General features: G+C 64.4%; 393 protein-coding genes, 3 tRNA genes, 45 pseudogenes and 3 riboswitches (1 of these 444 only partly in view). Of the genes and pseudogenes, 166 read left to right on the top strand and 275 right to left on the bottom strand.

Features of this window, described 5'->3' with window-relative positions; translation table 11 throughout:
* Positions 1 to 143 precede the first annotated feature (143 nt).
* Positions 144 to 1092 (top strand): IS630 family transposase gene (locus ABIF91_RS32735; protein WP_424579208.1). Its coding sequence is split into 2 segments (ribosomal slippage): positions 144 to 479 and positions 481 to 1092, totalling 948 coding nucleotides; the frame shifts between segments, so codons are not numbered across the junction.
* Positions 1093 to 1111: 19 nt separating this feature from the next.
* Here ABIF91_RS32735 and ABIF91_RS32730 read toward each other — a convergent pair.
* Positions 1112 to 2175 (bottom strand): annotated as a pseudogene (locus ABIF91_RS32730) (IS630-like element ISRj1 family transposase).
* 41 nt (positions 2176 to 2216) lie between these two features.
* Positions 2217 to 2636: pseudogene (locus ABIF91_RS32725) on the bottom strand (GMC oxidoreductase); the annotation flags it as partial.
* 90 nt (positions 2637 to 2726) lie between these two features.
* Here ABIF91_RS32725 and ABIF91_RS32720 point away from each other — a divergent pair.
* Positions 2727 to 3856, top strand: a protein-coding gene (locus ABIF91_RS32720) for an IS3-like element ISRj2 family transposase (protein ID WP_129557670.1) whose coding sequence is annotated in 2 segments (ribosomal slippage) — positions 2727 to 2979 and positions 2979 to 3856 — 1131 coding nt in all. Because the reading frame shifts where the segments join, the coding sequence is not laid out codon by codon here.
* A gap of 144 nt (positions 3857 to 4000) precedes the next feature.
* Here the strand turns inward: ABIF91_RS32720 and ABIF91_RS32715 are convergent.
* The 13 genes and pseudogenes from ABIF91_RS32715 to rpoZ form a co-directional block, all read right to left on the bottom strand.
* Positions 4001 to 4882 (bottom strand): annotated as a pseudogene (locus tag ABIF91_RS32715) (GMC family oxidoreductase); the annotation flags it as partial.
* Between the two features lie 4 nt (positions 4883 to 4886).
* Complete coding sequence (locus tag ABIF91_RS32710) at positions 4887 to 6437, bottom strand: ABC transporter substrate-binding protein (RefSeq protein WP_028179688.1); 1551 nt, start codon at positions 6435 to 6437, stop codon at positions 4887 to 4889.
* Between the two features lie 251 nt (positions 6438 to 6688).
* A complete protein-coding gene (gene parC, locus ABIF91_RS32705; protein WP_028179689.1) occupies positions 6689 to 8947 on the bottom strand; it encodes a DNA topoisomerase IV subunit A in 2259 nt (752 codons plus the stop codon).
* A gap of 60 nt (positions 8948 to 9007) precedes the next feature.
* The gene (locus ABIF91_RS32700) at positions 9008 to 9292 is read right to left on the bottom strand and encodes a hypothetical protein (protein ID WP_028179690.1); all 285 of its coding nucleotides are present in this window, start codon (positions 9290 to 9292) and stop codon (positions 9008 to 9010) included.
* A gap of 100 nt (positions 9293 to 9392) precedes the next feature.
* The gene (gene recO, locus ABIF91_RS32695) at positions 9393 to 10145 is read right to left on the bottom strand and encodes a DNA repair protein RecO (RefSeq protein ID WP_028179691.1); all 753 of its coding nucleotides are present in this window, start codon (positions 10143 to 10145) and stop codon (positions 9393 to 9395) included.
* Between the two features lie 138 nt (positions 10146 to 10283).
* The gene (locus ABIF91_RS32690) at positions 10284 to 10664 is read right to left on the bottom strand and encodes a hypothetical protein (protein ID WP_028179692.1); all 381 of its coding nucleotides are present in this window, start codon (positions 10662 to 10664) and stop codon (positions 10284 to 10286) included.
* A 21-nt stretch (positions 10665 to 10685) separates the two neighbouring features.
* Positions 10686 to 11612 carry a GTPase Era gene (gene era / locus ABIF91_RS32685; protein WP_028179693.1) on the bottom strand — a complete coding sequence of 309 codons (927 nt, stop codon included), beginning with the start codon at positions 11610 to 11612 and terminating at the stop codon, positions 10686 to 10688.
* Positions 11602 to 12444 (bottom strand): ribonuclease III, encoded by an 843-nt coding sequence (gene rnc / locus ABIF91_RS32680; RefSeq protein ID WP_028179694.1) that lies wholly within the window; start codon positions 12442 to 12444, stop codon positions 11602 to 11604. Before rnc ends, era begins: the two co-directional genes overlap by 11 nt.
* Positions 12441 to 13205, bottom strand: a complete 765-nt coding sequence (lepB, locus tag ABIF91_RS32675) for a signal peptidase I (protein ID WP_028179695.1) — start codon at positions 13203 to 13205, stop codon at positions 12441 to 12443. Before lepB ends, rnc begins: the two co-directional genes overlap by 4 nt.
* 249 nt (positions 13206 to 13454) lie before the next feature.
* Positions 13455 to 13874 (bottom strand): holo-ACP synthase, encoded by a 420-nt coding sequence (gene acpS, locus ABIF91_RS32670; protein ID WP_028179696.1) that lies wholly within the window; start codon positions 13872 to 13874, stop codon positions 13455 to 13457.
* On the bottom strand, positions 13871 to 14623 hold the full coding sequence (locus tag ABIF91_RS32665; RefSeq protein WP_028179697.1) for a pyridoxine 5'-phosphate synthase: 753 nt from the start codon (positions 14621 to 14623) through the stop codon (positions 13871 to 13873). The genes acpS and ABIF91_RS32665 overlap by 4 nt, the downstream gene beginning before the upstream one ends.
* Before the next feature lie 45 nt (positions 14624 to 14668).
* Positions 14669 to 16957, bottom strand: a complete 2289-nt coding sequence (locus ABIF91_RS32660; RefSeq protein ID WP_028179698.1) for a RelA/SpoT family protein — start codon at positions 16955 to 16957, stop codon at positions 14669 to 14671.
* A 205-nt stretch (positions 16958 to 17162) separates the two neighbouring features.
* Positions 17163 to 17555, bottom strand: a complete 393-nt coding sequence (rpoZ, locus tag ABIF91_RS32655) for a DNA-directed RNA polymerase subunit omega (protein WP_007603391.1) — start codon at positions 17553 to 17555, stop codon at positions 17163 to 17165.
* Positions 17556 to 17884: 329 nt separating this feature from the next.
* Here rpoZ and ABIF91_RS32650 point away from each other — a divergent pair, with 329 nt between their 5' ends.
* Positions 17885 to 18529, top strand: a complete 645-nt coding sequence (locus ABIF91_RS32650; protein ID WP_028179699.1) for an NYN domain-containing protein — start codon at positions 17885 to 17887, stop codon at positions 18527 to 18529.
* Entirely contained in the window at positions 18510 to 19184 is a 675-nt protein-coding gene (locus tag ABIF91_RS32645; protein ID WP_028179700.1) for a uracil-DNA glycosylase, read from the top strand. Before ABIF91_RS32650 ends, ABIF91_RS32645 begins: the two co-directional genes overlap by 20 nt.
* Before the next feature lie 82 nt (positions 19185 to 19266).
* Here ABIF91_RS32645 and ABIF91_RS32640 read toward each other — a convergent pair whose 3' ends face one another.
* The 4 genes from ABIF91_RS32640 to dapA are packed head-to-tail and all read right to left on the bottom strand — an operon-like array spanning position 19267 to position 21749.
* Positions 19267 to 19848 carry a peroxiredoxin gene (locus tag ABIF91_RS32640; RefSeq protein WP_424579605.1) on the bottom strand — a complete coding sequence of 194 codons (582 nt, stop codon included), beginning with the start codon at positions 19846 to 19848 and terminating at the stop codon, positions 19267 to 19269.
* Between the two features lie 4 nt (positions 19849 to 19852).
* A complete protein-coding gene (gene smpB, locus ABIF91_RS32635) occupies positions 19853 to 20326 on the bottom strand; it encodes an SsrA-binding protein SmpB (protein ID WP_024341117.1) in 474 nt (157 codons plus the stop codon).
* A gap of 60 nt (positions 20327 to 20386) precedes the next feature.
* Entirely contained in the window at positions 20387 to 20800 is a 414-nt protein-coding gene (gene mscL / locus ABIF91_RS32630) for a large conductance mechanosensitive channel protein MscL (RefSeq protein ID WP_028179702.1), read from the bottom strand.
* 58 nt (positions 20801 to 20858) lie between these two features.
* Positions 20859 to 21749, bottom strand: a complete 891-nt coding sequence (gene dapA / locus ABIF91_RS32625) for a 4-hydroxy-tetrahydrodipicolinate synthase (protein WP_028179703.1) — start codon at positions 21747 to 21749, stop codon at positions 20859 to 20861.
* A gap of 227 nt (positions 21750 to 21976) precedes the next feature.
* Here dapA and ABIF91_RS32620 point away from each other — a divergent pair, with 227 nt between their 5' ends.
* The gene (locus ABIF91_RS32620; RefSeq protein WP_028179704.1) at positions 21977 to 24451 is read left to right on the top strand and encodes a transglycosylase SLT domain-containing protein; all 2475 of its coding nucleotides are present in this window, start codon (positions 21977 to 21979) and stop codon (positions 24449 to 24451) included.
* A 480-nt stretch (positions 24452 to 24931) separates the two neighbouring features.
* On the opposite strand, the gene ABIF91_RS32615 is transcribed toward ABIF91_RS32620, so the two are convergent.
* Positions 24932 to 26512, bottom strand: a complete 1581-nt coding sequence (locus ABIF91_RS32615) for a porin (protein WP_035693746.1) — start codon at positions 26510 to 26512, stop codon at positions 24932 to 24934.
* Positions 26513 to 27343: 831 nt separating this feature from the next.
* Between ABIF91_RS32615 and ABIF91_RS32610 the strand changes: the two genes are divergently transcribed.
* A tRNA-Ser gene (locus tag ABIF91_RS32610) sits at positions 27344 to 27436 on the top strand.
* Positions 27437 to 27696: 260 nt separating this feature from the next.
* On the opposite strand, the gene ABIF91_RS32605 is transcribed toward ABIF91_RS32610, so the two are convergent.
* From ABIF91_RS32605 to istA (ABIF91_RS32595), 3 genes and pseudogenes are all read right to left on the bottom strand, one after another.
* The gene (locus ABIF91_RS32605) at positions 27697 to 29040 is read right to left on the bottom strand and encodes an IS1380-like element ISBdi2 family transposase (protein WP_424578699.1); all 1344 of its coding nucleotides are present in this window, start codon (positions 29038 to 29040) and stop codon (positions 27697 to 27699) included.
* Between the two features lie 120 nt (positions 29041 to 29160).
* Complete coding sequence (gene istB / locus ABIF91_RS32600) at positions 29161 to 29928, bottom strand: IS21-like element IS1631 family helper ATPase IstB (RefSeq protein WP_038952109.1); 768 nt, start codon at positions 29926 to 29928, stop codon at positions 29161 to 29163.
* Positions 29929 to 29932: 4 nt separating this feature from the next.
* A pseudogene (istA, locus tag ABIF91_RS32595) lies at positions 29933 to 30757 on the bottom strand (IS21-like element IS1631 family transposase); the annotation flags it as partial.
* Positions 30758 to 30816: 59 nt separating this feature from the next.
* On the opposite strand from istA (ABIF91_RS32595), the gene ABIF91_RS32590 reads away from it, so the two are divergent.
* Positions 30817 to 32043, top strand: coding sequence for an IS256 family transposase (locus ABIF91_RS32590; protein WP_038960272.1), 1227 nt, complete (start codon positions 30817 to 30819; stop codon positions 32041 to 32043).
* 343 nt (positions 32044 to 32386) lie between these two features.
* Here the strand turns inward: ABIF91_RS32590 and tnpB (ABIF91_RS32585) are convergent, their stop codons facing one another.
* The 10 genes from tnpB (ABIF91_RS32585) to ABIF91_RS32540 all read right to left on the bottom strand — a co-directional run bounded on the left by tnpB (ABIF91_RS32585) (position 32387) and on the right by ABIF91_RS32540 (position 41723).
* The gene (gene tnpB / locus ABIF91_RS32585) at positions 32387 to 32695 is read right to left on the bottom strand and encodes an IS66 family insertion sequence element accessory protein TnpB (RefSeq protein WP_060907863.1); all 309 of its coding nucleotides are present in this window, start codon (positions 32693 to 32695) and stop codon (positions 32387 to 32389) included.
* Positions 32692 to 33090 (bottom strand): transposase, encoded by a 399-nt coding sequence (locus ABIF91_RS32580; protein WP_026192391.1) that lies wholly within the window; start codon positions 33088 to 33090, stop codon positions 32692 to 32694. Before ABIF91_RS32580 ends, tnpB (ABIF91_RS32585) begins: the two co-directional genes overlap by 4 nt.
* Before the next feature lie 661 nt (positions 33091 to 33751).
* Complete coding sequence (locus ABIF91_RS32575; protein ID WP_028180834.1) at positions 33752 to 34018, bottom strand: hypothetical protein; 267 nt, start codon at positions 34016 to 34018, stop codon at positions 33752 to 33754.
* Between the two features lie 1508 nt (positions 34019 to 35526).
* Entirely contained in the window at positions 35527 to 37005 is a 1479-nt protein-coding gene (gene gatB, locus ABIF91_RS32570) for an Asp-tRNA(Asn)/Glu-tRNA(Gln) amidotransferase subunit GatB (RefSeq protein WP_028180837.1), read from the bottom strand.
* Positions 37002 to 37304: a hypothetical protein gene (locus ABIF91_RS32565; RefSeq protein WP_028180838.1), complete on the bottom strand. Its 303-nt coding sequence runs from the start codon at positions 37302 to 37304 to the stop codon at positions 37002 to 37004. Before ABIF91_RS32565 ends, gatB begins: the two co-directional genes overlap by 4 nt.
* Positions 37295 to 38770 (bottom strand): Asp-tRNA(Asn)/Glu-tRNA(Gln) amidotransferase subunit GatA, encoded by a 1476-nt coding sequence (gatA, locus tag ABIF91_RS32560; RefSeq protein ID WP_028180839.1) that lies wholly within the window; start codon positions 38768 to 38770, stop codon positions 37295 to 37297. The genes ABIF91_RS32565 and gatA overlap by 10 nt, the downstream gene beginning before the upstream one ends.
* Positions 38767 to 38979: a hypothetical protein gene (locus tag ABIF91_RS32555; RefSeq protein ID WP_027547180.1), complete on the bottom strand. Its 213-nt coding sequence runs from the start codon at positions 38977 to 38979 to the stop codon at positions 38767 to 38769. The genes gatA and ABIF91_RS32555 overlap by 4 nt, the downstream gene beginning before the upstream one ends.
* A gap of 78 nt (positions 38980 to 39057) precedes the next feature.
* Positions 39058 to 39345 carry an Asp-tRNA(Asn)/Glu-tRNA(Gln) amidotransferase subunit GatC gene (gene gatC, locus ABIF91_RS32550; RefSeq protein WP_008548395.1) on the bottom strand — a complete coding sequence of 96 codons (288 nt, stop codon included), beginning with the start codon at positions 39343 to 39345 and terminating at the stop codon, positions 39058 to 39060.
* Between the two features lie 139 nt (positions 39346 to 39484).
* Positions 39485 to 40561: an NAD(P)H-dependent flavin oxidoreductase gene (locus tag ABIF91_RS32545; RefSeq protein ID WP_424579604.1), complete on the bottom strand. Its 1077-nt coding sequence runs from the start codon at positions 40559 to 40561 to the stop codon at positions 39485 to 39487.
* Positions 40562 to 40706: 145 nt separating this feature from the next.
* A complete protein-coding gene (locus tag ABIF91_RS32540) occupies positions 40707 to 41723 on the bottom strand; it encodes an NAD(P)H-dependent flavin oxidoreductase (protein ID WP_028180841.1) in 1017 nt (338 codons plus the stop codon).
* 103 nt (positions 41724 to 41826) lie between these two features.
* Here ABIF91_RS32540 and ABIF91_RS32535 point away from each other — a divergent pair, with 103 nt between their 5' ends.
* On the top strand, positions 41827 to 42717 hold the full coding sequence (locus ABIF91_RS32535) for a LysR family transcriptional regulator (RefSeq protein ID WP_028180842.1): 891 nt from the start codon (positions 41827 to 41829) through the stop codon (positions 42715 to 42717).
* A 184-nt stretch (positions 42718 to 42901) separates the two neighbouring features.
* Positions 42902 to 43837 (top strand): cyclase family protein, encoded by a 936-nt coding sequence (locus tag ABIF91_RS32530; RefSeq protein ID WP_028180843.1) that lies wholly within the window; start codon positions 42902 to 42904, stop codon positions 43835 to 43837.
* Positions 43838 to 43948: 111 nt separating this feature from the next.
* Here the strand turns inward: ABIF91_RS32530 and ABIF91_RS32525 are convergent, their stop codons facing one another.
* Positions 43949 to 46195 (bottom strand): DNA/RNA non-specific endonuclease, encoded by a 2247-nt coding sequence (locus ABIF91_RS32525; RefSeq protein ID WP_050994904.1) that lies wholly within the window; start codon positions 46193 to 46195, stop codon positions 43949 to 43951.
* Between the two features lie 271 nt (positions 46196 to 46466).
* Positions 46467 to 46694: a hypothetical protein gene (locus ABIF91_RS32520; RefSeq protein ID WP_028180844.1), complete on the bottom strand. Its 228-nt coding sequence runs from the start codon at positions 46692 to 46694 to the stop codon at positions 46467 to 46469.
* Between the two features lie 45 nt (positions 46695 to 46739).
* Here ABIF91_RS32520 and ruvX point away from each other — a divergent pair, with 45 nt between their 5' ends.
* Together ruvX and ABIF91_RS32510 are read left to right on the top strand one after the other, a co-directional pair.
* Positions 46740 to 47231, top strand: coding sequence for a Holliday junction resolvase RuvX (gene ruvX, locus ABIF91_RS32515; protein ID WP_028180845.1), 492 nt, complete (start codon positions 46740 to 46742; stop codon positions 47229 to 47231).
* A gap of 3 nt (positions 47232 to 47234) precedes the next feature.
* Positions 47235 to 48155 carry an AEC family transporter gene (locus ABIF91_RS32510; RefSeq protein WP_028180846.1) on the top strand — a complete coding sequence of 307 codons (921 nt, stop codon included), beginning with the start codon at positions 47235 to 47237 and terminating at the stop codon, positions 48153 to 48155.
* 182 nt (positions 48156 to 48337) lie between these two features.
* Here ABIF91_RS32510 and ABIF91_RS32505 read toward each other — a convergent pair whose 3' ends face one another.
* The 3 genes from ABIF91_RS32505 to ABIF91_RS32495 form a co-directional block, all read right to left on the bottom strand.
* The gene (locus ABIF91_RS32505) at positions 48338 to 49102 is read right to left on the bottom strand and encodes a CPBP family intramembrane glutamic endopeptidase (RefSeq protein ID WP_028181356.1); all 765 of its coding nucleotides are present in this window, start codon (positions 49100 to 49102) and stop codon (positions 48338 to 48340) included.
* Positions 49103 to 49219: 117 nt separating this feature from the next.
* On the bottom strand, positions 49220 to 50863 hold the full coding sequence (locus tag ABIF91_RS32500) for an isovaleryl-CoA dehydrogenase (RefSeq protein WP_028181357.1): 1644 nt from the start codon (positions 50861 to 50863) through the stop codon (positions 49220 to 49222).
* Between the two features lie 20 nt (positions 50864 to 50883).
* Entirely contained in the window at positions 50884 to 51603 is a 720-nt protein-coding gene (locus tag ABIF91_RS32495; RefSeq protein WP_155252041.1) for a M15 family metallopeptidase, read from the bottom strand.
* 243 nt (positions 51604 to 51846) lie between these two features.
* On the opposite strand from ABIF91_RS32495, the gene ABIF91_RS32490 reads away from it, so the two are divergent.
* The 4 genes from ABIF91_RS32490 to ABIF91_RS32475 all read left to right on the top strand — a co-directional run bounded on the left by ABIF91_RS32490 (position 51847) and on the right by ABIF91_RS32475 (position 56163).
* Positions 51847 to 52794 (top strand): aspartate carbamoyltransferase catalytic subunit, encoded by a 948-nt coding sequence (locus tag ABIF91_RS32490; RefSeq protein ID WP_028181359.1) that lies wholly within the window; start codon positions 51847 to 51849, stop codon positions 52792 to 52794.
* A 5-nt stretch (positions 52795 to 52799) separates the two neighbouring features.
* Positions 52800 to 54101, top strand: coding sequence for a dihydroorotase (locus ABIF91_RS32485; RefSeq protein WP_028181360.1), 1302 nt, complete (start codon positions 52800 to 52802; stop codon positions 54099 to 54101).
* 47 nt (positions 54102 to 54148) lie between these two features.
* Positions 54149 to 54745 carry a glycerol-3-phosphate 1-O-acyltransferase PlsY gene (gene plsY / locus ABIF91_RS32480; protein ID WP_028181361.1) on the top strand — a complete coding sequence of 199 codons (597 nt, stop codon included), beginning with the start codon at positions 54149 to 54151 and terminating at the stop codon, positions 54743 to 54745.
* 212 nt (positions 54746 to 54957) lie between these two features.
* A complete protein-coding gene (locus ABIF91_RS32475) occupies positions 54958 to 56163 on the top strand; it encodes a patatin-like phospholipase family protein (protein ID WP_028181362.1) in 1206 nt (401 codons plus the stop codon).
* On the opposite strand, the gene ABIF91_RS32470 is transcribed toward ABIF91_RS32475, so the two are convergent.
* Positions 56155 to 57399 carry an amidase gene (locus tag ABIF91_RS32470; RefSeq protein ID WP_424579603.1) on the bottom strand — a complete coding sequence of 415 codons (1245 nt, stop codon included), beginning with the start codon at positions 57397 to 57399 and terminating at the stop codon, positions 56155 to 56157. The two genes, ABIF91_RS32475 and ABIF91_RS32470, sit on opposite strands and share 9 nt — an antisense overlap.
* 91 nt (positions 57400 to 57490) lie before the next feature.
* Here ABIF91_RS32470 and dprA point away from each other — a divergent pair, with 91 nt between their 5' ends.
* The 7 genes and pseudogenes from dprA to ABIF91_RS32435 all read left to right on the top strand — a co-directional run bounded on the left by dprA (position 57491) and on the right by ABIF91_RS32435 (position 63266).
* On the top strand, positions 57491 to 58486 hold the full coding sequence (dprA, locus tag ABIF91_RS32465; protein WP_424579839.1) for a DNA-processing protein DprA: 996 nt from the start codon (positions 57491 to 57493) through the stop codon (positions 58484 to 58486).
* Positions 58426 to 58848, top strand: coding sequence for an IS66-like element accessory protein TnpA (gene tnpA / locus ABIF91_RS32460; protein WP_424578819.1), 423 nt, complete (start codon positions 58426 to 58428; stop codon positions 58846 to 58848). The genes dprA and tnpA overlap by 61 nt, the downstream gene beginning before the upstream one ends.
* A complete protein-coding gene (tnpB, locus tag ABIF91_RS32455) occupies positions 58845 to 59201 on the top strand; it encodes an IS66 family insertion sequence element accessory protein TnpB (RefSeq protein ID WP_018273742.1) in 357 nt (118 codons plus the stop codon). The genes tnpA and tnpB (ABIF91_RS32455) overlap by 4 nt, the downstream gene beginning before the upstream one ends.
* A gap of 50 nt (positions 59202 to 59251) precedes the next feature.
* Entirely contained in the window at positions 59252 to 60802 is a 1551-nt protein-coding gene (tnpC, locus tag ABIF91_RS32450) for an IS66 family transposase (protein ID WP_035681142.1), read from the top strand.
* Positions 60799 to 61449: a UPF0149 family protein gene (locus tag ABIF91_RS32445; protein ID WP_063712394.1), complete on the top strand. Its 651-nt coding sequence runs from the start codon at positions 60799 to 60801 to the stop codon at positions 61447 to 61449. The genes tnpC (ABIF91_RS32450) and ABIF91_RS32445 overlap by 4 nt, the downstream gene beginning before the upstream one ends.
* 50 nt (positions 61450 to 61499) lie before the next feature.
* Positions 61500 to 61802, top strand: a pseudogene (locus tag ABIF91_RS32440) (DNA-processing protein DprA); the annotation flags it as partial.
* 120 nt (positions 61803 to 61922) lie between these two features.
* Positions 61923 to 63266: an IS1380-like element ISBdi2 family transposase gene (locus ABIF91_RS32435; protein ID WP_424578699.1), complete on the top strand. Its 1344-nt coding sequence runs from the start codon at positions 61923 to 61925 to the stop codon at positions 63264 to 63266.
* 394 nt (positions 63267 to 63660) lie between these two features.
* On the opposite strand, the gene ABIF91_RS32430 is transcribed toward ABIF91_RS32435, so the two are convergent.
* On the bottom strand, positions 63661 to 64107 hold the full coding sequence (locus tag ABIF91_RS32430; protein ID WP_028182431.1) for a winged helix-turn-helix transcriptional regulator: 447 nt from the start codon (positions 64105 to 64107) through the stop codon (positions 63661 to 63663).
* Positions 64108 to 64190: 83 nt separating this feature from the next.
* On the opposite strand from ABIF91_RS32430, the gene ABIF91_RS32425 reads away from it, so the two are divergent.
* On the top strand, positions 64191 to 64799 hold the full coding sequence (locus tag ABIF91_RS32425; protein WP_028182430.1) for an FMN-dependent NADH-azoreductase: 609 nt from the start codon (positions 64191 to 64193) through the stop codon (positions 64797 to 64799).
* Positions 64800 to 64877: 78 nt separating this feature from the next.
* Here the strand turns inward: ABIF91_RS32425 and ABIF91_RS32420 are convergent, their stop codons facing one another.
* Positions 64878 to 65045 (bottom strand): hypothetical protein, encoded by a 168-nt coding sequence (locus ABIF91_RS32420; protein ID WP_035719976.1) that lies wholly within the window; start codon positions 65043 to 65045, stop codon positions 64878 to 64880.
* Positions 65046 to 65247: 202 nt separating this feature from the next.
* On the opposite strand from ABIF91_RS32420, the gene ABIF91_RS32415 reads away from it, so the two are divergent.
* The 3 genes and pseudogenes from ABIF91_RS32415 to ABIF91_RS32405 all read left to right on the top strand — a co-directional run.
* Entirely contained in the window at positions 65248 to 66516 is a 1269-nt protein-coding gene (locus tag ABIF91_RS32415; RefSeq protein WP_424579602.1) for an IS256 family transposase, read from the top strand.
* Positions 66513 to 67565, top strand: coding sequence for an IS630-like element ISRj1 family transposase (locus tag ABIF91_RS32410; protein ID WP_424579838.1), 1053 nt, complete (start codon positions 66513 to 66515; stop codon positions 67563 to 67565). Before ABIF91_RS32415 ends, ABIF91_RS32410 begins: the two co-directional genes overlap by 4 nt.
* Positions 67566 to 67711: 146 nt before the next feature.
* Positions 67712 to 67951, top strand: a pseudogene (locus ABIF91_RS32405) (winged helix-turn-helix transcriptional regulator); the annotation flags it as partial.
* Between the two features lie 149 nt (positions 67952 to 68100).
* Here the strand turns inward: ABIF91_RS32405 and ABIF91_RS32400 are convergent.
* The gene (locus tag ABIF91_RS32400) at positions 68101 to 68490 is read right to left on the bottom strand and encodes a hypothetical protein (protein WP_028181328.1); all 390 of its coding nucleotides are present in this window, start codon (positions 68488 to 68490) and stop codon (positions 68101 to 68103) included.
* Positions 68491 to 68499: 9 nt separating this feature from the next.
* Positions 68500 to 68643, bottom strand: coding sequence for a hypothetical protein (locus tag ABIF91_RS32395; protein ID WP_225150133.1), 144 nt, complete (start codon positions 68641 to 68643; stop codon positions 68500 to 68502).
* 322 nt (positions 68644 to 68965) lie between these two features.
* On the opposite strand from ABIF91_RS32395, the gene topA reads away from it, so the two are divergent.
* The 7 genes and pseudogenes from topA to ABIF91_RS32360 form a co-directional block, all read left to right on the top strand.
* Positions 68966 to 71740, top strand: a complete 2775-nt coding sequence (gene topA, locus ABIF91_RS32390; protein WP_028181330.1) for a type I DNA topoisomerase — start codon at positions 68966 to 68968, stop codon at positions 71738 to 71740.
* A gap of 7 nt (positions 71741 to 71747) precedes the next feature.
* Positions 71748 to 74102, top strand: coding sequence for a ribonuclease R (gene rnr / locus ABIF91_RS32385; protein ID WP_028181331.1), 2355 nt, complete (start codon positions 71748 to 71750; stop codon positions 74100 to 74102).
* A complete protein-coding gene (locus tag ABIF91_RS32380; protein WP_028181332.1) occupies positions 74096 to 74536 on the top strand; it encodes a DUF983 domain-containing protein in 441 nt (146 codons plus the stop codon). Before rnr ends, ABIF91_RS32380 begins: the two co-directional genes overlap by 7 nt.
* Before the next feature lie 31 nt (positions 74537 to 74567).
* Positions 74568 to 75320, top strand: a complete 753-nt coding sequence (locus tag ABIF91_RS32375) for an NUDIX hydrolase (protein ID WP_028181333.1) — start codon at positions 74568 to 74570, stop codon at positions 75318 to 75320.
* A 243-nt stretch (positions 75321 to 75563) separates the two neighbouring features.
* Positions 75564 to 76889 carry an LLM class flavin-dependent oxidoreductase gene (locus ABIF91_RS32370; protein ID WP_028181334.1) on the top strand — a complete coding sequence of 442 codons (1326 nt, stop codon included), beginning with the start codon at positions 75564 to 75566 and terminating at the stop codon, positions 76887 to 76889.
* A gap of 207 nt (positions 76890 to 77096) precedes the next feature.
* A complete protein-coding gene (gene rpmG, locus ABIF91_RS32365; RefSeq protein WP_007603295.1) occupies positions 77097 to 77264 on the top strand; it encodes a 50S ribosomal protein L33 in 168 nt (55 codons plus the stop codon).
* A 1036-nt stretch (positions 77265 to 78300) separates the two neighbouring features.
* A pseudogene (locus ABIF91_RS32360) lies at positions 78301 to 79085 on the top strand (IS3 family transposase); the annotation flags it as partial.
* Positions 79086 to 79159: 74 nt separating this feature from the next.
* Here the strand turns inward: ABIF91_RS32360 and ABIF91_RS32355 are convergent.
* Positions 79160 to 80386, bottom strand: coding sequence for an IS256 family transposase (locus ABIF91_RS32355; RefSeq protein WP_424579601.1), 1227 nt, complete (start codon positions 80384 to 80386; stop codon positions 79160 to 79162).
* Positions 80387 to 80434: 48 nt separating this feature from the next.
* On the opposite strand from ABIF91_RS32355, the pseudogene ABIF91_RS32350 reads away from it, so the two are divergent.
* Positions 80435 to 80866, top strand: a pseudogene (locus ABIF91_RS32350) (integrase core domain-containing protein); the annotation flags it as partial.
* Between the two features lie 590 nt (positions 80867 to 81456).
* A protein-coding gene (locus tag ABIF91_RS32345) for an IS3-like element ISRj2 family transposase (protein WP_129557670.1) occupies positions 81457 to 82586 on the top strand; the annotation gives its coding sequence in 2 pieces (ribosomal slippage) (positions 81457 to 81709 and positions 81709 to 82586; 1131 coding nt in all).
* Between the two features lie 289 nt (positions 82587 to 82875).
* Here the strand turns inward: ABIF91_RS32345 and ABIF91_RS32340 are convergent.
* Positions 82876 to 84114 (bottom strand): MFS transporter, encoded by a 1239-nt coding sequence (locus ABIF91_RS32340; protein ID WP_028177870.1) that lies wholly within the window; start codon positions 84112 to 84114, stop codon positions 82876 to 82878.
* 129 nt (positions 84115 to 84243) lie between these two features.
* Between ABIF91_RS32340 and ABIF91_RS32335 the strand changes: the two genes are divergently transcribed.
* Positions 84244 to 84843 (top strand): TetR/AcrR family transcriptional regulator, encoded by a 600-nt coding sequence (locus tag ABIF91_RS32335; RefSeq protein WP_028177871.1) that lies wholly within the window; start codon positions 84244 to 84246, stop codon positions 84841 to 84843.
* A 354-nt stretch (positions 84844 to 85197) separates the two neighbouring features.
* On the opposite strand, the gene ABIF91_RS32330 is transcribed toward ABIF91_RS32335, so the two are convergent.
* Positions 85198 to 86571 (bottom strand): PleD family two-component system response regulator, encoded by a 1374-nt coding sequence (locus tag ABIF91_RS32330; protein WP_028177872.1) that lies wholly within the window; start codon positions 86569 to 86571, stop codon positions 85198 to 85200.
* A 14-nt stretch (positions 86572 to 86585) separates the two neighbouring features.
* Positions 86586 to 86951, bottom strand: a complete 366-nt coding sequence (locus ABIF91_RS32325) for a response regulator (protein WP_028177873.1) — start codon at positions 86949 to 86951, stop codon at positions 86586 to 86588.
* A 239-nt stretch (positions 86952 to 87190) separates the two neighbouring features.
* Between ABIF91_RS32325 and ABIF91_RS32320 the strand changes: the two genes are divergently transcribed.
* From ABIF91_RS32320 to ABIF91_RS32310, 3 genes are read left to right on the top strand one after another with little or no spacing between them, the layout of a single operon-like run.
* Entirely contained in the window at positions 87191 to 87502 is a 312-nt protein-coding gene (locus tag ABIF91_RS32320; RefSeq protein ID WP_028177874.1) for a DUF3572 domain-containing protein, read from the top strand.
* Positions 87499 to 88788 carry a DNA polymerase IV gene (locus ABIF91_RS32315; protein ID WP_028177875.1) on the top strand — a complete coding sequence of 430 codons (1290 nt, stop codon included), beginning with the start codon at positions 87499 to 87501 and terminating at the stop codon, positions 88786 to 88788. The genes ABIF91_RS32320 and ABIF91_RS32315 overlap by 4 nt, the downstream gene beginning before the upstream one ends.
* Positions 88788 to 89204: an ACT domain-containing protein gene (locus ABIF91_RS32310; protein WP_028177876.1), complete on the top strand. Its 417-nt coding sequence runs from the start codon at positions 88788 to 88790 to the stop codon at positions 89202 to 89204. The genes ABIF91_RS32315 and ABIF91_RS32310 overlap by 1 nt, the downstream gene beginning before the upstream one ends.
* A gap of 12 nt (positions 89205 to 89216) precedes the next feature.
* Here ABIF91_RS32310 and ABIF91_RS32305 read toward each other — a convergent pair whose 3' ends face one another.
* Both ABIF91_RS32305 and ABIF91_RS32300 read right to left on the bottom strand, forming a co-directional pair.
* Positions 89217 to 89618 (bottom strand): RidA family protein, encoded by a 402-nt coding sequence (locus tag ABIF91_RS32305; RefSeq protein ID WP_028177877.1) that lies wholly within the window; start codon positions 89616 to 89618, stop codon positions 89217 to 89219.
* A gap of 76 nt (positions 89619 to 89694) precedes the next feature.
* A complete protein-coding gene (locus ABIF91_RS32300) occupies positions 89695 to 90540 on the bottom strand; it encodes a cell envelope integrity EipB family protein (RefSeq protein WP_028177878.1) in 846 nt (281 codons plus the stop codon).
* A 222-nt stretch (positions 90541 to 90762) separates the two neighbouring features.
* On the opposite strand from ABIF91_RS32300, the gene ABIF91_RS32295 reads away from it, so the two are divergent.
* The 4 genes from ABIF91_RS32295 to ABIF91_RS32280 all read left to right on the top strand — a co-directional run bounded on the left by ABIF91_RS32295 (position 90763) and on the right by ABIF91_RS32280 (position 93941).
* On the top strand, positions 90763 to 91230 hold the full coding sequence (locus ABIF91_RS32295) for a RidA family protein (protein ID WP_008130072.1): 468 nt from the start codon (positions 90763 to 90765) through the stop codon (positions 91228 to 91230).
* A gap of 5 nt (positions 91231 to 91235) precedes the next feature.
* Entirely contained in the window at positions 91236 to 91982 is a 747-nt protein-coding gene (locus ABIF91_RS32290) for a glycerophosphodiester phosphodiesterase (protein WP_028177879.1), read from the top strand.
* A gap of 216 nt (positions 91983 to 92198) precedes the next feature.
* Positions 92199 to 93455 carry a GNAT family N-acetyltransferase gene (locus ABIF91_RS32285; RefSeq protein WP_028177880.1) on the top strand — a complete coding sequence of 419 codons (1257 nt, stop codon included), beginning with the start codon at positions 92199 to 92201 and terminating at the stop codon, positions 93453 to 93455.
* A 60-nt stretch (positions 93456 to 93515) separates the two neighbouring features.
* Positions 93516 to 93941: an HIT family protein gene (locus tag ABIF91_RS32280; RefSeq protein ID WP_028177881.1), complete on the top strand. Its 426-nt coding sequence runs from the start codon at positions 93516 to 93518 to the stop codon at positions 93939 to 93941.
* 71 nt (positions 93942 to 94012) lie between these two features.
* Here ABIF91_RS32280 and ABIF91_RS32275 read toward each other — a convergent pair whose 3' ends face one another.
* The 5 genes from ABIF91_RS32275 to ABIF91_RS32255 all read right to left on the bottom strand — a co-directional run bounded on the left by ABIF91_RS32275 (position 94013) and on the right by ABIF91_RS32255 (position 98169).
* Positions 94013 to 95281 carry an IS256 family transposase gene (locus tag ABIF91_RS32275; RefSeq protein ID WP_424579600.1) on the bottom strand — a complete coding sequence of 423 codons (1269 nt, stop codon included), beginning with the start codon at positions 95279 to 95281 and terminating at the stop codon, positions 94013 to 94015.
* 74 nt (positions 95282 to 95355) lie between these two features.
* The gene (gene tsaA, locus ABIF91_RS32270; RefSeq protein ID WP_424579599.1) at positions 95356 to 95844 is read right to left on the bottom strand and encodes a tRNA (N6-threonylcarbamoyladenosine(37)-N6)-methyltransferase TrmO; all 489 of its coding nucleotides are present in this window, start codon (positions 95842 to 95844) and stop codon (positions 95356 to 95358) included.
* 30 nt (positions 95845 to 95874) lie between these two features.
* On the bottom strand, positions 95875 to 96225 hold the full coding sequence (locus ABIF91_RS32265; protein ID WP_028177883.1) for an AzlD domain-containing protein: 351 nt from the start codon (positions 96223 to 96225) through the stop codon (positions 95875 to 95877).
* The gene (locus ABIF91_RS32260) at positions 96222 to 96962 is read right to left on the bottom strand and encodes an AzlC family ABC transporter permease (RefSeq protein WP_424579598.1); all 741 of its coding nucleotides are present in this window, start codon (positions 96960 to 96962) and stop codon (positions 96222 to 96224) included. The genes ABIF91_RS32265 and ABIF91_RS32260 overlap by 4 nt, the downstream gene beginning before the upstream one ends.
* A 253-nt stretch (positions 96963 to 97215) precedes the next feature.
* Positions 97216 to 98169, bottom strand: coding sequence for a transglycosylase SLT domain-containing protein (locus ABIF91_RS32255; RefSeq protein ID WP_028177885.1), 954 nt, complete (start codon positions 98167 to 98169; stop codon positions 97216 to 97218).
* 87 nt (positions 98170 to 98256) lie between these two features.
* Here ABIF91_RS32255 and ABIF91_RS32250 point away from each other — a divergent pair, with 87 nt between their 5' ends.
* Complete coding sequence (locus tag ABIF91_RS32250; RefSeq protein ID WP_028177886.1) at positions 98257 to 98895, top strand: HAD family hydrolase; 639 nt, start codon at positions 98257 to 98259, stop codon at positions 98893 to 98895.
* A 27-nt stretch (positions 98896 to 98922) separates the two neighbouring features.
* Here ABIF91_RS32250 and ABIF91_RS32245 read toward each other — a convergent pair whose 3' ends face one another.
* Positions 98923 to 99939: a carbon-nitrogen hydrolase family protein gene (locus tag ABIF91_RS32245; protein ID WP_028177887.1), complete on the bottom strand. Its 1017-nt coding sequence runs from the start codon at positions 99937 to 99939 to the stop codon at positions 98923 to 98925.
* A gap of 195 nt (positions 99940 to 100134) precedes the next feature.
* Between ABIF91_RS32245 and ABIF91_RS32240 the strand changes: the two genes are divergently transcribed.
* From ABIF91_RS32240 to ABIF91_RS32225, 4 genes are all read left to right on the top strand, one after another.
* On the top strand, positions 100135 to 101091 hold the full coding sequence (locus ABIF91_RS32240) for a helix-turn-helix domain-containing protein (RefSeq protein WP_028177888.1): 957 nt from the start codon (positions 100135 to 100137) through the stop codon (positions 101089 to 101091).
* 292 nt (positions 101092 to 101383) lie between these two features.
* On the top strand, positions 101384 to 102409 hold the full coding sequence (locus tag ABIF91_RS32235; protein ID WP_284282655.1) for an aldo/keto reductase: 1026 nt from the start codon (positions 101384 to 101386) through the stop codon (positions 102407 to 102409).
* Between the two features lie 115 nt (positions 102410 to 102524).
* Positions 102525 to 102863, top strand: a complete 339-nt coding sequence (locus ABIF91_RS32230) for a c-type cytochrome (RefSeq protein ID WP_028177890.1) — start codon at positions 102525 to 102527, stop codon at positions 102861 to 102863.
* A gap of 90 nt (positions 102864 to 102953) precedes the next feature.
* Entirely contained in the window at positions 102954 to 104375 is a 1422-nt protein-coding gene (locus ABIF91_RS32225) for an MFS transporter (RefSeq protein ID WP_051393891.1), read from the top strand.
* Between the two features lie 100 nt (positions 104376 to 104475).
* On the opposite strand, the gene clpA is transcribed toward ABIF91_RS32225, so the two are convergent.
* Positions 104476 to 106884, bottom strand: a complete 2409-nt coding sequence (gene clpA, locus ABIF91_RS32220; RefSeq protein WP_028177891.1) for an ATP-dependent Clp protease ATP-binding subunit ClpA — start codon at positions 106882 to 106884, stop codon at positions 104476 to 104478.
* A gap of 288 nt (positions 106885 to 107172) precedes the next feature.
* A complete protein-coding gene (gene clpS / locus ABIF91_RS32215) occupies positions 107173 to 107505 on the bottom strand; it encodes an ATP-dependent Clp protease adapter ClpS (RefSeq protein ID WP_028135886.1) in 333 nt (110 codons plus the stop codon).
* A gap of 579 nt (positions 107506 to 108084) precedes the next feature.
* On the opposite strand from clpS, the gene ABIF91_RS32210 reads away from it, so the two are divergent.
* Positions 108085 to 108405, top strand: a complete 321-nt coding sequence (locus ABIF91_RS32210) for a hypothetical protein (protein ID WP_028177892.1) — start codon at positions 108085 to 108087, stop codon at positions 108403 to 108405.
* A 22-nt stretch (positions 108406 to 108427) separates the two neighbouring features.
* Here the strand turns inward: ABIF91_RS32210 and ABIF91_RS32205 are convergent, their stop codons facing one another.
* Positions 108428 to 108766 (bottom strand): phasin family protein, encoded by a 339-nt coding sequence (locus ABIF91_RS32205; RefSeq protein WP_011087913.1) that lies wholly within the window; start codon positions 108764 to 108766, stop codon positions 108428 to 108430.
* 388 nt (positions 108767 to 109154) lie between these two features.
* Here ABIF91_RS32205 and ABIF91_RS32200 point away from each other — a divergent pair, with 388 nt between their 5' ends.
* A complete protein-coding gene (locus ABIF91_RS32200; RefSeq protein WP_028177893.1) occupies positions 109155 to 110999 on the top strand; it encodes a D-alanyl-D-alanine carboxypeptidase in 1845 nt (614 codons plus the stop codon).
* A gap of 229 nt (positions 111000 to 111228) precedes the next feature.
* Here the strand turns inward: ABIF91_RS32200 and ABIF91_RS32195 are convergent, their stop codons facing one another.
* The 5 genes from ABIF91_RS32195 to ABIF91_RS32175 form a co-directional block, all read right to left on the bottom strand.
* The gene (locus tag ABIF91_RS32195; RefSeq protein WP_028177894.1) at positions 111229 to 111954 is read right to left on the bottom strand and encodes a DnaJ domain-containing protein; all 726 of its coding nucleotides are present in this window, start codon (positions 111952 to 111954) and stop codon (positions 111229 to 111231) included.
* 73 nt (positions 111955 to 112027) lie between these two features.
* Entirely contained in the window at positions 112028 to 112777 is a 750-nt protein-coding gene (locus tag ABIF91_RS32190) for a VWA domain-containing protein (protein ID WP_424579597.1), read from the bottom strand.
* Positions 112778 to 112911: 134 nt separating this feature from the next.
* Entirely contained in the window at positions 112912 to 113772 is an 861-nt protein-coding gene (locus ABIF91_RS32185; protein WP_028177896.1) for an alpha/beta fold hydrolase, read from the bottom strand.
* 343 nt (positions 113773 to 114115) lie between these two features.
* Entirely contained in the window at positions 114116 to 115021 is a 906-nt protein-coding gene (locus tag ABIF91_RS32180; RefSeq protein ID WP_424579596.1) for a division plane positioning ATPase MipZ, read from the bottom strand.
* Positions 115022 to 115093: 72 nt separating this feature from the next.
* Positions 115094 to 115231, bottom strand: coding sequence for a hypothetical protein (locus ABIF91_RS32175; RefSeq protein WP_424579595.1), 138 nt, complete (start codon positions 115229 to 115231; stop codon positions 115094 to 115096).
* Positions 115232 to 115306: 75 nt separating this feature from the next.
* On the opposite strand from ABIF91_RS32175, the gene panC reads away from it, so the two are divergent.
* The gene (panC, locus tag ABIF91_RS32170; RefSeq protein WP_028177898.1) at positions 115307 to 116158 is read left to right on the top strand and encodes a pantoate--beta-alanine ligase; all 852 of its coding nucleotides are present in this window, start codon (positions 115307 to 115309) and stop codon (positions 116156 to 116158) included.
* Here panC and ABIF91_RS32165 read toward each other — a convergent pair.
* From ABIF91_RS32165 to ABIF91_RS32150, 4 genes are all read right to left on the bottom strand, one after another.
* The gene (locus ABIF91_RS32165) at positions 116155 to 116595 is read right to left on the bottom strand and encodes a DUF1489 family protein (RefSeq protein ID WP_028177899.1); all 441 of its coding nucleotides are present in this window, start codon (positions 116593 to 116595) and stop codon (positions 116155 to 116157) included. The genes panC and ABIF91_RS32165 overlap by 4 nt on opposite strands.
* A gap of 42 nt (positions 116596 to 116637) precedes the next feature.
* Entirely contained in the window at positions 116638 to 117621 is a 984-nt protein-coding gene (locus ABIF91_RS32160) for a hypothetical protein (RefSeq protein WP_028177900.1), read from the bottom strand.
* Positions 117622 to 117774: 153 nt separating this feature from the next.
* Positions 117775 to 117978 carry a hypothetical protein gene (locus tag ABIF91_RS32155; protein WP_085966667.1) on the bottom strand — a complete coding sequence of 68 codons (204 nt, stop codon included), beginning with the start codon at positions 117976 to 117978 and terminating at the stop codon, positions 117775 to 117777.
* Between the two features lie 303 nt (positions 117979 to 118281).
* Positions 118282 to 118944: a glutathione S-transferase family protein gene (locus ABIF91_RS32150; RefSeq protein WP_424579837.1), complete on the bottom strand. Its 663-nt coding sequence runs from the start codon at positions 118942 to 118944 to the stop codon at positions 118282 to 118284.
* 135 nt (positions 118945 to 119079) lie between these two features.
* Here ABIF91_RS32150 and ABIF91_RS32145 point away from each other — a divergent pair, with 135 nt between their 5' ends.
* Complete coding sequence (locus tag ABIF91_RS32145) at positions 119080 to 119796, top strand: DUF599 domain-containing protein (protein WP_028177903.1); 717 nt, start codon at positions 119080 to 119082, stop codon at positions 119794 to 119796.
* 287 nt (positions 119797 to 120083) lie between these two features.
* On the opposite strand, the gene ABIF91_RS32140 is transcribed toward ABIF91_RS32145, so the two are convergent.
* From ABIF91_RS32140 to mgtE, 4 genes are all read right to left on the bottom strand, one after another.
* Positions 120084 to 121001 (bottom strand): hypothetical protein, encoded by a 918-nt coding sequence (locus ABIF91_RS32140; RefSeq protein ID WP_028177904.1) that lies wholly within the window; start codon positions 120999 to 121001, stop codon positions 120084 to 120086.
* Between the two features lie 49 nt (positions 121002 to 121050).
* Positions 121051 to 121869, bottom strand: coding sequence for an aldo/keto reductase (locus ABIF91_RS32135; protein ID WP_028177905.1), 819 nt, complete (start codon positions 121867 to 121869; stop codon positions 121051 to 121053).
* Between the two features lie 121 nt (positions 121870 to 121990).
* Entirely contained in the window at positions 121991 to 122293 is a 303-nt protein-coding gene (locus ABIF91_RS32130) for a helix-turn-helix domain-containing protein (RefSeq protein WP_028177906.1), read from the bottom strand.
* A 250-nt stretch (positions 122294 to 122543) separates the two neighbouring features.
* Positions 122544 to 123965, bottom strand: a complete 1422-nt coding sequence (gene mgtE, locus ABIF91_RS32125) for a magnesium transporter (RefSeq protein ID WP_028177907.1) — start codon at positions 123963 to 123965, stop codon at positions 122544 to 122546.
* An 83-nt stretch (positions 123966 to 124048) separates the two neighbouring features.
* Here mgtE and ABIF91_RS32120 point away from each other — a divergent pair, with 83 nt between their 5' ends.
* Together ABIF91_RS32120 and ABIF91_RS32115 are read left to right on the top strand one after the other, a co-directional pair.
* Positions 124049 to 124855 (top strand): polysaccharide deacetylase family protein, encoded by an 807-nt coding sequence (locus tag ABIF91_RS32120; protein WP_155251819.1) that lies wholly within the window; start codon positions 124049 to 124051, stop codon positions 124853 to 124855.
* 160 nt (positions 124856 to 125015) lie between these two features.
* Positions 125016 to 126320 carry a polysaccharide deacetylase family protein gene (locus ABIF91_RS32115; protein ID WP_245285438.1) on the top strand — a complete coding sequence of 435 codons (1305 nt, stop codon included), beginning with the start codon at positions 125016 to 125018 and terminating at the stop codon, positions 126318 to 126320.
* A gap of 18 nt (positions 126321 to 126338) precedes the next feature.
* Here the strand turns inward: ABIF91_RS32115 and ABIF91_RS32110 are convergent, their stop codons facing one another.
* On the bottom strand, positions 126339 to 126713 hold the full coding sequence (locus ABIF91_RS32110; RefSeq protein ID WP_028177909.1) for a hypothetical protein: 375 nt from the start codon (positions 126711 to 126713) through the stop codon (positions 126339 to 126341).
* Positions 126714 to 126975: 262 nt separating this feature from the next.
* On the opposite strand from ABIF91_RS32110, the gene ABIF91_RS32105 reads away from it, so the two are divergent.
* Complete coding sequence (locus tag ABIF91_RS32105) at positions 126976 to 127248, top strand: hypothetical protein (RefSeq protein WP_028177910.1); 273 nt, start codon at positions 126976 to 126978, stop codon at positions 127246 to 127248.
* Between the two features lie 36 nt (positions 127249 to 127284).
* Here the strand turns inward: ABIF91_RS32105 and ABIF91_RS32100 are convergent.
* Both ABIF91_RS32100 and ABIF91_RS32095 read right to left on the bottom strand, forming a co-directional pair.
* Positions 127285 to 128549 (bottom strand): annotated as a pseudogene (locus ABIF91_RS32100) (ABC transporter substrate-binding protein).
* Between the two features lie 59 nt (positions 128550 to 128608).
* Complete coding sequence (locus tag ABIF91_RS32095; RefSeq protein ID WP_028177912.1) at positions 128609 to 129295, bottom strand: DJ-1/PfpI family protein; 687 nt, start codon at positions 129293 to 129295, stop codon at positions 128609 to 128611.
* 92 nt (positions 129296 to 129387) lie between these two features.
* Between ABIF91_RS32095 and ABIF91_RS32090 the strand changes: the two genes are divergently transcribed.
* Positions 129388 to 130326 carry a GlxA family transcriptional regulator gene (locus tag ABIF91_RS32090; RefSeq protein ID WP_028177913.1) on the top strand — a complete coding sequence of 313 codons (939 nt, stop codon included), beginning with the start codon at positions 129388 to 129390 and terminating at the stop codon, positions 130324 to 130326.
* A gap of 24 nt (positions 130327 to 130350) precedes the next feature.
* Here ABIF91_RS32090 and ABIF91_RS32085 read toward each other — a convergent pair whose 3' ends face one another.
* From ABIF91_RS32085 to ABIF91_RS32060, 6 genes and pseudogenes are all read right to left on the bottom strand, one after another.
* The gene (locus ABIF91_RS32085) at positions 130351 to 130539 is read right to left on the bottom strand and encodes a hypothetical protein (protein ID WP_028177396.1); all 189 of its coding nucleotides are present in this window, start codon (positions 130537 to 130539) and stop codon (positions 130351 to 130353) included.
* A gap of 10 nt (positions 130540 to 130549) precedes the next feature.
* A pseudogene (locus tag ABIF91_RS32080) lies at positions 130550 to 130657 on the bottom strand (four-helix bundle copper-binding protein); the annotation flags it as partial.
* 35 nt (positions 130658 to 130692) lie between these two features.
* Entirely contained in the window at positions 130693 to 131589 is an 897-nt protein-coding gene (locus ABIF91_RS32075; protein ID WP_028177395.1) for an NAD(P)/FAD-dependent oxidoreductase, read from the bottom strand.
* Entirely contained in the window at positions 131586 to 132662 is a 1077-nt protein-coding gene (locus tag ABIF91_RS32070; RefSeq protein WP_028177394.1) for a flavodoxin family protein, read from the bottom strand. Before ABIF91_RS32070 ends, ABIF91_RS32075 begins: the two co-directional genes overlap by 4 nt.
* Positions 132663 to 132724: 62 nt before the next feature.
* Positions 132725 to 132925, bottom strand: a complete 201-nt coding sequence (locus ABIF91_RS32065; protein WP_028177393.1) for a hypothetical protein — start codon at positions 132923 to 132925, stop codon at positions 132725 to 132727.
* On the bottom strand, positions 132925 to 133134 hold the full coding sequence (locus tag ABIF91_RS32060) for a hypothetical protein (protein WP_028177392.1): 210 nt from the start codon (positions 133132 to 133134) through the stop codon (positions 132925 to 132927). The genes ABIF91_RS32065 and ABIF91_RS32060 overlap by 1 nt, the downstream gene beginning before the upstream one ends.
* A gap of 290 nt (positions 133135 to 133424) precedes the next feature.
* Between ABIF91_RS32060 and ABIF91_RS32055 the strand changes: the two genes are divergently transcribed.
* A complete protein-coding gene (locus ABIF91_RS32055; protein WP_028177391.1) occupies positions 133425 to 133709 on the top strand; it encodes a hypothetical protein in 285 nt (94 codons plus the stop codon).
* 155 nt (positions 133710 to 133864) lie between these two features.
* Here ABIF91_RS32055 and ABIF91_RS32050 read toward each other — a convergent pair whose 3' ends face one another.
* Together ABIF91_RS32050 and ABIF91_RS32045 are read right to left on the bottom strand one after the other, a co-directional pair.
* Positions 133865 to 134062 (bottom strand): hypothetical protein, encoded by a 198-nt coding sequence (locus ABIF91_RS32050; protein WP_028177390.1) that lies wholly within the window; start codon positions 134060 to 134062, stop codon positions 133865 to 133867.
* Positions 134063 to 134339: 277 nt separating this feature from the next.
* Positions 134340 to 135122, bottom strand: coding sequence for an SDR family NAD(P)-dependent oxidoreductase (locus ABIF91_RS32045; RefSeq protein ID WP_028177389.1), 783 nt, complete (start codon positions 135120 to 135122; stop codon positions 134340 to 134342).
* A gap of 152 nt (positions 135123 to 135274) precedes the next feature.
* On the opposite strand from ABIF91_RS32045, the gene ABIF91_RS32040 reads away from it, so the two are divergent.
* Both ABIF91_RS32040 and ABIF91_RS32035 read left to right on the top strand, forming a co-directional pair.
* Positions 135275 to 136450: a zinc-dependent alcohol dehydrogenase gene (locus tag ABIF91_RS32040; RefSeq protein ID WP_028177388.1), complete on the top strand. Its 1176-nt coding sequence runs from the start codon at positions 135275 to 135277 to the stop codon at positions 136448 to 136450.
* A gap of 12 nt (positions 136451 to 136462) precedes the next feature.
* The gene (locus tag ABIF91_RS32035) at positions 136463 to 137017 is read left to right on the top strand and encodes a hypothetical protein (RefSeq protein ID WP_028177387.1); all 555 of its coding nucleotides are present in this window, start codon (positions 136463 to 136465) and stop codon (positions 137015 to 137017) included.
* 157 nt (positions 137018 to 137174) lie between these two features.
* Here the strand turns inward: ABIF91_RS32035 and ABIF91_RS32030 are convergent, their stop codons facing one another.
* Together ABIF91_RS32030 and ABIF91_RS32025 are read right to left on the bottom strand one after the other, a co-directional pair.
* Positions 137175 to 137783 carry a cysteine hydrolase family protein gene (locus ABIF91_RS32030; RefSeq protein ID WP_028177386.1) on the bottom strand — a complete coding sequence of 203 codons (609 nt, stop codon included), beginning with the start codon at positions 137781 to 137783 and terminating at the stop codon, positions 137175 to 137177.
* Between the two features lie 372 nt (positions 137784 to 138155).
* Entirely contained in the window at positions 138156 to 146477 is an 8322-nt protein-coding gene (locus ABIF91_RS32025; RefSeq protein WP_424579594.1) for an ExeM/NucH family extracellular endonuclease, read from the bottom strand.
* A gap of 495 nt (positions 146478 to 146972) precedes the next feature.
* Between ABIF91_RS32025 and ABIF91_RS32020 the strand changes: the two genes are divergently transcribed.
* Together ABIF91_RS32020 and ABIF91_RS32015 are read left to right on the top strand one after the other, a co-directional pair.
* The gene (locus tag ABIF91_RS32020; protein ID WP_035673351.1) at positions 146973 to 148751 is read left to right on the top strand and encodes a type I secretion system permease/ATPase; all 1779 of its coding nucleotides are present in this window, start codon (positions 146973 to 146975) and stop codon (positions 148749 to 148751) included.
* Positions 148752 to 148761: 10 nt separating this feature from the next.
* On the top strand, positions 148762 to 150084 hold the full coding sequence (locus ABIF91_RS32015) for an HlyD family type I secretion periplasmic adaptor subunit (RefSeq protein ID WP_028177384.1): 1323 nt from the start codon (positions 148762 to 148764) through the stop codon (positions 150082 to 150084).
* A 243-nt stretch (positions 150085 to 150327) separates the two neighbouring features.
* Here ABIF91_RS32015 and ABIF91_RS32010 read toward each other — a convergent pair whose 3' ends face one another.
* The 10 genes and pseudogenes from ABIF91_RS32010 to ABIF91_RS31965 all read right to left on the bottom strand — a co-directional run bounded on the left by ABIF91_RS32010 (position 150328) and on the right by ABIF91_RS31965 (position 159972).
* On the bottom strand, positions 150328 to 152370 hold the full coding sequence (locus ABIF91_RS32010) for a hydantoinase/oxoprolinase family protein (RefSeq protein WP_028177383.1): 2043 nt from the start codon (positions 152368 to 152370) through the stop codon (positions 150328 to 150330).
* 14 nt (positions 152371 to 152384) lie between these two features.
* The gene (locus tag ABIF91_RS32005; protein ID WP_424579593.1) at positions 152385 to 154043 is read right to left on the bottom strand and encodes a hydantoinase B/oxoprolinase family protein; all 1659 of its coding nucleotides are present in this window, start codon (positions 154041 to 154043) and stop codon (positions 152385 to 152387) included.
* Between the two features lie 85 nt (positions 154044 to 154128).
* Positions 154129 to 155355, bottom strand: a complete 1227-nt coding sequence (locus ABIF91_RS32000) for an aspartate aminotransferase family protein (RefSeq protein ID WP_424579592.1) — start codon at positions 155353 to 155355, stop codon at positions 154129 to 154131.
* Between the two features lie 111 nt (positions 155356 to 155466).
* Positions 155467 to 156174 (bottom strand): ABC transporter ATP-binding protein, encoded by a 708-nt coding sequence (locus tag ABIF91_RS31995; protein ID WP_028177380.1) that lies wholly within the window; start codon positions 156172 to 156174, stop codon positions 155467 to 155469.
* Positions 156161 to 156322 carry a hypothetical protein gene (locus tag ABIF91_RS31990; RefSeq protein ID WP_424579836.1) on the bottom strand — a complete coding sequence of 54 codons (162 nt, stop codon included), beginning with the start codon at positions 156320 to 156322 and terminating at the stop codon, positions 156161 to 156163. The genes ABIF91_RS31995 and ABIF91_RS31990 overlap by 14 nt, the downstream gene beginning before the upstream one ends.
* Positions 156323 to 156463: 141 nt before the next feature.
* Positions 156464 to 156520: pseudogene (locus ABIF91_RS31985) on the bottom strand (hypothetical protein); the annotation flags it as partial.
* A 110-nt stretch (positions 156521 to 156630) separates the two neighbouring features.
* Positions 156631 to 156897 (bottom strand): annotated as a pseudogene (locus tag ABIF91_RS31980) (ATP-binding cassette domain-containing protein); the annotation flags it as partial.
* Entirely contained in the window at positions 156894 to 157868 is a 975-nt protein-coding gene (locus ABIF91_RS31975; protein WP_424579591.1) for a branched-chain amino acid ABC transporter permease, read from the bottom strand. The pseudogene ABIF91_RS31980 and the gene ABIF91_RS31975, both read right to left, overlap by 4 nt.
* A 10-nt stretch (positions 157869 to 157878) precedes the next feature.
* On the bottom strand, positions 157879 to 158754 hold the full coding sequence (locus tag ABIF91_RS31970) for a branched-chain amino acid ABC transporter permease (RefSeq protein WP_028177379.1): 876 nt from the start codon (positions 158752 to 158754) through the stop codon (positions 157879 to 157881).
* A 66-nt stretch (positions 158755 to 158820) separates the two neighbouring features.
* Positions 158821 to 159972 (bottom strand): ABC transporter substrate-binding protein, encoded by a 1152-nt coding sequence (locus tag ABIF91_RS31965; RefSeq protein ID WP_028177378.1) that lies wholly within the window; start codon positions 159970 to 159972, stop codon positions 158821 to 158823.
* Between the two features lie 181 nt (positions 159973 to 160153).
* On the opposite strand from ABIF91_RS31965, the gene ABIF91_RS31960 reads away from it, so the two are divergent.
* From ABIF91_RS31960 to ABIF91_RS31945, 4 genes and pseudogenes are all read left to right on the top strand, one after another.
* Positions 160154 to 160933: an IclR family transcriptional regulator gene (locus ABIF91_RS31960; RefSeq protein WP_035673390.1), complete on the top strand. Its 780-nt coding sequence runs from the start codon at positions 160154 to 160156 to the stop codon at positions 160931 to 160933.
* A gap of 455 nt (positions 160934 to 161388) precedes the next feature.
* A pseudogene (locus tag ABIF91_RS31955) lies at positions 161389 to 162579 on the top strand (IS256 family transposase); the annotation flags it as partial.
* 89 nt (positions 162580 to 162668) lie between these two features.
* Positions 162669 to 163798, top strand: a protein-coding gene (locus ABIF91_RS31950; protein WP_086023025.1) for an IS3-like element ISRj2 family transposase whose coding sequence is annotated in 2 segments (ribosomal slippage) — positions 162669 to 162921 and positions 162921 to 163798 — 1131 coding nt in all. Because the reading frame shifts where the segments join, the coding sequence is not laid out codon by codon here.
* Between the two features lie 294 nt (positions 163799 to 164092).
* On the top strand, positions 164093 to 164293 hold the full coding sequence (locus ABIF91_RS31945) for a hypothetical protein (protein WP_424579590.1): 201 nt from the start codon (positions 164093 to 164095) through the stop codon (positions 164291 to 164293).
* Positions 164294 to 164320: 27 nt separating this feature from the next.
* Here the strand turns inward: ABIF91_RS31945 and ABIF91_RS31940 are convergent.
* Both ABIF91_RS31940 and ABIF91_RS31935 read right to left on the bottom strand, forming a co-directional pair.
* A tRNA-Leu gene (locus tag ABIF91_RS31940) sits at positions 164321 to 164405 on the bottom strand.
* 193 nt (positions 164406 to 164598) lie between these two features.
* On the bottom strand, positions 164599 to 164841 hold the full coding sequence (locus ABIF91_RS31935) for a FliM/FliN family flagellar motor switch protein (protein ID WP_028177375.1): 243 nt from the start codon (positions 164839 to 164841) through the stop codon (positions 164599 to 164601).
* Positions 164842 to 164909: 68 nt separating this feature from the next.
* Here ABIF91_RS31935 and lipB point away from each other — a divergent pair, with 68 nt between their 5' ends.
* Together lipB and ABIF91_RS31925 are read left to right on the top strand one after the other, a co-directional pair.
* Positions 164910 to 165659, top strand: coding sequence for a lipoyl(octanoyl) transferase LipB (lipB, locus tag ABIF91_RS31930; RefSeq protein ID WP_028177374.1), 750 nt, complete (start codon positions 164910 to 164912; stop codon positions 165657 to 165659).
* 186 nt (positions 165660 to 165845) lie between these two features.
* Complete coding sequence (locus ABIF91_RS31925) at positions 165846 to 166559, top strand: DNA helicase (RefSeq protein ID WP_028177373.1); 714 nt, start codon at positions 165846 to 165848, stop codon at positions 166557 to 166559.
* 43 nt (positions 166560 to 166602) lie between these two features.
* Here ABIF91_RS31925 and ABIF91_RS31920 read toward each other — a convergent pair whose 3' ends face one another.
* A complete protein-coding gene (locus ABIF91_RS31920; RefSeq protein WP_028177372.1) occupies positions 166603 to 167025 on the bottom strand; it encodes a tautomerase family protein in 423 nt (140 codons plus the stop codon).
* A gap of 114 nt (positions 167026 to 167139) precedes the next feature.
* Here ABIF91_RS31920 and ABIF91_RS31915 point away from each other — a divergent pair, with 114 nt between their 5' ends.
* Both ABIF91_RS31915 and ABIF91_RS31910 read left to right on the top strand, forming a co-directional pair.
* Entirely contained in the window at positions 167140 to 167994 is an 855-nt protein-coding gene (locus ABIF91_RS31915) for a LysR family transcriptional regulator (RefSeq protein ID WP_028177371.1), read from the top strand.
* Between the two features lie 225 nt (positions 167995 to 168219).
* Positions 168220 to 169737 carry an ATP-binding protein gene (locus ABIF91_RS31910; protein WP_424579589.1) on the top strand — a complete coding sequence of 506 codons (1518 nt, stop codon included), beginning with the start codon at positions 168220 to 168222 and terminating at the stop codon, positions 169735 to 169737.
* A 139-nt stretch (positions 169738 to 169876) separates the two neighbouring features.
* Here the strand turns inward: ABIF91_RS31910 and ABIF91_RS31905 are convergent, their stop codons facing one another.
* From ABIF91_RS31905 to ABIF91_RS31890, 4 genes are all read right to left on the bottom strand, one after another.
* Complete coding sequence (locus ABIF91_RS31905; RefSeq protein ID WP_035675193.1) at positions 169877 to 170176, bottom strand: acylphosphatase; 300 nt, start codon at positions 170174 to 170176, stop codon at positions 169877 to 169879.
* Positions 170173 to 171039, bottom strand: a complete 867-nt coding sequence (locus ABIF91_RS31900) for an isocitrate lyase/PEP mutase family protein (protein ID WP_028177368.1) — start codon at positions 171037 to 171039, stop codon at positions 170173 to 170175. The genes ABIF91_RS31905 and ABIF91_RS31900 overlap by 4 nt, the downstream gene beginning before the upstream one ends.
* Positions 171040 to 171197: 158 nt before the next feature.
* Complete coding sequence (locus ABIF91_RS31895) at positions 171198 to 173213, bottom strand: acetyl-CoA carboxylase biotin carboxylase subunit (RefSeq protein WP_028177367.1); 2016 nt, start codon at positions 173211 to 173213, stop codon at positions 171198 to 171200.
* Between the two features lie 165 nt (positions 173214 to 173378).
* Entirely contained in the window at positions 173379 to 174470 is a 1092-nt protein-coding gene (locus ABIF91_RS31890; protein WP_028177366.1) for a zinc-binding metallopeptidase family protein, read from the bottom strand.
* 212 nt (positions 174471 to 174682) lie between these two features.
* Here ABIF91_RS31890 and ABIF91_RS31885 point away from each other — a divergent pair, with 212 nt between their 5' ends.
* The 4 genes from ABIF91_RS31885 to ABIF91_RS31870 all read left to right on the top strand — a co-directional run bounded on the left by ABIF91_RS31885 (position 174683) and on the right by ABIF91_RS31870 (position 180155).
* The gene (locus tag ABIF91_RS31885; protein ID WP_028177365.1) at positions 174683 to 177160 is read left to right on the top strand and encodes a PAS domain-containing hybrid sensor histidine kinase/response regulator; all 2478 of its coding nucleotides are present in this window, start codon (positions 174683 to 174685) and stop codon (positions 177158 to 177160) included.
* A 77-nt stretch (positions 177161 to 177237) separates the two neighbouring features.
* A complete protein-coding gene (locus tag ABIF91_RS31880) occupies positions 177238 to 178521 on the top strand; it encodes an MFS transporter (protein WP_028177364.1) in 1284 nt (427 codons plus the stop codon).
* A 26-nt stretch (positions 178522 to 178547) separates the two neighbouring features.
* On the top strand, positions 178548 to 179798 hold the full coding sequence (locus ABIF91_RS31875) for an arsenic transporter (protein ID WP_028177363.1): 1251 nt from the start codon (positions 178548 to 178550) through the stop codon (positions 179796 to 179798).
* 120 nt (positions 179799 to 179918) lie between these two features.
* On the top strand, positions 179919 to 180155 hold the full coding sequence (locus ABIF91_RS31870) for a hypothetical protein (RefSeq protein ID WP_028177362.1): 237 nt from the start codon (positions 179919 to 179921) through the stop codon (positions 180153 to 180155).
* 48 nt (positions 180156 to 180203) lie between these two features.
* Here the strand turns inward: ABIF91_RS31870 and ABIF91_RS31865 are convergent, their stop codons facing one another.
* Together ABIF91_RS31865 and ABIF91_RS31860 are read right to left on the bottom strand one after the other, a co-directional pair.
* Entirely contained in the window at positions 180204 to 181568 is a 1365-nt protein-coding gene (locus ABIF91_RS31865) for an MFS transporter (protein WP_424579588.1), read from the bottom strand.
* Positions 181569 to 181594: 26 nt separating this feature from the next.
* Positions 181595 to 182362: a GntR family transcriptional regulator gene (locus tag ABIF91_RS31860; protein ID WP_028177360.1), complete on the bottom strand. Its 768-nt coding sequence runs from the start codon at positions 182360 to 182362 to the stop codon at positions 181595 to 181597.
* A 177-nt stretch (positions 182363 to 182539) separates the two neighbouring features.
* Here ABIF91_RS31860 and ABIF91_RS31855 point away from each other — a divergent pair, with 177 nt between their 5' ends.
* The 3 genes from ABIF91_RS31855 to ABIF91_RS31845 are packed head-to-tail and all read left to right on the top strand — an operon-like array spanning position 182540 to position 185574.
* Positions 182540 to 183739, top strand: coding sequence for a mandelate racemase/muconate lactonizing enzyme family protein (locus ABIF91_RS31855; RefSeq protein WP_424579587.1), 1200 nt, complete (start codon positions 182540 to 182542; stop codon positions 183737 to 183739).
* Positions 183740 to 183751: 12 nt separating this feature from the next.
* Complete coding sequence (locus tag ABIF91_RS31850; RefSeq protein WP_028177358.1) at positions 183752 to 184519, top strand: glucose 1-dehydrogenase; 768 nt, start codon at positions 183752 to 183754, stop codon at positions 184517 to 184519.
* 23 nt (positions 184520 to 184542) lie between these two features.
* The gene (locus ABIF91_RS31845) at positions 184543 to 185574 is read left to right on the top strand and encodes an L-idonate 5-dehydrogenase (protein WP_424579586.1); all 1032 of its coding nucleotides are present in this window, start codon (positions 184543 to 184545) and stop codon (positions 185572 to 185574) included.
* A 6-nt stretch (positions 185575 to 185580) separates the two neighbouring features.
* Here ABIF91_RS31845 and ABIF91_RS31840 read toward each other — a convergent pair whose 3' ends face one another.
* Positions 185581 to 186444: a DUF3280 domain-containing protein gene (locus ABIF91_RS31840; protein ID WP_028177356.1), complete on the bottom strand. Its 864-nt coding sequence runs from the start codon at positions 186442 to 186444 to the stop codon at positions 185581 to 185583.
* 192 nt (positions 186445 to 186636) lie between these two features.
* Here ABIF91_RS31840 and ABIF91_RS31835 point away from each other — a divergent pair, with 192 nt between their 5' ends.
* Together ABIF91_RS31835 and ABIF91_RS31830 are read left to right on the top strand one after the other, a co-directional pair.
* Positions 186637 to 188019 carry a sensor histidine kinase gene (locus ABIF91_RS31835; RefSeq protein ID WP_028177355.1) on the top strand — a complete coding sequence of 461 codons (1383 nt, stop codon included), beginning with the start codon at positions 186637 to 186639 and terminating at the stop codon, positions 188017 to 188019.
* Positions 188016 to 188678 carry a response regulator gene (locus tag ABIF91_RS31830; protein WP_028177354.1) on the top strand — a complete coding sequence of 221 codons (663 nt, stop codon included), beginning with the start codon at positions 188016 to 188018 and terminating at the stop codon, positions 188676 to 188678. The genes ABIF91_RS31835 and ABIF91_RS31830 overlap by 4 nt, the downstream gene beginning before the upstream one ends.
* A gap of 24 nt (positions 188679 to 188702) precedes the next feature.
* Here the strand turns inward: ABIF91_RS31830 and ABIF91_RS31825 are convergent, their stop codons facing one another.
* Positions 188703 to 189686: a VOC family protein gene (locus tag ABIF91_RS31825; RefSeq protein WP_424579585.1), complete on the bottom strand. Its 984-nt coding sequence runs from the start codon at positions 189684 to 189686 to the stop codon at positions 188703 to 188705.
* Between the two features lie 147 nt (positions 189687 to 189833).
* On the opposite strand from ABIF91_RS31825, the gene ABIF91_RS31820 reads away from it, so the two are divergent.
* Positions 189834 to 190625 (top strand): DNA-binding transcriptional regulator, encoded by a 792-nt coding sequence (locus tag ABIF91_RS31820; RefSeq protein WP_028180324.1) that lies wholly within the window; start codon positions 189834 to 189836, stop codon positions 190623 to 190625.
* Here ABIF91_RS31820 and ABIF91_RS31815 read toward each other — a convergent pair.
* Entirely contained in the window at positions 190622 to 191800 is a 1179-nt protein-coding gene (locus ABIF91_RS31815) for a cytochrome P450 (protein ID WP_028180323.1), read from the bottom strand. The two genes, ABIF91_RS31820 and ABIF91_RS31815, sit on opposite strands and share 4 nt — an antisense overlap.
* A 34-nt stretch (positions 191801 to 191834) precedes the next feature.
* On the bottom strand, positions 191835 to 193022 hold the full coding sequence (locus ABIF91_RS31810; protein WP_244430039.1) for an ABC transporter substrate-binding protein: 1188 nt from the start codon (positions 193020 to 193022) through the stop codon (positions 191835 to 191837).
* A gap of 174 nt (positions 193023 to 193196) precedes the next feature.
* Between ABIF91_RS31810 and ABIF91_RS31805 the strand changes: the two genes are divergently transcribed.
* From ABIF91_RS31805 to ABIF91_RS31795, 3 genes are read left to right on the top strand one after another with little or no spacing between them, the layout of a single operon-like run.
* Positions 193197 to 194705, top strand: a complete 1509-nt coding sequence (locus ABIF91_RS31805; protein WP_028180321.1) for a bifunctional 3-(3-hydroxy-phenyl)propionate/3-hydroxycinnamic acid hydroxylase — start codon at positions 193197 to 193199, stop codon at positions 194703 to 194705.
* Positions 194706 to 194727: 22 nt separating this feature from the next.
* Complete coding sequence (locus tag ABIF91_RS31800; RefSeq protein WP_028180320.1) at positions 194728 to 195579, top strand: fumarylacetoacetate hydrolase family protein; 852 nt, start codon at positions 194728 to 194730, stop codon at positions 195577 to 195579.
* A 41-nt stretch (positions 195580 to 195620) separates the two neighbouring features.
* Positions 195621 to 196832: an ABC transporter substrate-binding protein gene (locus ABIF91_RS31795; RefSeq protein WP_028180319.1), complete on the top strand. Its 1212-nt coding sequence runs from the start codon at positions 195621 to 195623 to the stop codon at positions 196830 to 196832.
* A gap of 3 nt (positions 196833 to 196835) precedes the next feature.
* Here ABIF91_RS31795 and ABIF91_RS31790 read toward each other — a convergent pair whose 3' ends face one another.
* Positions 196836 to 197678 carry a hypothetical protein gene (locus ABIF91_RS31790; protein WP_028180318.1) on the bottom strand — a complete coding sequence of 281 codons (843 nt, stop codon included), beginning with the start codon at positions 197676 to 197678 and terminating at the stop codon, positions 196836 to 196838.
* Positions 197679 to 197891: 213 nt separating this feature from the next.
* On the opposite strand from ABIF91_RS31790, the gene ABIF91_RS31785 reads away from it, so the two are divergent.
* From ABIF91_RS31785 to ABIF91_RS31770, 4 genes are read left to right on the top strand one after another with little or no spacing between them, the layout of a single operon-like run.
* Positions 197892 to 198779 carry an IclR family transcriptional regulator gene (locus tag ABIF91_RS31785; protein ID WP_028180317.1) on the top strand — a complete coding sequence of 296 codons (888 nt, stop codon included), beginning with the start codon at positions 197892 to 197894 and terminating at the stop codon, positions 198777 to 198779.
* Position 198780: 1 nt separating this feature from the next.
* Entirely contained in the window at positions 198781 to 199977 is a 1197-nt protein-coding gene (locus ABIF91_RS31780; RefSeq protein WP_028180316.1) for a CaiB/BaiF CoA transferase family protein, read from the top strand.
* A gap of 54 nt (positions 199978 to 200031) precedes the next feature.
* Positions 200032 to 201018, top strand: a complete 987-nt coding sequence (locus ABIF91_RS31775) for a Bug family tripartite tricarboxylate transporter substrate binding protein (RefSeq protein WP_028180315.1) — start codon at positions 200032 to 200034, stop codon at positions 201016 to 201018.
* A gap of 20 nt (positions 201019 to 201038) precedes the next feature.
* The gene (locus ABIF91_RS31770; RefSeq protein WP_028180314.1) at positions 201039 to 202259 is read left to right on the top strand and encodes an ABC transporter substrate-binding protein; all 1221 of its coding nucleotides are present in this window, start codon (positions 201039 to 201041) and stop codon (positions 202257 to 202259) included.
* Positions 202260 to 202381: 122 nt separating this feature from the next.
* On the opposite strand, the gene ABIF91_RS31765 is transcribed toward ABIF91_RS31770, so the two are convergent.
* The gene (locus tag ABIF91_RS31765) at positions 202382 to 202879 is read right to left on the bottom strand and encodes a ferritin-like domain-containing protein (RefSeq protein ID WP_028180313.1); all 498 of its coding nucleotides are present in this window, start codon (positions 202877 to 202879) and stop codon (positions 202382 to 202384) included.
* 335 nt (positions 202880 to 203214) lie between these two features.
* Here ABIF91_RS31765 and ABIF91_RS31760 point away from each other — a divergent pair, with 335 nt between their 5' ends.
* Positions 203215 to 203532: a hypothetical protein gene (locus ABIF91_RS31760; RefSeq protein WP_424579584.1), complete on the top strand. Its 318-nt coding sequence runs from the start codon at positions 203215 to 203217 to the stop codon at positions 203530 to 203532.
* Positions 203533 to 203689: 157 nt separating this feature from the next.
* Here ABIF91_RS31760 and ABIF91_RS31755 read toward each other — a convergent pair whose 3' ends face one another.
* Positions 203690 to 204181 carry an SRPBCC family protein gene (locus ABIF91_RS31755; protein ID WP_035676811.1) on the bottom strand — a complete coding sequence of 164 codons (492 nt, stop codon included), beginning with the start codon at positions 204179 to 204181 and terminating at the stop codon, positions 203690 to 203692.
* Positions 204181 to 204570: an ArsR/SmtB family transcription factor gene (locus ABIF91_RS31750; RefSeq protein WP_028180311.1), complete on the bottom strand. Its 390-nt coding sequence runs from the start codon at positions 204568 to 204570 to the stop codon at positions 204181 to 204183. Before ABIF91_RS31750 ends, ABIF91_RS31755 begins: the two co-directional genes overlap by 1 nt.
* Positions 204571 to 204848: 278 nt before the next feature.
* Here ABIF91_RS31750 and ABIF91_RS31745 point away from each other — a divergent pair, with 278 nt between their 5' ends.
* Positions 204849 to 205904 carry a serine hydrolase gene (locus tag ABIF91_RS31745; RefSeq protein WP_424579835.1) on the top strand — a complete coding sequence of 352 codons (1056 nt, stop codon included), beginning with the start codon at positions 204849 to 204851 and terminating at the stop codon, positions 205902 to 205904.
* A 10-nt stretch (positions 205905 to 205914) separates the two neighbouring features.
* On the opposite strand, the gene ABIF91_RS31740 is transcribed toward ABIF91_RS31745, so the two are convergent.
* Positions 205915 to 206619 (bottom strand): SDR family oxidoreductase, encoded by a 705-nt coding sequence (locus ABIF91_RS31740; RefSeq protein WP_028180309.1) that lies wholly within the window; start codon positions 206617 to 206619, stop codon positions 205915 to 205917.
* A gap of 114 nt (positions 206620 to 206733) precedes the next feature.
* Between ABIF91_RS31740 and ABIF91_RS31735 the strand changes: the two are divergent.
* Positions 206734 to 207577 (top strand): annotated as a pseudogene (locus ABIF91_RS31735) (GNAT family N-acetyltransferase).
* 196 nt (positions 207578 to 207773) lie between these two features.
* On the opposite strand, the pseudogene ABIF91_RS31730 reads toward ABIF91_RS31735, so the two are convergent.
* The 3 genes and pseudogenes from ABIF91_RS31730 to ABIF91_RS31720 form a co-directional block, all read right to left on the bottom strand.
* Positions 207774 to 208055 (bottom strand): annotated as a pseudogene (locus ABIF91_RS31730) (transposase); the annotation flags it as partial.
* A 141-nt stretch (positions 208056 to 208196) separates the two neighbouring features.
* Positions 208197 to 209326, bottom strand: a protein-coding gene (locus ABIF91_RS31725; RefSeq protein WP_424579834.1) for an IS3-like element ISRj2 family transposase whose coding sequence is annotated in 2 segments (ribosomal slippage) — positions 208197 to 209074 and positions 209074 to 209326 — 1131 coding nt in all. Because the reading frame shifts where the segments join, the coding sequence is not laid out codon by codon here.
* Positions 209327 to 209413: 87 nt separating this feature from the next.
* Positions 209414 to 209740: pseudogene (locus ABIF91_RS31720) on the bottom strand (transposase); the annotation flags it as partial.
* A 63-nt stretch (positions 209741 to 209803) separates the two neighbouring features.
* Here ABIF91_RS31720 and ABIF91_RS31715 point away from each other — a divergent pair.
* From ABIF91_RS31715 to ABIF91_RS31705, 3 genes and pseudogenes are all read left to right on the top strand, one after another.
* Positions 209804 to 210103 carry a transposase gene (locus tag ABIF91_RS31715; RefSeq protein WP_424579583.1) on the top strand — a complete coding sequence of 100 codons (300 nt, stop codon included), beginning with the start codon at positions 209804 to 209806 and terminating at the stop codon, positions 210101 to 210103.
* A gap of 37 nt (positions 210104 to 210140) precedes the next feature.
* Positions 210141 to 211409: an IS256 family transposase gene (locus tag ABIF91_RS31710; RefSeq protein WP_038952271.1), complete on the top strand. Its 1269-nt coding sequence runs from the start codon at positions 210141 to 210143 to the stop codon at positions 211407 to 211409.
* Positions 211410 to 211445: 36 nt separating this feature from the next.
* Positions 211446 to 212438 (top strand): annotated as a pseudogene (locus ABIF91_RS31705) (IS256 family transposase); the annotation flags it as partial.
* 74 nt (positions 212439 to 212512) lie between these two features.
* Here the strand turns inward: ABIF91_RS31705 and ABIF91_RS31700 are convergent.
* Both ABIF91_RS31700 and ABIF91_RS31695 read right to left on the bottom strand, forming a co-directional pair.
* Positions 212513 to 213187: pseudogene (locus ABIF91_RS31700) on the bottom strand (transposase); the annotation flags it as partial.
* Between the two features lie 241 nt (positions 213188 to 213428).
* A pseudogene (locus ABIF91_RS31695) lies at positions 213429 to 213873 on the bottom strand (hypothetical protein).
* Positions 213874 to 214179: 306 nt separating this feature from the next.
* On the opposite strand from ABIF91_RS31695, the gene ABIF91_RS31690 reads away from it, so the two are divergent.
* From ABIF91_RS31690 to ABIF91_RS31680, 3 genes and pseudogenes are all read left to right on the top strand, one after another.
* A complete protein-coding gene (locus ABIF91_RS31690; RefSeq protein ID WP_028182383.1) occupies positions 214180 to 214458 on the top strand; it encodes a hypothetical protein in 279 nt (92 codons plus the stop codon).
* Positions 214459 to 215435: 977 nt separating this feature from the next.
* Positions 215436 to 216376, top strand: a pseudogene (locus ABIF91_RS31685) (IS110 family transposase).
* A gap of 181 nt (positions 216377 to 216557) precedes the next feature.
* On the top strand, positions 216558 to 218372 hold the full coding sequence (locus ABIF91_RS31680; protein ID WP_424579582.1) for an alkaline phosphatase family protein: 1815 nt from the start codon (positions 216558 to 216560) through the stop codon (positions 218370 to 218372).
* 55 nt (positions 218373 to 218427) lie between these two features.
* Here ABIF91_RS31680 and ABIF91_RS31675 read toward each other — a convergent pair whose 3' ends face one another.
* Positions 218428 to 219012, bottom strand: a complete 585-nt coding sequence (locus ABIF91_RS31675) for a hypothetical protein (protein WP_028178626.1) — start codon at positions 219010 to 219012, stop codon at positions 218428 to 218430.
* Between the two features lie 393 nt (positions 219013 to 219405).
* On the opposite strand from ABIF91_RS31675, the gene ABIF91_RS31670 reads away from it, so the two are divergent.
* Positions 219406 to 220065, top strand: a complete 660-nt coding sequence (locus ABIF91_RS31670; protein ID WP_028178625.1) for a peroxiredoxin — start codon at positions 219406 to 219408, stop codon at positions 220063 to 220065.
* 154 nt (positions 220066 to 220219) lie between these two features.
* On the opposite strand, the gene ABIF91_RS31665 is transcribed toward ABIF91_RS31670, so the two are convergent.
* On the bottom strand, positions 220220 to 221944 hold the full coding sequence (locus tag ABIF91_RS31665) for a methyl-accepting chemotaxis protein (RefSeq protein WP_028178624.1): 1725 nt from the start codon (positions 221942 to 221944) through the stop codon (positions 220220 to 220222).
* Positions 221945 to 222132: 188 nt separating this feature from the next.
* Here ABIF91_RS31665 and ABIF91_RS31660 point away from each other — a divergent pair, with 188 nt between their 5' ends.
* Complete coding sequence (locus ABIF91_RS31660; RefSeq protein WP_424579833.1) at positions 222133 to 223506, top strand: cryptochrome/photolyase family protein; 1374 nt, start codon at positions 222133 to 222135, stop codon at positions 223504 to 223506.
* Positions 223507 to 223572: 66 nt separating this feature from the next.
* Positions 223573 to 223887, top strand: a complete 315-nt coding sequence (locus ABIF91_RS31655) for a hypothetical protein (RefSeq protein WP_035674482.1) — start codon at positions 223573 to 223575, stop codon at positions 223885 to 223887.
* A gap of 247 nt (positions 223888 to 224134) precedes the next feature.
* Here the strand turns inward: ABIF91_RS31655 and ABIF91_RS31650 are convergent.
* Positions 224135 to 224875 (bottom strand): annotated as a pseudogene (locus ABIF91_RS31650) (DMT family transporter); the annotation flags it as partial.
* Positions 224876 to 224971: 96 nt separating this feature from the next.
* Between ABIF91_RS31650 and ABIF91_RS31645 the strand changes: the two are divergent.
* Positions 224972 to 226240: an IS256 family transposase gene (locus ABIF91_RS31645; protein WP_014497957.1), complete on the top strand. Its 1269-nt coding sequence runs from the start codon at positions 224972 to 224974 to the stop codon at positions 226238 to 226240.
* Between the two features lie 33 nt (positions 226241 to 226273).
* Here the strand turns inward: ABIF91_RS31645 and ABIF91_RS31640 are convergent.
* Both ABIF91_RS31640 and ABIF91_RS31635 read right to left on the bottom strand, forming a co-directional pair.
* Positions 226274 to 226411, bottom strand: a pseudogene (locus ABIF91_RS31640) (EamA/RhaT family transporter); the annotation flags it as partial.
* 97 nt (positions 226412 to 226508) lie between these two features.
* Entirely contained in the window at positions 226509 to 226955 is a 447-nt protein-coding gene (locus ABIF91_RS31635; RefSeq protein ID WP_028178621.1) for a hypothetical protein, read from the bottom strand.
* A gap of 301 nt (positions 226956 to 227256) precedes the next feature.
* Between ABIF91_RS31635 and ABIF91_RS31630 the strand changes: the two genes are divergently transcribed.
* Complete coding sequence (locus tag ABIF91_RS31630) at positions 227257 to 227520, top strand: hypothetical protein (protein WP_028178620.1); 264 nt, start codon at positions 227257 to 227259, stop codon at positions 227518 to 227520.
* 25 nt (positions 227521 to 227545) lie between these two features.
* Here ABIF91_RS31630 and ABIF91_RS31625 read toward each other — a convergent pair whose 3' ends face one another.
* Complete coding sequence (locus ABIF91_RS31625) at positions 227546 to 228007, bottom strand: host attachment protein (protein WP_028178619.1); 462 nt, start codon at positions 228005 to 228007, stop codon at positions 227546 to 227548.
* Between the two features lie 39 nt (positions 228008 to 228046).
* Positions 228047 to 228457, bottom strand: coding sequence for a DUF3775 domain-containing protein (locus ABIF91_RS31620; protein ID WP_424579832.1), 411 nt, complete (start codon positions 228455 to 228457; stop codon positions 228047 to 228049).
* 247 nt (positions 228458 to 228704) lie between these two features.
* Between ABIF91_RS31620 and ABIF91_RS31615 the strand changes: the two genes are divergently transcribed.
* Positions 228705 to 228983 carry a hypothetical protein gene (locus ABIF91_RS31615; protein ID WP_028178617.1) on the top strand — a complete coding sequence of 93 codons (279 nt, stop codon included), beginning with the start codon at positions 228705 to 228707 and terminating at the stop codon, positions 228981 to 228983.
* Between the two features lie 361 nt (positions 228984 to 229344).
* On the top strand, positions 229345 to 230307 hold the full coding sequence (locus ABIF91_RS31610) for an AraC family transcriptional regulator (RefSeq protein ID WP_028178616.1): 963 nt from the start codon (positions 229345 to 229347) through the stop codon (positions 230305 to 230307).
* A gap of 66 nt (positions 230308 to 230373) precedes the next feature.
* Here the strand turns inward: ABIF91_RS31610 and ABIF91_RS31605 are convergent.
* The 3 genes from ABIF91_RS31605 to ABIF91_RS31595 all read right to left on the bottom strand — a co-directional run bounded on the left by ABIF91_RS31605 (position 230374) and on the right by ABIF91_RS31595 (position 231862).
* A tRNA-Arg gene (locus ABIF91_RS31605) sits at positions 230374 to 230450 on the bottom strand.
* A 150-nt stretch (positions 230451 to 230600) separates the two neighbouring features.
* Positions 230601 to 231122, bottom strand: coding sequence for a hypothetical protein (locus ABIF91_RS31600; RefSeq protein ID WP_028178615.1), 522 nt, complete (start codon positions 231120 to 231122; stop codon positions 230601 to 230603).
* Positions 231123 to 231289: 167 nt separating this feature from the next.
* Positions 231290 to 231862 (bottom strand): hypothetical protein, encoded by a 573-nt coding sequence (locus ABIF91_RS31595; RefSeq protein ID WP_028178614.1) that lies wholly within the window; start codon positions 231860 to 231862, stop codon positions 231290 to 231292.
* Positions 231863 to 232038: 176 nt separating this feature from the next.
* On the opposite strand from ABIF91_RS31595, the gene ABIF91_RS31590 reads away from it, so the two are divergent.
* A complete protein-coding gene (locus ABIF91_RS31590) occupies positions 232039 to 232425 on the top strand; it encodes a VOC family protein (RefSeq protein ID WP_028178613.1) in 387 nt (128 codons plus the stop codon).
* A gap of 50 nt (positions 232426 to 232475) precedes the next feature.
* Here ABIF91_RS31590 and ABIF91_RS31585 read toward each other — a convergent pair whose 3' ends face one another.
* Positions 232476 to 232973: a hypothetical protein gene (locus ABIF91_RS31585; RefSeq protein WP_028178612.1), complete on the bottom strand. Its 498-nt coding sequence runs from the start codon at positions 232971 to 232973 to the stop codon at positions 232476 to 232478.
* Between the two features lie 261 nt (positions 232974 to 233234).
* Between ABIF91_RS31585 and ABIF91_RS31580 the strand changes: the two genes are divergently transcribed.
* On the top strand, positions 233235 to 233588 hold the full coding sequence (locus tag ABIF91_RS31580) for a GrlR family regulatory protein (protein WP_028178611.1): 354 nt from the start codon (positions 233235 to 233237) through the stop codon (positions 233586 to 233588).
* On the opposite strand, the gene ABIF91_RS31575 is transcribed toward ABIF91_RS31580, so the two are convergent.
* The 8 genes from ABIF91_RS31575 to ABIF91_RS31540 all read right to left on the bottom strand — a co-directional run bounded on the left by ABIF91_RS31575 (position 233589) and on the right by ABIF91_RS31540 (position 246344).
* Positions 233589 to 236276 carry a PAS domain S-box protein gene (locus ABIF91_RS31575; RefSeq protein WP_028178610.1) on the bottom strand — a complete coding sequence of 896 codons (2688 nt, stop codon included), beginning with the start codon at positions 236274 to 236276 and terminating at the stop codon, positions 233589 to 233591.
* Between the two features lie 212 nt (positions 236277 to 236488).
* A complete protein-coding gene (locus ABIF91_RS31570; protein ID WP_028178609.1) occupies positions 236489 to 237286 on the bottom strand; it encodes an NUDIX hydrolase in 798 nt (265 codons plus the stop codon).
* A gap of 4 nt (positions 237287 to 237290) precedes the next feature.
* Entirely contained in the window at positions 237291 to 238244 is a 954-nt protein-coding gene (locus ABIF91_RS31565; protein WP_028178608.1) for a dihydrodipicolinate synthase family protein, read from the bottom strand.
* A gap of 131 nt (positions 238245 to 238375) precedes the next feature.
* Positions 238376 to 239254, bottom strand: coding sequence for an SDR family oxidoreductase (locus ABIF91_RS31560; protein ID WP_028178607.1), 879 nt, complete (start codon positions 239252 to 239254; stop codon positions 238376 to 238378).
* Between the two features lie 152 nt (positions 239255 to 239406).
* Positions 239407 to 240267 carry a MaoC family dehydratase gene (locus ABIF91_RS31555; RefSeq protein WP_028178606.1) on the bottom strand — a complete coding sequence of 287 codons (861 nt, stop codon included), beginning with the start codon at positions 240265 to 240267 and terminating at the stop codon, positions 239407 to 239409.
* A gap of 199 nt (positions 240268 to 240466) precedes the next feature.
* On the bottom strand, positions 240467 to 240856 hold the full coding sequence (locus ABIF91_RS31550) for a Zn-ribbon domain-containing OB-fold protein (protein ID WP_028178605.1): 390 nt from the start codon (positions 240854 to 240856) through the stop codon (positions 240467 to 240469).
* The gene (locus ABIF91_RS31545) at positions 240856 to 242013 is read right to left on the bottom strand and encodes a thiolase domain-containing protein (RefSeq protein WP_028178604.1); all 1158 of its coding nucleotides are present in this window, start codon (positions 242011 to 242013) and stop codon (positions 240856 to 240858) included. Before ABIF91_RS31545 ends, ABIF91_RS31550 begins: the two co-directional genes overlap by 1 nt.
* A gap of 839 nt (positions 242014 to 242852) precedes the next feature.
* Positions 242853 to 246344 (bottom strand): indolepyruvate ferredoxin oxidoreductase family protein, encoded by a 3492-nt coding sequence (locus ABIF91_RS31540; RefSeq protein ID WP_424579581.1) that lies wholly within the window; start codon positions 246342 to 246344, stop codon positions 242853 to 242855.
* Positions 246345 to 246635: 291 nt separating this feature from the next.
* On the opposite strand from ABIF91_RS31540, the pseudogene ABIF91_RS31535 reads away from it, so the two are divergent.
* Positions 246636 to 247844 (top strand): annotated as a pseudogene (locus ABIF91_RS31535) (cytochrome c).
* Between the two features lie 40 nt (positions 247845 to 247884).
* Here ABIF91_RS31535 and ABIF91_RS31530 read toward each other — a convergent pair.
* Positions 247885 to 248529 carry a trimeric intracellular cation channel family protein gene (locus ABIF91_RS31530; RefSeq protein ID WP_424579580.1) on the bottom strand — a complete coding sequence of 215 codons (645 nt, stop codon included), beginning with the start codon at positions 248527 to 248529 and terminating at the stop codon, positions 247885 to 247887.
* A gap of 167 nt (positions 248530 to 248696) precedes the next feature.
* Between ABIF91_RS31530 and ABIF91_RS31525 the strand changes: the two genes are divergently transcribed.
* Complete coding sequence (locus ABIF91_RS31525) at positions 248697 to 249122, top strand: hypothetical protein (protein ID WP_028178600.1); 426 nt, start codon at positions 248697 to 248699, stop codon at positions 249120 to 249122.
* Positions 249123 to 249180: 58 nt separating this feature from the next.
* Here the strand turns inward: ABIF91_RS31525 and ABIF91_RS31520 are convergent, their stop codons facing one another.
* The 3 genes from ABIF91_RS31520 to ABIF91_RS31510 are packed head-to-tail and all read right to left on the bottom strand — an operon-like array spanning position 249181 to position 250725.
* Positions 249181 to 249990 carry an isocitrate lyase/PEP mutase family protein gene (locus tag ABIF91_RS31520; protein ID WP_028178599.1) on the bottom strand — a complete coding sequence of 270 codons (810 nt, stop codon included), beginning with the start codon at positions 249988 to 249990 and terminating at the stop codon, positions 249181 to 249183.
* Between the two features lie 51 nt (positions 249991 to 250041).
* The gene (locus tag ABIF91_RS31515; protein WP_028178598.1) at positions 250042 to 250392 is read right to left on the bottom strand and encodes an antibiotic biosynthesis monooxygenase family protein; all 351 of its coding nucleotides are present in this window, start codon (positions 250390 to 250392) and stop codon (positions 250042 to 250044) included.
* Positions 250393 to 250416: 24 nt separating this feature from the next.
* A complete protein-coding gene (locus tag ABIF91_RS31510; RefSeq protein WP_028178597.1) occupies positions 250417 to 250725 on the bottom strand; it encodes an NIPSNAP family protein in 309 nt (102 codons plus the stop codon).
* Between the two features lie 71 nt (positions 250726 to 250796).
* On the opposite strand from ABIF91_RS31510, the gene ABIF91_RS31505 reads away from it, so the two are divergent.
* The 4 genes from ABIF91_RS31505 (at position 250797) to ABIF91_RS31490 (ending at position 254186) form a co-directional block, all read left to right on the top strand.
* On the top strand, positions 250797 to 251495 hold the full coding sequence (locus ABIF91_RS31505) for a winged helix-turn-helix domain-containing protein (protein WP_028178596.1): 699 nt from the start codon (positions 250797 to 250799) through the stop codon (positions 251493 to 251495).
* 194 nt (positions 251496 to 251689) lie between these two features.
* Positions 251690 to 252700, top strand: a complete 1011-nt coding sequence (locus ABIF91_RS31500; protein ID WP_424579579.1) for an alpha/beta fold hydrolase — start codon at positions 251690 to 251692, stop codon at positions 252698 to 252700.
* A 247-nt stretch (positions 252701 to 252947) separates the two neighbouring features.
* Positions 252948 to 253890 (top strand): IS630 family transposase gene (locus ABIF91_RS31495; RefSeq protein WP_424579183.1). Its coding sequence is split into 2 segments (ribosomal slippage): positions 252948 to 253283 and positions 253285 to 253890, totalling 942 coding nucleotides; the frame shifts between segments, so codons are not numbered across the junction.
* A 44-nt stretch (positions 253891 to 253934) separates the two neighbouring features.
* Complete coding sequence (locus ABIF91_RS31490) at positions 253935 to 254186, top strand: GCG_CRPN prefix-to-repeats domain-containing protein (protein WP_028182358.1); 252 nt, start codon at positions 253935 to 253937, stop codon at positions 254184 to 254186.
* A gap of 164 nt (positions 254187 to 254350) precedes the next feature.
* Here ABIF91_RS31490 and ABIF91_RS31485 read toward each other — a convergent pair whose 3' ends face one another.
* A complete protein-coding gene (locus ABIF91_RS31485; RefSeq protein WP_028182359.1) occupies positions 254351 to 254635 on the bottom strand; it encodes a twin-arginine translocation signal domain-containing protein in 285 nt (94 codons plus the stop codon).
* Between the two features lie 112 nt (positions 254636 to 254747).
* Entirely contained in the window at positions 254748 to 255062 is a 315-nt protein-coding gene (locus ABIF91_RS31480) for a hypothetical protein (protein ID WP_028182360.1), read from the bottom strand.
* A gap of 129 nt (positions 255063 to 255191) precedes the next feature.
* On the opposite strand from ABIF91_RS31480, the gene ABIF91_RS31475 reads away from it, so the two are divergent.
* Together ABIF91_RS31475 and ABIF91_RS31470 are read left to right on the top strand one after the other, a co-directional pair.
* Positions 255192 to 255845 carry a glutathione S-transferase family protein gene (locus ABIF91_RS31475; protein WP_028182361.1) on the top strand — a complete coding sequence of 218 codons (654 nt, stop codon included), beginning with the start codon at positions 255192 to 255194 and terminating at the stop codon, positions 255843 to 255845.
* A gap of 95 nt (positions 255846 to 255940) precedes the next feature.
* Positions 255941 to 256093 carry a hypothetical protein gene (locus ABIF91_RS31470; protein ID WP_162832042.1) on the top strand — a complete coding sequence of 51 codons (153 nt, stop codon included), beginning with the start codon at positions 255941 to 255943 and terminating at the stop codon, positions 256091 to 256093.
* 83 nt (positions 256094 to 256176) lie between these two features.
* Here the strand turns inward: ABIF91_RS31470 and istB (ABIF91_RS31465) are convergent, their stop codons facing one another.
* Positions 256177 to 256944, bottom strand: a complete 768-nt coding sequence (gene istB / locus ABIF91_RS31465; RefSeq protein ID WP_424578711.1) for an IS21-like element IS1631 family helper ATPase IstB — start codon at positions 256942 to 256944, stop codon at positions 256177 to 256179.
* 4 nt (positions 256945 to 256948) lie between these two features.
* A pseudogene (gene istA, locus ABIF91_RS31460) lies at positions 256949 to 257722 on the bottom strand (IS21-like element IS1631 family transposase); the annotation flags it as partial.
* A gap of 61 nt (positions 257723 to 257783) precedes the next feature.
* Between istA (ABIF91_RS31460) and ABIF91_RS31455 the strand changes: the two are divergent.
* The gene (locus ABIF91_RS31455) at positions 257784 to 259010 is read left to right on the top strand and encodes an IS256 family transposase (RefSeq protein WP_038960272.1); all 1227 of its coding nucleotides are present in this window, start codon (positions 257784 to 257786) and stop codon (positions 259008 to 259010) included.
* 73 nt (positions 259011 to 259083) lie between these two features.
* On the opposite strand, the pseudogene istA (ABIF91_RS31450) reads toward ABIF91_RS31455, so the two are convergent.
* From istA (ABIF91_RS31450) to ABIF91_RS31430, 5 genes and pseudogenes are all read right to left on the bottom strand, one after another.
* Positions 259084 to 260075: pseudogene (gene istA, locus ABIF91_RS31450) on the bottom strand (IS21-like element IS1631 family transposase); the annotation flags it as partial.
* Positions 260076 to 260202: 127 nt separating this feature from the next.
* Complete coding sequence (locus tag ABIF91_RS31445; protein WP_284277787.1) at positions 260203 to 260553, bottom strand: hypothetical protein; 351 nt, start codon at positions 260551 to 260553, stop codon at positions 260203 to 260205.
* Positions 260554 to 260608: 55 nt separating this feature from the next.
* Positions 260609 to 261070 (bottom strand): Fic family protein, encoded by a 462-nt coding sequence (locus ABIF91_RS31440; protein WP_424579831.1) that lies wholly within the window; start codon positions 261068 to 261070, stop codon positions 260609 to 260611.
* A gap of 90 nt (positions 261071 to 261160) precedes the next feature.
* The gene (locus ABIF91_RS31435; RefSeq protein ID WP_424579578.1) at positions 261161 to 261337 is read right to left on the bottom strand and encodes a hypothetical protein; all 177 of its coding nucleotides are present in this window, start codon (positions 261335 to 261337) and stop codon (positions 261161 to 261163) included.
* Between the two features lie 64 nt (positions 261338 to 261401).
* Positions 261402 to 262934 carry an acyl-CoA carboxylase subunit beta gene (locus ABIF91_RS31430; protein WP_028182322.1) on the bottom strand — a complete coding sequence of 511 codons (1533 nt, stop codon included), beginning with the start codon at positions 262932 to 262934 and terminating at the stop codon, positions 261402 to 261404.
* Positions 262935 to 263082: 148 nt separating this feature from the next.
* Between ABIF91_RS31430 and ABIF91_RS31425 the strand changes: the two are divergent.
* Positions 263083 to 263346 (top strand): annotated as a pseudogene (locus ABIF91_RS31425) (DUF4260 family protein); the annotation flags it as partial.
* Here the strand turns inward: ABIF91_RS31425 and ABIF91_RS31420 are convergent.
* The gene (locus tag ABIF91_RS31420; protein ID WP_026192128.1) at positions 263345 to 264409 is read right to left on the bottom strand and encodes an IS630-like element ISRj1 family transposase; all 1065 of its coding nucleotides are present in this window, start codon (positions 264407 to 264409) and stop codon (positions 263345 to 263347) included. The pseudogene ABIF91_RS31425 and the gene ABIF91_RS31420 sit on opposite strands and share 2 nt — an antisense overlap.
* Positions 264410 to 264451: 42 nt before the next feature.
* Between ABIF91_RS31420 and ABIF91_RS31415 the strand changes: the two are divergent.
* A pseudogene (locus tag ABIF91_RS31415) lies at positions 264452 to 264607 on the top strand (DUF4260 family protein); the annotation flags it as partial.
* Between the two features lie 74 nt (positions 264608 to 264681).
* Here ABIF91_RS31415 and ABIF91_RS31410 read toward each other — a convergent pair.
* The 4 genes and pseudogenes from ABIF91_RS31410 to ABIF91_RS31395 form a co-directional block, all read right to left on the bottom strand.
* Positions 264682 to 265092 (bottom strand): annotated as a pseudogene (locus ABIF91_RS31410) (penicillin-binding transpeptidase domain-containing protein); the annotation flags it as partial.
* A gap of 74 nt (positions 265093 to 265166) precedes the next feature.
* Positions 265167 to 265430 (bottom strand): EscU/YscU/HrcU family type III secretion system export apparatus switch protein, encoded by a 264-nt coding sequence (locus ABIF91_RS31405; protein WP_028182260.1) that lies wholly within the window; start codon positions 265428 to 265430, stop codon positions 265167 to 265169.
* Positions 265427 to 266998 (bottom strand): flagellar hook-length control protein FliK, encoded by a 1572-nt coding sequence (locus ABIF91_RS31400; RefSeq protein ID WP_028182261.1) that lies wholly within the window; start codon positions 266996 to 266998, stop codon positions 265427 to 265429. The genes ABIF91_RS31405 and ABIF91_RS31400 overlap by 4 nt, the downstream gene beginning before the upstream one ends.
* A 54-nt stretch (positions 266999 to 267052) precedes the next feature.
* Positions 267053 to 267847: an ATP12 family chaperone protein gene (locus ABIF91_RS31395; RefSeq protein ID WP_028182262.1), complete on the bottom strand. Its 795-nt coding sequence runs from the start codon at positions 267845 to 267847 to the stop codon at positions 267053 to 267055.
* Between the two features lie 197 nt (positions 267848 to 268044).
* On the opposite strand from ABIF91_RS31395, the gene ABIF91_RS31390 reads away from it, so the two are divergent.
* On the top strand, positions 268045 to 269109 hold the full coding sequence (locus ABIF91_RS31390) for an IS630-like element ISRj1 family transposase (protein ID WP_026192128.1): 1065 nt from the start codon (positions 268045 to 268047) through the stop codon (positions 269107 to 269109).
* 9 nt (positions 269110 to 269118) lie between these two features.
* Here the strand turns inward: ABIF91_RS31390 and ABIF91_RS31385 are convergent, their stop codons facing one another.
* From ABIF91_RS31385 to ABIF91_RS31370, 4 genes are read right to left on the bottom strand one after another with little or no spacing between them, the layout of a single operon-like run.
* Positions 269119 to 269415: a hypothetical protein gene (locus ABIF91_RS31385; RefSeq protein ID WP_035676189.1), complete on the bottom strand. Its 297-nt coding sequence runs from the start codon at positions 269413 to 269415 to the stop codon at positions 269119 to 269121.
* Positions 269416 to 269460: 45 nt separating this feature from the next.
* Complete coding sequence (locus ABIF91_RS31380; protein WP_028180722.1) at positions 269461 to 270663, bottom strand: RluA family pseudouridine synthase; 1203 nt, start codon at positions 270661 to 270663, stop codon at positions 269461 to 269463.
* A gap of 52 nt (positions 270664 to 270715) precedes the next feature.
* The gene (locus ABIF91_RS31375; protein ID WP_028180721.1) at positions 270716 to 272053 is read right to left on the bottom strand and encodes a replication-associated recombination protein A; all 1338 of its coding nucleotides are present in this window, start codon (positions 272051 to 272053) and stop codon (positions 270716 to 270718) included.
* Entirely contained in the window at positions 272050 to 273456 is a 1407-nt protein-coding gene (locus tag ABIF91_RS31370) for a DegQ family serine endoprotease (protein ID WP_028180720.1), read from the bottom strand. Before ABIF91_RS31370 ends, ABIF91_RS31375 begins: the two co-directional genes overlap by 4 nt.
* A gap of 315 nt (positions 273457 to 273771) precedes the next feature.
* On the opposite strand from ABIF91_RS31370, the gene ABIF91_RS31365 reads away from it, so the two are divergent.
* Positions 273772 to 275385, top strand: coding sequence for an OprO/OprP family phosphate-selective porin (locus ABIF91_RS31365; RefSeq protein ID WP_035676178.1), 1614 nt, complete (start codon positions 273772 to 273774; stop codon positions 275383 to 275385).
* 42 nt (positions 275386 to 275427) lie between these two features.
* Here the strand turns inward: ABIF91_RS31365 and ABIF91_RS31360 are convergent, their stop codons facing one another.
* Positions 275428 to 275808: a winged helix-turn-helix transcriptional regulator gene (locus ABIF91_RS31360; RefSeq protein WP_028180718.1), complete on the bottom strand. Its 381-nt coding sequence runs from the start codon at positions 275806 to 275808 to the stop codon at positions 275428 to 275430.
* Positions 275809 to 275929: 121 nt separating this feature from the next.
* Between ABIF91_RS31360 and ABIF91_RS31355 the strand changes: the two genes are divergently transcribed.
* Positions 275930 to 276943, top strand: a complete 1014-nt coding sequence (locus tag ABIF91_RS31355; RefSeq protein WP_028180717.1) for a zinc-binding alcohol dehydrogenase family protein — start codon at positions 275930 to 275932, stop codon at positions 276941 to 276943.
* A 58-nt stretch (positions 276944 to 277001) separates the two neighbouring features.
* Here the strand turns inward: ABIF91_RS31355 and hisC are convergent, their stop codons facing one another.
* The 10 genes from hisC to ABIF91_RS31305 form a co-directional block, all read right to left on the bottom strand.
* The gene (hisC, locus tag ABIF91_RS31350; protein ID WP_028180716.1) at positions 277002 to 278060 is read right to left on the bottom strand and encodes a histidinol-phosphate transaminase; all 1059 of its coding nucleotides are present in this window, start codon (positions 278058 to 278060) and stop codon (positions 277002 to 277004) included.
* Positions 278057 to 279382 (bottom strand): chloride channel protein, encoded by a 1326-nt coding sequence (locus ABIF91_RS31345; RefSeq protein WP_028180715.1) that lies wholly within the window; start codon positions 279380 to 279382, stop codon positions 278057 to 278059. Before ABIF91_RS31345 ends, hisC begins: the two co-directional genes overlap by 4 nt.
* Before the next feature lie 55 nt (positions 279383 to 279437).
* Positions 279438 to 279734: a DUF1330 domain-containing protein gene (locus ABIF91_RS31340; protein ID WP_028180714.1), complete on the bottom strand. Its 297-nt coding sequence runs from the start codon at positions 279732 to 279734 to the stop codon at positions 279438 to 279440.
* A gap of 10 nt (positions 279735 to 279744) precedes the next feature.
* Positions 279745 to 280533: an SDR family NAD(P)-dependent oxidoreductase gene (locus ABIF91_RS31335; protein ID WP_028180713.1), complete on the bottom strand. Its 789-nt coding sequence runs from the start codon at positions 280531 to 280533 to the stop codon at positions 279745 to 279747.
* 169 nt (positions 280534 to 280702) lie between these two features.
* A complete protein-coding gene (rplQ, locus tag ABIF91_RS31330) occupies positions 280703 to 281119 on the bottom strand; it encodes a 50S ribosomal protein L17 (RefSeq protein WP_028180712.1) in 417 nt (138 codons plus the stop codon).
* Positions 281120 to 281285: 166 nt separating this feature from the next.
* Entirely contained in the window at positions 281286 to 282317 is a 1032-nt protein-coding gene (locus tag ABIF91_RS31325) for a DNA-directed RNA polymerase subunit alpha (RefSeq protein WP_029674561.1), read from the bottom strand.
* Between the two features lie 112 nt (positions 282318 to 282429).
* Positions 282430 to 282819, bottom strand: coding sequence for a 30S ribosomal protein S11 (rpsK, locus tag ABIF91_RS31320; RefSeq protein ID WP_007603045.1), 390 nt, complete (start codon positions 282817 to 282819; stop codon positions 282430 to 282432).
* Positions 282820 to 282950: 131 nt separating this feature from the next.
* Complete coding sequence (gene rpsM / locus ABIF91_RS31315; RefSeq protein ID WP_028137012.1) at positions 282951 to 283319, bottom strand: 30S ribosomal protein S13; 369 nt, start codon at positions 283317 to 283319, stop codon at positions 282951 to 282953.
* Positions 283320 to 283504: 185 nt separating this feature from the next.
* Positions 283505 to 284383 carry an adenylate kinase gene (locus tag ABIF91_RS31310; protein ID WP_028180710.1) on the bottom strand — a complete coding sequence of 293 codons (879 nt, stop codon included), beginning with the start codon at positions 284381 to 284383 and terminating at the stop codon, positions 283505 to 283507.
* Positions 284380 to 284865 carry a hypothetical protein gene (locus ABIF91_RS31305; RefSeq protein WP_283805412.1) on the bottom strand — a complete coding sequence of 162 codons (486 nt, stop codon included), beginning with the start codon at positions 284863 to 284865 and terminating at the stop codon, positions 284380 to 284382. Before ABIF91_RS31305 ends, ABIF91_RS31310 begins: the two co-directional genes overlap by 4 nt.
* 110 nt (positions 284866 to 284975) lie before the next feature.
* Between ABIF91_RS31305 and istA (ABIF91_RS31300) the strand changes: the two are divergent.
* The 4 genes and pseudogenes from istA (ABIF91_RS31300) to istB (ABIF91_RS31285) form a co-directional block, all read left to right on the top strand.
* A pseudogene (gene istA, locus ABIF91_RS31300) lies at positions 284976 to 285797 on the top strand (IS21-like element IS1631 family transposase); the annotation flags it as partial.
* Between the two features lie 107 nt (positions 285798 to 285904).
* A pseudogene (istA, locus tag ABIF91_RS31295) lies at positions 285905 to 287017 on the top strand (IS21-like element IS1631 family transposase); the annotation flags it as partial.
* 169 nt (positions 287018 to 287186) lie between these two features.
* A complete protein-coding gene (istA, locus tag ABIF91_RS31290) occupies positions 287187 to 288728 on the top strand; it encodes an IS21-like element ISFK1 family transposase (protein ID WP_060907903.1) in 1542 nt (513 codons plus the stop codon).
* 18 nt (positions 288729 to 288746) lie between these two features.
* A pseudogene (gene istB / locus ABIF91_RS31285) lies at positions 288747 to 288968 on the top strand (IS21-like element ISFK1 family helper ATPase IstB); the annotation flags it as partial.
* Between the two features lie 74 nt (positions 288969 to 289042).
* Here the strand turns inward: istB (ABIF91_RS31285) and istB (ABIF91_RS31280) are convergent.
* The 18 genes and pseudogenes from istB (ABIF91_RS31280) to ABIF91_RS31195 form a co-directional block, all read right to left on the bottom strand.
* Positions 289043 to 289809: pseudogene (gene istB / locus ABIF91_RS31280) on the bottom strand (IS21-like element IS1631 family helper ATPase IstB).
* A 4-nt stretch (positions 289810 to 289813) separates the two neighbouring features.
* Positions 289814 to 291571: an IS21-like element IS1631 family transposase gene (gene istA / locus ABIF91_RS31275; protein WP_424578737.1), complete on the bottom strand. Its 1758-nt coding sequence runs from the start codon at positions 291569 to 291571 to the stop codon at positions 289814 to 289816.
* A gap of 189 nt (positions 291572 to 291760) precedes the next feature.
* Positions 291761 to 291976 carry a hypothetical protein gene (locus ABIF91_RS31270; RefSeq protein ID WP_028181859.1) on the bottom strand — a complete coding sequence of 72 codons (216 nt, stop codon included), beginning with the start codon at positions 291974 to 291976 and terminating at the stop codon, positions 291761 to 291763.
* Positions 291977 to 292242: 266 nt separating this feature from the next.
* Positions 292243 to 294297 carry an acetoacetate--CoA ligase gene (locus tag ABIF91_RS31265; RefSeq protein ID WP_028181858.1) on the bottom strand — a complete coding sequence of 685 codons (2055 nt, stop codon included), beginning with the start codon at positions 294295 to 294297 and terminating at the stop codon, positions 292243 to 292245.
* 94 nt (positions 294298 to 294391) lie between these two features.
* Positions 294392 to 295087, bottom strand: a complete 696-nt coding sequence (locus tag ABIF91_RS31260; RefSeq protein ID WP_028181857.1) for an ABC transporter ATP-binding protein — start codon at positions 295085 to 295087, stop codon at positions 294392 to 294394.
* The gene (locus ABIF91_RS31255) at positions 295087 to 295836 is read right to left on the bottom strand and encodes an ABC transporter ATP-binding protein (protein ID WP_028181856.1); all 750 of its coding nucleotides are present in this window, start codon (positions 295834 to 295836) and stop codon (positions 295087 to 295089) included. Before ABIF91_RS31255 ends, ABIF91_RS31260 begins: the two co-directional genes overlap by 1 nt.
* Positions 295833 to 297063: pseudogene (locus ABIF91_RS31250) on the bottom strand (branched-chain amino acid ABC transporter permease). The gene ABIF91_RS31255 and the pseudogene ABIF91_RS31250 overlap by 4 nt, the downstream one beginning before the upstream one ends.
* Before the next feature lie 22 nt (positions 297064 to 297085).
* Positions 297086 to 298024: pseudogene (locus ABIF91_RS31245) on the bottom strand (branched-chain amino acid ABC transporter permease); the annotation flags it as partial.
* Positions 298025 to 298133: 109 nt separating this feature from the next.
* Positions 298134 to 299093, bottom strand: a pseudogene (locus ABIF91_RS31240) (ABC transporter substrate-binding protein); the annotation flags it as partial.
* Positions 299094 to 299239: 146 nt separating this feature from the next.
* Positions 299240 to 300370 (bottom strand): annotated as a pseudogene (locus ABIF91_RS31235) (IS3-like element ISRj2 family transposase).
* A 37-nt stretch (positions 300371 to 300407) separates the two neighbouring features.
* Positions 300408 to 301073 carry an ABC transporter ATP-binding protein gene (locus ABIF91_RS31230; protein WP_424579577.1) on the bottom strand — a complete coding sequence of 222 codons (666 nt, stop codon included), beginning with the start codon at positions 301071 to 301073 and terminating at the stop codon, positions 300408 to 300410.
* Positions 301073 to 302119, bottom strand: coding sequence for a branched-chain amino acid ABC transporter permease (locus tag ABIF91_RS31225; protein WP_028176799.1), 1047 nt, complete (start codon positions 302117 to 302119; stop codon positions 301073 to 301075). Before ABIF91_RS31225 ends, ABIF91_RS31230 begins: the two co-directional genes overlap by 1 nt.
* Entirely contained in the window at positions 302116 to 302988 is an 873-nt protein-coding gene (locus tag ABIF91_RS31220) for a branched-chain amino acid ABC transporter permease (RefSeq protein WP_028176798.1), read from the bottom strand. The genes ABIF91_RS31225 and ABIF91_RS31220 overlap by 4 nt, the downstream gene beginning before the upstream one ends.
* 247 nt (positions 302989 to 303235) lie before the next feature.
* Positions 303236 to 304390 carry an ABC transporter substrate-binding protein gene (locus ABIF91_RS31215; protein WP_028176797.1) on the bottom strand — a complete coding sequence of 385 codons (1155 nt, stop codon included), beginning with the start codon at positions 304388 to 304390 and terminating at the stop codon, positions 303236 to 303238.
* A 77-nt stretch (positions 304391 to 304467) separates the two neighbouring features.
* On the bottom strand, positions 304468 to 305655 hold the full coding sequence (locus tag ABIF91_RS31210) for a xanthine dehydrogenase family Fe-S subunit (RefSeq protein ID WP_028176796.1): 1188 nt from the start codon (positions 305653 to 305655) through the stop codon (positions 304468 to 304470).
* The gene (locus ABIF91_RS31205; RefSeq protein ID WP_035676577.1) at positions 305652 to 306488 is read right to left on the bottom strand and encodes an FAD binding domain-containing protein; all 837 of its coding nucleotides are present in this window, start codon (positions 306486 to 306488) and stop codon (positions 305652 to 305654) included. The genes ABIF91_RS31210 and ABIF91_RS31205 overlap by 4 nt, the downstream gene beginning before the upstream one ends.
* Complete coding sequence (locus ABIF91_RS31200; RefSeq protein WP_035696903.1) at positions 306485 to 308878, bottom strand: xanthine dehydrogenase family protein molybdopterin-binding subunit; 2394 nt, start codon at positions 308876 to 308878, stop codon at positions 306485 to 306487. The genes ABIF91_RS31205 and ABIF91_RS31200 overlap by 4 nt, the downstream gene beginning before the upstream one ends.
* A gap of 9 nt (positions 308879 to 308887) precedes the next feature.
* Positions 308888 to 310165, bottom strand: a complete 1278-nt coding sequence (locus tag ABIF91_RS31195; protein ID WP_028176793.1) for an amidohydrolase/deacetylase family metallohydrolase — start codon at positions 310163 to 310165, stop codon at positions 308888 to 308890.
* A 187-nt stretch (positions 310166 to 310352) separates the two neighbouring features.
* Between ABIF91_RS31195 and ABIF91_RS31190 the strand changes: the two genes are divergently transcribed.
* Positions 310353 to 310847 carry a MarR family winged helix-turn-helix transcriptional regulator gene (locus ABIF91_RS31190; RefSeq protein ID WP_028176792.1) on the top strand — a complete coding sequence of 165 codons (495 nt, stop codon included), beginning with the start codon at positions 310353 to 310355 and terminating at the stop codon, positions 310845 to 310847.
* Positions 310848 to 311113: 266 nt separating this feature from the next.
* The gene (locus ABIF91_RS31185) at positions 311114 to 312532 is read left to right on the top strand and encodes a cytosine permease (RefSeq protein ID WP_424579576.1); all 1419 of its coding nucleotides are present in this window, start codon (positions 311114 to 311116) and stop codon (positions 312530 to 312532) included.
* A 27-nt stretch (positions 312533 to 312559) separates the two neighbouring features.
* Here ABIF91_RS31185 and treZ read toward each other — a convergent pair whose 3' ends face one another.
* A complete protein-coding gene (treZ, locus tag ABIF91_RS31180; protein WP_244430223.1) occupies positions 312560 to 314389 on the bottom strand; it encodes a malto-oligosyltrehalose trehalohydrolase in 1830 nt (609 codons plus the stop codon).
* Between the two features lie 186 nt (positions 314390 to 314575).
* Here treZ and ABIF91_RS31175 point away from each other — a divergent pair, with 186 nt between their 5' ends.
* The 3 genes from ABIF91_RS31175 to ABIF91_RS31165 all read left to right on the top strand — a co-directional run bounded on the left by ABIF91_RS31175 (position 314576) and on the right by ABIF91_RS31165 (position 317634).
* The gene (locus ABIF91_RS31175) at positions 314576 to 314857 is read left to right on the top strand and encodes a DUF3606 domain-containing protein (protein WP_028176789.1); all 282 of its coding nucleotides are present in this window, start codon (positions 314576 to 314578) and stop codon (positions 314855 to 314857) included.
* Positions 314858 to 314878: 21 nt separating this feature from the next.
* Positions 314879 to 317116, top strand: a complete 2238-nt coding sequence (gene glgX, locus ABIF91_RS31170; protein WP_028176788.1) for a glycogen debranching protein GlgX — start codon at positions 314879 to 314881, stop codon at positions 317114 to 317116.
* A gap of 284 nt (positions 317117 to 317400) precedes the next feature.
* Positions 317401 to 317634 (top strand): DUF3551 domain-containing protein, encoded by a 234-nt coding sequence (locus ABIF91_RS31165; RefSeq protein WP_028176787.1) that lies wholly within the window; start codon positions 317401 to 317403, stop codon positions 317632 to 317634.
* A gap of 12 nt (positions 317635 to 317646) precedes the next feature.
* Here the strand turns inward: ABIF91_RS31165 and ABIF91_RS31160 are convergent, their stop codons facing one another.
* Entirely contained in the window at positions 317647 to 319959 is a 2313-nt protein-coding gene (locus tag ABIF91_RS31160; RefSeq protein WP_028176786.1) for a TonB-dependent receptor, read from the bottom strand.
* Between the two features lie 497 nt (positions 319960 to 320456).
* On the opposite strand from ABIF91_RS31160, the gene ABIF91_RS31155 reads away from it, so the two are divergent.
* Positions 320457 to 320660 carry a hypothetical protein gene (locus ABIF91_RS31155; protein WP_244430136.1) on the top strand — a complete coding sequence of 68 codons (204 nt, stop codon included), beginning with the start codon at positions 320457 to 320459 and terminating at the stop codon, positions 320658 to 320660.
* A gap of 26 nt (positions 320661 to 320686) precedes the next feature.
* Here the strand turns inward: ABIF91_RS31155 and ABIF91_RS31150 are convergent, their stop codons facing one another.
* The 10 genes from ABIF91_RS31150 to ABIF91_RS31105 form a co-directional block, all read right to left on the bottom strand.
* On the bottom strand, positions 320687 to 321688 hold the full coding sequence (locus ABIF91_RS31150) for a formate dehydrogenase subunit gamma (RefSeq protein ID WP_035696231.1): 1002 nt from the start codon (positions 321686 to 321688) through the stop codon (positions 320687 to 320689).
* 40 nt (positions 321689 to 321728) lie between these two features.
* A complete protein-coding gene (gene fdh3B / locus ABIF91_RS31145; RefSeq protein ID WP_027571966.1) occupies positions 321729 to 322325 on the bottom strand; it encodes a formate dehydrogenase FDH3 subunit beta in 597 nt (198 codons plus the stop codon).
* 13 nt (positions 322326 to 322338) lie between these two features.
* Positions 322339 to 325281: a formate dehydrogenase subunit alpha gene (locus tag ABIF91_RS31140; protein ID WP_028176783.1), complete on the bottom strand. Its 2943-nt coding sequence runs from the start codon at positions 325279 to 325281 to the stop codon at positions 322339 to 322341.
* A 13-nt stretch (positions 325282 to 325294) separates the two neighbouring features.
* Positions 325295 to 325504, bottom strand: a complete 210-nt coding sequence (locus tag ABIF91_RS31135; protein ID WP_028176782.1) for a twin-arginine translocation signal domain-containing protein — start codon at positions 325502 to 325504, stop codon at positions 325295 to 325297.
* 29 nt (positions 325505 to 325533) lie between these two features.
* The gene (locus ABIF91_RS31130) at positions 325534 to 326304 is read right to left on the bottom strand and encodes a molecular chaperone TorD family protein (RefSeq protein ID WP_028176781.1); all 771 of its coding nucleotides are present in this window, start codon (positions 326302 to 326304) and stop codon (positions 325534 to 325536) included.
* A 132-nt stretch (positions 326305 to 326436) separates the two neighbouring features.
* Positions 326437 to 327045: a DUF3306 domain-containing protein gene (locus ABIF91_RS31125; RefSeq protein ID WP_028176780.1), complete on the bottom strand. Its 609-nt coding sequence runs from the start codon at positions 327043 to 327045 to the stop codon at positions 326437 to 326439.
* Positions 327042 to 327557 carry a DUF3305 domain-containing protein gene (locus ABIF91_RS31120; RefSeq protein ID WP_028176779.1) on the bottom strand — a complete coding sequence of 172 codons (516 nt, stop codon included), beginning with the start codon at positions 327555 to 327557 and terminating at the stop codon, positions 327042 to 327044. Before ABIF91_RS31120 ends, ABIF91_RS31125 begins: the two co-directional genes overlap by 4 nt.
* Positions 327554 to 328561: a DUF6352 family protein gene (locus tag ABIF91_RS31115; RefSeq protein ID WP_028176778.1), complete on the bottom strand. Its 1008-nt coding sequence runs from the start codon at positions 328559 to 328561 to the stop codon at positions 327554 to 327556. Before ABIF91_RS31115 ends, ABIF91_RS31120 begins: the two co-directional genes overlap by 4 nt.
* Positions 328558 to 329097, bottom strand: coding sequence for a DUF6505 family protein (locus ABIF91_RS31110; RefSeq protein ID WP_028176777.1), 540 nt, complete (start codon positions 329095 to 329097; stop codon positions 328558 to 328560). The genes ABIF91_RS31115 and ABIF91_RS31110 overlap by 4 nt, the downstream gene beginning before the upstream one ends.
* Positions 329094 to 329801, bottom strand: a complete 708-nt coding sequence (locus ABIF91_RS31105; protein ID WP_050995242.1) for a biotin/lipoate--protein ligase family protein — start codon at positions 329799 to 329801, stop codon at positions 329094 to 329096. The genes ABIF91_RS31110 and ABIF91_RS31105 overlap by 4 nt, the downstream gene beginning before the upstream one ends.
* A 197-nt stretch (positions 329802 to 329998) precedes the next feature.
* Here ABIF91_RS31105 and ABIF91_RS31100 point away from each other — a divergent pair, with 197 nt between their 5' ends.
* Positions 329999 to 331969 carry a 4Fe-4S binding protein gene (locus ABIF91_RS31100; protein WP_424579575.1) on the top strand — a complete coding sequence of 657 codons (1971 nt, stop codon included), beginning with the start codon at positions 329999 to 330001 and terminating at the stop codon, positions 331967 to 331969.
* Between the two features lie 50 nt (positions 331970 to 332019).
* Positions 332020 to 332319 carry a hypothetical protein gene (locus ABIF91_RS31095; RefSeq protein WP_244430135.1) on the top strand — a complete coding sequence of 100 codons (300 nt, stop codon included), beginning with the start codon at positions 332020 to 332022 and terminating at the stop codon, positions 332317 to 332319.
* A gap of 104 nt (positions 332320 to 332423) precedes the next feature.
* Here the strand turns inward: ABIF91_RS31095 and ABIF91_RS31090 are convergent, their stop codons facing one another.
* The 11 genes from ABIF91_RS31090 to ABIF91_RS31040 all read right to left on the bottom strand — a co-directional run bounded on the left by ABIF91_RS31090 (position 332424) and on the right by ABIF91_RS31040 (position 344152).
* On the bottom strand, positions 332424 to 333713 hold the full coding sequence (locus ABIF91_RS31090) for a c-type cytochrome (RefSeq protein ID WP_028176773.1): 1290 nt from the start codon (positions 333711 to 333713) through the stop codon (positions 332424 to 332426).
* A gap of 536 nt (positions 333714 to 334249) precedes the next feature.
* The gene (locus ABIF91_RS31085; RefSeq protein ID WP_035676700.1) at positions 334250 to 334576 is read right to left on the bottom strand and encodes a hypothetical protein; all 327 of its coding nucleotides are present in this window, start codon (positions 334574 to 334576) and stop codon (positions 334250 to 334252) included.
* Between the two features lie 89 nt (positions 334577 to 334665).
* Positions 334666 to 335661: a Bug family tripartite tricarboxylate transporter substrate binding protein gene (locus tag ABIF91_RS31080; protein ID WP_028176771.1), complete on the bottom strand. Its 996-nt coding sequence runs from the start codon at positions 335659 to 335661 to the stop codon at positions 334666 to 334668.
* Positions 335662 to 335841: 180 nt separating this feature from the next.
* Positions 335842 to 336603, bottom strand: a complete 762-nt coding sequence (locus ABIF91_RS31075; RefSeq protein WP_028176770.1) for an SDR family NAD(P)-dependent oxidoreductase — start codon at positions 336601 to 336603, stop codon at positions 335842 to 335844.
* 35 nt (positions 336604 to 336638) lie between these two features.
* Positions 336639 to 338378 (bottom strand): nitrilase-related carbon-nitrogen hydrolase, encoded by a 1740-nt coding sequence (locus tag ABIF91_RS31070; protein ID WP_035669427.1) that lies wholly within the window; start codon positions 338376 to 338378, stop codon positions 336639 to 336641.
* 13 nt (positions 338379 to 338391) lie between these two features.
* Complete coding sequence (locus ABIF91_RS31065; protein WP_028176768.1) at positions 338392 to 339381, bottom strand: acetamidase/formamidase family protein; 990 nt, start codon at positions 339379 to 339381, stop codon at positions 338392 to 338394.
* 33 nt (positions 339382 to 339414) lie between these two features.
* A complete protein-coding gene (locus ABIF91_RS31060; RefSeq protein ID WP_035669424.1) occupies positions 339415 to 340143 on the bottom strand; it encodes an ABC transporter ATP-binding protein in 729 nt (242 codons plus the stop codon).
* Entirely contained in the window at positions 340136 to 340852 is a 717-nt protein-coding gene (locus ABIF91_RS31055) for an ABC transporter ATP-binding protein (RefSeq protein ID WP_028176766.1), read from the bottom strand. The genes ABIF91_RS31060 and ABIF91_RS31055 overlap by 8 nt, the downstream gene beginning before the upstream one ends.
* Positions 340852 to 341898, bottom strand: a complete 1047-nt coding sequence (locus tag ABIF91_RS31050; RefSeq protein ID WP_407059913.1) for a branched-chain amino acid ABC transporter permease — start codon at positions 341896 to 341898, stop codon at positions 340852 to 340854. Before ABIF91_RS31050 ends, ABIF91_RS31055 begins: the two co-directional genes overlap by 1 nt.
* Positions 341899 to 341931: 33 nt before the next feature.
* Positions 341932 to 342804 carry an ABC transporter permease subunit gene (locus ABIF91_RS31045; RefSeq protein WP_025035503.1) on the bottom strand — a complete coding sequence of 291 codons (873 nt, stop codon included), beginning with the start codon at positions 342802 to 342804 and terminating at the stop codon, positions 341932 to 341934.
* Positions 342805 to 342898: 94 nt separating this feature from the next.
* The gene (locus ABIF91_RS31040; protein WP_028176763.1) at positions 342899 to 344152 is read right to left on the bottom strand and encodes an urea ABC transporter substrate-binding protein; all 1254 of its coding nucleotides are present in this window, start codon (positions 344150 to 344152) and stop codon (positions 342899 to 342901) included.
* A gap of 56 nt (positions 344153 to 344208) precedes the next feature.
* Between ABIF91_RS31040 and ABIF91_RS31035 the strand changes: the two genes are divergently transcribed.
* The gene (locus ABIF91_RS31035) at positions 344209 to 345273 is read left to right on the top strand and encodes an IS630-like element ISRj1 family transposase (protein WP_424579574.1); all 1065 of its coding nucleotides are present in this window, start codon (positions 344209 to 344211) and stop codon (positions 345271 to 345273) included.
* A 9-nt stretch (positions 345274 to 345282) separates the two neighbouring features.
* On the opposite strand, the gene ABIF91_RS31030 is transcribed toward ABIF91_RS31035, so the two are convergent.
* The gene (locus ABIF91_RS31030) at positions 345283 to 345948 is read right to left on the bottom strand and encodes an ANTAR domain-containing response regulator (RefSeq protein WP_028176762.1); all 666 of its coding nucleotides are present in this window, start codon (positions 345946 to 345948) and stop codon (positions 345283 to 345285) included.
* The gene (locus ABIF91_RS31025) at positions 345945 to 347105 is read right to left on the bottom strand and encodes a transporter substrate-binding domain-containing protein (RefSeq protein WP_035669415.1); all 1161 of its coding nucleotides are present in this window, start codon (positions 347103 to 347105) and stop codon (positions 345945 to 345947) included. The genes ABIF91_RS31030 and ABIF91_RS31025 overlap by 4 nt, the downstream gene beginning before the upstream one ends.
* Positions 347106 to 347757: 652 nt before the next feature.
* Between ABIF91_RS31025 and ABIF91_RS31020 the strand changes: the two genes are divergently transcribed.
* The gene (locus ABIF91_RS31020) at positions 347758 to 348894 is read left to right on the top strand and encodes a GNAT family N-acetyltransferase (RefSeq protein ID WP_028176760.1); all 1137 of its coding nucleotides are present in this window, start codon (positions 347758 to 347760) and stop codon (positions 348892 to 348894) included.
* Positions 348895 to 348922: 28 nt separating this feature from the next.
* On the opposite strand, the gene ABIF91_RS31015 is transcribed toward ABIF91_RS31020, so the two are convergent.
* Complete coding sequence (locus ABIF91_RS31015) at positions 348923 to 350146, bottom strand: FAD-dependent oxidoreductase (protein ID WP_028176759.1); 1224 nt, start codon at positions 350144 to 350146, stop codon at positions 348923 to 348925.
* A gap of 465 nt (positions 350147 to 350611) precedes the next feature.
* Between ABIF91_RS31015 and ABIF91_RS31010 the strand changes: the two genes are divergently transcribed.
* From ABIF91_RS31010 to ABIF91_RS31000, 3 genes are all read left to right on the top strand, one after another.
* Entirely contained in the window at positions 350612 to 351958 is a 1347-nt protein-coding gene (locus ABIF91_RS31010; RefSeq protein WP_028176758.1) for a lipopolysaccharide biosynthesis protein, read from the top strand.
* Between the two features lie 238 nt (positions 351959 to 352196).
* Positions 352197 to 353372, top strand: coding sequence for a glycosyltransferase family 4 protein (locus ABIF91_RS31005; protein ID WP_028176757.1), 1176 nt, complete (start codon positions 352197 to 352199; stop codon positions 353370 to 353372).
* A 29-nt stretch (positions 353373 to 353401) separates the two neighbouring features.
* Positions 353402 to 354934 carry a glucosamine inositolphosphorylceramide transferase family protein gene (locus ABIF91_RS31000; RefSeq protein ID WP_028176756.1) on the top strand — a complete coding sequence of 511 codons (1533 nt, stop codon included), beginning with the start codon at positions 353402 to 353404 and terminating at the stop codon, positions 354932 to 354934.
* Between the two features lie 55 nt (positions 354935 to 354989).
* Here the strand turns inward: ABIF91_RS31000 and ABIF91_RS30995 are convergent, their stop codons facing one another.
* Positions 354990 to 355913, bottom strand: a complete 924-nt coding sequence (locus ABIF91_RS30995; protein WP_028176755.1) for a LysR family transcriptional regulator — start codon at positions 355911 to 355913, stop codon at positions 354990 to 354992.
* 107 nt (positions 355914 to 356020) lie between these two features.
* Here ABIF91_RS30995 and ABIF91_RS30990 point away from each other — a divergent pair, with 107 nt between their 5' ends.
* The 11 genes from ABIF91_RS30990 to ABIF91_RS30940 all read left to right on the top strand — a co-directional run bounded on the left by ABIF91_RS30990 (position 356021) and on the right by ABIF91_RS30940 (position 366890).
* On the top strand, positions 356021 to 356344 hold the full coding sequence (locus ABIF91_RS30990; RefSeq protein WP_028176754.1) for a Dabb family protein: 324 nt from the start codon (positions 356021 to 356023) through the stop codon (positions 356342 to 356344).
* Positions 356341 to 357420 carry a maleylacetate reductase gene (locus tag ABIF91_RS30985; RefSeq protein WP_028176753.1) on the top strand — a complete coding sequence of 360 codons (1080 nt, stop codon included), beginning with the start codon at positions 356341 to 356343 and terminating at the stop codon, positions 357418 to 357420. The genes ABIF91_RS30990 and ABIF91_RS30985 overlap by 4 nt, the downstream gene beginning before the upstream one ends.
* A gap of 5 nt (positions 357421 to 357425) precedes the next feature.
* Positions 357426 to 358799, top strand: coding sequence for an amidohydrolase family protein (locus ABIF91_RS30980; protein WP_028176752.1), 1374 nt, complete (start codon positions 357426 to 357428; stop codon positions 358797 to 358799).
* 21 nt (positions 358800 to 358820) lie between these two features.
* The gene (locus ABIF91_RS30975) at positions 358821 to 359723 is read left to right on the top strand and encodes an NAD(P)-dependent oxidoreductase (protein WP_035669390.1); all 903 of its coding nucleotides are present in this window, start codon (positions 358821 to 358823) and stop codon (positions 359721 to 359723) included.
* Between the two features lie 15 nt (positions 359724 to 359738).
* Complete coding sequence (locus ABIF91_RS30970; protein ID WP_028176750.1) at positions 359739 to 360623, top strand: intradiol ring-cleavage dioxygenase; 885 nt, start codon at positions 359739 to 359741, stop codon at positions 360621 to 360623.
* Positions 360624 to 360678: 55 nt separating this feature from the next.
* A complete protein-coding gene (locus tag ABIF91_RS30965; RefSeq protein WP_284279153.1) occupies positions 360679 to 362073 on the top strand; it encodes an FAD-linked oxidase C-terminal domain-containing protein in 1395 nt (464 codons plus the stop codon).
* Positions 362070 to 363593, top strand: a complete 1524-nt coding sequence (locus ABIF91_RS30960) for a sugar ABC transporter ATP-binding protein (protein ID WP_028176748.1) — start codon at positions 362070 to 362072, stop codon at positions 363591 to 363593. The genes ABIF91_RS30965 and ABIF91_RS30960 overlap by 4 nt, the downstream gene beginning before the upstream one ends.
* Positions 363586 to 364536, top strand: coding sequence for an ABC transporter permease (locus ABIF91_RS30955; RefSeq protein WP_028176747.1), 951 nt, complete (start codon positions 363586 to 363588; stop codon positions 364534 to 364536). The genes ABIF91_RS30960 and ABIF91_RS30955 overlap by 8 nt, the downstream gene beginning before the upstream one ends.
* Positions 364533 to 365510, top strand: a complete 978-nt coding sequence (locus tag ABIF91_RS30950; protein ID WP_028176746.1) for an ABC transporter permease — start codon at positions 364533 to 364535, stop codon at positions 365508 to 365510. Before ABIF91_RS30955 ends, ABIF91_RS30950 begins: the two co-directional genes overlap by 4 nt.
* Positions 365511 to 365552: 42 nt before the next feature.
* Positions 365553 to 366527 carry a sugar ABC transporter substrate-binding protein gene (locus tag ABIF91_RS30945; protein ID WP_028176745.1) on the top strand — a complete coding sequence of 325 codons (975 nt, stop codon included), beginning with the start codon at positions 365553 to 365555 and terminating at the stop codon, positions 366525 to 366527.
* 75 nt (positions 366528 to 366602) lie between these two features.
* Complete coding sequence (locus tag ABIF91_RS30940; RefSeq protein WP_028176744.1) at positions 366603 to 366890, top strand: YciI family protein; 288 nt, start codon at positions 366603 to 366605, stop codon at positions 366888 to 366890.
* Between the two features lie 3 nt (positions 366891 to 366893).
* On the opposite strand, the gene ABIF91_RS30935 is transcribed toward ABIF91_RS30940, so the two are convergent.
* The 16 genes and pseudogenes from ABIF91_RS30935 to hydA all read right to left on the bottom strand — a co-directional run bounded on the left by ABIF91_RS30935 (position 366894) and on the right by hydA (position 385524).
* Positions 366894 to 367871, bottom strand: coding sequence for an ABC transporter ATP-binding protein (locus tag ABIF91_RS30935; RefSeq protein ID WP_028176743.1), 978 nt, complete (start codon positions 367869 to 367871; stop codon positions 366894 to 366896).
* Positions 367868 to 368857, bottom strand: a complete 990-nt coding sequence (locus tag ABIF91_RS30930; RefSeq protein WP_028176742.1) for an ABC transporter ATP-binding protein — start codon at positions 368855 to 368857, stop codon at positions 367868 to 367870. Before ABIF91_RS30930 ends, ABIF91_RS30935 begins: the two co-directional genes overlap by 4 nt.
* A gap of 19 nt (positions 368858 to 368876) precedes the next feature.
* The gene (locus ABIF91_RS30925) at positions 368877 to 369800 is read right to left on the bottom strand and encodes an ABC transporter permease (protein WP_028176741.1); all 924 of its coding nucleotides are present in this window, start codon (positions 369798 to 369800) and stop codon (positions 368877 to 368879) included.
* A complete protein-coding gene (locus ABIF91_RS30920) occupies positions 369797 to 370738 on the bottom strand; it encodes an ABC transporter permease (protein WP_028176740.1) in 942 nt (313 codons plus the stop codon). Before ABIF91_RS30920 ends, ABIF91_RS30925 begins: the two co-directional genes overlap by 4 nt.
* A 17-nt stretch (positions 370739 to 370755) precedes the next feature.
* Positions 370756 to 372357: an ABC transporter substrate-binding protein gene (locus tag ABIF91_RS30915; protein ID WP_028176739.1), complete on the bottom strand. Its 1602-nt coding sequence runs from the start codon at positions 372355 to 372357 to the stop codon at positions 370756 to 370758.
* 257 nt (positions 372358 to 372614) lie between these two features.
* Positions 372615 to 373957 (bottom strand): annotated as a pseudogene (locus tag ABIF91_RS30910) (IS1380 family transposase).
* A 510-nt stretch (positions 373958 to 374467) separates the two neighbouring features.
* On the bottom strand, positions 374468 to 376138 hold the full coding sequence (gene nikE / locus ABIF91_RS30905) for a nickel ABC transporter ATP-binding protein NikE (protein ID WP_424579573.1): 1671 nt from the start codon (positions 376136 to 376138) through the stop codon (positions 374468 to 374470).
* Positions 376135 to 376983 carry an ABC transporter permease gene (locus ABIF91_RS30900; protein ID WP_028177758.1) on the bottom strand — a complete coding sequence of 283 codons (849 nt, stop codon included), beginning with the start codon at positions 376981 to 376983 and terminating at the stop codon, positions 376135 to 376137. The genes nikE and ABIF91_RS30900 overlap by 4 nt, the downstream gene beginning before the upstream one ends.
* Positions 376980 to 378014: an ABC transporter permease gene (locus tag ABIF91_RS30895; RefSeq protein WP_028177759.1), complete on the bottom strand. Its 1035-nt coding sequence runs from the start codon at positions 378012 to 378014 to the stop codon at positions 376980 to 376982. Before ABIF91_RS30895 ends, ABIF91_RS30900 begins: the two co-directional genes overlap by 4 nt.
* Positions 378015 to 378042: 28 nt before the next feature.
* On the bottom strand, positions 378043 to 379662 hold the full coding sequence (locus tag ABIF91_RS30890; RefSeq protein WP_284283048.1) for an ABC transporter substrate-binding protein: 1620 nt from the start codon (positions 379660 to 379662) through the stop codon (positions 378043 to 378045).
* Between the two features lie 97 nt (positions 379663 to 379759).
* Positions 379760 to 381196 (bottom strand): NAD(P)-binding domain-containing protein, encoded by a 1437-nt coding sequence (locus ABIF91_RS30885; RefSeq protein ID WP_028177761.1) that lies wholly within the window; start codon positions 381194 to 381196, stop codon positions 379760 to 379762.
* A pseudogene (locus ABIF91_RS30880) lies at positions 381193 to 381447 on the bottom strand (SDR family oxidoreductase); the annotation flags it as partial. The gene ABIF91_RS30885 and the pseudogene ABIF91_RS30880, both read right to left, overlap by 4 nt.
* Before the next feature lie 9 nt (positions 381448 to 381456).
* Positions 381457 to 382521, bottom strand: a complete 1065-nt coding sequence (locus tag ABIF91_RS30875; RefSeq protein WP_026192128.1) for an IS630-like element ISRj1 family transposase — start codon at positions 382519 to 382521, stop codon at positions 381457 to 381459.
* Positions 382522 to 382564: 43 nt separating this feature from the next.
* A pseudogene (locus ABIF91_RS30870) lies at positions 382565 to 383062 on the bottom strand (SDR family NAD(P)-dependent oxidoreductase); the annotation flags it as partial.
* A gap of 1 nt (position 383063) precedes the next feature.
* Positions 383064 to 384038, bottom strand: a complete 975-nt coding sequence (locus ABIF91_RS30865; protein ID WP_028177763.1) for an NAD-dependent epimerase/dehydratase family protein — start codon at positions 384036 to 384038, stop codon at positions 383064 to 383066.
* A 16-nt stretch (positions 384039 to 384054) separates the two neighbouring features.
* Positions 384055 to 385524, bottom strand: a complete 1470-nt coding sequence (gene hydA / locus ABIF91_RS30860) for a dihydropyrimidinase (RefSeq protein WP_028177764.1) — start codon at positions 385522 to 385524, stop codon at positions 384055 to 384057.
* Between the two features lie 56 nt (positions 385525 to 385580).
* Between hydA and ABIF91_RS30855 the strand changes: the two genes are divergently transcribed.
* Entirely contained in the window at positions 385581 to 386243 is a 663-nt protein-coding gene (locus ABIF91_RS30855; RefSeq protein WP_028177765.1) for an aspartate/glutamate racemase family protein, read from the top strand.
* Here the strand turns inward: ABIF91_RS30855 and ABIF91_RS30850 are convergent.
* The 8 genes from ABIF91_RS30850 to ABIF91_RS30815 form a co-directional block, all read right to left on the bottom strand.
* Positions 386240 to 386899: a flavin reductase family protein gene (locus ABIF91_RS30850; RefSeq protein WP_193374330.1), complete on the bottom strand. Its 660-nt coding sequence runs from the start codon at positions 386897 to 386899 to the stop codon at positions 386240 to 386242. The two genes, ABIF91_RS30855 and ABIF91_RS30850, sit on opposite strands and share 4 nt — an antisense overlap.
* A 5-nt stretch (positions 386900 to 386904) precedes the next feature.
* A complete protein-coding gene (locus ABIF91_RS30845; protein WP_028177767.1) occupies positions 386905 to 387837 on the bottom strand; it encodes an N-carbamoyl-D-amino-acid hydrolase in 933 nt (310 codons plus the stop codon).
* A gap of 112 nt (positions 387838 to 387949) precedes the next feature.
* Entirely contained in the window at positions 387950 to 389632 is a 1683-nt protein-coding gene (locus ABIF91_RS30840; protein WP_028177768.1) for a long-chain-fatty-acid--CoA ligase, read from the bottom strand.
* Positions 389629 to 390924, bottom strand: a complete 1296-nt coding sequence (locus ABIF91_RS30835) for an aminotransferase class III-fold pyridoxal phosphate-dependent enzyme (protein WP_028177769.1) — start codon at positions 390922 to 390924, stop codon at positions 389629 to 389631. The genes ABIF91_RS30840 and ABIF91_RS30835 overlap by 4 nt, the downstream gene beginning before the upstream one ends.
* A gap of 10 nt (positions 390925 to 390934) precedes the next feature.
* Positions 390935 to 392515: a hydantoinase B/oxoprolinase family protein gene (locus ABIF91_RS30830; RefSeq protein WP_028177770.1), complete on the bottom strand. Its 1581-nt coding sequence runs from the start codon at positions 392513 to 392515 to the stop codon at positions 390935 to 390937.
* Positions 392512 to 394521: a hydantoinase/oxoprolinase family protein gene (locus tag ABIF91_RS30825; RefSeq protein WP_028177771.1), complete on the bottom strand. Its 2010-nt coding sequence runs from the start codon at positions 394519 to 394521 to the stop codon at positions 392512 to 392514. Before ABIF91_RS30825 ends, ABIF91_RS30830 begins: the two co-directional genes overlap by 4 nt.
* Positions 394522 to 394967: 446 nt before the next feature.
* Positions 394968 to 396488 (bottom strand): PLP-dependent aminotransferase family protein, encoded by a 1521-nt coding sequence (locus ABIF91_RS30820; RefSeq protein ID WP_244430132.1) that lies wholly within the window; start codon positions 396486 to 396488, stop codon positions 394968 to 394970.
* A 77-nt stretch (positions 396489 to 396565) separates the two neighbouring features.
* Positions 396566 to 398017, bottom strand: coding sequence for an NAD-dependent succinate-semialdehyde dehydrogenase (locus tag ABIF91_RS30815; RefSeq protein WP_424579572.1), 1452 nt, complete (start codon positions 398015 to 398017; stop codon positions 396566 to 396568).
* Positions 398018 to 398268: 251 nt separating this feature from the next.
* Here ABIF91_RS30815 and ABIF91_RS30810 point away from each other — a divergent pair, with 251 nt between their 5' ends.
* From ABIF91_RS30810 to ABIF91_RS30800, 3 genes are all read left to right on the top strand, one after another.
* The gene (locus tag ABIF91_RS30810) at positions 398269 to 399093 is read left to right on the top strand and encodes an AraC family transcriptional regulator (protein WP_028177773.1); all 825 of its coding nucleotides are present in this window, start codon (positions 398269 to 398271) and stop codon (positions 399091 to 399093) included.
* A gap of 107 nt (positions 399094 to 399200) precedes the next feature.
* The gene (locus ABIF91_RS30805; protein ID WP_028177774.1) at positions 399201 to 399890 is read left to right on the top strand and encodes an O-methyltransferase; all 690 of its coding nucleotides are present in this window, start codon (positions 399201 to 399203) and stop codon (positions 399888 to 399890) included.
* Between the two features lie 36 nt (positions 399891 to 399926).
* Positions 399927 to 400676 carry a siderophore-interacting protein gene (locus ABIF91_RS30800; protein WP_424579571.1) on the top strand — a complete coding sequence of 250 codons (750 nt, stop codon included), beginning with the start codon at positions 399927 to 399929 and terminating at the stop codon, positions 400674 to 400676.
* On the opposite strand, the gene ABIF91_RS30795 is transcribed toward ABIF91_RS30800, so the two are convergent.
* Both ABIF91_RS30795 and ABIF91_RS30790 read right to left on the bottom strand, forming a co-directional pair.
* Positions 400643 to 402088, bottom strand: coding sequence for a PepSY domain-containing protein (locus tag ABIF91_RS30795; RefSeq protein WP_424579570.1), 1446 nt, complete (start codon positions 402086 to 402088; stop codon positions 400643 to 400645). The two genes, ABIF91_RS30800 and ABIF91_RS30795, sit on opposite strands and share 34 nt — an antisense overlap.
* 12 nt (positions 402089 to 402100) lie before the next feature.
* Positions 402101 to 404458, bottom strand: coding sequence for a TonB-dependent receptor (locus tag ABIF91_RS30790; RefSeq protein WP_028177777.1), 2358 nt, complete (start codon positions 404456 to 404458; stop codon positions 402101 to 402103).
* 117 nt (positions 404459 to 404575) lie between these two features.
* A riboswitch (cobalamin riboswitch) is annotated at positions 404576 to 404776 on the bottom strand.
* Positions 404777 to 404850: 74 nt separating this feature from the next.
* Between ABIF91_RS30790 and ABIF91_RS30785 the strand changes: the two genes are divergently transcribed.
* A complete protein-coding gene (locus ABIF91_RS30785; RefSeq protein ID WP_028177778.1) occupies positions 404851 to 405423 on the top strand; it encodes a histidine phosphatase family protein in 573 nt (190 codons plus the stop codon).
* A 6-nt stretch (positions 405424 to 405429) separates the two neighbouring features.
* On the opposite strand, the gene cobT is transcribed toward ABIF91_RS30785, so the two are convergent.
* From cobT to ABIF91_RS30745, 8 genes are all read right to left on the bottom strand, one after another.
* Positions 405430 to 406482 carry a nicotinate-nucleotide--dimethylbenzimidazole phosphoribosyltransferase gene (gene cobT, locus ABIF91_RS30780; RefSeq protein ID WP_028177779.1) on the bottom strand — a complete coding sequence of 351 codons (1053 nt, stop codon included), beginning with the start codon at positions 406480 to 406482 and terminating at the stop codon, positions 405430 to 405432.
* A 10-nt stretch (positions 406483 to 406492) separates the two neighbouring features.
* On the bottom strand, positions 406493 to 407242 hold the full coding sequence (cobF, locus tag ABIF91_RS30775; protein ID WP_028177780.1) for a precorrin-6A synthase (deacetylating): 750 nt from the start codon (positions 407240 to 407242) through the stop codon (positions 406493 to 406495).
* Positions 407243 to 407288: 46 nt separating this feature from the next.
* Entirely contained in the window at positions 407289 to 407966 is a 678-nt protein-coding gene (locus ABIF91_RS30770) for an energy-coupling factor ABC transporter permease (protein ID WP_035669335.1), read from the bottom strand.
* A gap of 37 nt (positions 407967 to 408003) precedes the next feature.
* Positions 408004 to 408222, bottom strand: a riboswitch (cobalamin riboswitch).
* A 45-nt stretch (positions 408223 to 408267) separates the two neighbouring features.
* A complete protein-coding gene (gene cobA, locus ABIF91_RS30765; protein ID WP_028177782.1) occupies positions 408268 to 408999 on the bottom strand; it encodes a uroporphyrinogen-III C-methyltransferase in 732 nt (243 codons plus the stop codon).
* The gene (locus tag ABIF91_RS30760) at positions 408996 to 410306 is read right to left on the bottom strand and encodes a cobyrinate a,c-diamide synthase (protein WP_028177783.1); all 1311 of its coding nucleotides are present in this window, start codon (positions 410304 to 410306) and stop codon (positions 408996 to 408998) included. Before ABIF91_RS30760 ends, cobA begins: the two co-directional genes overlap by 4 nt.
* Positions 410306 to 411088 carry a precorrin-4 C(11)-methyltransferase gene (cobM, locus tag ABIF91_RS30755; RefSeq protein WP_028177784.1) on the bottom strand — a complete coding sequence of 261 codons (783 nt, stop codon included), beginning with the start codon at positions 411086 to 411088 and terminating at the stop codon, positions 410306 to 410308. The genes ABIF91_RS30760 and cobM overlap by 1 nt, the downstream gene beginning before the upstream one ends.
* Positions 411085 to 411453, bottom strand: a complete 369-nt coding sequence (locus ABIF91_RS30750) for a cobalamin biosynthesis protein (RefSeq protein ID WP_028177785.1) — start codon at positions 411451 to 411453, stop codon at positions 411085 to 411087. Before ABIF91_RS30750 ends, cobM begins: the two co-directional genes overlap by 4 nt.
* On the bottom strand, positions 411450 to 412631 hold the full coding sequence (locus ABIF91_RS30745; RefSeq protein WP_028177786.1) for a bifunctional cobalt-precorrin-7 (C(5))-methyltransferase/cobalt-precorrin-6B (C(15))-methyltransferase: 1182 nt from the start codon (positions 412629 to 412631) through the stop codon (positions 411450 to 411452). Before ABIF91_RS30745 ends, ABIF91_RS30750 begins: the two co-directional genes overlap by 4 nt.
* Here ABIF91_RS30745 and ABIF91_RS30740 point away from each other — a divergent pair.
* Positions 412630 to 413376 (top strand): cobalt-precorrin-6A reductase, encoded by a 747-nt coding sequence (locus ABIF91_RS30740; RefSeq protein ID WP_028177787.1) that lies wholly within the window; start codon positions 412630 to 412632, stop codon positions 413374 to 413376. The genes ABIF91_RS30745 and ABIF91_RS30740 overlap by 2 nt on opposite strands.
* Here the strand turns inward: ABIF91_RS30740 and cobJ are convergent.
* The 7 genes from cobJ to ABIF91_RS30705 are packed head-to-tail and all read right to left on the bottom strand — an operon-like array spanning position 413352 to position 421268.
* Positions 413352 to 414086: a precorrin-3B C(17)-methyltransferase gene (gene cobJ / locus ABIF91_RS30735; protein ID WP_028177788.1), complete on the bottom strand. Its 735-nt coding sequence runs from the start codon at positions 414084 to 414086 to the stop codon at positions 413352 to 413354. The genes ABIF91_RS30740 and cobJ overlap by 25 nt on opposite strands.
* The gene (locus tag ABIF91_RS30730) at positions 414083 to 414814 is read right to left on the bottom strand and encodes a precorrin-2 C(20)-methyltransferase (RefSeq protein ID WP_028177789.1); all 732 of its coding nucleotides are present in this window, start codon (positions 414812 to 414814) and stop codon (positions 414083 to 414085) included. Before ABIF91_RS30730 ends, cobJ begins: the two co-directional genes overlap by 4 nt.
* A gap of 2 nt (positions 414815 to 414816) precedes the next feature.
* Complete coding sequence (locus ABIF91_RS30725; RefSeq protein WP_028177790.1) at positions 414817 to 415446, bottom strand: precorrin-8X methylmutase; 630 nt, start codon at positions 415444 to 415446, stop codon at positions 414817 to 414819.
* On the bottom strand, positions 415446 to 416609 hold the full coding sequence (cobG, locus tag ABIF91_RS30720) for a precorrin-3B synthase (protein WP_028177791.1): 1164 nt from the start codon (positions 416607 to 416609) through the stop codon (positions 415446 to 415448). Before cobG ends, ABIF91_RS30725 begins: the two co-directional genes overlap by 1 nt.
* Positions 416606 to 419863 (bottom strand): cobaltochelatase subunit CobN, encoded by a 3258-nt coding sequence (cobN, locus tag ABIF91_RS30715; protein WP_424579569.1) that lies wholly within the window; start codon positions 419861 to 419863, stop codon positions 416606 to 416608. The genes cobG and cobN overlap by 4 nt, the downstream gene beginning before the upstream one ends.
* Entirely contained in the window at positions 419863 to 420897 is a 1035-nt protein-coding gene (gene cobW, locus ABIF91_RS30710) for a cobalamin biosynthesis protein CobW (RefSeq protein WP_028177793.1), read from the bottom strand. The genes cobN and cobW overlap by 1 nt, the downstream gene beginning before the upstream one ends.
* Entirely contained in the window at positions 420894 to 421268 is a 375-nt protein-coding gene (locus ABIF91_RS30705; protein WP_028177794.1) for a DUF1636 family protein, read from the bottom strand. The genes cobW and ABIF91_RS30705 overlap by 4 nt, the downstream gene beginning before the upstream one ends.
* A 93-nt stretch (positions 421269 to 421361) precedes the next feature.
* Positions 421362 to 421581, bottom strand: a riboswitch (cobalamin riboswitch).
* Between the two features lie 39 nt (positions 421582 to 421620).
* On the opposite strand from ABIF91_RS30705, the gene cobO reads away from it, so the two are divergent.
* Positions 421621 to 422256: a cob(I)yrinic acid a,c-diamide adenosyltransferase gene (gene cobO, locus ABIF91_RS30700; protein WP_028177795.1), complete on the top strand. Its 636-nt coding sequence runs from the start codon at positions 421621 to 421623 to the stop codon at positions 422254 to 422256.
* A 12-nt stretch (positions 422257 to 422268) separates the two neighbouring features.
* Entirely contained in the window at positions 422269 to 423717 is a 1449-nt protein-coding gene (locus ABIF91_RS30695; protein ID WP_028177796.1) for a cobyric acid synthase, read from the top strand.
* 194 nt (positions 423718 to 423911) lie between these two features.
* On the opposite strand, the pseudogene cobD reads toward ABIF91_RS30695, so the two are convergent.
* Positions 423912 to 424871: pseudogene (gene cobD, locus ABIF91_RS30690) on the bottom strand (threonine-phosphate decarboxylase CobD); the annotation flags it as partial.
* 11 nt (positions 424872 to 424882) lie between these two features.
* Positions 424883 to 425824 (bottom strand): adenosylcobinamide-phosphate synthase CbiB, encoded by a 942-nt coding sequence (gene cbiB, locus ABIF91_RS30685; RefSeq protein WP_284280622.1) that lies wholly within the window; start codon positions 425822 to 425824, stop codon positions 424883 to 424885.
* Positions 425825 to 425950: 126 nt separating this feature from the next.
* Between cbiB and cobU the strand changes: the two genes are divergently transcribed.
* The 5 genes and pseudogenes from cobU to ABIF91_RS30660 all read left to right on the top strand — a co-directional run bounded on the left by cobU (position 425951) and on the right by ABIF91_RS30660 (position 429645).
* Positions 425951 to 426454 carry a bifunctional adenosylcobinamide kinase/adenosylcobinamide-phosphate guanylyltransferase gene (gene cobU, locus ABIF91_RS30680; RefSeq protein ID WP_028181773.1) on the top strand — a complete coding sequence of 168 codons (504 nt, stop codon included), beginning with the start codon at positions 425951 to 425953 and terminating at the stop codon, positions 426452 to 426454.
* Positions 426451 to 427233 carry an adenosylcobinamide-GDP ribazoletransferase gene (cobS, locus tag ABIF91_RS30675; protein ID WP_028181774.1) on the top strand — a complete coding sequence of 261 codons (783 nt, stop codon included), beginning with the start codon at positions 426451 to 426453 and terminating at the stop codon, positions 427231 to 427233. Before cobU ends, cobS begins: the two co-directional genes overlap by 4 nt.
* 4 nt (positions 427234 to 427237) lie before the next feature.
* Positions 427238 to 427870 (top strand): 5,6-dimethylbenzimidazole synthase, encoded by a 633-nt coding sequence (bluB, locus tag ABIF91_RS30670; protein WP_028181775.1) that lies wholly within the window; start codon positions 427238 to 427240, stop codon positions 427868 to 427870.
* A 224-nt stretch (positions 427871 to 428094) separates the two neighbouring features.
* Positions 428095 to 428242: pseudogene (locus ABIF91_RS30665) on the top strand (Flp family type IVb pilin).
* Between the two features lie 365 nt (positions 428243 to 428607).
* Positions 428608 to 429645 (top strand): phosphatase PAP2 family protein, encoded by a 1038-nt coding sequence (locus ABIF91_RS30660; protein ID WP_424579568.1) that lies wholly within the window; start codon positions 428608 to 428610, stop codon positions 429643 to 429645.
* On the opposite strand, the gene ABIF91_RS30655 is transcribed toward ABIF91_RS30660, so the two are convergent.
* On the bottom strand, positions 429584 to 430495 hold the full coding sequence (locus ABIF91_RS30655; protein ID WP_284280627.1) for a LysR family transcriptional regulator: 912 nt from the start codon (positions 430493 to 430495) through the stop codon (positions 429584 to 429586). The genes ABIF91_RS30660 and ABIF91_RS30655 overlap by 62 nt on opposite strands.
* 129 nt (positions 430496 to 430624) lie before the next feature.
* On the opposite strand from ABIF91_RS30655, the pseudogene ABIF91_RS30650 reads away from it, so the two are divergent.
* Positions 430625 to 431515, top strand: a pseudogene (locus tag ABIF91_RS30650) (ring-cleaving dioxygenase); the annotation flags it as partial.
* A gap of 67 nt (positions 431516 to 431582) precedes the next feature.
* Here the strand turns inward: ABIF91_RS30650 and istB (ABIF91_RS30645) are convergent.
* Together istB (ABIF91_RS30645) and istA (ABIF91_RS30640) are read right to left on the bottom strand one after the other, a co-directional pair.
* On the bottom strand, positions 431583 to 432350 hold the full coding sequence (gene istB / locus ABIF91_RS30645; RefSeq protein ID WP_038952109.1) for an IS21-like element IS1631 family helper ATPase IstB: 768 nt from the start codon (positions 432348 to 432350) through the stop codon (positions 431583 to 431585).
* 4 nt (positions 432351 to 432354) lie between these two features.
* Positions 432355 to 434112: an IS21-like element IS1631 family transposase gene (istA, locus tag ABIF91_RS30640; RefSeq protein WP_100214066.1), complete on the bottom strand. Its 1758-nt coding sequence runs from the start codon at positions 434110 to 434112 to the stop codon at positions 432355 to 432357.
* Positions 434113 to 434278: 166 nt separating this feature from the next.
* Between istA (ABIF91_RS30640) and ABIF91_RS30635 the strand changes: the two genes are divergently transcribed.
* Positions 434279 to 434905 carry an alpha/beta hydrolase gene (locus tag ABIF91_RS30635; RefSeq protein ID WP_028181630.1) on the top strand — a complete coding sequence of 209 codons (627 nt, stop codon included), beginning with the start codon at positions 434279 to 434281 and terminating at the stop codon, positions 434903 to 434905.
* Positions 434906 to 434945: 40 nt separating this feature from the next.
* On the opposite strand, the gene ABIF91_RS30630 is transcribed toward ABIF91_RS30635, so the two are convergent.
* The 8 genes and pseudogenes from ABIF91_RS30630 to ABIF91_RS30595 all read right to left on the bottom strand — a co-directional run bounded on the left by ABIF91_RS30630 (position 434946) and on the right by ABIF91_RS30595 (position 443399).
* Positions 434946 to 435920, bottom strand: coding sequence for a magnesium transporter CorA family protein (locus ABIF91_RS30630; RefSeq protein ID WP_028181631.1), 975 nt, complete (start codon positions 435918 to 435920; stop codon positions 434946 to 434948).
* Between the two features lie 366 nt (positions 435921 to 436286).
* Positions 436287 to 437395, bottom strand: a pseudogene (locus tag ABIF91_RS30625) (IS3-like element ISRj2 family transposase); the annotation flags it as partial.
* Positions 437396 to 437580: 185 nt separating this feature from the next.
* Positions 437581 to 439233, bottom strand: coding sequence for a B12-binding domain-containing radical SAM protein (locus ABIF91_RS30620; protein WP_051394003.1), 1653 nt, complete (start codon positions 439231 to 439233; stop codon positions 437581 to 437583).
* A gap of 206 nt (positions 439234 to 439439) precedes the next feature.
* Positions 439440 to 439859, bottom strand: coding sequence for a Rap1a/Tai family immunity protein (locus ABIF91_RS30615; protein WP_424579567.1), 420 nt, complete (start codon positions 439857 to 439859; stop codon positions 439440 to 439442).
* Positions 439860 to 440384: 525 nt separating this feature from the next.
* Entirely contained in the window at positions 440385 to 441032 is a 648-nt protein-coding gene (locus tag ABIF91_RS30610; RefSeq protein WP_162832053.1) for a hypothetical protein, read from the bottom strand.
* 141 nt (positions 441033 to 441173) lie between these two features.
* Positions 441174 to 441374 carry a hypothetical protein gene (locus tag ABIF91_RS30605; protein ID WP_080660052.1) on the bottom strand — a complete coding sequence of 67 codons (201 nt, stop codon included), beginning with the start codon at positions 441372 to 441374 and terminating at the stop codon, positions 441174 to 441176.
* A 202-nt stretch (positions 441375 to 441576) separates the two neighbouring features.
* A complete protein-coding gene (locus ABIF91_RS30600; RefSeq protein ID WP_028181633.1) occupies positions 441577 to 442161 on the bottom strand; it encodes a protein-S-isoprenylcysteine O-methyltransferase in 585 nt (194 codons plus the stop codon).
* Between the two features lie 5 nt (positions 442162 to 442166).
* Positions 442167 to 443399, bottom strand: coding sequence for a hypothetical protein (locus ABIF91_RS30595; RefSeq protein ID WP_028181634.1), 1233 nt, complete (start codon positions 443397 to 443399; stop codon positions 442167 to 442169).
* 179 nt (positions 443400 to 443578) lie between these two features.
* Between ABIF91_RS30595 and ABIF91_RS30590 the strand changes: the two genes are divergently transcribed.
* Both ABIF91_RS30590 and ABIF91_RS30585 read left to right on the top strand, forming a co-directional pair.
* A complete protein-coding gene (locus tag ABIF91_RS30590) occupies positions 443579 to 444322 on the top strand; it encodes an SGNH/GDSL hydrolase family protein (protein WP_080660053.1) in 744 nt (247 codons plus the stop codon).
* A gap of 466 nt (positions 444323 to 444788) precedes the next feature.
* Positions 444789 to 446132 carry an IS1380-like element ISBdi2 family transposase gene (locus ABIF91_RS30585; protein WP_208086440.1) on the top strand — a complete coding sequence of 448 codons (1344 nt, stop codon included), beginning with the start codon at positions 444789 to 444791 and terminating at the stop codon, positions 446130 to 446132.
* A 179-nt stretch (positions 446133 to 446311) separates the two neighbouring features.
* Here the strand turns inward: ABIF91_RS30585 and ABIF91_RS30580 are convergent, their stop codons facing one another.
* Positions 446312 to 447376: an IS630-like element ISRj1 family transposase gene (locus ABIF91_RS30580; RefSeq protein WP_026192128.1), complete on the bottom strand. Its 1065-nt coding sequence runs from the start codon at positions 447374 to 447376 to the stop codon at positions 446312 to 446314.
* Between the two features lie 210 nt (positions 447377 to 447586).
* Here ABIF91_RS30580 and ABIF91_RS30575 point away from each other — a divergent pair, with 210 nt between their 5' ends.
* Complete coding sequence (locus ABIF91_RS30575; RefSeq protein ID WP_284278428.1) at positions 447587 to 447847, top strand: hypothetical protein; 261 nt, start codon at positions 447587 to 447589, stop codon at positions 447845 to 447847.
* A 170-nt stretch (positions 447848 to 448017) separates the two neighbouring features.
* Here ABIF91_RS30575 and ABIF91_RS30570 read toward each other — a convergent pair whose 3' ends face one another.
* The gene (locus ABIF91_RS30570; protein ID WP_424578699.1) at positions 448018 to 449361 is read right to left on the bottom strand and encodes an IS1380-like element ISBdi2 family transposase; all 1344 of its coding nucleotides are present in this window, start codon (positions 449359 to 449361) and stop codon (positions 448018 to 448020) included.
* An 897-nt stretch (positions 449362 to 450258) separates the two neighbouring features.
* Between ABIF91_RS30570 and ABIF91_RS30565 the strand changes: the two genes are divergently transcribed.
* Positions 450259 to 451388, top strand: a protein-coding gene (locus ABIF91_RS30565) for an IS3-like element ISRj2 family transposase (RefSeq protein ID WP_129557670.1) whose coding sequence is annotated in 2 segments (ribosomal slippage) — positions 450259 to 450511 and positions 450511 to 451388 — 1131 coding nt in all. Because the reading frame shifts where the segments join, the coding sequence is not laid out codon by codon here.
* A gap of 147 nt (positions 451389 to 451535) precedes the next feature.
* Here ABIF91_RS30565 and ABIF91_RS30560 read toward each other — a convergent pair.
* From ABIF91_RS30560 to tnpC (ABIF91_RS30540), 5 genes and pseudogenes are all read right to left on the bottom strand, one after another.
* Positions 451536 to 452528: pseudogene (locus ABIF91_RS30560) on the bottom strand (ABC transporter substrate-binding protein); the annotation flags it as partial.
* Positions 452529 to 452838: 310 nt separating this feature from the next.
* Positions 452839 to 453282 (bottom strand): annotated as a pseudogene (locus tag ABIF91_RS30555) (UPF0149 family protein); the annotation flags it as partial.
* Positions 453283 to 453361: 79 nt separating this feature from the next.
* Positions 453362 to 454588 (bottom strand): IS256 family transposase, encoded by a 1227-nt coding sequence (locus tag ABIF91_RS30550; protein ID WP_038960272.1) that lies wholly within the window; start codon positions 454586 to 454588, stop codon positions 453362 to 453364.
* A complete protein-coding gene (locus tag ABIF91_RS30545; RefSeq protein WP_424579566.1) occupies positions 454566 to 454859 on the bottom strand; it encodes a hypothetical protein in 294 nt (97 codons plus the stop codon). Before ABIF91_RS30545 ends, ABIF91_RS30550 begins: the two co-directional genes overlap by 23 nt.
* Positions 454856 to 456076 (bottom strand): IS66 family transposase, encoded by a 1221-nt coding sequence (tnpC, locus tag ABIF91_RS30540; protein WP_424579564.1) that lies wholly within the window; start codon positions 456074 to 456076, stop codon positions 454856 to 454858. Before tnpC (ABIF91_RS30540) ends, ABIF91_RS30545 begins: the two co-directional genes overlap by 4 nt.
* Here tnpC (ABIF91_RS30540) and ABIF91_RS30535 point away from each other — a divergent pair, their 5' ends adjacent.
* A protein-coding gene (locus ABIF91_RS30535; protein ID WP_038960272.1) for an IS256 family transposase crosses the window boundary here: on the top strand, positions 456077 to 456937 show its 5' portion. Its footprint extends 366 nt past the window's final position; only the first 861 of its 1227 coding nucleotides appear in the window; the start codon lies at positions 456077 to 456079; its stop codon lies off the right edge, out of view.

Below are 456937 nucleotides of genomic sequence, written 5' to 3'. Positions count from 1 at the left end.
CTTCGTTCAATCCGGCTTCAATGAGGTCGCGTTACAAGCGCTTGCCGCGCCCTCGCGTGAGCGCGACCTCACAGAACCCTCCAGATTCCCGATTTCGGACGAATATGATTCAAGATGCTGGCTGGGCTGGAGGCCAGCATCCGATGGTCCGACCGATATCCAATGATCTGCGTAAGCGGGCGGTTGCGGCGGTTGCAAAGGGCGAGAGCTGCCGTTCGGTGGCATCGCGGTTTGGCGTTGCGGTGTCGTCAGTTGTGAAGTGGTCGCAACGTTATCGAGCGACCGGCTCAGTGGCCCCTGGCAAGATGGGCGGCCATCGCAAGCCCGTTCTTGAGCCGCATCGCGCCTTCATCAAGGAGAGGATCAGTCAGACGCCGCATTTGACGCTGCACGCCCTCAAGGACGAACTGGCCGCGCGCGGGGTCAAGGTCTCCCACAATGCGGTTTGGACGTTCCTGCGCCGCGAAGGGCTGCGGTTCAAAAAAAACGCTGCTCGCGCTCGAGCGGGCTCGCTCCGACATCGCACGTAGACGCCAGCGCTGGCGCTCATGGCAGGCCAATCTCGACCCTCGACGCCTGGTCTTTATCGACGAGACCTGGATCAAGACCAACATGGCTCCATTACGCGGATGGGGGCCAAAAGGCGAGCGGGTGCGGAGCTTCACGCCACATGGTCATTGGCGGACGCTGACATTCCTTGGCGCCTTGCGCTGTGACCGTCTCACTGCCCCTTGCCTGTTCGACGGCCCAATCAACGGCGAATGCTTCCGCGCCTATGTTCAGCAGGTTCTCGTCCCGCAGCTTCAGCCGGGCGACATCGTCATCATGGACAATCTCGGCAGCCACAAGTCTGTTGCCCTGCGCAGCCTGATCAAAGCGGCCGGCGCCAGGCTCTGGTATCTGCCGCCATACTCCCCCGACCTCAATCCGATCGAACAGACCTTCGCCAAGATCAAGCACTGGATGCGTTCCGCCCAGAAACGCACGGTTGACGACATTTGCCGCCATATCGGCGACCTCATCACAACCATCCAACCCAACGAATGCAGCAACTACTTCGAAAACGCTGGATACGCTTCTATCAAAACATGAAATGCTCTAGTACCCGGAATCAGAGCTGAGTGATACGGCGGCCTTTGAAACGGCGTTGACGGACCTTTTTCTTGGTCCAGACGAAGGGCTCGGCTCTGTCGTTGTATGCGTTGACGTAGGCATCGATGTGTTCCTGAAGCTGCTTGAGGCTCGTGAAGGAGGTGCCGCTGAGCGACTGCCCCTGCAAGATGGAAAACCATACTTCGACCTGATTGAGCCACGACGCACTTGTCGGCGTGAAATGAAATTGCACGTTGGGGTGGGCCTTGAGCCAGTCCTCGTTCTTTTTATGGGTGTTGAGGTTGTCGAGGATGACGTGAAGCTTGCGGTTCGGAAAAGCCGCGGTGACGCTGTTCATGAAATCGAGAAACTCGACGCGGCGCCGGCGTTTTGAATGGGTCGCGATGATCTTTCCGGTGGCGACTTCGAGCGCCGCAAACAATGTTGTGGTGCCATGCCGCTTGTAATCGTGGCTTTGGCCGGTCAAGGCGCGGCCATTGGGCAACTTCAGATAACCCTGCGCTCGCTCCAAAGCCTGGATCGAGGGCTTCTCGTCCACGCACAGCACAATGGCCTTCGCCGGCGGCGCGACATAGAGGCCGACAACATCGGCGGCTTTGGCCGTAAAGTTCGGGTCGTTGCTCTCGCACCAGGACTTGCGAGCCACCAGGTCAATCTTGTGGCTGCGCAGGAACCGCCAGACATATTGGACATCGACATCGCCCAGCGCCTCGGCCAGCAGGGGGCCGGTCCAGCGCGCAAACCCTTGCGGTGGCGGCTTATCCAGCAGCTTCAGAATCCGCTTGTCGGTCGTCTTCGTATAGATCGGCTGCTTGCCAGGCCGCGGCTTGTCTTGCAGCCCTTCAAGGCCATGGTCGGCATAGCGATGCCGCCAAAGGCTGACAATCCGCGGCTGGACCCCAACTTCCTTGGCGATCGACCGGGTGCTGCGCCCATCCGCCGCCAACAGAACTATCCGCGCCGCTTCAAATCGCGCTGCAACGTCACCGGTGAGCGACAGCACGCCTCAAGCACCTTGCGATCTTTCCTCGAAAGGTGGACTTCTCTTGCTTCGGGTATCATCCCGACCTTGAATCACGACTCACGTTCCAAGAAAAGTGGGTACTAGCTGCCTGCGGCAGCGTCAGGTCGGTGTCGGCGAGCCTGATCCAGTCGGCGATGCCTGACAGCGCCGGCTGGGAGGTGATCACCGCCAAGCGCTTCACCGCATCCTTCATGCGCAGCATGTCGCGGGGATCGGCCAGCATGTTTTCCTCGACGACGGGATCGATCGCGGGATCGGTCGAGACCAGCTTGAGCGTTCCGCGAGAGTACGCGTTGAACAGCCCGGCGCCGATCGCCCCGGGCACGCCGATGCCACGGTGATTGAACGCGATCAGGATCATGTCGCGCTTGCCGCCGTCGGCGAGGCCGGAGGAGTAGGTCACGCAGCAATTGGTGTGGCGCGTATCGGGATCGGTGGGGCGCAGCTCCTCTCGCAGCTGGATCGTAGCGCGAAACAGCGGGTGGTCGAAGAAGTGCTTACAGAGCTGGCCCCGCAAATTCGGACAGTAGCTTGAGTGGATTTTCTGCCTGACAGCGGCGAGGATTCTTGCTGCGAATCAGGAGCGAAGATGACGAAGAAGAGCCGCCGGACGCATTCTCCGGCATTCAAGGCGAAGGTTGCTTTGGCTGCGGTCAAAGGCGACAAGACACTGGCGGAGCTGGCGCAACTGTTTGATGTTCATCCGAACCAGATCACGATCTGGAAAAACCAGCTCCTGGAAGGCGCCGCCGGCGTGTTTGGGCATGACAAGACATCGGCCGAGACGCCGGTCGATTTGAAGGCGTTACATGCCAAGATCGGCGAGCTGGCGTTGGAAAACGATTTTTTGTCCGGCGCGCTCACCAAGGCGGGCCTGCTGAGCGCAAAGCGATGATCGACCGCGATCATGATCTTTCTATCGTGCGCCAGGCGAAGGTCCTGAAGCTGGCTCGCAGCACGGTCTACTATGAACCTCGGCCAGTTTCGGCCGAGGACCTTGCCTTGATGCGTCGGCTCGATGAGCTGCATCTCGATTATCCCTTCGCGGGAGCGCGTATGCTGCGATCGTTGCTGCGGCGGGAGGGCGTATACGCCGGTCGCCGCCACATCGCGACGCTGATGAAGCGCATGGGGATCGAGGCGGTCTATCGTCGCCCGAACACGAGCAAGCCGGCTCCGGGTCACAAGATCTACCCGTACCTGTTGCGCGGATTGAAGATCGAGCGGCCCGACCATGCGTGGGCAATGGACATCACCTACATTCCGATGCGGCGTGGCTTCGTCTATCTCGCGGCGGTCGTCGATGTGTTCAGCCGACGGGTCCTGGCCCATCGCGTCTCGATCACAATGGAGGCGGCCTTCTGCGTCGAAGCGGTCCAGGAGGCGTTGGCGAAGCACGGCAGGCCCGAGATTTTCAACACGGATCAGGGCAGCCAGTTCACCAGCCTCGAGTTCACCGATGTGCTGCTGGACGCGAAGATCGCCATCAGCATGGACGGCAAGGGCGCCTGGCGCGACAACGTGTTTGTCGAGCGGCTCTGGCGCACGGTCAAATACGAAGAAGTATATCTCCGCGCCTACGACAGCGTGTCCGAGGCGCGAGCGTCAATTGCCAAGTATCTGGCCTTCTACAATCAGGGACGCCCTCACTCGAGCCTTGACGGGCGCACGCCCGACGAGGCTTACTTCGGCACGCAAGCTATGGTGATGGCCGCATGACCGTCGCCGACGGTTTTGTCGTCGCTCTGGTCGGGCTACGCCCTCCCGACGCAACGACAAAACCGTAAAGCCCCGCGTTCAGCATAACCCGGCAGGAATCCACTTAAATCCAGCGGGGCGCTGTCCAAACAACCGGGGCCAGCTCTTACCAACCGGCAGATCGCGCGCCACCGCGATCCCCATCGCCTTCAACTCCTCCGCCGGTCCGACGCCCGAGCGCAGCAGGATCGCCGGACTGTGAATCGCGCCGGCGCAGAGCACGATCTGGCGCGCGCTGATCTCGCTTGTGCCCTGCCCTTCGACATGAACGCGGACGCCGGTTGCGCGGCCGTCGCTGATCAGCACGCGATCGACCAGCGCATGCCCGCGGATCTCCAGATTGGCGCGGCCGCGCGCAGGCTCGAGATAGCCCTCATTGGTGGTGATGCGGCGGCTGTCGCGGCTGTTGATGGGATAGCAGGCGACGCCCTCGCCGTCCGGGCCGTTGACATCGGCACACCAGGGATACCCGGCCGCGAGCGCCGCGTCGCGCAGGCCCCGATCGACCGGGCCCCATGTCTCCGGCGGCGCGCGATAGACCGGCAACGGCCCGCCGCGTCCATGGCCCTCGGCATCGCCGAATTCCAGATCGTCCTCGATCACGGAGAACAGCGGCATCACCTCCTTCGCCGACCAGCCGGTGCAGCCATTGGCCGCCCATTCGTCGAAGGCATCCGCAACGCCGCGGATGGCGATCTGGCCGTTCATCATCGATGAGCCGCCGAGCCCCTTGCCGCGCCAGTAGAAGCGAGGCTCCTGCCCCGCCACCCGGCGCGTCAACAGGTCAGGCCATTGCCATTTCTCCTGGTATTCGCGCTTGTGGATGATCGGGATGGGATTGGGCGTCCGCACTTCCCAGGGCGCCTCGTCGGCGCGCCAGTCGCGCCCCGCTTCGAGCAGCAGGACGCGCCGTGCGGGATCCTCGGACAGCCGTGCCGCAACAGCGGCGCCGGCGGAGCCGCCGCCGACAACAATGACATCGTACATCGCGTTACTTCTCAACGTTCCAGAACACCGGGATGGCGGACGGTATCAGACCGCGCAGGGTCGCGCGATAGGCGGCCGGCTGCGCGAACTGGCCCCAGGGAATTGCGGGTGCCTGATCGTACATGATGGCCTGGATCTCGGCCGCGATCTTCTTGCGGTCCTCCTCGGCCGGCGCCTTGGCGAAGGCTTCCAGCAACGGCGTGATGCGCTGATCGCATTGCCAGCCGGTGAAGTCGGCGCAGTTGAAGGCAACCATGACATTGGTCAGCGGCGAACCAAGATCGAAGCCGCCGGCGTGAACGCCATAGACGCTCCAGCCTTCCTTCTTGGCGCGGCGCGCCAGCACGCTCGCCCAATCCATCACCTGCAGATCGACGTTGAAGCCGGCAGCCTTCAGCCGCTCGGCGAGCACCTGCGCCGAGACGCGCGGGGCTTCGAGATCGTTGGCCTCCATGACGACGACGGGCTCGCCGGCATATTTGGTCGCCTTCAGCGCGGCCTTCGCCGCTTCGATCGACGGCTTCGCCGCCGCTTCGGTGCCGGCCTTGCTTTCATAGGTGGTGCCGCAGGTGAAGAACGTCGCGCAAGGCGTGGCGTATTTGGCATCGAGCCCGAGCGCATCCAGCACCTCGCGCTGGTCGACCAGCTTCCACAGCACGCGCCGGATCGCGGGATCGTCGAACGGTTTCGACGCGGCGTTGAGGCGGTAGGCGCCTGCGAACATGTTGCCGCCGGTGAAGTTGACGAGCTTGACGCGGGAGTTCTTCTCCAACTGCGGCAACAGATCGAACGGGGCGTATTGCATGAAGTCGATCTCGCCGGCCTGGAGCGCGGAGGCTGCGGTCGCACCGTCGGGAATGACGCGGATCTCGAGCGTGTCGACATTGACGCGCTTGCCGCCGGCGAGGAAGTCGGCGGGCTCGGGGCGCGGCACATAGTCGGCGAACTTCTTCAGAACCATGCGGTCGCCGGTGCGGTGATCGGCCTTGCTGTAGACAAAGGGGCCGGAGCCGATGATCTCGGTGATGCGCTGGTCGCCGGGCGTCTTGGCGATGCGCTCGGGCATCATGAAGGCGACGGGGCTGACGGGATTGCCGAGCGCGTCGATGACGAGACCCGACGGCTCCTTCAGGGTCAGCACGAAGGTCTTAGCGTCGGTCGGCTCGAGCGATGCGGTGATCGCGAAGATGCGGCGGCCGAGCGCGCTGCGAGTGCCCCAGCGGCGAAGCGAGGCCACGCAATCGGCCGCGGTGATCGGCTGGCCATCATGCCACTTCAGGCCATCGCGCAGGGTGAAACTGTAGGTCAGGCCATCGGGCGAGACTTTCCAGTCCTGCACCATCTGCGGTTTGATGTCGCCCTTGGAGTCCTTCGCAAACAGCGTATCGAACACCATGTAACCAAACGTGCGCGAAATATAGGCTGTGGAGAAATGCGGATCGAGGGTGACGATTTCCGCCTCGAGCACCGCGACGAGATTCCCCGCCGCATGCGCAGGCGCCGCGGCCAGCGCAAGGCCGAACAGCGCGGGGATCAAAGACTTGAGTTTGAACATTGGTTTCTTCTTGCCTTGGCGAAACGGTTACGGTCGCCAGCAAAAAGCAATGTTCGTGCCCACACGGCAGAAGCACGTATGCGCACACGGCTATCAGCCGCGCGTTTGCGCACCACACCGTCGGTGTCATCGCCCGGCTTGACCGGGCGATCCAGTATTCCAGAGACCATGCGATGATAAGGGCCGCGGCGTACTGGATGCCCCGGTCAAGCCGGGGCATGACACCAATGGTGTGGCGACGGCCTGCGCCCCTACCCGATGCCCCGGCCGAACTTGTTCGACTTCGGAAAACCCTTCGGAGGCAGGCGGCCGGCGTCGGCGCGGGTACCTTGCCACTCGGCGAGCTCCTTCATGGTCGCGGAGAATTCGCGACCGGCGGAGTCCTTCCAGGTCAGGCCGGCCTTGGCGTCGAACACGGCAACATCCGAAAGGCCGCCATCCTTGTACTTCTGCAGGCGAACGCCGCGGCCGCGCGCCATCTCCGGCACCTGGTCGAGCGGGAAGACCAGCATCTTGCGGTTGTCGCCGATCACCGCGACGGTGTCGCCGAGCACTTCGGTGATCGCGCGCGCCTCGTTCGGCATGTCGACGTTGAGGACCTGCTTGCCCTTCTTGGTGGTGCCGACGCAATCGTCCTCGTTGACGACGAAGCCCTGGCCCTCGTGGCTCGCGACCAGGAATTTGCGTCCGCCCTTGTGGACGAACAGCGCGACGGGCGCGGCTTCCTGCTCGAGGTCGATGAACAGGCGGATCGGCTCGCCGTGACCTCGGCCGCCCGGCAGCTTCGCGACGTCGAGCGAGTAGAACTTGCCGTTGGTCGCGAACAGCAGCAGCTTCGAGGTCGTCTCCGCGAAGAAGGCGAAGCCGAGCTTGTCGTCCTGCTTGAAGGCCAGGCCCGAGAGATCCTCGACATGGCCCTTCATGGTGCGGATCCAGCCCTTGTCGGAGACGACGACCGTGACCGGCTCGCGCTCGACGAAGGCCTCCTCGATCGCGGCGAGATCGTGCTCGGGCGCGTCGGCAAAGGTGGTGCGGCGCTTGCCGAGCGGCGTCTTGGGCCCGAACATGTCGCGGACCTTGCCGACCTGCTCGCTGACCTTCTTCCACTGCTCAGGCTCGGAGGCCAGCAGGGCCTCGATGCCCTTCAGCTCCTTCCGCAGATCCTTGTCTTCGGTGCGGATCTCCATCTCCTCGAGCTTGCGCAGATTGCGCAGCCGCATGTTGAGGATGGAGTCGGCCTGCAAGTCGGTGAGCTTGAACGCCTTGATCAAGGCCGGCTTCGGCTCGTCCTCGGTGCGGATGATCCAGATCACCTCGTCGATGTTGAGATAGGCGATCAGCAGACCGCCGAGGATTTCGAGCCGGTGCTCGATCTCGCCCTTGCGGTGCTTGGTGCGGCGGATCAGCACGTCGCGGAGATGGTCGAGCCATTCGCGCAAGGCCTCCGCAAGGCCGACCACCTTGGGGACGCGCCCCTTGATCAGCACGTTCAGGTTCAGCGGAATCTTGTTCTCGAGCTCGGTCAGCCGGAACAGCGATTCCATCATCAGCGCGGGATCGACGTTCTTGGACTTCGGCTCGATCACGATGCGGACGTCTTCGGCCGATTCGTCCCTGATGTCGCCGACCAGCGGCAATTTCTTCTGGTCGAGCAGTTCGGCGATCTTCTCGATCAGGCGCGACTTCTGCACCAGGAAGGGGATCTCGGTGACGACGACCACCCAGGTGCCGCGCGCGCCCTCTTCCTGCTGCCATCTCGCGCGGACGCGGAACGAGCCGCGGCCCGTTGCATAGGCCTCCGCGATGGCCTGCTTGGAATCGACGCAGATGCCGCCGGTCGGGAAGTCCGGACCCTTCACCCACTTCAGCAACGCCCTGGATTTCGTGTCGGGCTTCTCGATCAGATGCAGCGCGGCGTCACAGAGCTCGGCGGCGTTGTGCGGCGGGATCGAGGTCGCCATGCCGACCGCGATGCCCTGCGCGCCATTGGCGAGCAGGTTCGGGAAGCCGCCGGGCAGCACGACCGGCTCTTTCGACTGGCCATCGTAATTGGCTCGGAATTCGACGCCGTCCTCGTCGATGCCATCGAGCAGAAGCCGCGCGACGTCGGTCATGCGCGCTTCGGTGTAGCGGTAGGCGGCGGGGTTATCGCCGTCGATATTGCCGAAATTGCCCTGGCCGTCGACCAGCGGATAGCGCGAGGAGAAATCCTGCGCGAGGCGCACCATGGCGTCGTAGATCGCCTGGTCGCCATGCGGATGGAACGAGCCCATCACGTCGCCGACGATCTTTGCGGATTTCTTGAAGGCCGTGCCGGGGTCGAGCCTGAGCAGCCGCATGCCGTAGAGGATGCGCCGGTGCACCGGCTTCAGGCCGTCGCGTGCGTCCGGCAGCGCGCGATGCATGATGGTGGAGAGCGCGTAGGCGAGATAGCGCTCTTCCAGCGCCTCGCGCAGCGGCACGTCGTGGATTTCGGCCGGTTCTTCCGGCGGAACGATTCGTTTTCCCATGCCGCCCGGTTAAACCGTGGAAGCGAATCGGGCAAGGATCGAATGGTTCCCTGAGTGCGCCTAGTGGCCGGCCCAACCCGCGGTCACCGGCTGAGTGGTTGGCGGTTTTGGGGCCTGCGCCGTGGTTGGCGCATTGGTCAGGCAACGCCGGGCCGTCTCGATCTCGGCCTCGGTCGCGCCCTTGGACCGCGCCCATGCCTCTGCGGCTGCTGCCGAATATTTCGCCACATAAAACCTGACGACGGTGCAGGAAGCACGGCGAAACACGCCAGACTGCTCGCCTGCGAGTGCGTCCGGTGCCAGCGCAACAAGCGCGGCCGATATCACAAGACCCTTGATCAGCATGAAGCTTTACCCGGCTTGGAACCCCAAGGGCCAATCCGGTAAACTTCGTTTGGTTCCGTAATAAATGCCCCGTTGTTGGGCAATCCAGTCTATGGAACCGTCATGGCGCTGAAATCGCCGCCCTCGCCTGCTGCCGTGTCAAGGCGTTGATGAAGCCTGCCCTTGCGTCGGAATGGACCTGCCCTCGCGGCTCGAGCACATGCCGCAGCAGGAACAGGCCGGTGAGCCGGAAGCCGTCCTGGAGATCCTGCTTCGTGAGGTCGGTGTGCACCTCGCCGTGCCGCAGGAACGGCGGCAGGCGCAGCAGGCGGTCGCGCCACGGCTCGCCCGCACCGCGCGACACGGCGCCGCCGGACTTCGGCGAAACATAGATCAGATCCGTGGTCTCGCCGGTCACCGCGCAATTCTCAAGCGCCAGGCCGAAACCCAGCTCGGCGAGCATCGCCAGCTCGAAGTGAATGACGTGTACGGCGGCGCTGCCGATATCGTCGAAATCGTCCAGCGAATGCTCGAGCAACGCAAAGATCTCTTCGTGCGGATCGCGCTCCGGCAAGAGCCGCGCAACCGAGGCGAGATGGGTGACGCCATAGACCCCATGGGACGATGTCAGCAGCGTCGCCGCACGCAGCTTCAATCCCTCGACCGCATAGGTACCGAGATGCTCGTCGAGCCGCGCCCGCCACACCGCGCTGACGCTGTTGCCGGGCTGCAAGAGGGGCCGCATCCGGGAGCCGGCACCGCCGCGGACGAGGCCGAGATGACGGCCATGGGCGCGCGTCAAGAGCTCGACGATGGCGCTGCTCTCGCCATGCCGCCGCACCCCCAGCACGATGCCCTCGTCGGTCCATTCCATGGGAGAAGCCTACAGGATTCCAGAGCCACTCGCACGCACTCGCGCCCCGGGCGCAACGCGGCGCGCAAGCGGCGCGTTGCCGAGCCGGGGGTCCATTTCTCCGCACACTCCTGGGTCCCTTGTCCGGGACACCGCGATTCACGCGTTGAACCAGCCCTGCGCATCGCCGGTGAAGGAGAAATAAAGGCCGATCGTGGTCAGCGCGCAGGAGACGATCTCGATGGCGCTGTCGAGCTCCAGGCCCCTCTCCCCGATGATCTGGCCGAGCGAGATCACCGACAATGCCAGGGCCGCCGCCAGCACCCAGCGCGGCCAGTTCTTGCGCCGATGCGCGGCCAGCCAGACGAAATAGACCAGCAGCAGGATCATGCCGCCGGCGAGCAAGCTCGCCGTCATGATCATCTGCTCGGTCATCTCGGCATTGGGCGTGCGGTCCTGCACCGCGACCGAGAGGGCATCCAGCATCAACGATGCATAGAGCAGCGCTTCGAAGCGCCGGACGTTGCTGGGCACGCTCATCGGATACCGATCTTTTCTTGGTTATTCCCTGGGGAAGTCCAGGCCCATCTCGCGATAGCGATCGGGATCGTCGCCCCAGTTCTCGCGTACCTTGACGAACAGGAACAGATGCACCGGCACGTCGAGGATCTGCATCAGTTCCTTCCGCGAATCCGCGCCGATCGACTTGATGGTTGCGCCGCCCTTGCCGAGCACGATCTTGCGCTGGCTTTCGCGCTCGACGAAGATCGTCTGCTCGATCCGCACCGAATGATCCTTGCGCTCCTCCCACTTGTCGGTCTCGACCGTAGACTGGTAGGGCAATTCCTGGTGCAGCTTCTGGTAGATCTTTTCCCGCGTGATCTCGGCCGCGAGTTGCCGCATCGGCGCGTCCGACATCTGGTCCTCGGGATAGAGGAACGGGCCCGGCGGCACCATTTCTGCGAGCGTCTTGCGGATGTCGTCGACGCCATCGCCCGAGATCGCCGAGATCATGAAGGTCCGCGCGAACTTCATGCGCTCGTTGGCGGCTTGCGCCAGCGCCAGCAACTTCTCGCGCTGGACCAGATCGACCTTGTTGATCACCAGGATCTTCTCGTGATTGACGCCGGCGGCCTTGGCGAGGATCGCCTCCGCTTCCTCGTCGATCCCGGTCTTGGCATCCAGCAGCACGCAGACGACGTCGGCGTCATGCGCCCCGCTCCAGGCGGTCGAGACCATGGCGCGGTCGAGCCGGCGCTTCGGCGAGAAGATGCCGGGCGTGTCGACCAGGATGATCTGCGCATTGTTCTCGATGACGATGCCGCGGATCAGCGCGCGCGTGGTCTGCACCTTGCGCGAGACGATTGTGACCTTGGCCCCGACCAGCGCGTTGACCAGCGTGGATTTGCCGACATTCGGCGCGCCGATCAGCGCAACGAAGCCGCAGCGCGTACCAGTGGGCGCCTCGCCGCTTGCTTCAGCCGTCATTGCCGCCGCCAACGCCTTCGCGTTCGATCATCACTGAAGCTGCCACCTTCTCTGCCGCGCGCTTGCTGCCGCCGATGCCTTCCGCCGGCGCCAGCCCCGGCAAATCGACTGCCACACGGAACTGCGGGTCGTGATGCGGGCCGGTGCGCTCGACCTCGCGGTAAACAGGCGTCGGCAGCCCCTTCCCTTGCGCCCATTCCTGCAGCACGGTCTTGGGGTCGCGCAAGGGACGGCGCGGCTTGTGCATGCGCTCGGTCCAGTTGCGCTTGACGAATTCGGCTGCCGCCGCGTGGCCGCCGTCGAGGAAGATGGCGCCGATCACGGCCTCGCAGATGTCCCCCAGCACGCTCTTGCGCAGGCGCGCGTCGGCGCTGGGGCCGACCGAGCCCAGCTTGATGTCGTCGACCAGACCGAGGGACTTGGCGACGTCGGCGCAGCTTTCCTTGCGCACGAGCTCGGCCAGACGCTTGGACAGCTCGCCTTCGTCGGCATTCGGGAAGGCGTGATAGAGCATGTCGGAGACGACGAGCCCGAGCACGTGGTCGCCAAGGAATTCCAGCCGCTGATAGCTGTCGCCGCGCTTGCGTCCGGACTTCAGCGCCGAGACATGCGTGATCGCCTGCATCAGGAGGTTCGGGTCAGCGAAGCTGTGGCCGATGCGCGCCTCGAGCGCCGCGTTCGCATCCGTGGCCTTGGCCTTGGCCTTGCTGCTCCGCACCCGCTTCTTCTTCGCAGGTGCCTTGTCTGCAGCTGTCTTGGTCGCAGCTTCCCCTTCGGGGCCCGCTTGCGCCTCGGTCGGTTGGGTCGCGATGTCCTTGGCTTCGTCTTTCATCGGACGATTTTGAAGAAACGATTCCAGCGTACCGCCCACGGCCAGCGCCAGAACATCCAGGCATGCTCGCCTTCGGCGATGGAGAAGAAGATCATCTGGGCGCGGCCGATCAGATTCTCCTGCGGCACGTAGCCCACCTGGCCGAGGAATCGGCTGTCGGTCGAGTTGTCGCGATTGTCGCCCATCATGAAGAAATGGCCGGGCGGCACCGTGTAGACGTTGGTGTTGTCCATGTAGCCGTTGTCGGCGCAGTCTAGCGTCTCATAGGACACGCCGTTCGGCAGCGTCTCCTTCCAGCGCTTCACCCGGGAGATGCCGCCGCCTTCCGAGCCACAGGGGTCTTCGCCGACATATTCGCTCATGCGCTGCCGCTCGACCGGCGCGTCGTTGATGTAGAGCAGCCCGTCCCGCATCTGGACGCGGTCGCCGGGAAGGCCGATCACGCGCTTGATGTAGTCCGTGGAATCGTCCTTCGGCAGGCGGAACACGACGATGTCGCCGCGGTTCGGATCCGAGCCCCAGATTCGCCCCGAGAACAGCGGCGGCGAGAACGGAATCGAATAGTGGCTATAGCCGTAGGAATATTTCGAGACGAACAGATAGTCGCCGACCAGCAGCGTCGCCTTCATCGAGCCCGACGGGATGTTGAAAGGCTGAAACAGGAAGGTGCGGATTACCAGCGCGATCAGGAGAGCATGAATGACGACCCGGATCGTTTCACCGACGCCGCTCTCAGTTTTCGTTCCTGAAGTCACGCTCATTGCTCTCTCAATTCCGGCCGGCGGTCACAGAGCGCCCTCCTGGCGCGAACAGCCCATTGCTTCGCGGCCCATGGAGATTGTCCTGATTCTGATAGTGAGGGCCAATTCCGGCGTAAAGCCGAATTCGCCCAAGCTGATTTGCGACGGCGGACTTTTAGACGGTTGTCGGAGGCCACGCAATCAAGGATCGCATCAAAACTGAGTAAGATATTGATTTTACACACGAATTATAAAATAGGACGGATATCCTCAGGGCTTCGCAGGCGGCACGGCGGAAATGATGACAAAGGCCTGCGCCAGCGGCCAGTCGTCGGTGATCGAAACGTCGATCCGCGCCTCGAATCCGGCCGGCGTCAGGGCCTGAAGCCGGGCCAGCGCACCGCCGGTCAGCTCCATGGTCGGCCGTCCCCCCGGCAGGTTGACCACGCCCATGTCGCGCCACCAGACGCCGCGCCTGATGCCGGTGCCGAGCGCCTTGGAGCAGGCCTCCTTGGCGGCGAAGCGCTTGGCGTAGGTCGCCACCACCATCTTCTCGTTCTTGGCGCGCCGCTCCGCCTTGGCCCGCTCGGCCGCGGTGAAGATGCGGTCGAGGAAGCGCTCGCCATGACGTTCGATCACCTTGGCGACGCGGGTAATGTCGATCAGGTCGGAGCCGATGCCGATGATCATGCCCGGCTCCGGCCACGGTCCATCGCCGCGCGCATGCTGCGCACGGTCTCGGACAGACCCACGAACAGCGCCTCGCCGATCATGTAGTAGCCGATATTGAGCTCCATGATCTCGGGCAGGGCCGCGATCGTCTCCGCCGTGGCATAGTCGAGCCCGTGACCGGCATGGACCTCGAGCCCCGCATCCTTGGCCAGCTTCGCCCCCGCCACGATCCGCCGCCATTCGGCCTCGGCCTTGTCGGCGTGGCCGTCGACAACGGCGTCGCACCATGCGCCGGTGTGGATCTCGATCACGGGCGCGCGCAGCCGTGCCGCCATTTCGATCTGAGCGGGATCGGCGGCGATGAACAGCGAGACCCGGATGCCGGCATCGTTCAGCCGCGCGATATAGGGCGCGAGCGCGTTGTGCTGGCCGACCACATCCAGCCCGCCTTCGGTCGTCACCTCCTGGCGCCGCTCCGGAACCAGGCAGACCGCATGCGGCTTGGTGGCGAGCGAGATGCGTAACATGTCGTCAGTCGCCGCCATCTCGAAATTGAGCGGCTTGGAGATCTCCGCCTTCAGGCGCGCCATGTCCTCGTCGCGGATGTGCCGGCGATCCTCGCGCAGATGCGCGGTGATGCCGTCGGCGCCGGCCTCGATCGCGAGCAGCGCCGCGCGCACCGGATCTGGATTGCGGCCACCGCGCGCGTTACGCAGGGTCGCGACATGGTCGACATTGACGCCGAGGCGGAGCGGAGTTGCGGGCATTTCAGGACTCACGAAATCGGGGCGACAGGCGCATGCGCAAGGCGCCTATCCATTAACACGTTCGACGCGGGCGACGACCGCCTTCGCGCGCAACTGAGCCAGGATCGCGCTCAGGTGCTTCAGATCGTAGACTTCGAGATCGATCGTCGTCTCCGTGAAGTCCGGCGAACGGCGCTGCATGCTGATGTTGTCGATGTTGCCGTCGTGCTCGGCGATCACGGTCGCGATCTGCGCCAGCGCGCCGGGCTCGTTGACGTTCTCGACCCTGATGCGGGCCGGGAAGCGCTGCGGCGCGGAGTCCTCGATGTCCCAGCGGACGTCGAGCCAGCGCTCCGGCTCCTCCTCGAAATCCTTCAGGGCGGGCGCCTGGATCGGATAGATCGTGATGCCCTCGCCCGGCGTGACGATGCCGACGATGCGGTCGCCGGGCACGGCGCCGCCATTGGGCGCGAACTTGATCGGCAAGTCGGAGTTGATGCCGCGGATCGGGATCGCGACCGGGCTGCGCGGCGGCTCCGAGGCGCCCTTTTCCTTGAGCTTGGCCGCAAGCCCCTTCTTGACGCCGTAGCGCGCGATCCGCTCCTCCTTGTAGTCCGGGTACATCGCACGCGCGACGTGCGACGCCTTGATCTCGCCGCGACCGACCGCCGCCATGACGTCCTCGATCGAGGTGCGCGCGAGCCGCGGCAGCGCGCCCTTGAGCTTGTCGTCGGCATATTCGATCTTGGCGCGCTCGAACAGGCGCTCGACGATGCGCCGGCCGAGGCCGACATATTGATCGCGCACGGCGGTGCGCGTGGCGCGGCGGATCGCGGCGCGTGCCTTGCCGGTGACCGCGAGCGTCTCCCAGGCCGACGGCGGCGCCGATTGCGCTTCCGATGTCAGCACCTCGACCTCGTCGCCGTTCTGGAGCTCCGAGGATAGCGGCGCGAACTTGCCGTTGATCTTGCAGCCCACCGCGCTGTTGCCGACGTCGGTGTGCACCGCATAGGCGAAGTCGATCACGTTGGCGTGGCGCGGCAGCGCGATCAGCTTGCCCTTCGGGGTGAAGCAGAACACCTGGTCGTGGAACAGCTCAAGCTTGGTGTGCTCGAGGAATTCCTCGGGATTGGCGCTCTCGGAGAGGATTCCGATGGTGTGGCGCAGCCAGGCGAACGCGTTGGACTCGCGCTTGAGGTATTCGGTCGGCGAGCCCACGCCTTCCTTGTAGAAGACATGCGCGGCGATGCCGCGCTCGGCGATCTGGTCCATCGCCTCGGTGCGGATCTGGAGCTCGACGCGCTGGTTGCCGGGGCCGATCACGGTGGTGTGGATCGAGCGGTAGTCGTTCTGTTTCGGCGTCGAGATGTAGTCCTTGAAGCGCCCCGGCACGACTGGCCAGGTGGTGTGGACGATCCCGAGCGCGCGATAGCAGGCCTCGATGTCGTTGACGACGAGGCGGAAGCCGAAGATGTCGGACAATTGCTCGAAGCCGACCGACTTGCGCTCCATCTTGGTCCAGATCGAGAACGGCTTCTTGCGGCGGCCATAGACCCGCGCGCCGAGGCCCCTGTGCCGCAGATTGTTGGAGAGCTGGTCTTCGATCTCGCCGATCAAATTGCGGTTGCGCTCGGCAAGCGCGTCGAGCCGCTGCATCACCACCGAATAGGCTTCGGGATCGAGGGTGCGGAAGGACAGATCCTCCAGCTCCTCGCGCATTTCCTGCATGCCCATGCGCCCCGCCAGCGGCGCGTAGATGTCGAGCGTCTCCTCGGCGATGCGCCGGCGCGATTCCGTCGGCACGAATTCCAGCGTGCGCATGTTGTGCAGGCGGTCGGCGAGCTTGACCAGAAGCACACGGACATCATCAGCAATGGCCAGCAACAATTTGCGCAGGTTCTCGGCCTGCTTGGCCTCGCGTGACACCAGCTCGAGCCGCTTCAGCTTGGTCAGGCCCTCGACCAGCGCGCCGATCTCCGGCCCGAAGATCTGGTCGATCTCGGCCCGCGTCGCCTCGGTGTCCTCGATCGTATCGTGCAGCAGTGCTGCCACGATCGTCGCGTCGTCGAGCTTCAGGTCGGTGAGAATGGCCGCCACTTCGAGCGGATGCGAGAAATACGGATCGCCCGAGGCGCGGGTCTGCGAACCATGCGCCTTCATGGCGTAGACATAGGCGCGGTTCAGCAGGTCTTCGTTGGTGTTGGGATTGTAGGATCTGACGCGCTCGACGAGGTCATATTGACGCATCATGCGCGCGCGGGGCCTGGCGGGCCGCGCGACCGGCGCAGTCGGGGCCACGGCAACCGATTCGGTTGCGGCCTGCATCTGCGTGGGTCTGCGGCGCCGATATACCATTCCGTCCTGCTTTCAAACGGGCCCGAGGCGGTCCGTTGTATACATCCTAGCTCCGATCGCGCGTGTGTCCGATCAATTCAGTGACAGGCGCAGCGCCAACCGGCAACACTATGGTAACCACGAAAACGTCAACAAAAGCAAAGGCCCGAACAAGGGTTCGGGCCTTTGATAAGATCACAAGCAGTCGACGATCACGATGGAGGAATTACTCGTCTTCCTCAGGCTGCTCCTCGGGAGGCGCGAGGCCTTCCAGACCCTTCAGGAGCTCCTCTTCGGTCATGCGCTCGACGGCGACTTCGGTATCGTCCGCATCAACGCTCGCCCCTGCGGAACCGATCAGCGGCACCGTATCCGGCTCGGGCTCGTCCACTTCGACGAACTTCTGGAGCGAGTGCACCAGCTCCTCGCGGAGATCCTCCGGCGAGATCGTCGTCTCGGCAATTTCACGCAAAGACACAACAGGGTTCTTGTCGTTATCGCGGTCAACCGTTAGTTGTGAACCGGACGAAATCATGCGGGCTCGGTGGGCGGCCAGCAGGACCAAGTCAAACCGGTTGTCGACCTTGTCGATACAATCTTCTACGGTGACGCGAGCCATGGACTGTCGCTCCGTTGTGGGTGGGACGAAATATGTGGATGATGGGGGCTAGTTATAGGGGCCGGGACGATTTCGCAAGGCTAATTTGTGATTTGGTCTCGCCAAACGGCTCTGCTAACGCCACATTGGGGCTGGGACGGGGTTTTCTGGGCTGCCATCGAGGGCAGCCCCGGGTGTATGCAAGTCCGCCATAACTATACCTTGATTGCCCCGGCTTCTCCGGACTTGCGGTTTCGACGGGTCTCAGCGGCACTTTAGAACTGCGCGGCTTGCTGTCGCCGCGCCAACAAAAAAAACGATCAATCACGAACACTACGCGAGCAAACTGAATGTCACCTTCTCCTACCAACAAGATCGCGCTCTTCATCGATGGGGCCAATCTCTACGCGACCGCGAAAACTCTGGGCTTCGACATCGATTACAAGCGTCTACTGAAGGAGTTTCAGGGCCGCGGGACGTTGTTGCGGGCGTTCTATTACACCGCCATCATCGAAGACCAGGAATACTCCTCGATCCGCCCGTTGATCGACTGGCTGGATTACAACGGCTACACCGTCGTCACCAAGGCGACCAAGGAATTCATCGACGCCTCCGGCCGCCGCAAGGTCAAGGGCAACATGGACATCGAGCTTGCCGTGGACGCCATGGAGCTCGCCGAGCATATCGACCAGATGGTGCTGTTCTCGGGTGACGGCGACTTTCGCTCCCTGGTCGAGGCCGTGCAGCGCCGCGGCGTGCGGGTCACGGTGATCTCCACCATCGCCAGCCAGCCGCCGATGATCGCCGACGAGCTGCGCCGCCAGGCCGACGTCTTCACCGACCTCGTCGAGCTGCAATCCAAGCTCGGCCGCGACCCGTCCGAGCGCCCCGCCCCGCGCGACCGCGGCGAGCGTGGCGAACGTCACCACGCCCCGCAATTCCTCCAGCGCGCAACCACGATGGCGCCGAGGGGCGATGAAGACTTCGAGGAGTGAGGCGGCCCGGTCAAGCCGCCAGCCTCTCGTCGTCGTTCCCGACCGTGACTGTCCGCTCTGTCCGCGTCTGGTCGCCTTTCGCGAGGCGAACCGCGCACGCGAGCCGTTGTGGCACAATGCGCCGGTTGCGCCCTTCGGCGAACTCGAGGCGCGCCTCCTGATCGTGGGCCTCGCGCCGGGAATGCAGGGCGCCAACCGCACGGGACGGCCCTTCACCGGCGATTATGCCGGCGACCTGCTCTACAGCACGCTGATCGAATACGGCTTTGCCAGGGGGACCTATCAGGCGCGCCCCGACGACGGCCTGAAGCTGGTCGACTGCCGGATCGCCAATGCGGTGCATTGCGTGCCGCCGCAGAACAAGCCGCTGCCGGTCGAGATCAACACCTGCCGCCAATTTCTCGTGGCAAATCTGGCGTCGATGCCGAACCTGCGCGCGATCGTCGCGCTCGGGCGGATTGCGCACGACAGCGTGCTCAAGCCGCTGAATCTGAAGGGCTCGCAGGCCCCCTTCGGCCACGGCGCGGTGCATCAGGCAGGCCGGTTCAAGCTCTACGACAGCTATCATTGCTCGCGCTACAACACGAACACCGGCGTGCTGACGCCGGACATGTTCCGAAGCGTGTTCGCGAAGGTGAAGGCCGGTCTCGATTAGGGCCTGATGGAGTCAGGCGGTTGTGATCCCCGCAGCTGGCTCGCATCGGTTCGACCAGATCATTTCACCCTCGGCCGGCGATCTAGGCCTTGGCGGGATTGGCCCTGAGCCAGTCGAGCACGTCGCCGGCGTTCCGGTCGGGCGGGAACACCGGGTAGAACACATGCGTGATCCTGGCGTCGTCGATGACAAGCGCGAGACGCTTGATCAGCGTCAGGCCCGCGACCTCCATGGTCGGCAGGTTCAAGGCGCGCGTCAGCGCCAGCTTCTCGTCCGAGAGCACCGGGAACGGCAGATGCAGGCGCGAAGCCATCTCGGTCTGGTATACGTTGCTCTGGGTCGAGAGGCCGAACACGTGTGAGGCGCCGGCGGCTTTCAGCTCGGCGAACAGATCGCGAAATGCGCACGTCTGAGGCGTGCAGCCGCGCGCCCCCGGGATCATGTCCCAATCGTCGACCAGCGCGATCTTGCCGGGCTCGCCGGTGCGGGGATAGGCGAACACGACGGTGCGGCCGCGCAGCGCCGACAGCGTGACCGACGTGTCGTCGGTCGCGAGCAGGCCGATCGGTGGCAATGTCATGCCCTTGAGATGCGCGGCGCCGCCGTCGTCGGCAGGCGCGGGAATCTGGCTCCAGTCGACCTCGAGCAGGTTCCGTTGATTCATCGCGTCATCCCCTCGCCCGCATCAGCCGGCCCTTCTCCCGGCTCCAGTCACGCTTCTTCTCGGACTCGCGCTTGTCATGCAGCTTCTTGCCCTTTGCAACCGCAAGCTGCAATTTGGCGCGACCACGCTCGTTGAAATAGAGCTTGAGCGGGATCAGCGTCATGCCCTCGCGGTCGACCGCGCCCATCAGCTTGTTGATTTGCCGGCGGTGGAGAAGCAGTTTGCGCGGCCGCTTGGGCTCGTGATTGAACCGGTTGCCCTGGAGATACTCGGGAATGGTGGCGTTGATCAGCCAGATCTCGCCGTTCTTGGAATCGGCATAGGATTCCGCGATCGTGCTCTTGCCGTTGCGGATCGACTTGACCTCGGTCCCCGTCAGCGCAATCCCCGCCTCGATCGTGTCTTCGATCGCATAGTTGAAGCGGGCCTTGCGGTTCTCCGCCATGACCTTGATCGGACGTTCGTTCTTGTCGGCCATGATGGATAAAACCTGATCGAGATGCGCGCGGAATCTAACAGTTCGGATGAAGCGCGCGCGTCACTTCTTGAGGAGATCGCGGATCTCGGTCAGCAGCTCGACCTCGGCCGACGGCTTCGGGGGAGCGGCCGGCGCCGCCTCTTCCTTGCGCTTCAGCGTGTTTATGGCGCGGATCACCAGGAACAGCACGAAGGCAATGATGATGAAGTTGATCGCCAGCGTGAGAAAGCTGCCCCAAGCCAACACGGCGCCTTGCTTTTTCGCATCAGCTAAGTTGGTGGCCGTGACCTTCGCCGACAAGGGGGTAAAGTAGTTCGAGAAGTCGAGGCCGCCGGTGACGGCACCGATGATCGGCATGATCACGTCGCCGACCAGCGAGTTGACGATGCCGCCGAAGGCGGCACCGATGATGACGCCGACCGCGAGGTCGACGACGTTGCCTTTCATGGCGAACTCGCGGAACTCCTTGAGCATCCGCGGCCCTTTGTCCTCGACCGCGCTCATGAACGCCCCCCCGGGAAAAGCTAACGCCTCAGTTGATCAGACCCGCGTGCACCATCGCGCTGCGCACGGCAACGCGGGTCGGCTCGGAGACCGGCACCATCGGCAGCCGCAGCGTCTCGTCCAGCTTGCCGAGCAGCGACATCGCGTACTTGATCGGCGCCGGATTGCTCTCGATGAAGAGGTTGTTGTGCAGCGGCATCAGCTTGTCGTGGATCGCGAGCGCCGCCTTGGTGTCGCCCTTCTGCCAGGCGGCGTGGAACTCCGAGCACAGGCGCGGCGCGACGTTCGAGGTCACCGAGATGCAGCCATGGCCGCCGTGGGCCATGTAGCCGATGATGGTGGCGTCCTCGCCCGAAAGCTGGTTGAAGTCCTCGCCCATCGCCGCGCGCTGCTGCGACACGCGAACCATGCTGGCGGTGGCGTCCTTGACGCCGGCGATGTTCTTCAGCTCCCACAGCCGCTTCATGGTGTCGACCGACATGTCGATCACCGAGCGCGGCGGGATGTTGTAGATGATGATCGGAATGCCGATCGCGTCGTTGATCGCCTTGAAGTGCTGGTACATCCCTTCCTGGGTCGGCTTGTTATAGTAGGGCGTGACGATCAACACGGCGTCCGCACCCGCCTTTTCGGCGTGCTGGGAGAGTTCGATCGCTTCCTTGGTCGAGTTGGAGCCGGCGCCCGCGATGACCGGCACGCGGCCCTTGGCTTCAGCGATGCACCATTCGACGACCTTCTTGTGCTCGTCATGGCTCAGCGTCGGGCTCTCGCCGGTGGTGCCGACCGGGACCAGGCCGTTGGTCCCCTCCGAAATCTGCCAGTTGACCAGGGAGCGGAACGCTGCCTCGTCCAGCGAGCCGTTCTTGAACGGCGTGACCAAGGCGGTGAACGACCCCCGGAACTTCGTCTTGGCTGCCATGGACTCCCTCCGTACGCGGCTATCTCTTGAGCAAGCCCCATTCATATCGGGTCTATCCTGCCGGTAAAAGGCCCGCTTCCGGGTGAGGGCAACCTTTAGGCCGCGATTTTGCCGCGGTGATGGTGCAAATCGACCCGAGGTAAGCGGCTGTTGGTATTTTGTCCGCATATTCAATCAAACTTAGCTAGGTCTTGAGCCACTTCACTGATTCGGGGCGACGAAACGCCGTGACCTCCTTTGCTCGTGCCGCATGGCGATCCACCGGTCTGGTCGTGTGTCTGACGGCAGGGCTGTCGCTGGGTTGCGCCGCCCTCGCCAAGTCCAATGAGACGACCGCGGAGACGGGCAACAAGGAGACCGCGAAGCCAGCCGCCAGGGACGCCGCGAAGGGACCGGCCAAGGACTCGAGCAAGGGCGCGGCCAAGGAGACAGCGAAGGAAACAGCCAAAGGCACGGTCCAGGGAGCCGGCAAGGACGCAGCGAAGGGCGCGAGCAAGGGTGGCACCCCGGCCAAGGAAGGCGCGAAGACGCCAGCCAAGGATGCTGCCGCTAAGGAACCGGCGAAGGACAAGCCGAAACCCGCGGCAGCGGTCTCCTCGCCGAAATCTCACCCGGCGAGCAACGGATCGCCGCCCAAGCCCGCAAAGACCGCACCCGCGCCGGCCGTGACGGCCATCGACAGGCCCACCGCCCCGACCGCCGCCAGACCGCTCGCAGCTCCCGTGCTGGCCCCTGCGACCCGCCAGCATGCGGCGCCACGCAAGCCGGTCATCCCGGCCGCGGTTGCGGCGACATCGTCGACGTCGCAAGCCGACAAGGACACGCTCGAGAGCGTCATCGAGCTCGTACGCAAACGCAAGGCCGGCGACGCCGCCGATGCCGCCGCCGGCATCTCGGATCCGGTCGCGCGAAAGCTCGCCGAATGGATCATCCTGCGCAGCGAGGACAACGGCGCGACCGTGGAACGCTATCGCGCCTTCATCTCCGCCAATCCGACCTGGCCGTCGCAGACCTTCCTGCGCCGGCGCCTCGAGGCCGCGATGTGGGACGACAGGCGCGACGATTCGGTCGCGTGGTCGTGGTTCGAGAACGAGTCTCCGATCTCCGCCAAGGGCCGCTTCACGCTCGCCAAGGCGATGCTGGCGCGCGGCGACCGCGCCAATGCCGAGCGGCTGGTGCGCGAGGCCTGGCGCAGCGATCCGATGTCGGAGGACACCGAGAACAACGCGCTCGACCAGTTCGGTGCCCTGCTGACGCCGGGCGACCAGAAGGCGCGGATGGACACCCTGCTCTACGGCAGCGAGACCGAGGCGGCGCTCCGCGCCGCAAAGCGCCTCGGCGCCGGCTATGTCGCGCTCGCCAAGGCCCGCATCGCCGCCGTCAAGAAAGCGCCGAACGCGCGGGCGCTGCTCGACGCCGTGCCGCGCGAGCTGCACAATGACCCCGGTTACATCTTCAGCAAGATCCAGCTCCTGCGCCGCGAGGAGAAGTTCGCCGAGGCCGCCCAGCTGATGCTGTCGGCGCCCAAGGATCCGGGTCGCCTTCACAATCTCGACGAATGGTGGATCGAGCGGCGCCTCCTGGCGCGCAAGATGATCGACACCGAGGAATTCCGCACGGCCTATCTGATCGCGCGCGATGCCGCCCTGCCCTCGCGCGACATCTACAAGACCGAGCAGGAGTTCACCGCCGGGTGGATCGCGCTGCGATTCCTCAACGACCCCGCGACCGCAACCCAGCATTTTGCCCGCATCGGCGTCGGCAGCGTCAATCCGACCGCGCTGGCGCGCGCCGGCTATTGGCAGGGCCGTGCGGCCGAAGCGATGGGGCGTCAGCAGGAGGCGCGCAACGCCTATGCACGCGCCGCCGAACAGTCGACCAGCTATTACGGCCAGCTCGCCCGGGCCAAACTCGGCTTGCCGCAGATCGAGCTCAACAGCCAGCCGCGCGGACGCGGCGCCGAGCGGCTTGAGATCGTGCGCGCGGCGCATCTGCTCTACGAGCTCGACGAGCGCGAGCTCGCGGTGCCCATGCTCGCCGACATGGGCGAGAACGGCGATCCCGAAGCGCTTGCCGGCCTTGGCGAGCTCGCCCAGCGCTACGGCGATGCACGGGGCATGCTGCTGGTCGGCAAGTCTGCCCTCAACCGCGGCCTGCCATTCGACTTCTACGCCTATCCCGTCAACGGCATTCCGCAGTTCACGCCGATCGGCCCCGACGTCGAGCGCAGCATCATCTATGCGATCGCGCGACAGGAGAGCGCGTTCAATCCACGCGTGGTTTCGCCGGCGCAGGCCTATGGACTGATGCAGGTGACGCCGGACGCCGCCCGCTACGTCTGCAAGCGCCACGGCGCGACCTACGACCTGGGGCGGCTGAAAAACGATTCGGTCTACAACGCCGCGCTCGGCTCGGCCGAGCTCGGCGGATTGCTCGAGGATTATCGCGGCTCCTACATCATGACCTTCGCCGCCTACAATGCCGGCCGCGGCAGCGTGAAGAAGTGGGTAGAGCGTTACGGCGATCCGCGCGATCCGAAGGTCGATGCGGTCGACTGGGTCGAGCTGATTCCGTTCTCCGAGACGCGCAACTACGTGCAGCGGATCATGGAGAACCTTCAGGTCTACCGCGCCCGCTTCGGCGGCGGCACGCGCTTGCAGATCGAAGCCGATCTGCGTCGCGGCGCCGTAAGCGTGGAATGACGCTGCCCCGTTCCGATTCGCGGCCGAGCATGGGGGCGAGCGTCGCCTTCGTCAGGACCTGAGTCGCCGAGGCATATCCGGCGGCCGACCACGATCCTCAGCAAGCCCTTTCGACGCACGCCCTGAGCGCTGCAACCGTTGCGGCCCGATCGGCCGCGCTCGCCGGTGCGCCGGCTGGCAGATGAACCAGTGCCCTGACAGATGAAGGCGTAGGTCGCTCCTGCTGCAGGGCGAAATCGTCGGGGCGCTTGTACGTTTGGGCCGGGCACCGGCGGGCTTCTCTGCGCACCCCGGTCGGAGACCGCTTGCAGCGCATCCCTCCACAGTGACTTCCATCAGGTCGCAACCAAGACCGCGAAATCAACGGAGAGTGGCGGTATCAGGTCGGACCTGCCCCGAGCGAACCAGACATGCGACCGGCAAAAGAAAAACCCCGGCGGTTGCCCGCCGGGGTTCTCTGTCAGGTCGTTAGACCGAACGTTACCAGTTGCGCTGAGCGCGGAGAAGCAGGGTCAGTGAATCCTGATCCTTCAACTCGTAAGCCGCGGCCGGCTTGGCGACCGGGAAGTTGTTGCCGCCGGCGATGACACCCGAATACTTCTGGTCGACGTGGGTCCACGTCAGGTCGGCCGAGAACGTGAGGTTCTTGACCGGGGTCCAGCGGGTGATCACACCAACCTGAGCGATGTTGAAGTCGGGATTGCACGAGGTCACGCCCGCAACCGACGAGAAGACGCCGCCAGCTCCGCAGAGGAAGGTTTTAGCGCCATTGCCGAACTGAGCCTGAGCGTACGCACCGTAGAGCGCGGTGTTCCAGTAGGGATCCCAGTTGTGGGTGTAAGCACCACGGAAACCCCAGGTCTTGACGGTTTCCTGCTGACCACCGTTGATGAACACGGTGTCCGGAGCAGCAACCGCAGCGACGCTCTGGTAGGCAATGCCCGAGCTGCCGTACATGAGGTACGTGCTACCCGCCAAGTTCTGGAAGTTGTAGCGGGTCGCGCCGTCCGTGTAGACGCCCTGGATGTTGATCGTGTCACCCGCGCCGGTCGGGATGTTCTTGATCGACAGAGCGAGCTGAACCGCCCAACCCCACTTGTCGTCGGGATGGCCAGTCGGCTCGGTGGCGCCGTAGTAGGCAACGTGGTTGTCATGCGCCGCAACCGACGCCTGGAAGAGACCCCAAGCCTGGTCGACACGAACCATACCGACGAGGTTCGGAGAACGCGAACCGCCGATGGCGTTGGCACCCAGCGCACCAGTGGTCAAACCGGCGATTGCACTAGCACCCGAGGCAGCCGCAGCACTAAGGTTGAGGTTGCCGGCCTGGTAGTAGGCCGTCGCATCTTCAGCCGAGAACGACGCCGTGACGCCCTGACCGAAGTCAGCGGTGTAGGTGAACTGGTTGACACCAGTGACCGTGCCGCTGCCGCCGACGAGACCGTCGAAGTTGTTGCCGGGATAGTTGGTCCAGGGCGCGTCGAACTGCGACACGGCCTTACCCATGGTGAAGCCGGCGAACTGGATGAAGGCGTAATACACACCGAGCGAGCCGCCCGAGGCACCACCGTCCGTCGGGTTGATCGACGAACCGACCAGCGCAGGCGACGCACCGGCAGTGTTGAGACCCAGCGTGCCGGTATAGGCAGTGCCGCCGAACGCAGAACCCGTGCCCTGATAGCCGCCCGTGGTCCAGGAGAACGTCGCATCGAAAAAGGTGCGGACGACGCCGTATTCTGTCGCGGTGCGCGTGTCGATGTTGAGATCCTGACGAGCGCGCATCGTGTAATAGTTGCTCAGGCGGTTGCGCCCGCTCGCGGGAGATGCAGACTGCGTGCCGTAAATGCTGTTCGTGTTCAGGCCGACTTCAGCGCGCAAATAACCACCCAGCTTGATGCAGGTGTCAGTGCCCGGGATGTAGTAGAACCCGGCTCCATACAGGGAGCAGATCTTCACGTATTCGACCGCCTTGGCCTTCACGGGGAGATCGGCTGCCTGCGCTCCGCCCACGGCGATCAGACCCGCCGCTGAGCCGAGCAAAAGGCTCTTAACCAACTTCATGTTAAACCTCCAAGTTGCTCTTCAGGGAAGGTCACTGACCGGACGGCCAATTCCCAAACCCCCTCTAAATCACCGCTCCGAGTCCCTTCGCGCCTTCGGACACACCCGCATGAACGCGAGGGACTTAAGCGAAAGACCTAAACGGGACGACCTCGGGATGCCCCCCCTCCGTCGCTCAGCCACAATTACCGAACGCCCTTGCACACACAACAAGAGAACGCTCCGAAACGGGCCGATGAAACGTGTTTTCCAACGGGTGTTGCACAAATAACACGCAGATGTGATCAAAGGGCTCTCGCAACACGTTGTTTACATTGGCATTTTTTCGACGGTTCCATCCGCCATCAAAGTTCCCCAAATGAGGCGCCCAGCCGAGACGTCGGCCTGGAGGGCTTTGACGACCTCGAATCGTGGAATCAGAAACGAGACTCAATGAGGCGCTATCGACCGCCTTCCGCGGCGGCCAGTCGGATGCAAGCTGGCCACCTGCTACGCCTGAGGAGCCCGGCAAACACTCTTTATGCTGGCGGATCATTGGAACCAGGCCGGCAGCTCGGCGAGCCGAGACGCAGGGTGCCAAGTCTCTACAGACTCTTCTCGCGAGCCATTGAATTTCCTAGAAAATCGGCTTCCGACGTGAGCAAGGACGTTTCCATGCGGGGAACACCCTTGCAATGTGCCTGAGGTTCAAGCTTCGCGTCCGCTCTCGCAGCGCCACACTCTCGCCGCGACAACAGCCGTCTTGTGGCGAAGATCACTGGGAATATTCGAGCGAAAACACACGCTTCTAAATTGACCGGCCCAAGTAATTAGAGGCATAAGGCTCGCACCGGAGAGGTGGCCGAGTGGCTGAAGGCAACGCTTTGCTAAAGCGTCATACGGTCTCAAGCTGTATCGAGGGTTCGAATCCCTCCCTCTCCGCCACCCAGCAGCAGAATCCCCCGCGGGTCACTTCAAATTCCTCCGGGTGTGGTCAGTCAAATTCCTCCACCCGCGAGGCAGGACAAGGGACTGTTAGCCCGTCCTATTCGTGAGAGTGCGGCTTTTGGGCCCGATTGATGCGGCCGCACATCTTGTCTGACGAGGCGCACAGGATTGCCTTCGGCTTTTCGCCGCCTGACGACCGGTACTTTGCAACGCGCTTGAGGGATGGGTTGGGCGAACGGGGGCGGACGCCCCGCCGGTCAAGGACCGAGCGGCAGCAGCGCGCCGGGCAAGCCGCAGATCAGGTCGGCTTCGGGACATGCCGCGGCAAACGCAAGGCGAATGCGGCTCGTGGTCTCGACGACACGGGCGGCGATTTTCAAGAGCCGAAGACGCAGCGTCGCGAACTCGGCAGCGGCCAATTCCCGGACTTTGGGAATGGCGTCGCGCACGGTCAGCATCAGCCAATAAGCGGCCGTATGGAGCACGAGACGGACCTGGTTGGCGAGCGCCGAACGGCAGCTGGTGCGGTCGGAGGCGAGCTGCGTCTTATGCAGCTTGATCAGATTCTCGGCTTGGCCGCGCGCGCAATACAGGCTGTCGTAGATCCACTCGGCCGAGCCGACATCGAGGCTGGTGACGACGAAACGGATGTCGAGGCCGAGCATCGTCGCCTCAATACGGGCGACGGTGCGCCGTTCGCGATCCCAGGACTTTGCCTTGTGGCGCGTCTCGGTATAGCCACGCAGAACCGGCAGGTTCTCGATGGCGCGTCGGGTGCGGATGTCGTCGGCGACCTCGTCGACTTTTCTGGCGAGAGGCTTGGTGCCGGACAGACCGAAGATGTAGTCGATGCCGTTGGTCTCGCACCACGCCATGGCCTCCGGCCGGGCATAGTGCCCGTCGCCACGGAACGTAATTCGCGTGTTGTGCCACCGCGTGCGGATATGCCGTACCAGGCGGCGCAGAAGGGCACGCACCTCGACGCCGCCCGGCGTCTTGCCGGGCCTCAGCACGACCGCCACGGGACGGCTCTTCTCCGTGTCGTAGACGTGGATCGGCAGGAAGCAGCGTTCGTCATAATGAGCGTTGAACAGCGAGAGCTGCTGATGGCCGTGGACGACATCGCAGGTATCATCGATGTCGAGCGTGACGGATGCCGGCTCGCGCGGGTAGCTATCCATCCATGCGTCGACCAAAATGTAGGTCAGTCGGATCACGTCGCGCAGGCGCGGAGCATTCTCCAGCCGCGACAGCGTCGGTTGGGAACACAGATCGCGGCCCGTGTCCGGCAGCCGTCCGCACGCCAGCTTGAATGCGGGATCGGACCGCAGATGATCGAGGTCGTCGGCGTCCTCGTAGCCGCAGCAGATCGCGAACATGCGCGCGCGGAACATATCGACAAGGCTGTGCACGACCCGCGTCGGATCGCGCCGATCCGGGAACACCCGGGCCAGATTGTCGGCCAAGCCGAGACGCCGCTCGGCCATCGCCAGAAGCATCACGCCCCCGTTCGAGGTCAGGCGACCGCCATCGAAGGCAGCTGTGACTTTCTTGGCGTGAACGGCTGGAAACGAGAAGGGCGGAATCGTATCGTCGGTCATGGCGGGCGTGGCGTTCGCGGTTGAAGGTGATGGGGTGGCTTCGCAACCGAATCCTACGCCGCATCAGCGCTTTACACCACGCTCGCCAGCCCTCAGGCGCACTCTTACGAATAAGACGGGTTAGTTTGAGTTTGTTTCCCGGGCAAGAGCTTCAGCGGCTTCTTTGAGCCGATAGCTGCGTCCGTCGAACTCAAGCAGATGGCAATGATGCATAAGGCGATCGAGGATCGTCGTGCTCATAGTGTTGTCCCCAAGGTATGCTCCCCAATCCTGCACGACGCGATTGGAGGTGACGATGACGCTGCGGCGCAGTTTGTAACGCTGATGGATCAGGGTCTGCAGCAAAGTGCCGGCGTCGTCGGGGATGGCGCGTGCGAGGAATAGATCGTCCAGCACGAGGAGATCGCAGTCGATGATGGTTCGCAGCCGGACCTCGCGTTGTGCCGGAGAGTTCAGGGCGTAGCGATGGAAGAAGTCGTCGGTCTCAAGATACTGGACCTTGTGGCTTTGCAGGATCGCCTGATAGGCAATCGCCTTGGCGATGTGCGACTTCCCGGTGCCAGGTTTGCCAACAAGCAGAGCGTTCTCGCCAGCGGCAATGAACGCCAGGGTGTGGAGCTGGAAGCAGGTCTGACGTGGCAGTTTGGGATTGAAGGACCAGTCGAACTCGGCGAGCGTCAGCTTTTCGTCGAGCCCGGATTGCTGGTATCGCCGCTCGATAAGACGGGACTGACGACGGTCCAGTTCATCCTGCAGGATAAGGGAGAAGGTCTCGAGGAAGGGCTGGTTGGCGCCCTGCGCCTGGAGCACGCGCGTCTGCAGCGTGTCGCGGACACCCGACAGGCGCAGCTGTCGTAGGCAACGCTCAATTTCCGGCATGGTCATCATGTGGCTAGGTCTCCAGTTTAAGGTGAGAAGGTGCAGCGGGAGCGCTCGTGGCGCCGGAGTTGGCCGGGGTTGCGCAGGCGACACGAGCGCGGATTGCCGTGGCGTGATCGTCGTGAGCCTCGGCCTGCCGACCATTGTCGTCGGCGTCGCGCCGCACAGCGCGGCTGAAGAGGTCGCCGTATTCCGCGGGGGTACGGATCAGCGGATGATCCTGGGTGAGCGGCGATGCCGGCTGTGGCGTCACTCCAACCTGCTCGATCGCCTGTTCGAACAACCGCTCGACGGTCGCACGCACGTGCTTGTAGCGGTAGATGCGGTTGTCGATGGCGTGCGCGCAGGCCTGCTCGACCAGCCGCGCCGGATACTTCCGGCCCAGCCCGACAATGCCCCACATCGCGCGCTGTCCGGGGCGCCCTTCGGTGTCGAACACCTGCTGGCACAAGGCCCTGGTCTGCGGTCCGATGCGCTCGGCGCTCGCCAGCAGCACGGCGGTTTGCCGCGACGGGTTGAACGGCCGTTCGCTGGTCGGCAGGACGACAGAACCGGGGTGCGCCATCCGGGAATGAACACGCAGCAGCGCACGGGTGTGGCGATCACGGATCTCGATCGTGGTGGTGTAGATGCGCACGACGACCTGGCTGCCGATCGGCGCGGGCCGCGCGGCGTAATAGCTGTTGTCGACGCGTACGGTGGTGTCGTCGCAGACAGTCCGGACGACTTCGGTGAAGATGCGGAAGGGAGCGACAGGCAGCGGCCGCAGGTGCGGCTTCTCTTCCTGGAACATCGCCTCGACCTGACGGCGCGTGCTGCCGTGGATGCGTTTGGAGAGGGTGTCAGTAACTCGGTGTAAGATGGTTTCTGTGAGTTTACCTTTGACAGGAGACTCACATGGCTACGGATTTTTCACCTGAGATTTTGGACCAGCTTCTTGCCGGGGGCAGCCTCAAGCCAGAAGACTTAGCCGGCGAAGACGGGCTTTTCAGACGACTGAAGAAGGCGCTTCTGGAGCGCGCACTGGGTGCGGAGCTGACCCACCACCTTGGCTATGAGAAGGGCGACCCGGCGGGCCGCGGGTCGGGCAACAGCCGCAACGGCACAAGCAGCAAAGCGCTGTTGACGGACGACGGCGAGATCGAGATCGAGGTGCCGCGCGACCGCGCCGGCACGTTCGAACCGGTGATCGTCGCGAAGGGCCAGACCCGCTTCGACGGCTTCGACGAGAAGATCATCAGTCTCTACGGGCGGGGCATGACGGTACGGGAGATCCAGGGCCATCTGGCCGAGCTCTACGGCACCGAGGTGTCCCCCGATCTGATCAGCAAGGTCACCGACGCGATTCTCGACGAGGTCCGCGAATGGCAGAGCCGGCCGCTGGAAGCGATCTATCCGGTGGTCTTCTTCGACGCGCTCAGGGTCAAGATTCGCGATGAGGGGATGGTCAAGAACAAGGCAGTCTACGTCGTGCTGGGCATCACTGCATCGGGCGAGAAAGACGTGCTCGGGCTTTGGATCGAGCAAACCGAAGGCGCCAAATTCTGGCTCAAGGTCATGAACGATCTGAGGAACCGCGGCGTCGCCGACATCCTGATCGCCGTCGTCGACGGTCTGAAGGGCTTTCCCGAGGCGATCAACAGCGTCTTTCCCAAGGCGATGGTCCAGACCTGCATCGTGCATTTGATCCGCAACAGCCTATCCTTCGTGTCCTGGAAGGATCGCAAGGCGATCCTTCCCTCGATCAAGGCGATCTATCATGCCGAGAATGCCGACGCCGCTCTGCTCAGGCTCGAGGACTTCGAAGCCGAGTGGGGCAAGCGCTATCCCGCGATCGGGGCGGCCTGGCGCCGGGCGTGGGAGCACGTCATTCCGTTCTTCGCCTTCGCGCCGGAGATACGCAAAATGATCTATACCACCAACGCGGTCGAGGCGCTGAACCGTTCGCTGCGCAAGATCATCAAAACACGCGGCAGCTTCCCCAACGACGAGGCGGCGATGAAGCTGCTTTACCTCGCCATCAGAAATGCCGGCATCCATTGGCGACGACCGGTTGCATGGACGGCCGCAATGGGCCAGTTTGCCATCCAGTTCGGCGAGCGCTTTGCAGGCTCAGCGGACTGACCCCATGGGGTCAGTCCGCTGACCCCGCAAACCCCTCACAGAGACGCTCTTACACAAAACTTCTGACACTCCCTGCCGCCGCCATCAAGGTAACTGCCCAGCGCAGCCGATGGGAGCATGACGACTCATACCTCAGCCCGCCCGAACTGGCCCGAAGGCTCGAGATTCCAGTAAACTGGCTCTATGTTCAGATCCGAACCAAGCGTTTGCTAATTGATCGCCAGCCCAGCGGCGCCTATCTCTTCCCGAATACACCATCCGTTCTTCACGCCATCGGAGACCTTCGAAACCACGTCATCGCGCAACTTGATCTAAGAATCTGTCAGCCTAACAAGGAGGGGCATCAACATGGGTGATCGAACAGCGCTTCGAACTGCACGCGCGTCAGATGCATGACGCCGTCGCTGATCTGCGGCCACTCGAAACGACCATCGCGGCCAAGGCGCTTGTAGACCAAAACGAGGCCCGTGCCGTCCCATAGCAAAATCTTCAGCCGGTCGGCGCGCTTCGAACGAAAAACCACGATCAGGCCCGAATGCGGATCGAGCCCAAGCGTGTTTTGCACAAGACCGGCCAGCGCGTCGTGCCCGCACCGGAAGTCAACAGGACGCACAGCAAGCACAATCCGCAGTCCCTGCGCCGGAATGATCATGCGCCGCGCTCGATCGCAGTCACGATCTCCGCGATCCGCACCGCCGACACGTCCGCATCCAGGCGGACCGAAACCTTGCCAATCGTAATCTCGACGGGCCCCTCGCTCTTGCCTGACGCCACTGGATCGCTCAGCTCGATCGACACGAAATCCGCCGCGTCGTCCGTGACCAATGCGAGCCGGCCAGCACGCGCCAATCTGCGCCACGTCGTCAACTGCTGGGCCTTCACACCATAACGCCGTGCGACATCACATACCCGGGCGTCGGGCTTCATGCTCTCGAAAACAGCGCGCCCCTTGATCTCCGCAGACCATAACCGGCCTCCAGAACGCGTCCGGCGCGTAAGCTTCCCCACAAAGCCATCAGCTTCGGCTTCCTCCCCCGATTGTTCCATCGCCTTCAGTCTCCTCTCGGCTCTCTGACAAGCCAAGGATCGCAGAGCGAAAGCCGAAGCGAAACCAGTCAATCAAATAATCAAATGGGAGAAAAGCTCCGCTTACCTTGCTGGCTAAAGGGGTCGAACATAAACGTCCTGCCTGACCGGCTACTGCTGTTCAGCGGCGCTGACGGCGATCATCAGGTGGGGGAGTTTCAAGTGACCATACCCGGGGGATTTTGACCGACCCACGGGGAATCGATCACTGCGTTCTTTCACCTGAAAGCGACCGTGAAGCCGGTGCAGAGCTTCGCGCACGGACGAGCACAGGGCGTTCAGCCCGATTCGCGTGCTCCTTATATATGTGTGCGCGCACCTAGGTACCGGACCGCCATATCCGCCAATGCGAGGGCGATATCAGCACAGCCTCGCCGGCCCACACATTGTACCAGACGCCGCCCTTGCGCCGGCACGGAAAGGACCAGGGCTGAATTCCCGCCTTGTGAAGACGTCCGAGTTCCAGGTCGCACTCGTCGGGAGCGATCTGGATCGGAAGCCATCGTCCATTCGTGTTTTGGTCGCCCATGCCATGCGGTTTTATGCGGCGGCACGATGAGCAAACTTGATTCAGCGCAACCGGACCCACCCGTGCAAACAGGGATCGGAGGCGGTTCTCATCTCAGTGCGCGGAGACCCAGGCCCTCGCCTCGCGCTGGGCGATGGAGATCTCGGCATCCGACATCTGCCCGGCGACTTCCTGGCGCAGCGCCACCGCGTCCTTGCGGCCCTTCAACGCCGCAAGGTTGAACCATTTGTGCGCGGCGACGAGATCGACGATCCCGGAGCGGCCGCTCGCCCAATAGATCCCGCGCTCGAACAGCACGTCCGACAGCGCGCGCGCGTCGATCGGCGTCGCCGTCTCCAGATCGAAAGTACCCTGAAACATCACGCATCCCCTTTATTCTTATGCCGTCCCGCTCCACCGAGCGCGGCTCCCGTCCAAATAGCTGTTCAACTCTTCCCCGAGTCTTCTTGCCCATGCCGTTTGCCGGCTTGTTGGAGGCGATGATGGCGGGCAAATTTGAATGGCAGTTTAAGTATCGCGATGAAGCAGACGTAAACGCGAGCGCGCGAGGCGCGTACGGGAAATTCAAAAAGTCCCTGATTTGCAGGCACTTCTGCAATTCGTCAGATTCGGTTTACCCTGGGATTTTGGCAGATCGATAACCATCGCGCGCAGTGGCGCGTGCTACGGCTCCAATTCATGGAGCGGCGCGCCGTCGTGGCCGCACCCGCCTGTCATTCCCCGCGCAGGCAGGGAATCCAGTACGCTGCGGCCCATCGTTTCAACCACGACCGTCTCGGCGTACTGGATCGCCCGGTCGGAGCCGGGCGATGACACCGCGCCTGGAGAAGCGGCACGCAGACGGCGTGCAATCATGCACAGCCCTCGCCTGCCCCAAGGCAGCGCGGCCACGTCGCAGTCAGATCAGCGATGTCGGGGGGAAAGGAATGCCGGCAATACCCCGGCCTCATGAGAACGAGGGCGTCGGCGAACACGTCAGGACCAGATTCCACTTCGGCCCGAAGGCCTCTCGTGAAATTGCGGAGCTCCTTCCGGAGAACCGCACCGAACGAAGAAAACTCGTTTCTTCTGCCGGACCGCGAAAGAGAACGGTCCGACCGTTGACCTGATGTCTCGCCGACACCCTCTATCGTCGACCAGAACCCTCTAGGAGGCGCTGATGACGTGCCGGCTATCTGGAGCCGGCAACTTCAGAAGCGAAGTTACTTCTTCTTCTTCGCGACCTTGCGGGTCTTCTTCGCAGTCTTCTTCACTGCGCTCTTCGCCTTCTTCGCCTTCGCCTTCTTCGCTTTCTTGGCCATGTTGCCCTCCGATGTGTGAGATGGCTTTAATCGCTGCGTGCACTCGGGGATCGAATGCACTTCATCCCGAATACACCAACACGAAGAAAAAAACAGCGTCTCGCTTAAAGAAGTGTTGACGGCGCAACGCGCGTGCGCTTGGCGAGCGCGACGCAAACGCACCGCACGAGGTGGACCTGCGATCGCGGAGAACACGCGCATCGCCGACGTTCGCGACTGATGCGATTGCAGAAAAACACTATGCAGCAAGTATTTTTCTGCACGCGCGCATCGCACGCGATCGACGCGATGATGTGCATCGCCATTCCCCCGATTGTCTCGCAGAGGCACTTCGCGGACTCTGAGTCGCGAATTTTGGCAACGAAAATATTTTCATCCTTAACGGCGCGAACGCTCGTCTGAGCGTGTGCAAGCCGCCGTTTTGCGCGAATCGCGTGACGGCGATTCGGACGCTGCGGCACTGTCGATCGGGATGAAGTTTGCTGCCGAGGATGCGCGCGAGCGTCGCACCGAGAGCAGAAAGCGAGGCGACGAAGCATGTCCGCCACCTCGTTAGAGCGCGTGAGGCTAGAGGCCGAGCTTGGACTTGAGCAGGTCGTTGACGCTCTGCGGGTTGGCCTTGCCGCCGGATGCCTTCATCACCTGGCCGACGAACCAGCCGAGCGACTGCGGCTTGTCCTTCACCTGCGCGGCCTTGTCGGGATTGGCAGCGATGATGTCGTCGACAACCTTTTCGATCGCCGAAAGATCCGTCACCTGCTTCATGCCGCGGCTTTCCACCAGCGCGCGGGGATCGCCGCCCTCCTGCCAGACGATCTCGAACAGATCCTTGGCGATCTTGCCGGAGATCGTGCCCTCGCCGATCAGGTCGATGATCGCCGCCAGTTGCTCCGCATTGACCGGAGAGCCCGTAACATCCCGGCCTTCCTTGTTGAGGCGCCCGAACAGCTCGTTGATCACCCAGTTCGCCGCCAACTTGCCGTCGCGGTCGCGATTGGCGAGCTTGTCGAGCACCGTCTCGTAGAACACCGCGCTCTCGCGCTCGGCGACCAGCACGCTCGCGTCGTAAGCCGACAGGCCGAAGTCGGCGACGAAGCGCGTCTTCTTCTGATCCGGCAGCTCCGGCAGCTTCGCCTTCAGCGCGTCGACGAATTCCTGGCTGAACTCCAGCGGCAGCAGGTCGGGATCGGGGAAGTAGCGGTAGTCATGCGCCTCTTCCTTGGACCGCATCGAGCGCGTCTCGCCCTTGTTGGGATCATAGAGCCGCGTTTCCTGGTCGATCTGGCCGCCGTCCTCGAGGATTTCGATCTGGCGCCGCGCTTCGTACTCGATCGCCTGGCCGATGAAGGTGATCGAGTTCATGTTCTTGATCTCGCAGCGGGTGCCGAGCGGCCCACCGGGCTTGCGCACCGAGACATTGACGTCGGCGCGCAAGGACCCCTTCTCCATGTCGCCATCGCAGGTGCCGAGATAGCGCAGGATCGAGCGCAGCTTGGTGACATAGGCCTTGGCCTGCTCGGCGTCGCGGATGTCCGGTTTTGACACGATCTCCATCAGCGCCACGCCGCAGCGGTTGAGATCGACATTGGACATGGTCGGCGACCGGTCGTGCAGCAACTTGCCGGCGTCCTGCTCCAGATGCAGCCGCTCGATGCCGATGGTGACGCTGCGGCCGCCGTCGAGCTCGACCAGCACCTCGCCTTCGCCGACAACCGGCGACTTGTACTGGCTGATCTGGTAGCCCTGCGGCGAGTCCGGATAGAAATAGTTCTTCCGGTCGAACACCGAACGCAGATTGATCCTGGCGTTGAGACCGAGCCCGGTCCGGACAGCCTGCCTGACGCATTCCTCGTTGATGACGGGCAGCATGCCCGGCATCGCGGCATCGACCAGGGACACGTGCGTGTTCGGCTCGCCGCCGAATTCTGTCGAGGCGCCCGAGAACAGCTTCGCGTTCGAGGTCACCTGGGCATGGATCTCCATGCCGATGACCATCTCCCAGTCACCCGTGGCGCCCTTGAGAAGCTTGTGCGTGGCCGTGCTCATGTCCTGCTCCCGAGCAGCGTGGCAGCGATCCGCTCCCACTCCGCCTGTAATGAATCCTTTGCCGTGGGCTGACCGGCCTGGCGGTACCAGTAGCCGGCATTGCCGAGATCGCCTTCGACGCGGTGCAAGTAAGCGTGCACCCAGGCGGCCTCACGGCTGCTCTCGTCCTGAACGATTTTGTGCGCGCGGTCCCAGTCCCCCTTCGCGGCCCACCAGAGACCCGCGAGCGGCGCGCTCAGATCCGGCGCGGGCGCCGCGCCGCCGAGGCTCGCGATGAAATCAGCGACATTCACCACCACCTCGCGGGCGTGAAGCGGCCGGCGGCCTGCTCGATCACCTCGCCGAGTGAGAACAGCGTCTCCTCGTCGAACGGACGGCCGATCAATTGCAGGCCGAGCGGCAGGCCCTGCGCGTCCTTGCCGGCGGGCACGGCGATGCCCGGAAGGCCCGCCATGTTCACGGTCACCGTGAAAATGTCGTTGAGGTACATCTCGACCGGATCGGCGCCGCCCTTCTCGCCGATGCCGAAGGCCGCCGACGGCGTCGCGGGGGTGAGGATCGCGTCGACGCCTTTCGCGAAGCAATCCTCGAAATCCTTCTTGATCAGCGTCCGCACTTTTTGCGCACGCAGATAGTAGGCGTCGTAATAGCCGGCCGAGAGCACATAGGTGCCGATCATGACGCGGCGCTTCACCTCGGCGCCAAAGCCCGACGCGCGGGTGTTCTCGTAGAGCTCGATGATGTTCTTGGCCTGCTCGCGCAGACCGTAGCGGACGCCGTCATAGCGCGCGAGGTTGGACGAGGCCTCCGCCGGCGCCACGATGTAATAGGCCGGCAGCGCATATTTGGTGTGCGGCAGCGAGACTTCGACCAGCTCGGCGCCGGCCGCCTTCAGCCAGGCCGCGCCCTCGCTCCAGAGTTTCTCGATCTCGGCCGGCATGCCGTCGAGACGATACTCCCTGGGGATGCCGATCTTCATGCCCTTCACGGACTTGCCGATCGCGGCCTCGTAGTCCGGCACGGGAATGTCGACCGAGGTCGTGTCCTTGGGGTCATGACCGGCCATCGAACGCAGCAGCATCGCGGCATCTCGGACGCTACGCGCGATCGGACCGGCCTGGTCGAGCGACGAGGCGAAGGCGACGATGCCCCAGCGCGAGCAGCGGCCATAGGTCGGCTTGATGCCGACGGTCGCGGTGAACGCCGCCGGCTGGCGGATCGAGCCGCCAGTGTCGGTCGCGGTCGCGCCCATGCACAGCAGCGCCGCCACGGCCGAGGCCGAGCCGCCGGACGAGCCGCCCGGCACCAGCGTGGTGTTGCTGCCGTCGCGCCGCCAGGGATTGCCGACGGGCCCGAAGCAGGAGGTCTCGTTCGACGAGCCCATCGCGAACTCGTCATTGTTGAGCTTGCCAAGCATCACGGCGCCGTCGCGCCACAGCTGCGAGGTGACGGTGGACTCGTATGTCGGCACGAAATTGCCGAGGATCTTCGAGCACGCCGTGGTGCGCACGCCCTTGGTCGCGAACAGGTCCTTGATGCCGAGCGGGATGCCCGCGAGCGGGCCGGCATCGCCCTTGGCGATCTTGCCGTCCGCCTCGCGCGCCATCGCACGCGCCTGGTCGGGCGTCTCCATCACGAAGGCGTTGAGCACGCGCGCGGCTTCGATCGCGGAAAGATGCGCGTCGGTCAGCTCGAGCGACGTGAAAGTCTTGTCGGCGAGACCCTTGCGGGCCTCGGCGAGCGTCAGCGATGTCAAATCGGTCATTTATTGATCGGGCTGCAGAAGAACGGAGACAGGGTCTTGTCGTTGGCCGGGTCGTCTTTTTTGGCGGCGGCTTTCGCAGCGGCCTCGATCTCGTCGAGCACGGCATTGACGGCGACATTGGGGTCGGCAGCCTTGCCCTGCCGCTCCATCTTGTCGAGATAATTCATGTAGGCCTGATAGGCCTTCTCATCGTCGCAAAGCAGACACATCGGACCACGTCCTAAGACTCTTTGTTTGACGCGTTTTCTTCACGCGAACCGGCTTCCACTTCGCTCGAAAACGCCATGCTACTCGACGACCTTCGGCACCAGGAAGAAGTGACCTTCGGTCGCGGGCGCGTTAGCAACGATATCGTCGGCGATCTCGCCGTCATTGACCACATCCTGGCGCTTCTTCATCTGCATCGGGGTGACCGAGGTCATCGGCTCCACGCCCTCGACATTGACCTCCGAGAGCTGCTCGACGAAAGCGAGCATGGCGTTGAGCTCGCCCTGCAGATGCGGAACCTCGTCCTCGGAAACCGCAATGCGCGCCAGATGCGCGATGCGGCGGACGGTAGCGGCGTCGACGGACATTATATAAGGCCTCTCACGGCAAAACCCATGTGCCGTATAGCAGAGGCCGCTTTTGCGCCGCAACCGGCGCTAGCGCATGATCCGGAAAAGTGTGAAGCGGTTTTCCGAAAAGACCATGCGCAAACAAGAACCTGGAGGCCTATCCGGCCAGCGCTTTCAGCCGAGCCAAGGCCGATTTGGCGAGATCCCGGGTCAACTCGGCGGCGGGGACCTCGCGGCCCAGCGCAACGGCCTGTCCCGCCCAGAGATTGGTGAAATCCACCCTGCCCTGCTTTTCGGCGGCGGCCTTCAGCGGCCCCAGCGCGGTCGCGGCATGGGGAAACGGCGGCGCATCCGGCGAGACCGGGCCGGCCTCGCGCATCAGGCGGTTCTGGACGCCGCGCGCCGGACGGCCCGTCATGACATTGGTGATGACGGTGGAATCGTCCCGCGCTTCAGCGAGCGCGTTGCGGCCGCCCGCGCTGAGCCTGGATTCCGGACAGCGCAGATAAGCGCTGCCGATCTGCACGCCGGATGCGCCGAGCGCGAAGGCCGCGGCGATGCCGCGTCCATCGGCGATGCCGCCCGCCGCGATCACCGGCACCTTCACGGCATCGGCAACCTGCGGCACCAGCGCGAAAGTGCCGGGCTGTTCTGCGATCCTGTCGGTCAGGAACATGCCGCGATGACCGCCCGCCTCGGCGCCTTGCGCGATCACGGCGTCGACGCCGCGCTCTTCCAGCCAGACCGCTTCCTTGATTGTCGTGGCGGACGAGATGACGAGACAGCCGGCCGCCTTGACCCGCTTGAGCAGCGCCTGCTCCGGCAGGCCGAAATGGAAGCTGACGACCTCCGGCTTCAGCTCCTCGACAACCTCGCAGAACGCCGCGTCGAACGGCGCACGGTTCGCCGCAGCGATCGGCGCCGCCGGATCGAGACCATGCTCGGTGTAGTAGCTCGCGAGCCGCTGCTTCCAGCGCGCTTCGGCCTCGGCTGTCAGCTCGGCCGGCGTGTGGCAGAAGAAGTTCATGTTGACCGGCGCCTTCACGCGCTGACGGATGAGACCGACCTGCTCGCGCGCTTTCTCGGCCGAGATCATCGCGCAAGGCAGCGAGCCCAGTGCCCCGCCTTGCGCGGCCGCAATCACCATTTCCGCATCCATCGCCCCCGCCATCGGCGCCAGCACGATCGGGAATTCGGTCTTGAACAGATCGATCAGTCGACGGTCAGGCCACATGGTTGCTCTCTCTCGTTCTTTCTTACCCTCCCCTGGAGGGGGAGGGTCGATCGCGCGAAGCGCGAGCGGGGTGGGGTGACAGTCTCTCCACGGAGAATCTGCCCGTGCGGAGAGATCACCCCACCCCGCTACGCATTTCGCTTCGCTACATGCGCAGCGACCCTCCCCCTCCAGGGGAGGGTGAGGAATTCCGTGCCGCTATCACAGAATTCCGCCGCCCTTCCAGCAACTGCTCCGCCTCCACGACGATCCGCGCAACGATCTCCGCCGCCGGGGGAATATCATGAATCAGCCCGACCGCCTCGCCCGCGATCACGGCTGCGACATCGAAATTGCCGGCTGCCTTGGCGGCGGCATAGTCCGCCGCAACTGCGGCGACATTCTGCATCAGCTCGACCTCGCGGCCGATCCAGCGCCGGGCGTGATCATTGATCAGGCACCGCCCGGTGAAGGGCGCCGGCCAGACGTTGTTGCGCGAGAGATCGAAGATGATGCCGCGCACGGTCGAGCCGCTGTTCGCCGCACAGATGCGCCGCTTCGCTTCCTCCGCGCCGTCGGCCTCCTGGCTCGCATAGAAGCGCGTGCCGAGCAGCACGCCGCTAGCGCCCAGCATCATCATGGCGGCGAGCCCGCGCCCGTCGGCGATGCCGCCGGCCGCGACCACCGGTACGCGGCCTGCGGCGAGATCGACGATCGCCGGCACGAGATCGAGGGTGGTGCGCGAGGCCCCATGCCCGCCCGCCTCCGTTCCCTGCACGATCAGAACATCGGCGCCGGCATCGAGCGCCTGTCGCGCCATCGCCTCGTCCTGGACCTGACAGATCAGGCGTGCGCCGGCGGACTTGATCCTGGGCGCGAACAGCGCGGGATCGCCGAACGACAGCATGATCGCCGATGGCTTCACGCCGAGCGCAATGTCGAGAAGATCGGGCCGCTTGGCGAGGCTCCACGTGATGAAGCCGATGCCGAACGGCGCACGCAGTTCGGCGAGCTTCGCAGTCTCCTGCTCCAGCCACGCTCGCTCGCCATAGCCACCGCCGAGAATGCCGAACCCGCCGGCGCGGCTCACAGCCGCGACCAGGCGGCTGCCGGCGACGACATCCATCGGCGCCAGCAAGATCGGATGCGCGATCTCCAGCAGCGTGGTCAGCGACGTCGTCATCGGCCTGGCTTCTCCCCGATCTGGACAGTGAGACTAGGCGCGACTAGCATTCTCCAGAAATGAATTGTTGTGAACGCTGCCATCTCGAAAGCGAAACGATGCCATGGAACTCAGCGATCTCCAGACCTTCGCCGCCGTCGCCCGCACGGGCGGCATCACCCGCGCCGCCGAAGAGCTCAACACGGTGCAGTCGAACGTCACCCAGCGCGTGAAGGCGCTGGAGGCGGAGATCGGCACGGCGCTGTTCGAGCGCCACAGCCGCGGCATGACGCTGACGGGTGCCGGCAAGCGCCTTCTCCCCTACGCACAAAGAATGGCGGCGCTCTCGCGCGAAGCCTTGCTTGCCGCACGTGACGATGGCGCGCCGAAAGGACCGCTCGCGATCGGATCGATGGAGACGACGGCGGCCGTGCGCCTGCCGCCGCTGCTCGCCGACTTCCACCGCCGCTTCCCCGCCGTGCGCCTTTCCTTGCGTACCGCGCCGACGGCCGACCTCGTCACCGGCGTGCTTGAAGGCTCGCTCGATGGCGCCTTCGTTGCGGGTCCCATCACGCATGCCGATCTCATCGCGACGAGCGCCTTCCGCGAGGAGCTGGTGCTGGTCAGCGCACGGCGCTGGGCCTCGATGGCCGAGCTGCGCGCAGGAACGCCGGAGTCCGGGCCGACAGCGCTGGTTTTCCGCACCGGCTGCACCTACCGCCAGCGGCTCGAACAAGTGTTCGTCGAGTTCGGCTGGCCGTCGGCCGCGCGCTTCGAGCTCGGCACGCTCGACGGCATGATCGGCTGCGTCGCCGCCGACATGGGCGTAACGTTGCTGCCGCGCGCGGTCGTCGAGCGCAGCGCGATGAACGGCAGCATCGCGATCCACGCTCTGAGCCCGGCACACGCGCGCGTCGAGACACTGTTCATCCACCGCCGCGCGGGCCATCAAACCAGCGCGCTGAGCAGTTTTGCCGACCGCCTGAAGAAGGACGACGACGTCATCGCGGCCTGACGCGACGCAGCGTTCCACTCCACGAAATTCGTCACAAATCCATCGCTTTCCACGCTGCCTTCCGCGGCAACGCAGCACATCAAAAGCTTTGAAGCCCGCGATCATTCTACGTTAGGATGACTGACTGGCCAGCGCAAAACCATAACGAAGCCAAACATCGGCAAGAACATCGGGAGGACTATCGATGCGCAATACGCTCGTGTTGTGCTGTGTCGCTGTGTTGTCGGCGATATCAGGAACTGCAAGCGCACAGGACTGGACCAAATCGAAATGGGGGCCGAACGACGAGATCGGCGCCGCCAACTACATGACGCCCGAGCTCGTGGTGAAGGCGGCATCGCTGGTGAAGACCGGCAAGACCTACGCCCTCGGCATTCCCGTCACGTCGCAGACGCCCGCCTATCCGCCGCGCACCTACAAGATCACGGTGGTGCAGCCGGGACAAGCCGGCAGCCCTGGGCTTGGTCCGAACAAGGCCACCTATAACGATGACATCCTCGACACCTGGGTCGGCATCGGCAGCCAGCTCGACGGGCTCGGCCATCTCGGCGTCGAGCACGTCTATTACAACGGCAACAAGCTCGCCGACTTCGCCGATCCCAACGGTCTGAAGAAGCTCGGCATCGAGAAGGTGCCGCCGATGGTCACCCGCGGCGTCCTGCTCGACATGGCCGCCTATTTCAAAACCGACGTGGTGAAGGAAGGCACCGCCTTCAACGTCAAGGAGATCGAGGAAGCTGCCAAGCAGCAGAACGTCGAGATCCGCCAGGGCGACGTCGTCATCTTCCACACCGGCTGGCTCAGCCTGATCGGCAAGGACGACAAGCGCTATTCGGCCGGCGAACCCGGCCTCGGCGTCGAGGGCGCAAAATATCTGACTGGCAAGGGTGTCGTCGCGGTCGGTGCCGACACCTGGGGGCTCGAGGTGCTGCCGTTCGAATCCAAGAACGTGTTCGAGGTGCACCAGATCCTGCTCGCGATGAACGGGACCTATATCCTCGAAAACATGGATACCGCCGCGCTGGCCCGCGACAAGGGCTATGAATTCCTGTTCGTGCTGGGACAGCCGCGCTGGACCGGCGGCGTGCAGGCGATGATCAACCCGATCGCGATCCGCTGACGCGCGGCCCGCATCGCAAGCGCTCCGGGTGAGGGCCGTCAGTGTCTCGACAGAGCACACCGCTCCCCTCACCCGAAAGCCGCGTCGGTCCCCACTCCAAGAACCTGGGTCCTAGATTCGGATGTCCTCATAGGATTCGATCCGCCGCGGGCCGACCGAGGTCGCCTCGTGCGAATCCGCGTCGGCGAGATTGCCGAAGTCGAGCTTGGTCAGTTTCGTCAGGTCCGCGATCGAGACCTGGAAGACGCTGACATCCTCCTCGGACATCCGCTCGAGCAGATCCGCCTCCTGGATTCGGTCGATCTCCATCACCTGTTTTCGCTGGCTCATCAGGAATGCCGCCGCCTTGAGAGCGTCGTCATCGTCGTTGCGGCGGATCAGTATCTTCCAGAAATACTTCGGAATTTGAACGCCGCCGAAGCTCGGATCCTTGTGCGGCCGGCCGGCCGGATTGGGCAGATCGGATTCCTGGGCATCCGGCCCATCGAACACCGGGCCGTTCATGACGATGCCCTTCTCCTCACCTTCGAGCAGGACATCGCGCGTATAGTCTTCCAATCCCGCCCAGAGCTGCTTGCCCTGGTTGAACGAGAAGAACTGCGGCGAGCAGTTGGTGAAATGGAAGGAATCGTCGCCATGCTGCTTGGCCGCGGCGACGGTGTCGCCCCAGGTCGCATCGAGGCGGCGCACCAGATGACCGCGGTCGAACGGATTCTTGCTGCGATCCGCCTCGAAAGTGGCCTGCTTGCGGTAGAACTCGTCGCCGATCTGGGCATCCTCGTCGATGCGCGGATCGCGCAGCCAGGAATCACCTTCACGCCTCCCGACGTCCTGCTGCTTGCCGCCGTCGATATTGACGCAGCTGAAGAAGGCGAGCCCGCGCTCCTTGTTCATGACGACGCTGTAGTTGAAATATTTCAGCTCGAACTGCCTGGAGCGGCCCTTGAGCATCGCGATCCTGGACTTGAGCGCGGCCGGAATCTTCGGCAACGGGACCGAGAACTTGCCGGTACCCAGAAAATTCGCCTTGTATCCGGGACGCGATTTCAGCGTGCTCTGATCGATATGAACGGCCTCCATCGGCAGGCCGTTCCTCGCACTGATGTGAGGCAACAGGCCGGTCGGCGGAGCAATCAATGGCGTGCCGCCGTTGCGCGTGCCGCCGTCCGTGCCGCCGTTCGGCGTCCAGCCATTGCCATGACCTCCCGCCGGGCTCGGTAGCGGCGCCGCTGGAGCGAGAGGAATCTCCTTCCTGAACATCGGAAGCGGAACGCGGATCGGGACCACCAGAGACGTGCCGTCGACGGATTGCTCGACCCAGACATTGGCACCATAAGGAGTTGCGTCAACCGGTGGCCGCAAGGCTCGCTCGATTTCGTGCCGGCTTGGCGGGTCCATCTCGTCCAGCACCGGCCTGACCAGAGGGTGAGAGCCGACGGCCACCTTGAGATCGGCGACGATCGCGCTGATCCGGATGCCTTCGTTGGCGATCCAGTCGATCAGGGATTCGTCCATCGACGGCTTCCACACCTTGCCGTCCTTGGTCAGGGTGCGACCCTGCGCATTCTTCCGGGGAACGCCGCTGTGGTGCAGCGCGACCACCTGCCAGAAGCGGTTGAACGCCGGCGAGCCCGACGATCCGGCCGTCGTGTCGGTATTGTACCAGAGGAAGTCGCCGACATATTTGAGCAGCTTGTTCTCGCGGACGCAGACCTGCTTCATCTGCCCGCTGGGATGCTGCACGATGGTGAGATACTCCCCCGGATCCGCCTTGCCGGGCGCGCCACTGAGCGGCAGCCATCCCCAATCCTCGAGTTCCTCGTGGCCCGACAGCGAAGTCGGCGCCACCGCAACGACCGAGAAATCCAGCCGGTCATTGGTGTAGAAGAATCTGCCCGGTTCGAAGCCGAACCGCACCGGCACACGCTCCTGTCCCGAAACGTCCAATTCGTAGTTGAAATCGGCGATCGAATGGGCTGCGTCGGTCGGCCGGCCGAAGACATGATGGTTCGTCAGCAGCAGGCCGGGCCCGATCAGAAAGCCGGAGCCATAGCCGAGCAGATTCGACTTGAGATCCTTGAGCTGAATACGGCAGACCGAGCGCGCGGCGGCGGTCCCCTTGGCGAGATAATTGATGCTGTCGAGATCATTGCCCTGGATGATCCGCTCCAGGCCGATCTCGACCGCTTGCATGTCGTGCGTCTCGGCCAGAAGCTGACGCTGGCGCTGGCGCATCTTTTCGACGGTCATCTCGATCGGGCCGTCACCCAATTTTCGGTTCAAGGCATCGGGTGAGAACTCGGCCTGCTTGAATCGCCTTTCTGAGCCCGCGATCAGGCTTGGCTTGATGAGCATCATGACCTCTCAAAATATAGGGCGAGTATTTGACGTGGTCGGCGCCTGAAAATCTGCGCCAAGGCTGCAGCGCGGATCGGACTGCCGGTCGCTGCCGATCGTTCTAAAAATCGGGGCATGCGCCCCACACTACCTTAGACCTATATTTCTATCGCTCAGCAACCAGAGCGTCAATCGACATGCGCTGCCGAGGACGCGACATCATGCCATGGCCTGCAACGTCGCCCGTGTGAGATTCGCCACAAATGATCGTTGCATTTGTGCGTGGCCATTCTCACACGCTTCTTGCTGTCGTCTTCAGGTGCCACCGCCGCAGCGCCACGACGGACCAGATCGCCTCGACCAGTCCGAACGGCCAGGCGCCCTGGAGAAAACCGTAGACCGAGCCGAGCGCGCAGGATGCGGCGAACAGCAGCACGAACCAGTGGCTGCGATCCTCCAGCGCGTAGGTGACCAGCATCGCCGTGACGGCGAACAGGCCGAATAATGTCAGCACGTCCATGTTCCGGGTTCACTCCGCTGCATGACGCGTGATATGCGCTACGCCATGCCGGCTCTTATCCTGCCCCTCGTCGATGCTGCAACCCACTGGCCCCAACGCGGCGCGCTGGTCGGGCTCGATCTCGGCACCAAGACCATCGGCGTTGCCGTGTCCGACCCCGATCGTCGGCTGGCGACCGGCGTCGAGACCATCGCCCGCAAGGCGTTCAAGCAGGACGCCGCCCGGCTGCTCGCGATCGCGGCCGAGCGCAAGGTGGTCGGCTTCGTGCTCGGCCTGCCCATCAACATGGACGGCAGCGAGGGCCCGCGCGCGCAATCCACCCGCGCCTTCGCCCGCAATCTCGCCGGACTGACTCAGCTGCCCATCGGCCTCTGGGACGAGCGCCTCTCGACTGCGGCGGTCGAGCGCGAGCTGATCGGCATGGACGTCAGCCGCGCCAAGCGCGCCGAGGTGATCGACGAGCATGCCGCGATCTTCATCCTGCAGGGCGCGCTCGACCGTCTGGCAAATCTGCGCGCGGCGCCGGGGACGGACTGATCCATGCCGGTCGTGGTCGCGGCGCTGCTGCCGGTCTTCATCCTCATCGTGCTCGGCGTCGTGCTGAGGCACAGCCTGATGCGTCTCGACACGCAATGGCACGGGCTGGAGCAGCTGACCTATTTCGTGCTGTTTCCGATGCTGCTGATCCAGACCCTGGTCAAGGCCGACCTCTCCAGGGTGCCGGTCGCCGGCGTCGGCGGCGCGCTGCTGCTGTCGGCGCTCGCGATGTCGCTGCTCTGTCTCGCGCTGCGGCCGGCGCTGTCGCGGCTCGGCATCGATGGCCCCGCCTTCACCTCGATCTTCCAGGGCGCAACGCGCTGGCAGACCTTCGTTGCGCTGTCGATCGCCGCCAACATGTTCGGCGATCTCGGGCTGGCGCTCGCCTCCGTGGCCATGGTCGCGATCATCCCGCTGGTCAACGTGTTCAGCGTCGCCGTGCTTGCGCACTACGCCGCACAGGAGAAGCGATCCCCGCGCGCCATCGCCATGACCGTGATCCGCAATCCCCTGATCTGGGCCTGCGCGATCGGCCTTGCCGTCAATCTGATGCACCTGCCGCTGCCAAAAATCTGGCACGAGGTGGCGGACGCGCTGAGCCGATCCTCGCTCGCCATCGGCCTGCTCGTCACCGGCGCGGGCCTGCATCTGAAGGGGCTGTTGCGCCCCAGCCTGGGCGCAGCCATCGGCGTCGGCCTGAAGCTGGTGCTGATGCCTGCGCTCGCGCTGGGGCTCGCGGCCTGGTTCGGCATCACCGGCAACAGCCTCGCAATCGTCGCGATCTGCGCGGCCGTGCCGACCTCGCCCAGCGCCTATGTGCTGGCGCGCCAGATGGGCGGCGACGCGCCGTTGCTGGCGCAGATCATCACGCTGCAAACGATCCTGGCGGCAATCACGATGCCGATCGCGATCGCGCTAGCCTAAGATTCTGGATTGCTTCGCGGAGCCTGTCATCGGGCCGCGCGTCGCGCGGACCCGTTGGCTCGCGATGACGAAGTATGAGACCGAAAGCGCGATGCGACTAGGATGAATCGTCATCGCCCTTTAGGTTGTAGTTTAAGCATGATCTTTTCGGAAAACCGCTGCGCACTTTTCCGGATCATGCTTCAGCTCCCCACCCACATCGTCAGCACCACCGCGGTCAAATTGTTCAGCGCGTGGAGCACGATGGTGAGCCAGAGCGAGCCGGAGCGATAGCGCATGTAGCCGAACCACAGGCCGATGGCGAGGACTTCGGTAAGGAAGTACAGGTCGTATTGCAGGTGCACGACCGTCCAGATCAGCGACGACAGCAGGATCGCGCCGGGCACGCGCAGGAAGCTCGCCGACCAGCCGCGATAGAGGAAGCCTCGCGCCAGAATCTCTTCCGACATGGGCGCGGCCACGCTGAAGGCGAACAGGAGCAACAGGGCAGCGCCCTTGTCGCGTCCCGATTTCAACAGATCGGTCATGAAGCCCGGCGTCGCCTCGCGCCCCAGCGCGCGCGACATCGTCTCCCACACCAGCACGATCAGGATGAGGCCGACGGCGCCGAACAGCAGCTGCTTCCAGGACGGCCAATGCAGCGCGAGATAATCGACGAAGGACGCCTTCTTGATGCGAATGGCGAGCCAAACCGCGGCCAGCGTCGCCGGCAGGCCCATGATGACCGACAGCGCAAGCGTCTGGGGCTCGCGGCCGATGAGCTGGAGCGAAGGGAGGTCCATCGGAAGACCGCGCTCCACCGCCAGCAGAACGACGGCGCCGATCTGTCCGACGAACATCGCGGCGAAGATGAAGAGGCCCCACAGCGCCGTGCCCCAGAACTTCCAGACGCGTGGCGTCGCCGGCGTCTCGGTCAGCGGCGGATGATCGGGATTGAGGGAGTCCATTAGGAGGCTTTCGTTAGAAATTCACCGTCATTCCGGGGCGATGCGCAGCATCGAACCCGGAATCTCGAGATTCCGGGTCCGGTCCTTCGGACCGCCCCGGAATGACGGGATCAACAATCACGGCAGCGCCCTCGCCAGCAGTTCATGCACATCGGGGCCGCCCAACTCCACCGCGCCATACATGCTGGCGTGATTGGCCGCGAGACGCGTGCTCGCGAACAATTCGGCATTGTGCGGCGACACGCCGTTGAGCGCCGCGGCGGCGGCAAGCAGCGCCAGCTTCTCGACGGCAAGGCGCGCGACGCGCTCGCCGTCGGCGCGACGGAAGGTCTGGCCGATGAAGGTGGCCGCCTCACCAGCCCCCGGCAGGCCCTTGGTCTCAGCCGCCAGCGCCTGCAGCACCGCCATCGCCGCCTCCGGCTCGCGCGAGAGCGCGCGGAGCACGTCGAGGCACATGACGTTGCCCGAGCCTTCCCAGATCGCGTTGACCGGCGACTCGCGATAGTGGCGCGCAAGGATGCCGTCCTCGACATAGCCGTTGCCACCGAGGCACTCCATCGCCTCGTAGAGGAAAGGCGGCGCGCTCTTGCAGGTCCAGTATTTGATCGCGGGCGTCAGCAGTCGCATATAGGCCGCTTCCGCCGCATCGTGCGGCGTGCGGTCGAAGGCGCGGCAGAGCCGCATCACCAGGGCCGTGCTGGCCTCGACATGCAGCGCCATGTCCGACAGCACGGCCTGCATCAGGGGCTGATCGGCAAGATGCTTCTGGAACACGCTGCGGTGCCGCGCGTGATGCAGCGCATGTGCGAGCCCCGAGCGCATCAGGCCGACGGAGGCGATCGCGCAATCCTGCCGCGTCAGCTGCACCATCTGGATGATGGTGCGGATGCCCTTGCCCTCCTCGCCGACCGCTTGCGCATAAGCGCCGACGAACTCGACCTCGGACGAGGCGTTGGAGCGATTGCCGAGCTTGTCCTTCAGCCGCTGGAACTGGATGGCGTTGACCGAGCCGTCCGGCGCGAAGCGCGGCATGAAGAAGCAGGTCAGCCCGCCATCTGCCTGCGCCAGCACCAGGAACGCATCGCACATCGGCGCCGACATGAACCATTTGTGACCGGTGATGCGATAGCCGTCCCCGTCGCGCACGGCCCGCGTCATGTTGGCGCGCACGTCGGTGCCGCCCTGCTTCTCGGTCATGCCCATGCCGAGCGTCATGCCGCGCTTCTGCCACCACGGCGCAAAGGTGGGATCGTAGCTCCTCGTCGACAGCACCGGCATCACGCGCGCCAGCAAGTCAGGCTGCATCGCCAGCGCGCCGACGGAGGCGCGCGTCATCGTGATCGGACAGAGGTGGCCGGTCTCGACTTGCGCGGCGATGTAGAATTTGGCGGCACGAATGACCTCGGCGGCATCGCCAGCGGGTCTTCCATCTGCCGTCCAGGTCGAATTGTGCACGCCCGCATGCGCACTGTGCGCCATCAGCTCGTGATAGGCCGGATGAAACTCGACCTGGTCGCGGCGATTGCCCTTGGCGTCGAAGGTGCGCAGCTTCGGCGTGTTCTCGTTCGCGAGGCGCCCGCGATCGGCCATCGCGGCCGAGCCCCATTGCTTGCCGAACTCCGACAGCTCCCGCTCCGCCTTGGCCCCGCCATTGGCCTTGACCGCTTCGACCAGCGGCAGGTCCACCGCGAACAGGTCGACGTCCTCGAACGGCGGCGACTGGTTGAAGACCTCGTGGGTCGCAAAGCTCGGCTGGGTCATCAGGTTTTCTCGGCGCGTGATCAGTTCCGGCGCGGCTGGATCGGGAAATCATAGGCCGCCCCGCCCGCCCCCGGCAGGGAAAAATGCCACCACTCCTTCGAATAGTTCACAAAGCCTTGCCTGGCCATCGCAGCGACCAGCCGCTTGCGCCAGGTGCGTTGCTCCGGATTGATCGACGTTACAGCGGTATGCCCCTTCGCGTCGGTACAGTCGTAGCCTGTGCCCATGTCGACGCTGCCCTCCGGCGCGCGCATCGCGACCGGTGCCGTGCAGTCGGCATAGGTCTTCGACGGGTCGTAGCTGCCCGAATTGTCGGCCTTGAGATCGACCAGCGTGAGATCGAGCGCTGCGCCCGTGGAATGCTGCGAGCGGCTCGCAATGTAGCCGAGGCGGAACAGCTCGGTCTTCGGAATGTTCGGGTTGTAGCGCCGCTCGGCCGCGGTCTCATGACCGTTCTGCGACCATTTCACCATGTCGAGCGAGGCCCGCGCCGGCCGGTAGCAGTCGAACATTTTCAGCGACAGGTTCTGCGCGGCCAGTTCCTGCTGGACCGCCTTCAGCCGCAGCCCCACCTCGCGCTTCACCACGCATTCGCCGGCGCCGTAGCCGGCGAGCGGACGGCCGACGAAATTGTTCGATGTGGCGTAGCGGATGTCCTGGATGATGCTGGGATCTATGTCGCGCAGGTACACGAAGCCGCCGGGGAGAGATTGGGCGTGGGAAGGCGAAACGATAGCCATCACGACAGTCGCAATCAGAAGTGATCTCACGCTATGGCCTCCGACCGTCATGGCCGGGCTTGTCCCGGCCATCCACGTTCTTTTGCGTCAAATGCGATAGAAGAACGTGGATGCCCGGGACAAGCCCGGGCATGACGGAGAGGATGACGTCGCGCCGCCCGCATCGACAGATCAGGGGATAACTCCCATCCTCGCCTTTGCCCCTTGCTCCCCCCGCCATCCGCCCCTATAGCTCTGCTTTTAATGACATCGAAATCGACCTTCGTCCTCGGCCACCGGCATTTGCTGGGCATCGAGGGCCTTTCCGCGGCCGACATCAGCGGCCTCCTCGACCTGTCCGAAGAATATGTCGAGGTCAACCGCCAGGTTGACAAGAAGCGCACCGTCCTGCGTGGACGGACGCAGGTGAACCTCTTCTTCGAGGCGTCCACCCGGACCCAGTCCTCGTTCGAACTCGCGGGCAAGCGGCTCGGCGCCGACGTCATGAACATGTCGGTATCATCCTCCTCGATCCGCAAGGGCGAGACCCTGATCGACACCGCCGTGACGCTGAACGCGATGCACCCGGACATCCTGGTGGTGCGCCACCACGCCTCCGGCGCGGTGGAACTGCTGGCGCGCAAGGTTGACGGTTCCGTGATCAATGCCGGCGACGGCGCGCACGAGCATCCGACGCAAGCGCTGCTCGACGCGCTCACCATCCGCCGCAACAAGGGCCGGATCGAAGGCCTCGTGGTCGCGATCTGCGGCGACGTGCTGCATTCGCGCGTCGCCCGCTCCAACATCATCCTGCTCAACACCATGGGCGCCCGCGTCCGCGTCGTCGGCCCCTCCACGCTGCTGCCAACCGGCATCGAGCGGATGGGCGTCGAGGTCATGCGCGACATGCGCGAGGGCCTGGAAGGCGCCGACATCGTCATGATGCTGCGGCTGCAGCGCGAGCGCATGAACGGCTCCTTCGTGCCCTCATCATCGGAATATTTCCATTATTTCGGGCTCGACCAGAAGAAGCTCGCCTACGCCAAGCCGGATGCTCTCGTGATGCATCCGGGTCCAATGAACCGCGGCGTGGAGATCGACTCGATCGTGGCCGACGGCGCCCAGTCCCTGATCCGCGAACAGGTGGAAATGGGCGTCGCCGTGCGCATGGCCGTGCTGGAAGCGCTCGCCCGCAACCTGCCCAACGCGTGATGCCGATGCTGACCGATCGCCGCCCCATCCTGCTCGCCAATGCCCGCGTCGTCGATCCCTCCCGGGATTTCGACGGCATCGGCGACGTTCTCATTGCGGACGGCACCATCCGCGAGACGCGCCGCGGCATCGGCGCGGCCGGCGTCCCCGAGGGCACCGACATCGTCAACTGCTCCGGCAAGATCGTGGCGCCGGGCCTGATCGACATGCGCGCCTTCGTCGGCGAGCCCGGCCTCAGCCATCGCGAGACCTTTGCCTCCGCGAGCCAGGCCGCCGCGACGGGCGGCATCACCACCATCATCTGCCAGCCGGCCACCTCTCCCGTCATCGACAATTCGGCAACCGTCGACTTCGTCATGCGCCGCGCCCGCGACACCGCGATCGTCAACATCCAGCCGATGGCGGCGCTGACCAAGGGCATGCACGGCGAGGAGATGACCGAGTTCGGCCTCCTGAAGGCGGCCGGCGCGGTTGCCTTCAGCGACGGCGACAAGAGCGTGACCAACGCCCTGGTCATGCGCCGCGCGCTGACCTACGCCCGCGACTTCGACGCGCTGATCGTGCACCACACCGAGGACCCTGATCTCGTCGGCGAAGGCGTGATGAACGAGGGCGAGTTCGCGACCCGGCTCGGCCTGATGGGCATCCCCAATGCCGCCGAAGCCGTGATGCTGGAGCGCGACCTGCGCCTCGTCGCGCTCACCGGCGGGCGCTACCACGCGGCCTCGCTCACCTGCATCGACTCCCTCGACATCCTCCAGCGCGCCCGCGACGCCGGGCTCGCCGTCAGCGCCTCGGTCTCGATCAACCATCTGGCGCTGAACGAGAACGACATCGGCCCCTATCGATCCTTCCTGAAGCTGTCGCCGCCGCTGCGGACCGAGGACGACCGCCGCGCGCTGGTGGCGGCGATCGCCTCCGGCCTCCTCGACGTCATCATGTCCGACCACAATCCGCAGGACGTCGAGGTCAAGCGCCTGCCCTTCGCCGAAGCCGCGCCCGGCGCCGTCGGGCTCGAGACCATGCTGCCGGCCGGTCTGCGGCTGGTGCATAATGGCGAACTGGAGCTGAAGACGCTGATCCGGGCGATGTCGACCCGTCCGGCCGAGCTGCTCGGGCTGCCCGGCGGAACCCTGCGCGCCGGCAGCCCCGCCGACGTCATCGTGATCGATCCCGATACGCCCTGGGTGGTCGATCCCGCCGACCTCAAATCACCCTGCAAGAACACCCCGTTCGACGAGGCCCGCTTTACAGGCCGCGTGGTGCGCACCATTGTCGGCGGCCGGACGGTCTACGAGCATGTCTGACATACGCGATCGTTCGACACGCGAATCCTGCCTTTGGAGCTGCCGTCATGGGGCTTGAAGCTTTTTTGCCGGTGGCCTTCGTCATCGGCTATCTCCTCGGCTCGATTCCGTTCGGGCTGGTCCTGACCAAGCTCGCGGGTACGCAGGATATCCGCTCGATCGGCTCCGGCAGCATCGGCGCCACCAATGTGCTGCGCACGGGACGCAAGAGCCTTGCCGCGGGCACCCTGCTGTTCGACGCGCTCAAGGGCACCGTGGCCGTCGTGATCGCCGGTTACATCGCGGGCCCCAATGCCGCCATGGTGGCCGGGCTCGGCGCCTTCCTCGGCCACCTCTTCCCGGTCTGGCTCAAGTTCAAGGGCGGCAAGGGCGTCGCCGTCTATATCGGCGTCCTGCTTGGCCTGTTCTGGCCGGGCGCCATCGTGTTCTGCGTGCTGTGGCTGGCGACCGCCTTCACCACCCGCTATTCCTCGCTCTCCGCGCTGGTGGCGGCGTTCATTACGCCGATGTTCCTGTGGTGGTTCGGCCACCTCGCATTGTCGGCGCTGACGGCGGTGCTGACGCTGCTCTTGTTCTACGCGCATCGCGAGAACATCAGGCGCCTGCAAACCGGCAAGGAAAGCCGGATCGGCGAAAAGGCCTGAAGCGTTTTCGAGCGAAGTGGATGCCGGTTCGCGTCAAGAAAACGCGTCAAACAAGAATCTGAAGCCGGAAAAAGTCCGGATATCGCCGTACACCTTCCGCATTATACGCCAAATCCTGTTCGCAACTTCCGCACCGCTCGGTGCAGACAGTAGCGAACGGGTTCCATGCCTGTCATCCTGACACAGGAAACGGTGTTACGCGGTTGCTCAGAATGAGCCAGATGATTGTCGGCGCGCATAACGGGGGCGGTTCACTGGGTGCTTCCGGCAGCGCGGCAAGCCGGCTGCTCTCGGCGACCAATATCTGGTCCGATGCGCCGCCGCCCGCCCCCGCGCCCGTTTCGGCGCAAATGCCGCAGCCTGAGCCCGCCGCGCAAGTAGACGCTCCGCGCGACGTCGTGGTCACCAGGGCTGCACCGGTCGCGCTCCCGCAGGCGCGTTCCGGCCAATGGCCGCCGCGAAGACTCTCGCTGGCGCTCCAGGGCGGCGGCACCTTTGCCGCCTTCACCTGGGGCGTGCTGGAGCGGCTGCTGGAAGAGCCTGACATCGCGATCGACACCGTCAGCGGTGCCAGCGCCGGCGCCATCAATGCGCTGCTGCTCGCCTGCGGCCTTGCCGAAGGCGGCCGTGAAGGCGCCCGCAGCCGGCTAAACCGGTTCTGGGTCCGGCTGATGCACGAGGCCTCGTTCCGCTCGCTGATGCTGGTCGGCGGCTTTTCGCCGGCGGGAAGCTCGGTCGCGTTCGGCCCGACGCTGCGCTCCGGGCAGTTCGATCCGTTCGATCTCGATCCGCTGCGGCAGGCGCTGTCGCGCGACATCAACTTTTCGATCTTGCGCGACGCAGTATGTCCGAAGCTGCTGATCGCGGCGACGCGGATCCGCGACGGGCAGCAGCAGATCTTCGCCAACGACGCCATCACCGCGGACGTCGCGCTGGCCTCGACCTGTCCGCCGCTGGTTCACTGCGCCGTCGAGATCGACGGCGAGGCCTATTGGGACGGTGGCTTCGGCGGCAATCCGCCGCTGCTGCGGCTGGCACAGCAAACGACGACGTCCGACGTCCTGCTCGTCCAGGTCACGCCGACGCGCGACGGATATGTGCCGATCACGCTCGCCGCAATCGACCGCAGGCTCGACCAGATCGCGGCCAACGCCGCCCTCAATGCCGAGATCGCGGCGATCGAATGGGCGCAGTCGTGCGCCACAGCGTCGCTGCGCCTCACCAGGATCGCGGCAGAAGACTCCGTTGACGGCCTGGCGCAGCGCTCATCGACCGATCTCGGCCGCGGCTTCATTCGCCTGCTGCACCGGAGCGGTCGCGAGGCCGCCGAGCGCTGGCTCGGGCAAGATGCACGGGCCGGCGCAGCGCCCTCTGCGCCCGTTCAGGCCTTAGCTCCTTCCGAACCTGCGCTAGCCTGATTTCGCCAGCGCGTCCTCCAGAAACCAGGCCGTCGCAAGCGCGAGCGGATCGTTGCCGAAGCGGGCGATCACCTGCACGCCGATCAGCAGGCCGCCGAACTTCAGGACAGGCACGTTGACGCAAGGATTGCCCATCAGCGTCCAGAGCCGGTTGTAGCGGGGATCGCCAGTGCTCGCGAGCTCCTTGGCCGGCGCCGCGCCCGGCGCCGAATAGGTCAAGAGCACGTCGACACCCTCGAACAGCTCGCCGAGCTCGCGGCGGCCGCGACGGCTGATCCGGCGCGCCTCGTCATATTCCTTCGGCGTCAGCCCGACCGTCGCATCGAGACTGGCGCGCAGCATCGGCGCGATCTCGTCATGACGTTCCGAAAACTCCCAGGCCAGCGCGCGATGTGCCTCGAAATCCTGGATGATGGGATGGATGCGCCAGGCTTCCTGCACCGCCTCGGGCAGATCGATGGCCTTTACGCTGGCACCGGCGCGCTCGGCCGCCTTGATCGCGGCCAGCAGCCCCTCTTCGGCCGCCGGCTCAACCGCGCCGGCAAACTCCTGCCTGACGACGCCGATGCGGGGCGACTTCGCCGGGGCGATGCCCGAAAATTCGGTGCGGCCCGTCATCGCCAACAATCCGCGCCCGAGATCCTCAGCGCGCGCACCGAACAGGCCGACGGTGTCGAGCGCCCACGAGTAGCACTTCACACCGACCGTCGGCAGCATCCGGAACGACGGCTTGATGGCGGCAGTCCCGCAATAGGCGGCAGGCCGGATCACCGAGCCGCCGGTCTGGGTGCCCAGCGCCAGCGGGATCATGCCGGCGCCGACGGCCGCCGCCGAGCCCGCGGAGGAGCCGCCCGGCGAATGACCCGTATTGTGCGGATTGAGTGTCGGCGTCGGATCGCGCGAGGCGAACGCGGTCGTGGTGGTCTTGCCGATGATGGTCGCCCCTGCCCGCTTCAGCATCATCACCACAGGCGCGTCAGCGCGCGGCTGCCAGCCGCGATAGATCTCCGAACCCATCTCGGTCGGCATATTAGCAGTATCGATGATGTCCTTGATGCCGACTGCGATGCCGCGCAGCGGCCCGGAGCCTTGCGCCTTCGCCGACTTGTCGTGGCGGACGAAGGCGTGGACGTCCTTCTCCCTGGCCTCGATCGCCGCATGCGATTGCGCGATGGCGGCGTCAGGCGAAATCTCCCCCGCTTCGATGCGGCGCTGGAGGTCGGCAAGTGAGATCATGGCAAAATCCTTCTTATTGGGATCGCTTTTAGCATCGCAGCAAGGTCGCGCAAGCGCAGGTGACTGTTGCGCGACGCCCTCAGGTTGTTCCATGCTGCCCCTGCAAGGAGACACCGTGGACGCCATCAATCCGAGCGTGGAGCTGACCGAGCCTGAGCGGATCGACCGCCTGCGGCTGATCCGCTCCGACAATGTCGGGCCGCGCACCTTCCGGTCGCTGGTCGATCATTTCGGCACCGCGCGGCTAGCGCTGGAGCGGCTGCCCGATCTCGCCCGCCGCGGCGGCGCGGCACGCTCGGGGCGTATCTGCAGCGCGGATGAGGCGAAGGCCGAGCTTGCCGCGAGCCGCAAGTTCGGCATCGCCTGGCTGGCGCCCGGCGAGGACGGCTATCCGGCGCGGCTGGCGATGATCGACGACGCACCGCCGCTGCTCGCCGTACGCGGCGACACGAAAACCTTGACGCGGCCGATGATCGCCATCGTCGGCTCGCGCAACGCCTCCGGCGCCGGCTTGAAATTCGCCGGCCAGCTCGCGCGCGAGCTCGGCGACGCCGGCTTTGTCGTCATCTCGGGCCTCGCCCGCGGCGTCGATCAGGCTGCGTATCGCGCAAGCATCGAGAACGGCACGATCGCGGTGCTGGCCGGCGGGCATGATTGCATCTATCCACCCGAGCATGGCGATCTGCTCGCCGCGATCCTCGGTCACGCGGGCGCTGCGATCTCCGAGATGCCGCTCGGCCACGAGCCGCGCGCCCGCGACTTCCCCCGCCGCAACCGCCTGATCTCCGGCGCCTCGCTCGGCGTAGTCGTGGTGGAAGCTGCGCACCGCTCGGGCTCGCTGATCACCGCGCGCATGGCGGCCGAACAGGGCCGCGAGGTATTCGCGGTGCCCGGCTCGCCGCTCGATCCGCGCGCGGCCGGCGCCAACGATTTGATCGATAGCGGTACGACGACCCCACCTCGTTTAGGTGGACGGGATGAGCGAGACTCGCGCGTGGATTTGACAACGCGAGGGACGCTCGTTCCATGCATCAAGACAGACATCAAGACGGGCATGATGCCGCCTCCTATCAGCGGATCGAGGTGATCACAGGGGAGAGGCGACGGCGCAGTTGGAGCGATGCGGAGAAGGCGCGGATCGTGGCCGAGAGTGCCGATCCGGAGACGAGCATTTCCGAGGTGGCTCGACGCAACGGGGTGAACCGGGGACTGCTCAGTGTGTGGCGGCGCCAGGCGCGGCTCGCGTCGAGCGAAGCGCCGCAGTTCGTGCAAGTCAGGCTCCAGGCCGCCGTCGAGGCGCAGCCGAACGCGATCGATAAGGCGCATGTTCTGACGGATCCGGCCGAGCGGATCGAGGTGATGATCGCGGGCGCGACGGTGCGCGTGCCCGTCGGCGTCGACGCCGCGACGCTGGAGCGCGTGCTGGCGGCGGTGAGATCGACGCGATGATCTCTTTCGGTCCAATGGTCCGTGTGTTCGTCGCGACGCAGCCGATTGACTTTCGTAAAGGCGTTCATGGCCTTGTCGCGCTGGTAGCGGAGGGATTAGGCGGCAAGCCCTACAGCGGTGACGTTTATGTCTTCCGATCGAAGCGATCGGATCGTTTGAAGCTACTGGTTTTTGACGGCTCGGGAATGGTTCTAGCGACGAAGTGGCTGGAGAATGGGGGCTTTGCCTGGCCACCTGTTCGCGAGGGTACGATGCCGGTGACGGGGGCGCAACTGGCGATGCTGATTGAAGGTCTTGCGGAGTGGTCGCGTGTGGTCCCGAAGGTGACGAAGCGGCCGACGAAGGTTGCCTGAAGCGTCTTGTTTTGCTGGCGATTGCGAGTGCGTTCGTGTAGCTCTGCGATATGGCGCTTCGCCCCGAAGATCTCCCCTCTGACCCTGCGGCTCTTGCCGAGATGGTGCTGGCTTTCGAAGGCGAGAACGATGATCTGCGCGCAGAGATCGCCACGTTGAAGAGCCTGATCTTCGGCGCACGATCGGAGCGCGCGGCGATCGTCTGCGCCGAACAGATCGCGTTTGATCTGGAACGGACCGCCGGCTCACAGCTCCCGGCCAATGACGACAAACCGGACGCGCCGCGGCCGGAGCGGCGCAAAGCGAAGCGCAACATCGGCGCGCTGCCGGCGCATCTGCCTCGGGTCGAGCGGGTGATCGAGCCGGCGTCCACGCTGTGCCCGTGCTGCACGGGTCAGATGCATCGGATCGGCGAGGAGAGCAGCGAAGCGCTCGATCGGGTTCCCGCGTGGCTGCGCGTGCTCCGCACGATCCGTCCAAAATACGCCTGCCGCTCCTGTGAGGGCCCGATTGTCCAGGCCCCGGCACCGGCGCGGCTCGTCGAGGGCGGCATGGCAACGACGGCGCTGATCGCGCATATCGCCGCGGCCAAATATGCCTGGCAATCGACGCTCTATCGCCAGACGCAGATCCTGGCGGGTCAGGGTGTCGTCGTCGACCGTCAGACGCTGGCGCGCTGGATGGGGAGCGCGGCGTGGCTGGTCAGGGGCCTCTACGATCTGCAACTGAAGACTATGCACGGCTTCGAGCGGCTGTTCTGCGACGAGACGCCGATGCCAGTGCTCGATCCGGGACGCGGCCGCACGAGGATCTGCCAGTTCTGGGCGCACGCGACGGACGATCGGGCGTGGAAGGGGCCGGCGCCGCCGGCGGTCGCCTACGTGTTCGCAGGTGGTCGCGGCAAAAAGGAGATCGTGGCGCAGTTAGCCGGCTTCGAAGGCGTGCTGCAAGTCGACGGCTATGCCGCCTACGCCTCGCTGGCGGGCGATGCGATGATGTCGGGCCAGATCCAGCTGGCGTATTGTCTCGTTCACGCGCGCCGCAACTTCGTGAGGGTGCACAAGACGACGAACTCACCCTTCGCCGCGGAGGTCATCGAGCGCATTGCGGCCGTCTACGCGATCGAGGAGAGGATCCGCGGTCTCGATGCTGGGGAACGCCGCGCGACGCGACAGGCCGAGACGAAGCCGCTGATGGAGGCGTTGAGGGCCCGTCTGATCGCGGTGAAGGACGGGATCTCCCGCCGCTCGACGCTCATCAAGGCGATCGACTACATGCTCGAACGCTGGCAGGGCCTGACGACGTTCCTGGATGACGGGCGGCTCGAGCCGGACACCAACACGGTCGAACGATCGATCAGGCCAATTGCGATCGGAAAAAAGAACTCGTTGTTCAGTGGTGACGAAGGCGGGGGCGAGACCTGGGCGATACTCGCTTCGCTTCTTAACACAGCGAAATTGAATGGCCTCGACCCCGAGGCGTATCTCGTCGACGTTCTCGATCGCATGGTGAGCGGCGCCACGAAGACCAACCAGCTTCACGAACTTCTGGCCTGGAACTGGAAGGCCGCACGCGAAGCCGAAAAGCGGGCCGTGGCATGACGAAGCCGAAGCAAGGGCGGGGAACGCGAAAAGCACGCAAGACGACGATGGCGGACTATGCCATGTCGTTCGAACGGCTCGGGCAATGGATCAGCAAGCGCGCCAGGTCGCCGACGCTTCGGCATCCGCGGGCGACGTCGCTCTCCATGCTCGATGGCGCGGTGGCCGCGGTCGTCGCCGGGCCGGTCTCGATGGCGTCCGAGGAATGGGTGTGCCCGCTCCTCGGCGTAGATCCCGACGCCTTCAATCACGACACCGAGGAGTTCTCGGCAATCGCCGCCACGCTGATGCGCCACAACGCTATCAGCGAGACGCTGTCGACGAGACCGGAGAGCTTCGAGCCGCTGTTCGTGCGATCACCGGACGGCGAAGTCGACCCGCAGCCCTGGTGCATGGGCTTCTACGCCGTCATGAAGCTTCGGCTTCTCGTCTGGTCGCGGCTTCTCCCCCCGAATGGAACCGAACACCTTATGCTGCGGCCGATCTTGGTCCATTGCATCGACGACGCCGGTCGACCCTTGCTACCCCCGGCCCGGCGCACGCTGGGAACGCAGCCCATCATCCAAAACGCCTGGCGCAACATTCCAGCAACCGTCGAGGCCCTCCGGCAGTTCTGGATGCCTATACGCTTCAAGCGCGGTGCGTAGGCCGTCCGCACCAAGTCCGTGGCTCCGTGGGCCTCTCGTACCGTTTACATTTGATCAAGCAGGGCGCGACGCTCGTCACTGAGGCCGCCGACATCGTCAACGCGGTTCAACCGATCATGGAGCGGCCGCTGATGCACCCCGCAGGCGAGCCCGACAGCGAGCCGTTCGAGAGCGATCCGCAGGGGCATGACCGCGATCAGATCACCAACCTGCTCGGCCCAGCCCCAATCTCGATCGATGATCTCGTGCGGATGTCCGGCGCCTCGCCTGCGATCGTGCGCACGGTGCTATTGGAGCTCGAACTCGCCGGGCGCCTCGAACGCCACGGCGGCGGCTTGGTGTCGCTGCTTTAGCCCGTCTTATTCGTAAGAGTGCGCCTGAGGGCTGGCGAGCGTGGTGTAAAGCGCTGATGCGGCGTAGGATTCGGTTGCGAAGCCACCCCATCACCTTCAACCGCGAACGCCACGCCCGCCATGACCGACGATACGATTCCGCCCTTCTCGTTTCCAGCCGTTCACGCCAAGAAAGTCACAGCTGCCTTCGATGGCGGTCGCCTGACCTCGAACGGGGGCGTGATGCTTCTGGCGATGGCCGAGCGGCGTCTCGGCTTGGCCGACAATCTGGCCCGGGTGTTCCCGGATCGGCGCGATCCGACGCGGGTCGTGCACAGCCTTGTCGATATGTTCCGCGCGCGCATGTTCGCGATCTGCTGCGGCTACGAGGACGCCGACGACCTCGATCATCTGCGGTCCGATCCCGCATTCAAGCTGGCCTGCGGACGGCTGCCGGACACGGGCCGCGATCTGTGTTCCCAACCGACGCTGTCGCGGCTGGAGAATGCTCCGCGCCTGCGCGACGTGATCCGACTGACCTACATTTTGGTCGACGCATGGATGGATAGCTACCCGCGCGAGCCGGCATCCGTCACGCTCGACATCGATGATACCTGCGATGTCGTCCACGGCCATCAGCAGCTCTCGCTGTTCAACGCTCATTATGACGAACGTTGCTTCCTGCCGATCCACGTCTACGACACGGAGAAGAGCCGTCCCGTGGCGGTCGTGCTGAGGCCCGGCAAGACGCCGGGCGGCGTCGAGGTGCGTGCCCTTCTGCGCCGCCTGGTACGGCATATCCGCACGCGGTGGCACAACACGCGAATTACGTTCCGTGGCGACGGGCACTATGCCCGGCCGGAGGCCATGGCGTGGTGCGAGACCAACGGCATCGACTACATCTTCGGTCTGTCCGGCACCAAGCCTCTCGCCAGAAAAGTCGACGAGGTCGCCGACGACATCCGCACCCGACGCGCCATCGAGAACCTGCCGGTTCTGCGTGGCTATACCGAGACGCGCCACAAGGCAAAGTCCTGGGATCGCGAACGGCGCACCGTCGCCCGTATTGAGGCGACGATGCTCGGCCTCGACATCCGTTTCGTCGTCACCAGCCTCGATGTCGGCTCGGCCGAGTGGATCTACGACAGCCTGTATTGCGCGCGCGGCCAAGCCGAGAATCTGATCAAGCTGCATAAGACGCAGCTCGCCTCCGACCGCACCAGCTGCCGTTCGGCGCTCGCCAACCAGGTCCGTCTCGTGCTCCATACGGCCGCTTATTGGCTGATGCTGACCGTGCGCGACGCCATTCCCAAAGTCCGGGAATTGGCCGCTGCCGAGTTCGCGACGCTGCGTCTTCGGCTCTTGAAAATCGCCGCCCGTGTCGTCGAGACCACGAGCCGCATTCGCCTTGCGTTTGCCGCGGCATGTCCCGAAGCCGACCTGATCTGCGGCTTGCCCGGCGCGCTGCTGCCGCTCGGTCCTTGACCGGCGGGGCGTCCGCCCCCGTTCGCCCAACCCATCCCTCAAGCGCGTTGCAAAGTACCGGTCGTCAGGCGGCGAAAAGCCGAAGGCAATCCTGTGCGCCTCGTCAGACAAGATGTGCGGCCGCATCAATCGGGCCCAAAAGCCGCACTCTCACGAATAGGACGGGTTAGAGAGCTGGCTCGCCCTCTTACCCTCCCCTGGAGGGGGAGGGTCGGCTCGCATTGAGCGTAGCGAAATGTGAGACGGGGTGGGGTGACGGTCTCTCGTCATCGAACGCTGCCCGAGTGGAGAGATCACCCCACCCCGCTCGCGCTTCGCGCGATCGACCCTCCCCCTCCAGAGGAGGGTGAAGTCGAGCCCGCAACACGAGCGCGCTTACGCCTTGGTCTCCGCTTCAGCCGTCGTTGCGCGCGTCGAACCGGGTGCGCGCGGCGGCGATCTGCTCCTGATGTTCGATCGCCCACTCCCCGAGCGCCTTTACCGGCTGCTGAAGACCGCGGCCGAGGTCAGTCAGCTCATAGTCCACCCGCGGCGGAATGGTCGGGAAGATCGTGCGCGTGACGAGGCCGTCGCGCTCGAGGCCGCGCAGCGTCAAGGTCAGCATCCGCTGCGAGATGCCGTTGATCATTCGCTTCAGCTCGTTGAAGCGCTTCGGCCCGTCGCTGAGCATCATGATGACGAACACGCTCCATTTGTCGCCGACGCGGGACAGGATGGAGGCGACCCCACGGCAGTCCGCATGGTTGGGATCCGGCAATGGATCAGGCCTCATGTCCGGCCTTGGATTTGGCCTCGGCGGAGCAGGCAAATCGGTGTTCTCAGGTTTCAATGATGTGCCCATGGCTCAAAAAAGTGCGTTCTTGCGGGGATCTTGACAGTCACTCATGTAGCGCTGGTTACAAACCTATACCAGGGTGACCTCAAATGAAACTGCTCCACATCGACTCCAGCGTCCTCGGCCCCCACTCCGTCAGCCGGCAGGTCTCCGCCGCCATCGTCGACCGGCTCCGGCAGACAACGCCCGGTCTGGACGTAACCTATCGCGACCTGACCCAGACCCCGCTTGCCCATCTCTCCGGCTCGCATCTGGCGGCCGCGCAAGGCGCCCCCGCGCCGGCAGAGCTCGCGCCCGACCTTGCCGCAAGCGCGGCCGTGCTGGAGGAGTTCCTGAGCGCCGACGTCGTGGTCATCGGTGCACCCATGTACAACTTCACAATTCCGAGCCAGCTCAAGGCCTGGATCGACCGCATCCTGGTGGTTGGGAAGACCTTTAAATATAGCGCGGCCGGGCCGGAGGGACTGGCCGGCAGCAAGCGGGTGATCGTCGCGATCTCGCGCGGCGGCTATTACGGCGCGGGCTCGCCCGCCGCGGCGCTGGAGCACCTCGAAAGCTATCTGCGCGGCGTGTTCGGCTTCATCGGCATCCACAATGCCGAATTCATCATCGCCGACGGCATCCAGGTCGGACCGGATCACCGCGAGAAAGCGCTCGCGGGCGCGCTTCAAGCGGCCACCAGCCTGCAGGCGGCCTGACGCCGCGCCGAGATCGGCCGCCGCCGAAATGCGCGGCGGCTGACGGCTGCACGATCTGCAAAGCTGGAACCAGACGCTCTAAATGCCGAGGATCACGGCAACGAGCGAGACGAACAGGCCGATCCCGCAAAACAACGCGATGGCGACGAACTCGGACGTGTCGGAGCGCCTGGCCGGAAGGGCGGATCTTTCGGTGAAGATGCGCGGCGATGACAGCGACGAGAAAAAGCGGGCTGCTTTCGGCATGCTAGTACCCACTTTTCTTGGAACGTGAGTCGTGATTCAAGGTCGGGATGATACCCGAAGCAAGAGAAGTCCACCTTTCGAGGAAAGATCGCAAGGTGCTTGAGGGAGCTATGGCGGAATCTGGGTGATGACGGTGTGAGGAAGGCGGCGTATCGAGGCGGGTGACGAGCCTGCCAGAACCTCTCGAGGAGAGCGATACGCCATGACCGAGACTACCAATGTTCTTGCTTTCCGTCAGCCGTCCGCGGTTGATGATCCACTGACCGATATCGTTCGTGCCGGCGCGCGGGACCTGCTTGCCAGGGCGATCGAGATCGAGGTTGGCGCGTTTCTGGCCAGCACGGCCAATCTGACGCTGCCCGACGGTCGAGCGCGCCTGGTCCGACATGGGCACGGTCCGGTGCGCGAGATTGCGACCGGCATCGGTCCGGTGGAGGTCGCTCGTCCCAAGGTCCGCGACCGCGGAGCGAGCGGGCCAGGCGACCGCCTCCGCTTCAGTTCGGCAATCCTGTCGCTATGGGCGCGGCGGACGAAGAGCCTGGATGCCTTGATCCCGGTCCTCTATTTGCGCGGCATCTCGACCGGCGACTTCCAGGAGGCGCTCTCGGCGCTGCTCGGCAAGGATGCGCCGAACCTGTCGCCTTCGGTGATCGCCGGCCTGAAGGCCGATTGGCAGGTCGAGTACGAACGCTGGCAGAGACGCGATCTGTCGGCGCGTCGCTATGTCTACATCTGGGCCGATGGCGTGTACCTGCAGGCCCGCATGGAAGATCACAGCGAATGCATGCTGGTGCTGATTGGCACCACGCCGGAAGGCAAGAAGGAGCTGATCGGCTTCCAGGTCGGCGTGCGCGAGAGCGCGCAGAGCTGGCGCGAACTCCTGATCGACCTGCGGCAACGCGGGTTACGGATTGCCCCGCAACTCGCCATCGGCGACGGCGCCCTCGGCTTCTGGAAGGCACTGGACGAGGCCTTTCCCGGCACGCGGCACCAACGATGCTGGTGCCATAAAGTGAGCAACGTACTCGACAAGGTCGCCAAATCCGTGCAGGGCCCCATGAAGAACGACCTGCGGAACATCTATCTGGCCCCACACCGGGCCGAAGCTGAAACCGCGATCGACGTCTTCGTCGAGAAATACCACGTCAAATACGGACGTGCGGTGGAGTGCCTGATCAAGGATCGCCATGCGCTGCTCGCCTTCTTCGACTTCCCTGCTGAGCACTGGATCCACCTACGCAGCTCGAACCCGATCGAGAGCGTCTTCGCCACGGTGCGCCACCGAACGGTGCGGACCAAGGGATCGCTGTCGCAACAAACTGCGAAGCTGATGGTGTTCAAGCTCATCGACGCCGCATCGAAGACCTGGCGGCGATTGAAGAGCACGAACCAGTTGCCGAAAGTCATCGCCGGTGTAAAGTTCATCGACGGAATCGAAGTCATTCCGAACACTGAAAGCCACGCCGCCTGATCAGGCCGCGTCACCCAAAATCAGCCATAGCTCTGCTTGAGGCGTGCTGTCGCTCACCGGTGACGTTGCAGCGCGATTTGAAGCGGGCGCGGATAGTTCTGTTGGCGGCGGATGGGCGCAGCACCCGGTCGATCGCCAAGGAAGTTGGGGTCCAGCCGCGGATTGTCAGCCTTTGGCGGCATCGCTATGCCGACCATGGCCTTGAAGGGCTGCAAGACAAGCCGCGGCCTGGCAAGCAGCCGATCTATACGAAGACGACCGACAAGCGGATTCTGAAGCTGCTGGATAAGCCGCCACCGCAAGGGTTTGCGCGCTGGACCGGCCCCCTGCTGGCCGAGGCGCTGGGCGATGTCGATGTCCAATATGTCTGGCGGTTCCTGCGCAGCCACAAGATTGACCTGGTGGCTCGCAAGTCCTGGTGCGAGAGCAACGACCCGAACTTTACGGCCAAAGCCGCCGATGTTGTCGGCCTCTATGTCGCGCCGCCGGCGAAGGCCATTGTGCTGTGCGTGGACGAGAAGCCCTCGATCCAGGCTTTGGAGCGAGCGCAGGGTTATCTGAAGTTGCCCAATGGCCGCGCCTTGACCGGCCAAAGCCACGATTACAAGCGGCATGGCACCACAACATTGTTTGCGGCGCTCGAAGTCGCCACCGGAAAGATCATCGCGACCCATTCAAAACGCCGGCGCCGCGTCGAGTTTCTCGATTTCATGAACAGCGTCACCGCGGCTTTTCCGAACCGCAAGCTTCACGTCATCCTCGACAACCTCAACACCCATAAAAAGAACGAGGACTGGCTCAAGGCCCACCCCAACGTGCAATTTCATTTCACGCCGACAAGTGCGTCATGGCTCAATCAGGTCGAAGTATGGTTTTCCATCTTGCAGGGGCAGTCGCTCAGCGGCACCTCCTTCACGAGCCTCAAGCAGCTTCAGGAACACATCGATGCCTACGTCAACGCATACAACGACAGAGCCGAGCCCTTCGTCTGGACCAAGAAAAAGGTCCGTCAACGCCGTTTCAAAGGCCGCCGTATCACTCAGCTCTGATTCCGGGTACTAGACTCCTTATAAATAGTGAGTCTGCCCCGCCCCATAAGAGGGTCTTTCCAGCTCGCGCGAAGGTTCAACGCCGCGCGCAACGGTTCAGTTCAATCAATGATCCCGCAGGACGTCGGAACCAGTCGGCGCAACCCAGCGCCTATCAGGAATATCTGCTGACGCCGAAGGGCCGCGGCACCTTCCCGATCCTGGTCGCGCTGCGGCAATGGAGCGAGGCGTTCGACGACCACCCCGAGGAGATCGCGACCATCCTGGTCGATCGTGCGAAAGGCCGCCCGGTGAAGGGGCTGGAAATGCGCGCCGAGGACGGCCGGCTGCTCAGTCCCGCCGACACCACGCTGAAGCCGCGGCCAGCGCGACGGCGGTCGGCCTGATTGCGGCGGCGAGCTGCCACCACACCGTCAATGCGCGGAGCGAACTCAGGCTAGAGCCTTTTCCGTTCCGATGGAATCGGAACGGGGCTCTAGACTCTTGTGACGCGCTTTCTTGACGCGAACCGGTGTCCACTTCGCTCGAAAACGCTCTAGCATCCGACCAGGGTAGCCCTGCGAACCGTTTTCTGGCGATCGGCGCGTTGGCGCCGGCCGAACTCGGCCTTGTAGTTCAGATCGTAAACGCAGCCGACTTTCATGGCGGCAAAGTCTGCATTCCGCTCGATCGTGTAATGACCGGAAGGCTCCGTCTTGAGATGGACGCGACCGGGCTCGAACCAGGCTTGATCGACGCCGCGATAGATCACCCGATCGGTCAAGCCGAGGGTCGCAAACCATAGGATCAACCCTGCGATCAATGCCACCATGATCACGAGGCTACGAACATCGTTGCGGAGCTTGTCTGCAAGGCTCGAGAGATTGGACGCGTTCTTCACATTGGCTTTGTCGTCGGTCGAACGCGACGGTTCACGCCAATCCATCCGGCATTGTCACGACAGCTTGCGCTTGGTCCGCAGCCGCAGATGCTCGTCGGCCTCCAGCTTGGTCATGCCCAGGAGATAATGCAGCACGTCGAGCTTGTGGCGCTCGGCGAGCTTGCGCAATGCTCCGGTCTGCTCGGCGATGAAGGCCACCGCCTCGTCCGCGCCGCCCTCCCCTGGTTCCTCGGGACGCGAGCCTCCCCGCGCGCCCGATGCGGCACGCTTCCGTTTCTTTGGCTTAGTCACCAAGACCCCACCCGAATCCATGGCCCCAACAGAACATTACGCCCACATCGACCGCAACTCCAAGGTGGTATTCTGCAACTTTCTCGATATGAAACTTTTCCCATCGAGGTGGCTTTCAACACCCCTCGATTTGACAGCGGAGGCCGCACCACCCATGTTCGGGTCGAAACGGCCGACCCGAGTCATTTCGTTTTCGGCCTAAGATTTCCCCGTAAGTTACTGGAACTACATGAATATCGTCATCGTGGAGTCGCCGGCGAAAGCCAAGACGATCAACAAGTATTTGGGCTCGTCCTATGAGGTTCTGGCCTCGTTCGGCCATGTCCGCGACCTGCCCGCGAAGAACGGCTCCGTCGATCCCGATGCCAATTTCAAGATGATCTGGGAGGTCGATCCCAAGGCGGCCGGCCGGCTCAACGAGATCGCCAAGTCCCTGAAGGGCGCCGACCGCCTGATTCTCGCCACCGACCCTGATCGCGAGGGCGAGGCCATCTCCTGGCACGTGCTGGAGGTGCTGAAGGAAAAGCGCGCGCTCAAGGACCAGAAGATCGAACGGGTGGTGTTCAACGCCATCACCAAGCAGGCGGTCTCCGACGCGATGAAGCATCCGCGCCAGATCGACGGCGCGCTGGTCGATGCCTACATGGCGCGCCGCGCGCTCGACTACCTGGTCGGCTTCACCCTCTCCCCCGTGCTGTGGCGCAAGCTGCCGGGCGCGCGCTCGGCCGGCCGCGTGCAGTCGGTGGCGCTGCGCCTCGTCTGCGACCGCGAGCTCGAGATCGAGAAATTCGTGGCACGCGAATATTGGTCGCTGATCGCGACCTTGCTCACCCCGCGCGGCGATGCGTTCGAGGCCCGCCTCGTCGGTGCCGACGGCAAGAAGATCCAGCGTCTCGACATCGGCACGGGTGCGGAAGCCGAAGACTTCAAGAAGGCGCTGGAGGCAGCCAGCTACACCGTGACCGCGGTCGATGCCAAGCCGGCCCGGCGCAATCCGCAGGCGCCCTTCACCACGTCGACGCTGCAGCAGGAAGCCAGCCGCAAATACGGCTTTGCGCCGGCGCACACCATGCGCATCGCCCAGCGCCTCTATGAGGGCATCGACATCGGCGGCGAGACCACCGGACTCATTACTTATATGCGTACCGACGGCGTGCAGATCGATCCGTCCGCGATCACCCAGGCGCGCAAGGTGATCGGCGAGGATTACGGCAACGCCTATGTGCCGGATGCCCCGCGCCAGTACCAGGCCAAGGCCAAGAACGCGCAGGAAGCGCACGAAGCGATCCGACCGACCGACCTCTCCCGCCGCCCCGACAGCCTGAGCCGCAGGCTCGATGCCGATCAGGCGAAGCTCTACGAGCTGATCTGGAAGCGCACCATCGCGAGCCAGATGGAATCCGCCGAGCTCGAGCGCACGACGGTCGACATCGTGGCGAAGGCAGGCTCCCGCACGCTGGAGCTGCGCGCTACCGGCCAGGTCGTCAAGTTCGACGGTTTTCTGGCGCTCTACCAGGAAGGCCGCGACGACGAGGAGGACGAGGATTCACGCCGCCTGCCCGCGATGAGTTCGGGCGATGCGCTGAAGCGGCAGAACCTCTCCGTCACCCAGCACTTCACCGAGCCGCCGCCGCGCTTCTCGGAAGCATCCCTCGTCAAGCGCATGGAAGAGCTCGGCATCGGTCGGCCCTCCACCTACGCCTCGATCCTCCAGGTCCTGAAGGACCGCGGCTACGTCAAGCTGGAGAAGAAGCGCCTGCACGGCGAGGACAAGGGCCGCGTCGTGATCGCGTTCCTGGAGAGCTTCTTCAGCCGCTACGTCGAATACGATTTCACCGCGGCCCTTGAAGAACAGCTCGACCGCATCTCCAACAACGAGATCTCCTGGCAGCAGGTGCTGAAGGATTTCTGGCGCGACTTCATCGGCGCCGTCGACGAAATCAAGGATTTGCGCGTCGCGCAGGTGCTCGACGTGCTCGACGAGATGCTGGGGCCGCACATCTATCCGCCGCGCGCCGACGGCGGCGACGTCCGCCAGTGCCCGAACTGCGGCACCGGCCGGCTGAACCTCAAGGCCGGCAAGTTCGGCGCCTTCGTCGGCTGCTCGAACTATCCGGAATGCCGCTACACCCGTCAGCTCGCCGCCGACAGTGAGGCGACCGCTGATCGTTCGCTCGGCCAGGATCCCGACACCGGCTTCGACGTCTGGGTCAAGGCCGGCCGCTTCGGGCCCTACATCCAGCTCGGCGAGCAGAAGGACTATGCGGAAGGCGAGAAGCCCAAGCGCGCCGGCATCCCGAAGGGTACCTCGCCGGGCGATGTCGACCTCGAGCTTGCGCTGAAACTGCTATCGCTGCCGCGCGAGATCGGCAAGCATCCGGAAACCGGCCAGCCGATTGTCGCCGGCCTCGGCCGCTTCGGGCCGTTCGTGAAGCACGAGAAGACCTACGCCAGCCTGGAAGCCGGCGACGAAGTGTTCGACATCGGCCTCAACCGCGCGGTGACGTTGATCGCGGAAAAGGTCGCCAAGGGCCCGAGCCGCCGCTTCGGCGCCGATCCCGGCAAGGCGCTCGGCGATCATCCGACGCTCGGCACCGTCACCGTCAAGAGCGGCCGCTACGGCGCCTATGTCACGGCCGGCGGCGTCAACGCGACGATCCCGGCCGAGTTCGAGAAGGATACCATCACCCTGCCGCAGGCGATCGCGCTGATCGACGAGCGCGCCGCCAAGGGTGGCGGCAAGGCCAAGACCACCAAGGCGGCGAAGGCGGCCAAGCCGGCCAAGGCCAAGAAGACTGCAGAGAAAACAGCGGACGGCGAAGACGCCGCGCCGAAACCGAAGACGCCAGCCGCGAAGAAAGCCGCGGCCAAAACCAAATCCGAATCCACCAGCAAGGCGCGCGCCGCCGTGTCGTCGACTGCCAAGACTTCCGCCACGAAGCCGTCACCGACCAAGGCAGCCGCCCCCAAGGCTCCGGCCAAGAAGAGTGCCGGCAAGAGTTAGAGGCTAAGTGAAACGCAAGAATGACCGTGGCTTTCCCGACAGGAACGCCATCGTCGCCTTCATCAAGGCAAATCAGGGAAATGTCGGGACCCGCGAAATTGCACGCGAGTTCGGCCTGAAGAACGCCGACCGTGCCGAGCTCAGGCGCATGCTGCGCGAGCTCGCCGACGACGGCATCGTCAAGAAGAAGCGCCACAAGATCTCGGAGCCGGATACGCTTCCGCCGACGTTGCTCGCCGACATCACCGGCCGCGACAGCGACGGCGAATTGATCGCCTCTCCCGCCGAATGGGACGAGGTCGAGAGCGGCGAGCCGCCGAAGATCCTCATCGAGATGCCGCGCCGGCCAAAACCCGGCACCGCCGCCGGTGTCGGCGACCGTGCGCTGCTGCGCGTCGAGCGCTCGGAGGAGACCGAAGGCCCGGCCTGGCGCGGCCGCATCATCAAGGTCATCGACAAGGCCAAGAGCCGCATCCTCGGCGTGTTCCGCGAGCTTCCCGAAGGCGGCGGACGGCTTGTCCCCGTCGACAAGAAGTTCGCCGACCGCGAGCTGAACATCGCCAAGGCCGATACAGGTGGTGCGCAGGATGGCGACCTCGTCAGCGTCGACATCGTCCGCTCCCGCGGCTTCGGCCTGGCCTCAGGCCGCGTCAAGGAGAAGCTCGGCTCGGTCAAGTCCGAGAAGGCGATCAGCCTGATCGCGATCTACGCTCACGACATCCCGCTGCAATTCTCCGCCGCCGCAGAGCACGAGGCGGAGGCGGCCGAGCCCGCCAATCTCAGGGGACGCGAGGACTGGCGCGACGTCCCGCTGGTCACGATCGATCCGCCGGACGCAAAAGATCACGACGACGCGGTCCACGCGCAGCCCGACGACGATCCCAACAACAAGGGCGGCTTCATCGTCAACGTCGCCATTGCCGATGTCAGCTTCTACGTCCGCCCGGGCACTGCGCTCGATCGCGACGCGCTCGATCGCGGCAACTCAGTCTATTTCCCCGACCGCGTCGTGCCGATGCTGCCCGAGCGCATCTCCAACAATCTCTGCTCGCTGGTGCCCGGCGAGCCGCGCGGCGCGCTCGCGGTTCGCATGGTGCTCGGCCCGGACGGGCGCAAGCGTTCGCACAGCTTCCACCGCATCCTGATGCGCTCGGCGGCCAAGCTGAGCTATGCGCAGGCCCAGGCCGCGATCGACGGAAAGCCTGACGATATCACCGGCCCCCTGCTCGATCCGATCCTGAAGCCGCTCTATGCCGCCTATGCCTGCGCCAAGCGCGCGCGTGACGAGCGCGATCCGCTCAATCTCGATCTGCCTGAGCGCAAGATCCTGCTGAAGAGCGACGGCACGGTCGATCGCGTCGTCGTGCCTGAGCGGCTCGATGCGCACAAGCTGATCGAGGAGTTCATGATCCTCGCCAACGTCGCCGCGGCCGAGATGCTGGAGAAGAAATCGCTGCCGCTGATCTACCGCGTGCATGACGAGCCGACGCTGGAGAAGGTGCACGCGCTCGCGGAATTTCTGGAGACGCTCGACGTCCCCTTCACGAAATCAGGCGCGCTGCGCCCGACGCTGTTCAACCGCGTGCTGGCCCAGCTTGAAGGCCATGACTACTATCCGCTGGTGAGCGAAGTCGTGCTGCGCGCCCAGGCGCAGGCCGAATATTCCTCCGAGAATTACGGCCATTTCGGCCTGAATCTGCGCCGCTATGCGCATTTCACCTCGCCGATCCGCCGCTATGCCGACCTCGTCGTGCACCGCGCGCTGGTCCGTGCGCTCGGCCTCGGTGAAGGCGCCCTGCCCGATAGCGAGACGCCCGAGACCTTGAGCGAGGTCGCCGCCCACATCTCTGTGACCGAACGGCGCGCGATGAAGGCAGAGCGCGAGACCGTCGACCGGCTGATTGCCCATCACCTCGCCGATCGTATCGGCGCAAGTTTCCAGGGCCGCGTCTCCGGCGTCACGCGCGCCGGCCTGTTCGTCAAGCTGAGCGAGATCGGCGCCGACGGGCTGATCCCGATCCGATCCCTCGGCACGGAATATTTCAACTATGACGAGAGCCGTCACGCGCTGGTCGGCACACGCAGCGGCACGATGTATCAGCTCGGTGACGTCGTCGACGTCCGTCTGATAGAAGCAGCCCCGATTGCGGGCGCACTGCGCTTTGAGTTGCTGTCGTCAGAGAGCGAGGGCTCACCACGGGAGCGCAGGCCATTCCGCCCGCAGCGCAAATCGTCAAAGCCCCATCCCGGACGCAGCCCGGAGAAAAAACGCAAGCCGGAGAAGCAGAAATCTGCCAAGGGCAGGAAGGCCAAAGGAAAGAACAAGAGCAAAGGCAAGGGACAGAAGGGCAAGGCATGGTGACGATGAGCACGGCCCCGAAGATCTGGACGCGCGAGAGCGGCCTCGTCGAGAAGCGCGACGTCTGGACGGCAATGAAGCGCGGCTTTCGCGGCCGCTGCCCGCGCTGCGGCGAGGGAAAGCTGTTCCGCGCCTTCCTGAAGACGGCGGACAATTGCGCGACATGCGGTCTCGACTTCACGCCGCATCGCGCCGACGATCTGCCCGCCTATCTCGTCATCGTCATCGTCGGCCACATCGTGGTGCCGGGCGTTTTGTGGATCGAGACCAATTACACCACGCCGGTCTGGATCAGCTTCGCGGCCTACCTGCCCTTCACCCTCGTCGCCTCGCTCGCGCTGCTGCAACCCGTGAAGGGAGCTGTGGTCGGCTTGCAATGGGCTCTGCGCATGCACGGGTTTGACGAGAACCCTCCGGATGGTATTCCGCCTGTGTAAGCAACAAGCAAGAAGCGGTTTGGGTGAGGACATGACGGATATTGCGCAGGCAGCGGAAAAAACCAGGGTCCACGAGGAGAAGGAAGCCGACCATCATCCCTATTTCCGCCCGCGGGATGCGGCGACACTGATCCTGGTCGATCGCAGCGGCGCCAGTCCGAAAGTGCTGGTCGGCAAGCGGCACGACAAGGTGGTGTTCATGCCCGGAAAATTCGTCTTCCCGGGCGGCCGCGTCGACAAGGCCGACTATCGCGTGCCATGCGCTGCGCCGATCACCGCGGAGCTGGAGGCCAATCTCGCCAAGGGCAGCCCGAAGACGCCGGCCTCGCGCGCGAAATCGCTCGCCATTGCCGCGATCCGCGAGGCCTGTGAGGAAACCGGCCTGTGCCTCGGCCGCAAGGCTGAGGGCAAGGTGACGAGGCTCGACGGCCCCTGGCAGCCGTTTGCGGATGCGGGCCTGCTGCCCGATCCTTCCGGCCTGTTCCTGATCGCGCGTGCGATCACCCCGCCCGGCCGCGTCAAGCGGTTCGACACGCGCTTCTTCACGGCCGATGCGTCCGCAATCACCCATCGCGTCGAGGGCGTGATCCATGCCGATGCGGAGCTGGTCGAGCTGGTCTGGGTCGAGCTCGGCTCAAAACCGCTCGCCGACCTCCATCCGATGACGCGCAACGTGCTCAACGAGCTCGACACCCGCCTTGCCACCGGCCCGCTCCGCCACGATGCGCCGGTGCCGTTCTTCCATTTCTACGGCGGCAAGATGCAGAAGGATATCTTGAGCTAGGCCGTCATTGCGCGGCGCGGCTCTCTCCTCGTCATTCCGGGGCGCACGTAGCGCGAACCCGGAATCCATCCATCGGCAGTCTCTGCGGCCCAACGGATTCCGGGTTCGCGCCAAGTGGCGCGCCCCGGAATGACGTGCTGAGAGATCTGCGAAAAACAAAATAATCTTCCCGCCGCCCCCAATGGCGGAGTTTCGCCGCATCCCTATGTCTTCCGGAGCGACACCAAGAACGGACACCGGGCGATGGCACAACGGCAACTCAAGCTTGGCGCGTTCATGCGCCCGATCAGCATCCACACCGCCGCCTGGCGCTATCCGGGGGCCTGGCCCGACGCCAATTTCAACTTCGGCCATATCAAGACGCTGATCCGAAAGCTCGAGGCCGGCAGGTTCGACGCATTCTTCATGGCCGATCACCTCGCCGTGCTGAACATGCCCATCAACGCGCTCAAGCGCAGCCACACCGTGACCTCGTTCGAACCGTTCACGCTGCTGTCGGCGCTCTCGGCCGTCACCGAACGCATCGGCCTGATCGCGACAGGCTCGACCACCTTCGACGAGCCCTATCACGTCGCACGCCGCTTCGCCTCGCTCGATCACATCAGCGGTGGCCGCGCCGGCTGGAACATCGTCACCACCTCGAATCCTGACGCCGCACTCAACTTCGGCCTCGACGACCACATGGAGCACGCCGAGCGCTACAAGCGCGCCCGCGAGTTCTACGACGTCGTCACCGGCCTGTGGGATTCCTTCGCCGACGATGCCTTCGTGCGCGATGTCGAAAGCGGGCTGTTCTTCGATCCCAAGAAGATGCACACGCTCGACCACAAGGGCAAATATCTGAAGGTGCGCGGGCCGCTCAACATCGCCCGGCCCGTGCAGGGCTGGCCGGTGATCGTGCAGGCCGGCGCCTCCGAGGACGGCAGGCAGCTCGCGGCCGAGACCGCGGAAGCCGTGTTCACCGGCGGCGGCAGCCTCGCCGACGGCCAGAAGCTCTACGCCGACATCAAGGGCCGCATGGAGAAAGTCGGCCGCGATCCCGAGCACCTCAAGATCCTGCCCGGCGCCTTCGTCGTTGTCGGCGACAGCGTCGATGAGGCCAGGGAGAAGCGCGCTTTGCTCGACAGCCGCGTGCATTACGACAGCGCCATCGCCTCGCTCTCCGTCATTCTCGGCACCGATGCTTCCGGCTTCGATCCCGACGGCCCTCTGCCGGAGATCCCCGAGACCAACGCCAGCAAGAGCGGCCGCCAGCGCATGGTCGATCTCGCCGCGCGCGAAAAGCTCACCGTGCGCCAGCTCGCCCAGCGCGTCGGCGGCTATGGCGGCCTGTCCTTCGTCGGGACCGCAAAGACCATCGCCGACCAGATGGAAGAGTGGCTGGTCGGGCGCGGCTCCGACGGCTTCAACATCATGTTCCCGTTCCTGCCCGCCGGCCTCGACGATTTCGTCGACAAGGTGGTCCCGGAGCTCCAGAAGCGCGGGATTTTCCGCAAAGAGTATGAGGGGGCCACTTTGAGGGAGAATCTTGGGCTGCCACGGCCGAAAAACCGGTTCTTCGAGGCCTGATCGGCCCGTTTTGAGTAATTTTCCGGCCCGAGAGCTCCCTTCGGGGTTCTAGGTTGTTGTTTTTGACGCGTTTTCTGACGCGAACCGGTGCCCACCTGGCTCGAGAACGCTTCGAAACCTTGACATCAGGCGGTTTCTGGCTAGGTTGCCGGCCAACGCGGGCCGTTTGGCCGGCTCCAGATTCCCCGATATTCTGAGGTTCAGAACATGGCCAAAGCGGTCACCATCAAGGTCAAGCTCGTGTCCTCGGCCGACACCGGCTTCTACTACGTCGCCAAGAAGAACTCGCGCACCATGACCGACAAGCTGGTCAAGAAGAAGTACGATCCGGTCGCGCGCAAGCACGTCGAATTCCGCGAAGCCAAGATCAAGTAAGATCGCGGGACGTTGAAGACTTTGACGGGGCCCTCACGGGCCCCGTTTTCATTTTCTCCGCTGCATGTCCCGGACACGCTGCAGCGAGCAACGCTGCCGCGCAGAGCCGGAACTCAGAAAGCAACACGGCACACCGCAATGGCACCGCACCAAGCCCTATGGAAAATGTGAGTTAGTGCACAGATTTTCGCTCAGAAGTATGTCAAGCTAGCTAACAGGTTTGGCAACGGGATGAGAGCAGCATTCATGGAAACGGTGAAACATTGTCGAGCCCAGTCCATTGAATGCCTCAGCTTGATGCAATCAGCGCGCGACGAGACTGAAGCAAGACTCCTGAAGTCTCTGTCGCAAAGCTGGGTTCGCCTTGCAAACCAGATTGATCGGTACAAATCGTTTCGTTCGACGCGTGACGAGCGGCCTACCGCTTAGCTACACGCGCCGCTGCACGATCCACTCTGAGCCAGGAAATCCGCGAGGCGATAGGCGTGAAGCGCCCGGCGTCAGACTTCGGAAATGACCGTCGTCCAGCTCAAGGACAAGCTTGCTCGGCGACGAGCTCACCACCCAGGTGCTGATGACAGTTGCATCACCGAGTATGATCGGCAGGTCGGTTCCTGCCGGTGGATAATCGTGAAATCCGGAATTGGTCCTCAGCCACATCTTAGCTCCGGTCTCAAGTGTCCAATGCGTCGTATGGCCCGCCCATTCCATGTCTTAGTCCCTGTGGCGAGGGGCGTGCTACCGGTTTTGTGATGAGAGGACTTGACGTCCGACAAGTCCAGCAGGGCAGATTGCAACATGGCTCCCGATGGATTTGGGCCTCGTCCCGCTGAATCTTCTCGTGAAGAACCGAGCTTGGGTGGCTAGGCTGTTTCCCTGCCACGCAAGTGAGCAGGTTTCTGTGGCTCGTATCCCGGCAAACGTGATCGGTCGGTCTGGGTCACTGAGACGGCGGCCGCGGGTGATGGCAGATGGTCTGAGCCCCGCAAACTCCTCCAAGAATGGGTAGAGTCCGTCACCTCTGAGGAGATGGACCATGAAGCCAAGTCGGTTCACGGAAGAGCAGATCATCGGGATTTTGCGGCAGCAGGAGGCGGGTGTGGCGACGGCTGATGTCTGCCGCAAACACGGGATCTCGAGCGCAACATTCTACAAATGGAAGGCCAAGTACGGTGGCCTGGAGGTATCCGATGCCAAGCGGCTGAAGGCATTGGAGGACGAGAACGCCAAGCTGAAGAAGCTCCTGGCCGAGGCAATGCTCGACAACGCCATGCTCAAGGACGTTGCGTCAAAAAAATGGTGACGCCCGCCGCGAGGCGAGAGGCCGTCGCTCATCTGCGGACCAACTTCGAAGTGAGCGAACGGCGGGCGTGCAAAGCCTTGGGGGCAGATCGCGCATCGGTGCGCTATCGCAACGGGCGAGCCGATGATGCGGCCGTACGCGCCCGCCTGCGCGAGCTGGCGGCGATCCGCCGCCGGTTCGGCTACCGTCGTCTGCTGGTGCTGATGCGCCGCGAGGGGCTGGTCATGAACCACAAGAAGTTTCGACGTCTGTATCGCGAGGAACGGCTGCAAGTCCGCCGGCGTGGCGGCCGTAAACGGGCGCTCGGCAGCAGGGCGCCAATGGCGATCCCGCAAGGCGCCAACCAGCGCTGGAGTCTCGACTTTCTGTCGGATGCGTTCGCCGATGGCCGACGGTTCCGGATTCTGGCTGTGGTCGACGACTTCACTCGCGAATGCCTGGCGCTCGTCGCCGATACTTCGCTGTCGGGCCTGCGGGTCACACGCGAGCTCGATGTCATCATTGCCTGGCGCGGCCGGCGGGAGTGTCAGAAGTTTTGTGTAAGAGCGTCTCTGTGAGGGGTTTGCGGGGTCAGCGGACTGACCCCATGGGGTCAGTCCGCTGAGCCTGCAAAGCGCTCGCCGAACTGGATGGCAAACTGGCCCATTGCGGCCGTCCATGCAACCGGTCGTCGCCAATGGATGCCGGCATTTCTGATGGCGAGGTAAAGCAGCTTCATCGCCGCCTCGTCGTTGGGGAAGCTGCCGCGTGTTTTGATGATCTTGCGCAGCGAACGGTTCAGCGCCTCGACCGCGTTGGTGGTATAGATCATTTTGCGTATCTCCGGCGCGAAGGCGAAGAACGGAATGACGTGCTCCCACGCCCGGCGCCAGGCCGCCCCGATCGCGGGATAGCGCTTGCCCCACTCGGCTTCGAAGTCCTCGAGCCTGAGCAGAGCGGCGTCGGCATTCTCGGCATGATAGATCGCCTTGATCGAGGGAAGGATCGCCTTGCGATCCTTCCCGGACACGAAGGATAGGCTGTTGCGGATCAAATGCACGATGCAGGTCTGGACCATCGCCTTGGGAAAGACGCTGTTGATCGCCTCGGGAAAGCCCTTCAGACCGTCGACGACGGCGATCAGGATGTCGGCGACGCCGCGGTTCCTCAGATCGTTCATGACCTTGAGCCAGAATTTGGCGCCTTCGGTTTGCTCGATCCAAAGCCCGAGCACGTCTTTCTCGCCCGATGCAGTGATGCCCAGCACGACGTAGACTGCCTTGTTCTTGACCATCCCCTCATCGCGAATCTTGACCCTGAGCGCGTCGAAGAAGACCACCGGATAGATCGCTTCCAGCGGCCGGCTCTGCCATTCGCGGACCTCGTCGAGAATCGCGTCGGTGACCTTGCTGATCAGATCGGGGGACACCTCGGTGCCGTAGAGCTCGGCCAGATGGCCCTGGATCTCCCGTACCGTCATGCCCCGCCCGTAGAGACTGATGATCTTCTCGTCGAAGCCGTCGAAGCGGGTCTGGCCCTTCGCGACGATCACCGGTTCGAACGTGCCGGCGCGGTCGCGCGGCACCTCGATCTCGATCTCGCCGTCGTCCGTCAACAGCGCTTTGCTGCTTGTGCCGTTGCGGCTGTTGCCCGACCCGCGGCCCGCCGGGTCGCCCTTCTCATAGCCAAGGTGGTGGGTCAGCTCCGCACCCAGTGCGCGCTCCAGAAGCGCCTTCTTCAGTCGTCTGAAAAGCCCGTCTTCGCCGGCTAAGTCTTCTGGCTTGAGGCTGCCCCCGGCAAGAAGCTGGTCCAAAATCTCAGGTGAAAAATCCGTAGCCATGTGAGTCTCCTGTCAAAGGTAAACTCACAGAAACCATCTTACACCGAGTTACTGACACCCTCCGGCCGGCCGGCGATGTGCCTGTCCGACAACGGCACTGAGCTGACCGGAATGGCCGTGCTGCGCTTCAGCCAAGAGAGGCAGATCGAGTGGCACTACATCGCGCCCGGCAAACCGACCCAGAATGCCTTCATCGAGAGCTTTAACGCCCGCCTGCGCGATGAACTTCTCAATGAAACGCTGTTCACTTCGCTCGCACAGGCGCGAGCCGTGCTGGCGGCCTGGAAAGACGACTACAACAACGCCCGGCCGCACAGCGCCCTGGGCAACCTCACGCCGACCGAATACGCCAAACGCAACGCTCTTGGGCCGCAACGGGACGGGACGCTGCGCTATGCCGAGGGCTCCGCGCCCCGCCCCGTTGCTTCACCGAGCCCCTTGGGCTCATATTCAACCGGGACTCTTTCCATTGCTGGATGAAGCGAGGGGCTCAGACCACAGACTATTGACAATCTGACTGTTTATCTCAGGCCACCTCTGTCAGTTCTGACAATAGGAATGCCACCGGGATGTGTGCCCCTCGTGTGGGCCCACCTATCGCGTGAGTGATGACCGACTACCATTGAAGTAGAAAATCTTGGTTGTGAGATAGAGCATCCAAACCAAAGGGCACTCTAGAACGAGCAATGTTGCAACGAAAAGCGTAGGTTCTTCAGAGGGAACAATCGATCTGGTCCATCCGAGCTTACTCGACCCAATCGTCAAGTGTCCGAACAGGTAAGATTGCAAGGGGCCGGCAATCGCGGCGACCAAAAGCCCCGCTGTAGCGAGCAACCTGCTCCACATCGGCCAATCTTCCAACAATCGTCTCGTCTGATCGTCCTTGAGATTTTGCCTTTCGGCATCGCTCATCAGTAAGAAGTGGGCCTTAATGATGCCGAGGTGAACGAGCCATCGCTTCCATCTCGCCAATGCCGCAAAGAGAGCTGGCCCCGCAAATTCGGACAGTAGCTTGAGTGGATTTTCTGCCTGACAGCGGCGAGGATTCTTGCTGCGAATCAGGAGCGAAGATGACGAAGAAGAGCCGCCGGACGCATTCTCCGGCATTCAAGGCGAAGGTTGCTTTGGCTGCGGTCAAAGGCGACAAGACACTGGCGGAGCTGGCGCAACTGTTTGATGTTCATCCGAACCAGATCACGATCTGGAAAAACCAGCTCCTGGAAGGCGCCGCCGGCGTGTTTGGGCATGACAAGACATCGGCCGAGACGCCGGTCGATTTGAAGGCGTTACATGCCAAGATCGGCGAGCTGGCGTTGGAAAACGATTTTTTGTCCGGCGCGCTCACCAAGGCGGGCCTGCTGAGCGCAAAGCGATGATCGACCGCGATCATGATCTTTCTATCGTGCGCCAGGCGAAGGTCCTGAAGCTGGCTCGCAGCACGGTCTACTATGAACCTCGGCCAGTTTCGGCCGAGGACCTTGCCTTGATGCGTCGGCTCGATGAGCTGCATCTCGATTATCCCTTCGCGGGAGCGCGTATGCTGCGATCGTTGCTGCGGCGGGAGGGCGTATACGCCGGTCGCCGCCACATCGCGACGCTGATGAAGCGCATGGGGATCGAGGCGGTCTATCGTCGCCCGAACACGAGCAAGCCGGCTCCGGGTCACAAGATCTACCCGTACCTGTTGCGCGGATTGAAGATCGAGCGGCCCGACCATGCGTGGGCAATGGACATCACCTACATTCCGATGCGGCGTGGCTTCGTCTATCTCGCGGCGGTCGTCGATGTGTTCAGCCGACGGGTCCTGGCCCATCGCGTCTCGATCACAATGGAGGCGGCCTTCTGCGTCGAAGCGGTCCAGGAGGCGTTGGCGAAGCACGGCAGGCCCGAGATTTTCAACACGGATCAGGGCAGCCAGTTCACCAGCCTCGAGTTCACCGATGTGCTGCTGGACGCGAAGATCGCCATCAGCATGGACGGCAAGGGCGCCTGGCGCGACAACGTGTTTGTCGAGCGGCTCTGGCGCACGGTCAAATACGAAGAAGTATATCTCCGCGCCTACGACAGCGTGTCCGAGGCGCGAGCGTCAATTGCCAAGTATCTGGCCTTCTACAATCAGGGACGCCCTCACTCGAGCCTTGACGGGCGCACGCCCGACGAGGCTTACTTCGGCACGCAAGCTATGGTGATGGCCGCATGACCGTCGCCGACGGTTTTGTCGTCGCTCTGGTCGGGCTACGCCCTCCCGACGCAACGACAAAACCGTAAAGCCCCGCGTTCAGCATAACCCGGCAGGAATCCACTTAAATCCAGCGGGGCGCTGTCCAAACAACCGGGGCCAGCTCTAAGCGTCGAGTCTTGGACTCCTCAGATTCGGGATCATTCATAGCATTGCCGAACGGGAATAGAGATGAAGCCGATCTTGGACAATAACTTCTAATATCTAAGAGTAGCTGAAGTGAATCTGACGAAAGCGACCAGTCGCCCTGCTACGCCGTCCGCAACACCGGCGCCGGCGGCTGCGACGGACGGATCAGCGCGAACGCGACCTGCACGATGCCGCCGGCAAGGCCGAGCGCGACGCCGATGCGCCAGGCCATGGTGTACGAGCCGAGCGCATCGTAGAGCACCCCTCCCCCATAGGCGCCGAGGAAGCTGCCGATCTGGTGGCTCATGAAGGCGAGGCCCTGGATCATCGCCTGCCAGCGCAGGCCGAACATCTCGGCGACCGCGCCCGCGACCAGCGGGCCGACGCCCATCCACAAAAAGCCCATGATCGCGCCGAACAGCAGCGTCGAGAACGGCGTCGCCGGCAGCGTGAAGTACCAGGCGAGCGCCAGCGAGCGCAGGATGTAGATGCCGCCGAGCAGTGCCAGCTTGTTCCAGCGCTGGCCGGCCCAGCCGAAGAACAGCGAGCCCAGCACGTTGAAGCCGCCGATCATGCCGAGCGTCTGCGCGCTGAGCATGGGATCGAGGCCGCAGATCGCGAGATATGACGGCAGGTGCGTGGTGAGGAACACGAGCTGCATGCCGCAGACGAGATAGGCGCAGGTCATCACCACGAAGGAGGCATTGCCGAATGCGGTCCTCGCCGCTGCCGCCGCCGTGGCATCGTCGATCTCGTCGGCGGCCGGCTTCGGCAGCGGGATCCTGTCGACGCGGCCGGCATACCAGGCAGCGGGGATCATCAGCACCGACATGATCACGAAGCCGGCAAGGCCGATGCGCCAGCCAAAACCCTCGTTGAGCATCTGCCCGATCGGCGCCGACAACAGCGCGCCGAGCGAGCCCGCGCCGGAGACGATGCCGAGCACGGTCGAGCGTACCGTTGCGGGCACCGCACGCGCCGCCACCGACATCGCGATCGCCGCCGCGGTGCACGCGAGCGAAGTTCCGATCAGCACGCCCGCTCCGATCATGATGCTGACGAGTCCGTTCGCGGTTGCCATCAGCGCGAGCCCCGCAATGTACATCAGCGCGCCCGCGATCATGATCGGGCGGAAGCCGTAGCGCGCGGTGAGCGCGCCGGCGGGCGGCTGGAGAAAGCCCCAGGCGAGGTTCTGCACGGCCAGCGCCAGCGTGAAATCCGAGATCGAAATGTGGATGTCATGCGTCAGCGGCTGCATGAAGATGCCGAGGCTCTGCCGCAGCCCCATGCTCAGCGTCAGCATGATCGATGCGCCGATCAGGATCGGCAATGTCGGACGCAGGACCTGCAGCAGGGGCATTTTCTTCTCCCTCGTCGGCACGGCGCAAATGCCGTCGTCTGCTTTTGCCGTTGATTTTGGGTACACAGACCTGTTTACATAGGCTATGGATGTCAGGTGCTGTCAAGCGAACAGGACGCGTGCTGCCGCATGGCTCCCCCGCCCAAACAACAGACGATGAAAGAGCGGATCCTCGAGACCGCCGACAAGCTGTTCTATCTGCAAGGCATTCGCGCCATCGGCGTCGACACCATCGCGGCCGAGATCGGCATCTCCAAGCGCACGCTCTACAACCACTTCCCCTCCAAGGACGCGCTGATCGCGGCCTATCTCGAGCGCCGCTTCGTAGCTCAGCGCCCGTCCGACAAGCCGCCGGCCGAGCAGATTCTCGCGACGTTCGATTCGCTGGAGCGGCGGTTTGCGGCGAAGGATTTTCGCGGCTGCCCGTTCGTCAATGCAGTCGCCGAGCTAGGCCCCACGGACCGCGCCGTGAAGAAGATCGCGATCGCCTTCAAGGAAAGCCGCCGCATCTGGTTTCGCGAGCGGTTGACCGAACTCGGCGTCGCCGACGCGGATGCGCTCGCGACGCAGCTCGTGCTGCTGGTCGATGGCTCCATTGCCCAGGACCTCGTGCGCGACGATCCGGCGATGGCGCGCGCAGCGAAGGAAGCGGCAAAGGTGCTGCTGCGGAATGCGGGGGTGGATGTGGGTGGTGATGCGGTGAAGCAGCACAAGCGCGCGCCACAATAACCACTGTCGTCCCGGACAAGCGCAGCGAAGCGGAGCGCAGAGCCGGGACCTATAACCACAGGGAGAAGTTAGGCGAAGACCCGTGGTTGCCAGCTCACGCCATAACCGCTCCCTGGGGTTATGGGTCCCTGCGTTCGCAGGGACGACAGTGAGGATGTGGAGGAAGCGTCGACACCTAACTACACGTCAGGACCATTTCGCGATGTTCGCAAAATGCTCCTGTTTTGCCCGACAAGTCAAACGGCTTTGCCGGCCGCTTGCGCATGCCTCTTTGGCGCCCGCATAAGTCCTAGATCCGACTGGCGCCAGCTACTGTGCATGGGGTTGTTTTCGCAGTTTTGTCTCGCGGCGGCCTCACGCCGCCTGCGACACCACGCGATTACGGCCGTCGTGCTTGGCGCGATAGAGCGCCGTGTCGGCGCGCTTGAGGACGTCGGCAACCGCCTCGCCCTTCCGCTCCAGCGTGGTGAGCCCGATCGAGATCGTGACCTCGATGCGCTTGGTGCCCTTGTGGATCGCGAACGGCTCGCCCGCGATCGAGCGGCGCAGGCGCTCGGCGACCATGCCGGCGACGTGAAGATCGGTCTCCGGCATCACGATGACGAACTCCTCGCCGCCGTAGCGGCAGGCGAGATCGATGCCGCGGATCGACTTGCGCACGCGCACCGCGAACTCGCGCAGCACGTCGTCGCCGGCGTCGTGGCCGTAATTGTCGTTGATCGACTTGAAATAGTCGATGTCGAGGATCATCAGCGCCAGGGGCTTGCCGCGGATCGAGGCCTGCTCGGCGAGGGTCGCGAGATGGCTCTCCATGTAGCGGCGATTGTGCAGGCCGGTGAGCGCGTCGGTGATCGCCATCTCGATCGAGTTCTGCACGTTGTCGCGCAGATGATCGGTGTAGCGGCGGCGGCGGATCTGGGTGCGGGCGCGGGCCAGCAGCTCGGTCTTGTCGATCGGGCGCAGCAGGTAGTCGTTGACGCCGATCTCGAGGCCGCGGAGCAGCCGCGTCGAGTTCTCGGGGTCCGCGATGGCCAGGATCGGCACATGCCGCGTGCGCTCCAGCGAGCGCGCCTGGCTGCACAGCCTGAGGCCGTCGAAATTGTTGAGGTCGAGCGAGACGATCAGGAGGTCGTAATTGCCCTCGGCGGCGTGGAACAGCGCCTCCGTCGGGTTCGGCTCGACATCGATGGTGTGCTCGGCAGCGAGGATGGTCGCCAGCCGCTCGTAGGAGGACTCGCGGTCGTCCACCAGCAGGATGCGGCCGCCCTTCCCGGTGTCGGCCACGGCGCTGCGCTCCGGCGTCTGCATGCCGATCTCGAGCGAGGTGATGGCGCGCATGCGCAGCTCGTCGGTCATCATCTTCAGCCGGGTCAGCGAGCGCACGCGCGCGATCAGCACGACGTCGGAGACGGGCTTGGTGAGGAAGTCGTCGGCGCCGGCTTCCAGGCCGCGGTTGCGGTCGGCGGGGCTGTCGAGCGCCGTCACCATGACGACGGGAATGTGGTGCGTGGCGGGATCGGTCTTGAGGCGGCGGCAGACTTCGAAACCGTCCATGTCGGGCATCATCACATCGAGCAGGATGATGTCGCATTCGGCGCGCCGGCTGATCGCCAGCGCCTCGGTGCCGTTCGAAGCGGTCATCACGTCGAAATATTCGGCGGAGAGGCGGGCTTCGAGGAGTTTGACGTTGGCAGGAACGTCATCGACAACCAGGATACGCGCGGACACTTTGAACTCACTTCCTATCCGATAAAACGCCGGACCGTCTCGATGAATTTGCCGACCGAGATCGGCTTGGACAAATAGGCCTCGCAGCCGCCCTCGCGGATGCGCTCTTCGTCACCCTTCATCGCGAATGCCGTGACCGCGACGATGGGAATGGCGCGCAGCTCCGGATCGTCCTTGATCCAGCGCGTCACCTCGAGGCCGGAGACCTGCGGCAATTGGATATCCATCAGCACGAGGTCGGGCCGCATCTTGCGAACGAGATCGAGCGCCTCGTAACCGTTGCTGGTGCCGGAGGTCTGATAACCATGCGCCTCCAACAGGTCGCGGAAGAGCTTCATGTTGAGCTCGTTGTCTTCCACGATCAGGACGGTCTTAGCCATCCCGTCCTCCTGATTGGCACGAAGCCGGATACATGTGACGCCTCAGGCGCCGCTTTCCGGCGCTTCGAAAACTGGATTCAAACTAGCCTCAGATTCGCTCTAGTTTCGTTAAAGCCGAGGGGCCACTTTCTGCGATGTGGTTTCCAGTTGCTTGCCCCCCGGGTCGCAAGACTCAGGCACGAGACTCGGGCATGATGCAAAGTAGACACCGAAAGTTAACGGAAAGGCAAATCGGGCCCGTGAAAAAGCCTGTTCACAACCCCCGCGAAGTCGCTGAAATCGTTGCGATTCAGGCGCTGTCGTTCGTCGCGAGCGAGCCCGAGCGGTTGGGCCTGTTCCTGGCCGAGACAGGTGTGGGCCCGGAGACCCTCCGGAACGCCGCCTCGGACCCGAATTTCCTCCTCAACGTGCTCGATTTCGTGCTGCGCGATGACGCCACCGTGAAGGCCTTCGCGAGCGCCTCGGAGCTGCATCCGACCAACGTTGCCGCAGCGCGGCAGGTCCTCGGGGACGCGCTCGGCGACCGCTCTTGGGAGCGCGACGTGCCGTGACCGCCCCCGACCCGGCCGGGCCCCGCTGCTTCTGCCGGGATTGTTTGGCCGATCTGGATATGGGGGTGCGGCGCTGCTCGGCCTGCGGTTCCCCTCGCCTCGTCCGCCACCGGGCGCTGGCTGGCCTGACCATCGCCCATATCGACTGCGACGCCTTCTACGCGACGGTCGAGAAGCGCGATAATCCTGACATCGCTGACAGGCCCGTCATCATCGGCGGCGGAAAACGCGGGGTGGTGTCGGCCGCCTGCTACATCGCACGCACCTATGGCGTGCGCTCGGCGATGCCGATGTTCAAGGCGCTGGAGGCCTGCCCGCATGCGACCGTGATCCGGCCGGACATGGCCAAATATGTCCGCGTCGGCCGCGAGGTGCGCCAGGCCATGCAGGCGCTGACGCCGCAGGTCGAGCCGCTCTCGATCGACGAAGCCTTCCTCGATCTCTCCGGCACCGAGCGGGTGCACGGCATGATCCCGGCAAAGGTGCTGGCGCGCTTCGCCCGCGACGTCGAACGCGACATCGGCATCACCGTCTCGGTCGGCCTGTCCTGCAACAAATTCCTGGCCAAGATCGCCTCGGACCTCGACAAGCCCCGCGGCTTCGCCGCGCTCGACCAGGAGGAAGCCCGTTTGATGCTGGCGGAAAAGCCGGTCGGCTTCATCTTCGGCGTAGGGCCAGCGACGCAGGAACGCCTCGTGCAGCGCGGCTTCCGCATCATCGCCGACCTGCAGAAGGCCGACGAGATCGAGATGATGCGGCAGTTTCCGAGCGACGGCCGCCGGCTGTGGCGGCTCGCGCGCGGCATCGACGACCGCCGCGTCGAGCCTGACCGCGGCGCCAAGTCGATCTCCAGCGAAACCACCTTCGAGACCGACATCCGCGATTTCGCGACGCTGGAGAAGATCCTGTGGCGGCTGTGCGAGAAGACGTCGTCGCGCCTGAAAAGCAGCGAGCTCGCCGGCTCCACCGTGACGCTGAAGCTGAAGACCGCCGACTTCCGCCAGCGCACCCGCTCGCAGTCCATTGCGGCCCCGACCCAGCTCGCCGCAAAGATCTTCTCGATCTGCCGCGAGATGCTGGCCAAGGAGATCGACGGCACCGCCTTCCGTCTGATGGGCGCCGGCGTCAGCGCGCTGCGCGACGGCTCGCCCGCCGACGACACCGACATGCTCGACCGCCGCGCCGCGCACGCCGAGCGCGCGGTGGACAGCCTGCGCAAGAAGTTCGGCAGCGCCGCGGTGATCCGCGGCATTGCCTATGACGGGCCGGAAAAGGCGCAGGAGTGATGACGGGTGAACGCGATCTCGACGCGCTGCTGAGTAACATGAATCCGGATATCCTGGACGGCATCTTCGTGTTTTGTACGCTTGCGCCCAACGTGAGCATTCCAGCTACCATCAGCCCGATGCTGACGTTCCGCGAACGCGAAGGAACAACGCTGGTGATGCTGCACGAGCAGGCCGAGCGTGCCGGACTACGCCATGAATTTCCCTCGCGCCTGATCACCTTGACCGTTCGCTCCGCACTCGATGCGGTGGGTTTTCTGGCGGCTGTCACGTCACGTCTGGCCCAAGCCGGCATCAGCGTGAATGCCGTTTCGGCCTTCCACCACGACCATCTCTTCGTGCCCGCCGACAGGGCCGACGAGGCGATGGCTGTTCTGCGGGAGATGTCCAAGGCGACGCACTCGTCGCCCAGATAGAGCGCAGCGAAATCAATCCGCGACCGCGATCGCCTCGATCTCGATCAGCCATTCCGGCGCGGCGAGCGCGGAGACGCCGACGAGCGTCGAGGCCGGCGGCTCCATGCCTTCGAAGAAGGCGGAGCGCGCCTTGCCGATGATCGGGCGCAGCTCCGGCTTGTAGTTCACGACGAACGTCGTGATCTTGACGATGTTGGCGTAGGTCGCCCCCGCCGCCTTCAAGGCGTGCCCGAGATTCTGCATCACCTGCGTCGTCTGCGCGGCGATATCGCCCTCGCCGACGATGCGCCCCTCCTCATCCACCGACACCTGACCGGAGATGTAGATGGTCCGCGCACCGGTAGCGGTCACGACGTGGGAGTAAGCGGGATTGTGATGCAGGCCGCTGGGGCGGAGATGGTCGAGCTTGGGCATGGTGCTTGCCTCCCGGAGTTGTGGTTGGAAGGAAGCGTAGCGGGAGACGGTGTTGAGGGCTAGATGCAACGAGCCCTCAATTGCAGGGCTTGCTGTCCTTGACGTCGAACTTGCCCATCGAACCCGAGATCACAAAATCGTTGTAATCGAGCACGAGCTGGCGGGAGACGCCGTTCTCGTAGAGCTCGAACGACATCGCATAGACCGGCGTCTGCTCGCCCTCTTTCTGCTGGGCGTCGCGATCGAAATAGCTGACGGTGACGGGCCAGCGCTTCAGCGACTTCATGTGCTCGTCCGAGGTCGACGGATCGGACGAGGTGGCGCGGTCGGCGGGGATCGGCTGGCCGATCACGGTCAGCGTGTTGTAGACTTTCTGGCCGTCGTCCGAGCCGTCGTAGACGGAGAGCTCGAGCAGCGACTTGCCTTCTTTGGCGGCGGCGATGATGCGCTGGATCTGCTCGGTCGGGAACACGACCTTGCCGTCGAGTGTAAAGCTCTTCGGCGCCGGCAGCTTCAGCTTGACGTTGATGTGGTCGCCGTCGCGCTCGGCCGAGCCGTCGACGCGGCCGGCATCCGCCTCGTTCATGCGCGTCTCGATCTTGAAGCGGTAGCTTTTGCCGGCGGCGTCCTCCCAGGAATTGGAGCGGAGATCGCTGAGCGTGACCTTGCCCTCGCCGCTGTCGAGCTCGGAGACCTGGCGGAATTCCGAGGTATAGCCCTCGCAGGCGTTCCCTGTGAAATTGTAGAGGATGCGGCCGCGGGCACTGTTGACCGAATTGGAGCGCGATTTGACGAGATTGAGGTCATACAGCGCCTGGTGCGCGAGGAACGGACCATTGGCGGCCAGCGCCCCGCCGCCGGGGCCGAAAGCGGCCGCCGCGAGCGCCATCACACCGAGCGAAGTCCGGAAAAGGTGCACCATGTCTGTTCCCTGAGGAAAGCGCAGATTCGACATTTTAATGACCGTTCCATTGCGTCGCAACTGAGGCCGTTTCACGTAAAGTTGCCCCTTCACGTTGGCCTGCCTCAACAAAATGCGCCCCCTTCCGGTTGCTTGCATGTGACGGCACGATGGGCGAAACAGGGCGCGCCCGGCCTTCAAACGGACGCGCCGGGGCAATGATTTTGGACAACGAGGTCGGACATGGCGGGCACGGTCGAGCAGAAACTGGCGGAACAGGGCATCAAGCTGCATGAGGCCCCCACCCCCGTCGCCAACTACGTCCCGTTCGTGCGCACCGGCAATCTGCTGTTCGTCTCCGGCCAGGTCTGCTTCGACCCCGCCGGAAAGCTGATCGCCAAGGGCAAGCTCGGCGCTGGCGTCTCCATCGAGGAGGGGGCGGCGGCCGCACGCGGCTGCGCGGTGAACCTGCTGGCCCAGGTCAAGGCGGCGCTCGGCGATCTCGACAAGGTCGTGCGGGTGGTCCGCCTCGGCGGCTTCATCAACTCGGCGCCGGACTTCCTCGACGGCCCAAAGGTGCTCAACGGCGCCTCCGACCTGATGGTCGCCGCCTTCGGCGACAAGGGCCGCCATGCCCGGACCACGGTCGGGGTCGCCTCGTTGCCCGCCGATGCCGCGGTCGAGGTCGAAGGCGTGTTCGAGGTCGCCTGACGCGAATGCGTGCTCCGGATTGGCTGACAGCCCGGCCGGTCGCCCATCGCGGCCTGCACGACATTTCGCGCGGCATCGTCGAGAACATGCCGGGCGCGGTGCAGGCTGCGATTGCGGGCAATTTCACGATCGAGGTCGATATCCAGCTCTCGGCCGACGGCGAGGCCATGGTGCATCACGACCACGCGCTGGGCCGTCTCACCGAGGCCACCGGGGACGTCATCTCGAAGACCGCGGCGGAGCTGAAGGCGGTCAGGTTCAGGGACACCGACGAGCGGATGATGTCGCTCAGCGACCTCTGCGCCATGGTCGCCGGCCGCGTGCCGCTGGTGATCGAGGTGAAGAGTCATTTTGGCGGCGACCGCAAGCTGGTGAAGCGGATGGCCGAAGTCTTGGCGTCCTATGACGGCCCGGCGGTCGGCATGTCGTTCGATCCCGATCAGGTGCTGGCGCTGCGCGAATCGCTGCCCTCCCGTCCGCGCGGCATCGTCGCGCAACGGACCTATGAAGACGACTATTGGGCTGACCTGACGCAGCAGCAGCGCGACAGCATGCTGTACCTTCGCCATGGCTTCCGGACCCAGCCCCACTTCGTCGCCTTCAAGGTCGATCACCTTCCGGCCCCCGCCCCCTGGATCGCGCGCAATGTCTTCGGCTGCGCCCTGCTCGGCTGGACCGTGCGTACCCCGGAGCAGCGGACGCGGGTCGGCCAATATGCGGACCAGATGATTTTTGAGGGGTTCGTGCCGTAGGGGAACGCCGCTGTACGGCGCCAGTCTCGTGTCCCGGAAGCGCTGCAACGCGTAGCGTTGCTGCGCAGAGCCGGGACCCAGCAAGGCGGCACGCTGAGCGGAGAGATGGGCCCCGGCCCTGCATCGCACCGCTGCGCGCTGCGCTGCGTCCGGGGCACGAGACCTGTGTTCCTCCACCCCTTGAAGTCGCTGCTGCAATGCACGATCTTGGGCGCAATGGCATCATCCGACATTACGCTCGAGGCCGTACCGTCCATCGGCGAAGTCTCGCCCGAGGATTGGGACGCTTGCGCCAATCCCGGCAAGGCTCTTAACGAAAAGGCTTGCAAGGGGCATGGCCTGGGAACCTCATCCGCCCTTCCAGGCGATTCCCTCAGCCTCTCAAGTCCTGCCTATAACCCGTTCGTCTCGCACGCATTTCTATCCGCCGCTGAGAAATCGGGTTCGGCGACCATCCGCACCGGCTGGGGTCCGCGGCATCTGGTGGCCAAGCTCGACGGCCGCGTCGTCGGCGTCGTGCCCTGCTATCTGAAATCTCACTCGCAAGGCGAATACGTCTTCGACCGCGGCTGGGCAGACGCTTATGAGCGCGCGGGCGGGCGCTACTATCCAAAGCTCCAGGTCTCGGTGCCGTTCACCCCGGCCACGGGACCGCGGTTGCTGGTCCGCGACGGCGTCGACCGCGAGCGGATCACTGAGGCCCTGGCGAGCGGGCTGGTGGCGCTGTGCGGCGTCAGCAAGGCGTCCTCGGTCCACGTCACCTTTGCGCGCGAGGCCGAATGGAAGCTGCTCGCCGAGCACGGCTTCCTCCAGCGCACCGACCAGCAGTTCCACTGGCACAACGAGGGGTTTACGAGCTTCGACGATTTCCTGGCGACGCTGAACTCCCGCCACCGCAAGTCGATCAAGCGCGAGCGGCGCGACGCGCTGGCCGCGGGCATCACGATCCACTCGCTGACGGGCAAGGACATCACCGAGGACGCCTGGGATGCCTTCTTCGAATTCTACATGGAGACCGGCTCGCGCAAATGGGGCCGGCCTTACCTGACGCGCGAGTTCTTCTCACTGATCGGCGAGACCATGAGCGAGGACGTGCTGCTGGTGATGGCCCGCCGCAACGGCCGCTGGATCGCGGGTGCGATCAACCTCATCGGCTCGGACACGCTGTTCGGCCGCAACTGGGGCGCGGTCGAGCATCATCCGTTCCTGCATTTCGAGGTCTGCTACTATCAGGCGATCGACTTCGCGATCAGACACGGCCTGAAGCATGTCGAGGCCGGCGCGCAGGGCGAACACAAGATCGCGCGCGGCTACCTGCCGCGCACCACCTACTCCGCCCACTTCATCGCCGATCCGGGACTCCGCCGCGCCATCGACGATTACCTCAAGCGCGAGCGCGCCTATGTCGCGGAGGCCGGACGGGAGCTCGCCGAGCTCGGCCCGTTCCGCAAGGGCGCCGATGAGGCGCCTTGACGCCTCGCCGCCGCTGGTGACAGTAAGTGCAAAGTCTCGAGGAGCCGCCGAGGAGCTACCATGACCGCCTACGACACCAACAACATCTTCGCAAAGATTCTGCGCGGCGAGCTGCCCTGCTACAAGGTCTACGAGGACGAGCACGTCATCGCCTTCCTCGACATCATGCCGCGCGTCCCCGGTCATACCCTGGTGATCCCCAAGGCCCCTGCCCGCAACATCCTCGATATCAAGCCGGACGACTACGCCCACGTCGCCCGCGGCGCGCATAAGATCGCCGCCGCCGCGATGAAGGCATTCAACGCCGACGGCATCACCGTGCAGCAATTCAACGAGCCGGCCGGCGGACAGGTGGTGTTTCACCTGCACATGCATGTGATGCCGCGCCGCGACGGTGTCGCCATGCTGCCGCCGGCGAGCCGCATGGAAGACGCCAAGGTGCTGGAAGAGCACGCGGCCAAGCTGATCGCGGCGTTGAAGGGCTGATCCTCATTCCGTCTGGAAATCCCCCGGCTGCGGCGCGGGAGCTATGGCTGATTTTGGGTGACGCGGCCTGATCAGGCGGCGTGGCTTTCAGTGTTCGGAATGACTTCGATTCCGTCGATGAACTTTACACCGGCGATGACTTTCGGCAACTGGTTCGTGCTCTTCAATCGCCGCCAGGTCTTCGATGCGGCGTCGATGAGCTTGAACACCATCAGCTTCGCAGTTTGTTGCGACAGCGATCCCTTGGTCCGCACCGTTCGGTGGCGCACCGTGGCGAAGACGCTCTCGATCGGGTTCGAGCTGCGTAGGTGGATCCAGTGCTCAGCAGGGAAGTCGAAGAAGGCGAGCAGCGCATGGCGATCCTTGATCAGGCACTCCACCGCACGTCCGTATTTGACGTGGTATTTCTCGACGAAGACGTCGATCGCGGTTTCAGCTTCGGCCCGGTGTGGGGCCAGATAGATGTTCCGCAGGTCGTTCTTCATGGGGCCCTGCACGGATTTGGCGACCTTGTCGAGTACGTTGCTCACTTTATGGCACCAGCATCGTTGGTGCCGCGTGCCGGGAAAGGCCTCGTCCAGTGCCTTCCAGAAGCCGAGGGCGCCGTCGCCGATGGCGAGTTGCGGGGCAATCCGTAACCCGCGTTGCCGCAGGTCGATCAGGAGTTCGCGCCAGCTCTGCGCGCTCTCGCGCACGCCGACCTGGAAGCCGATCAGCTCCTTCTTGCCTTCCGGCGTGGTGCCAATCAGCACCAGCATGCATTCGCTGTGATCTTCCATGCGGGCCTGCAGGTACACGCCATCGGCCCAGATGTAGACATAGCGACGCGCCGACAGATCGCGTCTCTGCCAGCGTTCGTACTCGACCTGCCAATCGGCCTTCAGGCCGGCGATCACCGAAGGCGACAGGTTCGGCGCATCCTTGCCGAGCAGCGCCGAGAGCGCCTCCTGGAAGTCGCCGGTCGAGATGCCGCGCAAATAGAGGACCGGGATCAAGGCATCCAGGCTCTTCGTCCGCCGCGCCCATAGCGGCAGGATTGCCGAACTGAAGCGGAGGCGGTCGCCTCGCCCGCTCGCTCCGCGGTCGCGGACCTTGGGACGAGCGACCTCCACCGGACCGATGCCGGTCGCAATCTCGCGCACCGGACCGTGCCCATGTCGGACCAGGCGCGCTCGACCGTCGGGCAGCGTCAGATTGGCCGTGCTGGCCAGAAACGCGCCAACCTCGATCTCGATCGCCCTGGCAAGCAGGTCCCGCGCGCCGGCACGAACGATATCGGTCAGTGGATCATCAACCGCGGACGGCTGACGGAAAGCAAGAACATTGGTAGTCTCGGTCATGGCGTATCGCTCTCCTCGAGAGGTTCTGGCAGGCTCGTCACCCGCCTCGATACGCCGCCTTCCTCACACCGTCATCACCCAGATTCCGCCATAGCTCGCGGCGCGGCCAATGGGGTGAACTCGCAACGATCCGGCTTGATGTCGATCAGCGGTGTGTTGTCGAGGCAATCGAGCCCACGCACCAGGATCGCATTGCCCTCGATGCCGACCAGCTTCACGATCGACGTGCCGATCGGGTTGGGGCGAACCGGCGAGCGCAGCGAGAACGTGCCGCGGGTCTTCTCGTTGTTCTTCGGGCTTTGCAGGATGATGTCGCGGCGCGACTGGTCGAGCCAGTAGAGCACTTCGAGATTGCTGTAGAAATCGACGCCCTTGATCGCCGGCACGAACGGCTCGAAGATCTTGAGCCGGCATATCGGGCCGTCCTGACGCCCCTGCCGCGGCGTCTCCAGGCGCGACGTCCAGGGCGTGCGGATACGGCCGATGAAGACGAGGCCGGCATCTTGCGTCGGCGGCAGCTCGATGGCGACCTCGCCCCCGCGGAGCTCCTGTTCGCGAACCATATTTCAGTTCCTTGCTGTTCGCCGGCGGTTTTAGCCCAACCACCACTTGCCGGCCAGCATGAAGACTTCGCCCGTGACCACGCCGGCGAAGATCGAGCGGCGGGTCAGCAGGAAGACCACGAGTCCGGCACCGACCGCGCCATAGCGCAGCACGTCAGGTACAGTGGCAAGCGCCCCTGGCGGCTCCACCACGATCTGGGCGATGACACCGGCCAGGATCGCGGTCGCGACCGCCCGCACCCAGACCAAGAGCTCCGAGCCCTCGTCGATGCCGCCGCCGAACCACAGCCCCAGCATGCGCCAGATCTGGTTCGGAACGACGCCGGCGACGAACAGCACGACGAGCGCGTGCCAGTCGCCGATGAGCTGCGCGTAGCTCATGCGCGCACCTCCCGCCACCAATGCACGCCATAGGCGATCGTGCCGGCCGCGACGCCGCTGACGAGGATGTCGAGGCCCGAGTTCATCTTCGCGGCCAGCGGATAGAGCACGATGCCGAGCGCCAGCGCGACGACGTCGGCGACCTCGCGGCTGTTGCGCGCGGTCGAGAACAGGAAGGACAGCGGCGTCAGCAGCAGGATCGCCGCTCCCAGCGTCTGGGTCAGATTGGCGGCGAGGAAATAGCCGACGGTGTTGGCGACGAGGCACACCGAAACGAGGCCACAGCCGAGCCCGTGGACGAAGGCGATGCGCCGCTCCCGCGGCACAAGCGGCAGGAAGCGGTGGCATTCGACCCACAGCGTCACCGCCGTCAGATGCGCGGCGAAGACCAGCTCGCGTCGTTTCGTCGTCGGCGTCCGCATCAGCGGCAGCACCGACACGACCATCGGAAACAGCCGAATGGCGCACACCGTCACCGCAATCGCCGACTGGATGATGGTCGCGCCGGAGCCGAGCGTGGTGATCAGGATGATCTGTGCCGGCCCGGCCCAAACGAATAGCGTCGAGGCGAGCGCCCAGAGCAGGCTGAAATGGGTGTCGTGGGCAAGCGCGCCGATGCCGAGATAGGTCACGAACAGCACGATGGTGAGGATCGTCTGCGTGATCGAGCGCAGTCCCCACGCAAACGCGCGCCACGGACTTTGCCATTGAGGGGAATCGAGCGGAGGAAGCGCCACGGAGAGCTTGGCTGGTGAGGAATCCTGGCTGGATAACGCGCGAGACGGCGGCGCGCGTCAAGGAAAGGCACGGCGGGGCTGACATGCGCGAGGCCCAGGCCCACCGTCGTCATTCCGGGGAGCGCCACTTGGCGCGAACCCGGAATCCATCTCGCGACGGTCTCTGTGGCCCGATGGATTCTCAGGTGCGCAATTGCGCACCATAGTTCGATGCTTCGCATCGCCCCGGAATGACGGCCAGAGCGAATGCGCTCTACCCGCTCACACCGCGGTTCTTCAGGACGAAGCAGGCGCCGCCTGCCTTGCGGATGCGGTTGCACAGATCATCGGCCTCGGCTCGGGTATCCGCGCCGATACGCACCTGGTAGAAGGCGCGCGTGCCGCGGCTGCGCATCACCGAGCTTAGCAGGCTCGGATCACGCTCGCCGATCACGGCGCTCAGTCTCGTGACCGCCCTGGAATACATCGCCAGCGCCTTGTTGCGGTCGAAGCCGGCCGCGAGCTGCACGCCCCAGATCTTTGCGGCGGCAAGCTCCACATGCTGCTCGAGCTCGGCGACGAACGGGTTCGGCGCGCGCTTGAGCAGCGCCATCAGATCACGGCAGCTCGTCGGCGGTGAACTCGGCGGTCCCTTGCCGGTGCTGCCGGCCTTGGCCCAGGCGTCGACGCTGGTGCCGGTGATGGCGAAGACGTAGTTGCGGGTCTGCTCCGGCATCGGGCCGGTGCCGGCGAGCCATTCCTGCACACGCCGCGGACCGGCATTGTAGGCAGCCGCGGCGAGGCCGAGATTGCCGAACTGGTTGCGCAGCTCGTTCAAGAACTCGGCCGACTTCGGCAATGCCTGCACCGGATTGAACGGATTGAGCAGCCCGCGCTCGCTTGCAGTGCCCGGCATGAACTGCGCGATCCCTTGCGCGTGCTCGCCGTTGCGCGTCATGGGGCCGACCGCATCGGCCTGGAAGCGGCTTTCCTGCCAGATCACCCGGGCAAAGAATTCGAGCGGGAGATTGGCATCGCGCGCAGCCGCCTCCACGATCAGGCAGATCGACTCCCGCGTGTCGCTCTCACGCGCGTCCGCGGGTTTCTCCGCAGGCTTCGCGGGTTCCTCGGCATTGGAAGGCACGACAGGGGTCGGCGTCTCCTCTGCGAGCGCCGGCGACAGCACCAGGGCGTGGCACAAGACTGCGATGACCCGAGCTATTCGCATGGCATTGACGCTACCGGACAAATCGAACCTTGACTTGGAACCCCAGCCAATTAGCACGAGCGGCAGTATCAACGCAGTCCCGCCCGGATGGTGACAATCTTTTTTGATCTCGACGGCACGCTGACCAATTCCAAGCCGGGGATCACGCGATCCATCCAATACGCGCTGGAGCGGCTCAGCCAGCCTGTCCCGAGCGAGGACGAGCTGACCTGGTGCATCGGGCCGCCGCTGCATGCCAGCCTGAAAAAGCTCACCGGAACCGACGAACTCGCCGACCGCGCGCTGCTGCTCTATCGGGAGCGCTTCAGCGATATCGGCCTGTTCGAGAACGAAGCCTATGGCGGCATCATGGACACCCTCACGAGGCTTGCCGCGACAACACCGCGCATGTTCGTCGCGACCAGCAAGCCTGTGGTCTACGCCACCCGCATCGTCGATCATTTCGGCCTGAAGCCATATTTCGAGCGCGTGTTCGGCTCCGAGCTCGACGGCACCCGCGTCGACAAGCGCGACCTGCTCCGCTATGCGCTCGACGAGGCCAGGGTCGAGGCGAACAACGCGATCATGATCGGCGACCGCAGCCATGACGTGGTCGGAGCCAGGACCAATGGCATGACCGCAATCGGCGTGCTCTATGGCTATGGCAGCGAGGCCGAGCTGCGCGATGCCGGCGCGCACCATATCTGCGCCGCACATCCGGAACTGCTCGGGCACTGCGCCGCCTAACGTAGGCCCGTCTTCGCGCAGCGACGCTCAGCTTGCCGCCGCCGCGATCTCCGTGGGCTCGACGGTGTCGACCGGCAGCGCGAACTGCTCGACGCGCTGGTACCGCTTCTTGTTGAGAAGAAGCCGCGTCACGTCGGGCCGCGAATAGTGGCCGGCCGGGTCAGCGGCGTTCTTGGCGACGCCGATGGCGCCAAGATCGATCTCGGCGATCAGCAATCCCTCCTGATCCGGCGCCAGCTTCTCGCCGATCTGACTGCCGTCGGGCCCGTAGATGGCGGCAAAGCCGCCGCCGGCGTGCAGCAGCGCATGCTTGTCCGGCCGGTCGCAGAGCTCGTCGATCATGGTCTGCGACACCGTCGCGCAAGGCGCCAACACGAAGCAGGAGCCTTCCACCGCATAGACGCGCGAGGCGGCGTTGTTGACCTCGGCACCCAGCGCCGGCGCGAAGGGATCGTAGAGCGAGAAGCTCGGCCAGGCCGCGACATGGACCTGCTCGTTCTGGGCATACATCGCGTATTTCGACAGCGGCTGGAGGTGCTCCCAGCAGCACAATGCGCCGAGACGGCCGATGTCGGGCCGCGCATGCACGGCAAGGTCGCTGCCGTCGCCCTCGCCATAGACGGTGCGCTCGGCATGGGTCGGCCGCAGCTTGCGGCGCTTTGCGATGGTCTCGCCGTCGGGCCCGATCAGCCATTGCGCCAGATAGAGGCTGCCGCCATCGCGTTCGGACAGGCCGATCACGGCGGTGAGCTTTGCCTTGCGGACGGCCTCGCGCAGCCGCTCGGCCTGCGGGCTGTCGTAGGACAGCGAATTGTCGAAATAGCGCTGCACGAAGCCGCGGCCGATCGCCCAGGCCGGCGAATCCATCCAGATATGCCAGGGGTAACCGGGGATGAAGGCCTCGGGAAAAGCGATCAGCTTGGCGCCCTTTTCCGCGGCCTCCCTGATCAGCGCGATCGACTTGTCGATCGAGGCGTCGAGGTCGAGCCAGGCCGGCGCCGCCTGCACCACCGCGACCTTGTATTTCGGATGTTCGATGCCCATTCCCGCCTCCATTGCCGGTTGATCGGACGCCATGTCCGATGCAGTCTATTGGGCCAAGCCAGACGGCGGGCGCTCGACCGCCGCGGAACAAAAACTCGACTGGACGCTGCCGCCGCCGGTACGGAATTTGCCTCCGGTCGGGCTAAATCTGCGCCAACATACGGTTTTGCTGGATGTGAAAGGGAGGCTCTCCAGATGCCAATCCAGTTCACGACGGACGGCAGCCCCGGCTATCGGCGGCTCGCCCTCTGGCAGGACATCGTCTGCGACGTCTTCGTCGGCCTCGACTGCAAGTCCGACCTCGGCAGCGCCTTTCGCGGCTCGGTCACGCAGGCTTCGCTCGGCAAGGCGGCATGCTCCGAAGTCTGCTCGCACCGCCAGCACGTGTTCCGCACGCCCTCTCGCATCGCGCGCTCGGACCAGGATTTTGTTCTCATTGCACTCGGCAATCGCGGCAGCGGCGGCGTTGTGCAGGACGGCCGGGAGACCGTGATCCACCCCGGCGAGTTCGCGCTCTACGACACCACGCGGCCGTATGAGCTGAAGTTCAACGACGCCTTCACGCAGACCATCTTCAAGGTGCCGCGCGAGATGCTGCGACGCCGGCTCGGCGGCACCGAGACGCTGACTGCGATGTCGTTCGGAGCCGACGCGCCGCTCGAGCGGCTCGCCTATGATTTCATCTTCCGGCTTTGCCAGAGCGCGGACGCGCTGGCCCCGGACACCGCCGCCGCGCTGTCGGAGCAGGCGGTCGATCTGCTCGCCATGGCGCTGAGCGAGCGGCTCGGCAGGACGTCGCTGCCGTCCTCGACCCACCGCTCGGCCCTGCTCTACCGATTGAAGGCGCACATCCGCGCGCATCTCTCCGATCCCGACCTCTCGCTCGCGGAGACCGCGGCCGCGCTCGGCATCTCGCCGCGCTACGTCAACGACCTTCTCGCCGACGAGGACACCTCCTTCCAGCGCCATGTTCTTGCCGAACGCCTCGCACGATGCCGGCGCGACCTCGCCTCGCCTGTGCTCGCCCATCGCCACATCAGCGAGGTCGCGTTCGGCTGGGGCTTCAACGACCTCTCACATTTCGGCCGCGTCTTCCGCGAGCATTTCGGAATGTCGCCGCGCGACTTCCGGCAGAGCCAGTTGCGGCACTGAGATCTGGGTGTGACCGCGATTCGGTGCTGGTCGTGATGGCTGGAGCCTGACGCTTCCGCCGCGGCAGGCGGATGATGCGAACGCGCGCGCTTCCTCTCACCCGCAGCGAGGCTCGAAGTTCAATCTTTGGTGACGACGTTCGGCGCGCGCGTTGCGAGGCTGCATTCGACGATATGCGCCTACCCAAGCAAGGCCGGTATGTGAGCGCGTGATAGGACGCAGCGCCTGCTTGCATTACCATCGGCCCGTAAGGCCGCATCGATCAACCGGCGGCCAGCCGAGGAGCACATCGATGGAATACCGACGCTTGGGCAGTTCAGGCCTCATGGTGCCCGCCCTCAGTCTTGGCACCGGCACCTTCGGCGGTGTCGGCCGCCTTGCGGCTTGGGGCACGACTGACGCGACCGAAGCGCGGCGCCTTCTGGACATCTGCCTCGAAGCCGGCGTGTCGATGTTCGACACCGCGAATGTCTATTCTCTCGGCGAATCCGAGCGGGTGCTCGGCGAAGCGATCAAGGGCCGCCGCGACAAGGTTCTGATTTCGACCAAGGCGACCTTCCGCTTCGGCGAGGGTCCCAACGATATCGGCTCGTCGCGGCAGCATCTGCTCGCGGCCGTCGACGGTTCGTTGAGCCGGCTCGGCACCGACTACATCGACCTGTTCCAGCTGCACGGCTTCGACGCCTTCACCCCGCCTGAAGAGCTGCTCGCAACACTCGACGTGCTCGTGCGTGCCGGCAAGATCCGCTACGTCGGCGTCTCGAATTTCTCGGGCTGGCACCTGATGAAATCGCTCGCCGTCGCCGACAAGCACGGCTTTCCGCGCTACGTCGCCAACCAGACCTACTATTCGCTGATCGGGCGCGATTACGAATGGGAGTTGATGCCGCTCGGGCTCGACCAGGGGTTAGGTGCCGTGGTCTGGTCGCCGCTCGGGTGGGGGCGCCTCACCGGAAAGATCCGCCGTGGTCAGCCGAGGCCGGAAGTCAGCCGACTGCCCAAGACGGCCGACTTCGGACCGCCTGTTCCGGACGAGCATGTCTACCGTGTCGTCGAAGCCATCGACGAAATCGCCAAGGAGACGGGCAAGAGCGTCTCGCAGATCGCGCTCAACTGGCTGCTCCAGCGTCCGACTGTCTCGACGCTGATCATCGGCGCGCGCAACGAGACCCAGCTGCGCGAAAATCTCGGTGCGGTCGGCTGGTCCTTGACCAAGGATCAGGTCGCAAAGCTCGATGCCGCGAGCAATGTAACGCTGCCCTATCCCTATTGGCACCAGCGCGTGACCTTCACCGAGCGGAATCCGCCGGCGGTGTAGGACATTTGAGCTGCATCAAGCCCGCCTGCGTCGGCCGTGACACGCTGCGGCACTCGCGATGCTGCCGCGCCGGTTTGCCATGAAGGCCCTGCGCTGGGAATGATGGACATGAGCGATGAATAGGATCGCGCCAGCGCTGCTGGCCGTTGGCGTTCTGTGGAGCACGGCAAGTCAAGCCCTGGATCTCGAACAGCGGCGCGCCGAAGCACTGCTGCAACGGATGTGCGCGCAGTGCCACGCGGTCGGCAGGACGGGCAAGAGCCGGAACGAACTGGCACCGCCCTTCCGGAACCTCGGCGAGAACAAACTCTACGATCCCGACTTCGTGCAGCGCCTCCAGGACGGCTACAGCAGCATCCACCGCTCGATGCCAACGCCTCGATTCGGCCGAGACGATGCCGAGGCCGTGGTAAGCTACCTCAGGGCGATTCAGGAGCCACGGAAGCCGAAATAGGACTGGAATCGTCCAGGCTTTGGCTGGAACCATCCCGGGTCGGACCAGGTTGCGGACCAGCAACCGCGTCTCGAGCAAGCACGCTTCACGATGTCATCGACCACCATCGAGCACGCCGACGGCCTGCCGCAGCCACAGCGCAACCATGCGGTGCTGACGATTGCGCTCGGCATCATCATGGCGGTGGTCGACAGCGCCATCGCCAACGTCGCGCTGCCGACGATCGCGGCCGACCTCGATGCAAGCCCGGCCTTCTCGATCTGGATCGTCAACGGCTACCAGCTCGCGATCACGATCTCACTGCTGCCACTGGCTTCGCTCGGCGAGATCGTCGGCTATCGCCGCGTCTATCTGGTCGGACTGGTGCTGTTCACGCTGGCCTCCGCATTGTGCGCGCTGGCGCACACGCTGCCGCTGCTGACGGCCGCGCGCATCCTCCAGGGCTTTGGCGCGGCCGGCATCATGAGCGTCAACGCGGCGCTGGTGCGCTTCACCTATCCGCGCAGCCAGCTCGGCCGCGGCATCGGCCTCAACGCGCTCGTGGTCGCCTTCTCGGCTGCGGTCGGACCGACGCTCGCCGCCGGCATCCTGGCCGTCGGAAGCTGGCCCTGGCTGTTCGCCATCAACGTGCCCCTCGGTGCGGTGACATTGCTGATCGGCCTGCGCAGCCTGCCGCACACCAAGCCAGCGAGCCGTTCCTTCGACTGGCAGAGCGCGGGCCTGTCCGCAATCACGTTCGGTGTCGGCATCGCCGCCGTCGACAGCGTCGGTCATGGCGAGGCTGCCATCACCTGCCTCGCACAATTCGCCATCGCCATCGTCGCCGGCGTGCTGCTGATCTATCGTGAGACCCACATGAGCTCGCCGCTCTTGCCGGTCGATCTGTTGCGCATTCCGGTGTTCGCGCTGTCGATAGCGACCTCGATCGCATCGTTCTGCGGGCAGATGCTGGCCTTCGTCGCGATCCCCTTCTATCTCCAGAGCCGCTTCGGCTATTCGGCCGTGCATATGGGCCTCTTGATCACGCCCTGGCCGATCGCGGTGGCGTTCGCGGCCCCCCTCGCCGGTCGCCTCGTCGAACATTATCCGGCCGGCCTGCTCGGCGGCATCGGGCTCACGCTGTTCGCCTGCGGTCTCGCCGCGCTGGCCTTCCTGCCCGCAAGCCCGACCCCGCTTGACGTGATCTGGCGCATGGCGCTGGCCGGTGCCGGCTTCGGCCTGTTCCAGACCCCTAACAACCGCACCATGATCGCGGCCGCCCCGCGCGAGCGCGCCGGCGGCGCAAGCGGGATGCTGGGCACGGCGCGCCTGCTCGGCCAGACCACGGGGGCGGCGCTGGTGGCGCTGCTGCTCGGACGGTACCCGGTTGAGGGTACCAGGCTGGCGCTGCTCGCAGGCGTCGGGTTCGCTCTCTGCGGCGCGGTGCTGAGCATGCTGCGGCTGTCTCCCGTGGGCGCGCGCGGCGCCGAGCACGTTCGCGTCCAGGACGATCAGCGCCTGCGGGGAGACTAAAAGGAGCCAGGCCCAGGTTCCCGCGGCCCTCGACGCCGACATCGGCGCCAACAAAAAGGCCGGCTTTGCAGCCGGCCTTTTCGATTTCATCGCGTGCAGATCAAGCCTTGACCAGCGGGCCCTTGGAAGTCGGCCCCTTCGAGCCGCCGGGACCGCCCGGCTTGGACTTGCCCGGCGGGCGCTTGCGAGCACCCGGGAGCTTCTCCTGCTTCGGCGTGACCGGACCTTCGACGAACTCGAAGCCGATCTTGTCCTTGGTCTCGTCGGCCTCGTCCTTCACCAGGATGACGCGGACGTGGCCGCCACCCTTCAGCTTGCCGAACAGCACCTCGTCGGCCAGCGGCTTCTTGATGTGCTCCTGGATCACGCGGGCCATCGGCCGCGCGCCCATCTGCTCGTCGTAGCCGTGCTGGACCAGCCAGGTCTTGGCCGGCTCGGACAGCTCGATGGTGACGTCGCGGTCGCCGAGCTGCGCTTCGAGCTGAAGCACGAACTTCTCGACCACGGTGCCGATCACCTCGACGCTGAGATGACCGAACGAGACGATGGCATCGAGACGGTTGCGGAATTCCGGCGCGAACTGCCGGTTGATCGCCTCGTGGTCGTCGCCTTCCCGCTTCGAACGTGTGAAGCCGAACGCCTGCTTGGCGAGATCGGAAGCACCCGCGTTCGTGGTCATGATCAGGATCACGTTGCGGAAATTGACCTGCTTGCCGTTGTGGTCGGTGAGCCGGCCGTGATCCATGATCTGCAGCAGCACGTTGTAGAGATCGGGATGCGCCTTCTCGATCTCGTCGAGCAGCACCACGCAATGCGGATGCTGGTCGACGCCATCGGTCAAGAGGCCGCCCTGGTCGAAGCCGACATAGCCGGGAGGCGCGCCGATCAGGCGCGACACGGTGTGCCGCTCCATGTATTCGGACATGTCGAAGCGCAACAGCTCGACGCCGAGGCTTGCCGCGAGCTGCTTTGCGACCTCGGTCTTGCCGACGCCGGTGGGCCCTGAGAACAAATAGCAGCCGATCGGCTTCTCCGGCTCACGCAAACCGGCGCGCGCCAGCTTGATCGATGCCGCAAGCGACTCGATCGCCCTGTCCTGACCGAACACCGTGCGCTTCAGCGTCGTTTCGAGATGCTTGAGCACCTCGGCGTCGTCCTTCGACACGCTCTTCGGCGGGATCCGCGCCATCGAGGCGATCGTGGTCTCGATCTCCTTGATGCCGATGGTCTTCTTGCGCTTGTTCTCGGCGACCAGCATCTGCGCCGCACCGGACTCGTCGATCACGTCGATCGCCTTGTCCGGCAGCTTGCGGTCGTGGATGTAGCGCGAGGAGAGCTGAACGGCGGCCTCGATCGCCTCGTTGGTGTACTTCAGCCGATGGTAGTCCTCGAAATACGGCTTGAGGCCCTTGAGGATCGCGATCGCGTCCTCGACGGTCGGCTCGTTGATGTCGATCTTCTGGAAGCGCCGCACCAGCGCGCGGTCCTTCTCGAAGTGCTGGCGATATTCCTTGTAGGTGGTCGAGCCCATGCAGCGGATGGTGCCCGACGCCAGCGCCGGCTTGAGCAGGTTCGAAGCATCCATCGCCCCACCCGACGTGGCGCCCGCACCGATGACGGTGTGGATCTCGTCGATGAACAGGATGGCGTTGGGATGCGCCTCGAGCTCCTTCAGCACCTGCTTCAGGCGCTCCTCGAAGTCGCCGCGATAGCGCGTGCCGGCAAGCAGCGTGCCCATGTCCAGCGAGAACACGGTCGCGGCCGCCAACACCTCCGGCACCTCGCTGTCGACGATGCGCTTGGCAAGTCCCTCCGCAATCGCGGTCTTGCCGACGCCGGCCTCGCCCACGAACAGCGGGTTGTTCTTCTGCCGCCGGCACAGCACCTGGATCGCACGGTTGATCTCGGAATTGCGTCCGATCACCGGATCGATCTTGCCGTCCCGTGCCTTCTTGTTGAGGTTGACGCAATAGGTCTCGAGCGCCTCGCCCTTCTTCTTGGCGTCCTCGTTGCCCTTGGTCTCGGTCTCCTCGTCGACGCCGCGCACGGGGCGCGCCTCGGAGACACCCGGACGCTTGGCAATGCCGTGGCTGATATAGTTGACCGCGTCATAGCGCGTCATGTCCTGCTCCTGCAGGAAATACGCGGCATGACTCTCGCGCTCGGCAAAGATCGCGATCAGCACGTTGGCGCCGGTCACCTCTTCGCGACCGGAGGATTGAACGTGGATCACCGCGCGCTGGATCACGCGCTGGAAACCGGCGGTCGGCTTGGCGTCGTCGGCGCCATCCGTCACCAGGTTCTCGAATTCGGTCTCAAGGTAGTTGACGAGGCTCGTGCGGAGCTTGTCGAGATCGACGCTGCAGGCGCGCATGACGGCGGCTGCATCGGAGTCGTCGATCAGTGAGAGCAAAAGATGCTCGAGCGTCGCGTATTGGTGATGACGCTCGTTTGCGATCGCCAGCGCACGATGCAGGGATTGTTCAAGGCTTTGGGAAAAAGTCGGCATTCGCGTCCTCTATGGCCCCCACCATCATGATCGTCCTCGCCCGGTCAGGCAACAACAACCTTTGTCACATATAGTTATACAAGACCGCGGCGAAAGACCGGTTCCGCGACTCGGCGGCGACACACCTGCGGTATTTTCAATGCAAAACCCGTTCCGATTTGGGCGGGATCGGCGCCGGCGCGGAATTCGGTAGTTTTGCCGGCAGCAACGGGACTCGCGCGCCGCCGTGACTGCAACAATCACGCCGCGACTTGCACAAGAGCCGGCTTCAAACGCGCCGCAAGGCGTTTACTTCTTTTCCATCACGCATTGCAGCGGATGCTGGTGCTTGCGGGCAAAATCCATCACCTGCGTCACCTTGGTCTCGGCGATCTCATAGGTGAACACGCCGCACTCGCCGATGCCGTGATGATGGACGTGCAGCATGATCTTGGTCGCCGCTTCGACGTCCTTGTTGAAGAACTTCTCCAGCACGTGGACGACGAACTCCATCGGCGTGTAGTCGTCGTTCAGGATCAGCACGCGATACAGGTTCGGCCGTTTGGTCTTGGGCTTGACCTTGGTGATGACCGAAGTGTTCGGACCCGAGGGGCTGCCCGAACGGTTCTCGTCATTGCTCATGCGAGGAGCGTCGGCGGCGGCTGGCGCGAACAGGTCGATACTGGAAGTCAATTGCGGCATGGCACAGGCGTTCAAATTCCCCACGGAAGCGCATGGCGGTCACCGCGCGGCTCCGCCCTTCGGAGCCTGGCGCAGGCGCGCCGCCTTGTTGGATCGCCGCTCCCGACACATCCGGCTCGAGCCGGACCGTTCGTCAGCAATATGGGCCTGCCCACGGCTGGCCGCAAGCATGCGGAGATCGGGCCGATGCGGCGGTGGCAGTCCCGATTCCCGGTCCGGGCGATCCTCGTCAGGTTAATCAATCCGGACCGATTTGACAAAAATTTCCGCCCGGCATGTTTAGAACATGTTGACCAGGAACCCGGCCGATAACCAGCCTGCGACGGTTTTTCGCGGATGGCTCCGGGCTTCTACGGTCCAAATTACCTGCCGTTCAATGGCGTGCCGCGAAATCGGGCAGAACACAGATTTCGTGGACCGCCAAATCTCGCCTGCCCTCCTCAGCCGCCCTAGTCGACAGTTCGTCGGCTTTTGCAGCGGCCGAGCAAGGCAATATCGCCATGATCTCCGCCATCGCTGGTGCCCCTGCTGAGTTTCATCGGTGCCGCGATAAACCATCTCCGCGCAGTGCAGGCACGTACTGCGCTGCAGGTCGCGCTCGATTCGATCATCCCGTTCTCGAAGGACGTCAACGTCGGCACCACCAACGTCAGTGCCTCGATCAATTGGACCGAATGGGAGGCCGAGCCTCCGAATTCTCGCGCACAACAAATCCAGCGCTCTCAGACATCGGTCGCGTTCAAGAACATCTTGACGCAGATTTCCAAGCTGCGGGTCGCGAAGTCATTCTCATCCGCATCCACAAACGAAAAGCCCGGCCAAATCTGGCCGGGCTTTTGATTCCAGGAGCGTGTTGAGCGGGTCAGTTCGCGGCCGGGGTGAACTTCGACACGATGGTCTCGACCGGCTTGAACGCCTGCTTGGCGAGATCGCTATAGAGGCCGGCGATCTTCTGCGATTCCGCAACGAAGGTCTCGTAGGCGGAACGGGCAAAATCGGTCTGCGCTTCCATCGCCTTGTCCAGCGACTTCACACCGGACAGCTTCTCGACGAAGGACTTGGTGTCTTCGAACGACTTCTTGGTGTAGTCGCCATAGGCACTGGCGATCGCCTGGAGGCCGTGCTGCACCGAGGTCGCGGAAGCAACGCACTGCTCGAACTGCTCTTTCCCGTAGCTCTGAAAGTCTTCAACCTTGAACATGTCGGAATCCTTTTCCCTGGCTCGCGTCGGGAAGCCCGGGCTCCCTGACTTCGCCCAAAAATAGTGCAACGCACAAAAATGTCAAGAATCTTGTGCGTCGCACAAAAAATCAACGCAAATCGCGGAGATTCCCGGGGTTTCCCGCAAGGGTTCCTTAAGCTTTTGGAAACCGCGGCGCCCTACCCTGATTCCCTGGACGTGTTCACTTCCGCAGGCGGCCAAAGCCGTTTGAGAACATCACCTTAGCCAGAACAGCGGCTCCGGGTCCAACGTCCCCCGCGGCAAACACCAGCGGAGGGACAGCCTGAGCAGGTAATGATCCCGGGCCCATTGGGCACAATTTCGCCCCACGGGCCGGTGATCAAGTCAGAAACGGGGACGGGGTTCCATGCTTCGTAACAACTTGTCTTCCTCGCGCTTGGCGCGGGTTGGCGTTTTGGGGCTTCTTACGGTCACCATCGCGGTCATCATCACCACCGATGCAGCGGAGGCGCGGCGCCATCGCCGCCACCAGGTGCATCACCGCGTCCAGCGCGATGTGTCCGAGAGCTCGAGCCCGAAATTCGCGTCCATCATCGTCGACGGCAATTCCGGCGCGGTGCTCCAGGCAACAAGCCCTGACGGGATCCACCATCCGGCATCGCTGACCAAGATCATGACGCTCTATCTGCTGTTCGAGCGCCTCGAATCCGGCAAGATGAAGCTCGACACCGAAATGCCGGTGTCCCAGCACGCCGCCAATCAGGATCCGACCAAGCTGAACTTGCGTGCCGGCCAGACCATTCGCGTCGAGGACGCGATCAAGGGCCTCGTCACCCGCTCGGCCAACGACGCTGCCGTCGTGATCGCGGAAGCGATCGCCGGCGACGAGGACGACTTCGCCCAGATGATGACGCGCAAGGCGCGCTCGCTCGGCATGTCCAGAACGGTCTACCGCAACGCCAACGGCCTTCCCAACGACGAGCAGGTCACCACCGCGCGCGACCAGGCGACGCTCGGTCGCGCCATCCAGGAGCGCTTCCCGCGCTACTATCGCTATTTCGCGACCTCGACCTTCAATTGGCGCGGACAGTCGATCCGCAACCACAACCACCTGCTCGGCAGCGTCGAGGGCGTAGACGGCATCAAGACCGGCTACACCCGCGCCTCCGGCTTCAACCTCGTCACCTCGATCCGCCGCGGCAATCGCCACCTGATCGGCGTGGTGCTGGGCGGCCGCAGCGGCGGCTCGCGCGACGCCATCATGCGCAGCCTGCTCGCGGAGAATCTCGACAAGGGCGCGACTGTCCACACGGTCGCCGCGGTCACGGAGCGCAACGGCGCCGAAGCCAATACCGACGTCGCCGATGCCTCGGATGCTCCGGCACGCTCCGCGCCGCAGGTTCAGGCCACCGCCCCTGCTCCTGAAGCCGCCCCGTCGCGTCTCGCCTCGCGGCTGTCGACGCTGGCCGCTGCGGCTGCCGCGATGCCGCCCGCTCACGCCAGATCTGAAGCCAGCAAGCCTGAAGTTCGGCCGACCGAATCCAAGGTCGAGCCTGCGCCGCTCACCAATGGCGTGATTTCGAGCCAGCCGCTCTCCATTATCCCTGGCTCGTCCGAGCCGATGAAGCCGGTTCGGGTCAAGACGGTTCAGGTCAAGGCCGGCGCCGTGAAGGTCGCCTCCGCCGCCCCGACCCAGGTCGCCCCGCCGGTCACCAGCACCATCCCGCCCCGTTCCGACGTCGCGGAAACCTCCGGCGCCGTCGTCGCCCGGGCGGATCTCATCAACAAGCCCGAGGCGGTCAGCCAGCCGGAAGCACCGAAGGCTGAGATTGCCCGGACCGAACTGCCGCGGCAGCCGGCGGGCTTCGGCACCGGCAACGGCATTCTCGGTGTGTTGCCGGCCGCAACCGCCGCTGCGCCCGCCCCCGCTGGTCCGAAGCTCGCGTCCGCCGACCCGGCGCCGCAGCCGATCCAGATGAGCACCGCCAAGCCGGCCGTCACTCACAGCGGTTGGATCGTCCAGGTCGGCGCGCTTGAAAGCGAGAACGAAGCCCAGCAGCGCATCGACGCTGCCCGCAGCTCCGCCCGCGGCCTCCTCAGCAAGGCCGATCCGTTTACCGAGCCGGTTGTGGCCAAGGACAATCGCAAACTCTACCGCGCCCGCTTCGCCGGGCTCGAGCGCGATCAGGCGGAAGCCGTCTGCCGCACGTTGAAGCGCGCCGAGATCTCCTGCATCACCGTTCGCAACTGATCTCCTTCCCCGTTTCAGACCAAATGCCCGCGCCATGCGCGGGCATTTTCGTTTGGGGATGAGGTGATGCCAGGGCCATTCGCGACAAGGCCGTTCCACGACAACCTCTCGTCAAGGATTTACGGTTAAAACTTTACCCAAGGGATCGACCACGCCAACAAGGGCGGGCGACGGCAGACAGAGCAAACGGAGTTCACGCGGTACGGGCGTTTGTAGCGTGGTGCCGGAGTCAGCCGTTATGCGTGCGAAGCAGAGTATCCTTGGCCTCGTTTACCCGGGCAGCGAGATACGTCGAGCCCCCTTGGTCGGGATGGAGTTTCTTCATCAGGGCTTTGTGCGCCCGGCTGATGTCGTCGCGCCCCGCTCCCGGCTGCAAGCCAAGGATCTGATAGGCCTCCTCCGCGGTCATTTTGCTGCTCGCCGCCGTGCGGCGCTGCCGCCCTGCCGCATCGCCCTGCGCGTTCTGACGCCAAGCGGGAAACCGGCGGTCCAGATAGCTTTCAAGTAAGGCCACGCTCTCGGCGTCGAACGTCGGGACCATCGCCAGCAGGCTGGCGAGATCGAAGTCGCCGAGATTGCGCCCGGCGTGAGGTCCGGCGACGATCTGGCCTGTAAGCTGCCCGGAATCGTGGTCGAGCCGCATGTCAAGGAATTGCGAGCGCACGCGCGAAACCTGCCCTTGCGCCGGCGCCGCACCACCACCGAACAGCCCGCCGATATTGCCGAAGCCGGCATTCGCCAGTGGCGTCCAGCCGAGCAGCCCCGCGCCGAAGATTCCAAGCGGGATCGCAACCGCCAGCTCGCCCCGCAAACCCGTGAAGGCCGCGACCGCCAGCGCCAGCACGCCGCCCCCAAACTTGATGGTGCGCGCCAGCGCCGCCGGATTGGCCGCGCGGAACATCTGAAGGAGCAGGTAAAGCGTGATAACGGCGACAGCGCCGGCAATCAGGGTCATGACCGGAATATAGGCGCCCTTGCGGCAAAATGCATCGCATCCACCGCCGCCGCGAGCCACGTCAGCCCGATCGCTACTTCATCTGGCCGATCAGAAGCGCCGCGCCGCTCGCGGTCTTCGCCAGTTTCAGCAACGCTTCGCGTCCGCCGGCTGCATAGGCCGCAGCTGCCCGCAACAGCTCGCGCAGCTGTGCCGCCGCGCCGGGATCGAACCGGCACCAGGCGCCACCGGTCAGGCGCGCGATCTGGCGGAAGGCCTGCTCCGCGACGGCGTCACGGCCTTCCTGAAACACGAACACGGGCACCTTGAGCATGCCTAGCTCGCCGGCCTTGGCGTAGAGCTCGTCGACCTTTTCTTCCATGGCATCACCGACGAAGACCACGGCCCGCACGCCGGACGCCACCGCTTCGCGCCGGGCCTCGCTCAGCACCTTGCCGATCTGGGTATCGCCGCCGCGGCAATCGATCGTGCTCATCAGCGCCGCCAGCTTGGCGCTGTCGGAGATCCAGCCCGTGGCACGGCACTCGTTGAAGCCGCGATAGTAGACCAGCCGGATGTCGAGACTGCCGAGCGCTGCGGTCTCGCGAAACATGTCGGCCTGGAGCGCGCAGGCCAGGTCCCAGGTCGGCTGCCGGCTCATCGTTGCATCCAGCGCGAAGATCAGTCGCCCCTTCGCGCCCGGCGAATGCGGTGAAAGTGCCCGCGCCCTGGCGACGAAGGCGGCGATGTCTTCCGAGGTTGAGGTCGCCGCTTGCGGCAGCGCGCCGTCTGCTTGCGCCGAGACGGCATCGCGACCGCGCGGTTTGATGGGTTCGCCCGACATCGCTGCTTGCACCTTGCGTCAGCGACTAATGTGGTCAGCGCATGCGGCCCGGTCAATGTGCAAAGCCTCCGCGGGAAGGCCGGCGGAGGCTTTGACGTTCGGTGCAGTCGAGCGGTGACGTCAGCTCTTGTAGGTCAACTTTTGGCGGGTGCCATCAGAGCGACCGGACCAGGCTCGAGGATCTTGGGCGGGGACGATTGCGTGTCGACCGGCGCCACTTCGCTGTCGGTCGTGCTCAGGAACTTGTCGAGCATGCTCTGGATCGAGTTCTTCGCCACATCCGGACCGGTGTCGCGCATGTCGTTATGCTGGAATTCGGTCTTCACGACCTGGATGCCCGCCTTCTCGCATTCCTCGTCGGTCGGAAGCACGCCTGCATCGGTCTTGAATTGCGGATCCTGGGAGCGGAACGACAGGATCTTGAACTTGCCGGCGGTGACGAAGGGCACGCGCAGATTGTCGAGGGTGACAACCTTCTTGACCTCATCCGGATACTGCTTGGCGAAGTACATCGTGATGTCGCCGCCCATGGAGTGGCCGACCATCGTCACCTTGTCGTAGTCGGCATTGGGCTGAACCTTCTTCATCTCGTGCATGGCGAGATGAATGTTGGCGACGCCGCGCAGGATCTGCGGCAGGCGGCCCACATAGAGCTCGCCGGGCTTGGTCACCATCGGAGGATCGGTCGGCAGGTCATGCTGCGGGCTCAAGACCATGTAGCCGCGCGCAGCGAAGATGTTGGCGAGGAAGCCGTACTCGGTGTTCTTGACGGTGTTGCCGTGATTGATCACGGCGACCGGCAGCGTGATCATGCCGGCGTTGGCCTGCATTTCCTTGTCGCGGCGCACCGCGACGTAGACGGGCACCGGACGATTGTCGCGCGAGGCGTCGTAGAAGGTGATGGTCTCGTGCTTGATGGCCCACTTGCTCGCCGTGAAATAGGCGATGCCGCAGAGGGCACTGACCGAAACCAGAACGGCAATTCCACGCTTCATTTTCGTCCTCAGCCTCAGGCTTAGTGGCCTGAATCCCTGTTGAAAATCGTGTTCTTCCGGAACTCTTTGGCCCCTTGTCGCCTATTCCCTAATATATGTCACAGCAGCGTGACAGGAAGGCTAAATAATGTGAAATCGCAGCCCTTCCATTGTGCGACGCACACGTTTTCTGTGCACCCCATTCTCATACCACTACGTCAGGTGAAGCTCGCCATCCGACGCAACCGTCCCTGATTGGGTCTAATTTCGCAGTCAACACGGAGTGAAAACGCGTCGAGCGCAGCCACGGTTCCCGCAGGAACCGGCTGCCTGGATCGGTGGAGAGTAGCAATTTACCGCCGCCTCAGACGCCCAGGATGTCGTGGACCTCGAGCGGCTTGTCGACCTGGTTGAACCACTCGGCCCGGTTGGCCGCGCGGCGCCGATTGCGCTCGTCGAGCGGCAGCTTGAGCTGGCGGAGCAGGCTCGTCACCTCCTCCCGCGCGGTGAGATGGCCAAGATTGGGCCGCATGCCGAGCGTGGCCTCGTCGATCTCGTCGAGGGCGGTCAGACCACGCGGAAAGAATTCGCGGTAGACGACGCGTTCGGCGAAGCCGTCGACGTAGCGGAAGCCAAGCCGCAGCGACAAATCCTTCAGGCCCTCGGCGACGAGCTGTTTGTTGCGGGAGCCGAGCATCGACAGGCGGTTGCGCACGACGATCCAGTCGGTGGTTGCGCCATCGAGCTGGCGGCGCTTGCGCCTGACGTCGCGCACCATCTCGGCATAGTGGCTCTCACCCGTCACCGCGTAGTTGGCGGGATCGACGGTACCGAGCACGTCGAAATCCAGGAAGCTGTCGTTGAGCGGCGTCACCAGGGTGTCGGCCATCGAATGGGCGAGCCGCATGAGATAGCTGTCGGTGCCGGGCGTATCGATGACGATGAAGTCGAAGCTGCTCTCGACCGCCGGCTGGAACTCGGAATGCTCGTTCTCGGCGATCTGCATGGTCTCGCCGAGCTTGATGCAGCGATGCACCGGCAGTTCGAGATCGAGCTTGGTGCGGCGGGCCCAGGCGGCGCGGTTGTCGATATAGCGGGTGAAGCTCTGCTGGCGGCAGTCGAGATCAATCGTGGCGACGCGCTGGCCGGCTTTGAGGAGCGCAACGGCGATGTGCAAGGCGGTGGTCGATTTGCCGGAGCCGCCCTTCTCGTTGCCGAGCACGACCACATGCGCCGAGCCCGATCGGCCTTGGCTAGCCTGCACAAGCATAGTGATCCTCAACGCCGCTCGCGAATATCTTCGAGTTGACCGCGTCTGCGGTCAAGTGAAATGCGTGACAGATCATGCAAATCGCAGCGCGCCCTGCTTCATCGTGAATCGCTGCGCCATCTTTCGTCTGTTGATCCGGTCTGCAATGTCGCGACGTCCTGCGCCACCTTGCGCGGGATGCTGTGCCGCATCCGGATGCATGGCGTCCACGATCGCCGCTTGTTAAGGTTAGCCGGTCGGGCACGACGCCCGCACCCGCGCCGATTCCCAATCCGTCGAGTCCTGATGTCAGCAAGCCCATTGATCGCCCGCACGGTCCCCGCCCTGCGACGCGCCGTCGACAATCTCCGCAAGCGAAAAGCCACGATCGCGCTGGTCCCGACCATGGGGGCCCTCCATGACGGACATGTGTCCCTGGTTCGCCTCGCCAAGCGACGCGCCAGCCGCGTCGTGGTGTCGATCTTCGTCAACCCGACTCAGTTTGCCCCGACCGAGGATTTTGGCGCCTATCCGCGCACCTGGAAGGCCGACATCGCCAAGCTCGCGGCCGAGGACGTCGATATCGTCTGGCACCCGGGCGTCGAGGCCATGTATCCGGAGGGCTTTGCCACCCGCATCGTGCCGGAAGGACCGGCGCTGGCCGGCCTCGAGGACCGCTTCCGCCCGCACTTCTTCGGCGGCGTCGCCACCGTCGTCGGCAAGCTGTTCACGCAGTGCCGGCCGGACTTTGCGATCTTCGGCGAAAAGGATTTTCAGCAATTGCGGGTGGTGACGCAGATGGCGCGCGACCTCGACCTCGGCGTCAAGGTCCTCGGCTCCCGCACCGTGCGCGAGCGCGACGGGCTCGCGATGTCCTCGCGCAACGTCTACCTCTCGCCCGAGGAGCGCCAGACCGCCACTGTCCTCTACCGGGCCATGAAGGAGAGCGCCGGGCGCATCCGGGCCGGCGATGCGATCGCACCGGCGATGGCGGGCGGCGCCGAAATGATCAAGGCGGCCGGCCTGGTGCTCGACTATTACGAGGTCCGCCATGCCGAGACGCTGGCGCCAGTCACCTCGCGCAAGGACGGGCCCCTGCGGATCCTGGTCGCAGCCAAGCTCGGCACCACCCGGCTGATCGACAATATCGCGGTTTAGAGCAGCCCGAGATCACGCAGCTCGCGCCGCATCGGCTCCGGCATCGCCGCGATCGAGCCGGCCGCGGACTTGCCGAGATCGGCCGGAACGGAATCGTCGGTGAGATAACGCCAGCCCTGGAACGGGCGCATCGGCCGCGGCGAGACGGAGATCACTTTCGGCTGCATCACGATCCGGCAGCGCCCGATACCGTCCTTGTCGCGGAACGGCTCGATGCCGATGATCTTCTCCCGCGCGGCGATCTCGCCCTTGATCACCCAATAGAGCGAACCGCCGGCGAGGATTTCGGCGTCGCGCTTGGGCACCATGCGGGTGATATGGATGTGACATTGCGGCAGACCCTTCTTCCTGGCGGTCTGCATCCGTTCGGCCACCCACTCCTTCAATTCCTTGACGGAGTCGCAGCCGACGGCGAGCTTGATCAGATGGAGTGGCATGCCCAAGCATTAGCCGGGCAGCCACGAATTGGAAATGCCGATCTACTCGTTATCCGCAGCTGCCGGAGCCGGCGCCGAGGCCGGTGGCGCGAGAGGAACCGGGGCGGCAGCCGGCGCACGCGCGGCTTTCGGCGCCGGCGGTTTCTTGGCGGCGGGTGCCGCAGCCTGCGCCGAGGTTGCGGCCGGCGCGCGCGGCGCTGGCGGCGCCGCGTTGGCTGCAGGCGCGGCCTGGCGCGATGTCGTGGACGGCTCCGCACTCATGATGCTCACCGGCGGCGTCGACGCAGCGCTCGGGAACTCCGCATTGGTCGGCTTGCCCGTCGGCATCGACGGCGGCAGCCCGGCAAGCGCGGCGGTGGCCGGCATCGCCGGCGCCGTTGCGGGCGTATTCCAGGTCGGCGCGTAGCGCGCGACCAGCGTGTCGTAGAGATGGGAGCCCATGTTGGCGGCGACCAGTTGCTGGTCGGTCAGCGAGCGGAACGCGGCGCAATCGAACTGCGTGCAACCGTCGCGCACGATCAGCACATGCGCGACAAGGCCGTAGCGATCACGCTCAAGCGACTTGCGCAGCACCTTCATCTCGAGTGTCAGGCTCCTCTCGGCCGTGGCGGCGTCGCCGAGCGCGGTCAGCCGGTCGATCCTGGCGGCCGTGTAGGACACGGCGGCAGCTGCGGCATCAGGCGCGCCGAACAGCGCCTTCTCGCAGCCAGCGGCGACGGCATCGCCGGCGAGATCGTCGAGACAGGACAGTGCCGGCAGGCTCGCGGCAACCGCGGCCTGTGCCCGCGCTTCGGCCGGGGCCGCCTGTCCGTCCGGTCCATAGGCACGCACGGTGGCTGCCCCCGCGATCACGATGGATAGCAGCGTAATGACGGTCAGCGCACCGTTGGCGACCGATCTGTCGGCGCGGTGCAGCGTGATCAGGAGGATCAATCCGAAGAATCCGGCGGCCACCAGCGTCATCCACATCGGGAAGGCCGGCGAGTGCCAGATTTGGTCGAACGAAGTGGCCCATGCCCAGTTCATGCGCGACGTCCCCTCACGCGAGCAAAGAGCGAATGGTCAAGCGAGCACCGCGAGCCGGCAACTGCCCCGGCCCACCTTGTGAGGGTGAAGCTGACCTTTTGACGGCGCAGGACACAAATCCCTGATGGCACCAATGCGCGGGTGGGTCAGCCTTCAGGATAGCGCGAGCTGGCTTTCCTTGGCGACGCGCTCGAAGGCTTCGGTCGAGCTCTTGATCCGGTACTGGCAGTCGTCGCCGTCGGTCGGCAGCAGACGGATGACTTCGTACGAGCCGCTGGCAGCGGGACGCGCGACGTTGCTTGCCGTGAACAGGACGCGCGATCCCACGGGAAATTTGTGCTTCAACACCCTCTCCATTACTCAAACAGCGCCTACCTCGCCCAGTGTCCCACTGCGATGGCCGGCCGGAAACCCGGGCTGCTATATAGCACGCGACTCGCCGTTTTGGCCAGCGCCATGGCAGCATGGCAAGCACTCAAATTTTTCAGTCATTTCAGAATGATAACGGGACAAATGGCGGGCCGATGATACCAGCGGAGCTGCTCGTTCCGCCGGCATGTCGCAGGCCGGTGTCGCACCCCCCGATCCACCGCTCCTCGCTCGTTGCCGGCCTGAGGCCGCCGGCCGGCGGGCGGTCGGCCGCCCCCGTCAAGCCTGCGGTCAGGCGTCCTCGAACTTCGCGATGACGAGCGTTTCGGCAAGCCCGTCGCGCGTCCATTCCTGGAATGCCGGCAGTGCCATCATCGTCTCTATGTAGGCCTTGGTGTCCGGCGCCACCTCGATCGCGTAGGTGCGAAAGCGGTGCACGACCGGGGCATACATGGCGTCCGCCGCGCCGAAGCGGCCGAACAGGAACGGTCCGTTCGCGCCATAGCGGGTGCGGCACTCGCGCCAGATCGCCTCGATGCGCGCGATGTTGGCCTTGGCGTCCGCCGACAGCGCCACGGGGCGGATCGGCCGATGCAGGTTCATGCCGCATTCGTTGCGCAAGGCCATGAAGCCGGAATGCATCTCCGCGCACACAGAGCGGGCATGCGCACGCGCAGCGACATCGTCGGGCCACAGCTTCACTTCCGGATAGCGCTCGGCGACGTACTCGATGATGGCAAGCGAATCCCACACCGTGATGTCGCCGTCGATCAGCACCGGCACCTTGCCGGCGCGGCTGAAGGAGAGGATCTGCTCCTTGTCGGCGGGATTATCGGTGTACAGCGGGATGAGCGTCTCCACGAACGGAATATCGTTGGCGCGGAGCGCGAGCCAGGGCCGCATCGACCATGACGAGTAGTTCTTGTTGCCGATCGCGAGTTTCAGCGCAGCCATGTCACCAGTCCTTCTCGATACGCCTTGAAGTGAGCTGCTTTTAGCGCCATCGCCTGCCGCCAATCAATCGTTGCTGCGCCCCGTCATGCGTGGCAATCGTTGCGGTCCTTGCCAAGAGACGGACATGAGACAGACATGAGCAGGCATTGGGTCGACATCGCCGCCGTCGGCTTCTTCATCATCGAATGGCTGGTCTATGCCCTGACGCTGGAGCACTCGGCCTACGACCGCGACAGCCTGTCGGCGCGCATGAACCGCTATCGCGAGGTCTGGGTGCGCCGCATGCTCGACCGCGAGACGCGCATGGTCGACATGCAGATCATGGCCTCGCTCCAGAGCGGCACCGCCTTCTTCGCCTCCACCAGCCTGTTCGCGCTCGGCGGCGCGCTGGCGCTGCTGCACGCCACCAATGATGCGATCACGATTCTGAGCAAGCTGCCAATCGACCTCAGCACCTCACCCGCGATGTGGGAGCTGAAATGCGTCGGCCTCGTGCTGATCTGCGTCTACGCCTTCTTCAAGTTCGCCTGGGCCTATCGCCTGTTCAACTACGTCGCGATCCTGTTTGGCGGCATGCCGCCGGCCGACCGGCGCGACACGCCGGAGGCCGAAGCCCATGTCATTCGCACTTCCCGCCTGTTCGAATCCGCCGGCCGCCATTTCAACCGCGGCCAGCGCGCGTTCTTCTTCGCGCTCGGCTATCTCGGCTGGTTCGTCAGCCCCTGGGTGCTGTTCGTGACCACGGCCGCCGTCGTGGTCGTTACCTGGCGGCGGCAGTTCGCGTCCAGTGCGTGGGCCGCGATGGCGCCGGAGGTGGTGGATGTTGAGGAGATGCGGAAGCGCGGTCATTGAGGCGCGCGTCCCGGACAAGCTGCAACGCGCAAGCGCAGCGCAGGGACCCGGGGCCACAGTACGATACAGCAACATAGGCCCCGGCTCTGCAGCCGCACCGTCGAAGGGACGCTGCGCTGCGTCCGGGGCACGAGAGTGGAGTTTGGCGCAGGCTCTCTCCTCCTCGTCATTTTGAGGAGCTCTTGCGAGGAAGCAATCCAGACTGTCACCGCGGAGGGATTCTGGTTTGCTTCCGCCTTCGTGCGAGCGGATTGACAAAGGGCGACACAGCAGGATCCGGCTCCACGCTACCCGCCGAAATCCCGCGGGTTGAACGGCAAGTCCAGCACCTTCCATTCCCCGTACTTGTCGGCCGGCAGCATCTTGTAGGGCTGGCAGTTCTGGAGCGCGCTCATTGCGGACTTGACGATAGCCACGCCCTTCGCGGACGGCGGAGCTTCGAGCAGGATCGGCTCGCGTGCCAGCGTGCCGTCGGTGGCAAACACCGTGCGCAGCTTGACCTGGACGTTGTCGGTCGGCGCGACCCCCGCCGGCAGCTTGGCGCAGCTTCTCAGGTGGCGGCGAAGCGCGGCGATGACCTCGGGTGGAAGCTTCGCGGCGAGCGAATCCTTGGCGTCGCCGCCATCGTCCTTGGGGACATCTTTCAGCAGCTCCGTCGGCAGTTCAGGCGGAAGGCCCAGCATGACGCCGTATTTGACGGTGACGTCCGGCTCCGGAGGCAGATAGGCCGGCGGCGGCATGGCCTGCGGCGGCTGCATTGCCTGAGGTGGCGGTTGCGACTGCGACTGCTGAGGCTGAGGCTGCGGTTGCACATTGGCCTCGTGCTGCTTCTGCGGCTGCGAGGATGGCGGCTGGTTCTGCCTTGCCTCGGGCGAGGCCTGCGGGGATGGTGATGGTGCAGCAGCCTCCTGCTTGGCCGCGGGCTTCGGCGCTGCGTCGGCCTTGTCGGTGACATCCAGCTTCGGCAGCTTCAGATCGGGGAGCGGCTCCGGCGGCTTCTCCTTTGCCTCGTCCTTGGACTTCTCCTCGGCCTTGGCCTCTTCCTGCTTCACCTGCTCCGGCGTGACGATGTCAACCATCACGGTCTCGGGCGGCGCGGCGTGGAACGGATGGACTTCGCTGATCAGGATGATCAGGCCCACCAGCGTCAGATGCGCGATCGCCGACGCCGCAATGTCCGTCCGTATGATCTTCCGCAGTTCCATCGACCGATCTTGGGTTGCTGCCGCGGTCCTAGCATAACGGAAGTCCCCCTCAATCCCATTTTGGCGCGAAGCCGAAATCGGTCAGGCGTCCCCTGGGATTGGCCAGCCCGGCGACCCGGCTCAGCTCGTCCTCCGACAGCTCGAAATCGAAGATGTCGATGTTTTCCGACAGACGCTCGACGCGCGAGGTGCGCGGGATCGCAGCGACATTCTGCTGCACCAGCCAGCGCAGGCAGACCTGCGCCGGCGTCTTGCCGTGGGCGCGCCCGATTTCGGCAAGCGTCTGATCGGACTTGATGCGGCCCCTCGCAATCGGACTGTAGGCGACCAGCGCGAGGCCGTGCTGGTCGCAGGCCGCCCTCACCTTCGCCTGGTCGAGATAAGGGTGATATTCGACCTGGTTGCAGACGAGCGGCTCGGCCGACAGCGCGACCGCCTGCTCGATCAGCGCCACCGTGAAATTGGAGACGCCGACGTGGCGGGTCAGTCCCATTTGCCTGGCATGCGACAGCGCGCCCAGCGTCTCCGCCAGCGGCACGTGGGAATTGGGCCAGTGCAGCAGCAACAGATCGACGCAGGGAAGCCGCAACCGGGCGAGGCTCTCCTTGACCGAGCGTTCGAGATCGTTGGGCGCGAAATGGTTGGTCCAGACCTTGGTGGTGAGGAAGACGTCATCGCGGCGCACGCCGGAGGCGCGCAAGCCGTCGCCGACCTCCCGCTCATTGTCGTAGACCTGCGCGGTGTCGATGTGACGATAGCCGAGCCGCAGCGCCTGCTCGACCACGCGCGCGGCAGGCTTGCCGCTCAGCTCCCAGGTCCCGAGCCCGATCGCCGGGATTCTCGCGCCATTGGCCTCGACGAACAGCATGAGGAATCCTCTCTGTTGCGGCAGCCCGAAATGTCACTATGGACCCGGCCGATGATGCTGCCAACGGACGCCGCAACGATCGGGGCGGATATTCAGGTGCAAGACTAACGAGAGATGTGCGTCAGACCTTGGCGAGCGCCTGGAACACGGTATCCGGCGCATGCGCGATCACCGCGAGCAGCGCGCGGGCAGGCCCCCGCGGAGCGCGCTTGCCCTGCTCCCAGTTGCGGATGGTCTCGACGGGGACCCCGAGCTTGGCGGCGAACTCCATCTGGGTCAGGGAGGCGCGGCGCCGCAGATCGCGCACCGCGAGCGGGCCGGTATCGCCCGGCGCGGCATTGGCCGCAGGCTGGACTGGAAATTCCTGCCCATCCCGCAATTCGACGATCCGTCCGTCCGCCTTCAGCCGCAACCGCATGCCCATTCCCCCAAGCACAGCGATGATGCGGCAGGTCGCTTAAGTTCGGATTAAAGATACGAGGTCTCGTGCCCCGGACGCGGCGTAGCGCAGCTTCGCGGTGTGCCGCAGAGCCGGGGTCCATGTCGCAACGGCGTGCCGTGCAGCTTTCTAGGTTCCGGTCCTGCGCAGCAGCGCCATAAGCGCGTTTACGCGCGTCTTCGACGCGCTATTGGCGCCGCAGCGCGCCCGGGACACGAGAGCGCGCGGCAATTTCCTACTTCAGCCCGAACCACAGGGTCGCGATGCCGAGGAAGGAGAAGAAGCCGACCACGTCGGTCACGGTGGTCACGAAGGTGCCCGACGCCACCGCCGGGTCGGCCCGGACCCGATCCAGCGCCATCGGGATCAGGATGCCGCCGAGCGCACCGGCGACGAGGTTGCAGATGATGGCGAGCCCGATGACGATGCCGAGGCCCGGGATCTTGAACCAGGCGACCGCGGCAATGCCCGTGATCACGGCGAAGGCGAGGCCGTTGACGAGACCGACCAGCGTCTCACGCACCACCACGCGCCAGGCGTTGGAGGAGCCGAGCTCGCGGGTGGCGAGCGCTCGCACCGCCACCGTCATGGTCTGGGTCGCGGCATTGCCGCCCTGGCTCGCCACGATCGGCGCCAGCACCGCGAGCGCCACCATCTGTTCCAGCTGGCCCTCGAACAGGCCGAGCACGGAGGACGCCAGAAAGGCGGTGGCGAGATTCACCAGCAGCCAGTTGAAGCGGCCGCGCGCAATCGTCAGGAAGGTGTCCGACAGCTCTTCGTCGCTGGTGACGCCGCCGAGCGCCTTGAGGTCCTCGTCCGCCTCCTCCTCGATGACGTCGACGACGTCGTCGACGGTGATGACGCCGACCAAGCGGTCCTGGGTATCGAGCACGGGCGCGGCGACGAGATTGTACTTGCCGAACATGCGCGCCACCTCTTCCTGGTCTTCCAGGACGGAGACGCGGCGGCGGTCTTCGTCGGTCAGCTCGGTCAGCGCCACCGGGCGGCGCGTGCGCAAGAGCACGTCGAGCGGCACCGCGCCCAACCAGTGCTGGTCCTTGTCGACGACGTAGATCTCGTAAAAGCGGTCGGGCAGATCCGGCGTCTCGCGCATGTAGTCGATCGCCTGGCCCACGGTAAAATCCTGGGGCACGGCGATGAACTCGGTCTGCATCCGGCGGCCGGCGGAGTTCTCCGGATAGAGCAGGCTGCGCTCGAGCGCGACGCGCTCTTTGAGCGGCAGCTTTTCGAGGATCTCCTCCTGCTCGGCCTCGTCCAGGGTTTCCAGGAGCTCGACCGCATCGTCGGATTCGAGCTCGCGGACGCCCTCGGCGACGGTCTCCGGCGGCAGCTCCTCGAGGATCTCCTCGCGGACGGCCTCGTCGACCTCGTTCAGGGCCGAAAAGTCGAAATCGCGCCCCGTCAGCTCGACCAGGCGGACGCGGTCGTCGGGCTCCAGGGCGGCGATCAGATCGCCGAGATCGGCCTCGTGCAGCTCGGCGACGCAGGCACGCAGCGCAGCGCTGTCGCCAGCCTCGATCGCCCGGGCAATTTCTTCGACGAATTCGTGACGAATTTCGCCGTTCTCATTGCGCATCGGCACGTGGTCGAGTACCGAATCCGAGGCGGAGGGGGCAACGTCCATATGTTCATCCATGGCGCGCCTCGCCGGTTGACAGGTTGGAACCAGTGGTCTGAGCTGATGGTTCAGGCAATACCCACAAGGCAACTCTGAGCGCAATGACAAAGATGCTTCGACTGAAATGGACATCGATGACGGCGGGCGCGGTCATCGCTTCTATCATCGGCATCGCCTCGGCCGATGCCGCCGAGTGCCCGCGCAAGGACGCGCTCGGCACCTCGCGCATCCTGAGCGTTGACGCGAAGACGTATCCGCGCGTCGGCCTGAAGAGCTTTCCCCAGACGCTGCCGCTGGCCGATCACGAGGTCGTTCTGACCTTCGACGACGGCCCGTTCCCGCCGACGACGTCGAAGGTGCTGGCAGCGCTGGCGCAGGAGTGCGTGCGCGCGACCTTCTTCCTGATCGGCCAGCACGCCGCCGAGTATCCCGACATGGTCAAGCGCATCGCCCGCGAGGGCCACACCGTCGGCCACCACACCTGGTCGCATCCGTTCATGGCGCATATCCCGTTCGACAAGTCGAAGGCCGACATCGATCGCGGTATCGCTGCCGACGAGATGGCGCTGCACGGCAGCTCGACGACGATACCCTCGACGCCGTTCTTCCGCTTTCCCTATTTCGAGTCGACGCAAGCACAGCTCGACCTGCTCCAGTCGCGCGGCATCGTCGTGTTCGGGGCCGACCTATGGGCCAGCGACTGGGAGGAGATCACGCCGGAGCAGGAATTGAAACTCGTCACCGACCGCCTGGCGGCGAGCGGCAAGGGCATCATCCTCTTCCACGACAACAAGGTGCGCACGGCCGCAATGATGCCGGCCTTTCTGCGGTATCTGAGGGAGAACGGCTATCGGGTGGTCCACGTCGTACCGGCGGGCACGTCACAGAAGAGCGCCGATGCGCACTGATGCCGGAATGTCACGCCAGCGCAAAATGGGGTGATCCTGGCCCAATTAACACTCTGTTCATGCTACCTCCTGCAAAGATGGTTGGGTATTGCGCCTGAACCATTCCGGGGCGTCTCCGACCTACCAAGGCGGCAATCACGCACGAGGGCAGACGAGGTTCATGATCGGAATTGGCGTTGTTTTGCGGACGCGATCGTGGATCGTCCTCTGTCTGGGAATGCTGACTGTCGGCACACCGGCGGCCTTGGCAGCCGACTGTCCCGGCCACCCGGACGCCCTCGGCACCTCCCGCACCCTCGTGGTCGATCCGCGCGAGCATCCGCTGATCGGCACCATGCAGTATCGCGAGACATTGCCGCTGAAGGACCATGAGGTCGTCCTGACCTTCGACGACGGTCCGCTGCCGAAATATTCCAACCAGGTGCTCCAGATCCTCGCCGACGAGTGCATCAAGGCGACCTTCTTCATCATCGGCAGCCAGGCCAAGGCCAATCCGGAAGGCGTGCGCAAGCTGGTCGCGGCGGGCCACACCGTCGGCACGCACAGCATGGACCATCCGCTGACGTTCGACCGGATGCCGATCGACAAGGCCGAGGCCGAGATCAACGGCGGAATCGCGTGGACCTCGGCCGCGATGACCGATCCGTCCCAGCTCGCCCCGTTTTTCCGCATTCCCGGCCTGATGCGCGCCGAGGGCGTCGAGAACTATCTGATCTCGCGCGGCATCCAGGTCTGGAGCGCCGATTTCCCCGCCGACGACTGGCGGCATGTGTCGTCCGACCGCGTCTACCAGCTCGCGATCCAGCGGCTGGAGGCCAAGGGCAAGGGTATCCTGCTGCTGCACGACATCCAGGCCCGCACGGTGGCGGCGCTGCCCAAGATCATCCGCGACCTCAAGGCGCGCGGCTATCGCATCGTGCATGTGGTGCCCGCGACCGCCGAGCGGCCGGCGACGCCGACCACGACGGTGGAATGGCTGCTGCATCCGCCGACCGAGACGACGCCGATCGCGCGCTGGCCGCGCGTGCCGAATTTCGTGTTCACGCAGATCCGGACGCTGCCGGCGCCCGCTGTTGCCGACCTCAATGCGCAGGCCGAGCATCAGCCGTTGCTGCCGCTCCGGACCATGGCGCAGGCCAATGTCGCGGCCACCCTGCCCGTGCCCGGCCGCGCGCTCTTTGCGATCCCCGAAGGCTCGGTCGAGGTGCTGCTGTCGACGACCCTATCTCGGCGTGCCGCGACGCGGCTGGCGATGGCAGCCGAGACATCTCGTGCGGCCAGGGACAAGGCCGCACATGCCAAAGCAGCGAAGGGCAAGGCGGCCAAGCTGCAGGGACGGCGGACGGCGCATGCGGCGGCGGCACCGGATCATGCCGAGCAGCCCAAGGGCACGACAGCCACGGGCACTGCACCCAAGGGCCCGGCATCCAGGAGCGTCACCGCCCGACCCGCGTCGCCAGCCTGAAGAAGCGCGCCTGAGCCCTCACTGCCGCATGATCGCGGCGACGCAGAGCAGCACGATCAGCGCCAGGAAGAACAGGTCCATATAGGACTTGAGCTCGCCATCGCGCCGCAGACGCGCCACATCGGCGACGACCTGCCTGCGCGTCGAGGCTCCGCCTGAACCGTCATTAATCGAGGCCTGCAGGCGCTTGGTCTCAGCCTCCAGCTTCTCGATCTTCTGAAAGAAGTAGAACGCACGCAGCGTCGAAGCGGCGCGCATGCCGGCATAGACCAGCACCAGGATCGCCAGGATCGCCCGGTTCGGATACTTCTCCATGAAGTTCAGGCTGAAATAGACCACCGCCATGAACGCGAAATTGGTGAGGAAGCGGTAGACGAAGCTAAGAAAGGCCATGCTGGCTCGAACCTTTGCGGGGCGCAACTCGATCGTGTTGCAAAATTTCGGGATGGGGGACCCGGACCGGAACGGCCGGCCTGGATGCGGCAGCGGCCCGTCTACGCCAAGTTTGTTTCAACAAAGATACCATCGCCCCGAAACTTGCCGCCTTTTAGCCAGACGCGGCCACAACACAGGCCGGAATATGGCCGATCGGACTGCCCGCGACGGCTCAATGGCGATTTGACCGAAGTCGCGGTAAACTGCCGGCCGCCGCCATATGTGGGGTCTGCCGATGCCGAAGAAGGGAATCACGGGCCACGACGAGTGGGTTCTGACCGAGGCGCTCGCAACCGCCCTGGTCGCGCTGGAGCAGCTCGCACCGAAGCACCAGCCGAACGCGCATATGGACGACATCCGCAAGCTGCTCGCGAACGGCAAGGAGCCGGCGGCGGTGAGCCTGCACCTCGCCCAGGCCAAATGCCGCCTGTTTCCCGAAATCGACCCGCTGGAGATCTACCGGGAATACGGCATCGGCGAGGAGTATGGCTGAAGGGGCGCGCTTAAGGGGCGCAAGGCCGGCGCGGCGCTAGTTTTGCGAGGTCTTCAGCAGCGGGCATTCACTCTGGCTCAACGGGAGATAGGCTTCCTCGGCAGGTATTCTCTCGACAACGTCGTAGTAGTCCCAGGGCGTCTTCACGTCCGAAGGCTTCCTGACCTCGACGAGATAGAAATCGTGCACCAGCTTGTTGTCAGCGCGCAGCCGCGCGCCAGGCGCATAGAAGTCGTCTACGGGCATTGACCGAATCTGCTCCAGGACAGCATTGGTTTCATCCGTCCCTGCAGCAGCCGCGGCCCTCAGGTATTGCAGGACGGCCGAATAGACGGCGGCTTGCGGCGCGGTCGGCATGGCGTTGTGAAGCTTGTAGAACCTCTGGGCGAACGCCCGCGTCGCCTCGTTGAGCGCCCAGTACCAGGCGGTAACCGTCGTCAATCCCTTGGCCGTATCGGCGCCCATGGCGTGCACATCGGTCAGAAACATGAGCTCGGCGACGGCCTTCTGAGACCCGGCATTCATTCCGAACTCATTCCATTGCTTCATCGAGGTCACGAGCTGTTCGCCAGCATTGGCGAACGCGACCACTTTGGCCTTCGAAGCCTGGGCCTGGAGCAGGAAAGAGCTGTAGTCGGCATTTCCCAGCGGATGAAAGACCGCGCCGAGCGACTTGGCACCAGTCGCCGCGAGCACGCGCTGAGACACTTGACCATATTGCGCCCGAACGCATAGTCGGACGCGATGAAGAACCAGCTGTCGTATCCTTGCGACACCAGCTTTTGGACCGAGCCGGCGACCAGATTGTAATTGTCGTGCAACCACATCAGACCGGTGCGCGAGCATTGCTTGCCGCCGATCTCGGTGGTCCCGACCGCCGAGTAGATGACGATCCTGTTCTTGTCGCGCGCAATCGACTGGATGGCGAGCGCGACCGCTGAGTTTCCAACGTCGGCCACCATGTCGACGCCATCCACGTCGAACCATTTGCGGACGATCTGGGCGCCGATATCCGGCTTGTTCTGATGGTCGGCGACGACGATGTCGACCTTCAGACCCGGCGCGACCTTCTGAAAATCGTGGACCGCCATCTTCGCGGCGACGACGGAGCCAGGTCCGGCAAGGTCGGACAATGGTCCCGCCTGGTCGTTGATGATGCCGATCCGGACAACGTCACCGGAAAAATCGGCGGCCAGGCTCCGTTCGGCGAGCGCGACCGGACCCAGCGTCAGAATGATGGCGAAGGCCGACCGGCAAAGTCGGATGTGCCAAGACTGCAATACCCCTGCGTGATCAACCATCTTCCCCTCCGCTCTGGCACCGCGACGACTGTCGGCGATGATCGCCCCGAAACGCCGCACTATCCCTCCTGATGAATGGCTCGCCTGACGAACTCCAGACGCCTCGCCTGCGCGGGCGCGACCCGCTCCTTCATCGCTGCAACGATCGCAGCCGGCGCGGTATCCGGCGAACCGGCCCGGAAAGGCGGTTCGGGATTGTACTCCATGCGCAGCTGGATCATTTCCGCAGCCGCGCGGCCTCTCAACATCGAAACCAGCGTGAGCGCGAAGTCGATTCCGGCGGTGATGCCGCCGCCCGTCATGCGATTCCGATCGATGCAGACCCTCTCGCGCGACACCTCGGCTCCGAAGAGCGGCAATGCATCGGTCGCCGTCCAGTGCGTGGCCGCGCGATATCCTTTCAGGAGACCGGCCGCACCGAGAACGAGCGAACCCGTGCAGACCGAAGTCAGGTATTTCGCGCCCCGCGCCTGCGATTTCAGAAACGCAAGCACCTCCTGGTCCAGCATCAGTTCGTCAGTGCCATAGCCGCCCGGGACGCAGATCACGTCGAGTTGCGGGCAATCGGCGAAGGTGACGGTCGGCGTCAGCGCAATCACGGAATCGCTCGGCACGGGCTCGATGCGTTTCCAGATCAGATGCACCGTCACGTCAGGCAGGCTGGAGAAGACCTGGGCGGGACCGGTGAGATCGAGCTGGGTAACGCGGGGAAAAACCAGAAGACCGATCTGCAACGGACCCGACATATCCAACCTCGACATCGCGCTTGACGGTGGCAGCCTGCCATGTTGGCCTTGGGGGCGGAAACGGCGTAATTCCCTCATTTTTGGACGCGTTCATGATCGGCTTCCTGATCTTTCCCGAATTCCAGTTGCTGGATGCCGCCGGCCCTATATCGGTGTTCGAAATCGCAAGACGCCACACGCCGCATGCGCCGCGTGTGATAACGGTTGCCACGAAGGCCGGCGCCGTGCGCAGTTCGTCGGGCACCGAGATGCTCGCGCGCAACTTGCGATCGGCAAGCTCAGTCACGACGCTTTTCGTGGCAGGTGGCGAAGGCGTCGAGGACGCGGCGCGCTGCAAGACGACGATCGCATTCATTCAGAGATTGGCGCGCCGCGGCGTGCGTCTGGCCAGCGTCTGCTCGGGGGCCTATTTGCTCGCCGAGGCGGGAGTCCTGGACGGTCGTTGCGCGACCACGCATTGGTCCTGCACCCGTGACTTCATCGGACGCTACCCGAAAGTCCGGCTCGAGCCGGACCAGATCTTCACCCGCGATGGCGGCGTGTGGACATCGGCCGGAATCACCGCAGGAATTGATCTGGCGCTCGCCATGATCGCCGAGGACCACGGTGAAGAGATTTCGCAAGCGACCGCTCGGCAGCTGGTGCTTTACCATCGCCGCAGCGGCGGACAATCGCAATTCTCGACCTTGCTCGAACTGAAGACGCCGAACGGGCGCTTCGGCAACCTTCTTTCATGGGTGCGCGAGAATCTGGATGCGCCTCTCACGGTCGAGGCACTTGCCGAGCGCGCAGGCCTGAGTTCACGGCATTTCGTCCACTCCTTCATCGCCGAGACCGGATCCACGCCAACGAAGGCCGTCGAGCGCTTGCGGGTCGAGGTGGCACGGGAGCGCGTGCAGTCCTCCGGAGAAGCGATCGAGCGCGTCGCTGAAGCCACCGGCTTTCGCGACCCCGAGCGGATGCGCAGAGCCTTCATCCGCGCATTCGGTCAGCCGCCGAAGTCCCTGCGGCGTTCCGCCCGAACTGCATGAGAGCTGCAGTTGACCGGCGCTAGTCTAAGGCCCGCCGGCAACCGATCCTGCGATCACCTTGACCAGCGCACCAAGATCGCTCTTGCCATTGACGGTCAACTCCTCCGAGCCCTTCGCGTCTCCCGCGCCCTGGACCTTCAGCGCTTGCGGCCGGTCGGCGGCTTGGCGCTTCAACTCGTCGATGATGGCTTCCTTGAGCTTCTCTTCCAGCATGGACATCTCCTCAGGCCACCATCGCGCGGCAGGATTGTGCGCATGAGCGACACATCGCGACGCATTCGTCCATGCCGCCGATCCGCTCGCAATCCTCGGCGCATTCGCCGCAGATTTCTCCGGTCGATGGCGAGGCTCACCGCCAGCGGGCCGTCAGGCCAGTCGCGGCGGCAGGCTGTTGTGGATCGTGCAGGCGGCAATTGCGGCGTGGCCGAACGCGACCGAGATCTGGTGCAGGTCGGTGACGACGTCGCCGATGCCGTAGAGCCCACCGATCGACGTACGCTGACGGTCGTCGACCTTCAAATAGCCCTCCCCGGTATGTTCGGCGCCAAGCGACACCGCGAGCTGCGAGCGCACCTCCGCACCCATCGCGGGATAGACCATGTCGAACTGCGCCGTGCGGCCATCGGCGAACACGGCTTCGACGCCCTCGCCTCTCCGCCGCAAACGCAGATCGGGCGCGAACAGGGCCTCCACATCCGCCTCGGCCAATCGTGACGTTGCCGCCTGATCGTCATCCCCCTCCGTTGCGAGCAGCGTGACGTCGCGCGAATAGCCGCGCAGGAACAGCGCCTTGCCTGCGGCACGCGCGAGCGGGCCAATGACGCCGATGCGGCGGCCGGTCGCCTCGAAGGCGTCGCAGACGGGGCAGTAGCGCAACAGCCCATCCGCAACGGCGGCGCGCCATTCGTCGAACGGCGGATGGGTATCGACGATGCCGCAGGCGAGAATGACGGCGGCGACCGCATGCGTGCGGCCATTCCAGCTCGCCAGAAAACCCTGATCGTGTCGCTGCAGGGCGGTGACCTCGGCGTCCACGCGCGTGACGGCGAGCTCGTCCAGCTGGGCCGACATCCGTTTGATCAGTTCCGTGCCGGACAGCCCGTGGACGAAACCCGGGACATTGTGGCTGCGCGGGATCAGCGCCGCCCGGCTCGCGCCGGCGTCCACGACGCAGACATTGCGATGAAACCGCGCGAGATAGATCGCGGCCATCAGCCCGGCCGGGCCGCCGCCGACGATCAGGCAATCGAGCGGCGGCGTCATTTCGGGTTCGGGTCCGCAAGACCGGTACCGGGCTCCTCGAGGCGCCCGCTCCTTGCAAGCCGGACCGCGTTGCCCAGCGCGCGCGCCGCATTCTGCACCTTCTGCTGGAATTCCCTGTCCTCATCGAGATCGCGATGCGAGGTGGCGTATGGCTCCATGTAGCCGACATAACCGTCGAGCTCGGCGAAGCGCCCCGCCGAGATCAGCTGCATGTCGGTCAGCCAGTCGGACAAGGCCCGGCGCACGCCCTCGGCGCCGACCGCATCGCCGTGAACGACGACGCCGAAATGACGGCCGGCGAGATGGCGCGGATAGGGCCAGCCCTTCAGCTCCATCGCCTTGGCTTCGGTGGGGTTCTTGCCGTGGGTCGAGGTCGGATCGGGATTGCCGCCGTCGGCGCAGACCATGCGGTCCATCATCGCCTTGAGCCCGGCGGGCACCTGATACCAGTGCACCGGCGTCACGATCAGGATGCCGTGGGCGGCAACCCAGAGCGGATAAATCTCGTTCATCCAGTCGCCGGTCTGGCCCAGTGAATGGTTCGGATAGCAGCTGCACGGCCAGTGGCAGAGCGGCATGGCGGTGCCGACGCAGGACTTGCAGGGATGAATGGTCTTGCCGAACTCCGAGGCGAGGCGCGACAGATCGAGGATGTCGACGGTATATCCCATCTCGATGAAGACGGGCTCGGCCAGCTTGACCAGCCGCCAGGTCTTGGACATCTCGCCGGGACAGGTGTGTTCGCTGCGCGCCGAGCCGTTGATGACGAGAATGCGCGGCATCTCGTCCGCATCGTCGTGGCGCCGTTGCGCTTCCAGGATCTTTGCGCGCGCATCGAGCCAGTCGAGGGCAAGATCGTAGTCCGGGTCGGAGAAGCCTGCACCCGCCTTCCGCGTCAACGGCGCCTTGCGCGAATGGCTATAGGCGTCCCAGGCCGCAGCAGTGATGGCATCGAGCTCACGTTGCAGCGGGGCAAAGGCAGGGTCGACGAACTGCTCCTTGTAACGCCGCTCGAACTCCTCGCGCGACAGCTTGACGGGCGGCATTCCCTTGCGAACGTCGGCTTCCGTCATGCTGGCTCCTGGCAAAGTCGGTCATCGACCAACCCGCCGCGCAGCGCGCGGTTCCCACAGCTCTACTGCCGAGCAGCCTCCCGCGGCAGATCGAATTTCGCGATCCGCCGGTCGAGCCGCCACAGCTCGATGCGGTGGGCCAGCACGAGCGCGGCCGCTTCGCGCTTGGCCTGCTCGTCATCGTCGCAGACCAGATTGATGCATCCGAACACGTGGCCGTGCGGATCGATCTGAAACGCGCGGTAATGCTTGATGCTCCCCATTACGACTGTCCTCGTCTTGGGGAGACAGGTGCGCTCAGCCACTCTGTCAGGTTCGAGGTCACCTCGTTCTGCTTGGCGCGTCGCAGCAGCATCTCGCGTTCCCGGCCGGGTGGCAGGCTGCGCGCGCGCTCGCGGCTGCTTTCGGCGAAGGCGGCCAACCGCTCCTGGAGCGATTGGGTCTGTTTCCTGCGGTTACGTTTGGCGGTCATGGCTTTTCACGTTGGATCTGGATGGAAGAAAGCTGGCCCCGACGGGAGGTTGGGCGCCGGGGCCCAAAGCCGCTCGTCAAGCCGCTCGTCAGTCAAGTCGCTACCGGTTGGGGCGGCCCGGTTCCGGAAGCGCCTTTGTAGCTTCCGCCGCAACTCGCGGTTCCGGCATTTCAATAAGTTAACGCCACGCAATTTTGCGCGGCAGACGGGCGCGCGGCCATCGTCGCCGCACTGCGCCGGAACCGAAATGCCGATTCGCATGTTCAAGAACGACTTGAAGGAGGATCATCATGGCAAAAGCAGCATGGAAACGGCCGGGCTCGCCGATCGGCCGCAAGGGACCGCGCAAGGCCAATCCCGCGTATAAGCGCCGCGCGCGCCAGCCCTGGACGCCGGCGGACCTGAGCAAGCTGAAGCAGCTCGCGAAAGGTAACACGCCGACCGGCGTGATGAGCATCAAGCTTCAGCGGCCGGTCGCGGCCATCCGCAGCAAGGCGCAACGCGAAGGGATTTCGCTGAGACCCGTCAACCGCTCGCCCTATAACCGGCGAACCAAAGCGGCGAAGCGGCGTTGATTTCCCGCACCGCCGGGTGACAACCGGACGCAACGGGGAACGATGGACGTGGTGCTCATTTTTCCGGTTTCTGCCCACGACACCAGCGCATCGGTACGCGCCGACATCTGACCCGTTCCCGGCGCGTGCAGCCTAACGGCTGCACGCTGCAGCGGCTAATTGGGCGGCTGCAAGCCCGGCGATCGCAGCCATTCGCTCATCTGAGATCCCGTCTCGGCCTGGCGCGCCTTGCGCAGCATCTCGTCGCGCGCCGCGCCGGGCGGGAGCGACTTGGCCTCTTCGCGCAGCCGCTCCGCTTCGGCAGCCAGCCGCGCCTCCAAGGTATCCTCATGCTTGACCCGACGCCGCATCATCGTCGGCGTATCCCTGTCAGTCAGTGGAGCGCGCCGTTGCGTTCACATGTTGATGATGCCAGGCAAAATCGCGCTGGCGTGCGTCCAACGTTCCTGACGCGGAACGGTTGCTCGGCTCGCCGAAAAACTTCCGTCCGGCGCCACGTAAGTTACTCAAAAGACGTCACTTGCCCAGAAACGCTCTGCGACCGCTGTGCATGAGGCTGTGTGAATCGGCGATCTCCTTTGTCCGTCCGCCAGACGGCTCGCGCCGCTCCGCGAGATTGCGCCGGCGCCGCTACGACCGCGCGGTGCCCGGCTCGGCCATCTTGCGGTGCTGCTTGGCCAGCGTCTCGTTCGGCGTGACGTTGGCGACCGTCGTCTGGATCTTGTTCTTCAGCCCGGTGACGATGTCGGACTCCCCGCGCAGCATTGCATCGAACCCGGCCTTGGCGACGTCGTAGGCGCTGTCCTTCTTTTCGGTACCGACTCTGGTGTCCATCATGCCGGCACGGCGGAAGAACTCGGTCTCGGTCGCACCCGGCATCAGGCAGGTGACGGTGACACCGCTGTCGCGCAGCTCCTCGCGCAGCGCAAACGAGAATGAATCCAGGAACGCCTTGCTGGCGTTATAGGCGGCCTGGAAACTGCCCGGCATGAACCCCGCGATCGAGCCGGTGATCAGGATCCGGCCCGCATTGCGGCGAAGCATCTCGTTGCCGACGCGGTGGATCAGATACAGCGTGCCGGTGATGTTGGTATCGATGAGGCGTCTCACCCTGGCGAAGTCCTGGTCGAGGAAGGCCCGGCCGAGACCGATGCCGGCATTGGCCAGCAGCGCATCGATCGGCCGGTCGGCGATGGCGGCACAGAGCTTGTCGACCCCCTCGGTGGTGGCGAGGTCGGCCTCGACCGGCTCCACGCTGCCGCCGAGCCGGCGCAGATCGACGGCTACCCTTTCGATCTGGGGCTCGTCCGCCGCGATGACGAGGTTGAAACCTGCCTGGGCGCAGCACCTGGCGAGTTCCAGGCCGATACCGGTGGAGGCGCCTGTGACGACGGCGAGTTGATTGGCGGGCATGCGCACATCCTTGGAATTGAGGTGATGACGCTCAATCGCTGCCCTGCTCCCTCGTTCCTATTTGCGCAGCGCGAAGAATTTGCGCGGGGCGGTAGCAACCATCGTTCATTCCTGGACTTAGATGGCACGTGGTTCAACCGGGAGTACGGAAGATGAAGGCGCTGGTCTGGCACGGCAAGGAGGACATCCGGTGCGACACCGTCACCGATCCGGAGATCCAGAATCCGCGCGACGCCATCATCAAGGTCACGAGCTGCGCCATCTGCGGCTCCGACCTTCATCTCTTCCACAATTTCATTCCCGGCATGCTGCCCGGCGACATCATGGGCCACGAGACCATGGGCGAAGTGGTCGAGGTCGGCTCGGGCGTCGACGGCAAGCTGAAGAAGGGCGACCGCATCGTCGTGCCATTCACGATCATTTGCGGCGAATGCGATCAGTGCAAGCGCGGCAATTTTTCGGTGTGCGAGACCACCAACCGCAAGCGTCATCTGGCCGACAAGGCCTTCGGACACACGACGGCTGGCCTGTTCGGCTATACGCATCTGACCGGCGGCTATCCCGGCGGCCAGGCTGAGTATCTGCGCGTCCCCTTTGCCGACGCCACCCACATCAAGGTGCCCGCCGGTATCCCCGACGAGCAATTGCTATTCCTCAGCGACATCTTCCCGACCGGCTGGCAGGCCGCCGTGCAATGCGACATCGAGCCGACCGACACGGTCGCGATCTGGGGCTGTGGCCCGGTCGGGCAGATGGCGATCCGCAGCGCCATCCTGCTCGGCGCCAACCAGGTGATCGCGATCGACTGCCTGCCCGAGCGGCTCAGCATGGCCGAGGCCGGCGGCGCCACCACGATCAATTTCGAGACCGAGAGCGTGGTGGAACGGCTGAACGAGCTCACCGACGGCAAGGGCCCCGAAAAGTGCATCGACTGCGCCGGCATGGAGGCTCACGTGATGGCGTCCCAGCCCGACACGGTGCTCGACCGCGCCAAGCAGATGGTGATGCTGGAAAGCGACCGGCCGCACGTGCTGCGCGAGATGATCTATGTCTGCCGGCCCGGCGGCATCATCTCCGTCGCCGGCGTCTATAGCGGGCTCTCCGACAAGATGCCGATGGGCGCCTTCATGAACAAGGGCCTGACGATGCGGACCGGCCAGACCCACGTCAACCGCTGGACCGACGACCTGCTCCGCCGCATCGAAGAGGGCGAGATCGATCCGTCGTTCGTCATCACCCACACCGTGCCGCTCAGCCAGGGCCCCGAGATGTACCAGGTGTTCCGCGACAAGCGCGATTCCTGCGTCAAGGTCGTGCTGAAGCCCTGAGGAGCAAGACCAATGTTTCATTTCTCCAATATCGTACGCACCAAGGGCGACCCGAGGATCGTCGAGGGTGGACCGAGCCTGAAGCAGCCCGCGGACCAGCTCGCGCGCGCACTCGGCTGGTTCAGCATCGGACTTGGCGTCGTCGAGTTGTTCGCGCCAAGGCGCGTCACGCGCACGCTCGGCATGGAAGGTCATGAGACCCTGGTCCGCGCCTTCGGGGTGCGCGAGATCCTGGCCGGGATCATGTCGCTCTCGGTGGACAAGAACGCCGGCCTGTGGGCACGCGTCGGCGGCGACGGCCTCGATGCCGCCGCGCTGCTCTCAGGGCTGACCTCGGACAACCCCAAGAAGGGCAATATCGCGCTCGCACTGCTGATGGTCGGGGGCATCGCCATGCTCGACTACCGCGCCGCGCAGGACACCAAGCCGCGACGTCCGCCGCGCGACGCACGGCGCAAGCTCTATCCGAACCGCAGCGGTTTCCCCAAGGGCATCGAGAACGCCAGAACTGCGGCAAGGCGAATTGCATCGCACGCTGGGCATAACGAGGGTGAAGCAACGCGATGAGCGTCGCGTCCCGTGACGAGGCGGCTCCGGGGCAACGAAGGCGTGATCATCGCGTCGAGCCTTGGTGACGGCCGAGACCGCCGTCGCTTGCCCCATCTCAAAGGGCACAGGGTGCGCATTGCCTTCGCGATTTGCGGATCGTATCCCGCTTCGCTTCCTACTCCCGCCAGAATTCGACCAGCTCTTCCGCTGTCACCAGGTCGACTTGGCCGTGAAAGCGGGTGCGATACATCGTCATGAGCGCATCGTGCCCGACGTCCGACGAGCTGCACAGCGCGTCCTCGACGATGACGACCCTGAAGCCGAGATCGACGGCGCTCAGGACCGTCGAAAGCACGCAGACGTCCGTCTCCGCCCCTGATATCACGACGGTACCGATCTTCTTTTCGACCAGCAGGCTCGCGAGACCGGGATTGCTGAAGGCCGAATAGGCCGGCTTGTCGATGACGGCCGCCGGCGGAACGAAGCCGTTCAAGGACGGCACAAGCTCGAGGGCGGACTGCGGCAGATGCCTGCGGGTCGCCTGGTGCCAGCGGCGAAAATACCTCTGCCACTGCCCCGGACGATCCTCCGGATCCTGCGGGGCGATGAAGCGCGTGAACATCGTTCTCGCCGGATTGCGCGAGACGACCGAAACGATCGTCGGCAGGACACGCTCCATCCAGGGCGTCGCCCAAAGGCCGCCGGGAGCGAAGATGTTCTGCATGTCGATGCACAAGTGAACGGCGTCTCTGATGTCGGCGATATCCGACGTGCTGTCCCTCATCGTCCTCCACCCCTGACCGATTGCGGGCCCCGCACCCAAAAACCCGAGATGCCGTCGCAAGTTCCTGAGCGCCCGGAATCTCGCGATCGCGCATCACCGTCCACGGCCACGGCAGGATGCCAAGACTAACCTCGAGCGTTGCCGCTCAAACACATGGCCAATCCGGCCCGATCGCGGATGCAACACGCGGACGACACCTTCGAGCTCACGGACACTGTTCTGAATGGGACGCGCGATTGGACGGCAGAATTTCGCGCAATCTGAATTTAGACGACAATCCTCTCCTGCCCCACCGGCGAAGTGTCGGGGCGCTTTTCGCGAGGAACCACGGAACGCTCTTGCGTTCCGTGGTCCGGTTCAACCCGCAATGGATCAGACGAAGCGGAAGTCGTCTGCCGCGAGCGAGGCCATCTGCAGATTGGCCAGCGTCACGGTGTTGTCGGCATCGAGCGTCACGACGACGTTGTTGCCGACCTGCGTGGTGTGCGACATCACTTCGGCGAAGTCGGAGAACAGGCTGCTTGAGAATTGCAGCACGTCGGCCGAGGCACCGGTGGTGGCGAAGTCGGTGACGGTGTCCTTGCCGAAGCCGGCGGCGAACATGAACACGTCGGCACCCGAGCCGCCGGACAGGATGTCGTTGCCGGCATCGCCTGCGAGGATGTCGGCACCCGAGCCACCCTTGACGGTGTCGTTGCCGGCACCACCATTCAGCATGTCGTTCTCGGAGCCGCCATCGATGGTGTCGTCGCCGTCGCCGCCGGAGATGGCGTCGACACCCGAACCGCCCTTCAACGTGTCCTTGCCGACGCCACCCTCGATTACGTCGTTGCCGGAGCCACCGTCGACGCTGTCGTCGCCGTCGCCGCCGCGCAGCGTGTCATTGCCGGCACCACCGGCGATGACGTCGTTGCCGGCTCCGCCATCGAACATATCGGCGCCGCTGCCGCCTGTAAGATGGTCTGCACCGGCGCCGAGCACGAAGCCCTCGATGCCGCTGAAGTGGTCGGTGCCGATGCCTGCGCCGGTCGCGGTGCCGGACGCCAGGTTGATCGTGACCGCACCGGTGGCGTCGGACAGATCCAGCAGATCCTGACCGCAGCCGCCGTCGATGGTGTCGTCACCAGCACCGCCTCGGAGTACGTCGTCGCCGAAGCCACCGAGCAGCACGTCGTTACCGGCGCCGCCGATCAGCAGGTCGTCGCCGAGGCCGCCGTTCAGGGTGTTGGCTCCGGCCGAGCCGATCAGCGTGTCGCCGAACGCCGTGCCTACCGCGTTCTCGATCCCGGCGAGATGGTCGGCGCCCGGGAGATAGCCCGGATAGTAGGCCAGCCCGGAGTCGAGGTCGATCGTCAGCTTGAACAGGATTTGACTGTAATCGATGGTGTCGACGCCGTCGCCGCCGTCGTAACGATCCAGACCATTGCCGCCGATGAAGGTGTCGTCGCCGGCGCTGCCGAACACCAGATCGTTGCCGAGGCCGCCGACGATCGTATCGCTGCCGCCGGTTCCGATGCGCAGCTTCCAGGTGCCGTCGGCGAAGCCGAGTTCCTCGATGTTGCTGAGCGTGTCGGTGCCGTCGGTGCCGACCTGATCAGCGATGTTGATCGAGCCGTCGGCATTGAGCGTCATCGCGTATCCGGCAATCGCGCCGGAGACGGTCGCGGTGTCGGTGCCGGCGCCGCCGTCGATGATGTCGTCACCCGCTGCGCCCTTGATCAGATCGCCGCCGTCATTGCCGAACAACGTGTCGTTGTCGGCACCGCCATCGACTTGGTCATTGCCGGCGCCGGCGTAGATGTAGTCGTTGCCCGCGCCGCCGAACAGGACGTCATCGCCGCCATAAGCGTAGTCCATGGCGATGGTGTCGCTGCCATCGCCACCATCGATGACGAAGCCGCCCGCAGATGTCGAGAGCGCGACGTCGTCGCCGACGCCGAGCAGGATCGTGCCGGTCACCGTGGCGCCGACGTAGAGGTTGACCTGGTCGTTGCCGGCGCCCATGTCGATCGCCGAACCGCCCGTCGCAACGATCGACCCCGAGTTATTGAGGGTGTCGCGGCCGCCGCCCATCGAGATGCCACCGACGATCCGGCCGGTGCTGTTGTTGCCGACGAAGTCCTCGTAGTCGCCGACGAGGTTGATCGCCTCGTTGCCGCGGAGGTCGAACCGGGCAGCGTCCGCCGGCGAAACCCCTTCCGGTCCGTGGCCGTCGCCCTGGATCAGACCGTCATTGACGATGGTCGTCGCCCCCAATGCGTTGCTGTTGCTGGAGTTGTCGACCTGGATCGCCCGGCCGTAGCCGTAGATCTCGCCGGTGGCGCTGTTGACGATCTCGCCGCCGCCGATCGCGATCGCTTCGGACACGTTCGGTTCGCCGTCGTGATAGCCCTCGGCACCGAGGCCGGCAATTCGGCCATAGTTCAACACCTGCACCAAGCCGTCGACGTCGATGGCGTCGCCATCGGAGTCGGCCAGTTCGGCGGAGCGGCCTTCCATCACCCCATGGTTGGTGATGAAGGCCTTCTGCGCGAGCGACCCGTCGGTGTCCAGGTTCACGGCGGACCCGTTGCGGCCGATCATCGTGCCGCTGTTGATGACGGTGACGGCATTGTCACCGGTGACGGCATGACGCGAAGCCTCCAACCAGCCGCCGGCATAGTTGTTGACCTTGCCGCCGGTGTCGCTCTGGAAGTCGATCAGGTCGCCTCCTCCCACGAACGTCGGATCCGTCGTGATCGTCCCCCAGTTGTTGACGACGCCGTCGGTGCCCGGGCGGATCACGTCGGTATCGCTGCCATGTTGGCGGATAACGCCCCCGGCAAGGTTGTTGATCACCGCCGACGCGCCGTTGTTGTCGAAGGTACGGAAATCGAGGACGCGGCCGTTCGCTTCGATCACGCCGGCGTTGTTGACGGTGATGGTCGCGTCGGCGTGACCGGCCCGTTCCGGGGTCAGCGCGCCGCGGACGACGCCGCCGGCCTGGTTGTTGAGGGTCACCGAGCCGGTCGCCCCCGCCGTGGTGGTGAGCGCACGGGTCGAACCTGAGATCTCGCCGGCATTGTCGATGACCGCGTTGCCACCGCCCTGCCAGACGATCGCGTTGCCGGACACCGAGAGCGCGCCGCCGGCCTCGATGGCGACGTGGTCGTTGTTGTCCACAACGAGGCTCGAAGCCAGCGTCGCGTCGCCCTGGATCGTCACATCGTCGTACGATGCCGATCCGGCCACCGACCAGGCGCCTGCGGCCACCAGCAGGTTCTCGACATTGAGCGTGGCGATCAGTTCCGCCGTGCCGCCGCCGATCAGCTTGACGGTGTCGTTGCCCGCGCCGCCGTCGATCAAACTCGGCGCGGGATCGTCGGTGGAGACGATGATGAGGTCGTCGCCTTCACCGGCTTCAGCAGTGTCGCCGGCGCCAGCCACCAGCTCGTCGTTGCCGTCGCCACCTTGCAAGGTGTCGTAGCCTTCGCCGCCGACCAGGACGTCGTCGCCTTCGCCGCCGGTCAGGGTGTCGTCACCGTCGCCGCCCGCCAGCCGGTCGTCATCAGCGCCACCGTCGAGCGTGTCATCGCCTGCACCGCCAAGCAGCGTATCGTCGCCGTCGCCGCCGGACAGGGTATCATCGCCTTCGCCGCCATCGAGCTGGTCGTCGCCACCGAGCCCGGCGAGGACGTCGTCGCCTCCGAGGCCGTTGAGGACGTCGTCACCGAGCGCGCCGGTGAGTTCGTTGTCACCGTCGTCGCCGACCAGCACCAGCGCCTCGGTTTCGAGCACCGTGTCTTGACGATAGTCGAGGTTCTGGATGCGCTCGTCGTGCGCCCGGTCGGTGTCGGCGACGTCGTAGGGCGTGTCGGAGTAGTTCGCCGCCATGTATTCGGCGAAGGCATCCTGCTCGGTGCCTTCGGCGGCGAAGTTCGCCTCCTGCCCCGCATCCGGAACCAGGTCCGGCGACAGATTGACGACGTTGGCAAAGGCGGGATTGGCCGCGATGAAGCTCGCGAACGGATAGCCGTCGCCGCCGGTGAGCAGGAAGCTCAAGGTCACGACCCGGATCGCCATCTCCGGATCGACCACCAGTTCGCCGTTCGCGACCAGCGCCAGCACCGGATTGCCGTTGTCATCGATCAGCGCTGCCGACTGCACGCGGTTGCCGGCCGGCAAATCCTTGTCGAACGAGAACGCGATGCCGCCGACCTGGGCGAACTGGCCGGGCGTCGCGGTCGCGGTGGTCGCCGCCACCGCGTGCTCGAGCACCTCGAGCAGCTGATCCGCGGTCACCGTAACCATCGACAGCGCGTTGTTGAAGCGCAGCGAGTTGGCGATATCGAGCTGCGACACCTCGCCCGCTTCCTTGCCGACGCTGGTGTTTGCCAGCGGCGGGCTCTCCACCGCTTCGCCGCCGACCGCATAAACGTAGCCGATCGAGTCGCGGATGCCGCCGCCGTTCTTGATCGAAACCAGCACGGTCGGGTCGACCTTCTGGGCGTACCACAGGTTCGCATCGGCGGAGAGGTCGCCGAGGTTGGTCTCCTCGGTGCGCGCCTCGCTGCGACGGCCCTCGAGATAGACGTCCGTCTTGCCGAAAGTGTTGCCGTCCTGCACGTCGATGATGCCACCCACCGCCTGGGCGATGTCGTTGACCAGATCGCCGCGGCCGCCGTCGGCAAACGGATCGGCGTCGTCGGCATCTACGTCGCCGTCATCGTCGACATCGACCGTGGTGTTGCCGTCGTACAGCGAGGCGACCACCTCTTCCGTGCTGGCGTAGGCGCCGTTGACCGCCGTGTTGGCGGTGTAGATCACGTTGCCTTCAGCATCGAAATCGACCACCAGTCGTCCGACATAGGAGTATTCGCCGGAGGTGTTGACGATCAGCGTGGTTTTGCCGTCTGCGTTCGCGGTGACGATCGGATAGGTGTCGGCAGCGGTGTCGCCGGCGACGGAGCGCGTCGGTCTCGTCCGCCATAGCGTGTGCGAGCCGCCGGCGACGATGACGTCGACGCCGTGCAGCAGGGGCGCCAGCGCTTTTTCGAGCGCGAGCTGCTGCAGATGGCTGACCAGGATGATCTTGTTGATGCCCTGGGCCAGCAGACCGTCGATAGTCGGCTGCAGGATTGCCGCCAGCGCCGCCATGTCATCGACATTGTCGCCGATCACTTCGACGCCGCCGGTCGAGGAGATGCTCTGCACGATCTGCGTCGTCGCGCCGATCACGCCGATCTTTTCGCCGTTCTCCTCGATGACCGTGGCTGGCGCGATCTTCTTGCCGATACCGGCCTCCGGCGGGAAGCCGGTGTAGGCGTCGGCATCCTGGATCGTGCCAGTGTAGACCGAGGCGAGATTGGCATCGGCCGAGAAGTCCAGATTGGCCGCGAGGTACGGGAACTGCGCGCCGGGATAGCCGGCGGTCTGCTTGATGATGTCGGCGAACGCCTTGGTGCCGGCGTCGAATTCGTGATTGCCGATCGCCGAGGCCTGCACGCCGATGATGTTCAGCATCGCCATGTCGGCGGTGCCGAAGCCGGGCGAGATGTTCAGCGTCCCAGCAGCGAGGCCGTAGTAGGTCTCCAGCGCGGTTTCGTAGACCTCCTTCAGCGAGCCGTCGCTGCCGGCGCTGAAGAACGGGCTGGGAATGAAATTGTCGCCCGACGACAGCGTGATCGAGTTGTCGTAGGTCTCCTCGAGATAGTCGACGATCGCCGCGAAGTTGCCGGCGCGATCGACTGCGTTCAGGCCCGCCTCGAAGTCCGATGCATGCAGGATTTGCAGCGTGTAAGCCGGGGTCGGCTCCTGCTCCCCGAGATTGAGGCCTACGATCACCGGATCGTGGTCGGACACCCGGATCGAGGAGTCGCCGTCGAAGATCGAGGTGTCGCGGCCGTAGTCGGTGTTGTAGTCGAGCGCGTCGGCCTCGTCGGCGTTGATGTGCCAGGTGGTCACATCGGACACCTGCGCGCCGAGGCTGGCGTTGGCGAAGGCATAGTCGAGCGTGCCGGTCTGGCCGTCGAACACATAGGAATAAGCGTCGTCCTCGCGGCCGTGCAGATTCTCATAGCCCGCGCCCTCGATGAGCGCGGTCGACTGCTCCTTGGCGTAGCCGTTGAAGTCGCCGAGCAGCATCACGTCCGGATCGCCCGAGCCGGTCGGATCGCTCGCAGCCCACGCGGTCAGCGCGGTGGCGGCCAGCTCGCGCTGGTTCTGCCAATTGCCCTGACCGTCACCCTGATCGGAATCGGCGCCGGAGCCGGTACCGCTCTTGGACTTGAGATGGTTAGCGATCGCCGTGAAGGTTTCGCCGGTCGCAAGCTCCTCGAAGGTCACCGCGATCGCGTTGCGGCTGGTGTTCTCGCCGTCGAACACCGCGCCGACCGTGCTCTGCCCGAGCAGGCCGCCGAGGCCGAGGCCGGGCAGATCGGCGTCGTTGAGGATCTCGATAGTCGTACCGTCGGCGATCTTCACCGCGGTGGTGTCGTAGATGAAGCCGACCGCGATGGCGTCGCCGCCAACGAACTGCTGGCCGGGGTCGACCCAGGCATAGGTACCGGCCCCAGCCACGGCATTGAGCTGTTCGAGCAGATACTTGATCGCGTTGCCGGAGGATGCAGCGGAGAAGTCGTTCTCCAGCTCGGTCAGCGCCAGCACGTCGACGTCCATGTCGAGGATGGTCGCGACCAGCTTCTCGGTCTGACGCGCGAACTCCGCGGCGTTGTCGGCGCCGCGCGGCGCTTCGCCGATCGCGGTGGTGCCGCCATTGTCCAGCGTGGTGAAGTAGTTCAGCACGTTGAAGCTCGCCACCTTCAGGCGGCCACCGACGTCTTCCGGCGCATCGGTGCGCGGATTGTCGCCGGCTCCGAAGGTGTTGGCGCCATCTTCGACCGAGCGGATCCGCCAGGTCGCCCCCGAGGCGGAGTTGCCGGCCCATTGATAGTCGAGCACGCCAGTCAGGCCGGTGACGGTGTCACCCATCCGGACCGCATCGGCGGTGCCGTAGTTCGGCGTAGCGGACGGGTTGTCGTTCGGATCGAAACCGTCGAGGGTGTTGATCGCGGCGTTCTGGACGTTCAGGCCATCGTCATAGGTGATGGTGCGGGCACCGAGCTCGGCCAGATACGCCTGGTAGGCGGCGGCGTCGGGCGCGTTCTCCTGCGTGAACTGTTCGGGCCGTTCGCCCGCCGCCAGCTTGATCTCATTGAACCGGTCGAGATTGTACTGCTCGGTGACGGTCAGGGTCTGCGGAATCGTGACCAGCATGCCTTCATAGGCTTCAAGATCGGGCTGGTAGTCACCGTCCTGGCTCAGCGTGGTGCCCACCGACGGCAGGTCGATCTGCACCGCCATCGCGTCGACGTCGGCCACCGCGCCGGCCTGGACGACCGAAATGTTGCTGGCAGTGAGCTCGGTCAGGCCGAAATATTCGCTGATCGAGCCGGTGACGCGGACCCGGTCGCCGATCTGGACATCGGTGGCGCCGCCGTAGACGAATATCGCCTCGGAGGTCAGCACGTTGCCGTCGGAATCGGTGGTCTCCTCCTGGAGATAGAAGCCATTGAGATTGCGGTTGGCATCGGCATCGCCGTTCTGGAAGTCGCCGACCACGATGGCTTCGACGGTCACAGTCTGGCCGACCATGGCGCTGCTGGCTCCGCTGCCCTGAATCGTGCTGATCTTGGTAATGCCGACGTCGTCGTTGGCGATGGTGCCGGTCGCCGTCGCGGCGCTGCCGATCGTGGTGGTCACGGCCGCCGAATTGGAAACGTCCTGCAGCGTCAGTGTGAAGTTCTCGTTCGCCTCATTGTCGGTGTCGCCGGCGACGGTAACGGTCACGACCGCGGAGGTCTCTCCCGCCGCGATGCTGCCGTTGAAGCTGACCGGCTTGCCGCCGACGTAGTCGGCCGCATCGGTCTGTGCCGAAGCGATCGTTCCCGAGAACGCGACGTCGCCCGTGGTGCCGCCGCTGCGCTCGACGGTGAACTGATAGACGGTCGGACCGCTGTTACCTTCGTCATGCGACACCGTGAGCGAATCCGGCGCGAAGGCGACGTGCTGCACTTCGATCGACGATTCGGACGAACTGGTGACGCGGATGTCGTCGATACCGACCCACTCGTCATTGCCGACGGCGTTGGTGGTGAGAATGCGAACCTGGATGTCGTTGTGGCCGTCGACGGCGGCAGGCAGCAGCAGATCGAACGGCGTCACCTGGGTCGCGCTACCGCCGGTGGTGACGTCGGCGGCGTAACCGCTTGGAACGTTGGTCCACGCCCCGCTCGAACCGAGCCGGTACTGCACGTTGATCTGCTGCGCCGAGTCGTCCGTGCTGGCGTCGAGGTCGCGTGCGTTGAAGCTCAGCCGGACATCTTTGCGGCCGGTGGCGTCGAGGTGGATCACGAGGCTCGGGGCATCCGCACTGTTTGAGCCGTTCAGCGCCACCGTCGGGTTGGCGCTCTGGAATTCGGCCACACCGCCGTTGGTGATGGCGGTGTTGGTCTGGTTGGCGACGACGTCGACATCTCCTGACGACGATCCGGTAGCCGTACGCGCGTCCACCCCGGTGGCCGAAACGACATCGTTGCCGAGATAGCCGACGATCGATGCGACCCCCGACCAATCATCGTTGGTCGTGATAAGGCCAGTATTGGACCAATCCTGCAGGAAATCGCCGTTCGCCAGGACATGAGGGGTCGTCGACATGTATCGCCACTCCAGCGCTTGAGAGAAGACGTCGCGGATCGCCACCTCACGGCATGCGTAAGGGCACGGTCCAGACGGCCGATGGTTAACGGATCGTTAATGCGCGTTGATAGAACGCCGACCACAACAGATCGGTGACTGCTTCTTAACGGGCCGGTGAAGTCGCGACACGAAAGTCCTGCGGACGCCGAGCGAACCAACGACTCGTCTTGCGACAGGCGGCGCGCTCGACCTCTCGGCCGGCAGCAATCGCCAATGAGTCATCGCGCTACAGCTCGATCAGCCGCGAGAGGTGACCACGCCAGGTTTCGATTGGCGACCTGCGCGGCCCAACATCCGAACAGGCGGCGTTTCGTCGCAGGGTGTCGCGGCCTCGTTGCCGCCGGCCCGCGTTTTCGCGCACCGCGCTTTGTCATGCGCCTGACGTTGAACCTCGCTAACGAACGCCGACCGCATCCGACCGTGACGGTCCGACGTCGTTTTGAATTGAGTATCATGACCGCAACAACGTCCTCCGCGTCGACTCCCGCGTCCGGCGATCTCGCCTCGGCCGCGATCGCCTCCTGCAAAACGGCCTTTCTGACGGTGGGACTGTTCTCGGCGGTGCTCAATCTGCTGATGCTCACCGGCTCTATCTACATGCTGCAGGTGTACGACCGGGTCATTCCATCGCACAGCATTCCGACCTTGATCGCGCTGTCGATCGCGGTGGCGGCGGCGTATGCGATGCAAGGGCTGTTCGACCTGCTGCGTCAGCGTATTCTAACCCGGATCGGATCGGCACTGCACGCCGCGCTGTGGCAACCGGTCGTCTGCAACATCCTGCGCGGGCCGCTACGCGGCGGCGGCGCGAATCGCGGCCTGCAATTGTCACATGATCTGGACTCGGTCCGGTCGTTCCTTTCCGGGCTCGGCCCGACGACCTTGTTCGACTTGCCGTGGATGCCGCTGTATCTCGCCGGCTGCTTTCTCTTGCATCCTTATCTCGGCTGGACCCTGGTCGCGGGCGCGGTGCTGCTGTTCGGGATCGCGCTGCTCACCGAGGTGCTGACGCGGGCGCCGACCCGGGACGCGTCGCGTGCCGGCGCAATCCGCGGCGTCCAGCTTGAAGCCGGTCGGCGCAACGCCGAAATCGTGGCAGCGCTGGGGATGGAGCAGCGGTTGATCGACCGGATGGGGGCCGCCAACGACGATCTCGTCGCCGCCCAGCAGCGCAACGCCGATATCGCCGGATCGCTCGGCGCGTTGTCGAAGACGCTGCGCTTCATGCTGCAATCGGCGCTGCTCGGCCTCGGCGCCTATCTGGTGATCGAGGGGCAGGCCAGCGGCGGCGTGATGATCGCCGCGTCGATCATGGGCAGCCGCGCGCTCGCGCCGGTGGAACTGGCGATCTCCATCTGGCGTCCATTCCTCGGCGCGCGACAGGCGGGCCAACGGCTCCGCGCCGCCCTGCGCGACGGCCACGCCCCGAATCCCGACGTCGCGCCCGAACGCGCCGTCCATCGGCTCACGGTCGAGCAGGTAACGATCGCCGCCCCCGGCGGCACCACCGCGATCGTGCACAATGCGTCGTTCGCACTTGAAGCCGGCCAGGCGGTCGGCATCATTGGCCCGTCAGCCGCCGGCAAATCGACGCTGGCGCGGGCGCTGGTCGGGATCTGGCCGATCGCACGCGGCGAGATCCGCCTTGATGGGGCCACCCTCGACCAGTGGCCGGCAGAACTTCGTGGCGGCATGATCGGCTATCTGCCGCAGGACGTCGAATTGTTCGACGGAACGGTGGCGGAGAACATCGCACGCTTCGACCCGGAGATCGACGAGGCGGCGGTGATCGCCGCGGCGAAGGCCGCCGGCGCCTATGAGATGATCCTGAAGCTGCCGAAGGGGTTCGAGATGCGGATCGGCGAAGCCGGCGCCACCCTGTCGGGCGGCCAGCGGCAGCGGATCGCGTTGGCGCGCGCGCTCTACAAGGATCCGTTCATGGTGGTGCTCGACGAGCCGAACGCCAGTCTGGATGCCGAAGGCGACGCCGCGCTGACCGACGCCATCCGGCGCGTCCGGGCTCGCGGCGGCATTGCCATCATCATCGCGCATCGACCGGCGGCGCTCGCCGCGGTCGATCTCGTGCTGACGCTGGCGACCGGCCAGGTGCAGGCGTTCGGCCCGAAAGACGAAGTGCTGCGCAAATCGCTCGCCGCTCATCCGGCGCCGGGCGGAGCGGCGCTGCAGGCGGTGCCCGATGCGCGCCCGGTTCCGGCCGCCGCCGCCAGTTGAGGACCTCCATATGACCGCACCCCGCACGCCCGAAGCTCGCCGCAATGATCCGTTTCGCGATATCCGGCGCGCCACCGGACTCGGAATCGGCACGCTGGCGATCGTGGTGTCCACCGCTGGCGTTTGGGCGATGACCGCGCCGCTCGCCAGCGCCGTGATCGCACCGGCACAGGTGGTGGTCGACAGCAACGTCCGCCGGGTTCAGCACCCGACCGGCGGCGTGGTCGCCGACATCTACGTCAACGACGGCGATCAGGTTCGCGCCGGCGACGTGCTGGTCCGCCTCGACGAGACGCTGTCGCGCGCCAACCTTGCGCTGATCGAAAACCAGCTCAACCAGCTAGGGGTGCGTCGTGCCCGGCTGCAGTCCGAGCAAAACGGCCGCGACGCGGTGGCGCTGCCCGGCGAGATCGCCGCCCGCCGCGCCGTCGCCGGGATCGCGGAGATGATCGAGGGCGAGACCACGCTGTTCGCCCGGCGGCGCGAGGCAATCAGCGGCCAGCAATCGCAGCTGCGCGAACGCAAGGCGCAGATCGCGGACGAGATCCGCGGCCTGGAGGCGCAGATCGCTTCGAAGCGCGAACAGATCCGCTGGATCGACACCGAGCTGGAGGGCGTCCGCCAGCTGTACGAAAAGCGCCTGGTGCCCTATGCGCGCCTCACTGCGCTCGAGCGCGAGGCCTCCCGCCTGACCGGCGAGGAAGGCCAGCTGATCGCCGAGATCGCGCGCGCCAAGGGCCGGATCACCGAAACCGAACTTCAAATCATCCAGCTGGTCCAGGACCAGCGCCGCGAGGTCGCGACCGAACTGCGCGACGTCGAGACCAAGCTTGCCGATCTCGGCGAACGCCGCATCGCCGCGATGGACCAGCTCGATCGCGTGGTATTGCGCGCGCCGCAGGACGGTCTGATCCACCAGAAATCGGTCTTCACCGTCGGTGGCGTGATCACCGCGGGCGAACAGCTGATGCTCATCGTGCCGAAGGATTCGCTTGTGGTCGAGGCCCGGGTCGATCCGCAAATGATCGACCGGCTCAAGGTCGGGCAATCCGCCAAGCTGCGCTTCAGCGCGTTCGACGCCGCGGTGACCCCCGAGCTCGACGGCACGCTGACGCGGATCGCCGCCGACCTGACCAAAGACCCGCAATCCGGCGCGGCTTACTGCGTCGCCCGCATCAGCCTCGACGCGAGCGAACTCGCCAAGCTCGACGGCAAGGCGCTGGTGCCCGGCATGCCGGTTGAAGCCTTCATCCAGAACGGCGTGCGGACGGCGCTCGCCTACCTGCGCAAGCCGCTGGAAGATCAGCTCGCCCGCGCGCTGCGGCAGAAATAGTCCAAGTCCCTATCGCCATCGTTGTCCAGCATGCGGCCGCATTGCCGCCAGCACGGTATCCAGACTTTCGAAGGCGTCAGATCTGCGGATCCTCGCCAAGCGAGCCGGCGTGGTATGCCGATGTTGCCTGAGTCTGCTTCTGGCCAAGGCGAAGATCGCGGTCGCGCTCGGCACGTCAGCAGTTCAGGCCGGACCAAACTGACGAAGTGGCGCACCCAAACGCCGAGCGGCCTCATCATTCAATCACCTGAGCCTGATGTCGAGCCATCCCAGATCATTGACCTCGATCTGATCGCCGTCACCAACCAGGACGGTCGTCGTCTCAGCTTCCACAATTGCTGGACCTTCGATCTTGTTGCCTGGACAAAGTTGATCCGCGGCGAATACTTCTACCTCTCGCCATTCGCCGAAGAATGCTTTTCGACGTCCTCTTGGTTTGCAGGGCGCTACGGTCCTCCGCCCACGCGCGACTTGTCCGACGCTCGGGATAGCGCCTATGGCAGCGACCCGCGCATTGACGAACACCGCTTCCTGATCCGGCGACGAGTAGGTGTACAGTTCTTCATGGCGACGATGGAATCGCTCCTCTATCCGATCGACGATGTTCTCCGAATTCCAATCGAGATCGTTTAGCGGGACGTCAATCTGGAAGATCTGCTCGCCGTAGCGCATCTCGGCGGAACGTTCGACAGCCACATCGCCGCCAAACCACGACTTCAGACGGCCCGTAGCGTCTCTTTCGAGGTCAGCGAAGATGGTCCTGACCTCCTGGGCCGTAATCCGTTGGCCGGCGCTGTAATGCGTACTGCTCACCTCGTACCTCAGGGCGCTGGTCAACATGCCCCAGGCGGACAGGACCGAAGCCGCCGTCGGCACGATGATGCGCTTGATCTCGAGTTCCCGCGCAACTTCGGCCGCATGCAGGCCAGCGGCGCCGCCAAAGCTGAGCAGCGCAAAGCGCCGTGGGTCGACGCCGCGTCGCAGGGTCATCAGACGGATACCATCCGCCATGCGCAGATTGACCATTCGATAGATACCGGCCGCCGCATGGTCCCGGGATAGCTCGAGCGCATTCGCGAGCCGATCGACTGCCGCTTCTGCGGCCGCGCGATCGAGCGGCCGCTTTCCGCCCATGAACGCAGAGGCGTCCAGATATCCGAGAACAACATTGGCATCTGTAACCGTCGGCTCGACACCGCCGTTGCCGTAGCACGCAGGCCCCGGCACGGACCCTGCGCTCTCCGGCCCGACGCGGAGCGTACCACCCGCGTCCAGAGTGGCAATCGAGCCTCCACCGGCGGCGATGCTCGCAATGTCGAGGCTCCTGAGCGCGATGCGTTGACCGGCAAGCCCACCCTCGGCCGACAGCGATGCGCGCCCATCCGCAATCAGCGAGATGTCCGTGCTGGTCCCCCCCATGTCGAACGGCACAAGATCGGGAACTCCGAGCAGCTCCGCACAGCGTCGGGCTCCCGAGATACCGCCCGCTGGGCCGGAAAGTACGGTGCCAGCCGCGAGCCGCGCGGCTTCCTCGAGTGGGGCCATCCCGCCATGCGAAAGAATGATGAAAAGGCTGCTGGCCAACCCTGCGTCTTTCAGCCGGGCTTCCAGATTGGTCAGATAGCGCCGCACCACCGGAGCGACGTAGGCGTTCACGATCGTCGTTGAAACGCGTTCATACTCCTTGATCTGCGGCAACACATCGCTCGATCGAGAGACGTCGAGTTCCGGAAGTTCGCGCTTCAGTCGTTCGACGGTCGCAATTTCGTGCGCCGGATTGCGGTAGGCATGCAGGAAGCACACAGCCACGGAGCTTGCTCCGGCGGCGCGGATCGCCGAGATCGCCTCACCGAGGGAGTCTTGATCGAGTGGGATCAGCACTTCGCCGTCCGGCCTGACGCGCTCGCGTACACCGAAGCGCAGCTGGCGCGATACCAGGGGAGACGGCGGTGCGATGCGGAGATTGTAGCGATCTTCCTTCAGACCTTCGCGCATTTCGATGACGTCACGATGGCCTTCCGTCGTGAGAAGCGCGACCTTTGCTCCCTTCCGCTCGAGCAATGCGTTCGTCGCGACCGTTGTCCCGTGCACCAGGCGGTCCGTCGTAGCGAGCATCTCCGCTCGCGGCATCTTCAGCCGGCTTGCGAGTTCCTCGAGTCCATTCATGACGCCTAAAGACTGGTCTGCCGGCGTTGTCGGCGATTTTGCGAACACGGTGTTGCCGTCGCGATCGATCGCGACGAGGTCGGTGTACGTACCGCCGACATCGATTCCGATGGTAAACATCTTCAGGCTATCCGTTAAATCGTTGTGAGTTTCGTCGTAAGGCCCTTCATCAAGTCGGCTTCGCGCGCTTGAGCGGACCGTTGACCAGGGGGACCCCATCCTCCGCCGCCTGAGGAGCGAACCTCGAAGCAGTCGCCGGGAAGGACTTCGATGCCGACCTCCTTCGTGCGCAGCACGCGCGGCGCGCGGCCTTGCGACACGAGAGTGTACTGATGTGGAAGCCCATCTCTGCCGCCGAGCATCCCGCATCCTCCATGCTTCGTGCCCTCCCCTGCCGTGTTCGCTCGCGCAGGCTTCGCCGTTTCCACGACGAGATCCAACGATACGCCCAGGCCGCCACGAAACTTGCCGTCACCGCCGGAGTCCGGACGAAATTCGTGATGTCGGAAATAGAGCGGAAACCGGGCTTCGTCGACTTCGATGCTGCCGAACTTGATGCCTCCCACCGTGTGCCACTCACCAATCGATGACCAACCATCGCCGGCCGACGACGCTCCTCCTCCGGGCCTAGCCTGAAACAAATGCCAGATAAAATTGCGCCCTGTCCGCGGATTCTCACCTTGGATGGCGATGCGGAATCTCCGGCTCCACCCGGCCATCGCGCGATCGGGACACGACCGGGAAAGTGCCTTGACGATAGCTTCCACGATTTCATTCGAAGGATGGCTGGTGCACATCGTGACCGGACGGCCGGGATCTGACCATACGATCGTGCCCTGTTTGGCAACGACCTTCAGCGGCCGAAGTGCGCCGGCATTCTTGGGAGTATCCGCGTCGATGAGATAGGCAAAAGCCATGACGACCGCAGCCTGCATATTGGCGTGCGACGAATTGACAAAGCTCGTCGACTGAGGATCCGATTCCGAAAGATCGATCTCGATATCGGATCCCTTCTTGGTCACCTTCGCCGCGATTCTGATATCGCTTCGGCCATGACCATCGTCGTCGAGATACGCTTCTCCATAGAACGTACCGTCCTGCCATGTCGACAGGACTGCCCGCGTCTGTTGTTCGGCAGCATCGAGAATTGCTTCGACGGCCGCTTCGACGACCCGTCCACCAAATTCGTCGAGCAGCCGCCTGACCCGGCGTTCGCCGAGGTGCGCCGCACCAATGATCGCAGCAAGGTCGCCCCGGAAATCGCGAGGATTCCGCACGTTAAGTGCCAGCATGTCGAGCAGGTCGTCGCGAAGTTTGCCCGCTTCATAAAGACGGATCGGCGGCACCCGCAATCCTTCCTGCCAAATGTCGGTCGCACTCGGGTTGTAGCCGCCGTGGGTGGCCCCGCCGATATCGCTTTGGTGTGCGCGCACGATGGTCCAGTACAGCCTCCGCTCCCCGTCGAAGACTGGCACGAACGCGGTCAGATCGGGCAAGTGACTGCCACCATGATAGGGATCGTTGAGCAGCAGAACGTCGCCGGGCTTGACGTCCTTGAAGCGCTCCTCGATAGCAAGCGTCGCCCAGGACAGCGCGCCGACATGAACCGGAATATGGTCCGCCTGTGCAATCAACCGCCCATTTACGTCGCAGATCCCCAGCGAGAAGTCGCGGCTGGAATTCAGGATCTGGGAGTATGATGTACGCAGCATCGCCTCACCCATCTCGTTCACGATCGAACTCAGACGGTGCTGGACAACGGAACGGGTGATAGGGTCAATCCTGGAGGTCATCGCAAGCCTGCTGGTAGGAATGAGGATCTCAATCCGGCGTCAAGTGAGCGCCGGTCGGAACAGTTCGCGGGTACGGGGAGCCTGATCAGCCGAACGCGGCGACCTCCTCCAGGGACTCCGCAGCCGCCTTCACAATCGTATCCACGTCAGCATCGGTCATCGGCAACGACAGCGCCATCAGGCCATAGCTCGCGACGAAAATCCCGCGATTGAGCAGCCCGGCGGTGAACACGGCCTGGCGCTTCGCTTCCATCTCGCTCAAGTAAGCTGAACGATAATCCCGGACGTTGCGATCCGTAAAATGAATCTTGAGTAGCGAGCCCAATCCGACTGCGGTCCCGGCAACGCCAGTCTTGCGGAAAGCTGCATTGATACCGTCGCGTACCGCGGTGCCGATCCGATCGAGGCGTGAATAGGCTGCTGGATCGAGCAGCTTCATAGCGGCAAGACCAGCGCGCATGGTGACGGGATTGGCCGAGAAGGTGCCACCGTGCGGGAGCGCCGGCTTGCCGGAGGATGGATCGAACACCGACATGAACTTCTTGCCGCCGGCGATCGCGCCGACCGGGAAGCCGCCACCGATGATCTTGCCGAGCGTAGTCAGGTCCGGATCGATACCCCAGAGCCCTTGCGCCCCCTCATAGCCGAGACGGAATGTGATGACTTCGTCGAATACAAGCAGCGCGCCGACTTCGCGCGTGACCCGACGGAGCGCTTCCAAATAGGCTCTATCCGCCGGAACCAGACCTGCTCGGTTCGGCATCGGATCAACGAGTACACAAGCGAGTTCGGGACCGTGCTCGCGGATCAAGCTCACTGCCGCCTCGACGTCGTTGAACGGAATGGTCACGACGTCCGCGAGCACGTTGTCGGGCGTGCCTTTGGCATAGGCTACCGATACCGGGGCGTTGCCGCCCCAAGCCGCAGGTGTCGGATCGAGGCTGACTTCAGCGTAGTCATAGGAGCCGTGATAAGCACCCTCGCACTTGGCGATCTTCGGACGACCCGTGTAGGCGCGGGCAGCTTTCAGCGCCATCATCACCGCCTCCGTGCCCGAATTGCAGAAACGAACATGGTCTACCGATGGAAGCCTTGCTGCCAGCAATTCGGCGAGCTCGACTTCGGACTCCGTCGGCATGCCGAAGGCCGAGCCCAGCGCGAGCTGATTGGTCGCCGCCTCGATCAATGCGGGATGAGCATGGCCATGGATCAGAGACGTGAAATTGTTGATGCAGTCGATATATTCATTGCCATCGACGTCCCAGACTCGGCAGCCGGCGCCTGAAGCTGCGTAGATCGGAAACGGCTTCATGTAGACCGTGGTGCGCGTATTGCCACCCGGCAGGCTCTTCAGCGCTCGCTGATAGAGATCTCGCGATTGAGAATGATTGGCGGGATACATCTTGCCTCCTTGATTCCGGGTTCAACGGCCCAGATAAGCTTCGCGCACGCGCGCATTGTGCTTGAGCTCGCCTGCTGGTCCTTCGAGCACAATGCGCCCTGTCTCCAGCACATAGGCGCGATCGGCGACCGAGAGCGCGAGCACCGTGTTCTGCTCCACGACCAGGATGGTCAGGCCGGTCTCGCCAATGCACCTGACTTGTTCGTAAACCTCCTCGGCGAGCCGCGGCGCCAAGCCGAGCGATGGCTCGTCGAGCAACAACAACTTGGGGCGAGCCATCAGTGCGCGTCCGATCGCGAGCATTTGCTGCTCTCCACCCGACAATGACCATCCCAGCTGTCGTCGGCGCTCCTTAAGGCGCGGAAACAATCCAAAGACGCGATCGAGATCGGCCGCAATCGACTGCCTCCAACGACGCCAGCTGACGGTCGCGAGAGTCAGGTTCTCCTCGACCGACAATCCGGGAAATATCCGTCGGCCTTCGGGCGCCTGCGCAATTCCAGCGGCAACGCGTTGATCGGTTGGCCATCCGGCGATCGAGCGCTGCTCGAGTCTAATATCTCCCGACGCGACCCGGTTGAGGCCGGAGATCGCATGTAGCAAGGTCGTCTTGCCGGCGCCATTGGCACCGATAAGTGCGACCGTTTCGCCAGCTTCGACCTGGAGGGTCACTCCCTGCAGCGCCACGATATCGCCATGCGCGACCACGAGATCGTTACACGACAGCATGAGCATATCCTTCGCCCAGATAAGCAGATAGCACGGCCGGATCTGCTTGTATCTCCGCTGGAGTTCCCTCGGCGATCTTGCAACCAAAATTGAGAACGAAGATGCGCTCGGCGAGCCGCATGACCATCCCCATATTGTGTTCGATCAACACCACGGCGAGTCCGTGCGCCGCCCGCAACTCTGCCAGGCGATCGATGAGTTGGTCGACCTCGCCGGAGTTGAGGCCGGCCGCCGGCTCGTCCAGTAGGAGGACGTGCGGCCGGCAGGCCAACGCACGTGAGAGCTCCACCATTCGGCGCCGACCGTAGGAGAGCGACCCAATGGCTTCGTGGGCCTCGTCTGCCAACCCATTTGCTCGATGATCTCCATCGAGACGTCGCGCAGGCCGGACTCGCTCAGGCCGCCACGTATCGCCGCACCCGTCATCACGTTTTCCAGTACGCTAAGACGCGCGAACACCCGCCCGTGCTGAAACGTACGGCCAAGGCCGGCACGAATACGTTTGTTAGTGGCCATGCGGGTGATCGCCTGACCATCGAGAAACACCTGCCCTTCATCTGGCATCGCCAAGCCAGTCAGGACGTTCAGCAGAGTGGATTTGCCGGCGCCGTTAGGGCCGATGATCGCGACGAACTGCCCCTTTTTGACGGTCAGATTCACGTCCGCCAACGCAGCCAGGCCCCCATAGCGCTTGTGAATGTTCCGTGCTTCCAAGGCATTCATGGCGTCGCCTCCGGAGCACGAGCAGGCGCGAAGACCGGACGTCCTGCTGACCGGCGGCTCAGGCGTTGGCCGAGGCCAACGAGGCCCGTGGGCAGAAACACCAGAATGCCAAGCACCAGCAGGCCGAAGAAGAAGAGGTAAGCGGTACCGAGAAAGCGCAACCATTCCGGCAGAAACGTCAGCAGCACCGCTCCGAGGATAGCACCGACGATCGTGCCTTCCCCGCCGACGATCAGCATGGCGAGGTATGTGATCGAATGCGCGTAGGTGAAATCCTCGGGCGCGACGAAGCGCACGTGCAGGGCAAACAGGCATCCGGCAACGGCGGCGCAGACGGCGGAAAGCACGAATGCTGCAATCTTGATCCGCGTCGTATCGATTCCGGTCATCTCGGACGCGATCTCATCATCGCGCACAGCCATCATCTCGCGGCCGAGACGGGACTTGTGCAATGCGGCCGCCGCGGCGGCGATCAACGCCAGGACTACAAGTGCAAGCCACAGGAATTGATGCTCCCCGGAGAAGCTGAGCGAGCCAAGCGCCAAGCCCGGGATTCGCGCGATCCCGTTGGTCCCCCCTGTCATCGCAATCCAATTGGACGTCACGATATAGAACGACACGTTGAGGCCGAGCGTGGCCAGTGCCAGGTAGTGCCCGCGCAAGCGAAGCAATGGGTACCCAATCAGGCCGGCAGAGACGGCTGTCGTCGCGACCGCTACTGGCGCAGCGAGCCACGGTGACCATCCGCAAGTGGTGGTCAGGACGGCCAGACCATAGCCGCCCATGCCAACAAAGGCCGCATGGCTCAGCGAGATCAAACCGGCGTAGCCAAAGGCAAAGTTGAGCCCGATCACCGCTACTGCGGAGATCAGCGACAGGTTCAACAGGCGAAGGTGATATTCCGGCAAAACGATACCGGATAGCCCGCCAAGCACAATGATCGCTGTGGCGATCTGCAGGGGAATACGCATCGCCATCCTGTCAGCCTCGATCCTGAATCTTCTCGCCGAACACGCCTTGCGGACGCACCAGCAAGAAAGCGATCATGATGCCGAACGAGATCAGGTCCTTGTACGCGGACGAGACGTAGGATGCGCCGAGGACCTCGGTCAGGCCAACGAACAGGCCGCCCACAATGGCCCCCGGCAGACTGCCAAAGCCGCCGATGATGGTGGCAGCGAAGGCTTTCAATGCGATCGGGTCGCCCATATTGACGTCCGCGAACCACATTGGTCCGAGCATTAGTCCCGCCACCCCTGCAAGTACTGCCGCGAGGATCCACGATAACGCCAGCAGGCGGTTGACTTTGAGGCCCATCAACTTGGCCGCCTGCACATCCTGCGCGACGGCTCGCATCCCCACGCCCGCCGAAGTGCGGTTGAAGAGAAGCCATAATCCGGCAACCATCACGGCGGTCACAGCGACCACGCCAAGTGCGTGCGTAGAAATGATCGCGCCGCCAAGCGAGACCGCGCTGTCTTCGACGGGAGACGGCAGGCGGAACGGCCACGATCCAAAAGAGAGCAACGCAGCGTTCTGCATCGTGATGCTGATCGCGACGGTCCCGATGATGATCGTCACAATCGACCCACGTCGTAGAGGCAGATAGACCGAGACAAAGAACAAGGCCCCGAACAGTGCCATGATGACGAGCGCCGCACCATACGCAACTGGCCAGGGAAGCTGAGCGCTAATAAGGGTCGCAACGCCGGCGAACGTTCCGAACATTACGAATTGGCCGGCCGCGAAATTGACCACTCCGGTAGCAGAGTAGACGATCACGAAGCCGATCGCGGCGAGCGCATAGACGCTGCCGATCGCCAGTCCGTTGACTAGAAGCTGGACGAAGTCCGCCATGACGTTCCTACACGATCCCAGTCTGCGGTCGGCTCGCCGAACCGCAGACCACTTCCTTGCGAAGGACTAGTTGAGGGTGACAGGCTGCACGAGCTCTAAGGTCTTGGTGCCCGGCTTCGCCTTCACGACAGCGAGGTCGCGTACGCCATTGCCTTTGCTGTCGTACGAATAGACGTGTCCAATGCCCTGCCAGCCCTTGACCGAGGACAGCCATTCGCGCAGCGCCTTCGGATCGGCCCCGACCTTGCGCATGCCGTCGGCCATCAGCATCGCGCCGTCGTAATAAGCAAGCCCGTAGGGATCTGGATCAACTCCGAACTTCGCCTTGAAGCGCTCTACGTAGTCCTTCATCCGGCCACCGACACCAACATCCATGAAAGCATCGACCACCCCCCAGACACCCTCGAGATCTGCGGGGGAAAGAAGCTGTGTCGCCGCGGGTACCAGCGCAGCAGAGGACGTAACGAGCGGCATCTTGAAGCCGAGCTGCTTGGCCTGGCGGAGTACCAGCGCGCCATCTTGCGGATAGTTGAAAATCAAAATGGCATCCGCGCCCTTGTTACGCAGACCAAGGAGCTGCGCCGAGAAGTCCTTGTCGTTCTGGCCATAGGCTTCCATGCCGGCGACCGAGATGCCTGCAGCTTCGAAGCGCTTGGCGGCAGTCTGCGCACCGCCTTGGCCGAAGTCGTTCTGGATATAGAGAATCCCGGGTTTCTTCGCCTTGATGACGTCGACCGCAGCCTTCACCATTCCTTCGGCCGAAACGCTGTCAGCGGGACGGATACGAAACATCCATTCATTTCCGTTTTCAGCCACAACATCGGCACCGCCCGCATACATCGCAGGCACTTGCACTTTGCCAAGCTCGGGCGCGGTCGCAAGATTCTGCGTGGAGTAGCTCGACAGAAAGAAGAACGCGGGCTTGGTCTCCTGGGCCAGCTTTACGAATGCGTTGACCGCGGTGCCGTTGGAGGCCTGCGTGTCCTCAAACACAATCTTGATCTGACGACCGTTGATGCCCCCTGCCTTGTTGATGTCCTCTTCGGCCATCGAAAGAGAGTTCTGGTATTGCTTTCCCGTCAGCGAGAGCGGCCCCGTCATCGGCACAGTCGCGCCGATCAAAATGGGCCCACCCTGCTGAGCTTGAGCCGCACCGACCAACGGCAGCATTCCTGCTCCCATCATCAAGCTGAGAAAGGCCTTCCGCGTGATCTTCATGTCGCCTCCTGGAATGAAATAACCTTGTCCATCACGCCCAACGGAGCTTCACGAGGCTTGACAGACGTTCCGTTTTCCGGAACATAATCCCGAATAACGAAACGGTAGACGGCCTCCTCGTCAGGTGTCAAGCCGTTCATTTTTGCTTGCGCCGCACAAAAATTGATCGGATCACATGCGCATGGATGACAATTCGCCCGGCCCGCTGGCTCGGTACATCGACGTGCTCGAATTGATCGCGGCCTTCCCTGGCGCGATCACGCTCGCCGACGTCTCATCGATCCTCGAACTTCCCAAAACGACCGCGCATCGATTGCTGAAGGGGCTGGTTCGATCGGGACTAGCGGTCGAACGAGAAGCCGGACGTACCTATTCAGTCGGCGATAGGCTGACGCGCCTCCTGCATGCGAGCGCCGACGACGGCTGGTACGCATCGCTTGCCGGTCCCCATATTCATGCCTTGACGGAGGCGTCCACCGAGACTTGCTACCTCGCACGCCTGGTCGGGGCACGCGTACTGGTAGCCGTTTCGCATTCGCCCGATGTGAGGTGGCGCGGATATGTTCAGCCAGGAATCGAGATGCCCGTGAATGCAGCTGCGACGGGCAAGGCCATCATGGCATTTCAGAGCAAAGAACTGATCGCTGAAGCTCTCTCAAATGAGCTTCCCAAGCCGACCGTCAATTCACACACCAGCCGAAAGTGGATTGAACAGGAATTCGCAAAGGTCAGAAGATTGGGTTACGCTACCTGTGTCGGGGAGATCGACGAAGGGCTTGCCGCGCTTGCGGTCCCCGTTGTGCTTTCAGATGGCTCAGTTCTGCAATCGGTAGGCATGACCGGGCCGCTCGAGCGTATCATGAACAAGCAGATGGAGGATCGACTTGCTGCTCTGCGGGACACTGCAGCGGCTCTCTCGAAGGCGCTGTCCCGAGGAATGGTTGTCAATGGTCGGCGTTAAGAGCGAGTTTGACGCACTGGTCGCTCAGCCGACCTGATATGCAGTCCGCCTCCCGCAGTATGCTCCACGACTGCATCGACGCCGTACACATCTGCCGGCATTGACGCCGTGATCACCTCTTGCGGACGACCGCTCGCAAACAGGTTGCCCTTGCTGTCGATCGTCTCGAAGGAACGGTCGAGTGCGCTTGTCATGCCGGGGCCGAGCTGCGGATCGGCAGCACGGTCGGCCCGGTATAACCTGGCACGCTGCGCTGGTATGGAACGGCTACAGGCAAAGTTGACGACCTTGCGCGTCAGCACCGCGAACGGCTTCTCGCCAAGCTCGGCGTGCGCAAGGCCCGCGCCGAGGTTGCGGCGAGCTATGGCGGAATCTGGGTGATGACGGTGTGAGGAAGGCGGCGTATCGAGGCGGGTGACGAGCCTGCCAGAACCTCTCGAGGAGAGCGATACGCCATGACCGAGACTACCAATGTTCTTGCTTTCCGTCAGCCGTCCGCGGTTGATGATCCACTGACCGATATCGTTCGTGCCGGCGCGCGGGACCTGCTTGCCAGGGCGATCGAGATCGAGGTTGGCGCGTTTCTGGCCAGCACGGCCAATCTGACGCTGCCCGACGGTCGAGCGCGCCTGGTCCGACATGGGCACGGTCCGGTGCGCGAGATTGCGACCGGCATCGGTCCGGTGGAGGTCGCTCGTCCCAAGGTCCGCGACCGCGGAGCGAGCGGGCCAGGCGACCGCCTCCGCTTCAGTTCGGCAATCCTGCCGCTATGGGCGCGGCGGACGAAGAGCCTGGATGCCTTGATCCCGGTCCTCTATTTGCGCGGCATCTCGACCGGCGACTTCCAGGAGGCGCTCTCGGCGCTGCTCGGCAAGGATGCGCCGAACCTGTCGCCTTCGGTGATCGCCGGCCTGAAGGCCGATTGGCAGGTCGAGTACGAACGCTGGCAGAGACGCGATCTGTCGGCGCGTCGCTATGTCTACATCTGGGCCGATGGCGTGTACCTGCAGGCCCGCATGGAAGATCACAGCGAATGCATGCTGGTGCTGATTGGCACCACGCCGGAAGGCAAGAAGGAGCTGATCGGCTTCCAGGTCGGCGTGCGCGAGAGCGCGCAGAGCTGGCGCGAACTCCTGATCGACCTGCGGCAACGCGGGTTACGGATTGCCCCGCAACTCGCCATCGGCGACGGCGCCCTCGGCTTCTGGAAGGCACTGGACGAGGCCTTTCCCGGCACGCGGCACCAACGATGCTGGTGCCATAAAGTGAGCAACGTACTCGACAAGGTCGCCAAATCCGTGCAGGGCCCCATGAAGAACGACCTGCGGAACATCTATCTGGCCCCACACCGGGCCGAAGCTGAAACCGCGATCGACGTCTTCGTCGAGAAATACCACGTCAAATACGGACGTGCGGTGGAGTGCCTGATCAAGGATCGCCATGCGCTGCTCGCCTTCTTCGACTTCCCTGCTGAGCACTGGATCCACCTACGCAGCTCGAACCCGATCGAGAGCGTCTTCGCCACGGTGCGCCACCGAACGGTGCGGACCAAGGGATCGCTGTCGCAACAAACTGCGAAGCTGATGGTGTTCAAGCTCATCGACGCCGCATCGAAGACCTGGCGGCGATTGAAGAGCACGAACCAGTAGAGCTGGCCCCGCAAATTCGGACAGTAGCTTGAGTGGATTTTCTGCCTGACAGCGGCGAGGATTCTTGCTGCGAATCAGGAGCGAAGATGACGAAGAAGAGCCGCCGGACGCATTCTCCGGCATTCAAGGCGAAGGTTGCTTTGGCTGCGGTCAAAGGCGACAAGACACTGGCGGAGCTGGCGCAACTGTTTGATGTTCATCCGAACCAGATCACGATCTGGAAAAACCAGCTCCTGGAAGGCGCCGCCGGCGTGTTTGGGCATGACAAGACATCGGCCGAGACGCCGGTCGATTTGAAGGCGTTACATGCCAAGATCGGCGAGCTGGCGTTGGAAAACGATTTTTTGTCCGGCGCGCTCACCAAGGCGGGCCTGCTGAGCGCAAAGCGATGATCGACCGCGGTCATGATCTTTCTATCGTGCGCCAGGCGAAGGTCCTGAAGCTGGCTCGCAGCACGGTCTACTATGAACCTCGGCCAGTTTCGGCCGAGGACCTTGCCTTGATGCGTCGGCTCGATGAGCTGCATCTCGATTATCCCTTCGCGGGAGCGCGTATGCTGCGATCGTTGCTGCGGCGGGAGGGCGTATACGCCGGTCGCCGCCACATCGCGACGCTGATGAAGCGCATGGGGATCGAGGCGGTCTATCGTCGCCCGAACACGAGCAAGCCGGCTCCGGGTCACAAGATCTACCCGTACCTGTTGCGCGGATTGAAGATCGAGCGGCCCGACCATGCGTGGGCAATGGACATCACCTACATTCCGATGCGGCGTGGCTTCGTCTATCTCGCGGCGGTCGTCGATGTGTTCAGCCGACGGGTCCTGGCCCATCGCGTCTCGATCACAATGGAGGCGGCCTTCTGCGTCGAAGCGGTCCAGGAGGCGTTGGCGAAGCACGGCAGGCCCGAGATTTTCAACACGGATCAGGGCAGCCAGTTCACCAGCCTCGAGTTCACCGATGTGCTGCTGGACGCGAAGATCGCCATCAGCATGGACGGCAAGGGCGCCTGGCGCGACAACGTGTTTGTCGAGCGGCTCTGGCGCACGGTCAAATACGAAGAAGTATATCTCCGCGCCTACGACAGCGTGTCCGAGGCGCGAGCGTCAATTGCCAAGTATCTGGCCTTCTACAATCAGGGACGCCCTCACTCGAGCCTTGACGGGCGCACGCCCGACGAGGCTTACTTCGGCACGCAAGCTATGGTGATGGCCGCATGACCGTCGCCGACGGTTTTGTCGTCGCTCTGGTCGGGCTACGCCCTCCCGACGCAACGACAAAACCGTAAAGCCCCGCGTTCAGCATAACCCGGCAGGAATCCACTTAAATCCAGCGGGGCGCTGTCCAAACAACCGGGGCCAGCTCTCAGTTGCCGAAAGTCATCGCCGGTGTAAAGTTCATCGACGGAATCGAAGTCATTCCGAACACTGAAAGCCACGCCGCCTGATCAGGCCGCGTCACCCAAAATCAGCCATAGCTCGGTTGCGGCTTAGGCCGACTGCATCGAGAGTGAGATGATGGCCATGTTCGGCTGGACCGATCCGAAAATGCCGGCGCACTACATTGCGCAGGCGAATCGAGAGAAGCTCGGCCTCAGCGGCATGGAAAAGATCGTCGCATTCGATCAGAGCCGTCACTCGACGACCTTTTGCGGGGACCCGACGCGACGCGGGAACGCAGATGTAACGTTCCCGGGCAAAACCCAAAAAAGCTAAATGATTTCAACGCCAATCGTGGGTCCATGGTGCGCTCGGAGGGACTCGAACCCCCACGATTTTACTCACTGCCACCTCAAGGCAGCGCGTCTACCAGTTCCGCCACGAGCGCTTTGGGGATGCCGGCTTGAGGCTTGAGGGCCGGCCGGATCAACGGCGCCGATCTAACAAATCCATCAGAGGGGTACAAGCCTGCAAAGGCCCTGAATTCCACAAGCTTTGCAGGAAAGTTCCAGCCCTCTGCCCGAATCGGCCTCGCTGGGTGGCCGGGCCGCTAGCCGCCTGCCCAGCTGGTGCCCCAGGGCCTACCGAGTGCCCGCCGAGCGCGGCAGCATCTGCTTGACCTCGACCGCGATCCGGTTGCGATCGACCAGCACGACGCCGGAGGCAACAGGCAGATTATTGGCCAGGACCTTGACCTCGTCGGCCTCGGTAGCATCCAGCTCGATGATGGCGCCGCGGGAAAGACGCAATACTTGATGGATCGGCATCGTGGTCGTCCCGAGGACGACCATGAGATCCACGGTGACTTTATCGAGAGTGGGCACTGTCAGGACCGCCGCGACTTGGGACTCTTCATTTGCGCCTGCGATCATCACCACGTTATGGTTAGCCAATGGTTAATTCGCCTGAAAACCCCCGCCAAAGCCAGCGCCAAGAGCTCGATTTGACGTCGTTTTCCGCCGCAGGCGGCGCGCCCGTCGAATGGCTTGTCTCGGATGCTCCGGTGCCCTATCCGGATGCGGTGGCCATCATGGAGGCTCGGGTCGCAGCGATCGCGGCGGGCGAGGCCCCGGAATTGGTCTGGCTGCTCGAGCACCCCCCGCTCTACACCTCGGGCACCTCGGGCAAGCAATCCGACCTGCTGGATGCCCGCTTCCCGATCTTCGCAACCGGGCGTGGCGGACAGCTCACCTATCATGGGCCGGGCCAGCGGGTGGCCTATATCATGCTCGACCTCAAGCGCCGCCGGCCTGATGTGCGGGCCTATGTCGCGAGCCTGGAGGAATTGATCCTGCGCACGCTAGCTGCCTTCAACATTCGCGGCGAGCGGCGCGAGGACCGGGTTGGCGTCTGGGTCAGGCGCCCCGACAAGGGAGCCGATCACGAGGACAAGATCGCGGCGATCGGCGTCCGTCTGAAGCGCTGGGTGTCGTTCCATGGCATCGCCATCAACGTCGAGCCGGAGCTGTCGCATTTCGCCGGCATCGTGCCCTGCGGCGTTGCAGATCGCCGCTACGGCGTCACCTCTCTGGTCGATCTCGGCCAGCTCGTGACCATGGCCGATGTCGATATCGCGCTCAGGCAGACGTTCGAAGAATTGTTCGGGCCAACCCGCGCGCTGCTGCCGGAAGCGGTCGCCTAGCGAGCCCGCACCGGGCCGTTCTCCGCAGACGCGGAATCGGCTATGCTCAATTCCGGCGTCGCCCACGCCTCCCCCCTCCGCCGGGAAAGCAGACTTCATGCCGGGCGAATTGATCATCGGACCGACTGTTCGAGCGCTGGGCATAAGGAGGGATTGCGATCATGCTCGCAATGGGAGGTTCTCACGATGAGATTGTCTGCGCCGATCTATCATCTCAAGCGCAAGGCGAAGCGCCTGTCCCGCGAGGAAGGCATTCCACTCCACGCCGCGCTTGACCGCGTCGCCACAACGGAAGGGTTCTCCGCCTGGAGCTTGCTCGCGGCGAAAGCCGCGGCGGAGACGCCGGCCGGCAAGCTGTTTCCTCAATTCCGGCCGGGCGAGCTGGTGCTGCTCGGTGCGCGGCCCGGTCATGGCAAGACCCTGATGAGTCTCGAACTTGCGGTGGAGGCCATGAGGAAGGGCAGCCGCGCCGCGTTCTTCTCGCTCGAATACACCGAGAGAGACGTTCTGGACCGCTTGCGGGCGATCGGCGTAGATCCCGCGCAGTTCGACAGATTGTTCGAGGTCGATTGCTCCGACGCGATCAGCGCCGATTACGTCGTCAAGCAGATGGCCCCCGCCCCACGCGGCACATTCGTGGTCATCGACTATCTGCAACTGCTCGACCAGCGGCGGGAAAACCCCGACCTGACCGTTCAGGTGCGCGCACTGAAATCGTTCGCACGCGACAAGGGGCTGATCGTCGTCTTCATCTCGCAGATCGACCGGTCCTATGATCCCGCAGTCAAGCCCTGTCCCGATCTCAGCGATGTCCGCTTGCCGAACCCGCTGGACCTGAAGCTGTTCGACAAGACGTGTTTTCTGAACAATTCGGAAGTCGAGTTCCGGGCTGCAAGCTGACGATCGGGCCGCGGGTGAGACGGCTCGCCCGCGGCCCCCGGCATCACGCCGCATCGAGCGCAACCTCGAGCTTGCCGGCGATGTAGCGCCGCTCCTGGGTCAGGCCGCCAAAGCCGTAGGCGTCGCCCTTGACCTCGTCGACATGCAGATAGGTCTCGGGATGCAGCGGGCCCAGGATCTCGGCCATGCGCTCGAACATGGCGGTGAGATAGGCCGCCTTCTCGTCCTTGGTGTTGGTGCCCTCGGTGACGTGGATGTCGATCCAGTAGCTTGCGAGCTTCTGCTCGGCGAGCGACTTGCCGCCCGCGAACCAATCGCCCGCATCCACGGACTTCACGATGATGGCGGTGACCCTGGGATCCTTGTGCAGGATCTTTGCCGTGAGCTCGGACACGGCATTGGCGACGTCGGCCTTCAGCGACGGCGATTGGCGAGACGTGGCGTAGGACACGGTGATCAGGGGCATGGACGTTCTCCTCAGCATGCCGCGCGGGGTTCGGCGCGGGGTTGTTGGGAAGCTAGCCCTCCTCCTTTCATTTTGGTATCTTATCTCATCTGATATCAGTGATAACAGTTGCTAATGATGGCCACCCTCGACATCGCCACGGTCCGGGCCTTCCTGCTGGTCGCCGACCTCCGGAGCTTTACCCGCGCGGCCGAAGCGCTCGGCACGACGCAGGCGGCTGTCAGCCTCAAGCTGCAACGGCTGGAGACGTTGGTGGGGAAACGCCTCGTCGAACGCTCGCCGCGCGCGGTTCGGCTCACTGCCGATGGTGCTGATTTCCTCGATCGCGCCCGCGCACTCATGGACGCGCATGACCGTGCGCTCTCCGGCGAGGCTTCCGCCGCGCAGTCGCTTTCGCTCGGCATCTCCGACCACGCCGCAGGCCCTGAACTGGTGCCGCTGCTCGAACGGCTGCACGCGATATCCGCGAATCTCACGCTCGCCGTCACCATCGGTTTCTCGCGCGAGATGCAGGAGGCCTATGATGCGGGCGAGCTGGACGCCGTGATCGTCCGCCAGGAGGGCAGCCGCCGTGGCGGCGAGAAGCTGGCTGATGACGCGTTCGGCTGGTTCGCGGCGCGGCGTTTCACGTTCCCGAAGGGCGAAGCACTGCCGCTCGCAACGCTCGCCCCGCCCTGTGGCGTCCGCGCCATCGCCGTGCGCGCGCTGGACAAGGCCGGCATCGCCTGGCGCGAGCGATTTGTCGGCGGCGGTGTCACGGCGGTGATCGCGGCCGCGCTTGCCGGACTTGCAATTGCGCCGCTGGCGCGGCGGATCGCGCCTCCGGGCTTGGTCGATCTCGGGCCGGAGCACAAGCTGCCAAGACTCGGCAGCTCGAAGGTGATGCTGCATTCGAAAGTCGGCGATCCCGCCAAGCTCGCGGCCCTGCGCGCGGTGGCCGCGACGTTCCGGAGCCTGGCGACGAGCTAAAGCGCGATGCGATTAGGATGAATCGTAATCGCGCTTTAGGTTGTTGTTTAAGCATGATCTTTTCGGAAAACCGCTGCGCACTTTTCCGGATCATGCTTTGGCGGCCACCGCGCCTGATCGCCCGGCGGCCTCTGTATTCGGTGCGCGATATTGCCTAAAAATGTCCCATACAACGGGAACAAATCTGCCATGTGCGGCGTTTGTCCCCGTCGAGGCGGGTCCGGAATGTCCGAAAAGTTCAGTCAACAGAGAGACTTGTTCGAGAGCGAGCGCAGTTTCCGGCTGTTGGTTGAGGGAGTCGCCGACTACGCCCTCTACATGCTTGATCCCAGGGGGGTCATCACCAGCTGGAACGTCGGCGGCGAACGCATCAAGGGCTATTCGCCCGAGGAGATCCTCGGCCAGCATTTTTCCCGTTTCTACACCGAGACCGACCGCGCCAATGGCAAGCCCGCGCGGGCGCTCGGTATTGCGCGGGAAAAGGGCCGATATGAGGAGGAAGGCTGGCGCGTCCGAAAGGACGGCACGTTCTTCTGGGCCAGCGTGGTGATCGACCCGATCTACGAGGGCGGCGCGCTGATCGGCTTCGCCAAGATCACGCGCGATATCACCGAGCGCCGCAATTCCCAGCTCAAGCTCGAGGCAATGCAGAAGCAGCTCGCCGAGTCGCAGAAATTCGATGCGCTCGGACAGCTCACCGGCGGCGTTGCCCACGACTTCAACAATCTTCTGATGATCATCAGCGGCAGCCTTCACATCCTGAAGAAGAGCGCGGCCGACGACCCCAAGCTCGAGCGCGCCATGTCCGCGATCGAGACCGCGACCAAACGCGGCGCCGCGCTGACGAACCAGCTCCTCACCTTCGCGCGGCGGCAGAGCGTCAACCCGCAGGCGATCAATTTCGCCGAACGCGTCGCGGCCATCCGCGAGGTGCTCGACGCCGGCGTGGGCAGTTCCGTGCGTCTTGATTTCGACATCGGCTCCGACGCCTGGCCGATCAAGGCCGACGTCTCCGAGCTCGAGACCGCGCTCCTCAACCTCGTCATCAATGCCCGCGACGCGATGCCGGACGGTGGCACGGTGACGATCGGCACGCGCAACGTCGTGCTGAACGAACCTCCCCTCGCCGGCGACTTCGTCGCAATCGACGTCACGGATACCGGGCTCGGAATTCCCTCCGACGTTCTCGACAAGATCTTCGAGCCGTTCTTCACGACCAAGCCGATCGGAAAAGGCACGGGCCTCGGCCTTTCGCAGGTGCACGGCTTCGCTCATCAGGCCGGCGGCACCATAACGGTCGCAAGCGAGCTCGGAAAGGGCACGACATTCACCATCATCCTGCCGCGCGGCACAGATGCGCCGTCGCGCGAGACATCGGGGACGCCTCTCCGCGGCAGCGGCACGGTGCTGCTGGTCGAGGACAATCCCGACGTCGCTCTGGTCAGCATCGGTCTTCTGGAGCAGCTCGGCTATCAAGTGCGCCGGGTCGCCGATGCCGAAGCGGCATTGCGCGAGATCGAGAGCAACGGCGTCGACTTCGTGTTCTCGGACATCGTCATGCCCAGCAAGATGGACGGGCTCAGCCTCGCCCATCGCCTCCGCCAGATCCGCCCCGGCCTGCCGATCCTGCTTGCCACCGGCTACAGCGAGGTCGCCGCCGGCGTGCGCGGCGATTTCCCGATCCTGCGCAAGCCCTATGAGATCCATGAGCTGAGCGAGGCGATCGCCAAGCTGCCAAGGTAAATCTCCCATCGAGAGCTTGGGGCACCTCAGCCTCTAGGTCGTCATGGCCGGGCTTGTCCCGGCCATCCACGCATAAGCACACGGCGCGAAGAACGTGGATGCCCGGGACAGCGCCCGGGCATGACGGTCTTCTCTGAAGCTACGCCGTCGGCAGCACCGAGAACGTCTCCCCTGCCCGGCGCAGATTGAGCTCATCCGCGCTCGCGGTTTCACTGGTGACGCTGTCGACGCGCGAGGAAGGCGGGCCGTGGCGGCACAGCGCGACCATGTCGGCAACGTGCTTCGGCGCGCCGGCGAACAGCGCTTCCACGCTGCCGTCGCGACGGTTGCGGACCCAGCCTTCGAGGCCGCTCGTCGTCGCCTGATACTCGAGCCAGGCCCGATAGCCGACGCCCTGCACGCGTCCGCGGATCATGACCTGGAGAATTGCCCGGCTCACTTGTTCAGTCCGAGGACATCGGCGCTGCGCACCCTGGCCTCGCCTTCGCGCATGACGCGGGCCATCAGCTCCGACGATGCCAAACCCTTGAGGCTTTTCGGCGCCACGCCCTCGCGCAACGCCTTCTGCGTCTCGTAGACTGCGTGCGTCGCGGCGGCGATCGGCGCATGGCCCTGGAGTGCGATGCGTACGCGCCGGCTCGCAAGGTAATCGAGCGCGTTCAATTCGTCCGGCGCACCGCCGAGCACGATCGGAAGGCGCGTGGCAGATGCGAGCGCCTCGAGCTCGGCGCGCGACTTGATGCCGGTGAAGAACAACGCATCGACTCCGGCGGCCTCATAGGCCTTGGCGCGGCGAACAGCATCCTCGATCGAGGTGATCGCGGCGGCGCCCGTCCGGCCCATGATCACCAGCGACGGATCGCTGCGGCCACCAAGCGCCGCCTTCATCTTACCGACGCCTTCCTCGAGCGAGATCAGCTGCGCCTTGGTCTCGCCAAAGGCAGCCGGCAGCAGCGTGTCCTCGATGGTGAGGCCGGCCGCGCCCGCCATCTCCAGCTCCTGCACCGTGCGGCGCACGTTGAGCGCATTGCCGTAGCCGTGATCGGCGTCGACCAGAACGGGGAGTGTTGCGGCGCGCGACATCCGCCGCATCTGCTCGGCAAGCTCGGTGAGCGTGATCAGCGTGATATCGGGATCGCCGAGCACGGCGAGCGAGGCCACTGATCCCCCGAACATGCCGAGCGGAAACCCGAGGTCCTCCGCAATGCGGATCGAGATGGCGTCGTAGACCGAGCCGGGATGGACACAGGTCCCGCCCGACAGGATGGAGCGAAGTTTCTCGCGGCGGGAACGAAAGGCCATGGTTGCCCTCTCATTTGTAGCGACGCAGCCGCAACGTAGTCGATCATTGCGAGCGCAGCGAAGCAATCCAGAGTCGTTCCGCAGAGGCAGTCTGGATTGCTTCGCTGCGCTCGCAATGACGCCGTTCGTGGGGCCGCTGAGAGCCCCACGAAGACGCTTTACGCAAACTCCAGGATCAGCGCGTCCACGGCGAGTGTCGCGCCCGCGCTGGCATGGATCTTCTTCACGGTGCCGTCCTGCTCGGCGCGCAGCACGTTCTGCATCTTCATGGCTTCGACCACCGCCAATGTCTCGCCGGCCTTGACCTCCTGCCCTTCGGTCACCGCGATCGAGACCACGAGGCCAGGCATCGGGCACAGCAGCTTCTTGCCGGTGTCGGAGGCCGTCGTCACCGGCATCAGCCGCGCCGAAGCCGCCTCGGCCTCGGTCCAGACATAGACCGGCACCTCGACGCCCTGATGCGCGAGACGGATGCCGTTGGCGATCGGACGCGCCTGCACCGCGACGAGGTGACCGTCGATGGTGCCCTGCCAGACCGGATCGCCGGGCTTCCACGCCGACTGCAACAGATGCGCATTGCCGGCCTTGCCGTCGGGATCGACGAAGCGGATCGCGATCGCCTCGCCCTCGCGTCCGACCTCGAGCATGATCTCCTGGCGATCGAGCCAGACCGCGCGGCGTCGCTCGCGCCGCACGATGCGGCCGCCCATCTGGCCCGAGATCTGCCGCTTGCGCTCGCCGAGCACGTGATCGATGGCGGCGCCGACCGCGGCGATCCGCCGCGCGACCTCGCCTTCGGGCACGCGCACCGCAAAGCCCTTGGGGAATTCCTCGGCGATGAAGCCGGTCGAGAGCCGTCCCTCGCGCCAGCGCGGATGGTGCATCAGCGCCGACAGAAACGGGATGTTGTGCCTGATGCCGTCGACGTAGAACGAATCCAGCGCAGTGGCCTGAGCCTCGATCGCAGCCGCGCGCGACGGCGCGTGGGTGACAAGCTTGGCGATCATGGGATCGTAGTGGATCGAGATCTCGCCGCCCTCCTGCACGCCGGTGTCGTTGCGGATGGTGATGCCGTCCTTGCTGGCTTCCGCCGGCGGGCGATACTTCACGAGCCGCCCGATCGAGGGCAGGAAGTTGCGGAACGGATCTTCGGCGTAGAGGCGGGATTCCACCGCCCAGCCCGTCAGCGTGACGTCCTTCTGCGCGATGGCGAGCTTCTCGCCAGCGGCGACGCGGATCATCTGCTCGACGAGGTCGATGCCGGTGACGAGTTCCGTGACGGGATGCTCGACCTGGAGACGCGTGTTCATCTCCAGGAAGTAGAAGCTCTTGTCCTGCCCTGCCACGAACTCGACCGTGCCGGCAGAGTCGTAGTTCACGGCCTTGGCCAGCGCGACCGCCTGCTCGCCCATCTTGCGGCGGGTGGCCTCATCGAGCAGCGGCGACGGCGCTTCCTCGATCACCTTCTGGTTGCGGCGTTGGATCGAGCATTCGCGCTCGCCGAGATAGATCACGTTGCCGTGCTTGTCGCCCAGCACCTGGATCTCGATGTGGCGGGGATCGACGATGAACTTCTCGATGAAGACGCGGTCGTCGCCGAACGAGGCCTTCGCTTCCGCTTTTGCCAGCCCAAATCCCTCCTCGACCTCCTGGGTCGAGTAGGCGATCCGCATGCCCTTGCCGCCGCCGCCGGCGGAGGCCTTGATCATCACGGGATAGCCGATCGCGTCGGCGATCTTGACCGCATGCTTAGCGTCCTCGATCACGCCGAGGAAGCCCGGCACAGTCGAGACGTCGGCGTTCGCCGCCGCTTTCTTGGATTCGATCTTGTCGCCCATCGCGGCGATCGCGCCGGGGTTGGGGCCGATGAAGACGAATCCGGCCGCCTCCAGCGCGCGCGGAAACGCCTCGCGCTCGGACAGGAAGCCGTAGCCGGGGTGCACGGCCTGTGCGCCCGTCTTGCGGCAGGCCTCAACGATCTTCTCGATCACCAGATAGCTCTCGGCCGCAGCCGGCGGACCAATCAGCACCGCCTCGTCGGCCATCTCGACATGGAGGGCATCGCGGTCGGCCTCGGAATAGACCGCAACCGTTTGAATTCCCATCTTGCGGGCGGTCTTGATGACCCGGCAGGCGATTTCGCCGCGATTGGCGATCAGAATCCGTTTGAACATGCTTTTCTTGAGTCTCGACCTTGGGCGGGACCCGTCTCCTGGCCGTTGGGGCCTATGGGGACGGGCCGTGTGGCCCCCGTGGTACATCAAAATGGGCCGGAGGCAACGGTCTAAATCCGGGGCCTCCGGCGTGCCAGCGCAAGACCGAAATGGACCCGGCGAGCCCTAGGGACGCCATGCCGCTTCCCGGGGCTTCCCGGCCGTGGCCACGTCCCGGACGAGGCCGTGAACGAAGCCGAGTTTGGCGACCACCGCGGGCGACAGGATAAAGGGATAGAGGTCGCGCAGGCCCATGGCGCGGTTGACGCTGTTCATGGCGAAGGTGAAGGGCAGCCATGCGTTGACCAGCGCCTCGATATCCCTTGCCTCGTAGGGGTTGAAACGGATGCGCGCCGTCAACTCCCCGTCGCGGTCGACCCTGGGGCGCACCTCCATGCCGAACTCGGCGGCCATCTCCAGCGTATCGACGATGTGGAGATAGTGCGCCCAGGTCTCGGCGAAGTCTTCCCAGGGGTGCGTCGTGGCGTAGGCCGAGACGTAGCTCTGCTGCCAGTCCGGCGGCGGGCCTTCGGCATAGTGCCGCTGCAAGGCCTGACCGTAATCGACGGAATCGTCGCCGAACACGGCGCGACATTGGTTCAGCCTGCCGCCGTCCCGCACCAGCACGTCCCAGAAATAGTGTCCGACCTCGTGGCGGAAATGCCCGAGCGGCGTCCGGTAGGGCTCGCCCATTTCGAGCCTGCGCCGCTCGCGCTCGATCTCGTCCGCCTCCTTGAGCGCAATCGTGATCAGGCCGCTGTCGTGGCCAGTCATGACCTTCTGTCCGCTGTTCGGATCGTCGGCAAGGAAATGGAAGATCAGCCCATGCGCGGGATTGTCCTGCCGGGTCTGGAGCGGCAGCTTCCAGCGGATCAGGGAATAGAGTAGACGGTGCTTGGCCACCTCCAGCTCACGCCATCCAGCAAGTTGCGCCGGATCGGAGAGGTTCGGTACCATCCCGTTGTGGCGGCAGGCGCGGCAATAGCCGGTGGTATCGTCTGTGTCCGTCAGCCAGTTGCAGGCATCGTATTCGGCATTCCGGCACAGCATCCGGCCTTCGCGATTGTCGGCCAATGTCCTCCAGGCTTCTCCGTCGGGCTCGATCGCCGACATCGTCTCCTTCTCCGGCATGAAGGCGACACGATGGCCGCAGCGTTCACAGGCACGATTCTCGAAATAGAGAACGTTGCCGCAGGCCTGACAGACGAAGAGCTTCAAGATTTAGCCTCTTTGGAAAGGGATTTTTATGAGAGAGTTGGCACCTCGCGAAGACGCCTCGATCAGCCGATCGTTCCAGTCTCCGGAACAAATTGCCGGACCAGACGTTGCCACCGCGTCGTTCCTCCTCAGGCACGCGCTCCTATTTTCCGATACTTTGCCCTCTAGACAATGGCCATCACGCTCCGTCTGTGTGAATATCGGTTCGGCACGTGCGCACCCGCATCACAACGGCCGATGCCTTGAACGATCCCTTGCCCGAGACCATCGCAGCCGAAAGGCTGCGCCAGCACCTTGAAGACGTCGCGCGCGAGCGCGATAACGCCTATCGCGCGCTGCAGGAGCGCGAGGCCGAGCTGGCGCGCATCCAGCGTATCGGCAAGGTCGGCGGCGTCGAGGTCGATTTCCGCGAAGGCTTCAAGAACCGTCGCTCGCCCGAATATCTGATCATCCACGGACTGCCGCCGGAAGCCGCGGGCGAGACGCACGAGGCCTGGGTCAACCGCATCCATCCCGACGATCGCGACGCGGCCGTCAAGCATTTCTTTGAGGCGCTCGCCGGAACGAGCGAAGACTACAGCGCTGAATACCGCATCATCCGCCCCAGCGACGGCGAGACCCGCTGGATCCGGGTCGTCGCCAAGATCGAGCGCGACAAGGACGGCCGCGCCATCCGCCTGGTCGGCGCCCATATCGACATCACCGACCAGGCGCTGGCGCGCGAGACGCTGCGCGAGAGCGAGGAGCGCTTTCGGCTGATCGCCGACAGCGCGCCGGTGCCGATCTGGGTGACCAAGCTCGACCGCAAGCGGTCCTTCGCCAACCAGGCCTATGTCGATTTCGTCGGCCTGCCCTACGATCAGGCCATCGACTTCGACTGGCGCAAGGTGCTGCATCCCGACGACCTGCCGCACGTGCTCCAGCAATCCGTCCAGGGTGAAGCATCCCTCAAACCCTTCGTGCTGGAAGCGCGTTACAAGAACGCAAGCGGCGAATGGCGGTGGCTTCGATCGGAATCGCAGCCGCGCTGGGACCCGACGGGCAAGCATATCGGCTTCATCGGCGTCGCTCACGACATCACCGTCGCCAAGCAGGCCGAGATCGAGCTCAGGCAGCTCAACGAGACGCTGGAACAGCGCATTGCCGAGCGTACCGCCGAGCTCGAATCCAACGAGGCACGGCTGCGCGCGATCCTGGAGACCAGCAATCAGTATCAGGGCCTGGTCAATCTCAAAGGTGAGCTGGTTTACGCCAACAAGACCGCGCTGGACGGCATCAAGGCACGCTCTTCGGATGTGATCGGAAAGCCGTTCTGGGACACGCCCTGGTTCGCCGGCACAAACGGCATGAGTGCCGCCGTGCGAGAGGCCTTCGACACGGTGCTCAAAGGCGAAGCGGTGCGACTGGAGATGCGCCTGCGCCTTCCCATCGGCGAGCGCGATTTCGATTTCGGCATGCGGCCCGTGCTCGACCGCCATGGCAACATCACCGGTGCGGTGCCCGAGGCGGTCGACGTCACGGAGCGCCGCCGCGGCGAGGAAGCGCTGCGGCAATCGCAGAAGATGGAGGCGATCGGCCAGCTCACCGGCGGCGTCGCGCACGACTTCAACAATCTCCTCACCATCATCCGCTCTGCCACCGACTTCCTGCGCCGCCGCGAGCTGCCGGAGGAACGCCGCCGCCGCTATGTCGACGCCATCTCCGAGACGGTCGAGCGCGCCTCCAAGCTGACGGCACAGCTGCTTGCGTTCGCGCGACGGCAGCCGCTGAAGCCGCAGATCTTCAATGTCGGCAGCCAGGTCGAAGGCGTGGCGCAGCTGGTCCGGCCGCTGGTCGGCGGCCGCATCGAGATCGCCGTGGAAGTTCAGGATCCCGATTGCTTCACCGTGGCCGACATCGGCCAGTTCGAGGCCGCGCTGATCAACCTCGCCATCAACGCCCGTGATGCCATGGATGGCGAAGGCCGCCTCACCATCGCCGTGCGCAAGGTCCAGGGTATCCCTCAGCTGCGCGCACAATCGGCGCGGAGCGGCGATTACGTCGCCATCTCCGTCACCGACACCGGCAGCGGCATCGCGCCAGAGCATCTCGACTCGATCTTCGAACCGTTCTTCACCACCAAGGAGGTCGGCAAGGGCACCGGCCTCGGCCTCAGCCAGGCCTTCGGCTTCGCAAAACAGTCCGAGGGCGACATCGCGGTGACGAGCACGCAAGGCAAAGGCGCGACCTTCACCATCTATCTGCCGCAGGCGCAAAGCCCGGCCACCGAGAAGGAAGCCGCGGCGCTGACCAGCGAGACCGCGACCACCGGGCGCGGCTACCGCGTGCTCGTGGTCGAGGACAACGACGAGGTCGGCCGGTTCTCGACCGAGCTTCTGGAAGACCTCGGCTATGTCGTCCGCCGCGTCGCCAACGCCAACGCGGCACTGGCGATCCTCGGCGAGAACGAATTTGCCGTCGACCTCGTGTTCTCCGACGTCATCATGCCCGGAATGAACGGCGTCGAGCTAGCCGGCATCATCCGGGAGCGCTATCCGGGCCTGCCCGTGGTGCTCACCAGCGGCTACAGCAACGTGCTCGCCGAAAGCGCCCATCGCGGCTTCGAACTGATCCAGAAGCCGTATTCGGTGGAATCGCTGTCGCGCATATTGCGCAAGGCGATCACCGAGAAGCTATCCGGGGTGCGGTGAACACGCCACCTGACCGGAACAACGCTGCCGCGAAATCGGTTTTCGCCGGGGACCTTCCAGCCTGGATCGAGGAATGCATGTCGAGCCAAAACCTTGATCAGGCGAGGCGCGCCGGCCGCGCGCTGGACGCTGCCAATTTCTTTCTCGCCGACGTCCGCGACGGGCTCGGTCCTTATCTCGCGGTCTATCTTCTCACCGAGCAGCATTGGAACGAGGCTCGCATTGGCCTCGTGATGTCGATCGCAACCATCGCCGGCATCGTCGCGCAGACGCCGGCCGGTGCGCTGGTTGACGCCACACGGACGAAGCGGCTGGTGATGGTGGCCGCTGCGATTCTGGTGACACTCGCCTCGCTCTCGCTGCCGTTGTTCCCCGACCTCCTGCCGGTGATAATCTCGCAAGGCATCGCGCAAGCCGCTGCCGTGGTCTTCCCGCCGGCGATCGCCGCTGTCTCGCTTGGCATCTTCGGGCATGCCGCGTTTACCCGGCGCATCGGCCGCAACGAGACCTTCAACCACGCCGGCAACGCTGTCGCGGCGGGCATCGCCGGCCTCTCCGCCTATTGGTTCGGACCGAGCGTCGTTTTCTACCTTCTCGGCGCCATGGCGATCGCGAGCCTCGTCAACATCCTGGCGATCCCCGAACGGGCGATCGACCACGACCTCGCGCGCGGACTGCACCACTCCCGTATCAATGGCGCACCCGAACACCCCTCGGGCCTTGGCGTGCTCCTGACCTGCCGTCCGCTGCTCATATTCGCCATCTGCGTCGTCCTGTTTCACCTCTCCAACGCGGCGATGCTGCCGCTGGTCGGACAAAAGCTCGCGCTCCAGGACAAGAACATCGGTACCAGCCTGATGTCGGCATGCATCGTTGCGGCGCAAGTGGTAATGGTGCCGTTCGCGATGCTGGTCGGCGCACGGGCCGACCGCTGGGGACACAAGCGGTTCTTCCTTGCCGCATTGTTGATCCTGCCGATCCGCGGTGCGCTCTATACGCTCTCCGACAATCCGTTCTGGCTGGTCGGCGTGCAACTGCTGGATGGCGTCGGCGCCGGCATTTTCGGGGCAATCTTTCCCGTCATCGTCGCCGACCTCATGCGCAACACCGGCCGCTTCAACGTCGCACAGGGCGCCGTCATCACGGCCCAGAGCATCGGCGCGGCGCTGTCGACGACACTGGCGGGCCTGGTCGTGGTCGGGGCCGGTTACGGCGCAGCATTCATCACGCTCGGTGCCGTGGCGGCGATCGGTGCGGTGATCTGCCTCCTCGCCTTGCCCGAGACGCGGCAAAGCGACGACGGCGATCCGCGCCCGCGGGGGAAGACAGCGGCGCCAGCATCGGTTATCGCTGCCGAATGAATCCATTCCCATTCGAGAACTGAACCTTGCCGTCTAACGCCCTCTGGACCTGGAGCATCATCGTCGTCGCGACCGCAGGCGTCATCGTCCGGCCCTTTCGCCTGCCCGAGGCGGTCTGGGCGGTGATCGGCGCCGGCGCGCTGCTGCTGTTTGGTTTGCTGCCATGGCCGGATGCGTTGACAGGTATCGAGAAAGGCGTCGACGTCTATCTCTTCCTGATCGGCATGATGCTGATCGCAGAGCTGGCGAGGCTCGAAGGCCTGTTCGATTATCTCGCCGCGCTTGCGGTGGAGTATGCACGTGGCTCCCCGCAGCGGCTCTTCCTGCTGATCTACCTCGTCGGCACGCTCGTCACCGTGCTGCTCTCCAACGATGCCACCGCGATCGTGCTGACACCGGCCGTCTATGCCGCGACGCGCGCGGCCGGCGCAAAGCCTCTGCCCTATCTGTTCGTCTGCGCCTTCATTGCCAATGCCGCAAGCTTCGTGCTGCCGATCTCAAATCCGGCCAATCTCGTCGTGTTCGGCGCGCGCATGCCTGAGCTCACCGAATGGCTGCGCCTGTTCGCGCTGCCCTCGGCGGCCTCGATCCTGCTCACTTACGTGGTCCTGCGCCTGAGCCAGCATCGCGCGCTCAAGGAGGAAACGATCGCCCGCAGCGCGCCGCATCCGAAGCTTGGACGCGGCGGCAAGCTCACGGCAATAGGCATCGTCGCGATCGGCGTCGTGCTGGTCACCGCGTCGGCGCTGGACCGGCAACTGGGCCTGCCGACCTTCATCTGCGGCGTCGCGACGGCGGCGATCGTGCTGCTGATCAACCGGCAATCGCCCTTGCCCGTGCTGCGCGGTGTCTCCTGGAGCGTGCTGCCGCTGGTCGGCGGGCTCTTTGTCATGGTGGAAGCGCTGGTGAAGACCGGCGTCATCGCGCAGCTGAGCGCGCTGCTGCACCAGGCGGTCGCGCAATCGGTGCCCCAGGCGGCCTGGAGCGTCGGCATCGCCACCGCGCTCGCGGACAACATCGCCAACAACCTTCCGGTCGGGCTCGTCGCCGGCTCGGTCGCCGCCAGCGATCATCTGCCCGCACCTGTTGTCAGCGCCATCCTGATCGGCGTCGATCTCGGCCCCAATCTGTCGGTGACCGGATCGCTCGCCACCATCCTCTGGCTGGTCGCGCTCAGGCGGGAAAAGATCGAGGTCGGCGCCTGGCCGTTCCTCAAGCTCGGTCTGCTGGTGACGCCGCCTGCCTTGATCGGTGCACTGGCGGCTGCCATCAGGTAGCGGCAAAGGGCGCCGACTAATGAGTACAGTCGTTTGCGGTGCATCAATGCCGGCGGAGCGGCGGCAGCTAAAGTTTACTTGTCGCGTGCTCCAGACAGGCCGCGGCAAGGAAGGTTGATCATGCAGATTCGATCAAAGTCGCTGCCGCAGAGCTTCTCGCTGCGTCGCGGAATTCAGAGCTTCATTGCGCCCGGCAAAGGCCGCGCGGAGACGTCCCATCCCCTGCTCGTCTTCTCCGTCGTGGTGCTGCTGGCCTTGTTCGCCATCCTGGAGATCGACGTGCACACGGCCCAGCTTCAGGCCATCGGCCTGCTCGGCCATGGCACAGGGATCGATCCCGTGTTCCTGAGCCCGTAGCGGGAGGAGCCCGATCGCGGCCACAACGGGCCGCGATCGGATGACACGTCAGTCGTTCTCGTAGCCGTAAACTTCCGGCAGGATGAAGATCGCGGCGAGCAATCCGATCAGCGGGAAAATTGCCACGAACAGCGTGGCGTTGGCCTGCCCGATCGCCGCGAACAGCGACGGGAACAGGAAGATCGCCAGGAACGACAGCAGCTTGACGAACATGTAGGCGAAGCCGCTGGCGGTGCCGCGATATCTCGGCTTGGCGACCATGGTCGGGATCGTCATGCAGTTCGACGCATCCCAATAATGGCCCCACAGCATGGCGGCGGCCGCGAACGGCAGCAGTATCTTGTTGTCGGTGTAGAGCGCGAAGGCCGCGACCAGAAGCGAAACCAGGACGATGCCGAAACCAGCAATGGCGATACCGCGATGGCCAATCTTCGGCGTCAGCAGCGGACCGACCCAGCCGGACAACGCGGCGAAGCAGAACAGTCCCATCGTCACCAGGTTATTGCCGAGCACGCTCGACACGCCGACCATCACGAACAGCACCGGCAGGTAGAACGCGAAGGTCGAGAATTCGCTGCCTTGCGCGAAGCAGGCGATCCAGCCGTAGATCGTCGCACGCCAGCGGATCGGGTCCTTCTTGAGGTCGGCGAGGAACGCGCGGGTCGAGACCTTCGGCACCTGGACGTCCCGGTCCGGCAGCATGTCGAGATTGTCGTTGAACATCTCGCGCGCGACCTGCTTGGCCTCGCGGTAACGCCCCTTCTGCACCAGCCACACCGCCGTCTCGGGCACGTCGTGGCGCATGATCAGGATGATCAACGCCGGCACTGCGCCAAGACCCAGTGTCACGCGCCACAGCATCTCGTGGTTCATGTCGATCAGGAGGAAGATCACGATGACGCCGATGGTCAGAACCTCGCCGACGGCGAACATGAATTGCCAGCGGTTGCCCATGACCTCGCGCTCGCCCTTGGCCATGGATTCCATGATGTAGGTGTAGCCGGTCGAGATGTCGGAGCCGAGCGGGATGCCGAGCAGGAAGCGGATCACGACGAGCCAGGCGACGTCAGGCACGAAGGCCTGCGCCAGCGCCAGCACGATGAACATCACCATCGTCACCAGGAACATGACGCGGCGGCCGATCTTGTCGGACAGCCAGCCGCCGAGCAGCGCGCCGATCAGGGCGCCGCCTTGCGTGCCGGCCGCCGCAAGGCCCAGCATCAGCGGATCCGGATTGTACTGCTCCTTGATGAAGATCAGCACGAAGGCGATCGAATAGAGGTCCCAGGCCTCGACCAGGATCGAGGCCATCATCAGCCAGCCGACCTTGTTGCCCTTGGGGCTGTAGTTCGTGATGAGGTAGCGGACCGCGGCCTCGCTCGCGGTCGGATGTGGCATCGCCATCGTTGACATTTTCTTGGTCCTCTCTTCGAAACTTTCTACGCGCCGAGCAGCGGCTCGATGCTGCAATCGAGCAGGCGCGGATCGATCCCCGCCTCCATGCCCGTGAACATCAAGTCCATGTAGTCGATCAGGGCATCGCTCGCCTTCACCGCATCCTCGACGCGGCGGTTGGCGACGGCTGCAAGAATGGCGAGATGATGATCGATCGTGCCCGACAGGTCCGCCTGCCCCGGCATGAAGCGGTGGTGGATATAGCCGATGCGCCGATACAGCGTATGCAGTGGCCGCATCGTATGCACCAGGAACGGCTCGCCGGCCGCCTCTAGCACCAGCGCGTCGATGCGGCGGTCGATATTGTTGAATTCGTCGAGGGTCAGGCTGGCGCGGCGCTCGCGCAGGACACGCTCGATGTGCAGCGCCTGATTGCGATGCGAGAGGCTGGCGCGATCGGCGGCGAGGCGGATCACGAAGCGCTCCATGTCGCGGCGCAGGCCGAGCAGCATGCGCTCGCGCGCCAGATCGATCGGCGCGATGTGCAGACCGTGACGGGGCCGGATGATGATCAGGGTATCCGCCGAGAGGCGATTGACGGCGTGATGCACCGGTGTGCGCCCGAAGCCGGTGATGTGCTGCAATTCCAGCATCGTCATGAATTGTCCGGGCTTGAGCTCGCAATGAACGAGGAGCTCTTCGATCTTCTGGTAGGCCAGCTCGAAGAAATTGAGCCGGTTGCGCCGCGAGGGCTTGCCCTCGCCGTCGTCGTCGTTTCTCACCACCTCGAGTGCGCGCTTGCGCTTTGCCATGTCGTTCTCTCCCGTCGGCCCGCGCTCTCGTTGCTGGATGGCGCCCTGTTTGTTCGAGCCTTAAAACATGTTGTGATATATTACAAGCAGGCGTAAGACTCCCGCGCGACCTGCAACATGTTGCAGTGCAAAATGAGACTACGGACGCGCGACGTCTGTAATGGGAGGACAATTGCCGTGAAGATCACATCGATCGAGACGCTGCGTACCGAGGAATTTTCAAACGTCATCTGGGTCCGCGTTCACACCGACACGGGTGTGATCGGGCTCGGCGAAACGTTCTACGGCGCGGGCGCGGTCGAGGCGCAGATCCACGACACCTTTGCCGGCCGCCTGCTCGGTCGCAATCCCCTGCATATCGAAGCCATCCACCGCGACATGCTGAACCTGCCGATGGCGCAGTCCTCGACCGGTGTCGAATATCGCGCCGCCTCGGCGATCGACATCGCGCTGTGGGATCTGTTCGGCAAGGTCTGCGGCCAGCCGGTGCACCAGATGCTCGGCGGCCTCTGCCGCGACAAGCAGCACATCTACAACACCTGCGCCGGCACGCAATATGTCCGCTCGACCAATATCAGCCCGGTCGCGAACTGGAACCTCGGCGCCTCCAAGGGACCTTACGAAGATCTCGACGGTTTCATGCATCGCGCCGACGCGCTCGCCGAGAGCCTTCTGGAAAGCGGCATCTCCGCCATGAAGATCTGGCCGTTCGATCCGGCCGCGCAGGAGAACAAGGGCCTCTACATCACCGCCGCGCAAATGAAGCAGGCCATCGAGCCTTTCGAGAAGATCCGCAAGGCGGTCGGCGACAGGATGGAGATCATGGTCGAGCTCCACTCGCTATGGAACCTGCCGACCGCCAAGCAGATCGCACGCGCGCTCGAGCCCTACAAGCCGACCTGGTACGAGGACCCGATCCGCATGAACTCGCCGCAGGCGCTGGCCGAGTATGCGCGCTCGACCGACGTCTGGGTCTGCGCCAGCGAGACGCTGGGCTCGCGCTTCCCCTACAAGGACATGCTCGACCGCGACGCCATGCACGTGGTGATGGCGGATCTGTGCTGGACCGGCGGCCTCACCGAGGGCCGCAAGATCGCGGCGATGGCCGAGACCTATCACCGGCCCTTCGCACCGCACGATTGCATCGGCCCGATCGGCTTCATCGCCGCCATCCACATGTCGTTCAGCCAGCCCAATACGCTGATTCAGGAATCGGTGCGCGCCTTCTACAAGGGCTGGTACAATGAGCTCGTCACCACGATGCCTGTTATCAAGGACGGTTACGTCTATCCGATGGAAGGACCTGGCCTCGGCGTCGACCTCCTGCCTGATGTCTTCGACCGCTCCGATCTCACCGTGCGCCGCTCCAACGTCTGAGGACTTCCCGAGATGAGCACTTCCCTTTTCGATCTTTCCGGCCGCACCGCACTCGTGACCGGCTCCTCCCGCGGCCTCGGCCGTGCCATCGCCGAGGGCATGGCCAGGGCCGGCGCCAGGATCATCGTCAACGGGGTCGATCCCCAGCGCGTCGAGCAGGCCGTCGCCGAGTTTCGGGCCGCAGGGCATCAAGCTGAAGGCGCCGCGTTCAACGTCACCGACGAGCCTGCCATCGTCGCCGCCTTCGAGCGCTTCGATCGCGAAGGGCTCGCCGCCGACATCCTCGTCAACAATGCCGGCATCCAGCACCGCAAACCGCTGGTGGAATTCACCACCGACGAGTGGCGCAAGGTGATCGAGACCAATCTCACCAGCGCCTTCGTGATCGGCCGCGAGGCGGCCAAGCGCATGATCCCGCGCAAGCACGGCAAGATCATCAACATCGGCTCGCTCGGCAGCGAGCTCGCGCGTCCCACCATCGCGCCCTACACCGCGGCCAAGGGCGGCATCAAGAACCTGACCCGCTCGATGGCGGTGGAATGGGCCCAGCACGGCATCCAGGCCAATGCGATCGGCCCCGGCTACATGCTGACCGACATGAACGAGGCGCTGGTCAACAACGCCGACTTCAACAACTGGCTGATGGGCCGCATCCCCTCGAAGCGCTGGGGCAAGCCGGACGAGCTGGTGGGCGCGGCGATCTTCCTCGCCTCGGACGCCTCGACTTATGTCAATGGTCAGATCATCTATGTCGATGGCGGCATGATCGCCGCGATGTAATCGCGAAGTCTAGGGAGCAAGCCATGCGCGCCGTCGTCATCCACGCACCGAAGGACCTGCGGATCGACCTGTATCCCGATCCGGCGCCCGGTCCGGGCGAAGTCCGCGTCAAGATCGCCAATGGCGGCATCTGCGGCTCGGACCTGCATTATTACCATCACGGCAGTTTCGGCGTCGTCCGCATTCAGCAGCCGATGGCGCTGGGGCATGAAATTGCCGGCGTGGTTGCGGCGGTCGGTGACGGCGTCAGCAGCGTGAAGCCCGGTACCCGCGTTGCAGTCAACCCGAGCAAGCCGTGCGGGGTGTGCCTGCATTGCCAGGAGGGCATGCGTAACCAGTGCCTCGACATGCGTTTCCTCGGCAGCGCGATGCGCTTTCCCCACGTGCAGGGCGGCTTTCGCGAATTCATCACGATCGATGCGACGCAGGCCGTGCCGATCGCGGACAAGCTCTCGCTCGCCGAAGCCGCGGTCGCCGAGCCGCTCGCGGTCTGCCTGCATGCCGGCAAGCAGGCCGGTCCCCTGCTCGGCAAGCGCGTCCTGATCACCGGCTGCGGTCCGATCGGTGCGTTGATGATTCTGGTCGCGCGCTTCGGCGGCGCGGCCGAGATCGTGGTGACCGATGTCGCGGACGCACCGCTCGCGGTCGCCAGGAAGCTCGGCGCCACGCACGCCATCAACGTCGCGACCGACGCTGCCGCGCTCGATCCCTGGCGCGCCGGCAAGGGCGTGTTCGACACGCTGTTCGAGGCCTCCGGCAATCAGGCGGCGCTGCGCACCGCGCTCGACGTGCTCAGGCCGGGCGCGACGCTGGTGCAGCTCGGCCTCGGCGGCGAGATGACGCTGCCGATCAACGCCATCGTCGCCAACGAATTGCAGCTCCGCGGCACCTTCCGCTTCGACCCCGAGTTCGAGCTGGCGGTGCGCCTGATGGGCGAAGGCCTGATCGACGTGAAGCCGCTGATCACGGCCACCATGCCGTTCGAGAACGCGGTCGCCGCCTTCGAGCTTGCCAGCGACCGCACGCAGTCGATGAAGGTGCAGCTGACGTTCTGAACCGCGCTACTGGCTCTCGATCAGCCGGTCGCTGACCAGCCGTACGGCCCCGCGCTTCCAGGAATAGTCCGCGCCCATGCGCAGGCCGCTGTCACCACGCGTCAGCACCGTGCCGGTCCTGGCGTCGCGCACCCGGAAGCCGAGCGTGTATTCGGTGCGGCTCACCCGCCGCACCACGCCGATCAGCGACTGATCCGCGCCGAGCTCTTTCGCGATCGCCGCCTCGCAACCGCCGCAATCGCGCAAGGCCCGCCCCTTCTCCGCCTCGCCGCGCGCGCCGCTGATGTCGACGATGCGGTAGCGGCCGGATTGGCCCAGCGCCTCGCGCACGCCGCCGGTCACCTCGGCCATGTATGACGCGTCCGATGCTGCCGATGTGCCGGCCGAGGCGGTCGTATCCTCGAGCTCGAAATCGAACACGGCGAGCGCAACCGGCGCGGGCGTCGCGAGCGCAGCCATGATCTCGCGGGAGACGAAAATCTCGGCGCGCTCCCAGGATTCATCATTGTCGCCGCGGAAGCTGTAGAGCTTGTCCATCACGAGCTTCTTGGCGCCGATTTCGATCACGGCGATCTTGGCCCATTGCACCAGCGTGCTCGTCTTCTGGATGCCGCCGATCACCTTGAACGCCGCGCCGTCCTGCGCGGACGGAACCAGCCGATAGCGCGGATCCGCACCGATGTCCCTTCGAAGCGCGGCCATGAACGCTGCCAGCCGCCGCTCGTGGGCGGCGGTCTGGTCGGCTGGCTCGGCCGAGGTATCGGTGTAGCTGAAATCGTCCATGGCTACGCCAATGGCGTCCGCGGCATCGGCCCGCGAGCTAGAGAGGACGCAGAGGAGAAAGACGAGAATCAGCCGGGAGCGGTGCATGAACGGGCCTCATCGATGGAGCGGCCCGCAAAACTGGACGGGTCGCCTGACGCCATGCAGCCGTAACCGTCCCGACGAATGCCGGGAAAATTTCACGACGTTGCACCGCGGTAAGGCGGGAACGCTTCCCGCCGCCTGCGTTCTGCCCTTTAATGCGGGAGCGACAAATCCGTTCGCACCAGGTGTCCGCCGATGTGGAATCGCCCGAGGTTCGATCTCAAGATCCGTCTGACGCTGCGCGTGGCCGCGATATCGGCTGCCTGCTTCGCCGCGATTTCCGCCTATTTCCTCGTGACGGCCGACCGCGCCGCGTATGCGCGCATCGACGGTATCGCCGCCATCGTGGCGAAGTCGCTGGAGCTGCAACAGGGCAAGGTCCAGTGGGTGGCCAGCTCGCGTTCGGACTTTCCGAATCTCGATCCTGTTTCTGCCTATGTGATGACGCCCGGCCTGTGTCTGGCATTCCGCGGCACGAGCGGCGACATCCTCCAGCGCTTCTGTAGCGGCGCGCCTGCCCCGGCGAGCCCGCCGCCGCAGGCCTTCACCGCCTTCTACCGCAGCCTGTTCAACCCCGGCCGCGAGGCGGCACGGCCCGTGATCGTGCGCGGAACGAAGCTCGGTGAGACCGTGGTCTCGGTCGATGCGGCCGTGCAGACGGCCGAGGCCTGGCACGAGGCCGGCCGCCTGATGATCGCGCTTGCGATCGCGCTGCCGCTGCTCTGCGCGCTGGTCTATGCCGCGCTGGCCCGCGCCCTGCGCCCCACCCGCATGATCGGCAACGGTCTCGAGCGCATCGCTGCCGGCGATCTTACGACGCGGCTGCCGCCATTCGACCTCGCCGAGCTCTCCGCCATCCGGGACGTCTTCAACCATCTCGCCGAAAGCCTCGACACCGCGCTTGCCGAACGCAACGAGCTGACGCGGAAGCTGATCGCGCTCCAGGATGACGAGCGCCGCCATCTCGCGCGCGAGCTGCATGACGAGTTCGGCCAGTCGCTCGCCGCCATCCGCGCGCTTGCCGCGTCCGCCCGCCAGACTGCGGCGCAGGACTGTCCCGCCTTGCTCGGAGAGTGCGACGGCATTGCCCGGACCGCGACCGGCATGATGGAGACGCTGCGGGGCGCGCTGTTCCGGTTGCGGCCGCCCGATGTCGACGAGCTCGGCCTCGTCGCGAGCCTCGAAGGACTGGTGTCGGGGTGGAACGGCCGCAGCCGCGGCCAGCCCCGCTTCGATATCCGGTTCGACGGTGCCTTCGAGAGCGTGCCTGCCTCGGTCAGCGCCAATCTCTACCGCATCGTGCAGGAGGCGCTCACCAATGCGGCCAAGCACGCCGGCGCAACGAAGGTCAGCCTGCATCTGACGATGGCCAACGATGAGATCGCGCTCGCGATCGAGGACGACGGCCGGCCGAACGAGGCTGCCGCCAAATCCGGCATGGGCCTGCTCGGCATGCGCGAGCGCGTCGCCGCGCTGCGCGGACGGCTGAGCTTCGAGACCGGCCCTCACGGCTCGGCGCTGCGCGTGTTCATTCCACTCGCGGCCGCCGATCGGCAGGCGCTGGAGCACGCGGCATGAGCGCGGCCGACGCCACCATTCTGCTGGTGGACGACCATTCCGTCGTCCGCGAGGGCTACCGCTCGGTGCTCCAGAAGCAGCCAGGCTTGCGCGTCGTCGCCGAGGCAGCCGATGGTGAGGAGGCCTATCGTCTCTACAAATCCGAGGCGCCCGACCTCGTCATCATGGACCTCACCATGCCCGGCATCGGCGGCATCGAGGCCGTCAGGCGGATCAGACAGTGGGACAAGACGGCACGGATCCTCATCTTCACCATGCACGAGAATGCCGGCTTTGCCGTGCAGGCGATCCGCGCCGGTGCGAGGGGTTACGTCACCAAGACCAGCCCGCCCGAGACGCTGGTGCGCGCGGTCAAGGACGTGCTCGCCGGCAAGATCGCCATCAGCCCCGATATCGACCACGAGCTTGCGCTCAGCCGCATCAGTGGCGAGAGCTCGGCCGCCGATGTGCTGACGCCGCGCGAATTCGAGGTGCTGCGGCTGCTGCTCGCCGAGAACACGACCGAGGAGATCGCCGAGACGCTGCATGTCAGCCCGAAGACGGTGGCGAACCTGCATTCCCTGATCAAGGACAAGCTCGGCGTCGGCTCCGACATCGAGCTGGTCCGCCTGGCGCTGCGCCAGGGAATCTTGACCGAGGTCGATCTCGGCGAGACCTGAGCTGCGCCGCGGCGTGGCCGCAGATCATTCACGCGCGATCACCGAATCCAGCCATGCGCAGTTGAGCGGCGGCACGCGGGGGTCGGCGACGCGCACGCCGCGCGCGGCCGCATCTAGTCGCATGTCGCGCAAGCGCTTGCGCTGCTCCTCGGGCATATGGAGCCGCTCGTGGCTCCATAGCGAGGGCCCGTCAAAGGTCTCGTGCGGCTGCCAGGTCTCGGGATCCATGACGCGCGCGCCCCAGCCGTATTCGATGAAGAAGCCGGACGGCGTATTTACGTAGAACGAGGTCATGTGGTCATTGGTGTGCCGGCCCAGTGTGTAGGCGATACGCCCCTCGTCCATCTGCGCGAGGTCGTAGCCCTGCCCGACATCATCGAGACTGCCGAGCTCGACCATGAAGTGATGCATCGCCTTCCGCCCCGAGCCGACCATCGCAAAGGAGTGGTGGCGGCCATTGACGTGGAAGAAATAAAGCCCGTAAGGCTTCAGCCCGAAATCGGAGACGTGAAAGCCGAGCACGTCGCGATAAAACGGCAACAGCGGCTCGACATCCTCCACATTGAGCACGACGTGCCCCATGCCGAGCGCCCCGGTGCGGAAGCCCGAGATCGGGCGGCCCGGCCTGAAGGGCTCGCTCGCAAGCTCCGGCTTGCAAAACGCTTCCAGCCGGTTGCCGGCGGGATCGGCAAACGTGATCAGCTCGGCGACATGCCGCTCGTCAGCGAGCGCGCGCGAGCCCCGGACCACCTTGATGCCATGGCCTTCCAGCCGTCCTGCCAACCGGTCCAGTTCGTCAGTCGACGGAACTTCCCAGCCCATCACCGCAAGGCCGGCATCGCTGCTGCCGTCCACGATCAGCCGCTGCTTGCGGTCGTCCATGCGGAAGGCGCGCATCCTGCCGCCGCGATCGACCTGCTGCATGCCGAGCAGCCCGGTCGCCATCTGGCCCCACTGGTCGAGCTGGGATGAACTGATCCCGATATAGCCGAGCGCTGTGATTTCCATCGACGTCCTCCCGAAGGCATCGCGATCGCCGCACTGCGGCGAGCTTGATACCGGCCGCGCGCGACCCTACGGTGGCGTTCCGCAATCGCTTCGCGTTCGCAACGACGATAGCCGCGCCGCGATGTGCCACAAGGGAGGAAATACGAAGTGTCCAAGGAGCGGACGCGGAACGGCCAGCCTCGGCAGTCCGAGGGCGTCCGCGCCTTCAAGCGCGGGCTCGACGTGCTGCACGAGGTCAACCGCTCCGGCGGCATCCGCGCCGGCGACGTCGCCCGCGCGCTCGACCTGCCACGACCCACCGTCTACCGCCTCCTCGAAACGCTGGAGGAACTCGGCTATATCGCCCGCAGCGCCAGCGACGACCGATTTCGAGTCACCCGGCGCGCGCTGAGCCTTGGCGACGGCTATGATCCCGGCGTGGTGATCTGCCAGGCGGCGGCGCCTTATCTCGCCGATCTCAGCAAGAAACTGGTCTGGCCGGTCGATCTCTCCACCTATGAGAACGCGGCGATGGTGGTTCAGGAGACCACACACTCTCGCAGCCCGCTCTCGATTGACCGCGGCATGATCGGCAAGCGCCTGCCGATGCTGCGCACGTCCGCAGGCCGCGCCTATCTCGCCGCCTGCCCTGCGCGCGAACGCGATCTGATCGTGACCCATCTGCGCCGGATCGATGAGGCCGACGACCGCCCCTTCCTCGAGGCTGGCCGCCTCGACCGCATGATCGCCGAGACGCAGGCCCGCGGCTACGCCATTCGCAGCGAGGGCGAATACAATCCAAAAACCGCTTCGATCGCAGTCCCCATCGTCCGCGACGGCGCCGTATTCGGCTGCATCTCCATCATCTGGATTCGATCGGCACTTGGAACAGAAGATGCGATCTCACAATTCGTGTCATTGATGAGCGAAACCGCTGCCGCAATTCCAGTCAGTCCCTAGGAGACGCGAACCGGCAGCGAAGCAAGCCCGCGCAGGACGTTATTAAGTGCCCGCACGGGCTCACCGATATCAAAGCGCGCAACTTTCTCCACCAGCGCCTCCAAAAGCGCCGTCATTTCCAGCCGGGCCAAGTGCAGGCCGGCGCACATATGCGTGCCGTTGCCGAAACCGAGATGATCGCTGGCGCGGCGACGCACGTCGAAGCGCTCCGGATCCTGCCATTTCCGTTCGTCGCGGTTGGCCGACGCATAGAGCAGCAGGACCCGGCTTCCGGCGGGGATGACGGCGTCGCCGATCGTTGCGTCGGCGGTCAAGTGACGCGTGAATCCGCGGAGCGGCGATTCAAGCCGCAACGCCTCGTTGATCGCATTCGGGATCAGCGCGGGGTCCTGGCGCACCAGGTCCCATTGATCGGGATGCTGCCCAAACAGTAGGATCAGGTTCGCTGTGGCAAAGATCGTGGTGTCGAGGCTCGGCCCGAGATAATCGCGCATCAGGACCGGACAGCGTTCCGGCTCGACCTCGCCGCGATCACCGGCGTCGAAAATCCGTTGGCCCCAGCTGCCCGGTCGCAGTCGCTCGCGGATCGCAACGCTCCCGAGATACCCCCGCATCTCCTGAACGTCCTTCATGGCCGTGCAGCCACGCTCGTTCATGGTGCCAAGGACGTTGAACGTCGCTGACGCCCAACGCAGCATACTGCTCCGACCGTAGTCCTCGAGCCCGACGAGCTTGGAGACGATGGTCAGCGGCAGGTGCCGCGCCAGATCCGCCACCGCGTCGAACCGTCCGCGTCTCACGAGGTCGTCGACCAGTTGTCTCGCTTCCGCGCGAATCCGGGGACCGATGTCCTCCAGCGCTCGCGGCAGCAACGGCGCCGCGATGATCGCCCGCAACCGGTCATGCAGCGGGGCGTCGCTTGCAAGCGTTGTGCCCTTCGACATTTCATTGACCACCTCGTTGGCGGCAACGCCTTCGGCCGACGAGAACAAGCCGGGATTGCGCAATGCCGCGCGGACGTCCTCGAAGCGGCTCAGTGCGTAGAGGCTGTTGCGCGGCAGCCAGACCGCAGCGCCCAGTTCACGCAGCGCACGATAGTGGGGATAGGGATTGCGCAGGACCTCGTCGTCGTAGAGATCGACGTCGTAGGCAGGGCAGTTCGTGACGGTGGGCATCGTCCCCGGCTCCTTCAAATCATGACGATCCGCCTCAGCGCACGGCAATCCACTCGCCGTTTTCGAGTTTGCCAAGCATGAGCGCGGTCTGGTCGAGCCCGGTGTGATCGTTGGAGCCGTAGCTATAGACGCCGCGCGAGCCGGCGACGCCCCTGAGACCCTCGATCGCGCTACGCAGCGCTTCCCGAAACTCAGCCGTGCCCGGCTCTGCGACCTTCAGCGCAGCCGGCACCGCCTGCTCGATCAGGATCAGCGCATCATAGGCGGAGCCGGCAAAGATGTTGCGGCTGCCGGGGCCGAACTTGGCCTCGTAACGTTGAATGAACTCGAGCGCAGCCTTCTTCGCGGGATAGTCGTCCGGGAAGGACGCTGCGCCGACCGCCGGGCTCAGCGGCACCAAAATGCCGTTGCCTTGCACGCCGGTCAGCTTGCGAAAGTCGCCGAAAGTCGCGCCGAGCGTGCCGTAGACCTGCCCCGCAAATCCCTTCTCGCGCAGTTGCAGCAGCGGAAGGGCCGCCGGCGCCCCGGATGCTGCAATCAACACCGCATCGGGCCCCGCCGCGATGATCTTCAGGATTTGACCGACCACCGTAGTATCCGTTCGCGCATACTTCTCATCGGCGACAAGCTCGATGCCAGCGGCTGCACACATATCCGCACTGACCTTGCTCCAGGCGTCGCCATAGGAGTCGCCGAAGCCGATCAGCGCCAGCTTCTTGACCCCGGTCTTCTTCATGTTGGCAAAGAGCGGCGTGGCTTCGTGATCGTCATTGGTCGTGGTTTTGAAGATCCAGCGACGCCGTGCGTCGACCGGCGCAACCAGCGCATTGACCGGGGCGAGCGTGATCACCGGCAGCTTGTATTCGACCGCAGGGTCGATCGCGGCGAACGAGCCCGGCGTGGTGGTCGGACCGACCAGGATATCTATGCTGCTTTCCTGAAACAGCTTGCGCAGCGCAGCCACCGCGGCCGTGCTGTCGGAAGCCTCGTCGAGGAAGAGATAGTCGACCTTCCTGCCCGCGATTTCGGCAGGACCAAAAGCGGTACCATTACGCTCGGCATTGCCGATTGCGGCCGCCGGCCCCGTGGCAGACAGGATGATCCCGACTTTGATATTGGCCGCGAAAGCTGGTGACGCCAGCATTTGCAGCGCAACGCATACGCCTAGCACGGCTCGCAGCATCGCCATTCCTCCCATCGCCTGCCCGAAGGCAGTCTGCATTTTACTTCCTTTTCTCTTTCCCTAGCCAAACGCTGCCGCCGCGCGTAGCGCCATCACGGAGGTGTCCGGCTGGTGGACAGCCGCAAAGGACCAGCCCAACATGCCCGTCCGCTGGGCGGACACTTGGCGCGGCGGCGTTGAAGGGGTGGCATCGCTTGGGGAAGAGATAGCCCCATGCAAGATAAATCCGTCCCTGAAGAGTTTGACGTCGTGATCGTCGGTCGCGGCCCGGTGGGCGCCACGCTCGCCAACCTGCTCGGCCTCTGCGGCGTGCGGACGCTGGTGCTGGAGCGCGAGGCGCGGACCTACCATTTGCCGCGAGCGGTGCATTTCGACGACGAATGCATGCGCGTGTTCCAGACGGTCGGGCTCGCCGACGCGATCCTGCCGCATGTCATTCTCAGCCCCGGCATGCTCTTTCTCGATGCCGCCGGTCGCATGATGCTGGATTGGTCCCGTCCACAGACGCTGACGCCGATGGGCTGGAATCTCAGCTACCGCTTCCACCAGCCTGACCTCGAGGACGTTTTGATCGGCGGGCTCGCCCGCTGGCCGCACGTCACCCTGCGCAACCGCTGCGATGTGTTCGCGCTCGATCAGGACGAGGATGGCGTGCGCGTCCGCTACGAAGACCTCTCCAGCGGGAAGCTCATGGAAGTTCGCGCCGGCTATGTGATCGGCTGCGACGGCGCCCGCTCGCTGGTGCGCCGCTTCATCGGTTCTGGCATGGCCGACCTCGGCTTCCACGAGCGGTGGCTGGTGATTGACGTCCTGCTCAAACGCGAGCGCGACGATCTTGGCGATTACAGCCTCCAGCATTGCGATCCCAGGCGGCCCGCGACTTATGTGCGCGGCACCGGCAGGCGCCGACGCTGGGAGATCACGGTCCTCCCCGACGAGGATTCCCAGGAGGTCGCGCAACCCGCGAAGGTGTGGGAGCTTTTGTCGCGCTGGATCGCTCCCGACGATGCCGAGATCGAGCGCGCCGCGGTCTATACCTTTCATTCCGTCATCGCACAGCAATGGCGGAACGATCGACTGGTGCTCGCGGGCGATTCTGCGCACCAGACGCCGCCCTTTCTCGGCCAGGGCATGTGCGCCGGCATCCGCGATGCCGCCAACCTCGCCTGGAAGCTTGCCGCGGTCATTCGCGACGGCGCCCCGCCCCACCTGCTCGACACCTATCAGAGCGAGCGCCAGCCGCATGTGCGCGAATTCATCGAGCTCGCCATTCGCCTCGGCGGAATCATCAACACCAAGGCGATCGAGGCCGGCCTTGCCGCCGGCGAGGTGCGCGAAAATGCGCCGATCAAGCTGGAGGTGAAAAAGCCCCTGCTCGGCCCCGGGCTCGCGCTCGGCGATCTGCCTCTCGCCGGACATCTCGCGCCGCAGTTCGCGCTGCGAGACGGCAGCCGCAGCGACGACCGGATCGGCTACGGCCATGTCCTGCTCGTCGATAGCTCGGCCACGCCCCCTTCGCGTCCCGCTCATTCACTGCCGGGGATCGAGATCCTGACCAGCAATGATGCCGAGGCCGTCGGCCCTTGGCTGCGCGAGCACGGCATCATCGCCGCACTCGTTCGCCCCGACCGCTACATCCGCGGCACCGCCCGTAACGAGACCGACCTCGACCGGCTCTTGGCCGCCATCACGCCTCCAACCCACGTGCCGTCCGCGGCCTGAGCGAACATCCCAAGGACACCCCATGAAGCTGCTCTCTTTCATCGCCAACGGCCGCACCTCGTTCGGAGCCGTCAAGGACAATGGCGTCGTCGATCTGGGCTCGCGCATGACGGGCTGCACAACGCTGCGACAGTTGCTTGAAGCTGGCCGCGTCGCCGAAGCGGCCAAGCTTGCAGCCACCACTGCCCCCGACCATCCGCTCGACAGCATCACCTTCGCACCCGTGATCCCCGATCCCGGCAAGATCATCTGCGTCGGTCTCAACTATCGCGACCACGTGGCCGAGACCGGCCGCACCGTCACAGAGAAGCCGGCTCTGTTCGTTCGCTTCCCGTGCAGCCAGGTCGGCCATCTCCAGCCCATCATGAAACCGAAGGTCAGCGACGATTTCGACTATGAAGGCGAGCTCGCGCTCGTCATCGGCAAGGCGGGTCGTCACATTCCCGCCGGCCGCGCGCTCGACCACGTCGCCGGCTATTCCTGCTACAACGAAGGCAGCATCCGCGACTGGCAGCGCCACACCAGTCAATTCCTCGCCGGCAAGACCTTTGCCGAGAGCGGCAGTTTCGGTCCGTGGCTAGTGACGACGGACGAGATTCCCGATCCGTCAAAGCTCACTTTGCAGACCCGGCTAAATGGCAACGTCGTGCAGGACACCACGACGGATCTCCTGATCACCGCCATCCCCGAACTGATCGCCTACATCTCCACCATCTGCCCGCTCGTGCCCGGCGACGTCATCGTCACGGGCACGCCGGGCGGTGTCGGCGCCAAGCGCACGCCGCCGCTGTGGATGCGCCCCGGCGACACCGTCGAGGTCGAGATTTCCGGCATCGGCACCTTGCGCAACACGGTGATCGCCGAACCGGACTGACCGTCAAGACCGATCAATCAACGATAAAATCAGGAAACGCCATGGGCACGACCCGCACCACCTCCGCCGCCACCCTGCTGATGACACTCGCGCTCGCCGGCTCCGCTGCGCAGGCCGAAATCAAGGGCGACGCCATCCGCATCGGCGTGCTCACCGACATGAACGGCGTATTCGCAACCGCGATGGGTCCGGGCTCGGTCGAGGCGGCGCGCATGGCAGCGGAGGAGTTCGGCGGCAAGATCAACGGCAAGCCGATCGAGATCCTGCAGGCTGATCACCAGAACAAGCCGGATCTCGCGGCATCCCTCGCGCGAAAATGGTTCAGCGACGGGGTGCAGGCAATCGCCGATGGCGGCAGCTCCGGCGCGGCGCTCGCCGTTCAGGAGCTGGTGCGCGGCAATGGCAAGATATTCCTCATCTCCGGCGCCGGCGCGAACCAGCTGACCGACGAGGCCTGCGCGCCGACCAGCGTGCAATGGACCCAGGACGCCTACTCCACGGCGACTGCGGTGGTCTCCGGCATCATGCAGACCAGCAAGGAGCCGTGGTTCTTCATCACCGGCGACTACGCGTTCGGCCATTCGATCGAGGCGACCGCGCGCGACCGCATCGCCGCGCTGGGCGGCAAGGTCGCCGGCGGCGTCAAGGCGCAGCTTGGCACGCCCGATTACAGCTCATTCCTGCTCCAGGCGCAGTCGTCGGGCGCCAAGATCCTGGCCATCAACGTCGCCGGCGACAACGCGACCGCGATCAAGCAGGCTGAGGAATTCGGGCTCGCCGATCAGGGCATGAAGATCGTGCCAATGTCGTTCCAGAACGTCGACATCGAGTCCGTGGGCTTGAAGGCGACGCGCGGTGATCTCATCGTCACCTCGTTCTTCGAGGACGTCTCGCCCGCCGCCCGAAAATTCTCGGATGCATTCTATGGGCGGCGCAAGGCGATGCCCTCGCAGATCCAGGCCGGCGTCTACTCCGCCGTGCGCCATTATCTGCAAGCGATCAAGGACACCGATTCCGACGACAGCGCGACCGTGATGGCGAAGATGAAGGCAACCCCGGTGTCAGATGCCTACACGCCCAACGGCCGCATTCGCGAGGACCAGCGCATGGTGCACGATCTCTATCTGGTTCAGGTCAAGACGCCGGAAGAATCGAAAGGCCCGTGGGATTTCGTCAAGCTGGTCGCGACGATCCCGCCCGACCAGGCCTTTCGTCCGCTCGACCGCAGCAAATGCAGCCTGGTCGGCAAATAATCGCTAGGCCAGATAGCGCGTGATGTAGCCTTCCATCGCGTAGAGCGCGCAGAGCGCGAGGCTCGACCATACCGCGGCGCTGAAATACAGGAACATCCAGGTCAGCTCGCCCTTCCAATGCGCGATGTCGTGGGTCACGACCCAGCGCGTCGAGACGTCATGCAGGCCCTCGAGAAAGCCGAGGAACCTGTTGCCCTCGGCGTGCCCTGCCCGCCAGCGGCTGAGATACATGGGTACGTCGACGGTGATGAGGAAAGCGAGGAAGCAGGCGATGCCGACGACGCCTGACATCAGCGCCCAGCGCACCACGCCCTGGAATTCCGGCATCAGACGGCACAGCGCGATGCCGGCGAGGAAGAAGGTCACCGCCCACAGCGAATTCTCGATCGCGTTGTAGAGATAGTTGGTGGTCACCACCGCGTACCAGGAGAAGCATTCGGCGATGATGATCACCGGGACGATCACCCACGCGATGTTTACCACCGTCTCGGCGCCGGTCATGGTGCCGAGTTGATGCAGGATGATGGCCCATTGCGCCGCGAAGCAGACCTCGGCGACGGTCGCGACCGAACGTCCCACGAAGACGCTCGATAGCCAGGTGTCGAACAGGCAGATGCGCTGCACGTCGGCACGCGGCAGCACCGAGCGGAAGGCACAGCCGAACACATACCCGGCGCACAGCAGGAACATCAGCCCGATATCCGAGCCGCCACTGATGCTGCCTGCCACCGTCGGATAGAACTCGCGATAGAGCATGAACCAGACGAGAATATTGGCGCTGCTCACAAGCGTAAGGGATCCCCACCACCACGCGAGGGGATTTGACCGCGCCTGCCACTGCAACATGAGCCGCTCCGCTAAATTATCGATCTGACATGCCGTCGTAATAATCCTGTCACAGGACGGCATGCAATCGCGACAAAAATCTGTCTGCTCGGTCGTTTGAGAGCTGCCCCTCACGGAAGTGTCCCAAGTACAGTCGCGTCCACATATCGGACAATATCCGCGCCATTGGCGAATCTATTGGACATCCGAGCTGGGCCTGTCTGATAATTAGGAATGGCCCCGACGAGCTCATCCAAGCCACGACATCCGCCCTCCTCCGCCGCAGCAGTGCTCGCGGACAGCGCCGACGACGCCGCTTTCGCCACGACGCTGGCAAAGGGGCTCGTCGTGATCGAGGCGTTCAAGGCCGGGAGCACGCTGCTCGGCAACATGGAGCTGTCGACATTGACGGGCATCCCGCGGCCGACAGTGGCGAGGCTGACCCATACGCTGGCCGAGCTCGGCTATCTCCGCTACGACGCCGAGCGGGCGAAGTACCGCGTCGGTGCGCGGGCGCTGCGGATGGCGCATCCCCTGCTCGCCGGAATGCAATTCCGCCAAGTCGCGCGGCCCATGATGCAGGAGCTGGCGCACAGCGTCCGCGGCACGGTCTCGATCGGCCTGCTCGATGCCACCTCGATGATCTATGTGGAGACCGCGCGCTCCGGCGATGTCGGCCCGCACGTGCCCGACATCGGCATGCCCATTCCCGTCGTGATGACCGCCATGGGCCGCGCCGCGGCGTCGACCTTGCCGCCGGCCGATGCAGACCGGCTGGAACGGAACATCGCCGCCGAAGACGCCGGGCTGTGGTCGACGTTCCGGGACAAATACCGCGCCGGGATCGCGCAATGCAAAAACCGCGGCTTCTGCACCTGCTGGGGCGAGTACATGGCTTCGATCCATGCCGTCGCCGCGCCGCTGTTTCATGCGAGCGAATCGAAGCAGTCGTTCTCGATCAATTGCGGCATCCCCGCCTTCCGGCTCCAGCCAGGTCAGCTCGAGGGCGAGATCGGTCCGCGCATCGCGGCGCTCGCCGACAGCATCCGCGCCATCGTCGGGCAGGCAGAACTCACGACGCCGCCGCGCAAAACCAAGAAGATCACAAGCGGCGGGACATGACATGGCTGGGCCGCTCGAAGGATTGAAGGTTCTCGACATCGCGACGATCATCGCCGCGCCGTTCGCTGCCACGCTGCTGGCCGACTACGGCGCGGACGTGCTCAAGATCGAGATGCCCGGGCACGGCGACGGCGTGCGGTCGTTTCCGCCGTTCAAGGACGGCAAGCCGCTGTGGTGGAAGGCCGCCAACCGCAACAAGAAGTTTGCCACGCTCGACCTGCGCACGCCGGAAGGGCTCGCGCTGTTCAAGCAGCTGCTTCCGCGGTTCGACGTGCTGATCGAGAATTTTCGTCCGGGAACGCTGGATCGCTGGGGTCTTCCTAAGGAGGTGCTGTGGTCGATCCAGCCGCGCCTCGTGATTCTGCGCGCCACCGCCTTCGGGCAGGATGGGCCCTATCGCGAACGCCCCGGCTTTGCCCGCATCTTCGAGGCCATGGGCGGCCTGACCTACATCACCGGCGAGCGCGAGGGCGAGCCGACGCATCCCGGCTACCCGATCGGGGATTCGATCGGAGGCCTGTTCGGCGCCGTTGGCGTGCTCGCGGCGCTGTGGAAGCGAGCGCGCGACCCCGATGCGCCCGGCGAGGAGATCGATCTTTCGCTGACCGAAGCGACCTTCCGCCTGCTCGACGTCCTCGCCATCGAGCACGATCAGCTCGGCACCGTTCGCAGCCGCATCGGCAATGCCAACGGCTATTCGGCCCCGGCCGCCGTGTTTCGCACCAGCGACGATCACTGGGTGACGCTGGCAGGTTCGACCAACGCCCTCTTTGCCGCGAACTGCAGGGCGATCGAACGGCCCGACCTGATCACCGATCCGCGCTTTGCCAGCAACGACCGGCGCGTCCAGCACGCTTCCGAACTCAACAGCATTTTCGCCGGCTGGTGTGCCACCCATCCCCTCGACGAGGTTCTCGCGCGATTCAATGCCGCGCAAGGCACGCTCGCCCCGATCTATTCGATCGACCAGATCGCCGACGACCCGCAAGTGAAAGCGCGCGAGGTCATCACCCGCGTCCCCGACCGGGACTTCGGCACGGTCGCCATGACCAATGTCGTCCCGCGCTTCGCAAATGATCCCGCGCAAATGCGCCACGCCGCCGGCGACGTCGGCCAGGACAATGACGAGGTGTTTCGGAATTGGCTCGGCCTTTCCGACCAGGAGGTCGAAAGGCTCACCGAGCGAAAGGTGATCTGAACGCAACAAGAAGACCAATAAAAAGCAGAGAAGAAAATAGGGAGGAAGAAAACAGTGGCATCATTCAAGGTCACACGCCGAACCCTGCTGGGCACGCTCGCAGGCGGACTGGTCGCGGGCTCAAGCCTGAGGTCCCAGGCCGAGGACGCCTGGCCCTCGCGCATGGTGCGGCTGATCTCGCCGTACGGGCCAGGCGGCTCCAACGACATCTCGCTGCGCCTGCTGGCCGAGGAGTTCGGCCGCAGCCTGCGTCAGCAGTTCATCGTCGAGAACAAGCCGGGTGCCGGCACGCGCATCGCCAACGACATGGTCGCCCATGCGCCGGGCGACGGCTACACCATTCTCTACGTTGCGGCACCCTACGCCACCGCCGAAGCATTGTTCGGCAAGCTGACCTATGAGCGTAAGGATCTGCAGCCTGTGGCAATGGTGGTGATCGCGCCGCTATTCCTCATCATCAGCGCAGATGCGCCGTTCAAGACGTTGCCGGAGCTGATCGCCTACGGCAAATCCAAGCCCGACGGCCTCACCTTCGCCTCGCCCGGTGCCGGCTCGCAGCCGCATCTGGCCGGAGAGCTCCTGTTCCGGGATGCCGGCGTCAAGGGCCTCAACATCCCGTTCCGGGGCGATGCGGCTTCCTACACCGAGCTGCTCGCGGGCCGCGTCGACGCCACGCTGACCGCGCTGCCGACTGCCCTGCCCTACATCCAGAGCGGCAAGTTCATCGTGCTCGGCGTCGCCTCAGCCGAGCGTAGCGCGCTCTACCCGCAGGCGCCGACGCTGCGCGAGCAGGGCTTCCCCAACGTCGCCGCCGCCGGGTGGTACGGCTTCATGGCGCCGTCCACGACGCCGCGCGCGATCGTCGACAAGCTCCAGGCCGAGGTTCTGCGCGCGCTCGCCGAACCCGCAATCAAGGACAAGCTGACCGCCCAGGGCCTCGAAGTGCGTGCCGGCACTGCAGCCGAGTTCGGCCGGTTCATCGACAACGAGACGCAGAAGTGGACCAGGCTGATCCGCGACGCCGGTCTCAAGGGCGAATAGCAAGCGGGAGGGACAAGCACATGACAAGCACTCTTCTCAAGCGCATCGCAGCTTCCGCGCTGCTTCTGGCGCTCTCGATCACGGCAGCGCAGGCGCAGAAGAAATACGACCCCGGCGCGTCCGATACCGCGATCAAGGTCGGTCAGACCGTGCCGCTCAGCGGCCCGGCCTCGGCCTATGCCGTGATCGGCAAGACCCAGGCCGCCTATATGAGGATGATCAACGACCAGGGCGGCGTGAATGGCCGCAAGGTCGAGCTGATCCAGTATGACGACGCCTATTCGCCGCCGAAAACGGTGGAGCAGACCCGCCGGCTGGTGGAAAGCGACGAGGTGCTGCTGACGTTCCAGATCATCGGCACGGCGCCGAACGTCGCCGTCCAGAAATATCTCAACGCCAGGAAAATCCCGCAGCTCTTCGCCGCCACCGGCGCGGCGCGCTTCACCGACCCGAAGAACTTCCCGTGGACGATGGGCTTCAACCCGTCCTACCTCGTCGAGGGCCGCATCTACGCGCAGTACCTGCTGAAGAACCACCCGAACGCGAAGATCGGCGTGCTCTACCAGAACGACGACCTTGGCAAGGATTATCTCGCCGGCCTCAAGGCCGGCCTCGGCGAGAAGGCGAACATGGTCGTGGCCGAGACGTCCTACGAGATCACCGAGCCGACGATCGACTCGCAGATTCTGCGGTTGAAGGATGCGGGTGCCGACGTGCTGTTCAGCGCGACGACCCCGAAGCAGGCGGCCCAGGCGATCAAGAAGGTCGCCGAGATCGGCTGGAAGCCGCTGCACATCATCGACATCAACGCCTCCTCGGTCAGCGCCGTGCTGAAGCCCGCGGGGCTCGAAAACTCGAAAGGCGTCGTCAGCGTCGGTTACGTCAAGGATGCCGCCGACCCCGAATGGAAGGACGATGCCGGCATGAAGCGCTATTTCGCCTTCATGGCCAAGTACTATCCTGATGGCGACAAGGATTCGAACCTGAACGTCTACGGCTACATCACCGCGCAGCTGCTGGTGCAGGTGCTGAAGCAGTGCGGCGACGATCTCACCCGCGACAACGTCATGCGACAGGCGGCCAACCTCAAGAACGTCGAGCTCGACCTGACGCTCCCGGGGATCTCGGTCACGACCTCACCGACCGACTATCGGGTCAACAAGCAGTTCCAGATGGTGCAGTTCGACGGCCTGCGCTGGCAGAAGCTCGGCGACATCGTGACGGATGAGGCCAGGGAGTGAGACGGCGAGAGGCCGTTTAGCCGTGATCGTTCCTGCCGGTCAACGCACGCAAAGCGAAGGCACGAAAGAGCCACCGGCCGCCCTGGCGCGCCGGTGGTTCGATATCGGCGGGGATCTCCGAGCTACGCGGCCTGGCGCTGATGCGTCAGGTACTCCATCGTCACCTTCTCGACATTGGAGTCGATCCAGGCAGCCATGCGTTGCTCCTCCTTCAGCGATGTCTCGAGCGCTGCCTTGGCCTCCGGCATGCCGGCTGCGCTGCAGAGCGCGAGGAGCGACTTGTAGGCGGCGATCTCGAAATTCTCGAACGCATTGTTCGCGAAGGTGTTCTTGAGAATCTCGTCGCCGGCAACCGAATGCGCCATGGCCGTCATGTTGGCCATCACCGACTGTGCGGTGTCCTTCAGGGTCGACGTGCTCTCGCCACAGGCCTCCAGGCATTTCTCCAGCCGGCGCAATTGCTCGTTGGTCTCCTGAAGGTGAGCGGTGACCTTCGCCTTGACCTCGGGATAATCGTCCAGCCGCTCAGACTGGCGCTCCATCAACTCTCGCGCCTGCACTTCCATCGCATGCGCATTGCGTAGTCCCACCACGAACGTATCGCGGGCTGCATTAGCCATTTTCCTGTCCTCCGTTTTGACTGGCTTCGTTCGCGCAACAGGGAAGCACGGGCGATTGTTCCTAAGAGGACCGGGCTGATTGCCGCAGGAGACTGATTGTCTCAACGAGTGTTCCGGCCGAAGGACCCGGCGCTAACCTGGGATAGCGAAACGCAAAACAGGGAGATGATGCCGCCTCGTATTCGATGCTCCCGCTGAACGGTTCGACGAGGTCGCCGTGCCTCTCGATCAACGAACGTAGGAACGCTTGGCGTCACGCGTGATTGGTCCGTCGCAAACCTCAAGGAGAAACAACATGCGTAAGACAATTCTGACGATCTTCACAGCCGCGGTACTTGCCGGCGCTTCAGTCGGCGGAGCGTTCGCGCAAGGCGCGGGCGGAGGTGCCGGCGGCGGAGCCGGTGGCGGCGCAGGTGCAGGTGCAGGTGCAGGTGGTGCGGGCGGCGCAGGTGCAGGTGGTGCGGGCGGCGCAGGTGCCGGAGCCGGCGGCGGCTCGGGTGATGGTGGCGGCGCGGGCGCTGGTGCGGGAAGCGCCGGAGGCGGCGGCGGCATCACCCATGTGGAGCGTGGCGGACAGGGCGCTTCCAGCCCTCAGGGCATGCGCAATGAAACCACTCCACGATCCGACGGCACAACGCGGCGCTAAAGCATGATCCGGAAAAGTGCGTAGCAATTTTCCGAAAACATCATGCTTAAACAACAACCTAAAGCGCGATGGCGATTCATCCTGATCGCATCGCGCTTTAGGAGAGCACGCCTACCCTGTCATTCCGGGCACGCCCTGTTGAGCGTCCCGGAATGACGCTGCCCTCACCGGCTCATAGCCGCGACATAGGCGGCAAGCTTGTCCAGCGTCTGGTAGCCGTATTCGACGGCGCCGAAGCCGATCATGCCGTCGCGCTGCTCGGTGCTCGAGGCCAGCTGGCGCATCATCAGAACGGTCTTGCCGTTGCTCTGCTCGGCAAAGGTGACGGTGAAGCGGAACATGCCGGGATCATCATCCTGGTCGAGGCCGTGATCCATCTCCATCAGAGAAGGCCGCTCGATGCGACGGAACCGCATGCGGTTCGGGTACACCGTGCCGTCGGGTCCGATCATGTTGAAGCGCCAGACGCCGCCGACCCGCACGTCGATCTCGAAGGTCTCGACCTTGAATCCTTTCGGCCCGAACCATTGCGGCAGATGCTTCGGGTCGGACCACGCCTCGAATACCAGCTCGCGCGGCGCGTCGATCACGCGCGACATTACGATCTCGCGGTCGAGCGACCATTGCGACAGGGCGGGATTGGCAGAATTGGTCATCACTCGGAACCTTTCCGTTTGGTTGTTCGGGACGGCCGCTTGGCGCCCGCCCTCTCCTTCTCTTTCTTGAGCTTCATCACGTAGGCCTCGAAGCGGTCGAGCCGCGCCTCCCACACCGCGCGCTGCTGCTGGAACCAATCCTCCGCGCCGACAAGCGCGTCCGGACTGAGACGGCAGGTGCGCACGCGGCCCGACTTTTCCGAAAGAACGAGCCCGCTCGTCTCCAGCACGTGGATGTGTTTCATGAAGCTCGGCAGCGCCATGTCGAAGGGATCGGCGAGCTCGCCGACCGACGCCTCGCCGTCGCAGAGCCGCATTACGATCGCCCGCCGCGTCGGATCGGCGAGCGCTGCGAAGACCTGGTCGAGATTGGATGATTGGTTAGCCATGAAGATAACTATACACCCCCGATGACGGGCGTCAACAATTGTTAGCCTGATGGCTCAGTTTTCACTCGGATGACGGGAACCCACAACGCGCAATCGTGAATTGGGACCTCGCGCCCTCCTCGCTAAACCCTGCTCCGGGGGCGCATCAGCATGATCGATCAGAGCACGTGCCGCCTGTTGTCATCACGTCCCCGATCACCCGGCGAGGCTTCGCCCGGACCGCATCCATTTCGATGGCGATGGCGCTTTGCCCGCGCCGCGCCTCGGCCGATTCCGACATGATTGCGCAGATGCGCGACATCGTCGCCGGCGAGATCGCGTCGACCGCGACGCCGGACCATGCGGGCGGCCTCGCCGCCGCGCTCTATGCCGGCCGCCATGTCGAATTCTTCAACTACGGGTTCGCCGATTATGCCGCCAGGCGGCCGGTGACGCCCGACACGCTGTTCAACCTCGCCTCCCTGCGAAAGCCGTTCGAGGCCACGCTCGTGGCGCTCGGCGTGCTGCGGGGCGAGCTGCGGCTCGACGATCGTCTCCCGAAATACCTGCCCGAGCTGAGCGGCAACTACATCCGCAACGTCACTGTGGGCCAGTTGGCGACGCACACCTCGGGGCTGCTGCTCCCGACCGACCATCCGCCCTGGCCGAACGAAGAGTATACGCGCGAGCAGTTCATCGCCATGCTGAACGCCTTCACGCCGGCGCCCGGCGTCGCACCCGGCCGGCAACGCGTCTACACCCATGCCGGCTATGTGCTGCTTCAGCTCGTGCTCGAGCGCTGCTACGACAGGCCGATCCATGCGCTGATCCAGCACCGCATTCTCCGTCCCCTCGCCATGGGCTCCACGTTCGTCCCCGAGCGCGGCCCGGATAATCGCGCCGTCATGGACGTGGCGGCGATGCAGCGCGTGGTCCAGGGCTATTCCGACCAGGGCATGGCGATCGGACCGATCGGCAATCAGCAGAGCTACTTCGACTTCCCCGGCACCGGGCAGATGTTCTCCTCTGCGCGAGACCTCGCGACGTTCATCGCCGCCTGCGTCGACGGCCGCGCGATCGACCCGCATTTGCGCGACGCCCTGCGGCTGACGCAGCGTGAGGCCTTCCGCGTCGACGAAAAATTCGGACAGGGCATGGCCTGGGAGACCGTGCGCCTCCCAGGCGTCACCATCGTCGACAAGCCCGGCGGGCTCAACAACGCCTCCGGCTATATCGGCCTGGTACCGGCGCGGCGGATCGGCATCGTCCTGCTCGCCAATCGCGGCGAGTATCCGCACGAGATCGCCCGCTACAAGATCCTGCCGGCGCTGGCGCGGCTCATCGCCTCACATTGAGACGGCCGCCTCAGACCGAGCGGGTCAGCCCGCCGTCGACGCGGATGTTCTGGCCGGTGATGTAGGCCGCGCCGTCGGAGGCCAGGAACGAGATCGTCGCCGCGATCTCCTCGACCTTGCCGTAGCGCTTCATCGGCACGCTGTCGCGTCGCGCGTCCTGCTGCGGCAGGCTGTCGATCCAGCCCGGCAGCACGTTGTTCATGCGGACATTGTCGGCCGCGTAAGTGTCGGTGAAGATCTTGGTGAAGGCTGCAAGGCCCGCGCGGAACACCGCCGAGGTCGGGAACATCGCGCTTGGCTCGAACGCCCAGGCCGTCGAGATGTTGATGATGGCGCCGCCCTTCTGCGCCTGCATCAGCGGCGTCACCAGCCGCGTCGCGCGGATCACGTTCAGCAGATAGGTGTCGAGGCCGGCGTGCCACTGCTCGTCGGTAATCTCGGTGATGGGCGCACGCGGCCCGTACCCGGCGCTGTTGACGAGCACGTCGATCCGTCCCCACTTCGCCATCGCGGCGTCGACCAGGCGCTTCAGGTCGTCGTTCGACTGGTTCGAGCCGGTGACGCCGCAGCCGCCGAGTTCGGCAGCCAGCGCCTCGCCCTTGCCGGAGGACGACAGGATCGCGACGCGAAACCCGTCCGCGGCCAGCCGCCGCGCAGCCCCCGCCCCCATGCCGCTGCCGCCGGCGGTCACGAGCGCAACCTTCTCTGCTGCCATGACCGATCATCCCTGTGTTGAGGCGAGCCGCAGGCTCGGACTATCATGAGGCCTTCTACAGCCAGACCTCTCGGCAGGTCCATGGTCGAAGGCATCCATCATGAGCGACTCGAGATGAGTGAATTGCAGATCCGCAATCTGCGCCCCGACGAAATCGCCCTCGCCGTCGACTGGGCCGCGGCCGAGGGATGGAATCCGGGCCTTGCCGATGCCGCCTGCTTCGCCATCCCCGATGCGCAAGGCTTCTTCGTCGGCGAAATCGACGGCGAGCCGGTCGCGACCGTCTCCTGCGTCAATTACGACGAGCGATTCGCCTTCCTCGGCTTCTACATCGTGCGCGAGCGCTTTCGCGGCGCGGGCCATGGCCTGCGCATCTGGAACGCAGCCATCGCGCATGCAGGCGCGCGCGTGATCGGGCTCGACGGCGTCGTGGCGCAGCAGGACAATTACAAGAGGTCCGGCTTCCAGCTCGCTTACGCCAATATCCGCTATGGTGGCGTCGTGGCCGCGCCACCGAGACCACCTGCCGAGGTCGTCACCCTCGACAAGATCCCATTTGCAATCGTTGAAGCTGATGACGCCACCGTGTTCCCTGCCGCGCGCAGCGCCTTCCTGCGCGCCTGGATCAACGCATCAGGCCATATGGGCCGCGCGCTGCTGCGTGACGGCAGGCTCGCCGCATGGCGGCGTGATCCGTCCGTGCCGGACGGGCTACAAGATCGGCCCGCTCATCGCCGACGACCGCGCGGCAGCGGATGTGGTCGTGCAGGCCCTGGTCGGAAGCGCGGGCGGCGGCGAGGTCTTCCTCGATGTCCCCGCCATCAATCGCGAGGCGATCGCGCTCGCGGAGGCGCTCGGCCTCAAGCCGGTGTTCGAGACGGCACGGATGTACACGGGGCCGATCGCACCGCTGCGGCTCGACCGCGTCTTCGGCGTGACCAGCTTCGAGCTGGGCTAAAGCATGATCCCGACCCGAAGGGCCGCGCTAAAGCGGAATGGCTTTAGGTTGAATCGATGGCGACGAGCTCGGTGCAACCTCTCCCGCTTGCGGGAGAGGTCGCGCCGAAGGCGCGGGTGAGGGCTTTCTCCTCTAGGGAATTGTCCCATCGCGGAAATACCCTGAGCTATGGCTGATTTTGGGTGACGCGGCCTGATCAGGCGGCGTGGCTTTCAGTGTTCGGAATGACTTCGATTCCGTCGATGAACTTTACACCGGCGATGACTTTCGGCAACTGGTTCGTGCTCTTCAATCGCCGCCAGGTCTTCGATGCGGCGTCGATGAGCTTGAACACCATCAGCTTCGCAGTTTGTTGCGACAGCGATCCCTTGGTCCGCACCGTTCGGTGGCGCACCGTGGCGAAGACGCTCTCGATCGGGTTCGAGCTGCGTAGGTGGATCCAGTGCTCAGCAGGGAAGTCGAAGAAGGCGAGCAGAGCTGGCCCCGGTTGTTTGGACAGCGCCCCGCTGGATTTAAGTGGATTCCTGCCGGGTTATGCTGAACGCGGGGCTTTACGGTTTTGTCGTTGCGTCGGGAGGGCGTAGCCCGACCAGAGCGACGACAAAACCGTCGGCGACGGTCATGCGGCCATCACCATAGCTTGCGTGCCGAAGTAAGCCTCGTCGGGCGTGCGCCCGTCAAGGCTCGAGTGAGGGCGTCCCTGATTGTAGAAGGCCAGATACTTGGCAATTGACGCTCGCGCCTCGGACACGCTGTCGTAGGCGCGGAGATATACTTCTTCGTATTTGACCGTGCGCCAGAGCCGCTCGACAAACACGTTGTCGCGCCAGGCGCCCTTGCCGTCCATGCTGATGGCGATCTTCGCGTCCAGCAGCACATCGGTGAACTCGAGGCTGGTGAACTGGCTGCCCTGATCCGTGTTGAAAATCTCGGGCCTGCCGTGCTTCGCCAACGCCTCCTGGACCGCTTCGACGCAGAAGGCCGCCTCCATTGTGATCGAGACGCGATGGGCCAGGACCCGTCGGCTGAACACATCGACGACCGCCGCGAGATAGACGAAGCCACGCCGCATCGGAATGTAGGTGATGTCCATTGCCCACGCATGGTCGGGCCGCTCGATCTTCAATCCGCGCAACAGGTACGGGTAGATCTTGTGACCCGGAGCCGGCTTGCTCGTGTTCGGGCGACGATAGACCGCCTCGATCCCCATGCGCTTCATCAGCGTCGCGATGTGGCGGCGACCGGCGTATACGCCCTCCCGCCGCAGCAACGATCGCAGCATACGCGCTCCCGCGAAGGGATAATTGAGATGCAGCTCATCGAGCCGACGCATCAAGGCAAGGTCCTCGGCCGAAACTGGCCGAGGTTCATAGTAGACCGTGCTGCGAGCCAGCTTCAGGACCTTCGCCTGGCGCACGATAGAAAGATCATGACCGCGGTCGATCATCGCTTTGCGCTCAGCAGGCCCGCCTTGGTGAGCGCGCCGGACAAAAAATCGTTTTCCAACGCCAGCTCGCCGATCTTGGCATGTAACGCCTTCAAATCGACCGGCGTCTCGGCCGATGTCTTGTCATGCCCAAACACGCCGGCGGCGCCTTCCAGGAGCTGGTTTTTCCAGATCGTGATCTGGTTCGGATGAACATCAAACAGTTGCGCCAGCTCCGCCAGTGTCTTGTCGCCTTTGACCGCAGCCAAAGCAACCTTCGCCTTGAATGCCGGAGAATGCGTCCGGCGGCTCTTCTTCGTCATCTTCGCTCCTGATTCGCAGCAAGAATCCTCGCCGCTGTCAGGCAGAAAATCCACTCAAGCTACTGTCCGAATTTGCGGGGCCAGCTCTAGCAGCGCATGGCGATCCTTGATCAGGCACTCCACCGCACGTCCGTATTTGACGTGGTATTTCTCGACGAAGACGTCGATCGCGGTTTCAGCTTCGGCCCGGTGTGGGGCCAGATAGATGTTCCGCAGGTCGTTCTTCATGGGGCCCTGCACGGATTTGGCGACCTTGTCGAGTACGTTGCTCACTTTATGGCACCAGCATCGTTGGTGCCGCGTGCCGGGAAAGGCCTCGTCCAGTGCCTTCCAGAAGCCGAGGGCGCCGTCGCCGATGGCGAGTTGCGGGGCAATCCGTAACCCGCGTTGCCGCAGGTCGATCAGGAGTTCGCGCGAGGGTGTCAGTAACTCGGTGTAAGATGGTTTCTGTGAGTTTACCTTTGACAGGAGACTCACATGGCTACGGATTTTTCACCTGAGATTTTGGACCAGCTTCTTGCCGGGGGCAGCCTCAAGCCAGAAGACTTAGCCGGCGAAGACGGGCTTTTCAGACGACTGAAGAAGGCGCTTCTGGAGCGCGCACTGGGTGCGGAGCTGACCCACCACCTTGGCTATGAGAAGGGCGACCCGGCGGGCCGCGGGTCGGGCAACAGCCGCAACGGCACAAGCAGCAAAGCGCTGTTGACGGACGACGGCGAGCTATGGCGGAATCTGGGTGATGACGGTGTGAGGAAGGCGGCGTATCGAGGCGGGTGACGAGCCTGCCAGAACCTCTCGAGGAGAGCGATACGCCATGACCGAGACTACCAATGTTCTTGCTTTCCGTCAGCCGTCCGCGGTTGATGATCCACTGACCGATATCGTTCGTGCCGGCGCGCGGGACCTGCTTGCCAGGGCGATCGAGATCGAGGTTGGCGCGTTTCTGGCCAGCACGGCCAATCTGACGCTGCCCGACGGTCGAGCGCGCCTGGTCCGACATGGGCACGGTCCGGTGCGCGAGATTGCGACCGGCATCGGTCCGGTGGAGGTCGCTCGTCCCAAGGTCCGCGACCGCGGAGCGAGCGGGCCAGGCGACCGCCTCCGCTTCAGTTCGGCAATCCTGCCGCTATGGGCGCGGCGGACGAAGAGCCTGGATGCCTTGATCCCGGTCCTCTATTTGCGCGGCATCTCGACCGGCGACTTCCAGGAGGCGCTCTCGGCGCTGCTCGGCAAGGATGCGCCGAACCTGTCGCCTTCGGTGATCGCCGGCCTGAAGGCCGATTGGCAGGTCGAGTACGAACGCTGGCAGAGACGCGATCTGTCGGCGCGTCGCTATGTCTACATCTGGGCCGATGGCGTGTACCTGCAGGCCCGCATGGAAGATCACAGCGAATGCATGCTGGTGCTGATTGGCACCACGCCGGAAGGCAAGAAGGAGCTGATCGGCTTCCAGGTCGGCGTGCGCGAGAGCGCGCAGAGCTGGCGCGAACTCCTGATCGACCTGCGGCAACGCGGGTTACGGATTGCCCCGCAACTCGCCATCGGCGACGGCGCCCTCGGCTTCTGGAAGGCACTGGACGAGGCCTTTCCCGGCACGCGGCACCAACGATGCTGGTGCCATAAAGTGAGCAACGTACTCGACAAGGTCGCCAAATCCGTGCAGGGCCCCATGAAGAACGACCTGCGGAACATCTATCTGGCCCCACACCGGGCCGAAGCTGAAACCGCGATCGACGTCTTCGTCGAGAAATACCACGTCAAATACGGACGTGCGGTGGAGTGCCTGATCAAGGATCGCCATGCGCTGCTCGCCTTCTTCGACTTCCCTGCTGAGCACTGGATCCACCTACGCAGCTCGAACCCGATCGAGAGCGTCTTCGCCACGGTGCGCCACCGAACGGTGCGGACCAAGGGATCGCTGTCGCAACAAACTGCGAAGCTGATGGTGTTCAAGCTCATCGACGCCGCATCGAAGACCTGGCGGCGATTGAAGAGCACGAACCAGTTGCCGAAAGTCATCGCCGGTGTAAAGTTCATCGACGGAATCGAAGTCATTCCGAACACTGAAAGCCACGCCGCCTGATCAGGCCGCGTCACCCAAAATCAGCCATAGCTCGACGACGGCGAGATCGAGATCGAGGTGCCGCGCGACCGCGCCGGCACGTTCGAACCGGTGATCGTCGCGAAGGGCCAGACCCGCTTCGACGGCTTCGACGAGAAGATCATCAGTCTCTACGGGCGGGGCATGACGGTACGGGAGATCCAGGGCCATCTGGCCGAGCTCTACGGCACCGAGGTGTCCCCCGATCTGATCAGCAAGGTCACCGACGCGATTCTCGACGAGGTCCGCGAATGGCAGAGCCGGCCGCTGGAAGCGATCTATCCGGTGGTCTTCTTCGACGCGCTCAGGGTCAAGATTCGCGATGAGGGGATGGTCAAGAACAAGGCAGTCTACGTCGTGCTGGGCATCACTGCATCGGGCGAGAAAGACGTGCTCGGGCTTTGGATCGAGCAAACCGAAGGCGCCAAATTCTGGCTCAAGGTCATGAACGATCTGAGGAACCGCGGCGTCGCCGACATCCTGATCGCCGTCGTCGACGGTCTGAAGGGCTTTCCCGAGGCGATCAACAGCGTCTTTCCCAAGGCGATGGTCCAGACCTGCATCGTGCATTTGATCCGCAACAGCCTATCCTTCGTGTCCTGGAAGGATCGCAAGGCGATCCTTCCCTCGATCAAGGCGATCTATCATGCCGAGAATGCCGACGCCGCTCTGCTCAGGCTCGAGGACTTCGAAGCCGAGTGGGGCAAGCGCTATCCCGCGATCGGGGCGGCCTGGCGCCGGGCGTGGGAGCACGTCATTCCGTTCTTCGCCTTCGCGCCGGAGATACGCAAAATGATCTATACCACCAACACGGTCGAGGCGCTGAACCGTTCGCTGCGCAAGATCATCAAAACACGCGGCAGCTTCCCCAACGACGAGGCGGCGATGAAGCTGCTTTACCTCGCCATCAGAAATGCCGGCATCCATTGGCGACGACCGGTTGCATGGACGGCCGCAATGGGCCAGTTTGCCATCCAGTTCGGCGAGCGCTTTGCAGGCTCAGCGGACTGACCCCATGGGGTCAGTCCGCTGACCCCGCAAACCCCTCACAGAGACGCTCTTACACAAAACTTCTGACACTCCCGTTCGCGCCAGCTCTGCGCGCTCTCGCGCACGCCGACCTGGAAGCCGATCAGCTCCTTCTTGCCTTCCGGCGTGGTGCCAATCAGCACCAGCATGCATTCGCTGTGATCTTCCATGCGGGCCTGCAGGTACACGCCATCGGCCCAGATGTAGACATAGCGACGCGCCGACAGATCGCGTCTCTGCCAGCGTTCGTACTCGACCTGCCAATCGGCCTTCAGGCCGGCGATCACCGAAGGCGACAGGTTCGGCGCATCCTTGCCGAGCAGCGCCGAGAGCGCCTCCTGGAAGTCGCCGGTCGAGATGCCGCGCAAATAGAGGACCGGGATCAAGGCATCCAGGCTCTTCGTCCGCCGCGCCCATAGCGGCAGGATTGCCGAACTGAAGCGGAGGCGGTCGCCTGGCCCGCTCGCTCCGCGGTCGCGGACCTTGGGACGAGCGACCTCCACCGGACCGATGCCGGTCGCAATCTCGCGCACCGGACCGTGCCCATGTCGGACCAGGCGCGCTCGACCGTCGGGCAGCGTCAGATTGGCCGTGCTGGCCAGAAACGCGCCAACCTCGATCTCGATCGCCCTGGCAAGCAGGTCCCGCGCGCCGGCACGAACGATATCGGTCAGTGGATCATCAACCGCGGACGGCTGACGGAAAGCAAGAACATTGGTAGTCTCGGTCATGGCGTATCGCTCTCCTCGAGAGGTTCTGGCAGGCTCGTCACCCGCCTCGATACGCCGCCTTCCTCACACCGTCATCACCCAGATTCCGCCATAGCTCAAATACCCTCTCCCCAGCCCTCTCCCGCAAGCGGGAGAGGGAGTGCCCTCCCGTTGTAGCGATCAAACTGATCTCATCACGCGCTAGCGCAAAGCGTGAAGCGGCTTTCCGAGAAGATCATCCGTCGAATGCCAACCAAGCCCTTCAGTAGCAGCGCATGATGTTGACGGTGTGCTCGCTCCCGCCGCGGCCGGGCACTGTCACCTGCTCCGTCGGGCAGCTCGGCACATAGGGCCGGTTGGACGGCACGACGTTCGGCGGATAGCGATGCGTCCAGTCCCAGGGAACATCATAGGTGTAGGTATAACGCACGTCGCTGGAGAGTGGCTGGGCGGCATCAACAAAGGGTTGGCTGTAGCCAGCGCCATCATACGAAGCCGCCGCCGCCCGGCCAATAGACCCACGGAGCGCTGCGGCGATGGAACCGGGCGCCCGGCGCGATCGGCGGACGGGCTCCAACCGGCGGCACGGTGGCAACGACGCCAGGCGCCGCGGCGACAGCGGGTCCGGCAGAGCCGTCACTTGCAGTCAGGAGCAGCGCGGCTGCGCTGAGCGAGGCGAACAGCGCCCCATGTGATCTGGCAATCATGATACGCACCACACTCGTTTAGCTTCGCGATAGCGGCTCCCCGCAAGAGGCTAGGCCGGGCTGCCGCCCACCCGCAAACATATATTTAACTATTGGTTAAGGCACGCGATTAGCGGGGAACATGGTGCGGCAGAACGCCCGGGATTCGCATCTGCACTTCAGCCACTTCGTTCCGCGGCAGGCGCATCATAACCAGTTGATCGGAGGTGACCGCCCCCGGCCCATGCATCCGGAACGCTCCCGCATTGCAACCGTTGGCCCACACACAAGCAAAGTTGGACCACACACAAGCAAGGAACATCTCCAATGCAGAAGTCAAAACTTCTCGGCCTGATCACGGCATCGCTGGTCGCGGGCACTGCGGCCGCCTCGGCGCAGGGCTACGACTGGAACAGACCGTCCGCGGGCTGGGACCGCACTGCGCCCGCCTACGAACCGGTTCAGCCGCGCGCATACTATCCGGACGTTGCCGGGCCGTATGGCGCACTCAACGGCACCAATCATCCAACTCCAAGTTCGACGCAGGGTGATGTCGGCCCTGGCGGGAATAACAACGGCACGCTGACCGGCAGATATCGCTGGTAAGGCTGCTTGACGTGAGGCCCACCGTCCACAACGGACGGTGGGCCTTCGTGCGTCAGCGACCCTGCTGCTAGCGCAGCCGATCGCACCGGGGCGAATCTCCGGGCACAATCCGTTGCGTTGCCCGTCGGGCAAAACACCCAAACCGTCGGTCAAGACGCCTCGCCGAAAATATTCCGCTTTACCGAAATTCGGAAACGGCGTATGTGTCGCCGCAACCCGGCCCAAGGAAGAGGGGCGTATCGCGATCGTCACGAACGCGGGCCGGGCGGCGGTGGACGCAGATGGCGTTGGCGCGAGCGGGCTTGCAGGGCGGGAGACCGTGAGCAAGGTCGTCGCGCATACGACCGGTGCCATCAGCGTACGGCAAAATCGTGTGGTCCTGGCGCCCGGGGTCTGTGCGCCAAGTCTTGCGGTGATGTGCGCTGCCCGACCGGGCACGCGCATCAGCCATCTGCAAGGCGACGGGGGCAATAGTGCATCGCTCCCCGGGGAGATCACGACATAAGCCGTTCCAACCACTGCGCAGGGAAGGCCGGGATGTCTCCGGTTGCCCTGTTACCCGCTGTGCATCGAAGCGCACGCAGTTTGCGTCTGGCATGGCGGTCCACGGGAGCCAACCGGCTCCCGGCCTTCCCTGCGCCCTCTTTCATCGGGGGGTGAGACAACCAAGCAAAGCTCGGGCGAGATGAGCCGCGAGGATGCGATCCCATGTCAGTCATTCAACGACGAGGTCGTGCCCCGGATGCAGCGCAGCGCGAAGCGGTGCGTTGCAGAGCCGGGGCCCATCCATCAGCGCGTTGCGGAGCCTGCTGGGTCCCTGTGTCTTGGAAGTCTGTCAAGATGAGGTGGGCGGGAAGCCGTTGGGTCCTTGGCGCTTGACGCCGTGAGCCGGCTCGGTCTCCCGCCCGTTCCATCTATCAACCTGAACAGTTGCACGAGGCTGCAGCAACAGACCTCGCATCACAGGGACAGGCACCGTGATCATACCCGCTCGTTGCGTCGGAATCGACGTCTCTAAACAATATCTCGATATCTTCGATGCCGGCTTAGGCGTGCCGGAGCGCATCGCCAACGCGACGCAGGCCATTACACAGATCGTGGCGCGTTGGCGATGCGATGTGCTGGTGGTCTTCGAGGCGACGGGGGTGTACGACCTCGCGCTTCGCGAGGCGCTAAGCCAGGCCGGCATCCGCTTCGCCCGGATCAACCCGGCCCGAGCCCGCGACTTTGCGCGCGCCAGCGGCCAACTCGCCAAAACCGACCCGATTGACCGCGGATGCTGGCCACCTTTGCGCAGGCCATGCAGCCGGCCACCGAGCCGGCCGCCAACCCGGCCCGCAACGCCTTGGCCAGGCTTGCAAAACGGCGGGATCAACTGGTTCTCATGCGCGCCCAGGAGAAGAACCGGCGCAGCGAGGCCGACGACCGCGCCATCGCCGATCGGATCGGCCGTCTCATCGAGGTCCTCGACAGCGAGATCGTCCAGATCGAGGCTGACATCAAGGCGCTGATCAAGACTGAGCCGGAGATCTCGGATGATGCGCAGTTGATGCGCTCACTGCCCGGCGTGGGCCCCGTGGCCTGCATGCAACTCATCGCGCAGATGCCCGAACTCGGGAAGGTCGGACCGAAACAGGTCGCGGCGCTGGCAGGCCTGGCTCCCTTCAACGTCGACAGCGGCGCCTTCCGTGGCAAGCGCAAGATCGCCGGCGGCCGAAAGCGCGTTCGCGATGCCCTCTACATGGCTGCGCTGAACGCGGTTCGCCGAGCCGAGCCGTTCAAGTCCTTCTACGCCCGACTGCGACAGGCCGGAAAACCAGCCAAGCTCGCCCTCATCGCTGTCGCCAGGAAGATGTTGACCGTCCTCAACGCCATGATGCGCGATAGGAAGCCATACCTGCAGACCAACCCAACATAACAGTTGCCGGCTCTGCGCAGCAACGTTTCACGTTGCAGCGCGTCCGGGACACGAGAGTGACGAGGCCCCCATTCCCAGCCCTTGCAGCGGCAACGGGCCTTGTAACAAGACTGTCATCTAGCGAAACTAAACGAAGCTCCGAGAGCTGCGGCCACGCCGCCTTCACCGCTAGGAGATCCTGATGCGCCGTTCACTGGTGTTGCTGTCCGCCGGCCTGACCGTGCTGCCCACCGGACTGGCCTCTGCCCAGAACAACACGCCCCGCAACCTGATCCTGTTCATTCCCGATGGTCTGCGTGCGCTCAAGGTCACGCCGGAAACCGCGCCTGCGATGGCCGAAGTCCGCGACAAGGGCGTCAACTTCAAGAACCCGCATTCGCTCTTCCCGACCTTCACGATGGCCAACGGCTCGGCGATGTCGACAGGTCATTATCTCGGCGACACCGGCGTGTTCTCCAACACGATCTGGACCAACTACACCTCCGCACCCGCCGGCGACACCGTCGTCCCCTTCATCGAGAACGACGCCGTGCTCGGCGACATCGACGAGCATTTCAAGGGCGACTACCTCAACGAGGAGACCATCCTGAAGATGGCTCGCGACAAGGGGCTGAGCACCGCGGCAATCGGCAAGGTCGGCCCGACCTACCAGTTCGACCACACCGACAAGCCTGAAAAGCCCGGCCAGCATTCGATCGTGTTCGACGATTCCACCGGCGGCAAGAACGGTGTCGCATTGTCCGACGAGGTGAAGGACGCCTTGACCAAGGCCGGCCTGCCCCTCGCCACGCCGCCGCGCGGCGACAACTCCAAGGCGGGCGATGCCAAGACGCCGGGCACTACGGTCGCCAACGTCGCGCAGCAGGCCTATTTCGCCGACGTCGCCACCAAGGTGGTGCTGCCGATGTTCAAGGCGCGCAACAAGCCGTTCGTACTGGTGTTCTGGTCGCGCGATCCTGACGGCAGCCAGCACAATACCGGCGACAGCCTCAACCAGATCATGCCCGGGATCAACGGGCCGACCTCGATGGCCGGCATCAAGAACGCCGACACCAACCTCGCCCAGCTCCGGAAGGCGCTCGACGAGCTCGGGCTCGCGGCCTCGACCAACATCATCGTCTCCGCAGATCACGGCTTCTCGACCATCTCCAAGGAGAGCAAGTCCAGCTCCTCGGCCAAGGTCAGCTATGACGACACGCTATTCCTGGCGCTCGACCTGCCGCTGTTCGACCCCAACGACAAGAACGCGAAGGTCGAAGGCAACAAGCATCCCAGGGCGGGCAACGGTGTGCTCGGCAAGGATCCGGAGAAGCCCGATCTCGTCGTCGCCACCAATGGCGGCTCCGACCTGATCTATCTGCCGAACAAGGACAAGAAGCTGGCGGCGAAGACGATCAAGGCACTGCTCGAACAGGATTACGTGTCCGGCCTGTTCGTCGAGGACTCGCTCGGCCGCTTCCCCGGCACGCTGCCGCTGTCGAGCATCAACCTGCGCGGCAAGGCGGCGACGCCGACGCCCTCGATCGTCGTCAACTTCCGCTCCTATGCCAGCGATTGCGGCGAGGCGCCGACCAACTGCTCGGTGCAGGTCGCCGATACCGTGCTGCGCCAGGGCCAGGGCATGCATGGCAGCTTCAGCCGCGGCGACACCATGAATTTCATGGCCGCGATCGGTCCGGACTTCAAGGCGGGCTATGTCGACGAGATTCCGGTCAGCAATGCCGACGTCGGCATGACGGCTGCCCGGCTGATGGGCCTGCGCGGCTCGCAGAACGGCGGCCTGATCGGCCGCGTGATGTCGGAAGCCATGCCCAACGGCATCGTGCCGAAGGCTTTTGTCGGCACGCTGAAGTCGAAGCCCGCCGAGGGCGGCCTGATGACGGTGCTGAACTTCCAGCGCGTCGGCAACCAGCGCTATTTCGATGCCGCCGGCTTCCCTGGCCGCACGCTCGGGCTCGAGCCTGAGGCCGGCAAACAAAAAACGGCGGGGAAATGACCCCGCCGTTCCCTCGCGTCCTCGAGTGACGCACAAATCTTACATACCCGGTTTCTTACATCCCGATGTCGAACACGTTCGGCAACTGGCCCGCCAGAGGCAGCGCGGTGGCGCCGACGAAGGTCGCCACCATTGCCATCAGGCGACGGTTGTTCTGGCGCTTGCCGCGCATCTGGCCGGCGATCCACTCCAGCATCTCGCTGTTGACCTTGGCGGCATAGGACGGCGCCCAGCTCTCGATCTCGGTGTCGGCCGACAGCGCCACGCTCCGCGGCGGCACCTTCAGGCCCGAGGCGCTCGCCGCGTAATGGGCAACCGCCTTGGCAAGCAGGTCGTCGAACCGGCCGCCATCGGTGCGCTCGGTCGCGGCCTCATTGATCTCGAACAGACGTTCGGCTTCAGCGCGGCTGACCGGCTGGTCGTTGACGGCGGTCGCGGTCAGGATGCGCACGCACCAGGCGGTGTCATCGGCATCGAGCGAGCGGGAGAAGTGGACGCGGCCCTTGGTGGTCGGGCCTTCGCCCGTGATCACGCCGTCCCGCACGATGGAGAGTGCATGAGCCGCGGTATCGCGGCAGGACGGTTCGAGGGACGGCGACTCAACAGACTTCTCAGCGGACTTAGGCGCAGCGGCAGACATAGTTCACTTCCAGACTTCTTCTGATCGGCCAGCATTTTCATGCCGGCGTAAAGGGGTGGTTAACGATTCGATACGGGGATCGCGACTTTTCGAGATGGTTGCCAATTGGTCGCTGTCAGGACCATTTTGGTTCCAGGACGCGCCGGGCGAGCGTGATGGAAGTCATAAAAGGCATTATCGGGGCGAGCGAGACCGTGTGACCCCGGATGGGGATGTTTCGCCGCAGGTGCCGCTGTAACAATAAGTTGCTAGGAAATCGGCCCTTGAAGCAAGGAATTCACATTTTACTTGAGCCGGTTCAGTTGGCGTTCACTTGGCCTTGTAAGGGCCCTATACTGAGGATGACGGCCAGAGAAGAATCTTCCAGTAAATTCAATGCGATGAGGTAAAATCATGACACTTCCGATCGGCGCTACCGCACCCGACTTCGAAGCCGAGACCACCGAAGGGAAGATCAAGTTCCATGACTGGATCGGCAACAGCTGGGCGCTCTTGTTTTCGCACCCCAAGGACTTCACGCCGGTGTGCACCACCGAGCTTGGCGCGCTCGCCAAGCTGAAGCCGGAATTCGACAAGCGCGGCGTCAAGCTGATGGGGCTTTCCGTCGATCCCGTCGACAACCATGCCAAATGGTCGGAAGACATCAAGGAGACCCAGGGCGCCGCGCCGAACTACCCGATGATCGGCGACACCGATTTCAACGTCTCCAAGCTCTACGGCATGCTGCCGGCCTCGACCTCTGGCGATCCCCTCACCCGCACGCCGGCCGACAACCAGACCGTCCGCAATGTCTTCATCATCGGCCCGGACAAGAAGATCAAGCTGGTGCTGGTCTATCCGATGACCACGGGCCGGAACTTCCAGGAGATCCTGCGCGTCATCGACTCGCTCCAGCTCACTGCCAAGCACCGCGTGGCGACCCCGGCCGACTGGACCCAGGGCGATGACGTCATCATCGCGGGCTCGGTCTCCAACGACGAGGCCAAGACGATCTACCCGCAGGGCTGGAAGGAGCCGAAGCCTTACCTGCGCATCGTGCCGCAGCCGAAGTGACTTTTGGCGGTCGCGCATAGCGACCGCAAGAAGTCATCCCGGGCGATGCGTCAGCATCGAACCCGGGATCTCGAGATTCCCTGGTGCGCAATTGCGCACCGGATTCGGCTCTGCGAGCCGCCCCGGAATGACGCCGTGAGTCTTGAGCTCAGTTCTACGCCGTCCGCACGCGGTCGAGGAAACCGTCGACCTCTGCCTTCAGATGCAGGCTCTCGCCGGACAGCGCCTGGGCCGAGGCAAACATCCGGCTCGAGGTCTCGCCCGTCTCGCTGGCACCCTTGGCGGCGTGCCGGACGTTGACGGCGACCTCGGCCGTGCCTGAGACCGCCGCGCGAACGCTCGCCACGATGTTGTGGGTTGCGCTTTTCTGCTGCTCGACCGCAGCCGAGATCGAGCCGGCAATACCGCTGATGCGCTCGATGGTCTCGCTTATCGCCTTGATGGCAACGACCGATTCCTCGGTCGCAAGCTGCATGCTCTCGATCTGGTTCGATATCTCGTCGGTCGCTTTCGCGGTCTGACCGGCCAGCGTCTTGACCTCCTGGGCCACCACCGCAAAGCCGCGGCCGGCATCGCCAGCGCGAGCGGCCTCGATGGTGGCGTTCAGCGCCAGCAGGTTGGTCTGCTCGGCGATCGAGGTGATCAGCTTGACGACGTCGCCGATGCGCGTGCCGGCCTCCGAGAGCTGCGCAATGCGCTGGTCGGTCGCCTCTGCCTGCCGCACCGCGTCGGCGGAAATCTGGTTCGATTCCTGCACCCGGCGGGTGATCTCGGAGATGGATTGAGACAGCTCCTCGGAAGCCGATGCCGCCGAACGCACATGCTCGGAGGCGGTTTCGGACGCTCCGGCCGATTGCGCCGACAGATCGGCCGTGGCACGCGCGGCGTCGGTGAGTTGTCGCGCGGCGCGCTCGAACTCGCCGGACGATGCGAGCACCTTGTCGAGAATGCCGCCGACGCTGCCGCGGAACTCCTCGACGAAGCTGCGCAGCTCCGCCTTGCGTTGCTCGGCCGCGGCAGTCGCTGCCGCCGCCTGTTCGCTGCGCAGGCGCGCCCGCTCCTGCGAATTGCTCTTGAACACCGCAACCGTGCGGGCGATCTCGCCGATCTCGTCGGCACGGTCCTCGCATTCGATCGCGACGTCGCTCTGGCCCTCGGCAAGCGCGGTGAGCGAGCGCGTGACCGAGGTGAGCGGCCGGGTGATCCGGCGGACGACCAGCAGGGTCAGAGCCAGCACCAGAAGCGCGGCAAGCCCGGCGGCCGCCGCCATGCTCTCGATGGCCTGGGCCAGCATGTTCTCGTACTGGATCATCGGGATGCCGACATAGAGAATGCCGGCGACCTTGCCGGTCAAGTCCAAGATCGGGAAATAGGCGGTCATGAACGTCTTGCCGAACAGCGTGGCCGGCCCCTTATAGGCTTCGCCACGGCGCAGCGCGGCCTGCCCCGGATGATCGGCGGCAAGCTGGGTGCCGACGGCGCGGTCGCCGTTTTCCTTCTTCACATTCGTGGAGCGGCGGACGAACTGGCCGCTCGCCGCGTCGAACACGAACAGGGTCGCATTGCCGCCGACATAGGACACCGCGCGATCGACGATGGCATGGTCCTTGATGTCGGGCATCTTGGGGATCTCCGCGCGCACGACCGCGCCGTCCTGGACCGTGATCTTGGCCTCGGGAACGGTCTCCGCGAACGCCAGCGCCAGCGTGCGCAGGCTGACGTCGATGTCGCGGAGCGCGCGATCATTGAAGGCGGAGGTCAGCGACCAATAGCCGGCGCCGACCACGAGCCCCGTATTCATCGCGATCAGCAGCACGGCGCACAGGACAGCCTTGGTGCCCAGCTTGAACTGCGGCAGGAACTTCGAAGCTTTGAACATGGATGGAATGGCCCCAGTAATTCCTGCATAATCGTGCAATAGGCTTACGACGACATTAACGACCATAATACCGCTGCAGGCGGCATGCCTTTCCAAATCGTAAACGAGGACACCCCCTGACCGCGCCAAACGTGCCGCCCATCATTGTCTGGTTTCGTGACGATCTCCGCCTTTCCGACCACCCCGCCCTGCACGCCGCCGCGAAGACCGGAGCGCCGGTGGTCTGCCTCTATGTGCTCGATGAGACGACCGGGCGGGCACCGGGTGGCGCGGCGCGCTGGTGGCTGGCGCAGTCGCTGCGGGCGCTCGGGGTCGAGATTGCCGAGCGCGGGGGATCACTGGTCCTGCGCAGGGGACCGGCCGCCAGGGTCATCCCCGAGGTGGTGCGCGAGAGCGGCGCCCGCGCCGTCTACTGGAACGGGATCGCCCAGGCGCCGCATCAGTCGGTTGAGCGAGCGCTCGAAACGGCGCTGGCAAAGCTCGGAACAGACTCGCAAAATTGTCCCGGCGATTTGCTCGTCCCACCCTCGGCGATCCGCAACAAGGACGGCCGGGGCCTGCGCGTGTTCACACCATTCTGGCGGCGCGTGCTGTCGCTCGGCGATCCGCCAAAGCCGCTGCCCGCACCGAAGGCGCTGCACCCTGCACCAAGGATCGCCGGCGATCGTCTGGAGAGCTGGAAACTCGAGCCGGCCAAGCCCGATTGGGCGGGTGGCCTGCGCGAGGCATGGGGTCCCGGCGAGGCCGCAGCACGAGGCCGCCTCCGCGACTTCCTCAAGCGCACCGCACGCGTCTATGCCGGCGACCGCGACCGCCCGGACCGGGAGGGCACCTCGCGGCTCTCGCCGCATTTGAGGTTCGGCGAGCTCAGCCCTCGCCAGGTCTGGCACGCCGCGCGGTTCGCCGCGGCCGAAGATCCGGCGCTCGGGCCGGGCATCGAGAAATTCCTGAGTGAGCTCGGCTGGCGCGAATTCTGCCGCCATCTCCTCCACGACCATCCCGACCTCGCCACCGCAAACTTGCAAACCAACTTCGATGGCTTCCCCTGGACGCGCGATGACAAGGCGCTCGCTGCCTGGCAGCGCGGGCACACCGGCTATCCGATCGTCGATGCCGGTCTGCGTGAGCTCTGGCACACCGGGGTGATGCACAACCGGGTCCGGATGGTGGTCGCCTCCTTCCTGGTCAAGCACCTGCTGATCGACTGGCGCGAGGGGGAAGCCTGGTTCTGGGACACGCTGGTCGATGCGGACCCCGCCAGCAATCCCGCCAATTGGCAATGGGTCGCCGGCTGCGGTGCAGACGCAGCGCCCTATTTCCGCGTGTTCAATCCGGTGCTCCAGGGCGACAAGTTCGATCCGGATGGCGCCTACGTTCGGCGCTGGGTGCCGGAACTGAAGAACCTGCCGGCCAAGCTGATCCACCAGCCCTGGCAGGCAACGCCGATCGAGCTTGCGAGCGCGGGCATCACGCTCGGCAAGACCTATCCGCAGCCGATCATCGATCATGCCAGGGGGCGCGAGCGTGCGCTCGCCGCCTACGCAAAGATCCGCAGAGGTTGAGCGATGCTTTGACACAATTTCGAAACCCGCTATCGTCATCGCCTCAGTCAAACCGCGGGGGACGATATGGACGACGAAAAGCCGATCACCGAACAGGCGATGGACACGATCACCAGCGCCGTGGAAGCGACCAAGGACGCGGCGGTCACCGCCGTCAAGCAAGTCAGGAAAGCCGCCAAGAAGGTCGCGAAGAAGGTAGGCCCGAAGAAGACGTCCAAGAAGAAGGCCAAGAAGAAAGCCAAGAAGAAGGCGAAGACGTCCTCAAAGAAAGCGGCCAAGAAGACCGCGAAGAAGGCCGGCAAGACATCTGCGAAAAAGACCGCCAAGAAAGCTGTCAAGAAAGCCGGCAAGAAGAAGAAGGCCAAGAAGGCGAAGCGCTGATCACGACGCTCAGAACAGGTCTCCGGGAGTGGACATCCGCCTGGAGACCTGCCCCACGATACGCGACCCGGTGGCCCGGCCGGTCCAGCCGACCACGAACTTGCCGCGCTCAGCAGGGATGTATCCCAGCGCCGCGCCCTGTCCGCCTAAAGCGCGATGCGATTAGAATGAATCGTCATCACACTTTAGGTTGTTATTGAAGCATGATCTTTTCGGAAAACCGCTGCGCACTTTTCCGGATCATGCTTTAGAAGCGCCGGTTGACGACGAACACCGCCGCCGCGCACATCGCCATGCCGGCAATCGCCAGCGCATCGAGTCTTTCCCCGAACAGCAGATAGGCCATCAGCGCGGTGACGGCGGGCACCAGGTAGAACAGGCTCGCGACCGAGGTTGCTGCAGCGTGGCGGATCAGCCAGTACAACAGCCCGATCGAACCGATCGAGAGCGCTACGGCGAGCCAGGCGAGCGCGAGCACGAACTCCTGTGTCCAGTGCACCACCCGGTCTTCGAACAGGAATGCCCCGATCGCGAAGAAAATGGTGACGGCAACGTATTGCACGAGATTGCCGGCTCGCCAGTCGATGTTGTTGCAGTAGCGGCGCTGATAGAGCGTACCGAGCGTGATGCTGATCAGCGAGACCACCGAGGCAAGCCAGCCGAGCCCGGCTTCGCCGGTCATGGGACGGTTGTGCAGGATCAGCACCACGCCGCCGAGGCCGAGGACGAGGCCGGCCCATTGCACCGGCGTCACCTTCTCGCCGAGCCAGCGATTGGCGATGGTCGAGGTCAGGATCGGCTGCAGTCCCGGAATCAGCGCAGAGAGCCCGGCGGGAATCGAATGCGCAATCGCGATCGCCGTGCCGCCGAGATAGAAGCCGTGGACGAGGATGCCGGCGACCGCGCTGTGCGCGATGCCGATCCGGTCCGGCCATTTCGGCCGCGCGATGCCTGCGATGATCGCCATCAGGCCGACCACGATGGCCATGGAGCTATGCGGGAAACTGGGTGATGACGGAATGAGATAGGCGGCGTATCGAGGCGGGTGTCGAGCCTGCCAGAACCTCAAGGAGAGCGATACGCCATGAACGAGCATAGCAACATTGTCCCACTGCGTCAGCCCGATGAGATCGACGATCCACTGACGAATATTTTGCGATCTGGAGCTCGGCAGCTGCTTGCGCAGGCTGTCGAGATGGAAGCCGAGGCGTTTCTCGCCGCGATGAAGGGCTTGAAGCTTCCCGATGGCCGCGACCGCCTCGTGCGACACGGCCATGGTCCAGTGCGGACGATCCAGACGGGGATCGGCGCCGTCGAAGTCGCCCGGGTAAAGATTCGCGATCGCGCGGTGACCAGCGATGGCGAGCGGATCCGCTTCACCTCGGCGATCCTGCCGTTGTGGGCACGGCGCACGAAGAGCTTGGATGCACTTTTGCCGGTTCTGTACCTGCGAGGCATCTCGACGGGCGACTTCCAGGAGGCGCTGGCGGCGCTCTTGGGCAAGGATGCGCCGAATCTTTCTCCGGCGGTGGTTTCCAGACTGACGACGGAGTGGCAGCTCGAGTACGAGCGTTGGCAGAAGCGCGATCTGTCGGCGCGCCGGTACGTATACGTGTGGGCGGACGGCGTCTTCCTGCAGGCTCGCATGGAAGACCACAGCGAATGCATGCTGGTGCTGATCGGCGCGACGCCGGAAGGCAAGAAGGAACTCATCGGCTTCCAGGTCGGCGTGCGCGAGAGCACGCAGAGCTGGCACGAACTGCTCGTCGAGGCGAAAACCCGAGGGCTGAAGATCGCCCCGGAAATCGCTGTCGGTGACGGCGCGCTCGGCTTCTGGAAGGCGCTCGACGAGGTCTTTCCCGCCACGCGACATCAGCGGTGCTGGGTGCACAAAACCGCGAATATCTTGAACAAAGTCGCAGTGTCGGTACAGGCCAGCATGAAGAAGGATCTGCGCGAGGTCTATTTGGCGTCCAACCGAGCTTCGGCCGAAGTGGCGATCGATGTCTTTGCCGAGAAATACGGAGCGAAGTACGACAAGGCGGTCGAGTGCCTGACGAAAGATCGCGACGCAATGCTTGCGTTCTACGAATTCCCCGCCGAGCATTGGGACCACTTGCGGACGACGAATCCCATCGAAAGCGTGTTCGCGACGGTCCGGCACAGAACGGTGCGCACGAAAGGTTCGTTATCGTCAACGACTGCCAAGTTGATGGTGTTCAAGCTGCTCTGCGCCGCATCAAAGACCTGGCGGCGGCTGAAAGGCACAAATCAGTTGCCGAAGGTCAGCGCAGGTGTCAGATTCGAAAACGGCATCGAGGTCATCCAAGTGCCGGAAAACCACGCCGCCTGATCGCCTCGTCACCCAAAATCCCGCATAGCTCATGGCCATGCGGATGGCGAGATAGGTCAAGGGATCGGCATTGTTGACGACGTATTTGGTGCCGATGAATCCGGTGCTCCAGAGCAGGACGAACAGGATCGGCGCAGCGCGGGCGGTCAGGTTTTCTTGATTATGGTTCATTGCCGCCCTCATTGCCTCAGTGGAGGCCATGCGGCAATGCGAATTTCATCGGGACGATGCTGCGCTGCGGCGGATAACAGCGGCCTAGCTCAGCTGATCACCATTCTTCCGGACAGGGATCGATAATCTTCCAGAGCTCGACGCCGTTCTTGATCTTCTTCATGTCGGTGGTGAGCCCACCATTGCGACGAATCCAGTCCTTCACCTTGTCGGGGTAGTAGGACATGAGATCGGAGGTGCCTTCGGCGCTGGTGACCTTGATGCCGAAGGTGAACGCCTTGTCGTAATAGGCTTGGTGGAAACCGAGGCTCGCGCGCGGCGTCACGCAGATCTTGTTCATCGGCACGATGCCGAGCACGAGCGTGCAGGCCGAATTGCAGATGCCGTCGATGATGACGCGCTCGCCTTTCTCGCGCACGCGCTTGTACTTGGCCTTGTACTCCTCGACATAGCCGCCGTGGTCGCGGGTAATGTGCAGCTCGGCGCGCGCCGGCGTGGCGGCAGCGACGGAGAGCAACAGCAGGCTCAGAAGCGTGATGCGCATGGCGAGGTAACGGCGATGGCCTTCAGGAATGCACCGACCTTGAAGGACCCGCAAGTGATCCCGTGGGGACGGCGGCAGGATTCTTAAGCAAATACTCTTTGGTCATACTTGTGTGGGGAATTCGTTAAGCATCCGGAAAAGGCCAAAAATGGGCAGCTTTCGACCGCATGTCCGGCAATTCTGTCACACCCACCCGGAAATCTGCAGGACCGGCCATGATTTCGGGCCTCCGCAGCGATGCCTGACCGCCCGAAATTGCTATAGATGACTGATCTGTTCGAGCGGGTTCCGGAGAATCGAGATGAGCAAGTTGACGCTTGTAGCCGCGGTTGCGGTCCTGACGGCTGCAATCCTGGCCCCTGGCCTTGCGGAGGCGCACGGACGTCACCGGCACCACCGCTCCTATGCCAACCCGCTACCCTACCCGATCAGCTATCTGCACAATTACGGACCCGGCATCACCCCCGGCACCTTCGCCTATTACGACGGTCCGTCGACCAACTACTGCTACCGCAGCGCGGCCGCTTATATCGGCCAGGACGGCCGTCGGCACCCCTGCTACTGAGGCGCCGCGGCCCCGTGCGGGTACCCTATTTCGCGGCACCCGACAGCAGCAATTGCTTCTCGATCTCGTAGACCGGCAGCTTGACGAGATCCTTGCTGACCTCCCCCTGAAGCGCCTTGCGCACGACGTCTGAATAGTCGGCGCGGATCATGCCGAGCGCGCGCGGTGAGGCTACCATGGTCAGGGCCTTGGTCTCGCCGGAGCTGACGGCAGCATCGAGTCGGCCCGCCAGTCTCCGCAAGAAGGCGCGCTCGGCCTCATCGTGCCAATCGGTCTGCTCGACTGAGCTGCGCGCCCCCCCGGCCGCCGGTTGCAGCCGGCCCGGCGCGTCGCTGCCTTGCGCGGTGGTCGAAGGGTTGGGCTGCTCATGCACTTCTCTGGTGTGGAGATTCGGAAACTTGTCGTCGCCGAGGTTCTCCAGAATGAGCGCCTTGCGCCCGTCGCACACGACCAGCCAGTCGCCCTTGGCCATCCTCATCTTGTCCATCACGACTTCTCCTTGACACTCGCAGATGCCGCTTCGGCATCAGAGCTGCTCTTCGAATTCCTCGAAGGACTTGCCGAATTGCGCCATCGCCTCTTCCAGATAATCGGCGAGCATGGGCGTACCGATCAGGTAGGCTGCCGTGCGCTGGTTGTGCGCCTGCGCGGCCTGAGCGCCGAGTTCGCGCCAATCGGAGAGATCACCGTCGCCGCGGCCGAGCCAGGTCAGCGCCACGAGATCGATCTGCTCGTCGACATTGAGATCGCGAATGAAGCCCGCAAGCTCGGCACGATCGGTGGTTTCGCCGCGTCCGCCGCGGCCGAAGCTCATGTCGTCGTCACCGGACTCCAGGATGACACCGTTCCCGGCCGCTTCGCTGTCGGACCGGCGCGACTTCGAGATGACGAAGAAGACCTTCTCCGGCGAGATCGACAGATTTGGAATGACTCGCATCCAGCTCACCTTGTCCGGCAGCACGCACAACGCGGCTGCCATGTCGGCGACACTAAGGCCAAGGCAGACTTGCGAATTGCGCAGGATCAAGGTCCAAGTCACGGCATTGCCCTGCGGCCCAGGCCAGCTGGGATCAAGGCCGGGCCGGCTCGCTGAAGATTTGTTCATCAGTATTACATTTGGGCGCCGCCACAATTTGATCCGAACAACTTCGATATCCTGCGTCGCGTAAGCGGAGGAAGACATCATGAATCTCAAGACTGGCCTTGTCGCCACGTCCCTGTTCGGCGCCCTCGCGGCATCGTCGGCGGCATACGCCATGCCCATCGCGCCCGCACCGGCGACACCGCAGGTCTCCGGCGTCGAGCAGGTCCGCATGGTCTGCAACGCCTGGGGGCGGTGCTGGTGGCGCCCGAACTACTACGGGTATTATGGGCCGCGGCCATATTACGGCCCACGGTACTATGGGCCGCCGCGCTATTACGGCCCGCGCTATTATGGTTACCACGGCTATCGCCGCTGGTGACGTTTGAAGGGGCCCTCAGGGCCCCTTCGCATTTGCGGAATCATCTCTTGCGCGGCCGTCCCCGGCCCGGATCTGATCCAGGTCAAAGTTGAAATAAGCCGATACCGTCATTCTACATAGTGACGAAGCGACGGAGTTTCGTCCTTCGCCCGTCACGCCTGCATGCAGCATTTCATCGACCTCGCCTCCGGCGAAAAGATGAGCCGAGAACGTGGCGGTGACATTGATCCGGCGGAGTTCATGGCATGATGTCCGCAATACTACGGTCCGGAATTCGGTTTACTGAAACGCGATGTTTCGCCATTGATGGCGATGCATCGACATTCATTTGATCATCACATTTCAGCAGCCGGCCAGAACCATGTTGTTCGACGACCTTGCTCCGTCCTCCGCGCTTCAACTGATCGGGTTTTCCGATATCGATGCGTTTCGGCCGATCGAGACGATGGAAGATGCGAGAAGCATTCCATTGGACATCCCGAACTTCGCGGCGGCCCGTGCAGTCGTCTCCCTGCCGGCGTGCCGCATCATCATGATGAGATCGTTCGCACGCATCCTCGATACCGCCTATCGTATGCCGGGTGGGATGGTGATCCTGTCCATGAGCGACGACCTTCAGGTCAACTTCAAGGGAATGGATCTCGACGCCCGCTTCTTCGTTGCCCTACGCGGCAACGATGAGTGCCATTTCGTCGAGCCGCGGACTAATCATCATGCCATGATCATCTTCTCCCCCGCGCTGAGCGACCGGGGCTGGTTCGACCACGTCGACGCTTTGGCGCATGTCGCGAACCGGCCCGCCCTGCTGCACACGCGACAACTCTTGCTCGACATCCTGCGCACCGCGTCGGTGCAGCCGGGCCTGTTCGAAACCACCGAGGTTGCGGCCCATCTCCAGGAAGGCCTGCTGCTCGCTCTCGACGATCTGTTCCGGATCGATTCGATCCCGGATCGGAGCACCTCGGTCCAGGGCGAGCGAGCGATCAAGCTCGTGCAGCGCATCGACGATTACGTCGCGACCTATCCGACCATGCCGATCTATACAGCCGATCTCGCCCGCGCGTTTGGCGTCTCGATCCGGACGCTCGGCGGCGCGGTCAGCATGGTGCGCGGCATGAGCCTGCACCAGTACATCCGGCTGAAAAAGCTGTGGGCGACCCGCTCCCGCCTCCTCAAGGGCGGCGGCGTCACCGTTGCCACCTGCGCACGCGCCCACGGCTTCCACCATCTCGGTGAATTTGCCGCAGCCTACCGCGCGATATTCCACGAGGCGCCCTCCGACACGCTGTCACGCGGCCGGCGAAGCAGTGTCTCGGCAGGCTGATTGACGCCCCCGGCACCGCGACCGTCATTAGCGCCGTTTCGGAACATATCTAGAACACCAGCGGACTGGCGCGCTCGGAAGGATTCGAACCTCCGACCCTCGGAATCGAAATCCGATGCTCTATCCAGCTGAGCTACGAGCGCCCTGGCCCGGGCACCGGGCCACCGAGATTCGCCAGACCACGCCGGTGACGGACCAGCACACCGGACGGCGTTCGGATTGGTTCGAATTAGCAGAGAGCCCGGCCAATAAAAAGCCCTTCCGGCCTCGATCGAGGCGGGTCGAAGGCGCTGTCACCAGGTCGTGTTGAAGAGACCGAAATGCGGCTGCTGAGCGACCTGCATCATCGGCCGGCCGGGCTGCGGCGCCGGATGCGTCCTGACGATCTTGCGCTTGGGCTGAGGAGCCGGCACGGGAGAAGCTTGAGCCTGAGCGATCTGAGATTGAGTGGCCCCTGCCTTCTTGGCGGCGGCGGTATTGGTCCTCGGCTCGGGCGTGAACTGGGCGAAGGTCTCGCGTACCCGCGTCTTCGCCGAGATCTCGGCTAATGCCGGCGAGACGCCGTCCTGTACCGGCGGCTGGGGAGCCGCAACAGCGGCAGTCTTCACCGCAGGTGCGGCAATCGTCGGCTGGCTGGTGTCGAGCACGACGCGCTCGGGCAGATGCCGATTGGACCGGATTCGGATCAGGGGCTGGTCGTTGCCCGCGGTCGCGACTGCTTGTGCTACGGGCGCCGCCGGGAAGACGAAATCCGCCGCGAACAGCAGTGCGAGCAAGGCTCCACCGACAAAAATGAAATACCTAAAGATGGGCATTGGCCGCGCTCCGCGCTCCGCCCCCCGCATCCCCGCGTGGGCTCTCCGCCTCAACAGGCGATCTCTCAATTGGTTCCTGACCCAGCCATTTGGTTCAAATGGCGATGCATAGTTTCTTGGCCAAGGCCCGCGTAGAGTAACTTTTCCGCTACCGGAACGTGCCGTCTTTAGGCGCGGCGCGCTGCGACCAGCGAACATTTCGCCTGATCGGCATTCACGTTAACGAAGCCGACGGGGATACGCGCAAAGGTCTTGCGGCTCTTCCTGCTGACTGCATACGCCAGCACCCGGCTACGATTGGTAAGATGACTGCCGTCGCGCCGCGTAAACGCGCAGACGATCTCGACATCTTTAACGGCATAGTCATTGTCGTTTCGCAGCGTTAGCGTGACCAGGGCTTTGGAGCCGAGGCCGCCGCGGCGCCAGGTCTGCGATGAAATCCTGAGCCGACTGAGTTCCGCCGTCGCAGGTGCCGGAGCTTCGGACGCCGATGACACCACCGCGGACGCATCGCCCGAAGGAGCCGACTCAACAGCCGCCAGCTCCGGCCTCGCCGCCTCAGCACTATTGCCTTTGGAAAGGGGCAGCAGCATCCAGATGCCGCAGCCGACGATGATCGCCGCCAGCAGCCACAGAAGACCACGGCCAAACGAGACGCTCGCGATCGTTACGGCCCGCGCCAATCGTTCGCCGGTTCCGGCGAAGCGCCCCAATCCGATCCGGTCGAGCCTGGCACTCATGGTTGCAGCACCGATCGCAGCCGAGCACCATGAACGTTGGACTGGGCCACTGCTCCCTTAATCCGGGCGACGAACTAAGGTTCCCGCACGTGATGCGAGCAAGGACGGTGGCGACCACCGGCCGAGGCCGCTAACATGCGCCGCAGCATCGGAAGACCCCGTTGGGAGAATATGAAATGCCAATCGCCGTCACTTGGGATCACGTCCATCTGCGCAGCCCCGATCCAGAGGCCACGGCGGCCTGGCTGCGCGACATCCTTGGTGGCGAGATCGTGCGCGCCCCCGGACGGATCGACGTGAACCTCGGCGGAGCCAGGATCTTCATCGCACCGCTCGAGGGCGATAGCGCCGTCAACCCGCCGCCCCCGCATCCGCATCAGGGTCTCGACCATTTTGGCCTGACGGTGAAGGATATCGACGCCGTCGCCGCCGAGATCAAGGCCAAGGGCGTCACCTTCACGCGCGAGCCGACGACCATTCGGCCCGGCGTGCGCATTTGCTTCATCCGCGGCCCGGAAGGCATCTCCATCGAGTTGCTCGAGCGCGACAAGAAGTACACCTGACGCGGCGCCGGCCACCTCATACCACCGGGACGACGTGAGCCCGCGCGGGGCTAAGTCATGCTACCGGGCATAAAGCAGCGGATGGTGACGCCCATGTAGCCGTAGATCGGCCAGACCATGGTGCGCCCCACCCGGTTCGGCTCCGAGATCACGGCCTCTTCGGGCACATCGACCCAGACGAGTTCCTGCTGCTGGCCGTCGAGCGCGTAGCCGTAGCGCGGGACGCGGACGCGATAGTGCCCGTCCTTGCTGTCCCAGTCGGAGTCCGAGAGCGCCGAACCGTCGGCATCGGAGCAGCAAGGCCCCTTGCCGCTGCGCAGACTGTCAAACCATGCTTTCAATTCGGCATTGGTGTTGACGAACTGCCCGCGGTCGCGTGCGTGCCCAAAGGGGGCTGCCAGCGCAAACAAGGCCAAGGCGTACGCCAAGCTTGTCAGGCTTCGCCGGCGTATCGCACTGCCAATCCGCCGTTGTTCGCTTTTGCAATTCGTGGGACGCGCACCGTACAGACGCGGCTTATCACCGCCGGAATCGATCCAGTTGGTCACGTTCGTCTTGCTCCAGCACCCCGCGGCCAGTGCAACAATGATTATGCATTTCGCGGGCCAACTCCGATTCGTAACGGCGCGCCCCGCTTCACCATCAGAGCGTCATGACGGCATCACGCACAAGCCGGGACAACTACGGCTCGCCACTGCAGGCTTCCGCGAGCGGCCGGCAAACTGCCACGTTGCGCGAGGGGATGGGCTTTGGCATAAAAGCCGGACCGGTGACGCCATTGGGCGATGGCGGCCGGCCCACGGGACGTTATGAAGAACGGCCTCTATTCAATTCACGTGACCCTGCTCGATGGTCGAGTCGGCAAGGGCAGCGGCGTGATTCTTTTCCGCGACGGCAAGATTCTTGGCGGCGATGCCTACCTCTATTACACCGGCAGCTACACGGTGAAGAACAACAACACCTTCAAAGGCGAGGTGCTGGTGCAACGGCACACGTCACCTCGGGGCGACGACAATCCGCTGTTCGGCGGCCCTGCCCCGGTCGGCATCGGCGTCAGCGGCACCTACACGGACACGCGCGCGGAGATGACGGGCACAGCGCTGGTCGGCAAGGCCAGCCTGATTTTCGGCGCCACTCTGCACAAGCTCGCAGAGGTCGATTAGCTATTCCGCAGCCTGCTCGAGCGGCGCCACGCGCGGCAGGATGATCTGAATACGCGTGCCGCCGCCAGGTTCGGAATCGAGATCGAGCCGTCCCCCGAGCCGGTTCGTAACGATGCTGTAGACGATGTGCAGCCCAAGGCCGGTGCCACCCTGGTCGCGCCGTGTCGTGAAGAACGGATCGAACGCACGGCGGCGGACGTCGAGCGACATGCCGCAGCCATTGTCGGAGAAGATGATCTCGACATTGTCCTTGCCGGACTCGCGCACCTGGATCTCGATGGTCCCCGGCCGGCCGTCCGGGAAGGCGTGCGCCACCGAATTGAGAAACAGGTTGGTCAGCACCTGGCCGTACGGGCCGGGATAGCTGTTCATGGTCAGGTCCGGCTGGCACTCGACGTTGAGCGTCAGATTGTGCTTGCGCAGGCCCGGCCGCAGGCTCATCACCACCTGCTCGGTGAGGTCGCCGAGATCGAAAGTACGCTGGTCCGAATAGTTGCGGTCCGCTGCGACCTGCTTGAACGACTGGATCAGCTCGGCGGCACGGTTGAGATTGGAGACGAGCTGCGAGGACGCGTCGCGGCTGGTGTTGAGGAACTCGTTGAGCGTGGAGCGGCGCAGCTCGCCGCGCTCGACATCGGCGGTGAACATCGCGGTCTTGCGCTCCAGCGCGGAGGCGACGGTAAGGCTGATGCCGACGGGATTGTTGACCTCGTGGGCGACACCGGCGACCAGGCGCCCGAGCGCGGCGAGCTTCTCCGCCTCGATCAACGAGGCCTGGGTTTCGCGCAGATTGCGCAGCGCGGTTTCGGCGGCTTCCTTGGCCTTGCGCATTTCCTGCTCGCCGCGCTTGCGCTCGCCGATGTCGAGCGCGACGGTCACGATCCGTTCGATCTCGCCCTCGGCATCGAGCAGCGGCAGCTTGTTAACCAGCCATTGCCGCATGTTGCCTGCCGCGTCCTTGTACTCCTCCTCGTAGAAGCCGAGCCCCTTGCGGAGCTTGAGCACCCTCTTGTCGCTCTCGTCGGACTTGGCCGCGCCATAGCGCGACATCAGATCGGCCGTGGTGCGGCCGAGCGCATCGCCGGGCTCGATGCCGAAGATGCCCGCCATGTAGCGGTTCATCAGCACGTAGCGCAGCTCGCGGTCCTTGACGTTGATCACCGCGGGCACGGTGTCGATGACCTGCTGGAGCAGGCGCCGGCCTTCGGCGATGGCGTCCTCCGCGCGCTTCTGGTCGGTGATGTCGCGCAGCGTACCCTCGTAGCGGACGATGTTGCCCTGCTCATCCCGCACGCCCGTGGCGCTGTCGGAGAGCCAGAGGATGTTGCCGTTGCGCTGGCGCACCTGGTACTCGAACTCGCGCACCATGCCGTCGCGCGCCATCAACCGCTGGTATTCGGCACGCGCCTCGGGATGGACGTAGATCGTGTGGGCGATGTCGTTGATGCTGTCGATCAGCTGCTGCGGGCTGTCATAGCCCATCATCCGCGCCAGCGCCGGATTGGCATTGAGGAGGTCGCCGGCCGGCGTCGTCACATAGATGCCGTCGACCGAGCCCTCGAACAGTTTCCGGTAGCTCTCTTCGGCGAGGCGCTGCTCGGTGAGCGCGTGTACCGCCGCCTCGCGCGCCGTGTCGGCCTCCTCCAGCGCGCGGCGGAACACTTCGGCCGCCCGCGCGATGTCGCCGATCTCGTTGTCGAGCTCGGCGGACGGAATCGAGGTGTCTTTCCGGCCGGCCGCAAGCGCTCGGATGGATCGCGCAATCTGGGCGAGCGGACGCACCGTCCTGCGTACGACGAACAACGCAGCGGCGATGCCGATCAGCACGCCGATCGTACCGAGCACGATGCTCTGCCACCGCGCCTCGGTCAGGGTGCGGGCAAAGTCGCGCGACAGCACGTGGCCGCGCCTTGCGCTGACCTCGCGCAGCAATTCGGTGACGCGGCCGATCAATCGGCCCTCGGTGCCCAGCACCTCGCGATCGATGTCGGCGATCTGCCGTTCGCGGACGGCGACGGCCATGATGGCCTCGGCATAGTCGTTCACCGCCGACTTCAGGTTAGCATCGCCAATATCAAGTGCCCGCATCCCCTGCGCGGCTTGCTCGGCCGCGGACGGATTGCGCGCGAGCAGCCCGACCGCGATCCGGCTCTGCGCCTCGGACAGGCGGGATGCCAGCTCGCGGTCCGCAGTGCCTGCGATGGCTGCATCGAACCGTTCGCGCAGCGGCGGCAGGCCGGCGAGCAGCTGGGCGCGGCGGTCGATCCGGGTCGAGATCCGCTCCAGACCGTTGCGATAGGTCGCAAGTCGCTCGGTGACCCCGTCGATCATATCCTGCTGTTCGGGCGCGAGCTCGATGCGGGTCTTCTTCAGGATGTCGCTCAGGGTCGAGGCCGCCTCGCCCACCTGCTGGAACTGGATGCCGGCGCCGGGGTCTGTGACGAAGTCTCGCGCGGCGACGCGCAGCTCGTTCATGCGGCGATCGATGTCTTCGGCGAGATCTCCGACGCTCTGGAGCCGCTGCAGCTCGGCGAATGTCGTGTCGATGTGCCGGATCGCGATCACGCTCGCGGTCGAGGTGACGATGATCACCGCCAGCATCAACAGAAAGCTGCCGAAGGTGAGCTGGCCGATGGAGAGCGAAAATGTTCGCCTTTTCTCAGGGGGCGGCGTCAATTCGGCGGACATTGCTGGTTTGAGGACCGGGCTGCTGGAGCCCCAATATACGACGTATTACCGCCCGGGGGGAACATGCCTCGGGGCGCGGAATATCGTTAATATCGGGACCTGCCGCCCAAACGCTGCCGCGGTCGAAAACACCGCGAGCGCCGACAGCCGATGTCATGGACGGAACCGAGCGCGTCCGCGCTCGTCGATACTTCGCTGCCTGTCGAAGTGTGTCAGCCGACAGCCCCCACCTCGAACACCTCGCCGTCATAGCCGGCTCCGCGGGGGATGCGGAGCTGGCGGCCGGTTTCGGTCTTGGTCATGACCGGCATCACCGTGACGATGGACAGGCCGCGGGCGTGCTCGAGCGCCGCGCTCACGTTGGGCTGCTTCGCAAGCCGGATCAGGTTGCGCGTGGTCGGGAACGGCAGCTTGAAGCGGCCGCTCTCACCGCCCTCCACCGCTTCGCGCGGCGAGACCCAGATCGAATCCGTGGACTCGCGGCCGTCATGAGCGCCGAGCTGGTCGGGCGGAGCTGCCGCGAGGAAGAACCACGTGTCGAAGCGCTTTGGCATGCCCTCCGGCGTGATCCAGTGTGCGTAGGGCACGAGCGTGTCCAGCGCGAGCTGGAGGCCATTGTCGGCGAGAATGTCGAGAAAGCTGATCTTGTGCTCGTTGAGCGCGACCCGGTGTGCGTCAGCGACCTCGCCGGCGCGCTTGGCATCGACCAGCGCGCCCGTCTCCTTCGACCGCGCCAGCAGGATGCCGCTCTCTTCAAAAGTCTCGCGGATCGCGGCGATACGAAATCCGCGGTCCACTTCGCTGAGCCCCTCGCCGCCCGAATACAGGTCCGAGCGCGCGACGATCTCCTTGTCGCCGGCATCGACGCTGCCGCCGGGGAACACCAGCGCGCCCGAGTTGAACTCGATCTGATGATGGCGAACCATCATAAACACCTCGATGTCCCGTGCTGCGCCGTCGCGCAGCAGGAGGATCGTCGACGCCGGGCGTGATGCTGATGTCTCGGCCATTCAACTAGCCTGCTGCGCTGGATTGCGGGCCGAGATTGGCGCGCTTGTCGACGCGTGCGACGCGCGACAGCAAGTACTCGACCTCCGCTTTCGCCGCCGCCGTGATGGTGGCGCCGGGCTTGCGCTGGGCGCTGGAAGCGATGACGCCGCGCTTCTGCAGCACGTATTTGCGCACGGCAAGGCCGGCGCCCGGTTGCTGCTCGTAGCGGATCAGCGGCAGATGTGCGTCGAACAGATCATGCGCGGCATCGCGCTTGCCTTGCTTCGACAGGCGCACGACATCGATCAGAAGCTCGGGGAAGGCATAGCCGGTCATGGCGCCGTCGGCGCCGCGCTCCATCTCGAAATCCAGGAAGAGCCCACCATTGCCGCAGAGGATCGAGAGCGGCCGGAGCGAACCATCCTTCTGGAAGTTGCGCAACGCCGAGATCTTCTCCAGGCCCGGCCAGTCCTCGTGCTTGAGCATCACGCAGTTCGGATTGTCCATGACGACCTTGCGGATCACCGCAGGCGTGAACACCACCGAGAGGGTCAGCGGATAATCCTGGAGCACCCAGGGCACGTCAGGCCCGATCGCTTCCGCCGCCTGCTTGAAATATCCGATAATCTGATCGTCGGTCCGAAGCGAGGGCGGCGGCGCGATCATCACGCCGGCCGCGCCCGCATCCATCGAGGCCTTCGCCAGCGAGCGCATGGTGGCAAAGCCCGGCGCGGAGACGCCGACGATGACCTGCATCTTCTTGGCGCGCTTGACGAAGCGCACCGCCACCTGCTCGGCCTCGGCGGCGTCGAGCTTCGGGGCTTCGCCCATGATGCCCAGCACCGTGACGCCGTCGCAGCCGACCTCCTCGTAGAAGTCGGTGAGGCGGTCGATCGAGCGCTCGTCGATCCGGCCGTCGTCGTGGAACGGCGTCGGCGCGATTGCGAAGGTGCCCTTGGCGTCGGCGGTGAGTTTCATCGTCTTTCCTTGTCTCTCTCTATTCGTCATTCCGGGATGGCCCGAAGGGACAGGCCCGGAATCCATAACCACAAGCCGGGGTTATGGATTCCGGGCTCGCGACTTCGTCGCGCCCCGGAATGACAGCGTAGCTAAAACCGCCGCGCCCCCATCTTGATCTGCTCCTCGGAGAAGAAGATCTCCTTGGCGTGATCGGCGATGTCCTGGGCTTTCCAGCCCGTGTGCGGCGGTTTCCAGCCCTCCATCTCCATCATCCGCATCTCGCGCACGCCGCGGGGCCCGGACACGCCCAGCACCTTGCCGGTCTGGTCGCCCGACAAATCGCTGACCATGTATAGCACGGCCGGCGCGATGCCGTCCGGCCCCAGCGCCGCGCCGGGGTTCTCCTTATAGCGGGGCAGGTCTGCGGTCATGCGGGTCAGGGCCCCCGGGGCCAGCGTCCAGACCCGGATGTTGTACTTGCGGCCCTCGATGGCCAGCACGTTGGACAAGCCCCAGATGCCGCCCTTGGCCGCACCGTAGTTGCTTTGGCCGAAATTGCCGATCAGCCCTGATGTCGAGGAGGTGTTGACGATGACGCCACCGCCATTTTCCCGCATCCAGCGAAACACCGGCAGGGTGCAACAAAAGGTGCCCTTCAGGTGCACCTTGATGACCTTGTCCCAGTCGGCCTCGGAGGCCTTGGCGAAGGTCTGGTCGCGCAGAATGCCCGCGTTGTTGACGAGGATGTCGGCACGGCCGAAATGCTTGATGGCGTCGTCGAACACCGACTGGCCGCCCTCCATGGTGGAGATGTCGGCGCCGTTGGCGACCGCCTTGCCGCCCTCGGCCCTGATCGCGTCCACCACCTGCTGCGCCATTGACTTGTCGGCGCCGGAGCCATCGCGAGGCCCGCCGAGATCGTTGACGACGACCGAGGCCCCTTCCCGCGCGAACAGTCTTGCGTAGGCCTCACCGAGCCCGCCGCCCGCGCCGGTGATCAGCGCAACCTTGCCGTCGAGCAGTCCCATGGTGGCTTCTCCCTGTTTGTTTTTCTTGCTCCGTCATGGCCGGGCTTGTCCCGGCCATCCACGACCTTGGTCGCGAACTGCGCGAAAGAACGTGGATGCCCGGGACAAGCCCGGGCATGACGAGATAACTCAGAGCGCGCCGAGCGGCGTCATCACCCCAGCACCGTCTTGCCGTTCTTGATCACGGTGACGCCGCGCGACTTCACCTTGGCTTCGAACGAGATCACATTGCCGTCCTTCCAGAGGTCCATGGTCACGGTCTCGCCGGGATAGACCGGCGAGGAGAACCGCGCGACGTGCTGGCGGAAGGCGCTCGCGTCGTAGTCGGCATAGGTCTGCAGCACGCCGCGGCAGGTGATGCCGTAGGTGCACATGCCGTGCAGGATCGGGCGCGGGAAGCCGGCCTTCTTCGCGAACTCCGGATCGGAGTGCAGCGGATTGCGGTCGCCGCAAAGGCGATAGACCAGCGCCTGGTCCGGACGCGTCGTGATGTCGATGGTCTTGTCGGGCGCGCGCGAGGGGATCTTGTGCGGATCGGGCTGGGTCAGGTTCGGACCGCCGAACCCGCCGTCCCCACGCGCAAAGCGCGAGGCAACCAGCGTCGCCAGCTTCTCGTCTTTCTCGTTCTTCAGCACGGTCTGGTGAACGATGACGACGCCCTTGTCCTTGCCCTTGTCGTAGACCTCGAGCACGGAGGAATCGGCAGTGATATGCGCGGCGACCGGCATCGGTTGATGGAAGGTGATGTCGCGCTCGCCATCCACCACCATGATGCGGTTGAGGTTCATCTCGCCGGGCCCTGAGCCCCACGCTGCGACGGACGCGAATGTCGGCACCACCTTCAGCGGCCGCGGCGTCAGCGTGCCCTCGTTGACGAAGGCGAGTTCCTTCTCGTCCATGGGATCGGCGCCGAGGCCGATGCCGTAGGCGTAGAGCATCACCTCGCGATCGGTGTAGGCGTATTTCTGGCCGACGTTCTTCAGGCCCTTGAGCTCTTCGTATCTGGCGGACATCTTGTTTGTTTCCTCCCGGATTCTTATGCGCCGCTGCCAGTCGAAGTGCCCTCTCCCCTTGTGGGAGAGGGCCGCGAGAGCCGTGCGGCAAACTCGTTTGGGTGAGGGGTTGGCCCCGCAGTGAAAGTCTCTCTGTGGAGAGAAACCCCTCATCCGGCGCTTCGCGCCACCTTCTCCCACAAGGGGAGAAGGAAAGATGCTAGGCCGGCGTGAAGAACGGCAGCGGCGCGCCGTCGGTCGGCTTGAACACCACTTTCACCTTCTGGCCGATCTTCAGCTTCTCGAGATCGCAGTCGACGAAATTGGTCTGCACCGACGGCCCCTCCTTCAGCGTGACATAGCCAATCGCGTAAGGCCCGGTCGGCGACTTCCGCATCAGGCTCCAGGTGTAGATCGTGCCCTCGCCCGACGCCTCCTCCCACACCGTCTTGTCGGAGTAGCAGAACGGGCAGATCGAGCGCGGGAAATAGTGCGCCTCGCCACAGGCGGTGCAACGCTTGATCATGAACTTGCCTTGCTTCGCCGCGTCCCAGAACGCCGCGGTTTCCGGGTTCGTCACCGGGGCCGGATATTTCTTTTCATCTACCATCACACGCGCTCCAGAATGGCGGTCGAGGCGGCGTGGCGCACGCCCAAAAGGCCGCCGGTGCCGTGGGCGATGGCGAGATCGCAATTCTTGACCTGCACCTTCGGATGCGCCTCGCCGCGCAGCTGCCTGACGGCTTCGAGGATCTTGGTCATGCCGCCGCGGTTGACCGGGTGGTTGCTGCAGAGGCCGCCGCCGTCGGTGTTGAACGGCAGCTTGCCGACACCTGAGATCAAATTGCCGTCGGCGACGAACTTGCCGCCCTCGCCCTTCTTGCAGAAGCCGAGGTCTTCGAGCTGCATCAGCACGGTGATGGTGAAGCTGTCGTAGATCGAGGCGTACTTGATGTCCTTCGGCGTGATGCCGGCTTCCTCAAACGCGCGGGGGCCGGACCAGACGCCGGCGGAGTACGTGAGATCGAGGTCCTTGCCGCCGCGCGGGCCCTTCATCGCCTCGCCATGGCCGATCAGGCGCACCAGCGGCTTCTTCAGGCTCTTGGCGATCTCGGGCGTCGTCACGATCATCGCGCCGCCGCCATCGGAGACGACACAGCAATCCATGCGATGCAGGGGATCGGAGATCATCGGCGAGTTCAGGACATCCTCGACGGTGACGACGTCCTTGAGCATCGCATGCGGATTGTATTGCGCGTGGTGCGAGGCCGCGACCTTGATCCAGGCGAGCTGCTCCGAGGTGGTGCCATAGTCGTGCATGTGGCGCATGGCACACATGCCATAGGCATTGTGCGTGGTCGCGCCGTAGGCTGTCTCGAAATCAACCTCGGCGCCCGCCGCGCGCGGCGGCATTGCCCCGGTGCGCGGCTTGCCGGCGAGCGTAACGAGCGCGATCGAGCATTTGCCCGCGGCGATCGCCTCGGCGGCATGGCCGAGATGGATGATGTAGGAGCAGCCGCCGGTCTCGGTGGAATCAATGTGACGAAGTTTCTTGGTGTTCAGGCCGAGATAATCGACCATCGGCCAGGCACCGCCCGGCGCGTCGCCCGCGCAGAAATAGCCGTCGATATCGTCCTTGCTGATCCCGGCATCCTCGATCGCGCCCTTGGCGACCTCGGCATGGAGCTGGGCGGTGGATTTGTCCGGCGCATGCCGGGTCGGGTGTTCATAGATCCCGGCAATGTAGGCCTTGCCCTTGATGGTCAAACTTCAGGTCTCCGCTTGCGCTTCTTCTTGCTCGGGTTTTTCTGAACCGCGGGGACCTGATTGGCAAGCGCGGAAATATTCCGCCCCGCGAGAGGGCGGCGGGTCGGCGCAATTGGGGCGATCCCCTCGTGTCCCGGACGCGCTGCAACGCTTCAGCGTTGCTGCGCAGCGTCCGGGGCACGAGAGCTACCCACGAGACACACCCCCGCATCCTCGCGGCATGTCCTGCCCGAGCTTTGCTTCCGTCGTGCTCCCTCCTTGAAGAGGGCGCAGGGAAGACCGGGTGCCGGCTGGGCACCCACGGTCCGCTGTGCGCGAATTGCGCGAAGAACAGATGCACAGCGGCATACAGGTGCGGCCAAACATCCGGCCTTCCCTGCGCAGTGGCTTTACGGCTTATGTCGCGCTCTCCCCGGGGAGCGATGCACTATTGCCCCCGTCGCCCTGCGAGCGATCGCAAGACTTGACGCCAGAACTCCGGGCGTCAGGACCACACGATTTTGCCGTACGCGACACCGCGCCCGTCGTGCGCGCGAGACAAGCTCTCGCGCGACGCAGCCCGCGTCCACCGCCGCTCACCCCGCCTTTCGTGACGATCGCGATACGCCCCTCTGAAAGGGATGAGGTGGGCGGATGGATACGACAATTCCGAATTTCGGTAAAGTGGAATATTTTAGTGCATACGGATTGACCCACGGCGTGGGTGTTTTGCCCGACGGCAACGCAAGGAATGGTGCTGTAGGGTGGGCAAAGCGAAAGCGTGCCCACGTCTTCTTCGTAGTCAATGGCAGATGGTGGGCACGGCGCAAGTGCGCCTTTGCCCACCCTATGGGACCTCCCTACTCCGCCGCGATCTGCCTTGGCGCCGGCGGCGGGCTCGCCAGATCGGCGGCGAGCTGGGCGTAGCGCACCTTTGCGTCCGCCACCGCCTTCTCCTTCACGGCGCCGTAGCCGCGGATGCGGTCGGGCAGTGAGAGCAATTCGACCGCGGTGTCGATCGTCACCGGCGACAACAGGCCGAGCACGGTTGAGACATCCTTCTCGTAGCCGGCGATCAGATCGCGTTCGAGCTTGCGGTCGGCGCCGCGGCCGAAGATGTCGAAGGGGGTGCCGCGCAGGAATTTGAACTTTGCGAGCACGCGGAAAACGTTCAGCATCCAGGGGCCGAAGGCGCGCTTCTTCGGGCGGCCGAGCGCATCGACGCCGGACGCCAGGATGGGCGGAGCGAGGTTGAAGCTGAATTTGAAGTCGCCCTCGAACTGATCGCGAAGCTGCTGCTCGAAGGCGCCGTTGGTGTAGAGGCGCGCAACTTCGTACTCGTCCTTATAGGCGAGGAGCTTGGCGTAGTTCACCGCGACCGCCCGCGGCAGCGCATCGCCATAGCCGCCTTGCTTGGCAGCATCGCGAACCTGGTCGACCAGCTTGCGATAACGTCTTGCCAGCCGGCCATTCTGATAGGCGGTCAGATGCTTGGCGCGATGCTCGATCACCTCATCGAGCGTCATCGCGTCCAGCGTCTTCGGCGCAACCACTTCGTCCGTTCCCTTCAGCATCGCGGCAAGGCGCGCGGGGTCCGCGACCGCGAGGCGGCCGAGGCGGAAGGCTTCCTTGTTCATCTTGATCGAGACGCCGTTGACCTCGATGGCCTGCTCGATCGATTCCGCTGAAAGCGGGAACAGCCCCTTCTGATAGGCGTAGCCCATCATCATCATGTTGGTGGCGATGCTGTCGCCGAGCAGCTGCTCGGTCGGCCTGGTGAAGTCGAAGAAGACGGAGTCCTTGTGCAGCGCCGTCTCCAGCAATCCGTTCAGCTTGCGGGTCTGGAAGTTGAAATCGCGGTTGAGGACGAAGTCGGCGGTGGGAATGACGTGGCTGTTGATGATGCCGCGGGTGCGGCTGGTGTCGCAGAGCGAGATCGTGTCCTTGGCGACCGCAACCACCTCGTCGGCCGCGAGCACGAGATCGGCCGTGCCGGTGACGATGCGCGAGCAGGTCACCTCAGCCGGATGATCCGACAGGCGGACATGGCTCAGCACCGCCCCGCCCTTCTGCGCAAGGCCCGACATGTCGAGGATCATCGAGGCCTTGCCCTCGATATGGGCGGCCATGCCGAGCAGCGCGCCGATGGTCAGCACGCCGGTGCCGCCGACGCCGCCGACCGCGATGTTGTAGGGCTTGTCGAGAGTCGGTCGCGAGGCCGGCTCAGGCAGCTCGCCGATCTCGCTGAGCTCGGCCGGCGCACGGTGACGCGGCTTGCCGCCGTCGACGGTGACGAAGGACGGGCAGAAGCCCTTGAGACACGAATAATCCTTGTTGCAGGAGGACTGGTTGATGGCGCGCTTGCGGCCGAACTCAGTCTCCAGCGGCTCCACCGAGATGCAGTTCGACTGCACCGAGCAGTCGCCGCAGCCTTCGCAAACGGCGGGGTTGATCATGACGCGGCGCGCCGGATCCTCCATCAGGCCGCGCTTGCGGCGGCGGCGCTTTTCGGCCGCGCAGGTCTGCACGAAGACGATCGCCGAGGTGCCCTTATACTCGCGGCACATCTTCATGACGCTGTCGAGCTCGTCGCGGTGATACTTCTTCACGCCGGGCGCGATGGTGTCGGCCGGATAGGCGTCGGGGGTCTCCGAGACCAGATAGATCTCGCGGATGCCCTCGGCGTGGAGCTGGAAGGTGATCTGCTGCGGCGAGAGATCGCCGTCATGGCGCTGACCGCCGGTCATGGCGACCGCGTCGTTGTAGAGGATCTTGTAGGTGATGTTGGTCTTGGAGGCGACCGCCTGGCGGATCGCCAGAAGCCCGGAGTGGAAGTAAGTGCCGTCGCCGAGGTTCGCGAAGATGTGGTTCTCGTTGGTGAAGGGCGCGATGCCGACCCAGGGCACGCCCTCGCCGCCCATATGCGTGAACGTCTCGGTCGAGCGGTCCATCCACAGCGCCATGAAGTGACAGCCGATGCCGGCGAGCGCGCGGCTGCCTTCGGGGACTTTTGTCGAAGTGTTGTGAGGGCAGCCGGAGCAGAAGTAGGGAGTGCGGGAGACGGGGGCGACCGCCTGCATCTGGGTCGCCTGGCGGCCGTTGAACCAATCGGCCTTGACGCGGAGCATCTCCGCGATCTCAGGGTTGAGATCAAGTCGAAGCAGCCGCTCGGTCAGCGAGGTCGCGAGCGAGGCGACGCTGAGCTCGGCGGCGAAGGTCAGGAAGCGCTTGTCGTGCTCGTCCATCTTGCCGACGATGCGCGGGCGGACATCGTCGCGCCAGTTGAACAGCTCCTGCTTCACCTGGTTCTCGACGATCTCGCGGCGCTCCTCGATGATGAAGATCTCCTCGAGGCCGACAGCAAACTGCCGGACGCCTTCCGGCTCAAGCGGCCAGGGCATGCCGATCTTGTAGAGACGAAGGCCGATCTTGGCGGCGACCTCCTCGGTGATCCCCAGTTCGCGCAACGCCTGGCGCACGTCCTCATAGCTCTTGCCCGACGCCATGATGCCGAAACGGGCGTTCGGCGAATCCATGGTGACGCGGTTGACCTTGTTGGCGCGCGCAAAGGCGATGGCGGCAAAGCCCTTATAGTCCTGCAGGCGCCGGTCCTGCTCGAAGCGGTCGTCGGGCCAGCGCAGGTTGAGCCCGCCGGGCGGCAGCTCGAAATCGGTGGGGATGATGAAAGGCTTCATCTCGTCGGTGAGGTCGATCTCGGCGGTGGTCTCCACCGTCTCGGTGATCACCTTCATGCCGACCCAGCAGCCGGAATAGCGCGACATCGCGATGCCGAGCAGGCCCATCTCGATCATCTCGTGGATGCTCGAGGGATAGAGATAGGGCATCAGCGCCGAGATGAAGGCGTGGTCGGACTGATGCGGAACGGTGGAGGATTTCGCGCCGTGGTCGTCACCGGCAAGGCACAGCACGCCGCCGTTCTTAGCCGAGCCGGCGGCATTGCCGTGGCGGAACACGTCGCCGCAGCGGTCGACGCCCGGGCCCTTGCCGTACCAGATTCCGACCACGCCATCATATTTGGCACCGGGCGAGAGGTTGAGCTGCTGCGAGCCCCAGACGGCGGTGGCCGCCAGATCCTCGTTCACGCCGGGCTGGAACTTGATGTTGTACTGTTCGAGATGCTTGCGGGCGGCTAAAAGCTGCTGGTCGTAGCCGCCGAGCGGCGAGCCGCGATAGCCGGAGATGAAGCCCGCGGTATTGAGGCCGTTGGCGCGGTCGCGCCGGATCTGGGCCATCGGCAGGCGAACCAGGGCCTGGATGCCCGTGGTGAAGACGTGTCCGGTTTCCTGGGTGTATTTTTGATCGAGACTGATCGGACCCTGGTTGATGCCCATGCTGTCCTCGTTTGGCCCTGCTCAGGCCTTTGTTCCTTAAGGTCGCTTAAGCCGTTGCCTTCTCGTCGTTTTTAGCTAGGGCGCGCCGACCATCACCGCCACTCTATGTCGGATATTTCATGATCCGCATCACAAATCTGGATGAAAAGGCGCGCCGGGTAAAAATCGCAATTTCGTGGCCTCAAACACGCCGGGCATTTTCAATTTGTGTCACCATACCCCCGCCGTCGCGAAATGAATGGCCGCCCCCATGGCGCCGATGACGGCGATTGGTCGCAGGAGAGGCCGAGCATGCGCACGATTCTGGCTGTGATCGCGTTGTGCAGTGCAGTTGCTGGCGCGGCGCTTGCCGCCGAGCCATCACCGGAACTGATCACCTACGGCAAGGCGCTGGTCGAGGCCGGCGACTGCGCGGGCTGCCACACCGCCGATCCGGCCAAGCCGTTCGCGGGCGGAAAGCGCATCGACACGCCCTTCGGCGCGATCTATGCGCCGAACCTGACGCCCGACCGCGACACAGGGATCGGCGCCTGGTCGGATGCCGATTTCACCCGGGCGCTACGCACCGGCATCGCGCCCGACGGCTCGAACTATTACCCGGCCTTTCCCTATCCTTACTTCAGCAAAATGACGAAGGACGACACGCTGGCGATCCGCGCCTATCTCGCCACGCTGGCGCCCGTCGCGAACCGCAACAAGCCGCCGGAACTGCGCTGGCCGTTCGGCTATCGCGGCCTGATGCGGCTGTGGAACGCCATGTACTTCAAGCCCGGGCTGTTCGAGCCGGACCAGAGCAAGAGCGCGGCCTGAAACAGAGGCGGCTATCTCGTCACCGGGCTCGGTCATTGCGGCGCCTGCCACACGCCGAAAAACTATTTCGGCGCCGACAGGGACACGCAGGCGCTATCCGGCAACGAGGTCGGAGGCTGGTTTGCCCCTCGCCTCGATGGCGCCGTCCGCACCGGGCTGAAATCGTGGAGCGAGGAGGACATCACGGAGTATCTGCAAAGCGGGCGCAACGCCAAAAGCCATGCCGGTGGGCCGATGGCGGAGGTCGTCGTCAACTCGACCGCGAAAATGAGCGATGCCGATGTGCGCGCAATCGCCATTTACTTGAAGAGCCTGCCGTCGACGCGACGCGAGACGATCGTGACGCCGCCGGATGATGCCGAGATGAAGGCCGGCCAGGCCGTCTACGCAAAACTCTGCATCGCCTGCCATGAGGCCGACGGCTCCGGAGCCCCGCGCATCTATCCGCCGTTGCCAGGCAATGCGCTGCTGCAATCCAACAACCCATCCTCCACCTTGCGCATCATCCTCGACGGCGCCTACACCGTGACCACGCCGCGCGCGCCCAACACCGGGGAGATGCCGGGTTATGCCAAACAACTGTCCGACGAGGAGATCGCGGCGGTGACGAATTACATCCGCAATTCCTGGGGCAACGCGGGCCTGCTGGTGACGCCGGCCCAGGTGGCGAGGGCGAGGAAGGAGCCGTAGCCAACTCCGTCCCTCGTCATCAGAATGAGGCGACGTGACTCTACCTCTCCTCATCCCCGGTGAACACGAATTTCGGCATCTCCCATCTGTAGTGGACCGCGAGCAGGCGGAAGCTGAGGCCGAGTACGAAGGTCAAAATCATCCAGAGCTCGGCATTGAGATTGAAGCCGAACGCCGTGGCGTAGAACAAGCCAGTCACGACCGAGACGCTGGCATAGAGCTCGGATCGAAACAGCAGCGGTACGTCGTTGCAGAGCACATCGCGCAACACACCGCCGGCGCAGCCCGTCACCATGCCGGAGACGATCATGATCGGGAGCGAGGCGTCCATCTGCCAGGCGACGTTGCAGCCGATCATGGTGAAGACGACGAGGCCGATCGCATCGAGCACGATGAAGGCGAGGTGCAGCCGGTGCACGAGACGCGCGATCAGGATCGTCAGCAGCGCCGCCCCACCCGGCAGTGCAAGGTAGATCGGGTGGGCCACCCACACCAGCGGGTAGTGACCGAGGAACAGGTCGCGCAGCGTGCCGCCGCCAAGCGCGGTGACGCAGGCGAGAAGACAAACGCCGACATAATCCATGCTGCGCCGCCCCGCGGCCAGTGCTGCCGTCATGCCCTCTGCCGTCAAGGCGACGAGGGCCAGAAAGTGCAGCACGCTATCGGTCGGCGGCAGACTCCACATCGGTTTCGTTCCCTCGTCGCAGCCATGGAACTCGCGTCCAGTTCCCGAGCGAACAGGTTCCCGATTCCCGACACGAGGGCAACATGCGACGAAAGCATGGGGTGGCGCGGAACGGAATCTCGCACCTGAGGGTTGTCCCGACGTCATAACCCGAGGAGATCCAATCGATGGCTGACGACCGTTTTCCCAACGATCCGTATCGCCCGAACCTCGCCGAAGATGAGTTTTCTCGCGCGGCGCGCCGGGATGCCGACCTTCAGGCCGATCCCGAGCTCGGGGAAGGCCCTGCCTCCAGCGGCAAGATCGCGCTGTTTGCGGTAGCGATCGCCCTGGTGCTGGGCGCCGTGTTCTACGGCTTGAACAATACCACCACGACCAACGAGGCCAGCAACACGCCGGCCTCGCAGACCGCGCAGACGCAGCCGACCAATCCGGCGGCGCCTCCTGGCGTGCGCGACGTGACGCCGCGCAACAACACCGAGCCGGGCGTGACCACGGGTGCGGCGCCGAGCAGGCCTGCTGCCCCGGCTCCCGATACGCCTGCTGCAAAGCCGGCGCCGGGTTCGCAGACGCCGTCTGACGGCGCGAAGTAACAGTTAGCAATGAGACGTGAGAGCGGCGGGATGCAACATCCCGCCGCTTTTCGTTGGCCTAGCTGAATATCTTGTTGAGCTCGCCGCCGGGATAGCCGCCGGCAAGCTCTGTGAACGTTCCCTTCTCCGCCATCTCCTTTGCAGCGCGCATGAAGCCGCCCCAGGCGGCGCGGGCGAGCGAGCCACCCACACTGATGCGGCGCACGCCGAGATCTTCTGCCTCCTGCAACGACAGGCCCGACGCGCCGATCAGGAGATTGAACGGCTTCGGATGTACCGCCTTCACCACGGCGGCGATGTCCTCGCGGCTCTTCAGGCCCGGCGCGTAGAGACAGTCGGCGCCGGCATCGGCATAGGCGGTGAGCCGATCGATGACGAGCTTGAGGTCGGTGACGCCCCACAAGTAAGCCTCGCAGCGGCCGACCAGCAGCGTGCCGCTGTCGCCGATCGCCTTGCGCGAGGCCTTGATGCGCTCGACCGCAAGCGCGCGGTCGTAGAGCGGCTTGTCCTTGTCGCCCGTGGAATCCTCGATCGAGAGGCCCGCGACGCCGGTACGCACACAGCGCTCGACATTGTCGGCGACCCTGTCCGGCTCGACGGCAAAGCCGCCCTCGAAATCGGCGTTGACGGGGATATCGACGGCCGAGCTCAATGCTGCCAGATGCTGACAGACGTCCTCGACGCTGACGTGGTTGTCGGCCTTGCCGATGGTCCAGGCAAAGCCTGCGCTCGATGACGCGATCGCCTTGAAGCCGAGATGCTGCAAGGCTTTCGCGCCGCCGACATCGACCGGATTGGGCAGGATGAAGCAGCCGCTCTCGTGCATCTTCCTGAACGTCGCGCGCTTGTCCGCGGTCGTCACGTGCATGTTTCTCTCCCTAGTTGGCCGCGCAGAGATAGGCGCGCCCTTTCAAGTGCGCTAGTGCCCGTCGTGTACGGCGCGACTGTCCTTCGGAGCCTGCTCGCGGTCGGTCATGCTGTAATCCCGGATCACGCTGGCGATGCGCAGATGATAGTCCGCGAAGATCTTTGCGCGGCCTTTCGCCTGCGTGCGGCGATGCTCCATCGTGTTGCGCCAGGCCTGCACGGCAGCCTCATCCCGCCAGAACGACACCGACAGGATCTTGCCCTTCTCGGTCAGGCTCTCGAAGCGCTCGACCGAGATGAAGCCGTCGATGGTTTGCAGCAACGGCTTCAGGTCGGCCGCGAGATCGAAATAGTCCTGGCGGTGTTCCGGCTTGGGCCAGACCTCGAAGATCACGGCAATCATGAGCATCTCCTGCTGTTGGTTGGCCTACAATATCACCTTGCGCAGGAAGGTGCGCTCTTCGGCGAGGATGAATTTCTCGGACTCGGCAAAATTGAAGTTCGCCATGCCGTCGAGATCGGCCCGCAGCCGTTTGCGATAGGCCTCGTAGGCGGCCAGGCTCTCGAACGAGATCAGGGCGGACGCGATGTTGTTGGTGCCCTCATGCGGCATGAAATAGCCGATCAGGTCGCCGCCACATCTCGGGATGATGGTGAGCCAGCGCTTCGAATATTCCTCGAACTGCGCGCGCTTGAAGGGATCGAGCTGGTAACGGATGAAAACGGTGACGGACATGACGGGTTCCTGTGCTTGAAGCAACACGCTACGCCCTTGCCCGGCCACAATGCTTCGGCTACCATCGAAGCATGAAAGCAGGTCCTGATATCGCCATGGTCGCCTCCCTCGTCGGCGACCCCGCGCGCGCCAACATGCTCACGGCGCTGATGAACGGCCGCGCGCTCACCGCGAGCGAGCTGGCGCAGGAGGCCGCCATCACACCGCAGACCGCAAGCTCGCATCTTTCGAAGCTCGAGGCCGGCGGCCTGATCGAGCCAGAGAAGCAGGGCCGCCACCGCTATTACCGCCTCACCGATGACGACGTCGCCGGCGTACTCGAGGGACTTGCGGGCCTTGCCGCGCGGACCGGCCACATGCGCGTGCGCACCGGTCCGAAGGATCCGGCGCTGCGACGGGCGCGGATCTGTTACGATCATCTCGCCGGCGATCTAGGCGTGCAGATGCTCGACACCATGCGCGAGCGAAACCTCGTCAGGCAAAAGAAGCAGGACATCGAGCTGACGGCCGAGGGCGAGCGCTTCCTCGTCAAGCATTTGCAGATCTCGCCGGACATGCTGGCCCATCCGCGCCGCCCGGTGTGCAAGGCCTGCCTCGACTGGAGCGAGCGGCGGCATCATCTCGCCGGCACGCTGGGCGCCGCCTTGATGCAGCGCTTCGCCGAACTGAAATGGGCCTCGCGCGATGCCACGCCCGGCAGCCGCGTGGTGAATTTCACCCGCACAGGCGAGAAGCAGTTCGCCACGCTGTTCGGCAGCGGGCAGGACTGATCACGCGGGGCGCGTGGGCTCGCACGTTTGCGTGTGAATGCGGGCTCTCGTCGTGGGCGGGCTTGACCCGGCCGTTGACGTCTTTATGCGCATTGTCATTCCGGGATGGTCCGAAGGACCAGACCCGGAATCTCGAGATTCCGGGTTCGCGCTGCGCGCGCCCCGGAATGACTGCTCCAATTGCGAGACCCTCCATGAACCGCCTCCTCCCGGCCGCGCTCGCCGCCTCCCTTCTCGTCTCTCCGTTCACCTTCGCCATCGCCGCCGACAGCCCGCCCCGTGAGCCCTATGGCATCGCGCTCGAAGGCTTTGCCTATCCCTACCCCGTGCACCTCCTGCCGGTCGTCAACGATGGCGAGCAGCTCAGCATGGCCTACATGGACGTGTCGCCCGCGCAGCCGAACGGCCGCACCGTGGTGCTGCTGCACGGGCGCAATTTCCCGTCGAGCTATTGGGCGCCGGTGATCAAGATGCTGAGCGAGGCCGGCTTCCGCGTCGTGGTGCCGGACCAGATTGGTTTCGTCAAATCCTCCAAGCCGCAGGGCGAACTGCATTTCGACACGCTGGCGCGCAACACCATTGCGCTGCTCGATCATCTCAAGATCGACAAGGCCGAGATCGTCGCCCACTCGCTCGGCGGCATGCTCGGTGTGCGCATCGCCCGCGCCTATCCCGACCGCGTCGCCCATCTGGTGCTGACCGCGCCGATCGGGCTGGAGGATTACCGCCTCTACGTGCCGCCGACGCCGACCGAGAAGATAATCGAGACCGAGGACAAGCTCACCGCCGAGGGCTATCGCAAGCAGCTCCAGACCAATTACGCGATCAAGCTGCCGGCCGAGGCGATCGCGCCGTTCATCGATGCCCGCTTCAACATCAAGGGCAGCCCCGACTATCCGCGCTGGCTGCGCGCTTTCGTCAGCTCCGGCCAGATGATCTATCGAGAGCCGATGGCGCACGAGATTCCGCAGATCGCGCTGCCGACGTTGTTCATCATGGGGGCCGACGACCACAACGCGCCGGGCCGGCCACTCGCGCCCGAGGCGCTGCGGGCCAAGATGGGGCAGAACGCCGAACTGGCGAAGGCGCTGGCGGCGAAGATGCCGAATGCGCAGGCCGAAGTGATTCCGAACACCGGGCATCTCGTCTTCCTGGAGGCGCCGGAGAAGTACAAGGAGCTGGTGCTTGGTTTTCTCGGTCGCTAGCGACACTGGCGTGTCGTCTGAGGCAAGATGCGCGGACCGTTCATGCCGCATTCAGGTCATGATTGGCAGGTTTGGATCGCGACGTGTCGGCACGCCCCAGATTTAACGTGTCGAATCGTGTCTCTTGATTCATTGTGCGCCGCAAGCGCCGTTCCCCTAGAGCGTGATGTTTTTGACTGGAATCGGGGTTCCCAGAGCGGGCGATTTCTGATTCAAGCTCCATGCTGGAGTGCGGAGGCCAGCATGGATGACGCGCCCCTATTCGGAAGACATCCGTGAACGCGCCTTGGCTCGCGCTGACGCGGGCGAGACGGTTCGTTCGATCGCAGAGGCGCTACAGATCAGCCCCTCGTGCGTGACGAAGTGGAAGAACCTAAGGCGTGATACCGGAGGCCTGGCGCCCGGCCAGATCGGCGGCCACAAGAAGCGGGTTCTGTCGGATGCCAACGCCGACTGGCTGCGCAAACGCATTCGCTCGGGGCCATTCACCTTGCGCAAGCTGACGCAGGAGCTGGCTGCACGGGGGATCAAGACAGACGTGCGGGCGGTGTGGACTTTTGTTCACGCCGAGGGGCTCAGCTTCAAAAAAAACGCTTCTACCAGCCGAGCAGGATCGCCCAGACGTCGCCCGTAAGCGGACCCGATGGAAAGCGCATCAAGGCAGGATTGACGTCACGCGGTTGGTTTTCATCGACGAGACGTGGATCAAGACCAATATGGCGCCGCTACGCGGCTGGGGGCCTTGTGGGCAGCGCCTCCAAGCATCTGCACCTTTCGGCCATTGGAAGACCATGACCTTCATCGCGGCGCTGCGTCATGATCGGATCAGTGCGCCTTGGGTGATTGATGGTCCCATCAATGGTGAACTCTTCACGCTGTACGTCGAGAAGGTGTTGGCACCCACCCTCGCACCGGGCGAGATCGTCGTTCTCGACAATCTTGGCAGCCACAAGGGCAAAGCGGCTCGCCAAGCTATCCGCGCCAGAGGAGCCCACCTTATCTTCTTGCCGCCCTACAGCCCTGACCTCAACCCGATCGAGCAGGTCTTCGCCAAACTCAAACACCTCATGCGATCCGCAGAACCTCGTGACGTGGAGGCAACCTGGCGGAAGGTTGGTGAACTCCTCGATCTCTTCTCCCAGGAGGAGTGCACCAACTACTTCAAAAACTCAGGCTATGGTTCCGTGTAAATACATCATGCTCTAGCCTGCCTAAGGACGAGAAGGAAGACCACATGAAATACCTGTTTGCCGCCGTCATGCTCGCCAGCGCGGTCGTCGGTTTCAGCGAGGCGGCCAGCGCCGCCGGAGGTTGCGGCCCGGGTTGGTATCGCGGCCCCTATGGCGGCTGCCGTCCGATGCGCGGCCCGGTCGTCGTTCGCCCCGCTCCGGTGGTGGTCGCCCCGGCGCCGGTCGTCGTTGTGCCTCGCGCGCGTGTGTGCCCCTACGGCTTCCGCTGGTACGCCGGCCGCTGCCGCCCGTTCTGATCTCGTCCATTTGCGTTACTGAATGGCCGCGCGGCGGAAGCCTGCGCGGCCATTTTATTCGGGGTTACCGCCAACGATCCATCCGCCGTGGAACTGAAGCGCCTCCAGAATCGAAACGGGGACCGCCTGTGGCGATCCCCGTCCAATCCGCAAACTTCGCGAGCTTACCAGTGATGGCGGCGGTGCCAGCGTCGGCGATGCCGGCGCCAATGACGGCGGTGCCAGCCCCAGTGGCGGTGATGGCCGTAGTGAACCTGCTCTGGCGCCAGCTTCGCGGCTTCCTCGCTGGTGGTGACCGCGGGATGAGCGTCGGAATTGCCCTGCGGCATACGGGCGGGATCACCGACCGGCTGCGGTGACAGCGGCGCGGCCTGCGCGGCCGTTGCGGCGAAGGCCGCGGCGCCCGCTGTCACCCCCAATGCAAGTTTCAAAAAGTTCCGGCGCTCCATCATTTCTTCCTTTGGTCATCGTGACTGTGATGCAGAGGAAGTGTCGCGTTCACGACATGAACCGAAGCTGAATCGCGCGTTCAGATTTATTGAGCCGCGGAATGTCTCCCGCTTACTTCGCAAACTCCTGCGCCAGCACCAGCGTTTCGCGCGTGCGCTTCACGTCGGGCCAGTCGCGGTTGAAGTCGGCGACGAGCCTTTGTAGCGCGTCACCTTTCAGCATCGCATTCAGCTTTGCCTCGTCATCGAACTGATACATCGCCTGGTGCATCGAGGGATCATCCAGGCTCCAGAACCGCCAGGCCTTGCTCACGCCGAACGCCTTCACCGCATCGGGCAGATGTTCCGTCTCGTACCATCGGTCGAAGGCGGCGCGCTTATTGGGATCGGTGACAATGGCCCGGACGACGAAGAAGGCTGCTGGCATCGGATTTCCTCCTGTTGTTTGAACCGAGACTAGCCGGTTAAGCCGCCGGCGACAAAAAGAGTTGGTCCGGTGTCGGAATGGACGCCCTTCGTTCGTCCTTTGCCTCGAACCAGGACACGGAGACAGCAAATGGCCGACCTCACCCTGACCACCTTCGATTGGGTTCCCGCAGCGCCGCGAGGCTTCGTGCGCGACTTCCGCGTGCGCTGGACGCTGGAAGAAGCCGGCTTGCCCTATCGCGTCGCCAGCGTGCCGTTCGACGATCGCGGGCCTGCGCACTTCGCGCACCAGCCGTTCGGCCAGGTGCCGTGGCTGACCGACGGCGACCTCTCGATCTTCGAGACCGGCGCGATCCTGCTGCACCTCGGCGGGCTCAGCGAGAAGCTGATGCCATCCGATCCGCGAGGCCGCAGCGAGACGACGAAATGGGTGTTCGCGGCGCTCAATTCGGTGGAGATGGCCAGCCTGCCCTGGGGCATGTCGAAGTTCATGGGCCATCCGACCGACACGCAGGCGTGGAAATTCGTCGACGACTTCCTCAAGCTCCGGCTCAAGCATCTCGAGCCGGTGCTGGCGAGCCGCGAATGGCTGGCCGGCTCCTTCTCCGTCGCCGACATCCTGATGGCGGACGTGCTGCGCGTCGTCGATGGTTTCGACGGGCTGACGGACAGTCCTGCCTGCCGCGCCTACGTCGCGCGCGCCACCGGACGTCCGGCGTTCGCCAAGGCCCACGCCGACCAGATGGCGCATTTCGCCGCGGCGGATGCGACGCACGAGGCGTGATGTGGCTCACACATTCAATCCAGCTCCTGGCCTATAGAGTCGCCATCGCCGAATGAAGCAATTCGCCTGAGTTTATTTCCGCTAAGAGGTGACCCATGGCTCGCATCGAATATCTCAAGCAACAGATCGCCCGCGCCGAGCGGCTGGCAAGAGCGATCCTTGACCAGCAGACGGCCGCGCGGCTTCAAGCCTTCGCCGCAGAATGCCGCACGGAATTGTCGGAGCTGACGCTCAAGACGGCCGCGTGAGGCGTGGTCCCCGCGGGTCACTTCAAATTCCTCCGGGTGTGGTCAGTCAAATTCCTCCACCCGCGAGGCAGGACAAGGGACTGTTAGTTTGAGTTTGTTTCCCGGGCAAGAGCTTCAGCGGCTTCTTTGAGCCGATAGCTGCGTCCGTCGAACTCAAGCAGATGGCAATGATGCATAAGGCGATCGAGGATCGTCGTGCTCATAGTGTTGTCCCCAAGGTATGCCCCCCAATCCTGCACGACGCGATTGGAGGTGACGATGACGCTGCGGCGCAGTTTGTAACGCTGATGGATCAGGGTCTGCAGCAAAGTGCCGGCGGCGTCGGGGATGGCGCGTGCGAGGAATAGATCGTCCAGCACGAGGAGATCGCAGTCGATGATGGTTCGCAGCCGGACCTCGCGTTGTGCCGGAGAGTTCAGGGCGTAGCGGTGGAAGAAGTCGTCGGTCTCAAGATACTGGACCTTGTGGCTTTGCAGGATCGCCTGATAGGCAATCGCCTTGGCGATGTGCGACTTCCCGGTGCCAGGTTTGCCAACAAGCAGAGCGTTCTCGCCAGCGGCAATGAACGCCAGGGTGTGGAGCTGGAAGCAGGTCTGACGTGGCAGTTTGGGATTGAAGGACCAGTCGAACTCGGCGAGCGTCAGCTTTTCGTCGAGCCCGGATTGCTGGTATCGCCGCTCGATAAGACGGGACTGACGACGGTCCAGTTCATCCTGCAGGATAAGGGAGAAGGTCTCGAGGAAGGGCTGGTTGGCGCCCTGCGCCTGGAGCACGCGCGTCTGCAGCGTGTCGCGGACACCCGACAGGCGCAGCTGTCGTAGGCAACGCTCAATTTCCGGCATGGTCATCATGTGGCTAGGTCTCCAGTTTAAGGTGAGAAGGTGCAGCGGGAGCGCTCGTGGCGCCGGAGTTGGCCGGGGTTGCGCAGGCGACACGAGCGCGGATTGCCGTGGCGTGATCGTCGTGAGCCTCGGCCTGCCGACCATTGTCGTCGGCGTCGCGCCGCACAGCGCGGCTGAAGAGGTCGCCGTATTCCGCGGGGGTACGGATCAGCGGATGATCCTGGGTGAGCGGCGATGCCGGCTGTGGCGTCACTCCAACCTGCTCGATCGCCTGTTCGAACAACCGCTCGACGGTCGCACGCACGTGCTTGTAGCGGTAGATGCGGTTGTCGATGGCGTGCGCGCAGGCCTGCTCGACCAGCCGCGCCGGATACTTCCGGCCCAGCCCGACAATGCCCCACATCGCGCGCTGTCCGGGGCGCCCTTCGGTGTCGAACACCTGCTGGCACAAGGCCCTGGTCTGCGGTCCGATGCGCTCGGCGCTCGCCAGCAGCACGGCGGTTTGCCGCGACGGGTTGAACGGCCGTTCGCTGGTCGGCAGGACGACAGAACCGGGGTGCGCCATCCGGGAATGAACACGCAGCAGCGCACGGGTGTGGCGATCACGGATCTCGATCGTGGTGGTGTAGATGCGCACGACGACCTGGCTGCCGATCGGCGCGGGCCGCGCGGCGTAATAGCTGTTGTCGACGCGTACGGTGGTGTCGTCGCAGACAGTCCGGACGACTTCGGTGAAGATGCGGAAGGGAGCGACAGGCAGCGGCCGCAGGTGCGGCTTCTCTTCCTGAGGGTGTCAGTAACTCGGTGTAAGATGGTTTCTGTGAGTTTACCTTTGACAGGAGACTCACATGGCTACGGATTTTTCACCTGAGATTTTGGACCAGCTTCTTGCCGGGGGCAGCCTCAAGCCAGAAGACTTAGCCGGCGAAGACGGGCTTTTCAGACGACTGAAGAAGGCGCTTCTGGAGCGCGCACTGGGTGCGGAGCTGACCCACCACCTTGGCTATGAGAAGGGCGACCCGGCGGGCCGCGGGTCGGGCAACAGCCGCAACGGCACAAGCAGCAAAGCGCTGTTGACGGACGACGGCGAGATCGAGATCGAGGTGCCGCGCGACCGCGCCGGCACGTTCGAACCGGTGATCGTCGCGAAGGGCCAGACCCGCTTCGACGGCTTCGACGAGAAGATCATCAGTCTCTACGGGCGGGGCATGACGGTACGGGAGATCCAGGGCCATCTGGCCGAGCTCTACGGCACCGAGGTGTCCCCCGATCTGATCAGCAAGGTCACCGACGCGATTCTCGACGAGGTCCGCGAATGGCAGAGCCGGCCGCTGGAAGCGATCTATCCGGTGGTCTTCTTCGACGCGCTCAGGGTCAAGATTCGCGATGAGGGGATGGTCAAGAACAAGGCAGTCTACGTCGTGCTGGGCATCACTGCATCGGGCGAGAAAGACGTGCTCGGGCTTTGGATCGAGCAAACCGAAGGCGCCAAATTCTGGCTCAAGGTCATGAACGATCTGAGGAACCGCGGCGTCGCCGACATCCTGATCGCCGTCGTCGACGGTCTGAAGGGCTTTCCCGAGGCGATCAACAGCGTCTTTCCCAAGGCGATGGTCCAGACCTGCATCGTGCATTTGATCCGCAACAGCCTATCCTTCGTGTCCTGGAAGGATCGCAAGGCGATCCTTCCCTCGATCAAGGCGATCTATCATGCCGAGAATGCCGACGCCGCTCTGCTCAGGCTCGAGGACTTCGAAGCCGAGTGGGGCAAGCGCTATCCCGCGATCGGGGCGGCCTGGCGCCGGGCGTGGGAGCATGTCATTCCGTTCTTCGCCTTCGCGCCGGAGATACGCAAAATGATCTATACCACCAACGCGGTCGAGGCGCTGAACCGTTCGCTGCGCAAGATCATCAAAACACGCGGCAGCTTCCCCAACGACGAGGCGGCGATGAAGCTGCTTTACCTCGCCATCAGAAATGCCGGCATCCATTGGCGACGACCGGTTGCATGGACGGCCGCAATGGGCCAGTTTGCCATCCAGTTCGGCGAGCGCTTTGCAGGCTCAGCGGACTGACCCCATGGGGTCAGTCCGCTGACCCCGCAAACCCCTCACAGAGACGCTCTTACACAAAACTTCTGACACTCCCCTCTTCCTGGAACATCGCCTCGACCTGACGGCGCGTGCTGCCGTGGATGCGTTTGGAAGCCCAGTTCTCCTCCCAGTGCCTCAAGAACTCGTTTTGCGCCTCCAGCGTCTCGAAGCGCCGTCCGGCCAGCGCAGTGCCCTGGGTATGTTGAATCGCATTCTCGACGCATCCTTTCCGATTTGGATCGGCCACGCGCGCGGGATCGGCGACCACGGCGTAATGAGCCAGCATCGCGCTGTAAATCGGGTTGAGCTGGGGCTCGTACAAATCCGGCTTGAGGACGCCTTCCTTCAGGTTGTCGAGCACGACATAGCTGGGGACCCCGCCAAAATACCGGAACGCCTCTTCGTGGAGCTGCGCCCAGACTTGTTGGCTGGACTTCCAGACTACCCGCCGGAAGCTGCGCCGCGAGTAGCGTAGCGTCATCACGAACAGGCGGGGACGACGGTACCGCCCGCTCTTCGGATCAACCGTCGGCGCGCCCTCGCCATAGTCGACCTGAGCTTCCTCGCCGGGGAGGAACTCAAGACGATCAAACTGCTCAGGATCAGCGTGCCGCAACCGGCGCACAAACCGCTTGACACTCTGGTAGCTGGACGGAAAGCCAAATTGATCAACCAGGTCCTGGTAAATCGCCTGCGCGTTCCGCTTCAGCCGGACCTGTTCTTCGATCCACGTCCGATGCGCTTCGCAAGCCGAACGGGCCAGGCTGCTGGTGACCGTCGCTTCCGATGTCCCAAAAGCCGGTGGTCGGGTGGAGGAATTTGGCCGTCCGCGCTCACCGAGCCGGTGGTCACTTCCCCGGGGGAATTTGCCTCCGCACCGGCCCGCAGCGCCTGATAACGCCGGATCGTCTTGCGATCGACACCCGTCAGCCGGTGAATCTCGCGCTGGCTGGTGTTGCGATCAAGTAATGTAAGTACGGTGCTTTGCAGATGTCGCTTCAAGACGTTCAACTCCCCGGCCCCTTGCTGGCTAAAGGGGTCGAACATAAACGTCCTGCCTGACCGGCTACTGCTGTTCAGCGGCGCTGACGGCGATCATCAGGTGGGGGAGTTTCAAGTGACCATACCCGGGGGATTTTGACCGACCCACGGGGGCGTGGTGGCGCCGGAGGCGTCACACCAGCTTCAACGGAGCATCGGCGACCAGGCGAAGGTCGATGCGTCCGATCAGTGCCGCACGCCGCGCCTCCGCAGCAGCACGAATCGCGTCATCCGTCTGCCGCAGCGTGCTGACATTCGAACCGAGCGAAACGATCCCGCCGAGCACCAGCGCGATCGAGCCGAGCGCCGCGGTCTGACCCGTGCCAATTAGGCCGAGGATCGTAACCAACAGCAGCGCGGCACCAGCGCCGATGGCGATCTTGGACGCCAGGATGTACTTCCGGCAGCGCTCTGCGACCTCGGCCAACGCCTCGATCCGGTCTTCGATATCGGAGATTTCGTCGGTCGGATCGTCTTCGGTCATAGGGCTTCGGATCTGGGAGCTTGCTTACGAATGAGGCCAGCGCCAAGGATTGTTCTTAGCTGGGTAGTTTCCCGCCAACCGATCTATAGAATTCCGCGAGCTGGTTCGCCAACATTGAGGCTAGCAAATCTTCCATTTTCGAGACATCGATCCGGCCACCATCGCGAAAAGCTAAATCGGCCGCATCCAGGGCATCAAAATAGGGCCGCCGGTTGTCGACGATTTGATCTGGAATCGTCGGGGTGCCCGGCAAAAGAGTGCCAGCCCGAATTGAGAGCACAACATACGAGACAATTCGGGAAGTGCGCCCATTCCCATCCGCGAACGGATGAATCCAATTTAGCCGCCACATGACATAAGCAGCTAGATGAATCGGCGTGCTGAGTTCCCAGCGATCATTGACGTAGTCGCACATATCCTCAATGAGTTCTGGGACCAGATGTGCGCCGACAGGCTCATGCTTGCTTCCCTCGATGGCAACGCCACCAGGGCGATAGTTGCCGGCGTAAGAGCTGATGCCCGCTAAGGCTTCCCGTTGCAGACTGAGGATCTGTAATCAACTCAGGTTCGAGCGCCCGGCTATCACGCCGTTCGCGCTCGTCGCTTGTCACTTCTTTTCCTTGGCCAATTTCTCGGCCTCACGATCCACCATTTCTCGCGTTATGAGCGCATTTTCGAAATGGGTATTGCCATATACGAAGCTGCGCCGCTGCTCCTCCAGGTGTTCCGGGGATGGATTCGCGGTTTTTGCAGCCTCGATGAGTTTCTTGAGAGCGTCGGTCATGCCGTCAATATAGTCGAATCGGCTCGACCGTACCACGCCATTTTTCCAGCGGGCCGACTCCCCCTCATAGCGGCAAATTGTCGTGCTTCTTCGCCGGCATTTCCGTCTTCTTGTCCTTCAGCATCGCCAGCGCCCGCGCGATCCGCTTTCGCGTCGAGTGCGGCATGATGACGTCGTCGATGTAGCCGCGCTCGGCGGCGATGAAGGGCGACAGGAAGCGGTCTTCGTATTCCTTCGTTCGGGCCGCGATCTTGTCGGGATCGCCGATGTCCGAGCGGAAGATGATCTCGACCGCGCCCTTGGCGCCCATCACCGCAATCTGGGCGGTCGGCCAGGCGTAGTTCATGTCGGCGCCGATCTCCTTGGAGGCCATGACGTCGAAGGCGCCGCCATAGGCCTTGCGGGTGATGATGGTGACGAGCGGCACGGTGCACTGCGAGTACGCAAACAGCAGCTTCGCACCATGCTTGATCAGGCCGCCATATTCCTGCGCGGTGCCGGGCAAAAAGCCCGGCACGTCGACGAAGGTGACGATCGGGATGTTGAAGGCGTCGCAGAAGCGGACGAAACGCGCGGCTTTCCGCGAGGCGTCGCTGTCGAGCACGCCCGCCAGCACCATCGGCTGGTTGGCGACGAAGCCGACGGTGCGGCCCGCAATGCGGCCGAAGCCGGTGACGATGTTCTTGGCGAAGGCTTCCGCGATCTCGAAGAAGTCGCCCTCGTCGACGACCTTCAGGATCAGCTCCTTCATGTCGTAGGGCTTGTTCGGATTGTCGGGGATCAGCGTGTCCAGGGACATGTCGACACGGCCGATGTCGTCGAAGCTCGGCCATTCCGGCACGCCGTCGGTGTTGTTGGACGGCAGGAAGTCGATCAGGCGCCGCATCTGCAAGAGCGTCTCGACGTCGTTTTCGAAGGCGCCGTCGGCGATCGAGGAGCGCGTGGCGTGCACCGAGGCGCCGCCAAGCTCTTCGGCGGTGACGACCTCGTTGGTCACGGTCTTCACCACGTCGGGGCCGGTGACGAACATGTAGCTAGTGTTCTTCACCATGAAGATGAAGTCGGTCATCGCCGGCGAATAGACGTCGCCGCCGGCGCAGGGCCCCATGATGACGGAGATCTGCGGGATCACGCCCGAGGCCAGCACGTTGCGTCGGAAGACGTAGGAGTACCCGGCGAGCGCGGCGACGCCCTCCTGGATGCGGGCGCCGCCGGCGTCATAGAGGCCGATGATGGGCGCCCTCGCCTTCATCGCCATGTCCTGGAGTTTTGTAATTTTCAGCGCGTGGGTCTCGGACAGCGAGCCGCCGAACACGGTGAAATCCTTGGCGAAGACGAAGGTCTTGCGGCCGTTGACGGTGCCCCAGCCGGTGACGACGCCGTCGCCGGGCACCTTGGTCTTCTCCATCCCGAATTCGGTGGAGCGGTGCTCGACGAACATGTCGAACTCCTCGAACGACCCCTTGTCGAGCAGCAGTTCGATGCGCTCGCGCGCCGTCAGCTTGCCGCGGGCGTGCTGCGCCTCGATGCGCTTTTCCCCGCCGCCGAGTTTTGCGGCGGCGCGACGGTCTTCGAGGGCGTCCAGGATGTGTTTCATTTGCTCCCGCCAGTTCTTAAGCCTTAAGTGACGCCGGGGGTTCTAACACGGCATTTTGCGGGCCGGGAAGCGGCTTTCGGCGTCGCAGGGCTGCCCTGCCGCAGCGTGAAAGCGCAAGGAATTACAGAGCTTTGCCTAGGAGACGAAGATGACCGAAGGAACGGCCGAGACGGGCGCGGCGACGGGCGGTGTCAACATCCTGCTGCGGCTGGAGGGCCTGACCCTGTTCGCAGGGATGGTGACGCTCTACTGGGCCTGGGAAGGCTCCTGGTTGGTCTTCGCCGTGCTCTTCTTCGCCCCGGATTTGAGCTTTCTGGGCTATCTTGCCGACGCCAAATTCGGCGCGATGGTCTACAACGCCGCCCACAGCTACATGGCGCCGGTGGCGCTGCTGACGCTAGTACCCGGAATCAGAGCTGAGTGATACGGCGGCCTTTGAAACGGCGTTGACGGACCTTTTTCTTGGTCCAGACGAAGGGCTCGGCTCTGTCGTTGTATGCGTTGACGTAGGCATCGATGTGTTCCTGAAGCTGCTTGAGGCTCGTGAAGGAGGTGCCGCTGAGCGACTGCCCCTGCAAGATGGAAAACCATACTTCGACCTGATTGAGCCATGACGCACTTGTCGGCGTGAAATGAAATTGCACGTTGGGGTGGGCCTTGAGCCAGTCCTCGTTCTTTTTATGGGTGTTGAGGTTGTCGAGGATGACGTGAAGCTTGCGGTTCGGAAAAGCCGCGGTGACGCTGTTCATGAAATCGAGAAACTCGACGCGGCGCCGGCGTTTTGAATGGGTCGCGATGATCTTTCCGGTGGCGACTTCGAGCGCCGCAAACAATGTTGTGGTGCCATGCCGCTTGTAATCGTGGCTTTGGCCGGTCAAGGCGCGGCCATTGGGCAACTTCAGATAACCCTGCGCTCGCTCCAAAGCCTGGATCGAGGGCTTCTCGTCCACGCACAGCACAATGGCCTTCGCCGGCGGCGCGACATAGAGGCCGACAACATCGGCGGCTTTGGCCGTAAAGTTCGGGTCGTTGCTCTCGCACCAGGACTTGCGAGCCACCAGGTCAATCTTGTGGCTGCGCAGGAACCGCCAGACATATTGGACATCGACATCGCCCAGCGCCTCGGCCAGCAGGGGGCCGGTCCAGCGCGCAAACCCTTGCGGTGGCGGCTTATCCAGCAGCTTCAGAATCCGCTTGTCGGTCGTCTTCGTATAGATCGGCTGCTTGCCAGGCCGCGGCTTGTCTTGCAGCCCTTCAAGGCCATGGTCGGCATAGCGATGCCGCCAAAGGCTGACAATCCGCGGCTGGACCCCAACTTCCTTGGCGATCGACCGGGTGCTGCGCCCATCCGCCGCCAACAGAACTATCCGCGCCCGCTTCAAATCGCGCTGCAACGTCACCGGTGAGCGACAGCACGCCTCAAGCACCTTGCGATCTTTCCTCGAAAGGTGGACTTCTCTTGCTTCGGGTATCATCCCGACCTTGAATCACGACTCACGTTCCAAGAAAAGTGGGTACTAGGCTTCGGCCTCGCCTCGCCCCTCACTTTGTCCATCGCCTTGATCTGGCTTGCCCATATCGGCATCGACCGGGCGCTCGGCTACGGCCTGAAATATTCCGCCGGGTTCTCCTTTACCCATCTCGGCCGGATCGGGCGGCAGAAGGCCGCCTGATCGGCGCGCGACCTCGCAAAACCCGGTGTTCCGGCCCGATTGACCGGGCAGCCGATCAGGCTTGCTTCGCGCTGGCCAATGCGCCGTGCAATCTCCTGAAAGACCGGCACCGCGCTCACCGCGATGGCGCTGCGCAGCGTGTGATCCTTGTTCCAGGCCTCGATCGGGCGCTTGACGCCGTCCCAGGAAAACACGTCCTTGTCGGGGTCCGCGACCACGCCGGTCTCCAGCGCAATCAGCGCGTTCGGAATCTTGAAGGTCGAGGCCGGCAGCTTGCCCTCGCCCGAGCGCTCCTTGTCGCTGGCGACGATCAGATAGTCCTCGACCTTGTAGCCGACGAAGGTGCCGGATGTGCCGAGATCGGTGAAGCGTTTTGCAAGACTCTCACGAATTTCATTGCGCGGCGGCGCGACGTGGGCGCGCGCGCGGGATGGCAGCACCGCGGCTGCGGCGAGAAGACCGAGGGTGGAACGACGGGTCAGCAAAAGCGATATCCGTGAACTGTGAGACGCCGCGCGACCATGCAGCCGCTACGTGGTGAAACGATGACAGGCTATTCTTACCGCCCCCGGCCCGACAGCCGCAGCACGAACACCAGCACCTCGGCGACGGCCTTGTAGAGATCCGGCGGGATCTCGTCGCCGAGCTCGACCTTGGACAGCGCGCCCGCCAGAATCTCGTTCTCCTCGATCGGGATGTCGTGAGCCTTGGCGATCTCGACGATCTTTTCGCCGATCGTGCCCCTGCCCTTGGCGACGACGACAGGCGCGTTGGTGCCCTTCTCGTAGTGGAGCGCGATCGCAAGCTTGGATGGATCGCTCATGTCGCGCGATCCAGGAAGTGCCCGGCGCGGGCCGGCGCCGGCTGCGGCGGCGTGCCGTCGCGGACCACGATGTCGCCGGGCTTGAGCTCGGCCCTCGTCAATGCCTGGCTGAGCTCACCGACGCCGGCACGGAGCTGCTGCGCCGTCGCCGGCCGCTCCGCCCACATCCGCACGAAGGTCTTGTCGCCGTTCAGCGTGATCAACGCATGCACGGGTCCGGCCGGCTCCACATTGAGGGAGAAGCGCGCGCGCCAGGTGCGCTGGGCAGGATCGCCGGACTCGTTGCCGCCATCGCGCGAGATCTCGAACTGCGCCATCGCCGTGCCCTGCGGGGTCGCGAACGGAATCTCGAAATTCCACTGCGGCACGGCCGGATCGATGCGGTGCCCGCTGGCATCGATGCGATCGGGGAGCGAAGCAATTTGCAGCAGCGTCTGCCGCGCGAGCGCCGCATCGGTGTCGTCGAGCAGGCGATGCACGGTGGCAGCGAGCGGCGTAGCCGGCGCGAGCGATGGCGCGGCGATGGACTGCGGCGCCGGCAGCGCACCGCGGAATGGCGGGGGCGTCGCGCGTGCGGCAGCCTCGAAGACGTGACCATCCGGTACGGCCTTGTTGGACCCCGGCACGTTGCCGGTCAGGCGCGGCAGGTTTTGCGTAACCTCTTGCAGCAGGCTTGCGGCAAGACCAGCCGACATGGTCCGCGACGTCGCCGCCTGCGAAGCCCCGCCGGCGATGTCGGCGAGCACGGCAGCGGCGGGATTGGCGCTGCGCGGCATTTGCGGCTGTTGCGCGAGTTCGGCTGATGGCGATCCCGCCTGCGCCGCCCCACCTGCTGCCGGAGCCGGCGAGGCGCCTTGCGTCGGTGGCACGGCCCTCTCAATCGTGGCCAGTGCCTGGCGCAGCACCAGCAGCGCCGCCTTCAGATCGGGCATTGTGCCTGACGACGGCGTCGCGCCTGCGGCGAGCGAAGCCTCGAGGAACAGCCCCGACTTCTGAAATGCGGATTCGATATCGCCGCCGGCAAGCCCGGTATCGAGCGGCGTCTGCTGAGCCAGCACGGCCAGCACCGCCTGCTTCAAGCCCGCAGGCAGATCGCTGCCGGTGACGACGGCGGCCAGATTGGCAAACAGCGGCGCCTGGCTGCCCTGCCTGGTGACGGCATCGGCCGAAGCCACCGTGACGGCGACTTGCTCCGGAGGTGTCAGCGTGTTGCGCGCGGCGCCCATCGACGGCGCAAGCGGCGGGCTCTCCACCAGCGAGGCCGCACGCGGCGTCAGCGTGACCACGTCGGCGGCCGCCTCGCCTGTCCCGCCCACGACGGCAAGATGAACGGTGCCGTCGTTCCGCGACACCGCCAGCTGGAGATTTTGCCCGGGCGACAGGGGGACTTCCGACATCACGTCGAGCGATAGATTTGCGATCGCGATCCGCACCAGATTGTCGGCGAGGACGCTGACGACCCTGGCATCGACGACGCTGCCGGCTTGAAGCACAAGACCGGGCGTCGCCGCATCAGCCGAGGGGCTGGCGGCGCTGACGGGAGCAATGGAAGTGACCGGCGTCGGCATCTCAGCGGCCTCAGGGAGCGCCGGCTACCGTAACGCTGCGTCGTAAACCTCTCGTTAAGGACCTGTGGTTGCGGCCGGGTTTACAGCCGCCAGCACAGCCACGGCGGCCTCGAAATCCCTGAGGCGGATGGCCCGGCGGCTAGCTGCTTCCTCGTCCGCGCCCCATTGCTCGGCGTTCCAGTCCTCATCGACATGGGCGGCGGTCCAGACCTGGTCAGCGTCCCGCGCGCCATGGGCGAGCGCCAGTGCCAGCAACGCCGAGCCGGTCAGGGTCGTCACCACATGGAGAGCGGCGACCGACCAGGCATCCTGCGGCAGCGCGGCGCGAGCCGCCCGAAGCGCCTGGTCCGGCTGCTTCACATGCATGATGCCCTCGGACAGGATGAAATGCGCACCCAGCGTCTCCGCCGCCCAGAACAGCACGGGATCCCAATGCGCGGCCTCGCGGGCGACCAGTCCCTCGGGATGGCCGGCACGATAGAACAGCAAATCGGACTCGAAGTATCTGGCGAGGTCGTCGCTGACGAGCTCGACGCGATCGACCACACCCTCCACCACGCTGTTGGCCATCCGCGTCAACGGCATGGCCATGGGGTCGATCGTCTCGCCCTGGGCCGCCCATTCCGCGGCCACCGCTTCGGCAAGGTCGCGCGAAGGGATCACCACCTGGCGACCGGACGGCGTACGGATCGGCCTGCCGTCGAGCACGACGGCATACCCGCCATCGGCCTCGCTCACGCCCGCCTCCTTGTAGAAGCGCTTGCGCTGCGGTGGACGCGCCGACCGACGTGCCGCCTCGCGCGGATCGGGCGGGGTTTGCCCCGCAGCTTCATCGAACAATTCGCGCATGTCGGTTTTCGGTCCCTGCCGCTGAATGCCAGGCTTTTAGGATAAAACCGGCAGCCGATAAAGCGAGCGGCGGGCATCAGGGAACTTGGCCGGCGTTGCAGCCCTGTTTGCCGGGGCCTTGGCCGCTAGCGGACAGGAGATCCAATCGACCCTAGTACCCACTTTTCTTGGAACGTGAGTCGTGATTCAAGGTCGGGATGATACCCGAAGCAAGAGAAGTCCACCTTTCGAGGAAAGATCGCAAGGTGCTTGAGGCGTGCTGTCGCTCACCGGTGACGTTGCAGCGCGATTTGAAGCGGGCGCGGATAGTTCTGTTGGCGGCGGATGGGCGCAGCACCCGGTCGATCGCCAAGGAAGTTGGGGTCCAGCCGCGGATTGTCAGCCTTTGGCGGCATCGCTATGCCGACCATGGCCTTGAAGGGCTGCAAGACAAGCCGCGGCCTGGCAAGCAGCCGATCTATACGAAGACGACCGACAAGCGGATTCTGAAGCTGCTGGATAAGCCGCCACCGCAAGGGTTTGCGCGCTGGACCGGCCCCCTGCTGGCCGAGGCGCTGGGCGATGTCGATGTCCAATATGTCTGGCGGTTCCTGCGCAGCCACAAGATTGACCTGGTGGCTCGCAAGTCCTGGTGCGAGAGCAACGACCCGAACTTTACGGCCAAAGCCGCCGATGTTGTCGGCCTCTATGTCGCGCCGCCGGCGAAGGCCATTGTGCTGTGCGTGGACGAGAAGCCCTCGATCCAGGCTTTGGAGCGAGCGCAGGGTTATCTGAAGTTGCCCAATGGCCGCGCCTTGACCGGCCAAAGCCACGATTACAAGCGGCATGGCACCACAACATTGTTTGCGGCGCTCGAAGTCGCCACCGGAAAGATCATCGCGACCCATTCAAAACGCCGGCGCCGCGTCGAGTTTCTCGATTTCATGAACAGCGTCACCGCGGCTTTTCCGAACCGCAAGCTTCACGTCATCCTCGACAACCTCAACACCCATAAAAAGAACGAGGACTGGCTCAAGGCCCACCCCAACGTGCAATTTCATTTCACGCCGACAAGTGCGTCATGGCTCAATCAGGTCGAAGTATGGTTTTCCATCTTGCAGGGGCAGTCGCTCAGCGGCACCTCCTTCACGAGCCTCAAGCAGCTTCAGGAACACATCGATGCCTACGTCAACGCATACAACGACAGAGCCGAGCCCTTCGTCTGGACCAAGAAAAAGGTCCGTCAACGCCGTTTCAAAGGCCGCCGTATCACTCAGCTCTGATTCCGGGTACTAGTTCGCGCATCTGAGCGCATAGGTGCCACGGTGACCGGGGCTCAGCCCCGCACCTGCGGCATCCTCGAGGCACTTCGAAAAGCGATCGCCGAACGAATTACGCGGAAGCGGCCGGTAATTGTAGCTCGGCGGCGCATCGAGCTGCGGCATTTTCGGCACCTCGAGCTTCGGCGGCGGTGGTGGCGAAGGCAGCGGAACGACCTGCGAGGGGCCCGGCAGCACCAATTGTGCCTGAGCCCCCTGCCCCATGGACAGTGCGGTCAGAACCACGAGACATATCGCGAGCCGTTTCATAGGCGATATGTTGTGCTCCGACTGCCCCCGTTCAACCTGACTTAATTATTCTTCAGGCGCGTTCTCGATCGGATCAAATCTGGTTGCATCCAGCCCGAGCAGGTTCCACGATTGCTGCATATGTGGCGGCAGAGGCGCGGTGGCGTCGATCACGCCGCCGCGCGGATGCGGGATGACGATGCGGCGTGCCAAGAGATGCAGCCGGTTCTGCAAGCCACCCGGCAGCTGCCAATTCTCGATGTTGAAATATTTGGGATCACCGACGATCGGATGGCCGATATGGGCCATGTGGGCGCGCAGCTGGTGGGTGCGGCCCGTTACCGGCTTCAGCGACACCCAGGTCAGCTTGTTGCCCGCGGTCTCGACCACCGCATAATAGGTCACCGCGTGGCTCGCGCCCTCATCGCCATGCTGGGCGATGCGCATGATGGTGTCGTCCTCGCTCTCTTCCTTGGCGAGGAAGGTCGAGATGCGGCCCTGCTTGGGCTTCGGCAGGCCCGGTACCAGAGCCCAATACACCTTTCGCGCCGATCGCGAGCGGAATGCGCCTGTCAGGTGCGAGGCGGCGAAGCGCGTCTTGGCGATCAGGAGACAGCCCGACGTCTCCCTGTCGATGCGGTGCACGAGGCGCGGCTTTTGGCCCTTGGCGTCGCGCATCACCTCCAGCATCTGGTCGATGTGCCGCGTCATGCCCGACCCACCCTGCACGGCAAGGCCGGCCGGCTTGTTCAGGACGAGGACGTCGTCGTCCTCGTAGATCGTCATCTCCTGCAGCGCCTTGAGCGTTTTTTGCGCAGCGTCCGAGAGCTCCCCGACGACCTTCGGTGCGTCGAGCTTCAGCGGCGGGATGCGGACGCTCTGCCCCTCCTCGAGGCGATCCTTGCTGTCGACGCGCTTGCCGTCGACGCGCAGCTCGCCTTTGCGGACGACGCGCTGGATGTGGGAGAACGACAGGCCGGGAAAGCGCGCTTCGAGGAAACGGTCGACGCGCATGTTGTTCTCGTCCGCCGTCACGGTGACGGTCTGGACCTTGGTGGGCAGCAATGCTTCGACCGGCTTTGCCGGCGCGGCCCTCTCCGGCTCGGGCTTGGGCGCTCGCCGCTCGGCACGCTCGCCAGCAAAGCGCGGCGGCTTGCCGCCCGGACGCGGCCCGGCCTTCTTCGCGCTGCGCGCCTGATGCGGACGCGCGTCCTCGCGCTCGTCTCGCGAACGCGGCCTTGGATTCATTCTCTTGATGCGGCGGCTCATGATTGCCTGCCTAGCCTAAAAGCGGCCATTCGTCACGACGAAATGGTCGCCTCTAGCGCGAACCGCCCCGCTCCTTGCGCAGTTTGGCCCAGTAATCCAGCCGCTTCCGGATCTCCCGCTCGAAGCCACGTTCGGGCGGGTCGTAGAAGGTCTGGCGGCCCAGGGCTTCGGGGAAGTAGTCCTGGCCGGAGAAGGCGTCGGGGGCATCGTGGTCGTATTCGTAAGCTGCACCGTAGCCTTCCGACTTCATCAGCTTGGTCGGGGAATTGAGGATGTGCTTCGGCGGCAGCAGCGAGCCGGCCTGCTTGGCGACCTGCATAGCCGTGCCGAAGGCGGTGTAGACCGCGTTCGATTTCGGCGCAGTGGCGAGATAGACGACGGCCTGCGCGATCGCGAGCTCGCCTTCGGGATGGCCGAGGAAGTCGAAGGCATCCTTGGCGGCATTGGCGGTGACGAGCGCCTGCGGATCGGCAAGCCCGATGTCCTCGACCGCCATGCGCACGACACGGCGGGCCAGGAACAGCGGGTCCTCGCCAGCGTCTAGCATGCGCGCGAGGTAATACAGCGCGGCATCGGGATCGGAGCCGCGCACCGACTTATGCAGCGCGGAGATCAGGTTGTAATGGCCGTCGGCCGACTTGTCGTAGATCGGCGCGCGGCGCTGCAGGATGTCCTGCAACTGCGCGGCATTGAAAATCTCGTCCGCCCGCGCCGAACGCCAGACCTCTTCGGCGAGCGTCAGCGACGCGCGACCATCGCCGTCGGCCATGCGCACCAGCACCGCCCTCGCCTCCGCATCGAGCGGCAACTTCTTGCCCTCGACCTCCTCGGCATGCGCGAACAGTTTTTCGATCGCGGCCGCATCGAGCGAGCGAAATACCAGCACGCGCGCACGCGAGAGCAACGCCGCGTTGAGCTCGAAGGACGGGTTCTCGGTGGTGGCGCCGACCATGACGACCGTGCCGTCTTCCATCACCGGCAGAAAGGAGTCCTGCTGGGCACGGTTGAATCTGTGCACCTCGTCGACGAACAGCAGCGTGCCCTTGCCCATCTCGCGGCGGGCGCGCGCGGCATCGAACGCTTTCTTGAGGTCGGCGACGCCGGAGAACACCGCGGAGATCTGCTCGAAATGCAGATCCGTCGCGTCAGCCAAGAGCCGCGCCACCGTGGTCTTGCCGGTGCCCGGCGGGCCCCAGAACACCAGCGAGCCGAGCGTGCGCGTCTCCAGCATGCGCGTCAGCGCACCGTCGGGGCCGAGGATGTGATCCTGGCCGACGACCTCTGACAGCGCGCGCGGGCGCAGCCGGTCCGGCAGCGGATGCGGCGCGTCGTGATCGAGCCCCGCTGCGGCGAAGAGCGTCGGCGTCTCCTGTGGTCGCTTCGGACTCATCCGCCCAACGTGACGTTGATCTGCTGGCCGCCGCGCACCAGCGTGATGCGCCAGATCCGCGACCGCTCGCCTGCGGCCTTCTCGAGATCGCCGGTCTTGCTGATCTTCTGGTTGTTGACGGCCAGGATGATGTCGCCTTTCTGGAAGCCGACATTGGCAGCCGCGGTATCGCCGCCGATATCGGTGATCACGACGCCTTCGGTGTCGGCGTCCAGACGCAGTTCGTCAGCGACCGCGGGCGTGATGGTCGAGACCTTCGCGCCCTGGAACGGCGAGCGAGCGGTGACGACGAGCTCGCTGCGCCCGGTATCGGGCGCAGTCTCCAGCGCCACGGTCAGCTTGGTCGGCTTGCTGCCGCGCTGCACGTCGATCTGCGCGGTGCCGCCGAGCGGACGGGTTGCGAAACGGTAGTCGAAGGCGTTGGGATCATCGACGGTCTGGCCGTCGATGCCGGTGATGAGGTCGGAGGATTTCAGACCGGCCCTCGCTGCGGGGCCATTGGGCACCACGCTTGCGACCAACGCACCGGTCGGCGAGCGCAGGCCGAGGCTTTCCGCGATCTCCGGAGTCACCCCCTGCAATTTTGCCCCGAGCCACGGCCGCTTCACTGCCTTGCCGCCGCTCTTGGCTGATGCGACGACGACGCGCACCATGTTGGCGGGAATCGCAAAGCCGATGCCCTGCGAGCCGCCGGAGCGCGAATAGATCGCCGTGTTGATGCCGGCGAGCTTGCCGCTCATGTCGACCAGCGCGCCGCCGGAATTGCCGGGATTGATCGGCGCATCGGTCTGGATGAAGAACTGGTAGTCGGTGATGCCGACTTGCGTGCGCGCCAGCGCCGAGATGATGCCGTGGGTCACGGTCTGGCCGACACCGAAGGGATTGCCGATCGCCAGCACGACGTCGCCGACCAACAATTCATCGGAATTCGTGAAATCGAGGGTCGGAAATTTTTCCTTGGCATCCTTCAGGCGCAGCACGGCGAGATCGGTACGCGAATCCTTCAGCAGGATCTCGGCCTCGAACTCACGCTTGTCCGACAGCGACACTTTCACCTGGTCCGCGCCTTCGATGACATGGACGTTGGTGACGACGAGACCGGAGGCATCGACGATGACGCCGGAGCCGAGCGAGCGCTGCATCTGCTCGGGCTGCTGACCCGGCACGCCGAAGAAGCGGCGGAATATCGGGTCGTCCAGCAGCGGATTGCGGTTCTGCACCACCTTGGCGGCATAGACGTTGACGACCGCGGGCTGCACCCGTTGCACGATCGGCGCATAAGACAGCCGCAGCTCGGCCGGCGATGACGGGACGCGGCGGTCCTGCGCTGAGGCCGGATTGAAATGGGCCGAAAAGGCTATGCACAAGGCCGTGACGACGGCGGTCCAGGTCGATCGAAACATTCCTACCTCTCGGAAAAGACGCCGGAATATAGGCGCGTTCGCCCCTCAATAGAAGGGCGCGGGGCGGCAATATTCGGCCTCATTCCGACGGCTCGAGCCCCGAGCAGGCGTGCGAAACGACAACTTGACCGGCGGGACGGATTGGCATGACACGCATCATCTTGCATGCTCGCTCTCGGTGGATTCGGTTGCGACGAATTTGCATCAGCGGGAACCAGCGCAACCGAGGGCTCGCCGTCGCGGGGCAGTCATCGACCGTTCTTAGGCTCTGCGCTTACGACTTGGGGAAGTTGGTCCAACCGATGGAGTGATGACGTGAACAGGACAAGAATTACAGCCACGGCGATTGGTCTCGCCGGCGCACTGGCAGCCTCGCAGGCCCAGGCCCAATCGGCAAGCAGCAGCGAGCAGGAGATCGCGCTGCTGAAGCAGCAGTTGAAGATGCTGGAGCAGAAGCTCGACAAGCTCCAGAGTCAAACCGCGGCGAACACGGCGGCCACGGCGAAAGCCAGAGCCGAAGCGAAGGCTGAAGCGAAGGCCGAGGCGCGTTCGGAGGCAAAGGCCGTCGTTGCCAATGCCAATGCGGCGATCCCCCTCAAGGGGCCGCCCCCGGCATCCGGCGTCGTCGTGACGATGCCGAACAACCGGCCGACGATCTGCACCGCCGACCAGGCCAACTGCGTCGCCATCACCAGCCGCCTGCATTGGGATGTCGGCGGCTATGACTATCGTCCCAATACCGCGGCCACCGTGCCGCAGAAGCTCGACAGCGGCCAGAACGTCCGTCGCGCGCGCATCGGCGTCGCCGGCAAGTTCTTCAACGACTGGAACTTCGCGCTGGTCTACGATTTCGGCGGCTCGTCCGACGGATTTGGCGGCACCGCGCCGGGATCGCTGCCGGGCGGCGGCGTCTCCGGCGTCGAGAACGCGTATCTCAGCTACACCGGCTTGAAGCCGTTCGGCGGCAAGATGGCGATCGAGGCTGGCATCATGGACCTGCCATACACGCTCGACGAAGCGACAAGCTCAAACGACATCATGTTCATGGAGCGCGCCTCACCCGGTGTGATCGCGACCAACATCGCCGCCGGCGACTTCCGCTCCGCAGCCGGTGCGCGCTGGTTCAACGACCAGCTCTGGATCGGCGGCTATGTCACGGGACCGTCGACCGGCGCGATCCATTCCGCCTCGAGCGCTTCGCCGCCGGGCACGAGCGAGCAGTACGGCGCGGTGGCGCGCGTCGCCGGCAACCCGATCAGCGGCAAGGACTATTCGGTGCACATCGGCGCCGACGCGCAATGGCTGATCCAGCCGCCGCGCAACCTGATCGCCAACACGCAGACGGTCACGCTCAGCGATCGTCCGGAATTGCGTCTCGACCCGACCACCCTGATCTCGACCGGTGCCATCGCCAATGTCTCGGGGGCACAGGTCTACAGCGTCGAAGCGGCGGCGACCTACGGGCCGTTCATCGTCCAGGGCGAGTACTTCTGGTACAACGTCGATCGCACCGCCAACACCGGCGTGCCGCTGGTCGGCGCACCGAGCCTGAAATTCCAGGGTGGCTACGCACAGGCCGGCTACGTGCTGACGGGAGAAAGCCGGGCCTACAATGCCGCGGCCGCGGCCTATCACGGCGTCAAGCCCGCGCATCCGTTCTCGCTCGACGGCGGCGGCTGGGGTGCGTGGGAAATCGCGGGCCGCTTCTCGACGATCGACCTCAACGATCAGCTCGCGACCGCGACCGGTGTCGCCGGTGGTCGGCAGACGGTCTACACCCTCGCGCTCAACTGGTACGTCAACGGCAATGTCCGTTTCATGCTGGACTATCTGCATGGCACGGTATCGCGACAGGCCTCGCCGATCTCGACCGCCGATGTCGGCTCGAAGTTCGACGCGGTCGCGATGCGCACGCAGTTCGCGTTCTGACGCTCACCTTTTCCGGGAGCGGTACGATCCGCTCCCGGATACTCACGCCGCGCGCTTCGGCTTCCTCACCACCACCACCGGCGGCGGCGCGCAGGACAGCCGTTCCTGATGACTCTCGCCCCAGGCCTTCAGGATGTCGATGACAGGCCTGAGGCTCTCCCCGAGCTCGGACAGGCAATATTCCACGCGCGGCGGCACCTCGGCATAGACCTTGCGGATGACCAGCTTGTCCTCCTCGAGCGCGCGCAGCTGTTTCGTGAGCATGCGCTGGGTGATGCCGGGCATCCGGCGGCGCAGTTCGCCGAAACGCTGGGTGCCGCTCTGGAGGTGGTAGAGGATCACGCCCTTCCACTTGCCGTCGATCAGGTCCAGCGTTGCCTCGACCGAGCAGCCGGGACGACGGGCAAAATTGCGCCGCTTCATGCGTGTTTTCCCAATAGTATCCAAACAGGGACTATATCCCCGAATTTACAGTACTTGCCAATTTGAAGCCAGGGCGACAGTTAGAGCGGCAGGCGAACAGCCCATCTGATGGAGACAAGCCATGAAGGCCGTCGGCTACAAAAAATCGCTTCCGATCGAGGATGCGGATTCACTGATCGATTTCGAGACCGCCAAGCCCGAGCCCCAGGGGCGCGACATCCGCGTCGCCGTGAAGGCGATCTCGGCCAATCCGGTCGATTACAAGGTGCGCAAGCGCGCAGCTCCGCCCGACGGCGAGACGAAGATCCTCGGCTATGACGCGGCCGGCGTGGTCGATGCCGTCGGCCCCGACGTGACACTCTTCAAGCCGGGCGACGAGGTGTTCTACGCCGGCTCGATCCTGCGCCAGGGCACCAACGCCGAATTCCACCTGGTCGACGAGCGCATCGTCGGCAACAAGCCGAAGAGCCTGTCGTTCGCGCAAGGAGCCGCCCTTCCCCTCACTTCCATCACCGCCTGGGAATTGCTGTTCGACCGGCTCGGCGCGGTCCCCGGCAAGAGCGTCGATCCGCGCACGCTCCTGATCACGGGCGGCGCCGGCGGCGTCGGCTCGATCCTGATCCAACTTGCCCGCCGCCTCACCGGGCTGACGGTACTTGCCACCGCGACGCGGCCGGAGTCGCAGAAATGGTGCCTCGATCGCGGCGCCCATGCGGTGATCGACCACGGCAAGCCGATGAAGGAGCAGATCGACAAGCTGAAGCTGCCGCCGGTCGCGCTGGTGGCGAGCCTGACCTTCACCGACCAGCACTACAAGGCGATTGCGGACTTCATGGCCCCGCAGGGCAAGTTCGGCCTGATCGACGATCCCCCGGAATTTGCCATGAGCACGTTCAAGGGCAAGGCCATCTCGGTGCACTGGGAATCGATGTTCACGCGCTCCTCGTTCCAGACGCCAGACATGATCGCGCAGCATCATCTGCTCAATGATGTCGCCGACCTCATCGACAAGGGCGTGCTGCGCACCACGCTCGACCAGACCTTCGGCACGATCAACGCCGCCAACCTCAAGCGAGCCCATGCGCTCTTGGAGAGCGGCAAGTCGCGCGGCAAGATCGTGCTGGAGGGGTGGTAGCCGGCGTTGCTGCGCAGGGTGGGTTGCGCTTCGCTCGTCCAACCCACCCCTGCGATTCTCAGCCCAGGATGCGCGACAGCGCCGACAGCAGTCGGTCGGTCTGCTCGTCCGTGCCGACGGTGATCCGCAGGTAGTCCGAGATGCGGGCAGCGGCAAAGTGCCTGACGATCACGGCCTGCTGGCGCAGCGCTGCCGCAAGCGCAGCGCCATCGTGGGCGGGATGGCGCGCGAAGACGAAGTTGGCCTGCGATGGCAGCACCTCGAAGCCAGCTTGCTTCAGTCCGCGCGTCAGTCGCTCCCTGCCCTCGATCACGCGAACGCGGCTCTGCTGGAAATAGGCTTCGTCCTCCAGGGCGGCGATAGCGCCGGCTTGGGCGGGCCGACCAAGCGGATAGGAATTGAAGCTGTCCTTCACACGGGTGAGCGCCTCGATCAGGTCGGCGTCGCCGATCGCATAGCCGACCCGCAGTCCGGCCAAGGCGCGGGACTTGGACATGGTTTGAACGACCAGAAGATTTCGATGGGAAGCCACCAGCGGAATCGCCGTCTCGGCACCGAAATCGACATAGGCCTCGTCGACCACCACGGGCACGTCCGGATGGTCCTCCAGCAGCGCAACGATCCCTCTACGCGACAATGCGATCCCCGTCGGCGCGTTCGGATCGGCGAGGATGATCGCACCGGCCCGCCGCCGGTAATCAGCCACACGGATCTGCATGACCTCGTCGAGCGGCACCGTCTCGTGGGAGATGCCGAACAGACGGCAATAGACCGGATAGAAGCTGTAGGTGATATCGGGAAAGAGCAACGGCGCTTCATGCTTCAGCAAGGCGGCAAAGGCATGCGCCAGCACTTCGTCCGAGCCGTTGCCGACGAACACCTGCTCGGGTCTCACCCGGTGATACGCGGCCAGGGCCGTCCGTAGCGCGGTGGCCTGCGGGTCCGGGTAGAGACGCAGCGTGTCGGCGGCCTCGACGCGGATCGCCTCCAGCGCGCGCGGCGATGGGCCAAACGGGCTTTCATTTGTGTTGAGCTTGACCAGGTCCGCCATGCGGGGCTGTTCGCCCGGCACGTAGGGCCTCAGCTCATGCGTCAGGCTGCTCCAGAAACGGCTCACCTTCTCTCCCCCTGCGATCGCTCCGGCTGCAGGGCCGCCCGCTCGATGAAACCCTTGGCAAGCGCGTGATAGATGCCCTCTTCGCAGACCATGCGTGAAACGAGATGAGCAATCAGCGCGGCCGCCATCAGCGGAACGACCATGCCGTGATTGTCGGTCATCTCGGTCACGATCACGAACGCGGTGATCGGCGCCTGCACGACGCCGGCGAAATAGGAGACCATGCCGAGCAGCATGATCGCACCGAGCGGTGCGCCATGGAAGAACGAGGCAATGTTGCTGCCAAGGCCGGCACCGACGGCGAGCGAGGGTGAGAAAATGCCGCCAGGGACGCCGCTGATCGCGGCAAAGGTGGTAGCGAAGAGCTTGAGGATGCCGAAATCCTGAGGCAGCGGCGAGCCATTCTCGAGGGCCGTCTTCACCTGCGCGTAGCCGGTGCCATAGATCGTATTCCCGGACGCCAGACCACAGACCGCGACGGCGAGTCCACAGGCGAATGCGAACCACAGCGGATGGCTTTTGAGCGAGCGCCCGAGCGGATGCCTGACGCCGCGCGCCATGAGGATGACGACGCGGCTGAACAGCCCACCTCCGAGGCCGCCAACCACACCGCAGACCGGAACCGCGAGCCAGTCGGCACCGCGCGCCAGCGACATCGCGCTGCTGCCGAAATAGGCGTAGTTGCCCGTCAGTGCCAATGACGTCAGGCCAGCCGCGATCACGGCAGCGATGATGAGGCTGCTGGTACGCGTCTCGAAGGCGCGGCTCATCTCCTCGATCCCGAACACGATGCCCGCCAACGGCGTATTGAAGGCCGCGGCGACCCCGGCCGCCGCACCGGCCAGGATCAATCCGGGTTGACGGCGAGGCGACACCCGCCCGATCGCGAACATGACGGAGGCGCCGACCTGCACGGTCGGCCCTTCCCGTCCGATGGAAGCCCCGCACAACAGTCCAAACAGGGTGAGAACCATCTTGCCGACGGCAATGCGCAGGGACACGAGCCGCGCTCGCGCAGCCTGATCGTTCAAATGGCGCGCAGCGATGGCCTGCGGAATCCCGCTGCCCTGGGCGCCAGGAAACAGGCGGATGGTGAGATAGGCCGATAACATGAAGCCGAGCGGCGTCACCACCAGGACCGCGTAGCGCGACTTTGCGAGCAGCAGCCCGAAAACATCCTGGGCGAGATCGGCGAGTTGCGCCAGCACCACGGCTGCGGCGCCAATCACGATGCCGCCGAGCAGGAAGATCGCCCGTCGCTGCCATCGGGCGGAAGCGATCCTCAACAGCCGCTTGTTGCGCATGAACCGAGCCGTGATCATTCACCGAGTTTTAGCCGGTCACGCTCGGAATTGAAGGGGTCGGGGAACAGACCAGCTAGGCCGGAACCACACCTTCGACGAAGATCAGCCGGCGCTCCAGCGCCGTGCGCCGCAACTTCAGGGCCTCGGCATAGTCCGGCGAGCCGTACCATTCGCGGGCCCGCGCCATCGAGGGAAACTCGACGATGATGATGGTCCCCGGCGGCGAGCTGCCCTCCACCACCTCGACGGCGCCGCCGCGCGCGAGGTAGCGGCCGCCATATTGGGCAATGGTCTGAGCCGCGAGCGTGCGGTAGGCCTCCATCGCGGCTCCGTCCCGCACCTCGACCTCGGAGATCACATAGTCCGCCATGCGCGCCGCCTCAGGCGATCGTATTGACGATGCCGCCCTCGGCGCGCAGCGCCGCACCGTTGGTCGCGGACGCTTCCTTGGATGCGACATAGACCACCATGTTGGCGATCTCATCGACGCTGGCAAAGCGCTGGATCAACGAGCTCGGCCGATGCTGCTTGACGAAATTCGCAGCAGCCTCGTCCACCGATTGTCCATTCTGCTTGGCGAGATCCTTGACGAACGTCTCGACGCCCTCCGACATGGTCGGGCCCGGCAGCACGGAATTGACCGTGACGCCGGTGCCGCGGGTGAGCTGCGCCAGGCCGCGCGCGACAGACAGCTGGGCCGTCTTGGTCATGCCGTAATGGATCATCTCGACGGGAATGTTGAGCCCGGACTCCGAGGAGATGAAGACGATGCGGCCCCAGTTGCGCTCGAGCATGCCCTTCATGTAGGCGCGCGACAGCCGCACGCCGCTCATCACATTGACCTCGAAAAAGCGTGTCCAGTCCTCGTCCGGGATGTCGAAGAAATTCTTGGCCTCGTAGATGCCGGTATTGTTGATGAGGATGTCGACGTCTGGCAGCGCCGCAACGAGTGCATTGCAGCCTGCCGCGGTCGATACGTCGGCGGCGATGCCGCGCACCTTGGCGCCCGCCCCTTCCAGTTTGCGCACGGCGGCCTCGACCTTGTCCTGGCTGCGGCCGTTGATCACGACATTGGCGCCGGAGGCTGCGAGGCCCCTGGCAATGGCGTAACCGATGCCGGCGGTCGAGCCGGTCACGATGGCGGTCTTTTCGGAAAGGTCGATGTTCATGCGCTGTCTCCATGGCTGATGACGGAGATATCGGGAGCGACCTGTAATGCCGCAATCGGGCTCACCGACGCGTGAGGAAGCGCATGTACACGGGCGAATCCACCCAACGCATCCAAACAAAAACGGCGCCCGGAAAGGCGCCGCTTTCAATTCATAGCCGTTGGCTGGCTTAGGCCGCCTCGGCTTCCTTTTCCTGCACCGGGCCGGAATCCTGGCCCTTGGCATCGACGTCGCGATCGACGAACTCGATCACGGCCATCGCGGCATTGTCGCCGTAGCGGAAGCCGGCCTTGATGATGCGGGTGTAGCCGCCCTGGCGGTCCTTGTAGCGGGGCGCGAGCACGTCGAACAGCTTCTTGACCTGGTCCTTGTCGCGCATCTCGGAGATCGCCTGGCGGCGCATCGAGAGGCCGCCCTTCTTGCCGAGGGTGACCAGCTTCTCCACGATGGGGCGCAATTCCTTCGCCTTCGGCAGCGTGGTGACGATCTGCTCGTGCTTGATCAGCGCGGCCGCCATGTTTGCGAGCATCGCGCGGCGATGCTCGGCCGTGCGGTTGAGCTTGCGATGAACCTTGCCGTGACGCATGTGTGTAGTCCCTACATAGTTACTGCCGCGACGGTTCGTCGGACATGTTGCTCAGGTGGGCTGCCTGCGTTCGCCCAATCAGTCATTCCGGACGGCGCAAAGCGTCGATCCGGAATCTCGAGGTTCCGGGTTCGATGCTCGCGCATCGCCCCGGAACGACAATTGCTCAGTAGTGATCCTCGAAGCGCTTGGCGAGCTCGTCGATGTTCTCCGGCGGCCAGCCCGGCACTTCCATGCCGAGGTGCAGACCCATCTGGGCCAGCACTTCCTTGATCTCGTTCAGCGACTTGCGACCGAAATTCGGGGTGCGAAGCATTTCCGCTTCGCTCTTCTGCACGAGGTCGCCGATGTAGACGATGTTGTCGTTCTTCAGGCAGTTGGCCGAACGCACCGACAGCTCGAGCTCGTCCACCTTCTTGAGGAAAGCCGGGTTGAAGGCGAGGTCCGGGATGATCTCCTGGGCGACTTCCTTGCGCGGCTCTTCGAAGTTGACGAACACGTTGAGCTGATCCTGCAGGATGCGGGCGGCGTAAGCCACCGAATCGTCCGGCGTGATCGCGCCATTGGTCTCGATCGTCATGGTCAGCTTGTCGTAGTCGAGGATCTGGCCCTCGCGGGTGTTCTCGACCTTGTAGGAGACCTTGCGGACCGGCGAGTACAGGCTGTCGACCGGGATCAGGCCGATCGGTGCGTCCTCGGGACGGTTGCGTTCGGCGGGCACGTACCCCTTGCCGGTGGAAACCGTGAACTCCATGCGGATCTCGGCGCCCTCGTCGAGCGTGCAGATCTGCAGATCGGGGTTCAGCACGACCACGTCGCCGACGGTCTGGATGTCGCCGGCGGTGACGACGCCGGGGCCCTGCTTCTTCACGACCATGCGCTTGGGGCCTTCGCCCTGCATCTTGATCGAGATGTCCTTGATGTTGAGCACGATGTCGGTGACGTCCTCACGGACGCCCGCGATCGAGGAGAACTCGTGCAGCACGCCGTCGATGTGCACCGACTGCACCGCCGCGCCCTGGAGCGAGGAGAGCAGGATCCGGCGCAGCGCGTTGCCGAGGGTCTGGCCGAAACCACGCTCGAGCGGCTCGGCGACGATGGTCGCAAAACGCGAGGGATCGCTGCCGGGCGTGACCTGGAGCTTGTTCGGCCGAATCAGTTCTTGCCAATTTTTCTGGATCGTCACTGTTTCACCCATACAGGCCAGTCAATTTGACAGTTCAAATACTGGCGTTGGAGAAAGGCCGCAGATCATTCCCGCGGCTTCTTAGTAAAGTCATCGCGGGCGCCGATGCGCCCGCAACTTGGTATCAAACGCGCCGACGCTTACGGGGACGGCAACCGTTGTGCGGAATCGTGGTCACGTCACGGATCGAGGTGACGGTGAAGCCCGCTGCCTGGAGCGCGCGGAGCGCCGACTCGCGGCCCGAACCGGGGCCGGCGACTTCGACTTCCAGCGTGCGCATGCCGTGCTCCTGCGCCTTCTTGGAGACGTCTTCGGCGGCCACCTGCGCGGCGTAGGGAGTCGACTTGCGCGAGCCCTTGAAACCCATCGTGCCGGCCGAGGACCAGGCAATCGTGTTGCCCTGCGCGTCGGTGATGGTGATGGTCGTGTTGTTGAACGACGAGTTCACATGCGCGACGCCGGAGGCGATGTTCTTGCGCTCACGACGACGAACGCGGGTGGCTTCCTTGCCCATTGAGTCCCTTTCCTGAAGATCTCAAACGCCGCCGTAATGCCAGCGGCTACACCAGTGGAAGCAAATAGTGAGTAGCGAATGGCGAATAGGGATGCTCCCTACCCGCCATTCGCCATTGCCTATTCGCGAGTTTACTTCTTCTTGCCGGCGATGGCCTTGGCCGGACCCTTGCGCGTGCGCGCATTGGTGTGAGTGCGCTGGCCGCGCACCGGCAGACCGCGACGATGACGCAGGCCGCGATAGCAGCCGAGGTCCATCAGACGCTTGATGTTGATACCGACCTCGCGACGAAGATCGCCCTCGACGAGATAGTCGCGGTCGATGACTTCGCGGATCTGGAGCACTTCGGCGTCGCTGAGCTGATTGACGCGACGATCCACGGGGATCTTCACCTTCTCCAGGATCTCACTGGCGATCTTCTGACCGATGCCATGGATGTACTGGAGCGCGATCAGCACGCGCTTGTTGGTGGGAATGTTCACGCCGGCAATACGGGCCACGGCCTTCTCTCCTGTCGCCGATCCTCGTCAGGATCGGGCTTTAAGTGCTTGTGTTCTCGGGCAGGTGTTCACAAACGCGAACACGACGCCCACCCCCGGTCTTCCTGGGGCCCGGCATCGTCTGAAACTATCCGACTTGGATGCGGGGCTTATTAGGGGATTCCGGGGGCTTTCGTCAACCGCTGCTAGCGCTTGGCTCGCTTTTTCGTGACCTTTTTTGCGGTCTTTTTGGCACCCTTTTTGACAGCCTTCCTGGCGGTCGCTTTTGCGGCCTTTTTGGCCGTTTTCTTGGTCGCGGCCTTGGTAGCAGACTTGGAACCCTTCACGGCTTTCTTGACCGCCTTTTTTGCGGTTTTGGCCGATTTGGCCGCCTTTTTGGCTGCCTTCGCCGGTTTTTTGGCCGATTTCTTCGCCACCTTGACCTTTTTGGCCGGCGCCGTCTTGGCCGCGCTTCTAGAGTGGTTTTTGGGCTCGACCGCGCCGAGCGCCAGAAGCTGACGGTGGATGGCGCGGGTGACCTCGTCGATGGCCATCATGCCGTCGATGGTCGAGAGCTTCCGACGCTCGGAATAGTAGTGAATCAGCGGCTCCGTCTGGCTGCGATAGCTGGCCAACCGCTTGGTCAGGACCTCGGGGGTGTCGTCGACCCGGACCTCCTCGCCGCGCTCGCGCATCTGTGCGACACGGGTCTCGACGCGGTTCAAGAGCGCGCTCTCGTTGACGCGGAGCTCGATCACGGCGTCGAGCTTGAGATGCTTCTGCTTGAGCAGCTCATCCAGCGCCTCGGCCTGCGGCACGGTGCGCGGGAAACCATCGAGGATGAAACCGTTCCTGGCGTCCGGCTGGTCGATCCGGTCGGAGATGATTCCGACCACGACCTCGTCCGGAACGAGGCCGCCACTGGCCATGATCTCCTTGGCCTTCAGCCCGACCGGCGTTCCGGCCGCAACCGCCGCGCGTAGCATCTCGCCGGTCGAGAGCTGGACGATGCCATAGCGCTGCACCAAGAGTTGCGCCTGGGTCCCCTTGCCCGACCCCGGCGGTCCCAGAAGTATAATTCTCATCGGCGTACGCCCCCCGGATTGGTGAGCGATACGTCGCGCACCTGTGCTTTGATATCAAGAGCGGTGCAAACCACAACCAGCGCAGCACCACCATTGACGACCATACTATAAGGCAGACCGATCCCGTAAAGGTCGAACACCTCCGGAATCAACTGCAACGCAGTCAGGTAGACGGCTCCGATGACTGTCGTCAATGACACGACGCGATCGAGATAGGCGGCGGTCGCCTCGCCGGGCGCGACACCGGAAATGATGCCGTCACGTTGCGCCAGGGATTTGGCCGTGTATTCGGGATCGATGACGTAAGCGGTGTAGACGAAGGCCAGCACGAACACCGCGACGGATACGAGGATGAGGTGCGCCGGCTGCCCCAGCTGAAGATGGCGATAGGCCGCGGCGACCAAGGGGTGATCGGCGCCCATGACGAGGCCCGCAAGGGCAAGCGGGAGAAAGAAGATCCATGGCGCCATGGTGACCGGAATCAGCCCCGTGGGTCGGTCAAAATCCCCCGGGTATGGTCACTTGAAACTCCCCCACCTGATGATCGCCGTCAGCGCCGCTGAACAGCAGTAGCCGGTCAGGCAGGACGTTTATGTTCGACCCCTTTAGCCAGCAAGGGGCCGGGGAGTTGAACGTCTTGAAGCGACATCTGCAAAGCACCGTACTTACATTACTTGATCGCAACACCAGCCAGCGCGAGATTCACCGGCTGACGGGTGTCGATCGCAAGACGATCCGGCGTTATCAGGCGCTGCGGGCCGGTGCGGAGGCAAATTCCCCCGGGGAAGTGACCACCGGCTCGGTGAGCGCGGACGGCCAAATTCCTCCACCCCGACCACCGGCTTTTGGGACATCGGAAGCGACGGTCACCAGCAGCCTGGCCCGTTCGGCTTGCGAAGCGCATCGGACGTGGATCGAAGAACAGGTCCGGCTGAAGCGGAACGCGCAGGCGATTTACCAGGACCTGGTTGATCAATTTGGCTTTCCGTCCAGCTACCAGAGTGTCAAGCGGTTTGTGCGCCGGTTGCGGCACGCTGATCCTGAGCAGTTTGATCGTCTTGAGTTCCTCCCCGGCGAGGAAGCTCAGGTCGACTATGGCGAGGGCGCGCCGACGGTTGATCCGAAGAGCGGGCGGTACCGTCGTCCCCGCCTGTTCGTGATGACGCTACGCTACTCGCGGCGCAGCTTCCGGCGGGTAGTCTGGAAGTCCAGCCAACAAGTCTGGGCGCAGCTCCACGAAGAGGCGTTCCGGTATTTTGGCGGGGTCCCCAGCTATGTCGTGCTCGACAACCTGAAGGAAGGCGTCCTCAAGCCGGATTTGTACGAGCCCCAGCTCAACCCGATTTACAGCGCGATGCTGGCTCATTACGCCGTGGTCGCCGATCCCGCGCGCGTGGCCGATCCAAATCGGAAACCCCGTGGGTCGGTCAAAATCCCCCGGGTATGGTCACTTGAAACTCCCCCACCTGATGATCGCCGTCAGCGCCGCTGAACAGCAGTAGCCGGTCAGGCAGGACGTTTATGTTCGACCCCTTTAGCCAGCAAGGGGCCGGGGAGTTGAACGTCTTGAAGCGACATCTGCAAAGCACCGTACTTACATTACTTGATCGCAACACCAGCCAGCGCGAGATTCACCGGCTGACGGGTGTCGATCGCAAGACGATCCGGCGTTATCAGGCGCTGCGGGCCGGTGCGGAGGCAAATTCCCCCGGGGAAGTGACCACCGGCTCGGTGAGCGCGGACGGCCAAATTCCTCCACCCCGACCACCGGCTTTTGGGACATCGGAAGCGACGGTCACCAGCAGCCTGGCCCGTTCGGCTTGCGAAGCGCATCGGACGTGGATCGAAGAACAGGTCCGGCTGAAGCGGAACGCGCAGGCGATTTACCAGGACCTGGTTGATCAATTTGGCTTTCCGTCCAGCTACCAGAGTGTCAAGCGGTTTGTGCGCCGGTTGCGGCACGCTGATCCTGAGCAGTTTGATCGTCTTGAGTTCCTCCCCGGCGAGGAAGCTCAGGTCGACTATGGCGAGGGCGCGCCGACGGTTGATCCGAAGAGCGGGCGGTACCGTCGTCCCCGCCTGTTCGTGATGACGCTACGCTACTCGCGGCGCAGCTTCCGGCGGGTAGTCTGGAAGTCCAGCCAACAAGTCTGGGCGCAGCTCCACGAAGAGGCGTTCCGGTATTTTGGCGGGGTCCCCAGCTATGTCGTGCTCGACAACCTGAAGGAAGGCGTCCTCAAGCCGGATTTGTACGAGCCCCAGCTCAACCCGATTTACAGCGCGATGCTGGCTCATTACGCCGTGGTCGCCGATCCCGCGCGCGTGGCCGATCCAAATCGGAAAGGATGCGTCGAGAATGCGATTCAACATACCCAGGGCACTGCGCTGGCCGGACGGCGCTTCGAGACGCTGGAGGCGCAAAACGAGTTCTTGAGGCACTGGGAGGAGAACTGGGCTTCCAAACGCATCCACGGCAGCACGCGCCGTCAGGTCGAGGCGATGTTCCAGGAAGAGAAGCCGCACCTGCGGCCGCTGCCTGTCGCTCCCTTCCGCATCTTCACCGAAGTCGTCCGGACTGTCTGCGACGACACCACCGTACGCGTCGACAACAGCTATTACGCCGCGCGGCCTGCGCGTTTCGCGGGATCGTGAGCGCGGATTTCAGGGGATCGTGAGCAGAGATTTCAGACGATCGTGAGCAACGATTTCGCGGGATCGTGAGCAAGGCTTTCGGAGCCTTGCAGCGCTTCGGCCGACAACTCAACCGGCTTAGGGATGACCTCGTGGTTAACGAGGAAGTCCAATGCCTACCCAGAGATTGTCGATGCGCCGGATCAAGGAAGTCCTTCGGTTAAAACATTTTCAAGGCCTGCCAGAGCGGGCCATCGCGCGGAGCGTGGGCGTCAGCAACGGCGTTGTGCACAGCTACCTGAGCCGCGCCCGCTCTGCTGGGTTGAGCTGGCCGCTTCCGGAGGGAATGACCGATGAAGACCTGGAGCTTTTGCTTTTCCCGGCCCCACGACCAGCGTCTCAGAGCCCGCAGCGGCCGGTGCCCGACTGGAGCTACATCGATAAAGAGCTCCGCCGGCGCAACGTAACCCGTCGCCTGCTCTGGGAGGAGTATCGCGCCGTTAATCCCGACGGTTTCGGGTACACGTGGTTCTGCACTACCTACGAGGCCTGGAAGGGGCGGGTCCGACCTTCGATGCGGCAGATTCATCTGGGCGGCGAGAAGGTGTTCGTGGATTTCGCCGGCGACACCATCGACATCGTCGATCCCCTGACCGGGGAAGTGCAGCCGATGAAGCTGTTCGTCGCGGCGATGGGCGCTTCGAACTACACCTACGCCGAGGCCTGCCCCAGCGAGAGCTTGGCCGACTGGATCCGGGCCCACGTCAACTTGTTCACGTTTTTGAGCGGAACGCCGACGTTCGTGGTCTGCGACAACCTCAAAGCCGCCGTCAGCAACCCCGACCGCTACGATCCCGGCCTCAATCGCACTTATGCCGAGATGGCGAGCCATTACGGCACGGCCATTCTCGCCGCACGGCCGCGGCGCCCAAAAGACAAGGCGAAGGTCGAGGTCGCGGTGCAAATCGCCCAGCGCTGGATTCTGGCCCGGCTGCGCAATCAGCGCTTCTTTTCCCGGGCCGAGCTCAACGCCGCCATCAAGACACTCGTCGACGAACTCAATGCTCGTCAAATGCGTGGCTTCGGCTCAAGCCGCGCCGAACTGTTTGCCGAACTCGACAAACCCAAGCTAACCCCGCTGCCAGATCAGCCTTATGCCTTCGCACGCTGGAAGCGCTGCCGCCTCGCTCCCGATTATCATGTCGAGGTCGACGGCCATTGGTACTCCGCGCCGTATCGTCTGATTGGCGAGCTGGTCGATGCCCGTATCGACGATCGGACGGTCGAGATCTTCCACAAGGGCCAGCGGATCGCCAGCCATGCCCGCGCGCCCAACCGACGCGGACACACCACCATCGCCGACCACATGCCCAGCGCCCATCGCCGCTACGGCAAATGGACCCCCGCCGCGGTGATCGCCGCCGGCGAGCGGATCGGTCCTTCGACAGCAGCGTTTTTCCAGGCCGTGATCGACGCCCGCCCCCATCCAGAACAAGGCTTTCGAACCTGCCTTGGCATTCTGGCGCTCGTCAAAAGCTACGGCGCCGAACGCCTCGACGCAGCCTGCCGGAGGGGCATCCTCATCAAGGCGCGCTCCGTCGCCTCGATTAGATCGATCCTCCAGAACGGCCTCGATCGCACGTTCTTCGACGAATCTTTCGAGCACCAGCCCCTGCGCCACGGCAACATCCGCGGACGCGACTACTTCCACTGAAGCAAGGAGAGACCCGGCATGCTTAACCACCCAACCCACGAACGGCTGATCGAGCTTGGCCTGACCGGAATGGCCAAGGCCTTCGAGGAGCAGCGCCGATCGCCCGATCTCGAAGCCCTGCCGTTCGAAGATCGCATCGGCCTGTTGGTCGACCGCGAAGCCGCCGAACGCGACACCAGGCGGCTCACCACGCGCCTCAAGATCGCCGCACTGCGCCAGACTGCTTGCGTCGAGGACGTCCCCGCGGGTCACTTCAAATTCCTCCGGGTGTGGTCAGTCAAATTCCTCCACCCGCGAGGCAGGACAAGGGACTGTTAGTTTGAGTTTGTTTCCCGGGCAAGAGCTTCAGCGGCTTCTTTGAGCCGATAGCTGCGTCCGTCGAACTCAAGCAGATGGCAATGATGCATAAGGCGATCGAGGATCGTCGTGCTCATAGTGTTGTCCCCAAGGTATGCCCCCAATCCTGCACGACGCGATTGGAGGTGACGATGACGCTGCGGCGCAGTTTGTAACGCTGATGGATCAGGGTCTGCAGCAAAGTGCCGGCGTCGTCGGGGATGGCGCGTGCGAGGAATAGATCGTCCAGCACGAGGAGATCGCAGTCGATGATGGTTCGCAGCCGGACCTCGCGTTGTGCCGGAGAGTTCAGGGCGTAGCGGTGGAAGAAGTCGTCGGTCTCAAGATACTGGACCTTGTGGCTTTGCAGGATCGCCTGATAGGCAATCGCCTTGGCGATGTGCGACTTCCCGGTGCCAGGTTTGCCAACAAGCAGAGCGTTCTCGCCAGCGGCAATGAACGCCAGGGTGTGGAGCTGGAAGCAGGTCTGACGTGGCAGTTTGGGATTGAAGGACCAGTCGAACTCGGCGAGCGTCAGCTTTTCGTCGAGCCCGGATTGCTGGTATCGCCGCTCGATAAGACGGGACTGACGACGGTCCAGTTCATCCTGCAGGATAAGGGAGAAGGTCTCGAGGAAGGGCTGGTTGGCGCCCTGCGCCTGGAGCACGCGCGTCTGCAGCGTGTCGCGGACACCCGACAGGCGCAGCTGTCGTAGGCAACGCTCAATTTCCGGCATGGTCATCATGTGGCTAGGTCTCCAGTTTAAGGTGAGAAGGTGCAGCGGGAGCGCTCGTGGCGCCGGAGTTGGCCGGGGTTGCGCAGGGGACACGAGCGCGGATTGCCGTGGCGTGATCGTCGTGAGCCTCGGCCTGCCGACCATTGTCGTCGGCGTCGCGCCGCACAGCGCGGCTGAAGAGGTCGCCGTATTCCGCGGGGGTACGGATCAGCGGATGATCCTGGGTGAGCGGCGATGCCGGCTGTGGCGTCACTCCAACCTGCTCGATCGCCTGTTCGAACAACCGCTCGACGGTCGCACGCACGTGCTTGTAGCGGTAGATGCGGTTGTCGATGGCGTGCGCGCAGGCCTGCTCGACCAGCCGCGCCGGATACTTCCGGCCCAGCCCGACAATGCCCCACATCGCGCGCTGTCCGGGGCGCCCTTCGGTGTCGAACACCTGCTGGCACAAGGCCCTGGTCTGCGGTCCGATGCGCTCGGCGCTCGCCAGCAGCACGGCGGTTTGCCGCGACGGGTTGAACGGCCGTTCGCTGGTCGGCAGGACGACAGAACCGGGGTGCGCCATCCGGGAATGAACACGCAGCAGCGCACGGGTGTGGCGATCACGGATCTCGATCGTGGTGGTGTAGATGCGCACGACGACCTGGCTGCCGATCGGCGCGGGCCGCGCGGCGTAATAGCTGTTGTCGACGCGTACGGTGGTGTCGTCGCAGACAGTCCGGACGACTTCGGTGAAGATGCGGAAGGGAGCGACAGGCAGCGGCCGCAGGTGCGGCTTCTCTTCCTGGAACATCGCCTCGACCTGACGGCGCGTGCTGCCGTGGATGCGTTTGGAAGCCCAGTTCTCCTCCCAGTGCCTCAAGAACTCGTTTTGCGCCTCCAGCGTCTCGAAGCGCCGTCCGGCCAGCGCAGTGCCCTGGGTATGTTGAATCGCATTCTCGACGCATCCTTTCCGATTTGGATCGGCCACGCGCGCGGGATCGGCGACCACGGCGTAATGAGCCAGCATCGCGCTGTAAATCGGGTTGAGCTGGGGCTCGTACAAATCCGGCTTGAGGACGCCTTCCTTCAGGTTGTCGAGCACGACATAGCTGGGGACCCCGCCAAAATACCGGAACGCCTCTTCGTGGAGCTGCGCCCAGACTTGTTGGCTGGACTTCCAGACTACCCGCCGGAAGCTGCGCCGCGAGTAGCGTAGCGTCATCACGAACAGGCGGGGACGACGGTACCGCCCGCTCTTCGGATCAACCGTCGGCGCGCCCTCGCCATAGTCGACCTGAGCTTCCTCGCCGGGGAGGAACTCAAGACGATCAAACTGCTCAGGATCAGCGTGCCGCAACCGGCGCACAAACCGCTTGACACTCTGGTAGCTGGACGGAAAGCCAAATTGATCAACCAGGTCCTGGTAAATCGCCTGCGCGTTCCGCTTCAGCCGGACCTGTTCTTCGATCCACGTCCGATGCGCTTCGCAAGCCGAACGGGCCAGGCTGCTGGTGACCGTCGCTTCCGATGTCCCAAAAGCCGGTGGTCGGGGTGGAGGAATTTGGCCGTCCGCGCTCACCGAGCCGGTGGTCACTTCCCCGGGGGAATTTGCCTCCGCACCGGCCCGCAGCGCCTGATAACGCCGGATCGTCTTGCGATCGACACCCGTCAGCCGGTGAATCTCGCGCTGGCTGGTGTTGCGATCAAGTAATGTAAGTACGGTGCTTTGCAGATGTCGCTTCAAGACGTTCAACTCCCCGGCCCCTTGCTGGCTAAAGGGGTCGAACATAAACGTCCTGCCTGACCGGCTACTGCTGTTCAGCGGCGCTGACGGCGATCATCAGGTGGGGGAGTTTCAAGTGACCATACCCGGGGGATTTTGACCGACCCACGGGGGCATCGGCCGCCGGGCATCCGGACACGAAAGGAGTCCCTCATGAAACGAGCATTGATGATCATGGCGGCAGCGGCGCTTGCCTCAGCGCTGGCGGTCGGAACGGCCGAGGCACATGGCGGCGGTGGTGGTGGCCACGGCGGCGGTGGCTTCGGTGGCGGACATATGGGCTTTGGCGGCGCGCATTTCGGTGGCATGGGACATGCCGGCGGATTCGGCGGCGGAGCCCGATTGGGCGGCGAGCACCTCGGCTTCGGCGATCACGTCGCAACCCGCGGCCTCCGGCAGCACGCGTTTCACCGTTTTGACCGCTTCCGGTCCGGATATGGATTCTACGGCTATCCGGATTGCTACGACTGGTATGAGCTGCATCCGGGCCAACCCTTGCCGCTGAGCTGCAGCTAGACTAGCTCCGCGCGCACCGCGCCGACAGGTCCGGACCACGCAAGCTCGCGGCCCGGATCGCTCGAACTGTGCGCGCGAAGACCACACAGCAGCCTACGGGTGGAGCCACTCCTCGGCATGCCTGCGCAGTGGTCGGACGGCAGATGCCGTGCCCATCGCGGTCAAGCCGCTCCTGCGACCTTCTTCAGGTGCATCGCTGCGAAATCGAGATACCAATCCAGACAGCCGGGATTGGCCATCGCCTCCCTGTTGATGACCTTCTCCACGGACTGGCCGAGCAGCAGCTTCTTGATCGGCAGCTCCTGCTTCTTGCCGGACAGCGTCCGCGGAATCTCGGCGACGGCGAAAATCTCGTTCGGCAGAAAGCGCCGTGACAGGCTAGACTCGATCGCCTTGTTGATCTTCGCCTGCATCGCCGCATCGAGCGCAATGCCGTCGCGCAACACGACGAACAGCGGCATGTAGCTGTCGCGGCCGAGATATTCGAGATCCACGACGAGGGAGTCGAGCACCTCGGGCAGCGACTCGATCGCGGAATAAAGCTCGCTCGTACCCATGCGCAGGCCGTGCCGGTTGATGGTGGCATCACTGCGGCCATAGATGATACAGGAGCCATCCGGATTGACCTTGAGCCAGTCGCCGTGCCGCCACGCCGGACCGCGCCCGCTACCGTCGAGATCGTCCGGATAGATTTCGAAATAGCTCGCGCGATAGCGCACTCCACCCTCGTCGTTCCAAAAATAGAGCGGCATCGACGGCATCGGCTCAGTACAGACGAGCTCGCCGACCTCGTCGATGACGGCCTGCCCCTGTTCGTTGAAAGCTTCCACGGCCGCGCCCAGCAGCCGGCACTGCATGGCGCCCGGCGTCTGCGGCAGCTCGCGGTTGCCGCCGATGAAGGCGCCAGCGAAATCGGTCCCGCCAGAAATGTTCGCCCACCAGATGTCGGCCTGCGCCTTGCTGCCGTTCGTCTTCGACAACGCAGCGAAGCGCGCGTTGAACCAGGCTTGCGTGTCGGCGCTGAGGGGCGAGCCGGTCGAGCCGAGGCAACGCAGCTGCGAAAGATCGCCAGCGGCAGCAAGGTCGATCTCGGCCTTGGCGCAGTTCGCGAAGAACGCCGCGCCTGCCCCGAAGAAAGTCGACTTCGATTGCGCGACGAAGCGCCACAGCGTGGTCCAGTCCGGCTTGTCCTTCGCGCCGGCCGGGCTGCCGTCGAAGATGCAGCATGTGGTCCCGCTGAGCAGGCCGCCGACCTGGCTGTTCCACATGATCCAGCCGGTCGAGCTGTACCAGTGATAGCGCTCGCCGAAGGAATTCTGGTGATAGGAACAGCCGATGTCGTTGTGCAGCCCCAGAAGCGCGAGCGCCACGACGACGATGGCGCCATGGCCGTGTACGATCGGCTTCGGCAGGCCGGTCGTGCCGCTGGAATAGACGATCCAAAGCGGATGATCGAACGGCAGCCAGATCGGCTCGAAGGCATCGATTGCCGCGCCCGTTCTGGCGAGAATGTCGGAGAGCAGCGCGTCCGGTGCCGCAGCTGCGCCGGCTTCGCTGTGCAGGATGACGTGCTCGACGGTCGGCAGGGACCGCCTGAGCTCGCCGACGACGTCGCGACGGTCATGCCGCCGGCCGGCATAAGTGACGGCGTCGCAGGCGATCAGCACCTTCGGTTCGATCTGCTTGAAGCGGTCGATCACCGCAGGCGCCGCCATGTCGGGCGCGCAGACGCTCCAGATTGCACCGATGCTGGCTGTCGCCAGGAACGCAACGATGGTCTCGGGGATGTTCGGCAGATAGGCCGCGACGCGGTCGCCGGGGCGCACGCCCTTGTCCTTCAGATCGAGCGCGAGCGCCGCTGCCTTGCGCCGCAGCTCCGGCCAGCTCGTCTCCGTGAGACTGCCGTCCTCACCGCCGCTGACGATGGCGGGCAGCCCGGCTGCGTCTGCCGCCGCGACATGCCGGAACACCTGCCTGGCGTAATTCACCTGCGCGCCGGGAAACCACACCGCACTCGGCATTTTGCGCTCGGTGATCACGGCGGCAAACGGCGTCGGCGATTGCAGATCGTAATAGTCCCAAACGCTGCGCCAGAACCCGTCGAGATCGCGCACCGACCATTGCCGCATCTCTTCGTAGCTCGAGAAGACAAGGCCGCGCGTATCCCCGAGCCATTGACGATACATGGCCAGTTGAGGAACGTAGGGAGCTGCCATCATCAAATTCCGAAGGTTCATGGATTGCGAGAGCTGCAGCCGAACTCGGGACGTGTGCGCGGTTGCACCCGTTGAACGGTCCGTCTCACAAAGTTCAAACCTCGAGCCACTCCTGGCGAACCGCCGCGTTCGCCCTGAGTTGGTCTGGCGTGCCTTCAAAAACCACGCGACCGTGTCCCATGATGTAGACGCGCTTCGAGATGCGCATCGCGATCGATAGCTTCTGCTCGACGAGCAGGATCGCGACCCCGGCTTGCGCGATGCGGACGATGAGATCTCCCACCTGTTGCACGATCAGCGGCGCGAGACCCTCCGTCGGCTCGTCGATCATGATGAGATCAGGATCGCCCATCAACGTGCGGCACGTCGTCAACATCTGCTTCTCGCCGCCGGAGAGGACCCCAGCAGGCGCGTCGGCGCGCGCGGCGAGATTGGGAAACATGTCGAGCATGTCCTGCAGCCGCCATTTGCCCGGCCGTCGCGTGTCCTTGATGCCGAGCAGAAGATTCTGTCGCACCGTCAAGCTCGGAAAGATATCGCGATGTTCGGGAACGTAGCCGAGCCCGAGGCGTGCGATCTTGTAGCTCGGCAGGCCCGCAATGTCCTTGCCCTTGAAGCGGATCGTGCCCTGCGGAACGACCTCGCCCATGATCGCCTTGACCGTGGTCGAACGCCCGACACCGTTGCGGCCGAGCAGGCTCACCACTTCGCCGGCAGCGACATCGAGGTCAACGCCCTGGAGAATGTGGCTCTTGCCGTAATAGGCGTGGAGGCTCCTGACTTCGAGCATCAGTGTGCCTCCTCGCCAAGATAGGCTTCCCTGACCTTCGGATCGCGCCGGATCTCCTCGGGAGTGCCGGAGGCGATGATATGACCGTAAACCAGCACCGAGATGCGGTCGGCAAGGCCAAACACGACGCTCATGTCGTGTTCGACGATGACCAGCGTTCGCCCTTCGGTCAAGCGCCGGATCAACGACACCGCGCGCTCCGTCTCGGCGTGGCTCATTCCAGCGGTCGGCTCATCGAGCATGACGACGGTAGCGCCCCCTGCGATCGTGATGCCGATCTCCAGCTCGCGCTGCTCGGCATATGTCAACAGGCCGGCCGGGACGTCGCGGCGGTGCGTGAGGTGAATGTCCTCGAGAATCCGCGCCGTCCGCTCGCGCACCTCAGGCAGGCTGTCCACGTTCTTCCAGAACGCGTAGCGATGCCCGGTCGCCCACAGCACCGCGCAGCGGACGTTTTCCCAGACCGTCATGCGGGCGAACACGTTGGTGACCTGGAACGAGCGCGACAGCCCCCGCCGGTTGATCTCGAACGGCTGCAGGCCGGAGATCACGTCGCCATTGAGCCGAACCTCGCCCGAAGTCGGCTTGATATGCCCACTGATCAGATTGAACGTCGTCGACTTCCCCGCGCCGTTCGGACCGATGATGGCGTGCCGTTCGCCCTGCGCGATGCTGAGGTTCAGGTCGCGAATGATGCCAACGTTGCCGAAGCGCTTCTCGACGGCGCGGACTTCGATGGCTGCAGTCATGCCAGATACCCCCGATCGCGCGCGACCATGGCCGCCCGATCCCATGCTTCGCCAATCCGCCGCCACGTCAATCGCGCGATGACGAAACCACCGGCCACGAGAACCGCTGCGGCAATCCAGGTGGCTGGCGACTTGGGATTGAAGGCAACGCCGAACAGGTTGATCCCCGCCGGAATGACGCGCAATCGTCTCGATCACCAGAATGACACCGCAACCGAGCGCCACGGTCGGCACGATCGCGACGATATAGGACGGAATCACCGTCCATAACGTTCCCGCGCGAAGGAGCGGCCGGTGCATCATCACGAGCCCGGCGATGCCGCCGGGCGAGAACATCACGATGCCGATGAAGATGATGCCGAAATAGAGCTGCCAGACGCTGGTGACGCTGGTCAGCCCGAGCTGCAGATACGTCACCAGGATCGCGCCGAGAATGGGCCCGAAGAAATAGGCGGTACCGCCGATGAAGGTTGCGAACAGCACCAGGCCGGACTGGATCGCGCCGAGATAGGCCGAGTTCGCGATCTCGAAGCTGATCGCGGCAAGCCCCCCGGCGATGCCGGCGAAGAATCCTGCAAAGCAATAGGCGAGATAACGGACCACGTGAGGATCGTAGCCGATGAACTGGACGCGCTCGGGATTGTCACGGACGGCATTGCTGATCCGCCCCAGCGGGGTTCGGGTCAGCGCGTACATCGCGATCGCCGCGACCACTAGCCAGAACGCGATCAGATAATAGACCTGGATCTGCGGCCCGAAGGTCCAGCCGAACATGCGCGGCAGCGCTGTGCGGTCCGTCGTGATGCCGGCTTCGCCGCCGAAGACCGACCGGAGGATCAGAGACGAAGACGCCACCAGCTCGCCGATGCCCAGCGAGATCATGGCGAACACGGTGCCGGCACGCTTGGTCATGAGCCAGCCGACGAGGATGGCGAACCCGAGGCCACCGAGGCCGCCGAACAATGGGACGAACGGAAGCGGGATCGGCCAGCCGTGGGAGACGATCGCGTTCATCACATGGCAGGCCGTGAAGCCGCCGAGACCGTAGTGCACGGCATGGCCGAACGACAACAATCCGGTCTGTCCAAGCAGGATGTTGTAAGAGAGCGCGAACACGATCGCGATCCCGATCAGGCTGAAGGACGTGAGGGAGCCGCCGGACGAGAACACCAGCGGCAGCACGATGAGGGCGACCACGCCGGCCAGCCAGACACCGTAGAAGCGCAGGTTCTCGCCGGCCGCGTTCGCTGCGGGTCCCCATCAGGCCCATGGGGCGAACAATCAGGATGATGACCAGCAGAAGATAAGGAATGATCGGCGCGACCTGTGCGATTGTGACGTTCCAGATGTCGGAAAGAGCGGAAGGTCCCCCCGCTGAATCGAGCGGACCGAAGACGCTGGCCAGCGAGCCATTCAACGCCACTGCAAAAGTCTGCACCAGGCCAATGACGAGCGAGGCGACGAAGGCGCCGGGCAAGGAGCCGAGGCCGCCGAACACGATGACCACGAACAGGATCGGCCCGAGCGCGGCCGCCATGTCGGACTGCGTCACCAGCGCCGGTCCCGCAATGACACCGGCAAGGCCTGCCAGCGCGCTGCCCACGCCAAACACCACCATGAACACGCGCCCCACATTGTGGCCGAGGTGTCCGACCATGTGAGGATGCGTCAGCGCCGCCTGCACGATCAGGCCGACCCTGGTACGCCGCAGCACCAGCAGGAGCGCGACGAAGATGACCACCGATACCGCGAGCATGAATATCTTGTAGGCGGGATAGTTGGTGGAGAAGATCGTGAAGGCCGGGAAGTCAAGCAGCGTCGGCACGCGATAGTCGACCGGGCTCCTGCCCCAGATCATTGCGACGATCTCTTCGATCGCGAATGCGAGGCCAAAGGTCAGCAGCAATTCCGCGACATGGCCATGCTTGTGCGTGTTGCGCAGTCCGTAGCGCTCGACCGCCATGCCGATCGCGCCGACCAGGAGCGGGGCGAGCACGAAAGCCGGCCAGAACCCGATCCATTTCGTCAATTGAAAGCCGAAGAAGGCGCCGAGCATGTAGAAGCTGGCATGGGCGAAGTTGAGCACGCCCATCATGCTGAAGATGACCGTTAGCCCGCTCGACAGCAGAAACAGCAGCATGCCGAACAGCACACCGTTCAGGGTCGAAATGACAATGAGTTCTAGCACAGCGTACTCGTGAACTATCCGAGGCAGGGCCCCGGTTTCCATCCAGGAAGCATTTCGGCCGCCGCCTGCCCGCGACGAGAGTGCCGCGGGCCGGCGGCGTGTGTGGCCTTTACGGTCGCGCCATCTTGCAGGTCGTGGAGACCATGGCCTGCGGGGTATCGACCTTGCTGACCAGGTGCCAGCCCCAGCCGGTGTTCTCCTCGTCGAACGGCTCGTTCGCGGCAAGCTTGCCGAAGGAGGAGATGTAGATTGGCTGGAAGAACTGATGGTCGTCCTTGCGCATGAAGCCGGTACCGCCATCCAGGACCTCGAACTTCAGGTCCTCGAGCGCCGCCCCCACCTTCACGGGCTCAACCGAGTTGGCCTTCTCGGCCGCGGCCTTGAACATGCGCATCTCGTTGACCGCACGCGGATACCAAAGCGACATGTTGACCTTGGCACGGAAGGCCTTCTCGTAATCCATCGCGGGCTGGTGGCCCGAATTGGCAAAACCTTCCGTTAGCTGGAATACCTGATGGTCGAGACCCGTCTGCTTGATCGCGGTCGGCCCACCGGCGCCACCGGCATAGTAAGTGTACCAATTGACCTTCAGACCAGCATCGGCGGCGGCCTTGAGCAGCAGCGCGATGTCCTGCCCCCAGTTGCCTGTAATGACGCTGTCGGCACCCGAAGCCTTGATCTTGGCGATGTAGGGCGAGAAATCCGTGACCTTCAGCAGCGGATGCAGTTCGTCGCCGACAATCTGGACATCAGGCCGCTTCGCCGTCAACATCTTGCGCGCATCGCTGCGTACCGACTGACCAAACGAATAGTCCTGGTTGATCAGGTACACCTTCTTGATCGAAGCGACGTCCTTGATGTAGTTCGTCAGCGCCTCCATCTTGATGTCGGAGCTGGCATCCCAGCGGAAATGCCAGTAGCTGCACTTCTCGTTGGTCATGGCCGGATCGACGGCCGCATAGTTGAAGTAGAGCACTTCCTTGCCGGGATTGCGCGTGTTGTACTTCGTGACGAAATCCTCGAGCGCCAGGCCGACGGACGAGCCATTGCCCTGTGTGATGTAGCGAACAGAGCTGGCCCCGGTTGTTTGGACAGCGCCCCGCTGGATTTAAGTGGATTCCTGCCGGGTTATGCTGAACGCGGGGCTTTACGGTTTTGTCGTTGCGTCGGGAGGGCGTAGCCCGACCAGAGCGACGACAAAACCGTCGGCGACGGTCATGCGGCCATCACCATAGCTTGCGTGCCGAAGTAAGCCTCGTCGGGCGTGCGCCCGTCAAGGCTCGAGTGAGGGCGTCCCTGATTGTAGAAGGCCAGATACTTGGCAATTGACGCTCGCGCCTCGGACACGCTGTCGTAGGCGCGGAGATATACTTCTTCGTATTTGACCGTGCGCCAGAGCCGCTCGACAAACACGTTGTCGCGCCAGGCGCCCTTGCCGTCCATGCTGATGGCGATCTTCGCGTCCAGCAGCACATCGGTGAACTCGAGGCTGGTGAACTGGCTGCCCTGATCCGTGTTGAAAATCTCGGGCCTGCCGTGCTTCGCCAACGCCTCCTGGACCGCTTCGACGCAGAAGGCCGCCTCCATTGTGATCGAGACGCGATGGGCCAGGACCCGTCGGCTGAACACATCGACGACCGCCGCGAGATAGACGAAGCCACGCCGCATCGGAATGTAGGTGATGTCCATTGCCCACGCATGGTCGGGCCGCTCGATCTTCAATCCGCGCAACAGGTACGGGTAGATCTTGTGACCCGGAGCCGGCTTGCTCGTGTTCGGGCGACGATAGACCGCCTCGATCCCCATGCGCTTCATCAGCGTCGCGATGTGGCGGCGACCGGCGTATACGCCCTCCCGCCGCAGCAACGATCGCAGCATACGCGCTCCCGCGAAGGGATAATCGAGATGCAGCTCATCGAGCCGACGCATCAAGGCAAGGTCCTCGGCCGAAACTGGCCGAGGTTCATAGTAGACCGTGCTGCGAGCCAGCTTCAGGACCTTCGCCTGGCGCACGATAGAAAGATCATGATCGCGGTCGATCATCGCTTTGCGCTCAGCAGGCCCGCCTTGGTGAGCGCGCCGGACAAAAAATCGTTTTCCAACGCCAGCTCGCCGATCTTGGCATGTAACGCCTTCAAATCGACCGGCGTCTCGGCCGATGTCTTGTCATGCCCAAACACGCCGGCGGCGCCTTCCAGGAGCTGGTTTTTCCAGATCGTGATCTGGGTTCGGATGAACATCAAACAGTTGCGCCAGCTCCGCCAGTGTCTTGTCGCCTTTGACCGCAGCCAAAGCAACCTTCGCCTTGAATGCCGGAGAATGCGTCCGGCGGCTCTTCTTCGTCATCTTCGCTCCTGATTCGCAGCAAGAATCCTCGCCGCTGTCAGGCAGAAAATCCACTCAAGCTACTGTCCGAATTTGCGGGGCCAGCTCTGCCGCGGTCGCGGATACTGCGGATCAGCTCGACGAAGCGGTGCGTCTCCGAGGCGTTCATGCCGGAGACGGGCTCGTCGAGCAGCAGCATCGACGGTTCGGCCGCGAGCGCCAGCGCGACGCCGACCAGGCGCTGCTCGCCATAGGACAGCGAGCCGGCCGCATCGTGCGCACGGCGTTCGAGACCGACCCATTCGAGCAGCTCGCTCGCCCGCTGCCGCAGCCGGCGCTCGGAGGCGCGGGCGCCGGGCAGGCCGAGGATGGCATCGAGCAGCCGCACCCGGCCTTGGCGATGCAGGCCGATCAGGAGATTGTCGTAGACGGTGTCGTTGGGGAATACGCTGGTGCGCTGGAAGGTGCGGATCAGGCCGAGATCGGCGATCTGGTGCGGCTTCAAACCGGCGAGCGCAGTGTTGCGATAGGTCACGCGGCCGGCGCTCGGCGTCAGGAAGCCGGTCATGACGTTGAAGGCGGTGGTCTTGCCGGCGCCGTTCGGCCCGATCAGGCTGACGATCTCGCCCTCCCCGACCGTAAAACTCATGTCGGAGATTGCGACCAGGCCGCCAAAGCGGACCGCCACCTGATCGATCGTCATGGCAGTGCTGCGCGCCGTCATCACGCCGGCTCCTTCGCAGCGGTCTCGGCCAGAGCGACGGGCGACAGCGCCGTACGTCCGTTCCGTCGCCGCCTAAATCGCTGCGCGAGCGACGGCACGATGCCACGCGGGAGCATGAACAGGATGGCGATCAGCACGCCACCATAAGCGATCCACTGCGCTTCCGGCGCCATGACCGGCCGCAGCGCGACGGGAAGCAGCCCGAAGATCAGGCCGCCGACGACGGGCCCAGCCAGCGAACCTTTGCCGCCGCTGATCACCATGATCACCATGGTGACGGTGTTGATGAAGGCGAATACTTCGGGATCGATGATCCGGATGTAGTGCGCATAGAGGCTGCCGGCCGCACCCGCGATCGCCGCCGAGATCACCGCCGCGATCGTCAGCGTCCTGGTCACGTCGATGCCGACGGAGACCGCCAGCGTCTCGTTCTCCATCAGCCCGCGCATCGCGCGGCCGAAATGCGAATGAACGAGGCGCGCGATCAGGAGATAGGCGATGAGCGCGACGACCAGCACGAGATAGTAGTTCTGCAGCTTGGTGCGCAGCGTCAGCTCGCCAAGGCCCGGCAATGGCAGCGCGATCGAGGGAATGTTGGTCAGCGCCAGCGGCCCCTGCGTCAGCTCGACCCAGTTCAGCGCGACCAGCCGGACGACCTCGGCGAAGGAGATCGTCACGATGACGAAATAGGCGCCGCGAACGCGGAACGAGAGCAGCCCGACGAAATAGCCACACAATCCGGCGACCAGGATCGCAAGCACGAAGCCCGCGATCGGCGGCCAGGGCGCGTGGACCAGGCGGACGTCTCCGGGCAGGCCGACGTCGAAACCGAGCGACGTCAGCGCGCTGACATAGGCGCCGATGCCGAAGAAGGCGATGTGACCGAGGCTCAGCTGGCCGGTGAAGCCGAGCAGCAAATTGAGGCTCATTGCGCCGATGACGAAGATCCCGGTCGTGATCAGCGCATTCAGGAGATAGGGATCGCGCAGCCAGAGCGGGACCGAGGCAAGCGCGGCGACGGCGAGAATGGTGATGGCGGTCCTCATCCGACGCGCTCCGCGCGCGCGAACAGGCCGGTCGGCCGGAAGATCAGCACCGCGATGATGATCAGGAAGCCCATGGCATCGCGATAGCCGGACGAGACGTAGCCGGCGCCGAGCTCCTCGGCGAGCGCCAGGATGAAGCCGCCGATCACGGCGCCCGTGATGTTGCCGAGGCCGCCGAGGATGACGATGGCGAAGGCCTTCACCGCGGCGAGATCGCCCATTTGCGGGAAGATCACGTAGACCGGCCCGAGCAGCGCGCCCGCGGCGGCCGCCAGGCTGGAGCCGATCGCGAAGGTCGAGGTGTAGATCATGTCGACATTGACGCCCATCAGCGAAGCCGTGTCGTGGTCCTGGAACGTCGCCCGCATCGCGCGGCCGAGGCTGGTCTTGTTGATCAGGAGATACGTCACGAGGATCAAGAGGGCCGCGGCGGCGAGAACGAACAGCCGCAGCCAGGAGACCGACACCGGTCCGAGCACCAGCGGCGCCTCGGGAAACGGCGTCGTCACCGATTTGGCGACCCCGCCCCAGATCCACAGCGTGCCCGACTGCATCGCGATCCAGGCGCCGATCATCACCAGCATGGTGGTGTCGATGTCGGAGCCGCGCAGCGGCCGCAGCAAGGTCAATTCGATCGCCGCACCCAGCAGCCATCCGGCCAGCACGGCCACGGGCAAAGCGAGGAAGAAGTTCAGCCCGAGCTGCTGCACCACGATGAACATGATGTAGGCGCCGAACGTGTACAGCACGCCATGCGTGAAGTTCACGACGTTCATGATGCCGAAGATCAAGGTCAGCCCGATGCCCAGCAGCGCATAGGTGCCGCCGAGCACGAGCATGTTGATCAGATGCTGGAGGAATTCGCTCAAGACCGTTCCCGAGTCACGCGTGGTAAGTTAGGGCTATCGCATATGGCTTTCTTGAAAGACCGAGCGCGCGCCTCGTCCTTCGAGACGACCGCTTCGCGGTCCCTCAGGATGAGGCTAAGCGGCACCGGTGCCTGCCAAATCAGCCGCCACATACGCCGCCCTCATCCTGAGGGCCCGCCGGAGGCGGGCGTCTCGAAGGATGCGCCGCATGGGAGACGTCACCATATGCGATTGCCCTGCCAGTGATTTAAAGCGTCTTCATCTCGATCTTGCCGTCGGCGATCTCGATCAGATAGACGTTCGGCTGGCTCTGTCCGCTCTCCTTGCCCTCGGGGCCGGACTTGCGGAACACGATGTCGCCGTTGAGGCCCTTCACCTTGATGTCCCAGAACGCCGCCTTGATCGCCGCAGGCTCGGCCTTTCCGGCCTTCTCGATCGCCGCCGCCACGGTGCGGATGCCATCATAACCGCGGAAGCTTTCGGTGCAGCCGGCGAAGTCGAAGCCGCGCTTCTTCCATTCCGCGATGAAATAGCTCGTGGCTTCCGGGTTCGGCGTCTTGTCCGGGAACCAGGGCAGGAACGTGGTCAGATGCATGGTGCCGTTAGCGGCAGCTCCCGCCTGGGCGATGATCTGGTCCGGGTTCTGCGAGCCGCCGGTGGTGATGATGCGCTTCTTCAGGCCCAGCGCCGCGGCCTGCTTGAAGATCAGGGTCAGCTGATCCACGGCGGTGGTGACGATGACCGTCTCGGAATCCGAGCTCTTGATCTTGGAGAGCTGCGCGCTCATGTCCTGCGCGCCCTGGTCCATGGTCTCGACCAGGCCGATGCTGATGCCCTTCTCCTTCATCATCTTGCTGAAATCCTCGGCAGTGCCGCGGCCCCAGTCGTTGTTGATGACGAGGAAGTCGACCTTCTTCAGCGCGAGCTTGTCGACGATACCCTTGAACGCCGCAGCCTCGATCGCCGAGGGCGGCGAGATGCGGAAGATGAAGGGATTGCCCGTCGTCGTGATCTTGCCCGAGGACGAGGTCTCCACCACCATCGGCGTCTCATACTCCATCAGCTTCGGCATCACCGCGAGCGTCAGGCTCGAGCCCCAGGCGCCCATCAGCACCGGCACCTTGTCGCTGGTGATCAGCTTCTCGGCGACAGCAGCAGCTTCCGTCGGGTTGCTCTTGTTGTCCTCGACTACGAGTTCGATCTTCTTGCCGAGGATGCCGCCCTTGGCGTTGATCTCGTCGGCGGCGATCTTGGCGCCGTTGACGACGTAAGTGCCTGACGCCGCGAACGCACCGGTAAGCGGCTCGTTGACGCCGATCTTGATGGTCTGCGCCCCGGCCGTGCCGCCGATCAGGGTCGTCGCCAGCGCGATTGTCCGAACCAATTCGAATGCTCGTGTCATGTTGTCTCTCCAAATCCAACGCTGTTGATGTCTTAAGTCAGTCCAGGCTTCGTCACTCCCGGTGTACAAGCACACCGTCACCCCGCTCCGCTTCGGTTCCCAAAGATGCGGGCAAGCCACGCGCGCAATACGTCCGACGCAATCGACCAGAAGCTCAGCTCCGCCGGCGTCCCCGGCCCGGGCGTGAGGCCGGACATCCGGCGATCGAGATTGGCGGCGAAGTCCGCGACCAGGCGTTTGGCGAGATCGCGCACCAGGCCGGGACGGCCGACCTGGGCCAGCATTCCCGTCAGCGTGTAGCCGATCGACAGTTCGACGGCCGTCGCGGCGCCGCCGTCGAGCGGAAGCAGGCGGTAACGGATCTCGCCTTGCGTCGCCGAGCGGCTGCGCGGGTCGGTGCCGATGCCGACGATGCGTCCGGACAGTGTGTCGGGATCACGCTCGACGCGCGCGGCGCCTTCGAAGGCCGCGGTGATCGGCCCGAGCTTGACGCGGATTGCCCCCTGCACGCGCTCCGGCGTCGGCGCCGATGTCAGCGATACGCCTGGGAGGCAAGATGCAATGGCGGCGATATCCTCAAACATCGCAAACACCTTTACCGGCGGATGCGGCAGCGTGAAACACTGGCCGAGAACGGTCGCCGGGGTGAAATCGGGAATGGTGCCGCGCGCGACGCTCTCGGACGCCGGAGCCGCCACCGTGTGCGCAGGCTGCGGGTCGTATCGGCCGGATTGAGCGCGCCCCGAGCCGGCCGGACCAAGGACGGTCCTGCCGCCATCGGCCAGCGGCGCGATCTTGCGCGCGCGCCTCGCCTCGATCACGGACTGCACCGCGCGCACGATGCCGACATAGCCGGTGCAGCGGCAGAGATTGCCGCTGAGACCGACGCGAATGCGCCGCTCGTCGGCATCGGGCAGGCGCAGCACGAGGTCGCGGGCGGAGACCAGCATCCCCGGCGTGCAATAGCCGCATTGCAGCGCATGCTCGCGGGTGAAGGCGGCACGCAGCTCGGTCGTAACCTCGTCCTCGTCGAGGCCCTCGATCGTGGTGACATCGGCGCCCTCGCAGGCCGCCGCATAGGTGATGCAGGAGCGCGCCGGCACACCGTCGAGCAGCACGGTGCAGGCGCCGCAGACGCCGTGCTCGCAGCCGAGATGGGTGCCGGTCAGGTCGAGCTTGTCGCGAACGAAATCCGCAAGGCTGGTACGCGGCTCAGCCGACAGCTCCACAGCGCGGCGATTGACGTGAAGCGCGATCGTGCTCATGCCGCGGCCTCCTGGACGGCGCGCTTCAACACGCTGACATGGATATGGCGCTGCGCGGCGTCGTCGATGCCGGCCTTGGCCAGGAGAGCGTCGGCAACGCGGACATCGAAGCGCTGCTTGTAGTCGGCCGCGATGCGGCCGCCGAACAGCTCGGCGGCGTCGGTGATGACGATGGGAGTCGTGTCGATCGCGCCGATCACGATGCGCGCCGAAGCCGCGGCGGGATCGATCAGGACGGCGCCGATGGCATGGGCGAACTCGCCGGTCTTGCGGCAGCTCTTGGCATAGCCCCAATGCGCCGAGGCCGATCGCGCCGGCACATGGACCGCCTCGACGATCTCGCCCGCGTGCAGCGCAGATTCCAGCGCACCTACCACGAACGTCTCGACGGGCATCGTGCGCACACCGGCAAGACTGCGCAACGTCACCCGCGCGCCCAAAGCGGCAAGTGCCGAAATCCAGTCCGCGGCGGGATCGGCATGGCTGAGCGAACCGCCGATCGTGCCGCGGTTGCGCACGGCGCGATAGGCGATGTTGGCCGCCACGCCGCGCATGGCGCCGCGGGTCACGTCGGCCGTGCGCCCGTCTTCGATGTCGGCATGGGTGACCAGGGCCCCGAGCACGAGCTCGCCGCCGGAAATCTCGGCACGCTTGAGCTCGGCAAGGCCGGAAATATCCACGATCAGCTCCGGCTGCACCAGCCGCAGATTGAGCATCGGCCCGAGCGACTGGCCGCCGGCGATGATTTTGGCCGACCCGCTGCCGGCTGCCAGCATCGAGAGTGCTGCCGTGAGATCGCGTGGGCGTTCATAGGCGAAGGGAGCGGGCTTCATGCCGCACTCCTTTCGGCCGCGCGCGCGGCCAGCACAGCCGCGACGATCCGGTGCGGCGTGATCGGCGACTGCATCAGCTCGACGCCGAGCGGGCGCAGCGCGTCGTTGACGGCATTGGCGATCGCGGCCGGCGGGGCGATCGCACCGCCCTCGCCGATGCCCTTGACGCCGAACTGCGTATAAGGCGACGGCGTCTCCATGTGGTCGAGACGCGCGGCGGGAACCTCGGTCGGCCCGGGCAGCAGATAGTCGGCAAGCGTCGTCGCCAGCGGCTGGCCGGAGGCGTCGAACGGCATCTCCTCGTATAGCGCGGTGCCGATGCCTTGCGCGAGGCCGCCATAGATCTGGCCGTCGACGACGAGCGGATTGACCAGCACGCCGCCGTCCTCGACGATCACGTAGTCGAGGATCTCGACCTCACCAAGATCAGGATCGATCGCGACCACCGCCGCATGCGCGGCGTAGCTGAAGGTGCCGCTGTCACGCACCGGCTTGTAGCCTTGCGTCACCTCAAGCCCGCCGGGATCGACGTCGGCCGGCAGATCCTGCGGGCGGCGGTACCAGGTGTGGGCGATCGCCTTCAGGCTGACGCTGCCATTGACGCCGCGCACCTCGCCGTTCTGCAACACCACCGAAGCAGGATCATGCTGCAACAGCTTGGCGCCGATGCGCCGGGCGCGTTCGCCGAGCTCGCGGCACGCGGTCGCGACCGCACCACCCGCCATCACCATCGAGCGCGAGCCCCAGGTGCCGGTCGAATAGGGCGTCATCGCGGTGTCGCCGAGGATGACGCGGATCTTCGCGACATCCACGCCGAGGATCTCGTGCGCGACCTGGGCGAGCGTGGTCTCCATGCCCTGCCCGTGCGAATGCACGCCGACGCGCAATTCGAGGCCGCCGTCCGGCGTCAATCGTGCGGAAGCCTGCTCATGGCCCGGCACCATCGGGATGCCCCAGCCGGAATAGACGGACGTGCCGTGCGCGGCCTGCTCGCAATAGATGGAGACGCCGACGCCGAGACGGCGGCCGTCGGCCTCACCCTTGCGCTGGCGGCCGCGTATGGCATCGATATCGATCTGTGCCAGCGCGCGGCGCATCGCCTCCGGATAGTCGCCGCTGTCAAAATGCTTCCTTGTGATGTTGTCGAACGGCATCTGCTCCGGCCGCACCAGATTGCGCAGCCGGACCTCGCCGGGCTCCAGCCCGGCCTCCGCCGCCACGAGGTCGAGCATCAATTCCAGCGCGAAGCAGACGCCGGTGCGCGCCACGCCGCGATAGGGCAGGATCGGGCATTTGTTGGTGGCGACCGAGAAGGTGCGGCAGCGATAGGCCGGCATCTTGTAAGGACCCGGCAGGATGCTCGCGACCTGCGCGGCCTCAAGGCAGGCCGAGAACGGATAGGACGAGTAGGCGCCGGAATCCACGGTCGCTTCGCAGTCGATGCCGCGCAGCGTGCCGTCGCGGTCGGCATATACCGTGATCCTGTAATGGTGCTCTCGGCAATTGGAGCTGGCGACCAGATGCTCGCGGCGATCCTCGATCCAGCGCACCGGGGGGCCGCAGCGCATCGTCAGCCAGGACAGGCAGACCTCTTCGGGCAGCAAAATGCCCTTGTGACCGAACCCGCCGCCGACGTCGGGCGAGATGACGCGGATCTGGCCCTCCTCCATGCCGAGGCATTCGGCAAGACCGCTGCGCGTGATGTGGGGCATCTGCGCTGCGGAATGCAGCGTCAGCTGGTCGAGCCTCGGATCGAACGTCGCGACCACGCCGCGGCCTTCGAGCGGCGACATGCACTGCCGCGCAGTCGAGATCTCGCGCGTTACCTTGATCGGCGCATCCAGCGCGGCCGAGATGTCGACCTCGTAATTGGTCTCCAGGAAGACATTGTCGCCCCAATGCTCGTGCACCAGCGCCGAACCGGGCTCGCGCGCCTTCAGCATGTCGTAGACCGCGGGCAGCTCTTCGAGATCCAACGTCACGGAGGCCGCGATGTCCTCCGCTTCGGCGCGTGTCGGCGCAAGGCACATCGCGACGAGTTCGCCGACCTGCCGGACCTTGCCGGTGGCGAGCACCGGCTGCTCGGAAATCTTGAAGCCGGGAAGCCCTGAGACCGCGCGGATGGGCTTGATGCCGTCGAGATCGGCCGCCGTGAACACGCTGCCGCGATGGCGTTCCGGCACATGAATCCCGCGGATGCGTGCATGCGCCAGCGGGCTGCGCACGAAGGCGACATCCTGGAGGCCGGCGAGCCTGATGTCGCCGACATACTGGCCGCGGCCGCGCATCAGGCGATCGTCCTCCTTCCGAGGCAGCCGTGCGCCCACGCCCTGCCCGGACCTGCCCGAAGGAAATTCTCGCTCGTTGCGCACGCCGGCGTTCTCCTTCACCGCCCGCCCTTATGCCGCGACAGCTTGCGGCAGGATCGGCGCGACCGCCTCGAAGCGCGTGCCGGCGCGCAGGCAGAAGGCCGGCTGCAGCAGGCGCTCGGCGATCACCTCGTTCTTCTCATTGTCCTTGAGGACGAAGCGGCCGTTCTGCTCCGAGAGCACGGAGACATCGGCATCCATACCGACCTTGAGCGCACCGATCTCCCCGCTACGGCCCAGCATCCTGGCGGGATTGGAGGTGACCATCGGCACCACCTGCTCAAGCGACAGGCCGAGGGCCATCATTGAGCTCATCGCCTGGACCAGGCTGAACTTGGCCTGGCCTGCGAACGGATGATTCTCCTCGTCCTCGTGCTGGTCGGGCGTCCCGGCCGGCGCGGGCACGTGGGTGTTGTAGCCGTGAATGTCGGCGCCAAGCGTGGTCGGAACGATGCCGGCGGCGATCGCCTTCTTCGCGAGCCGGTAGGAGAAATGGCTGCCGTGACCGACGTCGACCTTCAGGCCGCGGTCGAGCGCAGCCTGGATCACCGGGTGCACCTCGCCCTCGCGATTGACGAAACCGCCGGGATGGCGCGTGAAGGGATGGGCGAGAATGTCGCCCTCGCGCAAGAGCGGAATGACACGCGTCAGGATCGTGTCGGCATCCTCGCCGTTGGCTCCGCTCTCGGGCAGGCCCCAGAGCTGGCCGAAATGCACGTAGACCGGCAGATCGGCGCGCTTGCCGATCTCCGCCGCCATCTCGATGACGCGGATGCCCCAGCGCGCGAAGCCGCCGATCTCGGCGTGCGCCTTGATGCCGCGCACGATGTCGAGATTGGCGGTCGCCGCCTTGACGGTCGCGTCGACGTCGACGCCGTCGGGGCTGTAGAGCTGCGGATAGAAATGCCCCTCGAGTCCGCCGACGAGATAGGCGGACAGGAACGCGTAGACGCGCGAGGCGGCGGGCTCCGCGATGAAGTGACGGAAGCCGGGCAGCGTCATGCAGGACGGACCGCCCTGGTCGATTAGCGTCGTCACACCCGACTGCACGCCGACCATGTCGGGATTCATGCCGAAGCGGCCGGAGACATATTGATAGACATGGGCGTGGGTGTCGATCAGCCCGGGCAGCACCAGCTTGCCGCCGACGTCGACGACCTCCCTGGCGCTGGTCGGCAGAATGTCGGATGCGACCGCCGCGATCTTGCCGTTGCGGATGGCGACGTCCTTGAGGCCATCGACGCCGGAAGCCGGACAGATCACGCGACCGCCTCGCAGCAGAAGGTCGAAGCTGGCAGTGACGGACATGATGCTCTCCTCTTCTTGCGCGGGCGACGGCTTCGTCCCCTCGAATTACGAAGCATGCTTCGTATTTTGACATTACGAAGCATGCTTCGCATTTTGACAAAAGCAAGCATCGTGCCATGATCCCGATGTGGCAGGCGCACTCGAATCGAGCTAAGCGCGGCAGGGTTTCGGCTTGGGAGAGTGTGCATTGCGGCAGGCGAAGACACGTCGCGGCGGGACGAGGCACCGCCCCTGGCCCTTGTCGGAACGGCCCGGCTATCTGATCCGCCGGCTGCACCAGATCCACGTCGCGCTGTTTCAGGAGGCCTGCGGCGAATTCGAGGTCACGCCGCTGCAATACAGCCTGCTCTCGGCGCTGGCGGTGCGTGAAACCGCCGATCAGACCACTTTGGCGGCCGATATCGCCCTCGATCGCACCACGACGACCGGCGCCTTGAAACGGCTCGCCGCCCGAAATCTGGTCGAGCGCGCGGTGAACAAGGACGATCGCCGGGCCCGGCTGTGCCGACTGACACCAGCTGGAGCCGCGCTGCTGGTCAAGATCGAGGGCGCGGCGCGGCGGGCGCATCGTGCGACGCTCGGCGATTTGAGCCAGCGGGAGCAGGCGCTTTTCATCGACATGATGCAGCGCATCGTGGCCGGCCATCCCAGTCGCGACAGCGCTGCTGCCCTATTCGACTAGGAGCCGTTGCTGCGCTTTTGAGTTGGGCTGCTCAATTTATCATCGTGCCGCTGCCCGGCCGAGCAACATCGCCCGCCTCTCACCGGCGCGCCAGACGTGCCGAAGCGTACTCACGCGCAAGATGGGCCTGCGCTTGAAAACGCAGTCGCATCCGGCGCGACGCGCATGACCTCCGGCATTGACGCCCGCCCGCTCGGCCGCTCCGCAATTCCATGGCACGATTTATGCTGCAACGATGCGAAGCGTGCTTCGTATTGGGGGATGTCATGACGGATTCCGAACTTCGCGCTGATATTCACAGCATCGAGCCAATTCCCGACGCGGACCGGGACTCCACCGGGCCGCAGCAGATGTGGATCTGGGCCGGCGCCAACATCGCGCCGGTCAACTGGGCGCTCGGCGCGCTCGGCATCATTCTCAAGCTCGGCCTGATGGAGACCATCGCGGTCATCGTGCTCGGCAACATCGTCGGCTGCGCGATCTTCGCGACCTTCACGGTGATGGGGCACAAGACCGGCGTCAACCAGATGGTGCTGAGCCGGTCCGCGTTCGGCGTGCGCGGCGCCTATCTGCCGAGCATCCTGATGTTCCTGATGACGCTGGGCTGGATCGGCGTGAACACCTACTTCCCGGTGAAGGTCTCGATGGGCATCCTCGGCCAGTTCGGTATTCCCGACACATGGCTGGTCCAGCTCGTCGTCATCACGCTGGTGATGGCGGTGCAGGTGCTGATCGGCGTCTACGGCTTCTACGCGATCCGCACCTTCGAGAAATACACGGTGCCGCCGACCATCGCCATCATGGTGCTGATGAGCGTGCTGGCATGGACGCGGCCCGGCGTCGTCAACTGGAACCTGACCACCTCGCTGCCGCCCGGCGCGCATCTTGCGATGCTGACGATGCTGACGACCGCGATCGGCGTCGGCTGGGGCATCTCCTGGGTGACCTGGGCCTCCGACTATTCGCGCTTCGTGCCGAGAAGCGTGCCGTCCAAATCCGTGTTCTGGTACAGCTATGTCGGCATGTTCGTGCCGACGGTCTGGCTCGGCATTCTCGGCGCGACGATCGCCTCGACGACGCTGGACACGGACCCCGCCAAGATGGTCAGCGCGGTGTTCGGCGGTCCCGTCAGCATCCTCGTCCTGCTGATGGTGCTGCACGGCCCGATCGCCACCAACATCCTCAACGTCTATTCGGCGGCGCTGGCGGCGCTGAGCGCGGGGCTGAAACTCTCGCGCTTCTGGCTCCCCGTCATCGTCGGCGTCGCCGGCTATCTGGTCACCCTCTACTTCATCTTCGCGCCGTCGTTCGCGAAGGCGTTCGACCATTGGATGATCAGCCTGCTGTTGTGGATGAGCCCGTGGGCCGGCGTGGTGCTCGCCGACTTCTTCATCAAGCGTAAGGGCAAGATCGAGGTGGCCGAGCTCTACCGGTCGCCGGAGACCAGCGCCTATGGCGACATCAACTGGGCCGGCATGATCGCGTTCTTCGCCGGCCTCGTCGCCGGCTGGCTGGTGCAGGACGGTCTCGTCGAGGCGCTGCAGGGACCGATCTCAATCAACCTGCTCGGCGGTGCCGATCTGAGCTGGCTGTTCGGAATTGGAGTCGCAGGCCTCGTCTATCTTGCGCTCGGCAAGTTCGCGACCTCACCGTCATCGGTCGTCGCGAGCAGTGCTGGCAGGTAGCGAGAGGACACGGACCGCGTCCCGCGATCAGTCCTTCTGGCGAAGCCTCACGATCATGTCGCCGGGCACAAGTGCCTCGGCGGCGTGGGGGCGCAGTCGCCACAAGCTCTCGCCATCGACCAGCGGCGGCATGGGAAGGGCGTGGTCGGCGAAGTTGGCGACGATCTGCAGGACGTCGCCCCTCTCGGTCTGCCAGCGCACATCCAGGCCGCCCGTGCGGGGATCGGCGCCCAACAATTGTCGCTGCGCCAAAACGAAACCCCGCTTGATGAGCGGTACGATCTTCTCACGCCGTATCGTCAACAACCGCGCTGTCAGCGCTCGAAACCTCGCGCCGGCGGGAGATTGGTCGATGCTCGTCCAGTCCAGCTTGGAGGCCAGGAAGGTTCCTTCGTCGCACGGGTCCGGAATTCTGGCGCGCGTTTCGGGGGTCGCGAAAGCCTTGAAGTGCGAAAACTCCCTGCGGCGGCCGTCCCGTGTCAGCTCGGCCGCTTCGCCCGTCCAGTCTGCAAAGAACAGGAACGGCGTGTCGGCTGCCGCTTCCTCGCCCATGAACAGCATCGGAATATGCGGGCTCAGCAGAACCAGCGCCAGGGCGAGCTCCAGCTTTTCCGGGCCGACCAATCGGGACAGCCGCTCCCCGAAGGCGCGGTTGCCGACCTGGTCGTGGTTCTGGGCGAAGAAGATGGTCGCTTCGGGCGGCAGATGAGCACTCGGCTCGCCGCGCGGCTCCTGGTGCAGAGGAAAGACTTCGCCCTGATAGGCAAAGCCTTCGGTCAGGGATCGCGCGAGATGTTCGAGCGGCTTGTCTGCGAAGGCCCGGTAATAGCCTTCGTTCTCGCCCGTGAGCAGGACGTGGAGCGCGTTGTGGAAATCGTCGCCCCACTGCGCGTCGTAATAGCTCGCGCGTCCCTGCGAACGCGCGAGCAGGTGCGCCTGGTTGGCCTCGTTCTCCAGCATAAGATGGACGTGCCGGCCCACCAGCTGACTGCGCACGGTCTCGGCGAGCTCGCTCAGGAAATGCCGGTCGGAATCGTCCTTCAGCGCGTGGACCGCGTCGAACCGCAGACCGTCGAACCCGTAGTCGCGCAGCCACATCAGGGCATTCTCGATCAGGAACTCGCGCACGAACGCACCGTCGTGACCTTCGAGGTTGACGGCAGGCCCCCAGCCTGTGGTGTGGCGCGCCGTGAAGAAATTTTCCGCATAGAGGTGCAGATAGTTCAGCTGCGGCCCGAAATGATTGTAGACGACATCGAGATAAACCATGATGTCGAGAGCGTGCGCGGCCGTGAGCAGCCGCTTGAGGTCCTCCGGCCGGCCATAGCGGGCATTCGGCGCGTTCAGGAGCACGCCGTCATAGCCCCAATTGTGCCGGCCGGGGACGTCGTTGAGCGGCATCAGCTCGATGGCGGTGATGCCGAGATCGCGCAGATAAGGCAGCCGCTTCTCGACGCCGGCATAGGTGCCCTCCTCGCTGAAGGTGCCGACATGCAGCTCGTAGATCACGGCCTCCGCCCAGGGACGGCCCGGATAGAGAACCGGGTCCCTCAGCGCGGCCGTATCGATCACCTCGCTGGGCGCACCGACGTCGTCCGGCTGGAAGAACGAGGCGGGATCGGGAACGACGAGGTCTTCGTTGATCCTGAACTGATAGCGCGTGCCGGCGCGCGCGGTTGGGCTCAGCAGCTGATACCAGCCGTCGTCGTCGCGCGGCATCCTGCGGGCCGGCTGGCCGACTTCGAGCAATTCGACCGATCGGGCCGTGGGCGCCCATAGGTTGAACGAGACCCCATGATCGACGATCTGAGGACCATGGCGCCGACTTTGCTCGGCCGTTCCCAGTCTGTGCCTCAAACCCGTCCCCTTTCACCCGCATGCCCCGTGCGTCGGCATGCTTCGATATCGCTTGCACCCGTCCGGACCACAAAGCGGAGCTGAGTGCGTTCGTTCCTCCGCGGCGTCGACGCCGGACATTTGCTGCACGTGGAGGAACGGAATCAGCGGCGCGACGGTTACCCTCGTACACAGGAGCTGTTCGCCATGCGCCGCCCGAAGCCGCAAGCCATCCGTAACAAACTGGACCTGACCGACCGCAGCCAGGTGCGCCTCCTCAGGAAGCGCCTCGGACTGTCGGACGCGGAGCTGACCGTGATCGTCGGGCGGATGGGCAACTCGATTCCGGCCATCAGCAAGGAAGCAGCTCAGCAAAGAGCCAACGCGCTGCCCAAGCCCGCCGACGTGGCGCCTGCCGCCGTGATCGCTTCGGCGACCGCCGGCGAGCAGACCACGGCCGAGGTCGCAGCGACTGCGCCGTCATCCTGACGGACTATTCGGGGGGGAAGGATGGACCAACCAGTACATTCGGACGACGCCCTGACACGGGCGGCCTCGAGCCTGCGCCGCACCCGGATCACCGAGGGCAGACCATTCCCACTCGGCGCAACTTGGGATGGGCTCGGCGTCAATTTCGCGCTGTTCTCGGCCCACGCCACCAAGGTTGAACTCTGCCTGTTCGACGACACCGGTGAAACCGAGCTCGAGCGCATCGAGCTTCCCGAATATACCGACGAGGTCTGGCATGGCTATCTGCCCTCCGCCCGCCCCGGCACCGTCTACGGCTACCGCGTCCATGGTCCTTACGAACCCGACGCCGGCCACCGCTTCAATCCCAACAAGCTCGTGCTCGATCCCTACGCCAGGCAGCTGGTCGGCCAGCTCCGCTGGGGACCGGAGCTGTTCGGCTACCAGCTCGACCATGCCGACAAGGATCTCTCCTACGACGAACGCGACAGCGCGCCCTTGATGCAGAAGTGCCGCGTGATCGATCCCGCCTTCACCTGGGGCGCGGCACGCAAGCCGGAAGTGCCTTGGGAGCGAACGATCGTCTACGAGATGCACGTCAAGGGGTTTACCCAGCTGCATCCGCTGGTGCCGGAAGCCGACCGCGGCACGTTCTCGGGCCTGGCACATTCCGAAGTCCCGGCCTATCTACGCTCGCTCGGCATCACCAGCGCCGAGTTGCTGCCGATCCATGCCTTCGTCGACGACAGCTATCTGGTCGAGAAAGGCCTGCGCAACTACTGGGGCTACAATTCCATCGCCTTCTTCGCGCCTGATCCGCGTTACCTCAAGACGCCGTCCGCGAACGAGTTCAAGGCCATGGTCAACCAGTTTCACGCCCATGGCATCGAGATCATTCTCGACGTCGTCTACAATCACACCTCGGAAGGCAACGAGCTCGGCCCGACCCTGTCGTTCAAGGGCATCGACAATGCCAGCTACTACCGCCTGCTGCCGGACAAGAAGCGCTACTACATCAACGACACCGGCACGGGGAACACCGTCAATCTTTCGCATCAGCGCGTGCTGCAACTCGTCGCCGATTCCTTGCGCTACTGGGCGACCGAGATGCGGGTCGACGGCTTCCGCTTCGACCTCGCCACCATTCTGGCGCGCGAACCGTATGGCTTCGATGAGGGCGGCGGCTTCCTCGACGCCTGCCGCCAGGATCCCGTGCTCTCCAGCGTCAAGCTGATCGCAGAGCCCTGGGATATCGGACCCGGTGGCTACCAGGTCGGTCGGTTTCCGCCCGGTTGGGCGGAGTGGAACGACAAGTTCAGGGACACGGTGCGCGCCTTCTGGAAGGGCGACCCGGGCACGCTGGCCGACTTTGCCAAGCGCGTATCGGGATCCGGCGACCTCTTCAACAAGCGCGGACGGCGGCCCTGGGCCAGCGTCAACTTCGTCACGGCCCATGACGGCTTCAACCTGAACGATCTCGTCTCCTACAACGACAAGCACAACGAGGCGAATGGCGAGGACAATCGCGACGGTCACAGCAACAATCATTCCTGGAACTGTGGCGCCGAGGGACCGACCGACGACCCCGAGATCACCGCGCTGCGCGAGCGCCAGAAGCGGAATCTGCTCGCGACGATGCTGCTCTCCCACGGCACGCCGATGCTGCTCGCCGGCGACGAGTTCGGGCACACCCAGAATGGCAACAACAACGCCTACGCCCAGGACAACGAGACCACTTGGCTCGACTGGATGGGTATCACCGCGAACGGCCGCAGCCTTCGCGAATTCGCCCGCAAGCTGATTGCGACCCGCAAGGCGTTTCCGATCCTCTACCGCAGCCGCTTCCTGGTCGGCTCGCAAAACGAGGAACTCGACGTCAAGGACGTGACCTGGCTGTCGCCATCCGGCGAGGAGATGACGACCGAGCAATGGCAGGACGGCAATGCCAAATGCTTCGGGATGCTGCTCGACGGCCGCGCGCAGGAGACCGGGATCAAGCGTCGGGGCTCGGATGCGACCATGCTGCTGGTCTACAACGCGCATCATGACGTCGTGAACTTCACCCTGCCGGAGGTCACCGACGGGCGCAGCTGGCTGAGCCTGATCGACACCAATAGGCCTGACGCGCCCATGGCCGAATTCGAGTTCGGGCACGCCTACGCGGTGACCGGGCGATCCCTGCTGATGTTGGGCCTTGCCAACGATAACATCGCGACGCGCCGCCTGCGGCAAGGTCTCGGCGCCCTGCTGGACATCGCCGACACACCTCTGCCGGGCTAAAGCGCAATGCGATTGGGATGAATCGTCATCGCGCTTCAGGTTGTTGTTTGAGCATGATCTTTTCGGAAAACCGCGGTGCACTTTTCCGGATCATGCTTTAGACTATCGTCCGCAGCACGCCATGGACTGCGGGATGCCGGGGACAAGCATGCTGGTGAAGTCTCCGAGGCGGGGACTGATCAGGCATCTTTCTTCCGGTTGGGTCGTCGCTGCAGCCATCCTGCGCACCGAGCTTTGGAACGCCCGGTCACGTGTCGCGTTCAGTGTCGAATTGGAGGTTCGCGATGAGACCTTTGTTGATAGCTGCCGCCACGCTGTCGATCCTGACGAGCTTCGGCTTTTCGAGCGCCGCGCTTGCACAAGATCGCTACTGCCTCCAGGGCCGGATCTGGGGCTATCCAGGCAATTGCCAGTTCGCCAGTTACGCTCAATGCATGGCAACCGCATCGGGAACGAACGCCTATTGCGGCATCAATCCCCGCTACGCCTATGCGCGCCGTTACAGAGGATACCGGTGACTTCCAGGCTGGCTAAAACGTCCCCGCCACAGTGACCCTGAACGTCAGCGGCTCCACCGGGTGCAGCACGTAATCCATCACGCCGTTCTGACAGACTGCCGTTGGCGCTGTGCCTGATGTGCAGAGATTGTAGAGCGAGTCGGTCTTGATCAGCGACCCATAGGCATAGGTGATCTGGTTCGCCTTCGCGTTGAAGAGGTTGAGCACGTCGAGCTGGATGCGCCAGCCATTGTCGATGCGATAGCCGAGGCGGCCATTGAAGATGCTGGTCGCAGAGGAGCGGAACGCATTGTCCTCCGTCAGCGGGCTCGAGGCCAGATAGCGCCAACGCACGGTTCCGAACCAGCCGGTCTTCTCGCCCAGCGTGACGCCGGCTGACGCCACCATCGCCGGTGCGTTCGGAATGTAGTTGCCTGGGGCATTGCCGATCTGCGCCTCGGGATAGCCGGCGAGCGAGGCATAGACCTCCGCCTGCTCGCTGTCATAGCCGCGAAACCGCGCATGCGTCATTGCAAGATCGGCGTCGATGTCGATCCAGGACCGTGGCCGGTAATGGTTGGTCCACTCGAAGCCGTAGCGACGGCTGGCACGGGTTGCCGAGGTATCGCCGGCATCGCCGGAGAACAGGATCTCGGAATCCTGATCCAGGATGAAGAGGCTGAGCGAGGTGTCGAGGCCCGCAACGATCCTGCTGCGGACGCCGACCTCCGCGCCTCTGGTGCGCACCAGCAGCGGCGACGGCGTGAGCCTTGTCGCAGGATCGGCCGGATCCTCCGTCGTGGTCGCGCCGCGGGCGTCGTTCGAATGCATCCCGTAGCCGGCACCGAGGAAGAATTCGGTCTGGTTGAACGGACCAAGCACCATCCTGAATTTCGGGCTGCCGAGCGCAGCATTCGTGCGGCCGGAATTGGCGGTGTTGAACAGCGAGGTGACATCAGCGGCATAATAGTCGCCGCGCCAGCCCACCGTCGTCCTGAGCCAGTCGGTCCAGCGCACCGTGTTTTCGGCATAGACCCCGACGCTGCCTTCGCCGACCTTGTCGCTGCGGACATTGGAGAGAAAGCTGCGCTGGAAAGTGTCGGTGAGCGCGAGGTCGATCGCATCATAACGCGATTGCAGGCCGACCGTGGTCTGCGTCGGCAGGCCCGCGAATGAACCGTTCAGCGTACGCGAGACGTTGGCGCCGGCCATCAGGCGATCGTCGTGCTGGTGGAACTGATCGCCGAGCACGGGATCATCGAGGAAGTAAGTGAAGTTGTTGAAGAGGTCGAGCTGGCTCTTCACCACATAGGCATTGGCCTTCCACGACCCGAGATCGTCGCTCTGCGCGACGCGGCCCGACAGCGCAAAACGGTTGGTGTTGCCGCCGTCGGTCGGATCCTCCGAGCCGAAGCGGTCGAGCAAGCCACCCGTGATCGCACGCTGCGGCACCTGGTCGGTCGAATTCCATCTGTTGACGTAGGCCATGCCGGTGACGGACAGGCCGTCGGTCGCGGTGCCCTGGCTGTAGCGCACGAGGCCGTTGAGCTTTCGCACATTGTCCGGATTGTCCCACGGGCCGTTGTAGGTCCCAACTTCGCCGGCCACCAGCAGCGAACCGTCACCGACTTTTGCGGAGTCCATGCCGAGCAGGCGGCGATAGCCGAAGCTGCCGGCGGTCACCTGCGCAAGTCTCCTGGTGCGGTCGATCAGGCCGATATGAACGCTTCCGACCGAGGCGAAGTCGCCTTCGTCGGCGAAATAAGGTCCCTTGCGCACGTCCATTGCGGCGACCGTTTCCGGGATCAGCCAGTTGAGATCGGCATAGCCCTGGCCGTGGGCGTGGGTGCGCATGTTGACGGGAACGCCATCGACCGTGATCGCAAGATCCGTGCCGTGGTCGAGATTGTAGCCGCGCAAGAAATACTGGTTGGCTTTGCCCTCGCCGGAATGCTGCGTCACGATCAGACCCGGGACGGCCTCGAGCACCTCACCCGGCCGCGAGATCGGACGCGCATTGATCTCATCGCGGGAGACAGTGATCTCGCTGGCCATGCCGGCCTCGCCCTTTGCACCCGAGCCGGCACTGCGTGCATCCGACGCCTGCGTCGGTGTTGGATAAAGGAAGATGCGGCGACCGGCCGGGGCCGGTCTGCCGGTGCGGCGCGATGCGACCGGCATCTTGCGCCCCGGTGTCTCGCTGCCACTGACCAGGACCGGCGGCAGTTCGCGTGAGGCGCTACTGCTCTGCGCAAAGGCGCGGCCATCATCCGCGAGCAGCGCCAGGGCCGAGAGTGCCGTCAGCGCGCCTCCGCGACGGCCGGGCTCAGACCGTCTCAATCGCATCGGAGCATTCCAAAACCTTCGTCCCGGCAGTCCCGGGCTCGACCGCCCGCAAATTCGGCCTCGCCACTCGCCCCATCAGCCCCGCCTTCACAGTATGACGTTTATCAAATTTTCTCATACTGACAAGAGCAAGAGCCGGACCACTTTCGACCTCACGGCCGAACGCCGACAAGAACTGAAGCCAAATGGCTGCTCTAATGAAGGAATTCCGCGCCGGCTCATGACGTCGCCGGGGCGGGACGGAGCGCTTCGATTGGCAAGCTGATATCCACCTTGACGATCAAGTTGACGGCCGGCAGGGGATCACGGACACGCCCGCCGCACCGCGCCATCCAATCTGTGGATGGATTGCATGTTGATGCCGCAAGTGCTGGCCGCTTCCAGAACAGGCTCCGTTTCAACGGTCGTGGAACCGATCGCTGTGAAGTGGCTCACATGCGGCCGGACAATCTGGATGTATTGGTCGAGCCGGGTGGAGATGGCAGACGGAGATGCGCATGAAACCCCTCATGCTCTCGCTCATTGCAGCCATGCTTCTCGCTGGTGTAGCCAGCAGCGTCTTCAGGTCGCATGCAGTGTTCCCTTTCGGTGAGCGCGGCATGGCGTCCATTCGAGACATGCAGACAGGCCAGGCGATCAAGCTGCCCGAGCAGGAACTTCAGGATCGCTCCGTCCTGTTTGTGAAAGAGCCGGCTCAGTAGGCCGGAGCGCCCGCGTCGGGCTCCGCTTATTCGGCCGCGGCCGGCGCGGGTTGCGGTTGTCCGTCGTTCGGTCCGGTTCGCGCCTTCTGCTCGTCGAGCCAGAGGCTATGGTGCTCGCGAGCCCAGTTGACGTCGACTTCGCCCGAGCCCATGGCCTCGAACGCGCCTTCCATGCCGATGGTGCCGATATAGATGTGCGCGATCATCGCCGCGACGAACAGGACCGCCACGATCGAGTGGACGATCTGAGCCATTTGCATGCCCTCGATCCCCGTGCCGTAGAACGGGAACATCAGCGCATAGCCGGACGCTGCGACGAGCCCGCCGCCGATCACGACGATCCAGTAGATCATCTTCTGGCCGCCATTGAAGCGGTAGGCCGGCGGATGGTCATGTCCGATCAGGCCGCCGCCGCGCTTCGCCCATTCGATATCCACCTTGCTCGGGATATTGCCGCCGATCCACATCAGGAAGATCAGGACGACGCCGATGGTGAACGGGAAGCTCAGATAGTTGTGCGCGTACTTGGCCCATTGCGACCATTCCGAGAAAGCCTCGAAGCCGATCAGCGGCAACAGCAACGGCCGGCCGAACGTGATGTTCAGCCCGGAAATGGCTAGGACGATGAAGCAGCTTGCCGTCATCCAGTGCACGAACCGCTCGAAGGCGTTGAAGCGCACGATGGTGCGACCCGACCGTCCGGCTTCGAGGCGCACCATCCCGACAGTCAGATAGAAGATCACGATGGCCGCGGTCGCGCCAAGGATGGCAATGCCGCCGATCCATCGCAGCGTCACATTGCGGAATTCCCGCCATTCCCGTCCCTGCGGCTGCTCGAGAACGCCGGAGCGCTGATCGGGGATGCTGACGCGGCCCTGAATCCGGTTGAGCTCCTGCAGAAGCTGCTGCTCCTTGACCGCGCTCGCGGTCGGGTTGACCTGCTGAGCACTCGCGGGCACTGCCGTCACCAAAAGAAGCAGCGCCCAGGCGCCCAACGCCAGACGAATGAACCTTCCAAACGACGCCATCACGTCCTCCCCGGTATTGCGCGCCCTTCGGCTGCCCACGTCAGGACTCGATTGTCTCGCGATATGCAGTCTTCCAGCCCCATGCGCCCGAGCCATAGCCGCGCTTCATGACCCGCTCCTTGTAGATCTGCGCAATGATCTCGCCGTCGCCCGCAAGCAACGACTTGGTCGAGCACATTTCAGCACATAGCGGCAGCTTGCCCTCGGCCAGCCGGTTCGCACCGTATTTCTCGTATTCCTCCTTGCTGCCGTCGGCCTCCGGACCGCCGGCGCAATAGGTGCATTTGTCCATCTTGCCGCGTGAGCCGAAGTTCCCGACCTTCGGGTATTGCGGCGCGCCGAACGGGCAGGCGTAGAAGCAATAGCCGCAACCGATGCAGAGGTCCTTGGAATGCAGCACCACAGCATCGGCGGTGGTGTAGAAGCAGTTCACCGGGCAAACGGCCGCACAGGGCGCGTCCGTGCAGTGCATGCAGGCCATCGAGATCGAGCGCTCGCCCGGTTTGCCGTCGTTGATGGTGACGACGCGGCGCCGGTTGATGCCCCAGGGCACCTCGTGCTCGTTCTTGCAGGCGGTGACGCAAGCGTTGCACTCGATGCACCGATCAGCGTCGCAGAGAAATTTCATCCGAGCCATGTGCGTGCTCCTCTCAGGCTGCGACGATCTGACAAAGCGTGACCTTCGGCTCCTGCATGCCGGTTGCAGGATCGTAGCCGTAGCTCGTGATCGTGTTGGCGCTCTCGCCCAGCACGATCGGGTCGGTGCCGGCGGGATAGTTCTTGCGCAGGTCGGCACCGCCCAACCAGCCGCCGAAATGGAACGGCATCCAGGCGACCCCCTTGCCGACGCGTTCGGTCACCAGCGCCTTCATCCTGGCACGTGAATTGTTCTCGGCACCGCTCACCCAGACCCAGCCGCCGTCCTTGATGCCGCGATCGGCGGCATCAGCCGGGCTGATCTCGATGAACATGTCCTGCTGCAATTCGGCGAGCCATGGATTGGTGCGGGTTTCCTCGCCGCCGCCTTCGTATTCGACGAGACGTCCCGAGGAAAGGATCAGCGGAAACTGCTTTGCGATCCCCTTTTCCACCGCCGCCTTCTGCACCGAGAAGCCGATATTGGGCAGGCGGAACTGCTTGGCGTCGGGCAGGGTCGGATATTTCTCGACGAGATCGACGCGCGGCGTGTAGATCGGTTCGCGGTGCACCGGGATCGGGTCCGGCAGGCCGAACGCATTCATGCGCGCCTTGCCGTTGCCGAAGGGCACGCAACCGTGCTTCAGCGCAACGCGCTGGATGCCGCCGGAAAGGTCGACAGCCCAGGACACCGCATCCGGATTGGCCGGGTTGACCCTCTGGATCGTCGCCATCTCGGCCTCGGTGAGATCCAGGTCCCAGCCGAGCTTCTTCAGGCTTGCCAGCGTGAATTCGGGATAGCCGTCCTCGATTTCCGATCCCTTGGAGAAGGATTTGTCGGCGAGCAGGCTCACCTTCCGCGTCGTACCGTCCGGCAGTTTCTCCTCGCGTTCGATGCCGAAGCGTGGGCGGAACGCGCCGCCGCCGTCCATCACGTGCAGATTGTTGTTGTAGAGCAGCGGCGAGCCGGGATGCTTCACCTCGGGCGAGCCCCAGCACGGCCAGGGTAGGCCGTAATAGTCGCCGCCGACCTCCGGATCGTCCTTCGGCGCACGCAACGTCACCAGGTCGAACTTGTGCTGGTTCTTCATGTGCGCCTTGATGCGCTCCGGCGACTGGCCGCAGTAGCCGGTCGACCAGCTTCCGCGGTTGATCTCGCGCAGCACGTCCTCGGCGACCGGAAGATTGTTCTCGACCTTGATGTTCTTGAACATCTTGTCGGCGAAGCCGAACTTCTTTGCCAGCAAATAGATGATCTCGAGGTCATCCTTGGATTCGAAGATCGGCTTGACGATCTGCTCGCCCCACTGGATCGAGCGATTGGAGGCGACGCGCGATCCCGTGCATTCGAACTGCGTGGCCACGGGCAGGATGTAGACGCCATCCTTGCGTCCCGCCTCGACCGCCAGGGACGCCCAGGTGGTCGGGTGCGGGTCGGCGATCACCAGCAGCTCCAGCGCCTTCAGGCCCTTCAGCGACTCCGGAATGCGGGTGATGCTGTTGCTGGCGTGGCCTTGCACGAATACGGCCTTGACGTTGTCCTTCTGTGCGACATCGGCCTTCGGCAGCAGCGCAGCATCGAACCACCGCGTCAGGGGGATGCCTGGCGTCTCCATCTGCTTCTTCTCGTCGAAGCGGGAGACGAGATAGTCGTAATCGACCTCCCAGACCCGAGACCAGTGCTTCCAGGCGCCTTCCGCAAGGCCGTAGTAGAACGGCAGCGTCACGATATCGAGGCCGACATCGGTCGCGCCCTGCACGTTGTCATGGCCGCGCAGGATGTTGGCGCCGGCCCCGGCCTTGCCGACGTTGCCGGTCATCAGCAGCGCGATGCAGCTCGCCCGCACGTTGGCGGTGCCGACCGTGTGCTGGGTCTGGCCCATGCACCAGATGATGGTCGCGGGCTTGACCGTCGCGAACGTCTTGGCGACGCGCTCGAGCTGCGCGGCGGGCACACCGGTGACGCGCTCGACCTCCTGCGGGTTCCACTTCTCGACCTCCTTGCGCAGGTCGTCGAAACCATAGACGCGCTGGGCGATGAATTCCTTGTCCTCCCAGCCGTTCTTCAGGATGTGCCACATCATGCCGTAGAGCACGGGAATGTCGGTGCCGGGACGGATCCGGACATATTCGGTGGCATGCGCCGCGGTACGGGTCAGGCGCGGATCGAAGACGATGAAGTTCGCCTTGTTGAGCTCCTTGGATTCCAGCAGGTGCTGCATGCTGACGGGATGCGCTTCCGCGGCGTTGCTGCCGATGAACAGCATCGTCTTGGAGTTGCGCATGTCGTTGATGCTGTTCGTCATCGCGCCATAGCCCCAGGTGTTGGCGACGCCGGTGACGGTGGTGGAGTGGCAGATCCGCGCCTGGTGATCGGTGTTGTTGGTGCCCCAGAACGCACCGAGCTTGCGGAACAGGTAGGCTCCTTCGTTGGTCATCTTGGCCGAGCCGAGCCAGTAGACGGAATCGCTGCCCGACTTCTCGCGAACCTGGAGCAGCTTGTCGCCGATCTCGTTCACTGCCGTGTCCCACGACACACGCGTCCACTGCCCGTTCACCAGCTTCATCGGATAGCGCAGGCGGCGATCGCTGTGCACGAGCTCGCGCACCGAAGCGCCCTTGGCGCAATGCGAGCCGCGGTTGATCGGCGAATCCCAGCTCGGCTCCTGCCCGATCCAGACTCCATTGAGCACTTCCGCCGTCACCGTGCAGCCGACGGCACAATGCGTGCAGATGCTCTTCTTGACGGTGGCGCCAGCCGTGAGCGGGCCGGCAGCGGCCGCTTCCGCCCTGCGCACGTTGACGACCGGCATGGCCCCCAGCGCTGCGAGAGCGCCGCCGGCCAGACCGGACTTGCGCAGGAACGTGCGGCGATCAAGTCCCCCGCCCTGGCCCGCAAGGGATTCGGCGACGGAGCCTCGGCGATCGGAACGCTGGTGTGTTCGCTTGATAAGCACGGCAGCCTCCCTCTCAGGCCGGATAACGATTGACGCGGTAGAACGTCTTCACGTGATCGGTTTCCTTGTAGCGCGCCTTGCGCTTCTCATCGTTGCTTTCACTGTCCGCCTGCGCGGCCCCGACCAGCGGCGTCGCCAGCGTCGCGCCGACACCGGCCGTGCCCAAGCCGACCCTGCGAAGAAAATCGCGGCGTCCGACCTTTGCTTTCGTCTCGTCACTCATCGCATCTCTCCCGGACCAAGGCGCCTCGGTCAGTTGGCGAATGTGAATGCTTCCGTCTCGATTTCGATGAAGGTGCGGCCGAGCGCGCCGACCGCCCGATAGAAACGGGCGTCCCCGGCGCTCTCGATGTCGGCGAACAGCCGCCCCATCCAGGGCGACACATGCTTTTCGAAGAAGGCGCGCTGCGCCTCGGGCGAGGCATCGAAGCGGCAGTCGGCAAGGCCCGACATGATCTCGCACAGGATGGCGGCGTGATCTTCGGGTTCCGAATTGTTGGCGACCCGCACGATGCCGAGCGCCGTCAGGTCGCCGCGCAGGCGCGACAAGGGCCGTTCGTTGAGAAAGCCGGTGAGATAATAGGAGGCATAGGGCAGCAGTTCGCCGCGGCCGAGCCCGACGAACAGATCGAAATACTCCCGCTCGACTTTCGCTGCGACAGCGCTCGAGGCGGCATCGGCCAGCGCCGCATGCGCGCGCCCGAGGGGCGTCGCGTCACCGCTCAACGCGGCGAGCTGATCGAGCAGGCGTTCCGACGGAGGCGCCGACAGCAGCGTTGCCAGTAGCGCGTATTCCTGTGCGCGCGCCGCATCGATGGGATCGGCGGAGCCGGCTTGTTCGCCATAGAGATCGGGCCGCAGATCGTTTCGGGGAACGCCGGTGGCGGTTTCGACTGCAATCACCCGTTGTGCGGGCACGCGGGTCCAGTTCGACACGGAGGGCTGGCTAATGCCTATTTTACGCGCAAGCTGAGCGATGCCGCCCGCAGCATCGATCGCCCGATCAAGCCCGTCATCACGCACGTGGACCTCCCATCCAAGTCCCGTCTGCTGATTATTGCCTTTTCTTACAAAGCACTAACAGCAAGGTAATCCCGGCTCCAAGGACCGTCAATCACTGCCATAGCCTCGGACTATAGCCTTTGGTCGTGCTGCTCAGCGCGGCAGTGCACCGCCGTGTGTACGAGGCCTGACGGGCTCGGCATCATCCCCAGATATGTCGGACGCCATCGGTTGCGCTGCAACAGGAATTGCCGGACGCTCCGCCTCGTCCGGCGGCTCGACGACATTGGAAACCACTGTCACATCGGCTTGATGCAAGTCCGAAGGATCGGCTGACTCGATCGCCGCCTCGGCGAGAGACTGGGCCGCCTCGCGCACTCCGCCGACAATGCGATCGACCAGTGCGGCCAGCTCCTCCGACGAGTAATCCAATGGTCCAAACCCCGGCATCGCGGTCGGGTCGTTGAAGTCCCATGCATTCTCCGCAAGTCCGACGAAGTCGCGAATGGCGGGATCGGTCGCCCAGGCGCGGCGAAGAGCCGCACGGCTCAAGTCCCGAGGAATCTTCTTGCCGAGGAAGGCCGTGATGTCGGTCGCAGCATTGATCTCATCGATCGACGGCAGACTCGAGAGGTCGAACTCACCCTCGTCGTCCTTGACCTCCGGCGGCGGCGTGGGCTGCGCCGCAGCAGGCTTCGCCAGCTCCGCTTGCGATTCGCGTTTGCGGCGCGACCAACGTGCAAGGAACTCCTCCTCGCTCATTCCTGTCCGCCTTCATGCTCGCGCCGTGCCAGTGCCTCCGGGTCGGCGCGGCGCCGCTTGCGCTTGACGAATTCCCGCTCGACATGGTGCTCGGCCACGAAGCTTTCAATCGCTTCGCGCAGCACCTCCGGCATCGGCACGGGCTCGACAAGATTGTCGGCGGCTTCGGTAAAGCCTTCGCCCTCGGCGGGGTCGGCCGTCACCGCGGTGACGGCATAGGGCCAGGCGCCGTCCGAGGGCGACAGCACAGTCCAGATGCTCGGATTGCCGGAGGCGAGATTGTCGCGATAGCGCGCCGTCTCGGACGGATAGAGATCGACGGTCGCCCTTCCGGCATAGAACAGGGTCGTGCCGTCCTGCTCGCGAAGCACGGTCCACGGCTGTGTCGCCGGCTCGTCCGGCAGGACGGCAATTCCGCGCCAGATGAAATCGACCCACGGCGAGTCGGCCTTGCGCCGCTCGACCACGACGCCGACGGCAATCGAGAGGGTGGGCAACGCCGCAGGGCTCATGTCGCCATCTCCAGGTGCTTCACCGGCAACCCGGTCAGCAGGTTCTGTGGCTTCATCCGGAGCTTCTGATCCGCCGTCATCGACAGGATTAGGTAGACCGGTTCACCGCCGACATCGTCGAGAGCGCGGCCTGAATCCGCGAACGTCAGGCGGAATAGCGCGAGCACACGGTCGGCGTCGCGCTCGCCGAGTTCTTCGCCGTGCCACAGACGGTCGCCGAGCCTCGTGGCGTCGGCATCGAGCCCGACATACCAGGTGAGCCGTGCCTCATGCAGCGCGCGCAGAGGCTCGATCATGACGTCGATGCCGAGCAGATGGGAGACCCAGCGCGTCATCGCCTGCGCCAGCGCAGCCGGTCCGCGGCCGCCCGCCGTAAGGTCGAGAGCCATGTCGAACTGGTCGCTGCGCTGCCAATAGGCATCGACATTCTCCTCGCTTAGCACCTCGACCACGGCATCGGTGGCGGCGCCCAGCATCGACATCAGAGAGAGCACCGGGGTCGGGCTCCGGCCGCCGACGATCTCCTCGTCGCCGAGCAACAGGGCCTGCTCATGCGGCAGGATTCGCTGTGTCCGGAAGAACAATTCGGCCGCGCGCAGCACGAACGGGTCGTCGCAGCCATCGAGCGCATTCCGCAGGATGACGTGCACGAGCTGGTTGACGAACAGCGGCGGCAAATCGTTCGCGCCCGATCTCACCGATGCAAGATAGGCGGCTTCGAGCGTCGGATGCCGCAACAGAAGATCGCGGAACGCCAGCACCAACTGCCAATTCTCCCGGGCATCGGCATCGACGATCCCGGCGATTTCGCCGGCGCTGACCGCCTGGCGCGGGTCGGCGAGCAATTCGCGGTGCAGCCGGCGTTCGACCGGGCACGCGTCGTCCGGCGGCATCAGCTCGGGACGGGCAAAATAGGCCTTGAGGAATTCGTCCGTGACACGGAGCCCACCGCCCTCGTCGCGATCGAGCAGGTGATGACCACAGGCGATCCAGAAATCGTTCATCGGACGGTCGGCTCCCGCCCCAGATCCGCAATCCTGAGATCGCCGTCAGGCTGGACCTCGTCCTCGATTTCCATGAACGAGAACGCCTTGCTGTGCCCCTGCCCTTGCCGGAGTTGCAGCCGGCGGAACGACTCGCGGACTTCGCCGTCGCTCGAGGTGCGGTGCACTGCAATGAGAGAGCTGATCGGATGGCTGCAGAGCGACTGCGCGAAAGCGACCTCCTCTTCCGCCGCCGTCTTCGCCGCCGCCATGTCCGGCGCACCGAAGCGATCGACGAGTTGCCTGGCAAGGAGATCGACCAGGCCGCGACGATCGTCTTCGGTTGCCGGAACGATCTGTGCCAGCGTCGACCAGCCCCAGGACTGCACCCCGAGGAAACCGCCGCGAAACGCCGCGCGCGCCTTGCCCTCGAGCCTGGCAGCGTCGTGATCCCAGAAGCGGAAAGCGCCTGAGACGGCCCATTCGCCCGGTTCCGCCGCCACGTCGAACACGAAGGTGTCGGAGGGATCGAGCGCGATGGTGCGCAGGAGCTTCACAGGCGCGGTCCTCCGAGGGCCGGATCGAGCCAGGTCGGGGTCGCGAGCGCCTGCACGAGATCGCTTCGCTGGGCCCGATCCGTCCCGATGCGGCGCGTCAGGACATCGCCGCAATCGTCAATGCGCTGAACTGTCTGCCTTTCGCGCGGCATCCGAGCGAGATAGTCACGCGCGACGCTGTCAAAGCCGTCGACCCGCCAGCCATCCAGCGCCAGCATCAGGTGCCGGGCAAAGCTTTCCGTGATCTGCGCCGCGCCGGCCTCGCCAAAACCTTCCTGGTCGAGTGCCGAGGCCAGCGGGTGGACGCCCGGATCGTCATCGTTCATGGCAACCGTCCGGATCATGGCTCCGAACACCAGCCAGGGCGGCGGCGCATCCTCGTCAGCTGCGAATGGCCAACCCATCCGTCCGCCACCGACCAGCCCCCCGTCGATCCTGATCGCGTCCGGCCAATTGATCGTGATCGGCTTGCTCGGCGGCGCATAGGCGCTAAGGGCATCGCTGAGAGCGACCATGCCGGCGTAAAAGGCGCGCCGCGCGCTGCGCAACGGCTCGGCCGGCTCCAGCACCACGGCGAACTCTGCGAGGTCGAAGCGGCCGACATAGACCAGCGTGCCGGCGCCGGCCTCCGGTGCGATGCGGCATGCATGGGCAAAGGCATCTCCGCTCTCGCGCAATCGCACCAACGTGAACGGCGGCGGCAAGTGAATAGGTTCCGCCAGGGAAACATGGTTGACTGGGGTCGACGACAGGCCGTCCTCCGCTTTCCTTTTCTTCCCGATGGATAATGTCTATACGAGGCGAAGGGCCGGCGCGAGTCCGTCGTCGGCGTCCGAATGGCGGAGGGGTTAACCTGGAGCAGCCGTCGAAGACCGTCCTGATCTGCTCGTGCGAAGACACGATGTCCCTCGACGTGGCTGCGATCCGGCGCGGATGCCCGAACAGCGAGGTCAAGAGCTTTCGCCACCTCTGCGGTGCGGAGCTCGACCACTTCCGCAAGCTTGCCGCGGCAGAGGGCGTATTGACGGTCGCCTGCACGCAGCAGGCAACGCAGTTTTCGGACGAGGCCGGCGAACGGCCCGAAGTGATCAGCTTCGTCAACATCCGCGAAACGACCGGCTGGTCCCGCGACGGCGCGCGCGCCGGCGCGAAAATGGCCGCCCTGCTCGCATCCGCCTCCATCCCCGCCCCGGACTATCCGCTCGTCACCTTGTCGAGCGAGGGCGTGATCCTGATCTACGGGCGCGATGAGGCCGCGATCGAAGCCGGCCGCCTGCTTGCCGATCACCTCGACGTCACGGTGATGCTGAAGCAGCTCGATGACACGGTGCCGCCAGCTGTAACGGTCTTTCCGATCGTGAAGGGCATGATCCGCTCCGCAAAGGGACATTTCGGCGCGTTCGAGCTTGCGATCGACGACTATGCGCGTCCCCGCCCCTCCTCGCGCGATCGTTTCGTGCTGGACCCGCCGCGAAGCGGAGTCACCTCGCGCTGCGATGTCATCCTCGATCTTTCCGGCGATGTGCCGCTGTTTCCTGCCCACGATCTGCGCGACGGCTATCTGCGCGCCGACACGAAGGATCCCGCTGCAGTGCTCCGCGCCGTGCTGACCGCGCGCGATCTCGTCGGCAGCTTCGACAAGCCGAAATATGTCGACGTCGCGCCCGCGCTTTGCGCCCATTCGCGCTCGAAGCGCACCGGCTGCCATCGCTGCCTCGATCTCTGCCCGACCGGAGCGATCACGCCCGTCGGCGATCATGTCGCAATCGATCCGAACATCTGCGCGGGCTGCGGCCAATGCGCAGCTGCCTGCCCCACCAGTGCGGTATCCTACACGCTGCCGCCCGCCGATGCGCAGCTCCAGAGAATCCGCGCCATGCTGCTCGCCTACCGCGAGGCCGGCGGCGCGAATGCGGTGCTGCTCTTTCACGACAGCCCGCACGGCACGCCTCTGATCGATGCCCTCGCGCGCCATGGCGACGGCCTGCCGGCGAACGTGCTTCCCTTTGCCGTCAACGAGCTCACGCAGCTCGGGCTGGAAGCGATTGTCGGCGCCTTCGCCTATGGCGTATCGGCCGTGCGCTTCCTGCTCCGTGCCAAGCCGCGCCACGACGTGACCGGACTGTCGCAGACGATCGCGATGGCCGAAGCGATCCTCGGCGGCCTTGGATTTGCGGGCCGTCGCCTCGCCACCATCGAAACCGACGACCCCGATGCGTTGGGCGAGCATTTGACTGACATCGGCACGCTCACTGCGGTCGCGACGCCCGCGACCTTCAGGACCGTCGGCAAGCGGCGCGACCTCTTGCGGTTCGCCCTGAGCGAGCTGCATCGACTGGCGCCGCAGCCGGTCGACGTGATCGCCTTGCCGCAGGGTGCGCCGGTCGGCGCAGTCACAGTCGACACCGATGGCTGCACGCTGTGCCTCTCCTGCGTCTCGGCCTGCCCGACCGGCGCGCTGCGGGACGATCCCGAACGGCCCATGCTGAAATTCATCGAGGATGCCTGCGTGCAATGCGGCCTGTGCCAGAGCACCTGTCCGGAGAAGGTCATCAGCCTCAAGCCGCAGATCGATTTCCGCGCGGCGCGCGCTCCCGCGACGATCATCAAGGAAGAGGAGCCCGCACTCTGCGTCCGCTGCGGCACGGCCTTCGGAGTCAAGAGCACGATCGACCGCATCGCAGCCAAGCTCGAGGGCCGGCACTGGATGTATCCGGTCGGCGACCGGCGGATCGAGGCACTGAGAATGTGCGCGGACTGCCGCGTCATCGTCATGAGCGAGCAGCAATTCGATCCGTTCAAAGGCGTCCCGGAACGAACGCCGCCGCGGACGACGGATGACTATCTGCGCCAGCGCGAGGGCAAGGACTAACAAGGCGAACCGACATCTTCGCAAGGGGCCGAAACCAGGGAAGCATCACCATGTCTCGTTTGATCACCGCTCTGTCGACGTGCATGATCTCCATCGCTCTCGCCGGCGGCGCGGCCGAAGCCGCCGCTCCTCCGCTGACCAAGGCGCAGAAAGTTGCGGTGAAGCAGGCGGTGGTTGCCTGCAAGGCCGAAGCGAAGGGCAAGAAGATCGCGTGGCTGTCGCGCCGGAAATACGTCAACCATTGCGTCGCGGAAGCGCTCAAGGAGCAACCCGGCATCGACGTCATTCAGATCCTCAAGCAGCATCCGGAAATGAGGGATTTCCCGATGGACAATTGGGACTCGATCTGAGGGAGCCAAAGCGCGATGAGATTTAGGTGAATCGTCATCGCGCTTCTGGTTGTTGTTACGCATGATCTTTCGGAAAACCGCTTCGCACTTTTCCGGATCATGCTTTAGCGCGACGTCGCGCGGCCCAGAAACTCGGTGAGCGCGCGTCGGTCCTCGGCCGAGCCGATGCGCTGCTCCGGCATCTTGGTGCCGGGGGTGTAGGCATTCGGCCCGATTTCGAACAATCTTGCGACCGTTTCCGGTGTCCAGACGATGTCCATCGTCTTCAGCGCATCGGAGAAGCGATATCCCGGCAGCGAAGCGATCCTGCGGCCGTATAGCCCCGCAAGGGTCGGACCCGCACGCTGCACCTCCTTGTCCGACAGCGTGTGACAGGCAACACACGCCCGAAAGACATCGGCGCCATGATCGCCGGCATAGGCGGCGAGCGGATCGGCCGGTGTGCCGATCAGACCCGAGCCGATGGGATCGCCGGTGCGCGCATTCCAGCGCCTGATCCTGCCGTCCGCACCACCCGTCATCAATGTCTCGCGATCTGGAAGGAAGACGGCCGACCACACCGGCAGCCCGGGCCCGACCAGCGTGCGCAGCAGGTTGCGCGACTTGCGATCGATGATCGCCACTGTTCCGCCGGTGCCGGCGGCAGCGATCAACGCGCCGTCCGCCGACATCGTCAAGGCCACCACCGGTGTCGGGCTGGCCGCGACCTCGCCGCTGACCTTGCCGTCCTTGGTCAGCATGCGCAGCCTGCCATCGACCGCGCCTGTGACGATTTCACCATCCGGCGCCACCGCCACGGCGTTCAGCGGCGCCGGCAACGTCACGATTTCAGGCTGGCCATCAGGCAAACGCCAGATCCGCAGCGCAAGATCGTAGCCGACGCTGACAAGCCCGCCGTCCGGTGCGAAGGCGACGCCGTTGACGTTTTGCGTATGCCCTTCGAGCACGCGCGACGTGCCGTCCGACAGCGACCAGAGCCGCACCGTCCGGTCCCATGACGCCGATGCGAGCAGCGTCCCGTCGGGCGACACAGCAAGCGCCGCAATCGGAGCGACATGTCCCTCCAGCACCCGGTCCGGCTCCGGCCGGCCCGCCGCCCACACCGCAATTCGTGCGTCGGCACCGGCCGTGATCATGCGGCGGTCCTGCAGAAAGGCAACGGCATTGACGCCACCGGCATGATACCGCAGCACTTGCTCTGCGGTATCCGTCTTGAGCGACCAGCGAATGACCGCCGTGTCGAAGCTGCCGGAGAGAAGGTCCTCCCCATCCGGGGAAACGGCAAGAGCCCGAATCGGGCCACCGTGTCCGACCATGTCGGCGTGCACGGATGATCCGGCAAAGATGGCCCACAGAGCCACGGCCACCTTCGTGCACAAAGGTGATCTGTTCATTTCCGGCCGGCCCTGCTTGAGGTCCACATTCTGAAGATTGCCAGAACAGGCGGCCGAAATGAATATCCGGGACCAGTCTACTTGGCCGGTGCCGTGGTGGTCTTGGAGGATCCCTCCGGCGCGGCCTGCATTCCAGGCGGACTCTGGCCCTGGGGACTTTCGGCCGGCGCACCACCCGAACCTGTATTGATTGGGCCCGTCCAACCCTGCGGCTGTGCCTGGCCCTTCTCTTCAGGAGGGGTTTTCGTCGCCGACGGGTTGATTTGCGCGGGCTGGGCCAGGGCACTCTCAACAAAGCAGAATGCTGCGAAGCACAAGATCGTTCTCGGTAATGTCACGCAAGGCCTCCGATGCGCTCACTAGGCTTGCAAGCAACCTGCGAGGCCTGCTTCCGTTCCGAAGCGTGCGGCGCGACAGCCTGCCTCGCACATCCCCCGCTTGAATGCCGATAGCCCGGACACTAGATTGTGCCTACTCATGTCGAGGAAAACCGCATGCAGGGTCGAACGGGGCCGATTATGCGGATGATTGCGCGGCTACGGGTTCTTGGCGCCATTGATGGCCTGCAGGATCCCGCCGCGCGAGAAGCCTCCCCTTTCCTCTTCCTCGTTGCCGTCGTGCTCGCGCTGCTGCTCGCAATCCTGGAAGTCGATTCGAACAGCGCCGGGCTTCAGTCCCTTGGCTTGATGGGCAATGCGTTTTCCGCCGATCCCGTGTTCAAGAGCCCATAGGACCGGGGATGCCTTGACGGGATCGACGAGCTTGCTCGCGATACGTCGTGTCGTATAGATGGCTTGATGTTCCAATCGGGGGAGGCTGAGGATGAAGGTTTTTTTGCTTGGCTGCGTCGCGGCCCTGGTCATTGCGATCGCAGGGATGGAGGTCTTGAATCGAGTCCAGGAGCCCGTCGCTCAAGCGTTTGCTACGTCCGCGGTACGACTCTGAGAAGCGCTCAGTCGCGCTTGAGCCCGATCGACTTGACGATGGGAGCCAGGCGGGCGAGCTCGTCCTCGACCAGACGCTGAAACTTGTCGGGGCCTGAATCGATGTCCGGCTCCAGACCTTGCGAACGATAGCCTTCCTGCAACTGAGGATCAGCCATCGCCGTGCGGGTCGCTGCAGCGATCCGCACCACGATCGCATCCGGGGTTGCTTTTGGAGCAAACAGGCCAAACCAGCCGGCGTATCTGAGGCCGGGCATGCCGGATTCGATGACCGTCGGAATCTCCGGCGCGCCGCTCAGCCGCCGGTCGCTCGTCACGGCGATCAGCCGCAGCTTGCCGGCAAAGTGCAATTGCAGGAGCTGGCTCGAGACCACCGCAATGACCGCGTTGATCTCGCCATTGACGAGGTCGTTGGTAGCGGCCGCCATGCCCCGGTAAGGGACGTGGATCAAATCCGCCGCAAGTCCCGATTGCTGCCTGAACAGCTCTCCGACGAGATGATTGCCGGTGCCGACCCCCGGAGTGCCATAGGAAAGCCCGCCCGGATTCGCCTTCGCAAAGGCTGCCAGCTCCCGCAGGTCCTTCACCGGCAAGGATGGATGAACCGCGAATGCGAGCGTGCTCGTAATCAGCCGATAGATGGCGCGAAAATCGCGAATCGTGTCGTAGGCAGGCTGCGCCGAGGACAACGGAATCGTCACCTTCGTGCTGCCATTGCCGAGCAGAAGCGAGTAGCCGTCGGGAGCACTCTGCGCCACCGCTGCGGAGCCGATCGCACCGCCGGCGCCCCCGATATTCTCGACATGGACCGGGCCGAGCAGCGGCGCGACCTTGTCGGCCCAGGGACGGCCGATCAGATCACCTGCGGCGCCAGCCGTATAGGGAATGACCAGCTTGATGGAGCGGGAGGGATAATCGTCGGCGGTCGCACCGCCGGGCCAAGCAGCCAGCGCCGTGAGGCGCGCCGCCGTATCGAGCAGTTCTCGCCGCGAGAGAAGGGACATCGTCTGCGTATTCGGGACCGGACTGATTATCTGGCACGAATAAGGGCGCCCGAAAATCCGCGCGGGGAGATCGCTGCCCTGCACAATGCGGGCAGCAGTGGCTGCACTGGCCCTGCGCGACCACACGGTCAATCATGACGCGGGTGACAGATCTGCCTCTGCCGTTTCAGCGTTCGCACCTCAGAATTGCACACCGCGCGTCAGGGCACCGTCGACGACGAGGTTCGTTCCGGTGATGAAGCTGGCGGCGCCACTTGCGAGAAATACGACTGCGTTCGCCATCTCCTGCGGCGTCCCCATCCGGCCGGTGGGATTGAGCGCAAGCGCCGCCTTGTAGAGCTCGGGATTGTTGTCCTTGATGGTGTTCCAGACACCGCCTTCGAAATAGGTGTTGCCCGGCGACACCGTGTTGGCGCGGATGCCCTTGTGTGCGAGCTGATTGGCGAGACCCTGCGTGTAGTGGATGATGGCGGCCTTGAAGGTGCCGTAGGGGCCGGCCGCGAAATCGACCTCGCGCCCGGAGACGCTGGAGATGGCGACGATCGCACCGGCACGGCTCTTCTCCAGATAAGGCATGGCCGCATTCACCAGCCGGACCGTGCCCATCATGTCGGTCGAGAATTCCTTGGCCCAGCTTTCATCGTCCTGCCCGATGGCGAGCGCGCTCACATTGGCCACGACGACGTCGATTCCGTCCAGCTTGGTCGCCATGTCGACCACCCAGGCCTTGAGTGCCGCACCATCGGACACGTCGACCGCAGCGCCGAAGGCCGCGACGCCTTTGCTCTTGAGCGCTGCAACGGTGCTGTCGACGTCCGCCTGGCTGCGCGCGCAGATGCCGAGATTTGCGCCCTCGGCGGCAAAGGTCTCCGCGATCGCACGGCCTATCCCCTTGGTGCTGCCGGTGACGAGAACCTTGGCGCCCGCAAGTCCTAGATCCATGATCGTCTCCTTTTCTTCCCTGTAGATTTACACGTTCAATGGTTGTTTGCCATTGCCCTCACCAGCCCTCGATAGCTGTGTGGCATTCGCATCGAAACGAGGTCCTTTCGTCGCACCACGTTGGTCGGGTACACGCTGTCCAGATTGGTGGTGTCGACGACAGCTGTAGCAAGGCTCGTGCCGTCCGCTGCAATCGCTTCGCGGCGGGGGAATTCGAACGTATCGGGGCCGAACACGCCGCTCAGGCCGGGATAGCCGTGTTCGGGATCGAAGACATTGGCAAACGCCAGGAACACGTTGTTCTCGCCGGCGCGGACGCGGAAGTGATGCCAATGATGCGGATCGGCGCCGGTCGGGATCGGGGCCGGCTGCGCAACGGATGTCCCCGGATGCGGCGAACCGAAGGAGCCCTTGACCGCCGCGCAGCACCCGATGATGTCGCAGCCGCGAAGTGCGAGGACCCTCCCCGCCTCCGGAAACGCCGCATCGTGGCCGATCAACAGGCCTACTCGCCCGATCGGCGTGTCGACGACGGCCCAGTCGTCGCCCGCCGTGGCCCAGCTCCGCTCCTCTTCGGTCAAATGCGTCTTGCGATAGGGCGTGATCTTTCCATCCGGAGCGATCAGGCAGGCGCTGTTGTAGACGGCAGCGCCCGCGCGCTCGGCCATCCCACAGACGATGTGGATCTGGAGCTGCGCAGCGAGCGCGTGCAGGCTCTCCGTGGCAGGGCCCGGTATCGACTGCGCCGATCTCGCCGGATCTGCGAGGCCGGAGACCGCAAGCTCCGGGAATACGACGAGCGCCGCGCCGTCCGCCTCGGCCTGCCGCGCAAGGTTCGCGATCGCCTCGAGATTTCGCGCAACATCGGCACTGGGTGCGAATTGGGCCGCGGCAATGCGCGAGCGGACTCCCTCCGGCCAGGGCTCGTGGCCGTAAAGGCCGAAGAAATCGCGCGGATTCCAGCTGAAGGTGTCGGTGAGCAGTTCCGGATAGAGCTCGGGCCGGCGTTGACGGAAGACAGGCTCGCCCAGCACGCGGCGTGCACGCGCAATATCGAGATCGATCTCGGCCAGCGCGACCCCGTCGCCCTTGTCGAGGACCGTGATCACCTGGCCATCCGGCGCGATCACACAGCTCCCGCCGCTGAACTGGACGGTGCGCTCGAGCCCCCAGCGGTTGCTCTCGACCACGTAGCAGCCGTTCTCGAAGGCACGGCTGATCCAATAGGGCGCCGGCGTTCGCTCCGCGAGCCAGTTGGAGATATGGCAGATGACGTCCGCGCCCCCCAGCGCCATCAGCCGCGCGGTCTCCACGAAATGGATGTCCATGCATATGAGGAGCGCGATCCGTCCGATCGGTGTGTCGAAGACCTGGTTGTGCAGGTCGCCCGCCGCCGCCCATTTCGGTTCGGAGATATAAGGATGCGTCTTGCGATGGCGGCCGACGATGCCATCGGGCCCGACGAGCACTGCCGAGTTGAAATAGATGTCGTCCTCGTCGACTTCAGGCATGCCGACCACGATGTAGCAGTCATGCTTGCGTGCCAGCGCCGCAAACCGGTCGGTGGTCGGCCCCGGAATCCGCTCGACATAGGGCCGAACCTCGGCGCGGTCGAACCAGCAATAGCCCGTGGTTCCCATTTCCGGCGTGACGATGAGCTTCGCGCCGGCCGCCGCCGCCTGCTCACAGAGTTCGAGCAGGCGCGCGATGTTGCGCTCCTTCTCGAACATGATCGGCTCGAACTGGACGGTGGCGACCTTGTGCACGGTGGACATGAGCTGGCTGGCCTCAACCGAGATAGGACTTCTTGATGGAAGCGCCGAGCGTATACTTCGGATCGACCATGTTGCCGAGACGCACCCGACCGGCCTGGGTCAGCAGCATGTAGGCATCGATCTCGTCGAAACCGTAGTCCGCCGCCATCCAGCGGCAGAGCTCGCGATACGCGATGCGGGCTGCATCTTCCATCGGACGGGCCGAGCCGATCGTCATGATGAAGTCCTTGGTCTCCAGCCGCGGCCAGGCGATGGTCCAGCCCTTGATCAGGTCGACCTGCACCGTGGTCACGGTCGGATGCTCGATGGCGACGCCGCAGAGCTCGCCGTCGCCCTGCGCCGCATGGCAGTCGCCGAGATAGAGCAGCGCGCCCTTGGTGTTGACGGGCAGATAGATGATGGCGCCGACGCCGACGTCGGGCAGATCCATGTTGCCGCCATAGTAATCCGGGACGAGCGACGAGATCGCCTCGATCTCCGGCGAGGTGCCGATGGTGCCGATGAAGGGCTCATAGGGCAGCGTGATCTTGTCGTTCCATTTGGTTCCGGTCTTGGCGTCGATCTCCAGCTTCTTGACGCGCTCGGGCAGCGCCGGATTGAGCAGCGCCGTGTTGCCCGTACTGACCAGCCCACCGAATTCCGGCATGATCACCGTGGTGCCACGCGGCTGCGGCCCGCGCGGCACGATGCTCTCGATATAGACCGCGAGCGTATCGCCCTTCTCGGCGCCGTTGACGTGGATCGGCCCGTTCTGCGGATTGAGGAAGGGAAAGTTGAGAATCTTCGACGGGCTGTCGGTCTCGTTCTTGATGGCGCCCTCGAACGCGTCATGGGTCTCCGCGGAGACGACGGCGCCGGGATCGACCGTCAGCACCGGCTTCACATAGGGGCCGTAGACATAGTGGTACTTGCCCTGCTCGCTTTCCGTGATCGTGTAGCTGGTGCCGCGCTCGCCCTTGGCGACGCCCTTGCGGGCCATGATGGAGTCTTTCTGCCAGGACATTTGCTTTTCTCCTTCTGTCGTTGGCGTAGGTCTTCAAACCGCGAGATGACGGCGCATCTCGGCCGCGTCGTCGAGCGCCGCGCGATCGAGGTTGGCGACGATGCGTCCCTTGTCCATGACGTAGCAGCGCTGCGCCATGGCGCGGATCATGTCGAGATTCTGCTCGACCAGGATGATGGTCACCCCGGTCCTGTGGTTGAGCTCGACCATGTTGCGCGCGATGTCCTGGACGATGTTGGGCTGGATGCCCTCCGAGGGCTCGTCGAGCAGGATGAGGTTCGGGTCGGCGATCAGGACCCGTCCGATTGCGAGTTGTTGCTGCTGGCCGCCGGACATGGTGCCGGCGCGTTGATGCCAACGCTCCTCAAGGATCGGGAAGGCTTCGACGATCTTGCGCCGGCCCGCTTCGGGAATGCCGCCGCCCTTGATCGCTGCGCCGACCGCGACGTTCTCGCCGACGGTCAGCCGCGGAAACACGTCGCGCCCCTGCGGCACATAGCCCATGCCGAGGCGCGCCCGCTTGTGCGCAGGTAACGATTCCACGGCCTCACCGCGGTAGACGATCGAGCCGCCCATGACCGGCACGAGCCCGATCAGGCTCTTCATCAGTGTGGACTTGCCGACGCCGTTGCGACCGATGACGGCGACGATCTCCCCTTCCCGCACCTCGATCTCGAGGCCCTGGAGCACCGGCTTGCCGCCATAGCCGGCACGCAACGCCAGCGTCGACAGGATCACTTCCTTGCGCGGCACATCAAGCATGGGCCTGCCCCAGATAGATCGCCGCCACGCGTTCGTCGGCCACGATCTCGTCGATCGAGCCTTGCGCGAAGACCTGCCCGAGATGCAGCACGGTGACGCGGTGCGCGACCTGCCGGACGAAGGCCATGTCGTGCTCGATCGCCAGCACCGTCATGCCGTCGGCATTGAGCCGCTGCACCATCTCGCCGGTCATGTGGGTCTCCTCGGGCGACATGCCGGCGGTGGGCTCGTCCAGCAGAAGAAGGCGCGGCTTCAGGCTGACCGCCATGCCGATCTCGAGCCATTGCTTCTGGCCATGGCTGAGATTGCCGGCGATCTGCGCCTGCTCCGATTCCAGCCCGAGGAAGGTCAGCAGCCGGCCGATCTCCGCTTCGAGCTCAGCGCCACGATGCCGGCTCTGCAGGGCGATCTCGAGGTTCTGGCGGACCGACAGGCCCTTGAAGACGCCGGGCACCTGGAACTTGACCGAGAGGCCGCGGTGAATCCGCGCAAAGGATTTCAGCGCCGTGATGTTCTCGCCGGCAAAGAGAATGTCGCCGCTGCCGGGATGATACTCGCCGAGGATCAGGCGGAACAGCGTGCTCTTGCCGGCGCCGTTCGGGCCGATCAGGCAGTGGATCTCGCCGGCTTGCAGCGTGAGATCCACGGAATTGGTCACGTGCAGACCGCCGAAATGCTTGTTCAGCTGACGCAGTTCGAGCAGCGACATCAGCCGGCCCTCTGCGTGAAGCGGGCGGCGATGCGGCCGAGCCAGTTCATCACCCCGAGCACGAGACCGTTCGGGGCGATCAGGACCGTGAGCACCAGCAGCACACCCATGAAGACCAGCGCGTACTGGCTGCCGTAGATCGTGAGCGCCTGAAATGCGGCGAGCACCACCAGCGTGCCGATCACGGTCGAGGTCAGATCGCTGCGGCCGCCGACGGCGACCCAGATCAGTGGCAGCGCCGCTGCTGTCATGCCCATGCTCGACGGCGTGATGTACTGGCCCCACGCCGTGTAGAGCACGCCCGATATCCCTGCGAGTGCGGCGCCGATGACGAAGGTGATGAGCTGGTACTTGCGGATGTCGTAACCCAGCATCTCCGCCCTCTCCGGGTTCTCACGGATCGCGACGATGACGTTGCCGAAAGACGAGTTCATCAAAATCCGCAAGGCCAGATAAACGAAGACGAGAAGGCCGAGCACGAGGTAGTAGAGCCCGACATCGGCGAACAGCACGATCGGCTCGCCCGGCCAGGGGATGGTCAGTGGCGGCATCGCGCTCATGCCGTTGAAGCCGTTGAGCCGCGCGCTGCCGATGTGCCATTCCGGACCCGCGGTCTGTGCCATGAAGCGTTCCAGCATCAGGGTCACGGCGAGCGTGACGATGCCGAGGAACACGCCGGCGATGCGGCCGAAGAACATGAAGTAGCCGAGCAGAACCGCGAACAGTGCCGCGATCCCAACCGCCATCACCAGCGCCAGCAGCGTGAAGCCGTAGGCGGAGCCGAAATTGATGGTGAGGACGCCATAGCCATAACCAGCAATGCCGAAGAACGCGGTCTGGCCGAAGGAGAGCGAGCCGCCGTAGCCCCAGATCAGGCATAGGCTGAGCGCGATGAAGACCCAGACGAAGAAGTAGACGGTGTTGCCGACCGTGTAGCCGTCGCTGAACAGCGGATAGGCGAGTGCGGCAGCGAGCACGAGTGCGAACAGGCCCCAGAAGGCCGGACCGCGACCGACGGTCTGCGGGCCTTCGAGACGGCGGAACATTGCAAGGAGACCGGTCACGACGCCATCACTCCGTCAGGTGCGCTCGCGCAGCACGAACCCGGAAATGCCTTTCGGCAACACCCGGACGACGATGATGACGGCGACCAGCAGGCCGATCTGGCCGAACAGCTGTCCCTGCCAGGACGTCATCACCGACTTCACCACCGCAAGCACGCCGCCGGCCGGTGCAGTGCCGAGGAAGACGTCGGCGCCGCCGATCACCACGGTGACGAAGGCCTCCATGATGAAGGTCGCGCCCATGGTCGGCACCAGCGTCATGGTCGGCGCATAGAGGCCACCGGCAAGACCGGCGAGCCCTGCCCCGCAGGCGAAAGTGAGGCTGTAGATCAGGCGCGTGTCGACGCCGAGCGCAGCCGCCATATGCGGCACCTGGATGGTGGCGCGTGCCAGCACGCCGAACCGCGTCCAGTTGAACAGCGCGTAGAGCGCCGCGAGCACGCCGAGTGCGGCACAGAACAGCACGATGCGATAGATCGAATAGGAATAGTCGCCGACCTGGAAACTGCCGAACGGCGTGCCGACGCCTGCCATGGTCGAGCCGACCATGATCAGCGTGCCCTGCGTGGCGATCAGGCTCAGTCCCCAGGTGGCGACGATGGTGTCGAGCGGCCGGTCGTAGAGATGACGGATGACCGCGAGCTCCACCACGACGCCGACCAGAGCCGAGACGAGCGTGCCGGCCAATATTCCCAGCGGCAGCGGCAGGCCCGCATGCACGGTCGCGGCGGTGACGTAGGCGCCGCACATGATGAACTCGCCATGGGCAAGATTGATCACGCCCATCATGCCGAAGATCACCGCGAGCCCGCAGGCCGAGAGCACCAGGAATGCGAAGGCGTCGCCGAATTGATAGAGCGCCGAGAATACGTGGGTCGCGATGTCCATGAATCAACCAGGATGTGGGAGGATGCGGCGTCGCCGCCGCAGATGTCCGTGACCGCCCCGGCGCGCCGCAAGCGCCGGGGCGATCAGCCGCCGGTCAGGGCTTCGGCGGCGGATTCGATGGCGTGTACTGGGCCATCGGATCCTTCTTGGTGAGATCGCAGCCGGCTTCACCCAGCCAGTACGGCTTGATGTCCTCCCAGACCTTCGGGAAGGAGATCGAGTGATCGGCGCCGACCTTGGCAAGATAGATCGTGTGCGACATGTGCTGGCTCTTCGGGTCGATGCAGACCTTGCCCTCAGGCGCGTCCATGCAGACGTCGCCCAGCGCGATCACCTTGCGGATCTCCTCGCGCTTGGTCGACTTCGCGCGCTCCACCATCTGCTTGTAGAGATAGACCGCGAGATAGGAGTTCTCCGCCTCCTGGTTCACATAAGGCTCGCTCGGGAACTTGGCCTTGAACTTGGCGTAGAACGCCTTGCTCTTGGGCGAGTCGATCTCCTCGATGTAGTTGGTGGTGACGTACATGTCCTTCAGGCTCGGCGGCTTGAAGCGCTTGTGCTCGTAGCCCTGGCCGACATTGACCGAGGAGGCCATCGGCAGGTTGACGTTGGCGGAGGCTGCCTGCTCGTAGTAGGAGGCCTGCGCGGTGCCGACCAGCAGCGTCACCACGAAGTCCGGCTTGGCCTTCTGGATGTTCTGGATGCTCTGCGAGAATTGCGACACGCCGAGCGGGATGAACTCCTCGCCGGCCATCTTGCCGCCGTTCTCCTTGACGATCTTGCGGACCCACTCCGCCGAGATCTGGCCGAAATTGTAGTCGGCTGCGAGCGTGTAGACGTTCTTGCCGTACTTCTCCATCATGTACGGAATGAGCGTCGAGAACTGCTGTTCGGGCACGGCGCCCGTCACGATCATGTGGCCGTCGCAGACGCCGCCTTCATACTGGTTGTTGTAGAAGGCGAAACCGTTGAACTGATCGACGATCGGGCGGTACGCCTCGCGCGAGGCCGAAGAGAATCCCGCGAACACGACATCGACCTTGTCGCGCTGGAGCACGCGCCGCATGAACTCCTGGTAGCGGGTGTTGTCGGACTGCGTGTCGTAAGTGACGAGTTCGATCGGCCGGCCCATGATGCCGCCGGCCTTGTTGATCTCCTCGGTCGCGAGCTGGATGGCGTGGACCTTGCCGATCGTGGCCGCGGCGAAATCGCCGGACTGATCCTCCAGCACGCCGAGCTTGATCGGGTTTTCCGCCGCGAGCGCCAGGTGTGATCCAAGGGGTGATCCGAGGACAAGCGTCCCCGTGAGGGCTGCGGCGCGCAGCCCCCGCAATACAGACTTGCTCATTATGCTTCTCCTAGTACCCACTTTTCTTGGAACGTGAGTCGTGATTCAAGGTCGGGATGATACCCGAAGCAAGAGAAGTCCACCTTTCGAGGAAAGATCGCAAGGTGCTTGAGGCGTGCTGTCGCTCACCGGTGACGTTGCAGCGCGATTTGAAGCGGGCGCGGATAGTTCTGTTGGCGGCGGATGGGCGCAGCACCCGGTCGATCGCCAAGGAAGTTGGGGTCCAGCCGCGGATTGTCAGCCTTTGGCGGCATCGCTATGCCGACCATGGCCTTGAAGGGCTGCAAGACAAGCCGCGGCCTGGCAAGCAGCCGATCTATACGAAGACGACCGACAAGCGGATTCTGAAGCTGCTGGATAAGCCGCCACCGCAAGGGTTTGCGCGCTGGACCGGCCCCCTGCTGGCCGAGGCGCTGGGCGATGTCGATGTCCAATATGTCTGGCGGTTCCTGCGCAGCCACAAGATTGACCTGGTGGCTCGCAAGTCCTGGTGCGAGAGCAACGACCCGAACTTTACGGCCAAAGCCGCCGATGTTGTCGGCCTCTATGTCGCGCCGCCGGCGAAGGCCATTGTGCTGTGCGTGGACGAGAAGCCCTCGATCCAGGCTTTGGAGCGAGCGCAGGGTTATCTGAAGTTGCCCAATGGCCGCGCCTTGACCGGCCAAAGCCACGATTACAAGCGGCATGGCACCACAACATTGTTTGCGGCGCTCGAAGTCGCCACCGGAAAGATCATCGCGACCCATTCAAAACGCCGGCGCCGCGTCGAGTTTCTCGATTTCATGAACAGCGTCACCGCGGCTTTTCCGAACCGCAAGCTTCACGTCATCCTCGACAACCTCAACACCCATAAAAAGAACGAGGACTGGCTCAAGGCCCACCCCAACGTGCAATTTCATTTCACGCCGACAAGTGCGTCATGGCTCAATCAGGTCGAAGTATGGTTTTCCATCTTGCAGGGGCAGTCGCTCAGCGGCACCTCCTTCACGAGCCTCAAGCAGCTTCAGGAACACATCGATGCCTACGTCAACGCATACAACGACAGAGCCGAGCCCTTCGTCTGGACCAAGAAAAAGGTCCGTCAACGCCGTTTCAAAGGCCGCCGTATCACTCAGTTCTGATTCCGGGTACTAGATGGCCTGCTTATTGCCGCCTTGCAGCGTAATGCCGGTCGTGCGGCTGGACGTGTCGGGCGGCTTCGCCCGCTTGCTCAGAAACTCCTCGCAATAGAGTTCCATGTTCTGCCGCGCGCGCATGCTCTCGCGGCGGAGCTGGGAATAGGCACCCTCCTCGTCGAGGCCCTCCTGCCGCATCAGCAGGATGACGGCCCGGATCACCGCGCGGCGGCCGCGGCGGCGCTCCTCGAGATCCTGCAGACGCTCGCTCATTTCGGCGCGCAGCAGGAACTGGTTGATGCCCATGAACAGGGACGTGTAGACCGCGCCGCCATGCACCGGCTTGCGCAGGAATGAGGTCGCGCCCAGATTGACCAGCGCCTTGAGCCGGCTCGGCGCTTCGACGCCAACGAGGCCGATCACCGGCGCCGGCGGCAATCGCGAGGCAGGATTGACCTCGATGGCGACGGCGCCTTCGAGATCGCCGTCGATGAACAGGATGTCACGGTCGGCCTGCAGACTCGCAACATCGATCTGGGCGCGACCGTCGATGATCTCGGGGTACTCCGTGGAAACGCCGAGCTTGGCCAGCGTCGTTTCGAGCGCGCTCTCCCACCCTCCTCGCCTGGTGACGACGATGGCACGGCCGCCCTTGAAGTTCTGCAGCAGTCGGGAGCTCATGATTGCACCACCTTCAAATGTGGAGAGCGCATTGCGCTGGCAAAGCGCGGCGACGACTGAACGAGATAGGGATCCGGCGCGATCGGCTCGCGCGATTCCAGCAGCACTTCGAACTGCCCGTTGGCGGTCGACCGGCCGATCCGAGGCGTGAGCCAGGCGTGGAAGGTCTGGCGGTCGATGCGGACCTCGCCTTGCGGCGCATGCAGCCGCTGGTCTGCCACGGCGGCGCGGACCGTCCGGGCGTCGTCGGTGCCGGCCTGTGACAAGGCCGCTCCGAGCAGCTTGACGGCGATGTAGGACGCTTCGGCATCCGCCGACGAAGCCGGTCCGTCCGGAAAGGACGTCGTGTAGGCGCGAATGAAGGCGCCGTTTTCCGCCGAGTTTAGCGAAGAAAAATAGACACTCGAGGATAGATGTCCATCGATCGCATCCGGGCCGATCTCCGGCAATTCCGGCTCCGACAGCGTGCAGCTCGCAACCGGGATTTCCGCGGCCTGATCGATGCCGCGCGCGCGGCAGGCGGCCCGGAACGCCCGGAAGAACGCGTAGGCGCTGGTGCCGATCAGATTGTTGAAGACGAAGTCGGGGCGTTGGTCGATGATTGCCGCGATCACCTGGTCGACCTCGGTGTCGCCGACGGAGAGATAGCGTTCGGCGAGCACGGTGCCACCGCGCGCAGTCAGTGCCTCCCGGAAGATGCGGTTGTTTTCCCAAGCCCAGATGTAATTAGAGCCGACGCAAAAGGCCCGCGAACCGAGGCGGGATGCCAGGTAGTCGACGAGTGGCAGCACGTGCTGGTTCGGCGCCGCGCCGGTGTAGATGACGTTATCTGAACTCTCGAACCCCTCGTAGTGAGACGGATACCACAGCAGTCCGTCGAGCTTCTCGAAGCACGGGATCACCTCCTTGCGGCTCGACGAGGTGTAGCAGCCGACCACATGCCGGACGCCGGAACCGAGCAGCTCGAGGCTGAGCGAGCGATAGCTCGCGAGGTCGCCGGACGGATTCACGACCACCGGCTCGAGCGCAATATCACCACCGCTCGCATTGATCTCGCGAAAGGCGAGCAGCGCCCCATTCAGCATCGATCGCGCGACGACGCTATAGGACCCCGTCGTCGAGAGCATTACGCCGATCCGGTATGTCGTCCGCGCCATCACTCGTCCCGAAATGAAAAAGGCGCCCATCGGCTCGTTAAGCCGAGGGCGCCCTCGCCGCCAACCGAGCACGCGAAATCCGCGCGATGTTGGAAATGGTTGAAACTCGCTGCGTTGACGGGCTGAACTGCCCAACGCTTGCCAAGCACGGTCGTTGAGATCAGTTACGAAGTCAAGCGCGTTATTGCAGCGAAAGCTGCTACGATTCGTATCGTGGTGCAGCAAAACTGTGCATCCGATCCGAGCCCACGCGTCGATGCGCCGTAGACATGACGGCACGCCCGAAGTCCTGCTTTCGGGCCTGTCGTGCGCTATGAAGGTTGCGCGGTCGAACCTGCCGATGGATCCGTGCCAAGCCAAGTCGTCGGCACTTCCCGCTACGAGCGACAGGCATCTCTGCCGGCGCTCGAATTCGCCGGGTGTGAATTCCGGCGGCTGAGCATCATCTGATATCGAGCCGGCCGCGCGATCTCATCCTCAGCCCTGGGTTCATGCACCTCCGGCATTTTTAGAATTTGGTAACGATACGAACGTCGCTGGACGCATTAATGCAAATCGCACGCTGCCGGTGTCTGCCCCGTAACGACCTTGCTATAAGCCCGGCCAGGCGCGATCGACGCTCGCGAAATCGACCTGGTTTCATTGATTGCTCATGAACAAGCTTAGCAATACGTTCGACATCGTCATCGAGCAGTCGTTCGACTTTCTGTCTTCGGAATATGCAGAGCTGTTTGATCGCTCGGCCGCCACTGCGTTCCAGCATCCGGTCTGGCTGCATAGCCTCTACACCAGGCTCGCGCCGGAAACGGGCGCAACTCCTCTGGTCGTCGTGGTCCGCCACCGCGCGACGGGGGCCCTCGCGATGGTGCTGCCCCTGCTCCGGATCCGGCGCGGCCCGATACGAACCGTCGAGTTCGCCGACCTCCGCGTTTCCGACTACCTCGCTCCGGTTTGCAGCCCGGACGTGTTCTCGCAACTGCTCGACGACGCGGCTGCGTGCGCGCAGATTCGGCGCCTTGTCCGTCCTTTCGATCTGCTCCGAATGGTCAAGCTGCCCGACGGACGGCTTCCGATCGAAGACCTTCTGGCTGCGTCCCGCCGCGTAGCGATGGACACCAATGCCTACGCGACGGTTCTCGTCGCGCCGTTCGAGCAATGGCGGGCCAGCACGCTCGATCGCTCCTATCAGAAGGAGCTCGCAAAGAAACGTCGTCAGCTCGAGAAGAAGGGCGCGCTGAGCTTCTCGTGCTGCGGCGACAGCGCGTCCGTGCTCGAGGCGCTGGACGTCATGAGGAAGTTCCGGGGGCCGCGCTTTCACGCACAGGGCGACGGAGACCTGCTGCAGCGCTCCGAATACTACGGCTTCTATTCCGCCGTCGCGCTTGGCGGCCTCGGTTCCTTTGTCCGCCTCTACGCCATGAAGATGGACGGCGAGGTGATCGCCGCCGTGCTCGGACTGTGCCACCAGGGCAGCTTCCTCATCATCATGAGCGCCTTCGACATCGCCGGCTACAAGAGCCAATCCCTTGGCGCGCTGATGTTCGAGCAGGTGGCGCGGGACTGTATCGAGCGCGGAGATCGGATGCTCGATTTCACCATTGGCGACGAGCCATACAAGAAATTGTTCGGCGGGCAGCCTTCGCCGATGTGGGAGGTCACGCAGGCCGGCAGCGCCGCAGGCGCCATCGCCCTGTTCGCGCTGAAGCAGGCTCCCTGGCTCAAGCTGGCGGCCAAGCGGCTATCGGATTTGAGATTCCAGCCGGCCCGCAGCCCAACTCCCACGCGCTGACCGACGGCACGCGACGGAGGAGCAGAACTCAGGCGCGCAACGCGCCGCGGACACGCCCGAGCCAACCCGGGTGCATCTGATCGACGCGATGTGTCAGACTGCGCCGCAGGAAGTGCAACCGTCGTCGTACGTCCCAGCCGATGTCCTTGCGGGACGTCAGAGCCTCGCGGAAGCGCGCCATCTTCAGCGACTGCTGGTCAGCCGCGATCTTGTCGCGATCGGAATAGAACTGCGAGATCTTTTCTCGGCCCATGCCTGGGGTCATGAGCCACCGCGGCGCGTATTCGGTGCAAAGACGGTCGACGTCCACCAGCAGGCGGGCGACACCCGTGCCGGCGGCGGGGCAGTTGGTCTGGAACGCATCGCCGATGAGGACGACGCCGGGCTGGAGATGCCTCTCGACGACAGTCAGATCCATCACCCAGTTCTGGACCCGGTCGATCACGCGGAAATCGCCGAGGTAGTCGCGCAATCCCGGCAGCAGGCGCAAGACCGTCGCCCCCGGCTCGCGACGCAACTCGCGCATGATCGGGTCGGTCGGATCGCGGAACATGAAGAGATTGGCCCGCATGCCGGCACGGACGGGAAACAGGCTGAGATAGTCGATGCCATCCGCCGTACGTTCGCCGTAGCAGGTCAATGCCTCGAAATCGAACGGAGTACCGTCCTGGCGGGCGATCGTGAAGCCGAACGAAACCGAATGGCGCTCGGCCAGCACGCGCCGCCTGATGCCGAGCTTGTAACCGAGGACTCCCGCCATGCCCGTGGCCAGAACAACGAGGCGCGCGGTGACGCGCCGTCCGGAGGCCAGCTCGAGATGCTGGACATCGTCGCTGTTGCTGATCGTAGTGACCTCGTCGACGATCAGGTGGGATGGATCGGGGATCTGGCGACGCGCCATGGCGACGAGATCGGCATAGGGGAATCCGTAAGCCTGGCCGACGCTGACATCGACCACCTTGCCCTCCCGGATATTGAGCACCTGGTCATATCGGCAGGCGACGTCCTCGAGCGCGTTGAGAAAGCCCAGCTTGCGAAACAGCTCCAGCTGATGGCCGCCGATCTTTTCGACCCGGAATTCGTCCGGGTAGATCGCGCGCTTGTCGACGAGAGCAACGCGATGCCCTGCCCGCGCCAGCACGGCCGCCGCAAGCGATCCCGCAAGGCCACCGCCGACAACGGCGATGTCGGAGACGACCGTTGCCGTCTCGCCCTCATCGATTGGCTCGGTCACGGCTCCATCCGTCGTCATGGCTTCGGCTCCTAGATTAACGGCGGTTCCCTGTGCAACTCTCCCGCCTGATGTCGCATCGCAGAGCCAAGTGCGATCATTTCCGAAGATTGAGGTTAATGACCGGAAGCGGCTGGCGCGCTGCCGCCGTTCCGGCACGCGTCTTGCTCGAGTTGCTCCGTAGATTCCGGGTTCCGACATCCCGGCGACCGATCCCGCGCGCCATTCCGCACTCGAACCGCCGATCTCGTCTTCTTCGGTCGTCGATGCGGCGCTAGGCCGTCAGTCGGTCGAGCTGGACTTTGCACCAACCGGGACAATGAGGACGACGATGTTCCAGAGTGAAGCAGCCGACGTAGCCGCGATATCGTCGCGGCCGGCGAGACCCTGCATCTCGTCCATTAACACTCGCGCCGTTGCAGCATGCTAGGTTGTCGCCGGTATCGGAACACGCCTCTTCAGGGGAGCGCAGCCCCTTAAACCTCCATGATCGAAGCCATCCTCCAGTTCATGCGGCGCGATGTCACGCGCGGAGTTGCCGGGACCATCCTCCTCAAGGTTGGCAGCGGCGTGCTCGCGTTTGCATTGTTCTCGCTGGCGGCACGAACGATGTCGCCCGATGGCTTCGGCATCTTTGCGACCTGGCTCTCGGTCGCCCAGATCGCAGCCGTCCTGGGACTGGTCGGCCAGGAATCCCTGCTGGTGCGATTCCTCAACGAGTATCAGGTCAGTGACAGGCCGGACCTTACCAAAGGCGTCCTCCTGTCGAGCTTCAAGATTGCCTCGGTCGCAATGCTGATCGTGATCGCCGGGATCGCCATCGTGGCAAGCATGAGAGGCGACTGGTGGCTGCTGATCCTCGCGGTGTCGGCCTACACGGCCGTCAACGCCGCAGTGATGCTTGGGAGCCAGATCGCTCGCTCGCTGGTCAGCATTCTCATGGGCGAGGGAAATCGCGAGTTCTTCTGGCGGGTCATCGTCGTCCTGTTCCTGCTCGCCATGCTGCTCGGCCATCGGCAACTCGATCCCACCGAGCTGATCGCGGTGATGACGATGGCCATGTCGGTGGGCCTGGTGGCGCAGGTCATTTCGATCGCGCGAGTGCTGCCGGACTTGCGCGGTACGCCGGCGCGCACCGAGACGTCTCGCTGGCGATCGAGCGCCCTTCACTTCTGGCTCGCATCCATCCTTGAAGCCGCCAACCAGTATTTCGACGTCATTCTGGTCTACTGGATGCTGGATCCGACGACCGCCGGAATCTACTTTGCCGCCTCGCGCCTCGCCAATATCTTCGCCATGCTGTCCGCAGCGCTGTACACTTTCGGCGCGCGCCGGCTTCCGTCGCTGTATTTCAGCAAGAACCACCGGGAGTTCGAGCGGACCTTGCGGTTGATGGCGGAAGTGACCGCACTTTGCGTGATCGCCGGACTCGTCATCATCTGGATCGGCGGTCCCTATCTCCTCAACCTGTTCGGACCTCATTTCACCGCACAGCACTCGGTCTTGATCGTGCTCGCGATCGGAACTGCCATCCAGGCGGCAGGCGGCCCGTCTGCTGCGATCCTGCAGCTGACCGGCCATGAACGAATCTATGTGCCGGTCGTTGCCGCCAACGTCGCGCTGCGGCTCGTGGGATTTATCGTCCTCATTCCCTGGCTCGGCGTGCTTGGCGCGGCGATTTCGGCGACGGTGTCGCTCGCGCTCGCGACCATTGCCCTGAATGTCCTCTGCCGCCGGCGATCCGGGGTGGATCCTTCGGTCCTCGTGCTCCTGCGCTTCTCTGCTTCGAGGCGCGGCAACTATGCAGTTCGCGGCGCGGACTCGAGCGACTAGATGTCATCAGGTCGCTGCTCGAGGAATCCGCAGGCACGCGCCGGCAGCGTGCAAGACCGATTGGTTAACGCACTCGCCGCGCACCGTCGGGGAAACAGCGGAAATACCGCGCGAATGATGTCGTTGCAAAGGCCTCGCATTAACTCCGTTTGTTGCTAGCCGATGTCCGGGCGATACCCGCATGATAGGTACGGAGTTAAGAAGGTGAAGATTTCGTTTCTTTAGCAGGTCGGGATTCGTGCTCCACTATCAGCCGAACAAGGAATTGGGCGAGACGAGCGCGATGGCTTTGGCGCGGCCGGACAACGGCGGGCCGAAACTGCACGTGCTTCTCGCGCAAACCCAGGCCGAGAACGCCGGTGCGCAGGAAATCTCGCGGCTTCTCGGCGCCGGGCTCACCGCTCGCGGCTACCGGGTCACCAATCTATTCTTCTTCCGCAAATCGGACTCTTTCGATGAGCCGCCGGATACGCTCTACTGCGCGCGGAGCCGGCCGGGCAATCCGGTGGCGCTGCTGCGGATGCTGCGGACGCTCGGCCGCCATATCAGGGCCACGAGGCCCGACGCCGTCCTGACTTTCCAACATTTCGGCAACGTCATCGGCGGTGGCGTGACGCGCCTCGTCAGCCGTGCACCGGTTGTCGCAAATCAGGTTTCATCCGCAATGTCGATGAGCTGGCCGGTCCGAACCGCCGACATCGTCATGGGCAGCCTCGGCTTCTTCGACTGCATCACGCTCAATTCGAAGGACATGCAGCGCGAATATTCGCGCTACCCCGCGGCCTACCGGTCGCGCATGGTGCATGTGCCTCACGGCTTCGACGACAAGGCCCTCACGCTGTCGAAGGAGGCTGCACGACATAGGTTCAACCTGCCGCCGGACTGCGTCCTGCTCGGCTGCGCAGCAAGGCTGCATCCGCACAAGCGGCTCGATTTGGCGATACGTCTGTTGCCGGATCAGCCATCCTGGCGCCTCGCCCTCGCCGGCCAGGGCGCCGACGCGGCCCGACTGAGACAGCTTGCGAACGATTTGAACGTCTCGGACCGAGTGCATTGGCTCGGGGAGATTCCTCCCAGCCGGATGGCGGACTTCCTGGCCTGCCTGGACGTGTTCGTCTTTCCGACACAGGCCGAAACCTTCGGTCTCGCCGCTGTCGAGGCCGCGAACGCCGGTGTTCCCTCGGTCGTGACCGATCTTCCCGTCCTGCGCGAAGTGTTGTCCTACGAAGGAAGGCCGACTGCGCTCTTCGTCGATGCCGCCGACCATGCGAAGCTCTCCGCAGCCGTCTCCACGCTGTTGACGGACAAGCACCTGAGCGACGAACTGCGACAAAACGCCAAAGGCCTGAGATTGCGCTATTCGGTAGATGCGATGGTTGACGAATACGTTCGTATTCTCGAGCAGGTCATTTGACATGATCCGTTGAAACAGATTGGCTCGACATGATCATCGAGTTTCGCTGTGAACGCGACTACGCGCGGCAATGGATGTCCCGCGAGACGCTGTCGATCGACGGCCGGGACGTGCCTGTACGAATCGTATGGGCGCCAACGGCGGAGCCGCGGCCCGCTGGTCTCGACGCCCTGTTCGAGCTCGAACGCGTGGTGCTGCGCAAAGGCAAACATGGCGGCGCAGACAGGCTGAAGATCGTTCCGGAAGGGGCGCAGGCTTGCGGCGCCGCCGATATAATCGTCGATTTTACGGGCGCCGCGCGGGATCCGGACTGGTCTGCCCGTCTGTATCTGCGTCCGCTGTTCAACGGAGCTGCGGGCGAAAATGCCGCCCTCGCCGCCATTCTCGCCGGCGACCTGCCGGTGATCGGCATCGTCAACGAGGTCGACGGTTCGGTCCTCGACCGCGGCCATCCATCCGGAGAGATTGCCGCGGGCCTCAGCGGCGCGCTCGAAACCGTCATGGCGCGAACCCTGACCATGGTGGCGGCGGTCCTGTCGGGAAGGCCGCGCATTGTGCCGCAGCTGGCGCGCCCCGCCGGCGATGGCTTGCGCCGCGAGCCCGTCGGTTATGTCGCTCGCGGCCTTGCCGCATCGATCGCCAAGGAGATCTATCGCCTCTGCTGCTATGCCCCGCATTGGCATATCGGATGGCGCGTCAATGACGGCGGAGGCGTCTGGCAGACCGGAGATCTATCCGGCCCAAGCTGGAACGTGCTGGGAGATCCTGGAAACCACTTCTACGCCGATCCCTTTCCGATCTCGTGGCAGGGACGCACATTCGTCTTCTTTGAGGATCTCGATCACCGCGTCGGAAAAGGCATCATTTCGGCGATCGAGTTCAGTGACGCGGGGCCGGTCGGCGAGGTGATGCCGGTGCTGGAGGAGCCCTGGCACCTCTCCTATCCGTTTCTGATCGAAGACGATGGCGAGCTGTGGATGATCCCGGAGAGCTCGACGCGGGGGGACGTCGCCCTCTACAAATGCGTTCGGTTTCCGGACAAATGGGAGCGATATGCGACGCTCCTTTCCGGCCTCGAGCTGGCCGACGCCACGATCACGCGGCACAACGGCCTGCACTATCTATTTGGCGCCTGGCGCGACGGCTCGGGTGGCTATTCGGATTCGCTGGCGATCTACTACGCCGACCGCCTCTTGGGGCCCTGGTTGCCCCACGCCAGCAATCCGGTCTTGATCGACCGCGCAAGCACGCGGCCGGCGGGGAATTTCGTCACCCTCAATGGCAAATTGTGGCGACCGGTCCAGGATTGTGCCGACGGATACGGCGCGGCGCTCGCCCTGGCGGAGGTGGTCGACCTGTCGCCGACGGCGTTCAAGCAGATCGTCCGCCACTCTCTGAAGCCCGGACCGCTATGGCCCGGCAGGAAGTTGCATACCTTGAACCGCTGCGGCCGGCTTGAGGTGATCGACGGATCGCGCGTCCAACCCAAGACGCGCGCGTTCGCGAGTCACTTTCCGTCGACGGTCGTGTCTGCGCGAACCAGCCCGAGTTCGGCTGTTTGATCTGCGTTTCGCTCGCCGATCCGCCCACGGCGACCCGAACTCTCGGGTTGCCCGCTCACTTCGCCGCGTCGATCCAGATGCCGGGCTGCGAATGCTCGCGGATGTGGCTGACCAGGAAGTCGGAGAAGACCCTGATCTTGGCGGGCAGCCTGACGCGGTTTTGATAGGCGATGTTCATGGTGAGCAGAGGCAGCTCCCAGCCCATCAGGACCGGCACCAGCCGGCCGGCCGCGATATCACCCTGCACGATATAGAGCGGCTGGATCAGGATGCCCAGCCCTGCACGCGCTGCGCCACAGATGATCTGGCCGTCATTGCTGTCGAGCGTCGGCGCGATGCGGATGGTCTGCGTCGTGCTGCCCTGGCTCAGCCGCAGCGAATAGGGATCGTTGGCGAGGTTGTAGATCAGCATATTGTGGCGGGCGAGATCGGCGGGATGCTCCGGCCGGCCGTGCTTCTCCAGGTAGGAGGGAGCCGCAGCCAGCACACGGTGCATCTGGCCGATCCGGCGGACGATGATGTTGGAGTCCGGTTCGTGCTCCCGCGTGCGGATCGCGACGTCGATGCCAGCTTCGATGAAGTCGGGATACCGGTTTGCGCTGATGATCTGCACGCTGAGATTGGGATAGAGCGCGCGGAAGGCGGGCAGCATCGGCGCGAGGTAGATCATCGCGAACGACAACGAGCTCGTCACGCGCAGCATGCCCTTGGGCGACAGCGCGCGGTCGGAGACGGCATCCTCAGCCTCAGCCAATTCGTTCAAGAGCGTGCCGCAGCGCTGCAGGAGCTCCTGCCCTGCTTCGGTCAGCCATTGCCGGCGCGTGTTGCGCTCGATCAGCCGGACCGCAAGCCGCTCCTCCAGCGCGCTGAGATGACGGCTGACAGCCGCATTCGACATCCGCAGCGCGTCGGCAGCTTTGGACAGACTGCCGAGTTCAGCGGTTTTGGAGAAGACCTCGAGTTGGAGAAGCCGGTCCATTTTTTCAAAAACAGGAAAAGAGACTTACAATTTTTGACCTTTATTTCCGATTTCTGCAAGGCAAAATGGCACCAACAAAGCACTATCGCAGGCGAGGAAACTGGGAAATGTCGGGCCCGATCAGGCACATCGTGATGTGGCGGCTGCGCGGGGACACCCCCGAGGAGCGCTCCGCCGCGCGGGTCAAGGTCAAGACGCTGTTCGAGGGCCTCAAGGGCCGGATCGACGGCCTCACCCATATCGAGGTCGGCCTCGACGTCAGCGCTGTCGACTACGCCTGCGACGTCGTCCTGTTCTCCGAATTCACCGACCAGGCGGCGCTTGCCGCCTACGCCAACCATCCGGAACATCTGCGCGTCCGCGAGGCGCTGGGCGACTTGCGGATCGGACGCTTCCAGGTCGATTATCCCATCAAAGAGACCGGCGCATGATCGGCTCGTTCACCTACGAAAACCTGCCCTGCCGCGTCGTGTTCGGCAGCGGAACGCTGGCTTCCGCCAAGGCCGAGGTCGAGCGGTTCGGCGGCAGGCGCGCGCTGGTGCTGACGACGCCGCAGCAGGAGGCGCAGGGCAAGAGCTTGGGCGCCGCGCTCGGCCCGCTCTACGCCGGCCTGTTTTCCGGCGCGACCATGCATACGCCGGTCGAGGTCACGGAACGGGCGCTCGCGGCGCTGAAGGCGTGCGACGCCGATTGCGTCGTCTCGCTCGGCGGCGGCTCGACCACCGGTCTCGGCAAGGCGCTGGCCTTGCGCACCGGCGTCAACCAGCTCTGCATTCCGACCACCTATGCCGGCTCCGAGATGACACCGATCGTCGGGCAGACCGAGAACGGCCTGAAGACCACGGTCCGCGATGCTGCCGTGCTGCCGGAGACCGTGATCTACGATGTCGATCTAACCCTGACGCTGCCGGCGAGCCTCGCCGCAACCTCCGGCATCAATGCGATCGCCCATGCGGTCGAGGCGCTCTATGCCCGCGACGCCAATCCCGTGACATCGCTGATGGCGGAAGAAGGCATCCGCGCGCTGGCACGTGCCCTGCCCGCGATCGCCGCCAAGGCCAACGACCGCGAGGCCCGCACCGAGGCTCTCTACGGCGCATGGCTGTGCGGCGTGTGCCTTGGCAATGTCGGCATGGCGCTGCATCACAAGCTCTGCCACACGCTCGGAGGCACCTTCGACCTGCCGCACGCCGAGACCCACACCATCGTGCTGCCGCATGCGCTGGCCTACAACGCACCGGCGGTGCCCGACGCGATGGCGCGCATTTCGCGCGCGATCGGCGCTGCAGATCCGTCGCAGGGGCTTTTCGAGCTTGCGGAGCGGCTGGGTGCGAAGGTCGCGCTGCGCGATATCGGCATGCCCCAAAGCGGCATCGACAAGGCGGCCGACCTCGCCGTCACCAATGCCTACTGGAATCCGCGGCCGCTCGAGCCAAACGCCATCCGCGACCTGATTGCACGCGCATGGGCCGGCGAGCCGCCGGGCACTGCAAAAGCGGCGGCGTGAAAGCGATGCGGCGCACGTTGATCAAATCGGCCACCGTCATCAGCATGGATGACGCGATCGGCGACCTTTCGAGCGGCGATGTGCTGGTCGAAGGCAGCCGGATCGTCGACGTGCGCCCGTCGATCGAGCTCGGTAGTGGTGCCGGCGAGACCGAAATTGTCGACGGCGCCGGGCGCATCGTCATCCCCGGCCTGATCAACGCGCACATGCACACCTGGCAGACGGGCCTGCGCGGCTATGCCGCGAACTGGACGCTGCTCGAATATTTCCGCCGCATGCATGCCGGGCTCGCGACCGTGTTTAGGCCCGAGGACATCCATATCGCGACGCTGGTCGGCGCGCTGAACCAGATCAACCACGGCGTCACCACGCTGGTCGACTGGTGCCACAACAATCCGACGCCTGATCACACTGATGCCGCCGTGCGCGGCCTGATCGAGAGCGGCATCCGCGCCGCCTTCTTCCACGGTTCCCCAAAGCCCGAGCCCAAGCCAGGCGAGCCGCATTTCTCGGAGATCCCGCATCCGCGCCGTGAGGTCGAGCGGCTGCTCGCAGGTCCCCTCGCCGACCGCGACGGCCTCGTCACGCTCGGTCTTGCGATCCTTGGTCCGCATTATTCGACGCTCGACGTCGCCATGCACGATTTCCGCCTGGCGCGAGAATTCGAGCTGATTGCATCGATGCATCAGGGCGGCGGTCCGGCCAAGACGCCCGGCGGCTGGGAGCAGCTGATCGAGGCCGGCCTCGTCGGCGCGGGCGTCAACATCGTCCATGGCAACGATCTGCCGGATGAACTCCTGGACCGGATGATTGATCTCGGCGTGTCCTTCTCGGTGACGCCTGAGAACGAGATGATCCAGGGCCACGGCTTCCCGATCACCGGACGCCTCCTCAAGCGCGGCGTTCGGCCGACGATCGGCATCGATCTCGAATCGGTGCTGGCAGGCGATCTCTTCTCCGCCGCCCGCGCTGCGCTGTCGATGCAGCGGGCGCTCGACAATGCGGAGTCTCGCAAAGTGAGCGGCACCATTCCGCCAACCACGACGATCCCCGTGCGCGAGGCGCTCCGCTGGATCACGACGGAGGGCGCGCGCATGCTCAGCCGCGAGAGGCAGATCGGCTCGCTGACGCCGGGCAAGCTCGCCGACCTCGTCATCATCAACGCCTCCGATCTCAATCTTGTCCCGGTGCATGACCCCGTCGCCACCGTCGTGATGCAGGCGAGCCTCGCCAACATCGAGGCCGTGATGATCGGCGGCGCCTGGAAGAAACGTAACGGCCGGTTGCTGGCCGAGGGACTGGAGACGAAGAAAGAGCTGCTGGCGCAATCCGGCCGGCGGCTGGTGCAGGACATCGAACGACAGGGACGCGCTGCCTAGCAGCGCCATTGGACAGGAACAATGACTGACGCTTCCAGGAATGTTGCTTTCATCGGAATCGGCAAGATGGGTCTGCCGATGTCGGCGCTCGTCATCAAGGCCGGGTATGCCGTGACCGCTTTCGATCAGAGTGCCGCACGGCTCGACGAGGCGCGCTCACTCGGCGTTTCGGTTGCCGCTTCGCCGGCCGCCGCCGTGAGCGGCAAGCCGGCCGTTATCACGTCCCTGCCCGATGACTCGGCGCTACGCGGCGCATTGCTCGGCTCCTCCGGCCTCATCGCCGCGATGGCACCCGACGCCGTCTTGATCGAGACCAGCACCGTCAGCGTCGAGGCCTCGACCGAAGTTGCGGCCGCAGCGCAGGCGCGCGGCATTTCCTATCTCCGTTCGCCGGTCTCCGGCAATGCCAGCATCGTCCACACCGGCGCGCTGACCTGCTTCGTCTCGGGGCCGAAGCAGGCCTTCGAGAACGCAAAGCCGCTGTTCGCGGCCTTTACCCGCGCGCAGACCTACCTGGGCCCGGCCGAGGAAGCCCGCTACGCAAAACTGTCCGTCAACCTGATGATCGCGGTGTCGGCCGCGATGATGGCGGAGAGCCTGGCGCTGGCGCGCAAGGGCGGCATCGCCTGGCAGGACATCCTGAAGGTGCTCGACGACAGCGCGATCGCCTCGCCGATGGTGAAGTACAAGACCGCGCCGCTGCGGACCCGCGATTTCGAGTCCACCTTCTCCTGCAGGCAGATGGCCAAGGACCTCGATCTCATCCTCGGTGCCGGGCACGCCGTCGGCGTGCCGCTTCAACTCGCGGCGCAAGTGCGCGAGACCTATGGCTCGCTGGTGGCGCAGGGCGACGGCGACACCGACTTCATTGCAACCGTCAAGCATCTCGAACGGCTGTCCGGCCTCGGCGAACCGAAGCTGTGATCAACGGAGGCACGCATGCGTAACTTCAACGAGAACACGATTACCGACGCGGTGCTGGAGCGGATCGCAGGGGCGACCGATCCGCGCATCAAGCAAATCAGCGAGGCCTTGGTGCGTCACCTTCATGCCTTTGTCCGTGAGGTGCGGCCGACCCAGAAGGAATGGGAGTACGGCATCGATTTCCTGACCCGCACCGGACACATGTGCAATGACAAGCGCCAGGAGTTCATCCTGCTGTCGGACACGCTCGGCGTTTCCATGCTGGTCGACGCCATCAACCATCCGGTGCCGGAAGGCGCGACCGAGACCACGGTGCTCGGCCCATTTTTCGTCCAGGCCGCGCCGGAGAAGGACAGCGGCGCTGACATCTCCGGTCCGATGGAAGGCGATCCGATGCTGGTGACCGGCTCGGTCTCGACCGTCGACGGAAAGCCGCTTGCGGGTGCCGTGGTCGACGTCTGGCACTCCGATGACGACGGCTATTACGACGTGCAGCAGCTCGAGGCCATCGGCGATCTCGCGATGCGCGCCCGCTTCCACACGGACGCGAGCGGCCGCTTCCATTTCTGGTCGATCAAGCCCGCGGCCTACCCGATCCCGCATGACGGTCCGGTTGGCGAGATGCTGGAGGCTCAGGGCCGCCATCCCTGGCGCCCGGCGCATGTGCACTTCATGATCTCGGCACCGGGGTTCGAAAAGCTCGTGACTCACGTGTTCGTCGCAGGCGACCAGTATCTCGACAGCGACGTGGTGTTCGGCGTCAAGGACAGCCTGATACGGGAATTCGTCCGCCGCCCCGCCGGCCGTGCGCCGGATGGTCGCATGGTGGACACCGAGTATTTTCATCTCAACTACGATTTCGGCCTAAAGCAGGTCGCGAGCAACGCGAGAGCCGCTTAAGCTGGGCTACGGACCAACAAGAGTCCGGCAGCAGGGAGCAGACGGGAGCTTAAGGATGGGACCGCGGGTCAGCACGGATATATTGGCCGAGCGCCTCACCGGCATGATCGGCCCGCGCGCGAGCGTTGCGCGCGGCGTGCTCGATCAGCATGGGCAGAGCGAATCGCATTATCGGAGCCTGCCGCCCGATATCGTGGTCTTCCCTGAAACCACGCAGGAGGTCGCGGACATCGTCAAGCTCTGCGCCGGCGCAGGCATGCCGATCGTCCCGTTTGGCGCCGGCACCTCGCTCGAAGGCAACGCGGCCGCGGTCGCCGGTGGCGTCTGCTTCGACTTCGCACGCATGAACAAGGTTCTCGCAGTGCACGACAGCGACATGGATGTCGTGGTGCAGCCCGGCGTCACGCGCAAGCAGCTCAATGCCGAGCTGCGCAATACCGGCCTGTTCTTCCCGATCGACCCCGGCGCCGACGCCTCGATCGGCGGCATGACCTCGACGCGCGCCTCCGGCACCATGGCGGTGCGGTACGGCACCATGAAGGACAATGTCATGGCGCTGGAGGTGGTGCTGGCCGATGGCCGCGTGATCCGCACCGCCCGGCGCGCGCGCAAGTCGGCCGCCGGCTATGACCTGACGCGCATGTTCGTCGGCGCCGAAGGCACGCTCGGGATCATCACCGAGATCACGCTGAAGGTGCATCCGGTGCCGCAGGCCATCTCGGCCGCTGTGTGCAGCTTCGACACCCTGCACGATGCCGTCGATACCGCGATTTCGGTGATCCAGTCCGCGATCCCCGTGGCGCGCATCGAGCTACTCGACGACGTCATGATGCGGGGCATCAATGCCTATGCCAAGCTCGGCTATCGCGAGGCCCCCACCCTGTTCTTCGAATTCCATGGCTCCGAAGGCTCCGTGGCCGAACAGGCCGAAGCGGCGCAGGCCATCGCCGCCGATCATGGCGGCCATGGCTTTGCCTGGGCGAAGGCGCCGGAAGACCGCAGCCGGCTCTGGCACGCCCGCGACAACACGCTCTATGCCGGCCTCGGCCTGCGCCCCGGCGCACGCGCGGTGATCACGGATGTCTGCGTGCCGATCTCGCGGCTGGCGGAATGCTTGACCGAGACGCGGCGCGACGCGGACCAGCACGGCTTTGTCGCGCCGATCGTCGGTCACGTCGGCGACGGCAATTTCCACATGCTGATCCTGATCGACCCGGCAAAGCCGGAGGAGGCCGAAGGCGCCAAGGCGCTGCAGGCCCGCATGGTCGCCCGCGCCATCGCCATGGACGGCACCTGCACCGGTGAGCACGGCATCGGGCTCGGCAAGATCGACTACCTCACTGACGAGCTCGGCGAAGCCGTCGACGTGATGCGGTCGATCAAGACCGCGCTCGATCCAAATGGTCTCATGAACCCCGGAAAGATCTTTGCGAGCGGAGCCAAGGCATGAGCGACGCGCTTCCGATCGAGGTCACCTCGCCCACGCCGCTGCTGGAGCTGCGCGGCATCAGCAAGGAGTTTCCCGGCGTCAAGGCGCTGGACGACGTGTCCTTTGCCGTCTATCCCGGCGAAGTCCACATGCTGCTGGGCGAGAACGGCGCCGGCAAATCGAGCCTGATGAAGGTGCTGTGCGGCGCCTACCGCGCCGACGCCGGCGAGTTCTATTACAAGGGCGAGACGGTCGCGATCAACTCCACCGCGGACGCGCAGAAGCTCGGCATTGCCGTGATCTTCCAGGAATTCTCGCTGGTCCCCCATCTCGATATCGCCCAGAACATCTTCCTGGGTCGCGAGCCGAAGGGCCGCATCCCCGGTACCATCGACCGCCGGAAGATCCTGGCCGATGCGAGGCGCGTGCTCGGCACGATCGGCTTCGACATCGATCCCTCCACCACCGTCGACAAGCTCGGCGTGGCGCAGCAGCAGATGGTCGAGATCGCGAAAGCGATCAGCCAGAACGCCCGCATCCTGGTCATGGACGAGCCGACCGCGGCGCTGTCGGACCGAGAGACCGAGCTGCTGTTCGCGCTGATCGCGCGGCTGAAGGCAGACGGCGTGTCCATCGTCTACATCTCGCACCGCATGGCCGAGGTGTTCGCACTCGGCGATCGCATCACCGTGCTGCGCGACGGCCGCCGCATCGACGGCGTCCGTCCCGCTGACGTCACGCCGGATCAGCTCGTCCGCATGATGGTCGGCCGCAACGTCGACATGACCTATCCGCGCCATTTTGCCGACAAGCCCGGCGAGCTGCTGCTCGAGGTCAAGGGCCTGACCGCGCCAACCGGCATCTCGGACATCAATATCGAGGTGCGCCGGGGCGAGATCGTCGGCCTGTGCGGGCTCGTCGGCTCCGGTCGCAGCGAGGTCGCGCGCGCTATTTTCGGCGCCGACCCCGTGACATCAGGGCAGATCATCTTCGATGGCAAGACCATCTCCGGCGAGCCGGACCTCGCCGCCCGCCGCGGCATCGCGTTGATCCCGGAGAGCCGCAAGAGCGAGGGCCTCGCGCTGCTGCGGTCGGTGAGCGACAATCTGGTGGTGTCGGCGCTGCGAAAACTGTTCCCCAGCGGCCTGTTCGACCAGCGCAGAGCACAGCGCACCGCCGATGGCCTGATCCGCCAGTTGAGGATCGCGACACCGAGTGCGCGGCAAACCGTCGGCCTGCTCTCGGGCGGCAACCAGCAGAAGGTCGTGATCGGCAAGTGGCTGGCGGCGGGCTCGAAGCTGTTCATTTTCGACGAGCCGACGCGGGGCATCGACATCGGCGCCAAGTCCGAGATCTTTGCGCTGATCGACCGCCTCGTCGCGGAAGGCGCAGCGGCCCTGATGATCTCGTCCGAGCAGGTCGAGATCTGCCATGTCTGCGACCGCGCCTATGTGATGCGCGAGGGGCGCATTGCCGGGCACCTGACGCGCAGCGAGCTGACGGAGGAGAACATCGTGCGACTGGGGATGCATCATGCGTGAAGCCGCGATCGTCTCGGAGCCCAATCCGCTACAACGCATTCCCGGCGTTGCCATGGTGCTGGTGCTGCTGATCGCGCTGTTCAGCGTGATCGCGCCCGGCTTCCTGTCGGTCGCCAATCTCTCCAACGTGCTGGTGCAGTCGACCATCCTGACCATGCTCGCGCTGCCGATGACGCTGATCATCATGACGGAGGGGCTGGATCTGTCGATGGGCGCGGTGCTGACGCTGACCTCGCTCTGCGTCGCCCTCGTGTCGCTCGCGACCAAGTCGATGCTGCTCGGCTTGGGTGCCGGCCTGCTGGTCGGCACGGCCTTCGGCCTCGCCAATGGCTGGCTGGTCGCGATCGTGGGCATTCCGCCCTTCGTCGCGACGCTGGGCACGCTCGGCATGGCGCAGGGACTGTCGCTGATCGTCAGCGACGGCCAGAGCGTGGTCGGCATTCCCCACAGCGTGCGCGACATCTACTCGGCGACGCTTCTCGGAGTCCCCGTTCCGATCGTGATGGCGCTGGTGACCTACGCGGTCTTCCACGTGCTGCTCTATCATACAAGGTTCGGCACCTATATCTTCGCCCTCGGCGGCAACCGCGAGGCGCTGCGCTATGCCGGTCTCTCGCCGAACCGGCTCCTGATCGCGGTGTACGCGATCGGAGGCGCCATGGCCGGCATCGCCGGCCTGCTGATGACCGCGCGGATGAACTCCGGTCATCCCACCGCCGGCCTCGGTCTCGAATTCGATGCCATCGCCGCCGTCGCCGTCGGCGGCACCTCGTTCGAGCGCGGCAATGGCTGGCTGCTCGGCACGCTGCTCGGCGTCCTCTCGGTCGGCGTGTTGCGCAACGGGCTGAACCTGATCTCACTGCCGTCCTCCGTGCAGGTCGCAAGCGTCGGCGTCCTCGTCATCGTTGCCCTGTTCCTCGACGGCCTCAGGAGCCGCGCATGACCGACATCACCAAGAACGCCATCGCGCCGCCCCGCTCGTTCCTCTCGCAGGACGCGATCCAGGTGTTCTACCGCCTGCTCGCGGCACTCCTGATCTGCGCGGTGCTCGCCGTGCTCAGCGATTCCTTCCTGAGCCTCGGCAACATCCTCAACGTGCTCAGGCAGGCGAGCCTGACCTTCTTCATCGCCTCCGGCCTGACGCTGGTGGTGCTGACCGCCGGCCTCGATCTGTCCGTCGGCGCCAATGTCGCGCTGTCCGCCTGTATCGCCGGGACCGTGATCCACACGACCGGCTCGCCGGCGCTCGGCATCCTCACCGGGCTTGCCTGCGGTGGCATCGTCGGCCTGCTCAACGGCATCATGGTCACTGCGCTCCGCATCCCCTCCTTCATCGCCACCTACGGCATGCTCTGGGTGCTGAACGGCCTCACCTACTGGTACATGGCGGGCGAGACCCTGCACGGCTTCCCGGCCGGCTTCCGCCAGATCGGCAGCGGCTACCTGTTCGGGCTGCCCATCCCGGTCTATCTGCTGCTGGTCTTTCTCGGGATCGGGACGTTCTTCGCGCAGCGCACGATCTGGGGCCAGGAGATCTATGCGATCGGCGCCAATCCGGTCGCGGCGCGGCTCTCAGGCATCCCGGTCGCGCGCCGCCTGCTGCTGGTCTATGCCGTCTCCGGCACCATGGCCGGACTCGCCTCGATCATCTTCCTGTCGCGGCTCAATTCGGCCGAGGCCGACATCGGCGAGAGCCTGACGCTGCCCGCGATCGCGGCCGTGCTGATCGGCGGCACCTCGCTGTTCGGCGGCGTCGGCACCGTGTTCGGCACCTTCATCGGCGCGCTGATCCTGACCCTGGTGCTGAATGGCATGAACCTGCTCTCGGTCAGCGCCAACTGGCAGCCGCTCGTCACCGGCGTCATCGTCATTCTCGCGGTTTGGCTCGACATGAAGACCCGCCGCCGCGCGCAATGAGCACTTAGAGATCCAACAAGCAAAACGAGGGATGGAGGCAACATGAAACAGAAACTTGGCTATCTGGCGCTGCCGCTGCTGATGGCGGCCGCGTTCACCACCGGGGCGCGCGCCGACGGCGAGACCATCGCCGTCTTCACCAAGAACCAGACCAATCCGTTCTTCCAGACGGTGCGGGTCGGCGCCGACAACATGGCGAAGACGCTGAACGCGAAGACGCTTCAGTACATCCCGACCAAGCCGGACTCGATCCCCGAGCAGCTCAGCCAGATCGAGGACGTCGTGGTCAAGAAGCCGAGCGCAATCGTGTTCACGCCGGTCGACTACAAGGCGATGGTCCCGGGGGTCGAGAAGATCAACGAGGCCAAGATCCCGGTCGTCAACATCACCGACCGTTCTGCGGGCGGCAAGTTCCTGTCCTTCGTCGGGGCCGACGACTACAGCCTCGGGCTGGAGACCGCGCGCTTCCTGTTCAAGACGCTCGGCGGCAAGGGCAACATCGTCATCATCGAGGGCGTCAAGGGCTCGCTGACCAATGTCGACCGCGTCCGCGGCTTCAACGACGCGCTGAAGGAGAATCCGGGCGCCAAGCTCCTGGCCTCCCAGCCCGGCAACTACCAGCGGCTCCAGGCGCTCCAGGTCATGGAGAACCTGATGCAGTCGAACTCGCAGATCGACGGCGTGCTCGCCGCCAACGACGCCATGGCGGTCGGCGCGATCGAGGCGCTCGACGGTGCCAATCGCAAGGCCCAGGTGATCGGCATCAACGGCACCAAGGAGGCGATCGACGCGATCAAGTCAGGCAAGCTGCTGGCGAGCGGCGACTACAACGGCTTTGCGCAAGGCTGCCTCGGCACCATGATGGCGATCCGGTCCTTGCGCAATGAGCCCATCATCGCCGAGATCGTGCTGAAGCCGACCGTGATCACCAAGGACAATTACCAGCCGTTCGACGTGCCGCTGGAGCAGCGCAAATGCCCCACCTTCGAGGAAGCCGGTAAGCTCAGCATCAAGTAAGCCTGTCGATCACGACAAGCCCGGACGGCCGCTTCGGCGGCCGTCCCAAGAACCGAAGCAAGAAACGGAGACACCATGCTGTTCGCGATTCACGCCCTCGACCGCGCCGGCGCGCTGCCGACCAGGCTCGCCAATTACGATGCCCACAAGGCTTTCCTCAGCGACACCTCGCGCTTCGGCGTCAAGATCGTGATGTCGGGACCGCTGGTCTCCGACGACGGACAGACGATGATCGGCAGCCTGTTCCTGATCGAGGCGCCCGGCCGCAAAGAGGTCGAAGCGTTCAACAGCGCAGACCCCTTTGCTGCGGCCGGCATCTGGGAAAAAGTGACCATCACGGGCTTCCTGCGCCGGCAGGGCTAAACCCTACGGCAGCTCTTCGAGGTGACAGGCCACCCACTGCTCGCCTCCCGCCGCGCGCAGCACCGGCTCCTCGGTCCGGCAGCGGTCGAACACGTAGGGGCAACGGGTGTGAAAGCGGCATCCGTTCGGCGGGTTGATCGGGCTCGGCACGTCGCCCTTGAGAATGATGGGATTGCGCTGTGCTCCGGGCTCCGGCAACGGCACCGCCGAGAGCAGCGCCTTGGTGTAGGGATGCCTTGGCGCGGCAAAGATCTCCCGGCGCGGCGCCACTTCCACAATCTTGCCGAGATACATGACCGCCACACGATGGGTCATGTGCTCGACGATCGCGAGATCGTGGCTGATGAACAACAGCGCGAGGCCGAACTCGCTCTGGAGATCCTGCAGCAGGTTGACGATCTGCGCCTTGACCGAGACGTCGAGCGCGGAGACTGCCTCGTCGCACACGATCAGCTCGGGTTCTGCCGCGAGCGCCCGGGCAATGCCGATGCGCTGACGCTGGCCGCCGGAGAATTCGTGGGGCCTGCGGTTGAGCGCCTCGCGCGGCAGGCGCACGGTATCCATCAGCGATGTGACGCGAACCTCGAGATCTTCCGCAGACTTGGCCAGGCCGAAATTGCGGATCGGCTCGGCGAGAATGTCGCGCACGCGCATGCGCGGATTGAGGCTCGAGAACGGATCCTGGAACACCACCTGCACGCGTCGGCGCATCTGGCGCATCGTGCTCGGCGCGGCGTCGTCGATCCTCTGGCCGTCGAGGATGACCTGCCCCGAAGTGATCTCGAACAGCCGCAGGATGGCGCGGCCGACCGTCGATTTGCCGCAGCCGGACTCCCCGACCAGCGACAGGGTCTCGCCCCGCGCGATCTCGAACGACACGCCGTCGACCGCATAGACGAATTCGGACTTGCGCCCGAACAGGCCGGTCTTGACCGGAAAGTGCTTCTTGAGGTCGTTGACCTGGAGCAGCGGAGGACTCATGCCGCGATGGCTCCCTTGGCGGCGTAATGACAGGCGGCGACGTGGCGGGGGCCCTTCTCCTCCAGCCCCGGCGCATATTGGCGGCAGAGATCGGTCGCGAGCGCACAGCGGCCGGCAAAGACGCAGCCGGTGATCGGCTTGCGGAGATCCGGCACCTGCCCGGGAATCTCGGCGAGCCGCCTCGCAGTGCCCGTCAGCGAGGAGCCGAGCCGCGGCACCGCGCCAAGCAAACCCTGTGTATAGGGATGACGCGGCGAGCGGAACAGCTCGGCCACCGGCGCCTCCTCGACCTTGCGGCCGGCATACATCACCATGACACGCTCGGCGATCTCGGCGACGACGCCGAGATCGTGGGTAATGAGGATGATCGCAGCGCCGACCCGGCTCTTCAGGTCCAGCATCAGCTTCAGGATCTGCGCCTGGATCGTGACGTCGAGCGCGGTTGTCGGCTCGTCCGCAATGAGAAGCTTCGGATTGCAGGCGAGCGCGATGGCGATCATGACGCGCTGACGCATGCCGCCGGACAGCTGATGCGGGTATTCGCGCACGCGGCGTTTCGGCTCGGGAATGCCGACCAGCGTCAGCATCTCGATCGCGTGCGCCTCTGCCGCCTGCTTGTCGAGGCCCTGATGGATCATCAAGGTCTCGCGGATCTGGCGACCGACGGTCAGGACCGGATTGAGGCTGGTCATCGGCTCCTGGAAGATCATCGAGATGTCGTTGCCACGGATCGCGCGCATCTCGCGATCGGACAGCTTCAGCAGGTCCCTGCCCGCAAAGCGGATGCTGCCTGCGATCCTGCCCGGCGGCTCCGGGATCAGCCGCATCAAGGACATCGACGTCACCGACTTGCCGCAGCCGGACTCGCCGACGATGGCAAGCGTCTCGCCCTCGTTGACATGAAAGGACACCCCGTCGACCGCGCGATTGATGCCGCTGGGGGTGCGGAAATGGGTCTGGAGGTTCTCGACTTCGAGCAAAGCCATCGCGATCAGCCTCGATCCATCAGAGGCTCTTGGCCATGCGCGGGTCGAGCGCATCGCGAAGGCCGTCGCCGAGCAAATTCACGGCGAGAACGGTGACCGACAGGAACGCCGCCGGGAAGAACACGATGTAGGGCTTCACCTGCCACAATGCGCGGCCCTCGGCCATGATGTTGCCCCAGGACGGGATGGTCGGCGGCGTTCCGGCGCCGATGAAGGACAGAATCGCCTCGGTAATCATGGCGCTGGCGCAGATATAGGTCGCCTGCACCAGCATCGGCGCGACCGTGTTGGGCAGGATATGGCGGAGGATGATCATTGGCGAGCGCGTGCCGCAAGCCACGGCCGCATCCACATAGGGCTGCTCGCGAAGCGACAGCACCACGCTGCGGACGAGGCGCGAGACACGCGGGATTTCGGCAACGGTGATCGCCAAGATGACGTTGCCGACGCTGCCGCGCGTCAGCGCCATCAGCGCGATCGCGAGCAGGATCGGCGGAATCGACATCAGGCCATCCATGAACCGCATCAGGATGCCGTCGGCCCAGCGGATGAATCCGGAGATCATGCCGATGGCGAGACCCGCCGCAGATGCGAAGATCGCGACCGACAAGCCGACCGTGAGCGAGACCCGCGCGCCGTAGAGCACACGGGAATAGATGTCGCGGCCGAGCACGTCCGTGCCGAACCAGAAATCGGCCGACGGCGCCCGTGTGCGCTTGGCAGGCGCGAGCGCGGTCGGGTCGACCGTGCCGAGATAAGGCGCGAAGACCGCGATCAGCACGAGCGTCAGCAGCAGCGCGCCGCCGATCGCGACTGTCGGATGGCCGCGCAGGAGGCCGACGAGGCCGCGCCGGATCGTGACCGGCCGCAGGATCTCGGGCAGCTGCGGCGCGATGACGAGGCCGGCTGGAAGCGATTGCGGATTGACGGTGGTGTCGGTCAATAGCGGATCCTCGGGTCAACGAGCGTGTAGACGACGTCGATCATCAGATTGACGAGGACGTAGACGAAGCTGAACAGAAGCACGATGCCCTGGATCACCGGATAGTCGCGGCGCAGGATCGCATCGATCGTGAGGCGGCCGAGGCCGGGGATCGCGAACACGCTCTCGGTCACGACCGCGCCGCCGATCAGGAGCGCGATGCCGATCCCGATCACGGTCACGATCGGTACCGCCGCGTTCTTCAGCGCGTGAATGAACAGGATGCCGCCCTGCCCGAGTCCCTTGGCCTTGGCGGTGCGGATATAGTCCTGCTGCAGCACTTCGAGCATGGCTGCCCGCGTGATGCGTGCGACCAGCGCGATATAGACGCAGCCGAGCGCGATGGCCGGCAGGATCAGGTTCTCGAGCCACGGCCAGAAGCCCTGCGTGAGCGGCGTATAGCCCTGCACCGGCAGCCATTCCAGCTCGAGCGCGAAGATGTAGGCGAGGATGTAGCCGACCACGAACACGGGCAGCGAGAATCCGAACACGGCAAAGCCCATGATGACGCGGTCGATCAGGCTGCCGGCCTTCCACGCCGCCACCACGCCGAGCGGCACCGCCACCACGATCGTGAGCAGCAGCGTGACCATCATCAACGACAGCGTCGGACCAAGACGCTGCCCGATCATCGCCGAGACCGGCAGATTGGTGAAGATCGAGGTGCCGAGATCGCCGTGCAGGATGCGCCAGACCCAGCTTCCGAACTGGACCAGGAACGGACGGTTGAGGCCGAGGCTTTGCCGGATGCGCTCCACATCCTCCGGACTCGCCTGGTCGCCCGCGATCACCACGGCCGGATCGCCCGGCGCGATGTAGAGCAGGCTGAACACGAACAGCGCGACGATCGCCATGACTGGCAGGGTCGCGACGATGCGACGGAGGATGTAGGAGAGCATCTGGCTTCAGCGCACGATCATGCAGACTTGGACACGCCCCAGAAGAACGGCAGCGGCCCCTTGGTGATGCCGGAGACGTTCTTGCGCCAGGCGGTGTAGCTCAGGAAGAAGCCCGTCGGCGCGTAGACGACGTCATCGAGCGCCGCCTTGTTGAGGCGGCCGATGGCGGCCTTCTCCTCGTCGAGGTTCTTGGCCTCGAACCAGGACGCGACCTCCTTCTCCGTGCCGGGGCTGTTCGGCCAGCCGAACCAGGCCTTGTCGCCGTTGGCGCGAATGGCGGTGTAGGGAGCGGGATTGATGCAGTCCGCACCCGCGTGCCAGGTGTGGAACATGTTCCAGCCACCCTGTCCGGGCGGCGTCTTCTGCGCGCGGCGCGAGCCAACCGTGCCCCAATCGGTGGCGACGAAGTCGACATTCATGCCGAGCTTCTTCAGCAGGTCCGCGGTGACATCGCCCTGTGCCTTGGTGATCGGCTGGTCCTGAGCCACCAAGCAGGTCACCGGCTGGCCGGAATAGCCGCTCTCAGCGAGAAGCTTCTTGGCCGCATCGAGATCGCGCTTGCCCTTCAGGATCTCGCCGCCGGCTTCGCTGTAAAGCGGCGTATCCGGGGTGAAGAAGCCGGGCAGCGGCTTCCAGAGTGCCGTGTCGTCGCCGACGATCGCGCGCATGTAGTCTTCCTGGCTGAGCGCCATCAGCACCGCTCGCCGCGCGCGCACGTCATTGAACGGCGCAAAGAGATGGTTCATGCGGAACGAGCCGATATTGCCGAGGGGATCGCCGATATCGACGCTGATGTTCTTGTTCTTCTTCAAGACCGGAACGAGGTCCGCAATCGGGCTCTCCCACCAGTCGACCTCGCCGTTCTGCAACGCCGCGGCTGCCGTGGCGGGATCCGGCATCACGATCCATTCGACGCGATCGACCAGGATCTGCTTGCCGCCCGCGAGCCAGGATGCCTTCTCCTGCCGCGGCACGTAGTCGGTGAACTTCTCGAACACCGCCTTCGCGCCGGGCACCCACTCGCCCTTGGCGAATTTCATCGGCCCGGAGCCGACATATTCGGTGATCTGCTTGAATGGATCGGTCTGCGCGATGCGCTCCGGCATGATGAAGCCGCACGGCGAGTTGTTCTTGGCCAGCGCGTAGAGCATCTTCGGGAAGGGCTGCTTGAGCACCCATTTGAAGGTGCGGTCGTCGACGGCCGTCAGTTCCTGCTGCAGCGCCTTGATCATCAATCCCATCGGATCGCGCGCCGACCAGCGCGTCAGGCTTGCAACGACGTCCTTGCTGAGCACCGGCTCGCCGTCATGGAACTTGAGGCCCGGCCGCAATTTGAACGTCCAGGTCGTGCCGTCGTCGGTCACTTCCTCGGACTCGACCATCTGACGCTGCGGCTGCAGCGAGGAATCGATGCCGTAAAGCGTGTCCCAGACCATCGCGGCCGCATTGCGCACGACATATTGCGTACCCCAGATCGGGTCGAAATTGGCGAGATTGGCCTGGGGCACGAAGCGCAGGGTCCGGGCGGATGCGCCTTGCGCGATCGCCGGCGCCGAGAGGCCGGTCAATGCCAGACCGCCCGCGCCGGCCAGTCCCTTCAATACGGTCCTGCGATCCATGAAATCCTCCCAGTAATGCCGTGATGCCGGCCATCGTTGGCCACGGGCAAGTGAATCCGAACCCATTTGCAAGCAAATGGTATGCCACTAACCCGTCCTATTCGTGAGAGTGCGGCTTTTGGGCCCGATTGATGCGGCCGCACATCTTGTCTGACGAGGCGCACAGGATTGCCTTCGGCTTTTCGCCGCCTGACGACCGGTACTTTGCAACGCGCTTGAGGGATGGGTTGGGCGAACGGGGGCGGACGCCCCGCCGGTCAAGGACCGAGCGGCAGCAGCGCGCCGGGCAAGCCGCAGATCAGGTCGGCTTCGGGACATGCCGCGGCAAACGCAAGGCGAATGCGGCTCGTGGTCTCGACGACACGGGCGGCGATTTTCAAGAGCCGAAGACGCAGCGTCGCGAACTCGGCAGCGGCCAATTCCCGGGCTTTGGGAATGGCGTCGCGCACGGTCAGCATCAGCCAATAAGCGGCCGTATGGAGCACGAGACGGACCTGGTTGGCGAGCGCCGAACGGCAGCTGGTGCGATCGGAGGCGAGCTGCGTCTTATGCAGCTTGATCAGATTCTCGGCTTGGCCGCGCGCGCAATACAGGCTGTCGTAGATCCACTCGGCCGAGCCGACATCGAGGCTGGTGACGACGAAGCGGATGTCGAGGCCGAGCATCGTCGCCTCAATACGGGCGACAGTGCGCCGTTCGCGATCCCAGGACTTTGCCTTGTGGCGCGTCTCGGTATAGCCACGCAGAACCGGCAGGTTCTCGATGGCGCGTCGCGTGCGGATGTCGTCGGCGACCTCGTCGACTTTTCTGGCGAGAGGCTTGGTGCCGGACAGACCGAAGATGTAGTCGATGCCGTTGGTCTCGCACCACGCCATTGCCTCCGGCCGGGCATAGTGCCCGTCGCCACGGAACGTAATTTGCGTGTTGTGCCATCGCGTCCGGATATGCCGTACCAGGCGGCGCAGATGGGCACGCACCTCGACGCCGCCCGGCGTCTTGCCGGGCCGCAGCACGACGGCCACGGGCCGGCTCTTCTCCGTGTCGTAGACGTGGATCGGCAGGAAGCAGCGTTCGTCATAATGAGCGTTGAACAGCGAGAGCTGCTGATGGCCGTGGACGACGTCGCAGGTATCATCGATGTCGAGCGTGACGGATGCCGGCTCGCGCGGGTAGCTATCCATCCATGCGTCGACCAAAGTGTAGGTCAGCCGGATCACGTCGCGCAGGCGCGGAGCATTCTCCAGCCGCGACAGCGTCGGCTGGGAACACAAATCCCGGCCCGTGTCCGGTAGGCGACCGCAGGCCAGTTTGAATGCCGGATCGGACCTCAGATGATCGAGGTCGTCGGCGTCCTCGTAGCCGCAGCAGATCGCGAACATGCGAGCGCGGAACATATCGACCAGGCTGTGCACGACCCGCGTCGGATGCGCCGATCCGGGAACACCCGGGCCAGATTGTTGGCCAAACCGAGACGCCGCTCGGCCATCGCCAGAAGCATCACGCCCCCGTTCGAGGTTAGGCGCCCACCATCGAAGGCAGCTGTGACTTTCTTGGCGTGAACGGCTGGAAACGAGAAGGGCGGAATCGTATCGTCGGTCATGGCGGGCGTGGCGTTCGCGGTTGGAGGTGATGGGGTTGGCTTCGCAACCGAATCCTACGCCGCATCAGCGCTTTACCCCTCAGGCGCACTCTTACGAATAAGACGGGTTAAGTTGAAGAAAGATTGAGTGACTCCCGATCATTTCTGTGCCGAAACGTGGAGTCGCGGTCGTGCCGCGTCCAAAGAAACCGGCGCGAGCGGCCTATTAGACGCGGTAGGTGCTCAGCCTCCGAAACGAGACTATCAAGCATGAAGAGATCGAGCGCGAGGCAGAGGTTTTATTTGTGTTGAATTCTTGCTTCTCGATAGTGGTCTGAAATCGTATCATCGGTCATGGCGGGCGTGGCGTTCGCGGTTGAAGGTGATGGGGTGGCTTCGCAACCGAATCCTACGCCGCATCAGCGCTTTACACCACGCTCGCCAGCCTCTCAGGCGCCCTCTCGCGAATAAGACGGGCTAAATGCCCTTCGCCAGCGGGATCTCATTGCTCTTTTTGGGCCGGTCCAGGCTTCAAAGAGCGGCCGCCAGCGTCGGTCCGGTCTCGATGTGCGGGATCGCCTCGACCAGTTTGCGCGTGTAGTCGGTCTTCGGATTGTCGAACAGCGCCCGGCTTTCGCCCTGCTCGACGATGCCGCCATTGCGCAGCACGATGGTGCGGTCGCAGAGCATGCGCACCACGTTGAGATCGTGGCTGACGAACAGCAGCGCGATGTCGTTCTCGCGCCGCAGGCGGTCGAGCAGTTGCAGCACCACCGCCTGAACCGAGACGTCGAGCGCAGCGGTCGGCTCGTCCAGCACCAGGAGCCGCGGCCGGCAGGCGATGGCGCGGGCGATGCCGACACGGGCCTTCTGCCCGCCGGAGAGCTGATGCGGAAACCGCGGCAACAGATCGAGCGGCAGTCCAACGCGTTCCGCGCATTCTTCCACACGCTGACGCAGCGCCTCACCCGTGCGCATGCCGTCGAGCCGCATCAAGGGATGGGCAATACAATCGAACGCCGTGAAGCGCGGGTTGAGACTCTCGTTCGGATCCTGAAAGACCATCTGGATGTCTTTGCGGAGCGGCGAACGATGAAAATCACGCGACGCCACGTGGCCGATCGATTGCCCGTCGAACACGATGTCGCCTTCGCTCGGGTCGATCAGGCGACAGATCATCCGCGACGTCGTGCTCTTGCCGGAGCCGGACTCGCCGACCAGACCGACGCTCTCGCCGCCGGCCATGGTCATCGAGAAGTCGGCAACCGCGGCGGAGCCCTGGTCGAAGCGCTTTGCGAGCTTCCGCACTTCCAGCAGCGGCGGCGTGCCATGTGGCAGCACCGGCCGTGGTTTGTCGAGAATGGCGTTGTAACGCTCTCTCTCCTCCTCAGTCACGAGGTCTTCGATCCGTGACGTCGCCGTCGGCGATGCCGCGACCAGGCGCCTCGTATAGGCGTGCTGCGGCGCGCTGAAGAGCTTGCCGGGGCTCGCCTCCTCGACGATGCGGCCACGCTCCATCACGGCGATGCGGCGGCAATAGCGCGCGGCGAGGCCGAGGTCATGCGTGATCAGGATCGTCGCCATGCCACGCGCGGCGGCAATGTCCGCCAGGAGATCCATCACCACCTTCTGCGTGGTGACGTCGAGCCCGGTCGTCGGCTCGTCGGCGATCAGCAGCGCGGGATTGCAGGAGATCGCAATCGCGATCATGACGCGTTGGCACATGCCGCCGGAGAGCTCGTGCGGATAAGCATTCATCCGCTGCTCGGGCTCCCGGATCTGAACGGCGCGCAGCAGCTCCAGCGCCTCGGCGCGCGCGGCCTCCTTCGAGATGCGCTTGTGCGTGAGGATCGCGTCCGCGATCTGCAATCCGATGGCCCGGATCGGATTGAGCGCCGCCCGCGGGTTCTGGAAGATCATCGACATCGCGGCGCCCTGGAGCTGACGGAGGTCATCGCCCCTGAGCTTCGTCACGTCCTGCCCGCGAAACAGGATCTTGCCACCGGTGACGCGCCCTGCGGCATCGAGCAGCCGCGTCGTGGCAAAGCCCGTGACCGACTTGCCCGAGCCGCTCTCGCCGACGAGGCCGAGCATCTCGCCGGCCTTGACGGTCAGCGTCACGCCGCGCACGGCCTCGACCATCCCGCGCCGCGTCGAGAACGCGACGTGGAGGTCGTCGATCCTGAGCAGGTCCTCGCTCATGTGCGCATCCGGGGATCGAGAATGTCCCGCATCCCATCGCCGAGGAGATTGAAGCACAGCACCGCCATCATCAGCGCAAGGCCTGGAAAGGCCACCAGCCACCACCGCCCCGTCGAGATGAAGCGCGCGCCCTCGGCGACCATGATGCCCCATTCCGGCGTCGGCGGCTTGACGCCGAGGCCGATGAAGGAAAGGCCGGCGGCATTCAGGATGGCCCAGCCGAGATTGAGCGAGATCTGCACCGCCATCGCCGGCAGGATGTTCGGCAGCAGGAAGCGCAGCACCACGGAAAAATGGCTCTCGCCGCAGGCGCGTGCGGCCTCGACCCAGCCGACATTGCGCCTGACGTTGACCTCGGCCCGCGCGAAGCGGATGTAGAAGGGAAGATTGATGATCGCGGTCGCGATCACGATGTTCTCGATCCGATTGCCGAGCGCAGCCACCATCGCCATCGCCAGCACGAACAGCGGGAACGCCATCATCACGTCGACGAAACGGCCGACGGCGCGATCGAGCCGGCCGCCGGCATAGCCGCAGAACGCGCCGACAACGGCCCCGATCAGGAAGGAGATCCCGACCGCGGAGACCGCGATGGCGAGGTCGAGCCGCGCGGCGACGATGAGACGGCTGAACACATCGCGTCCGAGCTGATCGGTGCCGGCCAGATGCGCCGCGCTCGGCGGCAGCAGGGCTTCCGAGACGTTCGAGGCCACGGGATCGTAGGGCACGATCCAGGGACCGAAGATCGCGACCAGGACGAACAGCGTCACCCCGGCAGCGGCGACGGCCGTGAGCGGGTTGCCGCGCAGGATCCAGACCGAGTGGCGGAGGGTTGCACTGGTCATTCGATCGATACCCTGGGATCGGCGATTCCGTAGCAGATATCGACCACGAGATTGACCACCACGAACAGGCTTGCCATCAAAAGCACGAAACCCTGCACCGGCGCATAGTCGGAGGACAGCAGTGCATCGAGCGCGTAGGAGGCCACGCCCGGCCACGAGAACACCTTCTCCACCAGCACGTTCGCGCCCAGCATGGTCGAGAACACGATGCCGGCGATGGTGATGACGGGAAGGATCGCATTGCGCAGCGCATAGGTCACGACCACCTTGCGCCAGGACAAGCCGACCGAGCGCGCCGTGCGCACGAAATCGCTGCCGAGCGAGACCAGCATCGAGGCGCGCGTGATCCGCGCCAGCGGCGCGATGACGAACAGGGCCATGCTCACCGCCGGCAGAACCAGCTGCTTGCAGGCCGCCCACCAGCCCTCAAAATCGCCCGCGAGCAGGAAATCGATGGAGAGAAAACCGGTGCGCTGCGGCGGCAGCGAGGTGAAGACGTCGATGCGCCCGGTCGGATCAGGCGCCAGCCCGAGCAGATAGTAGAAGACGTAGATCAACAGCAGGCCCGACACGAAGGTCGGCACGCAGACACCGAACGCGCAGAACAGCCGCACGCCATGGTCGACGATCGATCCGGGCCGCAAGGCCGCGACCACGCCGAGCGGCACCGCCGCGATCAGCGCGATCAGGAGCGCGGTGAAGGTGAGCTCCAGCGAGGCCGGCAGCCGCTCGCGCAGATCCTTGAGCACCGGCTGTCCCGTCATCATGGAGCGGCCGAGATTGCCGTGGCCGATGTCGGAGAGATAGAACACGAGCTGCTCCGGCACCGACTTGTTGAGCCCCATCTGCTTGCGGATCTGCTCGATCTCCTCCTTGCCGGCATTGGGCCCCGAGGCGAAGAACACCGCGGGGTCGCCGGGCAGGACGCGCATCAGCAGGAAGGTGAAGACCAGCACCCCGAACAGAGCCGGCAGCGACGACAGAAGCCGCCTGCCCGCCCGTATTATCGTTGCACCAAGACCGGTCTTCACTTTTCGGCACCTCTCCTGCTTTCGGAAGCTACTTGCGGCTCAGATTGCGATAGTCGACCTGGCGGTGGAACTCGTAGGTGTAGCCTTCGACGGTGGCCGCCATCACCGCATCTTGATTTGGCTGCCACAGCATGATCTGCGGCATCAGGTCGAAGTGCATCGCATTGAGCTTGCGGCCGGCCTCCTCATACTTGGCCTTGTCCGGCTCGAAGCGGGCTCCCTGCGCGATCGCGGCCAGGTCGGGATTGTTGATCGACGAATAATTCCAGCGCTGATTGCCGGTATAGAAGTTGCGGTAGAAGTAGTCCGTCGAGGGCAGCCAGGCGACGATGCCTTCGGTGAAGAAGGGCAGTTTCTTTTCGTTGATCAGCGTCGACATCTGCGCGTCCGGCAGCTTCTGGATGTCGACCTTGATCCCGATCTTGCCGAGCGACTCCTTGATCAGCGCCGCCATCGGCTCCGCCTGGGAGGCCCACCCGACATTGAAGCTGAAAGTGGTCGAGAAGCCCTCCGGGAATCCGGCGGCCTTGAGATATTCCTTTGCCTTGTCGAGGTCGAGCTTGACCGGCTGCTGGAACGGATAGATTCCGTTCAGCGGTTTGCCGTCCGGCCAGCTGGCGCCGTACAGCGGCATGCCGCGGCCGAACAAGGCGGCCTTGAACATGTCCTCGTAGGGCAGCGCGAACGCGATGGCGCGGCGGACGTTGACGTTGTCGAAAGGCGGGATCTGGTTGTTCATCGAGACGTAGGTGATCGCATTGTATTGCGGCGTCGAGACCACCTTCAGCTTGCCCTTGGCTTCGAGCGACTGGACGTCGCTCGCCTGGAGATCGAGTACGATATCGGCATCGCCGCGTTCGACCAGATTGGCGCGAGTCGCCGGCTCCGGCACCGATTGCACGATGATGCGCTTGAAGAAGGCGGGCCGGTCGGGAGAACCGCGGTTCCAGGCCTCGTTGCGCTTGAGGGTCACCTGCTCGCCGGGCTTGAAACTCTCGACCACATAGGCGCCGCTGCCGGCGGTGTGCTCCTTCAACCAGGCCATCGCCCACGGATCGTCCGCGGTCGCATGCTCCTTGGCCAGCTTCGAGTTGATGATCATCGGATAGACGGTGGCGAGATTCGGCAGCGCCAGCTTGTCGGGCTTCGGCAGCGTCACCTCGATCGTCAGGGGATCAATCACCTTGAACTGGTCGGCCGAGGTGAGCGATCCCGTCAGCAGCTGCGCCTTGCCGAGGATCGGCGCGGTGACGCAGCGATCGAGCGACCATTTCACGTCCTCGGCGGTGACGGGCGAGCCGTCCTGGAACTTGGCGTCCTTTCGCAGACGGAAGGTGATCTTCAGGCCATCGGGGCTGACGTCGTAGGATTCGGCGAGCTCGCCGTTGATGGTGTCGAGATCGAACACCCATTTGCCGTTGAGCTGCTTGCGACCGAACGATACCAGCCGATCGTAGGTGCTCATGCTGAGCCCGAAGGATTCGCGGGTCGCGCCGGGGATGTTTGGATCGAGCGTGTTGACCGATGCGCCGGTCACATAGCGCAGCGTTTCCGCCCTGGATTGCGCATGCGACGGCGCGGTCGCGATCAGCAACAGCGCGGTGGTGGCGAGGATCGTGGTCGCGGATCTGAAAGACACAAAACGCATTCGTTTTCCCTTGAATTGTCGAACAGGAAGGTCGCCAAGGCTGGTCAAGAAAGAAGCAAGTTGCGCGCCAATCTTCGCTGCGGCGGGGCATGGATGATCATCGCTGCTCCTCCGTCTTTCGCGCCGGCCGCGCAACCACCGCCTGCGGCACGTCGTAGGCGCTGAGCGAAGCCCAGTGCCGCTCGACATCGGCGCGGAACAGGCCGCGCGTCAGCCCATTCACGAGCTTGGGCACTGCAGTGGTCATCGCGTTGATCGACGATCCCGAGGCACCAAAACTCATGGTGGAGGCAATGGCGAAGAGATGGATGTCGGAGATCCACGGCGTCTTGCCGGGCATGCGCTCGGTGAAGGCATAGTCGTCGGCAAGATAAGGAAAGCGGCCGAGCCGTTCGTTGCGCTCGCCCTCCGGCGGCTGATAGCGGTCCGCCCAGGTGGCGATGTTGCCGGCAAACCTGGAGAGCTCGCCGCGCTCGGCAAAGTTCATGTCGATGCCGGCGCCGCAGATGACGAAATCGGCAGTGATGGCGCCGCGCGGCGTTTGGAGTTCAACGCCTTTGCCGGTCACGCACGCAGCCTTCACCGGCGCGCCCTCGTGCAGGATGAAATTGGCATGCCGCGCGCAGCGGTTGTAGGTGGGTTGCGGAAATCCTTCCCGCATCTCGAGGACCTTGCGCATGAAGCGCCAGCGCCAGGCATCGTCGAGATCGCTGAGATGGCGCAGAAAGCCGCGGAAGGTCAGCCAGCGATAGGGCTGGATCACCTGGATCTGCGCGCGGCGGCACAGCAGGTGCACTTCGGAGGCACCCGCCTCCAACGCGGTGGCCGCATTGTCGAAGGCGGAGGCGCCGGCGCCGATCACGGCGACACGCTTGCCGCGAAGTCCTTCGAAATCGATGTCGTCGGCGACGGTCGCGACCGAGCTCGCCGGCAGATCGCGCAGCGGCTCCGGGATCATCCAGCCGCCCATACCCTCCTGCCCCGTCGCCAGAACGATCTTGCGCGCATAAAGCGTCTCCGCCCCTTCGGCATGCTTCACGTGGGCGGCGAGCAGGCCGTCGGCCGCTGGCGCAATCTCCAGGAGCTCACGGCCGTTGCATACCGGCAAGTCGAGCGTGCGCCGCAGCCAGAGCAGGTACTCGGCCCAGTGCGCGCGCGGAATCAGACCGAGCGTCTGCCAGCTCTCCTTGCCGAACCGGGCTTCGTGCCAGGACTGGTAGGTAAGGCTCGGGATGTCGAGATCGGGACCGGTGTAATCCTTCGGGCTGCGCAGCGTCGGCATCCGGGCATAGGTGAGCCACGGGCCCTCCATCCCCTCTTCGGCTTTGTCGATCAGGAGGATGTTGCTGACGCGGGAGCGCATCAGGCCGAAGCCGATGGCGATGCCGGATTGGCCGGCACCGACGATGAGCACGTCTAGCGCCGGCTGGCCATCGGGCCCGGTCTTCGCTTCGAGCCATGCGGCGCCGGGATGCGCGATCTTGTCGAGATCGGCGCGAACGCCCGCTTCGAGTTTTGCCAGCGCGTCACTCATGCCGCGAGCCAACCTCCGTCGACCACCATCACGGTGCCGGTCGTGAACGAGGACGCATCGCTGGCAAGATGCAGCGCGGTCTGGGCGATCTCCTCCGCCTGACCGAACCGCTTCATGGCGTGGCGGTTGCGCGAGGCCTCGCGCACCTCGTCCGAATTGGCGTGACGAGCGAAGCTGCGGCGAAGCATTGGCGTATCGATCGCGCCCGGCGCGATGGCGTTGACCCGAATGCCGTCCGTTGCGAAATCTACTACCCGGAATCAGAGCTGAGTGATACGGCGGCCTTTGAAACGGCGTTGACGGACCTTTTTCTTGGTCCAGACGAAGGGCTCGGCTCTGTCGTTGTATGCGTTGACGTAGGCATCGATGTGTTCCTGAAGCTGCTTGAGGCTCGTGAAGGAGGTGCCGCTGAGCGACTGCCCCTGCAAGATGGAAAACCATACTTCGACCTGATTGAGCCATGACGCACTTGTCGGCGTGAAATGAAATTGCACGTTGGGGTGGGCCTTGAGCCAGTCCTCGTTCTTTTTATGGGTGTTGAGGTTGTCGAGGATGACGTGAAGCTTGCGGTTCGGAAAAGCCGCGGTGACGCTGTTCATGAAATCGAGAAACTCGACGCGGCGCCGGCGTTTTGAATGGGTCGCGATGATCTTTCCGGTGGCGACTTCGAGCGCCGCAAACAATGTTGTGGTGCCATGCCGCTTGTAATCGTGGCTTTGGCCGGTCAAGGCGCGGCCATTGGGCAACTTCAGATAACCCTGCGCTCGCTCCAAAGCCTGGATCGAGGGCTTCTCGTCCACGCACAGCACAATGGCCTTCGCCGGCGGCGCGACATAGAGGCCGACAACATCGGCGGCTTTGGCCGTAAAGTTCGGGTCGTTGCTCTCGCACCAGGACTTGCGAGCCACCAGGTCAATCTTGTGGCTGCGCAGGAACCGCCAGACATATTGGACATCGACATCGCCCAGCGCCTCGGCCAGCAGGGGGCCGGTCCAGCGCGCAAACCCTTGCGGTGGCGGCTTATCCAGCAGCTTCAGAATCCGCTTGTCGGTCGTCTTCGTATAGATCGGCTGCTTGCCAGGCCGCGGCTTGTCTTGCAGCCCTTCAAGGCCATGGTCGGCATAGCGATGCCGCCAAAGGCTGACAATCCGCGGCTGGACCCCAACTTCCTTGGCGATCGACCGGGTGCTGCGCCCATCCGCCGCCAACAGAACTATCCGCGCCCGCTTCAAATCGCGCTGCAACGTCACCGGTGAGCGACAGCACGCCTCAAGCACCTTGCGATCTTTCCTCGAAAGGTGGACTTCTCTTGCTTCGGGTATCATCCCGACCTTGAATCACGACTCACGTTCCAAGAAAAGTGGGTACTACCGCCATCGTCCGGGTCAGGCTGACGATCGCGCCCTTGGCGGCGATATAGGCACTGTTGCCCTTGCCGCCGGCCATCGCGAGCTGCGATGCGAGCGTGATGATCGAGCCGCTCTTTTGCCGCTGCATCTGCGGCACCGCGGCCCGCGCCCACAGCCAGGTGCCGCCGACATTGGCGCGGAACACCGCGTCCCAGTCTTCCACGCTCGTCGTCAGCACGGTGCCGCCGCAGGAGAAGCCTGCTGCCGTCATCAGGATATCGAGCCGGCCGTGCCGCGCGATGAGCTCGCCGACAACAGTCTCGGCGAATGCGGCATCGCCGACGTCGCCGACATGCGTCGTTGCTTCGCCCAACAGGCGAAGCGTTTCCTGAAGGCCCGCGGCATCGCGATCGACCAGAGCGAGACGCGCTCCCTCTTCTGCAAACAGTTTTGCGCTGGCGCGGCCAATGCCCGAGCCGGCCCCGGTGATGATGGCGGTGCGCCCCTGCAGCCGCATGTCAGATCCCCTCCTTGTGCTGCACCCACCAGGCGCTCATCGCGGCAGCGGACTCCGCGCAGCCGAACCGCGCCCGCCAGCCGAATTCGTCGGTCATCCGTGCAACCGAGAGCGGTGCACGATCGCCCCCGTGGAGCTTGATAACCGTGCTTTCTCCGGGCACCGCCAGCCGGCAGTGCAGGCCGGGATGAAGTGCCGCAAAGGCCTCGCCCCATTGCAGCGCCGACCAGGCCGCGCCGCTGGAGATGTTGTAGAGACGACGGCGCGGCCGCTCGGCCTCGATCAGCACAGCCACGGCCTCGGCGGCGTCGACGGCGTAGGTCCAATCTTTGAAGCCTGGTCCCGGCATGATCGCCGGCTCGCCGCGAGCGAACGCCGCCAGGATCTGGAATTGGAGGCTGGGCGTATCGCGCACCGCTCCGGCCCGCTCCCATGGACCAAACACGGCGCTCAACCGCACGCTCAGAAAATCGCCGCCAAAGAGCTCGGCATGGCGCGCTACGGAGCGTTCCGAGGTGAACTTGCTGATGGCGTAGAACGAGACGGGATCGCAGGCCGTTTCCTCGTCCAGGACTTGGTGACGCTGGCCGGCGGTGCCATAGGCGGACGCCGAGGACAGATTGACGACGCGGCGGACGCCATGACGGATCCCTGCCTGCAGGATCGGAATCTGGGCCATCACGTTGATCTCGAGAACGCGCGCGGGCGACGCCCTCTCGAGATCATCCCCGGCGGTGATGGCCGCACCCAGCACGATTGCGTCCCAGCCCTCAGCGATGAGGGCATCGATACCGGCCGCGTCGGTGATATCGCCTTGAACGATTCGGAGCCGCTCCCGAAAATCCAGTAGGGATCGCTGCGCAGCCGGCGGCAGCGGCGAACGATCATACAGCGTCACGTCGTGGCCGCGCGCGAGCAACACCTCCGCCAGGTTGAGGCCGACAAAGCCCGTACCGCCGAAAATGACGATCTTCATCGCGCGCGATCCGCCGTCACAGCAGCTTCGCTCCGAAATTCCGTTCCGGATCCATGTCGGCGACGAGCCGGCCCGTCGGCTTCGCCGCCTCGCCGCCGCTCCGCGCCAGGAACTTTCCGCTGCCGGCGCTCGCGAGACACTTGTTGCCCTCGACGACCACGCGGCCGCGCGAGAGCACGGATACCGGCCAGCCCTTCAGCTTGCGGCCCGCAAACGGCGTGTAGCCGGTGAGATCGTGCATCATCTCATCCGTGATCGTCACCTCACGGTTCGGATCCCAGATCGCGATATCGGCATCCGCGCCGACGGCGATCGAGCCCTTGCGCGGATGCAGATTGTAGATCTTTGCCGGCGCCGTCGCCGTCAGCTCGACGAATTTCTCCAGGCCCAGCCGTCCCTTCGACACCATCGCGTCGAACAGCAGCGGGAGCCGCAGCTCCAGTCCCGGCAGGCCGTTGGCGACCTGCTTGAAGTTCGGATTGGGGCCGGCGCGCAGCTTGCCGGTCTCGTCATAACGATACGGCGCGTGGTCGGACGAGATGGTCTGGAGATCGCCGAGCGAGAGCGCCTGCCATAGCGCCTCCTGGTCCGAATGCGTGCGCGGCGGCGGGCTGCACATCCATTTGGCGCCTTCCGCTCCGGGCTTGTCGAGATCGCCTGCGGTGAGGAACAGATATTGCGGGCAAGTCTCGGCGAACACCTTGAGCCCCTGCCCGCGCGCGTCGCGGATCACCTTGGCGCCCTCGGCGGTCGAGACGTGGAAGATCATGATCGGCTGATCGATCAACGCCGCCATGCCGATCAGCCGCGTGAACGCTTCCGCCTCCGACACGCGCGCGTGGCTGACGGCGTGGTATTTCGGCATCGTGTAGCCGCGTGAAAGCAGGCGCTTGACCATCCAGGCGATGATGCCGTGGTTTTCGGCATGCGCGCACAGCATCGCACCGGACTGGCGCGCGGCGAGCAGAATGTCGAGCAGCGGCTCGTCGTCGACCTTGAGCCGGTCATAGGTCATGAAGATCTTGATCGAAGCATGCCCCTGCTTCACCAGCGCCGGGATGTGCTCCTCGACCGTCTCCCTGGTCGCGTCCGCAATGATCATGTGAAAGGCGTAGTCGATCACTGCGCCCTTCCTGGCCAGCGCGTGATAATCCTCCACCACCTGCGGCAGCTTCATCCCGACATGCTGGGCGGCGAACGGGATCACCGTGGTGGTGCCGCCGAAGGCGGCAGAGACCGTCGCGCTTTCGAACGTATCGGCATTCATGATGCCGGCAGCGGAGAGCTGCTCGATATGAGCATGGCTGTCGACGCCGCCGGGCAGCACCAGCTTGCCGCGCGCGTCGATCTCGCGTTTGGCCGCCGGAAGGCCCTTCCCGACGGCTGCGACGGTCTCGCCGGAAATCGCGACATCGGCCTCGAAGACGTCGGTGGTGGTGGCGACGCGGCCACCGCGGATGATCAGGTCGTAAACTGGTTCAGTCATGAGGCACTCCATGATATGCCTGAAACAAGTGATCTCCATTCTGCAGGAAGACCATCATGTCCCGGCCGCGCATTCTCGTCATCAATCCGAACTCCAACCACAAGGTCACGCAAGGGCTGGAGGATGCGCTGAAGCCGCTCGACTTCGAGGGCGGGCCGGAACTGGTCTGCCAGACGCTGGCCGAGGGTCCCTTCGGCATCGAGAGCCAGGCCGACGTCGACAGCGTCGCGATGCCGCTGCGCCGGCTGGTCGAGAGCGACAACAGCTCGGCCGCCTTCGTCATCGCCTGCTACAGCGATCCCGGACTGCAAGTCTGCCGTGAAGGTACCGACCGCCCCGTGTTCGGCATTGCCGAGTGCGGCGTGCTGACCGCGCTTTCGCGCGCCGAGAACTTCGGCGTCATCGCGATCGCCCAGCGATCGATCCGGCGTCACATGCGCTATCTCAGGCAGATGGGATTGACCGACCGCCTCGCCGGCGAGCGGCCGCTGAACATGAGCGTTGCGGAAACGGCCTCGGGCGAAGGCACGCTGGCGAAAATGATCGAGGTCGGCCGCGCGCTGCGCGACGAGGACGGCGCCCGCGCCATCGTGATGGGCTGCGCCGGCATGGCGCGCCATCGCCGTCCGCTCGAAGACGCGCTGCAAATCCCCGTGATCGACCCGACACAGGCGGCCGTCACCATGGCGCTGGGTACGGTGCAGTTCTCGGCTCACTAGGCGTCCTTCAGCTCTTGGGCGTCCTGCCGCGCGAGCCATTGCGCATGGCTCTCGCGGACAAGCGCAAACGTATCCCGCTGCGTCGTATAGAGGTTGCCGAACATGCGGCCGACCGGCCGGTAGGCATCGAGATCGACATACATGTTGGCGGTATCGACGAGGCCCTCGCGGGCGTGCACCCTGAGCACCTCGCCAACCAGCAACTCGCGATCCGCCGAGAAGGTCAGCACAACGTGGCGCCGGCATTCCAGCGCGAACGGCGCTGCGGCTAGGCGCGGCACCTTCACGTCCACTGACGGAAGCGTCGCCAGGCCCGTTGCGGCGACCTCGCTGTCGCCGGAGGGGAAATCGACCGCGCAGTCGTTCATCGCCACCGACAGCGCTTCATCCACCATGTGCACGACGAACTCGCCGTCGCGATGGATGTTGCGGGTCGTGTCCTTCGGGCTGTGATCCGGCTTGTGCTGGAGCCCGAGCACGATCAGCGCAGGACTTTCCGAGAAGACGTTGAAGAAGCTGAACGGTGCGGCATTGACAGCTCCGTTCTCGTCCAGCGTCGTCACCAGCGCGATCGGCCGCGGCACCACAACGCCGCAGAGCAGCTTGTAGCGGTCACGCGCGTCAAGCTCGCGCAAGGAGATGCCCTTGTCAGCCATCGGCGTCACGTCTCCGGCGGCGGCACCGCGCCGGTCTGGCTGGTGATCAGGCCATAATGCTCGATGCGGCGATGCCGGGCGAAATCGAAGATCGTGGTCTTGCCGAAGGTCGTCGCATCGAGGTCGCAAGCATGGACCAGGACCTCGTCATCATCCGTCTTCGCTTCGGCCACGATCTCGCCGTTGGGATCGACGATCAGGCTGCCGCCGAACAGCGGGTGGCCGTCCTCGACGCCGGCCTTGGCTACCGCGACCACCCAGGTTGCGTTCTGGTAGGCACCGGCTTGCACCGAGAGGCGGTTGTGGAACAGGCGCTTCTCGACGCCCTCCTCGCTCTTCTCCGCATTCACCGACGGCGTGTTGTAGCCGATCAGCACCATCTCGACGCCCTGCAAGCCCATGACCCGATAGGTCTCGGGCCAGCGGCGGTCGTTGCAGATCGCCATGCCGATGATGCCGCCCAGCGTACGCCAGACCTTGAAGCCGAGATCGCCCGGTTCGAAATAGCGCTTCTCCAGATGCTGGTGCGAGCGCCTGGTGTCGTATTCCACATGGCCCGGCAGATGGACCTTACGATATTTGCCGACGATCTTGCCGGATTTGTCGGTGAGAATAGCTGTGTTGAAGTGATGACCGTCGGGCGTCAGCTCCGCGTAGCCGAAGTTCATCGCCGTTCCGTGCTGCGCCGCACGTTCGAACAGCGGCCTTGTCGCCGCGTTCGGCATCTCCCGCTCGAACCAGACGTCGAACTCGGCCCGGTCCTCGACATACCAGCGCGGGAAGAACGTCGTCAGCGCCAATTCGGGATAGACGATCAAGTCGGCGCCCTTGCTCTTGGCCTCGTCCATCAGCGCAATCATGCGCTTGACCACGGCCTCGCGGCTGTCGGCTTTCTGGATCGGGCCCATCTGGGCGGCGGCGACATTGACGATTCGCATCAGCGACTTCCTGATCTCTTCACGAATTTCCTGGCGAGGCTGGGGATCGCAGCTTCAAGGGCGTAGCGACAGCATAACGCCGCCTTGCGTCCGTTTTCCAGCCAAGCAGATTTCATGCCGTTCGCCCCCATTCGGCGTCCTGCAACAGCCGCCAGTTGATCTTGTTGCTCGCGGTGCGCGGCAGCTGGTCGACGAAGACGACCGCGCGAGGCGCCTTGTAGCTCGCCATCACGCCGCGCGCCCAGCCAACGATGTCATCGGGCGATGTCGTTGCCCGTGCCGCCTCGTCCAGCACGACAAGCGCCTTGACGGTCTCGCCGCGGTAATCGTCCGGCGCTGAAATGATGCAGCACTCGCGGATAGCGCGGTTCTGGTACATCGCGGCCTCGACCTCGGCCGGCCACACCTTGAAGCCGCTGACATTGATCATGCGCTTCAGGCGATCGACGGCGAAGAAATAGCCTTCGGCGTCACGGTAGCCGAGATCGCCCGTCCGCAGGAACCGCTTGCCGTCGAGTTCGATGAAGGCCTCGGCATTCGCCTGCGGCCTGTTCCAATAACCTTGCAACACTTGCGGTCCGTGCACGACGATTTCGCCGACCACGTTGTCGCCGAGCTCGATCAGGCTCTCGGGATCGACCACCCTTGCGTCGGTCTCCTGCACGGCGATGCCAAGGCACTGCGGCTTCGGCGCCGCCATCGGGTTGAGATGGGTCGGCGACATCGTCTCGGTCATGCCGTAGCCCTCGACGAAGTCGAGCCCGAAGCGCCCTTTGAGCCGTTCGGCGACCGCGGTCGGCATTGCCGCGCCGCCGCCGGTCAGAACCTTGAGCTTCGCAAAGCATTTGTCGCGAAACCGGGCGCTGGCGAGCACGTCGACGATCATGGTCGGCGCGGCGTTCCAGAACGTCACGCCATGGGTCTCGAACAGATCCGGCAACAGATCCTTGTCCCAGCGCGCCATCAAGAGCAGCGTGGCCCCGGTGACGATGGCGGCATTCATCGAGCCCTGCATGCCCGCGACATGGAACAACGGCATGAAGCCGGTCATCACGTCGTCGCCGCCGAGCCGATACCAGCGCGCCTGCAACACGGCGGTGAACAGCGCACTGCGATGCGTATGCATGCACGCCTTGGGCTTGCCTGTGGTGCCCGACGTGTAGGGCAGGATCATGAGATCGTCCGGCCCCGCAGTCATCACACCCGGCTTCACGCCTTGTGCGATCGCGGACGACCAGGAATGCCAGCCCTGCGATGACGGCACCTCGGCCGGCGCTTCCGTGACGCATGATGGCAGCGTATAGGGCGTCGCGGCCGGAACCTCGTCGCGATACTGCGCGACAATTGCATGCCTGATGGCCTCACCCAGCAGCGGGGCAAACACATCGCTCAGTTCGCTACCGATGAGTGCGACCTTGGCCCCGCTGTCCACGGCGAGATACGCGATCTCGGCGGTCTTGTTCATGGGATTGACGGGGACGATCACGGCGTCCGCCCGCATCACCGCGTAATAGGCGATGACATATTGCGGTGAGTTCTGAAGCGCGATCATGACGCGGTCGCCGCGCTTGACGCCGCAGGCGCCCTGCAGGAAGCCTGCCATGGCATCGACACGGTCGCGCAGCTCGGCGTAGCTCAGGCTTGCACCGTAAAACACGGTCGCCGGATGCGACGGTCGTTCGCGTGCTGCACGCGCCAGCGCATCGTAGAGCGTTCCCTCCGGCATCGCGAGATGCCAGGGCTCATCCGCCGGCCAGGCCGGCGGCCGGCGGGGTGTTGCTTGATCCGCGCTCACCCGTGCTCCTCGTCGGCGATATCGAGGCCGTGATCGAGCGCGTCCAGAAGCTGATCGGCCTCGCGCTCGGAAATGACGAGCGGCGGCGCCAGGAACAGCGAAGTCTGCTCGCCGCTGGTTCCGATCACCGCACCGGCTTCCAGCGCCCGCTCCGCGACGCGCGAGGCGATCGGCACTTCCGTGGTGTCGGCATGCCAGGTCCTCCAATCCGGCCCGTGCAGCTCGACCGTCCAGTGCAGCCCCTGCCCCGCGACGCGCTGCACGCTCGGATGCTTCTGCGCGATCGCGAGCAGGCGGCGGATGAACAGCTTCTCGAGCTGCTGCACACGCTCCAGAATCTTGTCGCCCGTGACAACCTTCAGGTAGGCGCTGACGGCCGCCATGCTGATGGGATGGCCGCGCAGCGTGCCGTAGTTCTGCCAGCTCGTCCCCTTGAGCCGCTCGACGATGTCTTTGGACACCACGACCGCTGCCACCGCGGCGGCGCCTCCGCCGAGCGACTTGCCCAGCGTGACGATGTCCGGGCGGCTTTGCGCGCCCTGGAACGCGAACCAGCGGCCGGCGCGCCCGGCGCCGGTGACGACCTCGTCGGCGATCCAGTAGGAGCCTGCCTGCCGCGCGCAGCGCGCCACTTCGTCCTGATAGGCGCCGTCGTAATAGATGCCGCCCTGGGTATAGTCGATGATGGTTGCCGCCGCGTCCGAGAGCAGCCGCGTGGCATCCGCGAGATACTCGCTCGGCGGCGTATTGTTGGCCGGCGCGCCGTAGATCGCGCCATCCGGGGCCGGCAGGATCCGCACCGGCGCCATCGGCGCCGGCAGCTTTGAACCACCGGCATGCACGGCGAGCCCACCATGCCATTGCGGCTGCACCGTCATGCTGCGCGACAGGCCGGTGATACCGTGATAGGCGCGCTCGCGCGTCGCCAGCGCCGAGCGCTGCGTCAGCGCCTGGCAGAGCGACAACGCCATGTCGTTGGCCTCGCTGCCGCTGATGCAGAAGCGTACCGCGCCGACCCAGTCCTCCTCGCCCTTGAAGGCGGTGGCCATCAGGTCGTCGGCGGCCTGCTCGCGGCCGATCCAGGTCCAGCCCTCGTTGACGACAGGCGTATCCGCCGCGCGGCGGATCGCCTCCACCATGGCGGGATGGCGATGGCCGAGGCCGCCACCAGTGTTGCTGCCGTCGATGAGCTTGCGGCCATCGGACAGGTGGAAGTAGACGCCCTCGCCGCCGACCACGGCCATCGGCGCGCTGTCGCCCGCGTTCAGCCCGGTACGCAACAATCTGCTCATCGCAATCCCCTCACTCTGCGGCCGCGGCGCCATAGCCGCCGCCACCGCACATCTCGATCGTGACGAGATCGTCTTGCTGCAACACCAGGTTGGATTTGCCGTCGATCGCGACGTTCGCGCCATGCCTGACCAGCGAGATGCGGCAGGCCTTGCCGGATTCGCCGCCCTGCATGCCCCAGGGCGCAATCACCATCCGCTCGATGCAGGTCGTCAGGTGCATCGAGGGCGCCAGGATGCGGTAGGTACGGACGGAGCCGTCACCACCGCGCTGCGCGCCCGCGCCGCCGGATTGTCGGCGGATCGCCTGCTGCTCCAGCCGGATCGCGTAGTTCGCTTCGATCACCTCGACCGGCGTATTCGAGGTGTTGGACAGATGCACCCGGGTTGCCGACATGCCGGCCCGATCGTGGCGCGCGCCTTCGCCGCCGCCGTGAACTTCGTAGAGCATCTTCCACGATCCGTTCGGCCGCGGCTCGGCAAAGAACAGCACACCCGCGGTGGTCGCCCCGCCGGCCGACAGGCGTTCGGGGATGGTGTCCTGCATGGCGCGAAAGATCGCATCGACGATGCGCATGGAGGTCTCGTGGTTGCCGGCCGCGACGGACGCCGACCAACCCGGCTCCAGGATCGAGCCCGGGCGCGTGATGATGGTCAGCGGCCTGAGCGCGCCGGCGTTCTGCTGCATGTCGCGCCCACTCATGATGCGCGCGGCATAGGCGACGGCCGAGCGCGCCATGAACGGCGTCGTGTTGCAGAAATTGGAGACGCGATCGCAGCTTCCGGAGAGGTCGAAGGTCGCCTCGTCGCCGCGAATGGTGATCTTCACATGGATGCGCGCCGGCGCGTTGTTGTCGCTGCCGTCGTCGAGATAATCCTCGCCCTCGTAGACGCCGTCCGGAAGGTCGCGCAGCGCCGCGCGCATCTCGATCTCGGAGAGATCGTGCAGGCGCGACTGCGCCGCCATGAAAACGGCCTTGCCGTGCTCGCGGCAAAGCTCGACGATACGCCGTTCGCCGGCCTTGGTGGCCGCGATCTGCGCCAGAAGATCGCCCTCGCAGGATTCGGAGTCGCGGACATTGGCCTTGAGCAGCTGCACGATCGCCGCATTGACGCCGGCCGCGGTCGCGATCAGCACCGGCGGAATCCGCATCGCCTCCTGGAAGGTGTCGATCGCCTTGGCAAAATAGCTGCCGGGCCAGGTGCCGCCGATGTCGGGCCAGTGCGCGAGGCTGACCGCGAACGCCACGATGTCGCCGTCGACGAAGACGGGCCGCACGACCTTGACGTCGTTGAGATGATTGCCGCCGAGCGCGCCGACATTGTAGATCAGCACGTCGCCGTCGTTCAGGCTGTCGCGCGGCACCACCTTCAACAATTCGGGGATGGTGTAGGCCATCGCGCCGAGGTGGATCGGGATGTCGCGACCCTGCCCGACCAGACCGCCGTGGCCGTCGGTGATCGCGGACGACAGGTCGCCCGCCTCGCGGAGCAGCGGCGAGCGCGCCGAGCGCGTCATCACCAGGCTCATCTCCTCGGCTGCGGCCGAGAGACCGTGCCTGATGACCTCGACGACGAACGGATCGAGCTTCATGCCTCCCTCCGCGTCAGGAACAGATTGCCAGATACATCGGGCTTTGCCTGCCATCCAGGCGGCACGACCACGGTCGACCACGCGTCTTCGATGATCGCGGGTCCGCTCACCATCTCTGTCAGCGAAGCGCGGTCGATGATCGCAGTCGGCGTCTGGTGGAGGCCATCAAACGAGCAGGTACGCGTGCCGGTGGACACGGCCCTCGCCGCCGTCGCCGGCCGGCTCACGACGGTCGTCGACGGTCGGCGCGCCTGCACCCGCACGGATTCGATGACGCAGCTTTCGCTCGTGGCATAACCGAACAACTCGTGATGCCGCGCCAGGAAATCCTGCTTGAGCCTGGCGACATCCAGCGGCAAGGCGAAAGGCACCGGAATGGCATCGTTCTGCGCCGCGTAGCGCATCAACGCGACCAGTTCGACCTGGATCTCCGCCTTGGCAACGCCATTGGCAAGCAGCGGCGCGGATGCATCGGCAATCAGGGCCCCGATCCGCTCCGATACGCGTGCGAGGTCGATGCCGTCGAGGGCGGCGCGAAGGGTCTGCTGCTGCAGGAAGCTGAAATCGGCGGTGAGACAGCCCAACGCCGAGAAGGCGCTGGATGCACTGGGCACGACGACCTCTGCGATCCCGTAGAGATCGGCGAGGCCCGCGGCATGCATCGGGCCCCCGCCGCCGAAGGCGAGCAGCGTGCAATCGCGTCCGTCGATGCCGCGCTCGACCGTGACGCGGCGAAGCGCGCGGGCCATGGTCGCGTTCGCGACCTTGATGATGCCGAGCGCCGTTTCCGTCAGGCTCAGTCCGAGCGCGCCCGCGATCGGCGCGATGACGCGCCTGGCTGCCTCGATGTCGATGCCGATGCGGTCACCAAGCTTGGTCTCGGGATTGAGATAGCCGAGCACGGCGTTGGCGTCCGTGATGGTCGGCTCCATGCCGCCGCGGCCGTAGCAGGCCGGACCCGGCTCGGAGCCGGCGCTCTCCGGCCCGACCGTCAGGCCGCCGGGACCGTTGCGCACGATCGATCCGCCGCCCGCGCCGATCGAATGCACCGCGAGCATCGGCTGGCGCAGCGGCTTGTCGCCGAGCATGCGGCCGTCGGTCATCTCGGCCTGACCGTCGACGATCAGGCACACGTCGGTCGTGGTGCCGCCCATGTCGAACGTCAGCATCCGCGAGGTGCCGAGCTGGCGCGCGATGCTGACGGACGCCGAGACGCCGGCGGCCGGTCCCGACATCGCCATCACCAGCGGCCGACGTTTCACCGCCGAAATCGGGATCATGGCGCCGGCGGAATGAAACACCTGCAATCCCGGCCCGATCGGCAGCCGCTGCTCCAGCTCGCTCAGATACTCGACCGCGATCGGCATCGCGGCCGCGTTGAACACAGTCGCCGAAGTCCGCTCATACTCGCGCGCCTCGGGGTTGACCTCGTGCGATAGCGAGACATGGGCGACGACCTCCTTGAGGCGCTCGCCGAGCATCTTCTCGTGGACCGGATTGGCATAGGCGTGAAGCAAGGCCACCGCGACACTCTGCACGCCGGTGTCCTTCAGCCAGGCCAGCAGACGCTCGATCTCCGCTTGCTCCAGCGCCTTCAGCACCCGGCCCTCGTGATCGAGGCGCTCGGCAAGCCCGAAGCAGCGTTCGGGCGGCACCAGCGGCGGCGATTTCGGCGGAATGTCGAGCCGATAGAGGTCGCGGCGGCGATAGCGCGCGATCTCGAGCACGTCGGCAAAGCCTTCAGTCGCGACCAGCGCGACCTTCGGCAGCCGGTTCTCGACGATCGCGTTGGTGACGCGCGTGGTGCCATGGACGAAGCGCTTGACCTCGTTCTTGCTTAGGCCCACCGCCTCGATCGCCTCCAGCATGGCCTGAACCGGCGCCTGCGGTCGCGACGGCACTTTCGCGATCCGGGCCTCAGCGGAATCGCGCCTGATGGCGATGATATCGGTGAAGGTGCCCCCGATATCGGTGCCGACTTCCCAATGACTTTCGAAAGAGCTCATGTGGCGTCAGCTACGCCTGGCGTCCGAACCGGACGCCGGGCCCTTCCCGTCCATCGCAACCTCGAATGCCGAACCGAGCGCGCTCATCTTGCATCCCCTGTCATGCCACCGTCCGCGAGCGTGCGACAGAGCGGTGGCCTTCCGACAGGGCCAGAGTTGTCGCAATTCACTGGGCCAGCAGGCCCATGGCGCAGCGCGCCACAGCACCGGATGCACGTTTTGGTGCAGCAGTGCCTGCAGAGACAGCACGCGAGCGCGCGCAGTTCCGCGCCAGAAACTGGCGACGAAGTACGGATTTCTCTGGGCAAATCGTAATGTCTATTGCACCGCGATCCGAACGACCGAAATCAGCTGTCTAATTTGCAGGCGATCGATCGGCATCACGGGATATCGGGATGCCTATGAGCTATGCAGGGCGGTCGGCTCAGCCTCTCTTTATTGTACGATCAGTAAGAGAGCGTCCTGGGCGGGTCGGATAGCGCGTTGCCAGACGCGCCGATGCAAGCTGCAATTCTTGCAAGCAGCGGAGCGGCATCCTCGACGCGCAACCGCCCGTAGCCGAACACCAGGCCTTGCCGCGTCGGCTGTTCCAGGAAATTCTGCGACAATGGCTGCACGTGGATGCCGGCCCGCTTCAGGACCGCGGCGGCCTCGCGATCGCTCATCCGCGCCTGCATTGCGTCGGTGAACAGTGCCACCAGGTGCAGGCCGGTGACGGCGGAGGACACGGCCAGATCATCCGGCATCAGCGCTCCGATCGCCTCGATCAGCGCCTTTCGCCGCGCAGCATAGACCCGCCGCATTGCGCGCAGGTGCCGCAGCAGATGCCCTTCCCGCATGAATTCCGCCAAGGCGAGCTGTCCGATGCCCGAGGTGTGCACGTCGATTCGCGCGCGGCCCTTGGCGAACCCTTCGATGAAATGCCTGTTCGCAACGAGGTATCCGAGCCGCAGGTTCGGCATCATGATCTTCGAGAAGGTGCCGAAGTAGATCACCCGGCCCTCGCGATCGAGCGAGCGCAGCGAGGCGATCATGCTGTCCTGATGCCTGAACTCCGAATTGTAGTCGTCCTCGATCACCCAGACGTCGTTCTTGTTCGCCCAGTCGAGAAGCTCGAGCCGCCGCTCCAGGCCCATGCTGATCCCGAGCGGGTATTGATGCGATGGCGTGACCACGATCAGGCGCGCGCGTGGTGCGCGCCGAATTCCTTCCGAGACGACCAGTCCCTTGTCGTCGACCGGGATCGGAACGATGTTTGCGCCGGCCGCCGTGAGCGCCCATCGCGCCTCGACGAAGCCTGGCTCCTCGACCCAGACCTCGTCGCCGGGATCGAGGATCATCCGGCTGCAGAAATCCAGTGCACCCGACGTGCCGGAGGTGACGACGACCTCGTCCGGCGAACAAACGAGACCGCGCACCGAGCTGAGGAAGTTCGCGATCTCGCTCCGCAATCGCGGATGGCCTTCGGGCGGAAGATCGAGGCACTCCTGCTCTCTTGGATTCTGCCAGGCCTGGCGCAGCAGGCGCGACCAATCCTTGAAGGGAAAGGTCGAGATGTCAGGCGCGCCCGGACTGAACTCCGACGGCCAGTTGGTCTCGTAGTCGAAGGCGAGCAGCGATCGCCAGCGCTCCGACATGTGGGCGGGCCTGGCCGCAGACGAGGCGGACGATGGTTCGGCATGAGGCGCCGCCACCGACGCCACCATGACGCTGCCGCGCGGCGTCGATTCCAGATAGCCCTCGGCGTAGAGCAGATCCCATGCCGTCAACACCACGGTCCGCGAGCAACCCAGTTCGCGCGCGATCTCGCGCGAACCGAGAAATTGCGTTCCCGAGGGAAAGGCGCCGCACAGAATGCCGTCCCGGATATGCTTCGCGATCTGCAAGTGCAGCGGCACCGCGGAGGTCCGGTCGATATGGATCCCGGCAAGGGATACACGCTTGCTCGGATGACGGCTGTTGTTCATGTCTCGCCTGCCGGGCAACGCAGGTCCTGTCCGCCGTCATTCCGGGGGGCGCCCCGGAATGACGACGCGACTTTTCGTTACGCGCTCGCCTGGGTCACGAACTTCGTGTTGAGATAGCCCTCGATCGCCTCGAGGCCGCCTTCGGAGCCGTAGCCGGAATCCTTGATGCCGCCGAACGGCACTTCAGGCAGCGCGAGGCCGTGATGGTTGATCGAGACCATGCCGCTCTCGATGTCGGCACCGATGGCCTGCATCGTCTTGGTCGAGGTGGTGTAGGCATAGGCCGCCAGGCCGTAAGGCAGACGGTTGGCCTCGGCCACCACCTCGTCATAGCTGCGGAACGAGGTGATCGGCGCCAGCGGGCCGAACGGCTCCTCGTTCATGATGCGTGCATCGCGCGGCACGTCCGTGAGCACCGTCGGCTCGAAGAAGAAGCCTTCATTGCCGATGCGCTTGCCGCCGGCCTTGACCTTGGCGCCGCGTTGGACCGCGTCGGAGACGAGGCCCTCCATGGCGTCGACGCGGCGCGGATTCGCCAGCGGTCCCATGCGCGTGTCCTTGTCGAGACCATTGCCGACCTTGAGGCTCTTGGCCGCCGCCACGAACTTGTCGACGAAGGGCTCGTAGACGCTCTCATGCACCAGAAAGCGCGTCGGCGAGACGCAAACCTGGCCGGCGTTGCGGAACTTGTTGGCCGACAGGATTTTGGCGGCATTGTCGAGGTCCGCGTCCGCGAACACGATCGCCGGCGCATGGCCGCCGAGCTCCATCGTGACGCGCTTCATGTGCAAGCCCGCGAGCGCGGCCAGATGCTTGCCGACGGCGGTCGAGCCGGTGAAGCTGATCTTGCGGATGATCGGGTGCGGAATGAGATACTCCGACACTTCCGCCGGCACGCCGAACACCAGTTGCACGACGCCGGCCGGAATGCCCGCATCCACATAGGCCCGCACCAGCTCCATGCAGCTTGCAGGCGTCTCTTCGGGTCCCTTGACGATGATCGAGCAGCCCGCGGCCAGCGCAGCGGAGATCTTGCGCACCGCCTGGTTGATCGGGAAGTTCCAGGGTGTGAAAGCCGCGACCGGGCCGACCGGCTCCTTGGTCACGAGCTGGGTGACGTTGCCCATCCGCGGCGGCACGATGCGGCCATAGGCGCGGCGCGCCTCTTCCGCGAACCAGTCGATGAGGTCGCCGGCCAGCATGGTCTCGCCCTGCGCTTCCACCACCGGCTTGCCCTGCTCCATGGTCATCACGGGCGCGATCTCGGCGGCGCGCGAGCGGATGATGTCGGCGGCCTTGCGCATCAGCTTGTAGCGGTCGAACGGCGAGGTCTTGCGCCAGATCTCGAAGCCGGCCTTGGCCGCCTCCAGCGCGCGGTCGAGATCCCCACGCGAGGCATGCGGGGTCTTGCCGATCGGCTGGCCGGTGGCGGGATTGAGGATGTCCTCCGACTTGCCGGACGAACCATCGGTCCACTCGCCGGCGATGAACATCTGAACTTTCGGGTACATCCGTGCTGCCTCCTGCATGATTCTCGGTCTCCGACGGGTCTGGCGCCGCCATCTGAAGCCGGCGCAGAGCTACACCGAAAGACAGCCGACGAAAAGGGATCCGTGATGCCGCCGCGGCGCATCACTGACCTTCCCGGGCACCATCTCGTGGAGGCAAATCCACGGTTAGAACCGATCGAGATTAGGCTGGCGCGCATTGCAAGTCGCACCCGCGGGCCAGATATTGCCGGGAGCCAATCAATCGCATCCAAATCGGTCATCCGCCCACCATGCCCTTCTTCCGGCTCGACAACGGCGACCTTCGTCCCGATGAATCCATAGATTTCAACCCGGAGGACGTGCCGCGCGCCATCGCAGCCTTCGGCGGCGAGATGGTCACGAAGGGCACGGAGGTGGCCATGCACGCCCACAGCAAGGACGAGCTCGTCCTGGCCCGGCGCGGCATCGTCAGGCTGGAAGCCGGGCGAAACATGTGGATCGTGCCGCCGCGCTGCGCGGTCTGGATTCCCGGCCATGTTGCGCATGGCGTGAGCGTCGCTGGAAATGTCGAGGTCTATTGCCTGTTCCTGGAGCCGAATGCGGCACCGGCGCTGCCTCGGCAATGCTGCACGCTGACGATCTCCCCTTTGCTGGAACGTCTGCTGGTCCATGCCACGCATATGCCGGCCCTCTACGACCTCGACGGACCAGACGGGCGGATCGCGGCAGTGCTGCTGGATCAGCTCTCGCTGGCGCCTGTCGAAGAGCTGCGTTTTCCCATGCCGGCCGATTCCAGGCTGCGCAGGATCGCGAGCGCGATGATGGCCGACCCTTCCGACCGCGCGACGATCGAGGACTGGGGCCGGCGCATGGCCGTTGCTCCCAGAACCCTCACCCGTATCCTGCAACGCGAGACCGGCATGAGCTTTGGCCGATGGCGCCAGCAACTCCACATCCTCATCGCGCTTCAGCGCCTCGATCAGGGGGCATCGGTGCACGCTGTGGCGCTCGATCTCGGCTATGAAGGCGCGAGCGCCTTCGTCACCATGTTCCGCAAAGCCCTGGGCAAGCCGCCCGCGCGATACCTCGCCGAGCGCCGCGTCCTCGCGCACTGACCGGAAATCGCAATCGATTGTCAGGTTCACGGAATGCGGCCGGCAGACCGATTCCGTATTCAGGCTCCAAGGCCCGTCCGCGGGCGCATTTTCCGGAGCCGAGAAACATGGATTCCCTCAGCCAAGGCCTTGTCGCCGACGTTCTCCTTCGTCTTCATCGGGAAGCGGATGCGGCTGATGCGCCGCTGATGCAAGCCATGGGCGAAGCAACCGATCAGCAGGGTGCCATCAGCCACTTCATCGAATCCGAGACCAGGGATCTCGCGGGGGTCTATCGCGGGCTTGCGGACAATTTTCTGAATGTCTCCCCCGAATTCGGACGTTTTCTCTACCTCTGCGCTCGCGCCTGCAGGGCGACGCGCATCGTGGAGTTCGGCTCTTCGATGGGGATTTCCGCCATCTACATGGCCGCTGCCTTGCGCGACATGAGCGGCGGCCGCCTGATCGGGACCGATCTCGAGCCCGCCAAGATCGCGCGTGCACGCGCCAACCTCGCTGCCGCAGGGCTCGACGACCTGGTCGAATTTCGCGTCGGCGATGCGCGCGAGACCCTCAAAGCCGGCATCGGCGGCGATATCGACATGGTGATGCTCGACGGCGCGTTCACGCTCTATCTTCCCATCCTGAAGCTGCTCGAGCCCCACCTGAAGTGCGGCGCCGTGATCATTGGCGAGAACGCGTTTGCGGAAGGCGCGGGCTATCTCGACTACGTGCGCGATCCCCAGAACGGCTATCTCTCGCTGCCGCTGCCGTTCAATCCGGGGCGCGGCAACGAACTGACCGTCAGGACCAAGTAGTCCCGGCGGCTGCTGAGAAATGATTGGAGCCAGGCTTTGAACGAGCCCGACCAACCCCGGATGTCCGAGCCATCGAAGCCGCCGCAAGGACGGGTCACGCGCATGTTGCTGCAATGGCTGATGCGCCCTGCGCGCATCGCCGGGATCGAGGTACTCTCGCCCCGCTTTCGCTCGATCGCGCTCGAGGGCGACGCACTCAAGGGCCTCGCGTGGACCGTGGGTCAGAAGATCCAGGTCGCGATGGGATCCGGCTTGAGCGCGCGGACCTACACGCCGATGTCGTGGGACGCGGAGAACGGACGCACGACATTGCTGGCTTTCGCGCACGGCAGCGGTCCTGGCAGCCGGTGGGCAAGCAGCTTGCAGGAAGGCGACATGTGCTGGCTCTTCGGCCCACGCCGCTCACTCGAACCTTCCGCGGGAGAACCGCCCACAGTCTTGTTCGGCGATGAAACCTCATTCGGCCTTGCTTCGGCGCTCCAGAAGAGCCGACAGGCGGGTGGTACGATCCACGTGTTCGAAGTTTCGGATGCCGCAGAAGCAGGTCCCGTTCTGGCGGCGATCGGTCTCGGCAGTGCGACACTGATCGCGCGCAGCGCCGAGGATGCCCATCTCGCAGCCGTCGAGGCCGAACTGCTGCGCTTTTCCGCAAGCGCACATTTCGTCCTGACCGGCAAGGCGTCGTCGATCCAGCGCATCAGCCGGGCCCTGAAAGCAGCCGGCGTCGCAACATCGCGGATGAGGACCAAGGCCTATTGGGCGCCCGGCAAGACAGGGTTGGATTGACGCAAACGCCGCCAGCCGATGACGATGCCCGTGATCGAGAATGCCAGCCCGAGTGCGCAGAGCCCAACGATCAAGACGTCACGCAGACGCGGGTGTGCCATGAGAGCGGGGAAGTCCAGCGTGTGCAACGCGCTGTAGACCCAGCGATAAGCGCGCCGCGACGCATCCAACCGTTGCAGCACGCGGCCTTCCGCGCCATCGATGTCGAACCAGAGCTCGCCACAGCGCAATCGATAGACAGGTGAACCCGGGAGAGTTGATCGCACGTTGTAAAAATCGTCATCGGCGACGACGGACGGTGCGTCGCAACGCGGGGCGAGGCGCGCCGTCAATGCCGATAGTTCGCGCGCGCTGAGAAACCCCGTCTGCTCATCGTGCGGCAGATCCCCTGCCCTGATCAATCTCTGATCGCCAAGCGCGACCCGGTCGCGCCGATAGACAGCGCCGTTGAAGCCGAACCATTCGACCTCGCGGGCCGAGGAGGATATTGACTGGCGATCGAGCGATGCGGCCTCCCTCCAGTCCGGCGCACCGTTGATCACACCGGCCTCGGCCGGGGTCAACTGCCCGCGCGAAAACAGCCGCCCGTGATCCATCGAGAGCCAGCCGCTGAAGATCCAGCTCAGCACGAAGAGCATCGCCGCGAGGCCAATGAGGTGGTGCAGGGCATGCCAGCTACGATAGGGTGAGGAGATCAGGCGTCCTCGAATCTTCACCCGCGCGATCCCGAGCGCCGCACCAAGCAATGCTGCGATCAATGCGAGCAGCGACAAGGTCCAGACCACCCCATCCCACAGCGCCCAGTTGCTTCGCAGAACCGTGGGATAGATCCAGTGCAGAACACTGCCGGCCCAATTCCAGGCGCGCTCGCTGCGCGTCGTGTCAAGCACCACCTCGCCGGTCGATGACGAGACATAGACCTCGGTCCCGGCGGCATCGCCGAGGGCAGCGCGGAACAACGGCCGGTGGCGATCGAATCCGTTCGGCACGCTCCATTGATCGTAGTCAGAATGCCCGGTGATCGTGGCGCGTGCTGCGTCGAGTCCGCGCTGACGGGCGTGAGCTCGCACGATGGCAAGCGCGGCATCGGCGGAGATCACCGCATCCTGCCCGTCGGAGGCGCGCACCGCTCTGGAACGCGTCAGTCCCGACGCGATGTAGACCGGTCCGTCGCTCCGCTGGATCAGCCGCACGCGCCTGGCATCCGCGATCCCGCTCGCGGCCACGGCGTCCCCGACCGAAATCCTTATCTCGCCGCGATCCACCGGCGCAAGTCCGGCAAACCGCTCCGCTTCCGTCAGCGACGGAAACGGAACGAAGTGCATCACGATCCCCGTCGCGAACCACATCGCGAACAGGAGGCAGAACGCGATCCCGAGCCAGCGGTGCGAGAGGACGATCGCGCCCATCATGCGTTCAGCGTCCTACCATTTGAACGCGGCCGAGATCTCGTAGGTGCGCGGCGCGCCCAGCAGGATCTGGTCGGGGTAGAACGGATCGCCCCAGATCGCATAGCGCTTGTCGGTGATGTTGCGGATGCGGAAGGTCAGGCGGGCCTGGTCCACCGCATTGAACACCGTCTTGGGAATGTCGACGAAGGCATAGACGTCGGCGACCGTGTACGCCTTCATCGTCACGACGTTGGCATCGGTGTTGTAACGGTCGCCCACATGGCGGCCGGTGATGCCGAGCTCCACCGGCCAGGGTGTGAAGAACCGATACGACGCGCCGGCATTGGCCACGATACGCGGCACGTTCGGCGGCGTGTTGCCGGAGAACGAGCCGCCGGCGAAATCGTAGTCGGCATAGCGCGCGTCGACATAGGCGATGTTGCCCCACAGCCGAAGCGGCTCGATCGGCCGCACCGCCGCGGCAAGCTCGACGCCCTTCGACTCCTGTCGTCCGGCAATGTTGAGCTGCATGCCGCCGGCCGCCGCGTAGACGTTCTTGCGCAGGATGTCGTAGGCCGAGAACGACCATTCCGCCCTGTTGTCCCAGAACAGATGCTTGACGCCGGTCTCGTAGGTGCGCGCGGTCGTCAGGTCGAGCGGCTGGGTCGGCCCAAGCAGGAAGATGTTGTTGGCGGCGATATCGGCGCCGGTGGCGTACTGGCTGAAGAACGTCAGGCCGGGAACGGCCTCCCAGGTGTAGCCGATACGGCCCGTCACCGGTGCCCAGTCGTTCGTGAACGGAAAGCCTGCCTTCTCCTGCCCGCTCACATTGGTCGAATTGCGGTCGAGCCCGATGTGCTCGACGCGGAGGCCGCCGACCAGCGCGAAGCTGCGCGTGAGCTTCAGCCGGTCCTCGAACGAGAGCGCTTCGTTGTCGATGCGCGCGGTCTGCTGCTGGGTCGTGAGCAGGCCGTAGTAGCCGCGATCGGGATCGACCAGCGAAACGGAATCGCCTGGAAAGTTTGCCGCGCCCGGCCTGACGAAATCGAGATAGCTTGTCGACAAGGTCGTGACCAGCCGGTTGTCGAAGCCTGCGATGTTCGCGTCCCAGATCAAATCGGTGATGTTGCCGACCAGGCGCTGGCTGTGCGCGACATAGAAGCGCTCGCGATCGACCAGGTTCGTGGTGGAATTGAACGCCTCGATCTCGTTGTTGAACCAGCTCCGTTCTGCGCCATAGCCATAGGCCTGGCTCTTCAGCGTCAGGTCAGGCGCCAATTTCAGCTCAAAGCCGCCGCGCAGCCACACTTCCTGGGCGACGTTGCGGTTGTCTAGGACGTTGTAGTTGGTGTTGAAGGTGCGGTCGTCGATCGTGACGGCACCGAGATTCGTTCCGTTGTAATTCGACACGTAGTTGCCGGAGACGATCCCCGTCGTTGCATGCGAGCCGCTGAAAGCGATCGGCACCAGCGGCGCGCCCCAATAGGCCTTGGAGCGATCCTCGCGGTACTCGAGTGCGCCCCAGATCTTGAGACTATCGGAGATGCGGTAGTCGAGCTGGCCGGACGTGCCGAACGTCTTGACGTTGGTGTCGTCGGCAAAACCGTTGAGGGCGGAGCGGAAGATGTCGAAGCGATAGTCGAGGCCCTGCACATTGGTGCTGCCGCCCGAGCCGTAATGCGCGCGGAATGAGTTGAGCGAGTCCCAGGAAAACTCAGCTTCGTTCCGGATCGGTCCGGTGTGGGGCTGCTTGGTGACGAAGTTGATGGCGCCGCCGGCGGCGCCCTCGCCTGACATCAACGAGGCCGGGCCCTTGAGGAACTCCACGGCCTGCAGATTGGCGGTGTCGGTGATCCGCGAGGTCATGTTCTGCGGGCCGATCTTGATGCCGTTGTAGAGCGTATTGATCTGGCTGTTGGTGAAGCCGCGCATGGAAAACGCCGCGGGCTCGGCCGGATTGTCGCCGGAGGTGACGCCGACGGCACCCTGCGCCACCTCTGAGACAGTTCGATAACCCTGCTCGCGCATGGTCTGGGCGGAGATCACCTCGACCGTCGCGGGCGTTTCGCGCACCGTCAGGCCGAGCCGCGAGGCGCTTTCGGCCACCACATTGCTGTTGAGCGGCGTCGGCGCTGTCGCGGCCGGCGCGCTGGGCTTGGGCGGAGCCGATACGGTCGCTGGCCGGCGCGCAGCTGCACGGCGCGCGCGCTGCGCTTCACGGCCGGATGGCTTGGCCTGCCTGCCGGCTTCAGCAGGCGAGACCTCGACCGGCGGCAGGGGTTCGCGGACCTGCTGCGCCAGGGCGGCAGGCACATCTGCGATGACAAACGACGTGAACGCAGCGGAGGCGAGCAGGAAGCGGCTCGGCCGTAAGATACAGATGGAAGACACGATACGAAACCTCGGTATGACGTCAGTGGCACGTCACAGCGAACGAGGTCCCATCTGTTGGCCTTTCGGGCCGTCCGATGAAGCCGAATGTCTGTACTCCCCGACCGACATCTTCGCGTGTGACCTCGGCTGACGGCAGGTCTCCTGGCTCGCGGGTCGTGACCGCTTCGTCGCCTTCCCGGGACCGAGGACCCAGTGGCTTGTGACGAAGGATTCACCGCTTACAGTTGCGGGGGCAGCCGCGGCATTGGGGACAAGTGTCCCCGCACCGCATTCCCTTTTCATTCCCTCTCGGGGAAACCGTCGCGATCATCTAGGATTACCATCGTGACAGAGTCAATGCGCCAGTTGCGGCGTTGTGGCCACAGCGACCAACTTCCCTGGAGATGAGCATGGAAGGTGAGACCTTCCTCTGGCTGATACGGCATGCGACCGTCGAGGGCGTAGCGGGGACGATCCATGCTGCTGATGCGCGGGCGGATCTCGGCGATCACGCAGCGCTGGTGGCTCTGCGGCAGCATTTGCCGCCGGATGCCACCACCTATGCCAGCCCGTCGCGGCGTACGGTCGAGACCGCGCGCGCACTGCGGCTCGAACCGGAATTGGTCAGCGAATTCCGCGAGCAGGATTTCGGCGACTGGACCGGCCGCCGGCATGACGAGCTCGCCGCGACCGGTGGCGAGACTTACGCGCAGTTCTGGCACGATCCAGCGCACGGACGGCCGCCGAACGGCGAAAGCTTTGCGGATCAGGTCGCCCGTGTCCGGCTGGGTCTGTCGCGGATCGGGGCCGGATCGGCAACGCTCGTCGTGCATTCCGGCACCATCCGCGCCGCGCTCTGCATCGCACTGGACCTGACGCCGCAGGCCGCCTTGCGCTTCGTGATCGATCCGCTGTCGCTGACCCGGATCGACCGGCTCGCGGCGGGCTGGCGCGTCGTCTCCGTCAACCAGCGCGTGGCTTGAGCTGCATCAGGCCGGGCGATCCGGCACATTGGCCTGCGCGAACGTCGCCATGCCGTTGTGAAGCGCGCAGGCCGCGCGGACCAGCGGCAGCGCGATGGCCGCCCCGGATCCCTCGCCGAGCCTGAGGTCGAGGCTGATCAGCGGCTGAACGTTGAGCGCGCGCAACACCAGCCGATGCCCCTGCTCGGCCGATTGATGCGAGGCGAGCTGGAACGGCTGGCAGGACGGATTGAGACGCGCCGCCGCCAGCGCCGCGACGGACACGATGAAGCCGTCGATCAACACGGGAATGCGGGCTTGCGCGGCCGCGATCATCGCGCCTGAGATCGCCGCGATCTCGAGGCCGCCGACGGCGCACAGGATCTGCTCGACCGAGGCCCCGGCGACGCCGTGGCGTGCGATCGCCGCATCGATCACCCGTGCCTTGTGCGCGCGGCCGGCCGCATCGACGCCGGTGCCGCTGCCCGCGATCTCCCCGGCGCTCACACCAAGCAGGCTCGCCGCGATCGCCGCTGAGGTCGTGGTGTTGCCGATGCCCATCTCGCCGAGGATCAGGAGATCTGGCCGACCGGCCTTTGCGCGCACCACCGCACGCCGGCCGGCCTCGAAGGCAAAGGCCAGGTCCGTGGGCGTGAGCGCAGCCTCGACGCTGAAATCGCGCGTGCCGTTGCGCGGCTTGTCGGTGACGATTCCCGCCATCTGCTCTTGGGCCAGCGTGCCGGCGTCGACCACCTCCAGGCTCGAACCCAGCTCACGCGCCAGCACCGAGATCGCCGCGCCGCCGGAGGCAAAATTCGCCATCATCGCGATGGTGACGGCTTGCGGATAGGCCGACACGCCCTGCGCGACGATGCCGTGATCGCCGGCGAAGATGATGGTCGGCACCCGCAAGGCGCGCGGCTCTTCGGTCGCCTGCAAGCCCGCAAGCTCGATCGCGAGCTGCTCGAGCCGGCCGAGCGCGCCGGTCGGCTTCGTCAGTTGCGCCTGCCGCGCAATAGCCGCCTCGCGATGGACCGCGGAGACCTCGGGGCAGTTCCGGTAAACCCATTCGGGAAGCATGCTGCCTCGCTTACGCCCTGCGCTTGAGAATGTAGCTGTCCATGATCCAGCCGTGCCGCTCGCGCGCCTCCTGCCGCAGCGCGACGATACGAGGGCCGATCTCGGCGAGTGCGCCGGACATGATGATCTGGTCGGGCATGCCGAGATAGGCGCCCCACCAGATATGAAGCCCCGCTGGATCAAGCGACTGGAACGCCGTGCCGCCGTCGAGCATCACCACCACGGTATCGACACCTTGCGGCCAGCCGTCTTCACGCAAGCGCCGCCCCGTCGTGACCAGGAACGGCTCGCCGATGTCGTTGAGCGGCAGCGCATGCGCCGCGCACAGCGCCTGGATCGAGGTGATACCGGGCACGACTTCGATCTTCGGCAACGGATTCAAACGCCGTGCAATGCGCAGCGAGGAATCGTAGAGCGACGGATCGCCCCAGATCAGCAGCGCAACCTTGCCGTCACCTTCGAGATGCCTCGCGATCGTCTGCGACCAGGTCGCGGCAACCGCATCGTGCCAATCGTCTACGCCCTTGCGGTAATCGGCTTCACCGGTGTCGCGCACGGGAAGATCGAATTCGGCGATGGCTGTCTTGTCGCTGGTGAGCACGTCCGCGCAGATCGTTCGCCGGAGATCTGCGAGATCGGACTTTGCAGCCCCCTTGCGCGGGATCAGGACGAGATCGGCCGCGTTGATGGCAGCGATCGCGGCGCGCGTGAGCTGCTCGGGATCGCCGCAACCGATGCCTATCAGGGAGAGCGTGAGCATCGCGAGCGCGACGGGCGGCAATCAGGGCCGCCCTTTCGCTTGTCTCTCAGGCGCCGTTGTGCAGGCGCGGAGTGACGAGGCCGGGCGCGGTGACGCCGCGCAGCGACTTCGCCAGCGCCAGCACTGCGAGGTCTGCCAGCGGCTCGATCACGATGACCAGCGCGTAGGAGGCCGCGAAGGTCGCGATGTTGGCGAGGTTGCTCATGGCAAAGCCGGAGCCGTAGAGCGCCCAGAACGCCACCCAGGCGACAACACCCGCTTGATAAGTCGTCGACAGCGCCAGCGCCTGACCGTACTTCAGATCGACATAGGCGGTGTTACGCGAAATGATGCGCGTGGCGATGGCCTGGATCGCGAACAGCGGCACCAGCAGCGTGGTGACGTTCATGCCGTATTGCGGCAGGTCAGCAGGCTCGAACAACAGACCCTGGAGCAGCAGGCCAAATGCGAGGCCGAAGGCGGCGGGCGCAGCACCAAAGAGCAGGAACAGGGTCGAGCCGAGGATGAAGTGCACTTCGGAGACGCCGACCGGGAAGTGCGGCAGGACCTGGAAGAAGGTGAAGACGAGGCCCGTGGTGGCCAGCGTGCGCGCGGCGAACGAGCCGACGCCCTGCGTGCGGACGGTTTCGGCCGCCAGCTTCAGCGCAACGCCGCCTGCGGCGATGCCGGTTGCGTAACTCAGTACGAGCTTGGCGCCCGTGACGATTCCCGGTTCGATATGCATGGCTCAATTCCTTCCTGCCGTCACACCCGACGGCCTTGGCCTCAAAACGTGCAGGGCCGGTCTCCTGGCTCGCGGTTCACTGGGTTCTCCGGCCTTCCCGAACCTTGCGGCCCAGTGGCGATTCGGAGCCCCTCACCGCTTACAGTCGCGGGGGCGGCTGGGGTTTTGGGCGCCGCAACTGGGTCCGCCCACCCCCATTCCCGATTATGCTCCGGCGCTTTGCGCCGCGTCGAGCACCATGCCCCTCCTGTGTGCGCCTTTCGCGAGCCGGGCGTCAAGAGGCGAAGGGCGACCGCCGCCGTCATGACGGATAATCCCCTGCCAGCGCGCCGAACAGGATCACGGCCGCCGTGGACGCGGCGCCGCCCCGCGCAAGCTGCTCGGCGAGCTCGGCGATTGTGGTGCGGACGAGCCGCTCGTCGGGACGGCCGAGGGATTCGGCAAACAGTGCGGGCGTGTTCGGAGCGAGGCCCTGCGCGATCAATTTCGCCGCCAGCGTCGGAAAGGTGCGCCGGCCCATATAGACCACGGTCGTGGCCTCGGGATCGGCCAGCGCCGCCCAGTTCAGGTTGGACGGCAGCTCGCCGCTGACATCGGCCCCCGTGATGAACTGCACCCGGCGGGAGGTATGCCGACGGGTCAGGGGAATGCCGGCCTGGGCGGCGGCGACACAGGCGGATGTGACGCCGGGAACGATCTCATAGCCGATGCCGGCTTCGCGCAGCGTTTCCAACTCCTCCTCGAGCCGGCCGAAAATGCCGGCATCGCCGGACTTCAGCCGCACCACGCGCGCGCCTGTCGCGGCATAGTCGACCAGGAGACGGTTGACGTGGTGCTGCTTGGTCGAGGGCCGCCCTGCCCGTTTTCCCACCGCGACGAGATTGGCGCCGGGCCGCGCCAGATCCAGAATCGCGCCGGAGGCGAGGTCGTCATAGAGCACGACGTCGGCCTCGCGCAGCCGCGCGGCGCCCTTCACCGTGAGCAACTCGGGAGCGCCGGGGCCGGCGGAAATGAACGACACGAATCCTCTCACCGGTCCTCCGCGATCAGATGAAAGAACGTACCGGTGGCGTGGCCGCGCCGCGAGCCGGTCTCGGCCATCACCGCACCGGTCGCATCGTGCACGACCGCCAGCGGCGCATCCGGCTGCGCGACGATCGTCGAATAGTGAAACTCGTGACCGCGCAGGCGAGCACCGGGCTGATGCCCCGGCATCGGCGCAGCCAGTTCGGCAAGACGATAGCCCAGATGCATGCGGCGTTTGGCAAAGCTGGTCTCGAGGCCAAGCAGGCCCGTCATCTCATGGCGGAGCCCGTCGGCATCGGTGAGGCTTGTGCCCAGAACCATATAGCCTCCGCACTCGCCGTGCACCGGCCGTGTCTCGGCGAAGGCGCGCAGGCCGCTTCGAAAGCGCGCATTGGCCGCGAGCTTGCCGGCGTGCAGCTCGGGATAGCCGCCAGGAAGCCAGCAGACGTCGGCGCTCGCGTCAGGCACTTCATCGGCAAGCGGCGAGAATGTCGAGATCTCGGCGCCCGCCGCGCGCCAGGCCTCCAGCATGTGCGGATAGACGAAGGAGAAGGCCGCATCGCGGGCGAGCGCAATGCGCTGCCCCGGTGGCGCGACGTTGAGACCGTTCGCGGCAGGTTGCGGCGACCAGCGAGCCGCCGACCGCAGCACGGCATCGAGATCGACATGCTCGGTAACGAAGCGCGCGGCCTCGTCGATCAGCTGGCCGATCTCGGCCCGCTCCTCGGCCTGCACCAGGCCGAGATGCCGCTTCGGCAGGCTGATTTCGGCATGACGCGGCAGCGCGCCGAACACGGCGATGCCGGCCTCGTTGAGCGCACGCCGCACGAGATCTTCATGACGCGGGCTGGCGACGCGGTTGAGCACGACGCCGGCAAGCCGCACGCCGGGGCGGTAATCGCGAAGGCCTGCGGCGATCGCCGCCGCAGTCTGCGCCTGGCCCGACGGATCGATCACCACAACCACCGGCCAGCCCAGCATCTCCGCAATGTCAGCGGTGGCACCGGTGCCGGAGACACCGCGCGCGGCGACACCGTCGAACAGGCCCATCGAGCCTTCGGCGAGCACGATATCGGCGTCGGCACCGCGGCCGACGAGATGCGCGATTGCTCCGCGATCCATCGCCCAGCTGTCGACATTGACGGAGGCGCGGCCCGTTGCGGCGGCGTGGAACGCGGGATCGATATAGTCCGGCCCGCTCTTGAAGCACTGCACGTTCAATCCGCGATTGCGCCAGGCGCGGGCGAGCGCCAGCGTCAGCGTGGTCTTGCCGACACCGGAGGCCGGCGCGGAGATGACGAGCGCTGCGGCCATCACGATGCCTCCGGAAAACGCGGCTCGGCGCCGACCGGCCGATAGCGGCGGTCGTAATCGGCGGCATAGAGACGGCTCTCGTCGAAATCCGTAGCGCCAAGCGTCCTGCCGACCAGGATCAGCGCGGTGCGCTCCATCTCGCCGCCCACAGCCGCATCAAGAGTGCCCAGTGTCGCGCGGACGATGCGCTGGTCCGGCCAGCTCGCGCGCCAGACGATTGCGACCGGGCAGTCCAAACCGTAATGCGGCGTCAGCTCGGCCACGACCTTGTCGAGCAAGTGGATCGACAGATGGATCGCGAGCACCGCGCCGGTCGCGGCGAATGCGGCGAGCTTCTCGCCTTCGGGCATTGCGCTGGCCCGCCCCGGCGTGCGCGTCAGCACCACCGTTTGGGCAAGGCCGGGCAGCGTCAGTTCGGCTCCCAGCGCGGCCGCGGCGGCCGAGAAGGCCGGCACGCCCGGCGTCACCGAATAGGGAATGCCGAGCGCGCGCAGGCGACGGAGCTGCTCGCCCATCGCCGACCAGATCGAGAGGTCGCCGGAATGCAACCGCGCGACATCCTTGCCTGCCGCATGCGCGGCGGCGATCTCCGCGATGATCTCGTCGAGCGACAGCGGCGCGGTGTTGACGATGCGCGCCCCCGGCGGGCAATGCGCCAGCACGCCCTCCGGCACCAGCGAGCCGGCATAGAGGCAGACCGGAGAGGCGGCGATCAGATCGCGACCGCGCAGCGTCAGCAAATCGGGTGCGCCCGGGCCGGCGCCGATGAAATGCACCGTCATGCGCCGTCTCCTTCCGCAATCGCGGCGGTCGCGGTGCGATCCCGCGAGACGACGCGTGTCGCAATCAGCCGCGCGCGAGGACCGGCGGCTGCGAGCGCCGCGGCCTCGGCGACCGATCCCGTTCCGAATTTTTCCGCGACGCGTTTCGACTGCGTCGGCGTGTCGATGCCGGCCAGCCTGTCGGCCGGAACGGCCTTGATCGGTATGCCGCATTCACGCGCGAGCTCTTTCAGCGCCTCCGCGTCGGCCTTGTCGCTGACGGTCGCAAATGCCGCAAGACCTTCGGGGCCGCCGGCTGTCGCGAGCGCCTCCCGCAGCGAGGCGACCGTCACATCGCTCTTGAATCCCAGACCGGCGACCTTCATCGGACCGCACTCCATTGCACCACCGGCCGCGTCGCTTCCCAGGATCGGTAGCGGCCGAGCGGGGCCGCATGCGCGATTTCGACCCGCATCAGCTCGCCACCATGGCGCTGATGCAGCTCGCCGAGCAGAGCTTCCGTCTCCAGCGTGACTGAATGTGCAACGAACCGCGCTCCAGGCGAGAGGCGCGCCCAGACGGCATCGAACATCGCGCCATCGAGGCCGCCGCCGATGAAGACGGCATCCGGCGGCTCCAGCGCAGCAAGGGCTTCAGGCGCCTTCCCGGAAACGATGACGATCCGATGCGCCAATCCGAACGCGGCTGCATTGCTGCGAATGTTCGCGGCGCGATCTTCGCGCAGCTCGATGGCCGTGGCCGTCCCGCCGCACAGCCCCCACTCCACCGAGATCGAGCCCGAACCGGCGCCGACGTCCCACAGCCGTTCGCCGGGCCGCGGCGCCAGCGCCGAGAGGGCGAGCGCACGCACCGGCCGCTTGGTGATCTGGCTGTCATGGACGAAGAGATCGTCCGACAATCCCGAACTGCGGGGAATGCCCTGGCCTCCCCGCGCCTGCACCGCCACCGCAACCAGATTGCCGGCAATATTCCCGGCAAAGAGATCGGCGCGCTGCTGGTCGATACTTTCGCGCGGGCCGCCGAGCGCAGCGAGAGTCCACACGAGTGAGGCGCCCCATCCGCGTTGCGTCAGCCATTTCGTGAGATCGCCGACCGCCGCTGCGTCGCGCACCAAGCACAGGATGCGTGCGCCTTGCGCCAAATGCGGGATGAGGCGCTCGAATGGCGCCGCATGAAGGCCGAGGCACGTCACGGATTCGAGGCGCCAGCCCAGCCGCGCGGCCGCAAGCGAGAATGTCGACGGCGCGGGGTGCGCGATCCACTCGCCGCCATCAAGCATCTCGGCGAGGCTCGCGCCGGCGCCATGCCAGAACGGATCGCCGGAGGCGAGCACCGCCGTCGGCCGGCCACGGCAGCTCAGCACGATCTTTGCGTCGAACGGCACCGGCCACGGGCGGCCGCGGCTGCCAACCTCCGCAAGCGAAAGATGGCGCTCGCCGCCGAAGACGGTTTCGGCCCTGGCAAGCGCCTTTCGGCTTGCCTCGGACAGCCCGGCAAGGCCATCTTCGCCGATACCGATGATGGTCAGCCAGGGATCAGACATGACGCGCGCCCTCATTCTGGGCGGAACGGCCGATGCGAGCCTGCTCGCAGCGGAGGTCGCGCGCGCCGGCATCGGCGCCGTCTATTCCTATGGCGGCCGCACCCGCGCGCCGGCCGACCAGCCGCTGCCGACCCGCATCGGCGGCTTCGGCGGCGTGAGCGGGCTGGCCGATTACATTCGCCGCGAAAATATCACGCATGTGATCGACGCGACGCATCCCTTCGCGGCCGAGATGAGCCGCAACGCGATCGTGGCGTGCGCGGAAACCGGCACGCCGTTGATCGCGCTCGAACGCTCGCCGTGGACGAGAGCGCCCGGCGATAACTGGATCGAAACGCGCGACGTCAACGCGGCCGTCGCCGCGCTGCCCGTGGCGCCCGCAAACGTGTTCCTCGCCATCGGCCGCCAGCACATCGCGCCGTTCGCGAGCAAGCCACAGCACACCTATACGCTGCGCTTCGTCGATCCGCCCGAAGCGCCCCTGCCCTTCGCCGCCGACGTGATCGTGTCGCGCGGACCCTTCACCCTCGACGGCGAGCTGGACACGCTGCGCACGCGCGGCATCGCCTGGATCGTCGCCCGCAATTCCGGCGGCGACGGCGCGCGCGCCAAGATCGACGCGGCTCGCATGCTTGGCTTGCCCGTGATCATGATCTCGCGGCCGCAACTGCCCGAGCGGCTGCGGGTCGAGAGCGTGGCCGAGATCATGCAGTGGCTCGGTCATTCTACCCGCCTCGGCGCATAGACCCAGCGGCCGACGCGGCGCGTCTGCGAATTGCCGACGATCACCAGCGTGCGCATGTCGGCCATTTCAGGCGTCGCCTTGTTCAGCGTCACGGTCGCGATCTTCTCGTCAGCCGCGCTGATCGCGCGCGCGAAGATCACGAGACGCTCGCCGCAACCGGCCTCTCGAAGCACCGCAAGCGCGCGGCGAAATCCTTCAGGACGGCTCGCCGAGCGCGGATTGTACATCGCGATGGCAAAATCGGCTTCAGCCGCGAGGCGGAGGCGTTTCTCGATCACCGCCCACGGCTTGAGATTGTCGGAGAGATTGATCGCACAAAAATCATGACCAAGCGGCGCGCCGGCGCGCGCGGCCGCCGCCAGCATCGCGGTGATGCCGGGCAGCACGCGGATCGTCAGCGCCTGCCATTGCGGCGCCTGTTCGAGCGCCTCGAACACGGCCGAGGCCATCGCGAACACACCGGGATCGCCCGAGGACACGACGACGACCTGGCCGCCTCCGGCCGCCAACCGCAAGGCCTCGCTCGCGCGTTGCAGCTCTTCGCGATTGTCTGAGGGATGCAAGGTCAGACCCGATCGCGGCGGCACGCGGGCGACATAGGGCGCATAGCCCAAGATGTCGGTCGCCGCTGCAAGCGCCGCCGAGACTTCCGGCGTCACCAGCGCATCGCTGCCCGGTCCGAGTCCCGCAATGGTCAGCGTGCCCGTCATTCGGCAGCGTCCAGATGCCGGCCCTTGCCGTGCACCAGCACGATCGCGAAATAGGGGCAATCGGCGGCATCGATCTCGGCAAGCCGCACCACGCGCTCGTCCGGCATGGTGCCGCGCTCGACCAGCCAGGCGTCGTCGAGCCGGCCTGCGGCTGCAAGCGCGCGGCGCACCTTTGCGAGATTGCGGCCGGTCTTCATGACGACGAGCGCATCGGAATCGCGCATGTGGCGCTCGAGCTCGTCTTCAGGCAACGTACCCATCAGCACCGTCGTCACGTCGTCGCCGAGCGCGATCGGCTGCCCGACGCCGTTCCAGCAGCCGACCATGCCCGGAATGCCCGCGACTACCTCGATCGCGACGCGGCCTTGCAGGCGCGCGTGCAGATGCATGAACGAGCCATAGAAGTAGGGATCGCCCTCGCAGAGCACGACGACATCGACCGCGCGCGCCAGCCGCGCCAGGCGCTCCGCCCATTCGTCGTAGAAGCCGGCGAGCAGCTGCACGTAGTCGGGACTGTCGAAGGCGATCTCGGTCGTAACCGGATATTCCATGGGATATTCGGTGACGTCGGCCGCCAGCATGCCCTCGACGATGCGGCGCGCTTGTCCGGGCCGTCCCTTCTTGCGAAAGTACGCAACGTGCTTTGCGCCGCGCACCGTGCGGTCTGCGCGCACGCTCATCAGATCGGGATCGCCGGGGCCGAGACCGCAACAGATGATGCGTCCCATGGCTATTCGCTCCGGCTTGCCAGCGCGTTCACGGCAGCAACCGTGATCGCGGAGCCGCCGAGGCGGCCCTCGACCGTCAGCGCCGGCACCGGCGGATCGGCCATCAGCGCGGCTTTCGATTCCGCCGCGCCGACGAAGCCAACGGGACAGCCGATGATCGCCGCGGGCCGCGGGCAGTCGCGATCCTCCAGCATGTTGAGCAGATGAAACAGCGCGGTCGGCGCGTTGCCGATCGCGACGATCGCGCCTTCCAGATGCGGCCGCCACAGTTCCAGCGCCGCGGCCGAGCGCGTGTTGCGCATGGATTGCGCGAGCGCAGGAACGGACTCGTCTCCGAGCGTGCAGATGACGGCATTGGCCGCGGGAAGTCTTGCGCGTGTAATGCCTTCCGAGACCATGCGCGCGTCGCACAGGATCGGGGCGCCCTTTTGCAGGGCCGCGCGCGCGAGGGTCGCCATGCCTGATGTGAAGCGGATATGCGCCTCCAGGCCGACCATGCCGGCGGCATGGATCATGCGCACCACAACCGGCTCCTCGTCCGGCGTAAAGCGCGCAAGATCGGCCTCGGCCCGAATGGTCGCGAAGGATTGCCGGTAGATCGCCGCGCCGTCGGTCTCGTAAGTGTGCGGCATCAGTTCCCTCCGACCAGGATGGAGGGATCGCTGACGATATCGGCGCCGCTCAGCCCGCGCAGGACCGGCTCGTCGCGGGTCGAGCCGTCGCGGACGAGATCGAAACCGGCATGCGTCGCAATCAGCGTGACCGCAGCCGTACCGGAATGGGCGCAGCCCTTGCCGCAGCCGGAGACGTGGAGCCGCACATCGGCGGCAATGCGCGGCGCCAGCGCTGCTGCGAGTGCGCGCGTATCGGCGTGAGCTTCCCGGCAGCGCGGCGCGCCGCTGCAGGCGATCACGCGCAGCGCCGGGTCGTACGGCTCGGTGATGAGGCCCGCCCCACCCGGCATCTCGCGCTTGCCCTCGCTGAGCACCATCCGCCAGGGCGTCATGCGCAGCGCATGTCCGCAAGCAGAGAACTGACGGAGCGTGGCGTACAGCATCTGCCCGAACGCGACGCCGACCATCGCGCCTTGCGGATAGTGCCCGGGCCGCGCCGCGGCCATGACGGGCGCCGGCTCGGTCTCGCCGCGCAGCGATTGAGGCAACGCCGCACCGGACGCGATGTGGGCGGCCATGCGCCCTCGCCCGTCCCTCGCGCCGCCGGAGATGATGAACCAGCTTGCGAGCGCCAGCGCCGTGCTCACGGCCTGTCCGCGTGCGACGGAGCGGCCGAGCCTTGCGCCATCGGCCCGCACCAGGAGACGGCCCGAGCGGTCGCGCTCGATACGTATGTCGGCGGAATCGCCAGCCAGAACGCGCGACCTACCGTCATCGATGGCGAAGCCGAACTTGGTGGGAAGCACAAGGCCGGAATCGGCGAGCGCCTCCTCGAGCTCCGCGGCGAGCGACTGCGTTTCGTCGCGGTTGCTCCAGAACGGCGTCACCAGGATGTTGCGCCGAGCTTCGATCTCAGCGTCGGGGTCGAGCAGCTGGAGCTGCGCAAGGCCGTCGAGCAACGGCCGATGGCTCTCTTCCTTGACGCCCCTGATCTGGAGATTGGCCCGGCGTGTGACGTCGATCAGACCATTGCCGAAGCGTTCGGCCAGTTCGGCAAGCCCTGAGATCTGTGGTGCTTCGAGTCGCCCGCCAAACGGACGCACGCGCACCACGAACCCATCGCCCGACAGCATCGGGCGCAGCGCACCGGGACACCAGCCTTTGACTGCGGCCGCGCTCATGAAGCCTCCCGCAGCGCCGCCGCGATCGAATTGCGGCGGGTTCGCCAGAGTGAGGCTTCGTGCAGGCGTGTGAAGCAGGTCTCCATCGCGGCGAGCGCAGACGGATTTTCGCGGGCCATGAAGGCCCGGACGTCGTCATTGCCGAGCGTAGCATCGTAATAGAGGTCGAACAGATGCGGCGGCACGGCGCCCGCGAGATGCGCGAAGGCGGCCATGTGCTCCAGCGTCGCGGTGATCTCGGCGGCGCCGCGAAAACCGTGCCGCATCATGCCGGCGATCCACGCCGGATTGGCCGCGCGCGCCCGGACGACACGCGAGATCTCCTCCGTCAGCGTGCGCGCGCGAGGTTGCTCGGGGTGTGTCGCATCGAGGTGATAGAGCGATGGTCCTTCCGAGCCCAGATGGGCCGCGGCCGCGGCAACACCGGCTTCATGAGCGGCATAGTCGGCCGCAAGCAGCAGATCGGTTTCGGGTAGGTCCTGCACATGGACGAAGGCGTCGGCAGATGCGAGCCGCTGTTCGATGCCGGCGCGATCTGGCTGCATCGCACCATCTGCCGAGAACGCCCAGGACGATGCGGATAGCCAGGCCTCACCCGCCGCATCGCGTGTCTCAGACGTGAAGGCATCCGGGATAGCGGACAATCCGACGCCGTAGTGTCCAGGCCGCGGCGCGAACACGCGGGACGCGCGGGACGCGCGGTGGCGATACGGATTCTCATCGCCCTCGTCCTCGCGCGCCGCGAGCGCCTCGGAGGCGGCTTCGAACATTTGCGCAAGGCCGGAAAAGACATCGCGAAACAGGCCCGACACGCGCAGCGTGACGTCGATGCGCGGACGGCCGAGCTCGGCCGGCGCGATGATGTCGTAGCCGGTGACGCGGCCGGAGGCGTGATCCCAGCGCGGCGCAAGGCCGGCCAGGTGCAGCGCCATGGCGAATTCCTCGCCCGCCGTGCGCATCGTCGCCGAGCCCCAGAGATCGACGATCAGGCCCTTCGGCCAGTCGCCATGATCCTGCAAGTGACGGCGGAGCAGCTCTTCCGCAAGCTTGATGCCTTGCGCATGCGCGGACGGCGTCGGCACCGCGCGCGGATCGACCGCGAAGAGATTGCGCCCGGTCGGCAGCACGTCCTGGCGTCCGCGATAGGGTGAGCCCGACGGGCCCGGCGCAACGCGCCGGCCTGCCAGCGCGGCAAGCAGCGCGGCCCGCTCCGCATCACCGCAGGCGCCGCGGCCGAACACGTGGAGGCCGTCGCCGAACTGGCTCTCCTTGAGATCGCAGACGAAGCGATCGATCCGCGGGATCGCTTCGGCCGGCGCGGCCGAGGCATCGAGGCCGAGATCCTCTTCGAGGCCGGCGGCACGGGCCTCGTCGCGGATCGCGGCGATCAGGCGCTGGCGGCGGGCGGGATCGAGACCGTCGGCGGTCGAATATTCATCGAGCAGCCGTTCGAGCCGGCGCAACCCTTCCGGTACCGCGGATGCTTCCAGCGGCGGCGGCAAATGGCCGATCGTGACCGCGCCGATGCGCCGCTTGGCCTGCGCGGCCTCGCCGGGATCGTTGACGATGAAGGGATAGATGACGGGCAGATCGCCGGTCAGGGCTTCCGGCCAGCACGCAGATGACAGCGCCACGGATTTCCCGGGCAGCCACTCCAGCGTGCCATGCGCGCCCATATGCAGGACGGCGTCACAGCCGTGCTGACTGAGCCAGAGATAGAAGGCGACGTAGACATGGCGCGGCGTGCGGGCGAGATCGTGATAGTCGGCATCGCGCGAGGCCGCTTCGCCGCGTTCCGGCTGAATCGCGACAATCGACCGACCACATTCGATCGCGGCGAATTGGAACGCGCCGTCGCGGCAGCTCGGATCGTCTTCCGGCGCGCCCCAGGCCTGCGCGAGATCGTCCTGCAAGGATTGCGGCAGGCGCGAGAGCGCCGCGCGATAATCGGCGACATTCCAGATCAATTGCTGCTTGAGCAGCGTCTCGCCGAGCGCATGAACCGGAGCGACAGCGTATCCGGCCTCCGCGAGATCAGACACCAGGGCCTCGACCGAAGCGAGCGCATCGAGACCAACCGCATGCGCGATCTGGTGTGGCCGGCCGGGATAGTTCGACAGTACGATCGCCAGCCGCTTCTCGCCGGCCGGCGTCTCGGCAAGGCGCCGCCAGGCCGCGACGCGCGCGGCGACGGCCTTCACACGCTCCGCATCGGGCGTGTGCGCCAGATGCGAGAATTGCAGATCCGGATCGCGCATCGCGGCCGATTTGAAACTCACCACGCCTGCGAACAGGCGTCCGTCGACCTCGGGCAGCACCACATGCATCGCGAGGTCGCCGGGCGACAGGCCGCGCAGCGAGGTAGCCCAGTCCTCGCGCCGTGCCGTCGAGAGCGCGACCTGGAACACGGGGCACGACGCGGCATCGAACGGCGTCGTGCCGTCATCGCCGATCGCGGAGAACGCCGTTGCATTGACGATCGCGGCTGGAAGATTTTGCGCAAGATGCGTGCGCAGCCAATCCGCGACACCGGGGGCCTTCAGCGAGCTGACGAATACGCCATACGTATCAAAGCCGCGCTCGCGCAGCGCCGCGATCAGGGCATCGACCGGACCGGTGTCCGCAGCAGTGAGATAGGAGCGATAGAACGTCACCAGCGCGCGCGGCTTTTCCACGGCACCCGCCGGCGCCGCCATGACGCCACGCGCGGGATCGTAGAATCCCATCTCGGGCACGGTTATCTCGCCGACGACCGGTCCCGCGTAAAGCCCCGAGGCCAGCGCGAGCTGCGCGATCGCGGCCTGCGCCGCGACCGGACCGCCGGTGTCGCAGAGCACCTTGAGCCGCCGCAGCGTCGAGACCGGCAACGTCGAGTACGCATCGAGCCGCGCGTCGTCGCGGCCATCGGCCGGCAGCACCGCCAGCACGATGTTGCGATCCTTGGCGAGTTGTTGCAGGGCCGCGAGCCCATACGGCCAATAGGACTCACCGCCGATCAGCCGCACCAGGATGCCGCGCGCCTGCGACAGCGTGCGCTCGATATAGGTGTCGACCGACAGCGGATGACGGAGTTCGGCGAGATTGGCGAGCCGCAGCGACGGCAGGCTGTTCCGGCCACGCCGCCAGCCGGCCGCGAACGCCGCAAGATCGGAATCCGAATACGAGAGCACCACGAGATCGGCCGGGTCCTGGCCGATGTCTCTTGGTGTCGCGGTCTCCTCGAGACCACGGCTCTCGCGGAAAACGACGTGCATCAGATACCAAGTCCTGCCTTGATCGCAGCCTCGTCGATATCGCCATGCTCGCCGATCACGACGAGCTTCGACTGCCTGACACCTGCGCCCCAGGGCCTGTCGAACTGGTGGCGCACACGCTCGCCGACCGCCTGCAGCAAGAGGCGCATCGGCTTGCCCGCGACCGCGATATAGCCCTTGGCGCGCAGCACGTTCTGCTCGCGCGCCAGGCGCTGCACGGACGCAACCAGCGCATCGATGTCGGCGACTTCCGGAAGGTCGATCACGACGGAAGCGAAATCGTCGTGCTCGTGCTCCTCCTCGCCGTCATGATGCGACGGGCGCGCGGCGAGATCGTTCTCGGCGGCGGCGCCAAGGCCGAGAATGACGCGCGCATCGATCGCACCGTCGGTGACGGAAAGCATCGGCACGCGGCGCGGCATCTCGGCGGTGATCGCCGCCCTGGCGGCTTCGATTCCAGTCGCACCGGCGAGATCCGCCTTGGTCAGCAGCACGATGTCGGCGCAGGCGATCTGGTCCTCGAACACTTCCGACAGCGGCGTCTCGTGATCGAGATTTTCGTCCGCCGCGCGCTGCGCTTCGACGGCAATCGGGTCCGGCGCGAAGCGGCCGGCCGCAACAGCCTCGGCATCGGCCAGCGCGATCACGCCGTCCACCGTGATGCGCGAGCGAATCTCGGGCCAATCGAACGCCTTCAGCAGCGGCTTCGGCAGTGCCAAGCCCGAGGTCTCGATCAGGATGTGATCGGGCCGCACCGGGCGCGCCAGCAATTTCTCCATCGTCGGAATGAAATCGTCCGCGACGGTGCAGCAGATGCAGCCATTGGCGAGCTCGATGATGTTCTCCTCCGGACAGTTCGCATCGGCGCATGACTTCAATATCTCGCCGTCGACGCCCTCGCTGCCGAACTCGTTGACGAGCACGGCGAGTTTCTTGCCATTCGCATTGGCGAGCAGATGCTGGATCAGCGTGGTCTTGCCGGAACCGAGAAACCCCGTGACCACCGTGACGGGGATTTTTGCGAGCGAGTTCATTCAGCGGCCTCCGGCACGACGGCAATGGGGGGAATGCGGGCAAGCGACTGCTTGCGGAATATTTCCGGCCTGCTGCGCCACGGCACGAGGCCATCCGGCGCCGCCGCATAGGCCGCCGCGCCCGCGACCACGTCCTGCGCATTCGTCTCCGACAGGCGGCCATAGACATAGCACCAGCGGCCGGGCGCGCTGAGCGCGACCGAGCAGCCCTGGCTGCAGGCCGACAGGCATTCGACGGGAACCACAGTGACGCCGTCGGGCACGCCGGCGTCGAGGATCGCACCATGCAGGCGCTTGCCGGGCGTCGTCTCGCCCTCGCCAAGCGTCTGGCCGGCGCGGCAGGTGATGCAGACGTGAAGTGTGACGGTCATCGCCTCTTCCAGGATAATCAGCGGGAGGCGAGAGGCACACGGACCCTGACTCGAGAGGCCGTTTCCCCGTCGCGGAACACCCCGTCCGCCGGCCCAAAACTCTTCGCGCTGGCAGGTCTCCCGGCTTGCGGAGCAGGGCTTTGCCCTTCGATCCCCGCCTTCCCGATTCCCGCGGGAATCAGTGGCTTCGGGCATCTCTCCGGTCACGGTCGCGGGGGCGGCTGCATTTTGGACCCAAATCCTGCCGATTCGGACCCTATCGCATTCCCTCTTCGCCTGTCATAGGACAGGAACCAACGCCGGGCCACCATTTGCCCGTGGCTGCCACTTGTCAAGCCGAAGGACTGGACCGATGACGCCTGAACCGGACACCCGAACGGGCGAGGAAACCGACGCCCGGCACGCCCAGAAGATGGCGAAGAAGAAAGCCGCCCGCGACAAGATCATGGCGACCAAGAGCGGCGAAAAGGGCCTGATCATCGTCCACACCGGCAGCGGCAAGGGAAAATCCTCCTCGGCCTTCGGCATGATCGTCCGCTGCGTCGCCCATGGCCTGCCCTGCGCGGTCGTGCAGTTCATCAAGGGTGCCTGGGACACCGGCGAGCGCCGCCTGCTCACCGGCCATTTCGGCGATCTCTGTCAGTTCCACGCGATGGGCGAAGGCTTCACCTGGGAAACGCAGGACCGCGCCCGCGACATCGCCGCCGCGCGCGCCGGCTGGGAGAAGGCCAAGGAACTGATCCTCGATGAGAGCTTGCGCATGGTCGTGCTCGACGAGATCAACATCGCGCTGCGCTACGATTATCTCGACATCGCTGAGGTGGTCGACTTCCTGACCACGCAGAAGCCGCCGATGACGCATGTCGTGCTCACCGGCCGCAACGCCAAGGACGAGCTGATCGAGATCGCCGACCTCGTCACCGAGATGACGCTGGTCAAGCACCCGTTCCGCTCCGGCATCAAGGCGCAAGCCGGCGTCGAGTTCTGAGTCTCTTCGGCGATGACGCGCGCATTGATGATCCAGGGAGCCGGCTCGGACGTGGGCAAGTCGCTCATCGTCGCCGGCCTTGCGCGCGCCTTCACGCGGCGGGACTTGCGCGTGCTGCCGTTCAAGCCGCAGAACATGTCGAACAACGCGGCCGTCACCGTCGATGGCGGCGAGATCGGCCGCGCCCAGGCGCTCCAGGCGCTCGCCGCCGGCGTCGAGCCGCATACCGACATGAACCCGGTGCTGCTGAAGCCCGAGACCGATGTCGGCGCGCAGGTCATCGTTCACGGCAAGCGCATCGCCACGGCGCGTGCGCGCGACTACGTCGCGATGAAACCAACATTAATGGGCGCAGTGCTGGAGAGCTTCGAGCGGCTGAAGGCGCGCGCCGATCTCGTGCTGGTGGAAGGCGCCGGCAGTCCTGCCGAGGTGAACCTGCGCAAGGCCGACATCGCCAATATGGGCTTTGCACGCAAGGCGGACGTGCCGGTCGTGCTGGTCGGCGACATCGACCGCGGCGGCGTGATCGCGCAGCTCGTCGGCATCAAGACGGTGATCGACCCCGACGATGCCGCGATGATCCGTGGATTTGTCATCAACAAATTCCGCGGCGATCCCACGTTGTTCGACGACGGCTACAGGCTGATTGAAGACAAGACAGCCTGGCGCGGCTTCGGCGTGCTGCCCTGGTTCACGCGTGCCGGCGAACTGCCGGCCGAGGATGCGCTGGGCCTGAGTGATGCGCGAAAGCCGGGCCGATGCAAGATCGCCTGCCTTGCGCTGTCGCGCATCGCCAATTTCGATGATCTCGATCCGCTCAAGCTCGAGCCGGGCGTCGATCTCCTCATGGTGCGTCCGGGCGAAGCCATACCCGGCGATGTCAGGCTCGTCATCATCCCGGGCTCGAAATCCACCCGCGGCGATCTCGCCTTCCTGCGCGCGCAGGGCTGGGACATTGATCTGCTCGCGCACCACCGAAGGGGCGGCCATGTGCTCGGCCTCTGCGGCGGCTATCAGATGCTCGGGCACAGCGTCGCCGATCCCGATGGCATCGAAGGCCCCGCGGGTGACACGCCGGGACTCGGACTTCTGGACGTGAAGACGGTGATGACCCCGCAGAAGACGCTGACGCGAGTGACGGCCGTGCATGCGGCGACGGAGCAGCCGATCGAGGCCTACGAAATCCATATCGGCCGCACCGACGGCCCCGATTGCGCCCGCCCGTTCGCGAAACTGACTGGCGAGCCGGAAGGCGCAATCTCGCAAGATGGACGCGTGCAAGGCAGCTATCTGCATGGCCTGTTCACGTCGGATGATTTCCGCAAGGCGTTCCTGGCCAGGCTCGACATTCCCGCAGGCGACGAGCCCTATCGCGCCAGGGTCGAGAGCGCGCTCGACGCCCTCGCCGATCACATCGAAACCCATCTCGACGTCGACGGCCTGCTCGCGCTAGCGCGCTAGAGAACTCAGGTTGACCGATGGCCGCGGCTCGTTCACCTCTCCCGCTTGCGGGAGAGGTCGGCGCGATGCGCCGGGTGAGGGCTTTCTCCTCTTGGGGATTGTCCCGTCGCGGAAACACCCTCTCCCCGCACCTCTCCCGCAAGCGGGAGAGGGAGTGCATCGTCGTTGCTGCGACCAAGCTCATGTTCATCATGCGCCAGGGCCTCGCCGAGCCGCGCCCATTCGGCTTCGCTGCCGGGAAGCCCGAGCCGCAGCCATGTCGGTTTCCGCGCAAAGACGCGCGACCAGATTTGGCGATGCGCGAGCTTCTCCTGTGCGGCAGGCGCGCCAGGCGTTTCGTACAAGCGAAACAGCGGCGTGCCGCCAACGGGCCGCCAGCCTTGCGCGAGTGCGATGTCGTCGAGGCGGCCGCAGTCGCGCGCAAGCCGCGCGGATGTGGCCTCGGCCCAGGCCTGGTCATGCAAGGCGCGACAGCCGATCGCGATCGCCGCTCCCGAGACCGGCCATGGACCCGACATCGCCGCGAGCCTGGCGATGTCGGCGGCATCGCCGATCGCGAAGCCGAGGCGCAGGCCGGCAAGACCATAGAACTTTCCGAAGGAGCGCAATATCAAAAGTCCCGGCCGATCCGCGTCCGGCGCGAGCGACAATTGCGGCACGGCATCCGCAAAGCTCTCGTCGATCACGAGACGGCCGACGCGCGGCAGCAGCGCCAGCAGATCCCCGGGCATTTGATGCCGGCCGTCGGGATTGTTGGGATTGACGACGACGGCGAGATCCGCGCCCGCCAGCGCCTCGAGCTCGCTGACCTCCTGCACATCCCAGCCCGCGGTCGACAGCACGCCGGCATATTCATTGTAGGTGGGCGCGAGGATGCGGGCGCGGCCGGGCGGCGCCAGCTGCGGCAGCAATTGAATGGCGGCCTGCGCGCCCCCCATCGCAACGACCGGTGCACGGGTGCGATAGGCCTGCTGCGCCGCCCGATGCAGCGCCTCGATCTCGGCACGCGAGGGCAGCGCGCTCCACGCATGCAAGCTCACCTCACCCACCGGATAAGGCAGCCGGTTGATCCCGGTCGACAGATCGATCCAGTCCTCCGCGCGTCCACCAAAACGCTGCTGGGCCTGATCCAGATTTCCACCGTGCTCGCGCATGCCCCGTTGTTTCACGCGAAAGCCAGGACCGCAAGCAGGCCGGCGAGCAGCAGCATGGTGCGACGGTACAGCGTTAGTGCCTCGTCGATGTCGGCGGCGCGCGGATCGCGCGCGCCTTCGTTCAGCCAGGGCTCGTCGGTCGCGCTGCCGTGATAGATGCGGGGACCGCTGAGCCGCACACCGAGCCCGCCAGCCATGGCCGCCTCCGGCCAGCCGGCATTGGGCGAGCGATGACGGCGCGCATCCCGCGTCATGCACGACAGCGCCTCCGACCGGTGCGGCGCCAGCAGCACGAAGAGAAATCCAGTCACCCGTGCCGGAATGAAATTGGCGACATCGTCGATGCGCGCCGCCGCCCAGCCGAACGCTTCATGCCGTTCGCTGCGATGGCCGATCATGGAATCCAGCGTGTTGATGGCCTTGTAGCCGAGGATTCCAGGCAAGCCGAGCAGCGCGCCCCAGAACACCGGCGCCACGATGCCGTCGGAGGCGTTCTCCGCGAGGCTCTCGATCGTCGCGCGTGCGATGCCGGCTTCATCGAGCGCAGCTGGATCGCGGCCGACGATGCGGGACACCGCGTCGCGTGCAGCGGCGATGTCGCCATCGCGCAACGGAGCTGCGACGGCGGCCACATGATCACGCAACGAGCGCAGCGCGACCAGGGGCCAGGCCAGGATGCCCACCGCCATGATCTGAATCCAGCCTGAGGGAAGCAAGGATTGAAGCCCCCAGCCGAGCGCGACCGAGAGCGCGATCACCGCGAGCGCGCCGGCAACGCCGGCAGCGCGGCGCAACGCCGGCGGATCGGATGCGCGATTCCAGGCGGAGTCGATCGCGGCAATCAGCCAGCCCAGCCAGGTGACGGGATGGCCGATCCGCGCGAACAGCGACGACGGCCAGCCCAGAAGGGCATCCACCGCCATCGCCACTGCCATGGCCCCCGCAAAATCCACGCAAATCTCCCGTCTCGCTCCGCCCCTGTTGCGCAAGACGGCGGCCGAGCGCAAGCCCCTCGCCACCTGATTTCGGCTTTGTCTTTGGGCGCGTTTGATGATTAGTGCTGGCGACAGGAGACCCTCATGGCCGTCATCTTGATCACCGGCGGAGCGCGATCGGGCAAGAGCACCCGGGCGGAAGCGCGCGCACGCAGCTTTCCCGGCCAGCCCGTCTACATCGCAACCGCCGAGGCGCTCGATGGTGAAATGGAGCAACGCATCGCACGACATCGCGCGCGGCGCGGAACCGATTGGATCGAGCGCGAGGTCCCGCTCGATCTCGTGCCGGCGCTGCTCGCAACCGATGGCGGAGGCGCGAGGCTCGTGGACTGCCTGACGCTGTGGCTCTCCAACCTGATGCATGCGGCGCGCGACTGGGAGCGAGACGTGAGAGAACTCGCCGGCTCCCTGCCCCGCCTGAGCAGCCCCGTCGTCCTTGTGACCAACGAAGTCGGCCTCGGCATCGTGCCCGACAACGCGCTGGCGCGCAGCTTCCGCGACGCCGCCGGGATCATGAATCAGATCATTGCCGATGTCGCCGACGAGGTCGAGTTCGTCGTCGCCGGTCTGCCGATGAAGCTGAAATGATCCCGCGCGCCGAGCTCTTGCGAGACGTCGTCGCCGATCTCAGGATCGCAGCGTCGTTCGTCACGATCCTGCCCGTCGCATCGTCGAAGCCCGCCGGCGACGGTGCGATCGCGCGCGCGACCTGGGCCCTGCCCGTCGCGGGACTGCTGGTCGGCCTCGCCGGCGCCCTGGTCTACAAGATCTCCATTCGGTTCGGACTGACACCGAACCTTGCCGCGCTGCTCGTGCTGGCCACGACAGCCCTCATCACCGGCGCGCTGCACGAGGACGGACTTGCCGACACCGCCGACGGACTCGGCGGCGGCCGGACACGCGAGCGCAAGCTCGAGATCATGCGCGACAGCCGGATCGGGACCTATGGCGTCTGCGCACTGATCCTGTCGTTCGGCCTGCGCTGGAGCGCGCTCGCGGCGATCGCCGATCCATGGGCCGTCATGCTCGCGCTGTGCGCTGCGCACGCTGCCGCCCGCGCCGGCGTGCCGGCCTTCATGTCGCTGGTCGCCCCGGCGCGGACTGATGGGCTGTCGGCCGGCGCCGGATCGCCGCCGGGCCGCAGCGTCGCCATCGCCTTCGCTGTTGGAACCCTTGTGCTTGCCCTGACGTTGGGGCCGGGCAAGGCGCTGGTTGGCCTGGTCCTGCTGTCGCTCGCCGGCCTGATGCTGGCGCGGCTTGCCATCCGCCAGATCGGTGGGCAGACCGGCGACATCCTCGGGGCGTTCGAGCAGCTGGGCGAGATCCTGATCCTGCTGGTAGCCGCCTCCTTCCCGTTGGGACATTGACGTCATGGTCGAGTTCGACGACGCCTTCCGCCGGCACTTGCACGAGCTGTTCGTGTGGCGCCGCGACGTGCGCCGCTTTCGCAGCGACCCGTTGCCGGCCGGCGCCATCGATCGCCTGATCGAGACGGCCTGCCTCTCGCCCTCGGTCGGGCTCAGCCAGCCCTGGCGCTTCGTCATCGTCGACGACGACGCGCGGCGCCGGGCCGTGACCGACGATTTCAAGGCATGCAACGCCGACGCGTTGAATTGCTATTCCGGCGACCGCGCCGCGCGCTATGCCACGCTGAAACTCTCGGGTCTCGAACAGGCCCCTGGTCACCTCGCCGTGTTCGCGGACAAGGCCAGCGACATCGGCCACGGTCTCGGTCGCGCGACCATGCCGGAGACAACCGAATATTCCGTGGTCTCCGCGATCACCGCGATGTGGCTCGCCGCGCGCGCCGAGGGCATTGGTCTCGGCTGGGTGTCGATCCTGAGCCCGGATCGGATCCACGCCATTCTCGACGTGCCCAGCTCCTGGAAATTCATCGCTTATCTCTGCATCGGCTATCCGGAGATCGAATGCGACCGGCCCGAACTGGAGCAGGCGAAATGGGAGCACCGGCGCGGTGCGGACGAGTTCACGCTGCGGCGGTAGAGCACCTTTGCGCGCAGATCATGCTCAGACAATGATCCAAGGCGCGATGATGATTCACCCTCATCTGATCGCAGCAACCGTGTGAAACATTCGCGTTGGACTCAAATCAACGGTTCGGATTCAAGCCTCCTTAATTTCTTCACGAGTAGATATAAGTTGTTACAACCGATTATTACACGCAATTGCGACAACCATAGGGATGCTGGCATACCTTCAAGAGGCTCCTGGCAGACGAAAGCGGCGCTACGGCTATCGAATATGGCCTTATCGCTGCAGGCATCGCGTTCGCTGTCATTGGCTGCCGTCAAGAACACCGGCACCGCATTGAGCGGCGTCTTCACGAGCGTCAGCACCAAGCTGACCACACCCTAAACCTTCACGAAAAGCGGGGCGGCCCAGCCTCCCAGCGGCGGACTGCCGGAGATCCGAGCTCCAAGGATACTTTGGTCAATCCAGGGCCGCCCTGCTTGCCTCTTCCAGCGAGCGCGCCCGAGCCGCCCACATCGGCAGCAGGCGGCCCCAGTGAGCCAAGTAGATCAGGCCGCACATCTTCGAAGGCAGACATCTCCCGTCTAAGGCGTTAATCTTGAATAAATCACTTTTAAGTAGTGAAGATCATCATTCACTGACCTTCCTGCAAGGGCTGCCTTCCCGGATGGCCGCGCATTTAAGGATTCCTTTGTGCGGCCATAGATAGCTCTCCACCCAAAGCAACCATAAGGTGTTGAAGGGAACAAATGCACGACCGGTCGAACACGGATGACCGACTACTGTCCACCGTCACATGGCAGACCACCTTGGCGATCGCTCTCTTGGCGGCGCTCTCGCTCAGCCTTGTGGGTTTGAGCTGCAGCATTGAAGTGTCAGCCGATACCCTCGTGTGGATGGCCTTCTATGCGTTTTTCGCTATATATTTCAGTTTCGTTCGACCGAATTCACAGGTCGCGCGTGTTCTCATCTGCTTTGGTCAGCTCGTTGTCGTGATCCTCATGGGAATCATGCTGAGCTACGCCGCGTCCACAGTGCCGCTGCCTTACCGCGACGCGCATCTCCACGCTATGGATCAGTGGCTTGGATTCGATCGCGCCAGCTATCTCGCTGTCTTGAGCAGGCACGATGCACTCCGCAACGCACTTTCCTACGCCTACAACTCCATGATGTCGCAAAACATCTCGGTGTTGGCCGCCGCCATTCTGACCCGACGGCTTGACCGATTGCAGTTCTACATCATCGCATTTGCGGTTGCTGTAACGGCGACCGCCGCAATTGCATGCTTCATTCCGGCGGCGAACGCGATAATCTATCTGGACAAAGCTCCTACTGAATTATCGACCTTGCCGGGCGGCGGGCACAGCTATTTCCCCATCCTCGAAGGGCTTCGCAACGGAACGCTACGCGTCATCGATTTTCGGTCCGTGGAGGGGCTGATCTCCTTCCCGAGCTTTCACACGGCCAATGCCATTTTGTTTGTTTGGGCTCTTTGGCCGATTCGTATCTTGCGCTTCTTTCTCGTTCCCCTGAATCTCCTTCTCATCGCCGGGACGCCCCTCTGCGGCGCGCATTATGCCGTGGACGTCATTGGCGGCGCTGCTGTGGCATGCGGAGCCATTGCTGCAACGACTTGGCTGGTCCGGGCGCATTGCCCGAGCAACGACCTCGTGCAAGCTATTCCCTCGCCGATTGACTGGAGGCCATGGCTGCACCCGATCTGGCTCAGCGCGTCCGCACGCCTGTCTCGTCCTCGCGGCCAAACCGCTCCACCAGAAAATCGATGAACAGCCGCACCTTCACCGACAGATGCCGCGTCGGCGGATAGACTGCGTACAGGGCGAGCGGCGGCGCGGAATAGTCCTGGAGCACGACGCGCAATTCGCCTTTCCGCACGGCATCTGCGGCGATGAATTCAGGGAGCAGCGCGAGCCCCCTGCCCTTGATCGCCACGTCGCGCAGCACCTCGGCATTGTTGACGCAGAGCGACCAGGCCGGCTGGATCCAGTGATCGCCATCGCTGCCTGAGAGCTTCCACTGGTTGCCGGTGAGCAGGAAGCCATAGGTCAGCGAGGTGTGTCCGCGCAGATCCTGCGGATGTCTTGGCGTGCCGTGACGCGCGAGATAGTCGGGCGAGCCACAGATCATGCGCGCCACCGGCATGATCTTGCGCGCGATCAGGCTGGAGGATTCCAGCTCCGCGATGCGCAGCGTGACGTCGAAGCCGTCCTGCACGGGATCGAGCAGATCGTCGCTGAGCACGATCTGGAGCTGAAGCTCGCCATAGCGCGCCATGAAATCGGCGAGCGCCGGCCCGAGCCGCATCGTGCCGAACGACATCGGCGCGTTGACCCGCAACAGGCCACGCGGCGCCGACTGCGCCTGCGTCACCGCCTGGTCCGCGGCCTCGATCTCCGAGAGGATCACGACCGCGCGTTCGAAATAGCGCTGGCCGTTCTCGGTCGGGCTGGCGTGCCGCGTGGTCCGGTTCAACAGCTGAACCCCGAGACTCTCCTCGAGGTCGGCGACGTATTTGCTGATCGCCGAGCGCGACAGCCGCAGCTGCCGGCCGGCCTCGGCAAAGCTCCCGCTTTCGACCACCTTCACGAAAGCCCGGAGGCTGCCGAGCTTATCCAAGGGTTCGTCCCGGCGATTGTTTCCAAATCGTAGACATAGCCGTCATAATTGCATGGATTGTCTCCAATCCCAAGCGGAACAATATTTCCGGCCAGAGCAAGCCCGCTCCCCAAATCTTGGAGGACGACAATGTCTGGACTGCACCATGTCACCGCGATCGCCGGCGATCCCATCAGGAATTTCGGCTTCTACACCCGCGATCTCGGCCTGCGCTTCGTCAAGAAGACGGTCAATTTCGACGATCCCGGCACCTATCACTTCTATTATGGCGACGAGACCGGCCGCCCCGGCACCATCCTGACCTTCTTCCCCTGGGCGGGCGTTCCGGCCGGACGCCGCGGCGTCGGCGAGACCCATCAGACCGCCTTCCGCGTGCCGCAGCGCTCGCTCGGCTACTGGACGCAGCGTTTCACCGAGAAGGGCATCGCGTACGAAGCGCTGGAGAAGCGCTTCGGTGAATCCGTGCTGCCGTTCACTGATCCGGATGGCATGGCGCTGGCGCTGGTCGGCATCCCCGGCGCCGAGAACGAGCCCGGCTGGAGCAACGGCGACGTGCCGGCCGAACACGCCATCCGAGGCTTCCACGGCGTGACCTTGCTGCTGGACAGCGCGGCGAAGACGGCCGCCGTCCTCACCGACGTGTTCGGCTTCAAGGAGACCGGACGCGAAGGCTCGGTGATCCGCTTCAAGGCTTCAGGCGATGCCGAAGGCAGCGTCGTCGATATCTACGAGGCCAAGGGCTTCTTGCGCGGGCACCAAGGCGGCGGCTCGGTGCATCACATCGCCTTTCGCGCGGCTGACGATGCCGAACAGGGCAAGATGGCGCAGAAGCTCGTCAGCAATCACGGCCTGCACCCGACCGAGCAGCGGGACCGCAACTACTTCCGGTCGATCTACTTCCGCGAGCCCGGCGGCGTGCTGTTCGAGATCGCGACCGACATCCCCGGCTTCGCCGTCGACGAGCCCGTCGCGACGCTGGGGCGTGAGCTGAAGCTGCCGAGCTTCCTCGCCCCCCCGCGGGTCACTTCAAATTCCTCCGGGTGTGGTCAGTCAAATTCCTCCACCCGCGAGGCAGGACAAGGGACTGTTAGTTTGAGTTTGTTTCCCGGGCAAGAGCTTCAGCGGCTTCTTTGAGCCGATAGCTGCGTCCGTCGAACTCAAGCAGATGGCAATGATGCATAAGGCGATCGAGGATCGTCGTGCTCATAGTGTTGTCCCCAAGGTATGCCCCCCAATCCTGCACGACGCGATTGGAGGTGACGATGACGCTGCGGCGCAGTTTGTAACGCTGATGGATCAGGGTCTGCAGCAAAGTGCCGGCGTCGTCGGGGATGGCGCGTGCGAGGAATAGATCGTCCAGCACGAGGAGATCGCAGTCGATGATGGTTCGCAGCCGGACCTCGCGTTGTGCCGGAGAGTTCAGGGCGTAGCGGTGGAAGAAGTCGTCGGTCTCAAGATACTGGACCTTGTGGCTTTGCAGGATCGCCTGATAGGCAATCGCCTTGGCGATGTGCGACTTCCCGGTGCCAGGTTTGCCAACAAGCAGAGCGTTCTCGCCAGCGGCAATGAACGCCAGGGTGTGGAGCTGGAAGCAGGTCTGACGTGGCAGTTTGGGATTGAAGGACCAGTCGAACTCGGCGAGCGTCAGCTTTTCGTCGAGCCCGGATTGCTGGTATCGCCGCTCGATAAGACGGGACTGACGACGGTCCAGTTCATCCTGCAGGATAAGGGAGAAGGTCTCGAGGAAGGGCTGGTTGGCGCCCTGCGCCTGGAGCACGCGCGTCTGCAGCGTGTCGCGGACACCCGACAGGCGCAGCTGTCGTAGGCAACGCTCAATTTCCGGCATGGTCATCATGTGGCTAGGTCTCCAGTTTAAGGTGAGAAGGTGCAGCGGGAGCGCTCGTGGCGCCGGAGTTGGCCGGGGTTGCGCAGGCGACACGAGCGCGGATTGCCGTGGCGTGATCGTCGTGAGCCTCGGCCTGCCGACCATTGTCGTCGGCGTCGCGCCGCACAGCGCGGCTGAAGAGGTCGCCGTATTCCGCGGGGGTACGGATCAGCGGATGATCCTGGGTGAGCGGCGATGCCGGCTGTGGCGTCACTCCAACCTGCTCGATCGCCTGTTCGAACAACCGCTCGACGGTCGCACGCACGTGCTTGTAGCGGTAGATGCGGTTGTCGATGGCGTGCGCGCAGGCCTGCTCGACCAGCCGCGCCGGATACTTCCGGCCCAGCCCGACAATGCCCCACATCGCGCGCTGTCCGGGGCGCCCTTCGGTGTCGAACACCTGCTGGCACAAGGCCCTGGTCTGCGGTCCGATGCGCTCGGCGCTCGCCAGCAGCACGGCGGTTTGCCGCGACGGGTTGAACGGCCGTTCGCTGGTCGGCAGGACGACAGAACCGGGGTGCGCCATCCGGGAATGAACACGCAGCAGCGCACGGGTGTGGCGATCACGGATCTCGATCGTGGTGGTGTAGATGCGCACGACGACCTGGCTGCCGATCGGCGCGGGCCGCGCGGCGTAATAGCTGTTGTCGACGCGTACGGTGGTGTCGTCGCAGACAGTCCGGACGACTTCGGTGAAGATGCGGAAGGGAGCGACAGGCAGCGGCCGCAGGTGCGGCTTCTCTTCCTGGAACATCGCCTCGACCTGACGGCGCGTGCTGCCGTGGATGCGTTTGGAAGCCCAGTTCTCCTCCCAGTGCCTCAAGAACTCGTTTTGCGCCTCCAGCGTCTCGAAGCGCCGTCCGGCCAGCGCAGTGCCCTGGGTATGTTGAATCGCATTCTCGACGCATCCTTTCCGATTTGGATCGGCCACGCGCGCGGGATCGGCGACCACGGCGTAATGAGCCAGCATCGCGCTGTAAATCGGGTTGAGCTGGGGCTCGTACAAATCCGGCTTGAGGACGCCTTCCTTCAGGTTGTCGAGCACGACATAGCTGGGGACCCCGCCAAAATACCGGAACGCCTCTTCGTGGAGCTGCGCCCAGACTTGTTGGCTGGACTTCCAGACTACCCGCCGGAAGCTGCGCCGCGAGTAGCGTAGCGTCATCACGAACAGGCGGGGACGACGGTACCGCCCGCTCTTCGGATCAACCGTCGGCGCGCCCTCGCCATAGTCGACCTGAGCTTCCTCGCCGGGGAGGAACTCAAGACGATCAAACTGCTCAGGATCAGCGTGCCGCAACCGGCGCACAAACCGCTTGACACTCTGGTAGCTGGACGGAAAGCCAAATTGATCAACCAGGTCCTGGTAAATCGCCTGCGCGTTCCGCTTCAGCCGGACCTGTTCTTCGATCCACGTCCGATGCGCTTCGCAAGCCGAACGGGCCAGGCTGCTGGTGACCGTCGCTTCCGATGTCCCAAAAGCCGGTGGTCGGGGTGGAGGAATTTGGCCGTCCGCGCTCACCGAGCCGGTGGTCACTTCCCCGGGGGAATTTGCCTCCGCACCGGCCCGCAGCGCCTGATAACGCCGGATCGTCTTGCGATCGACACCCGTCAGCCGGTGAATCTCGCGCTGGCTGGTGTTGCGATCAAGTAATGTAAGTACGGTGCTTTGCAGATGTCGCTTCAAGACGTTCAACTCCCCGGCCCCTTGCTGGCTAAAGGGGTCGAACATAAACGTCCTGCCTGACCGGCTACTGCTGTTCAGCGGCGCTGACGGCGATCATCAGGTGGGGGAGTTTCAAGTGACCATACCCGGGGGATTTTGACCGACCCACGGGGCTCGAACAGCATCGCAAGCAGATCGAGGACGTGTTGTCGAGCCTGGAGGAGAGCGTGTCATGACCGCAAGTGCATTCATTCATCGTTTCGAGCCCGCACGCGATGCGGGCTCCCCCCCGCTGCTGCTGCTGCACGGCACCGGCGGCGACGAGAACGACCTGCTCGGGCTCGGCAAGATGATCTCGCCCGGCGCCGCCCTGCTCTCGCCGCGCGGCCGCGTGCTCGAGCACGGCATGCCGCGCTTCTTCCGCCGCCTCGCCGAGGGCGTGTTCGACGAGGACGACGTCCGCCGTCGCGCGCACGAGCTCGGCGACTTCGTCGCGGAGGCACGCAAGCAATACGGCCTCGCCGCGCCGATCGCGGTCGGCTTCTCCAACGGCGCCAACATCGCGGCGGCGCTGTTGCTGCTGAAGCCGGAAGCGCTCGCGGGCGCGATCCTGCTGCGCGCCATGGTGCCGCTGTCGGATCCGCCGAACGCCGACCTTGCAGGCAAGCCCGTGCTGCTGCTCTCCGGGCAGGCGGATCCGATCGTGCCGGCGAGCAATTCGGCGCGGCTCACGACGCTGCTGTCGGAAGCGGGCGCGCGCGTGACCCACAAGGTCCTGCCCGCAGGCCATCAATTGTCGCAGGCCGACGTGACGCTGGCCCGCGACTGGATCGGCAACGTCGCGGCGGAAGCAGCCTGATGTAGAAGCGGCGCAACGTTCACGAACGGTGCGCCGCCTCTCAATCGAACCAGCCGCGCCGCTTGAACCAGATCAGCGGCAGCAGGCCGCTGGCGATGACTGCGAGCCACGCCAGCGGGTAGCCGAACGTCCAGTCGAGCTCGGGCATGTGCCTGAAGTTCATGCCCCAGATGCCGACCAGGATGGTCGGCGGCACGCCGACGACGGACACGATCGTCAGGATCTTGAACAGCTCGTTCTGCTGGATGCTGATGAAGCCGAGCACCGCATCGAGCAGCAGCTGGATCTTGTCGGACAATCGGGTCTCGTAATCGCTGAGCGAGACGACGTCCTTTGACACGCCCTCGAGGCGCTTCTTCGACGAAGCCGTGACCCATTCGCTGCCGACATCACCGGCAAACGAGGCGATGCGCCCCACCCCAAGCAGAACATCGCGCGCCTTGGCGAGCCGGTCCGCCAGTTCGCCAACATTCTCCAGGGCCTCGCGCATCCTGCGGCTGGAGCGCACCGCACGTTGGGTGCGTACGAGCCCTCCCTTGAAAACACCCCGCGAAAGCTGATCGACCCTGGTGCCGAGATGCTCCAGGACATCGGCACCGCGATCGATCATGGCCTCGAGCAGGCTGGCGAACACGCACATGCCGTTCTCCAGGCTGTCGTCGGAGCCGATACGCTTGCCGATGTCGTCGAAGATCGGCAGCCCTGCAAAGCGCACGGTCACCAGCACGCGCGGGCCGATGACGAATCCTACCGGCGTGATCTCGGCCTCGTTGTCCTCGGTGAGCCGAACCGCCGGTGAGCTGAGATAGAGCGTGCCGTGGTCGAAGATCAGGCGGCTCGACGCCTCGATTTCGCTGAGGGATTCCTCGGACGGAACACGTATCCCGAGCAGCCGTTCGACGAACTGCTTTTCCTCGTCAGTCGCGTTCAAGAGATCGGCCCAGATGATTTCCGAGGGCATTTCCGCGCCGATGCCGTGCCAGTCGTCGGACGGCCACCTGTACAGCTTGAGCAAGAACCGTCTCCGCGACCGCATCGTCATACCGGATAGTGTATCCGGCCGTCATCCGCCGACTAACGCATGACGGTTTCAAACGTTCAATACTCTTGTGGCGACAGAAGGAGGACTCTTGGCGCGCAAAAGGCGACATGGGCTGCTGCGGCAGATTGAGTGCCCGATTCATGGCGTGCGCATTATCCGTCTGCCCGGACACAGAGCTGGCCCCGGTTGTTTGGACAGCGCCCCGCTGGATTTAAGTGGATTCCTGCCGGGTTATGCTGAACGCGGGGCTTTACGGTTTTGTCGTTGCGTCGGGAGGGCGTAGCCCGACCAGAGCGACGACAAAACCGTCGGCGACGGCCATGCGGCCATCACCATAGCTTGCGTGCCGAAGTAAGCCTCGTCGGGCGTGCGCCCGTCAAGGCTCGAGTGAGGGCGTCCCTGATTGTAGAAGGCCAGATACTTGGCAATTGACGCTCGCGCCTCGGACACGCTGTCGTAGGCGCGGAGATATACTTCTTCGTATTTGACCGTGCGCCAGAGCCGCTCGACAAACACGTTGTCGCGCCAGGCGCCCTTGCCGTCCATGCTGATGGCGATCTTCGCGTCCAGCAGCACATCGGTGAACTCGAGGCTGGTGAACTGGCTGCCCTGATCCGTGTTGAAAATCTCGGGCCTGCCGTGCTTCGCCAACGCCTCCTGGACCGCTTCGACGCAGAAGGCCGCCTCCATTGTGATCGAGACGCGATGGGCCAGGACCCGTCGGCTGAACACATCGACGACCGCCGCGAGATAGACGAAGCCACGCCGCATCGGAATGTAGGTGATGTCCATTGCCCACGCATGGTCGGGCCGCTCGATCTTCAATCCGCGCAACAGGTACGGGTAGATCTTGTGACCCGGAGCCGGCTTGCTCGTGTTCGGGCGACGATAGACCGCCTCGATCCCCATGCGCTTCATCAGCGTCGCGATGTGGCGGCGACCGGCGTATACGCCCTCCCGCCGCAGCAACGATCGCAGCATACGCGCTCCCGCGAAGGGATAATCGAGATGCAGCTCATCGAGCCGACGCATCAAGGCAAGGTCCTCGGCCGAAACTGGCCGAGGTTCATAGTAGACCGTGCTGCGAGCCAGCTTCAGGACCTTCGCCTGGCGCACGATAGAAAGATCATGATCGCGGTCGATCATCGCTTTGCGCTCAGCAGGCCCGCCTTGGTGAGCGCGCCGGACACAAAATCGTTTTCCAACGCCAGCTCGCCGATCTTGGCATGTAACGCCTTCAAATCGACCGGCGTCTCGGCCGATGTCTTGTCATGCCCAAACACGCCGGCGGCGCCTTCCAGGAGCTGGTTTTTCCAGATCGTGATCTGGTTCGGATGAACATCAAACAGTTGCGCCAGCTCCGCCAGTGTCTTGTCGCCTTTGACCGCAGCCAAAGCAACCTTCGCCTTGAATGCCGGAGAATGCGTCCGGCGGCTCTTCTTCGTCATCTTCGCTCCTGATTCGCAGCAAGAATCCTCGCCGCTGTCAGGCAGAAAATCCACTCAAGCTACTGTCCGAATTTGCGGGGCCAGCTCTCACCGCTTTCGTGGCGAACTGTCTGAAGAAGTGAAGCCGGTCCGCGATGCCGGAGGACAAATCGACATTCAGGGAACGATGCAGGCGGTCACATCGGTCATTGAGGGCTGGATCCGCGAATATCCCGATCAGTGGCTGCCGTCGCTGGAGGTAGCACTTGACTGACTGCGGTAGCCCTTAGTGGAGGTACCTCGTCCAACTCGGCAATGCGGCGGTCAATCTCGCCGATCACGCGTTCCGAGAACGGCCCGAGGTGCATGTACAACGCCATCAGCATCACGATGTAACGCAGCGCGCCCGGATTGGTCTTGGCGACTTCGACAAAGGTCTTCCAGAACGGCTCGCGAACTTTCGGCAGAGCCCGCATGATCTTGTGTAGGCTGTCGATGCCGCCAAGCCTCTTGCGCACGTCGCCATCCGGCAGATCGCGGCGCCGGTCGGATCGGTCGAGCATGGCTGCGAGACGGGACAGCCGTCCCGCATATGCCGCCGGACTGTAGACGTGCCTGAGCACGGCTTTGTAATCGGAAAGGATGTCACGAAGCGGACGCTTGGTATCGAAATTGCACCCGAGCGTGCACTGATCGCCCGCCTGCTCAACGTTCATAAGGTCATGGCCGCGGTGCAAGCGGCCTTCCGTGGCCAACCGCCGTGTGAGCTGCGTGCCAGGCAGCGCATAAAGAAGCCCAACGATGGAGACTGGAATGCTCGCCTCCTCGATGAGGTCGGCCATCGCCTGTCCTATCGAGGCCTTTTCATTGTCGAACCCGACGATGAAACCAGCGGTAACGAACATGCCGTAGCCGTAAATCTTGTGAATGCACTCGGCGATGTTGCGCTTGGTGTTCTGCTTCTTCTTCATCTGCACGAGCGTCTCGGGATCCGGGCTCTCGATGCCGACGAAGATCGCGAAGAAGTTCGCATCCTTCATTGCCTGCAACAGCTCGCTGTCGTCCGCGATGTTGATCGAGGCTTCGGTTGAGAACTCGAATGGATAGTCGTGCTCTTCCAGCCAGGCTTTGAGCCGCGGCATCAAGGTGCGGAGGTTCTTCTTGTTGCCGATGAAATTGTCGTCAACGAAATCGACATGCCCGCGATAACCGTGATCGTAGAGCGCCTGCAGCTCGGCGAGAATCTGATCGTTGGTCTTGGTACGCGGCACGCGACCATACAGCTCGATAATATCGCAGAACTCGCAGGTGAACGGGCAGCCACGCGAATACTGCACGCCGAGGTATAGATAGTGATCGAAGTCAAGCAGATCGTAGCGAGGCATCGGGCTCAGCGTGACATCAACCTTGAATTTCTCGGCGATGAACACGCCCTTGCGTTCGCCGCTTTCCCAGGTGGCGATGAACTGCTCGATGACATGCTCGGCCTCGCCGATCACCTGAAAGTCCGCGTCCGCGTAAAGATGCGGGCTGGAGGAGACGTCCGGCCCACCAACACATACTGGCTTGCCGCGCAGGTGGGCGAGATCGATCAGGTAGATGGCATCCGGCTGCTGGTTGAGCATACCGCCGATCATCACAAGATCGGCCCAATCGAGGCCCGCATCTGTCAACGCCTCGGTATTGCGGTTGACAAGCCGGATGTCCCAATGCTTCGGCAACATAGCGGCGACGGTGATCAGGCCGAGTGGCGCCGTGGGATACTTCGCGCCGACGAGTTCGCAGGCCTCCGCATAGTTCCAAAACGAATTCGGAACGAACTTCGGATAGATCATCAGGACGCGGCATGCGATTGTCATGCTGTTCCAGCCCCGGGCGTTGATGGCACAATGCCCCGCTGTTTATCGGGGCTCAAGGGTTCGCTTCGCTCGTCGATAAGGCGTTTGAGTGCTCGTTATGGAAGGTGAGCACTGCGGTTCAGTTCGCGCATGCATTGCGAATCAATCAGGCCTGACACGGACATCGCAGACCGTGAGGCTAGCATCAGTATCCGCAGATACGCGTTCTATTTGGATTTTTTTGGGGCACGCTTTTTCGGTCCAGTTCCGGCGGACGACCCGGCATCGTCCCCACGGCAGGGCCAAGCATCCCTGAATGCTTCAATAGCGACGGTGATCCCCGGTTCATTCACTCGATCCGGATTGTTATCAAGATACTGCAGAAGAACCTTCGCACTTTGCAAAGGGCTGCCTTGCGCGGGGGGGCATGCACGCACGTCAGCGGGCAGATTTGGTGAAAAGAGCATCGCGGTTTCGATCATCCCCTCACATGCGCCTGCGGACCGAGCTTCGTCCTGATTGCGAAGCGAGTTCTTGACGAGCAGCTCGCAAGACTTTTGCGCGTCGGTTCCCTTATCGACAACCGTGGCACTGGCCTTCCCGATGATCGCTAGGATAAGGCCGGCAACAATCATATGGACCCGCATCCGCGTCCCCCGAATACCGGCGCGATAGCTTGCAGGCATTGAGTATGCCGCAATAGAGCGGCCGCCCGCGCCGTTCCAGGCGGCTCAGACGGCTTAGCTCAAAAAAAGCGCCTGATCCATCGCGCTCGAATACGAGCGACGTGGACTCAGCTCTTCCATTTCCACAAAGCCGAAAGAGCGCTTGTCGACTTATAACATGCAGCTTTCCGCGCCGTGACCGCCGCAAAGGTCGGCTGCACCGCGATCATGATGGCGGATCGCCATAGGCGGCGACAAGTGTGCTGATGGTACAGATCGCGATTCGGCGCGGAGAGCGCCCACTATCCTGCCGTGTACGCGACGTGCACTGGTCGATTGATGTTGATGCTCGGCCTCGACGCAGAACCATTGCCTGGTAATCTTCGTCTGCGACGACCAGTTCCTCGAACCTCCTCAACTACGCCAAGGATAAGCTCGCTTGAATTTTTTGAAGACCTCACACCTATCCTGACGCAAGGAAAACTGGATGAACTCAATCCGAGGATTTTAGCCTCGATCTGGTTCAAGCTGCACCGTTTTTCGCCCCCCGTTCAGTTCTCTGAGCTTGTTGACGTATTCCTCAGGCTTTAGCAGATGAAACGGAGCGTTGAGGCCCATAAAAGTCGCTATGCGGCCGATGAATGCAGTGCAGTTGGTCGTTGCTGCATTCCAGAGCGGCGAAGTCTCCTGCTCGCGCTTGATATAAGCAAAGACCTTCTTGGCATCGGCCTCATTCAAATAGACGCGATAGCTGGCCGTCAGATATTGCTCGTCAAGATCACCATAGCTCGCACCTGTCTCAGAGGGGACAAACATGAGATGTCCCAAGATGTAGGGTATCTCGTCGCCGGCCGGAGCCAGACCAGCTACCTCGACCTGCTTTTCGCTCGTCTTTCCGTACCAGACGAATGCATGACCGTACGTTGCCGCCGTGCGGGCACGAAAATCAACGTAGTAGGGACCCGTGGCGGCAGCTCTTCGAGCTGGCTTTACATCGGATATCGCCGGCGGGGCACCCGGCGTAGCAGCAGCCATGCTCGCCGCATGCTTCGCCGCCGAACTGGGGAGAGCGTCCCGTTGCCGCTGGTCGGTACGCGCCGCGAGTGGTTGCGCGCTACTGATCCCGGCCCCCGAGCCTACTAGGGCCGCCAGCATGGCGACCTTTGCAAGAAGCTCTAGACCCGGATACTTCCGAATCACCCCCGCCATCTTCGAATCCTCTGGATCCAAGATCCGATGCCACAGGCAATCTGCTACCCCAAACGAACGCCGCTGGCGTACAAATAGATAGTCAGATCAACCCTTGGTCACCAACGGGGCCGGGGCGGCAACCGGATATTTGCCCACCGGGCTCTTACCCACGGGATATTTGCCGATCGGAGTTTTGCCAACCGGCGCGGGGGCGGCGGCAACCGGTTGAGCCCGTGGCAGGTCGGCAGCAACTGCGGTTCCCACGAAGGCCAAAGAAGCGATTCCGAGCACAACGAATTTCAACATCGGTTCCCACCATTGTTCGAGAGCGATTGGAATTCACCTGACAGGCTTAGAAATAACCTGACACTCGCCACGGCGCCAACGAATAGACGCGGTTCCGACAGCTTTTTCTACCGCATGTTGCGGAAATGGCACGCAAATCGAGGCGTCTGGTTCCAAACCAGTCTCGTGGGTACCACAGGCTTAAGACGTGCCGGGACCTACCTCAGAGTATCCATGGAAAGACCCGACCGGTCCGCGCCATATACTCGCGATAGCTGTCGCCAAACGTCTGCAACATCATTCGCTCTTCCCTTGCGACGCGGCCAAAGAACAAGACCCCGAAGCCAGCCAGGCCCGCGAAACCGGCAACCCAGTTCGGCAGCAGCAATGCCTGGGCGATAGCCCACAGCCAAAATGCCGAATACATCGGGTGTCGAACTCTCCGGTAAATCCCTTCCGTCACGAGCACATGATCCTCCCGCACGTCGAGACTTATCGACCAATTCCGGCCGAGTGCACGATGTGTCAGGTGAAACACGCCCAAAGCCGCAATCGCAAAGAAAGACCCCAGCCAAGCCAACCAGGGATAAAAGCCGTGAGCTGCGGAATGAGGTATTCCTGTCGCTACGTAGACGAGCGGCACAAGTCCAAGCCCCGAAAGAGATATGAGCAGGAGCGCCGTTTCCAGGGGGCCGCGAGCGCTCCACACAACCCTCGCACGGCGGGAACGCCGCGCGTACTTATAGCGTATGAGGTACCAGCCGATCACCAACGCAACGAAGATGACTTTTGAAATGGTGGGCGTCATTTAAATCAGGCTGCCGCGTCCGGACTTCCCAGCAGTTCGCTTTCCGACACCGGCGCGCCCGCAATAAGGCCTCCGTCCTCAGCGATCATCGACACAGCGCCATCCGGGGCGAGCGTCTGGGATTTGGCCGAAATAGGTCCGCATGTGAGCATGAAGTAGTCGTACGATGTTCGCCTGTCATTTCCACTGACGAACTGGCAGTGAACGCGGAAGAAATTGAAGCGGATGCGTTGATACATGTCGTCGTTAAGCATTCGACTAATCTTCACGACCCTGACGGTCGCCTCGTTTTCTGTCGACAAGCCCATTTCGGCCATTGGCCGGCATTTGTAAAAATTCAACACGTCGGTGAGGGCCTGATAGTCGCCCCAGAAGATCGCGCGGGAATTGACGACGCGTTCTACCGTCCTGCGAAAGCGTACTGCCTTCGGGTGCAGGCCGATCTTGAGTATGGATGATCCAACGCTCAAGAATGTGACGGGAATCTTTTTCCGACCGAGCGCAGGGTCCAGCTTCAAGGCGCGATCAAGCAGATCAACCGCTAGTACGGCGCCAAGACTGTGTCCTACGACCAAAATTTCGTCTGCGGCAGAGTTGGTCGCGGCAACCACGAGCTCGGCGGCCAACCTGTCCAGCCTTTGCTCTATTTTCGAATTACCGAATCGAATGTACTCGCAAGAAAAAATCCAATCGTCGAACAAGTCGCCCAGGTGCAGCCAGCGCCACGGACCCGCCAACACGGCTGCGAGCCCGAAGAGGCCGCCACCGGTAGCAATGGGAATTGATCCGGTGATCTTGAATGCAGCCACGCCGATCAAAAAGGCGGCCGCGATGAGCAATCCGAACGTGACGAATGGATAGAGAAAGAAAAGTGCGTATCGCCAATTGGCCTGCAAGTAACGCCAAAGAGTGCCGGCCAATACGAAATCCAGAAACGCAAGAATGCCGACGGAAATGCGTGAGCCGATGCTTCGACCCCCGAACACCTCAATTACATCGTGCCATCGGACCAGACGGTAATCGGTTTCGACGAGCCAATCGGGGCCGACTGTCGTCACGTTCCATTGTATCTGGTCGGGGGTATCATGTGAACCGTCGACGGTCGCTTTCACTGACCAGGCACGTTGGAACCTGGCAATTTCGCGCACGAAGCGTCGTTGCGCGCTGACATGCAACGTGATTGGATCATAGCCGCCGATATGGAATACCAGCCGCTTCGCTACAGGCTGTCCGGTCATGGTCTCACCCGCGACTACCTGCGGATTTCATCGTGTTACTCACCGCCCACGCGTCAATCGACCTGTAATTCAAGGATATAGCGAAACGTCTGACGCTAGTTGTCAAGAGAGAATCGACCAGTTATTGGGGGAATATGTTCTTGACCTGTTTTGCCCTCCGCACCCGAGCCGCTGGAATAATGGCGTCAATCGGCGCGGCCTTGCTTATCGGATTGTCTGGCAGTGGGTCCTCTCAAGCGCAGGACCAGTTATCATCTGCCGAGAAATGCCTTTCAGCAAATTTCAACACCTCGCTGGGTGCACAATTGCCCCGCACAGCGTCGCGCTTGAAATCTGGTGAGCCGTTAAGGATTGTAGCGATCGGATCATCGTCGACAGTAGGACTCTGGATGCTTAGGTCCGCGGCCACATATCCGGAGGTCATGCGCCGAGAGCTATCGAGACTTCGATCGAACGCGACGATCGAGGTCATCAACAGCGGCCGAGTCGGCGATACGATTCCGAACAACGTTGCACGGTTCGGGCGTGACGTTTTCGCGCACACGCCTGATCTCGTTATCTGGCAATTAGGTACTAATGACGTCGCCTGGGGTGGCCGGCCGGACCACGGGCTCAAAAGAAGCGTTCTTGAAGGGGTAAGGGCACTTAAGGCGGAGTCTGCCGATGTCGTGTTGATGGATCTGCAATATGCGCCACAGGTGCTCGCTTCAGTTGGCTATTCGACGATGGAGGACATCATCATCGATGTCGCAAAACAGGAAAGGGTCGGGCTGTTCTCTCGTTTTGCGCTGATGCGAAACTCGGTCAGTGCCGGAGTTGCGCAAAGCGCGCTTGTAACGTGGGACGGATTGCACAACACCGCCGATGGTTATGATTGCATTGGACGAGCCCTTGCCCGAGCCATCTCAACGAGTGCTCGTTGAGAGGCCCTAGCCCGTCTTATTCGCGAGAGGGCGCCTGAGAGGCTGGCGAGCGTGGTGTAAAGCGCTGATGCGGCGTAGGATTCGGTTGCGAAGCCACCCCATCACCTTCAACCGCGAACGCCACGCCCGCCATGACCGATGATACGATTTCAGACCACTATCGAGAAGCAAGAATTCAACACAAATAAAACCTCTGCCTCGCGCTCGATCTCTTCATGCTTGATAGTCTCGTTTCGGAGGCTGAGCACCTACCGCGTCTAATAGGCCGCTCGCGCCGGTTTCTTTGGACGCGGCACGACCGCGACTCCACGTTTCGGCACAGAAATGATCGGGAGTCACTCAATCTTTCTTCAACTTAACCCGTCTTATTCGTAAGAGTGCGCCTGAGGGGTAAAGCGCTGATGCGGCGTAGGATTCGGTTGCGAAGCCAACCCCATCACCTCCAACCGCGAACGCCACGCCCGCCATGACCGACGATACGATTCCGCCCTTCTCGTTTCCAGCCGTTCACGCCAAGAAAGTCACAGCTGCCTTCGATGGTGGGCGCCTAACCTCGAACGGGGGCGTGATGCTTCTGGCGATGGCCGAGCGGCGTCTCGGTTTGGCCAACAATCTGGCCCGGGTGTTCCCGGATCGGCGCGATCCGACGCGGGTCGTGCACAGCCTGGTCGATATGTTCCGCGCTCGCATGTTCGCGATCTGCTGCGGCTACGAGGACGCCGACGACCTCGATCATCTGAGGTCCGATCCGGCATTCAAACTGGCCTGCGGTCGCCTACCGGACACGGGCCGGGATTTGTGTTCCCAGCCGACGCTGTCGCGGCTGGAGAATGCTCCGCGCCTGCGCGACGTGATCCGGCTGACCTACACTTTGGTCGACGCATGGATGGATAGCTACCCGCGCGAGCCGGCATCCGTCACGCTCGACATCGATGATACCTGCGACGTCGTCCACGGCCATCAGCAGCTCTCGCTGTTCAACGCTCATTATGACGAACGCTGCTTCCTGCCGATCCACGTCTACGACACGGAGAAGAGCCGGCCCGTGGCGGTCGTGCTGCGGCCCGGCAAGACGCCGGGCGGCGTCGAGGTGCGTGCCCATCTGCGCCGCCTGGTACGGCATATCCGGACGCGATGGCACAACACGCAAATTACGTTCCGTGGCGACGGGCACTATGCCCGGCCGGAGGCAATGGCGTGGTGCGAGACCAACGGCATCGACTACATCTTCGGTCTGTCCGGCACCAAGCCTCTCGCCAGAAAAGTCGACGAGGTCGCCGACGACATCCGCACGCGACGCGCCATCGAGAACCTGCCGGTTCTGCGTGGCTATACCGAGACGCGCCACAAGGCAAAGTCCTGGGATCGCGAACGGCGCACTGTCGCCCGTATTGAGGCGACGATGCTCGGCCTCGACATCCGCTTCGTCGTCACCAGCCTCGATGTCGGCTCGGCCGAGTGGATCTACGACAGCCTGTATTGCGCGCGCGGCCAAGCCGAGAATCTGATCAAGCTGCATAAGACGCAGCTCGCCTCCGATCGCACCAGCTGCCGTTCGGCGCTCGCCAACCAGGTCCGTCTCGTGCTCCATACGGCCGCTTATTGGCTGATGCTGACCGTGCGCGACGCCATTCCCAAAGCCCGGGAATTGGCCGCTGCCGAGTTCGCGACGCTGCGTCTTCGGCTCTTGAAAATCGCCGCCCGTGTCGTCGAGACCACGAGCCGCATTCGCCTTGCGTTTGCCGCGGCATGTCCCGAAGCCGACCTGATCTGCGGCTTGCCCGGCGCGCTGCTGCCGCTCGGTCCTTGACCGGCGGGGCGTCCGCCCCCGTTCGCCCAACCCATCCCTCAAGCGCGTTGCAAAGTACCGGTCGTCAGGCGGCGAAAAGCCGAAGGCAATCCTGTGCGCCTCGTCAGACAAGATGTGCGGCCGCATCAATCGGGCCCAAAAGCCGCACTCTCACGAATAGGACGGGCTAGTACCCGGAATCAGAGCTGAGTGATACGGCGGCCTTTGAAACGGCGTTGACGGACCTTTTTCTTGGTCCAGACGAAGGGCTCGGCTCTGTCGTTGTATGCGTTGACGTAGGCATCGATGTGTTCCTGAAGCTGCTTGAGGCTCGTGAAGGAGGTGCCGCTGAGCGACTGCCCCTGCAAGATGGAAAACCATACTTCGACCTGATTGAGCCATGACGCACTTGTCGGCGTGAAATGAAATTGCACGTTGGGGTGGGCCTTGAGCCAGTCCTCGTTCTTTTTATGGGTGTTGAGGTTGTCGAGGATGACGTGAAGCTTGCGGTTCGGAAAAGCCGCGGTGACGCTGTTCATGAAATCGAGAAACTCGACGCGGCGCCGGCGTTTTGAATGGGTCGCGATGATCTTTCCGGTGGCGACTTCGAGCGCCGCAAACAATGTTGTGGTGCCATGCCGCTTGTAATCGTGGCTTTGGCCGGTTAAGGCGCGGCCATTGGGCAACTTCAGATAACCCTGCGCTCGCTCCAAAGCCTGGATCGAGGGCTTCTCGTCCACGCACAGCACAATGGCCTTCGCCGGCGGCGCGACATAGAGGCCGACAACATCGGCGGCTTTGGCCGTAAAGTTCGGGTCGTTGCTCTCGCACCAGGACTTGCGAGCCACCAGGTCAATCTTGTGGCTGCGCAGGAACCGCCAGACATATTGGACATCGACATCGCCCAGCGCCTCGGCCAGCAGGGGGCCGGTCCAGCGCGCAAACCCTTGCGGTGGCGGCTTATCCAGCAGCTTCAGAATCCGCTTGTCGGTCGTCTTCGTATAGATCGGCTGCTTGCCAGGCCGCGGCTTGTCTTGCAGCCCTTCAAGGCCATGGTCGGCATAGCGATGCCGCCAAAGGCTGACAATCCGCGGCTGGACCCCAACTTCCTTGGCGATCGACCGGGTGCTGCGCCCATCCGCCGCCAACAGAACTATCCGCGCCCGCTTCAAATCGCGCTGCAACGTCACCGGTGAGCGACAGCACGCCTCAAGCACCTTGCGATCTTTCCTCGAAAGGTGGACTTCTCTTGCTTCGGGTATCATCCCGACCTTGAATCACGACTCACGTTCCAAGAAAAGTGGGTACTAGCTTCGAAGGCTGTGGGTTCGCATGAGTTTGGACACGGGCCGTGACGGCGATGCCGAGCGTGAGATGCCTATCAACGCGAACAAAGACCAATTATCGTCGACAATCACCGCGTCTCTCGCAGCGGTAATAAGCAACTCGCGCCGACGCTGTCGGGAGGTTCGCTCATGCACCATTATGCCAGCCAACTTGTTGACCTGTTACTGGTGCTTGTCGCCGCGTGGATGGTGCCGGCCACCATTTTTGTTATCTACGCCTATTTCGCTCGCCTTAAGAATCCGGTCAGCGAATCGGTCTTTGGACGTGTGGTCATCGTTTCCTTGTTCATCATAACCACGTCGATTTGGCTCCCGATAATTGTGGCCGCCATAGTCCTATCAATGATCGGTCATTTGTGGTTCCGCTTCAGGGGACAACTACGCAAGTAGCTAGCCCGTCCTATTCGTGAGAGTGCGGCTTTTGGGCCCGATTGATGCGGCCGCACATCTTGTCTGACGAGGCGCACAGGATTGCCTTCGGCTTTTCGCCGCCTGACGACCGGTACTTTGCAACGCGCTTGAGGGATGGGTTGGGCGAACGGGGGCGGACGCCCCGCCGGTCAAGGACCGAGCGGCAGCAGCGCGCCGGGCAAGCCGCAGATCAGGTCGGCTTCGGGACATGCCGCGGCAAACGCAAGGCGAATGCGGCTCGTGGTCTCGACGACACGGGCGGCGATTTTCAAGAGCCGAAGACGCAGCGTCGCGAACTCGGCAGCGGCCAATTCCCGGACTTTGGGAATGGCGTCGCGCACGGTCAGCATCAGCCAATAAGCGGCCGTATGGAGCACGAGACGGACCTGGTTGGCGAGCGCCGAACGGCAGCTGGTGCGGTCGGAGGCGAGCTGCGTCTTATGCAGCTTGATCAGATTCTCGGCTTGGCCGCGCGCGCAATACAGGCTGTCGTAGATCCACTCGGCCGAGCCGACATCGAGGCTGGTGACGACGAAACGGATGTCGAGGCCGAGCATCGTCGCCTCAATACGGGCGACGGTGCGCCGTTCGCGATCCCAGGACTTTGCCTTGTGGCGCGTCTCGGTATAGCCACGCAGAACCGGCAGGTTCTCGATGGCGCGTCGGGTGCGGATGTCGTCGGCGACCTCGTCGACTTTTCTGGCGAGAGGCTTGGTGCCGGACAGACCGAAGATGTAGTCGATGCCGTTGGTCTCGCACCACGCCATGGCCTCCGGCCGGGCATAGTGCCCGTCGCCACGGAACGTAATTCGCGTGTTGTGCCACCGCGTGCGGATATGCCGTACCAGGCGGCGCAGAAGGGCACGCACCTCGACGCCGCCCGGCGTCTTGCCGGGCCTCAGCACGACCGCCACGGGACGGCTCTTCTCCGTGTCGTAGACGTGGATCGGCAGGAAGCAGCGTTCGTCATAATGAGCGTTGAACAGCGAGAGCTGCTGATGGCCGTGGACGACATCGCAGGTATCATCGATGTCGAGCGTGACGGATGCCGGCTCGCGCGGGTAGCTATCCATCCATGCGTCGACCAAAATGTAGGTCAGTCGGATCACGTCGCGCAGGCGCGGAGCATTCTCCAGCCGCGACAGCGTCGGTTGGGAACACAGATCGCGGCCCGTGTCCGGCAGCCGTCCGCAGGCCAGCTTGAATGCGGGATCGGACCGCAGATGATCGAGGTCGTCGGCGTCCTCGTAGCCGCAGCAGATCGCGAACATGCGCGCGCGGAACATATCGACAAGGCTGTGCACGACCCGCGTCGGATCGCGCCGATCCGGGAACACCCGGGCCAGATTGTCGGCCAAGCCGAGACGCCGCTCGGCCATCGCCAGAAGCATCACGCCCCCGTTCGAGGTCAGGCGACCGCCATCGAAGGCAGCTGTGACTTTCTTGGCGTGAACGGCTGGAAACGAGAAGGGCGGAATCGTATCGTCGGTCATGGCGGGCGTGGCGTTCGCGGTTGAAGGTGATGGGGTGGCTTCGCAACCGAATCCTACGCCGCATCAGCGCTTTACACCACGCTCGCCAGCCCTCAGGCGCACTCTTACGAATAAGACGGGCTAGATATTGAAAAAGATGGAGTCGAATTAGAGCGGCCCATCAGCAAACTAAAAAAGGAAGCGAAGTACACGTCTACCACGGCGAAATACGTCAGAAGAGGTGTCGCACAAGATAAGCTGCCTGTCTTGATTCACCATCGATTCGACCTGTGGCTCTAAGACTGCTCCGGGTCAACCGCGTCGGTTTGCCCACGAGCCGCTGACTTCCGGTCTAACCTGCCTGACAAGCGGACATCGGCAGATCGGACCAGCATGTCTCAAACGGGCCGATATGAGACGTGGTATCACCGGGTGCAGCGCCCGAGCAGCGGCTTTAAGGGACGAAGGCATTGTTGTGATTACAAGGATGGCGGCCCACGTTGTTCTCGCTGCGCCTTGTTTCTTGAAAATTCGACATCGCAATAAAAATATCCGCAGCTTCCAACTCGGCTAAAGGAATAATAACCGTCGAAAGTTCTGATCATTGCTATCAGCAAGGCTATCGCGACGATCGCCCAAGCAATCTTCGGTATATGCGGCAATTTCATTTGCGGCGTTGTCCTAACCCCAACGAGCCTTTTCCATCGTCGGTACTGGCCACTTGTCTGGTGCACTGTTAGTAAAATGACTCACACGCAACTATGGCGCTATTTAAGCTGAGACACTATCAGCTATTATCAAGCTGTCCGCTTCGGGGCCAATTCCGGAAGAGAGCTGGCCCCGCAAATTCGGACAGTAGCTTGAGTGGATTTTCTGCCTGACAGCGGCGAGGATTCTTGCTGCGAATCAGGAGCGAAGATGACGAAGAAGAGCCGCCGGACGCATTCTCCGGCATTCAAGGCGAAGGTTGCTTTGGCTGCGGTCAAAGGCGACAAGACACTGGCGGAGCTGGCGCAACTGTTTGATGTTCATCCGAACCAGATCACGATCTGGAAAAACCAGCTCCTGGAAGGCGCCGCCGGCGTGTTTGGGCATGACAAGACATCGGCCGAGACGCCGGTCGATTTGAAGGCGTTACATGCCAAGATCGGCGAGCTGGCGTTGGAAAACGATTTTTTGTCCGGCGCGCTCACCAAGGCGGGCCTGCTGAGCGCAAAGCGATGATCGACCGCGATCATGATCTTTCTATCGTGCGCCAGGCGAAGGTCCTGAAGCTGGCTCGCAGCACGGTCTACTATGAACCTCGGCCAGTTTCGGCCGAGGACCTTGCCTTGATGCGTCGGCTCGATGAGCTGCATCTCGATTATCCCTTCGCGGGAGCGCGTATGCTGCGATCGTTGCTGCGGCGGGAGGGCGTATACGCCGGTCGCCGCCACATCGCGACGCTGATGAAGCGCATGGGGATCGAGGCGGTCTATCGTCGCCCGAACACGAGCAAGCCGGCTCCGGGTCACAAGATCTACCCGTACCTGTTGCGCGGATTGAAGATCGAGCGGCCCGACCATGCGTGGGCAATGGACATCACCTACATTCCGATGCGGCGTGGCTTCGTCTATCTCGCGGCGGTCGTCGATGTGTTCAGCCGACGGGTCCTGGCCCATCGCGTCTCGATCACAATGGAGGCGGCCTTCTGCGTCGAAGCGGTCCAGGAGGCGTTGGCGAAGCACGGCAGGCCCGAGATTTTCAACACGGATCAGGGCAGCCAGTTCACCAGCCTCGAGTTCACCGATGTGCTGCTGGACGCGAAGATCGCCATCAGCATGGACGGCAAGGGCGCCTGGCGCGACAACGTGTTTGTCGAGCGGCTCTGGCGCACGGTCAAATACGAAGAAGTATATCTCCGCGCCTACGACAGCGTGTCCGAGGCGCGAGCGTCAATTGCCAAGTATCTGGCCTTCTACAATCAGGGACGCCCTCACTCGAGCCTTGACGGGCGCACGCCCGACGAGGCTTACTTCGGCACGCAAGCTATGGTGATGGCCGCATGACCGTCGCCGACGGTTTTGTCGTCGCTCTGGTCGGGCTACGCCCTCCCGACGCAACGACAAAACCGTAAAGCCCCGCGTTCAGCATAACCCGGCAGGAATCCACTTAAATCCAGCGGGGCGCTGTCCAAACAACCGGGGCCAGCTCTCCCAGGCGATGAATTTCTCGGCCGCTTCGGTCTTCTTGGAGCCGGCGGGGATTGCGAGATTCCAGGCCCACAGCCAGTTGGCGTTCTTGCCGAGTCCGGTGTTCGGCGCGAGCGCGAAGCCGACCTTGTCGGCGACCTTGGAGTCCTTGGGATTGGTGACGAAGGACGCCGCGACCGTGGCATCGATCCACATCGCGCATTTGCCCGCGTTGAACAGCGCCAGGTTCTCGTTGAAGCCGTTGGAGCTTGCGCCCGGAGGACCGGCCTCCTTCATCAGATTGACGTAGGTCGTCAGCGTGGCCTTCCATTCCGGCGTGTTGAACTGCGGCTCCCACTTCTCGTCGAACCAGCGCGCGCCGTAGGAATTGGCCATCGCCGAAAGGAACGCCATGTTCTCGCCCCAACCGGCCTTGCCGCGCAGGCAAATGCCGTAGGTGCCGGCGCTCTTGTCGGTGAGCTTCTTGGCGGCATCGACGACGAAATCCCAGGTCGGGTTTTCCGGCATCTTCAGGCCGGCCTTCTCGAACAGATCGGTGCGATACATCACCATGGAGCTCTCGCCGTAGAACGGAGCAGCATAGAGCTTGCCGTCGGCGGAGACCGAGTCCTTGATCTTGGGCAGGAGGTCGGCGACGTCGTAATCGGCGCCGAGATTGGCAAGCGGCACCAGCCAGCCCTTCTTGGCCCAGATCGGCACTTCATAGGTGCCGATGGTGAGCACGTCGAACTGACCGCCCTTGGTGGCGATGTCGGTGGTGACGCGCTGGCGCAGCACGTTCTCCTCCAGCGTCACCCATTTCACGGTGATGTCGGGGTTCTTCTTGGTGAACTCACCCGTCAGCCCCTGCATACGGATCATGTCGCCATTGTTGACGGTCGCGATCGTGAGGGTGGTTTCGGCCATCGCGGGGACGGCCAGCAGGACAGACGCGCCGCAGACGGCGCCGAGGACGTGTTTCACGGTGACCTCCCTTGGACTTGCGCTTATGAGCATATGCCCACGCATTGGGCGTATGTTCAGCGCAACGACGGCGCGTTGTCAAGCAGCCGCGAGGGTGTCTGCGGAAAACTTATGAGTGCTGCGGTGCGGGAGGGGATGGGAGGTCGTGCGGGTGCGGAAGCGATGGCAGTTGTTCGGAACGAGCGCCGCGGCTTGCTCCACCTCTCCCGCTTGCGGGAGAGTCGCAGCGCATCGAAGATGCGATGCGGGTGAGGGCTTTCGCCTCTTTGGGAGTCCCACGGCGGAGAGACCCTCTGTAAACGGTACGAGAGGCCCACGGAGCCACGGACTTGGTGCGGACGGCCTACGCACCGCGCTTGAAGCGTATAGGCATCCAGAACTGCCGGAGGGCCTCGACGGTTGCTGGAATGTTGCGCCAGGCGTTTTGGATGATGGGCTGCGTTCCCAGCGTGCGCCGGGCCGGGGGTAGCAAGGGTCGACCGGCGTCGTCGATGCAATGGACCAAGATCGGCCGCAGCATAAGGTGTTCGGTTCCATTCGGGGGGAGAAGCCGCGACCAGACGAGAAGCCGAAGCTTCATGACGGCGTAGAAGCCCATGCACCAGGGCTGCGGGTCGACTTCGCCGTCCGGTGATCGCACGAACAGCGGCTCGAAGCTCTCCGGTCTCGTCGACAGCGTCTCGCTGATAGCGTTGTGGCGCATCAGCGTGGCGGCGATTGCCGAGAACTCCTCGGTGTCGTGATTGAAGGCGTCGGGATCTACGCCGAGGAGCGGGCACACCCATTCCTCGGAGGGAGTGTCAGAAGTTTTGTGTAAGAGCGTCTCTGTGAGGGGTTTGCGGGGTCAGCGGACTGACCCCATGGGGTCAGTCCGCTGAGCCTGCAAAGCGCTCGCCGAACTGGATGGCAAACTGGCCCATTGCGGCCGTCCATGCAACCGGTCGTCGCCAATGGATGCCGGCATTTCTGATGGCGAGGTAAAGCAGCTTCATCGCCGCCTCGTCGTTGGGGAAGCTGCCGCGTGTTTTGATGATCTTGCGCAGCGAACGGTTCAGCGCCTCGACCGCGTTGGTGGTATAGATCATTTTGCGTATCTCCGGCGCGAAGGCGAAGAACGGAATGACGTGCTCCCACGCCCGGCGCCAGGCCGCCCCGATCGCGGGATAGCGCTTGCCCCACTCGGCTTCGAAGTCCTCGAGCCTGAGCAGAGCGGCGTCGGCATTCTCGGCATGATAGATCGCCTTGATCGAGGGAAGGATCGCCTTGCGATCCTTCCAGGACACGAAGGATAGGCTGTTGCGGATCAAATGCACGATGCAGGTCTGGACCATCGCCTTGGGAAAGACGCTGTTGATCGCCTCGGGAAAGCCCTTCAGACCGTCGACGACGGCGATCAGGATGTCGGCGACGCCGCGGTTCCTCAGATCGTTCATGACCTTGAGCCAGAATTTGGCGCCTTCGGTTTGCTCGATCCAAAGCCCGAGCACGTCTTTCTCGCCCGATGCAGTGATGCCCAGCACGACGTAGACTGCCTTGTTCTTGACCATCCCCTCATCGCGAATCTTGACCCTGAGCGCGTCGAAGAAGACCACCGGATAGATCGCTTCCAGCGGCCGGCTCTGCCATTCGCGGACCTCGTCGAGAATCGCGTCGGTGACCTTGCTGATCAGATCGGGGGACACCTCGGTGCCGTAGAGCTCGGCCAGATGGCCCTGGATCTCCCGTACCGTCATGCCCCGCCCGTAGAGACTGATGATCTTCTCGTCGAAGCCGTCGAAGCGGGTCTGGCCCTTCGCGACGATCACCGGTTCGAACGTGCCGGCGCGGTCGCGCGGCACCTCGATCTCGATCTCGCCGTCGTCCGTCAACAGCGCTTTGCTGCTTGTGCCGTTGCGGCTGTTGCCCGACCCGCGGCCCGCCGGGTCGCCCTTCTCATAGCCAAGGTGGTGGGTCAGCTCCGCACCCAGTGCGCGCTCCAGAAGCGCCTTCTTCAGTCGTCTGAAAAGCCCGTCTTCGCCGGCTAAGTCTTCTGGCTTGAGGCTGCCCCCGGCAAGAAGCTGGTCCAAAATCTCAGGTGAAAAATCCGTAGCCATGTGAGTCTCCTGTCAAAGGTAAACTCACAGAAACCATCTTACACCGAGTTACTGACACCCTCTCCTCGGACGCCATCGAGACCGGCCCGGCGACGACCGCGGCCACCGCGCCATCGAGCATGGAGAGCGACGTCGCCCGCGGATGCCGAAGCGTCGGCGACCTGGCGCGCTTGCTGATCCATTGCCCGAGCCGTTCGAACGACATGGCATAGTCCGCCATCGTCGTCTTGCGTGCTTTTCGCGTTCCCCGCCCTTGCTTCGGCTTCGTCATGCCACGGCCCGCTTTTCGGCTTCGCGTGCGGCCTTCCAGTTCCAGGCCAGAAGTTCGTGAAGCTGGTTGGTCTTCGTGGCGCCGCTCACCATGCGATCGAGAACGTCGACGAGATACGCCTCGGGGTCGAGGCCATTCAATTTCGCTGTGTTAAGAAGCGAAGCGAGTATCGCCCAGGTCTCGCCCCCGCCTTCGTCACCACTGAACAACGAGTTCTTTTTTCCGATCGCAATTGGCCTGATCGATCGTTCGACCGTGTTGGTGTCCGGCTCGAGCCGCCCGTCATCCAGGAACGTCGTCAGGCCCTGCCAGCGTTCGAGCATGTAGTCGATCGCCTTGATGAGCGTCGAGCGGCGGGAGATCCCGTCCTTCACCGCGATCAGACGGGCCCTCAACGCCTCCATCAGCGGCTTCGTCTCGGCCTGTCGCGTCGCGCGGCGTTCCCCAGCATCGAGACCGCGGATCCTCTCCTCGATCGCGTAGACGGCCGCAATGCGCTCGATGACCTCCGCGGCGAAGGGTGAGTTCGTCGTCTTGTGCACCCTCACGAAGTTGCGGCGCGCGTGAACGAGACAATACGCCAGCTGGATCTGGCCCGACATCATCGCATCGCCCGCCAGCGAGGCGTAGGCGGCATAGCCGTCGACTTGCAGCACGCCTTCGAAGCCGGCTAACTGCGCCACGATCTCCTTTTTGCCGCGACCACCTGCGAACACGTAGGCGACCGCCGGCGGCGCCGGCCCCTTCCACGCCCGATCGTCCGTCGCGTGCGCCCAGAACTGGCAGATCCTCGTGCGGCCGCGTCCCGGATCGAGCACTGGCATCGGCGTCTCGTCGCAGAACAGCCGCTCGAAGCCGTGCATAGTCTTCAGTTGCAGATCGTAGAGGCCCCTGACCAGCCACGCCGCGCTCCCCATCCAGCGCGCCAGCGTCTGACGGTCGACGACGACACCCTGACCCGCCAGGATCTGCGTCTGGCGATAGAGCGTCGATTGCCAGGCATATTTGGCCGCGGCGATATGCGCGATCAGCGCCGTCGTTGCCATGCCGCCCTCGACGAGCCGCGCCGGTGCCGGGGCCTGGACAATCGGGCCCTCACAGGAGCGGCAGGCGTATTTTGGACGGATCGTGCGGAGCACGCGCAGCCACGCGGGAGAGGGTGTCAGTAACTCGGTGTAAGATGGTTTCTGTGAGTTTACCTTTGACAGGAGACTCACATGGCTACGGATTTTTCACCTGAGATTTTGGACCAGCTTCTTGCCGGGGGCAGCCTCAAGCCAGAAGACTTAGCCGGCGAAGACGGGCTTTTCAGACGACTGAAGAAGGCGCTTCTGGAGCGCGCACTGGGTGCGGAGCTGACCCACCACCTTGGCTATGAGAAGGGCGACCCGGCGGGCCGCGGGTCGGGCAACAGCCGCAACGGCACAAGCAGCAAAGCGCTGTTGACGGACGACGGCGAGATCGAGATCGAGGTGCCGCGCGACCGCGCCGGCACGTTCGAACCGGTGATCGTCGCGAAGGGCCAGACCCGCTTCGACGGCTTCGACGAGAAGATCATCAGTCTCTACGGGCGGGGCATGACGGTACGGGAGATCCAGGGCCATCTGGCCGAGCTCTACGGCACCGAGGTGTCCCCCGATCTGATCAGCAAGGTCACCGACGCGATTCTCGACGAGGTCCGCGAATGGCAGAGCCGGCCGCTGGAAGCGATCTATCCGGTGGTCTTCTTCGACGCACTCAGGGTCAAGATTCGCGATGAGGGGATGGTCAAGAACAAGGCAGTCTACGTCGTGCTGGGCATCACTGCATCGGGCGAGAAAGACGTGCTCGGGCTTTGGATCGAGCAAACCGAAGGCGCCAAATTCTGGCTCAAGGTCATGAACGATCTGAGGAACCGCGGCGTCGCCGACATCCTGATCGCCGTCGTCGACGGTCTGAAGGGCTTTCCCGAGGCGATCAACAGCGTCTTTCCCAAGGCGATGGTCCAGACCTGCATCGTGCATTTGATCCGCAACAGCCTATCCTTCGTGTCCTGGAAGGATCGCAAGGCGATCCTTCCCTCGATCAAGGCGATCTAT

Origin of the sequence: Bradyrhizobium sp. USDA 241 (assembly GCF_049739505.1) — a bacterium.
Lineage (GTDB): Bacteria > Pseudomonadota > Alphaproteobacteria > Rhizobiales > Xanthobacteraceae > Bradyrhizobium > Bradyrhizobium liaoningense.
The sequence above is the reverse complement of the archived record's forward strand: the minus strand, read 5'-3'. Positions and strand labels throughout refer to the sequence as shown.

Coding starts and splice junctions, on each gene's coding strand:
- ABIF91_RS32710 (WP_028179688.1), bottom strand. CDS start 6,437: ATGTTCAAACTCAAGTCTTTGATCCCCGCGCTGTTCGGCCTTGCGCTG.
- parC (WP_028179689.1), bottom strand. CDS start 8,947: ATGGGAAAACGAATCGTTCCGCCGGAAGAACCGGCCGAAATCCACGAC.
- ABIF91_RS32700 (WP_028179690.1), bottom strand. CDS start 9,292: ATGCTGATCAAGGGTCTTGTGATATCGGCCGCGCTTGTTGCGCTGGCA.
- recO (WP_028179691.1), bottom strand. CDS start 10,145: ATGGAATGGACCGACGAGGGCATCGTGCTGGGGGTGCGGCGGCATGGC.
- ABIF91_RS32690 (WP_028179692.1), bottom strand. CDS start 10,664: ATGAGCGTGCCCAGCAACGTCCGGCGCTTCGAAGCGCTGCTCTATGCA.
- era (WP_028179693.1), bottom strand. CDS start 11,612: ATGACGGCTGAAGCAAGCGGCGAGGCGCCCACTGGTACGCGCTGCGGC.
- rnc (WP_028179694.1), bottom strand. CDS start 12,444: ATGAAAGACGAAGCCAAGGACATCGCGACCCAACCGACCGAGGCGCAA.
- lepB (WP_028179695.1), bottom strand. CDS start 13,205: ATGAGCGTGACTTCAGGAACGAAAACTGAGAGCGGCGTCGGTGAAACG.
- acpS (WP_028179696.1), bottom strand. CDS start 13,874: ATGATCATCGGCATCGGCTCCGACCTGATCGACATTACCCGCGTCGCC.
- ABIF91_RS32665 (WP_028179697.1), bottom strand. CDS start 14,623: ATGCCCGCAACTCCGCTCCGCCTCGGCGTCAATGTCGACCATGTCGCG.
- ABIF91_RS32660 (WP_028179698.1), bottom strand. CDS start 16,957: ATGGTATATCGGCGCCGCAGACCCACGCAGATGCAGGCCGCAACCGAA.
- rpoZ (WP_007603391.1), bottom strand. CDS start 17,555: ATGGCTCGCGTCACCGTAGAAGATTGTATCGACAAGGTCGACAACCGG.
- ABIF91_RS32650 (WP_028179699.1), top strand. CDS start 17,885: ATGTCACCTTCTCCTACCAACAAGATCGCGCTCTTCATCGATGGGGCC.
- ABIF91_RS32645 (WP_028179700.1), top strand. CDS start 18,510: ATGAAGACTTCGAGGAGTGAGGCGGCCCGGTCAAGCCGCCAGCCTCTC.
- ABIF91_RS32640 (WP_424579605.1), bottom strand. CDS start 19,848: ATGAATCAACGGAACCTGCTCGAGGTCGACTGGAGCCAGATTCCCGCG.
- smpB (WP_024341117.1), bottom strand. CDS start 20,326: ATGGCCGACAAGAACGAACGTCCGATCAAGGTCATGGCGGAGAACCGC.
- mscL (WP_028179702.1), bottom strand. CDS start 20,800: ATGCTCAAGGAGTTCCGCGAGTTCGCCATGAAAGGCAACGTCGTCGAC.
- dapA (WP_028179703.1), bottom strand. CDS start 21,749: ATGGCAGCCAAGACGAAGTTCCGGGGGTCGTTCACCGCCTTGGTCACG.
- ABIF91_RS32615 (WP_035693746.1), bottom strand. CDS start 26,512: ATGAAGTTGGTTAAGAGCCTTTTGCTCGGCTCAGCGGCGGGTCTGATC.
- ABIF91_RS32605 (WP_424578699.1), bottom strand. CDS start 29,040: ATGACCGACGATACGATTCCGCCCTTCTCGTTTCCAGCCGTTCACGCC.
- istB (WP_038952109.1), bottom strand. CDS start 29,928: ATGATGACCATGCCGGAAATTGAGCGTTGCCTACGACAGCTGCGCCTG.
- ABIF91_RS32590 (WP_038960272.1), top strand. CDS start 30,817: ATGGCTACGGATTTTTCACCTGAGATTTTGGACCAGCTTCTTGCCGGG.
- tnpB (WP_060907863.1), bottom strand. CDS start 32,695: ATGATCATTCCGGCGCAGGGACTGCGGATTGTGCTTGCTGTGCGTCCT.
- ABIF91_RS32580 (WP_026192391.1), bottom strand. CDS start 33,090: ATGGAACAATCGGGGGAGGAAGCCGAAGCTGATGGCTTTGTGGGGAAG.
- ABIF91_RS32575 (WP_028180834.1), bottom strand. CDS start 34,018: ATGTTTCAGGGTACTTTCGATCTGGAGACGGCGACGCCGATCGACGCG.
- gatB (WP_028180837.1), bottom strand. CDS start 37,005: ATGAGCACGGCCACGCACAAGCTTCTCAAGGGCGCCACGGGTGACTGG.
- gatA (WP_028180839.1), bottom strand. CDS start 38,770: ATGACCGATTTGACATCGCTGACGCTCGCCGAGGCCCGCAAGGGTCTC.
- ABIF91_RS32555 (WP_027547180.1), bottom strand. CDS start 38,979: ATGTGTCTGCTTTGCGACGATGAGAAGGCCTATCAGGCCTACATGAAT.
- gatC (WP_008548395.1), bottom strand. CDS start 39,345: ATGTCCGTCGACGCCGCTACCGTCCGCCGCATCGCGCATCTGGCGCGC.
- ABIF91_RS32545 (WP_424579604.1), bottom strand. CDS start 40,561: ATGTGGCCTGACCGTCGACTGATCGATCTGTTCAAGACCGAATTCCCG.
- ABIF91_RS32540 (WP_028180841.1), bottom strand. CDS start 41,723: ATGACGACGTCGCTGACCACGCTGCTGGAGATCGCGCATCCGATCTTG.
- ABIF91_RS32535 (WP_028180842.1), top strand. CDS start 41,827: ATGGAACTCAGCGATCTCCAGACCTTCGCCGCCGTCGCCCGCACGGGC.
- ABIF91_RS32530 (WP_028180843.1), top strand. CDS start 42,902: ATGCGCAATACGCTCGTGTTGTGCTGTGTCGCTGTGTTGTCGGCGATA.
- ABIF91_RS32525 (WP_050994904.1), bottom strand. CDS start 46,195: ATGATGCTCATCAAGCCAAGCCTGATCGCGGGCTCAGAAAGGCGATTC.
- ABIF91_RS32520 (WP_028180844.1), bottom strand. CDS start 46,694: ATGGACGTGCTGACATTATTCGGCCTGTTCGCCGTCACGGCGATGCTG.
- ruvX (WP_028180845.1), top strand. CDS start 46,740: ATGCCGGCTCTTATCCTGCCCCTCGTCGATGCTGCAACCCACTGGCCC.
- ABIF91_RS32510 (WP_028180846.1), top strand. CDS start 47,235: ATGCCGGTCGTGGTCGCGGCGCTGCTGCCGGTCTTCATCCTCATCGTG.
- ABIF91_RS32505 (WP_028181356.1), bottom strand. CDS start 49,102: ATGGACTCCCTCAATCCCGATCATCCGCCGCTGACCGAGACGCCGGCG.
- ABIF91_RS32500 (WP_028181357.1), bottom strand. CDS start 50,863: ATGACCCAGCCGAGCTTTGCGACCCACGAGGTCTTCAACCAGTCGCCG.
- ABIF91_RS32495 (WP_155252041.1), bottom strand. CDS start 51,603: ATGGCTATCGTTTCGCCTTCCCACGCCCAATCTCTCCCCGGCGGCTTC.
- ABIF91_RS32490 (WP_028181359.1), top strand. CDS start 51,847: ATGACATCGAAATCGACCTTCGTCCTCGGCCACCGGCATTTGCTGGGC.
- ABIF91_RS32485 (WP_028181360.1), top strand. CDS start 52,800: ATGCTGACCGATCGCCGCCCCATCCTGCTCGCCAATGCCCGCGTCGTC.
- plsY (WP_028181361.1), top strand. CDS start 54,149: ATGGGGCTTGAAGCTTTTTTGCCGGTGGCCTTCGTCATCGGCTATCTC.
- ABIF91_RS32475 (WP_028181362.1), top strand. CDS start 54,958: ATGAGCCAGATGATTGTCGGCGCGCATAACGGGGGCGGTTCACTGGGT.
- ABIF91_RS32470 (WP_424579603.1), bottom strand. CDS start 57,399: ATGATCTCACTTGCCGACCTCCAGCGCCGCATCGAAGCGGGGGAGATT.
- dprA (WP_424579839.1), top strand. CDS start 57,491: ATGCTGCCCCTGCAAGGAGACACCGTGGACGCCATCAATCCGAGCGTG.
- tnpA (WP_424578819.1), top strand. CDS start 58,426: ATGCATCAAGACAGACATCAAGACGGGCATGATGCCGCCTCCTATCAG.
- tnpB (WP_018273742.1), top strand. CDS start 58,845: ATGATCTCTTTCGGTCCAATGGTCCGTGTGTTCGTCGCGACGCAGCCG.
- tnpC (WP_035681142.1), top strand. CDS start 59,252: ATGGCGCTTCGCCCCGAAGATCTCCCCTCTGACCCTGCGGCTCTTGCC.
- ABIF91_RS32445 (WP_063712394.1), top strand. CDS start 60,799: ATGACGAAGCCGAAGCAAGGGCGGGGAACGCGAAAAGCACGCAAGACG.
- ABIF91_RS32435 (WP_424578699.1), top strand. CDS start 61,923: ATGACCGACGATACGATTCCGCCCTTCTCGTTTCCAGCCGTTCACGCC.
- ABIF91_RS32430 (WP_028182431.1), bottom strand. CDS start 64,107: ATGGGCACATCATTGAAACCTGAGAACACCGATTTGCCTGCTCCGCCG.
- ABIF91_RS32425 (WP_028182430.1), top strand. CDS start 64,191: ATGAAACTGCTCCACATCGACTCCAGCGTCCTCGGCCCCCACTCCGTC.
- ABIF91_RS32420 (WP_035719976.1), bottom strand. CDS start 65,045: ATGCCGAAAGCAGCCCGCTTTTTCTCGTCGCTGTCATCGCCGCGCATC.
- ABIF91_RS32415 (WP_424579602.1), top strand. CDS start 65,248: ATGACCGAGACTACCAATGTTCTTGCTTTCCGTCAGCCGTCCGCGGTT.
- ABIF91_RS32400 (WP_028181328.1), bottom strand. CDS start 68,490: ATGGATTGGCGTGAACCGTCGCGTTCGACCGACGACAAAGCCAATGTG.
- topA (WP_028181330.1), top strand. CDS start 68,966: ATGAATATCGTCATCGTGGAGTCGCCGGCGAAAGCCAAGACGATCAAC.
- ABIF91_RS32380 (WP_028181332.1), top strand. CDS start 74,096: ATGGTGACGATGAGCACGGCCCCGAAGATCTGGACGCGCGAGAGCGGC.
- ABIF91_RS32375 (WP_028181333.1), top strand. CDS start 74,568: ATGACGGATATTGCGCAGGCAGCGGAAAAAACCAGGGTCCACGAGGAG.
- ABIF91_RS32370 (WP_028181334.1), top strand. CDS start 75,564: ATGGCACAACGGCAACTCAAGCTTGGCGCGTTCATGCGCCCGATCAGC.
- rpmG (WP_007603295.1), top strand. CDS start 77,097: ATGGCCAAAGCGGTCACCATCAAGGTCAAGCTCGTGTCCTCGGCCGAC.
- ABIF91_RS32355 (WP_424579601.1), bottom strand. CDS start 80,386: ATGGCTACGGATTTTTCACCTGAGATTTTGGACCAGCTTCTTGCCGGG.
- ABIF91_RS32340 (WP_028177870.1), bottom strand. CDS start 84,114: ATGCCCCTGCTGCAGGTCCTGCGTCCGACATTGCCGATCCTGATCGGC.
- ABIF91_RS32335 (WP_028177871.1), top strand. CDS start 84,244: ATGGCTCCCCCGCCCAAACAACAGACGATGAAAGAGCGGATCCTCGAG.
- ABIF91_RS32325 (WP_028177873.1), bottom strand. CDS start 86,951: ATGGCTAAGACCGTCCTGATCGTGGAAGACAACGAGCTCAACATGAAG.
- ABIF91_RS32310 (WP_028177876.1), top strand. CDS start 88,788: ATGACGGGTGAACGCGATCTCGACGCGCTGCTGAGTAACATGAATCCG.
- ABIF91_RS32305 (WP_028177877.1), bottom strand. CDS start 89,618: ATGCCCAAGCTCGACCATCTCCGCCCCAGCGGCCTGCATCACAATCCC.
- ABIF91_RS32300 (WP_028177878.1), bottom strand. CDS start 90,540: ATGGTGCACCTTTTCCGGACTTCGCTCGGTGTGATGGCGCTCGCGGCG.
- ABIF91_RS32295 (WP_008130072.1), top strand. CDS start 90,763: ATGGCGGGCACGGTCGAGCAGAAACTGGCGGAACAGGGCATCAAGCTG.
- ABIF91_RS32290 (WP_028177879.1), top strand. CDS start 91,236: ATGCGTGCTCCGGATTGGCTGACAGCCCGGCCGGTCGCCCATCGCGGC.
- ABIF91_RS32285 (WP_028177880.1), top strand. CDS start 92,199: ATGGCATCATCCGACATTACGCTCGAGGCCGTACCGTCCATCGGCGAA.
- ABIF91_RS32280 (WP_028177881.1), top strand. CDS start 93,516: ATGACCGCCTACGACACCAACAACATCTTCGCAAAGATTCTGCGCGGC.
- ABIF91_RS32275 (WP_424579600.1), bottom strand. CDS start 95,281: ATGACCGAGACTACCAATGTTCTTGCTTTCCGTCAGCCGTCCGCGGTT.
- tsaA (WP_424579599.1), bottom strand. CDS start 95,844: ATGGTTCGCGAACAGGAGCTCCGCGGGGGCGAGGTCGCCATCGAGCTG.
- ABIF91_RS32265 (WP_028177883.1), bottom strand. CDS start 96,225: ATGAGCTACGCGCAGCTCATCGGCGACTGGCACGCGCTCGTCGTGCTG.
- ABIF91_RS32255 (WP_028177885.1), bottom strand. CDS start 98,169: ATGCGAATAGCTCGGGTCATCGCAGTCTTGTGCCACGCCCTGGTGCTG.
- ABIF91_RS32250 (WP_028177886.1), top strand. CDS start 98,257: ATGGTGACAATCTTTTTTGATCTCGACGGCACGCTGACCAATTCCAAG.
- ABIF91_RS32245 (WP_028177887.1), bottom strand. CDS start 99,939: ATGGGCATCGAACATCCGAAATACAAGGTCGCGGTGGTGCAGGCGGCG.
- ABIF91_RS32240 (WP_028177888.1), top strand. CDS start 100,135: ATGCCAATCCAGTTCACGACGGACGGCAGCCCCGGCTATCGGCGGCTC.
- ABIF91_RS32235 (WP_284282655.1), top strand. CDS start 101,384: ATGGAATACCGACGCTTGGGCAGTTCAGGCCTCATGGTGCCCGCCCTC.
- ABIF91_RS32230 (WP_028177890.1), top strand. CDS start 102,525: ATGAATAGGATCGCGCCAGCGCTGCTGGCCGTTGGCGTTCTGTGGAGC.
- ABIF91_RS32225 (WP_051393891.1), top strand. CDS start 102,954: ATGTCATCGACCACCATCGAGCACGCCGACGGCCTGCCGCAGCCACAG.
- clpA (WP_028177891.1), bottom strand. CDS start 106,884: ATGCCGACTTTTTCCCAAAGCCTTGAACAATCCCTGCATCGTGCGCTG.
- clpS (WP_028135886.1), bottom strand. CDS start 107,505: ATGAGCAATGACGAGAACCGTTCGGGCAGCCCCTCGGGTCCGAACACT.
- ABIF91_RS32205 (WP_011087913.1), bottom strand. CDS start 108,766: ATGTTCAAGGTTGAAGACTTTCAGAGCTACGGGAAAGAGCAGTTCGAG.
- ABIF91_RS32200 (WP_028177893.1), top strand. CDS start 109,155: ATGCTTCGTAACAACTTGTCTTCCTCGCGCTTGGCGCGGGTTGGCGTT.
- ABIF91_RS32195 (WP_028177894.1), bottom strand. CDS start 111,954: ATGACCCTGATTGCCGGCGCTGTCGCCGTTATCACGCTTTACCTGCTC.
- ABIF91_RS32190 (WP_424579597.1), bottom strand. CDS start 112,777: ATGTCGGGCGAACCCATCAAACCGCGCGGTCGCGATGCCGTCTCGGCG.
- ABIF91_RS32185 (WP_028177896.1), bottom strand. CDS start 113,772: ATGAAGCGTGGAATTGCCGTTCTGGTTTCGGTCAGTGCCCTCTGCGGC.
- ABIF91_RS32180 (WP_424579596.1), bottom strand. CDS start 115,021: ATGCTTGTGCAGGCTAGCCAAGGCCGATCGGGCTCGGCGCATGTGGTC.
- panC (WP_028177898.1), top strand. CDS start 115,307: ATGTCAGCAAGCCCATTGATCGCCCGCACGGTCCCCGCCCTGCGACGC.
- ABIF91_RS32165 (WP_028177899.1), bottom strand. CDS start 116,595: ATGCCACTCCATCTGATCAAGCTCGCCGTCGGCTGCGACTCCGTCAAG.
- ABIF91_RS32160 (WP_028177900.1), bottom strand. CDS start 117,621: ATGAACTGGGCATGGGCCACTTCGTTCGACCAAATCTGGCACTCGCCG.
- ABIF91_RS32155 (WP_085966667.1), bottom strand. CDS start 117,978: ATGGAGAGGGTGTTGAAGCACAAATTTCCCGTGGGATCGCGCGTCCTG.
- ABIF91_RS32150 (WP_424579837.1), bottom strand. CDS start 118,944: ATGGCTGCGCTGAAACTCGCGATCGGCAACAAGAACTACTCGTCATGG.
- ABIF91_RS32145 (WP_028177903.1), top strand. CDS start 119,080: ATGAGCAGGCATTGGGTCGACATCGCCGCCGTCGGCTTCTTCATCATC.
- ABIF91_RS32140 (WP_028177904.1), bottom strand. CDS start 121,001: ATGGAACTGCGGAAGATCATACGGACGGACATTGCGGCGTCGGCGATC.
- ABIF91_RS32135 (WP_028177905.1), bottom strand. CDS start 121,869: ATGCTGTTCGTCGAGGCCAATGGCGCGAGAATCCCGGCGATCGGGCTC.
- ABIF91_RS32130 (WP_028177906.1), bottom strand. CDS start 122,293: ATGGGCATGCGGTTGCGGCTGAAGGCGGACGGACGGATCGTCGAATTG.
- mgtE (WP_028177907.1), bottom strand. CDS start 123,965: ATGGATGAACATATGGACGTTGCCCCCTCCGCCTCGGATTCGGTACTC.
- ABIF91_RS32120 (WP_155251819.1), top strand. CDS start 124,049: ATGACAAAGATGCTTCGACTGAAATGGACATCGATGACGGCGGGCGCG.
- ABIF91_RS32115 (WP_245285438.1), top strand. CDS start 125,016: ATGATCGGAATTGGCGTTGTTTTGCGGACGCGATCGTGGATCGTCCTC.
- ABIF91_RS32110 (WP_028177909.1), bottom strand. CDS start 126,713: ATGGCCTTTCTTAGCTTCGTCTACCGCTTCCTCACCAATTTCGCGTTC.
- ABIF91_RS32105 (WP_028177910.1), top strand. CDS start 126,976: ATGTGGGGTCTGCCGATGCCGAAGAAGGGAATCACGGGCCACGACGAG.
- ABIF91_RS32095 (WP_028177912.1), bottom strand. CDS start 129,295: ATGTCGGGTCCGTTGCAGATCGGTCTTCTGGTTTTTCCCCGCGTTACC.
- ABIF91_RS32090 (WP_028177913.1), top strand. CDS start 129,388: ATGATCGGCTTCCTGATCTTTCCCGAATTCCAGTTGCTGGATGCCGCC.
- ABIF91_RS32085 (WP_028177396.1), bottom strand. CDS start 130,539: ATGCTGGAAGAGAAGCTCAAGGAAGCCATCATCGACGAGTTGAAGCGC.
- ABIF91_RS32075 (WP_028177395.1), bottom strand. CDS start 131,589: ATGACGCCGCCGCTCGATTGCCTGATCGTCGGCGGCGGCCCGGCCGGG.
- ABIF91_RS32070 (WP_028177394.1), bottom strand. CDS start 132,662: ATGACGGAAGCCGACGTTCGCAAGGGAATGCCGCCCGTCAAGCTGTCG.
- ABIF91_RS32065 (WP_028177393.1), bottom strand. CDS start 132,925: ATGGGGAGCATCAAGCATTACCGCGCGTTTCAGATCGATCCGCACGGC.
- ABIF91_RS32060 (WP_028177392.1), bottom strand. CDS start 133,134: ATGACCGCCAAACGTAACCGCAGGAAACAGACCCAATCGCTCCAGGAG.
- ABIF91_RS32055 (WP_028177391.1), top strand. CDS start 133,425: ATGGCAAAAGCAGCATGGAAACGGCCGGGCTCGCCGATCGGCCGCAAG.
- ABIF91_RS32050 (WP_028177390.1), bottom strand. CDS start 134,062: ATGATGCGGCGTCGGGTCAAGCATGAGGATACCTTGGAGGCGCGGCTG.
- ABIF91_RS32045 (WP_028177389.1), bottom strand. CDS start 135,122: ATGCCCGCCAATCAACTCGCCGTCGTCACAGGCGCCTCCACCGGTATC.
- ABIF91_RS32040 (WP_028177388.1), top strand. CDS start 135,275: ATGAAGGCGCTGGTCTGGCACGGCAAGGAGGACATCCGGTGCGACACC.
- ABIF91_RS32035 (WP_028177387.1), top strand. CDS start 136,463: ATGTTTCATTTCTCCAATATCGTACGCACCAAGGGCGACCCGAGGATC.
- ABIF91_RS32030 (WP_028177386.1), bottom strand. CDS start 137,783: ATGAGGGACAGCACGTCGGATATCGCCGACATCAGAGACGCCGTTCAC.
- ABIF91_RS32025 (WP_424579594.1), bottom strand. CDS start 146,477: ATGTCGACGACCCCTCATGTCCTGGCGAACGGCGATTTCCTGCAGGAT.
- ABIF91_RS32020 (WP_035673351.1), top strand. CDS start 146,973: ATGACCGCAACAACGTCCTCCGCGTCGACTCCCGCGTCCGGCGATCTC.
- ABIF91_RS32015 (WP_028177384.1), top strand. CDS start 148,762: ATGACCGCACCCCGCACGCCCGAAGCTCGCCGCAATGATCCGTTTCGC.
- ABIF91_RS32010 (WP_028177383.1), bottom strand. CDS start 152,370: ATGTTTACCATCGGAATCGATGTCGGCGGTACGTACACCGACCTCGTC.
- ABIF91_RS32005 (WP_424579593.1), bottom strand. CDS start 154,043: ATGACCTCCAGGATTGACCCTATCACCCGTTCCGTTGTCCAGCACCGT.
- ABIF91_RS32000 (WP_424579592.1), bottom strand. CDS start 155,355: ATGAAGCCGTTTCCGATCTACGCAGCTTCAGGCGCCGGCTGCCGAGTC.
- ABIF91_RS31995 (WP_028177380.1), bottom strand. CDS start 156,174: ATGCTGTCGTGTAACGATCTCGTGGTCGCGCATGGCGATATCGTGGCG.
- ABIF91_RS31975 (WP_424579591.1), bottom strand. CDS start 157,868: ATGCGTATTCCCCTGCAGATCGCCACAGCGATCATTGTGCTTGGCGGG.
- ABIF91_RS31970 (WP_028177379.1), bottom strand. CDS start 158,754: ATGGCGGACTTCGTCCAGCTTCTAGTCAACGGACTGGCGATCGGCAGC.
- ABIF91_RS31965 (WP_028177378.1), bottom strand. CDS start 159,972: ATGAAGATCACGCGGAAGGCCTTTCTCAGCTTGATGATGGGAGCAGGA.
- ABIF91_RS31960 (WP_035673390.1), top strand. CDS start 160,154: ATGGATGACAATTCGCCCGGCCCGCTGGCTCGGTACATCGACGTGCTC.
- ABIF91_RS31945 (WP_424579590.1), top strand. CDS start 164,093: ATGATGGCCATGTTCGGCTGGACCGATCCGAAAATGCCGGCGCACTAC.
- lipB (WP_028177374.1), top strand. CDS start 164,910: ATGGTTAATTCGCCTGAAAACCCCCGCCAAAGCCAGCGCCAAGAGCTC.
- ABIF91_RS31925 (WP_028177373.1), top strand. CDS start 165,846: ATGAGATTGTCTGCGCCGATCTATCATCTCAAGCGCAAGGCGAAGCGC.
- ABIF91_RS31920 (WP_028177372.1), bottom strand. CDS start 167,025: ATGCCCCTGATCACCGTGTCCTACGCCACGTCTCGCCAATCGCCGTCG.
- ABIF91_RS31915 (WP_028177371.1), top strand. CDS start 167,140: ATGATGGCCACCCTCGACATCGCCACGGTCCGGGCCTTCCTGCTGGTC.
- ABIF91_RS31910 (WP_424579589.1), top strand. CDS start 168,220: ATGTCCGAAAAGTTCAGTCAACAGAGAGACTTGTTCGAGAGCGAGCGC.
- ABIF91_RS31900 (WP_028177368.1), bottom strand. CDS start 171,039: ATGGCCTTTCGTTCCCGCCGCGAGAAACTTCGCTCCATCCTGTCGGGC.
- ABIF91_RS31895 (WP_028177367.1), bottom strand. CDS start 173,213: ATGTTCAAACGGATTCTGATCGCCAATCGCGGCGAAATCGCCTGCCGG.
- ABIF91_RS31880 (WP_028177364.1), top strand. CDS start 177,238: ATGTCGAGCCAAAACCTTGATCAGGCGAGGCGCGCCGGCCGCGCGCTG.
- ABIF91_RS31870 (WP_028177362.1), top strand. CDS start 179,919: ATGCAGATTCGATCAAAGTCGCTGCCGCAGAGCTTCTCGCTGCGTCGC.
- ABIF91_RS31865 (WP_424579588.1), bottom strand. CDS start 181,568: ATGTCAACGATGGCGATGCCACATCCGACCGCGAGCGAGGCCGCGGTC.
- ABIF91_RS31860 (WP_028177360.1), bottom strand. CDS start 182,362: ATGGCAAAGCGCAAGCGCGCACTCGAGGTGGTGAGAAACGACGACGAC.
- ABIF91_RS31850 (WP_028177358.1), top strand. CDS start 183,752: ATGAGCACTTCCCTTTTCGATCTTTCCGGCCGCACCGCACTCGTGACC.
- ABIF91_RS31845 (WP_424579586.1), top strand. CDS start 184,543: ATGCGCGCCGTCGTCATCCACGCACCGAAGGACCTGCGGATCGACCTG.
- ABIF91_RS31840 (WP_028177356.1), bottom strand. CDS start 186,444: ATGCACCGCTCCCGGCTGATTCTCGTCTTTCTCCTCTGCGTCCTCTCT.
- ABIF91_RS31835 (WP_028177355.1), top strand. CDS start 186,637: ATGTGGAATCGCCCGAGGTTCGATCTCAAGATCCGTCTGACGCTGCGC.
- ABIF91_RS31830 (WP_028177354.1), top strand. CDS start 188,016: ATGAGCGCGGCCGACGCCACCATTCTGCTGGTGGACGACCATTCCGTC.
- ABIF91_RS31825 (WP_424579585.1), bottom strand. CDS start 189,686: ATGGAAATCACAGCGCTCGGCTATATCGGGATCAGTTCATCCCAGCTC.
- ABIF91_RS31815 (WP_028180323.1), bottom strand. CDS start 191,800: ATGCCCACCGTCACGAACTGCCCTGCCTACGACGTCGATCTCTACGAC.
- ABIF91_RS31810 (WP_244430039.1), bottom strand. CDS start 193,022: ATGCAGACTGCCTTCGGGCAGGCGATGGGAGGAATGGCGATGCTGCGA.
- ABIF91_RS31805 (WP_028180321.1), top strand. CDS start 193,197: ATGCAAGATAAATCCGTCCCTGAAGAGTTTGACGTCGTGATCGTCGGT.
- ABIF91_RS31800 (WP_028180320.1), top strand. CDS start 194,728: ATGAAGCTGCTCTCTTTCATCGCCAACGGCCGCACCTCGTTCGGAGCC.
- ABIF91_RS31795 (WP_028180319.1), top strand. CDS start 195,621: ATGGGCACGACCCGCACCACCTCCGCCGCCACCCTGCTGATGACACTC.
- ABIF91_RS31790 (WP_028180318.1), bottom strand. CDS start 197,678: ATGTTGCAGTGGCAGGCGCGGTCAAATCCCCTCGCGTGGTGGTGGGGA.
- ABIF91_RS31785 (WP_028180317.1), top strand. CDS start 197,892: ATGGCCCCGACGAGCTCATCCAAGCCACGACATCCGCCCTCCTCCGCC.
- ABIF91_RS31780 (WP_028180316.1), top strand. CDS start 198,781: ATGGCTGGGCCGCTCGAAGGATTGAAGGTTCTCGACATCGCGACGATC.
- ABIF91_RS31770 (WP_028180314.1), top strand. CDS start 201,039: ATGACAAGCACTCTTCTCAAGCGCATCGCAGCTTCCGCGCTGCTTCTG.
- ABIF91_RS31765 (WP_028180313.1), bottom strand. CDS start 202,879: ATGGCTAATGCAGCCCGCGATACGTTCGTGGTGGGACTACGCAATGCG.
- ABIF91_RS31755 (WP_035676811.1), bottom strand. CDS start 204,181: ATGACCAATTCTGCCAATCCCGCCCTGTCGCAATGGTCGCTCGACCGC.
- ABIF91_RS31750 (WP_028180311.1), bottom strand. CDS start 204,570: ATGGCTAACCAATCATCCAATCTCGACCAGGTCTTCGCAGCGCTCGCC.
- ABIF91_RS31745 (WP_424579835.1), top strand. CDS start 204,849: ATGATTGCGCAGATGCGCGACATCGTCGCCGGCGAGATCGCGTCGACC.
- ABIF91_RS31740 (WP_028180309.1), bottom strand. CDS start 206,619: ATGGCAGCAGAGAAGGTTGCGCTCGTGACCGCCGGCGGCAGCGGCATG.
- ABIF91_RS31715 (WP_424579583.1), top strand. CDS start 209,804: ATGGCTACGGATTTTTCACCTGAGATTTTGGACCAGCTTCTTGCCGGG.
- ABIF91_RS31710 (WP_038952271.1), top strand. CDS start 210,141: ATGACCGAGACTACCAATGTTCTTGCTTTCCGTCAGCCGTCCGCGGTT.
- ABIF91_RS31690 (WP_028182383.1), top strand. CDS start 214,180: ATGCAGAAGTCAAAACTTCTCGGCCTGATCACGGCATCGCTGGTCGCG.
- ABIF91_RS31680 (WP_424579582.1), top strand. CDS start 216,558: ATGCGCCGTTCACTGGTGTTGCTGTCCGCCGGCCTGACCGTGCTGCCC.
- ABIF91_RS31675 (WP_028178626.1), bottom strand. CDS start 219,012: ATGTCTGCCGCTGCGCCTAAGTCCGCTGAGAAGTCTGTTGAGTCGCCG.
- ABIF91_RS31670 (WP_028178625.1), top strand. CDS start 219,406: ATGACACTTCCGATCGGCGCTACCGCACCCGACTTCGAAGCCGAGACC.
- ABIF91_RS31665 (WP_028178624.1), bottom strand. CDS start 221,944: ATGTTCAAAGCTTCGAAGTTCCTGCCGCAGTTCAAGCTGGGCACCAAG.
- ABIF91_RS31655 (WP_035674482.1), top strand. CDS start 223,573: ATGGACGACGAAAAGCCGATCACCGAACAGGCGATGGACACGATCACC.
- ABIF91_RS31645 (WP_014497957.1), top strand. CDS start 224,972: ATGAACGAGCATAGCAACATTGTCCCACTGCGTCAGCCCGATGAGATC.
- ABIF91_RS31635 (WP_028178621.1), bottom strand. CDS start 226,955: ATGCGCATCACGCTTCTGAGCCTGCTGTTGCTCTCCGTCGCTGCCGCC.
- ABIF91_RS31630 (WP_028178620.1), top strand. CDS start 227,257: ATGAGCAAGTTGACGCTTGTAGCCGCGGTTGCGGTCCTGACGGCTGCA.
- ABIF91_RS31625 (WP_028178619.1), bottom strand. CDS start 228,007: ATGGACAAGATGAGGATGGCCAAGGGCGACTGGCTGGTCGTGTGCGAC.
- ABIF91_RS31620 (WP_424579832.1), bottom strand. CDS start 228,457: ATGCGAGTCATTCCAAATCTGTCGATCTCGCCGGAGAAGGTCTTCTTC.
- ABIF91_RS31615 (WP_028178617.1), top strand. CDS start 228,705: ATGAATCTCAAGACTGGCCTTGTCGCCACGTCCCTGTTCGGCGCCCTC.
- ABIF91_RS31610 (WP_028178616.1), top strand. CDS start 229,345: ATGTTGTTCGACGACCTTGCTCCGTCCTCCGCGCTTCAACTGATCGGG.
- ABIF91_RS31600 (WP_028178615.1), bottom strand. CDS start 231,122: ATGCCCATCTTTAGGTATTTCATTTTTGTCGGTGGAGCCTTGCTCGCA.
- ABIF91_RS31595 (WP_028178614.1), bottom strand. CDS start 231,862: ATGAGTGCCAGGCTCGACCGGATCGGATTGGGGCGCTTCGCCGGAACC.
- ABIF91_RS31590 (WP_028178613.1), top strand. CDS start 232,039: ATGCCAATCGCCGTCACTTGGGATCACGTCCATCTGCGCAGCCCCGAT.
- ABIF91_RS31580 (WP_028178611.1), top strand. CDS start 233,235: ATGAAGAACGGCCTCTATTCAATTCACGTGACCCTGCTCGATGGTCGA.
- ABIF91_RS31575 (WP_028178610.1), bottom strand. CDS start 236,276: ATGTCCGCCGAATTGACGCCGCCCCCTGAGAAAAGGCGAACATTTTCG.
- ABIF91_RS31570 (WP_028178609.1), bottom strand. CDS start 237,286: ATGGCCGAGACATCAGCATCACGCCCGGCGTCGACGATCCTCCTGCTG.
- ABIF91_RS31565 (WP_028178608.1), bottom strand. CDS start 238,244: ATGAAACTCACCGCCGACGCCAAGGGCACCTTCGCAATCGCGCCGACG.
- ABIF91_RS31560 (WP_028178607.1), bottom strand. CDS start 239,254: ATGGGACTGCTCGACGGCAAGGTTGCGCTGATCACCGGCGCGGGCGGC.
- ABIF91_RS31555 (WP_028178606.1), bottom strand. CDS start 240,267: ATGTCCGCCAGATACGAAGAGCTCAAGGGCCTGAAGAACGTCGGCCAG.
- ABIF91_RS31550 (WP_028178605.1), bottom strand. CDS start 240,856: ATGGTAGATGAAAAGAAATATCCGGCCCCGGTGACGAACCCGGAAACC.
- ABIF91_RS31540 (WP_424579581.1), bottom strand. CDS start 246,344: ATGGGCATCAACCAGGGTCCGATCAGTCTCGATCAAAAATACACCCAG.
- ABIF91_RS31530 (WP_424579580.1), bottom strand. CDS start 248,529: ATGTGGAGTCTGCCGCCGACCGATAGCGTGCTGCACTTTCTGGCCCTC.
- ABIF91_RS31525 (WP_028178600.1), top strand. CDS start 248,697: ATGGCTGACGACCGTTTTCCCAACGATCCGTATCGCCCGAACCTCGCC.
- ABIF91_RS31520 (WP_028178599.1), bottom strand. CDS start 249,990: ATGCACGTGACGACCGCGGACAAGCGCGCGACGTTCAGGAAGATGCAC.
- ABIF91_RS31515 (WP_028178598.1), bottom strand. CDS start 250,392: ATGATTGCCGTGATCTTCGAGGTCTGGCCCAAGCCGGAACACCGCCAG.
- ABIF91_RS31510 (WP_028178597.1), bottom strand. CDS start 250,725: ATGTCCGTCACCGTTTTCATCCGTTACCAGCTCGATCCCTTCAAGCGC.
- ABIF91_RS31505 (WP_028178596.1), top strand. CDS start 250,797: ATGAAAGCAGGTCCTGATATCGCCATGGTCGCCTCCCTCGTCGGCGAC.
- ABIF91_RS31500 (WP_424579579.1), top strand. CDS start 251,690: ATGAACCGCCTCCTCCCGGCCGCGCTCGCCGCCTCCCTTCTCGTCTCT.
- ABIF91_RS31490 (WP_028182358.1), top strand. CDS start 253,935: ATGAAATACCTGTTTGCCGCCGTCATGCTCGCCAGCGCGGTCGTCGGT.
- ABIF91_RS31485 (WP_028182359.1), bottom strand. CDS start 254,635: ATGGAGCGCCGGAACTTTTTGAAACTTGCATTGGGGGTGACAGCGGGC.
- ABIF91_RS31480 (WP_028182360.1), bottom strand. CDS start 255,062: ATGCCAGCAGCCTTCTTCGTCGTCCGGGCCATTGTCACCGATCCCAAT.
- ABIF91_RS31475 (WP_028182361.1), top strand. CDS start 255,192: ATGGCCGACCTCACCCTGACCACCTTCGATTGGGTTCCCGCAGCGCCG.
- ABIF91_RS31470 (WP_162832042.1), top strand. CDS start 255,941: ATGGCTCGCATCGAATATCTCAAGCAACAGATCGCCCGCGCCGAGCGG.
- istB (WP_424578711.1), bottom strand. CDS start 256,944: ATGATGACCATGCCGGAAATTGAGCGTTGCCTACGACAGCTGCGCCTG.
- ABIF91_RS31455 (WP_038960272.1), top strand. CDS start 257,784: ATGGCTACGGATTTTTCACCTGAGATTTTGGACCAGCTTCTTGCCGGG.
- ABIF91_RS31445 (WP_284277787.1), bottom strand. CDS start 260,553: ATGACCGAAGACGATCCGACCGACGAAATCTCCGATATCGAAGACCGG.
- ABIF91_RS31435 (WP_424579578.1), bottom strand. CDS start 261,337: ATGACCGACGCTCTCAAGAAACTCATCGAGGCTGCAAAAACCGCGAAT.
- ABIF91_RS31430 (WP_028182322.1), bottom strand. CDS start 262,934: ATGAAACACATCCTGGACGCCCTCGAAGACCGTCGCGCCGCCGCAAAA.
- ABIF91_RS31420 (WP_026192128.1), bottom strand. CDS start 264,409: ATGATACCCGAAGCAAGAGAAGTCCACCTTTCGAGGAAAGATCGCAAG.
- ABIF91_RS31405 (WP_028182260.1), bottom strand. CDS start 265,430: ATGAGCGATCCATCCAAGCTTGCGATCGCGCTCCACTACGAGAAGGGC.
- ABIF91_RS31400 (WP_028182261.1), bottom strand. CDS start 266,998: ATGCCGACGCCGGTCACTTCCATTGCTCCCGTCAGCGCCGCCAGCCCC.
- ABIF91_RS31395 (WP_028182262.1), bottom strand. CDS start 267,847: ATGCGCGAATTGTTCGATGAAGCTGCGGGGCAAACCCCGCCCGATCCG.
- ABIF91_RS31390 (WP_026192128.1), top strand. CDS start 268,045: ATGATACCCGAAGCAAGAGAAGTCCACCTTTCGAGGAAAGATCGCAAG.
- ABIF91_RS31385 (WP_035676189.1), bottom strand. CDS start 269,415: ATGAAACGGCTCGCGATATGTCTCGTGGTTCTGACCGCACTGTCCATG.
- ABIF91_RS31380 (WP_028180722.1), bottom strand. CDS start 270,663: ATGAGCCGCCGCATCAAGAGAATGAATCCAAGGCCGCGTTCGCGAGAC.
- ABIF91_RS31375 (WP_028180721.1), bottom strand. CDS start 272,053: ATGAGTCCGAAGCGACCACAGGAGACGCCGACGCTCTTCGCCGCAGCG.
- ABIF91_RS31370 (WP_028180720.1), bottom strand. CDS start 273,456: ATGTTTCGATCGACCTGGACCGCCGTCGTCACGGCCTTGTGCATAGCC.
- ABIF91_RS31360 (WP_028180718.1), bottom strand. CDS start 275,808: ATGAAGCGGCGCAATTTTGCCCGTCGTCCCGGCTGCTCGGTCGAGGCA.
- ABIF91_RS31355 (WP_028180717.1), top strand. CDS start 275,930: ATGAAGGCCGTCGGCTACAAAAAATCGCTTCCGATCGAGGATGCGGAT.
- ABIF91_RS31345 (WP_028180715.1), bottom strand. CDS start 279,382: ATGATCACGGCTCGGTTCATGCGCAACAAGCGGCTGTTGAGGATCGCT.
- ABIF91_RS31340 (WP_028180714.1), bottom strand. CDS start 279,734: ATGGCGGACTATGTGATCTCCGAGGTCGAGGTGCGGGACGGAGCCGCG.
- ABIF91_RS31335 (WP_028180713.1), bottom strand. CDS start 280,533: ATGAACATCGACCTTTCCGAAAAGACCGCCATCGTGACCGGCTCGACC.
- rplQ (WP_028180712.1), bottom strand. CDS start 281,119: ATGCGTCACGGCAAGGTTCATCGCAAGCTCAACCGCACGGCCGAGCAT.
- ABIF91_RS31325 (WP_029674561.1), bottom strand. CDS start 282,317: ATGGGTGAAACAGTGACGATCCAGAAAAATTGGCAAGAACTGATTCGG.
- rpsK (WP_007603045.1), bottom strand. CDS start 282,819: ATGGGCAAGGAAGCCACCCGCGTTCGTCGTCGTGAGCGCAAGAACATC.
- ABIF91_RS31310 (WP_028180710.1), bottom strand. CDS start 284,383: ATGAGAATTATACTTCTGGGACCGCCGGGGTCGGGCAAGGGGACCCAG.
- istA (WP_060907903.1), top strand. CDS start 287,187: ATGCCTACCCAGAGATTGTCGATGCGCCGGATCAAGGAAGTCCTTCGG.
- istA (WP_424578737.1), bottom strand. CDS start 291,571: ATGTTCGACCCCTTTAGCCAGCAAGGGGCCGGGGAGTTGAACGTCTTG.
- ABIF91_RS31265 (WP_028181858.1), bottom strand. CDS start 294,297: ATGGCAGCTCCCTACGTTCCTCAACTGGCCATGTATCGTCAATGGCTC.
- ABIF91_RS31260 (WP_028181857.1), bottom strand. CDS start 295,087: ATGCTCGAAGTCAGGAGCCTCCACGCCTATTACGGCAAGAGCCACATT.
- ABIF91_RS31255 (WP_028181856.1), bottom strand. CDS start 295,836: ATGACTGCAGCCATCGAAGTCCGCGCCGTCGAGAAGCGCTTCGGCAAC.
- ABIF91_RS31230 (WP_424579577.1), bottom strand. CDS start 301,073: ATGACGGCGCGCAGCACTGCCATGACGATCGATCAGGTGGCGGTCCGC.
- ABIF91_RS31225 (WP_028176799.1), bottom strand. CDS start 302,119: ATGAGGACCGCCATCACCATTCTCGCCGTCGCCGCGCTTGCCTCGGTC.
- ABIF91_RS31215 (WP_028176797.1), bottom strand. CDS start 304,390: ATGACACGAGCATTCGAATTGGTTCGGACAATCGCGCTGGCGACGACC.
- ABIF91_RS31210 (WP_028176796.1), bottom strand. CDS start 305,655: ATGAGCACGATCGCGCTTCACGTCAATCGCCGCGCTGTGGAGCTGTCG.
- ABIF91_RS31205 (WP_035676577.1), bottom strand. CDS start 306,488: ATGAAGCCCGCTCCCTTCGCCTATGAACGCCCACGCGATCTCACGGCA.
- ABIF91_RS31195 (WP_028176793.1), bottom strand. CDS start 310,165: ATGTCCGTCACTGCCAGCTTCGACCTTCTGCTGCGAGGCGGTCGCGTG.
- ABIF91_RS31185 (WP_424579576.1), top strand. CDS start 311,114: ATGACGGATTCCGAACTTCGCGCTGATATTCACAGCATCGAGCCAATT.
- ABIF91_RS31175 (WP_028176789.1), top strand. CDS start 314,576: ATGCGCCGCCCGAAGCCGCAAGCCATCCGTAACAAACTGGACCTGACC.
- glgX (WP_028176788.1), top strand. CDS start 314,879: ATGGACCAACCAGTACATTCGGACGACGCCCTGACACGGGCGGCCTCG.
- ABIF91_RS31165 (WP_028176787.1), top strand. CDS start 317,401: ATGAGACCTTTGTTGATAGCTGCCGCCACGCTGTCGATCCTGACGAGC.
- ABIF91_RS31160 (WP_028176786.1), bottom strand. CDS start 319,959: ATGCGATTGAGACGGTCTGAGCCCGGCCGTCGCGGAGGCGCGCTGACG.
- ABIF91_RS31155 (WP_244430136.1), top strand. CDS start 320,457: ATGAAACCCCTCATGCTCTCGCTCATTGCAGCCATGCTTCTCGCTGGT.
- ABIF91_RS31150 (WP_035696231.1), bottom strand. CDS start 321,688: ATGGCGTCGTTTGGAAGGTTCATTCGTCTGGCGTTGGGCGCCTGGGCG.
- fdh3B (WP_027571966.1), bottom strand. CDS start 322,325: ATGGCTCGGATGAAATTTCTCTGCGACGCTGATCGGTGCATCGAGTGC.
- ABIF91_RS31135 (WP_028176782.1), bottom strand. CDS start 325,504: ATGAGTGACGAGACGAAAGCAAAGGTCGGACGCCGCGATTTTCTTCGC.
- ABIF91_RS31125 (WP_028176780.1), bottom strand. CDS start 327,045: ATGAGCGAGGAGGAGTTCCTTGCACGTTGGTCGCGCCGCAAACGCGAA.
- ABIF91_RS31120 (WP_028176779.1), bottom strand. CDS start 327,557: ATGAGCCCTGCGGCGTTGCCCACCCTCTCGATTGCCGTCGGCGTCGTG.
- ABIF91_RS31115 (WP_028176778.1), bottom strand. CDS start 328,561: ATGAACGATTTCTGGATCGCCTGTGGTCATCACCTGCTCGATCGCGAC.
- ABIF91_RS31100 (WP_424579575.1), top strand. CDS start 329,999: ATGTCCCTCGACGTGGCTGCGATCCGGCGCGGATGCCCGAACAGCGAG.
- ABIF91_RS31095 (WP_244430135.1), top strand. CDS start 332,020: ATGTCTCGTTTGATCACCGCTCTGTCGACGTGCATGATCTCCATCGCT.
- ABIF91_RS31090 (WP_028176773.1), bottom strand. CDS start 333,713: ATGAACAGATCACCTTTGTGCACGAAGGTGGCCGTGGCTCTGTGGGCC.
- ABIF91_RS31085 (WP_035676700.1), bottom strand. CDS start 334,576: ATGACCAGGGCCGCGACGCAGCCAAGCAAAAAAACCTTCATCCTCAGC.
- ABIF91_RS31080 (WP_028176771.1), bottom strand. CDS start 335,661: ATGTCCCTTCTCTCGCGGCGAGAACTGCTCGATACGGCGGCGCGCCTC.
- ABIF91_RS31075 (WP_028176770.1), bottom strand. CDS start 336,603: ATGGATCTAGGACTTGCGGGCGCCAAGGTTCTCGTCACCGGCAGCACC.
- ABIF91_RS31070 (WP_035669427.1), bottom strand. CDS start 338,378: ATGTCCACCGTGCACAAGGTCGCCACCGTCCAGTTCGAGCCGATCATG.
- ABIF91_RS31065 (WP_028176768.1), bottom strand. CDS start 339,381: ATGTCCTGGCAGAAAGACTCCATCATGGCCCGCAAGGGCGTCGCCAAG.
- ABIF91_RS31060 (WP_035669424.1), bottom strand. CDS start 340,143: ATGCTTGATGTGCCGCGCAAGGAAGTGATCCTGTCGACGCTGGCGTTG.
- ABIF91_RS31055 (WP_028176766.1), bottom strand. CDS start 340,852: ATGTCGCTGCTCGAACTGCGTCAGCTGAACAAGCATTTCGGCGGTCTG.
- ABIF91_RS31050 (WP_407059913.1), bottom strand. CDS start 341,898: ATGTTCCGCCGTCTCGAAGGCCCGCAGACCGTCGGTCGCGGTCCGGCC.
- ABIF91_RS31045 (WP_025035503.1), bottom strand. CDS start 342,804: ATGGACATCGCGACCCACGTATTCTCGGCGCTCTATCAATTCGGCGAC.
- ABIF91_RS31040 (WP_028176763.1), bottom strand. CDS start 344,152: ATGAGCAAGTCTGTATTGCGGGGGCTGCGCGCCGCAGCCCTCACGGGG.
- ABIF91_RS31035 (WP_424579574.1), top strand. CDS start 344,209: ATGATACCCGAAGCAAGAGAAGTCCACCTTTCGAGGAAAGATCGCAAG.
- ABIF91_RS31030 (WP_028176762.1), bottom strand. CDS start 345,948: ATGAGCTCCCGACTGCTGCAGAACTTCAAGGGCGGCCGTGCCATCGTC.
- ABIF91_RS31025 (WP_035669415.1), bottom strand. CDS start 347,105: ATGGCGCGGACGACATACCGGATCGGCGTAATGCTCTCGACGACGGGG.
- ABIF91_RS31020 (WP_028176760.1), top strand. CDS start 347,758: ATGAACAAGCTTAGCAATACGTTCGACATCGTCATCGAGCAGTCGTTC.
- ABIF91_RS31015 (WP_028176759.1), bottom strand. CDS start 350,146: ATGACGACGGATGGAGCCGTGACCGAGCCAATCGATGAGGGCGAGACG.
- ABIF91_RS31010 (WP_028176758.1), top strand. CDS start 350,612: ATGATCGAAGCCATCCTCCAGTTCATGCGGCGCGATGTCACGCGCGGA.
- ABIF91_RS31000 (WP_028176756.1), top strand. CDS start 353,402: ATGATCATCGAGTTTCGCTGTGAACGCGACTACGCGCGGCAATGGATG.
- ABIF91_RS30995 (WP_028176755.1), bottom strand. CDS start 355,913: ATGGACCGGCTTCTCCAACTCGAGGTCTTCTCCAAAACCGCTGAACTC.
- ABIF91_RS30990 (WP_028176754.1), top strand. CDS start 356,021: ATGTCGGGCCCGATCAGGCACATCGTGATGTGGCGGCTGCGCGGGGAC.
- ABIF91_RS30985 (WP_028176753.1), top strand. CDS start 356,341: ATGATCGGCTCGTTCACCTACGAAAACCTGCCCTGCCGCGTCGTGTTC.
- ABIF91_RS30980 (WP_028176752.1), top strand. CDS start 357,426: ATGCGGCGCACGTTGATCAAATCGGCCACCGTCATCAGCATGGATGAC.
- ABIF91_RS30975 (WP_035669390.1), top strand. CDS start 358,821: ATGACTGACGCTTCCAGGAATGTTGCTTTCATCGGAATCGGCAAGATG.
- ABIF91_RS30970 (WP_028176750.1), top strand. CDS start 359,739: ATGCGTAACTTCAACGAGAACACGATTACCGACGCGGTGCTGGAGCGG.
- ABIF91_RS30965 (WP_284279153.1), top strand. CDS start 360,679: ATGGGACCGCGGGTCAGCACGGATATATTGGCCGAGCGCCTCACCGGC.
- ABIF91_RS30960 (WP_028176748.1), top strand. CDS start 362,070: ATGAGCGACGCGCTTCCGATCGAGGTCACCTCGCCCACGCCGCTGCTG.
- ABIF91_RS30955 (WP_028176747.1), top strand. CDS start 363,586: ATGCGTGAAGCCGCGATCGTCTCGGAGCCCAATCCGCTACAACGCATT.
- ABIF91_RS30950 (WP_028176746.1), top strand. CDS start 364,533: ATGACCGACATCACCAAGAACGCCATCGCGCCGCCCCGCTCGTTCCTC.
- ABIF91_RS30945 (WP_028176745.1), top strand. CDS start 365,553: ATGAAACAGAAACTTGGCTATCTGGCGCTGCCGCTGCTGATGGCGGCC.
- ABIF91_RS30940 (WP_028176744.1), top strand. CDS start 366,603: ATGCTGTTCGCGATTCACGCCCTCGACCGCGCCGGCGCGCTGCCGACC.
- ABIF91_RS30935 (WP_028176743.1), bottom strand. CDS start 367,871: ATGAGTCCTCCGCTGCTCCAGGTCAACGACCTCAAGAAGCACTTTCCG.
- ABIF91_RS30930 (WP_028176742.1), bottom strand. CDS start 368,857: ATGGCTTTGCTCGAAGTCGAGAACCTCCAGACCCATTTCCGCACCCCC.
- ABIF91_RS30920 (WP_028176740.1), bottom strand. CDS start 370,738: ATGCTCTCCTACATCCTCCGTCGCATCGTCGCGACCCTGCCAGTCATG.
- ABIF91_RS30915 (WP_028176739.1), bottom strand. CDS start 372,357: ATGGATCGCAGGACCGTATTGAAGGGACTGGCCGGCGCGGGCGGTCTG.
- nikE (WP_424579573.1), bottom strand. CDS start 376,138: ATGAGCGAGGACCTGCTCAGGATCGACGACCTCCACGTCGCGTTCTCG.
- ABIF91_RS30900 (WP_028177758.1), bottom strand. CDS start 376,983: ATGACCAGTGCAACCCTCCGCCACTCGGTCTGGATCCTGCGCGGCAAC.
- ABIF91_RS30890 (WP_284283048.1), bottom strand. CDS start 379,662: ATGCGTTTTGTGTCTTTCAGATCCGCGACCACGATCCTCGCCACCACC.
- ABIF91_RS30885 (WP_028177761.1), bottom strand. CDS start 381,196: ATGAGTGACGCGCTGGCAAAACTCGAAGCGGGCGTTCGCGCCGATCTC.
- ABIF91_RS30875 (WP_026192128.1), bottom strand. CDS start 382,521: ATGATACCCGAAGCAAGAGAAGTCCACCTTTCGAGGAAAGATCGCAAG.
- ABIF91_RS30865 (WP_028177763.1), bottom strand. CDS start 384,038: ATGAAGATCGTCATTTTCGGCGGTACGGGCTTTGTCGGCCTCAACCTG.
- hydA (WP_028177764.1), bottom strand. CDS start 385,524: ATGACTGAACCAGTTTACGACCTGATCATCCGCGGTGGCCGCGTCGCC.
- ABIF91_RS30855 (WP_028177765.1), top strand. CDS start 385,581: ATGTCCCGGCCGCGCATTCTCGTCATCAATCCGAACTCCAACCACAAG.
- ABIF91_RS30850 (WP_193374330.1), bottom strand. CDS start 386,899: ATGGCTGACAAGGGCATCTCCTTGCGCGAGCTTGACGCGCGTGACCGC.
- ABIF91_RS30845 (WP_028177767.1), bottom strand. CDS start 387,837: ATGCGAATCGTCAATGTCGCCGCCGCCCAGATGGGCCCGATCCAGAAA.
- ABIF91_RS30835 (WP_028177769.1), bottom strand. CDS start 390,924: ATGAGCAGATTGTTGCGTACCGGGCTGAACGCGGGCGACAGCGCGCCG.
- ABIF91_RS30830 (WP_028177770.1), bottom strand. CDS start 392,515: ATGAAGCTCGATCCGTTCGTCGTCGAGGTCATCAGGCACGGTCTCTCG.
- ABIF91_RS30825 (WP_028177771.1), bottom strand. CDS start 394,521: ATGAGCTCTTTCGAAAGTCATTGGGAAGTCGGCACCGATATCGGGGGC.
- ABIF91_RS30820 (WP_244430132.1), bottom strand. CDS start 396,488: ATGAACAACAGCCGTCATCCGAGCAAGCGTGTATCCCTTGCCGGGATC.
- ABIF91_RS30815 (WP_424579572.1), bottom strand. CDS start 398,017: ATGCAGGAGGCAGCACGGATGTACCCGAAAGTTCAGATGTTCATCGCC.
- ABIF91_RS30810 (WP_028177773.1), top strand. CDS start 398,269: ATGCCCTTCTTCCGGCTCGACAACGGCGACCTTCGTCCCGATGAATCC.
- ABIF91_RS30805 (WP_028177774.1), top strand. CDS start 399,201: ATGGATTCCCTCAGCCAAGGCCTTGTCGCCGACGTTCTCCTTCGTCTT.
- ABIF91_RS30795 (WP_424579570.1), bottom strand. CDS start 402,088: ATGATGGGCGCGATCGTCCTCTCGCACCGCTGGCTCGGGATCGCGTTC.
- ABIF91_RS30785 (WP_028177778.1), top strand. CDS start 404,851: ATGGAAGGTGAGACCTTCCTCTGGCTGATACGGCATGCGACCGTCGAG.
- cobT (WP_028177779.1), bottom strand. CDS start 406,482: ATGCTTCCCGAATGGGTTTACCGGAACTGCCCCGAGGTCTCCGCGGTC.
- cobF (WP_028177780.1), bottom strand. CDS start 407,242: ATGCTCACGCTCTCCCTGATAGGCATCGGTTGCGGCGATCCCGAGCAG.
- ABIF91_RS30770 (WP_035669335.1), bottom strand. CDS start 407,966: ATGCATATCGAACCGGGAATCGTCACGGGCGCCAAGCTCGTACTGAGT.
- ABIF91_RS30760 (WP_028177783.1), bottom strand. CDS start 410,306: ATGGCCGCAGCGCTCGTCATCTCCGCGCCGGCCTCCGGTGTCGGCAAG.
- cobM (WP_028177784.1), bottom strand. CDS start 411,088: ATGACGGTGCATTTCATCGGCGCCGGCCCGGGCGCACCCGATTTGCTG.
- ABIF91_RS30750 (WP_028177785.1), bottom strand. CDS start 411,453: ATGAAGGTCGCCGGTCTGGGATTCAAGAGCGATGTGACGGTCGCCTCG.
- ABIF91_RS30740 (WP_028177787.1), top strand. CDS start 412,630: ATGACGCGCGCCCTCATTCTGGGCGGAACGGCCGATGCGAGCCTGCTC.
- ABIF91_RS30745 (WP_028177786.1), bottom strand. CDS start 412,631: ATGTCTGATCCCTGGCTGACCATCATCGGTATCGGCGAAGATGGCCTT.
- cobJ (WP_028177788.1), bottom strand. CDS start 414,086: ATGACGGGCACGCTGACCATTGCGGGACTCGGACCGGGCAGCGATGCG.
- ABIF91_RS30730 (WP_028177789.1), bottom strand. CDS start 414,814: ATGGGACGCATCATCTGTTGCGGTCTCGGCCCCGGCGATCCCGATCTG.
- ABIF91_RS30725 (WP_028177790.1), bottom strand. CDS start 415,446: ATGCCGCACACTTACGAGACCGACGGCGCGGCGATCTACCGGCAATCC.
- cobG (WP_028177791.1), bottom strand. CDS start 416,609: ATGAGCGCGGCCGCAGTCAAAGGCTGGTGTCCCGGTGCGCTGCGCCCG.
- cobN (WP_424579569.1), bottom strand. CDS start 419,863: ATGCACGTCGTTTTCCGCGAGAGCCGTGGTCTCGAGGAGACCGCGACA.
- cobW (WP_028177793.1), bottom strand. CDS start 420,897: ATGAACTCGCTCGCAAAAATCCCCGTCACGGTGGTCACGGGGTTTCTC.
- ABIF91_RS30705 (WP_028177794.1), bottom strand. CDS start 421,268: ATGACCGTCACACTTCACGTCTGCATCACCTGCCGCGCCGGCCAGACG.
- cobO (WP_028177795.1), top strand. CDS start 421,621: ATGACGCCTGAACCGGACACCCGAACGGGCGAGGAAACCGACGCCCGG.
- ABIF91_RS30695 (WP_028177796.1), top strand. CDS start 422,269: ATGACGCGCGCATTGATGATCCAGGGAGCCGGCTCGGACGTGGGCAAG.
- cobU (WP_028181773.1), top strand. CDS start 425,951: ATGGCCGTCATCTTGATCACCGGCGGAGCGCGATCGGGCAAGAGCACC.
- cobS (WP_028181774.1), top strand. CDS start 426,451: ATGATCCCGCGCGCCGAGCTCTTGCGAGACGTCGTCGCCGATCTCAGG.
- bluB (WP_028181775.1), top strand. CDS start 427,238: ATGGTCGAGTTCGACGACGCCTTCCGCCGGCACTTGCACGAGCTGTTC.
- ABIF91_RS30660 (WP_424579568.1), top strand. CDS start 428,608: ATGCACGACCGGTCGAACACGGATGACCGACTACTGTCCACCGTCACA.
- istB (WP_038952109.1), bottom strand. CDS start 432,350: ATGATGACCATGCCGGAAATTGAGCGTTGCCTACGACAGCTGCGCCTG.
- istA (WP_100214066.1), bottom strand. CDS start 434,112: ATGTTCGACCCCTTTAGCCAGCAAGGGGCCGGGGAGTTGAACGTCTTG.
- ABIF91_RS30635 (WP_028181630.1), top strand. CDS start 434,279: ATGACCGCAAGTGCATTCATTCATCGTTTCGAGCCCGCACGCGATGCG.
- ABIF91_RS30620 (WP_051394003.1), bottom strand. CDS start 439,233: ATGACAATCGCATGCCGCGTCCTGATGATCTATCCGAAGTTCGTTCCG.
- ABIF91_RS30615 (WP_424579567.1), bottom strand. CDS start 439,859: ATGCGGGTCCATATGATTGTTGCCGGCCTTATCCTAGCGATCATCGGG.
- ABIF91_RS30610 (WP_162832053.1), bottom strand. CDS start 441,032: ATGCTGGCGGCCCTAGTAGGCTCGGGGGCCGGGATCAGTAGCGCGCAA.
- ABIF91_RS30605 (WP_080660052.1), bottom strand. CDS start 441,374: ATGTTGAAATTCGTTGTGCTCGGAATCGCTTCTTTGGCCTTCGTGGGA.
- ABIF91_RS30600 (WP_028181633.1), bottom strand. CDS start 442,161: ATGACGCCCACCATTTCAAAAGTCATCTTCGTTGCGTTGGTGATCGGC.
- ABIF91_RS30595 (WP_028181634.1), bottom strand. CDS start 443,399: ATGACCGGACAGCCTGTAGCGAAGCGGCTGGTATTCCATATCGGCGGC.
- ABIF91_RS30590 (WP_080660053.1), top strand. CDS start 443,579: ATGGCGTCAATCGGCGCGGCCTTGCTTATCGGATTGTCTGGCAGTGGG.
- ABIF91_RS30585 (WP_208086440.1), top strand. CDS start 444,789: ATGACCGACGATACGATTCCGCCCTTCTCGTTTCCAGCCGTTCACGCC.
- ABIF91_RS30580 (WP_026192128.1), bottom strand. CDS start 447,376: ATGATACCCGAAGCAAGAGAAGTCCACCTTTCGAGGAAAGATCGCAAG.
- ABIF91_RS30575 (WP_284278428.1), top strand. CDS start 447,587: ATGCACCATTATGCCAGCCAACTTGTTGACCTGTTACTGGTGCTTGTC.
- ABIF91_RS30570 (WP_424578699.1), bottom strand. CDS start 449,361: ATGACCGACGATACGATTCCGCCCTTCTCGTTTCCAGCCGTTCACGCC.
- ABIF91_RS30550 (WP_038960272.1), bottom strand. CDS start 454,588: ATGGCTACGGATTTTTCACCTGAGATTTTGGACCAGCTTCTTGCCGGG.
- ABIF91_RS30545 (WP_424579566.1), bottom strand. CDS start 454,859: ATGACGAAGCCGAAGCAAGGGCGGGGAACGCGAAAAGCACGCAAGACG.